Below are 410,819 nucleotides of genomic sequence, written 5' to 3'. Positions count from 1 at the left end.
ACCCGGCCTTCCCCGCGCGATGGTTTTAACGGGCTATAGCGCGCTCTTCCTGGTGCACCGGGCTTTCTGGCCACCATATCGCGACAATGCGCTTCTCGCGCATTGCGCTGGATACTAGCATCGGAGTATCGGAACCACGCGCCTTCACCGTCCGCAGGCTAACGTTCGTCCGTGCCAACAGCACTGCGCCGCCCGCGTCCACCGCATCCCGCTGCCAACGTCCGTGACGACCGCGAACCGTCCCCTACCGTGCAACGGGATGCGCGAACCATAATGCTGATTTGGGCAAGCCGCAAAGCGATTTATGTTTTTCAGAACGACTTGACAGGGGTTGGCCCGACCGAGCTGATTTGGCCGACGGGTCGGAAGCGCGCTTCCCTGCACTCCGGCAAACCGGAAGGAACCAGGTCGATTGCCGATAAAGTTCAAGCCCTGCCCCAGTCAGCCATTCACTTCCGGGACAATGTTCATTTCCGGGACAATGATCCGACGCCGCACCACGCAGGTCGCAGTGCGAGCCGCTCTGGTGGTCGCCACGTAGCGCTCAACCGGCTTACGACGCCATCGTCTGGATGAGCGCCGTGTCGGCGAACTCTATTAGTTCGACGATCTTCCCATCCTGAATTCTGAAGAGGTCGAGTATCTCGGTTTCCCGCGTCATATTCGTCGGACAGCTTCGCACGGTGAGGCGGGAACGCACGGCCACGCGATCGTTGTCCACCAGTTCGGTCAGGATATTTCGCTGCGCGAACTCGAACGTATCGATGAGCTTGGCCAAGCCCTCCTTGACTTGGGGGTGACCACACATGCACCCCAACATTTTGGTGGCGTTCCGGTCGCCAGCCAGTGTGAACACCACGTCCGGATGACACTCTGCCATCAGGTCGTCCAACGCCCCCGTGTCGCGCGCCTTGTATGCGCGCCTGACCTGCTCGAGGAGTACTTCGCGATTTTCCATCGGCACCTCCCAAAGTTCAGCACGAAGACCTTAGCTGGTCATTGATCTACTTGCAATTGAGTCAATCGAAAACTTCGCCTTCAACTGTGCTCGCTTACCTCGGAGAGATGGAGCGAGCATGGGCCAGCTAGCCGAAGGCGTAGCCCGCCGCGCTTCCTCTGATTGAAACCGCTGCCGTTCTTGACTTCCGCCATCGATCCAGCCAGCTCTATCTGCTCAGGTGCCGGCTCGACCATGGTCACGCAGTTCGGCTCCTCATTCGCGAAGCCTCTGCATAGTTCGTTGTTTTTCACCAAATCCATTCGGAGCAAGAATATGAAATCTGTCGTTGCGACGTTGTTTGCCACGGCCCTGATGCTGTCGTCCGCGCCGGCGTCGGCCGTCGTTCTCGATCTCTCCACCATGAGCTGCAAGCAGTTCGTCGAGAGCGGCGACGACGGTATCAAGATGGTGCTGATCTGGCTCGACGGCTGGTACAAGGGCGACCAGGACGAGGCGATCTTCGACACCGAGGTATTCGTCGAGAACGCCAAGAAGTTCGGCAAGTACTGCGCCGAGCATCCGACGGTCAGCATCGTCACCGCGGCGGAGAAGATCCTCGGCAAATAGGCAAATAGGATGGCTGCGGATCGTCAGCGCGCAGGCGAATGAACACGCTTTCCGCCCGCACGCCACCGCAGGTGACTTTGCGGCTGCTCGGCCCCTCTCTTCGTCTAGACCCCGAGCCACTCCAGCCCGCCCGGCAGTTCGTCCGCGGCAAAATCGATCTGCAGCACCCGGCGATGGCCGGGCTGGGTTGAGGGCTCCGAAGCGTGCAGGATCGGCGTCGCGTAGAGCCAGATGTCACCGACGTCGGCGCAGCACGTCGCCGTGCCACAACGCGCGACCGTCGCGGCCACATCGCCTTCCGGAATGCGACCGAGGCGGTGCGAGCCTGGAGCGATCAGCAGCGGCGCGTTGCCGTCCGGCACGACGTCGAGATGGACGCGCAGGGTGACCATGCGCGCGAGCACCTCATAGGGCGGCGCGACGTGTTGCAGGCCCCCCTTGATGGTCCAGGGCCCGAACCCGGTGACCTCGATGCGCTCGCGGACGACGATGGTGCGGTCCTGATGCCAGGGCACGGCCCAGTTCGACGCGGCCGTCTTGTCGAAATAGACCGCCCGCACCGGGCGAGTGGCGTCACCGAGAACCGCGGCAGCGGCGGCGCCGACCGGTCCGGCATTGGCGAGGAACGGCCTGAGCGCCGCGACGCCGTGCAGCCGGCTGCCCGCCTGCTCCGGTGCGTGGCCGGACAGCACCTCGAAGAGAGCGCGCAGGGCGGACGCATCGAGCGCGGCCGCGATGTGCAGCGCACCCGTTTCCGCGACGAGTGAGGCTTGCTGGGGAGAGAGTGCGACGGTCATGCGTGAGGGAGACTAGAGCGCGGCGCCGGCGCTTGGCAATCACTCTCCCCGCTCTTCGCCATCAGTCCGAACTTGCGCCGGGAGAGCAAGAGAGGCGCGAAGGTGATCCGCAACGTCTCGGTGTGCCACCCTGCGACAGAAGACTATACCGCGGACGGCGCGGCTGGCCGCAAGTTTCGATGCCCCCGCATGAAGACCGCAGCATCCGGACACACTCAGACGCAACTCATTGCGCCAGCTTGGCGCGGAGGCTGCGTTGAAGAAGCGTGCCGCGCCCCGTGCGGCACCCGCCCTTTCTTCATGCGAGAGTCCCATGTCGATCAGCTCCGTCACGACGCCCCTCGCGGCGCCTTCGTCGCAAACCACCTCGGCCACATCATCCACCTCGGCGACGTCTGCGACGTCATCCTCGTCGGCCACGAGCTCGGCTGACAGCACGTCGGAAAGCTCCTCCGGCAGCGGCGGCTCGTCGTCGGGCAAGACCGTCGTCAGCGACGTCTCGATCACGCTCGACGGCGTCACCACCACGACGATCACCTATTCCGACGGTTCGACCGAGGTGACCAAGACTGCCGCCAGCTCGGACGGCAGCAGCAAGGGCGCGCAGACCTACAACGCGCAAGGCGCGACCAACGGCGCCGCGAGCAACGGCGTCTCGGGCAGCGCGGGCACGGCGAGCTCGACCGTGACGACCTGAGGCCTCGCAGGACGCGCGACACGCCTTCGCTCAGGGCTGATGATGCCGTCTCGACCAGAGGCGTAGGTTCCGAAGCCGGAACCGTTCGATCTCTCAACACTGTCAGGGCGGCACGGGGACAGGCCATTCCGCCCGGCGACGGTTGCAAGCGATGCTCAACCGTCACGTCCGGTGACACCGCGAAGCCACACTGCGCTGATGATGTCACGCGCGTGTCATTGTTAATTTGCGCCCTCGCTCCGAGTCACGCCTGTTAGCAGGCAGCTGCGACAATGGGGAGGATGTCGATGTTGCGGGGTGCGATCGGTGCGGGGATTCTGATCCTGGCGATGGGGTCCGAGGTACAGGCGGCCAACGAGGCCGGTCCTGAGACCCGGATGTCCTGCTCGGAGGTGCGCTACTACGTGGAGAAATACACGGCCGAGGTGGCCGAGATGTATGCGCGCAGCCGCGGCGCCACCGATGCGCAGATCAGCCGGGCGCGGCGCTGCCTGTCGACGAACCATTTCCGCAGGGCGGAGCGGGTGCACAGCTATACGGAGTAAGCGGGCGAAAGATTCGCAAGGGATGGCTCTCGTCCGGCCATGATCGCCTGTGGTTATGGAATCCGGGCTCCCGCGCGCCGCGTCGAACGGCTGCGCCGTTCGCGCGTGAATGCCAGGGAATGACGGCCGGGGAGAGAGCGGCGCTCGCAAGATGCAGAGCATATCGGCCGAAGGCGTGACGCTCGACCCCTCCTTCAGGGCACACGCGGCGCCCTGAAAAAGGTCGTCATACCCCGCGCAGGCGGGGTATCCAGTACGCCGCGGCGTCTCGACTGAAGTCGACCGTTTCGGAGTACTCGATCGCCCGCCTGCGCGGGCGATGACAGTTGTTGTGACGCAATGTCTGCACTGCGCTCCACGGTGGCGTCTGCGCGCCACGGCGGCCTGCATGGCGCAAGCGCCGCGCAGGTCCCGCTCCCCACCTCACGCCTGCTCGATCGCGGCCGGCATCTTGGCGACCGACATCAAGCAGCGCGCGACCTGGTTGAGGAGCTGATCGGCAGTCTCCTCCTCGGCCAGCGACTTCGACAGCAGCGCGACGACGGCGCTGTGGCGGAGCTGGGAGGCGAGATTGCGCGCGGTCGTGTAGCCCGACATCTCGTAGTGCTCGACGCGCTGCGCGGCGCCGATCAGCGCAAGGTCGGCGGCGGCGTCCTCCTTGTCCTCGGCCTGGGTCATGATCTCCTGGCCCTCCTCGATGAGGCCCATCATGCCCTTGCAGGGCTTTGCCCGCGGCGTCTTGCCGAGCAGCTCGAAGCATTCGTTGATGCGCTCGATCTGCGCTTCGGTCTCGACCAGATGCTGCTCGAACAATTCGCGCAGCTGATCGAAGCGCGCGGCCTCGGCCATCTTCGGCAGCGCCTTGGTGAGCTGCTTCTCGGCATGGAGAATGTCGCGCAGCTCGTCCATCAGCAGATCGCTCAGGCCGGATTCGTCGGCCGGCGGCGAGCTTTCGGTGACGATCGACGACGCCGCGCCGGGCTCACCGGCTTGGATCGCCGGCGACTCCGTGAAGACCCAGTCGCCGCCCTCGTTCCAGGGGCCGCGGGTATCGATCTCGCCATGATCGCCGGCCCCCGTGGAATCGTTGAAGAACTGGTCGACCAGGCCCGGCGTCGGCGCGAGGCGGCCGATGCTGAAGGCCGGCTTGCCCATGCTCTCGAGCGCCAGCGCGAACGCCTTCATGTGGGTGATCTCGCGCGTCATCAGGAACTGCAGCGCGTCCTTGGTGCCGGCATCGTCGGTGAAGTTGATCAGCCGCTCGTAGACGATCTTGGCGCGCGCCTCGGCGGCGATGTTGCTGCGCAGGTCGACGTCGAGCTCGCCGGTGATCTTCAGATAATCGGCGGTCCAGGCATTGCCTTGCGAGTTGAACAGGTTCACACCGCCACCGCCGGCAATCGCGATCAAGGGATCGGCCTCGGCGGCCTCGCGATCGAACTTCGACGGCTTCAGATGCAGACGCGCCAGGGTGCCGACGACCTCGAGATGGCTGAGCTCCTCGGTGCCGATGTCCATCAACAGGTCCTTGCGGTCGGGATCCTCGCAGTTGAGGCCCTGGATCGAGTACTGCATGGCGGCGGCGAGCTCGCCATTGGCGCCGCCGAACTGCTCAAGCAGCATGTTGCCGAAGCGCGGATCGGGCTCGTCGACACGAACCGTGAACATCAGCTTCTTGACGTGGTGATACATCGGGGGCCTCGGAGCGTTGGAGGGGACGCAGTCATGTCCGAACGGCCCGACCACATGGTTGTTCCTTACCTCTCGCCCCGGAACCCGAGCGCCGGCTGCCTGCGCCGGTCGCTTCTTATGCACACTGTCGCACTATAGGCGGGCGCAGACGACACCCCGGCAACGGACCTGTGGGACCGGCGCGCGCAAGCATCTGCGCCGGCTACCGCCATACATCCTGTTGGCAGCTCGACGACTGCCTCTTGCTAAGCTTTTCCCTGCTCGCCTAAGCTGTTCCGCTGGAGAGTGACATGTTGATGCGAACACCGGCCAGGGAGAAGCCAGGTCTCGGCGCGCGAGTCCGCCGGGTCATCGCGCGACTCCGCGACCACGCATCGTCATTCACGTCATCATCGCCCGCGAATGGGGCGACACTGCGGAAGCCGTCCTACGTTGTCGACGATGAGCCTGACGACAGCAATATGGACGTCGCGTTGGCGGCGCTGATCGATCAGATCGAACGTCCGGCGCGCACGCCGCCACCACGGTTTCCGAGTCTCGCGCGCGTCACGTCATCGCGCCAGGCGCCGCACATCCCGGTGTACGAGCGGCCACCCTATTTCGACGTCGCGCCGCGCCCCGTCGAGGTCGAGCCGCGGCGGATGGCCTATGATGAGGCCGTCGAGCGCATCGTGCCCGAGGACGAACTGTCGGAACTGCGCAAGGATCTGATGAGCGCGATCTCGGCGCGGCTCGGATCGCCGGAGGACCATCTGGCGACGATCAGGACCCTGCTGAGGTCGGTGAAGTAATGTGGGGCCGCAGCAATATCGGCAAGACGGTCGAGGAGCTGACCGATCATCTGCGGCTGGTCGATCATGTCCGCGCGCTGCAGGACGGCCAGAAGGAGATCGCCGAGGCGATCAGGGCGGTCAACAACCGCCTGACCTCGATCGAGGCCGAGTTCAGGGTGCTCAAGGCGGAGACCCAGCGCGACGCGTTGCGCGAGGTGCAGCATGCCGTGCAGGGCGTTCAGGGCTCCGTGCATGACGAGCTGACCCGCATGGCGACGCGGCTGATCGTGCTCGAGCAGGCACTGCGGCGCGAGGCTGTCCGACAGCAGGCATCGCCGGCCGCCGGCCCGCGCCCGCCGGCTGCCCCGCCCCGCCCGGACGGATCACGCTGAGGCGCGACAACTGGACCGCGGCAGACTCAGCGCAACTTTGCCGAGCGGCTTGCAATCTCGATGATGACGCTGCCGCTCTTGGCGTAACCGTCCGGCACAAAGGCTTCACCCGGTGCGAGTTCGCGCATGTCCTCCGCGTCCTTCGGCTTCGGAAAGCCCTTGGCGCAGGCCGTGCTGATCGTCTCGCGATCGGCGTAGCTGGCGGCGGCGACCACGCTGCCGGGGGTTGGCCCGGCCGCGAGCTTCGACAGGCCGAAATATTTGAGCCGCTCCGAACAGCTAACGATGTTGGTCAGGTAGGCTCCCGTCGTGTCCTCGGCCTGCAGCAGAAAATCGTAGGACATTTCGATGGACCCGCCGCTGGCACTGGCGAAGCCGACGCGCGCCACGCCGGTCTCGACCGCCCCCTGCCCCATATGCCCGGTCAGGCAGACGAGCACGTCCTGCGCTTCGTCCCTGGTGGTGGAGATGACGCATTCATTCACCTGCATGCCCGGCTGGAAGCCGCGAAATTTGTAGGCGCCGCCGACCTGCTCGAACACGACCACGCCGCCGAAATCGGTCGCGTGCGGCTCGCAGCCGCTGCCATAGCTCACGACCAGCAGCGGATTGCTGGAGGCCAGGAAACGTCCCTGCTGCCGCTCCGGCTTCAGGGTGACGTCACAGCGGCGCCCCTGGGAGTCGGGATAGGATCTGGCGCGCTTGCAGGTGGTGCCCGCGATCGCGCCGGGCGCGCAGAACAGCGACAGCAGCGCGCGGTTGGTGGCGGCAGCCTCAGCGATCCCCGGGAAGGCGTGACAGAGCAGCAGCGACAGCAGCACTGAAAAGACCTTGGTCATCGAATTGCCTTGCAAAAGATCGCAGTTCTGCGCGGGACGATAGCGGACACCGATGCTGTTGCAAACCACTCGTAAACCACGGCGAGTATCATGGCGAGCGCTCGCCTGCGATCACGCCCGCATTCCCTCCGCGACCAATGACCGCTTCAGCCCTTGGCGCGACCAGCGGATGATGTAGGCTGCGGCGAGATGCAGGACTGGACAAATTGATCGGCGGCAACGCAGCGGCCGGCGCACACGCATGAGGGGCCCATGACCGACCATCTGATCGTGACCGACGAGGGCGAGACGCGGACGATCAAGCTCAGGCGCCCGGAGAAGAAGAACGCGATCACCCAGGCCATGTATCTCGGCATGAGCGATGCGATCGACACCGCGCAGAACAATCCGCTGGTGCGATGCATCATCATCACCGGCGGCTCTGGCGTGTTCACGGCCGGCAACGACCTCGAGGACTTCCTGCATGCGGGGTCGGCCGGCAACGACGCCGCGCGCACCTCGGCGGCGACCAAGTTCCTGTATTCGCTGGCGCATAACGTCAAGCCGATCATCGCCGCGGTCGACGGCGTCGCGATCGGCATCGGCACGACGATGCTGTTCCATTGCGATTACGTGCTGGCCTCCACCACGGCGACGTTCTCGACGCCCTTCATCCATCTCGGCCTGGTGCCGGAGGGCGCCTCGAGCCTGTTGATGCCGCAGACCATGGGCTATCAGCGGGCGTTTGCGATGCTGGTGATGGGGCGCACCATGACCGCGGCGGATGCGCAGATCGCCGGCTTCGTCAACACGGTGGTGGCGCCGGGCCACACCGAGGTCGAGGCGCACAAGGTGGCGCGCGACATCTGCCGGCTGCCGGCCGAGGCGGTGGCGATCGGGCGCAAGCTGATCCGCACCGCGCCGGACGAATTGACCCGGCGCATCGACCAGGAGGCCTATCTGTTCGCCGAGCGCATGACCTCCGAGGAGGCGGTCAGCGCGTTCAAGGCGTTCCTATCGCGCAAGAAGAAGAAATGAGCGAGGCCGCGGCGGGCGCGCATGGCGCAGTTTGATGTCATCGTGATCGGCTGCGGCGCGGTCGGCAGCGCCGCCGTGCTGCATCTCGCCAAGGCCGGGAGGCGCGTGCTGGGCATCGACCGCTTCCAGCCGCCGCACCGCTTCGGCTCGACCCATGGCGAGACCCGCATCACCCGCGCGGCAATCGGCGAAGGCGTCGACTACACGCCGCTGGCGCAGCGCTCGCACGCGATCTGGCGCGCGCTGGAGCGAGAAACCAGCACGCGGCTGTTCGAACAATGCGGCTGCCTGTTCATTCCGAGCCAGCACGGCGGCGAGGTCCACGGCGTCAGCAGCGCGCAGTTCTTCAGCAACATCGAAACCGCGGCGCGGCTGCACGGCGTCGACGGCGAGACGCTTTCCGCGGAGCGGTTGCGCGCGGATTATCCGGCCTTTGCCACCGCGCCCGGCGATCGCGCCTTTCTCGATCGAGAAGGCGGCTATCTCCTGGTCGAGGACTGCGTGCGCACCGAGCTCGCGGTCGCCGCGCGCCATGGCGCCGAGTTGCTGACCGGCCGGCGCGTCACCTCGTTCCGCCGCGCTGCGGGCGGGCTCACCGTGACCATGGACGACGGCACGACGGCGTCGGCCGACAAATTGATCGTCACCACCGGACCATGGATCACCGAGATGATCGCGCCGCTGCGCCGCCGCGTCCACGTCACCCGGCAAGTGCTGTACTGGTTCGAGCTCCTGTCCAATCCGCAGCATTTTGGACCGGGCACGCCGGTGTTCATCTGGGACGTCACCGGCCGCGATCGCGCGGCCTCCGACATCTATGGCTTTCCCTGGCTGGGCTCGCAGGACAATGGCGTGAAGATCGCAAATGAAGTGATGACCGGCGAGACCGATCCCGACGACGCGGCGCGCGAGGTGACCGCGGACGAAATCGCCGCGACCTATGAGACCTATGTCCGCCCCTTCGTGCCGGATCTCGGCCCGCGCTGCCTGCGCAGCGAGGTCTGCCTCTATACCAACGCGCCGGGCGGCCGCTTCGTCATCGACCACGATCCGGGTGACGCCGACGTGATCTACGCCTCGGCCTGCTCGGGCCACGGCTTCAAGCATTCGCCGGCCGTCGGCGAAGCGCTCGCGGCGATGGCCCGGGGCGAGACGCCGTGCGTCGACCTCTCCGGCTTCACACTGGACCGGCTCGCCGCCGCCGATCCAGCATAGCGGACGCCGCAACTACTTTGCGGACTGCAGCGCAGCCGTCTGCTTGGCGAGGCCTTCGTTGAACTGCGTCTCGAGCTTGTCGAGATAGGCGTTGAATTCACCCGGCTTGACGAACGGGTTGGGCGCGCCGTCGGCAATCTTCGCTCGCTTTCCGGCCATGTCGTACATCTCCGGATGCGGCGCCAGCAGGATGTCGGGATGCGCCGTCTTGGCCCAGGCGAAGGTCTTCTTGTAATCGTCGACGATGCCCGGATAGGTGGGACGGCCGACCAGCCGGTTCAGCGCCACGGTGGCGCTGCAGAAGAAGATCAGGCTGCGGGTGGCGTCGCCATCCTTCACGTCGGTCGTCCAGCTGGTGCAGCCCGGCGAATGGCCCGGCGTCTCGTGCGCCGTCAAGGTGACGCCGCCGAGCGTCACGGTGTCACCCTCGCGTACGGCGCGGTCGACCTTGACCGGCGGGAAGCCGAGATAGCGCTCCTCCTCGCGGCCCGGATAGAAGCCGCCTTCCAGCAGCGGCACGTCCTTGGCGCCCGCCACCATCTGCGCCCCGGTCTCCTGCTTGATTTGCGCCAGCCCGCCGGTGTGGTCGATATGGGCGTGGGTGTTGAGGATGTATTTGATGTCGGCGACCTTGAAGCCGAGCTTGCCGATGCTGGCCTCGATCTGTGCGGTCGATTCCGGCATCACGGTATCGATCAGGATGTGGCCCTGCGGTGTGGTGATCAGGTAGGAGGCGAGCCCGTTGGTGCCGACGTAATAGACGTTGTCGATCACCTTGAACGGCTCGGTCGGCTTATTCCACGCCGCGACCATCTGCTTCATCAGGTCCGGCAGCGATTGCGCTGCAGCGGAGCCGGCCACGAGCGACAGTGTGGCGGCGAGCAGCATCATTCTTTTCATTCCGGCCTCCCGATGTATTGTTGTTGTGAAATCATTTTATGTCATTGCGACCGCGGCGGGGCAATCGCGCTTCGTCCCGCGGCCCCTGCATCACACGTGACCCTGCCATGAGCCGTCTCTCCCGCTTCGCCCTCGCCTGCCTGCTGACCGGTGCCGCCGTTGCCAGCATCGCCGGCCCGCCGGCATCGGCCGAGGACGAGCCGGTGGCGTTGCGCATCCTCGCCATCAACGACTTCCACGGCAATCTGAAGCCGCCCTCCTCCGGCATCCGCGTCGCCGATCCCGCCGATCCAACCAAGACCACCGTCGTTCCTGCCGGCGGCGCCGAGCACATGGCGAGCCTCGTCAAGCTGCTCGCCGACGGCCAGCCCAACACGATCTTCGTCGCCGCCGGCGACCTGATCGGCGCGAGCCCGTTCCTGTCGGCGATGTTCCACGACGAGCCGACCATCGAATCGATGTCTCAGATGGGACTCGCGCTGTCGGCGGTCGGCAACCACGAGTTCGACGAGGGCAAGGCCGAGCTGTTGCGGATGCAGAACGGCGGCTGCCATCCGACCGATGGCTGCGGCGGGCCGCAGCCGTTCACCGGCGCCAAATTCCATTATCTCGCGGCGTCGACGTTCCTCGCCGGCACCGACAAGACGGTGTTTCCGCCCTATGAGATCCGCACCTTCGAGGACATCCCGGTCGCCTTCATCGGGCTGACGTTGAAAGGGACCGCCGGCATCATCTCGCCGGCGAGCGCGGCCGGCCTCGACTTCCGCAACGAGGCCGAGAGCGTCAACGCGCTGATCCCGGAATTGAAGGCCAAGGGCGTGCAGGCGATCGTCGTGCTGATCCACGAGGGCGGCTGGCCCTCGGGCGGCATGAACGAATGCCCCGGACTGTCCGGACCGATCGTCGACATCGTCAAGGAGCTCGACAGCGCCGTCGACATCGTCATCTCCGGCCATACCCATCAGGCCTATGTCTGCACCATCGACAAGCGGCTCGTCACCTCGGGCGACAAGTTCGGCACGCTGGTGACGGCGATCGACGTCAAGCTCGACCGCACCACGCGCGACGTGATCAGCGCCACCGCGACGAACATCGTCGTCGACACCACCCTGCCGAAGGATCCGGCGCAGACCGCGCTGATCGACGCCTATGAGAAGCTCTCCGCCCCTTACGCCAACCGCCCCGCCGGCGTGCTCGCCGCGACACTGTCGCGGCTGCCGAACGCCTCCGGCGAGAGCGTGCTCGGCGACGTCATCGCCGATGCCCAGCTCGCAGCGACAGCCGCGGCGGACAAGGGAAGCGCGGTCATCGCGATGACCAATCCCGGCGGCATCCGGACCGATCTCGTTCGCCGCGACGGCGGCGCGGTGACCTATGCCGACGTGTTCGCGAGCCAGCCGTTTCGCAACCAGCTGACGACGGTCACCCTGACCGGCGCCGAGATCAAGGCCGCGCTGGAGCAGCAATGGCTCGACCCGGCGCGGCCGCGCATCCTGCAGGTCTCCAGCGGTTTCTCCTATGCCTTCGATGCGAAACAGTCCGCGGGCGCTCGGATCGACGCCGCCAGCATGATGCTCGACGGCAAGGCCATCGACCTCGCCGCGTCCTACCGGGTCACCATCAACAACTACCTTGCGCTCGGCGGCGACGGCTTCACCGCGTTCAAGAGCGGCCGCGATCCGATCACGGGACCCTATGACGACGAGGCGCTGTTCGCCTATCTCAAGTCCAATAGCCCGCTGGCCCCGCCGCCGCGCGGCCGCATCATCAACAAGGCTTCGTGACGCCTGCCGCGCCCGCCGGAAAGCCGGTCATATCGCCCGCGGGGCTCTTTCCGAGGCTGCGTTCAGCGCATAGATTGGGCACTCCCGCAACGCGCGAGTGGCAGAGCCCTGATGTCGACGCTGTATCTCTCTCATGAAGCCTGCCTCGATCACGCCACGCCGTCCGGCCACCCAGAGCGCGCCGACCGCCTGCGGGCGGTCGAGGAGGCCCTGACCGAGGAGCGCTTCGCCCTGCTCGACCGCGACGAGGCCCCGGAGGCCGATATCGAGCTGGCCCTGCTCTGCCACAACGAGCACTACGTCACCGAGCTGCGCCAGATGGCCCCGACCTCGGGCATCATCTATCTCGACGGCGACACCTCGATGTCGCCGGGCACCTGGGAAGCCGTGATGCGCGGCGTCGGCGGCGCCGTCGCGGCAACCGAATCCGTGATGTCCGGCCGCCACCGCAACGCCTTCGTCGCGGTGCGCCCACCCGGGCACCATGCCGAGATCGCAAAGCCGATGGGCTTCTGCTTCTTCGACAATGTCGCGATCGCGGCACGCTATGCCCAGCGCACCTTCGGCATCGAGCGCGCCGCCATCGTCGATTTCGACGTCCACCACGGCAACGGAACCCAGGACATCTTCTGGGCCGACAAGAGCGTGATGTACTGCTCGACCCACCAGATGCCGCTGTTCCCGGGCACCGGCGCCCGCGGCGAGCGCGGCGAGCACGACACCATCGTCAACGCGCCGCTGGCCTCCGAGGACGGCAGCCTCGAGTTCCGCTCCGCCTTCGAAAACCTGATCCTGCCGCAGCTCACCAAGTTCAGCCCCGAGCTCGTGATGATCTCGGCCGGCTTCGACGCCCATTACCGCGACCCGTTGGCGTCGCTGAACCTGCGGGCGGAGGATTTCGGCTGGGTCACCCGCAAGCTGATGGATCTCGCCGACAAATCCGCCGGCGGGCGGGTCGTTTCGGTCCTGGAAGGCGGCTATGACCTTCAGGGACTTAAAGAATCCGTCTCGGCCCACGTTGCGGCCCTGACCGGGGCGTGATCCCCAGGTTCCAGCCGATCCCACCCTCGGCGGGGCCTGACATGGCCGCGACCGGGGTGTAAAAGCACGGCCCCGGAGTTGAGTGAGCTGCAGGGAACCCGCATGGCGGACAACACCGTAACCGACGTCAAGAAGCTGTCGTTCGAGCGCGCGATCGAGGAGCTGGAATCGATCGTGAAGCGGCTCGAGGACGGCAAGGTGCCGCTCGAGGAGTCGGTGGCGATCTATGAGCGCGGCGAAGCACTGAAGCGGCGCTGCGAGGAGCTGCTGCGCCAGGCGGAGGCCCGGGTCGAGAAGATCACGACCGACGCCAGCGGCCATGCGACGGGAACCGTGCCGCTCGACGTGCAATAGCGGCTTGCGGCCGAACAGCCCTCTCCGAGCAACAGTCCGGATTTATTTCGCTGCCGCCGGGCGCGAGTTGACGCGGGCAAAGCGCGCCTCTCAATCGTGCAATTCAGCCGCAGATCGGTGCAACTGCATCGAAGAGCTCGGCCGCGAGGTGCCCCTCGGCGAAGTCTCGGCCGCCGCGTTGGCCACTTGAGACCCAGAGGTGCGTCCTTCGTTTACCATGCGACACGATTTGAATCGGCAGTTCGCCCCTGATCCTGTGATCGTGCCGATCCAGGTCCGCGATCATCCGGCGCAATCATGACGACGTGCTTCGCTCGCAGCTCTTTCGCATCGACTTGACGGCCAACGAAAGGCCGCACGCCGACGACTTCTTCATGATCGTCTACGGACCAATCCCTTACGCGAACGCATGGCTCACGGCGCCGCGGCGTGCGCAATCACCGCATCGGCGGATTTTGCGCCGCGGGAAAAGGCCTGGACCGAGCCGGCTTCCCCGGTCTATTCCGGAGCGCCGGCTGCCGTCGATTTGAGCAGTTGAATGGAACCTCCGGCACGCCGCCGCGGTTGAGAGGTGGCGCAAGGGTACCGTTTGCGGGCTTGCCAACTCCCATCGGGTTGGCTTTAAGACGCACTTTGGTGTAAAGCTTCTCGCAACTGCGGGTTTTTGGAAGTGTTTATCCTCTCTGGAGAGAGGAAACTAAGCGCTTGCAGGAGCTAGCAAAACTGACTTGGCTGAACGACTTGGCGATCTTGGGCGACTAACGAGGACGGCAAGGCCACCAAGAGTGACTTACATCACATAGATCGATCCGAAACCCGGCTAGTCTCCGGACTGCGGCTTCGATCCGCGCGGATGTCACCTTCAAGACTTCAGGTTTCGCCGCCCGTTACGATGAACCTCTCAGATGTCGGCCCTTGAACCCGACCTGCAAAATTGGAATGTCACCGTGACCACATTTAGTAAGACGCCGCTTCTCGACACCATCAAGACTCCGGAAGATCTGCGCCGGCTGAAGGTCGAGCAGGTCCGGCAGGTCGCCGACGAATTGCGCCAGGAGACCATCGACGCGGTCTCGGTAACCGGCGGTCATTTCGGCGCGGGTCTCGGCGTGGTCGAGCTGACCACGGCCATCCACTATGTTTTCGACACGCCGCGCGACCGCCTGATCTGGGACGTCGGCCACCAAGCCTATCCGCACAAGATCCTGACCGGTCGCCGCGACCGTATCCGCACCTTGCGCACCGGCGGCGGCCTCTCCGGGTTCACCAAACGCGCCGAGAGCGACTACGATCCGTTCGGCGCCGCGCACTCGTCGACCTCGATTTCCGCCGGCCTCGGCATGGCGGTTGCGCGCGACCTGTCGGGCGGCAAGAACAACGTGATCGCCGTGATCGGCGACGGCGCGATGTCCGCCGGCATGGCCTATGAAGCCATGAACAATGCCGGCGCGATGAACTCGCGCCTGATCGTGATCCTCAACGACAACGACATGTCGATCGCGCCGCCGGTCGGGGCGATGTCGGCCTATCTGTCCCGCCTCTACTCGGGCAAGACCTACCGCACCCTTCGCGATGCCGCCAAGCAGCTCGGCCAGCATCTGCCCAAGGTGATCGCCAACCGCGCCAGCCGCGTCGAGGAATATTCCCGCGGCTTCATGATGGACGGCGGCACGCTGTTCGAGGAGCTCGGCTTCTATTATGTCGGCCCGATCGACGGCCATAACCTCGACCACCTGCTTCCCGTGCTGAAGAACGTCCGCGACATGGAGACCGGCCCGATCCTGGTCCACGTCGTGACCCAGAAGGGCAAGGGCTACTCGCCCGCGGAAGCGGCGGCCGACAAATATCACGCGGTGGCCAAGTTCGACATCGCCACCGGCACCCAGGCCAAGGCCAAGCCGAACGCGCCGGCCTATCAGAACGTGTTCGGCCAGAGCCTGGTCAAGGAAGCCGAGAAGGACGACAAGATCGTCGGCATCACCGCCGCGATGCCCTCGGGCACCGGCATCGACATCTTCGCCAAGGCGTTCCCGAAGCGCACCTTCGACGTCGGCATCGCCGAGCAGCATGCCGTGACCTTCGCCGCCGGCCTCGCGGCCGAAGGCTACAAGCCGTTCTGCGCGATCTACTCGACCTTCCTGCAGCGCGGCTACGACCAGATCGTGCACGACGTCTGCATCCAGAGCCTGCCGGTCCGCTTCGCGATCGATCGCGCCGGCCTGGTCGGCGCCGACGGCGCGACCCATGCCGGCTCCTTCGACAACGCCTATCTCGGCTGCCTGCCGAACATGGTGATCATGGCGGCCTCCGACGAAGCCGAGCTGGTGCACATGGTGGCGACCCAGGTCGCGATCAACGACCGGCCGAGCTCGGTGCGCTATCCGCGCGGCGAAGGCCGCGGCGTCGAAATGCCCGAGGTTGGCGTTCCGCTGCCGATCGGCAAGGGCCGCATGATCCGCCAGGGCAAGCAGGTCGCCCTGCTCTCCTTCGGCACCCGGCTCGCCGAGTGCGAGAAGGCGGCCGACGAGCTCGCCGCACACGGCCTGTCCGCCTCGATCGCCGATGCGCGCTTCATGAAGCCGCTCGACGAAGAGCTGGTGCTGAAGCTCGCCCGCGAGCACGACATCCTGATCACGATCGAGGAAGGCTCTGTCGGTGGCTTCGGCTCGCACGTAATGCAGTATCTCTCCGATCAGGGCATGCTCGACGGCGGCCTGAAGATGCGCACCATGGTGCTGCCGGACGAGTTCCAGGACCACGACACGCCGGCGGCGATGTACGCCCGCGCCGGGCTGGACGCCAAGGGCATCGTCCGCAAGGTGTTCGAGGCGCTCGGCAAGGATTACACGACCGAGTCGGTCAAGCTCGCCTGAGGCGAGCTTGCGTCCCGCCGTGGTGGTGAGCCATGAAGATCTATCTGGCAGGTCCCGACGTGTTCCTGCCGGATGCCATTGAAATCGGCCGGCGGAAAGTCGCGATCTGCGATCGCCATGGCTTGATCGGCCGCTACCCCCTCGACAACAGCGTTGACCTCGCCTCCTCCGACGCCTCGCGCCAGATCTTCCATGGCAACGAGGCGATGATGGACGACGCCGATGCCATCATCGCCAATCTCACGCCGTTCCGCGGGCCCGGCGCCGATGCCGGCACCGTCTACGAGCTCGGCTACATGGCGGGCCGCGGCAAGCTCTGCCTGGGCTATTGCAACGATCCCGCCGTCTATGCCGACTGCGCCCGCCGCTTCACGACGGTGACGGAGCAGGACGGCCGCCTGGTCGATGCCGAGGGCCTGACGGTCGAGGATTTCGGCCTGCCCGACAACCTGATGATGATCCACGCGCTCGACCTGTACGGTGCCCCGCTGGTCCTCCCGCGCGAGCGGTCGGGGGATGTGTGGCACGACCTGGCGGCGTTCGAGATCTGCGTGAAGCTGGCGGCGGAGCGGCTCCTCGGCAAGACGCCGTAGGGTGGGCAAAGCGGCGCCGTCAGGCGACGCGTGCCCACCGTGGATCCGCGCCCACAATCGAAATGGTGGGCACGGCGCGTCAATTGCGATACGAGCTTGCGGAGCGGCCGGTGCACGCGCCTTTGCCCACCCTACGAACTCACTATATGGGGCGCGATCTCGCCTCACACCACTGTCGTCCCGGCCTAGTGCGCAATTGCGCACGCGGCGCCGGGACCCGACCACAGGACGTCATGTTGGGCAGACTCGTAGTTGCCATCTCCCTACAAACTAAGTCCTGTGGTTATGGGTCCCGGGTCGGCGCATCAACGCGCGATGCGCGCTGATGCTTGCCCGGGACGACACTGAATTTGGTGTGCGTGCTCAACAATTCATGACGACTGATCAAACTCATGCCCCCTGCCCGCAAACGCGCTGATATCCTGCTCGTCGAACGCGGCCTGTTCGAGAGCCGCGCGCGGGCGCAGGCGGCGATCGAGGCTGGGCTCGTGTTCGCAAACGACAAGCAGGTCGGCAAAGCCTCGGAGAGCATCCCAGTTGATTCCGTGCTGCAGGCGGAGCCGGCGCATCCCTGGGTGTCGCGTGGCGGAGTCAAGCTTGCGGCAGCACTGGAGCATTGCGGCATCGAGGTCGAGGACCATGTCTGCCTCGACGTCGGCGCCTCCACCGGCGGCTTCACCGAGGTGCTGCTGGCCAATGGCGCGGCTGTCGTGTTCGCCGTCGATGTCGGCCGCGACCAATTGCATCCCTCGCTGCGCAATCATCCGAAGATCGTGTCGATGGAGCAGACCGACATCCGCAGCTATGACGGCAAGCGCCTGCCGCAGCGCCCCGACATCGTCGTGATCGACTGCAGCTTCATCTCGCTCAAGGCGGTGCTGCCGGTCGCATTGTCGCTCGCGGCCTCGCCGATGAGCCTGCTGGCGCTGATCAAGCCGCAATTCGAGGCGAAGGGCGCACACGGCAAGGGCGGCATCATCAAGGATGCAGCGGTGCACGCCGCCGTCTGCGACGACATCGCCACCTTCGCCGCCTCGCTCGGCTGCAGTGACATCGAGATCTTCCCATCATCGATCAAGGGCGGCGACGGCAACGCCGAGTTCTTCCTGGGAGCACGCCGTCATGGTTGAGCGTCTCGTCATCGACCATGTCGGCCATCGCGGCGACGGCGCCTCGCTGTCATCGGGCGAGGCGCTTTACGTGCCCTATACGCTCGCCGGCGAGACCGTCGAGGCGGCCGTCGTTCCCGGCCATCCCGATCGCCGCAAGCTGCTCGCGGTGGAAATTCCGAGCCCCGAGCGGATCGCGCCGTTCTGTCCGCATTTCGGCGTCTGCGGCGGCTGCGCCATCCAGCACTGGGCGCCCGAGCCCTATCAGCAGTGGAAGCGCAACATCATCGTCGAGACGCTACGGGCGGCCAAGGTCGATTGCGACGTGGCCGATCTGATCGATGCCCACGGCACCGGCCGACGCCGGGCCACCTTCCACGCCCGGATGGGCACGCACGAGGTTCTCCGCGTCGGATTCTCGGCAGCCAACAGCCACGACATCGTTCCGATCGACCGCTGTCCGATCCTCGACCCCGCGCTGGACGGTGCGCTGGAAGCCGCGTGGGCGCTGGCGGAGGCGCTGAAGCCGACCGGCAAGCCGCTCGACATCCAGGCGACCGCGACAAGCAACGGCCTCGACATCGACATCCGCGGCTCCGGCCCGCTGCCGCCGCCGCGCGTCGCGGCCCTGTCCCGCCTCGCCGAACAGCACCGGCTGGCGCGGCTGACCCGCCATGGCGAGTTGGTGCTGATGCGCAATGCGCCCGTGGTCACGATGGGTACGGCACAGGTGACGCTGCCGCCCGGCTCGTTCCTGCAGGCCACCGTGCAAGGCGAGGAGACGCTGGCGCAATTGGTGCTGGAGCGGATCGGCAAAGCCAAGCACGTCGCCGACCTGTTCTGCGGCGTCGGCCCGTTCGCGCTCCGGCTCGCTACGCGGGTGCGCGTCACCGCCATGGACAATGATGCCGGCTCGGTCGCGGCGCTGCAGAAGGCGGCCGGTACGCCCGGCCTGAAGCCGATCAAGGCCGAAACGCGCGACCTGTTCCGCCGTCCCCTGATGCCGCCGGAATTGCGCGACATCGACGCTGTCGTATTCGACCCACCGCGCCAAGGCGCTCAGGCGCAGGCCAGGCAGCTCGCGGCCAGCAAGGTGCCGGTGATCGTCGCGGTGTCCTGCAACGTGACGACGTTCGCGCGCGATGTGCGCATGCTGATCGACGGCGGCTACAGGCTCGAGACCGTGGTGCCGGTCGACCAATTCCGCCACACGCCGCATGTGGAGCTGGTGGCACGGCTGGTGCGGTGAGCTGATCTCGATGCCTGCACGTCATCGCGAGCGAAGCGGCGAAGCAACGCAGGCATTCTTCTTGGCCCTGGATCCTTCGCTACGCTCGCGATGACGAGGACATGTCTACCTGACCACGCTGACCTTCACCGGCGCGACGCCGGAGTTGACCATGCCGAGCGCCTGTGCGGCTGAGTAGGACACGTCGACCACCCGCCCCTGCACGAACGGTCCGCGATCATTGACGCGCACCACCACGGAGCGGCCGGTCTTGACGTTGGTGACCTGCAGCCGGGTGCCGAACGGCAGGCTGCGATGCGCGGCCGTCAGCTCGGAGGGATTGAAGCGCTCGCCGCTCGCGGTCTTCTGGCCTTCCGAATAGTAGCTGGCGAGACCGGACGCTCCGGAGTGCGCCGGCGGCGGGCTGAGCTCGGCCCGCCGGACGCGCACCACTGACTCCGGCGCCGTCTCCGCACGCTGCACCTGCGGCCGGAATTCGGCTCCGGCTTGCTTCGTCGGCGCCGCCCAGCGCGCCTGCCGGACCGCCGATGATTGCGCGCAGGCTGCGAGCGAAGCCGCCGCCGCACACACCAGCGCTGCCCTGAGAAGTTGGCAAGCGAGCCCTGCACGCGGACCTTGGATGACTGACGAGCGCCTGACGCGCTGCGCGGGATGGGCTGTCCGGTCGATGATACGCATGTTCTGTGCGCCTCCGCCTCAACCCGCTCATGGTCGCGGCCCAATCGCGGCAGCACGGTGGCAAAGGGAAATTTGCGAGAGGTGCAACCTATGGTTTTTGGAAGATTGTGGCTTAATGGCAACAGATCAGCCTGAACGGCGGCCCTGTGGAGTTTTTCCACGCAAGAACTTCATACTGTCATGCTGGGAGAACACGTGAATGCCTGACCCGCTGCTGACCCGCATCGTTGGCGAACTTGCCGATGTCCCGGGACTGCGCGCCATCGCGCTCGGTGGATCACGTGCGCGCGGCACCGCGCAGGCGGGCTCGGACTACGACGTCGGGCTCTACATCGCATCCAGGCACGACCTCGACACCGACGCGCTGCGCGAAGCAGTGCGGCGGCTCGTCGACGCCCCGCAAACGGTCGAACTGACGGCGGTCGGCGGCTGGGACAGTGGGTCGTCGGCGGCGGCTGGCTCAGAATCGACGGGCACAAGGTCGACCTGCTCTATCGCGAGATCGATGCAGTCGGCGGCGTGATCGACGACTGCCGGAAAGGGCGGATCGAGATGCACTACCAGCCAGGCCATCCGCATGGCTTCGTCTCGGCGATCTGGATGGGCGAGGTCGCGCTCTGCCGCCCGCTGCACGATCCCGCGCAACTGCTGGCGGGACTGAAGTCGCGCTGCACGCCCTATCCGCGCCGCCTGCGCGACGCGATTATTGCGCGCTTCCAGTGGGAAATCGCATTCAGCATCGATAATGCCGAGTTGGCTGTCGGGCGTGGCGACCATACCCACGTCGCGGGCTGCGCCTATCGCGCCCTCGCCTGCCTTGCGCAGGTGCTGTTTGCGGTCAACGGGCGCTACCTGATCAACGAGAAGGGTGCGCTCAAGGAGGCCGCGACGTTTGGACTGGCGCTCGGCGGTCTCGCGGCGCGCGTGGAGTTCATCTGGCAATCGATCGGCAATGGCGAATTCGGTGCGGCGCTCCGCAGCCTGCGGGAGGTCGAGGCCGAATTGAAACAGGCGTTGGTCCATGCTGCGACGGCCGGCTGAGATCGGCGGCGCCTTACCAATCAAGCCTCCCCGCGCGCTCGTCTGCTCGGCAGCCCGGGCCTGCTGGTCACCGCCCCCAGCGGTCCTGCCAGATCTTCTCGCCGATCGTGCAGGACACGCGCGGCTCCTTGTCGGCATCGTCGGCGACCGGCACGATGCGCGGCGGCGGTGTACGTCCGGCGACCTCCATCAGCAGCTTGGTGCGGATGGCTTCCTTGAATTCGTCGCGGCTCTTGATCGTCACCACGAACGAGCCGTGGCCGCCGGTCACGCAATCCTTGTAGTAGAGATCGAGATTCTCGATATCCATCGTCGAGTAGGACGGCTCCTTGACCATGATCGGCAGGCCGTTGATCGTGATGCCCTTGTCGACGGCCTCGTCGCGCGCGATCGTCACCGGTGAGGGACCATTGTTGTTGGGCCCGTCGCCGGAGATGTCGATGACGCGGCGCAGCCCGCGATAGGGATTCTCATCGAACAGCGGCATGGCAAAGTAGATCGCGCCGGAGATCGAGGTGCGCGACGCGCGGCGGATCGGCGTCTTCATGATCTCGGCGGCCACGGCGTCGGCGCTTTCAGGTCCGTCGATGAGGCGCCAGGGAATGATGATCTTCTGGTCGCTCGAAGCCGCCCATTCGAAATAGGTCACGGCGATGCGGCCGTGCACGCCGCTCTTCAGCGCCTGCAGGAACTCGCGCGAGCTGAGCGCCTGGGCGTAGCCTTCGCGCTGGATCGCCAGCTCGTCCAGATCCATCGAGTAGGACACATCGACGGCGAGGATCAGCTCGACGTCGACGGACGCTTCCTTCTCGCTCAGTGGCTGCGCCGGCTGGGTCCTCGGCGCTGCCACGACGGTGGCGACGTCGCCGCCGGCCAAGGCGCCCGCCAGACACGCCACCCCGATCGAGATCCACCAGCGCATGAGCTGCCCTCCAATCGCGTCTGATGATGGTGACATGCAATCCGCAGACAGCAAAGCGGGAACGCACACATCCATTCACATTCCGGTTAGTCCCCGGGGTTTGCCCGGATGTCAGGCAGCTGCGTGCGCCCATCGCGCAAGGCATGCAGCCCGTGGTTTCCCGGAGCAGCCGAAGCCTGTATCGTGGCCCGACTGCCGCATCAGGAACACAGGCGCGCCCTTAGAATGAACGATGCCGTCACCAAGCCCAAGACGAAGGTACGCACCAAGACCGAGCGTCCGCGGCTCTACAAGGTGATCCTCGTCAACGACGATTTCACGCCGCGCGATTTCGTGGTGATGATCCTGAAGGCGGAATTCCGCATGACCGAGGACCAGGCCTACAAGGTCATGATCACGGCCCATAAGCTCGGCGTCTGCGTGGTGGCCGTGTTCACCAAGGACGTCGCCGAGACCAAGGCGACGCGCGCGACCGATGCCGGCCGCGCCAAGGGATACCCGCTGCTGTTCACTACCGAGCCGGAGACCTGAGCCGGCGGCGAACTAATTCCCTTCCTCACGCAGCCCATACACACGTTGTGCGGTCGCGAGGCCAGCGATCGGAAATTCACCGAGATCGGTCCAGAGATCGGTCAGCGGCTCGGGACAGGCGCCGGCAAAGGCCTCGGACGCGACCACCGTCCGCTGCAGCCGCGCGGCCATCTTCTCCAACCGTGCGGCGAGATTGACGGCTGGGCCGATGCAGGTGAAGTCGAGCCGGTTGCCGCCGCCGATATTGCCATAGAGCAACCGTCCGACATGCAGGGCGACGCCGAAGCGAAAGCGCTCGACCCGGCCGCCAACCGCATATTCCAGCGCATCGACACTGGCGCGCGAGGTCCGCGCCGCCGAGAGCACGCGCCCGCAGACCGCGCTCGGATCACCGTCCTGCTCGGGAATCGGAAACACCGCGAGCAGACCGTCGCCCATGAACTTCAACACTTCGCCGCCCTGCTCCCGGATCGCGGCAACTTGGCAGTCGAAGTAGTTGTTGAGGATCTCGACCACGTCTTCGGCCGGCAGCCGGTCCGACAACGGCGTGAAGCCGCGCAGATCCGACAGCCAGATCGCCGCATCCATCGTATCGGTATGGCCGCGGCGGATCTGGCCGCCGAGAATGCGCTCGCCGGCGCTGTTGCCGACATAGGTGTCCAGCAGCATCGAGGCAGTCCGGCGCAGCGTGACGATCTCGGTGTAGCGTGCCAGGGCCGGCATCAGCGACCGGATTGCGTTCACGTGCTGCTCGCTGAAGCCACGGGGATCCCTCGTGGTCCAGCTCGAGGCATGGATCGCCCGATCGACGAAGGTCAAGGGCAGCGCGAGATAGTCGGTCGCCCCCTCGGCGCGCACATCCATCAGGATCGGAAAGCGCTCGGCCTCCGAGCCGCGAGGATCAGCCCTGAATTCCGCCCCGCTCTCGAACACGAGCGCGAGCGGGCTGCTCCTGTAAATCGGGCGGCTCTCAAAGCCGAAATCAACGGTGGAGGTCTCGACCTCCGCTCCCGGCCGCCAGATGAAGCTGCGGCCCGCAATGTCCGGATGCAGGGTGCGGACGAACACGCCGACGCGCCACAACGGCACACCGAGCCCGAGCAGCCGCTCGCAGCATTCGGACATCATCTGGCCCGGCGTCGCTGCGGACCGCGCACCGTCGACCAGCCAGTCCTTGATGTCCCGCAGCTTGGACGTGTCCATGGGCCTACATTAGGCGAGCGGCGTGACGACGGCAAACTGTCGAGGCGAGCCCATCCCTACCCGACCTGACCGCGATGGCACAGCAAATGGTCGGCGAGGACGCAGGCCATCATCGCCTCGCCCATGGGCATCTCGCCTGGCGCAGCTTCAGGATCGAGGAGGTCGACTTGACCGCGAAGCGCATCACGGGCCGACCGTTTCGCTCGGCTCGTGCACAGACCATGCGCTGGCGATCAGCCAGGAGATGAACTCCAGATACGTGGTCCGGTCCATGGCGCGAGGTCAGGCCAAGAGCGGCGAGCCCGATAGCTCATGCGGACATCGGGGCCGCGCTCAGCGTGCTGACAATTTTAGTCATTGGCGAGAACGGGCATTCAGCCCCACGCAGTATCATGGCGGCATGAAAGAGAGCCTCCGCAGCGCGCCATCCACCATCGTTCCTCAGACCTCCTTCGGACCGCTCCGGCTGCTGCCCGCATTGCCATGGCTGATCCTTGCTGCGGCGATGCGGGTGATCGCCTTCGCTGGCGGCCCCGCCAGCCTGCCCGCCCTGATCGTTGCAGCGGTCGCGGTGCTGCACGCCTTCATCGTCACGGCGCAGCGTTGCATCGAGGCAAGCGGCGGGACCAGCGGCCTGGGCGACCTGACCTTGGGCGAGCAGTTCAGGCTCTCATTGGCGGTGCTGTGGCGGATCGCGTTGCTCATGGTCATCGCCACGCTGGCGCTGGCGTTCACGCCCTATGCAGCGCGGAGCCATCACCTGATGGCCGGGCTGGATGGCATGGCCTTCGACCAGTTAACTCATCTCGGCCGGTTCTGGAGCGCATTCATCGCAGCCCTGGTGCTGCTGATGATCCTTCAAGCCGAGCGGAACAACGGCCGGACTGCGTTCTTCCCGGCACTCGGTGAGTTCGCCCGGCGCGTTCTATGGCTCGGCACCGCCGTGCTGGTGCTGGGCCTGGTCAACATCGGACTGGGCCACGGTCAGAATGCCGTGCGCAGCATGATCTGGACGTTCGGACAGACCGACGCCACCCAGTTCGCCAAGAACCTGATCTTCTTCGTCTTCATCTTCTCGTTCGCGATGCTGCGACTCTGGGTGACGCTCTCGATCGTCACCTTCGGACTGAAGGCATCGTATGTATACGGCGAGAGCGACTAGCTAGCCCACCTGGCCGCGATGGCGCAGCAGGTGATCGGCCAGCACGCAAGCCATCATCGCCTCGCCGACCGGAACCGCGCGGATGCCAACGCACGGGTCGTGCCGGCCCTTGGTCAGGATCTCGGTCTCCTGGCCTGAGCGGTCGACGGTCTGGCGCGGGGTGAGGATCGACGAGGTCGGCTTGACTGCGAAGCGCAGCACGATCGGCTGCCCCGTGGCGATGCCGCCGAGGATGCCGCCGGCATTGTTGGAGAGGAAGCGCGTGCCGTCATTGGCCGAGCGCATCTCGTCGGCATTCTCCTCGCCGGTCAGCTCGGCGGCGCCGAAGCCGGCGCCGATCTCGACGCCCTTCACCGCATTGATGCTCATCATCGCCGCGGCGAGTTCGGCATCGAGCTTGCCGTAGAGCGGCGCGCCAAGTCCCGCCGGCACGCCCTCGGCGACGATCTCGAGCACGGCGCCGATCGACGAGCCGGACTTCCTGATGCCGTCGAGATAGTCCTCGAAGAACGCCGCCTTGTCCTTGTCGGGGCAGAAGAAGGGATTGCGCGCGACCTCGTCCCAGTCCCAGTTGCCGCGGTCGATCTTGTGCGGGCCCATCTGCACCAGCGCGCCGCGCACCTTCACGTCCGGCAGGACCTTGCGCGCGACGGCGCCGGCCGCAACGCGCGTCGCGGTCTCGCGCGCCGAGGAGCGGCCGCCGCCGCGATAGTCGCGCAGGCCATATTTGGCTTCATAGGTGAAATCGGCGTGACCCGGACGAAACTTGTCCTTGATCTCGGAATAGTCCTTGGAGCGCTGGTCGGTGTTCTCGATCAGGAGCGCAATCGGCGTGCCCGTGGTGACCTGCGCTCCCGTGTCGGGATCGGCCATCACGCCGGACAGGATCTTCACCTGGTCCGGCTCCTGGCGCTGGGTGGTGAAGCGCGACTGGCCGGGACGGCGGCGGTCGAGATCACGCTGGATCTCCTCGGCCGTCAGCGGAATGCGTGGCGGACAGCCGTCGACGACGCAGCCGATGGCGACGCCATGGCTCTCGCCGAAGGTGGTGACGCGGAACATGTGGCCGAAGGTGTTGAAGGACATGAGCTGATCACCCAATCGGAAAAACCGTCATTCCGGGATGGTCCGAAGGACCAGACCCGGACTCTCGAGATTCCGGGTTCGCCTCTGCGAGGCGCCCCGGAATGACGGGGATAACTAACTGTACTTCTCGAACCCGTTCTCGCCGAACACATAGACCGCGCCCTGCTGGATCGGCAGGTCGACGGCGCCGTGCGGCGTCTCGAAGCCCAAGGCGACCATCAGCGCCCGCGCCGTGCCGCCATGGGCGACCGCCACGATATCGCCAGACAGCCCATCGTACCAGTCGCGCACGCGGCGCTCGACGTCGGCATAGGTCTCGCCGCCCTCGGGCGCCAGCGACCATTTGTCGGTCAGACGCTTGGCATAGAAGGCGGGATCTGCCGCCTGCATTTCCGGCAGCGTCGCCCCTTCCCATTTGCCGTAGCCGATCTCGCGCAGCCGGGCATCGAGCGCATAGCCCTCGGCCGGCAGCCTCAGGGTCTCACGCACCAGCTCCATGGTCGCGCGGGCGCGGCTGAGCGGACTCGCGACGTAAGGCAGGCCCGCCGCATCATGGCCGTTGCGCGCAACAATCTCGGCCAGGATGTTGCCGGCCTGGACCGCCTGCACCTGCCCGAGCGCGTTCAGCGGAATGTCCTGCGTGCCTTGCAGCCGGCCGAGCGCATTCCATTCCGTCTCGCCGTGGCGGATGTAGTAGATCGTGGGCCGTGGCATCGCGCGTTGACGTTATTCCTTGAACGCTATTCTTTGGCGCCGACGGAATTGCTGAGCGAGATGTCGGGCGCCTCGGGCCGCTTCATGCCGACGACGTGATAGCCGGAATCGACGTGATGCACCTCGCCGGTGACGCCGCGCGACAGGTCGGACAAGAGATACAGCGCGCTGTCGCCGACCTCGTCGATGGTCACGGTCCGGCGCAGCGGCGCGTTGTACTCGTTCCACTTCAGGATATAGCGGAAGTCGCCAATGCCCGAGGCGGCCAGCGTCTTGATCGGTCCTGCCGAGATCGCGTTGACGCGGATGTTCTTCTCGCCGAGATCGGCGGCGAGATAGCGCACGCTGGCCTCCAGCGCGGCCTTGGCGACGCCCATCACGTTGTAGTGCGGCATCCATTTCTCGGCGCCGTAGTAGGTCAGCGTGATGATCGAGCCGCCGTCCGTCATCAGCTTCTCGGCGCGCTGCGCGATCGCGGTCAGCGAGTAGCAGCTGATCAGCATGCTCTTGGAGAAATTGTCCTGCGTGGTCTCGATGTAGCGCCCGTCGAGCTGGTCCTTGTCGGAGAAGGCGATGGCGTGGACGACGAAATCGATCTTGCCCCACTTCTCCTTGAGCACGTCGAACACCGCGTCGATGGTGGCGGGATCGGTGACGTCGCAATGGCCGAGCACGAGGCCGCCGAGCTCGGCCGCCAGCGGCTCGACCCGCTTCTTCAGCGCGTCGCCCTGGTAGGTCAGCGCGATCTCCGCGCCCGCCGCACGCGCCGCCTTGGCAATGCCCCAGGCGATCGAGCGGTTGTTGGCCACGCCGAGAACGACCCCGCGCTTGCCCTGCATCAAACCTGAAATCTGCGCCATGCGGCTTCCCATCGAACTGAAAATTAACGACTGGACGTACACCACCGGTCTGGCCCGGTACAGCCCCATTCCGCCCGCTCTGTGGCAAACTCCCCGCAGGGCTTGCGGCCCGGAATAGGCGCGTCATCGCGGTGTTATGATCTTTGCAAGGCACAGGCTGCGGCCTGCGCCCTTGTCATCGCAGCGAACAGCCGCAGGGCATTCCATGAACGCGTTCCGCCAGAGCGTCGAGGCCATGATTCCGGCACTGCGCCGTTATGCCCGGGCGCTGGCGCGCGACATGGACGCGGCCGACGAGCTGGTCCAGGACACGCTGGTGCGGGCGCTGCGCTCGGAACGGCTGTTCCTGGGCGGCGACATCAGGAGCTGGCTGTACACGATCCTGACCAATCTGAACAAGAACCGCCGGCGTTCACTGGCGCGGCGGCCCCACTTCATGCCGCTTCGAGACGACAATCCCGACGCCAGCGGCACCGAGGCCGAGGGCCGGGACATCGAGCGCGCACTGGCGACCCTGGTGGAGGAGCAGCGCGCAGCACTTCTCCTCGTCGTGCTCGAAGGCATGAGCTACCGCGAGGTCGCCGACATCCAGGGTGTCCCGATCGGCACCGTGATGTCCCGCCTCGCCCGCGCTCGCGCCCATGTCCGTGCCGTGCTCGAGGGCGAGCGGCCGGCGCTGCGGAGGGTGAAATGACCACTGCACAAAAGCCGCCCTGCCATGTTCGCCTGCTCAAGCCTGCAGCGACCGCGCATCGCCGCAGCCGCTCGATTGCCATGAGATCCCGATGATGACCGACCCGACCATTCCCGTCACCGAAGACGAGCTGCACGCCTATGTCGACAACGAGCTGCCGGCCGAGCGCCGCAGCGACGTCGAGCGCTGGCTGGCCGAGCATCCGGCGGACGCCGAGCGGGTGCAATCCTGGCGCAGCATGGCCGAGGCGCTTCACGCCCGCTACGATTCGATCGTCAACGAGCCGGTGCCGCCGCGGCTCGACCTCGACGGTCTGGACCGCCGGCCGCGGCGCTGGGTCATCGGTGCGATGGCGGCAAGCGTGGCGGCCTTCGCGGTCGGCGGCGCGGTCGGCTGGGTCGCGCGTGGCGCCGCGTCCTCGCCGTCGCCGCTGCAGGCCCTCGCCGGCGAGGCGCTCGATGCGCACCGGCTCTACGTCGTGGAGGTGCGCCATCCGGTCGAGGTCCCCGGCGACGAGAAGGCCCATCTGCAGCAATGGCTGACGCGGCGCTGTGGTCGCACCGTGCAGGCGCCGGAGCTGGAAACCACAGGACTGAAGCTCGTCGGTGGCCGGCTGCTGCCGGGACCGACCGGCCCGGCCTCCTTCCTGATGTACGAGAGCACGTCCGGCGAGCGCTTCACGGTGTATGCGACCAAGGTCGGGATCGAGGCGGCCGAGATGCGCTATACGGCGCAGGGCACCACCGCTGCGCTGTCCTGGGCGGAGCGCGGCGTCAGCTACGTCGTCAGCGGCAGCAGCGACCGGACGCGTCTCACCCAGGTTGCGCGCCTTGTTTATGATCAGTCCGAACGGACGGGCGGCTAGCGGCGAGACGCCGGAGATCGTGGCCCCCACGAGTACCGTCACAATTCCCGATACGATCTGAAGGGCTTGCTCGCAGGCTGCAGGAGATGAGCGAGGGGAAGCGGTGCCTGCGTCCTCCCGCGCAGGGGGACACGCCAAGGTCGGCGCCGCAATTCGGTCACCGGAAATCTGGAATCCGGTCACCGGTACGTCTCAATATAGCGCCAAATGTTCACGAAAAAATGAGGAGTGTTCGATCCGCCGATCGACACGGAAGCGGCCTCGATTGGGGTTTTGTACCGCGCTGGTCCCCCTTTCGAGGCCGCACTTTTTTCTCGGCTTTCCAGCTCGCACTTCAACTTCTAGCCTACATGTCCGCAATATGCAACCTCAGGAGAGGTTGCTGCGCGGATTGTAGGGATGGCGATCGCGCCACTTGGTCATCAGCGCCTCGAGCTCGGCGTCGTTGCCGTCGGGCAGCACGATCCGGGTGGTGACGAACAGATCGCCGGCCGAGCCATCGCTCTTGGGCAAGCCCTTGCCCTTGAGCCGGAAGGTCCGGCCGCTGGACGTGTTCCTCGGGATCGACAGCTCGACCGCGCTGCCGAGCGTCGGCGCCCTCACCTTGGCGCCCAGGACTGCCTCGTAAAGCGTGATCGGCAGATCGAGCCTGAGGTCGCTGCCCTCGACCTTGAAGAACGGATGCGGCGCGATCTGGATGGTGATCAGGAGATCACCCGGCCGGTGTCCGGGCGCGCTCTCGCCCTGCCCCTTCAACCTAATCTGCTGGCCGGCGCTGACGCCGGCGGGGACCTTGACGTTGAGCTCCTTGCCCGACGGCAGCCGCACGCGCTTCTCGCCGCCCTTGACGGACTCCTCGAGCGAGACCGACATCGCAACCTTCAGATCGAGGTCGAGGCCGACACCGCCGGCGTCGAACTCGAACGGGCTGCCCCCGCCGCGCGCGCCGCGCTGGGCGCCGCCGAACATGCTGTTCAGAATGTCCTCGAAACCGCCGCCGCCGAAGCCGCCGCCCGGCCCGCCGCCACTGCGGAAGGTATAGTTCTCGAAGCCGCCCCCTGGACCGCCGCGCCCGGCGCCGCCACCAGGAAAGCCCTGGAAGCGCGGCTTGCCGTCAGCATCGATCTCGCCGCGATCGAACTGCTTGCGCTTCTCCTCGTCGCCCAGGATCTCGTTGGCAGAACTGATCTCGGCAAACCTTGCCGATGCCTTCGGATCATCCTTGTTGCTGTCGGGATGGTGCTTCTTGGCGAGCTTGCGATAGGCGCTCTTGATGGCCGCAGCGCTGGCGCTTCGCGGCACCCCCAAGACCTCATAGGGGTCGCGCATCCGTCACGTCTCCTTACAGAAAGTCAGATACTAACCTATGGGCTCCCCGCCCGCTTTGCATTTCATCTGGGGAGTCCGTTGTATTTTTGCAACGGGTTTCAGACGATCCCAGCTAGCTTTGCTGCCAGGGCTTGAGCGTCTGGATGTCCCATCGCCCCCGCTCGATCCGGCACGCCGACCCCTGCAGCCAGCGCTCGGTCTTGCCGTTGACGTAGCTCGCCAGGAAATCCCGGCAGGTACGGCCGTTGTCCGCGGTGTAGGACTTGGCGATCGGCGTCACCGAGCCGCGGGCGCCGGTCTGCGGATTCTGCCAGGGCTGGCTGGAATCCTTGGTCCCCTTGGTCAGCACGTCCGACGCAGCGTTGCGGGCAAAAGCGAGATCGGCTTCGGTCGGCTCGCGCTCGGGCGGCGGGCTGATCGCGCCGGTGACCTCTGCATCGTCCATCTTGGCAAAGGCCGTTTCAGGGTGCGACAGGCTGCAGCCGCTGCCGGACAAGCCGATTAGAATGAGTGTCAAAGCGGTGCCGGCATGACCGATCGCGGATAGGCCAAGCCGGACCGATGCCCTATATAGGGCCGGACCAGAATGGACTTGCACGCGCCTGGCCGCGGGTGAACGCAAAACTCGGACTCCCCATACACATGACCGACCCCACGAGCATCAAACACCAGACAACCTTAACATCCGGTACATCGGCCGATTTTACCCAGGCCGGCGAGCCGTTTGCGCTGTTTGCGGCGTGGTTTGCCGAAGCCGGCAAGAGCGAGCCCAACGATCCGAATGCGATGGCGCTGGCAACGGTCGACGACAGTGGGTTGCCTGACGTGCGCATGGTGCTGATGAAGGGCTATGACGCGGACGGCTTCGTCTTCTACAGCCACAAGGCCAGCCAGAAGGGCCGCGAGCTCGCCGCCAATCCGAAGGCCGCGCTGCTGTTTCACTGGAAGTCGCTGCGCCGCCAGGTCCGCATCCGCGGCCTCGTGACGCCGGTGACCGACGAAGAGGCCGACGCCTATTTCGCGACCCGGCCGAAGCAGGCGCAGCTCGGCGCCTGGGCCAGCAAGCAGTCGCAGCCGCTGGAAAGCCGCTTCGCGTTCGAGCAGGCGATCGCCAAGGTCGCCGCGCAATACATCATCGGCGACGTGCCGCGCCCGCCAGGATGGAGCGGCTGGCGCATCACGCCCGTCAGCATGGAGTTCTGGCACGACCGGCCATTCCGCCTGCACGACCGCATCGAATTCCGGCGCGAGGCTTCGGGCCAGCCCTGGACCAAAGTGCGGATGTATCCGTAGGGGATCGCCGCGCGCGCTTGCGCCCGGCCTCTAGACGTCCGACGCGCCAACGAATCGCCATCGCGCGCGTGAATCAGGCGCCGAACACACAACCATTGTGGTAAGTTGATCCGTCCGGGATCGTGAAAGACGCAATTCATGCCGACCTCTTCCAACCAGCCACGGCGCACGATGCTGCTGACCGGCGCCAGCCGCGGCATCGGCCATGCCACCGTGATCCGCTTCTCCTCTGCCGGCTGGCGCGTCCTCACCTGCTCACGGCACCCCTTTCCCGAAGAATGCCCGTGGGGCGCCGGCCCCGAGGACCATGTCCAGGTCGACCTGTCCGATCCCGAGGACACCGTGCGCGCGATCGCCGAGATCAAACAGCGGATCGACGGCGGCGAGCTGCACGCGCTGGTCAACAACGCCGCGATCTCGCCGAAGGGCGCCGGCGGCGCCCGGCTCGGCACCGTCGACACCGACCTCGACACCTGGAATCACGTCTTCCGCGTCAACTTCTTTGCGCCGATCATGATGGCGCGCGGCCTGATCAAGGAGCTGAAGGCGGCCAAGGGCTCCGTCGTCAACGTCACCTCGATCGCGGGCTCGCGCGTGCATCCCTTCGCGGGCGCGGCCTACGCGACCTCCAAGGCGGCGCTGGCCGCCCTGACCCGCGAGATGGCGTCGGATTTCGGCCGGGTCGGCGTCCGCGTCAACTCGATCGCCCCCGGCGAGATCGACACCTCGATCCTGTCGCCGGGCACCGAGAAGATCGTCCAGGAGCAGATCCCGATGCAGCGCCTCGGCACCCCCGACGAGGTTGCCAAGATCATCTATGTGCTGTGCTCGGAGACCAGCTCCTACGTGAACGGCGCCGAGATCCACATCAACGGCGGCCAGCACGTCTGAGGCAATCGACGCAGAGACGCTTGCCCGTCTTCGATTTGGTTCATAGCGGCTTGCCACGTTCGGCAAGTTCCGGATGACCGGACGAAGGCGCGATTAACGCCATCTCCGAAGATCGCTACGGAACCTACCGACCACCACAAACAAGACAGCGCTCCCGGAGGGAACGCTGTTCATGGGATGGGATCGGTGCACCGAATTTCCGATCATTGGCAGCGCGGGCGGCATTGCCTGAATACCGCCCGGTCGAGAACGGTCGTTCAGCCTTCGCACACCAAACCGCGCAGAATCTGCGCGGCGCGCCAGCGCAGGCGGTCGGACTCGACGTTGAGAGCGCTGGAGCAATCATCATCGCGCTCGTCGTCCTCGAGTTCGGCGCCGCAGTAGCGGCAGGTCCGCGGCGACAACGCCACGACAATGTCGGCGCGGCTGCGCTGATAGCTGGCAAGATCGATCACGTTGTTCGATGCCATTATGCGTTTCTCAACCATTGCCGCCGCCTCTTGGATAAGGCGCGATGAACGCGCCCTCGAGCTCTGCCTTGCATGCCACGCGCCGAGGCGCTCGTTGTTTGTCATGCTGGTGCAGATTTATCGCAGAGAAGTTTCGATCAAACGTTCAGCGTTCCCGTCAAATTTTACCTGAGGAATTGGGGCGGCTTTGCAGCGGCATTGCAGCCGGCCTAACAAGTATTTCCTATTATGTGTTGCATCTCACCGCTTGTGTCACCTTAAGTGCATAGCGACGGACAGCATGACGATCGATCAATGACATTTCTACGCCGCTGCTAACAACAGGGCGCGAATGAGGCATCGCCTGGAATGACGGCACAATGCCGCAGGCCTCGCGCAGATTCGTCCCTCTCGCGTAGAGCCTGGATTTTCAGGCCCGCGGCACTACAGCCACTTCTTCAATTTGAAGATGTAGTACGGCACGATCGCACAGATCAGCATCAGCACCAGCGCCATCGGATAGCCGTGCACCCATTCGAGCTCCGGCATCATCTTGAAGTTCATGCCGTAGATCGATGCGATCAAGGTCGGCGGCATCAGCACCACCGCCATCACCGAGAACAGCTTGATGATGTTGTTCTGCTCGAGGTTGACGACGCCTAACATCGCATCCAGCACGAAGGTGATCTTGCTCGCGAGGTAGGACGCGTGGTCGGTCAGCGAAGCGACGTCGCGCTGCATGGTCTTGAGCTGCTCGCGCATGTCCTTCGACCACTTCACGCCCTCGACCACCGCAGACAGGAAGGTGACGAGGCGGCCGATCGACACCAGGCTCTCACGTACCTTCGAGGTCAGGTCGCCCTTGCGGCCGATCGCGATCAGGATCTGCGAATATTGCTTGGCATGGCCGTGACGCTCATTGTTAGGCTCGAAGATCTCGTGGCTGACCTGATCGATATCAGCCCCGACCTTCTCGAGAATGTCGGCGCAGCGGTCGATCACGGCATCGAGCAACTCCATCAGCACCATCTCGCCGGTGATCCCGGGCGCACAGTTGCGGGCGAGCTTGGCCTCCACCACGGCGAACGGGCGCGGCTGGTCGTAGCGCACCGTCACGAGACGGTGGCCAGCCAGGATGAAGGTGACGGCCGTGGTCCTGGGCATATCGGAATCCGAGTGACACATCAGCGTGGCCGTCATGTAACGGGCCCCGTTCTCGATGTAGAGACGGCTGGAGATCTCGATCTCCTGCATGTCCTCGCGGGTCGGCACCGCAATCCCGGCCAGCTTTTCGACGGCCCGATCCTCGGCGTTGCTCGGGTTGACCAGGTCGACCCACACCGCATTCTCGGGCAGAGCCGCGGGATCGGTGACCGCCATCTTCTTCAGCGCGGCTTCCGACGGGACGAACACCGAGAACATGGACAAACTCCGAATCGCGAAACGTGAATTTCGGGGACTTAGCGGTGGGATGCTGCTGCCTTGTGACGCAGCCTGCGGGCCCGGTCCATGGGCTTTTCTCGCCAATGCCCCGCAGCCTCTCGCGCAACGCCCAGCGGAGCATGACCGTGCCATTCGGAGCACAGCTGTGGATGACTGCCCGCAACTTTGCGGCAAAAAAGCAACAATCGCGGCGCTGCAGCGTGACCTATGCGTGTAGCGGCTGGAATTGAGAACGATTTTGACGATAATGGGACATGTGGAATCGCGCTGCAGTGGCGCGGCCGTGTCATTGCAACGTCAGCTGTCGATTGGAATTGGTGACATGTCGCTGAAGGTGAAACTCGGACTCCTGGCCGCCGGCCTGATGCTGTCGGGCTGCATGCAGGCCACGACGTACGAGGCGACCAACACCCAGGCCTTCAAGCCGAAGGACAAGGAGCTTCTCGCGAAGATCCGCTACACCAACACGCCGGTGGCCGAGCCCTATCGGCGCGCGATCGTCGACTATCACCGCAAGGAAGCCCCGGGCTCCATCGTGGTCGATTCCGACAGCCACTACCTCTATTACGTGCTCGATGGCGGCAAGGCGATTCGCTACGGCATCACCGTCGGCGAAGAGGCCATGGCGTGGTCGGGCATCGCCAAGGTCGGGGCCATGACCGAATGGCCGGCCTGGCATCCGACCAAGAGCGAGATCGAGCGCCTGGGCGTCCCGACCTACGTTGCGGCCGGTCCGGACAATCCGATGGGCTCGCGCGCGATGTATCTCTATGCCAACGGCAAGGACACGCTGTTCCGCATCCACGGCACCAACCAGCCGGAATATATCGGTGCCTCGATCTCCTCAGGCTGCATCCGCCTGACGAACGAGGATGCGATCGATCTCTATAACCGGGTGAAGGTCGGCACCATCGTCGTGGTGCTGGATCCGAAGAAGGGTGATTCGCCCTACAAGCCGCAGATGGCGCTGCAGGGCGGCGGCACCTACGCCGCGATGCAGTAAGCATCGCCTGCGGCGGACGAAATTCAAAAGCCGAGAAACGCGTTTAGCATCCTTCTTTGAGAGCGCCGGGCAACCGGCGCTCTTTTGTTTTGGGCGCTAGAGCGCGATGCCTCTTGGTTGAATCGACTTAACCGCAGGCTCGCTTCACCTCTCCCGCTTGCGGGGGAGGTCGGCGCGAAGCGCCGGGTGGGGGCTCTCTCCGCTCAGGCAGCCTCAATCGCGGCAACACCCCCACCCCAGCCCTCCCCCGCAAGCGGGAGAGGGAGCGCACCTTCGTTCGCAGCTAGCAACCAGACCTCATCTCATCACGCGCTAGAACAATCCACGGAACGGATCCCAGCTTCGGCGACTGTGATGGCGCTTCCGCGACGCCGGCTTCGAGGGCAAGGCTCGCTCCCCATTCTGGCTCGTCTGCGCGCGCTGGTCGCGCCCGGCTGCATCGCGGGTTTTGTCCGACACTGCGGATGGACCGCCTGCCGGCGGCTTGGCGGTCGAGGATCGCGCCTCTGGCGCAGCGGCTTCGACCTTTTGCTGCTCGGGCGCCGGCTTTGACGCCGTGCGCCGATTGCGGGCCGAATCAGCTGGTTTTTGCGCGGGAGAGCGCTCTTCCACGGCGGACCGTTCGGTCCCCTCGTCAGCTGACGGAGCGGTGCCGTCCGCTGCGGTAGACGTTCCGGCCTCCATCTCCGCCGAGACGCCGCGACTGGTGCCGTTGCGCTCGGCCGGGGTGCTCGCGGTCTTCCTGGAGCGTTCAGTGCCGGCCTGTTCGGTCTCGCGCGGCGGCGCATCGTCAGGCCGGGCGGCCGGCATCAAGGGCGCGACCTTCGGCAGCGGGTCGAGCACGTCCCATTGGCAGATCCGGTAATTGTTCCGCCGCTCCATCAGGTCGAGATGGATGTGATCCTCGTGGTACCAGTCGGAGTCGGGGCCGAGCACGGTGGAGAAATGGGTGCACACCGCGTGCAGCACCGCCTCGCGCAAATCGCGCGGCTGGGTGCGGTCGGTGAGATCGATCAAGCGGCCGTCGGCCAGCCTGAAGCCGTGGACGTCCAGCGCATTGGCACGGCCGTGCTCCGATAGCTGCGCGCCGCTGACATTGTTGCGGCCGCGGCACTGATATGAATCGAAATTGTCGAGCGCGGTGACCGCGCTGCCGAGCCGTTCGGCCAGCGGCGCCACATCGTCGCGCACCCAATTGACGACCGCAGTCGCCATCGGACAACGCATGGTCGCCGCGGGCGTCAGCGCCACCCTGCGCTTGTCAGGCAGCACCACCGCCTCCAGCCGCACCAGATCCTCGCCGCCGCAGCCGCCAGGACCCTTGATCGGCGGAATCGACGGCGCGATCGCGACCTCTTCGGTCAGGGCCAGCCTGCAAGCCGAAGGCGGCGGCGGGGCTTTGGCATCCACCTTTGGACCGGTGCTGGCCTCGTCGCGCAGAGCGGCATCCTCGCCCTTGGCCGCCTCCCGCGCCGGCGCGTCGGCCGGCCGCGGCTGCGGCAGCGGCACCTTGGCAACGCCATCGGCCAGCTTCGCAGCGGGCTCAGAGGCCGCGGGCGGGCTGCGGTGCGCTGATTTCGCGGCCGCCGCCGGCGCCGCCATGAGCCAGCTCAATGCGATCGCCACCGCCACAGCGCTAACCATCACGCCCGGCGCGACGTCGTGGCCATCACAAGTCCATTTGCGTCGGATGCGGCACGCGCTAAAATTGACCAAAGAGACCAAAAGACCCTCGCTGCAAGCGAATACCGGAGGAACGACCTGATGCTTGGTTTGATGCAAGACTGGCCCCTGCTTTGTCACCGGATCATCGAGCATGCGGCGACAATCCACGGCTCCCAGGAGGTCGTGACCCGCTCGGTCGAAGGCCCCATCGTTCGCACCACCTATCGGCAAATCCACGACCGCGCTCTCAAGGTCTCGCAGAAGCTGACGCGCGACGGCATCAAGCTGGGCGACCGCGTCGCCACCATCGCTTGGAATACCGGCCGCCATCTCGAGGTCTGGTACGGCATCATGGGAATCGGCGCGATCTGTCACACGGTCAATCCGCGCCTGTTTCCCGAGCAGATCGGCTGGATCATCAACCATGCCCAGGACCGCATCGTCATCACCGATCTGACGTTCGTGCCGATCCTCGAGAAGCTCGCCGACAAGCTGCCGAGCGTCGAGCGCTACATCGTGCTGACCGACGCCGCACACATGCCGCAGACGACGCTCAAGAACGCCGTCGCCTACGAATCGTGGATCGGCGAGGCCGACGGCGATTTCGCCTGGGGGACCTTCGACGAGAACACCGCAGCCGCGATGTGCTACACGTCCGGCACCACGGGCGATCCGAAAGGTGTGCTGTATTCGCATCGGTCCAACGTGCTGCATGCGTTGATGGCCAATAGCCGGGATTCACTCGGTACGTCCGCAGCAGACACAATGCTTCCGGTGGTTCCGCTGTTCCATGCCAACAGCTGGGGCATTGCCTTCTCCGCTCCCTCGATGGGCACCAAGCTGGTCATGCCCGGCCCCAAGCTCGACGGCGCGTCCGTCTACGAGCTGCTCGACACCGAGAAGGTGACCTACACCGCCGGCGTGCCGACGGTGTGGCTGATGCTGCTGCAGCACATGCAGGCGCATAACCTCAAACTGCCGCATCTGAAGATGGTGGTGTGCGGCGGCTCGGCGATGCCGCGCTCGATGATCCAGGCCTTCCTCGACATGGGCATCGGCGTGCGTCACGCCTGGGGCATGACCGAGATGAGCCCGATCGGCACGCTCGCCACCCTGAAGCCGCCGTTCCTCGGTGCCGACGGCGACGCCAAGCTCGACGTGCTGCAGACGCAGGGCTTCCCCCCGTTCGGGGTCGAGATGAAGATCACCGACGATGCCGGCACCGAGCTGCCGTGGGACGGCAAGACCTTCGGCCGGCTCAAGGTGTCCGGACCCGCGGTGTCGAAGGCCTACTACAAGGTCGACAGCAACATCCTCGACGAGGAAGGCTTCTTCGACACCGGCGACGTCGCCACCGTCGATGAACATGGCTACATGCGCATCACCGACCGCTCCAAGGACGTCATCAAGTCCGGCGGCGAATGGATCTCCTCGATCGACCTGGAGAATCTCGCGGTCGGCCATCCCGCCGTCGCCGAGGCTGCCGTCATCGGCGTCTATCATCCGAAATGGGATGAGCGCCCGCTGCTGATCGTGCAGTTGAAGCCCGGCCAGACGACGACGCGCGAGGACATCCTGAAATACATGGAAGGCAAGATCGCCAAATGGTGGATGCCCGATGACGTCGCCTTCGTCGACGGCATTCCGCACACGGCAACCGGCAAGATCCTGAAGACCGCGCTGCGCGACCAGTTCAAGAGCTATCGCTTCCCCAACGCCGCGGCCTGAGCAGGCCACGTCCAACGGCGCATCATTACGAGCGGCCTCTCCATCACCGGGGAGGCCGTTCTGCATTGCCGCCGGCATACAGCGTTGACGTGGCGCAAGGCTCGACGAGATCCAATCGCTACAATGTCGCGATGAACACGACAGGACCACGGACCGCGCGCACGACATGGCGCGACGTGCCGTCGACGGTGCTGACGCTCGGGCTGGTGTCGCTCCTGATGGACATCTCCTCGGAGCTGATCCACGCGCTGCTGCCGATCTTCCTCGCGACCGTGGTCGGCGCTTCTACGGTGACCATCGGCCTGATCGAAGGCGTGGCCGAGGCCACCGCGGCGGTGACGAAGGTGTTCTCCGGCGCTCTGTCGGACCGGATCGGCAAGCGCAAGCTTCTGGTCGGGATCGGCTATGGGCTGGCGGCACTGACCAAGCCGGTGTTTCCGCTCGCCAGCACGTCGTGGCAGATCCTCGCCGCGCGCTTCGTCGACCGCATCGGCAAGGGCATCCGCGAGGCGCCGCGCGACGCGCTGATCGCCGACGTGACGCCGGAAGGCATCCGCGGCGCGAGCTACGGCCTGCGCCAGGCGCTCGACACGGTCGGCGCCTTTGCCGGTCCCCTCCTCGCCGTGGCACTGATGGCGCTCTACGCCAACGACTTCCGCGCGGTGTTCTGGTGGTCGGCACTGCCGGCCGCGCTTGCCGTGCTGCTGATCCTGTTCGGCCTGCGCGAACCGGTGGAGACCGCGCCTGTGCCGCGCCGCGATTGGCCGATCCATGCGCGCGAGCTGCGCCGGCTACCACGCGCCTATTGGATCGTGGTCGCCATCGGCGCGGTATTCGCGCTGGCCCGCTTCAGCGAGGCGTTCCTGGTGCTCAAGGCGCAGGCCGACGGCCTTCCCCTATTCCTGATCCCGCTGGTCTACGTGCTGATGAACCTGGTCTATGCCGGCGTGGCCATGCCGGCCGGAATCCTTTCCGACCATATCGGCCGCAGCAACGTGCTGACCTGTGGCCTCGTCGTGCTGACAGCCGCCGACCTGACGCTGGCATTCCTGCCCGGCCTGATCGGCACCGCGATCGGCGTCGCGCTTTGGGGCCTCTATCTTGGACTGTCGCAGGGGCTGCTCTCGGCGATGGTCGCCGATACCGCCCTACCGGACTTGCGCGGCACCGCCTTCGGCCTTTTCAACCTCGTCACCGGCGGTGCGCTGCTCGTCGCAAGCCTGCTGGCGGGCTGGCTGTGGCACGCCTATGGGCCGCAGGCGACGTTCACGACCGGCGCAGCATTCTCCATCGCGACCGTCCTGTTGATGCTGACGGCCTTGCGTATCCGCCCCAGCGAAAGCACCTGAGACGGTGTCCGGATCATCCGCCCTCTCCGGACCAGACGCCTCTTGAATTTACCCCATCCGCGTGGTCTCACACGGATGACCCGGCCGCCCGGCGCAATGCAGGCAGCGGCCCAACCCGGCAGTTCCTGACACGATGGCACGCAGGTTTCACGCCCCCTATCTGTCGGAGCCGATCTCCAGCCTCGCGACCTGGACCCGCAATCTGGCGGTGTTCTCGGTCGTCGCCGTGCTGGTCTCGATCCTGATCCTGCGCTTCGATTTTCTGGAGATGAAGCCGGCGCTGGCGACGTTCTTCGGCGCGCTGGGGCTTGCCGCGCTGTCGATCCTGCTCGGACTTGCCGCCTTCGTCGCGATCTGGCGCAACGGCAGCCGCGGCATGAGCCGGATCCTGCTCGCCTTCATGATCGACGCCGTGGTGCTGGCCTATCCGGCCTACCTCGCGCTCCAGTACCGCAAGCTGCCGAAGATCTACGACATCACCACCGACCCGATCGATCCGCCGCGCTTCGAGGCTTTGGCGCCGCTCCGCAACGGCGACGGCACCAACACGGCCGTCTATGCCGGGCTGTACTCGGCCGAGCAGCAGCAGAAATTCTATCCGGACATCGAGCCGGTGCAGATCGAGCTGCCGCCCGATCGCGCCTACGCGATCGCCCTGAAGCTGGTCAACCGGCGCAAATGGTTCGTGGTCGACGAGCGCGCGCCGCAGCCGCCGCGCCGCGTCGGCCGCATCGAGGCGGTCGCACGCACACCGATCATGGGCTTCCGCGAGGACATCTCGATCCGCATCCAGCCCGACGGCGAGGATTCCCGCGTCGACGTCCGCTCCGCCTCGCGCTATTTCGAGTCCGATATCGGCAGCAACGCCGCGCGCGTGACCAAGCTGATCGAGGACCTGTCCAACGCCGGCGAGGCCGAGGCGCAGAAGCCGGTGAAGAAGGTCACGCCGCCGCCGGTGGCGGCGAAGGGGAATGCGAAGACGGTGAAGAAGTGAGCGGGGCGAATGGCGAATAGGGAGTAGCGAATAGGGAATGAAGTCTTCCCGGCTCGCACTCTTCCCCTACTCGCTATTCCCTATTCTCTACACCAGCCGATACGTCCCGCCGATCACCGGATCGCCCTCCGTTGCGACGATGCCGCGGGCGACGAGGTCTTCCAGATGGGCGAGAACGGAGTAGCCCGCCGCCGTGGTGAGCCGCGGGTCGATGCCGATGTAGATCGCGCGCACCATCGTCGGGATGTCAGCCTCGCCCTTGGCGAGACGATGCAGGATCGAGGCTTCGCGCGCCTGGCGATGGCGCATCAGGAAGCGCGTGTAGCGTGGTCCCTCCAGAATTTCCGGGCCGTGGCCTGAGAAATACAGCTCCTCAGGTCGCGCGGCGAGCCGCTCCAGCGAGGCCATGTAGTCGACCATCGCGCCGTCGGGCGGCGCCACGATCGAGGTCGCCCAACCCATCACGTGATCGCCGACGAAAGTGGTGCCGCGCTCGCCCCAGGCGAAGGCGAGATGGTTGGCGGTATGGCCGGGCGTCGCCACGGCTTCGAGCTGCCAGCCCTGCCCTTCGATCACGTCGCCGTCAGCAACGGTGACATCCGGCGCAAAGTCGCGGTCGACGCCGGATTCCGGATTGTGCTTCTCGCTCTCGTAGCGCGGCCGCGAGGCGCGATGCGGGCCCTCCGCATAGACTGTGGCGCCGGTCGCGGCCTTCAGCCGGCCGGTGTTCGGCGAGTGATCGCGATGGGTGTGCGTCACCAGAATGTGCGTTACCGTCTCGCCTCTGATGGCATCGAGCAGCGCCTGCGCATGGGCCTCGTTGTCCGGGCCGGGATCGATGATCGCGACGTTGCCGGTGCCCACGATGTAGCTGACCGTGCCGGTGAAGGTGAACGGACTCGGATTGTTGCAGAGGACGCGGCGAATGCCGGGGCGCACCTCTTCGACGACGCCCGCGGGAAGCGGGAAATGACGGTTGAACGGGACGTCTTCCTCGGCCATCGCTTGCCTCATCTTTCGACGGGCACTTGATGACCCGTTTCTCGGACGTCATGCCCCGCGCAGGCGGGGCATTCGGTACGCCGCGACATCTCGACTGATCCTGTTGTTTCCGAGTACCGGATCGTCCGCTGGAGCCTGTCCTCAAGCTCGCCAAAGGCGAGACCCGGGGCGGACGATGACAGTTGGGGACTCCTGCCGAGCCCCCGGAACGACGAAGACTAGAAGAACGCCTGGATGCCGGTAATGGCGCGGCCCAGGATCAGCGCATGAACGTCATGCGTGCCCTCGTAGGTGTTGACCGTCTCGAGGTTGGCGGCATGGCGCATCACCTGATACTCGATCGAGATGCCGTTGCCGCCGTGCATGTCGCGCGCGACGCGGGCGATGTCGAGCGCCTTGCCGCAATTGTTGCGCTTGACGATCGAGATCATCTCCGGGGCCATCTTGCCCTCGTCCATCAGGCGGCCGACGCGCAAGCTCGCCTGCAGGCCAAGCGCGATCTCCGTCTCCATGTCGGCGAGCTTCTTCTGCACCAGCTGGGTGGCGGCGAGCGGCTTGCCGAACTGCTTGCGGTCCAGCGTGTACTGGCGGGCGCGGTGCATGCAGTCCTCGGCGGCGCCGAGCACGCCCCAGGAGATGCCGTAGCGGGCGCGGTTGAGGCAGCCGAACGGCCCCTTCAGGCCGGACACGTTGGGCAGCAGCGCGCTCTCCGGCACCACCACGCCGTCCATCACCACCTCGCCGGTGATCGAGGCGCGCAAGGAGAGCTTGCCGCCGATCTTCGGCGCCGACAGGCCCTTCATGCCCTTTTCGAGGATGAAGCCGCGGATCTGGTTGTCATGCGCGGCCGACTTGGCCCACACCACGAACACGTCGGCGATCGGCGCGTTCGAGATCCACATCTTGCTGCCGGTCAGGCGGTAGCCGTCGGCGACCTTCTCGGCGCGCGTCTTCATGCCGGCCGGATCGGAGCCGGCATCCGGCTCGGTGAGGCCGAAGCAGCCGACCCATTCGCCGCTGGCGAGCTTCGGCAGATACTTCTTGCGCTGGCTCTCGTCGCCATAGGCGTAGATCGGATACATCACCAGCGAGGACTGCACCGAGTTCATCGAGCGGTAGCCGGAATCGACCCGCTCGATCTCGCGCGCCACGAGGCCATAGGCGACGTAGCTCGCATTGGCGCAGCCATATTCCTCCGGCAAGGTGATGCCGATCAGGCCGAGCTCGCCCATCTCGTTGAATATCTCGCGGTCGGTTTTCTCTTCGAGATAGGCCTTGGTCACGCGCGGCAGCAGCTTGTCCTGGGCGTAGGCGCGCGCGGTGTCACGCACCATGCGCTCGTCCTCGGTCAGCTGATCGTCCAGCAGGAAGGGATCGTCCCACTGGAAGCTCGACTGGGCCGGCTTGTCCTTTGCCTGAGGGCGCGCGCTCATGAATGGTCCTTTCGCGTCTCGCTGCGCACGGGTCGCAGCAGTCTAGAGGTTAAATCCTGGAAGTTCAGCCTTCAAGCCGCTCGTTGGCGACGATCTCGATGCCGAAACCCGACAGGCCCTTGTAGTCATGCGCCGACGACGTCAGGTTCCGGATCGAGGTCACGCCGAGATCACGCAGGATCTGCGCACCGACGCCGACCTCGCGCCACTGACGATGGCGATCGGCCTCCGCGGTGTGCGGCTCTTCGACCGGCTCGACGGGAACGCCGGCCGCCCCGTCGCGCAGATAGATCAGCACGCCGCGACCGGCCTGCTTGAAGTGCTGCAGCACCGCCTGGATACGCTGCGGACCTGCGATCAGATCCTTCACGATGTTGGGCTTGTGCAGCCGCGTCAGCACGTTCTTGCCGTCGCCGATGCCGTTATAGACGAACGCGGCGTGGGTGATCGGATCGAACGGCGAGCGGTAGGCGAAGCCCTGCAGCGGCCCGATCGGGCTGTCGGTCGTGAAGGTCGACACCCGTTCGATCAGCTTCTCGCGCGCCTGCCGGTACGAGATCAGATCGGCGATGGTGACATGCTTGAGATTGTGGGCCGCGGCGAAACGAACGACCTGCTCGCCTTTCATCACCGTGCCGTCGTCGTTCATCAACTCGGAGATGACGCCGACCGGCGGGAGCCCCGCGAGCTTGCAGAGATCGACCGCCGCCTCGGTGTGGCCGGAGCGCAGCAGCACGCCGCCGTCACGCGCGATCAATGGGAAGATGTGGCCGGGGCGCGCGAAATCAGCGGCGCCGGCATTCGGGTTGGCGAGCGCACGACAGCAGGAAGCGCGCTCTTCGGCCGAGATGCCGGTGCCACCGTCCGGCTTGTAGTCGATCGAGACGGTGAAGGCCGTGGTGTGGTTGGAATCATTGTGCGCGACCATCGGGTCGAGCCGCAGCCGCCGCGCGTCGTCGGCCGTGATCGGCGCGCAGACGATGCCCGAGGTATGGCGAATGATGAACGCCATCTTGTCGGGCGTGCAGAGCGAGGCGGCGACGATGAGATCGCCCTCGCCCTCGCGGTCGTCGTCATCGGTCACGACGACCATCTCACCCTTGGCGAAGGCGTACAGAACTTCCTGGATCGAGTCGGCCATTGCAAGTCTCGCTGCTTTTCCGGGCTGCTTTAGCCGGGATCGCAGGCGCGCGCCAGAGCGGTGGAACCGCCGTTCGAAGGTCGCCTTCCCCCGGGAAAAGGACCTACCCTGCGAGGACAAGCGCCCCGGTATCTGTTTAAAGTCGCCTCAAATCGAGAACAAGGGAGCCGCGCCTCATGGCCGCATTCGATTTTGCACCCCTCCTCAGCCCCGGCCTGCCCGCACCGGCCGCGCGCTGGACGGGACTCGCAAAATACAGCTTCGTCGGTGGCAACAACGACGCCGATGCCGTGCCCGTGGAGGGCTTGCGCGCGGCCGCCGACGCCGTGCTCGCCCGCGAGGGACGCGCGCTGGCTACCTACGGCCTCGCGCATGGGCCTCAAGGTTACCGGCCGCTACGGGAATTCCTTGCCGCCAAGCTGACGCGGGACGCCGGCATGTCGGCGCGCGCCGACGACATCATGATCCTCTCGGGCTCGCTGCAGGGCCTCGACCTCGTCAACCAGGCGCTGCTCACGCGCGGCGACACCGTGCTGGTCGAGCAGGACAATTACCAGGGCACGCTGACGCGCCTGGCGCGACTGGGCGTCAAGGTCATCGGCATCCCGCTCGACCAGGACGGCATGCGAACGGATGCGCTGGCGACGGTGCTGGCCGATCTAAGGGATCGCGGCATCCGGCCGAAATACATCTATACCATTCCGACGGTGCAGAACCCGACCGGCACCATCATGCCGGAAAGCCGCCGGGCCGAGCTGCTATGGCTGTCGCGCGCCTATGGTGTGCCGGTGTTCGAGGACGACTGCTACGCCGACCTGATCTGGGATGGCAAACGGCCCCGCGCGATCCACGGCATGTCCGACCATGGCGGGGTGATCCATCTCGGGTCGTTCTCGAAGTCGGTCGCGCCCGCGTTGCGGGTCGGCTTCCTGGTCGCCCCCTGGGAGATCATGTCGGTGCTGCTGTCCCTCAAGACCGATGCCGGCTCGGGCGCGCTGGAACAGATGGTGCTTGCGGAATATTGCAGGCCGCATTTCGCGACCCACGTGCCGCAGCTGGTGCGGGGCCTGCGCGCCAAGCTGGACACCCTGATCGAGGCGCTCAACGCCGAGTTCGGCATCGCCGCCGAGTTCGAGGCGCCGAAGGGCGGAATCTTCCTCTGGCTCAAGCTGCCGGACCAGGTTGACGCGATGAAGCTGTCACAGGCCGCGCTCAAGCGCGGCGTGTCGATCAATCCGGGACCGGAATGGTCCACCGACGCCGCGCATGCGCGGAGCCGCCTGCGGCTGTGCTTCGCCAGCCCCTCGCATCAGGACATCCGCGAGGGCATCGCGGTGCTCGCCGACGTCTGCCGGGAGGAGTTCGGCGTGCCACTGCGCTCGTCCAATGTGGAGCGGACGCGCGCGATCGAGTGATCGCGCGCTGCTCATCGCACCGAAAATGGCGACTGGTAGGGCCGTCCGAACGGCACGCCATTGATCACCGTCTGCACCGGCTTGAGCTGCAGCTTGCCCTCGCGCTTGTTGCCGCGGGTATCGACGAAGCTGACGGGACCCTCGACCAGGTCCATGATTGCGACGTCGGCCGGCGCGCCGACCTGCAAGCTGCCGATCTTCGGCGCACGGTTGATGATCTTGGCCGGCGCCGAGGTCGCCATGCTCACCACCTGCTCCAGCGAGAGTCCCATCGCCATGAATTTCGCCATCACGTTGGGCAGGAACGGCATGCCCGGGCTATTGCCGGAGAACACGTGGATGTCGGAGGAGATGGTGTCCGGGCCGCAGCCGCCGGGGATCGCGACCTCGGCCACGGTGAAATCGAAGCTGCCGCCGCCATGGCCGACATCGAACAGCACGCCGCGCTGCTTGGCGGCGAGCGCCGCGGGCAGCAGCTTGCCGTCCTGGACGATGTTGGTGAAGGCGCCGCCCATGTTCGGCGCGCCGGAATAGGCATGGGTCAGGATGTCGCCGGGGCGCAGCAGGTCCAGGATCTGCGACATCAACTCACCGGTCTCGACGCCACCGATATGCACCATCATCCGCGCCGGCCAGCCGCACAACTCGCAGGCCTTGATGCCGCGCTTCAGCGGCTCGAGCCCATGCTTGAAGATCACGTTCTCCGACATCCGCACCTTGACGCCGAGCAGAAAGTCCGGGTTCTCGGCCAGCGCCATGGCGCAGGCATCCACCTGGGCGTTGTCGATGTTATAGAGCTCCGCGACCGGAAATGCCGACAGACCATTGTTGGCGATATGCACGAAGGCGTAGATGCGGGCGCGCGACTGGGCGGCGATGAAGCGGCGCAGCGCCGCCAGATTGTTCACCCCGGCATCGCCGGCCGAGACGACCGTCGTGGTGCCCTGGAATTGCACGAGCTCGTCCGGCGGAATCCCGATCGCCGAGCCATAGGGATAGACGTGGCTGTGGAGGTCGATGAGGCCCGGCATCACCAGCCGGCCGGCAGCGTCGATCGACCGCAGCGCACGCTCGACCGGAATGTCCGGTTCGAGGGCCTCGACCACGCCCCAGCGGATCCCGATGTCGCGCCGGCCGCGCAGGGCCTGGCTGGGATCGATGACGTCGCCGCCCTTGATGAGAAGGTCGAACTTGTCGGCCGGCCCCATCGCCGCGTGAGCCGGGCCCGACACCGCAGCCATGGCGGCCGCTCCGGAAGACAACAGGAAATGACGGCGCGACAGCGCGGACATGCTCAGCCTCCCCCACATCTTATTTGTAGTTGCCGATAGCATGCGCCTTGTCGGCGGCTCCGGCAAGACCCGCACCGGAAGATCGACGCTTCGGGCCTATCTCGCAGGTCCGACATTGCGCCGTTGACGCGGTGCATTAAGATGGACGGACGACATTCCTGCGAGACCCCATGACCTCGATCTCCCAACGCCTGCTCGCAATCCTCCTGCTCGCATCATCCTTTGCGCCGGCCGCCTCGGCGGACGATACGGCCGAGGTGGCACGTGCGTGGGGCCTGATCGGAACCTGGGCTGCTGATTGCAGTGCGCCTCCGGTCAGAGGCCGCGGCGCCATCATCTCCTACGAGATCTCGCCGGACGGCAGCCTGGTCTATCGCCGCGACCATGATCCCTCCGACGTCAATGAGGTCGCCACCGCGCGGATCGAACCCGACCAGACTCTAGTCCTCTCGATCGTCCTGTCGAGGGCGCGCCAGACGCGCGAGAATGGGATCATCAAGACGACGGACGGCGGCATCCGCTCGGTGTTCAATCGTGGCGAGGACGGCAGCTATACCATTCGCGAGGCGCGCTTCGTCGCCAACGGCAAGCCGACGCCAGCGCTCAGGAAGTGCGACTGACGCGGCAGGCTCGAGACGCAGCTCGCCCGCAAGCGTGAAGACCAAATCTGAACGTGTATTCAGCAACTTCGTGGAAGGTCCTGCGGAACGTTCTTTCACACTTCAAGTTGATCCCGCACTTTCATTCTGGAGGACAACATGAAGAAAATCGCTCTCGCGCTCGCTTCCCTTGCAGTCGTCGCTCTCGCGGCACCGTCGATCGCCAACGCCGAGACGGTGGTCATCAAGCGTGGTGGCCATCACTACCACCACGGCTGGGATCGCTCCCACGCCGAATACCGCATGCATCGTGAGTACCGGCCTCACCACTATGTCCGGCCGCTCCACCGCCATCATGACCGCACCGTGATCATCAAGCGCGACTGATCCGCGGACTTCGACGCAGCAATGGCCCCGCAAGGGGCCATTTTCTGTGGTCCATTCACCCCGGCCCGATGGCACGGTCGTCAGCGATCCCAGTCCGGCGCAAAGGCCGGATTGACGAAGCGCTTGTCCTTCGGGAGGGACGCGATGGTGGCACGATCCTCATCATCGAGTTGAAGCTTCGTCGCATCCCAGTTCGCCCGCTGACTTTCCGGGCGCGCTGCCTTGGGGATCGCCGCCACCCCATCCTGGTCCAACAGCCATTTCAGCGCGACCTGGGCGGCGCTGGCGCCATGCTTCCTGCCGATGGCCCCCAGCGTCTCGTCGGCGGCGGCGCGTCCCTGCGCCAGCGGGCAATAAGCCACCAGGGGAATTGACCGGCTCGCCATGTAAGCCATCAGCTTCGACTGATCGAGCATCACATGATACTCGACCTGGTTGCACGCCACTGGCGCCCGAATCTCCTCGACCGCCTGCTTCAGCAGCGCGACGGTGAAATTGGCGACGCCCACCGCGCGCGTGCGCCCCTCCTCCTTCAGCTTCAACAGTGTCTCCAGCGCAGCCGGCAGGTCCATTCCCTTGGCCGGCCAGTGGATGAGATAGAGGTCGACGAACTCCAGCCTGAGCTTCCTCAGACTCGTGTCGAATGCGCGACGGATCGCGTCCGGCGCGAGGTTCTCCGGCCAGACCTTGGTGGTGACGTGCAATTCGGCGCGCGGCAGATTTGTTGCCGCAAGTGCAGCACCGATCGCGTCCTCGTTGGCGTACATCTCAGCAGTATCGATGTGGCGGTACCCGAGCGCGAGCGCGCTCTCGACGGCCTCGCGGCAGACGGTGCCCTGCATGCGAAAGGTGCCGAGCCCGAGCTTGGGCAGACGAATACCCTGGGTGTCGATGGCGTTCATGAATTCTCCTGGAATCGCGCGAACCACTCGCCAGCGAACGCCGGCGGCAGCCTCGAAACATCAAGACCTTGGCGGGAAGTGCTCAGCTTGCCGTCGCTCCGCTTGCGAGTTCAAGCGAGCCGGCATCCACCTCAATCAAGATGTCGGGAGGTCGGTTCCGGCGTGCAGGCGCACGCCGAGCCTGTCTGCTCAGCGCCAGTTGCAGATGCCGCCGCTGCCGGGCCGGCACGGCCAGGTCTGGATGCGCGTATCCATCGCCTGCGCGTCCAGCGGATTGCCGCGCCGATGGACGAGCTTGGTGCGAGCGGCGCCGCGGGGCCGCTCGGCCGTCCTGGTGCCATGAGCGCGCCGGGTGGCGACGGCGCGCGGGATGCCGGAGCGCTCGTCCGGGTCGATCGCGGAACGGACGGCGACCGCAGGTCGATCTGATTTGGCTTCGATAGGCACAGGTTCGAAATGCGCCTCGGGGCCGAGCGGCTCCGGCGACAACACGGCCTTCGACAGATCAAGCTTGAGGAAGTCGCCCGGCCGATAGGCCCCCGCCACAGCATCGCTCGCCGTGAGCAACACGGCGCATGTAATCGTGCCGATAACAGCTCTCAACACCATCCCATCCTCCCGTTCCCCGCGTAACGCCACTTACGCGCCCCGCCGCGAGATCTCTGCACGCCGGCCGATGGCGAACTCGCAGCGCTGCCCGGCTGCAAGAGCCAGCTAAGAGCGCCTGACATCACGCCGCACATCATGTTCGGTGATCGACCGTTATCAGTTCGGAGAAAGCGCCCACCAACCGCCGGTCGTTCGACGCATCATAGCCAAAGTTCCGCGCTCGTCTCTGATGTAGGTCACGGCGCCGTCATTTCCAGGCCCAAAACTGCGAGTCACAGTTACCGCTGTGCACGCAAATGGGCGCTGCGAGCATTAGTCATAGCAATCCGTCGACCCGGATGCGGCATCGCAGCGTCTCTGCAGAGTCCGGGGCGATGTGCATGACGCCGGGCTTGGCCGCAAACTCGCCGTCGAAATCGAGCGGACTGGCGAAACCGCGCCACGGCTCGATGCACAGGAACGGCACGCCGCCGGGCTTCGACCAGATTCCAAGCTGACGAAAATGATCCCAAGTTAACTCAAGCGCCGGTCCTGTGGTTCCGACGAGGCGAACCGAACGGCTGGCCGGCTGATCGAGGATCACGGCATCGTCGTCGAACAGACGTTCGCTCAACGGGAGAACGCGCCCCTCGATCGGTGAGGGCTCCGGCCGCTCGCGCAGCAAACCGCCAGTCAGACGGCGGATCGGCGCCGGCTCCGGCTCTGCAAAAATTAGCCGGTAGCTCTCCTTCGGCTGGCCGGGGAGCAGCGGCCAGTTGAAGGCGGGATGGCATCCGAACGAGGCGGGCAGAACCTCCGCGCCGGGGTTGGCGATCTCGACCGCCACGTCCAGCGCATCAGCGGTGATCCGGTAGCTCACCGTGAGACGGAAGGCGAACGGATAGCACGCCCGCGTCGTCTCGTCGTCGGTCAGCTGCAACACGCATGACTCGGCCCCGCGCTCCAGCCAAGTGAAGCGGAGGTCGCGGGCGAAGCCGTGCTGCGTCATCGGATAGGTTTGGCCGCGGTGGTGGAGCTGGTCATTCTTGAGTCGGCCGACGATCGGAAACAACCATGGCGCATGGCGCGGCCAGACGGCTCCGGCCTGCCAGAGCAACTCCAGGCCCCCGCCGGTCTTCAACGAGCACAGCTCGGCGCCATCAGCCTTGACCGCGGCAGTGATGCCGCCCGCGCTGATCGTATGAAGGTCGTCGCTCATTGCCGTCACCGACGTCGCAAAAGAATCGCACGAGGTGATGCCGGATTGCGGCAGCAACGTCCAGGGGTGCGGTTCATCACCAGCGCGTAGACCACCGCCACAAGCACAGGGCACGGGAATGTCGAACACAGGACCGAAGCCGCACTCATAGGGCCCGCGCTGTGTCTGAAGGGTAGGCAACCCGCGCCAAATCTTCGTGCAGGCCGCAGCTTGCCGGCCCTGATCATTCGTGTACGAATGACCGAAACCGGCTTGATGCTGCGCCGCGTGCAGGCGCAAACTGCCGCAAATTCTTTGCCAGGAGAGAAGGATATCCCGATGGCCCATGACGCGCCGCAAGCGACCGGTCCCAGCAAGCTGGTCATCCGCAACATCGGCCTGATGCTGTCCGGCGCACTGGAACGGCCCATCCTGGATGCCGACACGATCGTCGCCGAGAACGGCAAGATCACGGGAATCGGCCGCTTCAAGGACGTCGACACCGAAGGCGCGACGACCATCGTCGATGCTCATGGCACGACGGTGGCGCCGGGCCTGATCGACAGCCACGTCCATCCCGTCGCCGGCGACTGGACGCCGCGGCAGAACCAGACCAACTGGATCGACTCCTATCTGCATGGCGGCGTCACTACGATGATCTCCGCCGGCGAGGTGCACATGCCCGGCCGTCCGCGCGACGTCGTCGGCCTGAAGGCGATGGCGATCTTCGCGCAGCGCGCGTTCTGGACCCTGCGGCCCGGCGGCGTGAAGGTGCATGCCGGCGCGCCCGTGATCGAATGCGAGATGGTCGAGGACGACTTCAAGGAGCTCGCCGCGGCTGGCGTCAAGCTGCTCGGCGAGGTCGGTCTCGGCGGCGTCAAGGATGGCCCCACCGCACGCAAGATGGTCGGCTGGGCACGCAAATACGGCATCCAGAGCACCATCCACACCGGCGGTCCGTCGATCCCCGGCTCGGGCCTGATCGACAAGGACGTGGTGCTGGAGGCCGGCACCGACGTCATCGGGCACATCAATGGCGGCCACACCGCCCTGCCCGACGACCAGATCCGCTGCATCTGCGAGGGCTGCAAGGCCGGGCTCGAGCTCGTGCACAACGGCAACGAGCGTTCGGCGCTGTTCACCCTGCGCACCGCGCGCGAGATGAACGAGCTCAACCGCGTGATCCTCGGCACCGACGCGCCGGCCGGCTCCGGCGTGCAGCCGCTCGGCATCCTGCGCATGGTGTCGCTGCTGTCCTCGCTCGGCGACGTGCCGGCCGAGATCGCGTTCTGCTTCGCCACCGGCAACACCGCGCGGATGCGCGAGCTCGACTGCGGCCTGATCGAAATCGGCCGCTCCGCCGATTTCGTCATCATGGACAAGGCGCAGCACTCGCCGGCCAAGACGCTGCTCGACAGCGTCCAGCTCGGCGACCTCCCGGGCATCGGCATGACCATCATCGACGGCATCGTCCGCACCCAGCGCAGCCGCAACACGCCGCCGGCGACGAAGATCCCGGAGATCGTGGCGAAATAGGATCGACCGGCTTTCTCCGCCGTCATTGCGAGCGCAGCGAAGCAATCCAGGGCCGCATGTGAAGCTCTGGATTGCTTCGGCGCAAGGGCGCCTCGCAATGACGCCGTGAGTTTGATGAAGATTGCGTAGCAAGGTTGGGCAAAGGCGCGCGCGACGCGCCAGCGCCGTGTGCGACGCACCCAGCGTCTTCGTCGCAGCATAGATGGTGGGCACGACGTATTCGCTACGCGAATGCGTCTTTGCCTACCCTACACGACCTGCGCTCGTGGCGACTACCGCAGCCTGTTCAACAGCGACAGCAGCGTCTCGCGTTCCTTCGCATCGAGCGGCGCCAGTGTCTCCTTGGAGATCGCCAGCGCGAGCGGTGCGGTCTTCTCCGCGAGCTGCTGGCCGGCGCGGGTCAGGCTGACTAACAGCCTGCGACCATCCTGCGGGTCCGGGCTGGTTTCAGTGAGACCGCGCGCCGTCAGCCGATCGATCACGCCCTTGATGGTCGCGACATCCATCGCCGTGAACCGTCCGAGCTGGTTCTGAGAGCACGGTCCGGTCTCGACGAGCTTCGACAGCGCCGCCCATTGCGTCGGCGTCAGGTTGCTGCCGATGTCGCGCGCGAAGATCATGGTGTGGCGCTGCCACACCTGCCGCAGGATGAAGCCGATCTGGTCGTCCAGCACATAGGCCGTGCGGGCCGGCTTTGGCGCAGCCTTCGCGGCTTGCTTGGCCTGTGGCTTCGGCGTCGTCTTGGTCGCCGCTTTTGTCGACCGCTTCAGCGGGGCGCTCTTGGCCATATCTTTCCTCGCCTCAGATCGACAGATGCGCGTCGCGGATGTCGGGCCGCGCGTCGAGCTCGGCCATGGTGCCGGAGAAGCAGATGCGACCGCGCTCGATGATGTAGGCGCGGTCAGAGATCAGCTTCGCGAAATGCAGGTTCTGCTCGGAGACGACCAGCGAGACGCCTTCCTTCTTCATGGTCAGGATCGCATCGACCATCTGCTCCACGATCTTCGGCGACAAGCCTTCCGAGGGCTCATCGAGCAGGACCAGCGACGGATTGCCCATCAGCGTGCGGGCGATGGTCAGCATCTGCTGCTCACCACCGCTCATGCGGCCGCCCGGGCGACTCTTCATCTCGCCGAGATTTGGAAACAGCTGATACAACTTCTCGCGGGTCCATTGCGGGGCATTGGGCCGCGGCTTCTGGCGCCCGACCTCGAGATTCTCCTCCACCGTCAGCTCGGTGAAGATTCTGCGCTCTTCCGGAACATAGCCGAGGCCGGCACGGACGATCTCATGGGTCGGCGCGGACGAGATGTCCTTGCCCTCGAACATGATCTGGCCTTCGCGCAGCTCGACCAGGCCGACGATCGAGCGGAAGGTCGTCGATTTGCCGGCGCCGTTGCGCCCGAGCAGTGCCACCACCTCGCCCTCGCCGACCTCGAGGCCGATGTCGAACAGGATATGCGCAGGACCGTAGTGGCTGTTGAGATTGGCGACGGACAGCTTCATGCCGGAGCTCCCTCGCGATGATCGGCATCATACAGCAGGCCTTCGCCGAGATAGATCGCCTGCACCTCGCGATTGGCCCGCACCTCGGCTGGCGATCCCTCGGCAATGAGACTGCCACGATTGAGCACGAGAATGCGGTCCGCATGCTCGAACACCACGTCCATGTCGTGCTCCGTGAAAAGGACGCCGATCGACTGCTCACGCGCGATTCCGGCGGTCAGCCGCATCAACTCGACGCGCTCGCGCGGCGCCATGCCGGCGGTCGGCTCGTCCATGAGCAGCAGCTTCGGCTGGTTGGCGAGCGCGATCGCGAGCTCCAGCCGCTTGAGGTCGCCATAGGCGAGCTCGCCGCAGGGACGCTCGGCATAGCCGGCCATGCCGACGAGATCGAGCAGGCGATCTGCTTCGTCCCGCTCGATGGCAAGCATCGGGCTCCAGAAATCGAACAGGCGGCGATGATGCGAGACCAGCGCGACCTGGATGTTCTCACGCACCGTCATGGTCGGATAGGTCGCGGTGATCTGGAAGGTCCGCCCGACTCCGAGCCGCCAGACCTCGCGCGGCTTGCGCCCCGTGGTCTCCTGCCCCATCACGGTGATGCGGCCGCTGTCCGGCACGTTCTGGCCGTTGAGCATGTCGAAGCAGGTGCTCTTGCCGGCGCCGTTCGGACCGATCAGCGCGAGGATCTCGCCGGCCTGCAGCGTGAACGACACGTTGCGGACGGCGTGAATGCCGCCATAGGATTTCGACAGGCCTTCGACGGAGAGCAGCGACACGCCGAGACTCATTGTGCGCCCTCCATCTTGGCCGACAGCGAAGCCCCCTTGGGGGCCGCTGCGCGGCGCCGATGCATGACGGTTTCGACCACGCCCACGATGCCTTTCGGGAACACCACCACGATCAGCACGATGAAGATGCCGAGCACGAGCTTCGACCAGTCGGTCTGGCTGACCAGCCAGATGTTGAGCGCCTTGTAGACGATGGCGCCGAAGATCGCGCCGGGCACCGTCTCGACGCCGCCCAGCAGCACCATGACCAGGGCATCGACCGACAGCGAGATGCCCATGTTGTCCGGAAAGACGCTGCCCTTGAGATAGGCGAACAGCGCACCGCCGAGGCCGGCCGTCGTGCCGGCGATGATGAACGCCGTCCACTGGATGCGCTTGCCGTTGATGCCGATCGACTCGCTGCGCAGCGGAGAGTCGCGCATTCCGCGCAAGGCGTAGCCGAACGGCGAGAAGGTGATCAGACGCAGCACGCTGACGACGAACGCGGAGACGCCGAGCGCGAGCCAGTAGAAGTGCGACGGCGACGCGGCCCATTTCTCCGGCCAGAGCCCGAGAATGCCGTTGTCGCCGCCGGTCACCGCAACCCACTGGAACGCGATCGACCACACGATCTGTGCGAATGCGAGCGTCAGCATCGCGAAATACACGCCCGAAAGCTGGACGGCGAAGGCGCCGAACACGGCCGCACCAAGCGCGCCGAGCAGCGGCCCCAGCAAGAGGCAGGCGATCATCGGCAGCCCCGCCATCTTCGCGAGGAAGGCGACGCCGTAAGCGCCGAGGCCGAAATAGGCGGCATGACCAAACGAGGCGAGGCCGCCGACCGCCATCAGGAAATGCAGCGACGCCGCGAAGATCACGAAGATCGCGATCTCGGCGCCGACGGTCAGCGCGTAGTTGCCGGCGATGAAAGGCAGCATCGCCGCCAGCGCCAGCGCGACGAGAGACGCCAGCCGCTCGACCGAGCTCAGCGGACGCCAGGGAATGACGGTGAGACCGGGTGTGCGCCGCGCCGGCGCCTCCTTCTTGCCGAACAGGCCCCAGGGCCGCACGACCAGCACGACGGCCATCACCAGGAACACGAGGATCAGCGAGATCGTGGGGAAGATGAGAATGCCGAAGGCATTGAGCTCCGAGACCAGAACCGCGGCAACGAAGGCGCCGAGGATGCTGCCGAGGCCGCCGATCACGACGACCACGAACACCTCGACGATGATGCGCAGATCCATCGCGTGATGGACCGCGTCGCGCGGGATCTGCAGCGCGCCGCCGAGCGCGGCGAGGAAGACGCCGACGGCGAACACCGAGGTGAACAGCCACTTCTGATTGACCCCGAGCGCCGCGACCATGTCGCGGTCCTGCGTCGCCGCGCGCACCAGGATGCCCCAGCGAGTCCGCTGGAACAGCAACCAGAGCACACCGAGCACGATCGGACCGAGCGCGATCAGGAACAGGTCGTAGCTCGGGATGTTCTGACCGAAGAAGTCGACCGCACCTTTCAATCCCGGCGCGCGGCGGCCGACCAGATCATCCGGTCCCCAGATCAGCACGACGAGATCCTCGACCATCAGGGTCAAGCCGAAGGTCGCGAGCAACTGGAACAGCTCCGGCGCGTGATAGATCCGGCGCAGCAGCACGATCTCGACGAGCACGCCGATGGCCGCGACCACGAGCGCCGCCACGACGATGCCGCCCCAGAAGCCGAGCGGACCGGACAGCCTCTCAGTGAGCGAAAAGGCCACATAGGCGCCGAGCATGTAGAACGCGCCATGGGCGAAATTCACGATGCGGGTGACGCCGAAGATGATCGACAGTCCCGACGCCACCAGGAACAGCGAGGCTGCACTGGCAAGGCCGGTCAGGAACTGGACGAAGTAGAAGGCCATGGGCGGTCCGCGTGAGGAGATCGTCGAATCGATGAGCCGCATTTGCGCTCGGGCGCTCCTTCAGAGAGCTGACGAGCAAGCGTGGGGTGAGGGATCTCGGCCCGAACCTGTAGATCAGGCGTCGTATTCCCTCACCCCGCCCGCTCTCCCCCTGCGGGAGAGGGAGAAGCAGGATCGTGTGGATCAGTCCTTCGGCCGGAGCTTGCCGACTTCCGCGTCACCAGGCAGATAGTCCGAGCCCTTGCGGTAGACGGTGTCGACCATGATGCCCTTGCCGTCCTTCAGCGCGGTCTTGCCGACGTAAGCGCCGAGCGTCGACTGGTGGTCGATCTTACGGAACGTGATTTCACCGAAGGGCGACGGCACGGACAGTCCCTCGGCCGCGGCGATCAGCTTGTCGGTATCGGTCGAGCCGGCCTTGGCGAGAATGGCGGCCGCCGACTTGATGGTCTGGTAGCCGACGATCGAGCCGAGCCGCGGATAGTCGTTGTACTTGGCCTGATACGCCTTCAGGAACGCGTCGTGCTCGGGCGTCTTGATCGAGTACCAGGGATAGCCGGTGACGATCCAGCCCTCGGGCGTCTCCTCCTTGAGCGGATCCAGATATTCCGGCTCGCCGGTCAGGAAGCTGACGACCTTGCGGTCTTTGAACAGGCCGCGGGTGTTGCCTTCGCGGACCAGCTTCACGAGATCGGCGCCGAAGGTGACGTTGAGGATCGCCTCCGGATTGGCGGCGGCGACGGCCTGCGCCACCGGACCGGCGTCGATCTTGCCCTGCGGCGGCCACTGCTCGTCCACCCACTGGATGTCGGGCCGTTTCTCCGACAAGAGCTTCTTGAACACCGCGACGGCCGACTGGCCATATTCGTAGTTCGGCGCAATGGTGGCCCATCGCTTGGCGGGAAGCTTGGCAGCCTCCTCCACCAGCATCGCCGCCTGCATGTAGTTCGACGGACGCAGGCGGAAGGTGTATTTGTTGCCCTTCGCCCAGGTGATGGCGTCGGTCAGCGGCTCGGCCGCCAGGAAGAACACCTTCTTCTGGTTGGCGAAGTCGCTGACGGCGAGGCCAATGTTCGACAGGAACGTACCGGCGAGCATCGCGACGTTCTCGCTCGACACCAGCTCGTTGGCTGCGGTCTGCGCATCGGCCGGCTTGCCGCTGTCGTCCTTGGAGACGACGACGAGCTTCTTGCCGTTGATGCCGCCGGCTGCATTGACCTCCTCGACCGCAAGCTGCCAGCCCTTGCGATAAGGCTCGGTGAACGCCGGCAGCAGCGAATAGCTGTTGATCTCGCCGATCTTGATGACGTCCTCGGCGCGCGCCGCGCTCGTCAGTCCCGCGACGGCAAGGCCCAGGCCTGCCGCAAGCATCGTTCTCCGTCGCATCCCTTCAGCCTCCATGTTGAGTCGAATTAGCGTAGACCGTCCTCGCCCTTGATCTCGGCGACCGTAAGCCCGCCGACGCGCGGCAGCGGACGGCCGCTGTCGGTGACCGCGAGCGCGACCATGATCTCATTGGCGCGTGGCGCGTCGTTGATCTGCACCTCCATGCCGTCGAAATGACTGCGCACGAAGGCCGCATCTTTGTGGCCGAGCGGAATGTCGAGCGTGCAGCCAACGCCGCCGCGCTTCTTCGACGAGGGGATCAGCGCCGCGCCCTTGCCGAGCACCTTGCGCACCGGCGCCCCCATCTTCGGATGCAGGATCGCGGCCGCATGCTCCAGCTCGCCATCGCTGCCGACGGCCGCCGCCTTGCCATAGCTGTGCGCGGCCGGACCCTCGATGCCGAGCGCGGCAACCGCGCGCTTGGCCAGCATCTCGCCGAGCTCCTCGCCGATCGCGATCAGCGGCGACAGGTCCTCGACATAGCGGCCGGCAAACGGATTCTCGATCACCGCCACTGCCGCAGCCCGCCGCGTCGGCGGCGACACGGTCCGGCCCATCTCCTGATGGACTTCCTCGACCACGGTCACGATCTTTCTGATGACGGCGCTCATCGTCGACCCTTCGTATTCTGGCACATCATGCATCAAACCTCACGCCGCCGCCGCCCGCAACTGCGGCCGACGAACGATCTCGACCGCGCGCGGACCGACAACGCGAATGTTGCCGCGGAGCTGCAGAACAGCGCCTTCGATCAGACCGGCCGACAGCAGCGACTGCCCACGATGCTCGCCCGCGGCCAGCGCTTCGGCAATCTCGGCATCAGGAAGCTCTCCGACCTCGCATGTGACGAGGCGGTCACCGAGATCGCTATCCGGTTGCAACTCGCACGCGGGTCGGCGAAGCACGGCCGGATGCCCCGGAAGGTCGACCGCGTTGCCGATCACCGTCGCAGCCGCATCGGCCTGCGCTGCGCTACGCGCGAGCACCGTCACCGCATCGGCAATGCCCAGCGAGAAGCTGCGACCGTGGCGGCCCGATGTGGCGACACCGCCGATCGCGTCGGCAGCACGAAGCGTCATCCTCCGCATCACGCCCGCGCCGTCGGGACGGTCCATCAGCCCGACGCTGAAGGTGGCGCCATCCCGCAGATGGAGTGCGATGTCACCACCATTGTTGACATAAGCCCGCGTCAGCTTCGCCGCGCCGCGCATTGCGCCGAGAATCTCCTCGGCGACACTACCCGCGACAGCCGCCATCGGCGTGATGAACATCTCGCGCGCAAACGGCACCACGGCGGCATGCATCCGCTGCGCGACGACGCCCTTCAACGGGCAGCGATCCTGATCGGCCCCTCTGCGCAGCACGGACAGTTCCGCACACAGCTCGTCGAGCAGCCCCGTGAAACGCTCGGCCGCCGCACGATAGGCCGCACCAATATCGCCATCGGCCGCATCTGCGCCGATGATCAGATCGATCGGCCCGTCCTGCAGATGCAGCCGCCGGTCGGGCAACAAGGCGATCTGTGGCCGCCGGCTCATGAGCCCGGCCTCGGCCACGGCAATTGGCGAATGTCCTTGCTGACATCCTTCAGCGAAGCGAGCGGCTGGACGTAGTCCATGTGCCCGCCGAGCGCCGCATAATCCGATAGTCTCAGCGTGAACTCGATCGGCGCGACGATCGCAGGCGTCGGCACATAGCCGAAGGCGCCGGCCGGCATCTGGGTCACGTCGACCATATAGGTGATGCCGCCGCCCGGCCAGACATAGACCGGCGCACCGCCGCTCGTCACCCGCGTCAGCGTATCCTTGACCGAGCGCGTCAGCCGCACCGGATTGTCGGTGACGCCAGCACGCAGCGAGCCGCCGGCACCGGCCATGAACAGCACGGTGCACAGCGCCGGCTCGCAGTTCTCCTGGATGCGCTCGACCGAGAACTGCAGCTCCGGCGGCATCTCGCGCTGCACCGGCCTGAGCATCTCGTCGAGTACGTAGTATCCGGCATGCTCGCCTGTCGTGGACACCATCAGCAGCGTCGTTCCCGGCTTCGCCGTCTTGGGATCGAATGGCCCGAGGATCGACAGCGGATCGGAGATGTCGGTGCCGCCCCAGCCGGTTCCGGGCTGCGCCACCTGGAAGTAGCGGCCCGGCGTGGAGCGACGTCCCTTCATCTTGATGCCTGTCGCGGGAATGTCGAGCAGCTTGCCGGCCTGGTGCTCCGACAGAACGCCGGTGATGTGATCATCGACCACGACGACCTCGTCGACCTTGCCCTGCCATTGCTTGGCGAACATGCCGATCGTGGCCGAGCCGCAGCCGACGCGCATGCGCTCTTCCTTGACGCCGTTGACGATCGGCGGCTGCCCCGCCTGCACGATCACGCTGGAGCCCCCGTCGACCACGAGTTCCACGGCTTTGCGGTTACTGAGGTCCATCAGCGCGTCACAGGTGACACGCCCCTCCTTCTTGGAGCCGCCGGTGAGATGATGCACGCCGCCGAGCGACAGCATCTGCGAGCCGTATTCGCTGGTCGTGACGTGACCGACCGCCTCGCCGTCGACGCGCACCGTCGCCGCTTCCGGTCCGAGATAGCGGTCGGTGTCGATCTTCACCTTGACGCCGCAATAGCTGAAGATGCCCTCGGTCACGACCGTGACCATGTCGACGCCATCGACCACCGACGACACGATGAACGGCGCCGGCTTGTAGTCCGGATAGGTGGTGCCGGCGCCGATCGCGGTAACGAACAGCTCGGGCTGATGCACGATCTTGCCGTCCCAGTCGCCGCTCGCCTGGAACGGCACCAGCTTGCCGCCATGCGACACCGTGCGCTCCAGCAGGATATGCGGATCGACGCGCACCAGCACACCGTCCTGATTGGCATAACGGTCGCAGGCACCTGCCGCGCCCGGCTTGATGTAGCACATCACCGGACAGGCATCGCAGCGGATCTTGTCCGCGGCACCGTCGCTCGCCGTTTCGGTCACCATGCAGAGAAGCCTATCTTGAAGCGGAGCTGGCGGCAAACGTCCACACGCCGCGGCAATTCGTTCGTACACGAATGATGTCGCGCCCCTCCGCCGACTGTCAAGCGCCACCGCGAACGAAAAGCACGATTGCCGGATAAACGATCAGTTTGCCCTGCACAATGACGACAAATCGTGCATACGCTGCAGCGCAAAACGTGGCACTTGCATGTTAGTACACAAACGATACGCTCGGAGCGATCGCCATCGCATCCTCGTTAACGATAGCATAGCGGACGACAGAAGGGCATGACGCCAGCAACGATTCGGCTGACCGTGAACGGACGGGCGTACGACGTCGCCGCCGCGCCCGGCACGCCCCTGCTTCATGTGCTGCGCAACGACCTCGCCCTGAACGGCCCGAAATACGGCTGCGGCCTGGGTGAATGCGGCGCCTGCACCGTGCTGATCGACGGCCGCGCCGCCCGCTCCTGCGTCATTCCGGTGGAAGGCTGCATCGGCCGCGATGTCACCACGCTGGAAGGGCTGGGCTCGCGCGAGGCGCCCGATCCGGTGCAGCAGGCCTTCATCGCCGAGCAGGCCGCGCAATGCGGCTATTGTCTCAACGGCATGATCATGACGACCAAGGCGCTGCTGGCGATCAAGCCCGATCCGTCACGCGACGAGATCAAGCAGGCGCTGCGCTACAATCTCTGCCGCTGCGGCGCCCATGTCGAGATCCTCCGCGCGGCGATGCGGGCGGCCGGCCACACGCTCGAGGCGCTGGACTGATGAACGATCGCCTCACAAAGGACGAAGACATGCCTCGCGGCTGGCTGGTCGTCGAGCGTCCCATGGCCGGCAACAATGGCCGGTTCGAAACCTTCATCCGGATCACGGCGGCAGGCGAGGTCTCGGCCTTCAACGGCCATGTCGATCTCGGCACCGGCATCCGCACCGCGCTGGGACAGATCGTTGCAGAAGAGCTCGACGTCTCCTTCGCCCGCGTCGTGGTCGTGCTCGGTGACACCGCGGTCGTGCCGAACCAGGGCGCGACCATCGCCAGCGAGACAATTCAGATCACCGCCGTACCCCTGCGCAAGGCGGCGGCGCAGGCGCGCGCCTTCCTCTTGGCGCGAGCGGCCACGCAGCTCGGCCTCGACGTTCAGGATTTGACGGTCGAGGACGGGCTGATCCGCGGGCCCAACAACCGCGTCCTCAGCTATGGCGAACTGATCGGCGATGAGACGATCAGCCTCGCGCTCGCCGACGATATCATCGTCAAGTCGGTGAACGACTATCAGGTCGTCGGCCGCTCGGTGCCGCGCGTCGATCTGCCGGCGAAGGCGACCGGCGAGCTCACCTACGTACATGACGTGCGCGTGCCCGGCATGCTGCACGGCCGCGTCGTGCGCCCACCCTATGCCGGCGTCGATGCCGGTCCCTTCATCGGCACCAGCCTTCTCGGCGTCGACAGAGACTCGATCCGCGACATCCCGGGTCTGGTCGACGTCGTCGTCATCGGCGATTTCATCGGCGTCGTCGCCGAGCGCGAGGAGAACGCGATCCTGGCTGCCGAGCGCCTCGAGGTGAATTGGAGGCCGGTGCCGACCTTGCGCGATCTCGACGATGTCGAGAACGCGCTGCGAGCCAATCCGTCCGCTCCGCGCCGGCTGCTCGACAAGGGCGATGTCGACGCCGCCATCGCCGACGCCGCCAAGCCGATGCGGAGGACCTATCTCTGGCCCTATCAGATGCACGGCTCGATCGGGCCGTCCTGCGCTGTCGCCGACTATCGCGACGGGCAGATCCGCATTTATTCCGGCACGCAGAATCCGCACATCCTGCGCGGCGATCTCGCCATGCTGATCGACTGTCCAGAGGATCACATCGAGCTGGTCCGGCTGGAGGCCGCCGGCTGCTATGGCCGCAACTGCGCCGACGATGTCACGGCCGATGCGCTGCTGCTGGCGCGTGCGGTCGGCCGCCCGGTGCGCGTGCAGCTGACGCGCGAGCAGGAGCATCTGTGGGAGCCCAAAGGCACCGCGCAGCTGATGGACGTCAATGGCGGCCTCAATGCCGACGGTTCGGTTGCGGCCTATGAATTCGCCACGCGCTATCCCTCGAACGGCGCGCCGACGCTGGCCTTGCTGCTCACCGGCCGCATCGCGCCGGAGCCCGCCGTGTTCGAGATGGGCGACCGCACCGCGATTCCGCCTTATGATTACGACCATATGCGCATCACAGCGCATGACATGCCGCCGATCGTGCGCGCCTCCTGGATCCGCGGCGTCTCGGCGCTGCCCAATACCTTCGCGCACGAGTCCTATATCGACGAGCTCGCTGCGGAGGCCGGCGTCGACCCGATCGAATACCGGCTGCGCTATCTGAAAGACGAGCGCGCGCGTGATCTCGTGAACGCCGTGGCCGAACGCGCCGGCTGGACGCCGCGCCCCGTGCGGGAAGAGAAGACGCCCGAGAACGGCGTCGTCCATGGCCGCGGCTTCGCCTACGCGCTCTACGTCCACAGCAAGTTTCCCGGCTACGGCGCGGCATGGTCGGCCTGGATCGCCGATGTCGCCGTGAATACGACGACCGGCGATGTCAGCGTCACGCGGGTGATCGCAGGCCAGGACTCCGGCCTGATGATCAATCCGGACGGGGTACGCCACCAGATCGAAGGCAACGTCATCCAATCCACCAGCCGGGCGCTGATGGAGGAGATTCCGTTTGCGCGCGGCAAGGTCGCGGCGCGGGAATGGGGCGCCTATCCGATCATCACCTTCCCCGACGTGCCTGAGATCGACGTGCTGATGCTGCCGCGACCGGATCAGCCGCCGCTCGGCGTCGGCGAGTCCGCGTCCGTGCCAAGCGCCGCCGCGATCGCCAATGCGATCTACGACGCCACCGGCGTCCGCTTCCGCGAGCCGCCATTCACGCCGGAGCGCATCCTGAAAGGACTGCGCGGCGAACGGGTGGAGACGCCGGCGCCGCAGTCGCTGCCCGCCCCCGAAAGACCGGCGACCACGTGGCTCAAGCCCTTTGCCAAGCGGGGCGGCGTGATCGCCACCGCCGTCGCGGCCTGCGCCGCGGCGATCGGCGTCGCCGCCGCCGTGCTGCCCTGGCGCGCCATCGCGCCGATCACCCGCCCCGATCCCTCGGTCTATTCCGCTGCGACGATCGCGCGCGGGGAGGCGCTCGCGGCGCTCGGCAATTGCGCGGTCTGCCATACCGCGGATGGCGGCCTGATCAATGCCGGCGGCCGCGCACTGGAGACGCCGTTCGGCACGCTGTTCAGCACCAATATCACGCCCGACGACGAGACCGGGATCGGCGCCTGGTCCTATCCCGCCTTCGAGCGCGCGATGCGCGAGGGCGTGCATCGCGACGGCCGGCAGCTCTATCCGGCGTTCCCCTACACGCATTTCGCACGAACCGATGATGCCGACCTGCAGGCGCTGTACGCCTACCTGATGGCACAGGCACCGGTCCGACAGCAGGCGCCGGACAACGCGCTGCGCTTCCCGTTCAACCTGCGGCCGCTGGTCGCCGGGTGGAATGCACTGTTTCACGACACGCAGCCGTTCAGGCGTGATCCAACACGATCAGAGCAGTGGAATCGCGGCTTCTATCTCGTCGAAAGCCTCGGCCATTGCAGCGCCTGTCACTCGCCGCGCAACGCGCTCGGCGCCGAGCAACGCAACGCATATCTCGCTGGCGGCTTCGCCGATGGCTGGGAAGCCCCAGCGCTGACCTCGCTCTCGAGTGCCCCGATCCCGTGGACCGAGGACGAGCTCTACACTTATCTCCGCTCCGGTCAGTCGCGCTTCCATGGCGTGGCCGCCGGTCCGATGGCACCGATCGTCAAGGATCTCGCGACGCTGCCCGATGCCGACATTCGGACCATGGCGATCTATCTCGCCTCGTTCCAGACGCCCTCGCCCGCGGCAGCGAAGCTGGAGGCGATGGCCGCGGAGTTGGAAGCGCGCACCAAGGTGACCTCGACGCCGTCTCCGGCGGCACGGCTCTATCTCGGCGCCTGCGCGGTCTGTCACGAGGTCGGCGGCCTGCCATTGTTCGGCAGCCGGCCTTCGCTGGCGCTGAACAGCAACCTGCACAGCGCCACCCCCGACAATCTGATCCAGGTGATCCTGCACGGGATCATGAAGCCGGCCTCGTCCGACCTCGGCTACATGCCGGCGTTCAAGGAGCATCTCAGCGACGTCCAGCTCGCCGAACTCGTCGCCTATCTCCGTCAGCAATTTGCCCCGGACAAGCCGGCCTGGACGGGCGTCGACGCCGCCGTCGGTCGCATCAGGTCCGCCGTGGCGCAGTGAGGCCGAGCATGCTCCTTCAGCGCCCGGCGCCCCGACCACCACCCTGACGCGCATTCGGGCACCTCCTTGCCAGTAATTTCGCCTTGCGGCAGTCGCCCTGCCGCTTCTAGAATTTGAGACTATGTTCCAAAAAATGGAACAAACGGTATCATCATGAGCGCCCTGACCAACGCCATCGACATCCTGCGCTGCTTTTCGACCGCGCGACCCGACCTCTCCTTTGCCGACGTCCAGGTCCTGACCGGCAAGCCGAAAAGCTCGACCTCACGTCTGCTCCGCTCGCTGCGCGATTGCGGCCTGCTCGAGCAGGACCCGCATAGCCGACGCTACCGCCCGGGCCTGCTGACCTTCGAGCTCGGGCGGCTTCACCGTGCCCATGACGACCTGATCGCCACCGCCGAGGGCGAACTGCGCGATGTCTGCGCGCGCACTGGCCACACCGGCTACATCGCCGTGCTCGACGGCTATCAGCAGGTGGTGCTGCGGATCGTGCCCGGCTCCAATCCGCTGCGCGTCGTCAACCCGCCCGGCCAGCGCACGCCGGCAATCATCACCTCGAACGGCCGCGCCATGCTGGCGCGTCTGTCAGACCAGGAGATCCGGGCGCGGGTGCCGCTCGACTACCCGAAGGTCCCGGCCAACTCGCCGCAGAACTTCACCGAGCTGATGGCGCGGCTGAACGAGATCCGCCGGACCGGCATCTCGGACGCCGCCGACGAGGCCATCGAGGGCGTCGGCTCGCAGGGCTTTGCGCTGGCGAGCGGCGAGAGCGGTGAGCTGATCGGCATCGCCGTCTCCTATTCGGTGCAGGCGACCACCGAGATCGAGCGCGCCAACGTCCGCCGCGAGCTCGGCGCAATGGCAGCCAAGCTGCGGCGCATGACCGGCGATCCGCTCGGCCAGACCATCGAGCAACTGGCCGGACTGGCCTCCTGATGACGAGCAGCAGCGCGCCGCGCGTCAACAGCATGGCGCTGTTGATCCTGCCGAGCGCGTTGCTGTTCGCGCTGTTCTTCTTCCTGCCGATCGGATTGATGGCGCTGATGAGCGTCCTGACCGGCAACCCCGTGGTCATGCCGAACGTCGCCCTCACCGCCAAGCACTATGCCCGCATGGGCGATGACGGCTACTATCTCGAGGTGATCTGGACCACGATCCGGATCGGCCTCTGGACGACCCTGGCCGCGCTCGTGATCGGCTACCCGCTCGCGCATTGGATGGCGCGGATCAAGAGCCGCACCGGCCATGCGCTGCTGCTGATGGCCGTGCTGGCGCCGATGCTGACCGGCATCGTGGTGCGCACCTTCGCCTGGATGACGCTGCTGTCCGACAAGGGTGTCATCAACCAGATCCTGACCGCGCTCGGGCTGATCACCAGGCCGTTGCAGCTGATGTACAATGAGACCGGCATCATCATCGGCCTCGTCCACATCTATGTGCCTTTCATGGTGCTGACGCTGACTGGCGTGATCGGCCGCATCGACGAGCGGCTGGAGCAGGCGGCGGAGAATCTCGGCGCCAGCCCGTGGCGCGCTTTTCTCGAAATCACCCTGCCGCTCAGCCTGCCCGGCATCCTCGCCGGTTCGCTGCTCGTCTTCGCGCTCGCGATCAGCGCCTACGTCACGCCGATCCTGCTCGGCGGCTTCCAGATCATGACCCTGCCGATCCTGATCTACCAGCAGATCTCCGCGAACTTCAACGTCGGATTCGCGGCTGCGCTCGGCATGGTGCTGCTCATCATTTCGCTCTCGCTCGTTGTCGCGTATAATCACGTGCTCGGCCTCGTTTCGGGCCAGCGCGAGCTGCAATGAGGGCCAATATGACGAGCCTTGCTCCAGGATCGCGGCCGCCGCTTGCTGCGCCGATCGATCTGGCGGCCACACCTGCCCTTCGCAGCAAGACGCGGCCGCTCCGGTGGGGTCGCAGGCTCTATCTCACCGCCAATACCGGCATCCTCGCCTTCCTGCTGACGCCGATCGCGATCGTGATCGTGTTCGCGCTGAACCCCACGCCTTTCATCCAGTTTCCGCCGGTCGGCGTCTCCTTGCGCTGGTTCGAGAAGTTCTTCGCCTCGCGCGACTTCATGCACACGCTGCTCTTCAGCATCGAAGTTGCGGCCATGACCACGGTCGCGGCCACGGTGCTTGGCGCGTCGGCCGCGCTGGCGATCGCCCGCGGCAACCTGCCAGGCTCTCGGCTGATCGTGGCGACCATGCTGTCGCCGCTGATGCTGCCCGCGATCCTGACCGGTCTTGCATTGTTCCAGTCCTACGTGCTGCTCGATGTCGGGCGTCCCTTGTGGGGCCTCGTCGCGGGCCATACGCTCGTGACGATTCCCTACGTCGTGCGCACCACGCTCGCGGTGTTGCATAATTTCGATGTCAGGCTGGAGGAAGCCGCGCAAAATCTCGGCGCCAGCCCCACCCGGGCCTTCTTCGAGATCACTCTGCCGCTGGTGAAGCCCGGCGTTCTGGCAGGCGCGATCTTTGCTTTCATCGTCTCGTTCGACCAGTTTCCGGTGTCGCTGTTCCTGGTCGCGCCGGGTAGCGAGACCTTGCCGATCACGCTGTTCAACTATCTGAAGTTCGATCTCGACGGCACCATCGGCGCGGCCTCGGTGGTCTCGATCCTGCTCGCCTTCATCGTCGTCATCGCGCTCGACCGCACCGTAGGTCTTCGCTCCTACGTCAAACTCTAAGGGAGATCCCGGACATGACCGCCTCATCGCGTCGTTTTCCTCTGAGCCGCCGCCGCCTGCTGACCGCGGCTGCGTCGCTCGGCGCCGGCGTTGTCGCTGCTCCCTATGTCGCGCGTGCGGATGAGCTCGTTCTCAACGTCACCGGCTGGGGTGGCAAATGGGGTGACGTGATGAAGGCCGAGATCGGTCCGGCCTTCGAGAGCGAGTTCAAGTGCAAGCTCAAGACCGACACCGCGCTGCCGTTCCTGCCAAAACTGCAGGCGAGCTCACGCTCGGCCCCGGTCTACGACGTGCTGCACACCAACTCCAACGAGCAGTGGGCGGCCGTGGAGATGGGTCTCGTCGAGCCCAAGGTCGACCCCAAGCTGGTTCCGAACGTTGCCGACGTCTATCCTTACGCCGTCAGCGACAAGATCGTCGGCGTCTGCATCTTCACCAGCGCCATCGGTCTCGGCATGCGCACCGACAAGGGCTATGGGAGCGTCACGTCGTGGAAAGACTACTGGGATGCGAAATTCAATGGCGCGCGCGGCGGCTATGTGATCCCAGCCAATAGCCTGGGACAGGCGTTCGTGATGATGTGCGGCGCGCTGTATGGCAAGGGCCAGACCGACCTCGACGCCGCCTATGGAGCGCTGGAGAAGCTGAAGCCGATCAAGCTGGTCGACTTCACCGGCGCGATGGAGAAGCTGATCCTGTCCGGTGAGGTCGGCCTCGGCATCCTGCATGATTCCGGCATCTATCGTTACGACGGTCAGAACCAGCCGGTCGACTTCGTCACGCCGAACGAGGGCGTGCTGTCGCTCGAGCAAGTGCTGAGCATCACGCCCGGCAGCAAGGTGAAGGAGCTCGCCAACGCCTATATCAACTACATGCTGCGCCCCGAGGTCCAAAAGCGCCTCGCCGAGACGGTGTGGTATTCGCCGGCCAACAAGAAGGTCAAGCTCGACGCCAAGTATGACGCCAAGCTGCTGACGACGCCGGAGAAGGTCAGCAAGCTGATCCAGGTCGACTGGAAGTGGTACAATGCACGAAAAGACGAGATCGACAGCCGGGTCAACCGGATCTTCCGCGCATGAGCGCTGCCATCGAGATCGCCGCGGTCAGCAAGATCTATGACGGCGGCGTACGCGCACTCGATGCGGTTGCCGTGAACATCAGGCCTGGCGAGTTCTTTTCGCTGCTCGGCCCGTCCGGCTGCGGCAAGACCACCACCCTGCGCATGATCGCCGGCTTCGACAGCCCAAGCGCCGGCGAGATCCGCCTCGACGGCGCCGACATCACCCATGTGCCGGCGCACAAGCGCGACATGGCGATGGTGTTCCAGAACTACGCCCTGTTTCCGCACCGGACCGTGGCCGAGAACGTCGCCTTCGGCCTGCGCATGCGCAAGATCGACAAGGCGACGATTGCCGCGAAGGTGAAGGCAGCGCTGGCGATGGTTGAACTCGGAGGCCTGGAGAACCGCAGGCCGGCGCAACTGTCCGGCGGACAGCAGCAGCGCGTCGCGCTCGCCCGCGCCATCGTCATCTCGCCGCGCGTGCTGCTCTGCGACGAGCCGCTCGGCGCGCTCGACAAGAAACTGCGCCAGCAAATGCAGTTCGAACTCAAGCAGCTGCAGAAGACGCTCGGCCTCACCCTCGTGTTCGTCACCCACGACCAGGAAGAGGCGCTGGCAATGTCGGACCGTATCGCGGTCATGAACGCCGGCCGCATCGAGCAGATCGGTACCCCGGTCGAGATCTACGATCAGCCGCGAACGCGTTTCGTCGCGGATTTTATCGGCGACACCAACATTTTTCGCGGCCAGCGCGTGACCTTGGACAATGGCGTCGGCATAGCCGTCGGCAACGGTCTGGTGCTGGCCCTGGCGGACACGGTCGCAGCAGCCGAGGGCGAGGTTCTGTCGGTCGCGCTGCGGCCGGAGAAGATATCGGTGTCGCCAGCCGAGGTGGCCGATGCCAAGCGGACGGGCATGTCCGTGCGCGGCACCGTCGAGAGCACCAATTTCCTCGGCGGCGCGGTGCTGTACCGCATCGCCCTGGAGAGCGGACAGCACGTGCTGGCGCAACAGCCGAATTCCGGAGCTGGTCCGCTCCACGCGCCCGGTCAAACGGTCACGCTCGACTGGCGTCCGGCCGATCTCGTCATTCTCGAGGATTGATATTGTGAACGTTAGATTCTTATTCCCGCAGCAGTACCGTGCGCTGCAGTCACAGAGCAGCGTCGAAGAGCTCGTGCCGTGAGCGCAGCCGTCATGAAGACGATCAGCATCGACGACATCGAGGCGCTCGCGGTCGGCGCCTGGATCCTCGGCACCGGCGGTGGCGGCAGTCCCTATCTCGGCCTGCTCAACCTGCGCCGGCTCTATGCGGAAGGACATCGCGTGCAGATGATGTCGCCGCTCGACCTCGCAGACGACGACTGGGTCGCCGTTGTCTCCAACATGGGCGCCCCCTTGGTCGGGCAGGAACGGCTGGCCGACAGCCGCAGCATCGCGCGTGCGGTGCGCATGCAGGAGGAGATCAACGGCATCACATTTCGCGCCGTGATGTCGGTCGAGATCGGCGGCGGCAACGGCATGCAGGCGCTGATGGCGGCGGCGCATCTGAACATCCCCGTGGTCGACGCCGACTGCATGGGCCGCGCCTTTCCTGAGGCGCAGATGACGTCGGTCGCGATCGGCGACCTCAAGCCCTATCCCTGCACGCTCTACGATCCGCGCGGCATCGAGGCCGTCGTGACCAAGGTGCCGAGCTGGAAGTGGATGGAGCGCGCCAGCCGCAAGATCTGCGTCGAGATGGGCTCGATCGCCTCGACCAGCAAGGCGCCGCGCACGGGCCGCGAGGTCAAGGACTGGGGCATCCATTTCACCACCACCAAGGCGATTGCGATCGGCCGTGCGGTCGAGGCTGCGAACCGGAGCCACCAGGATCCGATCGCGGCGATCCTCGATTGCGAGGGCGGCCAGCGGCTGTTCAGCGGCAAGATCGTCGACGTCGAGCGCCGTACCACCGAGGGCTTTCTGCGCGGCAGCGCCGTCGTCGAAGGCAGCGACGACGATCGCGGCACCCGGCTCAAACTGTCGTTCCAGAACGAATGGATCGTGGCTTGGCGCGATGGCGAAGCCATCGCGATGTCGCCGGACCTGATCTGCGTGCTCGACAGCGTCAACGGCCACGGCATCGGCACCGAGACGGTGCGCTACGGCCAGCGCGTCACCGTGATCGCGCTGCCCGCACCGGCCGTGCTGACCAGCCCGCGCGGGCTCGAATTCGTCGGCCCGCGCGCCTTCGGCTATGACCTCGATTTCCGGTCGCTGTTTGCGCCCCCTGGAGCTCCCTGAGAATGAAGCGGATTGGCATTGACGTCGGTGGCACCAACACCGACGCCGTCCTGATTGCCGACGACGAGGTCGTCCACTCCGTCAAGAGCGCAACCACCGCCGACGTCACCTCCGGCATTCTCGCCGCGCTCAAGGCGCTGCGAGAAAATCCCGCGGCGGCCGTGCCGGTCGACGCGGTCGTGATCGGCACCACGCATTTCATCAATGCGGTGGTGCAGCGGCGGCACCTGCAGAGGATCGGCGCCATCCGAATCGGGATGCCCGCCTCCGCCTCGCTGCCGCCGTTCTGCGACTGGCCGGCCGATCTCGCCGCGCTGGTCAGCGCCGAGACCTTCATGCTCGAAGGCGGCCACGATTATGATGGCCGCCCCTTCATGCCGCTCGACACGGCCGGACTAAGGGCCGCCGCGCACGCGATCAAGGCCAAGGGCCTGCGCGCGGTCGCGGTCGCCTCGTCGTTCTCGCCGCTCGACCCGAGCTGCGAAAACACTGCGCGCGAGATCCTCGCCGAGATCTGCCCCGAGGTCGCCGTCACCCTGTCGCACGACCTCGGCCGCATCGGACTGCTGGAGCGCGAGAACGCCGCCCTGCTCAATGCCGCGCTCCACGACCTCGCGGTCACGACGGTCGCCGCCTTCCGCAAGGCGATCGCGGAGTCCGGCATCGATGCGCCGCTGTTCCTGACGCAGAACGACGGCACCGTGATGCAGGCGGAGATCGCGACCGCCTTCCCGGTCATGAGCTTCGCCTCCGGCGCCACCAACTCGATGCGTGGTGCCGCGTATCTCTCCGGCCTCGACGACGCCATGGTGGTCGACGTCGGCGGCACCACCAGCGACATCGGCCAGCTGCGCCACAGTTTTCCGCGCGAGGCCAACGCCGTCGTCGAGGTCGGCGGCGTCCGCACGCTGTTCCGCATGCCCGATTTGCTCTCGATCGGACTCGGCGGCGGCAGCCATGTCGAGCAGGATCCGGTCCGCGTCGGCCCGCTCAGCGTCGGATACCGGCTGACATCCGACGCGCTGGTATTTGGCGGCGACCGTCTGACCGCGACCGACATCGCGGTCGCGGCGGGGCTGATCGACATCGGCGACAGATCGCGCGTCGCGCATCTGCCGAAAGGCCTGATCGACGCCGCGCTCGCCGACGCCCACCGCAAGCTCGAGGGCGACATCGACCGCATGAAGACCGAGGCCGGCGACGTGCCGCTGCTCGCGGTCGGCGGCGGTGCCTTCCTGGTGCCGGAGCGCCTCGCCGGCATCTCCAACATCGTCCGCGTCGACCATGGCGACTGCGCCAATGCGGTCGGCGCCGCCATCGCCCAGGTCTCCGGCGAGGCCGACCAGGTCTTCCGCGACCTCACCCGCGACGAGGCCATCGCCGCCGCGCGCGGCATCGCCGAGGCACGCGCCGTGCAGGCCGGCGCCGCCCCCGACACGCTCAAGACGGTCGACGTCGAGGACATGCCCATCGCCTACCTCCCCGGCAACGCGCTGCGCGTCCGTGTTCGCGTCGCCGGCGCCATCGCCGAGCCGACCATCGGCGCGGCGGCGTAGTCCATTGTCATCACGCCAGCTCGGCGATCCGCTCGACCCCGGCCTCCGCGCCTTGCGCCTTGGCCGCCGCCATCGAGCCGCCGAGGTCAATGCCCCGGCAGGCGTTGTCGACGACGATGGCCGCGAAGCCGAGCCGCCGCGCATCGACCGCCGAATAGTGCACGCAGAAGTCGGTGGCGAGACCGACGAGAAAAACCCGCTTCAGGCCGCGCTCGCGCAGATAGCCGGCGAGGCCGGTGGGCGTGGTCTTGTCGTTCTCGAAGAACGCCGAGTAGGAATCGATCGCGGCACGAAAGCCCTTGCGGATGATGAGCTGCGCCTTGTCGGTCGCAAGATCGGCATGGAAGGCCGCGCCCGGCGTGCCCTGGATGCAATGGTCCGGCCACAAGGTCTGCGGCCCGTAGGGCATCGTGACGGACTCGAACGGCGTCTTTCCCGGGTGGCTCGAGGCGAACGAGCTGTGTCCCTCCGGGTGCCAGTCCTGGGTCAGGACGATGTGATCGAACTTCCCGCTCAGCCGGTTGATCACCGGCACAACGGCATCCCCGTCGGCCACGGCGAGCGCGCCGCCGGGACAAAAATCGTTCTGCACATCGATGATGAGCAGCAAATCCTCGTTGGCCTTGATCTGCATTCCGGTCTGCATCCGTTTCACGCGTACTCCGTCAAGGATGGCCCCAGCCCGCGGCAATCTCAAGCCGGACCGCCGAACAATCCGCGGCAAGCCAGCCCCTCCATTTTGGAATCCCTGCCCTGCAGGATGGGCCTGGAAACACCCGCCGATTCATGGATTCTCCCGGCGGGAGAGCGTGGCCGATGCAGACTGCCGTCACACACCATTCCAAGAGCCAGCGTCTCGAGCGCTGGGCGGTCGCCACCCTGCGCGAGGCCGGCGCGATCGTCGAATGCGAACAGCACGGCTGGATGCGCGAGCGCGGCGATCCGCATGCGCTGTCTCTTGCGCTTCGCATCGCACGCGACGATCCGCCACGCGGCTTGCGTAGCTCGGAAGCGGTCGCGGCGATCGAGGACGTCCTGGCCGCGACCGGCGACACCTGCCCTGATTGTTCACGGCACGGAGAGCCGGAAGATCCGCCGCGATTCAAATAAGTGATTCCGCAGCTACCCCAAGATGCCCTAGCCTGAGGCCTCCAGCGGGAGACGCCATCATGCCGAATCATCCGGTCCCGTGGCTGCTGCGCAAGCCATGCCCGACCTGCGGTCGCGCGCTCGCGGTGCGCGAGGGCAAGGGCGGGCGCCGCGAGCTTACTTGCCCGACCTGCGATGGGCCCGATCCGCTGCACTCGCCCAAGGCGCTCCGCTGGGCGAGGGGATCGCTTCGGCCGCCGGAGCGGCCGAAGCAACATTGACGTCACTGGCGCGTAAGCTTGCGCTCGACTTTCTTCCGGCTGTTGCCGACCTTCTTGACCGCCTTCTTCACCGCGGACGACGAGCGGCCGCTTTTCTTGGCTTCGTAGCGGACTTCGTAGTCCTGTCCACCCGCGACGCGGGCGCGATCCTGCTTGCGTCCGCGCGCTGACTTTGCGGTCGAGGCCTTCTTCTTCGTTGCCATGGTGCATCTCCTTCTCAGCGCGCAACGCACGACCCATCGAAGCGGTTCCGCCGATGAGGAAGGCCCATCGCATCGATCAGCCGACGTCGAACTTGACGCCCTGCGCCAGTGGCAGGCTGCGGCCGTAGTTCACGGTGTTGGTGGCCCGGCGCATATAGGCCTTCCATGAATCCGAGCCGGACTCGCGGCCGCCGCCGGTCTCCTTCTCGCCGCCGAACGCGCCGCCGATCTCGGCGCCCGAGGGACCGATATTGACGTTGGCGATGCCGCAATCGGAGCCGCGCGAGGACACGAACAATTCGGCCTCGCGCAGATCATTGGTGAAGATCGACGACGACAGGCCCTGCGGCACGGCGTTGTGCAGCTCGATCGCGGCATCGAGATCACGATACGGCATCACGTAGAGGATCGGCGCAAAGGTCTCGCGCTCCACCGGGCCTGATTGCGCTTCGATCTCGACCAGCGCCGGCCGGACGTAATAGGCCTGCTCGAAGCCGCCGACGGCGACGCGCTCGCCGCCGAACACGCGGCCACCGTGATCGCGCGCGGCGCTCAGCGCGTCCTGCATGGCGTCGTAGGCGCCGCGATCGATCAGCGGGCCGATCAGGGTGCCCTGCTCCAGCGGATTGCCGATCGCCACCGAGGCGTAGGCCTGCTTCAGCCGTGGCACGAGCTGGGCGTAGACGTCGGCATGCACGAACAGGCGGCGCAGGCTGGTGCAGCGCTGGCCCGCGGTGCCCATCGCGGCGAACGCCACGGCGCGCAGGGTCAGACCGAGATCGGCCGTCGGCGTGACGATCGCGGCATTGTTGCCGCCGAGCTCGAGGATGGCGCGGGCAAAGCGGCCGGCAAGGCAGGCGCCGACGACGCGGCCCATGGCGGTCGAGCCGGTCGCCGACACCAGCGGCACCCTGGCATCGTCGACCAGCATCTCGCCGACCGTGCGGCCGCCGAGCAGCAGGCCGGCAAGCCCCTCCGGCGCCTCACCGCCCTCGCGGCGATAACGTTGCAGCGCGCGCACCAGCAGCGCGTCGGTCGCGAGCGCGGTCAGCGGCGTCTTCTCCGACGGCTTCCAGACGACGCTGTTGCCGCACACCAGCGCAATCGCCGCGTTCCAGGCCCACACCGCCACCGGGAAGTTGAAGGCGGAGATCACGCCGGTGACGCCGAGGGGATGCCAGGTCTCCATCATGCGATGCTCGGCGCGCTCGGTCGCGATGGTCAGCCCATAGAGCTGGCGCGACAGGCCGACGGCGAAGTCGCAGATGTCGATCATCTCCTGGACCTCGCCGAGCCCCTCGGAGACGATCTTGCCGGCCTCGATCGAGACCAGGCGACCGAGCGCAGCCTTGTGGGCGCGCAGCTCCTCGCCCAACAGCCGCACCAGCTCGCCACGCTTCGGCGCGGGCACGAGGCGCCACTGCAAGAACGCGGCATGGGCGCGCGCGATCACCGCGGTCGCATCCGCCCTGGTGTCGTCGTGCACATGGGCCAACACCTCGCCGGTCACGGGCGAACGCGCGGCGCGCGTCCCACCGCGCAGCCGCTCCGGCGCAACGCCGAGCGAGGTCAGGATCTCGGCCGCTTCCGCAACGAGGGTCAGGGGCGATGCTTGGCTGGGCGACATATGCAACTCCGGATTGTCCCCCGCGCCGGTGCGCGCGAGACGTCATGAATGGTCCATCATAAACGCCCCCGTGTAGATCAAATCCGGCTGCGGCGCGAGCACCCGGGCGCTGGGCAAACGGCCACTGGGAAGGTCGCTCGTCGGCTCATGGGGCGTCCTCCCGCTCGTTCTGCCTCGCGCGCGCGCAGGCTGAGCCTTCTGGCGCGCATCGGCGAGATCCCGCGACGCAGCGCGCCCGGGCTGATGGGATCGATGAGCCCTCGCGAAACACGAGGGCGCAGGGAATGCCGGGAGCTGGCCGCCCCCATGGCCCGCCTGCGAAAAAAATGCAGGCGGCAGGAACCACAGGTTCAGCCGAGACATCCCGGCATTCCCCGCGCGATGGTCTTCACGCTTATACCGTGATCTCCCCGGTGTACGGCTCTTTAGCCACCGTCGCCCTCGGGATCATCGCCCGAAAGCTTGGCGCCAGCGTCGCGGCGCCAGGACCACACGACTTCACGTCCGCCAGCTGCCGTTCGTCCGCGTGCAAGCACGCTGCGGCAGACAAGCGGCCATCGCCTCCCCGCCTCACGTGTCGTGACGATCGCGATACGCCCCTCGTGGCGAAGCAGGATGGACGCAGTAGAGCACATTTTCTGGAAAAGCGAAAGCGTTTTTTGGAGCGCCGCAGCGACCGAAGGTCGTCCATGACACGTCTTGCGTTGGAAGACGGATTGTGATCGTCGAGGAGAACTGCGAAGTGGCTCTCGCAACAAAGATCATTGCGGTCCTATCCGCCTCGATATACCAACCTCGCATATGTCCTCGCGAGAGACGATCAGCATGACGATCGAGACTTGGTTCGCATTTGCGGGAACGTCCATCATCCTCCTGGTGATCCCGGGGCCGACGGTTCTGCTGGTGGTCTCCTATGCGCTGGGCCAGGGGTGGCGAACCGCGCTGCCGACGGCCGTCGGCGTCGCGCTGGGCGACTTCACCGCCATGACCTTGTCCATGCTGGGCGTCGGTGCGTTGCTGGCGACCTCGGCGCTGCTGTTCACCGTGCTGAAATGGATCGGCGCGGCCTATCTCGTCTGGCTCGGGATCAAGCTGTGGCAGGCCGGCGGCGCGCTGAACGCCGTGCCGCGGACCGACAGGACCTCGGCGCTGAAGATGCTCGGTCACGCCTGGATCGTCACGGCGCTGAACCCGAAGAGCATCACCTTCTTCGTCGCGTTCTTGCCGCAGTTCCTCAGTCCGAACGGCAGCTTCCTCACGCAGATGGTCGTGTTCGAATCGACCTTCATCGTGCTCGCCTTCGCCAATGCCGTCGGCTATGCGCTGATCGCCTCGCGCGCCCGCGCGCTCGTAGGGAGCGCGAAGGTGATCAGCATCTTCAACAAGGCGGGCGGCACCCTTCTGATCGGTGCGGGCGTCGCCGCTGCGGCGGCGCGGACGGCGCAGAACTGAACGGGCTGCGACCTTCGGCAGGGATTGTCGCCGGCCACATCGGCTGACAACGCCCGCGAGGCGTCGTCCAGGTTTCTGCAACGCGCAGGTCAGGCTATATTGCCGCCGTCACCTGTTATCGAGCAGGCTTTGCCATGGCCGACACACACCCATCCAGTCCCGAGCTCTGGCCGTCGATCCAGCACGAGGCCCGGCGCATCGCCGCGGCCGATCCCGTGTTCAGCCGCGCCCTGTCGGCTGCAATCCTCGACCATTCTGATCTCGGCAGTGCCGTCGCGCAGCAGATCGGCATCCGCCTCGGCAGCGGCGATGCCGCGCGCGCCCGATTTGCCGCGGTCGCGCGCGAGGCGTATGCCGCCGCGCCTGAGCTCGTCGAGGCGGCGGGTCGCGACCTCGGCGCGATCGCGACGCAGGATCCAGCGACGACAGCGCTGCTGCCGCCGCTGCTGAACTACAAAGGCTACATCGCGTTGCAGGCCTATCGCGTCGCGCACTGGCTCTGGGGCAACGGGCAGCCCGACCTGGCGCTACTGCTGCAGGCGGACTCTTCAACATCCCTGCAGGTGAGCATCCACCCCTCGGCGCGGCTCGGCACCTCGGTGTTTCTCGATCATGCCACCGGCATCGTCATTGGCGCCCACAGCAGCATCGGCCACGACGTCACCATTCTGCAGAACGTTACGATCGGACGACACGACGCGCTGCCCGGCCGCGCCCCGCGGATCGGCCGCGGCGTGCTGCTCTCCTCGGGCGCGACCGTGCTGGGCGACGTCGCGATCGGTGATTTTGCCAAGATCGGCGCCGGTGCCGTCGTCACCACCGATGTGCCGTCGGGCTGCACCGCCGTGGGCACGCCGGCTCGCCTGACGAACTGCCCGGAGCAGCCGATCCCGGCCTGACCACGATTCCTCGCAACTCCTGGGGCGGCCGGCTCTACAGCAATGTATCAAGCTTGGCCGCGGTGACGGAGATCAGGTCGCGGATCTTGTCGCACTCGGCCGCAAGGGATGCGAGGGCCGGATCCGACCTGATGCACCGATCCAGATTGGCGACCGCGCTTCGCCAAAGCTCCAATTCGCACCGCAGCCGTCCGACCTCGCTGGTTGCCACCGCATCGCGCAGCCTTCGCGCCGACGATCCGCAACGAGGCCCGGGTGGGAAATGCGAGGATATCGGCCACGGATCACCCCGGTGAGAGTGGTGGAATTCGGCAAAGGGGCGACAGGCGCATGACGCGCCGGCCGGCGGCATCGCCTGCAACCGCGCGGCGGCCCGGGTTGACAGGCCGCCGCGCGTCGGCGCTTATCGATCCGGCCTCAAGCCGCGGCGCGCTCGGCCAGAGCCTGAGCTTCGGCCGCGGCACGCGCCATGCTGGACGACATCTCGCTCGTGACGGTGCTCTGCTCCTCGACGGCGGCGGCCGTCGACGTCACATACTCGCTGACGTTCTGGATCGCCTGCTTGATCGAGCCGAGAGACGTGACGACGCCCCCGGAGATATTGTTGAGACTGTCGATCTCCGTCGCGATCTTGTCGGTGGCGGTCTTCGCCTGGGTGGCCAGGTTCTTGACCTCGGATGCAACGACGGCAAAGCCCCTGCCCGCTTCGCCGGCCCTGGCGGACTCGATGGTGGCATTCAGCGCCAGCAGATTGATCTGGCCGGTGATGTTGTGGATCATCTCGACGATGCCGCTCATCGACTGAGCCGCATCGGAGAGCCGCTGCGCCTGCGCGTCGGCTGCGGTGACCCGGTCCACCGCGCCCATGGCGGTCTCGCGCGACTTCGTCATCGCTTCGGAAATCTCGCGCACGGACGCGTTGAGTTCCTCTGCGCCCGCCGCCACCGATTCCATCATGGCCCGCACGCGCTCGTTGCCCATGCGAACGAAGACCTGCCGGGTGACGTCGGTCGCATATTTGACCACCTTGAACGGCTTGCCGTTGAGGTCGAGGATCGGATTGTAGGAGGCCTGGATATAGACTTCCCTGCCGCCCTTGCCGATGCGCTTGTACTCGGCCGACTGGTACTGGCCGCGGTTCAGGCTCGTCCAGAAATCGCGATAGGCAGCGCTCTCCCGCTCGGACGCTTCGACGAACATGCTGTGATGCTTGCCCTGGATCTCGGCCAGGGTGTAGCCGAGCGCGCGAAGGAAGTTGTCGTTCGCGGTGATGATCGTGCCGTCCATGTTGAACTCGATCACCGCCTGGGACTTGCCGATGGCCTCGATCTGCCCGGCGAGGTCGGCGTTCTTCAGCTTCTGCGCGGTGACATCGGTCGCGAACTTGACGACCCCGATCGGCCTGCCCGTCGCATCGAGCACCGGATTGTAGGTGGCGAGGATCCAAACTTCCTTGCCGCCCTTGCCGATGCGCTTGTATTCGCCGCCCTGGTATTCGCCGCGATTGAGCGCAGCCCAGAACTCGCGGTAGGCCGGGCTGTCGCGCAGCGCGGGTTCGACGAACATGCTGTGATGCTTGCCCTGGATCTCGTCGAGGCGGTAGCCCAGCGCATCGAGGAAATTCTTGTTGGCACTGACGATGGTGCCGTCGAGCTTGAACTCGATCATGGCCTGCGCGCGATCGATGGCGGCAAGCTTGGAGCCGTCGGCCATGCTGCGCAGCTTCTTCTCGGTGACGTCGGTCGCGAACTTGACGACCTTCACCGGCTTGCCGGCGCTGTCGAGGACGGGATTGTAGGACGCCTCGATCCAGACTTCGCGACCGCCCTTGCCGATCCGCTTGAACTCGGCAGCCTTGAACTCGCCCTGGCGCAGTGCGGCCCAGAACTCGCGGTAGGCGGCACTGTCGCGCTCCGAAGGATCCACGAGCATGCTGTGGTTCCTGCCCTGGATTTCCTGCAACTGATACCCGACCGCGTTCAGGAAGTTCTGGTTGGCGGTGATGATCGTGCCATCAAGCTGGAATTCGATCACGGCCATCGCACGACTGATTGCTGCAAGCTGCGCTTCGGCGTCCGAGCGGCTATTCGATCGAAACAACAAGGTGACCTCCAGATGATGAGTACGTTTTCAGATGATCGGCGACGGTGACGGTTGCCCATGCGACCGACGACATGTCTGCGCAAAGATTGATGCAACTTGTTCCACTCTCGTTAAAGCGCGTTGAGAAATCCGGTTTTTCCGTAGTTCTACCGTTGTGGCATGATGTCAGACATACAATGACGCCGCGCGGAAGCTGCGCTGCGGCGCCCCAACATCAAAGGTGAAGCGTACGATGCTGCATCCAGAGATCGCGGGCGGAAGGATCCGGCGATCCGCACTGACAGGGCGGACCGCCGCTCCCGTCATATTCATTTTGCAGGCGCACCCGGTCGGAAAGATTGCCGCAGCCCATCTCGTTGGCCCTTGGGCGCGTCAGGTCGGGATCGCTGTAGGCGCCGATCAGCGGATCGCCGCCGCGGGAGCGGACCTGGAACGTGCAGCAGATATCGCCCGCGTCGACGACCAGGCTGACGTCGTGGTGACGGAGATGCTGGTTGGCGCCCTCGATATGGTCGCACAGGAGCGAGCGGGCGGACGGCGGTGCGGATCACCCGGCGCCATCCTGAAATGATAGATGATCAACTGGCTCCGTCCACCCAACCTGCATCGATCAGGTATTCCTCAGGAGATGTGCGCCTGCGACCAGACGTTTTCCATCTTCACCGCGTCGAGCGCGGCCGCCGGCTCATCGATGCGATACGGCTTCGACAGGATGCGGACGTCCCGCGGTGCCGGTGATGGTGTCACGCAGAGTCTGATGCTCCAATTCGGCATCGAGCTCGGCGCCGATCAGGATCACGATGGCGGAGATCCAGATCCAGGTCATGAAGCCGATGGCGGCGCCGAGCGAGCCATAGGTCGCGTTGAAGCTGCCGAAATTGGCCGCATACCAGGAGAACAGCGCCGAGCCTGCGAGCCACAGCACCGCTGCCAGCGCGCCGCCCCAGCTGATCCAGCGCCATCTGGGCTCCTCGCGGTCCGGCCCGTAGCGGTAGATCAGAGCCAGTCCGAGCGCGACGCAGATGAAGATGACCGGCCAGCGGCCGATCCGCAACACCAGGTCGCCGGCCTCGGACATGCCGAGATAGTTCAGCAGCACCGGGAGCACGACGACGGCTCCGATCGCGAGCAGCGCGAACAGGATCGCGCCTCCGGTGAACAGCAGCGAAATCGCGTTCAGCTTGATGAAGCCACGCCTCTCCGGCTCGCGATAGACGACGTTGAGCGTATCGAATAGCGACTTCATCGCGGCATTGGCGCTCCATAGCGAGATCGCGAGGCTGACCAGGAAAGTGATGCCGAGCGCCTGAGTGCCGTTGGCGGAGACGCGCGTCAACTGGTCGCGCGCGATGTCGATGGCGCCGCCCGGCATCACGCCCTGCAACTGCTCCAGATGTCCGGTGATCCTGGCCGGATCGGAAAACAGGCCGTAGATTGCCACCAGCGCGGCCAGCGCCGGAAAGATCGCCAGCAGGGTGTAGAATGTCATGCCTGCGGCGAGCGCAACGATCCTGTGCTCGGTGACGTTCTCGTAGACCCGGAACAAGACGTCCTTCCAGCTGCGCGCGGGAATCTCCGAGGGCAAACGCGCCAACCGGCCGTGTCCATCGTCGACCCTGCTCGCGCGTCCCGTGCGCCCGGCCTGTTCGGGCCGCTGATCGAAATAGTGGATCAGGAACGCGAACCCGAGCAGAGCCAGCATCCCGCCGGTGCCAGGTGCGCGCGGGCTGCTCGCGAAAACGCTTGGGGAGTCGCGATGGGCGGCGTCTGACGTCCTGGATCGGCGAAACATGGGATCGGTCCATCACTAGCGGCGAAAAAAGCAACCGGGGCGGTGGACGAATGTTCCGGCATCACGCCATGACGCGCGTTGCCGAGCTCCGCGACGGTGGGGCTGCCTCAGATCTTCAAGAGGCCAACTCGGGCAAGCGCCAACATGCAGATATTTTCGTTCGTCGGTGAACGCGAAGCTGCGACGCCGACACAACAGTTAATGTTGCGCGCGAGGAACGGGCCTGCGCACCGTCGCGTTGCAACGGTACCTTTCAACGCAAGGATGAACGCATGCGCCGCCTGCTGTTTGCTTCGCTGTCTGCCACCGCCGTCCTCGCGGGCTTCGCCGCGATCTCGCCCGCCTCCGCCGCGCAGGACCGCTACTGCCTGCAAGGCAGGATCTGGGGCTATCCGGGCAACTGCCAATTCTCCACCTATCGCCAGTGCCTGGCTGCGGCCTCCGGCACCGATGCCGGCTGCGGTATCAACCCCACCTACGCCTATGCCCGGCAGCGCGGCTACGACCGACGCTATTGAGCGCGGGTCATTGCATCAGCCTCTCGCGCGGTGGACGGGCAGCGCCATCGATCGAGACATGGCTGCGATCGGAAGTTGGCTGCGATTGAAACATGGCTGGCGGCGACATCTCTGGCCGCCACGCCCCCTGGCCCTGCTCTATTGCGTCGCGCAATGGCACCATGATCCGTTAGCTGTTGCGGCAACTCCCATCTGAGGCCGGCAGCCGCGCGTCCTCTCCTCCTCCGCCGCTCCGTGCGCGGAACATTGCGCCTCGCTGTCGCTTATACGGCGACCAATGTCGAACCGGAGGAGGACCATCATGGACGGACTGATTTATCTCGTGGGGTTGATCGTGGTCATCATGGCCGTTCTGTCGTTCTTCGGCCTGCGCTGAGACGGCATCATGGCCATGGAAACCGCGCCGGTCGTCACGTCACCCGTTGCAAGCGCGACGGCCGATAGCTGGACCCTGCAATGGACGCCGGTCGTTGCAGGAGCCATCACCGCCGCTGCGGTCTCTTCGATCCTGATCGGCTTTGCCATGTCGGTCGGCCTCGGTGTCAGCTCCACTGCGCCGACATGGCGCGACGCCTCGGTGGCGCTCTGGCTCCTGTCAGGACTGTATCTGGTGCTGCAGGCGCTGATCAGCTTCGGCTGCGGCGGCTACATGGCGGGCCGCCTGCGCGCGCCGCACGGGCTTGCCGAAAGCGAAGAGATCGAAAAGCGCGACGGTCTGCACGGCGTCGCAGCCTGGGCGCTGGCGGTCGTGCTCGGCGCCACCCTGGCCGTGCTCGGCGCGTCCACGGCGACACGGACCAATCCGCTCACTGCGCCGGCGACGGCCAATGAGCCGTCGGTCCTGAGCTATGAGCTCGACCATCTGTTCCGCGCGCCGCGGCGGGCGCCCAGCCCGGATCTCGCACCCGCGCGTAGCGAAGCCGGACGCATCCTGCTCACGGCGTCGAGCCACAATGGCGTCAGCCCGGAGGATCGCGGCTATCTCGTGCAGATGGTCAGCGGCACGACCGGTCTCGCTGCTCCCGATGCCGAGCGGCGGGTGGATAGCGTGATCGCACAAGCCAAGAGCGCGATCTCGCGCACGCGCGCCGGCACCGTCATCCTGGCGTTCTCGGTTGCCACCGCGCTGCTGCTCGGCGCCGTCGCAGCCTGGGCGGCCGCGGAGAGCGGTGGCCGTCACCGCGACGGCAAGCCTGTCACCGGATGGATGCTGCACGCCAACCGCTTCAGCCGGCGGCGCGACATGTGGCGCCGGCCGATGTCGATGCCGGAATAGAGCACGTCATGAACCGCAAGTGGCCCGGCCCATCGCCGGGCCGCTTCGCATGGCACCGCCGCCGCAAAAGAAGCGCGTGCAATTCAGGCGAGCCGCAGAATCATCAGGTTCGCGTCGCCGCCATAGCTGCCGGTCGGATCGGTGGCGGCGGCTGCCTTGTCGACTGCAAATCCCTGCCTCTCCCAGAATTGCGTCGAGCCGTTGACGGCGATCAGCGACAGCGACGTCAGGCCGAGCGCACGCGCGTGTCGGATCAGCTCCTCAACGATCACTGTCGCCGAGCCGCTGCCGCGGGCCTCGGGCAGCAAGGCGAGATCGTGGATGTAGTAGGTCGATGCGGGCGACGGAATGCTTCCGATCAGCACGTTCAAGGCCGGCGGCCGGCCGAGCTGCCAGGGATGGCTGAGCACATAGCCGGCGATCCCGGCGCCAGCCGCGAGCAGCACGCGGCATCCATCGGGGTGGAGACGCAGGCGCTCCGCGAAAACACGCCTGTCCTCGGGATAGTTCGGGTGCAGGCGGGCCGCGATCCCATCGACATCAGCAAGATCGCCTGGCGCCATTGCACGCCAACTCATGCGGCCCGCGCCGGGCTGGTTCTCGCTCACTCGTCCTTGCTCACTTGTCGTTGCTCACTTGGCGAGCGCCAGCCAGCGCTCGCCGGCCGACAGCGCCGCCGGCCACAGCGCCTCCGTCGGCTGCCCGCGATGCAGCGCCTTGCCGACCTCACAGATCGACATGAAGGCCGCCGAGCGCGCCTCCTCCACCTCGAGCGGCTGCTCCGCGCTCGGGCTGCGGACCAGGCCCATCAGGCCGTTCAACGTCTGCAGGGCCGCTTCCGGCGGGCTCGCCTCCGCCGCCCTCAGCGCAGCCACGATCTGCTGCGCCTTTTCCGATTCGGTCATCACGTCGGTCATCGTCGCTTCGTTCGCCCGTGCCTCACGGGAGAACGCTAGCAGCCGGACGAAGGTCGGGCAATGCTTGGGCAGACGGCGCCCCAATGCCGAACGCGCAGTGCCGACGTGCTCCTCAGCTCAACCCTGCCGATGACGTTGGTGTCGATGACGCGCCGGATGTCCAAGAGGTTCTGATCGTGAGGGCGTAGAAGCCGATCGGCGGCGCGCCGCCGCGGGTCCATTTCGCCCCGCACGACCGAGAGCTCAGGGAGTGCGTGCATCCCCTCCGAGTGCCCGAGCCAGCACGCTGCCAAGCATGCCGGCCTGCGCAGCGCTCCCGCGCCAGGCCACGATCTGATCGGGACGGATCAACGCGAGGTCGGCCTCGTAGAGATCACGCAAGGCCCGCGGCAAGGTGACGATCTCGACGTCGGCACGCAGCGGCCCCATGGCCTCACGGAGTTGATCCTCATCGAGGTCGCTGCCCTCACAACGCAGCAGCGTCCATTCGAAGCCGAAGCGGTCGTACAGCGAGATACCGTGCTCCAGCCAGGCATGCGGCGCGCGGCCGCCGGGACAAGCGCTCGGCACGTAGACGTTGGCCGCATCCGGCGGGGGTCGAGTGCCATCGGGGACGATGATCGGTGAGCCGTCGTAGCGGCCGCCGAAGGTGATGCCGGGGATGTTGAACTCGGCGCGCGCATGCCGATCGAGATAGGCGCTGGCGATGCGCCGAGCCTCGTCGCCGGCCGCTGTCGCGTCCTCGATCTCGGGCACCGCGGCAAACAGGCCGAGCGAATCCGCAAATCGGCGTGCGTAGTCGGTGTTGCGCAGCGCCACCGGACGGCGCTCGGCGTCGTAGCTGTCGAGCAGCGAGACGGGACTCGTTCCCTTGACGACGCTTGCGAGCTTCCAGCCCAGATTGACCGCGTCCTCGATCGCGGTGTTGTAGCCGAGTCCGCCGGTCGGCGTGAACAGATGCGCCGCATCACCGCCAAGCAAGACCCGGCCGCGCTGCATGCTCTCGGCGACCAGCGCATGACCCGCGGTCCAGGTGAGGTGCGACAGCACCTCGCAGGGAATGGGCGCACCGCAGGCACGCTGGAACGCTGTCCTTGCGTCCTCGGCAGTGATCGCGCTTTCGTCCTCGCCTGGCCGCAGCTGGGTGTGGAAGGCAAACTCGTCGCGGCCGTTCACCGCGGCCATGAAGGCGCGGCGGTCGCGGTTGAAGCAGACATACATCCAGGCTCGCGCATGGGGGATGCTGGCGTAGAACTCCGGCGAGCGGAGATAGACCGCGAGCATGCGGCCGCCCATGAAATCGCGCTCTATTCCCGTCGTTCCGCCATAGGAGATTCCGAGCGATTGTCGCACCGGGGAGCGCGGACCGTCGGCGCCGATCAGGAAATCAGCCACGACCTCGCAGCGCGCACCATCGCTGACACGCTCGACGTCGGCGGCAATGCCGCCGTCATCGGCGACGTAACCGATCAACCGATGCCCGTAGTGCAGCTGAATGCCTGCAAGCCGCGCTGCGTGCCGGCGCAGGATCGCCTCGACGAACTTCTGCGACACCCGATGCGGCAGCTCGGCCGCGCTCCATGAGCCGGACAGACCCTTCACCAGTTCCGTCGCGCGTGCTGCGGACGGCAATTGAAAACGTGCCAGCTCATGCGCCGTGTAGCGCGTGAAATAGGCGACGTCGGTCGGATAGTCCGCGGGCAGGCCGGCGCGCCGGATCTCGTCGGCGAATCCGAGCCGGCGGAAATGCTCCATCGTCCGCGCCTGCGTCGCGTTGGCCTGCGGGTTGAAGGCCGTTCCCGGCTTCTCGTCGACCAGGATTGCGGACACGCCGCGGCGGCCAAGCTCGTTGGCCAGCATCAGCCCACACGGCCCGCCGCCCACGATCAGCACCGAGGCGCTCAAACGTTCGATCACGGCGCTTCTCCTCGCAATGGAGGAATGCTACCGCGCCCCGCAAAATAGTCAAGCAACCTGACTATATGGTGTCGTCGAGCGTATCGAAGCGGGCGCTATAGGCCTGCAATCCTTGCAGGATCGCGTCCATCGCCGCCTTGCCGAGCTCCTTGCGCATCTCGGCTTCGGCCACATCGACGGCATCGCCAAACGCCTCCAGCCATTTCAGTCCGACCGGCGTGAAGCGGACGAGGCGCGCGCGCCGGTCGCTCGGATCGGCTTCGCGCGACACCAGCCCCAGCTCGGCGCATTGATCGACCAGTTCGCCCATCGCCTGCTTGCTCATCGAGGCCCGCCGCGCGAGCTCGGTCAGCCGCGTGCCCTCGACGTCGAGATTTCGCGTGAGGCTGACATGAGCGATCCGCGTTTCGCCGTGACCGCTCTCCGCCATCAGCTGGAGAACCCGGGATTCGAACCGGCGCACCGCATTGTTGAGCAACCGGCCGACATTGGCGTGCCGCCAGGCCGTTCCGGTTCGTCCCGCAAGCGGCGCCGTGCGTGGAGATCGCGCTGTCATGTCGGGAACACCTCGCTTCATCGAGCTACGCTGGACCAGGGTAGCAGGCGCAAGGTGACATCGGGAAAAGCGTGAGTTGTCACGCCAAGAAATGGTCGGAGCGGCAGGATTCGAACCTGCGACCCCTGCGTCCCGAACGCAGTGCTCTACCGGGCTGAGCCACGCTCCGACTTGGGAAGCCGGCTTATAGCGTTGGGTTTCCGTCTTCGCAAGGACACAAGGCAGGAAATCGCATCGAAATCGCTGATCGTCGGCAGAGGGGTTAACCGCTTGAGGCCGTGGGGCTTTGTCCGGCGGCCATGGCGCGAGCGCAATGCGACAGGCGATTTGCGCGCTTCATTCGAACGTCCGCGCCCGCTATAGCCGAGCGCGGAAGCCACTGCCGTCCCGTACCATCGATGCCCGCCCCAGACATGCAAGCGATCGAGACCAGTATCCTGCCCGCCGACGCGGCTGGAATCGCGCAAGCCGCGGCGACGTTCGCCCGCGGCGGACTGGTCGCGTTCCCGACCGAGACCGTCTACGGCCTCGGCGCCGATGCGGCCAATGCCGCGGCCATCGCCCGCCTCTATCAGGCCAAGGGCCGGCCCGCCTTCAATCCGTTGATCGCCCATGTCGCCGATATCGCGGCGGCGCAGCGCATCGGCCGCTTCGATGCCACCGCCGAGCGTCTGGCCGCCGCGTTCTGGCCGGGACCGCTGACTTTGGTGGTGCCGCAGGCCGCGGGCTGCACGGTCGCAGATCTCGCGACGGCCGGTCTCGACACGGTCGCGATCCGCATTCCCTCGCATCCGATCGCGCGAGCGCTGCTCGCGGCGTTCGCCGGCGCCGTGGTGGCGCCCTCCGCCAACATCTCCGGCCACGTGTCGCCGACCACCGCGGCTCATGTCGCGGCAGATCTCTCGGGACGAATCGACCTGATCCTGGACGGCGGGCCGGTCGAGGTCGGTGTCGAATCGACCATCGTCGGCTGCTTCGACGAGCCGACCTTGCTGCGCCCGGGCGGGGTTCCCAGCGAGGCGATCGAGGCGGTGCTCGGCCGTGCGCTGGCGCGGCCCGCCGCAGAGACCAATACGTCCGAGCAGCCGCTGGCGCCGGGCATGCTGGCCTCGCACTATGCGCCGCGCGCCGCCGTCCGCCTCGACGCCAGCGAGGTCGCGGCCGGCGAGGCGCTGCTCGCCTTCGGTCCGGTGACCTTGCCCGGGGCCGACCAAGCCGCCGCGATCCTGAACCTCTCGCCCTTGGGCGATCCAGCGGAGGCGGCGATGCATCTTTTCGGCTATCTTCGCAGCCTCGATGCCAAGGGTGCGCGCAGCATCGCGGTGATGCCGATCCCGAACGACGGACTGGGCGAGGCCATCAACGACCGGCTGCGCCGCGCCGCCGCGCCGAGATAACACTGGAAGCGACTGACCATGAACATCAGCCAGCCTGCCCTGCCGCCGCTGCCGCCCGATTTGATCGCGCAATTCGCCGCCATCGTCGGCGAGCGCCAGGCGCTGACGGCGGAGACCGACGTCGCGCCTTACGTCACCGAGGAGCGCAACCTGTTCCACGGCCGCTCGCCGCTGGTGCTGCGCCCGGGCTCGACGGCCGAGGTCGCGGCAATCTGCAAGCTTGCCAGTCAGCACCGCATCGCGCTGGTGCCGCAGGGCGGCAACACCGGTCTCGTCGGCGGCCAGACGCCGCACAATGGCGAGGTGGTGGTGTCGCTGAAGCGCATGGACAAGATCCGCGACGTCGACACCGCCTCGAATACAATGATCGCCGAGGCCGGCGTCGTGCTGCAGGTGGCGCAGCAGAAGGCCGCCGAGGTCGACCGCCTGTTTCCGCTGTCGCTCGGCGCCGAGGGCAGTTGCACCATCGGCGGCAATCTCTCGACCAATGCCGGCGGCACCGCCGCGCTGGCCTATGGCGTGGCGCGCGAGATGGCGCTCGGGGTCGAGGTGGTGCTGGCCGACGGGCGCGTGCTCAACGCGCTGTCGAAATTGAAGAAGGACAACACCGGCTACGATCTGCGCAATCTCTTCATCGGCGCCGAGGGCACGCTCGGCATCATCACCGCGGCGAGCCTGAAGTTGTTTCCGAAGCCGCGCGCGGTCGAAACCGCGTTCGTCGGCCTGAAGTCGCCGGAGGACGCGCTCAAGCTGCTGGCGATCGCGCAACGCGAGGCCGCCGGCAACCTGACGAGCTTCGAGCTGATCGCCGCGATCGCGCTCGACTTCTCGATCCGCCACGCGGCCGGCAACCGCGCGCCGCTGTCGGGCGCTCATCCGTGGTTCGTGCTGATGGAATTGTCGTCGTCGCGCGACGATGCCCGCGCCACGCTGGAGACGATCCTGGAGAAGGGCCTCGAGGACGGCATCGTCGACGACGCCGCGATCGCCGGCAGCCTCGCCCAGCGCATGGCGTTCTGGAAGCTGCGCGAGGACATCTCGGCGGCGCAGAAGCCGGAGGGCGGCTCGATCAAGCACGACATCTCGGTGCCGGTTGCGGCGGTGCCGGCGTTCATCGTGGAAGCCAACGCCGCCGTCGTGAAGCTGATGCCCGGTGCGCGGCCGGTGCCGTTCGGTCATCTCGGCGACGGCAACATCCACTACAATGTCAGCCAGCCGATCGGCGCCAACACCGCCGACTATCTCGCCCGCTGGCACGAGGTGAATGCTGTCGTGTTCGAGATCGTGCTGCGCATGGGCGGCTCGATCTCGGCCGAGCACGGCATCGGCGTGCTCAAACGCGACGAGCTGCCTGACGTGAAGGATCCGACCGCGATCGCGCTGATGCGCGCGATCAAGGCGCAATTCGATCCGCTCGGGATCATGAATCCCGGCAAGGTGCTCTAGGCTTTCGACGCTCCCATGGACAGTGCCCCTGCTCTCGCGATTTCCGACATCACCGATGCCGACGTGCCAGCCCTCATCGCGCTGTGGCAGCGCTGCGGCCTGACGCGGCCGTGGAACGATCCGGCCGCCGACATCGCGCTCGCCCGCCGCGGCGACAATGCGACCGTCCTGGTCGGCCGCAGCGGCGGCGCGATCGCAGCCTCCGTCATGGTCGGCCATGACGGCCATCGCGGCTGGGTCTACTACGTCAGCGTCGATCCCGAGCATCGCGGCCACAACCATGGCCGCGCCATCATGGCCGCGGCCGAGGACTGGCTGCGGGCACGCGGCGTCGCCAAGCTGATGCTGATGGTGCGCGGCGACAACACCGCGGTGCAGGCGTTCTACCAGACGCTCGACTATGCCGTGCAGGACAGCGTCGTGTTCTCGAAATGGCTCGACGGCCGCGCGCCGACGCCCGGCATGAAATAGAGGTTCAGCATGAGCATCTCCGACCGCATCCGCGTGCACGAGACGCGCGTGCTGTCCGACCATTACGGGACGCTGACCTCGACCAGGTTCGAATGGCGGCGCGACGACGGCACCTGGCAGATGCAGAGCCGCGACGTGTTCGAGCGCGGCAACGCGGCGGCGATTCTGCCCTACAACCTCGCCCAGCGCAGCGTCATCCTGGTCAAGCAGTTCCGCTATCCCGCGTTCGTCAACGGCCATGACGATCTGCTGATCGAGGCCGCGGCCGGCCTGCTCGACGATGCCTCGCCGGAGGAGCGCATCCGGCTCGAAGCCGAGGAGGAGACCGGGTTCCGGCTGCACGACGTCAAGTTCGTGTTCGAGGCGTTCATGAGCCCGGGCGTCGTCACCGAGAAGATCCATTTCTTCGTCGCCGAATACGAGCCTCACATGCGCGTCAGCGCCGGCGGCGGGCTCGCGCATGAGGGCGAGGAGATCGAGGTGCTGGAAGTCTCGATCGACGACGCGCTGGCGATGATCGCCGACGGCCGCATCCAGGACGCCAAGACCATCATGCTGCTGCAGCACGCGGCGCTGAGGATCTTTGGCTGAGGGAGCCCAGCGCGCCGGCCGCGCGGGCCAGCTCCACTGTCGTCCTCCGCGAAAGCGGGGGACCCAGTATTCCACTGCTCTGCGTTTCAAAACGAGACGCCGCGGCGTACTGGATCCCCGCCTTCGCGGGTATGACGACCTTTTTCGTTGATGCTCCCCGCCTCAGAACAAGCTCCCCTGCCCGTCATCCGCGGGCGCAGGCGAAACTTTGCGGGATGCAACCTTCTTCGCCGGCTTGCGCTGCGCGTCCTCGGCGGCGCGCATCTCCGCGGTCATCGGCAGCAGCAGCTGCTCGTCGTCGTTGGCCACCGTGTTGACGCGCGTGGACACCTCGTACCACGCGAACTCGCCCTCGCGAGGCGGGATCAGCAGCCGCATGGCCTCGTCAGGATCATCGGAGCGGCAGTCGAGCCACAGCGCGAAATCATCCGGCCTGATCGTCACGGGAACACGATGATGCAGCGTGGCGAGATCGCGGCTCGCGGCCGCGGTGACGATCGCCACCGTATCGACCTCCTCGCCGTTCGGCCCCATCCAGGTCTCGGCGAGGGCCGCGAAACCGAGCGGCGCGCCGTCACTGCGATGGATGAAGAACGGCCGCTTGCGACCATCGATCACCTGCCACTCGTAATATCCATCAGCGGGCACTAGCACGCGGCGCCGCCGAATCGCATTCTTGAACGCCGGCTTCTCGCGTACGGACTCCGAACGCGCATTGATCAGCAGCGTGAAATTACGGGGATCCTTGACCCAGGCCGGAATGAATCCCCAGCGCATGAGCCGAAAATGCCTGATGTCCTGGTCCAGAAGAACTACGGGAATCGGCTGCGTCGGAGCAATATTGTGCCGCGGCGGAAAGTTCGGCTGTTCCTCGTAGCCGAAAATCTGCCTGAGAGCCGCGGGTGGTGAAGTGATCACGAAGCGCCCACACATAATCTCACTCAAATCGTCGTGTGTTCAGCACCTTTTAACTTGGGTTGCCAACACTGCAGCGGATGACCGCAGCGGCGACCCATTCCGTGCCTACCGATCGCACGACCCAACGACCGGCGGGCAGCGCCATTGACCCGGCGCGGGCCGCGATGCTGCGCGCCGCCAACATCAATCCGCGCACCGGGCTCGCCACCGACTATCTGAATCATTTCAACGAAGCCGTGATGCTGCTCGAAATGATTCCCGATATTCCGGAATGCGCCGAGGATTTTCTGGCGTGGTCGCCGCTGACCTATCCAGAACATTTCACGCACACCAATTTCAAGGCCCGCGATCTCGTCATCGAGGCCTATGAGCAGGCCGACCCGGCGATTCGCGACAAGTTCGATCATCTCACGAAGACCATGACCGACATCCTGCTCGCGGTCGGCAGCGCGATGCGCGCTGCCAAGCAGGACGCCACCAAGGCCAAGCTCGCCGAGCAGGCCGCGGCGTGGGTCAAGCCGCTGGTGACGCAGGCCGGCGGCATCATCAATGGCGACATCGAGGTCGACCCTGACCCGGTCGACGAGGTCGACGCCGTCGACGCCATCATGGCAAGCTTCTGAGCAGCACGGGCTGCCGGCCCGGTCGTCTTCACGCTACGGTGCAGACCACGCCTGGAGCCATTGGCATGACCGCCCCGACGCCGCCCCGCCACCCCCAACTCGCCGTCAGCGCCGCCATCTTCCGCGACGGCAAGCTCCTGCTGGTGCGCCGGGCGCGTTCCCCCGCCAAGGGCGTCTACACGCTGCCCGGCGGCCGGGTGGAGTTCGGCGAAACCCTGCACGAGGCCGTCGCGCGCGAGGTCATGGAGGAAACCGCACTCTCGATCGCAATTGTCGGGCTGGCCGGATGGCGCGAGGTCCTGCCGGCCCAGGGCAGCGGCGGCCACTATGTGATCCTTCCCTTTGCGGCCCGCTGGCAGGCCGGAGAGCCCCGGCTCAACCCGGAACTGGACGACTTTCAGTGGCGCCTCCCCGATGCGCTCGAGGGCCTCACGCTGACTGACGGACTGCCGGAGATCATCGCCGCCGCACGGACCCTGGTGTAGGCGCCTTGCGTCCGCCGTCCGGCAAAGGCATATGACGTCGGTGTTCCCCATGATCCCCAAGCGCCTCCTGGCCGTCCTCATGCTCGTTGCCGCCTGCGCCATTGTGCCCGCGCGCGCGCAGGATGCAGCCGCGCCGTTCGATGGCGATCTGCAGCGGCTGGCCGAGATCCTCGGAACCCTGCATTACCTCCGCGGCATCTGCGGCAGCAATGAAGGCGCCAAATGGCGCAACCAGATGCAGGCCCTGATCGATGCCGAGACGCCGTCGGGCGAACGCCGCGCCCGGATGATCGCCGGCTTCAACCGCGGCTATAACGGCTTTCAGCAGACCTACCGGACCTGCACGCCGGCGGCGATGGTGGCGATCCGCCGCTACATCGACGAGGGCTCGAAGATCTCGCGCGACCTCACGGCGCGCTACGCCAACTGACGGCCCATGGTTGACGGCGCGCGGGCGTTATCCACGTTTGCGTTAACCTTGTTAACCTTTCCTAAAGAACTGGCCTAGGCGTCCGCCGCCTGCGTGGTAAACCTCACTGGTCCGGCGCGTCCGCGTTCGGAATTCAACGCGCCTCGCGGCCCCGCCAGACTGAATTCAATGAGCTTTCCCGTCACTTTCAGCGCCCTCCCCGCCGTCCTGCCCGATCACGAGCAGAAGCAGGCCGCGCTCAGCTACCTCAACGAAGCCTGGGCGGAAGCGCGCCATGACGGCGTCGACGGCGACTGCCTGGCGCAGGCCAGCCTGTTCGCGGCGCTGGCCGAACTCGTCACCACCTATGGCGAGGACGCGGTGGCGACCTTCGTCGAAGGCCTGCCGGAGCGCGTCCGCAACGGCGAGTTCTCGCTGTCGCGCGCGACGCAGTAGGTTCTCACGCTCCTCGCGGGTAGCCCGGATGAGCGCAGCGACATCCGGGGTCTCATCCGCAGCCTCGTTGAACCCGGATATCGCTGCGCTTATCCAGGCTACGACAACTACGTCGACAAACTCCGCGTCATTGCGAGCGCAATGACGGAGCCAAAACGAAGAGCGCCCATCGGGGCCGAGATCCGTCTCCACATCTCAAACAGCATCGAGACACGCCTCATCGTCCTCGCGGCGCGATGCGTCCGAGCGATGACCGACGTTCGGCCCTCATTCAATCGAGGGCGCAGGGAAGGCTGGGCGTCGGCTGACGCCCATGGCCCCCGTGCGAACAAAAGTGCACGGGGCAGGAACCACAGGTGCAGCCGGATGAGCCCAGCCTTCCCTGCGCGATGGTTTTAACGCTTCTTTCGCGCTCTCCCTGGGGACCGGCTTGATTGCCCCCATCGCCTGCGCCGATGCTCTCGCATCACGCTCAGGCTTGACCTCGGCATCGGGAGGCCAGGACCACGCGACTTAACGTCCGCATCGGGATTGTTCGTCCGCGCAGCCAAAGCCACGCTGCAACCCGACACGTCCACCGCCTGCCCGCCTCGCGTCTCGTGACGACCGCGCGTACGCCCCTCTCGTTGAGGCGGGATGGGTGGAGGATAGACACGTATTCTGGAAAAACGAAAGTGAAATCTTTCGCCCGGAAGGTGCTGCGGGCGCGATCACGTTGAGACAATGCGCAAAATTGCCGTTTCGGCACAGGCGTTTCGTGTAGTTGCGGCGAACCCGAACGACGGCGTTACAAACAAGATCGCGCGACTGATTCGCCCGACGGGCTCTTTTGCTTTGCGTTTCTTGCGGCGCTTCAGTCCCAATCCATTCCGCCGATGACGCCAAGAAACCAGCCGCCGATAAAAGCGGCCGTAAGCGCCATGAGATCGATCGTCACGGAGGGACCAAGCTCCTGGTTGTCTTGAACATGACTAAGTCCAATCAACCCAAACTCAAGAATTGCCGCGCAGAATACAGGCCAAAGCGCCCGCCGCCGCGCTGCCAGCCGCTGGGCCGGGCCAGCCCCCCGAGCGTTCCGTGATAGAGCCATGGATCGACGAAGCGACACCACGGCAGTCAAGACGACCACGATCATAAAGGCGATGAAGTACACCAGACACTATCCTTGGGGCCAACCCTACCGTCTTGAAGGTCACAGGCGAATAGCGCGAACCGGTTTTCTCAACCCTAAGAAGATAACAAGATACAGCCCCGTCGGAGCCCTGTTGCCGGGCACCTGCTTCCGGTTGAGCATCAGAAGCAGACCTTCACGCGAGCCGGCGACCAGATCCGTTATGGGCCTTTTCACACAGCCAGGGCCACAAGCGGACATTTGTCTCGTGTTGAGGGATCGAGCTACGTTAACGTCGGCTGCCTAGAGGTATCAACCGATGATTGTGATACGGTTTTGCTTGCTGACCGCTCTACTGTGTCTCGGCGTACTGTTGTGGCGATCAGAAAAGATTGAGGCTCAGGGGATGATCTCGCCCGAAATCCAGCGTCGAATCGATGATGTCTGCGCGTGCCTCAGGACGAAGGTGGTGGAGAAGGACGATCCTCACATTTGTCAAAGGCTCCCGGACCGCATGGCCGCTGATCGAGTGCCGGGCGTCAGCATTGCGGTGATCCATAATGGCGCCGTCGAATGGGCGCAGGGATTTGGCGTCGCACAACTCGGGGGCGGCCCCGTGACGGCCGATACCCTGTTCCAGGCCGGTAGCATCAGCAAGCCGGTCGCGGCGATGGCTGCGCTTCATCTCATCGAGCAAGGCAAGCTGGCGCTCGACTCGGACGTCAATCAGGCACTGACCTCGTGGAAGATCCCCGCAAGCGCAGCTGCGCCAGGCGCCGTGGTTACGCTGCGTGAGTTACTCAGTCACACTGCCGGGCTCACGGTGCACGGATTCCCGGGCTACTCGGCGGGTGCTCCGATTCCCTCGCTCGTCCAAGTCCTAGATGGAGAGAAGCCAGCCAACACCGCCCCCGTTCGCCTGGAGGCTGCTCCGGGAAGCCGTTGGAAATACTCCGGCGGTGGCTACACGGTGATGCAGCAGTTGCTGCTCGACGTCTCGCATCAACCGTTCCCTAAGCTCATGCATGACACAGTGCTTGCGCCTATCGGCATGACCCGCAGTACCTACGAACAGCCGCTGCCGGTGGAACTGCGCTCCAGCGCTGCGACGCCCTACAAGGCAAACGGCGCTCCTGTAGAGGGCGGGTCCCACATCTATCCGGAAATGGCGGCTGCAGGACTTTGGACGACGCCGACTGACCTCGCGCGATACGCGATCGAGATTCAGCGTTCGCTGCTGGGCGATTCAAATCGAGTGCTTTCGACTGAGATGACCAAGCAGATGCTCGTTGCCGGTCAAGGCAATCACGGTTTGGGTTTTCCGATCGGGGGCTCGCAGGAAAATCCCTTCTTTTCGCACGGTGGTATCGACGAGGGTTTCGAAGCGGTGCTCGTCGCCTATCAGCATAGTGGCGATGGAGCGGTCATCATGACCAACGCGCAAGGCGGCCAGCTACTAGCGACCGAGATCTTGCGCAGCATCGCTTCGGTCTACGGCTGGCCGGATTTTCATCCGATCGTCCGCACGAGCGTAGAGGTCGATCCCGCTATTCTCGCGACATACACTGGCGTCTATGACTTTACGCCGACGTTCTCGATCACCATCACTCTGGAGAATGGGCAACTGATGTCGCAAGCGACCTATCAACGCAAAATCCGGCTATTTCCCGAGTCGCAGAGCAAGTTCTTCGCGAAAGTCGTTGACGCCCAGTTGGAGTTTTTCTCGACGGACGCCGGGCAGATCTCCCATCTAGTTCTTCATCAGAATGGCAACGACGCGCGGGGCGAGAGAAGGCATTAGCGCGTCAGACCTGACCACATTCCTGGGCTGACCATGCACCGCGAACAACGTCGGCCTCGGGTCACAAGCGGCCCCTGCGCTTCCACGGTCGTTAACTTCCGGTGCACCCCGACAGCGGACGTCGCGGGGCCGGGCGGAAAGGTCCGAGATGGGTCACAAGCAGATATCGGCGGAGAGCGACGGCACCACGTTCGTCCGTCAGCCCCCGGGGCCGTCCTTCATGATGTAGCCCATCAGGTCGTCCACGTTGTGCTCCAAGTCCCGGATGATGTTCTTGACGACGTCTCCGACCGAGATCACGCCCACGACCTTGCCCGCGTCCAGCACCGGCAGATGGCGAAAGCCACGTTGAGCCATCATCGCCATGCAACTGTCCAGCCGGTGATCCGGCTTGACCGTCACCGGGTTGCCCGTCATCACCTGACCCACCGGCGTCTGCTTGGCGTCGAGCCCGGGCAGCAGCACTTTGATGGCGCAGTCCCCCTGCGTCACGATGCCGACCAGCGCGCCGTCGTCGATGACGAGCACCGACCGGACCCGGTTGTCGCGCATCTGGCGCAAGGCTTCGACGACCATGTCGTCGGAACGAACATGGATCAGGGCGCCACTCTTCTGGGCCAGCGCGCTTCTTACTGTGCTCATCGATGTCCCCTCCTGGACCCCGTCCTGCCCCGCCTTGATGGTCCGGATGGCAGGATAGTCGAAATATCCGGCTTCGTCAGCGCCTCGCCGATGCGGTGCGCCTGGCCGCGAACCGAACGATGATCGGGGGTCACAGGCGGCCTAGCGATTCCTGGGATTGCAGACGTCAGGTCGTCCCCGAGAGCGGAACCATCGGGTGCCGGCAAAAATGTTGCTCGGCAAAACGCAAGTCGATCGACGATCGCGGTCAGTAGAGAGCTCTGGGTCAAGAGGCGGCGTACTGGAATTTCTCCCCCACGTCCGCGTCGTCCCTGGCAGCGGACATTCGCATTCGTCTTGGCCGGCCGCCGCCGCCTGCCTCCTGTCGTGACGCCCGCTCGGACATCCAGGCTCCAAGGGCCGTCCCGGCGTCGCGGAAACCGACAGCAGACCGAGCACTGCCCAACGGCCCCCCTCGGCAGCCATGTCGCTCGGAAACTCTTCACAAAGCAATTTGAAGGCTTTGACGGGAATGAACATGCGCCCTTAACGAAAACGGGCAAAAATAGGTCGCTGATCTTCACCTACCTGACCACAGTGCCGTTTCGAGCTTACGCGAAATCTCGATAGCCGCGTCGCGAGCCGGTCACCGCCGAAGCGAAATCCGAAATGCCTTCACAGAAGAGCAGGCCGGGGTTTGCAACTGCCGCGTGAAGAATTGGTAAGGAAACGTTAAGGAAAAGTCGGGGATTTCTGATGATTGCGCCGGAAGAAGAGAGGTTGCTGAAAACCTACCTGGTCGAGATGTTCGGCCAGATTAGCAGCATGCGGCGCGAACTCGCCGCTCTTCAAGGCGACGGCAAGGGCAGTTTCGCGACGATGACCGACACCCTCGACGCGATCGTCGAGAATACGGAGGTGGCCGGGAACGCGATCCTCGAAAGCATGGAGGCGATCGGCGCCAGCGTCGCGAAGTTGCAGAGCGTCAAAGACCCGACGGCCGCGGCGGTCAGCGACGAGATCGTCGACAGCACGAACAAGGTGTTCGAGGCGTGCGCGTTCCAGGACCTCACAGGGCAGCGGATCACGCGGGTGGTCAAGTCGCTGCAGTTCATGGAGGACCACATCAACAAGCTCGTCCGCATCTGGGGAAAAGAGGAGCTGGCGCGGCTGGCCACCGAGCTTGCTGCCCCCTCGAGCGTCCCAGACTTGCTGGAGGGCCCGAAGCGGCCCGGCGTGGCGATTTCCCAGGACGACATCGACAAGCTGTTCGCGTGAACGACGGCCAGGCGTGATGCCCGCTCCGCGTCATTGCGAGGAGCAGAGCGACGAAGCAATCCAGGGCCGCGCAAGGACTCTGGATTGCGTCGCTGCGCTCGCAATGACGGAGCAAACTAACGCGTAGCGCCGCTACGGCCGCAGCGTCTCCATGAACCGCACCGGCTCGCCGGTCGCTGGCGTCAGCAGCTCGCTCTGCCACATCACGCGCTGGCCGCGGACGAACGTGCCGACCGGCCAGCCGGTGACGCGTAGGCCATCATAGGGCGTCCAGCCGGCTTTCGAGGCGACCCATTCGTTGGTGATGGTCTCGCTGCGCTTCAGGTCCACGATGGTGAGGTCGGCGTCGTAGCCGGCGGCGATGCGGCCCTTGCGGGCGATGTTGTAGATGCGGGCGGGGCCGGCGCTGGTGAGGTCGACGAAACGTTGCAGCGACAGCCGACCGGCGTTGACGTGGTCGAGCATGATCGGCACCAGCGTCTGCACGCCGGTCATGCCGGAGGGCGAGGCCGGATAGGTCTTGGACTTCTCCTCCGCGGTGTGCGGCGCGTGGTCGGAGCCGAGGATGTCGACGATGCCCTGGTGGACGCCCCACCAGATGACGTCGCGATGATCGACTGATCGCACCGGCGGATTCATCTGCGCGTAGGTGCCGAGCCGCTCGTAGCACTCCGGCGCCGCCAAGGTGAGATGATGCGGCGTCGCCTCGACGGTGGCGACGTCCTTGTGGTCGCGCAGATACACGATCTCCTCCTTGGTGGAGATGTGCAGCACGTGGATGCGCTTGCCGGTCTCGTGCGCGAGGGTGACGAGACGTTGCGTGGCGCGCAGCGCCGCCTCTTCGTCGCGCCACACCGGGTGTGAGCGCGGATCGTTCTCGACGCGCAGGTCCTTGCGCTCGTTGAGGCGGTACTCGTCCTCGGCGTGGAACGCGGCACGGCGGCGGATCACCTGGAAGATGCGGCGCAGGCTGTCGTCGTCCTCGACCAGCAGCGAGCCGGTGGAGGAGCCGACGAACACCTTTACGCCGGCGCAGCCCTCGGCGCGCTCCAACACCGGAAGCTGCTCGACATTCTCGCGGGTGCCGCCGATGAAGAAGGCGAAATCGCAATGCATGCGATGGCGGCCGGCAGCGACCTTGGCGGCGAACGCCTCTTCGGTCACCGTCAGCGGATTGGTGTTGGGCATCTCGAACACGGCGGTGACGCCGCCCATCACGGCGCTGCGCGAGCCGGTTTCGAGGTCCTCCTTGTGAGTGAGACCAGGCTCGCGGAAATGCACCTGGGTGTCGATCACGCCGGGCAGCACGTGCAGGCCCTTGCAGTCGATGATCTCGGCGGCCGAGGCTGTGCCGAGATCGCCGATCTCGACAATACGTCCGCCTGAAATGCCGATGTCGCGGACGCCCTCGCCGTCCTGATTGACCACGGTGCCGGATTTCAGAATGACGTCGAAGCGCGCGCTCATGAAGCCCTCATAGGATTTCATTCTCCTGACCGCCCCAAGACAGATCGATCATGCTGCGCGCCTGCCCATTTGCTGGCCTCCGGTGGCACGCGAGTCTCGATCTTTAGAATGAAGCCACCGCGCGGCGGCGTTTCAGCCTTGTGGTTTATGCCTGGGCGGCTTACGTTTCAGTGCGGCCTGTCGCAAGAGGTTTTTCGGATGAAGGCGACGTTTCTCGACGACCGGGGCGTGGTCCAGGTCAGCGGCGACGATGCACGCAAGTTCCTCAACGGTCTCTTCACCACCGACGTCACCAAGCTCACGCCCGGCGATGCCCGGTTCGGCGCGCTGCTGACGCCGCAGGGCAAGATCATCGTTGATTTCCTGGTGGCGCAGGTGCCGGCGACCGACGCCGGCGAGCGCTTCCTGCTCGACTGTCCGCGCGCGCTGGCGCAGGCGCTCACCGACAAGCTCAACCTCTACAAGCTCAGGGCCAAGGTCGCGGTCAGCAATCGCTCCGGAGAGCTCGGCGTGATCGCGGTCTGGGATGGCGCCATCGGCGCCACGCCGGAGCCGAGCTTCGCCGATCCGCGTCATGAGCGCCTCGGCGCGCGCGTCATTGCGCCGCAGGAGGCGCTCGCGGAGATCGCCGCACGGCTCGGGGCCGAGATCGTCGAGACCGACGCCTATGAGGCGCATCGTATCGACTGCAGCGTGCCGCGCGGCGGGCTCGACTTCACGTATGGCGATGCCTTCCCGCACGAGACCAACATGGACCGGCTTCACGGCGTCGATGTCGGCAAGGGTTGCTATGTCGGCCAGGAGGTGGTGAGCCGCATGCATCATCGCGGCACCACGCGCACGCGCGCGGCGAAGGTGCTGCTCGACGGGCCGAGTCCCGAGCCGGGCACGCCGATTCTGGCCGGCGACAAGTCCGTCGGCACCATGGGCTCGGCCGCCGCGCAGAAGGGCATGGCGCTGCTGCGCATCGACCGCGCCGCCGAGGCGTTGGAGGCGGGAACGCCGCTTACCGCCGGCGGCCTCGTTCTACGCATCGCTGATCCCGACGCGCTGCAGGGCGCGCCGAAGCAGACGGTCGCCTGAGCCGGTCTCATGGGTCGCGCTGCTGTCGTCCATCCCGATGGCCTGACGCGCTGCCCCTGGCCGGGCAGCGATCCGCTCTATGTCGCCTATCACGACACCGAGTGGGGCGTGCCGGAATATGACGACCGCGCGCTGTTCGAGAAGCTGATCCTCGACGGCTTCCAGGCCGGGCTGTCGTGGATCACGATCCTGCGCAAGCGTGACAATTTCCGCCGCGCCTTCGACGATTTCCAGCCGGAGAAGATCGCTGGTTACACCGACAAGAAGATTCACGCGCTGATGAACGATGCCGGCATCGTGCGCAACCGCGCCAAGATCGAAGGGACGATTCTCAGCGCGAAATCCTGGCTCGACATCCAGGACAAGGGTCCCGGCTTCTCGAAGCTGCTGTGGAACTTCATGGACGGGGCGCCCAAGGTCAATCAGTTCAAGACCACCGCGAGCGTGCCGGCCTCGACACCGCTGTCGATCAAGATTTCCAAGGAGCTGGCCTCGCGCGGCTTCAAGTTCGTCGGTCCCACGATCGTCTACGCCTTCATGCAGGCGACCGGGATGGTCAACGACCATCTCGTCACCTGCTTCTGCCACGAGACCTGCAGCGGCAAGCGCCGCACCCCACGCCTCAAGCCTCCCAAATGACGACTGACAAGGCCCCGAGCGGGCACGACCGCGTCTGGCAGCGCATGCTGTCCGGCCGGCGGCTCAACCTCATCGATCCCTCGCCGCTCGATGTCGAGATCGCCGACATCGCCCACGGGCTCGCGCGTGTCGCGCGCTGGAATGGCCAGACCACCGGTGCGCACATCTTCTCGGTCGCGCAGCACACGCTGCTGGTCGAGACAGTGATGCGCGCGCGCAAACCGAACATCGATGCGAAGCTGCGGCTCGCCGCGCTGCTGCACGATGCGCCGGAATACGTCATCGGCGACATGATCTCGCCATTCAAGGCGGTGCTCGGCGACGGCTACAAGAGCGTCGAGAAGCGGCTGCTCGGGGCGATCCACATCCGCTTCGGCCTGCCGGCCGAGATTGCTCCGGAGATCGAGCGCCAGATCAAGGCGGCCGACCGCGGCGCCGCTTTTCTGGAGGCGACCCGGCTGGCCGGCTTCTCGGAGAGCGAGGCGAAGAAGCTGTTCGGTCGCGACCCCGGCCTGCCGGATGCCACCGTGGCGGACTATTTGACGCCCTGGAGCGCGGCCAAGGCCGAGAAGCAGTTCCTGACCCGCTTCCACGCGGTGCTGGGGTCGTGCTGAGATGCCGCTGACGCCGGACGAGCGCCGCAATGAACGGCTGAAGCTGGCGGCCAACTGGGTCAACACGCTGGCGACGGCCATCGTCACCGCCGGGACGTTCGTGCCGCTTGCCCAGTTCGTCTATGGGGTGCTGCCGCCCAGCACCCCCGCGGGCCTGATCTACGGGTCGGGCGTCGTTTGCATTATCACCGGAGTGCTCATACATTTGCTGGGTCAGTGGATCCTGGGAGGTCTTCGATGACCCTGCACCAGCTCGTTGCCCTGAGCTTTCCGCTTCTGACCGCCTTGGCCGTCGCCATCGTGGCCCTGTTCGTGCGCCGGCCCTGGTCCGAGAAACCAGTCGAGATCGCCCCCCAGAACCGTGAGCGGCTCCTCGACCATCTCGAGCGACTGAACGCGGAGATCGAAGGCAAGGCCCATCTGGTTCGCCAGGAGCTGCGGCAGCTCAAGAACACGCGCTGAGGGCTGTCGGCGCATATATGCGCCAGCCCGACAGCAGACATCCAAATCCCGCTTTTGCCCTTGTGCCCCCATTCGTATAATCGGGCCTCCAAAGGCTCGCCATGATCCACGTCTGCTCACTCGCCGCCCTGCCCGAGACCGTGCGCCTGACCGGCGCCAGCCACGTGCTGACCATCATGGCCAATGTCGAGCAGGTGAAGCGGCCGGAGACGATCCGCCCCGAAAACCATCTGCGGGTCTCGGTCGACGACATCACCGAGCAGCTTCCGGGCTTCATGGCGCCGAGCGAGGATCACGTCGCCCAGGTGCTGGAGTTCGTGCGCGGCTGGGATCGTGCGGCGCCGCTGGTGATCCACTGCTATGCCGGCATCAGCCGCTCCACCGCGAGCGCCTTCGCCACGGCCTGCGCGCTCAACCCCAATCGCGACGAGCTCGATATTGCCTGGGCGATCCGCCAAGCCTCGCCGATCGCCTCGCCGAATCGGCTGATCGTCAGCCTGGCCGACAGGGCACTGGGCCGCCAGGGGCGCATGGTGCGCGCGCTGGACGCGATCGGGCCCGGCGCCATGATGGTCGACAGCGCGCCGTTCCGGATCGATCTGGACTGAGTTGCGCCGCGGCGGAGCCGCGTACCGGTGCGCCTTGAACTTTTGTTCCGCGGTTTGACACAGAGGGAACGACGGCCATCGGGTGACCCGCCGTGGGTCGTCGGCCGATTCGCTGCGCCAGCGGTCCACCCGCAGGCCGGCACCTTCCACCCCTGACGCCCACCGGCGCCATCGATTGAGGATTCCCCGCGTGATGTTCGATTGGCCCCTGGATTGGATCGCGCTGCTGGTCGCGTTCGCCGCGCTCGCCTTCGCGCGCCGGATTTCCGATCGCCTGGCCGAGGTCCAGGCCCGGCTGGCCAAGCTCGAGGCGGCACGCCCGATCGCGGCTGCGCCGGTGGTCGCTCCGCCGCTCAGCCCGCTTCAGGAACCCGCTGAAGCCCCGCCAATGCCGCCGCCATTGCCGGAGCTGACCGAGCCTGCTCTCCAGCCCGCGGCAATGGCGAGCGACGACGCGGCCGAACAGCCGCCGCCGCTCGCGTCCCCGCCCCCCGTGCCGCAGCCTGCGGCCGGCTTCGAGGAGCGCATCGGCACCCGCTGGGTGGTGTGGATCGGCGGGCTGACCTTGGCGCTCGGCGGCTTCTTCATGGTGCGCTACTCGATCGAGGCCGGCCTCGTCGGCCCCGAGGTGCGCGTCGCGCTCGGCGCGCTGTTCGCCGCCGCGCTGCTTGCGGCCGGCGAATGGACCCGGCGCAAGGAGAGCATCTCGCAGATCGCAGCGCTGCCGATCGCCAACATTCCGGCGATGCTCACGGCGGCCGGCACGGCGGTCGCCTTCGCCACGATCTACGCGGCCTACGCGCTGTACGACTTCCTGCCGCCCGCGATCGCCTTCGTGCTGCTCGGCCTGGTCGCGTTGGGCACGCTGGCGGCCGCGCTGCTGCATGGCCCGGCCCTGGCCGGCCTCGGCATCGTCGCCGCCTTCACCACGCCGGTGCTGGTGTCGACCGGCGAGCCGAACTACTGGGCGCTTTTCATCTACCTCGCCATCGTCACCGCCGCCGCCTTTGCGCTGGCCCGCGTGCGGCTGTGGCGCTGGCTCGCGATGACCACGATCGGGCTGTCGTTCCTGTGGACCTTGCCCGGACTCGACGCGGGCGTCGAGGCGGTGCCGCCGCATGTCTTCCACGTCGCGGTTGGTTTCGCGCTGGCCGCGCTGATCGTGGTCTGCGGCTTCATGTTCGGACCCGCCGCCGAGAACGACGAGGTCGAGCCGATCTCATCCGTCGGCTTGGCGGTTTATCTGCTCGGCGCCATGCTGGTCGTGCTGGCGAGCTTCCATGACGGTCTGGCGCTGATCGGCTTCACGGTGCTGGTCGCGGCGACGCTCGCGGTCGCCTGGCGCGCGCCGAGCGCCGTCGGCGCGGTGGCCGCCGCCGCTGCGACCGTGTTCCTCGTGTTCGCCGAATGGGCGCTGCGCGACAATCCGGACCTGCTGGTGCTGCCCGGCGGCGCGCTGCCCGGGATGGGGCCGAACCCGCTCGGCGCGTCGGTCACGTCGCATCTGGTGACGGCGGCGATCTTCGCGCTCGGCTTCGGCGGCGCCGGCTTCCTGGCGCAGGGCCGCTCGCACAACGCGGTCGTGCCGGTGGTGTGGTCGGCGGCCGGCGTGTTCACGCCGCTGGCGCTTCTGGTCGCGCTCTATGCGCGCATCGCCCATCTCGACCGCTCGATTCCGTTCGCGATCCTCGCCGTCGTGCTCGCCGCCGCGTTTGCCGTCGCCACCGAGGCGCTGACCCGGCGCGAGGAGCGCCCGGGCCTCAGCGCCTCGATCGCATTGTTCGCGACCGGCACGCTGGCCGCGCTGGCGCTGGCGCTGACCTTCGCGCTGGAGAAGGGCTGGCTGACGATCGCGCTGGCGCTGATGTCGCTCGGCACCGCCTGGATCTTCGAGAGCCGGCCGATCCCGTTCCTGCGCACGCTGGCGGCCGTCTTTGCCGGGCTCGTCGTGCTGCGCATCGGCTACGATCCGCGCATCGTCGGCGCCGATGTCGGCACCACGCCGATCGTCAACTGGCTGCTGTGGGGCTATGGCGTGCCGGCGGCGTCGTTCTGGGGCGCGAGCTATCTGATGCGCCGCCATGGCGACGACGCGCCGCTGCGCGCGGTGGAGGCCGCCGCCATCCTGTTCACGACCCTGCTCGCCTTCCTGGAGATCCGCCACGCCGTCAATGACGGCGACATGCTGGCGGTGCCATCGCTCGCCGAAGTGGGACTCGACGTCTGCGTGGCCCTGGCGCTGGCGATCGGGCTGGAGCGGCTGCGGGAGCGCAGCGGCAGCATCGTGCACAACATCAGCGCCGTGATCCTGACCGGCTTTGCCGGCGGCGCCACCGTGCTCGGGCTGCTGCTGCTCGAGAATCCGATGATCTCGGATGTCGCGATCAAGGGCGGCCTGCTCAACATCCTGATCCTGGCCTATGCGTTCCCGGCGGTGCTGATGCTGCTGTTGTCCTACGCGGTCGCAGGCCGCCGTCCGCCGGCCTATGGCAATACGCTGGCCGCGGGCGCACTGATCCTGGCGCTGTCCTATGTCAGCCTCGAGATCCGCCGGATCTATCACGGCCCCGATCTGACGGCAGGGCCGACCAGCGCGGCCGAGCAGTACACCTATTCGATCGCCTGGCTCGCCTTCGGCGTGGTGCTGCTCGGGATCGGAATCATCGTGCAGTCGCAACGCGCCCGTCTGGCGTCCGCCATCGTGATCGCGCTGACGATCCTGAAGGCCTTCCTGATCGACATGTCGGCGCTGACCGGCGTGTGGCGCGCGCTGTCGTTCATCGGGCTCGGGCTGGTGCTGGTCGCGATCGGCTGGCTGTACCAGAAGGTGCTGTTCCGACGGCAGCAGCAGGCGCCGCCGGCTCAGCCGGCGGCGTAGCGCCATGTCGGATTAGGCCGCGCGCACCGACTCCAGGAACGACGCCACCTCACGCTTCAGCCGGTCGCTGTCCGAGGCCAGCGATTGCGCCGCGGCCAGCACATGCGTGGAGGCCGTTCCGGTTTCCGTCGCGCCGCGCTGCACGTCGACGACGTTCACAGAAACCTGCTGCGTGCCCTCCGATGCCTGCTGGACGTTGCGCGAGATCTCCTGCGTGGCGGCACCCTGCTCTTCCACGGCAGCCGCGATCGCCGACGAGATTTCCGACAGCCGCTCGATGGTCGTGGAGATCGCCCGGATGGCGCCGACCGATTCCTGTGTCGCCGCCTGGATGCCGGACACCTGCTGGCCGATCTCGTCGGTCGCCTTGGCGGTCTGCTCGGCCAGCGCCTTCACCTCGGAGGCGACGACCGCGAAGCCGCGGCCGGCCTCGCCGGCGCGCGCCGCCTCGATGGTCGCATTCAGCGCCAGCAGATTGGTCTGGCCGGCGATCGTGTTGATCAGTTCGACGACGTCGCCGATCCGCGCCGCGGCCTTGCTCAGCTCGCTCACGCGATCGTTGGTCATGCGCGCCTGGTCGACGGCCTCGGTGGCCATGCGGGCCGATTCCTGCACCTGGCGGCTGATCTCGGTGATCGACGACGATAGCTCCTCCGTCGCGGACGCGACCGACTGCACGTTGGTCGAAGCCTCCTCCGAAGCAGCCGCAACCGCGGTCGAGATCTCCTGCGAGCGCGTCGCGGTGGATGACAGCGCGCCGGCGGAATGCTCGAGCTCGGTCGAGGCCGACGACACCGTCTGCACGATCTCGCCGATGGTCGCCTCGAACTGGCGGGTGATGTTGTCGACGCGCCGGCCGCGTTCGATCTTGACCTCGGCATCGTGGGCCGCGAGCTCGTCGGCCTCCTTCTTGGCGATCAGCGCCTCCTTGAACACCTGCAGCGTATCGGCCATGGCGCCGATCTCGTTCGGCTCGCCGCGATGCGTGACTTCCGCGCCGAGATCGCCCTTGGCGAGCTCCTGCATCGGCTTGATGATCGACGCGATGCCGGACGAGACGTTCTGCACGAGATAGAATCCGACGGCGATGCCGGCGATGACGGCGGCGGCAATGATCGAAACCACGAGCCAGATCGCGCGCGAGAAGCTCTCGGCAGCCTGCCGCGTCGCGTTGTCGGCGCCCTTGTTGTTGAACTCGATGTCCTGGATGAAATACTTGTCGGCGTCACGCGCGATCGCCGCGGCCGACTTTTCCAGCATTTCGGTGGCCTCGCGCGGAATCTTTCCGACGCTCTTGTTGGATTCATCCATCACCTGCTTGACGGCGACGACGTACTTCTCCCAGGACTGCACCCAGTTGTTGTAGATCGCGCGTTCCTCGGCCGAGGTGATCATCGGCTCGTAAGTCTTGCGGTCCTTGTTGATCGTCTCGAGGATTCCGTTGACGCGCTTCTCCGCGGCCTGCTTGGCCTCGGTCGTCTCCGACATCACATGCGCGCGCAAGGCGATGCGCAGCAGGTTGATGTCGGCGCGCAGCTCGCCGATCGCGCGCACGCTTGGCAACCAGTTGGTGGCGATGTCGACCGTGTTGGCATTGATCGACTGCATGCTGGTGACGGCGAGCACGCCGAGCCCGCACATGGTGACGAGCATGAAGGCGATGACCGAAATGATCTTCGTACGAATGGACATTGTTGACACGGAGGACCCCAGCTGACTGCGTGGTTCGGCCGCGTTCTGCCAGCGCCAGAGACGGCCCGAACATCCAGGTCTGCGCTGCGCTGCGCGGTCGAGGTCAGAGGATCAGAGGGCTCCGAAAATTCCGAACCCGCATGTCGTCTCTGACGACCTCATTGGGCGCGAAACAGGCTTATCGGAGGTTAATGCTGGAACCGTAAGATTACTGACAATGCGCGTAAAATGATGCCCCTCAGGGACGGCGCGGTGCTCCTGAACCGGCGCCCGAGGCACCGGATCTCCCGATACCGTTGACGGATCGTGTGGAAGCAAAACCACGAACTGCGTTCGGCAACATCACAAACGCCGTCTGAGCGCGAGAAGTGTGACGGACGGAGAACACGCCCTCAGCGGATTGGCGCCACGGCGCACCGGACCTCGAATCCGATGGCCAGCGGCGCAATCACCCGGACAGTTGGAACTCAGCCGACCGCTTCGGACATCAGGCGGATCCGGAACACTGGCTGCTTGGCTTCGTCGAGCAGCTCCATCTGCCACTCGGCCCCCTGCTGCAACGACTTCGAGATGCCACCGATCAGGTCGGAGCAGACAGCCGTCAGCTCGTTCCAGGCGGTTTCCCGGTTGGCGAATTCATAAGGCTGATCAGCAGCGCCAGAATAGCGGCCCTGGCTGATTCGGAAGAAATAAAGCGACATAACGACCCTTTCTCGTGGGCCACCCCCCTGGTTGCAAACTGCACACGAGTCACTACCGAGGCATGAATTTAAGATTCCGTACGACTACGGCGCAATGACCACTAACGTGCGGTCAGCTTAAAATATTGCTCTATGTTAATAGGGGACTGGTTTTTCAATAGTCGGTGAACTAACAACTAATCGGTCGAGCGACGCAGCTCCGGCGCCGCATCCGATTTCGCGTTATCGGATCTGGTAATTTCGGTCTTCGCGTTTTCGGCCTTGGCGGTTTCGGGCTTGGCGGTTTCGGGCTTCGCGCTTTCCGCCTTGGCGGCCTTCGCAGGATCCGCCTTCAGGGGTTCTACCTTGCTGCGCTCCACCCGCGGGGTCTCGACCCGCGCCGCCACTTCGGTGTGCAAGCCGTCGGCAGCGGGAACAGCAGCGCGCGCGGCGCGCGGCCGCGCCACGGCGCGCGCCATCAGCATGGTGGCTCCGCCCTGATGCTGGAAGTCGCAATAGGCGAAGGCGCCGAGCCCGGAGACCGAGCCGCGGAAGCTGCGGTCGTCCTTCTTGTCGAGGTTGAAGCACGGCTCGAACGGCATGCCCTTGATGGCAGCGCAAACGTTCTGGCCGCGAATCTGCAGGGTGTTGCCGGGCAGGCGGATATGACGCACCGGGCCAGAGCCGGAGAACTGCACCGCGCCCGCCGCGCCCATGTCGTCGAGGATGCGGCCCGCGCCACGGGTGCCGTCGACGCAGGTGAAGGCGAACACCTTTCCGGCGACGAATTTGCGGGCCTCGTCGGCTGTCATCGAACCCGCAACCGCAGGAGCAATCACGGCACCGGCAGTCACGGTCCCCAGCAATATACGCGCGAGCATGCATCAAACTCCCACTTAACCCAACGCAGCGGGTAAGGCGGTATCTTTACCCCATGCTTACCATACCAACCATGGCAACAATGGAGCAGCATGGTTTGAAAAGTCTGAACATCCTCAGGATATTCTTACCACCGTACGGCCGCGGACCTGGCCCGCGAGAATCTGCAGCCCCAGCGACGCCACTTGGTCCAAGGAAATTTCGTGAGTGATTTCAGCTAGTTTTGCGCGATCCAAATCAGTGGCGAGGCGCTGCCAGGCCGCCTTGCGCGCCGGCAGCGGGCACATCACCGAATCGATGCCGAGGAGGCATACGCCGCGCAAAATGAACGGCGCCACCGACGATGGCAAATCCATGCCGGCAGCGAGGCCACAGGCGGCGATGGCACCGCCATATTGGGTCATCGCCAGCAGGTTGGCGAGCGTATGCGAGCCGACGCTGTCGATGCCGCCCGCCCAGCGCTCCTTCGCCAGCGGCTTGGCCGGCCCGGACAGCTCGTTGCGGTCGATGATTTCGGCGGCACCGAGCGACTTGAGATAGTCGGCTTCGGCCAGGCGGCCGGTCGAGGCGATCACGTGGTAGCCGAGCTTGGCGAGCACCGCCGTCGCCACCGAGCCGACGCCGCCGGCCGCGCCCGTCACCACCACCGCCCCGCTGGCCGGCGTCAGCCCGTGCTTCTCCAGGGCCAGCACGGCCAGCATCGCCGTGAAGCCGGCGGTGCCGATGGCCATGGCATCCCGGGCCGACAGGCCCTGTGGCAGGCCGACGAGCCAATCGCCCTTGACCCGCGCCTTCTCGGCATAGGCGCCGAGATGGGTCTCGCCCATGCCCCAGCCGGTACAGATCACGGCATCGCCCGGCTTCCAGGCGGGATGGCTGGACTGCTCGACCGTGCCGGCAAAATCGATCCCCGCGATCATCGGGAAGCGCCGGACCACCGGCGCCTTGCCGGTCAGCGCCAGCCCGTCCTTGTAGTTCAGCGCCGACCACTCGACCTTGACCGTGACGTCACCGTCCATCAGCTCGGCTTCATCGAACTGCGTCAGCGTCGCGGTCGTTCCCTTGTCCGCCTTGTCGATCCGGATCGCCTTGAACGTTCCCACAGCGGCACTCCCTGCGCTTTCTTTGTCTCACGCCATGTTTAGCCGATCGGGTCGGCCGCGCAACTCAGGTCGCGGGAACGGCACGCGCGACCGGCTTCTCGACGATCGGCAGGTTGATCAGCGCCGACAGCACGCCGAACAGGATCGAGAGCCACCAGATCGGCGTATAGGAACCGTAGCGCTCGAACACGATGCCGCCGAGCCAGACGCCGAGGAAGCCGCCGACCTGGTGGCTGACGAAGGCGAAGCCGTAGAGCGTGGCGAGCCAGCGGGTGCCGAACATGATCGCGACCAGCGACGAGGTCGGCGGCACCGTGGAGAGCCAGGCGAGCCCGGAGACCGCGCCGAAGGCGATCGCGGAGGCCGCCGTGACCGGGAACGAGATGAAGGCGAGCGTCGCCAGCGCACGGGTGAAATAGATGAAGGACAGGATGTAGCGCTTCGGCAGCCGGCTCTGCAGCCAGCCGACACTGAGCGAGCCGATGATGTTGAACAGGCCGATCGCCGCGATCACCCAGCCGCCAACCTGCGCCGACAGGCCACGATCGACCAGGAACGCCGGCAGGTGCACGGTGATGAAGGCGAGTTGGAAGCCGCAGGTGAAGAAGCCGAGCACCAGCAGCACGTAGGAGCGGTGTCCAAACGCCTCCATCAGCGCGGTCGTGAACGACTGCTGCTCGGCCTCCGACGGCTTGGCCTCGGCCGCCGGCGGCGTCGCCACGGCGAGCGACAGCGGCACGATGAACAGCATCAGCGTCGCGAACACCATCAGCGCGCTCTGCCAGCCGAACTGGTCGATCAGCGCGACGCCGAAGGGAGCGAACAGGAACTGGCCGAGCGAGCCGGCCGCCGTGCCGGCGCCGAGCGCGACACCACGGCGCTCCGGCGGCAACAGCTTGCTGAACGCCGACAGGATGAGATTGAACGAGCAGCCCGACAGGCCGAAGCCGACCAGCACGCCGGCGCCGATGTTCAGCGACAGAGGCGAGCTGGAATAGCGCATCATCAGCAGGCCGCCGGCATAGAGCAGCGCGCCGACACAGATCACGCGCATCACGCCGAAACGATCGGCGATCGCGCCGGCGAGCGGCTGACCGAGCCCCCACAACAGGTTCTGCACCGCCACCGCAAGCGCGAACACGTCGCGTCCCCAGGCGAATTCACGGCTCATCGGCTGCACGAAGAAGCCGAGGCTGGAGCGCGGACCGAAGCTCAGCAGCGCAATCGCGCAGCCGCACACGATGATGACGACCGGCGTCCGCCAGCTCTGGCTGCGGGAGGCCGTGCCGAGATCGCCTGCCTGTACCGACATCCGTGTCCTCCCCTGCCGCGGTCGCTGTCCGCCGCGCCCTTCCGATTAATGCATCTGCATTGAACTCCCAAGCTCAAAAGCGGAACCCAGCCATGAAAAATTTCGATGCGGCGGCCAGCCATGAGCACGTGTCATCCGAAGCGAGTTCCCGCGGCGGAACTCGCTCATGCGTCCTTGTCCCGGCGCGAAACGTCCTGATGCGCGAGTCGCAAACGACGATTCATCCTGTGCGAGAGTGACCTTCAGAACAGCCGCTATTTGTCGCCAAACACCGATAAACAGCGAAGGAAGTCTCTGAAGAAGAACTAACAGGTACCGCGGTACACATGCGCACGGAATGTGGAATTTGGACATCACATGGACCACGATCAGATCGAGACATCCGGCCGCGTCGTGATCGTTGGTGCCGGAGTTGCCGGACTGTTCTGCGCGCTGAAGCTCGCACCGCAGCCGGTCACGCTGATCTCCGCGACCGCATTGGGTGAGGCCTCGTTCGGCGCGACGATGCAGGCCGACATCGCGGCAGCGGTTTCATCCGGCGACAGCCCCGATAGCCATGCCGCCGACATGATCGCTGCCGGTGGCGGCCTGGTCGACGCGACGGCTGCGCTGGCGCTCGCGCGCGACGCTTCGGCTGCAATCGAGGACCTGGTCCGCCTCGGCGTGGCTTTCGATCGTGATCACAGCGGCAGGCTGGCGACGTCTCGTGCGGCTGCGCACACCGCGCGACGGATTCTCAGCGTTCGCGGAGACTTCACCGGACAGGCGATCATCACCGCGCTGTCTCAAGCCGTGCGCGCAACGCCCTCGATCCGCATCATCGAGGGCCATGTCGCCGACGCGCTGCTGACGGAAGACGGCGCGGTGCGTGGCCTGCAACTGCGGCCGACCGACGACGATGCGGCCGCGCCGGTGCTGATCGCGGCGCCGGCAATCGTGCTGGCCACCGGCGGCATCGGCCGTCTGTTCGCCACGACCACCAATCCGCCGCACGCCACCGGCATCGGCCTCGCCATCGCTGCGCGCGCCGGCGCGGTCATTGCCGATCCGGAGTTCGTTCAGTTTCATCCGACCGCGATGATGACCGGTCACGATCCGGCGCCGGTTGTGAGCGAGAGCCTGCGCGGCGCCGGCGCCATCCTGGTCAACCGGCGCGGCCAGCGCTTCATGCTGCCGCGCCATCCGCTGGTCGATCTTGCCCCGCGCGACACGGTGGCGCGCGGCGTGATGGCCGAGATCATCGCCGGACGCGGCGCCTTTCTCGACGCACGCGACGTGCTCGATGACGACGTCGCCGAACGCTATCCGATGCTGCACCGGGCCTGTACCGCCGCGGGGCTCGATCCCACCCGGCAGCCGATTCCGGTGGCGCCGGCGGCGCATTTCCACATGGGCGGGATCGCGGTCGACGCGCAGGGCCGCAGCTCGATCGAGGGGCTTTGGGCGGCGGGTGAAGTCGCCGCGACGGCAACGGACGGCGCCAACCACATCGCCGGCAACGCGCTGCTCGCCGCGCTGGTGTTCGCCCAGCGGATCGCCGAGGATATCTCCGGCCGGACGTTCACCGCGCCCTCCACGCTACAGGACATTGCGTTCGCCGATCCGGCCGGCCCCTGTGCCGGCGCTGCGGCGAGCTCGCTGCGCGAGACGATGACGGCGCAGCTCGGCGTCATTCGCGACGAGGAGCGGCTGGCGGAGGCCATCGCCGCGATTGCCAGGATGGAGCGCGACGCCGGCAGCCCGAGGCTGCGCAACATGGCGAGCGCCGCGCTGCTGATCGCCACCGCGGCCTGGAGCCGGCGCGAGAGCCGCGGCGCGCATTGCCGCGCCGATTGCCCGGCCGAGAATCCGAGCTTCGCGCAGCGGACGATGACCACACTGGCCGCTGCCCGCGAGATCGCCGACGAGCTCGCGGCACGGCCGACGGCGCGGCAGTCGCGGCCGTTGAGCGCGTAGCAAGAGCTGATCCGACTGCGTCACGACGGAGCTCGGCAGTCGCGTTTTCACCGTCATTCGTGATCACCGTCATTCCGGGTTCAGGGCCTGCGGCCTTGTCCCGGAATGACGGTGCTCATGACGAAGCAGCCATCGTCGCCCAATACAGATATTACGACTCGTTGTTATTTGCTGCCTCGCCGGTATTTGGGAGCAGGCACGATGTAATTAGTGCGTGCCGTGTCGGCCGCGTGCATCCATTGATCCGCGGGCGCTGGACGAACAAATCGGCCGTACCGTTGCGCTGGTGCTCGTCGTCATCACGCGCACGATCTGAGCGGCCCTCGCCAATGAGTTGGACGAGGCCTTTCGTCGAAGCAGATCACCGGCTGACGCTGATGCGAATCGCCGCACGGATCGAGCACATCCTCTACGCGCGCGACTAATTCGCATCGATCTGTGGGGATACGCCACATGCTCCTGCGCCATGGCTTCAGATCGTTCTCGGCCAGACGCCGCCGCACTTTCTCGTGCGCCCCGGCGCCGACGGCATTTACCAGCACCAACTAAATGGCTGGACAGGTTCGCCATGATTTCGGCAAAAGAACCGCAGAACCTGTACAAATAAGAAAAAGAGATGGTCGAAATTTAGCGGTGCTCAAGTAGTAGCGCGCGTTTTGTCCGTCCTGCTGACGAGGAAATGGGAATTCACGGCTGCCAGATCGCCGATTCACCGCTTGGCATGGCCATAGATTCGGTCATCGGTCTCGCCGCCGGTTTGGAAGCCGAGTCGCCGAGCAGAAAGGCGCCAAACGGTCCAGGGAGTGTTGCGGGGCGACGCGATGGCGCGTGTCCGCAGGAGTAGTTGAGGATGAGTTCCTTATTGCGGAGTAGCGGATCGCGGATCACCGTGGGTGATGCGCAGAGCGAACGTTGGCGCCCGGCAAAGCCTGCCGCTTTGTCCAACAGCCTCGCGCATGCGACGTCTGCGCCTGATGAGGATGCGGCCACCGATCTCTCCCGGCCGTGGTGGCAAACCGCTTCAGCGGTTGACGATGCGCCGATGCCAATGGCGCCAGCAGAAGCGGACCGATCCTGGCAGATCCCTTCACTCGATCCCGTCGTGATGCCTCCACCTCCGCCCGAACGGCTCGAATTCGATTCTGTTTTCCGGTTCGGTGCCGCAGTGGCCGCGCTTGCGTGCCTCGCGTTCTTTGCGGTGCGCATCATGCAGGCTCCGAACATTGAAACAGTTACGAAGTCTGAAGCGACCGCTTCATCGTCTCCCCGAAACTTCGGGACAGCGGGGAAATCGAAATCCGATGACGGCCAAGCATCGCTGGACGCCGCGGCGCACACGATCGGACGGGCCGATTCGATCGTGGCGTCGGTCCCGATCGTCAAGCCGGCTCCGGGCGGAGGCGAGACCCCGCAGTCAATTCCGCCGAAAGCATCTCGGACCATCGCGACCAGGAGCCCTGCACCGGCGGCCGCGTCTGCGCTGACCAAGAACGAGATCAGCGAAATGCTGAAGCGCGGACGCGATCTCATCGGCGCGGGCGACGTTGCGAGTGCCCGCCTGATCCTGGCGCATGTCGCGGAAGCGAACGCCGAAGCATCACTGACGCTGGCCGGCACCTATGACCCCGCGATCTTGTCCAACCTGAAAGCCGTTGGCGTCGCGCCCGATCCGGCCAAGGCCCGCGCCTGGTACGCGAGAGCCGCCGAACTCGGGTCACTCGAGGCTCGACGGCGGCTCGAGTGACCCGAGCTTCGAAACCGGGTGATCCAGCGCGGTCTCACGCCGGTCGCTGCGCAGGAATTGCGGCGGGGCGCGGACCGCCGGATCCTGGTCGATGGTGTCGTGCGGGCGACGCGCGTCCCCGCAAAGTGTTGTGTTGCGTGATGAGGTCCATGATGGGAATGTTTGATCGTCTGTTGCAACCGGCCTTGTCGTCGGCGCCCCGTGGTCCTCGGCTGCTTGGCGCGCCGGGTTCTCCGACCGTGGCGTTGCTCCTCGTGCTTGCCGCCGTGCCAGGCCTGGCGCGTGCTGCCGAGGGCGAGATCCGGATCGGCAATACGACGCCCTACAGCGGGCCGGCGGCCGCCTACGGCAGCGTGAGCAAGGTCATCTCCGCCTATTTCCAGAAGGTGAATGACGAGGGCGGGATCAGGGGCCGCAAGATCACCTACATCTCCTATGACGACGGCTATAATCCGCAGAAGACGGTGGAGCTGACACGACGGCTGGTGGAGGAAGACAAGGTCGATGTCATCTTTGCGAGCGTTGGAACAGCGACCAGCGCGGCGGTGCGGCCTTATCTCAACGCGAACAAGATACCGCAATTGTTCGTCGGCTCCGGCGCCTCGATCTGGGATCAGCCTCGCGACTATCCTTGGACCATGGGAGCGCAACCCAGCTACCAGATTGAAGCTCATATTCACGCGCAATATCTGCTCGAGCAACATGCCGGTGGCACGCGCATCGGTGTGCTTTATCAAGACGACGAGTTCGGCAAGGACTATCTGAAGGGTTTGAAGGACGGGCTCGGCGGCAAGCTGCCGATCGTCGCGGAAGCGGCTTACGCGGTCACCGATGCCGACATCAATCAGCAGATCGCGAAGCTGAAGACCGCCGGAGCCAACATCCTGGTCGACGTCAGCACCCCGAAATTCACGGTGCTCGCGATCCGCCGCCTCGCCGAGCTCGGCTGGAGACCCGAGCACATCATCCCCACGGTTTCGGATTCGGTTGCCACCGTGCTGCAGCCTGCAGGCCTGCAGAACGCGGAAGGACTGCTTTCCGCCACCATCCTGTACGAGGGCGGTGTGCAGGGCGGCGATCCCGGCTTCGCCGAGTGGTCCGCGTTCATGGATCGCTACGCGCCTGCAATCAGCAAGAACAACAGCTTGGGAATCGTGGGCTACGCGCTTGCCAACCTGATGGTTGCGGTCCTGCGCAATTGCGGCGACGACTTCTCCCGCGACAACATCATGAGGCAGGCGCGTTCCTTGAAGGGGACGCCAATTCCCATGTTGATTCCCGGGATCGTCGCCAATACCAGCGCCAGCGACCACGCGCCGATCGAGCAGATGCAGATGAAGCGTTTCGTCGATGGCCATTGGGAACGGTTCGGGCCGGTGCGCAGCGGAATCGACCCGGGGGCGGTCAGCGATTCCTTCAAGGCGATCTTCCGCTATGCGTCGGCCAAGCGGGACCTCGCGAGCCAGCTCAACGCCAATACGGTGAGCCTGATGACGGGCTCGTATGGCAGCACCTATTCCCAGATGGGCGCCGACGTCGCCTCGGTCCTCAATGACGGCATCAACCTGCGGGTCATGCCGGTCCTCGGCAGCGGCTCGGTTCAGGCGGTGGCCGACATCCTCATGCTCAAGGGCGTCGACGTGGGAATCGTGCGCAAGGACACGCTGTCCTATCTCGAACGCAAGGACTTCGCGAGCAACATCCGCAATCAGCTCGTCTACGTCACCAAGATGTTCAACGAGGAAATGCATGTTCTGGCACCGCGATCGATCCGCACCATGCGGGAGCTCGACGGCAAGACCGTTGCGGTCGACCTGCCGGACGGCAGCACCTTCGTGACCGCGATCAACGTGTTCGAGCGGCTCGAGATCAAGCCGCATCTGCTCTATATCGAGCCGCGCATCGCGCTCGAAATGTTGCGCAAGGGGGAGATCGACGCGATGATTGCGGTCGACGGCAAGCCGGTGCCCTGGCTCAGCCAGATCACGGATGCCAATCTGCACCTCGTCCCGGTCGGCTACGACAAGACCTTGCGCGAGGATTACCTTCCATCCAAGCTCACCGCGGACGACTACCCCAACCTGATCTCCAATTCCGAGTCGGTGGAAACGATCGCAGCAGAGGCAATCCTGGCGTCGTATAATTGGCAGCCGGGAAGCGACCGCGATCGCCGGCTGTCGCTGCTGGTCGAGTCGCTGTTCTCGCGCATGTCGCAGCTGCAGCGGCCTCCCTTCCATCCGAAATGGCAGGAGATGGCGCCGCGCGCGCCGGTCGCCGGCTGGACCAGGTTCCGGGCCGCGCAGGAATGGCTCGATGGGACGACACGGATTCCGGCGGCCACTACGGCCACCGTTAAACCGTCGAAGCCGGTCGCGGCCGCCGCACCGTCCCCGCGCATTCCTGTCACGGCAAAGCCGGCGGCCGCAACGCCGCCGGACCAGGCGCGCCAGACCGAGTTGTATCGCCGCTTTCTCGAGTGGAATGCGACGCGTCGCTAGATGATTAGCGCCGCGCCCAGTTCGGATTGCTCTCGGCCTCGCTCTTGGCGGCCTCGGTGAGCTCGGCCGAAATGGCCGCGGTCTGCTGCGGCGTGCCCCAGCTCGGCGCGTCGCTGCCGTCGCCCCATTTCTTCGGCCGGTAGAAGGTGTGAACGCCGAACTTGTACATGCGCTTCATCTCGGCGACCCAGGACGGCCGCACCCAATAGGCATGATAGTGGGTCGACTTGCCCACCTCCGGCAGCCAGATCAGCCCGTCCAGCATGGCCTTCGCGATCTTCTTGGCGCGATCCCACATCTCGGGCTCGCGGATCACATCCGGATTGTTGTCGCAGGCGAAGGTGAACTGGCAGGCGAAGTGGCGGTATTTGTTCTGGTAGACGACGCCGCACACCGTCGTCGGATAATAGCCGGAGAACGCCCGGTTCAGCACGACCTGCGCCACGGCCATCTGGCCGCGCACCGCCTCGCCGCGGGATTCGAAATAGATCGCTTCGGCAAGGCACTTCTCGGACTTGAAGCGCGCCTTCTCGTCCGTGAGGCTCAACCGTTCGGCCGGAGTCCTGTCGCGCTGATTGTCGGTGTTGACCTCGCCTTTCGGCGCGATGCTCTCGCCGCCATCGCCGGCCTTGGCGGCATCGTCGGCCGGATGTGACAGCACCGCCATCGGCTTGAGGTCCGGATCCGGCATCACGATCAGCGGCGCCTCGCCCGGCAGCCATGTCTCCATGGTTCCGGCGGCAACGCCCAACGACGACGTGCCGAAATAGAGGTTGGACGTCTTGATGTTGAGGCCGTCGTAGCTGACGGCGCCATCTGCCAGAATTTGGTCGGCGGCAGGCTTCAGCTCGCCCGATGGCTGGATCTCGGACTTCGCCGCGTCGTACTGCACGAGCGGCGGTGCGCTCAGCGCCTCCTGCAATTCGGGATCGAGTGCAGAACGCTGCGGGAGTGGCGCCTGCGCCGGCGCTTCCGTCGTCTTGGCGCCGAACACCGAGGAGTTCGAATTGGGTTGCGTCGAGGGCGTGGGTGCAGGCTCGGAGGGCGCAGGCTCGACGGGCGCGGCCGATTCGGTCGGCTGCGCCGACGGCGTCGGGGGGCGCACGACGAGACGATCGCCCTTCAGCGTGCGATCGACCTTGGGGAAGTCGGAGGCCTGATAGCGTGGCGGAACCTGCAGCGCCGGATTGCGCGGCGTCGATCCGGTGATGTCGAGATCGCGCCCGTCGAGGCTTGCGAGGCGGATGCTCACCGCCTGCGGCGCCGAGGTTCCGATCGGACGACCGAAACTATAGGTGGCGAGCTGAATGGAGGCCGCAGCCGAGAACACACGCTTCTGCCAGCGTTCGGCGACGCCCGGCTGGCGGGCGAGCAGAGAAGCGATGTCTTGATACCCGGTCTCTGTCGGCATCAGAGCGAAGACGCAGAGACCGAGTCCGAAGGACGCAAATCGCGCGCCCTTCGGATCGGGACGCAGAACTAACATCGATACGCTCAACGCAACGCTTACTGGATCGACCGAACAACAGTGCTTCCGTGCAATTCGATCTTCTCTCTTCGTATCGGGTTTAGGTTGCCGAGGAGTTAATCCGCGTTGCAATTGTGAAACAGGCAAGCGGGGAAGTTGCAGAGCGCCGAGCGATCGATATGTGTGGTAAACAGCGCACCGACGAGAACGGTGAACATTCAGTCAACAGATGCGGTGAATGAAAATCATCTGCACATCATGAGGCGGAGTGTTCCATCGGAACTGCGACGTTCGCTCTCTCCACTCGTCATTCCGGAGCGTCCCCGGAATGACGGCGGTGGTGGAGAAGAAGTGCACCTTGCGTCACGTGCGCGCCCCATCGCGACGAACCCTCACCAATGAAAAAGGCCGGCAACATGTGCCGGCCTTCATCAGGATTAGATCGATCGCAGCAGGATCAGGCCTGGCTCGCGATCTCCTTGCCGAGCGCGGATTGCGCAGCGGCGAGGCGCGCGATCGGCACGCGGTAGGGCGAGCACGACACGTAGTTCATGCCGACCTTGTGGCAGAACGCGACCGAGGCGGGATCGCCGCCATGCTCGCCGCAGATGCCGACCTTGAGGTTGGGTCGCGTGGCGCGGCCGCGCTCGACGCCGATCTTGACCAGTTCGCCGACGCCCTCGCGGTCGATCGAGATGAACGGATCGATCTCGAGAATGCCCTTGGCGACGTAGGCGCCGAGGAAGCTGCCGGCGTCGTCGCGGCTGATGCCGTAGGTCGTCTGCGTCAGGTCGTTGGTGCCGAACGAGAAGAACTCGGCGGCCTCCGCGATCTGGCCGGCCATCAGCGCTGCGCGCGGCAGCTCGATCATGGTGCCGACCTGGTACTCCAGCTTGGCGCCGGTCTCGCGGATCACGGCCTGCGCCATCGCGTCGATGCGCGCCTTGACCAGGTCGAACTCCGCCTTGGTGGCGATCAGCGGCACCATGACCTCAAGGCCGACGGCCTCGCCGGTGCGCTTCTCGGCCTCGACCGCCGCCTCGAAGATCGCGCGCGCCTGCATCTCGGCGATCTCCGGATAGGCGATGGCGAGACGACAGCCGCGGAAGCCGAGCATCGGGTTGAACTCCGACAGCTCGCGGGCGCGGTCGGCCAGGCGCCGCGGATCGGTGTTCATCGCGCGGGCGACTTCCTCGACCTCGGCCTGGGTGTGCGGCAGGAACTCGTGCAGCGGCGGATCGAGCAGGCGGATCGTGACCGGCAGGCCCTTCATGATCTCGAACAGCTCGACGAAGTCGGCGCGCTGCATCGGCAGCAGCTTGGCGAGCGCGGCGCGACGCTCCTGCTCATCCTCGGAGAGAATCATCTCGCGCACCGTGCGGATGCGCGTCTCCTCGAAGAACATGTGCTCGGTGCGGCACAGGCCGATGCCCTCGGCGCCGAACTTGATCGCGGTGCGCGCATCCTCCGGCGTATCGGCATTGACGCGCACGCCGGTCTCACGCACGGCATCCGCCCAGCCCATCAGGGTGCCGAACTCGCCGGACAGCTCCGGCTCGATCATCGGCATGCGGCCGGCCAGCACCTGGCCAACGGAGCCGTCGATGGTGATGACGTCGCCGGTCTTGAAGGTGCGGGAGCCGATGCTCATCGTGCCGCGGCCGTAGTCGACGCGGATGGTGCCGCAGCCGGACACGCAGGGCTTGCCCATGCCGCGCGCGACGACGGCGGCGTGCGAGGTCATGCCGCCGCGGGTGGTGAGGATGCCCTCGGCGGCGTGCATGCCGTGGATGTCCTCCGGCGAGGTCTCGATGCGGACCAGGATCACCTTGCGACCGTCGGCCTGCAGCTTGGTGGCCTCGTCCGAGGAGAACACGATCTCGCCGGATGCAGCGCCCGGCGAGGCCGGCAGGCCGGTGGCGACCACGTCGCGCTTGGCGGAGGGATCGATGGTCGGATGCAGGAGCTGATCGAGCGAGGCCGGATCGACGCGGAGCACGGCGTCACTCTGCGAGATCAGGCCCTCATTTGCGAGCTCGACCGCGATGCGCAGCGCCGCCTTGGCGGTGCGCTTGCCGCTGCGGGTCTGCAGCATCCACAGCTTGCCGCGCTCGACCGTGAACTCCATGTCCTGCATGTCACGGTAGTGCTTCTCGAGCAGCGTGTAGATGCGGGTCAGCTCGTGGAAGGCGTCGGGCATCGCGACTTCCATCGACGGCCGGTCCGAGCCGGACTCCCGACGCGCGTCCTCGGTGATGTCCTGCGGGGTGCGGATGCCGGCGACGACGTCCTCGCCCTGCGCGTTGATCAGGAACTCGCCGTAGAGCTTGCTCTCGCCGGTCGAGGGATTGCGCGTGAAGGCGACGCCGGTGGCCGAGGTGTCGCCCATGTTGCCGAACACCATGGCCTGGACGTTGACGGCGGTGCCCCAGGATTCCGGAATGTCATGCAGCTTGCGATAGGTCACCGCGCGCGTGTTCATCCAGGATGAGAAGACGGCGCCGATCGCGCCCCACAACTGGTCGTGCGGGTCCTGCGGGAAGTCCTTGCCGGTCTCGTGCGCGACCGCGTCCTTGTATTTGCCGACCAGCATCTCCCAGTCCTCGGAGCTCAGGTCGGTGTCGAGCTGATAGCCCTGGGTGTCCTTGAAGCTGTCGAGGATGTCCTCGAAATGATGGTGCTCGAAGCCGAGCACGACATCCGAATACATCGTGATGAAGCGGCGATAGCTGTCGAAGGCGAAGCGGCGGTCGCCGGACAGCTGTGCCAGCGCTTCCACCGTCCGGTCGTTGAGACCGAGATTGAGCACGGTGTCCATCATGCCCGGCATCGAGGCGCGGGCGCCGGAGCGCACCGAGACCAGCAGCGGGTTCTCCGGATCGCCGAACTTCTTGCCGGTCAATTTGCCGATGTAGTCGAGCGCCTTGTCGACCTGCGACTGCAGCTCTTTCGGATAGGTCTTGTCGTTGGCGTAGAAGTAGGTGCAGACCGAGGTCGGAATGGTGAAGCCCGGAGGCACCGGCAGGCCGAGATTGGCCATCTCGGCCAGATTGGCGCCCTTGCCGCCGAGCAGGTCGCGCAGGCCGGCCTTACCTTCGGCCTTGCCGTCACCGAAGGTGTAGACCCACTTGTTCGGCTTGATCGCGGTGACCGCGCTCTTGGCCGGGGCCTTCGCAGCCGACGCCTTCACAGCCTTGGCGACCGGCTTGGCAGCCGTCTTGGCCGGCTTCTTCGGAGCGGTTTTCACTGGCGCTTTCGGTGCAGACCTGGGCGCGACCTTGGCCGGGGCCTTGGCGACGGGCTTCGACGCCGTCTTGAGCGCCTTGCGCGGTGGAGCGAGTGCTGCGGTCTTGGCCTTGCCCGGCTTGGAAGGCTTTGATTTCGCTGTAACTTTCTTAGACTTCGCTACCGCTTTGGCCATGAGGTGCTTCGATCCGCAAATGGGAGGAGAAATCGCGCGCCTTACACCACTTTGGGCGCCGCGGCGCAAGCTCGGGGGTTCCCGACCTTGGGACTAGAACGTGGGGACTAGAAGTGCAGCCACTTCAGCAGGCCCATGCCGATCAGGCCGTTCAGGATGAGGAAGATCGCGACGATCAGGTTCAGCAGGCGCGGCATGATCAGGATCAGGACGCCGGCGATCACGGACATGATCGGCGAGATATGGGCAACGGTCAGGGTCATCGACAAGCTCTGAATGATTGAATGACGAGGCTGGGGCGATTCGATTTGGCCGGACTTTATCCTGGCCCATCGTGGCGGAATAGGAGACGCACGGCACGAGTTCCGGTTCCCCCACCGCTGAATCTGCCGCAAAAATGCCGCCGGTTCCACGTGGCCCCGCGCGGAACGATGACCTGTTGCCGGCATTGGGAAGCAGGTGCCGGCACGCGCCGGTTTCTCTCAGCGATCAACAGCTCAGGAGTCCCGTCCCATGCGAACCCATCTCACCCTTGCTGCCCTCATGGCCGCACTCGTGATACCGGCGGCCGCACAGGCGCAATCCTACACGACGGGCGTCGGGCGCAGCGTCGTGGTCGAGGAGGACGCTCCAGTGATCACGGTCGAGCGACGGCCGGAGTTTCGCGAATATGTCGTGCGCGAGCGTGTTCCCAACTATGTGATCCCCGATCGCGTCGTTGTTGGCACCGTGCTGCCAGAGTCCGGTGTTACATATTACGACGTTCCGCAGCGCTTCGGTGCGACACCTTATCGCTACACCGTGGTCAACGGCGAAACTGTCCTGGTCGAACCGCGATCGCGGCGGATCATTCAGGTCGTTGAATAGTTATAGAGCTGCATTTGGTCGCCAACGCCCCCGCAAGCGGCCAGATGTAAAAGGCCCTGCCCGGTTCCCCCCGCCGGGTAGGGCTAATTTTTATTGGCGCGTAACTTGTAGGGTGGGCAAAGCGGCCGCCGAAGGCGGCAGCGTGCCCACCATTCGGCAGCAACTCCGCTGCGAGACGGTGGGCACGGCGCCATTGCGATCGGGGGACGTGGGGATAGCACGGCAGCGCCTTTGCCTACCCTACGTTGCGATAGGGCGATCAGCCCTCGATCTTTGAGAAGTCGGCCACCGCACGCGTCGCGCTGCGGATCTCGTTCAAGAGCTTCAGCCGGTTCTCGCGGATCTTGGCGTCGTCATCGTTGACCTTCACCTTGTCGAAAAACGCATCGACGGCCGGACGCAGCTTCGCCATCGCGCGCATCGCTGCGGCAAAGTCTTCCTTGGCGACGGCAGCGCCGGCTTCCGAGCCAACCTCGCCGATCGCCTTCGCCAGTGCCTTTTCCTCGTCCAGCCTGTAGAGCGCCGCATCCGGCGCGCCGTCGAACTTGCGCTTGTCCTTCTTCTCCTCGATCGCGAGGATGTTGCTGGCGCGCTTGGTGCCCGCGAGCAGGTTCTTGCCGTCGTCGGTCTCGAGGAATTTTCCGAGCGCCTCGACGCGGCGGACGACCATCAGCAGGTCATCCTTCATCTCCTCTTCCGGCGGAGGCTCACGATCCAGGGCCTCCTGGCTGCCGGCTGCTTCGATGAGATCAAGTTTGGCTGCACCACTTCTCACGGCATCCGACCGCCACCAAGGGGAAGGTGATGTCGCGAAAACGGCATCGACAAGATCGTGCCGGGCGCCTTGCTCACGAAGTTGCACTTTCAGACGGTCGGCGAAGAATGAGATGAGATCGACAACTGCCACTGGGACGCTGCGTCTACCAAACGTTTCCGCATCCACCCTCACAACAAACGTAGTGAACCCAGGCTTCTCACTACTCTCCACCTGCTTCACTTCGTTCCCCACTTCGCGCGCGCGAATTGCCGTAGCCAGTTGGAAAAACCAAGGCCCGCAGATACTAGCGAGGTGAAGTCGGAGATTATTTTCCAAGATGATCCGGATCACACCTAAAGCCGCGCGACGCAGCGCATACGGATCCTTCGATCCCGTCGGCTTTTCTTTGATCGCCCAGAATCCGACCAGCGTGTCGAGCTTGTCGGCGAGCGCCACGGCCACCGATACCGGATCGGTCGGCACGCGATCACCAGGTCCCTGCGGCTTGTAGTGCTCCTCGCAGGCGGCGGCGACGGAGGCGTCCTCGCCCTGGGCCAGCGCGTAGTACTTGCCCATCAGCCCCTGCACTTCCGGGAACTCACCGACGACCTCGGTGAGCAGGTCGGCCTTGGCGAGCTTGGCGGCGCGCGCGGTCTTCGCAGCATCGGCGCCGACCAGCGGCGCGATCTCAGCGGCGAGCTTCTCGATGCGGGCGATGCGTTCGGCCTGCGTGCCGAGCTTCTCGTGGAACACGATCTGCTCGAACTTCGGCAGGCGGTCCTCGAGCTTCGTCTTCAGGTCCGTCTCGTAGAAGAACTTCGCGTCCGACAGCCGGGCGCGGATGACGCGCTCGTTGCCGGCGATGATGGTCTTGCCGCCGTCGGTGGCCTCGATGTTCGCGGTCAGGATGAACTTCGGTGCGAGGCCTCCCGTCTTGGGGTCGCGGACCACGAAGCATTTCTGGTTGTTGCGGATGGTGGCGCGGATCACCTCGCCGGGGACCTTGAGGTACTCCGGATCGAACGAACCCATCAGCACGACCGGCCATTCGACCAGGCCTGCGACCTCGTCGAGCAGGGCCTGGTCCTCGACCAGCTCATAGCCTTGCGCAAACGCGAGCTGCTTGGCGTCGGTGACGATGGTGTCCTTGCGGCGGTCAGGATCGAGCACGACCTTGGCGTCGAGAAGCTTGGCCTCATAGTCCTCGAAACGCCTCACCGAGATTGGCGCGGGCGCCATGAAGCGATGGCCGTAGGTGGTCTGTCCCGCCTCGATGCCGTCGACGGCGAAGCCGATGACGTCCGGCTCCTCGGTCTCAAGGCCGAACGTGGCGGTGATCGCATGCAGCGGCCGCACCCAGTTCAACGCGCCCGGTCGCTCCGAGCGCTTGCCCCAGCGCATCGATTTCGGCCAGGGGAACGTTCTGATGATCACCGGCAGCATCTCGGCGAGCACGTCGAGCGTGGCGCGGCCGGGCTTCTCGATCAGCGCGACGTAGAAGTCGCCCTTCTTCGGATCGCGCTGAATCGTCGCCTCCTCGATCGAGGACAGGCCGGTCGCCTTGAGAAACCCCTGGATCGCCGCGTCGGCGCCGCCGACGCGCGGGCCCTTCCGCTCCTCCTTGAGATCAGCCTGTCGCGCTGGGATGCCGTGCACGGTCAGCGCCAGCCGGCGCGGCGTCGCGAACGCCTTGGCGCCTTCATAGACGAGACCCTCGGCGACCAGCTTGTCGGTGACCATGCGGCGCAGATCCTCCGCCGCCTTGGCCTGCATGCGCGCAGGGATTTCTTCGGAGAACAGTTCGAGAAGGAGGTCGGGCATATTTAGAACTCGTTCGCAGGGCTGGCGGTGCTGCACTCCCCTCCCCCTTGCGGGGAGGGGTTGGGGGTGGGGGTCAGCGCGCGCTGAAGGTCGTGGGGAGCATCGTTGGCACAGCCGAGATCATCATTGTCGGCAAACGACCATGTGCGACCACGTACAAGGCCGTGGAGACCCATCAGGCATCTCGCCTGGGGACCCCCACCCCCGACCCCTCCCCGCAAGGGGGAGGGGGGCAGAGGCACCGCGTGTGTTGCGAGGTTGAGCTGCAAGACAAATCTCGATGCGAATGAGGAATTATTTTCCCGAGCGCCCCTCCCGCTCCAGGAATGATGAAGCGTCCGAGCCGCGAAGCTCTAACCAGCCCCCGCCCCGCCCGCCTCCGTATGCAGCCAGGCTTCGCCGCAGGCCTTGGCGAGCTCGCGGACGCGCAGGATGTAGCTCTGGCGCTCGGTGACGGAGATCACGCCGCGCGCATCGAGCAGGTTGAACACGTGGCTGGCCTTGATGCACTGGTCGTAGGCCGGCAGCGCCATCTGATGCTCCCGACGATTGCCCTCGCGCCAACCGGCCGCGAGATATTTGCGGCAGGCGCCCTCGGCCATCTTGAACTGCTCGAACAGCATGTCGGTGTCGGCATGCTCGAAATTGTGCCGGGAATATTCCCGCTCGGCCTGCAGGAAGACGTCGCCATAGGTGACCTTGGCGTCGCCGTCGCGGCCGTTGAAGTTGAGGTCGTAGACGCGGTCGACGCCCTGCACGTACATCGCCAGGCGCTCGAGGCCATAGGTGAGCTCGCCCGCGACCGGCGCGCATTCGAAGCCCGCGACCTGCTGGAAATAGGTGAACTGCGACACCTCCATGCCGTCGCACCAGCACTCCCAGCCGAGACCCCAGGCGCCGAGCGTCGGGCTCTCCCAGTCGTCCTCGACGAAGCGGATGTCGTGCACGGCGGCGTCGATGCCGATGGCGCCGAGCGACTGCAGGTACAGCTCCTGAAGGTTCGGCGGCGACGGCTTCATGATCACCTGGAACTGGTAGTAGTGCTGCATCCGGTTCGGGTTCTCGCCGTAACGGCCGTCCTTCGGCCGCCGCGACGGCTGCACATAGGCGGCATTCCACGACTTCGGCCCAAGCGCGCGCAGGGTCGTCGCCGGGTGGAAGGTGCCTGCCCCCATCTCCATGTCGTAGGGCTGCAGGATCACGCAGCCCTGCTCGGCCCAGAACCGCTGCAGGGCCAGGATGAAGCCCTGGAACGAACGTTCGGGGCGCATGTGCAGAGGTAGCGAGTCCATCGTCGGTATCGGTCTTTCGCAGGCGTCGGAAAAGCGCGCGGACCGTATCGGCGGGGACATCAGGAATCAAGGCAATAGGGTCTCCGAACGGCGGCGACGTGCCGTCGTTCGAAGATCAGCGGCTCGCGTCAGCCCGGCCGGTAGGCGCCCGTGACGGGATCGCGGCGCAGAGTCTTGATCTCGGCTGTCTGCGCGGCCTCGGCGACGCGCGACAGTCGCGCCTCTTCGAGCTCCCGGTTAATCTTCTGAGCGGCCTTGTAGGCCCAGCGAACCACGGCAAGCCCGCCCAGCATACCCGCGAAAGCAACGAACGGCGGCATTGGTCGATCCTCGTTCATAAACAGAGCCACCCCGATTCCCATTGTCGCCGATCCCGGTTCCCCCCGCAATCCGGATTGCGAGGGGCGAAATGGCGTGGCCTCCAGTCTAGAACCCGAAACGGGCCCAGATCGCCCGGGTTTCGGCCGCCGAGATCAGCTCCTCGGCCAGCCCCGTCCAGCCGAATCCCAGGCTGCCGGCGCCCGCGGCGCGGCGGCCGAGCAGACCCGACAACAGGCCGGCCGCCGGCGCCACGACGGGCGTTGCAACCTTGTCGCCGAAGCGGGTGCGCAGGACGGCGCGGAGGTCGCCGATGGCGTCCGCCAGCCCCAGCGTGACGGCGCTGTCGCCGGCCCAGTACTCGCCGGTGAACAACACATCGTCGGCGCCCTTCAGCCGGGTCGCGCGGCTTTCCTTGACCAGCGAGATGAACAGCGCGTGGATCTCGCGCTGGATCTTCTTCAGCCGCGCCACGTCGTCGGGATTCTCCGGCAGGAACGGATCGAGCATCGCCTTGTGCTCGCCGGCCGTATACAGCCGGCGCTCGATGCCGATCTTCTTGATCAGGTCCTGCAGCCCGAACGAGCCGCCGACCACGCCGATCGAGCCGAGGATCGAGGACGGATCGCAGAAGATCTCGTCGCCGGCGCAGGCGATCATGTAGCCGCCGGAGGCCGCGACGTCCTCGACGAACACGAGCACCGGCAGCTTCTTCTCCGCCGCGAGCTGGCGAATGCGCAGATAGATCTGGCGCGACTGCACCGGCGAGCCGCCGGGCGAATTGATCACCAGCGCCACGGCCTTGGCGTTGCGCATGGAGAAGGCGCGCTCCAGCACCTTGGCGACGCCCGCAAGCGTCAGCCCCGGCCGCAGCGGCGTCACTGCGCCGATCACGCCGGACAGGCGGACGACCGGCACCACCGGTACGCCGCGCAGCCGCGCCGGAAGCAGCGCCTTCAGGCGATCGAGGAGCCCGGCTGCATCGCTGGGTTGTGTCAAATTGTCCACCATCCTGTTACCTCGGATTAACCACTTTTTATCGCGCCGCTGCCATTCAAAGGGCTGGAACGAGCCTTGCAATCTCCTGGGCAATCGCACGGCGAGCCAAGGTGCAGAGTGCGGCGGAGGAATACATGAAGGTCTACCTGTTGATGCTGCTGATCGGTACTCTATTGACTGCGATCCGTTTCACGACGGTAACCGAACGCCCGTCGGAAGCTCAGACGCAATAACGCCCGACCTCGATTAGCCGTTCAGGGGGTGCTCAAAGCCAGCGCCCCCTGCCCCGACAGCACACGCATGGCCTCGTCATTCGGCACGCCTGCCGCCTCATTCAGCACCACTCCGGCGAGAATCTGGGTCGGCGCCCGCCCTCCCTTAACGGCCCTGACCAGGATACGGATCGCCGGCTGCCCCGCTTGGCCGTGAACCGGTTGAATCGCGAGACTGCCGAAGCCGCGCGCCAGCGCCGCGACAACCTCGCTCAAACCATCGGCCCGCCAGATCAAGGTCAGCACGCCACCGGATTTCAGCATCCGCCGCGCGGCATGCGTCCAGATCTCCAACGTCGTCGCCGTTGCCATGTGCGCGGTCGCGCGCGCGGCGTCGGGCGAGGCGCGGTGGCGCGCGGCATCGTGGAACGGCGGATTCATCAGCACGACGTCGACACTGTCGGGCCCGAGCCCTGCGGCAGCGAAAGCGGCCGCGTCCGCGGCGATGTCCAGCACCACGACCTCCGCCGGCAAGGCATTGGCGCGTGCGTTGTCGCGCGCGAGGCACGCCAGATCCGGCTCGCGCTCGACCAGCGTCAAGGTGAGACCGCCGACGCGCCGGGCCAAGGCCAGCCCCGCCGTCCCCACGCCGGCACCGAGATCGACCACGCGATCGCCCGAACGCGCGGCCGTCGCCGCCGCCAGCAGGATTGCATCGTGGCCGGCGCGATGGCCCGTCGTGGGCTGCCGCAGCCGCAATTGGCCGCCGAGCACGGCATCCTCGGAGATGTCGACAGCGTCACTCATCAGGGCGCAGTTCATGCGCCAGACCGGCATCGGTAAGAAGCCGCCGGGCCTGGAGATTGTCGTCCTCATGCACGAGGATCCTGCGCGGCAGGATGCCGAGCGAGCCTTCGATGACGCTCATGTTCTGATCGAGCACGAGGTGATGGATGTCGGCGCCGTCGAGCAGCGCCCCTATCGCCGAAACCAGCACGATATCATTGGTCCGAACCAATTCCTTCAATCGTTATGTCTCCATGCGGGCTTGGGTCAAGAAGGCTCGGGTCAAGACGGCTCGGGTCAAGGTTCCGTGTCTGCCCTTGCCGCCTGCGGCCGCAGTTTCTATTGTCGTTTCGAGCATAGCAAAATCGGAGACCAGAGTGGCGGTTATCGTACCTTTCGAGAGTCCATCGGGAGCCTCCATCGATGGGCTGGTCGCGCTGGTCGCAGCCGACATGGAACGGGTCAACGCTACGATTTTGTCGCGCACCGGCTCGGACGTCACGATGATCCCGGAGGTCGCAAACCACCTGATCTCCTCCGGCGGCAAGCGGCTGCGGCCGATGCTGACGCTGGCGATGGCTCATCTCACCGACTACACCGGCGATGGTCACGTCAAGCTCGCCGCGGCCGTCGAGTTCATGCATACGGCGACGCTGCTCCATGACGACGTGGTTGACGAGAGCGAAATGCGCCGCGGCAAATTGTCGGCGCGCATGCTGTGGGGCAACGAGGCCAGCGTGCTGGTCGGCGACTTCCTGCTTGGCCAGGCGTTCCGCATGATGGTCGAGGTCGGCTCGCTGCGCGCGCTCGACATTCTCTCGGCCGCCGCAGCCACGATTGCCGAAGGCGAGGTGATGCAGCTTGCCGCCGCCAAGAACACCGCAACGACCGAGGACGAATATCTCGCCGTGATCCGCGGCAAGACGGCGGAACTGTTCGCTGCCGCCTGTGAGGTCGGCCCGGTGCTGGCCGACCGTCCCAAGGCCGAGCAGGCCGCATCCCGGTCTTTCGGCATGAATCTCGGCATCGCCTTCCAGCTCGTCGACGACGTGCTCGACTATGGCGGCAAGGCCGCCAAGCTCGGCAAGAATGTCGGCGACGATTTCCGCGAGGGCAAGATCACGCTGCCGGTGGTGCTGGCGTTCCGCCGCGGCAGCGACAGCGAGCGTGCCTTCTGGATCAAGGCGCTGGAGCGCGGCGAGATCAGCGATCACGATCTCGACCATGCGATCGGGCTGATGAACAAGCACCGCGCCTTGGAGGACACGATCAGCCGCGCGCATCACTATGGCGCGATGGCCGTCGACGCGCTGGCGCTGTTCCCGGCGTCACCGATGAAGGCGGCGCTGGAGCAGGTGGTGGCGTTCTGCCTGGCGCGGTCGCATTAGTTCGTTCGTCTGCCGAAAGACCGTCACCCAAGCAAGTTCTGTAGGGTGGGCGAAGGCGCCTGCCCAGCTGATGCGACAAATCACGCTGCAATGGCGCCGTGCCCACCATCGGGCGTCGTGCCCCGCGGTCAGACGGTGGGCACGGCGCCGCCACGACCTTGTGCCGGGCTGCAGCCAGGCTGCGCCTTTGCCCACCCTACGAATCATCAGCGCGCCGGCATCGCGAGGAGCGTAGCGACGACGCGATCCAGGGCCGCAGCAAAGAGTCTCGATGCTTCGCTCGCAATGAGGGCCGAGCCAGCAAACTAGCTCAGCGTCCCCGCATGCACCCACCATTCAGGGTGCGCGGCTGCGATCGCAGCGCCGGCCGACTTTGCATCCGCCTCGCTGCCATAGATCGCAAAGCATGTCGCGCCGGAGCCGGACATGCGCGCCAGCAGCACGCCTGAACTCGCGCGCAGCGCGTCGAGCACCGTGCCGATGATCGACTGCACCTTCAGGGCGGGCGGCTCCAGATCATTCTTCACCTGATCGAGTGCAGCGACCCAGTCTCCGACCGACGCGCCGGCCTGCGGCCAGGACGGCGCCGTGAGGACATCGGTCACGCCGACCAGCAGGTCGCCCGGCTTCAGGCCGAGCGCCTGGAACACGTCCTTGGTCGCGACCGGCACCCGCGGATTGATCATCACGCAGGGCAGGACAGGAAGCGCAAGCGGCTGCAGGTTCTCGCCGACGCCGGTCATGGTGCAGGCGCGCGAGGGGACGCAAACCGGCACGTCGGCGCCGGTTTTCAGGGCAACCGCAGTGAGGCGCGGATCGTCCAGCGACAGGCCGTTCAGCTTCGCCAACAACCGCAGCGCCGCTGCGGCATCGGCCGAGCCGCCGCCGATGCCGGCGGCGACCGGCAGCACCTTCTCCAGCGTGAACGCGCCGAGCTTCAGGCCGGGAACGGCCTCCGCCAGCAGACGCGCCGCCTTCAGCACCAGATTGTCCGTGGTCTCGCCACAGGCCTCTGCCAGAGGTCCGGTCGTGGTCAGCGTCAGCTCCGGCCCCGGCACCAGCGCGAGCTGGTCCGCGCAATCCGCAAAGGCGACGACGCTTTCGAGATCATGATAGCCGTCGACCCGGCGGCCGACGACCCGCAGGGTCAGATTGACCTTGGCGCGCCCCTGCTCCTGCAGCGCGCCGGTGACCGTGGACGCCAACATCGGCGCAATGCCCCCAGCATGTTCGGTGGTGGAGCTCAGATGCCAACTCGCCGCGGCCCGAGGCCGAAGCGAACGTGGCCGGCAACCGCCACACCCTTCATCAAAATCATCCGGGCTCCCCGGCAAGCCGAGGAGCCCGTGATGGCTCTCACATCGTGATCAGGACGACCTAGCCGCCCTTGCCGTCGTCCTTCTTGGCGTCGGACGGCGTATCCTTGGTGTCGTTGCTGGCCGCAGCGGGCGCCGGATCATCAGTCAGGCCGTTCTGGATCTTGGCCTCGATCTTCGGCAGCTCCTCGGCCTCGGGCTTCAGGTCGCGGGCATGGGCCCACTGGAACTTGGCTTCCAGCTTGCGGCCGATGCGCCAATAAGCGTCGCCGAGATGGTCGTTGATGGTCGGATCCTCGGGCTTGAGGTCGATCGCGCGCTCGAGGTTCTTGACCGCTTCCTCGTAATTGCCGATGCGGTAATAGGCCCAGCCGAGCGAGTCGACGATGTAGCCATCGTCCGGCCGCTGCTCGACGGCACGCTTGATCATCTTCATGCCTTCGTCGAGATTGATGCCCTGGTCGATCCAGGAATAGCCGAGATAGTTCAGCACATGCGGCTGGTCGGGCTGCAGCTCGAGGGCCTTGCGCATGTCGGCCTCAGCCTTCGGCCACTGCTTGGAGCGCTCCAGGCAGATGCCGCGGTAGTAGTAATAGACGCTGTTGGCCTTTTCATTGTTCACCGGCAGCGAATCGACGCCGAGCGAATAGGTCTTGGCGCAATCGGCGAACTTCTTGCGGCCGCGCTCGATGTTGCCGAGCGCCATGATCGCCTCGAGATCCTTCGGATCCTGCGCAATGACGTCCTTGAGGATCTTGATCGCCTCGTCGCTGCGGTCGGCGCTGTCGAGATCGGTGGCGAGCTGGATCTGCGCATTGCGCTTCAACGGCGAGCTCGCCGGCACCCGCTCATAGACCTTGATCGCCATCTGCGGCTTCTTCACGGTCTCGTAGAGATCGGCGAGCGACAGCAGCGCCAGCGGATGATTCGGCTGCAGATGCAGCGCGAGCTGCAGATAGACCAGCGCCAGATCCTCGCCGCCGCGGCGGCTCAAAGTGGCGCCGATGCCGTACAGCGCCTCGGCGGCGCCGGCCTGCGCCGAATCGACCAGCGACGGCAGCTTCTTGCCGGCCTTGGTCTCGCGCAGGCCCTCCTGCACCAGCGGATGGCGCGCGAGCTTCTTGTCGAAGGCTTCATAGATCGCGGTCGCGGCGGCCGCATCCTTGTTGCGCGACAGCCAATGCGCATAGGCCTCGGTGATGCGCAGCATCGAATCGTCGAGCTTGTAGGCGCGCTCGAACCGCGTGCCGGCGTCCTTCTCCTTGCCGGCCAACTCCAGGATCATGCCGGCATGGAGGTCCTTGAACAGCGGATACCATTCGGGACCAGTCAGCTTGTCGATATTGGCGACGGCGGTCTTCGAATCGCCCGCACCGGCCGCGGCCCATGCCGACAGCAAGGTGGCGACGAGATCGGTGATCGGCCCGCGCACCGACTGGTTGATGTTGGTCTGGGCGGCTGTGTATTTCTTCTGCTTGATGTCCTGCACGCCGACCACGAGGCGCGCGATGCGGTTCGCCTTGTCGATCGTGAGCACGCGCTCGGCCAGCTTCACGGCCTCGTCGATGTCGCCATCGGCGACCGAGGAGATGAAGGCGCGGTCGAGCAGCTCGTTGTTCTTCGGGTCGCTACGTAGCGCCGAGCGGTAGAACGCCGCCGCCGAGGCCGCGTCGCGCTCGACGCTGGCGTGGCGGGCCGCCAGATAGCTGCCCGATGTGGTGAGCGACTTCAGATCGACGCTGGTCGGAAACTTCGCGGCGTTATCCGCAGGATGATCCGGCGTCTGGGCCAGGACGGCACCGGGGAGCAGCAAGGCAGAAACGGCAATTGCGGTCCAGCGATTGCGAATTGACAACATCACGGTGCGCTCTGGTTGTTGGAAATGACGGATCGGTACGGACACGACCCCGATCGGCAGCTCTTCAAGGCGCCGACAATGCCGCGTTTGGCGGCCAACCGCAAGGATTTGCAGGATATTCGGGTCAGCCGGGAGCCCCTTTGGCGAAGGTGACCTGCGTCAAACCGCGCCAGTATGGCCGTATCGTGGCCGGCTGCCCTCCCCGGAGCAGCCGACTCACGCGATCGTGCGTTATGCGAGGCTACATCGCCTCGTAGTTCGGCCCACCGCCGCCTTCCGGAGGAACCCAGGTGATGTTGCCGTTGGGATCCTTGACGTCGCAGGTCTTGCAGTGGACGCAGTTCTGCGCGTTGATCACAAAGCGCGGGGTGGCGCCCTCCTCGACCCATTCGTAGACGCCCGCAGGGCAATAGCGGTTTGACGGTCCGGCATAGACGTCGTGCTCGGAGCTCTTCTGCAGCGCCATGTCGGCGACCTTCAGATGCACCGGCTGGTCTTCCTCGTGATTGGTGTTCGACAGGAACACCGAGGACAGCCGGTCGAAGGTCAGCTTGCCATCCGGCTTCATCGCAGGTTTCGGCTGATGCGCCTTGGCGGGATCGAGCGTCGCGCGATCGGGCTTGACGTGCGACTGGGTGCCGAACAACGAGAAACCGAGCGTGTTGCACCACATGTCGAAGCCGCCGAGCGCGACGCCGAGCACCGTGCCGAACTTCGACCATAGCGGCTTGACGTTGCGGACCTTGAACAGATCCTCGCCGACTGGCGAGCCGCGCCAGGCGTTCTCGTAACTGACCAGCTCGTCATTGGCGCGGCCGGATGCGAGCGCGGCATTGACGTGCTCGGCCGCGAGCATCGCGCTGCCCATCGCGTTGTGCACGCCCTTGATGCGCGGCACGTTGACGAAGCCCGCGGCGCAGCCGATCAGCGCGCCGCCGGCGAACGACAGCCGCGGCACCGACTGATAGCCGCCTTCGGTGATGGCGCGTGCGCCGTAGGCGAGGCGCTTGCCGCCTTCGAACACGCCGCGGATCGACGGGTGCGTCTTGAAGCGCTGGAATTCCTCGAACGGCGACAGATAGGGATCGTCGTAGTTCAGGTGGACGACGAAACCGACTGCGACGAGATTGTCGTCGTAGTGATACAGGAACGAGCCGCCGCCGGTCTTCATGTCGAGCGGCCAGCCGAAGGAATGCTGGATCAGCCCCTTCTGGTGCTTGGCAGGATCGATCTGCCAGACCTCCTTGAGGCCGATGCCGAATTTCGCCGGCTCGCTCTTGGCGTCCAATGCGAATTTCGCGATCAGCTGCTTGGACAGGCTGCCGCGCGCGCCTTCCGCGAACAGCGTGTACTTGCCGAGCAGCTCCATGCCGCGCGTGAACGAGGATTTCGGCTTGCCGTCCTTGCCGATGCCCATGTCGCCGGTGGCGATGCCGCGCACCGCGCCCTGCTCGTCATAGAGCACCTCGGTGGCCGCGAAGCCCGGATAGATCTCGACGCCGAGCGCCTCGGCCTTGCGCGACAGCCAACGGCAGACATTACCGAGCGAACCGATGTAGCAGTGATGGTTGTCCATCAGCGGCGGCATCGCGAAGCCCGGCAGCGAGATCGCGCTGCTCTCGGTCATCCAGAAGAACTTGTCGACCTTGACCTGGGTCTTCAGCGGGCAATCGTCGTCCGAGCGCCAGTCGGGGATGAGCTTGTCGAGCGCCGCCGGATCGATCACCGCACCGGACAGAATGTGCGCGCCGACCTCGGAGCCTTTCTCGACCACGACGATGTTGAGGTCGGCATTGAGCTGCTTCAGCCGGATCGCGGCGGACAGGCCCGAGGGGCCGGCGCCGACGATGACGACGTCGAACTCCATGGATTCGCGCGGAGGTAATTCTTCGGTGCTCATCTCTCTCGATCTCAGGCCCGGCCGGTGCAGGGGACCCGACCTCTGCCGCCCCCTGGCGCGTGCAAAGGTCAAACCCGGAGCTGCAATGGCAACAATGACTTAACTAGGGTTCCTGAAGGCGTTCACCGTTCGCTGAAGACTGGTCCGGAGGGGGAGCGACGGCTGGCGCCGGAACACTAGGGCGTTCCGTCCCTTTTTGGGTTATTCCAAACTCTTGTTTCCGATTTTTCGGGGCAGGACAACCACCGAAATGCATTCCGCCATGCGCCGAGGCAGCGTACACTGCCGCGGCGATCGATCATGATGACCCCCGAGCCCCTCCCAGACGTCCGGCAGCTGCTCGCCTTCTATCTGGAGGCCGGGGTCGATTGCGCCTTGGCCGACGAGCCGATCAACCGGCTGGTCGAGCCCGAGGCGGTTTCGTTCCCCGCCGCGGCCCCCGTCGCCCGTCAGGCGCCGGCGCAGCCCGGCCGGCCGGCCGCGCCGGCGATCATTCCGCCGCGCGGAGAACCGCCGCCTCCGCCGGAAGCGGCCGTCGCCTCGGCCCGCGAGGCGGCGCGGACGGCGCCGACGCTGGAGGCGCTGCGCGAGCTCCTGGAGACTTTCGACGGCTGCGCGCTGAAGCAGACGGCGTCACGGCTGGTGTTCGCCGACGGCAATCCGCAGGCGCGCATCATGCTGGTCGGCGAGGCGCCCGGCCGCGACGAGGACATCGAGGGCCTGCCATTCGTCGGCCGCTCCGGCAAGCTGCTCGACCGCATGATCGGCGCGATCGGGCTCGACCGCAGCAAGGTCTACATCGCCAACGTCATTCCCTGGCGCCCGCCCGGCAACCGCACGCCAACGCCGCAGGAGACGCAGATCTGCCTGCCGTTCATTCGCCGCCAGATCGAGCTGGTCGATCCCGATGTGCTGGTGACGCTCGGCAATCCCTCGACCCAGTCGCTGCTCGGTACGACCGAGGGCATCATGCGCGTGCGCGGCAAATGGCGCGACTACGACACCGGCAAGCGGACGATCCGCGCGATCGCGACGTTCCATCCGGCCTATCTGTTGCGCTCGCCGTCCTACAAGCGGCTGTCCTGGCAGGATCTGCGCGCAATCTCGACGGTGATAGCGGTCTGAGGACCCAATTCGCTTCCGTCATTGCGAGCGCAGCGGCGCAGCGAAGCAATCCAGAGTCACGCGCGCAGCCCTGGATTGCTTCGTCGCTTTCGCTCCTCGCAATGACGGCTCGCATGGAAAGCGCTAAGGCCCCCTCGGCCGTACGATGGCCCAGCCGATGCGCAGCACCGGCTGGCGGCCGTTGATCAGCCAGTCGAAGCTGCGCGGCACCTCCGGCACCAGCCCGGGAAAGCGCTGGGCGATGTCAGGCGGTGGGGTGCCGACCGTGTCGGAGGCGCGCCACACCACGACGCCGCCGCTCTCGGCGAATTTCGCCGGCGTGACCCAGGGTGTCCGCTGCGGGGTGGCATCGAGGAACAGATGCGCGCGGCGGCGACCGAGCGCGACCAGGCTGGCGAGTTGCGGATCGCCGGCGACCGCCTGCAGCCGCTGGTTGGTACGGCGCTCAAAACTCTCGACGAAGAAGCGGGCGATGTCGCGGGCCGGCATCGACGTCGCGACCTCGCCCTCGCCGATCACGGGCTGAATCACGGCGCTGCCGGCAACGAAAACCGCGGGCGCAGCGACCGCAGCCGCCCACACCGTGCGCAACAGCCGCTGGCGGCGCAGATAGATCAGATCGCCGGACGCGACCACCAGCGCGAGGCCGACCATCGTCAAGGTGACGGCGACTCCGCCGAACACCGTGGGCAGACCGAACAGGCCGGAGATCAGGCTGCCCGCCAGGGCCGGTGCGATCGCGAAGCAATAGACGAAGTCGCGGGCGAGCGGCGGGACCGAACGGCGGTAGATGATCGGGGCGTCGGTCTCGCTGCGGCTGATCCAGCTGGCGTCGAGCAGCACCAGCAGCACCATGGCCGAGATCGCCAGCAGCGCCCCGCCAGCCAAGGCGAGCCAATGCCAGGCGCGCACCGAGAGCTCGGCGAGAACGGGCAGCGCCGGCAGCCCGACGCTGTCGGCGCGCAGCACGAAGATGAGGTAGGGCAGCGCCAGCGCCAGCACCACCAGCAGCGCGAACAGCGGATCGAACGAGCGCAGCACCCGGCGGCCCTGCGCGGTGGAGACCACGAAGCCGGCGATCAGCAGCAGCAGGCCCGCCGCGGCCGAGGTGGTCAGCAGCAGCAGGCCGGCCTCGATCGACCAGGCAAACCAGGCGTTGCGCCGGCCCTCGCCGAGAATCCGCCAGCTATGGAGCAGCAGCAGCGCCCAGAGCGGACGCGCCAGCACCTCCGGACCGAATTCCAGCGTGGGTGCACCGAACGCGGTGATGGTCATGGTCAGCAGCACGGCGAGCACCGCCTGCTGCCCGCCGACGATCGCCCCCGCCAGGAGATACATCACCCACAGACCCAGGGCCGAGCACAGCACGGCCAGCACGTAGACGCCGAACAGATGGTTGCCGGCGAGGCGATAGGCGATGTCCGACAGCCAGAACGACAGTGGCGGGCCGAGATCGGTGCCGACCTGGTATTCACGTCCGAACGCGATGGTGGTGGCAAGCTGGCCGGGCGGGCTGCGATAGAACAGCATGGCCACGCCGAGCCACATCAGGGCCTGGCACAGCACCACGATGACGACGACCAGCCGCGGCCTTGCGCGGATCAGTTCGACAACCAGTGACGTGAAACGCATGAACGGCTGGATCGCTTGGCTGAATCGCTGAGGACGTCGAGGAGGCCGGCAGGACCGTCGCTCATCCGCAGCAGCCTCGCTGTCCGACGCCCGCAATCGATACCGCACGATCGGGGCGCACAACACCGCCCCTGCTGCGAGGGGTGACACTTCGTGCTGGCTGGCTGACCAAAACTATTAAGACCGCGGCGCCCGCGAGGCAACCTGCATCAGACCTCGAGCGAGATTTCGGTGGATGTCACCACGGTCACCTCCGCGAAAAGATCCGGCTCCGGCACATCGGTCCACGGCTGATGCTTGCGCCGGGCGGCGACGACAGGCGCGAACAGGCTGCGATGATGCACCGAGGGGCCGAGCCGGTCCAACGCGGCGAGATGCTCCGGCACAGCATAGCCCTTGTGCTGCTCGAAGCCGTAACCTGGGCAATCCTGCGCCAGCGCGCACATCAGCCGGTCGCGCGTGACCTTGGCGACGATCGAGGCGGCCGCAATCGACATCACCAGACCATCGCCGCCGATCACCGCCTCGCAGCCGCAATCGACGTCGATGCGGTCGCGGCCGTCGACGAAGACGTGCCTCGGCGCCTCGGGCAGCGCCCTCACGGCGCGCGACAGCGCCCAGAGCGAGGCACGCAGGATGTTGTCGCGATCGATTCGCGCCGGCGATGCGACGGCCACCGCAAACGCCGACGTCTTGCAGATCTTGTCGAACAGCGCCTCGCGCTGCTCCGCGCTCAGGCGCTTGGAATCATCGAGACCCCTGGGGATGCGCGCAGGGTCGAGAATCACGGCCGCAGCGACCACCGGACCGGCCAGCGGACCCCGTCCCGCCTCGTCGCAGCCCGCGACCGGCCAGACGCCCTGCTTCAACAGCGCGCGCTCGCGCCGGAAGCTCGGCGGCGCCACCGCGATGACGCCCTTGCCGAGCTTGGCGCCCGACTTGCCGGCAGCACCCGGGGCAGCAGGCTTGGTCGCGGCCTTTGCAGGGGCGCTCTTCGCCACGGCACAGCTCGCTGCTTTCGCCCTGCCCGGCTTCTTTGACTGATCGCGAATCATGGCCGCCATGGTGCGAAACGGCTGGCGGCGGCGCAACCCGAACGGGCCTCAATTCCCCGCTATTCGCCCCCCGCCGGCGACCGACTACGCCGGCAGATGCACTCGATCATCCTCGCCGACATCAATCCCCGGCGCGACCACCACTTCCCAGACATGACCGTCCGGATCGGAGAAATAGCCGCTGTAACCGCCATAGTCGGTCCGTTGCGCCGGTTTCAACAGCATCGCGCCTTTCTCCACCGCCGACGCGAGCGCCGCATCGACCTCAGCCTCCGAGCGGCAGTTCCATGCCAGCGTCACGCCTCGGAACGCCTGGGGGCGCGGTGCGTCTGGCACGCCCGCGTCATCGGCGAGCGCGCCCCACGGGTACAGCGCCAGCACCGTCCCGCCGGTCTCGAAGAATGCCACGGCCTCGCCGGTCGCGCGGAATTTTCGGACGAAGCCGAGCAATGTATAGAAGGCGATGCTCCGCCGCATCTCGGACACACCGAGTGTGATGACGGTGAACCGCGGAACGCTCGCTTGTGCGCTCATCACTTACTCTCCACTTACTCTCCGCACGCTTCAGAACAGGCTGAGCTGCTGGCCGCCGCCCTTCGGCCGCACGAAATGATCGGTCGTCAGCTTGGTCCGACGCTTGTTCAGCCCGAGCTTCTCGCAGGCGATCTCGAAGCGGCGGCCGATCATCCAGGCCATCGGCCCGGTGCCCTTCATCCGCGTTCCCCATTGCGAGTCGTAGTCGCGGCCGCCGCGCATGTCGCGGATCAGGGTGAAGACATGGCGGTAGCGGTCCGGATAATGCTCGAGCAGCCATTCGCGGAACAGGTCGCGCACCTCCAGCGGCAGCCGCAACAGCACATAGGCAGCTTCCTTGACGCCGGCATGGGCGGCGGCATCGAGGATGCGCTCGATCTCGCTGTCGTTGAGCGCGGGAATCACCGGCGCCACCATGACCGTGGTCGGAATCCCTGCTTTCGACAGCGCCTGCAGCGCCTCCAGCCGCTTTGCCGGCGTCGAGGCGCGCGGCTCCATCGTCCGCGCCAGCTTCGGATCCAGCGTGGTCACGGAGATTGCGACCTTCGCCAGATTCTTCTTGGCCATCCGCGCCAGGATGTCGGCATCACGCATCACCAGCGCCGACTTCGTGACGATCCCGACGGGATGGCCAACCTTCTCCAGCACCTCGAGGATACCGCGCATGATCTTCCGCTCGCGCTCGATCGGCTGGTACGGATCGGTGTTGGTGCCGATCGCGATCATCCGCGGCTCGTAGCCGCTGGCGGCCAACTCCTTCTCCAGCAGCGCGGGGGCATCCGGCTTGACGAAGAGCTTGGATTCGAAATCGAGCCCCGGCGAGAGGCCGAGGAAGGCGTGGGTCGGCCGCGCAAAGCAGTAGACGCAGCCGTGCTCGCATCCGCGATACGGATTGATCGAGCGATCGAAACCGATGTCGGGCGAATCGTTGCGGGTGATGACCTTGCGCGAGGCGTCGGTCGCCACCGTCGTCTTGAACGGCGGCAGTTCCTCGAGGCTCTGCCAGCCATCATCGAAGACAACACGGGCCTCCGCCTCGTAGCGACCGCTCGCGTTGGATTGGGCACCCCGGCCGCGGCGCCGGCCCCGTTCGATGGCGACCGCGAGTTCGGGAAAGTCCTTCCCAGGACCTGACGAAGGCGCGCCCGCCGGCTCGGAGGGCACCGGGACCGGCGGGCGCTTGAGGGCATGTGAAGATGCTCGGCTCATGGCCAAGACATAGCACGCAAACAGAACATTACAAGAACAAAATAGAACAAAAGCGCACGCATGCTCTGCGCGGGCGCAAGGCCCGCCATCACATTCCCGTTCTATCCTGCAGGTGCGCTGGAACAGGACGGTGCGGCGTTACTCTCATACAGTATCCCGCAGGCGCGAAGCGGAAGGCAAGCGAGGTCCCATGCAGATCACTTCTCCCCAACAGACCACCCCGGCCGACGATCTTGACCTGCTCGATCGCTACTGGCGCGCGGCGAATTATCTCTCGGTGGGGCAGATCTATCTGCTGGACAATCCGCTGCTGCACGAGCCGCTGAAACCGGAGCACATCAAGCCGCGCCTGCTCGGCCACTGGGGGACGACGCCCGGCCTGAACTTCATCTATGCCCATCTCAACCGCGCCATCGAGGCGCAGGATCTCAGTGTCATCTACATCTGCGGCCCCGGCCATGGCGGTCCGGGCATGGTCGCCAACACCTATCTCGAAGGCACCTACAGCGAGATCTATCCGGAGATCACGCGCGATGCCGATGGCCTGCGCAAACTGTTCCGGCAGTTCTCCTTCCCCGGCGGCATCCCGAGCCATGCCGCGCCTGAAACGCCGGGCTCGATCCATGAAGGCGGTGAACTCGGCTACGCGCTGGTCCACGCCTATGGTGCGGCGTTCGACAATCCCGATTTGATCGTGGCTTGCGTGGTCGGCGACGGCGAGGCCGAGACCGGCCCTCTCGCCGCGTCCTGGCATTCGAACAAGTTCCTGAACCCGGCCCATGACGGCGCGGTGCTGCCGATCCTGCATCTCAACGGCTACAAGATCGCCAATCCCACCGTGCTCGGCCGCATGGGCGATGCCGAGATCAAATGCCTGTTTGAAGGTTACGGATACGAGCCGCTGTTCGTCGAAGGCGCGGAGCCGAAGGCGATGCATCGGCAGATGGCGGACGCGCTCGATGTTGCGCTCGCGAGCATCCGCTCCATCCAGCAGAATGCGCGTCAGCCGGATGCAACGATCCAACGGCCGCGCTGGCCGATGATCGTGTTGCGCAGCCCGAAGGGCTGGACCGGGCCGAAGGAGGTCGACGGCCTCAAGGTCGAAGGCTTCTGGCGCGCCCATCAGGTGCCGATTGCCAACCCCCGCAGCAAGCCGGAGCATCTCGCGCTGCTCGAAGCCTGGCTGAAGAGCTACGAGCCGGAGACGCTGTTCGACGCCCATGGCCGTCTCAGGCCGGAATTGCAGGCGTTGGCGCCGAAAGGGCAGCGACGCATGGGCGCCAATCCGCATGCCAATGGCGGTCTGCTCAAGCGCGAGCTCAAGCTGCCGGACTATCAAGCTTTCGCGATCGAGGTGTCCTCACCAGGCCAGACCATCGCTGAAGCGACGCGCGAGCTCGGCAAGTTCCTGCGCGACGTGATCACGCTGAATGCGAAGACCCGAAACTTCCGCATCATGGGTCCCGACGAAACGGCGTCGAACCGGCTCGATGCGGTGTTCGAGGTCACCGAGCGCGTGTGGATGGAGGGCATCGAGCCCTATGACGTCCATCTGGCGCATGACGGCCGCGTCATGGAGGTGCTGAGCGAGCATCTCTGCCAGGGCTGGCTCGAAGGCTATCTGCTCACCGGCCGCCATGGCCTGTTCTCCTGCTACGAGGCCTTCATCCACATCATCGATTCGATGTTCAACCAGCATGCCAAATGGCTGAAGGTGTCACGCGAGCTGCCGTGGCGGCGCCCGATCGCGTCGCTGAACTATCTCTTGACCTCGCATGTCTGGCGGCAGGACCATAACGGCTTCAGCCATCAGGATCCCGGCTTCGTCGACCTCGTCGCCAACAAGAAGGCGGATATCGTCCGCATCTACTTCCCACCGGACGCCAACACGCTGTTGTGGATCACCGACCATTGCCTGCGCACCTACGACCGCATCAACGTCATCGTCGCCGGCAAGCAGCCCGCGCCGCAATGGCTGTCGATGCAGGACGCCGCCACGCATTGCGACGCCGGCATCGGCATCTGGTCTTGGGCCGGCACCGAGCCCGCCGACGAAGAGCCCGACGTGGTGATGGCCTGCGCCGGAGACGTCCCGACCCTGGAGACGCTCGCAGCCGTCGACCTCCTGCGCAAGGAATTGCCCGACCTGAAGATCCGCGTCGTCAACGTCGTCGATCTCATGACCCTGCAGCCGAAGCAGGACCATCCGCATGGCCTCAGCGACCGCGACTTCGACAGCCTGTTCACCGCCAACAAGCCAGTGATCTTCGCCTATCACGGCTATCCCCATCTGATCCATCGCCTCACCTACAGCCGCACCAACCATGCCGGCATGCATGTGCGCGGCTTCATCGAGGAAGGCACCACGACGACGCCGTTCGACATGGTCGTGCTCAACGAGCTCGACCGTTTCCACCTCGCCATCGAGGCGATCGAACGCGTGCCCGGCCTCAGCGTGTCCGCAGCCCATGTGAAACAGAAATTTCGCGATGCGCTGATCGAGCATACCCGCTACATCCGGGCGCATGGCGAGGACATGCCGACGATCCGCGACTGGGTCTGGCCGAACAGCGCCGGCGGCACCACGCCGACACAGGCGGGCGACTGAACCAGCCAAGCGCGAGCTCCAGCAACGCAGCACCTTGAAATAGCAATCGTTCGGCGTTGCCCGAACGTGCGCGACCCGCTACGTGCTGCAAAATTCCGCAGCGCAGCGGGCTGATTTGGCTATGACAAGATGATAACAGTCATGCTGGAGGCGCGACAGATAACGATGCCAGGTTCATGCTGAGCGTGATCATCCCGACCGAAGGTGTCGAGCAGACCGCCGTGGCTACCCTGTCCGCGCTGGTGCCAGGCGCCGCGGCCGGTGTCGTTACCGAGGTGCTGCTGGTCGATCGCTCGCCCGATTCCAGCGTGATCGAGCGTGTCGCGGACGTCGCCGGCTGCCACTTCATGAAGTTCGAGGGCTCCCAGGCCGCGGCGCTCGCGGCAGGGGCCGCGAACGCGCGGGCGCCCTGGCTGATGTTTCTGCCCGCTGGCGCGATGCTCGATCCCGGCTGGATCGACGAAACCAGGCAGTTCGTCCAGAGCGTCGCCGCCGCCGGCCAGCCCCGCGCCGGCGTTTTCCGTTACGCCAGGTCTCCTTACGCTGCGATCAGCCTGCGCGAGCGGATGCGATCGGTCGCTCGGGCCCTGGTCGGACCGCTCGGCGACCAGGGCCTGCTGATCGCCCGCGATCATTACCGGCAGGTCGGCGGCTACCAGCCCGATCGAAAGCGTGCCGAGACGCGGCTGTTGCGTCAGCTCGGCCGCTCCTCGCGGACCATGCTGCGCAGCCGGATTGTCATGGTCTAGCATCGGGATAATACTTGCCAAAGTCAATCAATTGATTGACAATGGCAAGTATTGGAGGTGCCACATGAATCCTGCCCCATCCGACGGCCAGGTCGCCACCGTTCGCGCGTTCAACCGCTTCTACACGAGGAAGCTCGGCGCGCTGGACCAGCATCTGCTCGACAGTCCGTTCTCGCTGGCCGAAGCGCGTGTGCTCTATGAGCTGGCGCAGTACGACGCCATCTCGGCCAAGGAGATCGGTCTCTCGCTCGGCCTCGATGCCGGCTATCTCAGCCGCATCGTCCAGAGTTTCGACGAGCAGGGCCTGATCACCCGCACGCCATTGCCGACCGATCGCAGGCAGCAGCAGCTCGGGCTCACCGCCAAGGGACGACAGGCCTATGCCAGGCTCGACCGCAGTTCGCAGAAGGAGATCGCGGCCATGCTGGCGCCGCTGGCGCCATCCGTGCGCGACCGGCTGGTCGGTGCAATGACGACGATCGAGACCGCCCTGGAGCCGCAGCAGCCGGGCCGCTCCCCGGTGCTGCTGCGCAGCCATCGCCCGGGCGACATCGGCTGGGTGGTTTCACGGCACGGCGCCGTCTACGCCGAGGAATATGGCTGGGACGTCTCGTTCGAGGCGTTGGTCGCCGAGATCGGCGCGCAGTTCATCAGGAGCTACGACCCGGCGCGCGAGCACTGCTGGATCGCCGAGCTTGCGGGTGAGCCGGTCGGCTCGATCTTCCTGGTCAGGGGCAGCGACGAGGCCGCCAAGCTGCGGCTGCTGCTGGTCGAGAAGAAGGCCCGCGGTCTCGGCGTCGGCCGGGCCCTGACCGAACAATGCATCCGCTTCGCCCGCGAGAAGAACTACAGGACGATCGAGCTGTGGACGCAAAGCATTCTCACCGCCGCGCGCGACATCTATGCCCGCGCCGGGTTTCGCAAGATCGCCGAGGAGCCGCACGCCATGTTCGGCGTCCCGCTGACGGGCGAGACATGGCGGCTCGAGCTGTAGCCCGCACCGCCCGGGTTGCAGCAACCGCCGGTAGGCCGAGATCACCCCCACAACACGTTGCGCATGCCGATTGCGAAGTTCCCGCGCGTCGGTAGTATCCCGCCAAACGGGGCGGGTATCAGTAGTGATGGAATCGATGGTGCGATCGAAGCTTGCGGCGCTTGCCGCGCTGGCAGGCTTGTTGGGGGTCGCGGCTGGGACGGCGGCTCACGCCGCGCCCAAAGGACGCGCAACGGTCGCGATTACGCGCACGGCCGATTTCCTCTATCTGGCGGCGCCCGCGGCGATCGAGATCAACGGCGCCAAGGTGGCAAGCCTCGGCCGCGGCGAGAGCTACAGCGGCCCGATTGCGCCGGGCGCCACGACAATCACCGTATCGACATGGTCCTCGCCGGGCTCGTCGAACATTCGTTTCACCGCCGTGCCCGGCAAGACCTATCGAATGGTCGTGGGACCGCGCGGACAGAATTTCGCCGCCAGCATGATGGGCGGCCTCATTGGCGCGGCGATCGAAGGCGGCGGCGCTTTCGAGATCGTACCAACGAAGTGAGACGTGCGATGGACGCGCGGCGCGTCGTCGTGCCGGGGTCCTACGCCGTCGCGCCCTGCGCCTTGGGCCGGCGCAGATGCTCGTCGAGCCGCGGCATGATCTCGACGAAGTTGCAGGGCCGCGTGCGGTAGTCGAGCTGGGCGGCGAGGATGCCGTCCCAGCCGTCGCGGCAGGCGCCCGGTGATCCCGGCAGGCAGAAGATGTAGGTCGCGCCGGCGACGCCGGCCGTGGCCCGGCTCTGGATCGTCGACGTCCCGATCTTGGCGTGGCTCAGCATGTGGAAAGCAATCGAGAAGCCGTCCATGCGCTTCTCGAACAGCGGCTCGATCGCTTCCGGCGTGACGTCGCGGCCGGTGAAGCCGGTGCCGCCGGTGGTGATGACGACGTCGACGCCGGGATCGGCGATCCACGACTTCACCACCGCGCGGATCTTCTCGACGTCGTCGGTGACGATCTCGCGCGCCGCGAGCCTATGGCCGGCAGCGGTCAGGCGGTCACTCAGGGTGGTACCGGACTTGTCGTCGGCAAGCGAACGCGTGTCGGACACCGTCAGCACGGCGATGTTGAGGGGAATGAAGCTCTTGCTCTCGTCGATCGCCATCATCGCGTCTCCCTACAGCGAACTGGCGCTGAACGTATTGCAGGCCTGCACCGTGCCCTGCTGGTAGCCGATCATGAACCAGCGCTTGCGCTGCGCGGCGGAGCCATGGGTGAACGAATCCGGCACCACGCGTCCGGTCGCCTTCCGCTGCAAAGTGTCGTCGCCGATCGCCGAGGCCGTCGTCAACGCGGCGTCGATGTCGCCCTCCTCGAGGAAGCCCGGACGCTTCTTGGCCTCACGATTGACCCAGACCCCGGACAGGCAGTCGGCCTGCAGCTCGACCTTGACCTGCAGCGCGTTGGCTTCGGCCTTGTTGTCCGACTGCTGCTGCATCCGCGTCACGCGCGGCAGGATGCCGAGCAGGTTCTGGATGTGGTGCCCGGCCTCGTGCGCAATGATGTAGGCCGCGGTGAACTTGCAGGCGCTGCCCGAGCAGCCCCGAAAGCGCGTCTCGACCTCGCGGAAGAAGTTGGTGTCGAGGAAGATCTGCCGGTCCGGCGGACAGTAGAACGGTCCCATCGCAGACTGCGCCATGCCGCAGCGGCCGCCATTGGTGCTGTTGCGAAACAGCACGATCTTGGGCCCGGTATAATTCTGGCCGCTGGCCTGGAAGATCTCGCTCCAGCGGTCGTCGATCTCGCCGAGCACGCCGGAGATCATGTCGCCCATCTCGTCCTTGGGTGCGCCCGTCCGGCCCGGCGAGCGCCGGTCCGCCTGCTGGGTCGGCGCGCCGCCATGGCTCAGCATCTCGGCGCCGCCGATCAGGATGCGCGGATCGATGCCGAAGGCATAGCCGATCAGGCCGAGCACGATGATGGTGCCGATGCCCAGGCCGCCGCCGCCGATCGGCAGACCCATACCACCGCCCATCCCGCCGCCTTCGTCGCGACGGTCGTCGATGTCGTCGCTGCGACGGAAATCATCGTAACGCATGGGCGGCCTTTCCTCACGATTCTTGCGCGGCTCTGCACGAAATGCCTAACGCGGCAGACAGGTAAAATTTCCACTGTGTTAATCAATAACCCGGCCGGCAAATTTTGCCTAGCGCAGCCAAAAAAAACCGGCCCGCGCCGAACCTCGATCGGCTGCGCTCGCGCGCGACCGGCGCGAAAAACCCATCGCAATCGGCGTCTTGCGCAGAGACCATCGTGCATCGACGAACGGAATTCGTCGCTGGTGCGCGTGATGAAAGCGTGCGCATCGATGCGAATAATTTTCCGGGTTAAGTCCATTTTTACTTTGCCGGGTCAATGTGTGGGCAGTCGGTTGTTAGGTCCCGCGTCGCCGACAGCGTCGCCTGAGTCAGAGTTCTTGAGTCATGGTAGAGTCGCGTCGCGGGGCGTCTGCAAGGGCGCCCCGCACTAAATTTCAGACCCTCGAAGAGCAACGAATCATCGTCGGCGACTGCGTCGCCGAGATGTCGAAACTGCCAGGCGCATCGGTCGACCTGGTGTTTGCAGATCCTCCCTACAATCTGCAGCTCAAGGGCGAGCTCAAGCGTCCCGACGAATCGCAGGTCGATGCGGTCGACGACGATTGGGACAAGTTCTCCTCGTTCTCCGCCTATGACGACTTCACGCGCGCCTGGCTGCTCGCCGCGCGCCGCCTGATGAAGCCGAGCGCAACGATCTGGGTGATCGGCTCCTATCACAACATCTTCCGCGTCGGCGCGATCATGCAGGATCTCGGCTTCTGGATCCTCAACGACATCGTCTGGCGCAAGTCCAACCCGATGCCGAACTTCCGCGGCCGCCGCTTCACCAACGCGCACGAGACCATGATCTGGGCCGCGCGGGACGAGAAGGCGAAGGGCTACACGTTCAACTACGAAGTGCTGAAGGCCGCCAACGAGGACGTCCAGGCGCGCTCGGACTGGCTCATTCCGCTGTGCACGGGCGAGGAACGGCTGAAGGATGGCGATGGCAAGAAAATTCATCCGACGCAGAAGCCGGAAGGCCTGCTGGCGCGGGTGCTGCTATCATCCTCGAAACCCGGCGATCTGGTGATCGATCCGTTCAACGGCACCGGCACGACCGGAGCCGTGGCAAAACGCCTCGGCCGCCGCTACATCGGCTTCGAGCGCGACAAGGTCTATGCGAAGGCAGCAGAGCAGCGCATCGCCGCGGTCGAGCCGCTGCCGGAGGCAACGCTGGCACCGTTCATGACGGCGCGCGAAGCGCCGCGCGTCGCCTTCTCGGAGCTGATCGAGCGCGGCATGATCGCGCCCGGCACCAAGCTCGTCGACTCCAAGCGCCGCCACGGCGCGCTGGTGCGCGCCGATGGGGCCATCATGCTGGGTGACAAGGTCGGTTCGATCCACCGCATCGGCGCGGTGGCGCAAGGTCTGCCGGCCTGTAACGGCTGGACCTTCTGGCACGTCGAGACCAAGGGCGGCCTCAGGCTGATCGACGAGTTGCGCGCCGAGATCCGCTCCGAGATGTCCGCCGCCTGACGCTCACGAATTCCGGCGCTCCTGTCCGGAATAGCGCGCCAGCAGGTCTTCGACCTCGTACTGCTCGTCGTAGCGAACGTCGTCGCGCGGCACGACCGAGACCTGCGCGGTGGACTGCGACGATTTACCCCTGCGTCCCGCCAGGGCCGGATAGTAGCTGTCCACCGGCGGCAGGTGCATGCGATCGAGCTCGGGCTCCGCCGGCCAACGCGTGACGCGCCGGGCGGCCACCGGCTCGATGCGAAGCTGCCGCCTGCCCCGGGCGCGCGCAAACAGCACGCTAATCGAGAAGCCCGCAATCGCGACTGCGCCGAGGAACGCAAACATCCGCGTCCTGGACGCATCATCCCCGGACATGCCGATCGTCACGGCCGGCGAGGCATCCGCAGCGGCCAGCGCCGGCGTCGCGGGAGCAGCCGCTTCCGCGGCGCTCGTGTCACTGGCGGCCGCGAGCGTGTAGGAGGACGCGCGGGGCGCGGCGGGCTCCACCGCTGCCGGCCGCGTGCCGGACTGGTCGGGCCAACGCGTCGCAACAGCAGATTCGTTCACGGCCGCACCGACCGGGTCGGGCGCCGCCGGCGCTGACGCGACGGGCGCTGGCGCGGCCGGAAATGCGGCAACCGACGGAAACGCAGACGTCGCCGGCACAGACGGCGCGGCGGTCGGTGTCGAGGACACGACCTTCACCTCATCGGCGGCGTCCTTGGACGACGATTGGATCTCGGCACGTGCATTGGCCGCGGTCGACGAGAGCTGAGCACGTTCCTTCTGCGAGGCGAGCTTGCGCGTGACGAGCGACGCGCCCTTCGCCTCGCGATCGTCGTCGCGCAGATACCAGCACTGCTTCTTCGTCGCGCGATCGATGCGATAGAACCAGTGCTTCCCCGCCGGCGTTCCCGCAGGCTTTGCAAGGCATTCGTCAGCAGCCGATGCCGGTGTAAACTCGATTGTCGCCGCAGCCACTCCCGCCAGCACGGCGACAGCAACGCGCGGCAACAAACTCGTCGTTCGATTCGTCATCACACCTCCGACGATTCAACGCGCCCCCGCTGCGCCGTTTCGGCGATGACTTCGTTCGGAATAAGGCTGCGGAGGTTCCATTTGTCGAAACAATGTTAGAACAGCGGTGTCCTTTGGATGCGTTCCAATATTTTTGGGCTGTTTTGTCGCAGCAACAGTGGGAATTCGCGTTGATACGACGACGACACGCGTGCTGCGCCATTCGAGACAACACGCGGATGTGAGAAAACCCAAGACTGAAATCCTGAATGCCAATCACCGCAAGGCGTAGTCCAGACATTGATGCGCGGGCGCCTCACTTGATCTAAGTCAATGACTCTCGACGGTCCCACGCGTGTACGACGGCGTCGGACAAACTCGCCGCGTCATCGACGTACACTCGCCATGGCCGTTGCGAACATGACGCGCACATCGACCACACGCCGCGCCCCGCTCACTTCATCATCTTCGTCAACGCCTTCTCGACCAGCTCGCGCGTGTACGGCTTCTGAATGATCGGCGCGTCGGACAGCTCGGGCGGAAACGGCGCGCGCTCGCCATAGCCGGTGGCGAACATGAAAGGCACGCCGAGCTCCTTCAGCCGGTGCCCGACCGGCAGGCTGCTCTCCGCGCCGAGGTTGATGTCGAGCAGCGCGAAGCCCGGCACCGCGCGCTCGATCGCCTTCAGCGCCTGACCGACCGAAGCCGCCGTGTCGACTTGCCGCGCACCGAGCTCGAGCAGAATCACTTCGGCGCCCATCGCGATGATCAAATTGTCCTCGACGATCAGCGCGGCGCCTGAGAGACGCGGCGTCGGCTCCTGCTTCTGCTCGGGATATGGGATCGCGCCGGTCGGCGCCGGAACCAGCTGGACGAAATTGGCGGGAATCATGAAGCGGGCCTGAACGCCGAGCAGATCGAAGCGAATCTCGGCGTCGCCCTTGAGATCGAATGGCACCGACCGCTCGATGATGGTGGTGCCGAAGCCGCGGCGCGTCGGCGGCTGCACCGGAGGTCCGCCGCTCTCCTTCCAGTCGATGACGAGGCTTGCGCCGGGATCCAGTCGCCACGCCACCTGAACCTGCCCGGTGGAGTCGGCCAGCGCGCCGTATTTCGCCGAGTTCGTCATCATCTCATGCACGACGAGCGCGAGCGTCCCGAACGCCTTGGGGTCGAGCGCGACGTCCGGCCCTTCCATCCGCACCCGCGCAGCCCGCGAGCCGAGATAGGCGCCCGCCTCCGACTCCAAGAGCGCGCGCAGCGCGACCGGCGCCCAGTTGAGATTGGTGATCTGGTCGTGGGCACGCGCCGGAGCCTGGATGCGGCCGCCGAGCAGCGCGGCGAAGTCCTCGACCGAGGTCGAGGTCTCCTTGCTCTGCGCGACCAGGCCGCGCACGAGACTGAGGATGTTGCGAACGCGGTGATTGAGCTCGGCGATCATGAGCTCCTGCCGCTCCTGGGCGCCGCGGCGCTCGCGCGCGGCGAGCTCCGACAGTTGCAGGATCACCTCCAGCAGGGTGATGCGCAGGCTCTCGGCGATGCGCAGATCCGCCGCTGACCATGGCTTCGACTGGCCGGCCACCGTCTGCTGCCACAGCTCGAAGCTCTTGCGTGGCGTGAGGCGCGGCCCGAGCGGGCCTTCGGCGTAGGTCTTGTTGGGATCGCCCGCCCAGTTGACCGAGCGCAGCACTTCGCGCCGGAAGAAGATCAGGCAGTCGCGCGGCGTGCGCGAGATCGGAACGGCGAGGAAGCCGGCGGCGCGATCGCGGAATGCCTCGCCCGCCGCGTACACCTTGGCAATCTCGGCGCTGGCGCAGATGCGGCCGGGGGAGGTCCGGTTGATGAAGCCGATGAGGTCCTGCACCTCCTCTTCGGTCGGCGTCTCGCCGTCGAGCGTGATCTCGTCGTCGGACCACACGGCGATGCCGTCGCACTCGATCATCTGCCGGTAGTCGGCGACGAAGTCGAGGATCGCTCGCTTGCTGTGGGCGTGCAGAGCCGCACGCTCGATCAGACGCTCCTGGATCTGATGCGCGCGCGTCTCATAGGCGACGTCGGTCTCGCGCTCACGCGCCTCGAGCAGCCAGGAGTACATCTGGCCGAACAGCTCGGCCGCGGTGCGCTTCTCGAACGACAGGTGATGCGGCGCATAGTGATGGCAGGCGAACAGGCCCCAGAGCTTGCCTTCGCGCAGGATCGAGACCGACATCGACGCGCCGACGCCCATGTTGCGGAGATATTCGATGTGGATCGGCGAGACCGCGCGCAGCACGCTCATCGACAGGTCGAGCAGGCCGGCATTGTGCGACGGCGTCGACAGCAGCCGCGCCGGCGCGGCGTCGATGTCGGCGATGATCCGCAGCCAGTTGCGCTGATAGAGCTGCCGCGCCTGCCTGGGAATGTCCGAGGCCGGGTAATGCAGCCCGAGGAACGGCTCCAGGCCGGAGCCCGCGGCCTCGGCAATCACTTCGCCCGAGCCGTCCGGATGAAAGCGATACACCATCACCCGATCGAATCCGGTCAGCAGCCTGAGCTGGCGCGCCGCCTCCTGCGCGAGGTCCATCATCCCCGTCGTCTTGCGGATGCGGCCGAGCATCAGCCGGACCAATTCGCCGGAATTGACGCCGGGCTCGATCAGGCTCGGCTCGGCCTCGACGACGAGATACGCACCGGAAAAATGGATGGCGAGGTCGAACAGCCGGCCCCGGCCCTGAAGATCGACGCCGAACACACGCTCGACCGCGTCCGGACCGCTGAGATAGTCGACCCGGGCACGGATCGCCGTCACGGCGGCTTCCGAGAGCACGGCGTCGAGCGGCCGCTGCAGCAGCCAACCGATGTCGCCGCCGAGAAAGTCCGGCGCGTTCTCCGAAGCCATGCAGATGGTGAAGTCCGACACCAGCGCCAGCAGGAAGCCAAACGGCTGGACGCTCCCGGGAACATGGATCGGCTCGCGATCGCAATTGGTGAGGTTGACCGGCTCGTTCATGCTGCTGCCATTGCCTTCGCAAACATCGCGAACGCTGCGCGCGCACTCACGATCATCCTGACTTCCTCGTCGGCTGTCGTCCGCTCCTGTGCGAGTTGTGACAGGAAGCTGCGCCACAAGCCCTGCCGCACGCCATGGCCGAGATAGCGCGTCGCGCGTCTCACCCGCGGATCGGCGGAGGCCGCGACCATGCGCAGCAGATAGACTGCGCCGAGCCGCGATCCTTCCAGCACGTAGAGCGTGCCGAATACGCCCGCACGGTCGAGCGAGGGGGCGGGAAGGTCCATCGGAACCGGCACGGCACCGAAATCCGCGAGATCGCCGGCGATCGCCTGCGATCGTCGGCGCTGCGGCCAGTCCTCGATCAGATCATCCACCCCGGCCTGATCGAGCGCCGCCTCCAACGGCAGCAGCGCGGCCGCGCTGGCCTGCAGGAACCGGCGGTAATGAGCCGTCGTGGTGAGATCGAAATGCGCGAGCCCTTCATCCAGCGCGCGGTGCGCCGAGGCCGTTGCCGCCTTCAGTCTCTCGCGGATGCCCTCGGTGCCGGTCGCGCGCAAACGGTCATCTGAAGCGGCAGCCGGCAACATCAAGGGGTCCCAGAAAAGGAGATCGGTCGCAGGCGCGCCACGGCCTCCTGCAACGTCGATGGCCGGAGCTGGGTTCCGGCTTCGCGCGGCTATTTTTTCCGCTCTCCCGATGCGCCGTGCTGGCGGGCGGCTGTTCCGACGCCATGGCCTCGAGGATGGCCGTCAGCCCGCCAGCTCGGCCAGCGCCTTCTTGACGGCCGGCCGCCCGGACATGCGGCCGAAATGGGCGGCGACCTTCGGGAAGGCGTTGATGTCGACGCCGTCGCCTTCGAGCCATTGCGCGATCGTGAACAGATAGGGATCGCAGATCGTGTACTGCTCGCCCATCACCCACGGGCCGCGCAGCATCTTCTGCTCGATCAGCGCGAAGCAGGCGCTCATCGTCTCCGGCACCTTCTTCTTCATGTCGGCGAAGGAGGCCTCTTCGGCGGCCCAGCGATAGCCCCGCATCTTGTGCGCGTGGGCGATGTGGACCGTCGAGCAGAGATAGCTGTTGAACGACTGCACCTCGGCAAAGGCGAAGACGTCGTCGAGCGGCGCAAGCCGCGACTCGGGAAAGCGCTGCGCGATATAGGCGAGCATCGCCGGCGTCTCGGTCAGACCCCCCTGCTCCGTCACCAGCGCCGGAACGCGCCCCTTGGGATTGATCGCGAGATAGTCCGGGCTGTTCTGCTGGTTGGTCTTGAAGCTGAGCTTCTCTGCGACGTAGTCGGCGCCGGTCTCGGCCAGCGCGATATGTGAAGCGAGCGCGCAGGTGCCCGGCGCGACATAGAGCTTGAGCATGGTGATCCCTGACGGATGATATCCGACCCTATCTTGCACCCAACCAGACCGTCCACCCCTGGCCGCCCGCGTGCGCCGTCATGGGCGATCTGCATTCTGCGGGCCGCGTGCTCGACCCGCGCGGATCCGGACACGACCCATGCCGATCGATGACGACGCGACGACAGACATCCCGATGCAGGACATCCCGATGAAGGACATGAGCTCACCCTCTCGCGGCGCGCAGCGCCCGAGGTGTTGCCGAGAAGGACCCTCGCAACGAGGAGGGCGCAGGGAATGCCGGGTGCTGGCCGCAACCCATGGCCCGCCTGCAGAAAGATAAGCAGGCGGCAGTCACCACAGGTCCAGCCGGTCATCCGGCATTCCCTGCGCGATGGGCTTACGTCTTATACGTGATCTCCCTGGTGCGCCGGGCTTTCTGGCCACCATCCCCGCGCGAAGCGAAGCCTCAACGCGAGTTGACATCAGCATCGGGATGCCAGGACCACACGATTTCAACGTCCGCGAAAGGCCCCGCACGCGCGCCACGCCGGCAAGCCGCCGCAGCCCTGCACGAGGCCGGTCGACGTCGCTCGTCCTGACGACGCCGTCGCAGCCACCGCATCCCGCCCCGCGTGTCGTGACGACGCGTACGCCCCTCCTGCCGGGACGGAACGGGCGGATATAGCCATTGATTTGGGGTCGGAGTCAAGACAAATTCCGAAAAACGGAAGACGCGTCCTGGAACGGAACGGAGCGACGGATCGGAATGACGTGCAATGTCGGCGCATGCTGCGCCGTCGATGCGATCAGCGCCGACCGGTATGCAGCCGTCTCGTCGGGGCAGCGCGCCACGACAAGTTTCATGCAGCGTCACCGTAATACTCAACGAAATACTGGAATCCGCCGCCCGGCGCGCTACTGCCACCGACAAAGCGTGGGGCGTGACTTCGCTTTAGTTTCGCGGCATGCTGTCGATTAGCTCGCGGGATGGGTGGAGCAACGCGAAACCCATCAATTGGTCTACGAGACAACAATGGTATCGCTTCGCTCCAACCAGCCCACGCGCTGGCGCGGTTTGTCCTATCTGGTGACGCAGCGGAAGTCTTTAAGCCTGACCTCATACGCTCGCGGAAGGCGTCACCATATTCATGTTCATCCTCCGACGGATTGCCTCGCGGCCGATCGCCGGTATGACGATGAACTCACACCGGGTGCTTCCGCTCGAGTTTCCCAACAATGCGCTCGCCAAGTCTACGCACAATCGATGGTACGAGCCGCAAGCCGAGGACGGCCAGCCGGGCGCGGCCACCCGGAACGATGAAATACCGGTCGCGCCGGATTCCCCGCAATGTGTCCGCAACCACGATTTCCAAGGGAGTTCTCGGGATGGTCAGCGTATGTCGCCGGTTCTCCGGTGTCCGATAGGAATCAAGCTCCGCCACCATAGGCGTCTCGAACTCCGCTGGGCAGACGAGGTGAACCTTGATACCTTGGCGCAGCAGTTCGTAGTGCAGGCATTCGGTGAAGCCGACCAAGGCGTGTTTCGCAGATCCATAGGCGGTGAAACCGAAGGTTCCGGTCAGACCAGCGATCGATGCTATGTTGATCAACCGCCCGCCAGCGGCGCGTAGATGGGGTAAAGCAGCCCTGGTGACATTTACCGGACCAAAGAAATTGGTTTGCATCACGGCCTGGAAGTCATTGTCGGTGAGGGTCTCGAACCGCCCCTCGCGCATCACACCTGCATTGTTGAACAGCATGTCGATCCCTCCACGGCGCCGAGCAACCTCCTCGATAGCCTGAGACGTTGCAATCGGATCGCCAACATCGACGGACTGAACCTCGATATCGGCGCCGGCGTGTCGCCGACGAAGTTCATGAACCGCGAGATCCAGATTATCGGTTCGCCGCGACAGGAGCGTCAGCCGAGCACCTTGGGGGGTAAGCGCGTTCGCTATCGCAAAGCCTAGGCCCGTCGCCCCCCCGGTGATGACAATGCTACGTGAATGGAACATATGAGAGTCCTAAGCCAGAATCCACTTCGGGAAGCCGGGAGAAAGGACGAGCCCCAGCTTCGCCCAATCGCGCGGTCGAGTGCTGCCCACTGACCGCCGTTGCCTCAGAAACACCTATTTTCATTTTGCCGACCTTGCTGAGCTTCCTAGGTGCAGTTGCTGAGCAGGACTTCGTACAAACTCCGCCGGCGGTTGAAGCCTCCGGTGATACCCCCGCAGGGCGACGGCGCGTTCGCCGCAAGGCATGGCTACATCGTTTTCGTGCAGTCACATCGGAGCTTTTCCGATTGCTATTTGAGCGGCAGCAGACCGCATGCCGGGCTGCGGTCAATCAAGCGCAGTGGCGATGCGGTCGGCGAGGGCGAGCAGGGTTTCTGGTTTACCCATCGGCGCCTGCCCGTGGCCCTTCATCGGAACGTCCGCCCAGCGAGGTATGATATGGAAATGCAGGTGGAAGACGGTCTGACCGCTGGCCGCGCCGTTCAACTGAACGATCAGGAAACCCTCGGGTGCCAGCGCCTTGACCACTGCCCGGGCGGTGCGTCGGGTGGCTGCGACCAGCCGAACGAGCACGTCCGGCTCCACGTCCAGCAGGGTGCGGGAGGTCGAGGTCTTCGAGATCACCAGTACGTGCCCTTCGGACTGGGGAAAGGCGTCCATGAACGCGAGGACGTGATCGTCCTCCCAGACCTTGGCGGCGGGGACTTCGCCGCGAAGGATTCGGCCAAAGATGTTGTCGGGGTCGTAGGGGGCGGCGAGGGTCATCTGGTGCTCCGGAGTATGGGCGAGGCTAGAAACCGCGGTGCGGTGGGGTGTTTTGGGTGACGGCGCAGTGCTTCCCTAGTTTTGGCGGCCCGGGCTCCATCGGCTGAGGACGTGCGGTCCCCGGCACGGCGGCTCAATCGCTGAGGGGTCTCGTGTGCCGGGCGCGGCGCCCGTGACATGGACTGTCGTCTCTTAGTCCGGCTGAGGCTGACCGGGCGCCTGTTGCAAGTGGGCTATATCGCGTAGCCCGCTTGAACTCCTCGTGTGACAGGCCTTCAGATTCGGCTGTTCGGGTGATCGTTGAAAGCTACCAGCCATCGCGAGGAAGGTGATCGCGTGCTGACGGCGATCACGCTGACGCCCGGTGGCCAGCTCAGCCGCGCGAATTCTGCAAGAACCAAGCAAACAGGTGAATACATTGGCGCTGCGATGGCAGGGGTCGGCGTAAACAGACGCCCGCACTTCGGGCGACGCAACCATGCGGCGGCATTTCCAGATGCCGCCCACCGGAAGAAGCCGCCACAACTCAATATTCGCAATCAAGAAAGCGTTCGACATGATTTCCCCAAACAAATCTTTCCGCTATGGACGCCGGGTACAAGAGCTTGCGCGCCAAGGTCGCTGGATGCCGTCGGCGTGACCTTCTCGAAGCATAGACGTGTGGAGGAATGGCCGCTTGCCAGAATCGGCTACCAATTTCGACGAGAGAGCTTTGTTGTGCCTCTGGCCTCAACGAATGATGTTCATCGGGCGTCTGGGTACGCTGCCGCTGCACCGGCATCCAATATCGGTCTGCCTGGTGGCGCTTCAGGCCCCTCTGCGGATCGGCACCACAATGGCCGGGGAGAGCCTGGCCTGCCTTACCGCCATCGTCCCCGCAGGCTTGGCGCATACCCTTGATCTAAGCGGGGCGCCGGTCGCCGTGATATACAACGACCCTGACGATCCTTACTATCGGCGCCTCTCGCCCCGTCAGAGATGTGGCCTAAGCTCACTGGACCCTGACATCGAAAGTTCGCTTATCGTCGCTGTGCGGAATCTCTACGCGCTGCATCAGACAGGTGATAAGCTACGCTTCGACGATTTCGATTTCGCTGCTGAACAGGCATTGGGAATCGAACCGCGCCCACCACGGTTCGATGCGCGGGTTGAACGTGTCGTAGCTATCATAAGGGCTGACATCGCCCGCAATCACTCGATCCAGGAACTGGCCCGGCGAGTCGACCTTTCCCCTGGTCGCCTGCAGCATCTGTTCGTCCAAGAGATTGGGGTGCCACTTAGGACGTTTAGGATTTGGATTCGTTTCCGGCACGCTGTGGAGCGTGTGGGAAATGGCGATTCTATCACGTCGGCGGCGCTCGATGCAGGCTTTTCGAGCTCCAGCCATTTCAGCCACGCCTTCAAGGCAACCTTTGGCGCTACTGCCGCCAGCGTGCTCAAGGACGCTCCGTCTAGGGTCCGGATTCAGTTGATCGAATAACTACGATGGCCGCGATGGGCGCCGGAAACTGACGGTTCTTCCCTCTTGCTGCCACAGGTCATCCTCGAAATGCCTGTCGCGGAAATTATCTGCGTCTCACTTGAGGGGTGCAGTCCAGAGATGTCACCGTAATTGTCTCATGACGTCGTCGGCGGCGGACCGAGTGCGGTCTCGATCAGCAGCGTGTCGCAATATTCGATCCATTCCAGGATACGGCCGTTCTCCAGGCGAAGGACGTTGCAATAGCTGTTGTTGTAGATCTTGCCGTCGCTCGTCGTATTGCGGCCACGCGCCTCGACCACGACGCGGTCATCCTCGGCCGTCAGCCGGATCGGGATGGTGGTGATGCGGCCGAGCCGCGCCCGCAGCGGCGCGAACAACTCGGCGAGAACGGTCGCCTTGCCGTCATAGCTGCGCGACCAGGATCCGCTGCCCATGATGACGAAGCGGAAATCATCCGCGAGACGATCGAGTAGCGGCTGCGGATTGCTCTTCGCCAGCTCGTCGAACACATGCTGCACGATCCGCCTGTTGTCATGACCCGTGGCTTCTGCGGCGCTCATCGGCAAACCCTCCTTGAATTCAGGCATCGTCGCATCAACCCGTCTGCCTGAGCGCAGCCGGAAACGGTCCCAGCACCGCTTCCGTCAGCGCCGAGTCGCAGTATTCACGGATCTCGACGATGCGCCCCTCGTGCAGCCGATAGATCAGGCAGTAGTCGTTGTTGTAGGGCCGTCCGGATCTGGTGCGCATCTCGCCCTTGGCCTCGACCACGACGAGGTCGTCATCCGCGATGAAGCGCAGCGGAATGGCGCGGCGTCCCTCCGCCAGCAGGCTGTTGAGATGGCCATGGAGATTGCGCAGCAGCGCCTCCTTGCTTCTGATCGTCTGCGACCACGAATATTGTCCCGTGATCACCATCGTGACGTCGTCGGCGATGGCCGCGACATAGGCCGCGCGGTCGCCGGCGGCGGCCTTGGCGAGCAGCTCTTGCATCAATCGCTTGTTGGCGCTGGCGGTCATGACATCTGTCTCCCGATCTCCTCTGCGACAGGGCGAAGCATGACGGGTGGCGGCGCATTCTTCCAATCGATATCGGATATGATATCAATTCGGCCCATGAATTTGGCCGCGCTCGACCTCAATCTGCTGGTGGCGCTCGACGCACTGCTCCGCGAGAGCAGCGTCAGCCGGGCTGCGCTGCGGATCGGACTGTCCCAGCCGGCCACCAGCCACGCCCTGCAGCGGCTGCGCGACCTGCTCGGCGATCCCCTGCTGGTACGCACCGGCGCGCGGATGGAGCTGACCCCGCGCGCCCTTGCGCTGCAGGCTCCGCTCGCCCAGGCGCTGGATCAGGTGCGCGGCCTGTTCACGCCCGACGCGTTCGACGCTGCACGGAGCGAACGCCAATTTCGCCTGATGATGCCTGATCTCGCGGTCGAGCTGCTGATGCCGTCGTTGATGGCCAAGGTGACGCGCGCCGCGCCCAACCTCCGCATCGACGTTGTGCCTTGGCGAGGCCCTGCGATCTTCCACGCCGAGTTCGCCCGCACCATCGACATGGTGATCTCGATCGGCAACGCCTTCAAGGGCTTCCATCGCCAGTTGCTCTACACCGACAGCGATGCGCTGGCGGTGCGGCGCGGTCACCCGGTCGGCAGGCGACTGAGCCGGCGAGACGGCTTCCTGGCCGCCCGGCATGTCGCGGTGGTGCTGCGCGGCCAAAGCGAGGACCTGATCGACGGCTGGCTGCGCAGCAAGGGCTGGGAGCGGCGGATCGCGCTGGTCGTGCCGAGCTACATCGAGGCGCTGCATGTCGCCGCGCGCACCGATCTCGTCGCCTTCGTGCCGCGCCGCCTGATCGCGGCGCTGGCGCAGGCCTTGTCACTGTCAACCGTCGCGCCGCCGCTCGATCCCGGCGTCGACGAACAATACATGTTCTATCCGACCAGGGCGCAGGTCGAGCCGGGATCGATCTGGCTGCGCACGCTGATGCTGGAAACCGGCCGCGAGCTCGGCGGCGCGCCAGGACGTCCGACGAAACCGACGTGAGCGGACGCCGGCGGGCGCCCGCGCGTTCTCCTCCGTCAGGCCGCCAACAGAAAAATGCGTTAATACAGTCGAGGTCGCGCAGGGTAGGCAAAGCAGCCGCCCGGCAGGGCGGCAGCGTGCCCACCGCGGTGCTGCGTACTCCGAGTCAGATGGTGGGCACGGCGCGCGATCGAGCGCAGTCTGCGGTGAATACGGTGATGCGCGCCTTTGCCCACCCTACCCTCCAAACCGGCTAGCGCAGCAGCGGCATGAATTCCGGCTCGTTCAGATTTTTGGCTGGCGTCCGCCTTGTTGTCAGGCTATCAGACGCCCGCTGCGCGGATGCGCACCGTAAGCGTCTCACGTCAGGCAACGCATTCAACGGATCGGCTCGATCCGGAGGAATGCAGGATGCGTTGCCCGTGATCGACCGATCGAATTCCGGAACTGCCATCATGAATCCATCTGGTGAACGGCGCGCGCGCAGAAAACTGCCCGCGCGCTATGCGGCTGTCGTCATGCCACTGACACTCTCGGTGCTGATGACGTTCGTCGTGTCGGCGATCGCCACGCTGAAGAGTCTTGGACCGACACAGGCGTTCATCGAGACCTGGCCCGCAGCGTGGGCCATCTCCTGGCTGGTCGCGTTCCCCACGCTGCTCGCTGTCCTGCCGCTGGTGCGGCGGATCGTGGCGCTGGTGGTGGAGACGCCCAAACCGAATTGACCGGAGCAAGCGGGGCCGCCGAACTGCGGCCCCGTTTTACTCCCCGCCCCCACGCAAGGACGAACTGATCGCAAGCCTCGGCATGATGTGCCGCGAGAACGCGAGCACGTGTCTCGGTCTCTGTTGCTCAGGCAAGCCGCTGTTTGGGCCGTGAATCCGACTCATCCACCGCTGTCGTCCCGGACAAGCCGCGGCGCGCACCAGCGCGGCGCGGCGCCGATCCGGGACCCATACTCCGCGGCCGTCGTGATGGGCAGAATGCCAATGACCGGTGTGCCTCAAACCACTCCCTGTGGGTATGGGTCCCGGCTTTCGCCGGGACGACAATGGAGCATATTGATATGCGCGGCCGTAGGGTGGGCAAAGCGGTCGCCGAAGGCGGCAGCGTGCCCACCGTCTCGCTGCGCACTCGCAGCCTCGATGGTGGGCACGGCGCGGGTAACATCTCGCTGAACTCATCAGCAGCGTGGCGCGCCTTTGCCCACCCTACAAACTACACGCTCAGCGCGCCCTCACTGCCCCAGCCCGTGCGCGACGACCTTGCGCATGACGTTGGGCAGCGCCTCGCCGTCGAGGGTCGCGATCGGGACCCAGCGCATGCCGTCCGGCGCGCGCGTCCGGGCGGGCACACGCGCCGTGTAGACCACGAGTTCCAGCGGGAAATGGGTGAAGACGTGGGTGACGACGCCGAGCTTGCGGTGCCAGCGCTTTACGCCGGCCAGCTCGGGCGCCTGGGCGAGCGCGTCGGCATCGTCCTGGCCGGCGAGCCATTCCGAGCCGGGAACCTCGGTCATGCCGCCGAGCAGGCCCTTTGCGGGGCGGGAGCGCACCAGCAGCTCGTCGCCCCTGGTGACGACGAAGGCGGCGCCGCGCCGGAGCGTGCCGGTCTTCTTGGCGGCCTTGCGCGGGAACGTGTCCTGGTCGCCGCGCTCGCGTGCGGCGCAGTCCTCGCTCAAGGGACACAGCGAGCAGGCCGGCTTCTTCGGCGTGCAGATGGTGGCGCCGAGATCCATCAGTGCCTGCGCGCTGTCGCCGGCGCGGGACGGCCCGAGCAGGGTCGCCGCGCGCGCCTGGATCTGCGGCTTGGCCTGCGGCAAGGCCTCCTCCACCGCGAACAGCCGCGACACCACGCGCTCGATGTTGCCGTCGACCGGCATGGTCAGCCGATCGAACGCGATCGCGGCGATGGCGGCCGCGGTGTACGGACCGACGCCGGGCAGCGCGCGCAGCCCCTCCTCGGTGTCCGGGAACACGCCGCCATGCTCGCGCAGCACGGCGACGGCGCAGGCATGCAGGTTGCGCGCCCGCGAATAATAGCCGAGGCCGGCCCACATCCTGAGCACGTCGTCGAGCTCGGCGCCGCCGAGCGCCGAGACATCCGGCCAGCGCGCCAGGAATTTCTCGAAATACGGCCCGACCGCCTTCACCGTGGTCTGCTGCAGCATGATCTCGGACAGCCAGACGCGATAGGGATCGGAGCGCTGCCCGGCCGGCGCGCGCCACGGCAGCCGCCGGCGGTGGCGGTCGTACCAGGCGAGCAGTTGTGCGGGGCGCTCGGCGGAGCCGTGATTCTCGGGTCGGCTCTTGCGCTTGGAAGGAAGGGCTGATGACACCATTGGCTTAATCTAGTACGTCAGGAGCCATCGTCGCCCGCTGGACCGCAGTCTCGTCTGCGGCATCCACGGCTTTCTTCGAGCCCCGGCGGCTCGGACGGGCGGCAGACCACGAGAAGCCTGTATCGATGGCAAAGCCCGGCCGCCTCACCGCAAAGCCATTGTCGCTCATGATGGGCGACGTGCTGTCGGCCGCCTATGCCAAGCAGGGGTTTGCCGCGCGCGAGCTGGTCACGCGCTGGCCGGAGATTGCCGGGCGCGAGATCGCCGAGCATGCCCAGCCGCTGAAGATGCAATGGCCGCGGCCGGTCGAGGGCCAGCCGCAGGAGCCGGCGACCTTGATCCTGCGCGTCGAGGGGCCGATGGCGCTGGAGATCCAGCATTCGTCGGACGTGATCCTGGAGCGCGTCAACCGCTTCTTCGGTTGGCACGCGGTGGGCAAGCTGGCGCTGCGCCAGGGGCCGCTGTTGCGCCCCCCGGTGAAGCGCCGCCCGGTTCCGCCCGATCCGAACACGGTGGCGAAAGTCGCGCAGACCCTGACCGCCATCGAGGACGACGCCCTGCGCGACGCCCTCGCCCGGCTGGGCGCCGCCATCAAGCGAAATTGACGCTTCCCGTTTGATCCCGGTTTGCGGCCCGGCATTGCCTCAAGCTGGGTTTCAAGCTAGCGAAAAGCCGAGTTACGAGTGTTTCAGGCGCGAGATGCGCCCATTCCGGAGCAGAGCCTTGATCATCACCCGCCGCGCCTTCACCGCAGCCTTGTCGCTGACCGGCCTCGCCGCTCTGGCGGGCCTGTCCCCGCTGCGGCTGATCTCGGACGCCATGGCCCAGAGCGCCACCGATGTCGCCAAGCCGGTGTCGCTGCCGGACATGGCGATCGGGCCGGCCGACGCCGCCGTCACCATCACCGAATATGCCTCGATGACCTGCCCGCATTGCGCCGCGTTCAACGCGACCGTGTTCCCGAAGCTGAAGGCCGAGTACATCGATACCGGCAAGGTGCGCTACATCTTCCGCGAGTTCCCGCTCGACATCAAAGCCGCCGCCGGCTCGATGCTGACGCGCTGCATCGCCAATGGCGATGCGCAGAAGTATTTTGCGGTCACCGACATGCTGTTCCGCTCGCAGAACGACTGGGTGGTGAAGAACACCACCGAGACGCTGACGCGGATCGGCAAGCAGGCCGGCCTCAGCCAGCAGCAGGTCGAGGCCTGCCTGAAGGACCAGGCGCTGCTCGACAAGATCGCCGCCGACCAGAAATACGCGAGCGACATTCTGAAAGTCGATTCGACGCCGACCTTCTTCATCAACGGCGAGAAGATCAAGGGCGAGACTTCGATCGAGGAGTTTCAGAAGAAGATCAACCCGCTTCTGAAGAGCTGATTCGAATCACTGAGTCCTCAGAGACACAGCGCGGCCCCTCAATGGGGCCGCTTCTGTTTCGTGGGCCGTTCGCCACGAGAAAGCCTTGGAAAAGCAGGGCCGGCGGGTTGCCCTGGGGACCGGCCCTCGCCATTGTCCCGCCCTCAGAATGGGGCGCCAGGGCGACTCAGTCCACATTGACATTGCCTTCCATGGTATTGTCGGGGCTGGGAGATTCGTCTCCCGCCAACAGAGAATCTGTGCATGAAACTCACCCGTCTTCGTCTTCACGGTTTCAAGACGTTCGTCGAACCGACTGACTTCGTGATCGAACCCGGCCTCACCGGCGTCGTCGGACCGAACGGCTGCGGCAAGTCGAATCTGGTCGAGGCGCTGCGCTGGGCGATGGGCGAGACCTCGCACAAATCGCTGCGCGCCGCCGACATGGACGCGGTGATCTTCTCCGGCTCGAACACGCGTCCGTCGCGCAACCACGCCGAAGTGGTGATGACGATCGACAACAGCGATCGCACCGCGCCAGCCGCCGTGAACGATCGCGACATTCTCGAAATCTCGCGTCGCATCGAGCGCGAGGCCGGCTCGGTCTATCGCATCAACGGCCGCGACGTGCGCGCCCGCGACGTGCAGATCCTGTTCGCCGACGCCGCCACCGGCGCGCGTTCGCCGGCGCTGGTCCACCAGGGCAAGATCGGCGAAATCATTCAAGCGAAACCTGAGCAGCGCCGCCGCGTGCTCGAAGACGCCGCCGGCGTCGCCGGCCTGCATGCGCGCCGCCACGAGGCCGAGCTGCGATTGAAGGCGGCCGAGACCAATCTGCTGCGCGTCGAGGACGTCATCGGCCAGCTCTCCGGCCAGATGGAAGGCCTGCGCAAGCAGGCGCGCCAGGCGATCCGCTACCGCGAGGTCGCGGCCAAGGTGCGCAAGGCGGAAGCCACGCTCTATCATATGCGCTGGATGGGCGCGCATGCCGATCTCAACGACGCCGCCCATGTGCATGACGTCGCCGTGCGCGAGATGGCGGAGCGGACCCGCGAGCAGGCCGAGTCGGCCCGCATCCAGGCCATCCGCTCCTCGCATCTGCCGGCGCTGCGCGAAGCCGAGGCCCGCGCCGCGGCGACGATGCAGCGGCTGAAGAACGCCCGCGACCTGCTCGACCGCGAGGAGCTGCGCGCCAAGGAGCGCGCCGGCGAACTCGATCGCCGCCTGATGCAGCTCACCGCCGACGTCGCCCGCGAGCAGCAGCAGAACCAGGACGCGCAGGTCGCGCTGCAGCGGCTGGAAACCGAAGACGCGGAGCTGAAGGAAGAGATCAAGGCGCGCGTCGAGATGCGCAGTGGCGTCGACGAGCGCGTCGCCGAGGCCGAGGCGCTGCTGGCCGAGACCGAGCGCCAGTTCACCGAGCTGACGACGCAGCTTGCGGACCTCACCGCCCGCCGCAACCAGCTCGAAGCCAACGTTCGCAGCCACCGCGATCGTCTCGCCCGCCTCGATCAGGACATCGCCAATGTCCGCGCCGATGAGGAACGGCTGGCGCAGGAGACCGCCCATCTCGGCGATCTCGACACGCTCGCCGCCTCGCTCGAAGCGGCCGAGGAGGCCGAGGCGCAGGCTGAGGCCGCGGTGCAGACCAACGAGTCGGCGCAGGCCAATGCACGGCAGAAGCTCGAAGCCTCGCGCGCCCCGCTCGCCGAGGCCGAGAAGCGCGCGCAGCGGCTCGAGACCGAGGCCCGCACCATCTCCAAGATGGTCAACAGCGAGACCAAGAATCTGTGGCCGCCGATCATCGACGGCGTCACGGTCGCCAAGGGCTATGAGAAGGCGCTCGGCGCCGTGCTCGGCGACGACCTTGATGCGCCGGTCGACGCGTCCGCGCCGATGCATTGGACCGTGGCCGGCGCCGAGGTCATCGACCCCGCGCTGCCGGACGGCGTCGAGCCGCTCGCGGCCTATGTCCAGGCGCCGCCGGAGCTGTCGCGCCGTCTGGCGCAGATCGGCGTGGTGTCGCGCGAGCGCGGCGCCCAGCTGGTGTCGCAGCTCAAGACCGGCCAGCGGCTGGTGTCCTCCGAAGGCGACGTCTGGCGCTGGGATGGCTTCATCGCCGCGGCGCATGCGCCAACCGGCGCGGCGCGTCGCCTGGCCGAGCGCGCCCGCCTGATCGACATCGAGGCCGAGCTGGAGCAGGCACGCATCGATGCGACGAACAAGCGCCAGGCGCTCGAGAGCGCCGAGGCCGAGGTGAGGGCCGCGACCGCCGCCGAGAGCGCCGCGCGCGAAGCCTGGCGCGCCTCCCAGCGCGAGGTGAACTCCGCGCGTGAGCGCCACGCCAATGCCGAGCGCGAGATCAACCGCCATTCGGCGCGCAAGTCGGCGCTGGTCGAAGCCTCGACCCGCCTCGCCCATGACCGCGCCGAGATCGCCGAGCTGCACCAGAATGCGCTGGAGGCGATCGAGGAGCTGCCGGCGACCAACGAAGCCGACGGCCGTCTTGCCGCGGTGCGGGCCGAGATCGAGTCCAAGCGCCGCGCCGCGGCGCAGGTCCGGGCCGAAGCGCAGGCGCTGGCCCGCGAGGCCGAGCTCGCCGACCGCCGCGTGCAGGCAATCATCAGCGAGCGCAACGACTGGTTCAACCGCATCCGCGGCGCCGGCTCGCAGATCGCCACCATCGAGGCCCGCATCGCCGAGGTGAAGGACGAACGCGCCGAGCTCGAAAACGCGCCGGAGATCTTTGCCGAGAAGCGCAGCGCGCTGATCGACGAGCTCGCCATCGCCGAAGGCGAGCGCCAGGTCGCCGCCGACGCGCTGGCCGAGGCCGAGACCGCGATGGGCGACACCGACCGTGCCGCCAAGGCGTCGCTGGAAGCGCTGTCGAAGTCGCGCGAGGCCGCGGCCCGCGCCGAGGAGCGACTCGAAAGCGCCAAGCGCCGCGTCGGCGACGTCGAGCGCGAGATCCACGACATGCTCGAATGCGAGCCGCAGGCGGTCGCGGCCATGGCCGAGATCGGCCCGGACACGCAACTGCCGCCGCTGCACGAGATCGAAGAGACCCTGGAGAAGCTGCGGCGCGACCGCGAGCGGCTCGGCGCCGTCAATCTGCGCGCCGAGGAGGAGCTCACCGAGGTCGAGGGCTCGCACACCGCGCTGACCACCGAGCGCGACGACCTGGTCGAGGCCATCAAGCGGCTGCGCCAGGGCATCCAGAGCCTCAACAAGGAGGCGCGCGAGCGGCTGCAGGCCTCGTTCGAGACCGTCAACGACCACTTCAAGCGTCTGTTCACCGAGCTGTTCGGCGGCGGCGAGGCCGCGCTGCATCTGATCGAGAGCGACGATCCGCTCGAGGCCGGCCTCGAGATCATCGCCAAGCCGCCGGGCAAGAAGCCGCAAACGCTGTCGCTGCTGTCGGGCGGCGAGCAGGCGCTGACGGCGATGGCGCTGATCTTCGCGGTGTTCCTCACCAACCCCTCGCCGATCTGCGTGCTGGACGAGGTCGACGCGCCGCTCGACGACCACAACGTCGAACGCTTCTGCAACCTGCTGCATGAGATGAAGGGCTCGACCGAGACCCGCTTCATCATCATCACGCACAACCCGATCACCATGGCGCGCATGAACCGGCTGTTCGGCGTCACCATGGCCGAGCGCGGCGTGTCGCAGCTGGTGTCGGTCGCACTCGACGAGGCCGTGAAGATCCTCGACCAGCAGGTGGCGTGATCTTGCTCCGTCATTCCGGATCGCCGCAAGCGCGGCGCCCGGACTGACGCGCGGAGAGGACCGATGATCTCTCCTGATCTGCCCGCAGCGCTGAAGGCATCCCTCGAAGCCAGGCTGCACGGGCAGTCGCGGCAGGAGGCCGCCGCCCGCGCGGCCCGCATCTCGGATTCCTATCGCAGCGGCGGCAATTCGGGGACGATCACGAGCGAAGCCGACGCGATCGCCTATGCCGTCGTGCGGATGCCGGCGACGTATGCAGCGGTGGTGGCCAGCCTGAATGCCGTGATGCAGGCGAGCCCGGACTTCGCCCCGGCCTCGCTGCTCGATGTCGGCGCCGGTCCGGGCACCGCAAGCTTCGCTGCGGCGGACGCATTCCCGTCGCTGGCGTCTTTCGCCGCCATCGATTCCAATCCCGCCTTGCGCACGCTCGCGCTGGCGCTCGCTGGCGACGCGACACGCATCCGCGACCTCGACTACGCGCTGGGCTCGGCGCGAGCGCTGCTCGAGCGCAGCACGGGCGCCGATCTCGTCATCGCCAGCTACATGATCGGCGAACTGAGCGACGCCGAACGCCCGGGCATCATTGATGCGCTGTGGACGAGGACCGGCGATACGCTCCTGATCGTCGAACCCGGCACGCCCGCCGGCTATCAGCGCATCATCGCGGCGCGCGACCGCCTGATCGCGTCCGGAGCCCACATCGCCGCCCCCTGCCCGCACGCCGCGGCGTGTCCACTGATCGCACCGGATTGGTGCCATTTCGCCCAGCGGCTGGCGCGCTCGCGGGCGCATCGCGAGCTCAAGGGCGCGGACGTTCCGTTCGAGGACGAGAAGTTCAGCTTCATTGCCCTCACCCGCAAGCCCGCGACGCATCGGCCCGCCGCACGCGTGCTGGCGCCGCCGGCGGTCACCAAGGTCGGGGCAACCGCGAAGCTGTGCCAGGCGGATGGTGCCGCCAGGGTCGTCAGCATCCCCCGCCGCGACAAGCCCGCCTTTGCCGCCGCGCGGCGCTGGGACTGGGGTGACGGCGTGGAGCCGCCAGGTTCGTAGATACCTCGGCCGGCGCCCATGGTTAACGGTGGGTCGTATTCGTCTCTCATTTTCGCGATTTCGCGAAACCGGCGAGAAATCCGCGCTTGCTACGGTGAGCTGCAACAGGCGCTGAAGGCGCTGCTCACAAGGGAACGCGTTTCGATGTTCAGGACGATGATGATCACCGCCGCGCTGCTGGCTTCGGCAGGAACGGCCCTGGCAAACAGCCACGGTGGTGGATCCTCGGCACCGCCCCCGCCGAAGCAGGAAGGCCCGCCGGCCAAGGCCATCGTCGGCAAGAACGGCCCCGTCCTGGTCGATCCCAAGGGGATGACGCTGTACTACACCGAGCGCGACAACACCGGGAACAAATCGACCTGCGACGGTGCCTGTGCCGAGAAGCGGCCGCCGCTGATCGCACCCGACAACGCGACCGCCAGCGGCGACTTCACCGTCATCACCCGCAGCGACGGCAAGAAGATGTGGGCCTACCGCTACCGTCCGCTCTACACCTCGCAGCTCGACAGCGCCCCGGGCGATATCAAGGGCAACGATCCCACGCAGCAATGGCGGGTCGCCCGTCCCTATTGAGCCCTGCGCATCACTGCCTCCGGCGCCCATTCGGTCGCCTGGGCGACCATCGAACGGACCAGTCAGCCTCAAGCGACTTGAACGGGCATCCCCCCTAGTGCGACCAATGCACGCCGGTCCACCTGCGGACCGGCGGCGCCGTCGCGTGGCGGCCGCCTCGTCCTCCTGCCCTCTCCCTCGGAGCCCGTCATGTCCGGCTGGATCGTCCTCGGCATCATCGTCATCCTCGTACTGTTCGCCCTTGGCGCCTACAACCGGCTGGTCGCCCTCAGCCAGCGGGTCGGCCAGGCCTTTGCCGACATCGACGTCCAGCTCAAGCTGCGCCACGACCTGATTCCGAACCTGGTCGAGACCGTGAAGGGCTACGCCGCGCATGAGCGCGGCACCCTCGACGAGGTGATCAAGGCCCGCAATGCGGCGATGTCGGCGCAGGGCCCGGCCCAGGTCTCGGCCGCCGAAGGCCAGCTCTCCGGCGCGCTCGGGCGCCTGATCGCGCTGTCCGAGGCCTATCCGGACCTCAAGGCCAACGCCAACTTCCAGCAACTCGCCGGCGAGCTCTCCGACATCGAGAACAAGATCGCCGCCAGCCGCCGCTTCTTCAACAACGCTGTGCAGGAATACAATACCAGCATCCAGCAGATGCCGGCCGCGCTGTTCGCCGGCACCTTCGGCTTCACCCGCAAGGAATTCTTCGATCTCGGTACCAGCCGGGCCGAGGTCGAGGCCACGCCGAGCGTGAAGTTCTGAGCCAGCGCCTTCGCGCCTGAAGGGCCCGAAATCATGGCCGCCTATGGTCTCTACACCCACATCGCATCGAACAAGACCCGTTCGATGCTGCTGCTCGGCGGCCTGTTCCTGCTGATCTACGTGCTGGTGTTCGCCGGCGCGCTGATCGCCGAGGTCATGATCAACGGCAATGGCAGCGTCGCCTATTACATGCAGGCCGCTACGCGCGACCTGATCAAGGCGTTGCCCTGGGCCACGATCGGCGCCGCGGCCTGGATCGTCATCGCGTATTTTTTCCATCAGAAGATGATCGACGCCGTGACCGGCGGGACGGCCGTGACCCGCCAGGAGCAGCCGCGGCTCTACAATCTGCTCGAGAATCTCTGCATCTCGCGCGGCATCACCATGCCGCAGCTGAAGGTCATGGACAGCCCGGCGCTGAACGCCTTCGCCACCGGCCTGAATCCGCGGCAATACGCCGTCACCGTCACGAGCGGTCTTCTGAACGCACTCGATGACCAGGAGATCGAGGCGGTGCTCGGCCACGAGCTCACCCATATCCGCAACGGCGACGTGCAGCTGATGGTCGTGGCCGTGATCATCGCCGGGGTGGTCGGCTTCTTCGGTGAATTGTTCTTCCGCCTGTTCACCAACATGAGCTGGGGCGGCGGCTGGGGTCGCTCGTCGTCGTCGTCCTCCTCCTCGTCCGACTCCGACCGCAAGGGCTCCGGCGGCGGGGCCATCATCGTCGTGATCATCGCGGTGGTGCTGATCGTGGTGGCCTGGCTGCTGTCCCAGGTGGTCAAGCTGGCGCTGTCGCGCACCCGCGAATACCTTGCCGATGCCGGGTCTGTCGAGCTGACCAAGAATCCGGACGCCATGATCAGCGCCCTGCGCAAGATCGAAGGGCGGGGCGAACTGCCCGGCGCCACCTCCGCCGTCATGGAATTGTGCGTCGACAATCCGCGCGAGGGCTTTGCCGATTTGTTCGCCACCCATCCCTCGGTCGACTCCCGCGTCCAGGCGCTGATCAAGTTCGCCGGCGGCCATGATCCGGGCCCGCTGGCGCTGCCGTCCGACGGGAGAGATACCGATACCGGTGACGAGCCAGCCGACGGCACTGCGCCACCGCCGCTGCCCCCGGCCGGCCCGTGGGGCGATGCCGATGGAGGGGGTAAGTCGCCCGGCGGCGGGCAAGCCGCCCCGGAAGGCCCCTGGACGACACCTGCTACAGGCCCATGGGGCCGGCATTAGGACCAGCCGCTGCGGCGCAGTTCGAGCCCCGATCGCGCGCAGCGCGCAATCATCCCGGCATTCGCTCTTAAGTGTTTCGGCGCGAACCGGACGTTTCGGCTGGAACGGGTCCGATTGCGCCGATCTGTTGCCGCGAAGGCGCAAATTTCCCCGGTCCCGTGCTGCAATGAATTTGAATTCTCCAGCGTTTCTGCCATGTTCGCGCCCAAAGCAGAATGCAAAGCGCCGGCCCCCTGGCCGGCCTCAGGGCTGAAGGACTTTCCATGGCGAAACCGGCAGTGGTTGTGGTGGGTGCGGACAAGGGCGGGGTCGGCAAGACCACGGTATCGCGGACGTTGCTCGATTATTTCAGCGCCAACAACGTCCCGACCCGGGCGTTCGACACCGAGCATCCGCGCGGCACGCTGAAGCGCTTCCACCCGGAAATCACCGAGATCGTCGACATGAATTCGACGCCGGACCAGATGAAGATCTTCGACACGCTGAGCGCGGTGGCGCCCTCGGTGACCGTGATCGACGTCCGCGCCGGCCTGATGTCGCCGACGCTCGCGGCGCTGCGCGACATCGGCTTCCTCGACGCCGCCCGCTCCGGCCAGATCACCTTCGCGGTGTTCCACATCCTGGGCTCGTCGATCGCCTCGCTCGACGAGATCGCGGAGACGGCAAGCTACATGATCGGCGCGAAGTACTTCCTGGTGAAGAACTTCATCAACAACACCAGCTTCTTCGAGTGGGACCAGTCGACCTACAATTCCTACTTCCACCGCATCAAGGATGCGACCGAGCTGACCATCCCCAAGCTCAACGAGATGGCGTTCGAGCAGGTCGAGGTCGCCTCGGTGCCGTTCCTGAAGTTCGTCGCCAACAAGGGTCCGCGCGACGAGGCCGCCAACTACTCCTTCGTGCTGCGCGGCTATGTCCGGCATTGGCTCGCCAATGTCTGGAGCGAGTACGACCGCATCAAGCTGACCGACATCGTCGGCTCGACCAAGGCGGCGGCGCCGCGGCCGGCCGGGGAAAAATAGCAGCCCCGTGAAGGATGGGACTTTATCGCAACCGCATTTGACCTGATATAGGTCTGATGCCCGCAACGCCCGTCTACATCGTCTGCTCGCCCCGGCCGCAGTCCGGGAAGACGCTGCTTGCGCGGGTGCTGAGCGAGTTCCTGCTGCTCAAGAACGGCCAGGTGCTCGCCTTCGACGTCACCTTGCGCGAGCCGTCGCTGCTCGACTTCCTGCCGCAGATCACGGAGACCGCGACGATCGAGGACACCTACGGCAAGATCCAATTGATGGATCGCGTCATCCTCAACGACGGCATCGCCAAGGTGATCGACCTCGGCTACTACTCGTTCGACGAGTTTTTCAAGATGTCCGAGGAGATCGGCTTTTTGAAGGAGGCCTCACGGCGGAACGTGGTCCCGATCGTTCTGTACTGCGCCGAGGGCGACCGGGTGTCGATGCGCGCCTACGACGCCCTGCGGCGACAGATCCCGCGACCTCAGCTGATCGTGGTCGAAAACGACCACGTCCTGCGCGAGGAGCTCCCCGACCTCTACAGCCGCGGCAAGCATCTGCGCATTGCCGCCCTGCCCGCGTTCCTGAGGACCTATATCGAGCGCTTCTCGTTCTCCTTTACCGGCTATCTGCGCCAGGAGAAGGACCCGTCCACCGAGCTCTATCAATGGATCCGGCGCAACTACTATGCGCTGCGCGAGATCGAGAACGAGCTCCTGATGCAGCGGTCCTGACGCCGCCGCGCGTTCCTCAGTGCCCCTCGAAGGAGATCAGCGTGCGCACGGGCACGTCGAGCGCGCGCAGCTTGGCGGCGCCGCCGAGATCCGGCAGGTCGATGATGAAGCAGGCCGCCACCACGGTGGCGCCGATCTGGCGGAGCAGCTTCACCGCGCCCTCGGCCGTGCCGCCGGTGGCGATGAGGTCGTCGACCAGGATCACGCGCTCGCCGGGCTCGACCGCGTCGACATGCATCTCCATCTCGTCGGTGCCGTATTCCAGCGCATAGGACATGCTGACCGTCTTGTGCGGCAGCTTGCCCTTCTTGCGGATCGGCACGAAGCCGGCCGAGAGCTGATGCGCCACCGCGCCACCGAGGATGAAGCCGCGCGCCTCGATGCCGGCGACCTTGTCGATCTTGGAGCCGGCCCAGGGATGCACCAGCTCGTCCACCGCGCGACGGAACGCGCGCGCGTCCGCCAGCAGCGTCGTGATATCCCGGAACAGGATGCCCGGCTTCGGATAGTCCGGAATGGTGCGGACCGTATTCTTGATGTCCAGATCGAACGTCATCGTGCTCTCATCCACTCTGTTTATGTGCCGTCATTGCGAGCGAAGCGACGTGTCCGCCGAAGCCCACTCGGGCGAAGGCGGAAGCAATCCAGGGCCGCGAAAACAACTCTGGATCGCTTCGTCGCTCACGCTCCTCGCGATGACGGCAACCACCTTTCACCCCGGCTGATTGAGCCGGAACGCATTCTCCACGATCCTCAAACCCACGGCATCGCCGAGCGACATCAGCGACTCCGGGTGGAACTGCACGCCGCCGACCGGCAGCGTCTTGTGCTCGATCGCCATCGCCACGCCGTCCTCGGTCGCTGCGGTGACGGTCAGCACCTCCGGCATGCTGTCGCGCTCGACGAACAGCGAATGGTAGCGGCCGATGACGATCTCGTTCGGCAACCCCTGCATCAGGCGTCCGCCGCGCACCTGGACCCGCGACGGCCTGCCATGCGCCGGTTGGGCGAGCTGGCCGAGCTGACCGCCAAAATATTCGCCCATCGCCTGCACGCCGAGGCACACGCCGAAGATCGGCAGCTTCTTCGCGAGCGCCGCATCGATCGTCGTCGAGATCTTGAAGTCCTCGGGGCGGCCCGGTCCGGGCGACAGCACGATGAGATCCCAGCTGCGCTCGGCCAGCATCTTCAAGGCATGGACGTAACGCACCACGGTGACGTTGGCGCCGACCTGGCGGAAATAGTCCGCCAGCATGTGCACGAACGAATCGTCGTGGTCGATCAAGAGCACGTTCTTGCCGGAGCCGGTGGCGTCCGGCGCGGTCGAGGACAGCGGCTTCGGCGGATCGCCGCGCAGCGCCTGGAACAAGGCCGCCGCCTTGACCTGGCACTCGCGATCCTCGGCCGCGGGGTCGGAATCGAACAGGCAGGTGGCGCCGACGCGGACCTCGGCGAGCCCGTCCTTCATGCGGATGGTGCGGATGGTGAGGCCGGTGTTGATCGAGCCATCGAAATTCACCGCGCCGATGGCGCCGGCATACCAGCGCCGCGGCGAGCGCTCATTGTCCTCGACGAACTGCATCGCCCACAGCTTCGGCGCACCGGTCACGGTGACCGCCCAGGCGTGCGTCAGGAATGCGTCGAGCGCGTCGAAGCCCGGCCGCAGCATGCCCTCGACGTGATCGACGGTGTGGAACAGCTTGGAGTAGGTCTCGATCTGCCGGCGCGCGAGCACCTTGATGGTGCCGGGGACGCAGATGCGCGCCTTGTCGTTGCGGTCGACGTCGGTGCACATGTTGAGCTCGAACTCGTCCTTCTCCGAGTTCAGGAGCTGGCGGATCTGCTCGGCATCGCCGATGGCGTCGCGACCGCGGGCGATGGTGCCGGAGATCGGACAGGTCTCGACGCGACGGCCGTCGGAGCGGACGAACATCTCGGGTGAGGCCGAGACGAGGAACTCGCCGTCGCCGAGATTCATCAGCGCGCCATAGGGCGACGGATTGATCCGGCAGAGCCGCTGGAACACTTCCGCCGGCGAGCGCTCACAGGGCTCCGCAAACAGTTGGCCGGGCACTGCCTCGAACAGGTCGCCGCGGGCAAACGCCGCGCGGGCCTTCTCGACCGTCGCCTGGTACTCGCCGGGCGCGTGATCGGCAAAACCCTGGCGCGGCTCCTTCAGGTAGACGCTGGCGTCGGTGTCGCGCGGCAGTCCTGCCGTCGACTGGCCGTTCCAGGAAAAATCATAGGAAAGAACGACGCCGCGGCCGGTGGCGCGGTCGTAGGCCAGCAGGCGATCCGGCACGTAGAGCACGATGTCGCGCTGGTCCTTCTCGCGCGGCCGCTTCTGCTGGAGGTCCTCGATCTGGAACACGAGGTCATAGGCGAAGGCGCCGAACAGGCCGAGCAGCGGATCGTCATTGGCCGACAGCACAGCGATCATCGCCCGCACCAGCGACATCACGCTGGCGCGGCGGGTGCGCTGGTCCTCCTCGACCGGGGCAGGCCCGCGGACGATGTGCCCGGCGAGCCGCGCGGGCGAGGCCTCGGTGATGACCACGCAGGGCTCGCGCAGCGTGTCCTTGAGGAACGCGATCAGCACCTCGCCGCGACGATTCAGCGCCTGCAGGGTGAAGGTGGTGCCCTTGGTCTCGAGCACCAGCGGCGGATCGGCAAAGCCGAGGTCAAAACTCTCGTAGCGGCCGGGCACGGTCGTGCCCGAGGACAGCACCACGCCGCGGCGGCGGTCGAGCAGGTCGATCAGGTCATCGAGCCGGCTGGCGCCACCGGAAAACTGCTCGACGGCGCGCGTGATCGCGAGCCCGCCATGGGTGCGGTAGTCGCTGCGGGCCGGAAGGGCGAAAACGGTCCTGTTCATGGGGTCCTCTTACGGAATTTACCGAGGAAACGCCACACAGGACCAACCGGAAGCCGCCGCTGCGTGGCGGCCCCTAAGCGATTGGATGTCAGACAAATCGCACCGGCCACCTTTTACAAGGTGCGCCACCAGAGACGGGCTGGGCGGACAACGGTGCTCATGGCGCGGAACTGACCACGCGGGACGGCCGCGGTCAAGGGCGGGAGGGCCACAGTCGGGGTTGGCGGAGGTGGCATGCTTATCATTCCCGCTCAGAACCCTCGGCTTTCGAGCACTGCGCGAAGTGCCGGCCCGACTGCCACCCTCCCCTGGAGGGGGAGGGTCGTCTCACGGAGGGCGAAGCGAAACGTGAGGTGGGGTGATCTCTCCGCATGGACCGTCGCCGGTGGCACACCCCACCCCGCTCGCACGCTTCGCGTGCGAGCGACCCTCCCCCTCCAGTGGAGGGTGGGCAGCGTACTCGCGTCAATCATCGCGCCTGCATCGGCGAGCCGACAGCGCAATCCGAGACAGGATGACGACTGAACATGGGTCTGCATTCTCGCGACACGATTGCCCGAGTCATGAAGCACACCTTCGTTGCGGCCAGCCTGCCGGAGCGCGGCGCGCAACGTGCCCACGGCGGACTTGTTGAAGACGACATGAAGGAGCGAGCCGGCCAGCGCGGATCCTCTTGGCGATTTGCGTCCACTAATCCGTGGTCGGCGGAGTCAAGGTGCTGCGCTCACCACCAATCACCGAGCGAGCCTGCTCAAGCGCACCAATAACACGATCGAGCTCCGCGGCCTCCATGAACACCTCGATGTCGCCGTCCGTCCTCAACGACAGCAACAATCCAACGCTGCTGCCGACGACGCGAACCAGCACGCATGCGTCGTCGCCGGACGACTTGTCGACGAACGTGATCGGCTCGGTGCTCATGCGGGATCCAGGATCATCTGATGGGCCATGTTAGCAAATATCGAAACGTCGTTGGCTTCGACAGGCCGCCACGATGGCGGTGCGCTCCCCTCCCCCTCGCGGGAGGCGAGCCCGGCGTCGTCGGGGCGGGAGGTCGATCCCAGCTTGCGCAGCCGAGTGCTCGCGCGGCAGTTGCTCTACAGAAGCGCCAGCGCGGCTTGCTTGAGGTGGGAGGCGATGGCATCGCGGGCTTCGCGTGAGCCGACGCTGCGCGCCATCGTCACCCCTCCCGAGAGGATCGCCATCAGCGACCAGGCCTTTTGCAGCCGAGCTTCATCGGTGCTCCCCTGCAACCCTTTTGCGATCTGCTGCGCGACCTTTTCGAGCGCGGCGCCATAGGCGGCCTTCGTTTCCTCGCTTGCGCGCGTCACGTCCGGCGTCAGGCTCTGCAGTCCGCAGCTTGAGTCCAGAATGCAATGGAGACGTTCGCCGAGGTAGAACGCGATGAACGCCTCGGCCCAGCGCACTCCCATCTGCTGCTGAAGACTCGCGATCCCCGTCCTGAGCTCGTCCAGCCCGGCCAACGCGGCGGCTTCGAACGCAGCATCCTTCGACTTGAAGTGACCGTAGAAGGCGCCGGACGTGACCCCGGCTTCCTTGGCGAGGCCGTCGACGCCGATCCCGCCATAGCCAAGCCGGCGAAAGCCGCGCCCCGCGGCCTCCAACAACTTCGTCTTTGCTTCCTGCTTGTGCTCGGCGTGGTACCGCATCTGGCGCCTTCCATAGCGATCGTTATTTCATGATTGACTCATAACGATCGTTATTCTATTAGTGGATCACGGTCGTTATTTAATGACCGCCGATCCCCAGGACAACCGCCACAGGGCGAGCACAGGAGGAATCATGCCGATCAGTCTCACACTCACCGAAGGCGTCATCGCCGCCGACAAGGCGCCGATCGCCGTTGCGCGGATCACGGAATCGTTCCTGAAGCACCATGGTCTCGCGGGCAACAGGATCATGACGGCGAACGTCACCGCCCATCTGAACATCTTGCCGAAAGGCCAAACCTTCGCCGGCGGCAAGCCGGTCGATGGCGCCTGGATCGAGACCAAGACACCATCATTCGCGCTCGCCAGCCACGAGGTCCAGACGGCGTTCTTCGGCGAAGCCACCGACATTCTGCATGACCTCTCCGGCGGAGCCCTTGCCAGGGACCGGATCTGGTCCAACGGCGTCCACGCCGTCGACGGCACCTGGAATCTGGACGGCAGGCCGATGACCAACGAAGCGCTTGCGGGGGCCATCACCGCGGCCTGACACCAAGGCAGTCGCCAAGCCTGCGCGGCCGCTCCGGCGTCTGTTGCGGTAGCGGCCGCGACTCATGCGGATCGTGTCACGTCCCCGGCTTCACCAGCCCGAGCTCAGCGAACTTCATCTCCGTCGCCACCACGGCATTCTCATACACCTCGCCGCGCTCGACGAAGTAGTTGAAATAGCCGGCCGGCGTTTCCGGCTGGATCTCAACCAGATCGACGGTCTTGTATTTGGGATCGGTGATCACGCCGCCCGCGATCAGATCGTTGATGCGCTTGAGCGCGTCGACCTCGGCCTTGTAGCCGACCGAGAACCACATCTCGGTGGTCCAGTCCTGCACCTCGAACCAGTTGGCGGGCGCCTGGCCCTGCCACCCCTGGGCGAGCGGGCGGACGGCGAAGATGCGGTCGAAGCCGTGCAGCTCGGAGATGATGCTGGCGCGGTGATAGGCGCCGTCCATCTGTCCCTGCGGCAGCTTGGTGAAGCCGTAGAGCGACAGCCACAGCGCAGCCTTGACCGCCTCTGGCGTGATCGGGCGGATGGCGCGCTCGGCCAGCACCTCGGAGGCGTAGCGCAGATCGCGCTTGGCCGCCGATTGCCGCGCCTTGACGGCATGGGCGTTGGGAACCGACTTCTCCGCCGGCAGCAGCGCCCGCGCCGCCTCGTTGCCATAGAGATAGCCCGTGCCCGCCTCGGGATCATAGGTGTTGAACACAACGCCGATCGGCGTGGCATTGAGCGTCTCCGCCGCGTGCGCGAAGTCAGCCTCGCTGCGCACCGGGACATATTGCTGCGCCGGCCACAGCCGGTCCGCGAGGGCGTTGAACGGGCCGTCGCGCCAATCCGGCCAGGAGACGAATCGCGCCAGCGCCTCGGCATAGGCGGGACGAAACACGCCGGGATAGCCGAACAGCACTGTGCGCAGCTGCGACGCCGGATCTCTGAGGCGGTCGGAGGACATCAGCTCGTTGCGCAGATCGAGACCCTGAAGCCACGCCGACAGCACCAAGATCTGGCCGGACGTCGCGGTGACGAGATCCGGCGTGACGCCCCAGGCGCGGGCGGTGTCGAGGAAGCCGGCGCCATGGGCGTTCAAGCCGCCCAGCCCAGCCAGCGCAAAGGCCACACGCACGGCTTTCTCCATCAGCAGAGGAACCGGAGAACGCTACCTCAGATTGTTTCGGCGACGCAACCGACGGCGAGACACGGCGAATTCGACCATCGAACGAAGCGACGCGCTGCGAACATGATCAATGCTCAGATCCCCACAAAATCCCGGTGATTCGCGGAAGCGTACGGCGGCAAGCGGCGAAAAGCTGCAGCCGGCGGCTGTGAGCCCCCTCCACAACCTCATGTTGCGCGCGTGCAGAATGCTTCACTTATCGACCAATGATTGTCGCAACCCCAAAAAAGTTACATAACTTGGCTGTGCGCGAGGGCAACACTGTTGTCTAGCTGCAATAGTGTGGCAATGATTGGTTAACCATATTGAATTACCTTGGTTAACATGGCCCGCGGCAAACAGCCTTCAGTGTCGCATGCGCTCCCGAAGCAGCCGACGCTGCTCGATTGCTTCCTCGAAGCGCAGGCGAAGCGGACGAAGCGTCGGCGACGCCCCGCCGACGCGGTGACCAGCGCCGCCCCCTTGGATCCTGCAGACGACGCTTCGGCTCTCGATGAGGCCGAACAGCCGTCGGCCGAGACCAAGACCGCCCGCGCGGTTTGAGTCCGCGCGGCACGGTTGAGACCGACACGCCGGTCCTCTTGGCTCAGCCGAGGTGCTTGTGGAAGAACGCCGTGGCGCGGCCCCAGGCGAGCTCGGCGGCTCTGCGATCGTGCACGGTCATGCGCTGCTCGTTCACGAAGGCATGCTCGGCATCGTAGCGATAGAGCTCGAGCGACTTGCCGGCGGCCTTCATCGCCTTCTCGAAGCCGTCCACCAGCGCCGGCGTGCACCAATCATCCTTGTTGGCAAAGTGGGCCTGCAGCGGGATCTTGACGTCGGCCGGCTTCGCCGCCTGCTCCGGCGGAATGCCATAGAACACGACGCCGGCGGCGAGCTCGTCGATCTTGGTCGCGCCGATGATCGTCACCGCGCCACCGAGGCAGAAGCCGGTGAGGCCGACCTTGGCGCCGTTGCGCGCCAGATATTGCGCGGCCCCGCGCACGGTCTGCGTGGTCGCGTCCATGAAGTCGAGCGAGTTCATCTCCCGGCCCGCCGCATCCGTGTCGTGATAGGGCACCACCGTGCCCTTGTAGAGATCGGGCGCCAACGCGTTGAAGCCGGCGAGCGCGAAACGATCGCACATCCCCTTGATCTGGTCCTGCAGGCCCCACCATTCCTGGATGACGACGACGCCCGGCGCATCGGCCTGCGCGGCCTTGGCGAGATAGCCCTTGGCCTCCTGGCCGTCGGGGCGCTTGAAGCTGATGAGTGTGCCCATGTGTTCCTCCGCATTTTCTGTTGGAAGCTCAGGAGCGGGGTTTACCGCAAATGCGTGTCCGGCGCGACGGGAGCAATCGGGTTCGTTTCAACGTGACTCCCGTAGCCCGGATGAGCGCAGCGACATCCGGGACCACAACCGGCGCCGCGACGATCCCGGATATCCGGGCGATGGCCCTCGACCAGCCAGCCCCACAGCAGCGCCGCGGTGATGTAGATGCCGCCATAGGCCGCATAGACGCGGCCGGCGAGCGGGCTGTCGGCCAGGGTCAGCAGATAGGCAAAGCCGGCAAGCGCGGCCAGCCCCGGCAGCAGCCATAGCGGCGACGGGCCGAGCCGCAGCCGGGCCCAGAACGCGAAGCCGCCGATTTCGAGCACGGCGGCGCCTGCGAAGGCCAACGATGAAGTCATGCGTCCCCTCCTCTGCCGTGCCTCGCCAATGGCGCGACGGCCAGACCGGCCAAAAGCAAAAAAGCCCCCGGAGGGGCTTTTCGTTTTCATCAGAGGTTTCCGATCACCGCTCAATGCGCGGCGGCCCAGACCCGCTTCTTGGTGAAGTACATCAGGCCGGCGAAGATGATCAGGAAGATGAACACCTGGTAGCCGAGGCGCTTGCGCGCCTCCATGTGCGGCTCGGCGGTCCACATCAGGAAGGTCGCGACGTCGTGGGCATACTGCTTCACGGTGGCCGGCGAGCCGTCGTCGAACGTCACCTGGCCGTCGGACAGCGGCGGCGGCATCTTGATCGCATGCCCGGGGAAGTACTTGTTGTAGTACGAGCCCTCCGGGATGGTGACGCCGTGCGGCGGGGTTTCTTCATAGCCCTGCAGCAGCGCGTTGATGTAGTTCGGGCCCTGCTCCTGGAACTGGGTGAAGAAGTCGATCAGGAACCAGGGGAAGCCGCGCTTGTACGAGCGCGCCTTGGCCATCAGCGACAGGTCCGGCGGAGCCGCACCGCCATTGGCGGCCCTTGCGGCCTGTTCGTTCGGGAACGGCGACGGGAAGTAGTCGGCCGGCCGGCCCGGACGCTCGAACATGTCGCCGGCGTCGTTGGGACCGTCCTTGATCTTGTACTCGGCCGCGAAGGCGGCGGCCTGCGCCGCCGAGTAGCCGGGGCCACCGGGCTCGGCGAGGTTGCGGAACGCCACGTATTGCAGCGAATGGCAGTTCGAGCAGACTTCCTTGTAGACCTTGAGGCCGCGCTGCACGGCGCCGCGATCGAAGGTACCGAACGGACCGGCGAACGACCAGCTCGCCGACGGCGGGTTCTCCTGGCCTTCGCTGGCACGGGCGTCGCCCATGCTGCCGGCGAGCAGCGACACCGCGGCGACCAGCGCGATCACGGTCGAGACCATCGGCGCCGCCTTGCGGCCGGACTTGGCCAGCACGTCGTCAGCGATCGAGTTCGGCAGCGGGCGCGGCCGCTCGATGCGGGCGAGCAGCGGCAGCACGATCAGGAAGTAGGCGAAATACAGCACCGTCAGGATGCGGCCGAGCACGACATAGACGCCCTCCGGCGGCTGCGCGCCGAGATAGCCAAGGCCGATGCAGACGACGACGAAGATCCAGAAGAACTGCTTGCCGAGCGGACGGTACTTGTTGGAGCGGGTCTTGGCCGAGTCGAGCCAGGGCAGGAACACCAGCACGATGATCGCCGCGAACATCGCCACGACGCCGGCGAGCTTGTTCGGGATCGAGCGCAGGATGGCGTAGAACGGCAGGTAGTACCATTCGGGCACGATATGCGCCGGCGTCACCGCCGGGTTGGCCGGGATGTAGTTGTCGGCCTCGCCGAGATAGTTCGGCATGTAGAAGATGAACCAGGAATAGAAGATCAGGAAGCAGGTGGCGCCGAAGAAGTCCTTGATGGTGGCGTAGGGCGTGAACGGCACCATGTCCTTCTCGGTCTTCGGCTCGACGCCGGCCGGGTTGTTCTGGCCGGCGACGTGCAGCGCCCAGACGTGCAGCACGACCACGCCGGCGATCAGGAACGGCAGCAGGTAGTGAAGCGCGAAGAAGCGGTTCAGGGTCGGGTTGCCGACCGAATAGCCGCCCCACAACAGCGTCACGATGCTCTCGCCGAAATACGGCACGGCCGAGAACAAATTGGTGATGACGGTGGCGCCCCAGAAGCTCATCTGGCCCCACGGCAGCACGTAGCCCATGAAGCCCGTCGCCATCATCAAGAGATAGATGATGACGCCGAGGATCCAGAGCACCTCGCGCGGCGCCTTGTATGACCCGTAATAGAGACCGCGGAACATGTGGATGTAGACGGCGAGGAAGAACATCGACGCGCCGCAGGCATGCATGTTGCGCAGCAGCCAGCCGTAGTTCACGTCGCGCACGATCAGCTCGACCGACTTGAAGGCCAGGTCGGCATGCGGCGTGTAGTGCATCGCCAGGATGACGCCGGTGACGATCTGGACACCCAGCATCAGCGAGAGGATGGCGCCGAACGTCCACCAATAGTTCAGGTTCCGCGGCGTCGGATAGGCAACGAAGGACGAGTGGACCAGGCCGATGATCGGAAGTCTTTGCTCGAGCCACTTCAAGGCGGGGTGGCTCGGCTGGTAGTCAGAAGGTCCACTCATGATGCGTTCCTGAAGAAATTATCTTGCACGATCGAGCGTGAGCTGAAGACGAACGTCCGCTCAGCCGATCTGGATCTTGGTGTCGGAAACGAACTGATAGGGCGGGACGGGAAGGTTGAGCGGCGCCGGCCCCTGGCGCACGCGGCCGGAAGCATCGTACTGGGAGCCGTGGCACGGGCAGAAGAAGCCGTCGTAGTTGCCTTCATGGGCGATCGGGATGCAGCCGAGATGGGTGCAGATGCCGATCACGACCAGCCACTGCTCGTGGCCGTCCTTGGTGCGCGACTGGTCGGTCGCCGGATCGATCAGGCTCGACACGGGAACCTTACGGACCTCCTCGACCTGCTTCTTGGTGCGGTGGGAGATGTAGATCGGCTTGCCGCGCCAGAACACCTTTATGTCCTGACCTTCGGCGACCGGAGAGAGGTCGACCTCGATCGGCGCACCGGCCGCGATGGTCGAGGCATCGGGATTCATCTGGGAGATGAAGGGCCACAAGGCGGCCACACCACCGACCGCTGCGGTCGCGCCCGTGGCGACGAAAAGAAAATCCCGGCGTGTCGGATGATCCGCAGTAGACGCTGTCACGATTCCAACCCTTTCTTCGTTGCAGCCGGTGGAACCGCCCCGCTCGACGTCTTGGATCTCGGCGTTGGAGATCACGTGACCGGGAGATCCTGCCGGCGCCCGCGTCCCCCGCGGCGGCAGAAAACGGCTCGCTCCACCGCCCCTGGGGAACAAGCCGTCCAGAATCGTTCTATTGGCACCCTTGCGATACGAGCGCAAGCCCGCTATCGGCCCTGCAGCACGCCATGCACCAATTCCCGCGCAGGAAGCGGACTTTCCGCCTCAGTCTTAAGACCAATTCGCATGCAGATCGCGCTCTATCAACCCGACATTCCGCAGAACACCGGAACGATCCTGCGGCTGTGCGCCTGCCTCGGGCTCGCGGCCCACATCATCGAGCCAGCCGGCTTTCCGGTGTCGGACCGGCAGTTCCGCCGCGCCGGCATGGACTATCTGGACCAGTTGAATTGGCGGCGCCACGACTCATGGCACGCGTTCGAGGCCTGGCGGGCGGCGGCGGGCCATCGCCTGCTGCTGCTGACGACCAAGGCCGCGACCTGCTATCTCGACTTCAGCTACGGCGCGGACGACATCCTGCTGCTCGGGCGCGAGAGCGCCGGCGTGCCGGAGGCCGTGGCGGAGGTCACCGATGCGCGGCTGCGGATTCCGCTGCAGCCCGGGCTGCGCTCGCTGAACGTGGCGATGGCGGCGGCGATGGCCGCCGGCGAGGCGCTGCGCCAGACCGGACAATTCGTCCAATTGCAATCTGCACAAGGAGCCGAAGGGTGAGCTACGCGGTGAAGGAAATCTTCATGACCCTGCAGGGCGAAGGCGCCCAGGCGGGGCGCGCCGCGGTGTTCTGCCGCTTCGCCGGCTGCAACCTGTGGAGCGGACGCGAGGCCGACCGCGCAACCGCGACGTGCCGGTTCTGCGACACCGATTTCGTCGGCACCGACGGCACGCTCGGGGGCCGCTATGACAGCGCCGATCTCGCCGAGGCGATTGCCGGGCAATGGACAGGCGGTGCCGCCGACCGCTATACGATCCTCACCGGCGGCGAGCCGCTGCTGCAGGTCGATGCCGACCTGATCACGGCGCTCCACGCCCGCGGCTTCGCGGTCGGGATCGAGACCAACGGCACGCTCATTCCGCCCGACGGCATCGACTGGATCTGCGTCAGCCCGAAAGCGGGCGCCGAGCTGAAGCTGCGGCAGGGCCATGAGCTGAAGCTGGTCTATCCGCAGGACGGCGCCGGGCCGGAGCGGTTCGAAGGCCTCGCCTTCGAGCGTTTCTCGCTGCAGCCGATGGACGGGCCCGACGCGGCCGCGAACACGGCGCGCGCGATTCAATACTGCCAGCATCATCCGCAATGGCGGCTCAGCCTGCAGACGCACAAGATGATCGGCATCAGATAGGGATTGTGACTGACACGATGTGGGAATTGACCAAGTCGTTCACCTTCGAGGCCGCGCATACGCTGCCGATTACGACGCTCGGCGAAGCCAGCCAGGAAATCCACGGCCATTCCTTCCGCGCCGAGGTGACGGTGCGCGGCGATGCGACCAATCCCGAGACCGGCATGGTGGTGGATTTCGGCGTGCTGACGCAGCGCTTGAGCGAGATCCAGGCCATGCTCGACCACAAGTTCCTGAACAAGATCGAGGCGATCGGGCTGCCGACGCTCGAGAACCTGTCGCGCTTCATCTATGAGCGCGTCCGCTCCATCGGCCATGTCACCAAGGTCAGCGTCCACCGCGACAGCTGCCGCGAGACCTGCACCTATTTTGGCCCGCAGGGCTGATCGCTTATGGTAGTAGCCAGGTGTAGCGACATGAGCGGTCCCACCCTCCCCTCCAGGGGAGGGTGAAAGAAACGCGCCCCGGGGAAAACTGCCATGACCACTGCCGCCATCGAGGATCGCAAGGCCCGCGCCCGCGCCTGGTTCGAGAGCCTGCGCGACCAGATCTGCGCGGCGTTCGAGCGGCTCGAGGACGAGGCGCCGGCCGCCCTCTATCCACGTCAGGCCAGCCGCTTCGTGCGCACGCCATGGGAGCGCACCGATCATGCCGGCGGTCCGGGCGGCGGCGGTGTCATGAGCATGATGCACGGCCGGCTGTTCGAGAAGGTCGGCGTGCACTGCTCCACCGTGCATGGCGAGTTCGCGCCCGAATTCCGCAGCCAGATCCCTGGCGCCGCCGAGGATCCGCGGTTCTGGGCCTCGGGCATCTCGCTGATCGCGCATCTGCGGTCGCCGCACGTGCCGGCGGTGCACATGAACACCCGCTTCGTCGTGACCACCAAGGCCTGGTTCGGCGGCGGCGCCGACCTGACGCCGGTGCTCGACCGCCGCCGCACTCAGGAAGACCCGGATACGCTCGCCTTCCACGCCGCGATGAAGAGCGCCTGCGATGCGCATGCGGCGGTCGCGTCGTACGACAAGTACAAGCGCTGGTGCGACGAGTACTTCTACCTGCCCCATCGCAAGGAGCCGCGCGGCATCGGCGGCATCTTCTACGACCATCACGATTCCGGCGACTGGGAGGCCGATCTCGCCTTCACCCAGGATGTTGGCCGCGCCTTCCTGAAGGTCTATCCGGAGCTGGTCCGCCGCAATTTCGGCGCGCCTTGGACCGACGCGGACCGCGAGGAGCAGTTGATCCGGCGCGGCCGCTATGTCGAATTCAACCTGCTTTATGACCGTGGCACCACATTTGGGCTGAAAACCGGCGGCAATGTCGACTCGATCCTGTCCTCGATGCCGCCCGAAGTGAAATGGCCCTGAAACCTTCAGCCCCGCCGCCGCGTACCCAGGAGATGACCGCTCCCCTGCCCCGCGCCATGCTGATCGACATGGACGACACCATCCTGTCGGCCTATGGCCGGCCCGAGATCGCGTGGAACATCGTCGCCACCGAATTCGCCGACGAGCTGGCGCCGCATACCTCGCAGGAGGTGGCGGCCGCGATCCTCTCCTCGGCGCGCAGCTTCTGGTCGGTCGCCGGCGCCGAATGGCGGATGAAGCTGATCCAGGCCCGCCAGGAGGTGGTCAAGGGCGGCTTCGCGGCGTTGACCGCCGCAGGCCCGGCGCTGCCGACCGAGCTTGCGATCCGCATCGCCGACCGCTTCACCGCCTATCGCGACGAGCAGATGTTCATCTTTCCCGGCGCGCATGAGGCGATCGACGCATTCAAGGCGCGCGGCGTCCGGCTGGCGCTCGTGACCAACGGCGAGGCCGGCCAGCAGCGCGCCAAGATCGAGCGCTTCGCGCTGGCGCACCGCTTCGACCACATCCAGATCGAGGGCGAGCACGGCTTCGGCAAACCCGAGGAGCGCGCCTATTGGCACGCGATGGAGCGGCTCGGCGTCGGCCCCGAAGACACCTGGATGATCGGCGACAATCTCGAATGGGAGATCGTGGCGCCACAGCGGCTCGGCATCTATTCGATCTGGATCGACGTCCATGGCGACGGCCTGCCGGAAGGCACCGATGTCAAGCCCGACCGCATCATCCGCTCGCTGACCGAGCTCGTGCCGGCCTGAAGCCTGGTGATCGATGCCAGAGCGCCGGCCCGTCAGGACCGGCGCTCTGTCGTATCCGGATCAGGCCGGACGCTCGGCGACGTTGGGGCGCCATTTGATCAGGCGGCTCTCCACGAGGTCGAGCAGCGCGTCGATGCACAGCACGAAGATCGCCAGGATGAAGATGCCGGCGAACACGCCGACCGCATCGAAATTGCCTTCGGCCTGCGCGATCAGATGGCCGAGCCCGGCGGACGAGCCGAGATATTCGCCGATGATGGCGCCGACCACCGCAAAGCCGACCGAGGTGCGCAGCGACGACAGGATCCAGCTCGCAGCCGCCGGGAAGTAGACGTGACGCAGCAGCTCCGAGCGCCGGGCGCCGAGGATGCGGGCATTCGCCAGCACCACCGGGTTGACCTCGCGCACGCCCTGCAGCGCGTTGAAGAAGGTGACGAAGAACACCAGGGTCACCGCAAGCGCCACCTTCGACCACAGGCCAAGGCCGAGCCATAGCACGAAGATCGGCGCCAGCACCACGCGCGGCACAGCGTTGAGCGCCTTGATGAAGGGATCGAGGATGCGCGCCGCGGAATGGTTGAGGCCGAGCCAGACGCCGGCGGTGACGCCGAGTCCGGTGCCGATGATGTAGCCGAGGATCGTCTCGGTCAGCGTCGTCGAGACATGCGCGTAGAAGCTCTGCGCCGACAGCCAGGCAAACACCTGCTTGAGCACCGCCAGCGGCGCCGGGAAGAAGAACGGATCGATGACGCCATAGGTGACGCCGGCCTGCCAGCCGCCGACGATGACGATCAGCAACGCGAGCTGGATGAGGCGTTCAGTCATGGCGGGCATAGCTCTTCTCCACTTCCCCGCGCAGCGAGGCCCAGATGTTGCGATAGAGATCGGTGAAGCGCGGATCGAGCTTGATCTCGGCCACGTCGCGCGGCCGCTCCAGGTCGACCGGGAAACTGTCGATGACCCGCGAGGCCGGTCCCGAGGCGAGTACGACGACGCGATCCCCCAGCGCGATGGCCTCCTCGAGATCGTGGGTGATCATGACCACCGCACGCTTCTCCTCCTGCCACAGCCGCAGCAGCTCGTTCTGCATCAGATGGCGGGTGTGGATGTCGAGCGCCGAGAACGGCTCGTCCATCAGGATGACCTTCGGCCCATGGATGAGCGCCTGAGCCATCTGCACGCGCTTGCGCTGGCCGCCGGAGAGCTGGTGCGGATAGCGGTGCTCGAAGCCCTTCAGCCCGACCTTGACGAGCCAGGCCATTGCGCGCTCATGGCGCTCACGGGCCGACACGCCGCGGAACAGCGGGCCGAGCTCGACATTCTCGATCGCGGTCTTCCACGGCAGCAAGGCATCCTGCTGGAACAGATAGCCGATGTTGCCCTGGACACCGCGCACCGGCTGGCCATCGATGGCGATGCTGCCGGCGCTCGGCTTCAAGAGGCCCGCGATCGCGTTGAGGATGGTGCTCTTGCCGCAGCCGGTCGGACCGGCAATGGCGAGAAACTCGCCATCGGCGACCGTGAGGTTCACGTCCCTGACGGCGGTGTAGTTGCCGAAGGACATGGTGACCTGATTGATCTCCACCATGTTCCTGGCGCTGCGGCACTGGACCATCGGGTCCAGGTCCTTGACGACGGCGAGTGCCATTGTTTCCCTCCCGATCAGTTCGAGACGCTCTGCGCCTTCACGGCGAAGGCGTTGGTGTAGGTCTTGGCGAGGTCGATCGACGTCGCATCCACCTTGTCGTTGAAGCTCTTGAGCACGAGCAGCGGCGTCTGCACGTCGGTCTCGTCGAACTGACCATCCCTGGAGAAGATCGCCTTGGCCTTCTCGACCGCTTTCGTATAGGTCTGCTTCTCGCCGGAGATGAAATCGTTCGGCAGCACCGCGACGATCTCCTCGGCATTGTGCGTGGCGATCCAGCGCAGCGCCTTGACCATGGCGTTGGTGATCTTCTGGACCGTGCCCGGGTTCTTGGCGATGTACTGCTGTGTCGCGTAGAGCACGGAGGTCGGATAGATGCCGCCATAGACCTGCTTGGCGCCCTCGTCGCTTCGCGCATCGATCAGGATCTTGCCGATCCCCTTCTGCTCCACATAGGTCGCGGCCGGATCGTAGTTCACCAGCAGGTCGATCTTGCCCTGCTCCAGCGCGGCCACGGCAGCGGCCCCTGATCCGACGCCGATCAGATACACGCTCTCGGCGGGGATCTTGTTCTGCTTGAGATAATAGCGGACGAAGAAGTCCGAGGATGAGCCAGGGGCGGTGATGCCGATCTTGGCGCCCTTGATGGTCTCCGGCCTGGCCGGGTCGAACGTCGCAGACTTGCCACCGGCCAGCACCAGACCGGAATTGCGCGACAGCAGTACGAAGCCGACGACCGACTTGTTCTGCGACTGCATCTGGATGGTGTGGTCGTAGAAGCCGACGGCGACATCGGTCGATCCGGCGACCAGCGCCTGCAGCGTCTTGGAGCCGCCGGAGGCGAAATTCTCCACGGTGATGTCGAGCCCTTCCTTCTGGAACAGGCCAAGGCCCACCGCAACCGGAAACGGCAGGTTGTTCAGATTGTACGAGCCGACGCTGATGCGCACGGGCTCGGCGGCGGCCGAGCCGCAGATTGCGACAGCCGCAGTGACGGCGAGCATGAGACGACGCATGTGACTTCCTCCCTTGTTATCGATGTCGATTGAGTCCGGACGGCGCGTGCGCTCAGGCGGCGTGTACCATCCGTGTCGTGGGTTTTGCGAACACGCAGCCTTCGAACAGCCTGCGGGCGGTCCGCAAAATCCCAGCCACGATCCGGCCATCGCGCTCCTGCAGCTTGACGTCGATATGGCCCATCGGGTGCTCGATGCCGATGACCGCAGGCGCGACCTGCAGCCCAGCGAGGCGCGCGCTCACCGTGTCCGCCACGATCAGCGAGGTGGCGATGCCGACGGCGCCGGTGGTGGCAAGCGACGGGTGGCAATCGTGCGGCATGAAATAGCGGGCCGACACGTGGCCGCCATGCACCGCGGGGGCGAGCAGCACCGGCTTGGGAATGACACGGTCGCGGACGTCGCCGAGTCCCATGCGCCCGCCGGCCGCCACGCGCAGCCGCTCGAGCCGCTCCAGCAGCGCCGCGTTCGCACTCAACGCGGCGGCGCTCTCATAGCCGGTCACGCCGAGATCCTCCGCACGCACGATCATCATCGGCATCGCGCAGTCGATCAGCGTGACGTCGAGATCGTCGATCGTCTCATTGGCCTCGCCGGTCGGAAACATCTCGTCCATCCGGTTGGCCGCATCGAGAAAGGTGAGCGCAATCGGCGCCGCTCGCCCTGGGACACCGTCGATCGACGCGTCGCCGAGATACGACACTTTGCCGTTGGGGGTCGGCACCTCGGCCTCGATCAACTGGCGCGTATTGACGTTGTGGATGCGGACCAGCGTCGCCGGACCTTTCGCCGGCACCAGCCCCGCCTCGATGGCGAAAGGTCCGACCGCGGCAAGCATGTTGCCGCAATTGGGCGAGGTGTCGACCAGTTGCTGATCGATCCGCACCTGCGCGAACAGATAATCCACGTCGGCGCCGGGCACGCTGGCCGGCCCGACGATGGCGACCTTGCTCGTGACCGGATTGCCGCCGCCGATGCCGTCGATCTGCAGCGGATGACCGGAGCCCATGACCGAGAGCAGAATCTCATCTCGCCGGGCCGGATCGCTCGGCAGGTCCGACGCCAGGAAAAAGGGCCCCTTCGACGTTCCGCCTCGCATCAGGACGCACGGTATCGAGATCAGATCGTTCATGCCGGCCTCAGTTATGTCAATTTCGTATCAATCTACGTTACTGTTGCGTATACTGAGCTAAGATCGATCTTTGAAATGCAAAGAATTGCGGTATTGATGCATGATTAACATCAATTGTGAGATCCTAGACCTCCGGGCCTTCCTGAGCGTCTCCGATCTGGAGAGCTTTCATCGGGCCGCCGAGGCCCTGAACCTCTCGCAGCCGGCATTGAGCCGGCGCATCCAGAAGCTGGAGGGCGCGATCGGCGCGCCGCTCCTGGAGCGCACGACGCGTCACGTCGCGCTGACGGCGCTCGGCGCCGAGCTGGTGCCGCTCGTGCGGCGTATGATCGAGGAGTTCGACGGCTCGCTGTTTGCTGTGCGCGACAGCGGCCTCAATCGCGGAGGCCTCGTCACCATCGCCTGCCTGCCGACCGCGGCGTTCTACTTCCTGCCGTCGGTCATCCGCGAGTTCAACGATCAATATCCCAACATCCGCTTTCGCATTCTCGACCTGCCTGCCACCGATGGGCTGCAGGCCGTCGAGCGTGGCGAGGTCGAGTTCGGCATCAACCTGATGGGAGCATCGGACCCCGAGCTGATCTTCGACCGTCTGGTCGAGGATCCCTTCGTGCTCGCCGCGCGCAAGGATCACCCGCTCGCCGCGATGGCGACGGTCGGCTGGGGCGATCTCGAGCCCTACCCTCTGATCACCGTACACCGGTCCAGCGGCAACCGGACCCTGCTCGATGCCGCGCTCGCCAAATCAGCGATCAAGCTGCGCTGGTTCTACGAGGTGACGCATCTCTCCACGTCGCTTGGACTCGTCGAGGCTGGGCTTGGCATCTCGGTTCTTCCGAAGATGGCGACACCGCAGAGCGATCATCCCTTCCTCGTCACGCGCCCTATCCTCAATCCCGAGATCTCACGCACCATCGGCGTCGTGCGCCGCAGAACCGGCACGATGTCGCCTGCGGCGGAGCGTTTCCTGAAGATGCTGATCGGCCGCTGGGGGCGGACGTAGAGGCCGAGCAGCACAGCAGGTAGCCTGACGCCGAAGGGCTATCCCGCCGGCAACAGGTGCCGCAGCGCCGACGCGATCATCACGCCGCCGCCGGTGATCACGGCGGCGTCGAGGATGGCGGCGTGGATGTGCACCGGCATGCGGGCGACGAAGGCCTTGGCGAGGAACGCGCCCGGCACCGCGACCGCGCCGATCAGGAGCGCAAAGGCCAGCACCTGCGCCGTGACCACGCCGGCCAAACCAAACACCGAGATCTTGATGACGCCCGTCGCCACCGAGATCATCGCGTCGGTGGCGATGACCGCGGCGCCTTCCAGGCCCGCCGCCATCAGCAGCGACAGCAGGATCACGCCGGAGCCGGAGGTGCCGCCGACCAGCACGCCATAACCGACTGCTCCGGCGGCAAGCCCGCCATTGCCGATCCTGACCTCGCGCTTGCGCAGGATCCGCCGCAGCGGGACGCTCATGATCAGCATGGTGCCGATCACGAACGCCGCGCCGGCATTGGTCAGTCGCGTGTAGCCGTAGGCACCGAGCGCGGTCGTGAGCGCCGCCGCGGCGATGACGATGCCGGCCCGGGTGCGATCGGCATGCTGGAGGTAGGCGGCGACGCGGCTGAGGTTGGTGAGGATCGCCGAGATCGCGATGATCGGCACGACGGGTTCGGCGCCGACCATCGGCACCAGCACGAGCGGCATGAGAGCGCCGGTGCCGTAGCCGGCGAGACCACCGATGATGGAAGCAAAGAGAGCGACGGAAGCGACGAGCAGGAGTTGCAGGAGCGAGATGTCGGCAAAGCCTGCCAGAAAATTCATGAACGTCCGTCGCGGTTGACACGCGCCGCCGCCTGATCGGCGATCGCGTTCAGCGATGCCTCGTCGAGCGGAAAGTCCGCAGCTAACCAGGCATCCTCTGCGAGGGTGAGCACATGACCGAGAAGCGGTCCCTCCGCAACCCCGCGCGCGATGAAATCGGCCGCCTTCAACGGCAATTTCGGCGGCGTGAAGCGCTGCGGCAACAGCGCACGCTCGCGCCAGCTCCGGTCGTCGCGATCGCGCGCCCGCGCCCAGCCGAGCATCAGGCGGTCGCGATAGACGGTCTCGCCGAGACGATACAGCAGACGCCGGACTCGCGCCTCGTCGGCGGAAGCGAACCGCCACCAGCGATGGCCCATGCCGTCGAGCGCCTTGGTCTCGGCATTGGAGAGCTTCAGTCTGACGCCGAGACGGCGCGCATCCTCGGTCACGGCGACCGCGAGCGCCGCGAGACGGCGGACCGCGCTCGGCGAAAGCTCCAGTTCGCGCTCGATGCCGATCATCGCGGCGAACGGACCGAGATAGGCGACGCCGCCGAGGATCGCCGTCAGCAACCCGCCATCCGCCATCGCCGTGATCGCGCCGACCGCGCCGTCGGTGACGAGCAGTTTCAGCATCTCCATGCGCACTCGCTCGGCGGACAATGCGGCGAGGCCGGCGCGGCCGGCGATGCAGGCCAGATAGCCCTCGCGGTCGGGGACGCCGTGGCCGAATGCCGAATGGATGCGGAAGAAGCGCAGGATGCGCAGATAATCCTCGGCGATGCGCTGGGCGGGATCGCCGATGAAGCGCACGCGGCGTTGGGCGATGTCGGCGAGACCACCGACGTGATCATGCACCACGCCGTCCGGCCCGACGGACAGCGCATTGATGGTGAAGTCGCGCCGGTGCGCGTCGCCGACCCAGTCGCGGCCGAACTCGACCTTGGCCTTGCGGCCGAAGGTCTCGGTGTCCTCGCGCAGGGTCGTGACCTCGAATGGATGCCCCTCGAGCACGAGGGTCACGGTGCCATGGTCGATGCCGGTCGGCACGCTCTTGATCGACGCCGCCTTGGCGCGCCGGAGCACCTCCGCCGGCAGCGCCGTGGTCGCGATGTCGATGTCGCCGATGGCGATGCCGAGCAGCGCATTGCGCACGGCGCCGCCGACCACCCGCGCCTCCTCGCCGTCGCAATTGAGCAGCGCGAGCACGCGCGCGGCGGGACCGGACGAGAGCCAGGGCGCATGCAGCACCCGCGCGCCGATCATTTCTCGACCCCTGGAACGAGCCTGCCGTTCTCGACATGAGCGGGGATATAGGTCGAACGCGGCGGCGCGCCGGAGAACTCGGCGAGCAGGACCAGACTTGCAATCACCAACACCAGCGCCGCCACCGTCAATTTTGTGATCAGATGAAAGGGCCAGTTGACAGGCACCAACAGCCCCGATTTGGTCGCGAGCAAGAACAACACATAAACCGCAAAAGGAATGAGGAAAATTCCGATTTCCGTCAACACGCCACGGATCATGGCTGACAGACCCGCTCGTACAAGACCCGAAGGATGCCCGCTGTAGCGCCCCATATGTAGCGCTCGGCGAACGGCATCGCGTAATACAAGCGCTCCATGCCGCGAAACTCCTTGGAATGCAGCTGATGATTGGCGGGGTCCATCAGGAAGGCCAGCGGCACCTCGAAGGCGTCGTCGACCTCGCCCTCGTTGATCTTGAGCGTGAATCCGGGCCGCACCCGCGCCACCGTGGGCAGGATGCGGAAGCCGAAGGCGGTGCCGTAGACGTCGAGATAGCCGATCGGGTCGACGAAGCTGCGGTCGAGCCCGACCTCCTCTTCGGCCTCGCGCAGGGCGGCATCGAGCGGCGAGGCATCGGTGACGTCGATCTTGCCGCCGGGAAAGGCGATCTGCCCGGCATGGCTCGAGAGGTTCGGCGAGCGCTGGGTCAAAAGGACCGTCGGTTCGGGATGGTCGACCACCGGGATCAGCACCGCCGCGGGACGGATGGGCTGCTCGCGGGAGATGATCTCGAGCATGCGGTCGGTGCCGGAATCTCCGCTGGCCGGAATGACATCCGGATCGAGCAGGGCCTGCGGAACGTCGAAGCGCAACCGCGCGCGGCCCCGCGCGAAGAAATCGGCTGAACTGAGCCCAGCGGTCCCGTTCCTCACCATGGGCTGGTTCAAAGCGCCGCCCTCACCTGTTCTGCATCGGCCATGGGGAAGAACGCGCCGCCCGACCCCACGCCGAACATGACACGCCCATCGATCATCCGCTCCTCACCCATGTCAACAAGCTCGTAGTACAGCGCCCGCGTCACCTTGGCCCAGAGATCGGCTCGCACATGCAGATAGGGCGTCAGGCCGCCGCTCTCGCCAGGCTCGAAGCGCAGCCGGTGCTCGGCATCGCACGCGACCCAGTCGTCGACATTGGTGCGGAAATGCAGCAGCGGTCCGCGCGCATCGCTCTCCGTCCGCATTTCTACGGCCGTGAAGGGGGCATCATCGACGCGGATGCCGACCTTCTCCACCGGCGTGACCAGGAAATAGCGATCACCCTCGCGCTTGAGGATCGTCGAGAACAGCCGGACCAGCGCAGGCCGCCCGATTGGCGTGCCCATGTAGTACCAGCTACCATCACCGGCGATTCGCATGTCGAGATCGCCGCAGAATGGCGGATTCCACAAATGCACCGGCGGCAGTCCCTTTGCGGATGTGCCAGCCTGCGTTGCCGCCGACGTCAGCCGATCGAGTCCGTTGTCGGTGGTCTGCCCTTGCTTCGCCATGGTTTGCCTTGAGTTTGCGTCCACCTTGGCACGATTGGTGCAAGATTCCATCGCCGTCGTCTGTGCAAAAGTTCCTGGCGGCCCTGCAGGTCATGTAAGGTCGCCATAACGTGATGCCGTCAATACCCCGTAATGCCGATAATATGGGGATAGTTTAACTCAACGAATACAGCGCCTTCGCATAGGTTGGCATCCGTGTCCCGGCAAACTGGAGCGGAACGTCCGTCCGAAAGTTCACGATGCGGGGCAGAAGGAGCGCGGGAATGGCTGAGAGTGCCGAGAAGCTCGAGGATGCGATCGTCCGGTCGGCCGAACAGGTCTCCGGCCAGATCCGAGCGGCAAAGGATGCGATCTCCAGCGTCATCTTCGGCCAGGACCGCGTGGTGGAAAACACGCTGGTGACCATCCTGTCCGGTGGCCACGCGCTGCTGATCGGCGTCCCCGGCCTCGCCAAGACCAAGCTGGTCGAGACCTTGGGCGTGACGCTCGGCCTCGATGCCAAGCGCATCCAGTTCACGCCGGACCTGATGCCGTCGGACATTCTCGGCGCCGAGGTGCTCGACGAGAGCGCCGGCGGCAAGCGCTCGTTCCGCTTCATCGCCGGCCCGGTGTTCGCGCAACTGCTGATGGCGGATGAGATCAACCGCGCCAGCCCGCGCACGCAGTCGGCATTGCTGCAAGCCATGCAGGAGCAGCACATCACGGTTGCAGGCGCCCGTCATGACCTACCGAAGCCCTTCCATGTGCTCGCGACCCAGAATCCGCTGGAGCAGGAAGGAACCTATCCGCTTCCCGAAGCCCAGCTCGACCGCTTCCTGATGGAGATCGACGTCGACTATCCGGATCGCGACGCCGAGCGCCGCATCCTGTTCGAGACCACCGGTGCCGAAGAGAGCGGCGCCAAGGCCGCGATGACCGCAGACGCGCTGATCGCTGCGCAGCGGCTGGTGCGCCGGCTGCCGGTCGGCGATTCCGTGGTCGAGGCGATCCTGTCGCTGGTGCGGTCCGCCCGCCCCGGCCCGGAGGCCGGCGACGCCGGCAAGCTGATCGCCTGGGGCCCGGGTCCGCGCGCCAGTCAATCATTGATGCTCGCGGTGCGCGCCCGCGCGTTGCTCGACGGCCGCCTCGCTCCCTCGATCGACGACGTGCTCGATCTCGCCGAGCCCGTGCTCAAGCACCGCATGGCGCTCACCTTCCCGGCCCGCGCCGAGGGACGCACCATTCCGGACGTGATCCGGCAACTGAAGAGCCGGATTGGCTGATGGCCGCAGCGACAGGGCACGCCGACAAGGAGATTCTCGCAATCCGGCGTGCCGATGGCGAAAGCCGGACGCTGGCGTCGTCGCTGCCGCGGCTGGTGCTCGAAGCGCGCCAGATCGCCGCCAATGTGATCCATGGTCTGCATGGCCGTCGCCGCGCCGGCTCCGGCGAAAGCTTCTGGCAGTACCGCCGCTTCGTCTCCGGTGAGCCGTCGCAGCGCGTCGACTGGCGCCGCTCCGCGCGCGACGATCATCTCTACGTCCGTGAGCAGGAATGGGAGGCCGCGCACACCGTGTGGATCTGGCCGGACCGCTCGCCGTCGATGGCGTTCGCGTCGAAGGGCGCCCGCGACAGCAAGCTCGAACGCGCCCTGATCGTGACCTTCGCCCTGGCCGAGTTGCTGGTGGCCGGCGGCGAACGCGTCGGCATTCCCGGCCTGATCAATCCGACCGGGAGCCGCAACGTGATCGACCGCATCGCGCAGGCGATGCTGCATGATGAGACGATCAGGCCGAGCCTGCCGCCCTCCTTCGTGCCGTCCGCGCTCGCCGAGATCGTCGTGCTGTCGGATTTCTGGTCGCCGATCTCCGAGATCAGCACCATGCTCGCCGGCCTGTCCGCGTCGGGTGCGCACGGCACGATGGTCCAGGTCGTCGATCCCGCCGAGGAGACCTTCCCCTATTCCGGCCGCGTCGAGTTCGTCGAGCCGGAGGGCGGCGAGGTCATCACGGCCGGCCGCGCCGAGAGCTGGGCGCAGGACTACGTCGCCCGCGTGGCGCTGCACCGCGACCAGATCCGCGCCGAGACCGGCAAGCTCGACTGGCTGTTCACCACCCACACCACCAGCCGCTCGGCCGCCGAGCTGCTGCTGTTCCTGCATGCCGGCATGACCACGGCCAAAGGTAGCGCGCGCGGCGGCGTCAAAGTGGGCGCTGGCCCCGGAGGGCTCGGCGCATGATGGGCCTGCCGCTGTCGTTCGCCGAACCCTTGCTGCTGACCGGGCTCATCAGCCTGCCGGTGCTGTGGTGGCTGCTGCGGGTGATGCCGCCGCGGCCGCGCCGCATCGAGTTTCCGCCGACCCGGCTGTTGTTCGACATCACGCCCAAAGAAGAGACGCCGTCGCGCTCGCCCTGGTGGCTCACCCTGCTGCGGCTGATCGCGGCGGCGCTGGTGATCTTCGCCGCGGCCGGTCCGATCTGGAATCCGCGCACCGAGGCCGTCGGCAGCAAGGCGCCGCTGGTGCTTTTGCTCGACGACAGCTGGAGCGCAGCTGCAAGCTGGGACACGCGCATCAGGGCCGCCGACGAGATCATCGCCGATGCCGATGCCGACCGCCGCGGCGTCGCGCTGATGCCGCTGTCGGAGCCCGCACGCGACCTCACCTTGATGCCGGCCGGCGCGGCGCGCGTCGCGCTGCGCCAGATCGCGCCCAAGGCCTACACGACCGAGCGCGCCGATGCGCTGCCGCAGCTCGATCGCTTCCTGAAAGCGACGGGCGATGCCGAGATCATGTGGTTCTCCGACGGCGTCGATCCCGGCCGCGGCAGCGAGTTTGTCACCGGCCTTGCCAAGACCATCGGCGATCGCAGCCTGACGGTGTTCGAAGGCGGCACCCTGTCGCCGCTGGCGCTTGCGGGCGCCGAGAACGCCGCGGCCAAGATGACCGTGAAGGTGCTGCGCGCCGATCTCTCGGTTCCGGGCGGCATTGTGCGCGCGCTCGACGCCAAGGGCTCGCCGCTCGGCGAAGCGCAGTTCGGCTTCGCCGCCAGTGCGCACGACGCCGAGGCGAGCTTCGATCTTCCGGTCGAGCTGCGCAATGACATCACCCGGCTCGAGATCGCCGGCGAGCGCTCCGCAGGCGCCGTGCAACTGCTCGACAAGCGCTGGCGGCGGCGTGCGGTCGGCATCGTCTCCGGCGCCACCAGCGACACCGCGCAACCGCTGCTCGCGCCGACCTTCTACCTGACCCGCGCGCTGGCGCCGTTCGCCGATCTCCGGCTCGGTGATCGTGGCGCCCCGCAGCAGGTCATCACGCAGTTCCTCGACCAGAAGGTGCCGATGATCGTGATGGCCGACGTCGGCACGCTGTCGCCGGAGCTGCGCGACCGTCTCAACGGCTGGATCGAGAATGGCGGCGTGCTGGTGCGCTTCGCCGGCCCGCGCCTGGCGCAGGGCGACGACGATCTCGTGCCGGTCAAGCTGCGCCGCGGCGGCCGCACGTTGGGCGGCAGCCTGACCTGGGAGAAGCCACAGCACCTCGCGGCCTTCACCGCCGACGGCCCGTTCGCGGGCATCACCGTGCCGAAGGACGTGACGGTCAATCGCCAGGTCCTCGCCGAGCCCGACGCCGTGCTGGCGACCAAGAGCTGGGCCTCGCTGGAGGACGGCACGCCGCTCGTCACCGGCGAGCATCGCGGCAAGGGCCTGATCGCGCTGTTCCACGTCAGCGCCGACATGCGCTGGTCGGACCTGCCGATGTCCGGCGCCATGGTGGAGATGCTCCGCCGCATCGTCGACATGTCCGGCTACACCTCGACGCCGGGCCCTGGTCCCGCGGGTGAGACCGCCAAGGCCACGCTGGCGCCGCTGCACATCCTCGACGGCTTCGGCGCCTTCGGACCGCCGCCTTCGACCGCCAAGCCGCTGCCGGCCGATTTCAACGACCGGGCTTCGCTGGATCATCCACCCGGATTCTATGGCCCAGCCGAGGGACCCACCGCAGTGAACACGCTCAGCCCCGCCGATCGCATTCTGCAGCTCGACACGTCGACGCTGCGCGCCAAGCGTGCCAGCTACACCTCCGCCGAGCCGCGCGATCTCCGGGGCATCCTGCTGTCGACCGCACTGCTGCTGTTCCTGATCGACGCGGTCATCGTCGCCCTGCTCGGCGGCGTGCTGGCCTCGCTCGCGCGGTGGCGGCGTGCAGCGCCCGCGTCCATCGCGCTTGCGGTGCTTGCAACCGGCGCCCTGCTCGCGGTCGCGATGCCGACGGCCGCGCGCGCCGACGCCGCCAGCGACGATTTCGCCATGCGCGCGGTGTCGCAGACGCGGCTTGCCTATGTCGTGACCGGCAATGCCGACGTCGATTCCATCGTCAAGGCCGGCCTGACCGGACTGACCTTGTTCCTGGCCCAGCGCACGGCGCTCGAAGCCGGCGACCCCGTCGGCATCGATCCTGCGCATGACGAGCTCGCCTTCTTCCCGCTGATCTACTGGCCGATCGTGCCGGGCACGCCGAAGCCGCCGCAGGACGCGATCAACAAGATCGACGCCTACATGAAGCAGGGCGGCACGGTGATCTTCGATACCCGCGATGCAGTCGAGGCGCCCCCGGGCGAGAACGGCGCGCAGCAGACCCCGGGCATGCAGTCGCTGCGCGAGATTCTGTCGTCGCTCGACGTCCCCGAGCTCGAGCCGGTGCCGCGCGAGCACGTGCTGACCAAGACGTTCTACCTGCTGCGCGACTTCCCCGGTCGCTTCACCGCAGGCCAGACCTGGGTCGAGGCGCTGCCGAAAGACGAGGACGAGGACAGCGCCTCGCGTCCGGCGCGCGGCGGCGACGGCGTCTCACCGATCATCATCACCTCCAACGACCTCGCCGGCGCCTGGGCCATCCGCCCCGACGGCCAGGCCATGCTGCCGATGGTTCCCGGCGAGCCGCGACAGCGCGAATTCGCCTTCCGCGCCGGCGTCAACATCGTGATGTACACGCTGACCGGCAACTACAAGGCCGACCAGGTGCACGCGCCGGCGCTGATCGAACGGCTTGGGCAGTGATGACAATAGCCACGCGCAGCCGCGCCAAAACCTCCGTCGTCACGCCCGGCCTTGAGCCGGGCATCCACGCCCCTGTTTTCCGAGGGAATGACGTGGATGGCCGGGACAAGCCCGGCCATGACGAAGCCAGCGAGTTTGCCTCATGAATTACGGCATCGCGTTCACGCCTCTGGTCCCGACGGTCGTGCTGTGGCTCGCGATCGGCGCGATCGTCGTCATCGCCGCGCTCCTGTTGCTCGGCCGCTCGCGCTCGGCCTGGATCCGCGTCACCGCGCTCGCCTTGATCGCGCTCGCGCTGGCCAATCCGCAGTTCACGCGCGAGGACCGCGAGCCGCTGAGCTCGGTCGCCGCCGTCGTGGTCGACAAGAGCCCGAGCCAGAATTTCGGTGACCGCAACAAGCAGACCCAGGCGGCCCAGGAGTCGCTGGTCGACAGCTTGAAGAAGATCAAGGGCCTCGAGGTCCGCGTGGTCGATGCCGGCCAGGCCGATGGCGAGACCGACGGCACGCATCTGTTCAGCGCGTTGACCTCGGCGCTGTCGGACGTTCCCGTCGATCGGGTCGCCGGCGCCTTCCTGATCACGGATGGACGCGTCCACGACATTCCCGGCAACGTCGCCGCGCTCGGCTTCCAGGCTCCGCTGCAGGCCCTGATCACGGGCCAGAAGGCCGAGCGCGACCGCCGCGTCGCGATCACGGCCGCGCCTCGCTTCGGCATCGTCGGCCAGCCGCAGACCATCAGCTTCCGGCTCGACGACCAGGGCGTCAGCGGTGCCAGCGCCAAGGTCGTGATCCGCCGCGATGGCGAGGTCATCAGCGAGCGCACCTTGACCAGCGGCCAGGCCGCCAATGTCGACGTCGACATCAAGCACGAAGGCCAGAACATCGTCGAGATCGAGGCCTCGCCGCTCGACAACGAGCTGACCCTCGTCAACAACCGCGCGGTGGTCTCGATCGATGGCGTCCGCGACAAGCTGCGCGTGCTCCTGGTGTCTGGCGAGCCGCATTCGGGCGAGCGCACTTGGCGCAACCTTTTGAAGTCGGACGCCAGCATCGATCTCGTCCACTTCACCATCCTGCGGCCGCCGGAGAAGCAGGACGGCACCCCGATCAACGAGCTGTCGCTGATCGCGTTTCCGACCCGCGAGCTGTTCCAGCAGAAGATCAACGAATTCCAATTGATCATCTTCGACCGCTACGCCCGGCAGGGCGTGCTGCCGATCGCCTATTTCGACAACATCGCGCGCTACGTGCGCAATGGCGGCGCGGTGCTGGTCTCGGCCGGGCCGGACTACGCCTCCAACACCAGCATCTGGCGCACACCGCTCGATTCGGTGCTGCCCGCCGAGCCGGTCGGCGTCACCGAGAAGCCCTTCTATGCGCATCTATCTGACGCCGGCAAACGCCATCCGGTTACGCGCGGCCTCGAGGGCTCGGGCTCCGAGCCGCCGCGCTGGAGCCGCTTCTTCCGCACCGTCGAGACCCGCAATGCGGTCAGTCCGCCGGTCATGACCGGCGCCGACGGCAAGCCGCTCTTGCTGCTGTCGCGCTTCGGCGCCGGCCGCGTCGCTCTGCTGCTGTCCGACCACATCTGGCTGTGGGCGCGCGGCTATGAAGGCGGCGGTCCGCATCTCGACCTGCTCCGGCGCATGTCGCACTGGCTGATGCAGCAGCCCGATCTCGACGAGGAAGCGCTGCGGCTGCAGATTCAAGGCAAGGATCTCGCCGTCATCCGCCAGACCATGGGCGACACCGTCCCGCCGGTGACCGTGACCTCGCCGTCCGGCACCACGCGCGAGCTCACTCTGAGTCAGGGCGATCCCGGCGAATGGCGCGCGACCCTGCCCGCCAACGAGCTCGGCCTGTGGCAGGCGACCGACGGCACGCTGAAGGCGCTGATCAATGTCGGCCCGACCAATCCGAAGGAATTCTCCGAGGTCACCTCGACCACCGAAACCCTGAAGCCGCTGGCACAGGCGACCGGCGGCGACGCCCGCCGCATCGCCGACGGATCCGGCATCGACTTGCCGCGCATCGTCCCCGTCAGGTCGTCGACCTTGTTCAGCGGCGACGGCTGGATGGGCGTGCGGATGCGCGACGCCAGCGTGGTCAAGGGCGTCGGCGTGCTGCCGATGTTCGCCGGCGTGATCGGCCTGCTGCTGCTGCTCGGCGCGCTCGCCGCAACCTGGGTACGCGAGGGACGCTGACACGAAGACACACGCGCACCACGGCGGCGTGCGACGTGGCGCGAAGGGCACAGCGAGCCGGTTTCCATCAGTTGCCGCGGCGCTCTGATTGACAGCTAAGAGGCGCCTCTGCGATGTTACATTGTAACAAAGGCTGAGCCTCTCAGCCGAACGGGGTGGCCTACTCACATGAGCCAGATCACATGAGCCAGAGCTGGCGATGAGCTGGTTTCGCGCGAACATCAAAGATGTCTCGCGGCTCGCGCTGTTGGCGCTGGTGCTGCAATTCGCGCTCGCGTTCGGCCATGTTCATTGGCTCTCCACGCAGAGCCTGGACGGCAGTCGTATCACGACCGCACAGGCCCATACCGGCTCCTCTCCCGCAAGCCAGGACCCCGACCAGCAGCCCTCCGCCGATGGCTGCGCCATCTGCGCCGTCATGGCGATGGCGCAATCGATCCTGCTATCACCGACGCCCGTTCTGACGCCTCCTGAAGCGGTGGCATTTCGTCTGCCCGATGCGATCACCGCCACTGTCGCGGCTGTTGTCGTCGACACCGCCTTCCAGCCGCGCGCTCCTCCCATCGCCTGATCTGAACCGCTCGAAACGCCGCCACGGTTGCGCTCACGCGCACGGCGGCCGCGTGCAGGAATGGGTCCGTCGCAAGCCGACGGCAGGCGCATCCCGCCAGCAACGAAAGACGTGGGACGCCTGATCAGGATCAGGAATTGAACGATGTTGTCGAGAGCCTTGATGTCGGGCTGCAGCGCCGCAGCCATGTTGTGCGTTTTGGGTGCGCCCGCGCGCGCTGACGATCCGAAGCCGGCGGCCGAGTTGCCCGAGGTCAACGTGACAGCGCCGAGCCCGATACGGGCACGGAAGCCGGTGGTGCCGCGGCCCAATCCTACCGCGCGCGTCGCGCGCGGGCCCCGTGCGCCGACGCCAGCGCGAGAAGCACAATCAGCGCCACCGCCGCCGCAACAGGGTGTGCTGCCTGTCGTCACCGACCAGTTCGCAACCGTCACCGTGGTGCCGAACGAGGAGCTTCGCCGCTCCGGCGCCGCCACGCTCGGCGACCTTCTCAATTCGAAACCCGGCATTACCGGATCGAGCTTCGCGCCGGGCGCCTCGAGCCGGCCGATCATCCGCGGCCTCGACGTCAACCGCGTCGGTATCGTCGAGAACGGCATCGGCGGCGGCGGTGCGTCCGATCTCGGCGAAGATCATTTCGTGCCGATCGATCCGCTCACCAGCGACCAGATCGAGGTCGTTCGCGGCCCCGCGGCGCTGCGCTACGGCTCCACCTCGATCGGCGGCGTCGTCAGCGCCACCAACAACCGCATTCCGCAGGCCCTGCCGACCTGTTCGACCGCGCCGTTTCAGACCTATGGCCTGCCGGCGAGCGCGCCGGCCGCGGGCAGCGCGCCTTGCGTCACCGCGGAAACGCGCACCTCGTTCAGCTCGGTCGACCGCGGCGTCGAGGGCGGCGTGCTGCTCGATGCCGGCGGCGGCAACTTCGCACTTCATGCCGATGCCTACGGCCGCAAGACCGGCGACTATTCGATTCCGGGCTACCCCTATCTGTTCGACCAGACCCGCCCGGTGAACGGCCGGCAGCCGAACTCCGCCGTGCAGAACGATGGCGCCTCGATCGGCGGCAGCTATTTCTTCACCGGCGGCTTCATCGGCGCGGCGATCCAGCAGACCGATGCGCTCTACCACATCCCCGGCATCGACGGCGCCGACAGCCGGACCCGGATCGACGCACACCAGACCAAGATCACCGCCAAGGGCGAGTATCGCCCGGACTCCGCGGCGATCGATGCGATCCGATTCTGGGCCGGCGCGACAGACTATCGGCACAATGAGCTCGGCCTTGCAGCCGTCACCGACCCGACCACCGATGGCGTGCGCCAGACCTTCACCAATCGCGAGCAGGAAGCGCGCGTCGAGATGCAGATGATGCCCGTCAATCTGCGCTTCGCCACGCTGACGACCGCCTATGGCGTGCAGGCCGGGCACCAGGAGCTGAATGCGCCGAGCCCCGACAACCCCGGCTCGGTGTTCAACGGCCTGTTCGGCCCCAACACCAACAATCGCGTCGCCGGCTATGTCTTCAATGAGCTCGCCTTCTCGCCCTCGACCAAGGCGCAGGTCGCCGGCCGGATCGAGCACGTCGCGCTGAACGGCTCCACACCGAACTTTCCGGTCGACTATCTGCCGGACGGTACGCCGCAGGCCAACATCGCCCGCAATCCGTCGTACACGCCGAAGAGCGCGAGCGTCGGCCTGTTGCAGAACCTGCCGGGCGATCTGGTGGCGAGCGTGACCGCGCAATATGTCGAGCGCGCGCCGAAGCCAGCCGAGCTGTTCTCGCGCGGCGGCCACGATGCGACCGCAACCTTCGACATCGGTAATCCGAACCTGACCATCGAGACGGCCAAGACCGTCGAGGCCGGGCTGCGCAAGGCCACCGGCCCGTTCCGCTTCGAAGCCACGGCCTACTACACGCAGTTCAGCAACTTCATCTATCGCCGGCTGACCGGCGTGATGTGCGACGACGATTTCGCGTCCTGCGGCACCACGGGCACCGCGCTGAACCAAGCGGTCTACTCGCAGCGCAACGCGCTGTTCCGCGGCTTCGAGTTCCAGAGCCAGTTCGATGTCGCTCCGCTCGGCAGCGGCATCTGGGGCATCGAGAACCAGTTCGACGTCGTCCGCGCCACCTTCTCCGACGGCACCAACGTGCCGCGGATTCCGCCGATGCGCGTCGGCGGCGGCCTGTTCTGGCGCGATGCCAACTGGCTGACCCGCATCAACCTGCTGCACGCCTTCGCCCAGAACGACATCGCACCGATCGCGGAGACACCGACGCCGGGCTACAACCTGCTGAAGGCGGAGATCAGCTACCGCACCAAGCTCAATCCGAACATGTTCGGCGCGCGCGAGATGCTGGTCGGCCTCGTCGGCAACAATCTGTTGAACGAGAAGATCCGCAACTCCGTGTCCTACACCAAGGACGAGGTGCTGCTGCCCGGCATCGGCGTGCGGATCTTTGCCAATCTCAAGTTCTGATTGCGAATTCGGTCGGGGCGCGGAGGAAAGCAATCTGAGCCCCCTTCGTCATTGCGAGGAGCGAAGCGACGAAGCAATCCAGACTTCTCTTGGGGCTCTGGATTGCTTCGCTTCGCCGCTTCGCTCGCAATGACGACCTACCTGGCGTAGTCCCAGTCAGGACGGATCGCGCCCTCGACGTCCTCGAACGCGTCGTCGACGAGCTCGTTCACCAGCAGCCGGTTGTAGTCGACCGGGCCCGGCATGATCGCCCGGCCTTTCGACACCGGCTTGAACCCGACACGGCTGTAGTAGGCGGCGTCGCCGACCAGCAGGATCAAGCGATGGCCCTGCGCCCGCGCATCCGCGATCGAGCGCTCCATCAGCATGCGGCCGATGCCGTGCTTGCGGAACGGCGGCTCGACCGTCAGCGGCCCGAGCATCAGCGCCTTGGTGTCGCCGACGCAGATCGGGAGCTGCCGCACCGAGCCGACCAGCAAAGTGCCGATATGGGCGGTGAACGATAGCGCGAGCAGATGATCGACATGCTCGCGCAGTCGATAGGCACTCAGCACGAAGCGGCCGGGGCCGAAGGTGCGCTCATGCAGCCGCTCGATCGCCTGCGCGTCGCCCGGCTTTTCGGCGGAGATCGTAATGGACAGGTCACTCATGTGGGGTGGCGAGATAGCATTCTGGAGCGGCGCGGTCCATGGCGTGCCGTCCGCGCGTTGACAGCATTCGCTCGCCCCGGGGTCGCCAATGCCAATTTTCTGAGCACTCGCGTGGCGTGACCGAAGATTGTGCTAAAATGTCAAGTTTCCGGAGCCGCCCTCGCTTAACCTGCCCCAGGTCATGAGCGTTGTGGTCGCTGTCGCGGCCGCTGGGACCGCTCTGACGCAGCACGAGCGGCAGGTCGAAGATGACGGGTGCGTTCCGGTCGCGCCATCGCGGCGAAACTCATGTGTTCGATGATCTCAAGACGCTGTTGGCCTGCGCCTCGCCGCGCCGGTCCGGCGATGAGCTGGCTGGCCTCGCAGCCGACAGCGCCGCGCGGCGGGTGGCGGCGCGGATGGCGCTCGCTGACGTGCCGCTGCGGCGTTTCCTCGACGAGCCGCTGATTCCCTATGAGAGCGACGAGGTCACGCGCCTCATCCTCGACAGCCACGATGCCGCCGCATTCGCGCCCGTCGCGTCGCTGACCGTCGGCGAATTGCGCGAATGGCTGATGTCCTGGGAGGCGGACGCTGACCGGCTGGCCGCCCTCGCGCCGGGCCTGACGCCGGAGATGGTGGCCGCGGTCTCCAAGCTCTGCGGCAATGGCGATCTCGTCGCTGTCGCCGCCAAATGCCGGGTCGTGACCCGCTTCCGCTCCACGATCGGCTTGGAGGGGCGGCTGTCGTCGCGGCTGCAGCCGAACGATCCGACCGACGATCCCCGGGCGATCGCCGCAGGCACGCTCGATGGCCTGCTGTTCGGCATGGGCGATGCGGTGATCGGCATCAATCCCGCGACCGACAATGTCGAGGCCTGCATCCGCCTGCTCACGATGCTCGATGATCTCAGGCTCAAATTCGAGGTGCCGACGCAGTCCTGCGTGCTGAGCCACGTCACGACCTCGATCCAGGCGATCGGGAAAGGCGCGCCGCTCGATCTCGTCTTCCAGTCGATCGCCGGCACCGAGGCTGCCAATGCCGGCTTCGGCGTGACCCTGGCGCTGCTGGCCGAGGCGCAGGACGCGGCCTTGTCGCTGAGGCGCGGCACGATCGGCAACAACGTCATGTATTTCGAGACCGGCCAGGGCGCGGCGCTGTCGGCCGAGGCTCATCACGGCCTCGATCAGCAGACAGTCGAGGCCCGCGCCTACGCGGTGGCGCGCGCCTTCTCGCCGCTGCTGGTCAACACCGTGGTCGGCTTCATCGGTCCCGAATACCTCTACGACGCGAAGGAGATCATCCGCGCCGGGCTGGAGGATCATTTCTGCGCCAAGCTGCTCGGCGTGCCCATGGGCTGCGATGTCTGCTACACCAACCATGCCGAGGCCGATCAGGACGACATGGACGATCTGGCGCTGCTGCTTGCGGCGGCCAACGTCAACTTCCTGATCGCCGTGCCCGGCGCCGACGATATCATGCTCAACTATCAGAGCCTGTCGCATCACGACGTGATGCGGCTGCGGCATCTGCTCGGCCGCCGCCCGGCGCCGGAGTTCGAGGCCTGGCTGGCGCGGATGGGCCTGCTCGACCAAAGCGGCCGCATGCCGCCATTACCGGGCAGCGCGCCTTCCGTAGTCCGGCTGATCGGCCAGGGAGCGCGGGCATGAGGGACGATCCGTTCGACCTGCTGCGCGGGATGACGCGCGCCCGCGTCGCCCTCGGCCGCTCCGGCGACGGGCTTCCGACCGCAGCGAAGCTGGAATTCCAGATGGCGCATGCGCTCGCGCGCGATGCCGTATGGAGCAAGGTCAATTTCGACGGCATCGCCGACGCGCTCGCGCCGCGCGAGGTGATCAAGGTCGCGAGCGCAGCGACGGACCGCGCCAGCTATCTGCGCCGGCCCGACCTCGGGCGTCGCCTGGCCGCGGAGGATGCCGCCAGGCTAACATCCGGTCCGTACGATCTCGTCTTCATCATTGCCGACGGGCTGTCGGCGGATGCGGTCGAAAGCCATGCCGCCGCTGTCGTGATCGCCACCGCGGCGCGTCTGACGGGCCTGTCCATCGGCCCGATCGTGCTGGCTTCGCAGGCGCGCGTGGCGCTGGGTGACGCTGTCGGCGCCGCGATGCGCGCCCGGCTGGTGGCGGTCCTGATCGGCGAGCGTCCGGGTCTGTCGGCGGCGGATTCCCTGGGTGTGTATCTGACTCTGCACCCTGCCCCTGGCCTGCGCGACAGCGCGCGCAACTGCATCTCCAACATTCACCACCATGGGCTGTCGGCCGAGCGCGCCGCCGACAAGCTGACCTGGCTGGCGCGCGAGGCGCTGCGGATCGGCGTCACCGGCATCGGCCTCAAGGAGGCGGCGCCGGACGCCGCGATCGAGACGACTACATCGTCATCACAAATCACCCATCACAAGCAGACAGGAGCGACTGGACATGAGTGACGAGACCAAACCGACGCTTTCGAAGAGCCTGACCGGACTCCATCTCTGGGGCATCGCGGTCGGGCTCGTCATCTCCGGCGAATATTTCGGCTGGAGCTATGGCTGGGACAAGGCCGGCACGCTCGGCTTCCTCGTCACCACGATCTTCATCGCGGTGATGTATACGACCTTCATCTTCTCCTTCACCGAGCTCACCACCGCGATCCCGCATGCCGGTGGTCCGTTCGCCTATTCCTACCGTGCCTTCGGCCCGCTCGGCGGCTTCGTCGCCGGCTTTGCGACACTGATCGAATTCGTGTTCGCACCGCCTGCCATCGCGCTCGCCATCGGCGCCTATCTCAACGTCCAGTTTCCGGCGCTGTCACCCAAGACCGCCGCGCTCGGCGCCTATGTGGTGTTCATGGCCCTCAACATCGCGGGCGTATCGATCGCCGCGACGTTCGAGCTGTTCGTCACGGTCCTGGCGATTGCCGAGCTCCTGGTGTTCATGGGCGTCGTGTCGCCCGGTTTTTCCTTCGCCAATTTCACCGCCAATGGCTGGGCCGGTGAGAATTCGTTCTCGCTGGCGAGCATCGGCGGCATCGTCGCAGCGATCCCCTTCGCGATCTGGTTCTTCCTGGCGATCGAAGGTGCCGCCATGGCCGCGGAGGAGACCAGGAATCCGACGAGGACCGTTCCTCGCGCCTACATTGCCGGCATCCTGACGCTCGTCGTGCTCGCCTTCGGCACCATGATCATGGCCGGCGGCGTCGGCGACTGGGCGAAGCTCGCCAACATCAACGATCCCTTGCCGCAGGCGATGAAGATCGTCGTCGGCGAGAACTCCGGCTGGCTGCACATGCTGGTGTGGATCGGCCTGTTCGGTCTGATCGCCTCGTTCCACGGCATCATCATGGGCTATTCGCGGCAGATCTTCGCGCTGTCGCGCGCCGGCTTCCTGCCGGCCAAGCTCGCCGCACTGCATCCGACCTGCCGCACGCCGCATTGGGCGATCCTGGCCGGCGGCGTGATCGGCATCGCCGCGATCTACTCCGACGAGCTCATCCAGTTCGCCGGACAGACGCTGACGGCGAACATCGTCACCATGAGCGTGTTCGGCGCGCTCGTGATGTACATCATGAGCATGGCCGCTCTCTTCCGCCTGCGCGCCACCGAGCCCAATCTTATCAGGCCGTTCAAGGCGCCGCTCTATCCGGTGCTCCCGGCCGTGGCGCTGGTGTGTGCGACGCTCTCGCTGCTCACGATGATTTGGTTCAACCTGCAGGTGTTCGCAGCCTTCGTGGTGCTGTTCGCCGCCGGTCTGCTGCTCTATCGTCTGACGGCCGGCAAGCGCGGCAACGCGGCGAATGACGATCTGCTCGACATCGCTTTGACCGAGGCCCGCGCCATGGCCGACTGATCCGCCAGGGCCCGCGAGATCCAGGAACGAGGCAAGCCCTCCGCGTCCCTGCGCGGAGGGCTTTATCGATAGCCCGCTTCGGCAGGCACGTGACTTGCATAACTACGAGGTGTCAACCGACGGCGTACGTCCTCAAAGGCGAGGATTTCATGGCACAGCCTCTTGCAGCCGAACGCGAGCATCCGCGCGACCGCAGCCGGAACATTTTGGCCGCTGCTGCGACCGGTGTCGCTGATTTCATCGCCCTGACGGGAGGCCGTCCGGAAGCGGTATTCGAACGGGTGGGCATCGATGCCGAATGCCTGGGCCAGACCCGCCGCGCGCTCGACCTCGCCGACTATGTCGCGATGATGGAAGACGCCGCGCAGGAGACCGGCAACGACAATTTCGGACTGTGGTTCGGCCAGCGCTACCAGCCGCAGATGCTCGGCCTGATCGGCGAGATCGCGCTGTCCGCGCCGACGCTCGGTTCGGCGATCGAGCACCTCGCGCTGTGGTTTCCCTGGCATCAGCAGGCCACCGAGACCCGCCTCGCCCGCAAGGACGGCTTTCTCCGCCTCGAATATCGCATCCTCGACGGCTCGATCGTCGATCGCCGGCAGGATGCCGAATTGACCATGGGCATGTTCGCGAACGTCTTCCGCGCGTGCCTGCCATCGGGCTGGGCGCCTGACATGGTGCTGTTCGAGCATGCCCGGCCGGCCGCCTGGCGCGATCATGAGGCAGCCTTCGATGCCGACGTCGGATGGTCGCAAGGCACCAATGCGCTGGTGTTTCGCGACCGCGGCCTGGACCGCGCCATGCCAGGGGCCGATCTGTCACGCCTGCAGCGGCTCACGACCGATCTTGCCAATGTCGCCGGCTCGTGCGGCACGCCGGCGTTCCTCGATCTGGTCCGCGGCGAGATCAGGCGGCGGCTGTCAGCCGGCGCGCTGCATCTCGAGGAGGTCGCCGACGCGCTGTCGACCACGCCGTGGACGTTGCAGCGCCGGCTTGCCGAGTTCGGCGCCACCTTCTCCGACCTCGTCGAGGCGACCCGGCTCGATCTCGCCCGCCACTATCTGCGCCAAGCGCATTTGCCGCTCGGCGACGTCGCCTTCCTGCTCGGCTATTCCGAGGCGTCCGCGTTCTCCCGTGCCTTCGCGCGCTGGAGCGGCTGCAGCCCGCGGCAGTGGCGCCAACGGTCATTGCAGGCGACGGCTCGCAGCTAGCGCCACGCCGCCGGCATCAATCAGCCGGCATCGTCTTCTCGACCAGCCGCACCCAATAGGAGGCGCCATGGCCGAGAATGTTGTCGTTGAAGCGATAGGCCGGGTGGTGGCAATCTTTGCCGTCGCCCATGCCGAGGAAGACGAAGGCGCCGGGACGGGCCTGCAGCATGAAGGCGAAATCCTCGGCCCCCATCAGCGGCGGCGCATTGTCGACCACCCGCTCCGCGCCGACAACGTCGCGGGCGACATCAGCTGCGACGCCGGTCTCGCGCGCATGGTTCATCGTGATCGGGTAGAGCCGCGTGTATTTCGTCGTCGCCTCACCGCCATAGGTGCGGGCGATGCCGTCGGCGACCTCGGCAATGCGGCGCTCCACCAGGTCCTGCACCTCGGGATCGAGCGTGCGCACGGTGCCCTTCAATTCGACGGTCTCCGGAATGACGTTCATCGCCTTGCCGGCCTCGACGACGCAGATCGAGATGACCGCTGACTTGATCGGATCGACGTTGCGCGACACGATCGACTGCAGCGCCGTGATGATGTGCGCAGCGATCAGCACGCTGTCGACCGCCTTGTGAACCCCGGCGCCGGCATGACCGCCCTTGCCGCGGACGGTGATCTCGATCTGGTCCGATGACGCCAGCATCGGGCCCGGCCGCAGCGCGAAGACGCCTTCGGGCACGCCCGGCGCATTGTGCAGACCGTAGACCTCCTGGATGCCCCAGCGGGTCATCAATCCATCGTCGACCATCGCCTTGCCGCCGGCGCCGCCCTCCTCGGCGGGCTGGAAGATTACGATCGCGGTGCCGTCGAAATTGCGCGTGTCGGCGAGATGCTTGGCGGCACCCAGCAGCATCGCGGTATGGCCGTCATGGCCGCAGGCATGCATCAGGCCCGGCGTCTTCGACGCATAGGGCACCCCCGAGGCTTCCTCGATCGGCAGCGCATCCATGTCGGCGCGCAGGCCGATGGTGCGACCTGAACTGGTCCGACGGCCGCGGATGACACCGACCACGCCGGTGCGCCCAATGCCGGTCACCACCTCGTCACAACCGAATTCGCGCAAGCGCTCGGCGACGATGCCGGCGGTGCGGTGCACCTCGTACATCAACTCCGGATGTTCATGGAAATCATGGCGCCAGGCGGCCATGTCGTCGGCGAGCGCGGCGATGCTGTTGAGGATGGGCATGGAGGCGGTGTTCTCGTTCAGGACGTTGACGCCCGAACCATGACCGGAACGGCGGACGGACACAAGCTTTCGCCTGCATCACCCCTCGATCGGCGCGTGTGACAGATAGGCCAGCAGCTTCATCTCGCGACGACCGCGGGTGACGGTGTCGAGCACGAGGCCCGACGAGGCCGACAGCAGCGCCATGATCATCAGGCCCATCGACAGCACGGCGGTCGGCAGCCGCGGCACCAACCCGGTCTCGATATAGGTGACGAGGATGGGAATCGCGAAGCCGATCGAGACCAGCGCGAGGAAGATGCCGATCGCGCTGAAGAAGCGCAGCGGCTTCTCCGAGCGATAGAGCTTCAGGATCGTGCCGAGGATGCGGAAGCCGTCGCGCCAGGTGTTGAGCTTGGAGACGGACCCTTCGGGCCGCGCGTAGTATGGCGTCGCGACCTCGGCCACCGGCAGCGCCAGCTCCAGCGCATGCACGGTGAGCTCGGTCTCGATCTCGAATCCGTCGGAGAGGACGGGGAAGGATTTGACGAAACGGCGCGAGAATACGCGGTAGCCGGACAGGATGTCCTTGAAGGCCTGGCCGAACACCTCGGCGAGGAAGCTCGTCAGCATCCAGTTGCCGGTGCGATGACCCATGCGATAGGCGGCCTGCTCCTGGTCGACGCGCAGGCCCACCACCATGTCGAGCCGCTCGCTGACGAGACGCGCGATCATGCCGGGCGCACTCGGCGCGTCATAGGTCGCGTCGCCATCGACCAGGACGTAGATGTCAGCATCGACATCGGCGAACATGCGCCGGACGACGTGGCCCTTGCCCTGCCGCCGCTCAGAGCGCACCTCGGCGCCGGCCGCGCGCGCGACCTCGATCGTGCGGTCCTTGGAATTGTTGTCGTAGACGTAGACCGTGGCTGTCGGCAGCGCCTGCTTGAAATCGCGGACCACGGTGGCGACCGCGGCCTCCTCATTGTAGCAGGGCACCAGCACGGCGATCCGCATCGAAGGTGATATCATCGACCCCTCTCCCACGGCCGGGAGACTGCCCTCATTCGGTGCAGAAATTCATAATGATCCGGCGGCAACGTGCTGTTCCGGCCGCCAGGTGGGAATGATCTTAACGCCGTCTAGCACCTCGCGCAGGCGGGACAGCGTGCCGAGCGTGGTTCCCTCCGGCAGCGCGTCGCGGGCGAAAAAGCCGGTCTCGACGATCTCGAGGTTCGGCTCCGGCGTCCGGTCCTGCGTGAACCTTTTGATAACGAAGACGGCGACGTGGTCGCGCGGCGAGACGTGGCCGTTGAGGAAGATGCCGTGCAGCTCCGGCTCGCCTTCCAGCGCGATCCGGCCCTCCTCGAACAGCTCCCGCGTCAGCGCCTCGATGAACGTCTCGCCGACCTCGACGCCGCCGCCCGGCAGGTGCCAACCCGAGACATAGCCATGCCGGACCAGGAACACGCGGTTCTCGGCATCCAGCACCACGCCGCGGACGCCGAGCGTCATGCCGCGGGCGAAGCGCCAATAGAGATGGAAGCCGCGGCGGAGCACGGGCTCGAACCGGATCCGCAGCCGGCTCAGATGTGTCGTCATCGCTGTCGTCGTCCTGGTTGTTCTTGCGCTCGCTGGCAGGGCTTGTCATGAGAGCCGGGCACCACGAGGGATAGCACGAGATGACATCTGGGCGCGCTTGCATCCGCCATCGGCACCGAGGAGCATAATGGTTGCCTTCACGCTCGCTCATCTGTCCGACCCGCATCTCGCGCCACAGCACAAGCCGCGCCTGTCGGAGCTCGCCGGCAAGCGCGCGCTCGGCTATCTCAACTGGACGCGCAATCGCTACAAATACCATCGCAGCGACATCCTCGATCTGCTCATCTCCGACCTGCACACGCAGATGCCGGACCAGATCGCCGTCACCGGCGATCTGGTCAATTTCGCCCTGGAATCGGAATTCCCGCTCGCCCAGGCCTGGCTCAGGACGGTGGGTCCGCCGGACAGGGTCACCGCGATCCCGGGCAATCACGACGCCTATGTGCGCTCGACCCGGCTGCGCTTCGCCGAGAGCTTTGCCGACTATTTCGGTGGCGATGCCGCGGGACCGGCAACGTTCCCGTCGCTGCGCCGGCGCGGGCCGCTGGCGCTGATCAGCCTGTCCTCGGCCGTGCCCTCGGCGCCGTTCATGGCGACGGGACGGATCGGCAGCGCGCAACTCGCCGCGCTTGAGCTGCTGCTCGAATCGCTTGCGCACGAGCAGCTGTTCCGCGTGCTGCTGGTGCATCATCCGCTGCGCTCGGCCCACCGGATGAAGCGGCTGACCGACGCCAAGAAGCTGATCGCGCTGCTCGCGCGCCATGGCGTCGAGCTGATCCTGCACGGCCATGACCACGTGCATTCGACCATCTGGATCGACGGCCCGGAGCGCAAGATCCCGGTCGTCGGCGTGCCCTCGGCCTCCTCGATCGCGCATGGCCACTATCCAGCCGCGGCCTACAACATGTTTGCCATCAGCAGCGACGGCAATCACTGGCGCTGCGACATGACCGTGCGCGCGGTCAACGAGGCGCTGCGCGTGCGCGAAATCCGCGAGGTCCGCCTGCTTTGAGTCGCGGCCAAGTCCTCAGATCTGCTGCAGGCTTGCATAGAACGCGACCCCGAACAGCGACAGCGCGCCAAGCACGAAGCCGAGCACGAACGGCCAGAACCCGCCGCGCCGCCGCGGCGCCTCGCTGGTCTCCTTCGCCTGAGCCCGGGCGACGCTGAAGGCACGCTCGCGCTCGACCATGCGGCGGGCGACGTAGTCGGTGACGGCTTTCACGATCGCACCGATGTCGTGCGACTCGACGAGCACGATGCGGCCGTTGCGGGTGTCCTGCACGAAGCGATACTGCCGCTTGTCACGCCCCATCACGACATGGGCGACGACGTCGATCCACAGCCGCGGCGTCTCGCCCTGGCTGATGCCACGGTCGAACAGATCGAGCTGGCTCGGGATCTCCGCGAACAGGGGGTCGAGCGCGTCGTTGAGGATCTCCAGCCGAGCCACCTCGGCGTCGCGCAGGTCGACCACCACGCCCGTTCGGTCCGCGGCCTCGATCCGGGCCTGGCGCAGCGCTTCGCGCAGGCGCACGGGGCGGGAGTCTGTGCTGCTATCGGCGGCCTCGGACATCGCTCACGCTTTCACGGTTCGGCCCTGGTTTCGCCAGGTTCCCACCGTGTAAACCTAGCAGTAACCCAGTATTCTGCAATCCCCTTTCATCTTCAATGGGTTATAAGCACGCCGTCGTAACCACGAAAAGGACGTGGGCGGCCCCCGCCGATGTGATCCGGCTGAGACCGCCCCGTCCTTGGGCTCTTCCTTGAGCTTATTGAAATACCCGGCAATGCATTCCTTGCGCGGCCGCGTCAGGCGGCCGGAGCGCGCTGCGGTTCCTCGACGATCGAGAACCGCACGCCAGCCTTGTGGCGGTTCTCCTCGGACACCTCGCGCCAGCAATCCTCGGCTTCCTTGCGCGACTTGAACGGACCCTTCACCTGGGCCGAGCCTTCCACCAGCTTGTGGAAATTCATCGAGCCGAACTCGCCGCCGATCACCCAGAAATTGCTGCTCATGAGACTCTCCTTCAACCGTCACAACTTTGACAGTGCATTGCGAATTGCGTGACAGGAGATAAACGCGAGTCCGGCTGTTTCGTATAGAGCCCTTGTTTTCGAATGGTGATGTCATGTAACATCATCACTTGTCATAAATGTCATTTTGTAAATTTTGTCACAAAGGCGGGCCGGCCGGCCCGAAGGGGGATCGCGATGCCCGGCGAATCCGGAAAAAAGCTGTTCGTCGGCCCGCGCTTCCGGCGCATCCGCCAGCAATTGGGGCTGTCGCAGACCCAGCTCGCCGAGGGCCTCGGCATCTCGCCGAGCTATGTCAACCTGATCGAGCGCAACCAGCGCCCGGTCAGCGCCCAGATCCTGCTGCGGCTGGCCGAAACCTACGACCTCGACCTGCGCGACCTCGCCAGCGCCGACGAGGACCGCTTCTTCGCCGAGCTCAACGAGATCTTCTCCGATCCGCTGTTCCGCCAGATCGAGCTGCCCAAGCAGGAGCTGCGCGATCTCGCCGAGCTCTGCCCCGGCGTCACCCACGCGCTGCAGCGGCTGTACGCGGCCTACACCGAGGCGCGTCGAGGCGAGACCCTGGTGGCGGCGCAGATGGCCGACCGCAACGAGGGCGCCCGTTTCGAGGCCAACCCGATCGAGCGCGTGCGGGACCTGATCGAAGCCAACCGCAACTATTTCGCCGAGCTCGAGCAGCAGGCCGAGAGCCTGCGCGACGCGCTCGACGTGTCGGCCGAGGGGCTCTATGCGGCGCTCGCGGCGCGGCTGCGCGAAAAACATTCGGTGCAGACCCGCGTCATGCCGGTCGACGTGATGCGCGAGACCCTGCGCCGCTACGATCGCCACCGCCGCCAGTTGCTGATCTCCGAACTGGTCGACGGGCCCGGACGCACCTTCCAGCTCGCGGTGCAGCTCGGCATGGCCGAATGCCTGCCGCAGTTCGAGCTCATCATCGGCCGCGCCGGCGCGCTCGACGACACCTCGCGGCGGCTGTACCGCATGACGCTGGCGAGCTACTTCGCCGCCGCCGTCATGATGCCCTATGCGCCGTTCCTCACTGCTGCGGAGGCGCTGAGCTACGACATCAACGTGCTGGCGCAGCGCTTCAATACCGGCTTCGAACAGGTCTGCCACCGACTCACCACCCTGTCGCGCCCGAACGCCCGCGGCATCCCGTTCTTCATGCTGCGCGTCGACAATGCCGGCAACGTCTCCAAGCGCTTCTCGTCGGGCACCTTCCCGTTCTCCAAGTTCGGCGGCACCTGCCCGCTGTGGAACGTGCATTCGACCTTCGACACGCCCGACCGCCTCCTGAAGCAGATCATCGAGCTGCCGGACGGTTCGCGCTATTTCTCGATCGCCCAGATGGTGCGCCGCCCGGTGGCGCCGCATCCGCTGCCGCAGCCACGCTTCGCGATCGGCCTCGGCTGCGAGATCAGGCATGCGTCGCGCTTGGTCTATGCCGCCGGCATCGATCTGGAGAAGACCGAGGGCACGCCGATCGGGGTCAACTGCCGGCTGTGCGAGCGGGAGAACTGCGCCCAGCGCGCCGAGCCGCCGATCACGCGCACGCTGATCTTGGACGAGACCACGCGGCGCGTCAGCTCGTTCGCGTTCAGCAATGCGAGGGAGCTTTGAGACCACGGCTCTCTCCTCCGTCATTCCGGGGCGCGCGAAGCGCAAACCAGGAATCCATCCAACGACACCGCCTGCGGCCCTGATTCCGGGCTCGCGCTTCGCGCGCCCCGGACTGACACCGCGTTTTTAGCCCCATCTATCCACGTCATTGGGCACGGCGCGCAGAGAGCAGCGCCAGATGCAGACAGCGCCGCATGCGCGCCTTTGCCCACCCTACGAACTGCAATCGCTAAGAGAGCTTTCGTTTGGAAGAACCTCGCGTTGCCAAAGAATGAACCGACCTAATCCGAGGCCAGCCGCGAGAAGCGGAAGTTGCAGTGGCTTGCCCCACCGGCCAGCGTCTGCGTCCGCTCGAGCCGGACGCCGCGCGTCGCATAGGCGTCGACGTCCAGCCCGCAGATGTTCGGCAGGATGTCCTTGTCACCATGACGAGCGGCGAATTTGCAGAAGCCGCAAGCCTTGTAGTCGATGCCGAATTCGAAGGTGTCACTCGGGCCGGGCTCGACGACATCGTAGACGAAGTCGTCAGGAAATTCGCGCCGATGGCTTTCCGATGTACTCAACGCCGCCTGTTGACGCAAGAAGCTCCGGTTCTCGGGCGACATGAATCGGCGGCCCGCTTCGAGACGCTGCGCTTCAGGCTCCGTGAGCAGCTGCGCCTTGTGGACCTCTCGTTCGATGTCGCCGATCACGTCGGATGGCAAGCCGTGTCGCCGGAGCACACGGCTCATGGCCATGAAGCCGATGAGCTGCATGAAGAACGCGGTCATGCGGCTTGCGGCGCCTCCGACATATGGAAGCTGGTTGAGCACGACGTCGAACTCCTTCATGACGTCGGCCCTGATTGCATCGATGTCAGACAGCTCAGCCCGCTGGCTCAGGAAGGGACCGGCAAGGTCGAGGCGCTGGCGCATGGCGTCCTGCATGGCACCGATGTGCGTCTGGTAGAAGAGATGGATATCGGACATCGAACCTCCTTCGTTGCCGGACCTGTCCGGCCAGCACGTTGAGCAAGCAACCCTACCCGCGACCATCCGCGCGCCTCAAAGCAGAGTTTCTGCGGCTCAGCGAAAGAAAATCTATTGCAGGCCTACGGACCTGCCGTGCCAGAGTGCCTGACGATGACCTACAGCCTCCCTCCCCTGAACGCGCTCCGAGCCTTCGAAGCTGCGGCGCGACATCTCAGCTTCAAGCTGGCTGCGCATGAGCTGCATGTGACGCCCGCCGCTATCGGGCAGCACGTGAAGGCCCTCGAACTGCGCCTCGGGGTGCGTCTGTTCGAGCGGCTGCACAAGCAACTCGTCCTGACGGCGGAGGGAAAGTCCTATCTGGTCGGGATCTCCGACGGCTTTCGCCGCATCGCAGATGCGACCTTGCAGCTCAAACCCCGATGCGCGGTGCTGCTGCAACTGGGCGTCCACGACGGCTTCGATTTGCGTCGCCTCGCGCTGGAGCATTTCCGCGGCACACATCCCGACATCGGATTGCGGGTCGTGCAGCCGGCCGGCTTGCATGAGTTGGTCGAAGGGAAGGTCGACGTGTTGATCGGCCGTGGCCTTAGCAACCATCCCGGCTATCGCTGCGACAGGATCGAAGGGAGCAGCGGCTTGGGAGACTGGCTCATCGCACCTGAAGGGACGGCGGAGTGTCCGGAAGTGACGGGCTTGCGCGTATGGTTGCGTTCCAGATCGGCTGACGCCTTGCCGATCGACCGTCGACCAGGTCGGATCGGACTCGTCCGACGTTGAAGCCTCCCCCCTCGCCTTTGCCAATATAGAGCCGTGCGAGCAACGACCGGTCAGCGGCGTCATGATCGTCGTTCATGTGCCGTTCGGACACGACGATCGATTGTTCGGGCTGAAAGGTCGCGCTTCCCGATGGAACCCGACGCCTTCAGAAATGTTGCTCCGCAGTTCCATGCAGCAAAGCGAGAATAAGTTGAATCGTCGTCAGTTCATTCAATCTGCGGCTGCGATCCCGGTCGCCGCATCGCTGGCGCGGAGTGCGTCGGCAGCGGCGCAGCCGTTCAGTGCAGCCACTGTCCGCGACCTCGCGCGCAATCTCGCGGCTAAGCCATTCGCCGCGCCGGACGACAAGCTGCCGGACGCGCTGGCCAAGCTCGACTACGACGCCTATCGCTCGATCCGCTTCCTGCCGGACCATGCGCTGTGGCGCGGCGATAACCTGCCGTTCCAGGCGCAGTTCTTCCACCGCGGCTCCATCTACAAGGACCGGGTCGACATCTACGAGATTGCCGACGGGCAGGCCAAGCCCGTGGCCTATCGTCCCGAGGACTTTGCATTCGGTCGGCAGGTCGCGGCGTTCCCGGCCGCCGATCTCGGCTTTTGCCGGCTTCCGCATCCACGCGCCGATGAACCGGCCGGACTACTACGACGAGGTCTGTGTGTTTCTTGGCGCGAGCTATTTTCGCGCGGTCGCCAAGGGCGAGATCTACGGGCTCTCCGCGCGGGGGCTGTCCATCGACACCGGCGAGGCCAAGGGCGAGGAATTTCCGGTGTTCAAGGCGTTCTGGCTGGAGAAGCCGACGGGCGGCGCCACCGCGATGGTGGTGCACGCACTGCTCGACAGCAAGAGCGCCACCGGCTCCTACCGGTTCACCATCCGTCCCGGCGAGACGACCGTGTTCGACGTCGAGGCCTCGCTGTATCCGCGCGTCGAGATCGCTCACGCCGGGCTCGCGCCGATGACCAGCATGTTCTTCTTCGGACCCAACGACCGCAACGACGTCGACGACTTCCGCCCCGCCGTGCACGATTCCGACGGGCTGGCGATGTTCAACGGCAAGGGCGAGCAGTTGTGGCGCCCCCTGAGCAATCCGCGAGACCTGTAGGTCAGCGTGTTCAACGATCTCAACCCGCGCGGCTTCGGCTTGATGCAGCGGGAGCGAAAATACGCCGCCTACCAGGATCTGGAATCGCATTTCGAACGGCGGCCGAGCCTGTGGATCGAGCCGATCGGTGACTGGGGTGAAGGCGCGGTGGTGCTGTTCGAGATTCCGACCAAGCAGGAGATCCACGACAACATCGCCGCATTCTGGCGACCGAAGGCGCCGCTCGCCGCCAAGGGCGAGCACAACATGACCTACCGCCTGCATTGGGGCCAGGATGCGCCGAAGCCGCATGCGCTCGCGCGCGTCACTCGCACCGGCGTCGGCGTTCACGGCGAAGGACGGCTGTTCGTGCTCGAGCTCGAGGGAGACGCCTTGAAGGAACTCGATCCGGGCCAGGTCAAAGGCGTGGTCAGCGCCGACAAAGCGGAGGTGACCAACATCGTCACGCAGCCCAACCCCGAGACGGGCGGATGGCGGCTGAGCTTCCAATGTGCCGTGAATGGCGCACCGGTCGAGCTGCGCGCCGAGCTCACCGCCAATGACAAGCTCGTCTCCGAGAGCTGGATCTATCGATGGACGCCGTAACCTCAAGGCAGATGCGCGCGCCTCATCGCGCGGCGATCAACGGCTTCCTTCCCGCAGAAGCGCCGCTCGCGATGGAGCCGTCGCCGCTGCATCAGGCTCCGGCGGCGCAACAGGCGATCACGAGCGGGCCACGCATCGCGTTGCGGCGCGCGCTGATCTTCGCCGGCACGGCCGCATTGACGTTGGCCGGCTGCTACAAGATGTACGAAGTGGTCGAGGTCGGCGGGGTGACCGTGCTGGAAGGCATGGTGCTGGTGCTGTTCTCGATCCTGCTTGCGTGGATCGCCTTCGCCTTCGTGTGCGCGCTGGCCGGCTTCTGCCTGATGTTCGCACGCCGTCGCGATACGATCGCGATCGACATCGACGGCCCTCTGCCCGATCTCGCAAGCCGCACGGCGATGCTGCTGCCGACCTACAACGAGGATCCGCATGCGGTGATGGTGCGGCTGCGGGCCATGATCGAGTCCGTCGCCGAGACCGGTCAGGCCGAGCGCTTCGACTGGTTTCTGCTGAGCGACACCACCGATCCGGACATCTGGATCGGCGAGGAAGCCGCGTTTCTGGCGCTGCGCGAGGCCTGCGGCACCGATCGCGTGTTCTACCGGCACCGCGCCGACAATGTCGCCCGCAAGGCGGGCAACATCGCCGAATGGGTGCGGCGCTTCGGCGCGGCTTATGATCACATGATCATCCTCGACGCCGACAGCCTGATGAGCGGCCCGACCGTGGTGCGGCTGGCGCATGCGATGGAGCACGCCCCGGAAGCGGCGCTGATCCAGACCCTGCCCGTGATCGTCAACGGCACCAGCCTGTTCGCGCGATTGCAGCAGTTCGCCGGCCGGCTCTACGGGCCGGTCATCGCGGCCGGCAATGCCTGGTGGTACGGCGCCGAAGGCAACTATTGGGGCCACAACGCCATCATTCGCGTCGCGGCGTTCGCGCAGGACGCGGCCCTACCGGAGTTGCGCGGCCGCAAGCCGTTCGGCGGGCATATTCTCAGCCACGACTTCATAGAAGCCGCGCTGATGCGCCGCGCCGGCTGGGGCATCTACATGACGGTCGACCTCGACGGCAGCTTCGAGGAAGTCCCGCCATCGCTGATCGACCATGCCGCGCGCGACCGGCGCTGGTGCCAGGGCAATCTGCAGCATCTGGCGGTGCTGCCGGCGCGCGGCCTGCATTGGGTATCGCGGCTGCACCTGTTGATCGGCATTGGCGCCTACATCACCGCGCCGCTGTGGTTCGCCTTCCTCGTGCTCGGCATCCTGATTTCGCTGCAGGCCAATTTCGTCCGGCCGGAATACTTCCCGAAGGGCTTTGCGCTGTTTCCGAGCTGGCCGGCGCAGGATCCGGTGCTTGCGGCCCAAGTCTTTGCGGCGACGCTCGGGCTGCTGATGGTGCCGAAGCTGCTCGCCTGCTTCGCGACCTTGTTCACGCCGGCGCGGCGCCGCGGCTTCGGCGGCGGGCCGCGCCTCTGCGCCGCCGTGCTGGCGGAGACCGTGCTGGCTGCGCTGATCGCGCCCTCGATGATGATCTTCCAGTCGGTCGCGGTGATCGAGATCCTGCTGGGACGCGACGCCGGCTGGCAGGTACAGCGCCGCAGCGACGGCGGCGTGAGCCGGCAGGAGATCTATCGAAAGTTCGCGCTGCCCACCCTGTGCGGCCTCGCAATGGCTGCCAGCGCCTATGCGGTGTCGCTGCCTCTGCTGGCCTGGATGTCGCCGGTCATTGCCGGCCTCGTGCTGTCGATTCCGATCGGACTTCTGACGGGCGGCCGCAGCACCGGCACCGCCCTGTTCGTGACGCCCGAGGACCGGACGCCGCCGCGCGTGCTGATCCGGGCGCGGGAGCTTGCCGACGAACCCGAGCCCGGCCGCGAGGCCGCGCTGGTCGCGCTGCAGCGGAATGCCGAGCTGCGGCGACAGCATGTCGATGCCCTGCCCGCGCCACAGCGGCGCGAGCCGGGCGACATCGACGTCGACCTCGCCACCGCCAAAGCGCGGATCGCGGGGGCCGGCTCGTTCACGCAGGCGATCCGCTTCCTGTCGCGCCGTGAGATCCTGGCCGTCCTCAGGGATGGCGCGACGCTGGAGCAGCTCGTCGCACCTCCCGCATGAGCGCCTGGACGACCTGCCCTATTTGGTCAGATGCGCCGATGCGATCGCCTGCTGGAACAGCGCGGTAAGCGCTGCGCCGATGCTGCCGCTCGAATCGACCTCGTAGTAGTAGCCCGGGCTGGCGCACGATTTCATGATGCCGCTGATCGAATCCCGCCATGGCGCGATATAGGTCGTGTACCAGCTGTTGTTGGTGATCGCGAGATAGGTGGTGTAGAGCACGGCGATCTTGATGCCACGAGCCTTCAACGCATCGCAGGTCGTCGTGTTCAGCGGTTCCTGGCAGCGGCCGCCCGAGAGAACTGTCTTGCTGCAGGTGGTCGGATAGGAATAGTCGGCGACGCCGTCGGAGACGAAGAACAGCCATTTCTGCGGCTTGGTCGACGAGCCGTCGCCCTGGGTCGGGATGACGCCGTTCATCGCGGACATCGCACCGTCGAAATCGCTGCACATGTCGTTGTTGTAGCCGCTGTAGGGGATCGTCATCAGGTCGAGCGAACCGACCGACGACTTCACCGAGGACATGCTCGAGGACAGGCTGGCGATGGTCGTGAGGCCGAGCGAGCCGCAGTCGCTGCCCAGGCTGTAGACCGCCATGCGGTACTGGTTGCTGACGACCTGGCTGGCGGTCGCCGTGTCCGTGAGCGACTGCGTCGCGCTCCGGACGACGTCGATGCGCATCGTCACGCCCTTCTTCTTGGCGATGGAATAATAGCTGTTGGTCTGCAGCGTCTTCTTCGAGCTCGACGTATAGGTGTCGTGGCAGGCGAAGGCGCACTTGTCGGACGTCGCATTCTGCAGCGTCGTCATGTCGGCCGTGGTTGCGCCGAGGCCCTGCGACGGCGAGTTGTCGAGCAGGACGTAAAAGTCCATGTAGGTCGGGAACGAGGCCGAAGCAGACGACGAGGCCGAGACCGTCATGGTCGGGTAGCCGAACATGTGCATGAAGGCCGTCTTGACCACCACGGTGGCGCTGCCGGTCACGGTCCGCGCGGTGATGCTATCGCTGATATCGATGTTCAGCGAGTCCGCCGCCAGATTGTGCGCCGCCATCTGGCCGTTGAACATGTTGGTCGCCGCCGTCTTGGCGTCCGACGCGGCGCCGCGCATGGCGGTGTAGCCGGTCGCAGCCAGCATCGCGGCGTCGATCGAAGCCGACAGCTTCGCCTTGGCGCGCACGGCCATCGAATAGTCGATCGCCGAGCCGACGAAGGCGAGGATCGGGAGCAAAGCAAGCGCGAAGATGATCGCGATGTTGCCGCTCTGGTCGCGACGGAAACGCGACAATAGCCTGAGGTATCTATTTCCGGCCAGCACGGCCACACTCCAACGAACACGGTGATGTTGCCGGGAATGTTGCGGATCAAGCGTTGCATTGGAATTGATGGAATTGCCGAGAATTGGTTACGTTGCGTTTCCGATTGTCGTAAGCGGCCTTCCGGCGGTGTCGATGCACCACTCAGAGTGACATGACTGCCATGCGGACAGTGTTTTTGGCGGGCCCGGCATCGAATGCCGGACGGATTTCATCGGCCCGCCGCCCCTGATCGGCGCGGCACCCCTCCTCTGGTACCCCGATTGCAAAGCGGCTGCGCCGATTGCATAGTCCGCGCGGTTTGCAGCGCCGGGGCGCGCTGATTCTCTGGGGGAGTTGGGGACGACGATGGCGGATGCCGATCTTGATGCCGTGATCCGGCAACTGGCCAAGCAGCAGAACAAGGCCATTCTGGCGGCGGCGAAGAAGCGCAAGGACCGCTTCAACGGCATGGCCGTCAAGGCGAAGGACAAGGACGCCAAGGAGCGCTTCAAGCTGCTCGCTCGCGAGGCGGTCGAGCAGGCCAATGCCGCCGCCCGACGGCTCCTGATCTCCGCCGACAACGTCGCCGACAGCTACGCCCGCGCGATGCGCCAGGCCGCCGCCGCGGAGCTGCCCAGGAAGGCGGAGTCCAAGCCTCCGGAGAAAAAGGCCGACGCCGCGGCAGCCAAGCCGCAAGCTGGCAAGGCGGCCAGGAAGGCTCCTGCGAGGGCCACGGCGAAGAAGGCCGCCAAGAAGGCCTGAGCCGGGCTCCGGACGCCCCGCCACTTCCGAAAATTCCGCCCTCGATAGCAACCATCGCCGCGCCCTTCGACTTGCCTCCGCAACATTCTGCCCGGAGGACTGTATGAAGGCGCTGGTTTGGCATGGCAAAGAGGACATTCGCTGCGACACGGTGAGCGATCCCGAGATCGAGCATGACAGGGATGCCATCATCAAGGTGACGAGCTGCGCGATCTGCGGCTCCGACCTGCATCTGTTCCACAACTACATCCCGGCGATGATGCCCGGCGACATCATGGGCCACGAGACCATGGGCGAGGTCGTCGAGGTCGGTTCCGGCGTCAACGGCAAGCTCAAGAAGGGCGACCGCATCGTCGTGCCCTTCACCATCATCTGCGGCGAATGCGAGCAGTGCCGACGCGGCAATTTCTCGGTCTGTGAGACCACCAACCGCAACAAGCATCTTGCCGAGAAGGTGTTCGGACACACCACCGCAGGCCTGTTCGGCTACACGCATCTCACCGGCGGCTATCCGGGCGGCCAGGCCGAGTATCTGCGCGTGCCGTTCGCCGACGCCACGCATATCAAGGTTCCGGACAGCATGACGGACGAGCAGGCGCTGTTTCTCAGCGACATTTTCCCCACCGGATGGCAGGCGGCCGCGCAATGCGACATCGAGCCGGACGATACGGTCGCTGTGTGGGGTTGCGGCCCGGTGGGACAGATGGCGATCCGCAGCGCCATCCTGCTCGGCGCCTCCAAGGTGATTGCGATCGACCGCATTCCGGAGCGGCTGGCGATGGCCGAGGCCGGCGGCGCCATCCCCATCAATTTCGACAAGGAGAGCGTGGTCGGACGGCTGAACGAGCTGACCGACAACAAGGGCCCGGAGAAGTGCATCGATTGCGTCGGCTTCGAGAGCCATGTCACCCTCGCACAGCCCGATAGCGTGATCGATCGCGCCAAGCAGATGTTCATGCTCGAGAACGACCGGCCGCACGTGCTGCGCGAGATCATCTATGTCTGCCGTCCCGGCGGCATCGTCTCGATCCCCGGAGTCTATAGCGGACTGTCCGACATGGTGCCGATGGGCGCGCTGATGAACAAGGGCCTGACGATCCGCACCGGCCAGACCCACGTCAACCGCTGGACCGACGACCTCGTGCAGCGCATCGAGGATGGCCAGATCGACCCATCCTTCGTCATCACCCACACCGTTCCGCTCGCACAGGGGCCCGAGATGTATCGCGCCTTTCGCGACAAGCAGGACAGCTGCGTCAAGGTCGTGCTGAAGCCATAAGGGATCGCATCGCATGTTTCATGTCTCGAATCTCGTGAGGTCGAAGGGCGACCCCAAGATCATCTCGACCGGCCCGAGCTCGCTGACGCCGGCCGATCGACTGGCCCGCGGGCTCGGCTGGTTCAGCATTGCGCTCGGCACGCTGGAGCTGCTGGCGCCGCACCGCGTCACCCATGCGCTCGGCATGGAGGGTCGCGAGGGACTGGTGCGCGCCTGTGGCGTGCGCGAGCTGTTCGCCGGCGTGCTCACGCTGTCGGTGGAGAAGCGGGCCGGCCTGCTGAGCCGCGTCGCCGGCGATGGGCTCGACATGATGACGCTGGCCGGTGAGCTCAGGCCGAGCAATCCGCGCGTGGGCAGCGTGCTGGCGGCGCTGGTCATGGTCGGAGGCATCACCGCGCTGGACTACATGTGCGCCCAGGACGTCAAGAGCCAGCACGATCCGCGACGCGGCCGCAAGCGCCTCTACAGCGACCGCAGCGGCTTTCCCAGGGGCATCGCCGCCGCAAAAGGCGCGGCGTTGCCGCGGCCGGCGCGCAGCACCGCTGCGACCTAGCCGGCCTGTGACAAAGCGTCCTGAAGCTACGGCTTCAGGACGACAGAGAACCGGCGAAAGCCCGCGATCTTCGGAAACGCCTCCGCGGCCTCCGGCGAGACCAGGGCCACCACGGCTGCGCTCACCTCGCCATTGTTCAGCCGGGTGATCGCGGTGGCCTGTCCTTCCAGCAGCAGCACCTCCGTCGCACCGGCCGCATTCATGGCCGCGGTGATCTTCGCGTTGGACTTGGCATAGCGCTCGTCGATCGCGATCACCTTGCCGCTGAGATCGGCGACTCCGTGCACGGTGGGACGCGTCAGCAGCACCGCGACGAGATGACTGTCGGCGGGCCCCTCGGGGACACGCAGCGCGGTCATCCGCTCGGCCAACTCGGCCGCCACCGTCACCGCAGCCACCATGACGTCGCTCTGGACCTTGGCCGGATTCGGCGTGTCCGTCGTGGCGGAGGGGGTCTTGATCACCGGCGCGGACGTACCGTCAGCCGGCGCGATCGGATCGGGCCGCGGCGTGCGCGCCGGCGCCGCGAGCGGCTTTTCGATCGGTTTATCAATCGCCTTTTCAATCGGCTTTTCAATCGTCTTGGCGGTGACGATTTGCGGCTTGACCCGGCGCTTTGCAGCGTGGGCGTGCTTGCGCTGCAGGGCCGCGCGGCGCGCGACCGCGGCTGCAGGCTTACGGATCGTCTTGGCAGGCTCCAATGATTGCGGCGGCTGGTCGGCGACGGGACCGTCCACGCAGGGCCTTCCGCTCAGATCGACGCAAGGCGAGGCCACCTGCGGCGTCACCTGGTGGCTGCAGCCGGCCAGGGCCAAGGTTGAAACGACGGCCAACGCGCCGAGACAAAGCGCTCTCACTTTTCCGCTCCTGACGACTCTCCTGCGCACGGGACGCGCCTCTGCTTTGGCCTGCTATTTCAAGGGCCATCCGTTAAACTCAGGCTTAAGCGCCGGTCCCGGCACGCGGACTCAGTGAGGCGTGGTTAATGTCGCGCGCACAAGGCGGCGGCATTGGCCGGCCTCGACCGCGAGAACCCGGCATTCCCTCAGCGGATATCAAATAGGCTTCACGCCGCCGCGGGGGGCGTGCACGAATTCCGTTGATCGGATCACCGCACGCCGCCATGTTGCGGCAGGTTCGTCGCGACGCCCCGCGTTCCCTGCGCCCGCCGCGGCGGAACGAAGCGCCGCCGCAGATGTTTCTCGAACTTGCGAAGGATGCTCCATGGCCAAGACAGACCCCGCAGCCGGCAAGCCGATCGCCAATGCCGCGCTCGCCAACATTCCGCGGCTGATCACGGCCTATTATGCGCTGAAGCCCGACCCGCACCAGCCGACCCAGCGCGTCGCGTTCGGCACGTCGGGCCATCGCGGCTCGTCGTTGAAGACCGGCTTCAACGAGAACCACATTCTCGCCACCAGCCAGGCGCTCTGCGACTACCGGCGCCAGCAGGGCCTCGACGGCCCCCTCTTCGTCGGCATCGACACCCACGCGCTGGCCGAGCCGGCGCTCGCCAGCGCGCTCGAAGTGTTCGGCGCCAATGGCGTCGAGGTGATGGTCGACAAGGACGGTGGCTACACGCCGACACCGGTGATCTCGCACGCCATCATCTCCTACAACAAGGGCCGCACGGCGCATCTCGCCGACGGCGTCGTCATCACGCCGTCGCACAATCCGCCGGAGGATGGCGGCTACAAATACAATCCGCCGCATGGCGGTCCCGCCGACACCGACGCGACCGCCGAGATCGAGCGGCAGGCCAACGTCTATCTCGCCAACGACCTCGATGGCGTGTCGCGCATCAGCTACAGTCATGCCAAGCAGCGCGCCTCGGTGCACGCTTACGACTACATCACGCCCTACGTCGCCGATCTCGCCAACACCGTCGATCTCGACGCCGTCAAGGCGGCCGGCATCAAGATCGGCATCGATCCGCTCGGCGGCGCGGCGATCGCCTATTGGGCGCCGATCATCGAGCGCTACGGCCTCAATGCCACCATCGTGAACGAGCTCGTCGATCCCACCTTCCGCTTCATGACCGCGGACTGGGACGGCAAGATCCGGATGGACTGCTCATCGCCCTACGCGATGGCGAGCCTGATCGGCATGCGCGAGCGCTTCGATGTCGCGTTTGCCAACGACACCGACGCCGACCGCCATGGCATCGTCACGCGTTCGGGCGGGCTGATGAATCCCAACCACTATCTGGCGACGGCCATCTCCTATCTGTTCGCGCACCGGCCCGATTGGCGAAGCGACGCCGCGATCGGCAAGACCATCGTATCGAGCTCGATGATCGACCGCGTCGCGCGCAAGCTCGGCCGCAAGCTCGTCGAAACCCCCGTCGGCTTCAAATGGTTCGTCGAGGGCCTCGGCTCCGGCAGCTTCGGCTTCGCCGGCGAGGAGAGCGCGGGCGCGTCGTTCCTGAAGCGCGACGGCACGGTGTGGACCACCGACAAGGACGGCCTGATCCTCGGACTGCTCGCGGCCGAGATCATGGCCAAGCGCGGCCGCGACCCGAGCGAGCTCTACAAGGAGCTGACGGCAGAGCTCGGCGCGCCGGTCTATGAGCGCATCGACGTACCGGCGAGCCCGTCGGCAAAGGCGGCGCTGAAGGCGCTGACGCCGGAAATGCTGAACCTGAAGGAGCTCGCCGGCGATCCCGTCCGCATGGTGCATACGAAGGCTCCGGGCAACGGCCAGTCGTTCGGCGGCATCAAGGTCGAGACCGACTACGGCTGGTTCGCGGCGCGCCCCTCCGGCACCGAGGACGTCAACAAGCTCTATGCCGAGAGCTTTCGCGACGCCGAGCATCTCAAGCGGATCCAGAGCGAGGCCCAGGCGGCGCTGGCGAAGGTGGGGTGAATGGGCGAGTAGCGAATAGGGTTCTTGCCGTTCCCCATTCGCCATTCGCTATTCGCCCCTGCCCCCTTCCCTCCCGCCCCCCGCATCGGATATCGATGGCTGGACAACGACCTGACAGCCATCGGTGAGACCGGATGCGAAGCTCTTCGACTGCCTTGCGCGTCATCTTCAGCGCGCTCGCAACCTCGTTCATGCTGGTTGTCAGCGCCGCGGCGCAAATGGCGCCGGAAGCGGCCGCGCCGCGTCCGAGGCCGGCGCCTTCCTTGCGCGCCGCAGCCTGCCATAGCGGCCAGAGCTTCGACCGGTTTCTCGCCGAGCTGAAGCAGCGTGCCATTGCCGACGGCGTGTCGCAGAGCGCGATCGCGGCTGCCTCGCCATACCTCACCTACAACCAGAGCATCGTCAACCGCGACCGCGGCCAGCGGGTGTTCGGCCAGCTGTTCACCGAGTTCGCCGGCCGCATGGCCGCAAGCTACCGGATGCAGAACGGCCAGCAGCACATCCGGATGCATGCGGCGGCGTTCGCGCGCGCCGAGAAGGAGTATGGCGTGCCCCCGGCGGTCATCGCCGCATTCTGGGGCCTGGAGAGCGATTTCGGCGCCAACATGGGCAACCTGCCGGTGCTGCCCTCGCTGGTGTCGCTGGCCTACGACTGCCGCCGCAGCGAGCGCTTCCAGAACGAGACCATCGCCGCGTTGAAGGTCATCGACCGGGGCGACCTCGCGCCGTCCGAGATGATCGGCTCCTGGGCCGGCGAGCTCGGCCAGACTCAGTTCCTGCCGACCCACTACGTCACCTATGCCGTCGATTATGACGGCGACGGCCGTCGCGATCTGCTGCGCAGCGCGCCCGACGTGATCGGCTCGACGGCGAACTATATCGCGACCGGGCTGAAATGGCGCCGCGGCGAACCCTGGCTGGAGGAGATCCGCGTGCCCCAGACCTTCCCCTGGGAGCAGGCCGATCTCACCGTCAAGGCGCCGCGCAGCAAATGGGCCGGCCTCGGCGTGACCTATGCCGACGGCCGGTCGCTGCCGAACGATCCGCTCGAAGCCTCCGTGCTGCTGCCGATGGGCCGCAACGGCCCGGCATTCCTGGCCTATGCCAATTTCGCCGCCTATACCGAGTGGAACAACTCGCTGATCTATTCGACCACCGCGGCCTATCTCGCCACCCGCATCGCCGGCGCGGCGCCGATGCGCAAAGCCAGCGGCCCGGTCGCGCAACTGCCGTTCAACGAGATCAAGGAGCTGCAGCAGCTCCTGGTGAAGGCCGGTTTCGACGTCGGCAAGGTCGACGGCGTGCTCGGCCAGCAGAGCCGTATCGCGGTCAAAACGATGCAGTTGCGGCTCGGGCTGCCGGCCGATTCCTGGCCAACGGCGGAACTGCTCGTAGGCATGCGCGGCACACCGCGGGCGCAGGCGGCGCCGGCTTCAGCGACAGCGACAGCGACACGGTAGGTGAGCCGACATCATCGCGCGACGCTCCTCGTCTCTCAATTGCTGATGACTTATTGTCCGACTTCATGCGACCGTGTCGTCCGCTCTTGGTTATTCCAATTTATCACCTTGGAATTGGACCGCCAGACGATCGCTCAGGACAAAAGCGCGAGCAGACGGACAATTGAAGCCCAATTTGGCTTGTAGCGCCGATCTTCATCCTGACCATGTTCGGCCACGCAGGCTCGTCGTTCTCCACGACCTCGATCCGGCATTTCGTCCACGGCTTGGCGAAATCCTCTAGGGAACGCGTCCACAATCGCCGTGACCTCAGCGTGAACGACTGGAATGCACGGCGACCGCAAAACCAGAAAGATGCAGTTGCATTCTCTTGGACGCAGCCCCATCTCCGAGGGCGCGCGCTTTCGTCGCGACGTCTCCTGCCAAAAGAGAGCATCATGTCCTTTTACGATTCGACCGTGCCGGCCTACCTCCAGATCCTCGGCAGCCTGTCCGGCCTGCTCAGCAAGGCCGAGGCCCATTGCGAAGCCAAAAAGATCGCCCCCGAGGTCCTGCTCGGCGCGCGCCTGTATCCGGACATGCTGCCGCTCTCCAAACAGATCCAGCTCGCCTGCGACTTCGCCGCCAAAGGCTGCGCCCGGCTTTCCCACAGCGAGGTGCCCAGCACACCCGACACCGAGACGACGCTCGCCGAGCTTCGCCAGCGGCTTGCCAGAACCATCGATTACCTGAAGACGTTCCAGCCGGCGCAGTTCGAGGGCGCCGATAGCCGCGACGTGACCTTTCCAAGCGGGCCCAACACCACGCTGACCCTGAAGGGGCAGGACTTCGTTAACCGCGTCTCGTTTCCGAACTTCTATTTCCACGCTGCAATCGCGCACGGCATCCTCCGCCACAACGGCGTCGAAATCGGCAAGCGGGACTTCCTCGGGGTTGCCTGACCCCCCTTTTGTTTTCTGCAGCAGGCTACCCAACGAACGGCTTGTTGCGGCGGCCCCGATCGCGCAGCTCGTTTGCGTCGGACGGATACCTCCTGGCATTGCGCTGTTCGCGGCAATGCACAATTGACCACAGCCCCCTCCTCTCTCCTGGAAAGACCCGATGAGTGCATCCAAATTGTTCGAGCCGCATAAGCTCGGTCCGATCACCCTGGCCAATCGCGTCGTGATGGCGCCGCTGACCCGCAACCGCGCCGTGGACGGCCTCGCGCCGGGCCCGCTGACGGCCGAATATTACAGCCAGCGCGCCTCCGCCGGCCTGCTGATCTCCGAGGCCAGCCAGGTCTCGCAGCAGGGCCAAGGCTACCAGGACACGCCCGGCATCTATTCCAAGGAGCAGATCGCCGGCTGGCGCAAGGTGACCGACGCGGTGCACGCCAAGGGCGGCCGCATCTTCGTCCAGCTCTGGCACGTCGGCCGCATCTCCCATGTCTCGCTGCAACCGAACGGCGGCGCCCCGGTCGCGCCCTCGGCGATTCCTGCCAAGACCAAGACCTTCGTCGGCGGCACCTTCACCGACGTCTCGACGCCGCGCGCGCTCGAGCTCAGTGAGATTCCCGGCATCGTCGCGGCGTTCAAGCAGGCCGCGCTCAATGCGATCGAGGCCGGCTTCGACGGCGTCGAGATCCACGGCGCCAACGGCTATCTGCTCGACCAGTTCGCCAAGGACGGCGCCAACAAGCGCACCGACGCCTATGGCGGGTCGATCGAGAACCGCGCAAAGCTGATGCTCGAGGTCGCCAAGGCCGTCTCGGAGGCGATCGGCGCCGACAAGACCGGCATCCGGCTGTCGCCGGTGACGCCCGCGAACGACATCTCCGATTCCAATCCGCAGGCGCTGTTCGACTACATCGTCGACCAGCTCGCTGCGCTGAAGCTCGTCTACATCCACGTCATCGAGGGTGCGACCGGCGGTCCGCGCGACGTCGCGCCGTTCGACTACGCGTCGCTGCGCAAGCGCTTCAAGGGCACCTATATCGCCAACAACGGCTACGACCTCGCGCTCGCCAACAAGCAGCTCGACGCCGGCGCCGCCGACCTGATCGCCTTCGGCCGGCCCTTCATCGCCAACCCGGATCTTGTCGAGCGCCTCAAGGCCAACGCCCCGCTCAACGAGCTCGACCGCGCCACGCTCTATGGTGGCGGCGAGAAGGGCTACACCGACTATCCAACGCTGAAAGCGGCGCAAGCGGCGGAGTAGTCGCCATCACGTAGGATGGGCAAAGCAGCCGCCCGCAGGGCGGCCGCGTGCCCACCATGCCTCCGCGAGAGCGGAGGGAGTGGTGGGCACGGCGCACGAGAGGCCGCGCCTGTCGCGACATCTCGCTTCGCGCCTTTGCCCACCCTGCGCTTCTGCGGTCCGGCACATCCCCACCTATATCATGCTGCCCGGCAGGAAGCACCGCACATCGATGCGCAGGCCCGTATTCAGCTCGCGATAATACACGGGCCATACCATCGTCCGGCCGGCGCGATTGGGTTCGGTCACCACGGCCTCTTCCGGAACGACCCACCATTGGCCTTCAATGCGAACACGGTAGCGGCCATCCTTCGTGTCCCAATCCGTGTCCGAGAGCGCGGTGCCATCCGCATCCGAGCAGCACGGCCCCTTGCCCGAACGCAAACTCTCGAACCAGCCCTTGAGCGGAGAATTGGCGTAACGCCCATCGAGATCGCGCGCCGCCGCATCGCCAAGCAGCAGAGAATGCGCCCCCAGACTGCCGGCGAGAAGCACGACAGAGATTGTCGCTCGTACCCAAGGAGGCACGCGGGGCCGGTGAACGGCATCCATCGATGACGTGATGATCGATACAAGGCTTGAAGATCTACGACTCACGTGCACCACCTCGCTGCTCGATACGATGCGCAATAGCTGGTCGGGTTCTGTGGCGGAAGTTCGTAGTTGACGGAGGCCGGCAGCAACTAATCGCGATGCTTCGCAAATTCCAGAAGCGCGCAGCGATCTCGTTCACGAGGTCAGCGGGATAATTGCCCAAAATCCATCGTGAGCAGACTCATCGACGATTCATACCGGCTGCGTAAGGTGGGCAAAGCATCCGCCCGCAGGGCAGTCGCGTGCCCACCGTGCATCCGCGCAAGCGGAAGGAATGGTGGGCACGGCGCGCGGTGGAGTTGAGCTCGTGGCATGCAGTGTCGCACGCGCGCCTTTGCCCACCCTACGACAGCGGAGACACGTCACGCTTTGGTCAAGCAACAACAAGGCCGGGATTGCTCCCGGCCTTTGACGTCGTGCTTCGCAGGTCCTGCCCGAGGTAGCCGCTTCAGAACTCCGCGCGCACCTTCAGCAGCGCCGACTGCTCGAGATACTGGCTGCCCACCACGGCGTTGTAGCCCAGCGAGATCGACTGACGCTCGCCGAACGCCACCAGCTTGAGCGCGGCGCCGAGCTCGGCGAGGTTGCGCTCGGGCGACGGGCCGGCGGCGAGGAAGGTCGCGCCACCACCGGCGAAGGCCGCCGTGACGTTCTGCGCGGTGTTGCCGAACTCGCGTCGCCACGCCGCCAGCGTCTCCAGGCCGAAGCCGTAGGTCGATGTCACCAGCAGCGGAACGGTCGAACGGAAGCCGAGGTTCGAACGCACCGAGTTGGTGGTCTGCCTGGCGATCGCGAGCGCGGCACCTGCGGTGCTGGTCTCGGTATAGGCCTGCTGATCGAGACGGCCGTAGGTCACGCCGGCGAACGGCGTCAGCACGGCCTCGCCGAGCTTCACCGGGACACCGAACTCGCCACGCACCAGCGTAAGCCAGCCCTTGTGGCTGCCCGAGACGGTGTCGGTAAAGCCCGCGAAGTTGACGCGGCGCGTGGTGGTGTAGTCGACCAGCGCGATGCCTGCGGAGCCGTTGACGTACCAGGACGGCTGAACATAGGCGGCGTACACCGTGCCCTGATAGTGCTGCATGCCGACCGCATCGCCGGCGGCGGTCCGATCGTCGATGCTGCTGGTGGCGTAGCCAAACGCAGCACCGACGCGGAACGCATTGTCGATCCGCTGATCGATGCCGGCGACGAGGCCCCCGGTGTTGCCGCTGTAGCCGGCAACACCCGCCACGTCACGCTGCGACGCATTGGTGCCGATCAGGCTGCCCCAGACGGTGCGCTCCGGCTCGGGCGCGATGGCCGACGCCAGCGGCGCCTTCACCGTCGGACGAGCCTTGGTCGGATGGAAGGCCATCAGCATCGAGGCGAGCGGATCGGCGTCGTCGGCGAACGCCGAGGCGACACGCGAATTGGGCGAGGCGGCCGCCGCCGTCAGCCGGTTGTCGATCTGGTTCTGGAACAGCGATGCGGTGCTGAGCGGCACCTGGACCTGGGCGCCGTTGACGAGCGGACGCAACTGATCGCCGGCGCCGCGCACCTCCCGGTCGGTGCTGAGGCTCTGCACCACGCCGCCGAGCGCCTGCAGCTGCGCATTGCTGCCGTTGTAGCCAAGCAGGCCGTTGAGCGCGGCAAGGCTGCTGGGCGAGATGCCGGCAATGGTCGCGGGCGACCGCACGGACGCGTTCAGCAGCAGAGCCCCCGTCGAGGTATCGGCAGTGAAGCCGACCAGCGCGCTGGAGAAATCGACGTCGAGCGGCGTCGCCGACACCGCCGTCGCGACACGGTAGAAGTCGCCATTGCGCACGATGCCCTGAAGCGTCGGCGCAACCGTCCCCGCGCCGGCGAAGGTCACCGCGCCGGTGATGTTGCCGATCTTCGTCGACGGCGCTGCCGCGGTGCCGCCCGACCCGAAGATCGTCGTGCGCAACACCGCGCCATCGACGAGCTGCACGCCGGCCCCGCCGCTCATGGTGACCTGCGACTTCATCAGGTCGAGCATGCCGAAATTGACGATGCTGGCGAGGCTGGTCACGCCGTCGAGCGTCGCCGAATTGCTGCCGAGGCCGTTCTGCGCGACGACGTTGCCGCTGAAGCCGGTGCCCTTCAGCAGGATGGTATTGGTCGCACCATCCTGGTCGTTGATAATGATGTCGCCGCCGAGCGCGCCGGTGTTGACCAGATTGAAGGTGCGCGCGCCGAAAAACGTCGCCGCCTGGGTGGTGCTGGCGGCGCAGAGCGGATCTGTCGTGTTCGCGCCCGCCGTCGGACAGGCATTGCCGTTGACGTCCGTGCCCGAGCCGGAGCTGCTATAGGTGCCCGCGACGGTGCCTGCGGTCGCCTTCGCAAACGAGCCGCGCGAGGCGCTCTGGTCGACCGAGATCGATCCCAAGATCGTGCCGCTGTTGGCGATGTCGTGCTCGCCCGAGCCCAGATAGAGGTTGCCCTGGATCAGGCCGGCATTGCTGATGACGCTGTCGCGCGGGCCCGAGTTCGAGCCGCTGCCGGTCAGCGGGAGGGTCGATCCCGCCGCAAGCCCCGCGGCCGTGGTCAGCGGATTGGTGTCGAGCGCCAGGATATCGCCCTTGATCACGCCGCCAGCAGTGTTGGTCAGCGTCAGCGCCTTGGTTTCGGTCACCGTCACGTTGCCGCCGGCGTCGAACTTGTAGAGCGGCGAATCCGGATTGCTGCCGGGGATCGTATCGAACTCGGCGCCGGCGAAGGCGCCGATGGCCCAGTGCCCATCATAGAAGCGGCTCGCCGCCGTCCAGCTGGTGTTGGCGATGGTGCCGGAGTTGGTGATCGTGGTGTCGGCCCGGCCGTAATAGGCGGCGGCATAGTTGCCGGTCGCCGAGATCGTGCCGCCGGCGCGGTTGTTCACCACGAAGCTGTTGGTGTTGTCGTCGGAATACAGCGCCGAGATGATGGCGAGGTTGGTGCCGTTGTAGCGGCCCGTCGCGGTCGCACCGACCGAAACGCTCAGCTTGGTGGGATCGAACGCGCCGAAGAAATTCTGGGTGGCGGCGAGCGTCCCGGTGTTGTTGACGGTGAACTTGTTGACCTGGCTGTCGGCGACGATGACGTGAAGCCGGCCAGCGCTGAGCTGGCTGGTGGTGAGGCTGAGCCAGCCGGCGTTGTTGATGACGACGTTGTTGACGGCCGGATCCTCGGCATTGGAAAAATTGGCCGCGATCATGCCGCGATCGGCCAGACCGGCCTGGGTGTTGGTGGTGAGATTGCGAACGGCCGTCGAATCCAGCGTGACAATCGTCGTCGGCGGATTGGGATTGTAGCCGGTCACCGGAAAGGCCGGGTTCGCCGGCGTATAGGAATTGCTGCCGCTCGAGGGCGTCGCCGTCGCCGCAGCGGCGTCGTACACGGTGATTGCCGTGCTGATGGTCCCGCTGCAGGTGACGGTGACGCCTGGCGTCGTACATTCGGCCCTTGCCTCGCCGGCGACCATCCATGTCGACAACAACACGAAACTTGCGGCAGCTGCCTCGCTGCGCTTTCTGTTCTTTGACTTCACCTGACGCCCCACGTTACGCAATACACGGCTTCTTGTTGATGACCGATTGTATCGAAACGTTGGCAGGACCCAGCAAGGCGAAAGTTTCTATGAACGCACGGGACATTGTCAAACTAACAACTGAATTAGTCCCATAGCGCCCGGACTAATTATCATCATCCACTTCATTTGAAACACCACTCTTCCGCCAGATCTGAAATTTTGACGACAAGGACGGCGGACCGCTCCACCGTGGAGGACAGCGCAGAGATGAACTCGCGCTCCCGGTTCCGACACCTGCTGGCTCCGATCAACAAATGAAAAGGCCGGGATTTCTCCCGGCCTTCTTGCCACGGTGGGGGGCTGCCGTGGCGCGGCGCGGATGCGCCTATGGTGGCTGGTCGTCCGCTCCTGAGGCTCAGAACTTCGCCCGGATGCCGGCATAGGCCGCGAGCGGCATTCCCGGAACCATGCTGCGCGGATCGTTCAACGCGAACGCCGTTCCGCCGCCGGCGGTGTTGAAGCCGGCCGGATCGAACACGGTTCCTGCCGAATAATAGCGCTGATTGAACAGGTTCTGGATCAGGCCGAACACCTCGACGTTCTTGGTCACCTGATAAGACGTGTTGACGTTCACCACCCAGTAGGCCGGGACCTTCGGGTAGACGTTGGTCTCGTCGTGAAGCAGGTACTGGCTGCCGACATAGTTGATGCTCGCCCCGACCTTCCAGGCATCGGTCACGGCATATTCCGCTCCGAGCTTCAGGCGATGCGCCGGAATGCCGGGAATGTGGTTGCCGGAGACGACGCCGACCGGCACCCGGAGGAACGGATCGTTGACGTCGAAGGCGCTGCGGAAGGTGGCGTCGATGAACGTGTAGTTGGCGTAGGCGGTCCACCGGTTCCAGGCCAGGTCGACCTTGGCCTCGACACCCTGGCGCAGGGTGGTGCCGGCGTTCTTGAAGTAGCCGCGCACCGGGTTGATCGGATCGACCACCTGCAGGATGTCGTCGGAATTCTCGGTGCGGAACAGGCTGAGGCCCCAGCGCAGCCGCCAGCCGTCATCAACCGCCACCGATTTGATCGGCGCCTTGCGGTAGGCCGGCAGATCGGCAGCGTAGGCCGAGCGGCCGCCGGAGATCTCGCCGCGCAGGCCGCCTTCGACCGTGCGCGACACCACCTGCTTGAGCGGCGGATCGGCGATCAGGAAGTTGTCGATCAGGCAGGGATTGGCCGGATCGGAGCAGCCGAGCTCGAGCGGCGTCGGCGCGCGGTTGGCTTCGGAGTAGCCGGCATAAGCGGTCATATCAGGCGTGATCTTGTAGGTCAGGCCGACCACCGGGTTGAAGCGCTGAAAGTTGTTGTTGCTGTTCAGGAGCGGCGCGAAGCCGGTCTGGTCGCGCAGGTTGATCTGCGCCCAGTTGAAGCGGCCGCCGGCCGTCAGCGCCAGCTGCGAGGTGATGTCGAAGGTGTTGGTCGCGTAGACGCCGAGATAGGTGTTCTTGGCATTCAGGTTGACCGGAGCAAGGCCGGCGTTGGGCTGGTCGATATAGACGCCGAGGCCGGTGACGAACAGGTTGTTGTCGAGGGTGCCGAGCTCGGAGGTCGCCTGGAAGTTGGTGTTGCCGTGATCGACGCTGGCGCCGACGACGAAATGGTTGTCATGGCCGAATAGCTGCGTGGTCGAGGTCGCCTGCAGCGAGCCACCATAGCTGTCGGTCTTGACCGTGTTGCGGTCGATCTGGCCGAGCGCCGCATCGGCGGCCAGCGTGTTGGCGGTTGGGCCGTTGCGGTTGATGTCCCACGGGGTCCCGGCGGCGTCCTCAAGGACGAACACGCCGCCGCCGTCCTGCACTTCGGTGCCATTGCCGTCGACGCGCGCCGACTTGTAGTTACGATAATAGCCGTTGGCCTGGATCGACAGCGTGTCGGTCGGTGTCCACTTCGCGCTCGCCTGCACCATCTGCATCTGCAGATGCAGCGACTGCGGCCAGGTATAGACGCTGGACCAGCGCTGGTTCAGCATCTCGATCGGCGTCGCGGCCACCGAGCCGAGCTTGTTGTCGGCGCCGGTGAAGGACAGATGGAATTCGGTATTGTCGCCGCGCGCGCCGAAATCGGCATACATGCGCCGGATCTGCGAGGCCGACGAGTAGTCGCGCCAGCCGCGGTCATAGGCGCCCTCCGCCGCGATATAGGCCGAGTAGGTTCCGTTGTTCCAGCCGTATTGCGCGCCCGACTGGACCCGGCCGAACGAGCCGCCGAACAGCTGGGCTTCTCCGCCCTGGTAGGTGAAGCCGTTCTTCATCTCGATCGACATGGCCCCGCCGGTGGCGTTGAGGCCGAACAGCGGATTGTTCGGCATCAGCGTCATGCGCGCAATCGCCATTTCCGGGATCAGGTCCCAGTTCACGACGTCGCCGAAGGCCTCATTGATGCGGGTGCCGTTCTGGTAGACGGCGATGCCCTGCGGCGTCCCGAGCACGGGCGAGGCAGTCTGACCGCGATAATTCAAGTCGCGCTGGAACGCGTTCCCGGTCTGGTCGCTGAGGGAGACCCCGGGCACCGATTGCAGGATGCTGTCGAGCAGCGTCGGCGCGCGGCTGTGGTCGAGCTCCCGCGCCCCGATGGTTTCGACATTGGAAGGAATCTTGTCCTTCGCGATCTCGCTGCCCTGAACGGGCGAGACGCCGACCACCTCGATGGTCTGCAGGGTTTGCTGCGCGAACGCAGCCGTAGGCAGCAACGCACACGTCGCGAGAAGCGCGCTCTTCAGCGCCGACAGTCTGGTCAAGACGTCCCCCAGTTTCTTGTCGACCGGTTCCGGCAACAGCCCACGCCCCTGAGCCTTTACCCGCACCAGAACGCGCCGATTTACCCGTTTACGAACGTTAACATTCGTAAACAGCCCGCCAGTTCGTCGCAACGGGCAATATTCTTCGGCCTCTAGGGACAATCTTCCCGGATCCGGAAAGTGGCGATCAATTCGCCGACGTATCTCCCAGACTCGGCCGTACTGCTGCACCCGGTTCTGGTTTGCAAGGGAACCTACATGATAGAAGAAGCATCGGCGCCACCAGCGCCCATAGGGCAAGACCTTCGTCGGATGTATCGCGTTCTGCTCGTCGATGACCACCCGGTCGTGATCACGGCCTGTCGCTGGCTGCTGAATGAAGCCGGGATCCGCTCGCTGTCCGAGGCACACGATGCCGACAGCGGGTACGACGCCTATGTTCGTGACCGGCCGGACGTCGCGATCGTCGATCTGCGCCTGCACGGGCAGGAGCTCGGCGGAATCAGTCTGATCGAACGGATGCGGTCGCACGATCCCCGCGCCCGAATTCTGGTCTTCAGCATGCACGCCGATCCGCGTATCGTCCGCTCCGCGATCGACGCCGGCGCCAACGGCTATTTGCTAAAGGACGCCCCGCCGCACGAGCTGCCAAAGGCATTGGAACAGGTTCGAACCGGCGGCACCTATCTCGACCCGCAGCTCGCCACCCGCATCGCCCTGCTCCGCGCCGATCCGGACGGCATGGCGACCGCGGCATTGACCCCGCGCGAGCGCCAGGCACTTGCGCTGCTGGCTCAGGCGAAATCCTATCAGGCGATCGCCGACCATCTCGGCATCAGCTACAAGACCGTCATCAACCTGACCTACCGGCTGCGACAGAAGCTCGGGGCGCGCAGCCTGCCCGACCTGGTTCGTCTCGCAGTGGAAATGTCCCGCCCAAGCATGTGAGGGCCAATCGCCGTCCCTGCCGGCCCGCCACGAGCATCCGCCTGAAAGGCGAGGGCCTGCGACGGTCTCCCATCACAGGCCCTCGAGCTCATATCTGTGTCGCGTCGGTCCAGTGCGGACCGACGTCTCACTTCAGCAGCTTGGCCACCGACTTCAGCTCCTTGGAATCGAGCGTGCCGTCATGGTCAGGATCGGCCGCCTTGAAGCGGCCTTCCACCAGCGCGAGATACTCGTCCTTGGTCAGCGTGCCGTCATTGTCGGGATCAGCGGCCTTGAGATCCTTGGCCGAAACGCGGCCGCGCAGCTCCTTGGCGTCGAGCGTGCCGTCGTGGTCGCGATCGAGACGATCGAACAGCGCGCCGGCGGCCGTGCGGACCTCGTTCATGTCGGCGGTGCCGTCCTTGTCGGGGTCGATCGAGGTCAGCAGCTTGGAAGGGGCCGGTGCACTGACAGCGATCGTCGACGTGCCGACGATTGCTGTCATGCCGACGGCAGCGGCCGTCATCATCAGTTTCCAATTCATCGAATTGATCCTTTGTCTCCGCCGTCCGGGGGGCGGCGATGAAGGGCACGAAAACAACGTATGCGAGCGTCGGCGGTTTCACCGGCAACGCGCCACACATCGCTTTGACCTATGGGAGGCCTTGTCATTTCGCAAGTGCAAGAACGCGACGCCCGGGAAATTCCCGCAAGAGCGTCGGGACTAGAACCTCGGTCCGTGCAGGAAATATCTCCCCGGACGGTCGCGACGCGGACCGCTATCGTGGTCGAAGACACCTCCTCCTGCCTCGGCCCGGGCATTGGCGACGTGGCGTCCGCGCTTGGCGGCATGCCTTGCGGTTCTGGCACCGCTCCCCGATGACGCCTGTCGGACTTGCCCAACCTGACCTCTCTTGCCGGCCTGGGTTTGATTCCACCACGCTTCCAACTGGTCCCGCAGCGACTCCTCCGCCAAGGCGCGTCCATCCGGCAGCAGCGTGGACAGAAGGAGTGTGAGCACCAGTCCGAGCCGCATCGGCTGAGCGGACAAGCGGCGACGATGACCGGGTGTGTGAAGCACGGGCGTGTCCATTCTCTGGCTGATCCGGCGATCAGCAATGCATGCTGCAGCACATGTTTTCCTCGCTCTATGACTTCAATGTGTTTGCAACACGCCACATTCATCGCCGCCCTGAGATTCACTCGCGAAATGGCCGCCATATTGTCCCGGTCAAAATGTCCCGTTCGACTTGCCAAAACATCCCTATTCCTCATCGAAACAGGAAGGGCCGGAGCAATTGCGGCATTCAACGACTGATCGTTTCCCGATCGCGTCATCTTTCAGCCGACAGGCCCGCATGTTTTCGCCCCGCCGACTCGTTAGCTCATCAGTTGAAGGGAGCGCGGGGACATGCAGCCGAACGGCATCGCCAGGAGTGCAAGAAGACGATCGCGATTGTACATGGCTGCCGGTGCTCTCGTTCTCGCGCCGTTCGGTGCAGTGGCCGAGGAGATCCAGGGCAATGACCCCGCCTCGCCCGGACATTTCCAGGTCGAACAGCGCTTCGGCTATCTGACAACCTTCAATCCGCAACAGAACGGCGGACGCCGCGTGCCGCAGCGTGCGGTCACCGGCGAGACCGAGATCGGCTACTCGCCAACCGAATGGTACGAGATCGCGTTGACCTCGCCTTACGCCTTTGCCCGCACCAATGTCCCGATGGCGCTGGGCAACGTGATGGACAATGGCGTGCCCGGCTATTCATTCCAGTCCGGCGGCGTCACCATTCGCCAGACCTTCATCCAGGGCGACCGGCTTGAGCGCACCGTCTTCCTCGGCCTGGTGTCACGCACCATCCTGGCGCCGCAGGGCGGCCTGACGCCGGACCTGTGGGTCGCCAACAAGGCCGGAGCCGGCCAGCCCGGCGCGCCGCGCTTCGTGCAGGAGGCCACGCCGCGGGTGGCGCAGATGTTCACGCCGATCATCGGCGTCAACCTGCCCAACGACTATCAGCTCATCTTCAACGCCAACATGACCTTCGGCATCGACGGCGCCGGCTCGGCCTTCGAGCCCTCGGTGCGCTTCGTCAAGCGCCTCAGCGATCGCTGGACCATCGGTATCGAGCACTTCTCCAATCTCGGACCGTTCGGCTACATCCTGCCCTGGAATCAGCAGATGCAGACGCTCTACGCAGTCGCCGACACCCGCTTCAAGGGCTTCGAGCTCAGCTTCGGCGTCGGCTACGGCCTGACCAACGCCTCGCGCGGCCTTGCCGTCAAGACCAGCATCGGCAAGGATTTCTGACCCGCGCGCCTTCATCCCATGACCAATCATAAGAAAAGGACACTCGTCATGCGTCGCCTCGTCACCGCCTGCGCGCTTCTCATGCTTGCCGGCTCCGCCGCGTCCGCCGAGGACGGCCCGCGCTTCCTCAACCGCACCGGCCAGACCATCGTGAAAATGTACCTGGCGGCCGCCGGCACCAAAACCTGGGGCGCCGACCAGTGCAAGAACGACGACGAGGGCGAGGTCGACCACAATGAGCGCATGACGCTGGTCGGCGTGAAGTCCGGCCGCTACGACATCAAGCTGTCCGAAAAGGGCGGCCGCACCTGCGTCGCCAAGAACATCGAACTCAAGGAAGGCGCGCAGTTCGTCGTGCGCGATACGGATCTGACCGAGTGCAGCAAATAAGCGGCACGCGGCGGCACCGATATCGCCCTGGATGGCGCCGCGTTCAGCGCGGCCTCAGATGGAGGGGGACCGTGCGCGAGACCTGCGCCTGAGCCATCGCCGGCGGAAAGCGCGGGAACGGCGCGGCGCGTTCGATGATGCCCATCGCCGCGCGGTCCAGCGCCGGCGAGCCCGAGCTTCCAGCGAGCCGTCGCGACAGCAGCCGTCCGTTGCGATCGATCACGACGTTCAGCATGACGGTGCCGCTCGCACCATTGCCGTCGGAGGGATAGGCTGCGGCGCGGCGGATCTGCGCCACCACCTCGGCGTTCCAACTGGCCTGGCCCTCGCGCGCCCCGACGCTGTCCTCGCCGGGATTGGGCGCCGACGCGACACGTGAAGGCCGGGCCGCTGGCGCCGCAGCCGGCTTCGGCGGTGCGGGCTTCCTCTCGACCCTCTCCTTCGTCTCCTTCTTCTCCACTGGCTTGCGCTCGACACGCTCGGGAACGGGCTTCGGCTCCGGCGGTATCGCCTCGATCTGTTTCGGTGGTGGCGGCGGCGGCAAAACGACATCGTCTGCACGCGGCGGCTCGGGCGCGAGCGCGACCTGTGGCGCGGGCTCCGGCGAGGGAATGACATCCGGCACCGGCTCCGGCTGCGCCATGACCTGCGGCTCCGGCTCGGAGGGAGCCGGCGGGACAGGCTCAGCGACGGCCTCGTGCGCGACCGGGTCGTCCTTCACCGGCTCGTCCTTCGGCGGCTCCACCGGCGGCGGCTCGGACGCCGGTGCATCCTGCGCCGTCGGCGCCGGCTCGCTCACCACCGCCGGGGTGAACACGACGTCGAAGGCCGGCGCCTGGGCACGTCCCTGCGGCGCGGGACGCAGCAGCAGATAGCCGACGGCGAGCCCGACATGCAGCCCGCCCACCACCAGCGCGGCGATGGTCCACAGCGTCCGCTCCCGGCGCTGCTCGTATTCGAACGGATCGAGCGTGAGGACGCTCACTGCGCGCCCCGGTCTTCCAGGGCGACGAGCGCCACCTTGGTGTAGCCGGCACGGCGCAGCATGTTCATCAGCGCCATCACCTCGCCATAGGGCAGCGTCTGATCGGCGCGCAGCAGCACGCGCTGCTCGTGATCGGACTTGGTGGCGGCATCGAGCGAGGCGGCGATGTCGGGCTGCGCCACGCTCTGGTCGCCAACGGCGAGCGAACGGTCGGCCTTGAAGGTGACGAAGACCGGCGTTTCCGCGCGCGGCTGCGGCTCGGCCGAGATCGCCGGCAGGTTGACCGGGACGTCGACCGTGGCGAGCGGCGCGGCGACCATGAAGATGATCAGGAGCACCAGCATGACGTCGATGAACGGCGTCACGTTGATGTCGTGCGTCTCCTCGAACTCGTCGGTCCGCCGGGCGAGCTTGACGGCCATGGCTCACTCCGCCGGATTGGCGATCGACAGCAGCGGCGCGTCGACCGCGCGGATGGCGCTGCGCCGCGCCTCCGTCGGCCCCGCGTGCTGCCGGTCGAGATCGCGGCTGAGCAGGCGCATCACCGCCACCGATGCATCGGCGATGACGGCGCGATAGCCGCCGGTGGCACGTGCGAACAGGTTGTAGATCACGACCGCGGGAATCGCGGCGGCGAGGCCGAAGGCGGTCGCGAGCAGCGCTTCCGCAATGCCGGGCGCCACCACCGCGAGGTTGGTCGTATGCGCATGCGAGATGCCGATGAAGCTGTTCATGATGCCCCAGACCGTGCCGAACAGGCCGACGAACGGCCCGACCGCGCCGACCGTGGCGAGAATGCCGATGCCGCGGCCGATGCGCGCCACCGCCGCCGCCTCGATCCGCTCGAACTGCCAGGAGACACGCTCCTTGATGCCATCGGCGGGGAGGCCACGCGACTTGTCGATCTCGTCATCGGCGACGGCCAGCAGCCGGCCGACCACACCGTCGTCGGCGGAAATGCGTCCCGTCGCATCCGACAGCGCGCGCGCGGCCATCGCGATGCCGAGCGCGCTGCGCGAGGTGCGCAGTGCCGCGCGGAGTTGGATCGTCTTCACCACCAGAACGGTCCAGGTTGCGACTGAAGCCAGCGCCAGCCCGATCATCACCGCCTTCACGACGATGTCGGCCTGCATGAACATGGTCCAGGGCGACAACGCCTCCGGCAGCGTGCTCGCGATATTGGCGATGTGCGCCTGATCCATGGCCGTACTCCCTCGGTGGCCCCGTGGTTGGTGATCACGATCCCGGCGTGGATCGCATGGGGCCATGCCGGATCGTGTCGAGGCCTTGTTGTTTCGTGTCGTTGGGGCAAAGTCACGGCGAAGATCGCGACAATCCCGATCGTCAAAGAGTGCCGCCTGTCCCCACCGGCTTCAAGGCACTTGCTGTGTGGAAGTTGTCCTATGCGACCCGGGAATAATTCCCGAATGGAACGGGAAGCCCCTCACCTCTGGGCCAAAAGAAAAGGCCGGGATTGCTCCCGGCCTTCGTGATGGGATTGCCGGTCGAGCCGGACGACGACTTCAGAGCGTGGGCTCACTTCGCCTCTGCGCGCTTCGGCGGGGTCGCCGGCCACGACTTGATCAGGGTGTCGTAGTCGATCGTCTCGCCCTTCGGCTTCTCGTTCGCGAGCTTGCGCTGCGGAGCGATGTTGCCGTCCTTGGCCGACTTGTTGAACCAGAACTCGGCCGATTCCTTCTTGTTCAGCTTCGGACCGCATTCGCCCTGGACCTTGGATTTCTCGAGACGCTCGAGGACGGAGTCCTGGGCGGCTGCGAGCGCATCCATCGCGGCCTGCGGCGTCTTCGCACCGGACGACGCATCGCCGATGTTCTGCCACCACAGTTGCGCCAGCTTCGGATAGTCGGGCACGTTGTTGCCGGTCGGGGTCCACTGCACGCGCGCGGGCGAGCGGTAGAACTCGACGAGGCCGCCGAGCTTCGGCGCACGCTCGGTGAACGACTTGTCCCAGATGTCGGATTCACGGATGAAGGTGAGACCGACATGGCTCTTCTTCAAGCTGACCGTCTTGGAGACGATGAACTGCAGGTACAGCCAGGCGGCCTTGCGGCGATCCGGCGGGGTCGACTTCAGCAGCGTGAGCGAGCCCGCGTCCTGATAGCCGAGCTTCATGCCTTCCTTCCAGTAGGCGCCGTGCGGCGACGGAGCCATGCGCCACTTCGGCGTGCCGTCAGCGTTCACGACCGGCAGACCCGGCTTCACCATGTCGGCGGTGAAGGCGGTGTACCAGAAGATCTGCTGGGCGACGTTGCCCTGCGCGGGCACCGGGCCGGCCTCGGAGAAGGTCATGCCCTGCGCCTGCGGCGGCGCGTACTTCTTCATCCAGTCGAGATATTTGGTGATCGAGTAGACCGCCGCCGGGCCGTTGGTGTCGCCACCGCGCTCGACCGAGGAGCCGACCGGACGGCAGCCTTCCATGCGGATGCCCCATTCGTCGACCGGCAGGCCGTTCGGGATGCCCTTGTCGCCGTTGCCGGCCATCGACAGCCAGGCGTCGGTGAAGCGCCAGCCGAGCGAGGGATCCTTCTTGCCATAGTCCATGTGGCCATAGACCTTGACGCCGTTGATCTCCTTGATGTCGTTGGTGAAGAACTCGGCGATGTCCTCATAGGCCGACCAGTTCACGGGCACGCCGAGGTCGTAGCCATACTTGGCCTTGAACTTGGCCTTGTAGTCCGGATTGGTAAACCAGTCGTAGCGGAACCAATACAGGTTCGCGAACTGCTGGTCGGGCAGCTGATAGAGCTTGCCGTCCGGAGCGGTCGTGAACGACTTGCCGATGAAGTCGTTGACGTCGAGATAGGGGTCGGTGACGTCCTTGCCCTCGCCCTTCATGTAGTCCGACAGCGCGATGGTCTGGCCGTAGCGGAAGTGGGTGCCGATCAGGTCGGAGTCGTTGATCCAGCCGTCATAGACGTTCTTGCCGGACTGCATCTGGGTCTGCAGCTTCTCGACGACGTCACCTTCCTGGATGATGTCGTGCTTGAGCTTGATGCCGGTGATCTCGCTGAACGCCTTGGCGAGCGTCTTGGCTTCGTACTCATGCGTGGTGATGGTCTCGGAGACGACGTTGATCTCCATGCCCTTGAAGGGCTCGGCGGCCTTGGCCAGCCACTGCAGCTCCTTCAGCTGCTCTTCTTTCGAGAGCGTCGAGGGCTGGAATTCGCTGTCGATCCACTTCTGGATCGTGGCGTCGTCGGCAAGCGCCGGCACGGACAGCGTCATGGTCGCGGCGAACAGCGCGGCAGCGCTGGTCATCGCGAGATAGCTTGCCTTGGTCAGGTGATGCTTCCTAGGTTTCAAGTGTCGCATGCTTTCCTCCTTGAGCGACGTATCCAGGTCCGGGTTGCCCCCGGATCTGCCCTTCCTCGCCTGCCTCAGACGGTGCGAAAGATCGCAACGGCGGATGCAAGCGAAATTGCGGTCGCGAGCCACAGGCTCGAAACCTCAAAACTGTCCTCGCCGACCGGCAGGGTCGCGATCGTGTCGGTGCCGACAAGCCCGATCCAGACGAGGTGAATGACGGCGGCCGAGATCAGCGAGATGAACAGACGGTCGCCGCGCGTGGTCGGAATGCGCAGCACGCCGACGCGCTCGGCCTCGGGATAGCGCGCGGCGAGTAGCGTCATGACGCCGAGGGTGCAGGCCAGCGCGGCGAAGAAGATCGCCGTCGGCGCAGTCCAGGCCATCCATGCGATGCTGTCCATGGCTATCAGCTCCCGGCGATAATGGACCCCCTCCCCCGCTTGCGGGGGAGGGTTGGGGTGGGGGCGCCGCGAGTCCGACTGCCCAAGAGGAGAGATGCCCCCACCCGTATCGCATCTGGCGATGCGATGCGGCCTCCCCCGCAAGCGGGGGAGGCGGAACGGAGGCCGTGGCGACAAGTGTGCATGATCACACCCGCCCCAGCGCGAAGCCGCGCGCAATGTAGTTGCGGACGAACCAGATGACGAGCGCGCCCGGGATGATGGTCAGCACGCCGGCAGCCGCGAGCAGGCCCCAATCCATGCCGGACGCCGAGACCGTGCGCGTCATCACCGCCGAGATCGGCTTGGCATAGACCGATGTCAGCGTGCGCGCGAGCAGCAGCTCGACCCAGGAGAACATGAAGCAGAAGAAGGCGGCGACGCCGATGCCGCTGGCGATCAGCGGCACCAGGATCTTCACGAAGAAGCGCGGGAACGAATAGCCGTCGAGGAACGCGGTCTCGTCGATCTCACGCGGGACCGAGGACACGAAGCCCTCGAGGATCCAGACCGCGAGCGGAACGTTGAAGATGCAATGCGCGAGCGCGACCGCCCAGGGCGTATCGAACAGGCCGATCGCGGAATAGAGGTTGAAGAACGGCAGCGCGTAGACCGCGGCCGGCGCCATGCGGTTCGACAGCAGCCAAAAGAACAGGTGCTTGTCGCCGAGGAAGCGGTAGCGCGAGAACGCATAGGCCGCCGGCAGCGCCACGAGGATCGAGATCACCGTGTTGAGGATCACGTATTTCAGCGAGTTGATGTAGCCGGAATACCAGCTCTCGTCGGTGAAGATGCGCATGTAGTTGGCCAGCGTCGGCTGATGCGGCCAGAGCGTCATCGTTGTGACGATCTCGTTGTTGGTCTTGAAGCTCATGTTGACGAGCCAGTAGATCGGCAACAGCAGGAAGACCAGGAACAGCGAGATGATGATGCGACGGCCCGGAATGGTGTTCATCACGCGCCCCCCTTCACCGGCCGGCGCTCGGCGCCGGCATTGGTCATGATGGTGTAGAACACCCAGCACACGACGAGGATGATCAGATTGTAGACCAGCGATAGCGCCGCCGCCTTGCCGAGGTCGAACTGGCCGAGCGCGATCTTGACGAGCTCGATCGAGATGAAGGTCGTCGAATTGCCCGGTCCGCCGCCGGTGACGACGAACGGCTCGGTGTAGATCATGAAGCTGTCCATGAAGCGCAGCAGCACGGCGATCAGCAGCACGCGATGCATCTTTGGCAGCTGGATTGCGGTAAACACCGCCCAGCGCGAGGCGCCGTCGATCTGCGCAGCCTGATAATAGGCGTCGGGGATCGACTTCAGGCCGGCATAGCACAGCAGCGCCACCAGGCTGGTCCAGTGCCACACGTCCATCACGATGACGGTGGCCCAGGCATCGAGATCGTTGGACACGTAATTGTAGTCGATGCCTACGCTCGTCAACGCATAGCCAAGCAGGCCGATGTCGGGCCGGCCGAAAATCTGCCAGATGGTGCCGACCACGTTCCACGGAATCAAGAGCGGCAGCGCCAGCACGACGAGGCAGAAGGCCACGGTCCATCCGCCCCGCGGCATCGACAGCGCCACGACGATGCCGAGCGGCACCTCGATGGCTAGAATTGCGAGCGAGAAGATCAGGTTGCGCCCGAGCGAGGCGAGGAAGCGGCCGCCGAGATCGGTCGAGGGATCGAGCAGCTCCTTGAACCAGCCGACACCGTTCCAGAAGAACTGGTTGTTGCCGAACGTGTCCTGCATCGAATAGTTCACCACCGTCATCAGCGGCAGGATGGCGGAGAACGCCACCAGCAGGAACACCGGCAGCACCAGGAACCAGGCCTTGTTGTTGATGGTCTTGTCCATCACTCAGGCTCCCTCGACGAGACGGCTGTCGGCATAGACATGGACATAGGCTGGATTGAACTTCAGCCCGATCGCCGAGCCCTGCGGCGAGAAGCCGGCCGGCAGTCGCGCGGCGAACTTGACGTCGCCGACACGAACGCGCGCGAAGCGGATGCGGCCGAGATCGTCGACGCGCTCGATATTGGCATCGAGCAGGCCGGGTCCGGGCTGAGCGACATCGACGAATTCCGGACGGACGCCGATCTCGATCTTGGCTCCGGCCGGCAACGCGTCGTAGCTGCGCGCCAGCGTCAGGGTGTGACCGTCGATGCGGGCTTCACGTCCCTTCACCTCGGCCGAGAGGATGTTCATGCCGGGCGAGCCGATGAAATAGCCCACGAACGTATGCGCGGGTTTGTCGAACAGCTCGGCCGGCGTGCCGCTCTGCACGACGCGGCCGTCATGCATCACGACGACGGTGTCGGCGAAGGTCAGCGCCTCGGTCTGATCGTGGGTGACGTAGATCATCGTCAGGTCGAGCTCGCGATGCAGCGCCTTCAGCTTGGAGCGCAGCTGCCATTTCAGCTCGGGATCGATCACGGTCAGCGGCTCGTCGAACAAGACGGCGGCGACGTCGGAGCGCACCAGGCCGCGGCCGAGCGAGATCTTCTGCTTGGCGTCGGCGGTCAAGCGCGTGGCCTTGCGGTTGAGGTACGGTGTGAGATCGAGCAGACGCGCGATCTCTGCAACGCGCTTGTCGATCTCGGCCCTTGGCACGCCGCGGTTCTTCAGAGGAAACGCAAGATTTTCGCCCACCGTCATCGTGTCGTAGATGACCGGAAACTGGAACACCTGCGCGATGTTGCGTTCGCGGGTCGAGGCTTTGGTGATGTCCTTGCCGTCGAACAGGATCTTGCCGTGCGAGGGCGTCAGGATGCCGGAGATCAGGTTGAGCAGCGTGGTCTTTCCGCAGCCGGACGGGCCGAGCAGCGCATAGGCGCCGCCCTGGCGCCAGGTCATCGTGACCGGCTTCAGCGCGTAGCTTTCGATATCGCCGCTGTTACCGTTATAGGCGTGGGCGAGATCGACGAGGTCAATGCGGGCCATGCGGCATCTCCCTCAGATCGCCGGCGCCGCGACCAGACGGTCGCCGGCGTCGAACACGAACACATTGGCAGGATCGAGCACGGCGTCGAGGACCTCGCCGGGCTCGTATTCATGGACGCCGTGCAGCACCGCGACCCAGTTCATACCGTCGCGCGTCAGATGCACGAAGCTCTCCGATCCCGTGATCTCGGTGACCGAGACGGTCGCGGGAAAGGCATGGCGGCCGTGGCTGCCGTCGCCTTTGCCAAGCCCGAGCTGATGCGGGCGAAAGCCGACGCGATAGGCGCCGTCCGGCAGAGCGGCATAGAGGCCGACCGCCGGCGCCTTGACCCCGCCGGCATACTCCACGCTCTCGCCGCGCTTCTGGATCTCGACCGTGTTCATCGGCGGATCCGAGAATACCTGGCCGACACGTAAGGTGTCGGGTCGGCGATACACGGCCGCGGTGTCGCCGGCCTGCAGCGCCTGCCCTTCCCACATGCAGATGGTGCGGCCGCCGAGCAGCAGCGCCTCCGAGGGCTCGGTGGTGGCATAGACGAAGATTGCGCCGGATGCCTCGAAGATGCGCGGCAGCTCGGTCCGCAGCTCCTCGCGCAGCTTGTAGTCGAGATTGGCGAGCGGCTCGTCCAGCAGCACGAGGTCCGCACCCTTCACCAGTGCGCGCGCAATCGCCGTGCGCTGCTGCTGGCCGCCGGAGAGCTGCAGCGGCGTGCGCTTCAGATAGGGCTCGAGCCGCAGCAGCCGGGCCGCTTCCGCCACGCGCTTCTCGATCTCCTGGCGCGACTTGCCTTGCACGCGCAGCGGCGAGGCGATGTTCTCATAGACCGAGAGCGAGGGATAGTTGATGAACTGCTGATAGACCATCGCGACCGAGCGCTGCCGCACGTCGGCGCCGGTGACGTCCTTGCCGTCGACCAGCACCCGCCCCGTGGTCGGCCGGTCGAGGCCGGCGAGCAGCCGCATGATCGAGGTCTTGCCGGACAGCGTCGGCCCGAGCAGCACGCTCAGCGTGCCGCGCTGCAAAGTCAGCGAGACGTCGCGAATGGTGGTCACGCCGTCGACGATTCGGGAGACGTGATCGAGCGTGACGCTCATGCGCGCCCTCCCGCCTCACGCGCCGGCACGGCGGAGCGCTCGCGATTGGCCGTGATCCACGCATCGAGCGCGGCGATCTCAGCCGCCGACATCCGCAACCCCAGCTTCGATCGACGCCACACGATGTCCTCGGCCGTCAACGCCCACTCGTTCGTCATCAGGTACCTGACTTCACGCTCCGTCAAGGTGCCACCGAAATCCTGGCCGAGATCGGCCAAAGATGTCGCACCGGCGAGCATGGCCGCAGCCCGCGTGCCATAGGCATGGGCGATCCGCTTCGCATGTGCATCCGACAGGAACGGATAGGTCTTGCGGAGATCCGCAATCAACGGCGCAACGGCCGAAACCTTCATGTCGCCGCCGGGCAGCGGCGCCTTGCCGGTCCACCCCTCCTCCGCCTTGCCACCTTTCACATAGGGCGCGAGACGCTCCAGCGCCTCTTCCGACAGGCGCCGGTAGGTGGTGATCTTGCCGCCATAGATCGACAGCAGCGGCAAGCCGCCGGGCGTATCGAGCTCGAACACGTAGTCGCGGGTCGCCGCCTTGGCCTCGCTGGCGCCATCGTCATAGAGCGGACGCACGCCGGAATAGCTCCACACCACGTCGGCCGGCGTCACCGGCTTGGCGAGATATTCGCCGAGCGCGGCGCAGAGATAGGCGATCTCCTCGTCGGTCGCCTTCACCTTGGCCGGATCGCCCTGATAGTCGCGATCGGTGGTGCCGATCAGCGTGAAATCCTGCTGATAGGGAATGGCGAAGATGATGCGGCCGTCGGCGTTCTGGAAGATGTAGGCGCGGTCGTGGTCATAGAGCTTGCGCACCACGATGTGCGACCCCTGCACCAGCCGCACTTTCGCTTTCGCATTGACGCCGGCGCCGGTCGCCAGCACCTGCTCGACCCAGGGACCGGCGGCATTGACCAGCGCGCGCGCCTTGATGGTCTCGCGCTCGCCGGTCTGCGTGTTCTCGGTGGTGACCAGCCAATGGCTGCCATCCTGCCGGATTTCGATCGCGCGCGTGCGGGTGCGGATGACGGCGCCGCGATCGACGGCATCGCGCGCGGTCAGCACGACCAGACGCGCATCGTCGACGAAGCAGTCGGAATATTCGAAGCCCTTGCTGTAGCGCCCGGGGATCAAGGGGCGGCCGACCTCGTCGCTGCGCAGGTTCACCGACCGCGTCGGCGGCAGCAGCTTGCGGCCGCCGAGATGATCATAGAGGAACAGGCCGAGGCGCAGCAGCCAGGCCGGGCGCAGGCCCGAATGATGCGGCAGCACGAAACGCAACGGGCGGATGATGTGGGGCGCGATCTGCCACAGGATTTCGCGCTCGATCAGCGCCTCGCGAACCAGCCGGAACTCGTAATATTCAAGGTAGCGCAGGCCGCCATGCACGAGCTTGGTGGACCAGGACGAGGTTCCGCTCGCCAGATCGTTCATTTCACAAAGGAAAACGGAATTTCCGCGTCCGGCCGCATCGCGCGCGATGCCGCAACCGTTCACGCCGCCTCCGATAATGGCGAGGTCGTAGATCCGCTCCAACAGACGCATCCCCCGGCAATCGCCTTGACTGTGGCGATTTCACTTTCGGTTTCGAGTTAAACACAAACGAAAGTGAAAGCAAATCGAAATTCGCATGTTGGGCCGCGATTGGGCAAAACCTGCCCAAACTGGGATCAAGGAGCCTGCGAGAGTGGCGGAAAGTCAGGCGCGGCGGAGCACGGCGGACCCCGCCGTTTCGGTTGCCTCCGCGGCGTCGTCGGCGTCGGCGGCGGGCATCGCCGAGACCACCTCGATGCCGCGGCTATGGCAGAGGCTGGCCAGTCCGTCCGGCAGTGGCCGGTCGGTGACGAAGGTCTGGATCTGGCTGAGATGGGCGATGCGCACCGGCGCGCTGCGATGAAGCTTGGTGGAATCGGCGACCAGCATCACGCTGCGGGCATTGGCGATGATGGCCTGGGCGACCTGCACCTCGCGATAGTCGAAGTCGAGCAGCGCGCCCTCCTCGTCGATCGCGGATGCGCCGATGATCGCGTAGTCGACCTTGAATTGGCCGATCAGCTGCGTCGCCGTCGATCCGATCACGCCGCCATCCGAGCGCCGCACCGTGCCGCCGGCCACGATCACCTCGATGCGCGGATGCGGATAGAGCAGCATCGCGACGTTGAGATTGTTGGTGATGACGAGCAGGTCCTGGTGCGACGACAGCGCGCTCGCCACCTCCTCCGTCGTGGTGCCGATGTTGATGAAGAGCGAGGAGCCGTTCGGAATCCGCGCGGCGGCGACCGCGCCGATCGCCTTCTTCTCGTCGGCAGCGACGAAGCGCCGCGCCTCGTAGGCGAGATTCTCGACGCCGGAGGCGATGATGGCGCCGCCATGGATGCGCGTCAGCGCGCGCTGCTCGCACAGATCATTGAGGTCCTTGCGGATGGTCTGGGCCGAGACTTCGAAGCGGCGCGCGAGATCCTCCACCATGACGCGGCCGGAGGCGCGGGCGATGTTAAGGATGTCGGTCTGGCGTTGGGAAAGGACGGCCATGGCAAGCTTTCAGGACAAGCTGCACCATGGTGATGCTGATCGAGTCAAGCGTCAATCGGCGAAGCATTGGGCGCATCGCAGCAATCGCCGGCTCGGAGCACGTCCGGCGCGGCACGGTCCGGCTGACGTGCGCCGGCGGCCGCGTGCGCCAAGCTCGCTCAGGCGGCTGCGCTCAGCTCGCCGGTCACGAGCCGAAGCGCGGCGCGTTCGGCTTCGCGGGCATTGCGAAACACCTGGCCCTCGAGGGCATTGAAGCGGTGGGACGCCGCGAAGAAGCGGAAGCCGCCACGATCGCGGACGACGATCCCCGCCGCCTGGGAGCTGACCTCGATGATATAGGTGTCGGACATTGCGAAATCCCGTCGTTCATTCCGGGCGTATAACAGGGCTCTATGACGAACGTTCCGGTCCTGGAGCCGCCGGCTATCCGATCTGCATGCCAACAGGAAATTGTGTGGATGTTATGTTGGCTGCGCTGCACGCGCCTTCGCCGTCACGACACGGCCGAATCAGCGTGGATCATTCGGGACGAGCGTCGGCCTGCGCAGCGACGCATCGGCCCCGCCGATGCGATCGTGATGCTGACCGAGCAACTGATAGATGGTGCGCAGATCCTTCAACACCTCGACTTGATCTTCACGAAACGCACTGAGCTGATTCTCGTAGACGCAAATCCTGCGCTCGGCGTGGAGAAGCCGCTGCTGCAGCTTCTTCAGGACCTGCAAGATCAGTTTCTCGTCGACGTCCGACATGGACTTCCTCCCACCCTGTTCGCGCACCGCGCCCCGCCATTTCCCTGTGCCGGCATTTTTTTCCGGCTGGCCCTTTTGGCCTTGTTGATCGGAAGCGGACTACCAACCTCGATGCCCGTCCGATGCGCCACTCGAAGCGCGCAATGAGGCAGAGACGCGGCATCGCACCTCCAAGCAACCAGAACTTGCAAATATCGTAAACACGCCTGCCCTGTGGACAAGACCTACATCGCGCGAGATTGATCGGCACAGACGCCGCAAACGCGTGCTCGAATGAACGCGCGCCGCCGGATCACGGTTCCTATGCCGAGCAAGTGGCATATGCCGGGCATTAACTGATGTTATTTTGGCGGGAGACCAAGATTGCGATCAGGCCGGGGTCGCCCCGTCGCGCCGGATCGGCTGCGGCCGGCCGTCGTCGTCGATCGAGACGTAGGTGAAGTTGCCGTCGGTGACGAGGATCGGCTGCTCCTCCTTCCGGCGCAGCACCCAGGCTTCGAGACGCACCGTCATCGAGGTGCGGCCGACGCGGACGAGATGCGCATAGACCGAAACGAGATCGCCGACATAGACCGCCTTGCGAAAGTTCATCGCCTCGATCGCGACCGTCACCGTGCGCGACTTCGCGACCTTGGCGGCGTACACGCCGCCGCCGACGTCCATCTGGCTGAGCAGCCAGCCGCCGAAGATGTCGCCATTGGCATTGGTGTCGGCCGGCATCGCCAGAGTGCGGATGCAGAGATCGCCGCGGGGCTCGGTCGGCGCGGACAGCGCGGCATGGACGGTCGCTTCGGTCACGTCGGATGGTCTCCAATTGCGGGAGCGTTCAAGAGGCGTCGAGCAAGGCTGTCAGTCTGGCCTCGCCATTTCGAACATCGCCTCCTGCATGATCTCGAAATAGTCGCCGCGACGGCCGGCGCGGACGATCGGATGCGCCAGCGCAGTCTGATAGACCCCGTCCTTGATCAGCGTCTTGTCGATATGCACGCCGACCACCTCGCCGAGCGTCAGCCAGGCCTGCGCCTTGGCACCATCGGCGCCCTGCAGCTGAATGATCTGCGTCACTTTGCACTCGAACGCCACGGGGCTTTCGCCGACCCGCGGCACGTTGACGAATTTGCACGGCACCGGCGTGACGCCCGCGAGCTTGAACTCGTCGACCTCGCGCGCGACATGCGCGGCGGTCGCATTCATCTGCGTGGCCAGGCCGCGCGTCACCAGGTTCCAGACGAACTCGCCGGTGTCCTGGATGTTGGCGACCGAGTCCTTCCACTGCGTCGAGGAGAAGCCGATGATCGGCGGGGTGTAGTTGAAGGCGTTGAAAAAGCTGTAGGGGGCGAGATTGACGTGACCGTCCGGATCGCGCGACGAGATCCAGCCGATCGGACGGGGGGCGACGATGGCATTGAAGGGATCGTGGCGGAGGCCGTGGCCGTTCTTCGGTTCGTAGAAATGCACATCCCGTCCAGTCACGCGACCGTCCCTTCCGTCATTGCGAGGAGCGCAAGCGAGAGCCGCACACGCCGCCCTGGATTGCTTCCGCCGTCGCCCTTTGGGCTATGGCGGACAGGTCGCTTCGCTCGAATGACGGCGAACTTAGCTTGCAGCGCCCCTGGAACCAAGCCCTGCCAGCACGAAATCGATCATCTCGTCGACCGTCGGGCCCGGCTTGGTTGCGCATTGCGCGATCATCTGCGGATGGAAGAAGCGCATCATCGCGGTCGTCGCACATTTTGCCGCCAGCGGCAGGTCGGTGACGGCGAATTCGCCGGAGGCCGCGCCCTGCCCGATCACGCGGCCGATGATCTCGGTGATCAGCAGCATGTGCGCCTCGCAGACGTCCCAGCTCTCCTCCATCGCCACCGCGACCATCTCGTGCAGCTTGTTGTCGCCGACATAGCGCTCGGTGTTCATGCGATGAATGGTGCCGAGCAGCTCGCGCAGCCGCGGCGCCGCAGGCCCTGCCCGCTCCGCGATCGCGATGGCAGCCGCCTCGACCTGCGCCATCAGCGTGCGGGCGACACCCCGGTGGATCGCCTTCTTGGAATCGAAGAACCGGTAGACATTCGCCGGGCTCATGCGGAGCTCCTTGGCGATGTCGGCGACGGTCGTCTTCTGGTAGCCGATCTGTCGAAACAGACGCTCAGCAACGACGAGAATGCGTTCGTGCGTATCGGATTCGATATGGTCGGAAACCAGGGTCATCATGCCTGCGATCTTGTTGGTCCTTCATTCGGCGGCCTCGGCCAAAGGAAGCGCGGGCCTCGGCACGTCAACGTGCTGCGTTGCGGAATGATCCGCGTCCTTCGCTCCGCGCTCGTCCAGGCTCTTGCGGAACCATAGGGCATACAATCCTGGCAAGTACAGCAGCGTGAGAAAGGTTGCAACGAACAACCCGCCCATGATGGTGATCGCCATCGGGCCCCAGAACGCCGAGCGCGACAGCGGGATCATGGCGAGGATCGCGGCCAGCGCGGTGAGCACCACGGGCCGGGCGCGGCGCACCGTGGCCTCGATGATCGCGTCCTTGCGGGTCAGACCATGGGCGACGTCGGTCTCGATCTGATCGACCAGGATCACCGCGTTGCGCATGATCATGCCGGCAAGCGCAATCAGGCCAAGCAGCGCCACGAAGCCGAACGGCGCGTTGGCGACATTGAGCCCGAGTGAGGCACCGACAATGCCGAGCGGCGCGGTCAGGAACACAAGGATCAGCCGCGAGAAGCTCTGCAGCTGGATCATCAGCAGGGTCAGCATCACGATGACCATCAGCGGAAACAGCACGAAGATCGAGGCATTGCCCTTGGCGGATTCCTCGAACGCGCCGCCGGCCTCGATCCGGTAGGCGGGCTCGAGGTGGTTGCGGATGTCCTGTAGCTTCGGCGAGATCTGGTTGGTGACATCGGGCGCCTGGACCCCGTCCGCCACGTCGGCGCGCACGGTGATCGCCATGTCGCGGTTGCGCCGCCACAGGATCGGCTCCTCGTGGGAATACTCGATCCTGGCGATCTGCTGCAGCGGCACCGCGATGCCGTTCTTCGAGGTGATGGTGAGATCGCCGACATGGGCGAGATCCAGCCGCTCGGACGGCGCCGCACGCGCGACGACGCCGACCTTCTCGATGCCGTCGCGGATGGTCGTGACCTGCACGCCGGAGATCAGCATCGCCAGCGATTGCGACACGTCCTGCGGGGTCAGGCCAAGTGCGCGGGCACGATCCTGGTCGACGACCAGCTTGAGGTAGGGCGACTGCTCGTTCCAGTCGAGCTGCGGATCCCTGACGTTCGGGTTCTGGCGCATGACGTCGCGCACCTGGTAGGCGATCTCGCGCACCTTGGCCGCATCGGGGCCGATGATGCGGAACTGGACGGGGAAGCCGACCGGCGGACCGAAATTGAAGCGATCGACCCGGACGCGCGCTTCGTTCAGCTCGCCATTCGCAGCCGCGGTCTCGATCTTGGCCTTGATGCGCTCGCGCGCGGCGACGTCCTTGGCGACGATCACGATCTCGGCGAAGGCTTCGTTCGGCAGTTGCGGGTTGAGACCGAGCCAGAAGCGCGGCGAGCCCTGCCCGACATAGGCGGTGTAGGTCTCGATGTCCTTGTCGTCCTTCAAGAGCGCTTCGGCCTTGCGTGCCGCCTTCTCGGTGACGCTGAAGGCGGTGCCCTCCGGCAGCCGCAGCTGCAAGAACAGCTCGGGCCGCTCCGACAGCGGAAAGAACTGCTGCTGGACATGGCCGAAGGCCACGATCGATGCCGCGAAGACGCCGACCGTCGCGGCAACGGTGGTGATTCGATGCGTGACGCACCAGCGCACGATGGCGCGCAGGCCGCGATACATGCGCGTGTCGTAGACCGCGTGCTCGTCATGGCCGTGATGGGCCTTCATGTCGGGCAGCAGCTTGACACCGATATAGGGCGTGAAGATCACGGCGACGAACCAGGACGCGACCAGCGCGATGGCGACGATCCAGAAGATGCTGCCGGCATATTCGCCGACGGCCGAATTGGCGAAGCCGATCGGCAGGAAGCCGGCGGCCGTGACCAGGGTCCCGGTCAGCATCGGGAACGCGGTGGATTCCCAGGCAAAGGACGCGGCGCGCATCCGGTCCCAGCCCTGCTCCATCTTCACCACCATCATCTCGACCGCGATGATGGCATCGTCCACCAGGAGGCCGAGCGCGATGATGAGGGCTCCGAGCGAGATGCGATGCAGGTTGAGCCCCATGATGTTCATGACGATGAAGACGAGCCCGAGCACCAGCGGCACCGACAATGCCACGACGATGCCGGTGCGCCAGCCGAGCGCCAGGAACGACACGAACAGCACGATCACCAGCGCTTCGACGAACGAGTGCACGAACTCGCTGACGGCGTGCTCGACCACCTTGGGCTGGTCGGCGATCTGCTCGATCTCGATGCCCTGCGGCACCGCCTTCATGAAATCCGCGGCGGCGGCGTGCACCTCCTTGCCGAGCTCCAGGATGTTGGCCTCCTTGGCGGTGACGACGCCGATGCCGAGCGCGGGCTTGCCCTCCTGCCGCACCTTGAAGCTCGGCGGATCGACGAAGCCGTGGCTGACGGTGGCGATATCGCCGAGCCGGAACACGCGTCCGTTGCTTTCGACCGGCGTCTCCGCGACCGCCTTGGCGCCGTCGAGCGCGCCGGTGACGCGCAGCGGCACGCGCTGCGACGAGGTCTCGACCGTGCCGGCCGGGGTCACATTGTTCTGCTTGGCAAGCGAATCGAACAGCGCCTGCGGCGTGATGCCGAGGGTGGCGAGCTTGGCATGGCTGAACTCGACATAGATGCGCTCGTCCTGGGTGCCGTAGAGATTGACCTTGGTAACGCCGGCGACCTTCAGCAGGCGCTGGCGCAGGCCTTCGGCGGTCTTCTTCAGCTGCGCATAGTCGGCGCCGTCGCCGGTCATCATGAACAGGATGGAATCGACGTCGGAGAACTCGTCATTGACGAACGGACCGATGATGCCCGACGGCAGCGACGACTGCACGTCGTCGAGCTTCTTGCGGATCAGATAGAACAGGTGCGGCACCTGGGCCGGCGGGGTCGAATCGCGGAAGGTCACCTGCATCGCGGTGAAGGCCGGCTTCGAATAGGTCTGCACCTTCTCGAAGTAAGGCAGCTCCTGCAGCTTCTTCTCGATGGGGTCGGCGACCTGGCTCTGCATCTCAGTCGCCGTGGCGCCGGGCCACATCACCGAGACGTTGACGACCTTGACGGTGAAGAACGGATCTTCGGCGCGGCCGAGCTTCTGATAGGAGAAGAAGCCGGCGACGCCGAGCGCGACGATCAGGAACAGCACCAGCGGCGGATGATTGACCGCCCAGGCCGACAGGTTGAACCGCTTCATGGGTGCTCTCCGAGATTCGATATCACTGGTCCGAGCCGTTGCTGTTAGTCACCGTCATTGCGAAAGAAGCGACCTGTCCGCCATAGCCCAAAGGGCGACGGCGGAAGCAATCCAGAATCCGCCTGCAGAAAAAACAGTCTGGATCGCGCCGTCGCTTCACTCCTCGCGATGACGACCGTTACGTCCGTCATTCCGGGGCGATGCGAACGCATCGAACCCGGAATCTCGAGGTTCCGGGTTCGCACTACGTGCGCCCCGGAACGACGGCAGAGCTAGAACGTCAGCGCCGACACGACGCGCACCCTCTGGCTGGGATCGATCTTCTGCACGCCGAGCGCCACGACCTTGTCGCCTTCGTCAACGCCTGACGTGACGAGCACGTCCTTGCTGTCATAGGCCTTCACCTTCACCGGCTTCAGCGTCACCTCGCCCTTGTCGTTGACGACGTAGAGCGACGGATCGCGGCCATCGCTGAACAGCGCCGACAGCGGCAGCCGCGCGACGCGCGTGGTGGCGGGATCGGCGAGCGTCAACGTCGCGGTCATGCCGAGCGAGACGGCGTCGCCAGCGTCCGGCAGCGAGAACTTGGCGAGATAGGTGCGCGTCGCGGAATCGGCGGTGGGCGCGATCTCGCGCAGCTTCGCCGCATATTGCTTGTTTGCCTCCGACCACAATGTGACGTAGGCGCTGCCGGTCTTGGCGCGCTCGAGCAGGGTCTCCGGGATCGCGACAACGGCTTCCTTCTCGGCAAAGCGCGCGACACGGATCGCGGCCTGGCCGGCGGCAACGACCACGCCTGGCTCGATCATGCTCGCGGTGACGACGCCGCGCGCGTCGGCAACCAGCGTCGCATAGGACAACGAGTTGCGTGTCAGCTCGACCGAGCGCTCGGCGCGATTGAGCCGCGCCCTCGCCTCGTCGGCGGACGCCCTGGCCTGGTCCATCTGGGCATCCGTGGTCCAGCCCTTGGCGCGCAGCTCCTTGGCGCGGGTCTCGGCAGCGGAGGCCTGCGCCAACACGCCGGTGGCGGCGCGGAATTCGGCTTCGGCCTGCTCGGCCTGCAGCTTCAGGTCGACCTCGTCGAGCGTGGCGAGCGGCTGGCCGACCTCCACGGTCTGGCCGACCTCGACCAGGCGCTTGGCGACCTTGCCGGCGACGCGGAAGCCGATATCGGCCTCGATGCGCGGCCGGATGGTGCCGACGAAGCTGCGCTCGGGCGTCTCGGCCTCGTAATGGACGGGCGCGACCAGAACCGGCCGGACCGGCTCGGCCTTCTGGGCGACGGTTTCATTGCACCCGGCCAGGGCGACGGCCATCGTGGCCAGCGCAAGGCCGGTCAACAGCTTGGAATAGCTCGCGAAAATCAGGCGGATCAACATGGGGCACCCTCGCTGCTCTTACGAGGAAGTGTCGAATGTCGAATGACGATTGTCAATATTCGTCAGCAATCATGACTTCGTGATCATCTGGACATGTTGCCGCAGGTGCTCAGTGGAGCGGCAGGCCGGCTCGGAACTCCGCCGTGCGCTCACCCGCCACCGATTCCGGGGCCGTCCGCCGCCGCGGTCGAGCCCGGCCCCGCAATCAGGGCATGCATCGTGCGGCTTCACTCCGCGGGCGCCTGCCCGGCGAATTCGACCTTGCTCTCGTGGCCACCGAAGAACGCGAGCAGCCCGGCGATCAGCGGCAGCACCGACAGCGCGAGCAGGCCGTGGGTGGTGGAGCCGGTCGTGTCCTTGATCCAGCCGACCAGATAGGGGCCGCCGAAGCCGGCGAGATTGCCGATCGAGTTGATCAGCGCGATGGCGCCGGCCGCGGCCGTACCCGACAGCCATGCCGTCGGCAGCGTCCAGAACACGCCGAAGACACAGAACACGCCGATCGCCGCGACCGTGAGCGCAACCATGGTGAGCGTGGGATCGCCGATCATGCTCGATGCGGCCAGCGCCACCGCGATCAGGATCAGCGGCGCGCCGACATGCATCACGCGCTCGCGTGTCGCATCGGAATGCCGCGCCCACAGGATCATCGCGACGGTGCCGAACGCATAGGGGATCGCGGTGACGAAGCCTGTCTGCACATTGGTCAGTCCGAATGCCTTGACGATCTGCGGCAGCCAGAACTGCATGCCGTAGAGCGCGCCGACGAAGCCGAAATAGATCAGGCTGAGCACGATCACCTTCGGCGACGACAGCGCCTCGCCGAGCGTCATGTGGCCGGCGGCCTGCTTCGCCGCCGTCTCGGCCTCGAGCTTCGCCGCGAGCCAGGCCTTCTGCTCCGCGGACAGCCAGGTCGCATGCTCCGGCCGGTCGGTCAGGTAGAACCAGGTGACGACGCCGAGGATGACCGAGGGGATGCCCTCGATGATGAACAGCCACTGCCAGCCCTGCAGTCCCATCAGGCCGTGCATGCCGAGCAGCAGGCCGGAGACCGGCGCGCCGATCACGGTCGAAATCGGCACGGCAACCGCGAAGGCGGCGAGGAAGCGCGCGCGATACTGGGCGGGGTACCAATAAGTGAGATAGAGGATGATGCCGGGAAAGAATCCGGCCTCGGCGACGCCGAGCAGGAAGCGCAGCGTGTAAAAGCTCCACGGGCCCGAGACCACGGCCATCAGCGCCGAGATGATGCCCCAAGTCACCATGATGCGCGCGATCCAGCGGCTGGCGCCGAACTTCTCCAGCGCCAGATTGCTCGGCACCTCGAAGATGAAATAGCCGATGAAGAAGATGCCCGCACCCCAGGCGAACACCAGCGGCGAGAATTTCAGCTCCGCGTTCATGGTCAGCGCGGCGAAGCCGAGATTGACCCGGTCGAGATAGGAGAAGAAATAGGCCAGCACCAGGAACGGAATCAGGCGCCAGGAGATGGCGCGGATGGTCGCGGACTCGATATCGGAGCGGCCAAGCGCGGCCGGACTGGTGGCGGACGGACTCATCGATCTCCTCCCCGGAGCTTTCTGGACATTGATAGTTGAAGGCGGTGTTGAGCATCGGTCGTGGCAAGTCAATCGGAAAACCTGAAATCCCACAGCCCGTCGGCGCATCGCGGGGGCGCGGCCCGCGCATGACGCCCTCCTCGCCCGAGATGCTCATCCGCGTCATCGGCATCTGGATCGACCGGATCGCGACGCGGCCTGCTTGGGCATAGGCCTGCCAACGGCAAGCCGCGATATCAACCGAAAGCTCAGATCGGCCCCGCGCCGGCACGGCTGAAGAAGGCGTTGAGCTCCTCGGCCAGAACGGCAGGCTGCTCTTCCGGAATGTAGTGGCCGCACGAGGAGATGGTGATGCCCTCGACGTGATCGGCGACCTCCCTGAGCGGCGCGGCCATGTCCACGATCGATCCCTGGTCGGCACCGACGGCGAGCACCGGCGGCTTCAGCTTGCCCCTTTGTTTCAGCTCGCGGTTCTGACGCGCGGACAGTGCGGCGGCACGATAATAAGCGAGCCCGGCGCGCAAGCCGCCGGCCTTGGTCAGCACGCGGGCGTATTCGTCGAGATCGCGTTCGGAGAACGCTTCGGGATTGGCACCCTTCCGGCGCAGGAACCAAGCGAGATAGTCGCGTTCGCGGCCGTGGATCAGCATCTCCGGGAGATCCGCGACGGCGTGGAACGCGAAGTGCCAAGTGCGCCACGCGCGGTCTGGCGCGAAGGGCAGCGCCTCGGGCAGGGTGACGCCGGGAATTCCCGCATCGAGCAGCGCCAGGCTGCGCACCTCGGCTTCGAACAGCACCGCATAGGGATAAGCCACCCACGCACCGATATCGTGGGCCACCAGATGATAGCTGGTGACGCCGAGTTGCTGCAGCAGGCGATGCACCGCCGTGGCCAGGGTCTGAGTGTCGTAGCCGTCGGCTGGCCGGTCCGAGTCACCCTGCCCGGGGAGATCCGGCGCAATGACCCGATAGCGCGATGCGAGCAGCGGCATGACCTTGCGCCAGGCAAACCAGCTTTCGGGAAAGCCGGCGAGCAGCACCACGACCTCGCCAGCCGGCGGGCCACCGCTGACATAGTGCAGCCGAAGGCCATCGACGGTCTCGAAGCGGTGGGTAAAGCCCGGCAGCGACGCATCGGCGCGACCGAACGGCTCGGCCGCGACCAGCCGCGACGGACTTTCGGCAGAGATGGCACTCATCAACTCAGTCATGGATCATCCTCCTAATTATAGAACAATCGTTTCCTATTTAGACACGACATCACGCGAACAAGGCGGCAGCTTGGTCTGCCACGGCCATCATCTCGCTCCTCGTGCGCCCTGTCTTGCCGACCACCCGAAATCCCTGGATCACGCAGAACAAGGTTCGGGCCACGACTTCCGCGTCGAGATCCGGCCGGATCGATCCATCCGCCTGGCCCAGCCTGATCAGGTCGCGCAACAGGGTCTCGACCCGCCGTAACGCTCCGCGGACCTTGGCGGCGGCCTCCGCATCCAAGGTGGCGAGCTCGGCCGCGCTGGTCACGACGAGGCAGCCGCGCCGGCCTTCGCTGTCGCTGGCGGATTCCGCGTAGAACTGCAGCAAGGCCTCCAGCTTGTCGCGGCCGCTGGGCTGCGCATCGATGCGCTCGCGCACCTGCTGGTCGCGGCGCGCGATGTAATGATCCAGCGTCGCCAGAAAGATCGCGCGCTTGTCGGCAAAGGCCTTGTAGAGGCTGCCGGTGGCGAGCTTCATGGCCGCGCGCAGGTCGGCCAAGGACGCCGCGTGATAACCGCGCTCGCTGAAGACCACCAGAGCCCTGTTCAGGGCGGTGTCCATATCGAACTCGCGCGGCCGACCGGGCCCGCGGCGCTCGGATGAATCCTGTTGCGACCTCGTCATCCCTCCTTTTAGGAAACATTCGTTTCCAAATCAAGAGCACCGAGCGGATCTCCGACGACCAGGTCAGTCTCCAAGCTGAAAGCGCTGGAACCGGTGCAGCTCGTCCTCGATGGTCCGCTTCAGCGCCTTGCGCTGGTCGCCGCGCGCCGCCTTGCCCTGGCCGACCCAGCTCCATTTCTGCATCAGGAGCTTGCCGTTCTGGCGGTCGGTCTTGAGATCGAGCGCGGCGACGATCTCGTCGCCGACCAGCACCGGCAGCGCGAAATAGCCGAACAGGCGCTTGTCCTTCGGGACATAGGCCTCGAAGCGATGATCATAGTCGAAGATCGCCTGCGTCCGCTTGCGCTGGATGATGAGCGGATCGAACGGCGACAGGATGTGCACGCGCTCGGAGCTGATGTCGATCGGCTCCTCCAGCGCGGCCGGCGTCGCCCAGTGCTCCTGCTTGCCGGCGCCCTCCAGCGTCACCGGCACAAGCTCGCCGCGCCGGACCCTGGCATCGATGACCCGGCGCACCGCGGCCTTGCTTGGCGCATTGAGATGGCAGAGCGAATCGAGGCTCACGACGCCTTGGGCGCGCAAGCCGCGGTCGAGCAGATAGGCTGCGATCTCGCGATCGTTGGCGCCCTTCGGCAGCCGTTCCCAGCCGAAATGCCGGGTGGTGAGGTCGTAGGTCTTGAGCATGCCGTCGCGGCCCGACACCGTCAGCACGCCCTCGTAGAAGCCGAGCTGCAGCGCGCGCTTCGACGGCTTGCGGCTGGCCCAGGCGTGGTCCTTCTCGCGCAGCACGTCGTCGTCGATGTCGCGGATCGTCAGCGCGCCGCCTTGGCGGATCAGCCGCATGACCTTGCGCGTATCCTCAGGCTTCACGGTCGTGAGCCAGCGATGGCCCTCGCGGCGGTAGCGGCGCATCGCCGGGACGAAGTAGCGGAAGTCCTGCAGCGGGATGTAGGACAGCGCGTGGGTCCAATATTCGAAGACGGTCTTGTCGGCGCTCTGCGCCTGCCTGAGATCGGCGCGGCGATAGGCGGGAATGCGGCTGAACAGGATGTGGTGATGGCAGCGCTCGATCACGTTGATGGTGTCGATCTGCACATAGCCGAGATGAGCAATGGCGGCGGCGACCGCCTCGGGGCCCGCGCCGAACGGCGCCTCGGCATCGAGCCGCTGCGCGCGCAGCCAGATGCGGCGCGCCTGCGGCTTGGAGAGCGGGATGGGCGTGGGGACAGCGGGCATGCCGCGCAATGGTGCGAGATTCGCCCCCGCTCCCGCAACGGCAAATCAGGCCGGCGAGATCCCCTTGCGGAACCTCACGGCTTGGCCTTGTCCGGAATGCTGCCGGTGGCGATCTCGGCCTTGCAGCTGGCGCGGCCGGGATCGGGCGCACGGCACTTGTAGATGCGGCCGGTCAGGCGGTCGACCAGCCAGGCCGTATCCTCGGCCGGACTTTCCAGGCCGACATAGCGGTTGCCGACCGCGGTGATCAGCGTCGACAGCAGGATCGATGCCGCAATGATGCCAGCCCCGATCAGCGTCGACATGGAACCGGCTGATCCCGTCTGATCCTGACTGCTCGCCCGATGGGACTGATAGTCGCGCCTGTGCGATGGGTTGAACACGGCTCTGCTTTTCTGTTTGCGTTTCTTAGACTACGAATCCAGTCGCCGTTCGCGTCCTTCAGGTTTGCGATTTTTTCCCGGCGAACGCTATCCGGTAGAGGCGCATCTGGCCGATTTGTTGTTCGCGGACCGACCACCTGCCGATCGCTTTGCGGCAGCGCGCGGCGCGTCCCGCGGACCACTCGCTTCGCCCCGCAAGGGCCGCCCAGTCCGGCAACGTGACGTCGATCACTTTTGGCGCTTTGAACCCGTTCTATCGTTCCCGCATCCAATGGCCATAGGCATGACGACCCGAGGATGACGACGATGACCCCATATTTTGGACGCTTTGCAGTTCAGGCGGCGGCGTTCTCCGCCATGCTGGCGATCGGCGCAGGCACCGCCCTCGCCGGCGAGGCCGTGTCGGCCGACAAGATCCTCAACGCGCTGAAGCCGAAGGCCGTGACGCGCGGCATTTCGGTCGGACCGCAGGCAACCCCGCAGGCCGACGCGGCAGCGCAGGCGAAGCAGGCGGCCTTCATCGACAGCATGCGCAACCGCAAGACCCGCTCGCTGTCGCTCGGCGAGCGCGAGCAGATCGCCGAGATCGCGGCGACCAAGCCCAAGATCGATCTCGAGATCCAGTTCGACTACAACTCGGCCGAAATCAGCAAGGCCTCGATGCCGGCCGTGCAGGAGCTCGGCAAGGCGCTGTCCGATCCGAACCTGAAGGGCTCGACCTTCGTGGTTGCCGGCCACACCGATGGCATCGGCAGCGACGGCTTCAACCAGGATCTCTCCGAGCGCCGTGCCGACACCATCAAGCGCTATCTGGTCGAGAAGTTCGCCCTCGCCGGCCAGGACCTCGTCACGGTCGGCTATGGCAAGACCAAGCTCAAGGACGCGGCCAACCCGGCCGATCCGCTCAACCGGCGGGTCCAGGTCGTCAACATGGACACCAAAACCGCGGCGAAGTGAGCGCTCCGCCGCGCATCGCCCCGCCTGCCCACGGTCCCTGGCAGGCGGGGCGCTTTCTTGTCCGCACTTCAGATCCAGCTCTGGAACAGCATCAGCCGGGTGAAGGTCTGCATCGTCGTGCCGATGAAGGCGGCGCTGACCGGCAGCATCGCAACGAAGCCCAGCACCACGACGGCGACATAGCTCAACAGCACCCAGCGCGGCCAGCGGGTCAGCACATGGACGAGCGCGAGGCTCGCCAGCGTCGCCGACGGCAGGTAGTAGTAGATGAAGCTCAGCGCGCGCGGCAGCAGCGCCCAGGGCAGATAGCAGCCGAGATAGAACGCCAGGATCAGGAACGCCGCCGCGCTGCGCGTCGCGATGAAATCCCGGACGCAGATGCCGAGCGCGGCAAGTGCCGGCCACAGCACCAGCGGATTGCCGAGCAGCACCACCGCGGCGATGTCGGTGTCGCTGGTCTTGTCGAACAGGAACCAGACCGGACGGACCAGCAACGGCCAGGTCGGCCACGCGCTCATATAGGTATGGCCGGCAATCGCCGTGGTGACGCTGTCGGCGAAGATGCGCCGCTGCGCTTCGAAGATGCCGATGACGGACAGGCCATGCAGCGGGACGAAGGTCGCGAGATAGCAAACGGCCGGCATTGCGACGAGGCACAACACGATCTGCAGCCAGCTCAGTTGCGGCCATTGCTCGGGCCGATACCAGTCGGTCGGCTCGCCATCGCCGAACGAGGTCTGCCAGTGCTGCAACAGCTTGATGAGACCGACGATGAGAAGCGCCGTCAAGAGCGGAAACAGCCCGCTCCATTTGCAGGCGATCGCAAGGCCGAACAGCGCGCCCGCCAGCGCGAACACGACCTGCGGCCGGCGCTGCCTGAACGAAAACAGAAAGGCCGCGATCCCGAGCAGGCTGAAGGCGAGCGCGCCGATGTCGAGCATCGCGATGCGCGCCTGCACGAACAGCATCTGGTTGAAGGCCGCGAGCAGCGCCGCTGCGATGGCAGGCCATTGCGCCGCGAACAGCGCCAGGCCGCACAGATAGATGGCGGCGACGGCGAGCCCGCCGAGCACGGTACCGGGATAGCGCCATGCGAAGGCGTTGTCGCCGAACGTCCTGATCGACAGTGCAATCAGCTCCTTGGCGAGCGGCGGATGCATCGGGTTGAGCTGCGGCGTCGCCGGCGCCAGTCCCAGCATCTGCCGCGCCGCCGGCACGTAGTGCACCTCGTCGAAGACGAATTTCGGCGGCGAGGCGAGCCCGATCATCAGCACGACGTGCGCGATCGCGAAGATCAGCAATGCCGTCATCACACAGCGGCGGACCGACAGAGCGCCATCCTGCGCAACCTCGCCGTCCTCGTCGTCGTCATCCCGGCGAGCAGCAGATACCTTCATGGGCCTCCGCGTTGAACTGATCTCACGGTGGCGGCAACTAACCACCGAACGGTCATCGAGGCAAACTTGTGCCCATTTTACAACAACCCCGCGCGCCGTCTTCGGCTAGATTGAGCAGGAAACAATCTTCGGTGTGGATATGAGTCTGCGTCGCCGAACCTGTGTCGCTGCGATCTCGGCGGCCGCCCTGCTGGGCGTCGCGGGCGGCGCAAGCGCCGACGGCCGCATCGGCGAAGCCGTGCTGGTGCAGAAGGACGTGCTGCGCGTTGCAGGTGCCTCGAGCAGCCCGATCAGCGTCGGCGACGGCGTCGTGCGCAACGAGACCGTGCGCACCGGCAATGACAGTGCCGCGCGGCTCGTCATGATCGACAGCACCAATCTCTCGCTCGGCGCCAACGCCACCCTGACGCTCGACCGCACCGTCTTCAACGACGAGACCAGCTATCGCGACATCGCGATCCGGCTCGGCACCGGCGCGTTCCGCTTCGTCACCGGCCATTCCGAGAAAACCGCCTACAAGATCAACACGCCGCTCGCGACCATCGGCGTGCGCGGCACCATCCTCGACATCCGCTCGCAGCGCGGCCAGACCATGGTCGTGCTGCAGGAAGGCGCCTCGCGGGTCTGCACCCTCACCTTCCAATGCCTCGAGCTGACGCAGCCGGGCGACACCGCGATCATCACCGCGACCGGCCAGGGCCGGAGCGCGATCAAAAAGACCGGCAATCCGTCCTGGAGCTTTGCCGCCACCTGCGCGTCGACATCGGGCCTTTGCACGGTCACCGATCTCGCCAGCAACGCGCCGCCGCAGGACTTCACCGGCATCCTGTGCGGGCGGTGACGATGAGAACGCGCCGCGGTCAGCTTGCTCTCCTGATGACCGCCATCGCCGGCGGGCTGCTCGCGCTCGCCCTGCAGGCCGCGCCGGCCGCCGCGCAGAGCAGTTGCGGGGTGGACAATTTCGCGGCGGCGCTGTGCCCGACCGCGTCGCCGTCGCCGACCTCCTCGCCCACCGCAACGCCCACGCCGACATCGACCTCCAGCCCGACGCCGACGCCCTCGCCCTCGATCTCGCCGACCCCGTCGCCGACGCCCACCGGCGCGGGAAACAGCGCGAACGCGATCAACGGCCTCGCCGACCAGCGCTTCAACCAGATGATCACCAACCGGGTGCTCGGCCTGGTGCTGCTCGGCGTCAACGAGCAGGTCAATTGCAACGACTGCGTCAGCGCGTTCGGCGCGGCCGGCTCGTTCTCGGCCGGCATCCATGGCCGCAAGCAGCTCACCAACAATCTGGCGCTGCTCGCCGGCCTCGCCTACACGCACTACGACGAGAACGGCTACCATGTGACCTCGGCGCCGATCGGCGCCTTCGCGCTGCGCTACGACTTCACCGATTGGGGCTCGTCGCGGCCGTTCTTCGACATCGGGACGATCCTGACGCCGTACGAGCGCGTGCGCTACGGCCGGCGCTATGCGACGAGCCTCGGCAACGTCACGGCGGACGGCACCACCACGGCGTCGAACTACGCGGTCTATGGCCGCGCCGGCTGGATCAGCCGGTTGTCGCCGCGCGACGAGCTCGCGGCGTCGGTCGAGCTGTGGCAATTGTGGCAGCACGTCGCCGGCTATCGCGATCCCGCGCTCGCCTTCAACCCGTTCGATGCGACGATCGCCGGCGGCACCGACCGCACCAGCCTTGTCAAGGTCGGCGGCCAATGGACCCACCTGTTCGGCTCCAGCATCGAAGCCAACATCAATGGCGGCTACGTCCAGTCGTTCGCGACCAGCTCCGGCATCGTCGCCACCGTCACCGGCAACGGCACGGTGACGCCGACCATGGGCAACCAGGGCTGGTTCGAATATGGCGGCCGGCTCGGCTTCCGCCTGCCGCAGGGCTGGATCGCCGATCTGTTCGTCAACGGCACGCTCGGCCCGCAGCCGGTCGGCAACACCATCCACGGCGGCATCGGCCTGCGCGTCCATTATTAGCGGCTGGCGCCGCCCCTGGCGGGTGCACCACCGCGCTCCTTCAACATTTCATGATCGGTCTGCGCCAGGGTCACCTTGACCCGCACACGGCCGCTGCCATATTGGATGACGATCATCATTCAAAAGCAACGGCTCGCCAGGCGCGCGCGGAGATCCGATGGACGTTTCCACCCAGGCGACCGGCGAGGCCCGGCGCAGCGGCACCGCAGCTCCGGAGGCGCCAACTTCGCTTTTTACGCCGGCGGCTCCGCCGCGCGCCAAGGCCGCGTCGGTCCGCACGGCATTGCTCTCCGGCCCGGTGCTGCCGGCGCTGTTCCGGTTGGCGTTGCCGACCATGACGGTGCTGGTTGCGCAAACCGCGGTCAACGTCGCCGAGGCCTATTACGTCGGCTTCCTCGGCACCGATGCGCTGGCCGGCGTCGCACTGGTGTTCCCGATCTTCATGCTGATGACGATGATGTCCAATGGCGGCATCGGCAGCGGCGTCTCCTCGGCGGTGGCGCGCGCGGTCGGCGCCGGGCACAACGCCGATGCCGATGCCATCGCGTTCCATGCCATCGTGCTGGCGGTGATCGCCGGCGGCCTGTTCACGCTTGCGACCGCCCTGTTCGGCCCGGCCCTGTACCACGCGCTCGGCGGGCGTGCCGACGCGCTGGAGGCGGCGCTGCGCTACTCCAACTATCTGTTCGCCGGCGCGATCCCGGTGTGGATCGTCAACCTGCAGGCGGCGGCGCTGCGCGGCGCCGGCAATGTGCGGGTGCCGGCGCTGGTCACCCTGGTCGGCGCGCTGGTCATGATTCCCGCCTCGCCGCTGCTGATCTTCGGCCTTGGCCCACTGCCGGGGCTCGGCATCGCCGGCGCGGGCATCGCCTTCGGCCTCTATTACTGCGGCGCCATGCTGGTGCTGGTGCGCTACATGGCCTCCGGCCGCTCCAGCCTGCATGTGCGCGTTGCGCGGCTGCAGGCCCGGCTGTTCGCCGACATCCTGGGAGTCGGGCTGCCGACCGCGCTCAACGCGGTCATGGTCAATCTCACCGTCATCCTGGTGACCGCGCTCGCCGGCCGCTTCGGGACCTCCGAGCTCGCCGCCTACGGCATCGCCTCGCGGCTCGACTACATCATGATCCCGATCCTGTTCGGACTGTGCACGGCCACCCTGACGATGGTCGGCATCAATGTCGGCGCCGGCCAGCGCGGCCGTGCGCGCCGCATCGCCTGGATCAGTGCCCTGGCGGGCGCAGCCCTGGTCGGGACCATCGGCCTGATCGTGGCGCTGCATCCGCCGCTCTGGCTCGGCCTGTTCAGCCGCGACGCCGGGGTTCTGCGCGAGGGCGCGACCTATCTGCGCACCGTGGCGCCGGCCTACGCCGCGCTCGGCTTCGGCTTCGTGCTGGCTTTTGCCGGCCAAGGCGCGGGGCACGTGCTGTGGCCGTTCGTCGGCTCCGCCCTGCGCGTGCTGATCGCGGCGGGCGGCGGCTATGCCGCAATCGTCATGCTCGGCGGCGGCATGGCCTCACTCGCCGCGATGGTGACGCTGTCGCTCGTCGCCTACGCATTGGTGTGCAGCCTCGTTCTCTCGCCCCGGATCTGGCGCTCGCCTCATTAGCGCAACGTCCACCGACGGGCGCAATCCAACCGCCTGCAACTCACGACAGTCACCGCCAAATACAAGCAATTCACGCGGCTACTACCAGTGAGTGGTGCGAACGGGCACCTCTCGCTGATCCGGCAAACAGACTGATAACCTTCGGCTCCCACGACCCCGTCCACGGGTTCCTTTATGGAACCGGATTCAGCATGCGGTAATGTCTGACCGCCACTTCCTTGCAGCAGGGGCTCGCATCCGCCGGCGTCGAGCCTCGGACAGCCATCAGCAGGAAGCATTGCACATGACCGCATCGATTTCGTCGAAGACTCTTCGCGATCGGGCATGGAGATTTGGCCGCGCGAAGGACGGCCAGATCAGCATGATCTTCGCCATCACCATCGTCCCGATCCTGGTGTCGGTCGGCGCCGCGGTCGATTTCGCCAAGTCGAGCGACACCAGAGCGCAGTTGCAGAAGTCGGTCGACGCCGCGGTCCTCGCCGGCGTGACCCAGGCCAGCGCGCAGCAGGTGTCGACCGCGAGCGCGGTGTTCTCGGGCAGCTTCAAAGGCCGGTTCGGCACCGGCACAACGGCGACCTTCACGCCCAACAGCGACGGCTCGCTGTCGGGCACCGCGACGACCTCGGTGAAGACCTCGTTCCTCAACGTGATGGGCACGACATCGCTCGGCGTGACGGCGTCCGCAACGGCCAAGGCCGGCGCGCAGACCACGTCGCCCGTCTGCATCCTGCTGGTCAGCACCATCAACGCGCAATCATTGCTGGTGAATTCCGGGGCCCAGCTCAATGCGCCGAGCTGCGAGATCCACGTGCTGTCGACGCAGAGCCCGGCCGCGATGTTCAACGCCACGCTCAACGTCAAGCGCATCTGCATCAAGGGCACCAATATCACCAAGAACGGCGGCGCCACCCCGCCGGCCGAGACCGGCTGCGCGGCGATCTCCGACCCATTTGCCGGCAAGCTGCCCGCCGTCACGGTGGGCGCGTGCACCACCAACAACAAAGTCTATGATCCCGGCTCGGTCACGCTCAACCCCGGCGTCTATTGCGGCGCGACCAATTTCAACGGCTCCGGCACGCTGACGCTCAATCCGGGCCTCTACGTCATCAAGGGCGGCGCGATGACCTTCAACTCGGGATGGACGGTCACCGGCAGCGGCGTCACCTTCTACCTCGTCGACCAGAACGCGACGCTCACCTTCAACGGCAACGTCAATGCGACGCTGTCGGCGCCGACCAGCGGCACCTACGCCAATATCCTGATGTACGAGCCGAGCGGCCTGTCGACGACGAACCTGCCGATCAACGGCACCAGCAGCTCGTCCTATACCGGCCTGATGTATCTGCCGAGCCGCAACGTCATCATCAACTCGGTCTCGACCATGAGCAGCAACAGCGTCACGATGGTGTTCAACACGCTGATCCTGAACCAGACCAACTGGGCGATCGCGCCCGGCGCGTTGTCGATGTCGGCGGCCAGTGGTCCGGCCGGCACGGCGTTCCTGTCGAGGTAGTTGCCATAGCTGAGCCAATTCTCGTGAGTGCTGTTTCAGCGGCTGGTCGCCGGGACTGACGACCCGGCTTCACGAGAAGGGATCAGCTCCTCTCTTCCGAGATGAAACGGAGCTGCATCCCGCCACCGATACTGCTTCCCTCTCCCCGTTCTTCACGGCAGAGGGAACGCGGTGTCGCTGGCGGCTGCAGCGTCGTTTCAGCACTGCAAGGACTTCACCAGCTCACCAGAGCCGCTCGCGCCCTGCGATCTCGGCCGCCGCCTCTGCCGACTCCACAAGCCGCCGCCGGCCCGCCCAATCACGCCTTCGTCGCCACGCTCCCCCCTTGACACCGTCTCCCGCTTCAGATGATGTTACGTTATAACATTGCATAAAGAGTCCGCATGCCCGCCCGCCGGCACCGACCCTTTCCCCTGAAGAGGCTGTTCGATCTCGATGTGCAAACTCCCCGTCACGGTCTTGTCCGGCTTCCTCGGGGCTGGGAAGACCACTTTGCTCAACCACATCCTGAAGCTGGCGCCGCGCCAACGAGGCGGCCTGATCAGCATTCATCCGAACTGCGGCTCGAGTACAACGACCAGCGAGACACACGCGCGACAGTCGCCCCTGCTTCGCGTGTGAGAGGGAAGGCGGTATAGCCGCTCCCTGCCCGGCGGAGCCGTCGCGAGACGGCTCCGCCATTTCCTTGATGGCTACGACGTCGACTCGGCGGGATCGCGGTGCACCGGGTCGATCCACAGCACCGTCTCGGGCTTCTCGACCGGCTCGATATCGATGTTGATCGCGACCGCCTCGCCGTCGCTGCGCACCAGCACGCATTCGAGCACTTCGTCCGGGCTCGCATTGATCTCCTGGTGCGGCACGTAGGGCGGCACGAAGATGAAATCGCCGGGACCGGCCTCCGCGGTGAACTGCAGCCGATCGCCCCAGCGCATCCGCGCCTTGCCCTTCACGACGTAGATCACGCTCTCGAGATGGCCGTGATGATGCGCTCCGGTCTTGGCGTCAGGCCTGATCGTGACCGTGCCCGCCCACAATTTCTGCGCTCCGACGCGCGCGAAGTTGATCGCCGCCTTGCGGTCCATGCCCGGCGTCGACGGCACGTTGGAATCGAGCTGATTGCCCGGAATGACGCGGACGCCGTCGTGCTTCCAGCGCTCGTCGCCGTGATCGTGGGAATGGCCGTGCGCGTGATCGTGAGAGCCTGACATGATTTCTTCTCGGGATTTCGTCTGTTCGAGGGAACCAAGCCATTGTTAGCCGAAATGCCGCAGCGAAGCTATTCGCGGTTCCGCACGAACCTTTCTGCATCGCGTGCGTTGGATCGGTGGAGTTCACACAATCAGCGGAGGACGAAGTCATGGGTGCCACCACCGACAAGATCAAGGGCGTCGCCAACGAGACCATCGGCAAGGCCAAGCAGGGCATCGGCGAAGCCACCGGCTCCGAGCGCCTGCAGGGCGAGGGTGCCGTGCAGGAAATCAAGGGCAAGGGCCAGCAGGCGCTGGGCGATGCCAAGAAGGCGACCAAGGACGCGGTGAACACCGCCGCCGGCGCCGCCAACAAGAATCTCTGAGCAGGATCGGCGCGGTCGCGGAGATCGCGCGAAGACGCTATCAACTACAAGACCGGCCCCTCACGGGGCCGGTCTTTGCATCGTCGTTAGTTGACGATAGATGGCAACTATCAGCCAGATCATTACAGCGCTCCAGCCGGCGCCCATGAATGCGCCCTCTCCCCTTGTGGGAGAGGGCATGTAGGACAGCGCCACGAGCTCGGTCGGGTGAGGGGCCTCTCTCCATGAGCGTCGCTCGCCGAGAGAGACCCCTCACCCCATTGTGTTCGCGGTTGGGCCCGTGATGCCCTCTCCCACAAGGGGAGAGGGCGCTGTATCGCGCAGCACGCTTGGTTGCCCTCCCGGCATCATTCGCGCGCCTTACTTCACGCCGAGCAGTTCGACGTCGAACATCAGCGTCGCGTTCGGCGGAATCACGCCGCCGGCGCCGCGGGCGCCGTAGCCCAGCTCGGGCGGAATGATCAGGGTACGCTTGCCGCCGACCTTCATGGTGGCGACGCCCTCGTCCCATCCAGCGATCACGCGCTTCATGCCGATCGGGAATTCGAACGGCTCGTTGCGATCCACCGACGAGTCGAATTTCTTGCCCTTCTGGCCGTTCTCATACAGCCAGCCCGTATAGTGCATCACGCAGGTCTGACCGCGCGTCGGCGTGGCGCCGGTGCCTTCCTTGGTGTCGATGATCTGCAGTCCGGAGGGAGTGGTCATGGTCTTTCCTGTGGGTTTGGCGGAACTGGTCTGTGCCGAGACCGCGCGGGAGCCCAGCACGACGCCGGCCGCGGCCAATGCCGCCGCCATCAGCGCAACTCTTCTGTTCATCGGACGCCGCATGCTCCAGACCGCTTCTGCTCGTTCACGGGAGCCGCGGTTTAGCTCATGCGGGAGCGGCTGACCAGCCCGGCATCGACTTCCGAAAAAAATAATTCACTTGCGCATAATCGGAAATCATGATTTTCTCCGCGCATCCCGCCTCACCGCAGAGGGGCGTAGCGCGCGATCGTCACGACACGCGAGGTGGGGATGCGATGGCCGCGTTGTTGCCGCAGCATGCTTATCGGCGTGCGGACGAACGGCAATGCGCGGACGTGAAGTCGCAGCGTCCTGATACCCCGATGCTGGTATCAACCTGGCGCAATGCGAGCGCATGGCGCTAGGGATGGTGGCCAACAAGCCCGGCGCACCAGGGAGACTGCGTATAAGCGTGAAGACCGTCGCGCAGGGAATGCCGGTTGAATCGGCTTTGCCTGTGGTACCTGCCGCCTGCATTCTTTTCGCAGGCGGGCCATGGGTGAGGCCTTCACCCGGCATTCCCTGCGCCCTCTGCATTGTCGCGAGGGACGAACTGATTGCAGACCTCGGGCGCGATGCGCCGCGAGACTGCAAAGCTATGTCGATCGCTGTTTGAGCCGTGAATTCGCCTTGCGAACCGTCGTCGTCCCGGACAAGCCACGGCGCGCGCCAGCGCGTCGGGGCGCCGATCCGGGACCCATACGCCGCGACCGTCGTAATGGGCAAACGGCCAATGACCAGCCTGCCTCAAACCGCTCCCTGGAGGTATGGGTCCCGGCTCAAGGCCGGGACGACAGTGGAGTGTGCAACTGCCGTAGGGTGGGCACGGCGCGCGAGAAAACGAAGCGGGGTCGATACAGCGCGGCACGCCTTTGCCCACCCTACGAGTTGGCGCGCGAGCACAACAGACGCACGAACGTCTACGGCCTCAATAGCCCAGCGCACAGCCGTCCTTGCGCGGGTCGGAGCCGCCGGTGAGCGTGCCCTTGTCCCAGTCGATCCAGATCGCCTGACCGCCGCCGAGCGGCGACACCACCTTGGCGGTCTTGTGGCCGATCTTCTGCAAGCCCTCGACCACCTCGGCCGGCACGCCGTCCTCGAGCTGATAGACGCCCTCGTAGTGCAGACCGCGCGCCATATCGATCGCTTCCTGCACGTCGCAGCCATAGTCGAGGATGTTGGTCAGCACGTGGGTCTGGCCGACCGGCTGATACTGGCCGCCCATGACGCCGTACGACATCTGGGCGCGGCCGGCCTTGGTGGCGAGCGCCGGGATGATCGTGTGCAGCGGACGCTTGCCCGGGCCGATGCAGTTCGGATGGCCCGGCTGGATGCGGAAGCCGCCGGCGCGGTTCTGCAGCAGCACGCCGGTCTCGTTGGAGACGATGGCCGAGCCGAACGAATGCGCGATCGAATTGATGAAGGAGCAGACGTTGCGGTCGCGGTCGACGACCGTGATGTAGACCGTCTCCGGATTCATCGGCGGCGCGACGTTCGGCAGGTCGAGCAGCTTGTCGAGGCTGATCTGCGAGATGTACTCGTCGGCGAACTCCTTGGCGAGGATGCTGGCGACCTCCGTCGTCATGTGCGCGGGATCGCCGATGTGCTGCTCGCGCATCATGTAGGCGATGCGCGCGGCCTCGGCCTCGAGGTGAAAGCGCTCGACGCTGAGCGGATCGATGCGCGTGAGGTCGAAGCGCGAGAGGATGTTGAGCATCACCAGCATGGTGATGCCCGGGCCGTTCGGCGGGCACTGCCAGACGTCGTAGTCCTTGTAGGTGGTGCCGATCGGCGAGGTCACCTCGGTCTGGTGGTTGGCGAAATCCTCCAAGGTGTGCAGGCCGCCGATGCCACGCAGCGTCTGCACCATGTCCTCGGCGACCGCGCCGGTATAGAAGCCCTTCGGCCCGTCCTTGGCGATGACGCGCAGGGTCTGCGCCAGCTCCGGCTGGCGGATCACGTCACCCACGGCAGCCGCCTTGCCATGCGGCAGAAAGTAGCGCGCGGTGTTGGTGCCGTTCTTGAGCTTCTCGAACTGGTTGTTCCAGTCGAACGCGACACGCGGCGCCACCACATAGCCGTCCTCCGCGGCGCGGATCGCGGGCTGCAGCAGCCGGTCGAGCCCGAGCCGGCCGTGGTCGCGCAGGATGCGGTCCCAGGCATCGATCGCGCCGGGCACGGAGACGGCATGAGCCGAGGTCAGAGGGACCGAATGGATCTTGCGCTCGAGAAACCAGTCCACGGTCGCGGCGGCGGGCGCCCGGCCCGAGCCGTTATAGGCCATGATCCGGCCTTCGCCCCTCGGCTGGACCAAGGCGAAGCAGTCGCCGCCGATGCCGGTCGATTGCGGCTCGATCACCCCGAGCAGAGCGCAGGCCGCCACCGCCGCGTCGGCTGCGGTGCCGCCGGCCCGCAGCACCTCGATCCCGGCCAGCGCCGCCTGCGGGTGCGAGGTGGCGATCATTCCGTTCTGGGCGTGGACCGTCGACCTGCCGGGGAAATGGAAGCTTCTCATCGTTGCTCGCTGCGTGATCGTTTGGTGGCTGGAATGCCAGTGCTGACCGGCTACATCGCACATTCCTTCCAGGCTCGGCAATGCCCGGGGATACCAGCTTTTCTATGGTCAGCTCTGCTGGTAAACGGCCGCATGCCCCTCGCCGTCGCCGCCTTCTATCAGTTCGTCGCCCTGCCGGATTTTCGCGACCTGCGCGCGCCGCTCCACGCCTTTTGCGCCGAGCGCGGCATCAAGGGCAGCGTCCTGCTGGCCGAGGAGGGCATCAACGGCACCGTGGCCGGGACCGAACCGGCAATTGCCGCTCTGGTCGGCGAGTTTCGCGACGGAACGCTGTTCGCCGGCCGGCTGGACAGTCTGGAGCTGAAATACTCGCGCGCCACGGCCATGCCGTTCCGGCGCCTCAAGGTGCGGCTGAAGCGGGAGATCGTGACGCTCGGCGATCCCACCGCCGATCCGACCCGGCAGGTCGGGACCTATGTCAGTCCCGCCGATTGGAACGCGCTGATCGCCGCGCCGGATACCGTCGTGCTCGACACAAGGAATGCGTTCGAGGTGGCGATGGGGACGTTCGAAGGCGCGGTCGATCCAGGCCTGCTGAGCTTCGGGCAGTTCAAGGATTTTGCGGAACGCGCACTCGATCCTGCGAGGCACAAGCGGATCGCGATGTTCTGCACCGGCGGCATCCGCTGCGAGAAGGCGAGCGCGCTGCTGCTGGCGCGCGGCTTTTCCGAGGTCTACCACCTCAAGGGCGGCATCCTGAAGTATCTCGAGGAGATCCCGGAAGCCGAGAGCCGCTGGCGCGGCGGCTGCTTCGTGTTCGACGAACGCGTCGCGCTCGGCCACGGTCTGCGGGAGCACAGCGCGGCTACGATCAAGGCAGTTCCGGAGGGCGCACGCGATGAGCAGCTCTGATCCATCCAACGCGGAGCTCGGCGAGCGAATCGACACGCTGGAGATGCGCCTCACCTTCCAGGACGACACGATCGAGACGCTGAACCAGACCATCACCGCGCAGTGGCGCGAGATCGATGCGCTGAAGCGCAAGATCGCCCTGCTGGTCGAGCGGCTCGAGGATGCGCAAAGCAATGCCGAGGGGCCGCGCAATGAGCCGCCACCGCACTACTGAGTGTGCGGCGATCTCAGGCCGGGACGGTCGCAGGCGCCTTGCCGGCGGGCAGATCGATCACCTCTCCGGCCATGATCAGGCGGTCGCGGCCGGCGTCCTTCGCGGCATAGAGCGCGCGGTCGGCCGCCTCGATCAACGAGGCCGGGCCGGCCGATCGCTCGAAGCCCGGCCGGCACACTGCGCCACCGATGCTGGCGGTGACGATGCCCGCCGGGTTGTGATCGTGGACGATGCGGGCCTCGTGCAGTGCCCGCCTGATCCGCTCGCCGAGCCTGGCGCAGCCCTCGGCATCGGTGTTCGGCAGCAGGATGGCGAACTCCTCGCCGCCGTAGCGGGCCGCCAGATCCGAGCTGCGCTGCGCCTCGTCGGCGAGAATGCCGGCCACGGTGTGCAGGCATTCGTCGCCGGCCGGGTGACCATAGGCGTCGTTGAAGGCCTTGAAGTGGTCGATGTCGATCATCAGCAGCGCCAGCGAAGTCTTGTCGCGGTAGGCCCTGCCCCACTCCTCCAGCAGCCGCTCGTCGAACCGGCGGCGGTTGGCGAGCCCGGTGAGACCGTCCTCGATCGCAAGCGTCTCGAGCCGTCCTTGCAGCGTCTTCTGCTGCGTCACGTCGCGGGTGACGGCGACGAAGCCGTCGAGCACGCCGTCCGGCTGATGGGTGGCGCGGATCGTGGCCTCGACCCAGATCTCCGACTTGTCGCGGCGGCGCATGCGATAGGTTGCGCGTGCTTCGTCGACGGCCCCCCTCCTGAGCTGATCGAGGATCTCCTGCAACTGCGGGCGATCCAGCGGATGCACGCCGGAGAGCGCGCGCTTGCCCAGGAGCTGCGACGGGTGCCAGCCCAGCACGCGCATGGTCGAGGGCGAGACGTAGCCGATGCAGTCGTCCAGTTCGATCCGCGTCACGATGTCGCTGGAGCCTTCGGCGAGCAGCCGGAAGTTCTCCTCCTTTGCCGCCAGCGCCGCGGCGAGCTGCTGCCGCTGCAGCAACTGCTTCGCGAGAAAGATGCCGATCGCAATGACGAGCGCGACCAGACAGACCAGCACCGTGAGCCGAATCAGCGCATCACGCTTCCATTCGGCCAGGACCTCCGCCTCCGTGCGCGTCACCAGAATGAGGAACGGATAGCGCTGCGCGTGCTGATAGAACCCGATGCGTTCGGATGTTTCGCCGAACCTTCGGAACTGCAACGGCCCCGACGCCGGATGATAGGGGATCGCTTCCAGTACCGGGCGCCCGACCGTCTGCGGGTCCGGTTCCGCATTGTCGGCGAGGACGGCTCCGTCACGGCTCATCAGGCTGATCGTCCCCTCACGACCGACGGCAAACTGACGGTAGAACCGAGCGAAATAGGCAACGTCGATGGTTGCCAGCACGACGCCGCCGAACCGGCCATCCGCGTGATTCCAGCGCCTCGACAGGGTGATGACCCATTGACCGCCCGCCCTGCTCTGCACCGGACGACCGATCAGCAGCGAGCGATCGGCCGAAATCCTGTGGTGTGCGAAGTAGTCGCGATCGGCATTGTTGTAGTTGGTGAGCGTGACATCCTCGGTGGTGGCAAGCCAGTCGCCGTTTTCGCCATAGGCGAAGATGCCCCGGATGCGGCCGAGATTGGCCTTCCTCGTCTTCAGGATCGTCTGCAGTCGGGCGATCGCACCGAGCTTGCCGTCATCGGTCTCGAGCGCGGCGACGACGCCGCGCAACAGCGAATCCGCAAGCTCGAAGGTATCCTCGACGTGCTGGGTGAGCGAGTGAGCGAGGTTGCCGAGATCGGTTTCGGCATTGCGCACCTCCGCCTGTCGGGACGTCCATTCGCCCCAGACGCTGTAAGCGAGAATCGCGACCGACACGAGCGCAAGCACGCCAGCCGCCCACATCGGCAGGCGGCTTCGATCAACTCTGGTCGCACCAACGTCCATTCCGCGGGACTCTCCGGTCGCCGGGAGAGTCCCATGGACATCTTATCTAACCTTGAAATGCGGCGGGTCCAAAGGCGTCCGCAGCGCCCCGTAAGATTACGGCATCTCCCGTACGACTACGGACAAACAGCGGCGGCGCCGCGGTCAAGGCGGGCGTTCCGCCTGTTAGTTCAGCGAACGAACACCGATCGCACCTTGTCCCAAAGCGATGGCGAATGGTCTCGGTCAACGTCAGCATCGTCCTTCACACGGGTCGTCGAGGGCTGCTGCAGGCTCACCGGATCCGAGGCCGGAAACGTGTCCATCAGTCCCTTGTCGAGCTGCGTTGCAGTCTTGCGGTCGAGACGCGCGGCTTCGCGGGGATCGACGGCGTGCTTGTCGTGCGGCGCGGGATTGAATTTCTCAGCCATGACCAATCTCCCTGTGGGACGACAACGCAGGGGCGAAGGACGTGTTCCCCTCGATGTGACGCCCGGCGACTGCGGGGACGCTCGCATCTCCCGCGACGCCCGAGCGGATATGACCTTGGCCGGAACCGCTTGGGCATGTATCACGGACGGTAAACTGTTCCCGAAGGTTGCGGAGCCCCGAGCGTGAGTGAGACTGCCGTGAACAAGCCTTTCATCGACGTGCTGGCCGGTCAGCGGCAGAGCGGACCGCCGATCTGGATGATGCGGCAGGCCGGCCGCTATTTGCCGGAGTACCGCGAGGTCCGCGCCAAGGCCGGGGGCTTTCTCGATCTCTGCTTCAATCCTGAGCTCGCGGCCGAAGTCACGCTGCAGCCGATCCGGCGCTTCGGCTTCGATGCGGCGATCATCTTTTCGGACATTCTGGTGATCCCGCATGCGCTCGGCCGCAGCGTCCGCTTCGAGGTCGGCGAAGGTCCGCGGCTCGACCCGCTCGATACGCCGGAGAAGATCGCGACGCTGTCGGCGAAGGCAGACCTGTCGACGCTGGAAGCGGTGTTCGAGGCGCTGCGCCGTGTGCGGGCCGAACTGGCACCGAGCACCGCCCTGATCGGCTTTTGCGGCGCCCCGTGGACGGTTGCGACCTACATGGTCGCGGGCCAAGGCACACCTGATCAGGCGCCGGCGCGGCTGCTCGCCTATCGGCATCCCGATGCGTTCGGCAGAATCATCGATGCGCTGGTCGACAGCTCGATCGCCTATCTCTTGAAGCAGCTGGAGGCCGGTGCCGACGCGCTGCAGATCTTCGACACCTGGGCCGGGGTGCTGTCACCGCGCGAGTTCGCGCGCTGGTCGGTCGCGCCGACGCGACGCATCGTCGAGGGCGTCCGCAAGGCGCGGCCCGACGCCAGGATCATCGGCTTTCCGCGTGGCGCCGGCGCGCTGTTGCCGGGCTACGTCGCCGAAACCGGAATCGATGCGGTCAGCATCGACTGGACGGCGGAGCCCGCCTTTATCCGCGAACGGGTGCAGAGCAAGGTGGCCGTTCAGGGCAATCTCGATCCGCTGGCGCTGATCACCGGTGGCGCGGCGCTCGACCAGGCGGTCGACGACGTGCTGGCGAGCTATGCCGGGGGACGTCACATCTTCAATCTCGGCCACGGCATCCTGCCGGAGACGCCGATCGCCCATGTCGAGCAGATGCTGGCGCGCGTCCGCGCCTACAGGGGATGACCGATCAACGCGGCCGGCTGCGCTCGATCAGCTCGGCCGCGCCGTTGGCAAGCAGCTCGAGCCCGACCGCACGGCCGAGCTCGCGCGGACGATCCGCCGGCGCGGAGCGTTGCGCCTCGATGAAGCGGCCGCCGTCCTCGTCGAGCACCGAGGCGGTCAGCGTCAACTGTCCGCCGTCGATGGTCGAAAAGCCTGCGATCGGCGAGTTGCAATGGCCGTTGAGCACCCAAAGCACCTCGCGCTCGGCGTCGGCGCAGGTCCGCGCCGCCGCATCGTCGATGGTCGCCAGGATGCGCCGGGTTTCCCAATCCGACGCGGGGCACTCGACGGCGACGATGCCCTGCCCGACCGCCGGCAGCATGTCGGCGACCGGAAACTCGTAGGAGGCGCGGTCGGACAAGCCGACCCGCTCCAGCCCGGAGCGCGCCATGATCAGGGCGTCGGCCGGCCCCACGGCGCCGCCGTCCGGCAGCCGCTGCAGCTCGCCATTGTCGAGCTTGCGGATGCGGGTGTCGGCCGCGCCGCGGAAATGGATCAGCTCGGCCTGCGGAAACAGCCGCCGCGCATAGGCGGCCCGGCGCACGGCATTGGTGCCGATCTTGAAGCCCCGGCCGCCATCCTTGCGAAATTCGTCGAGCGACAGCCCGCGCCGCAGCACCAGTACGTCGCCCGGCGGATCGCGCGACAGCAGCGCTGCGATGACGAGACCGGGCGTCTCCTCGTTGCCCGGCATGTCCTTCAGCGAGTGCATCGCTGCATGCAACCGGCCGTCCAGCATGGCACGGCGGATCTCGGCCACGAACGCCCCACCCTTGCCGCCATGCGAGAGCAGCTTGCTGGTCTGGTCGGAATCGCCCGTCGTCTCGAATTTGACGATCTCGATGTCGAGCGACGGAATCGCAGCCTGCAGCCGGCGGGCGATCTCCTCCGTCTGCGCCAAGGCCATCGTGCTCTTGCGGGTGCCGATCCGGAAACGTGTCACGAACTCATTCCTGCGTCAGCGCGCGTCCTGCAAGATCATGTCGGAGGCCTTCTCCGCGATCATGATGACCGGCGCGTTGGTGTTGCCCGAAACCAGATCCGGCATGATCGAGGCATCGACCACGCGCAGGCCGTCGACGCCGCGCACGCGCAAGCGTTGATCGACCACAGCGACCGCATCGGCCCCCATCCGGCAGGTCGAGGTCGGATGGTAGATCGTGCTGCCGGTCTGCCGGCAATAGGCCAGGATGTCGTCATCGCTCACGATCTTGGACCCCGGATAAGCTTCATCCGAGACATACGGCCTCAGCGCCGGTGCCGCCAGGATTTTCCGCAGGATCCGGAGACCCTCGATGTTGGCCCGCCGGTCGGTTTCACTGGCGAGATAATTGATGCGGATTTCCGGCGGCACCGTCGGATCCGCGCTCCTGATCCGCAGCGAACCGCGGCTTTCGGGCCTGAGCTGGCAGACCGAGGCGGTGAAGCCGGAGAAGGTGTGCAGCTTCTCGCCCATCTTGTCGGTCGAGAACGGGATGAAGTGGATCTGGATGTCAGGGCTCGCAAGCCGCGGATCGGTCTTGAAGAACGCGCCGGCCGTACCCGCCGCGATCGTCAGCGGACCGTTGCGGAAGGCCGCATAGCGTGCGCCGGCCAGCACCTTGCGCACGGGGTTGTTGACGATGTCGTTGAGCGTGATGCGCTGGCTGCAGCGCATCACGATGCGGACCTGCAGATGGTCCTGCAGGTCACTCCCGACACCGGGCGCATCAAGAACCACGTCGAGGCCGTGCTGCTTCAGCAGCTCGCCCGGACCGACCCCGGACAACTGCAGCAGTTGCGGCGAGTTATAGGCACCGCTCGACACCAGGATCTCTTTGCGAGCGCGGGCCGTCCGCATCCGGCCGCGCTGGCTGAACGTCACGCCGCACGCCCGGCGTCCCTCGAACAGGATGCGCTGGGCCAGCGCGTCGGTCTCGACGTGGAGGTTGCTGCGGCCGAGCGCCGGCCGCAGGTAGGAGACTGCGCTGCTGGCGCGCCGGCCATGGCGTGTGGTGGTCTGGAAGAAGCCCGCGCCCTCCTGGCTCTGGCCGTTGAAGTCGCCATTGAAGGGCAAACCGGCCTCGACCGCCGCCTTCACGAACGCCTCGGACAACGGGTCCTCGTGTCGCCAGTCGGACACCGGCAGCGGGCCATCGACGCCATGATAGTCGTCGCCGCCGCGGGACTGATTTTCCGCCCGCTTGAAATAGGGCAGCACGTCGTCATAGCCCCAGCCGACATTGCCGCGCTGGAGCCAGCGGTCGTAATCCTCGTGCTGGCCGCGCACATAGAGCAGGCCGTTGATCGAGCTGGAGCCGCCGAGCACCTTGCCGCGCGGCTGGAACACGGAGCGGCCGTCGAGCCCGGGCTCCGGCTCGGTCTGGTACATCCAGTTGACGGATTTTTCCTTGAACAGCTTGCCGTAGCCGAGCGGAATGTGGATCCAGATGTTGCTGTCCTTCGGACCGGCCTCGAGCAGCAGCACCGTGTGCTTGCCGTCGCTGCTGAGCCTGTTGGCGAGAACGCAGCCGGCCGAGCCGGCACCGACCACGACGTAGTCGAACTCCATGTCCGCCTCACGCAACGCCGCGCTGCCTTCCATCGCTTCCCCACCGGCCTTGTTGTTCTTTCATCCTCGATGATACCAAAACGCAAGGACATGCAAGCGGCAAATCAGCAGGTCTGGTCGGCCATCTCAGTCATTGCTGCCTAAGCAGGCGCGCGGCGTGCCGCGCGATCATCATTTCCTCATTGGTATTGACCACGCGCACGCGCACCCGCGACCGGTCCGAGGAGATCAAGGAATGACTCGCACGATTGCGGCCGTCGTCCAACGCGATCCCGAGCCATTCGAAGCCTTCGCAGACGCGCTGGCGAATGCGCCATGCGTGCTCGCCGATGCCGCCGCAGAACACCACCGCGTCGATGCCCGAGAGGATCGCGGCCATGGCGCCGAGCTCGCGCCTGATGCGGTCGACAAAGTAGTCGATCGCCTGCCGGGCTTCCGGCGTGCCGGCTGCCTCCAATTCGCGCATGTCCTGCGACAGTCCCGACAATCCCTTGAGGCCCGAATGATTGTAGAGGAGATCGGTGACCGCCTCGGCGGTCATCCGCTTCTCCTGAAGCAGATAGAGGACGACGCCAGGGTCCAGCTGACCGCAGCGCGTGCCCATCGGTAGACCGTCGAGCGCCGTGAATCCCATCGACGAACCGATGCTCTGCCCATCCCGGATCGCACACATCGAGGCGCCGTTGCCGAGATGCATCACGACCACCCGGCCCTTCTCGTCGAGCGGAGCGATCTCCTTCAGTCGCGAAACGACGTATTCGTAGGACAGGCCGTGAAAGCCGTAGCGGCGGACGCCTTGATCATAGAGCTCACGCGGCAAGGCGTAGGTGTCATTGACCCAGGGGTGCGAGCGATGGAACGCGGTGTCGAAACATGCGACCTGCACGGCATCGGGAAAGGCGCGATGGGCGGCGCGGACGCCGGAGAGATTGTGAGGCTGGTGCAATGGTGCCAGCGGAATGAGCTTTTGCAGATCATTCAGAACATCGTCATTGACGACGATCGGCTGCGTGAAAGCGAGCCCGCCATGGACGACGCGATGACCGACGGCGTCGACCTCGGTGCGGCCGATGGCGCGCTGCAGTACCTCGAGCACGACGCCGAGAGCCGCCTCGTGATCGGTGGCGCTCGCGGCATCGAGCCGTTCGTCAGCCAGCGCACCGTCCCTCAGCTTTGCTTCGAGATGCGGCGCCGCACTGCCAAGCCCTTCGATCTGGCCATGCACGGCCTCGACAAGCGCGGCATCTTCCTCGAACAAGGCGAACTTGATCGAGGATGAGCCGGAGTTGAGGGTCAGGATGTGTTGCATCGATGATGCCGCCTCGTGGAGAATGATGAACTGATAAACTGCAGAAAATACGAACTATTTCCGTGACGATCCGAAGACGAATAAAACGCTAGGTTGCATTCTGCCCTGAGCTTACTGCCTGCTATCATATCAAAGGTTGAGTCGGACCCGCGGGAGAGCATTGCGTGAATATGCCTCGACATCTCCTGCCGACCACCGTGGTCGGAAGCTACCCGCAGCCGGATTGGCTGGTCGATCGCGCAATGCTGTCAAAGTCCGTTCCCCGCATTCGCATGCAGGGCATGTGGCGCATCCCCCGGCCGCTGCTCGACGACGCCCAGGACGATGCGACCATTGTCGCGATCCACGACATGGAACAGGCCGGGATCGACATCGTGTCGGATGGCGAGATCCGGCGCGAAAGCTACTCCAACCGGTTCGCGACTGCGCTCGACGGCGTCGATGCCGACAATCCCGCCATCATCATCTCGCCGTCCGGGATCAAGACGCCGGTGCCGCGCGTCGTCGGCCCGATCCGGCGGACACAGCCGGTCGAGCTGCGTGACATGGAGTTCCTCCGCCGTAACACCAAGCATGCCGCCAAGATCACCCTGCCCGGGCCGTTCACATTGAGCCAGCAAGCCCAGGACGACTTCTACCGTGACGACGAGGCGCTCGCGATGGCCTTCGCCGACGTCGTCAATGCCGAGGCCCGCGACCTGCAACGCGCCGGCGCCGACGTCATCCAGCTCGACGAGCCCTGGGTCCGCAACAATCCGCGGGCGGCGCGGCGCTATGCCGTCAAGGCGATCAACCGGGCGCTCGATCATATTACGGTGCCCACCATCGTTCACGTCTGCTTCGGTTATGCCGCCGTCGTGCCGGGCTCCAGCAAGCCGAGCGGATATGCGTTCCTGGCCGAGCTTGCCGATTGCCACGCCGCGCAGATCGCGATCGAGGCGGCGCAGCCGCGACTCGACCTCGGCGTTCTCAAAGATCTCTCGACCAAGACCATCGTGCTCGGCGTCCTCGATCTCGGCGATGCCGAGGTCGAGCCGGTCGCGGTCGTCGCCGAGCGCATCCGCAACGGCCTCAAAGTGGTGGCGCCGGAGCGGCTGGTCGTGGCGCCGGACTGTGGCATGAAATATCTGCCGCGTGCGACCGCCTTCGGGAAATTGAAGGCGATGTGTGGGGCGGCGGCGCGGGTGCGCGAAGAGCTCGCCTGAAAGCCCAATGTGGCAGATGCGGCGCATGTCGGGCGCGACGCTCCACGATGGCGCCACCCTGCAAACCCATTTCCGGAATAAGGCAGCCGGCGAGCGCGAGGGGTCGGCTGGCCCGATCTCGTCGCAAGGGAGGCTCCGATGGCCGTCTGCATCACGTCGAGACATGTCGCCGGTGCGATCGGCATGCTTGCCGGCGCAGCGTTGAGCGGGACCGCGATGGCCGATCCGCTCGACGACATCATGGGCGGCCTGATGCGCGACGCGCGCAGCTCGTTTGCGCGGATGGTGCCGATCGGGCTCGTACCGACCATGCCATCGCTCCAGCCACCTCCCATCCAGCAGCCAACGGCACTCCCACCATCCTCTCCGCCCGCGCTCCCGCCACAGGCTCAGACCGTCAAGCCGCAGGCCACGGCGAAACCACTGCGCCCCCGGCCGCCGCTCAGTCCCGCCGCGGCGACGCTGGCGGCTGCCCATGCTGCCGAGACGGTCGCCGACGCCAATCTCGATGCGGCGCTGGCGGCCAACGAGAAGGCCATTTCCGACCGCGACGCGGCGGAGGCGCTGGCGAAGGCCAATCCCACCGCTACCAACATCGCGGCGGCCAAGGCCGCGGCCGAGGCCGCCTACATCGCGGAGGCCAACCTCACCGACGCGCTGCTCGCCGACAAGGACGCCGACGCGCGCCTCAAGGCGGCGCGGGCCGCTCTTGCCGCGGAGCAGAGCGGCCGGAGACCGGCCGCCAAGCCGCAGGAAGCGATGCCGGTCAGCCTCGCCGACAAGTAGCCGGCATCGCGCTCACAGCGCGTCGGCTCGTTCCATCGTATCGATCGTGACCACGCCATGGGCGCGCGACACGCAGGCGCAGAGCTTGCGGTTGTCGTGCTTCTGCTCGGCGCTGAAGAACACGTCGCGATGATCGATCTCGCCCTCGACCTCGACCACGTCGACCGCGCAGACGCCGCACTCGCCGCGCCGGCAATCCGCCATGACCTCATGGCCGGCGACATTCAGCACGTCGAGCATCGAGCGGTCGCGCGGCACCACGATTTCCTCGCCGCTGCCACGCAGCCGGACCTTGAACGGCTCGGTCGACAGCCGGCCGCTCGATCCGAACGTCTCATAGCTGAGATCGGCGGGAGCGCGGCCGCACGCCGCCCACGCGCTGCGCGCGGCATCCAGCATCCGCATCGGTCCGCAGAACAGCACGGCTGCTCCGGACGGCAGACTCGAAAACAGACCGGGCAGGTCCAGCCGCTGCGACTGGTCTGCGGCATACACCGCGAGCCGGTCGCCGAGCAGCGCCGAGAGCTCATCGACATAGGCCGCCTCGCCCTGCGATCGCACCACGTAGTGCAACGAGACGTTCGGCGTCTTGCGGAGCAGCGCGTGCGCGGCCCCAACCAGCGGCGTGATGCCGATGCCGCCGGCCACCAGACAATAATGCGGACGCTGCCAGTCGACCTGCAGCAGCGAGGTCGGGCTCGCCACATCCAGCCGCGCACCGGGCTGCAGCGACCACAGATAGCGCGACCCGCCGCGGGAATCCTCGGCGAAGCGCACGGCGATCCGGTAGCCACGCGGATCCGCCTCGCCGACCAGCGAATAGGAGCGGACATCGGGCTGGCCGGCGGCGAGAACGCCGACCTTGATGTGGCTGCCAACCGCATAGGGCGCGCAGACATAGCCGTCGGGCCGCAGAATGAATTCGCGGATGCCCGGCGCGAGGTCGCGTGTCGAGACCAGGGTCGCAGGCGACCAATTGTCCTGGAATCGCATGATCGCCTCCTCAGCCGTTGGTCTGCGTCTTGATCAGCACCGCCGCCGGCACCAGGTCCATCGGACCACGCGCCTTCACGGCCAGCCGCAGATTGCGGGCGGCAAGCCGGGCATGCTCGCGCATGATCCCCTCGGCGCGCGCGCCCTCGCGGTTCTCGATCGCGTCGATGACGATGCGGTGATGCTCCTGCGCGACCACTAGGATGTGACGCGCCTCGGGGAGCGCCGATTGCGCCATCACGAAGCCGCTCGGCGAGGCGAACGGCAGCGCGCTGGCGCGGTCGACCTGACGGATCACGGGCGGACTGCGCGACAATTCGGCCAGCAAGGCATGAAAGCGCGCATTCAGCGCCACATAGGCCGAGAACCCATCGAACGAGAGCTCGGCGGGCGCGATGAGCTCGTCGATCTGGGCGAGGCATTCGCGCATCGGCTCGGTGTCGCGCACGGACACGCCGCGCTCGGCGGCGAGCCGCGCCGCCAGTCCTTCCATCGTGCCGCGCACCTCGATGGAGTCGAGCACGTCGCGCTCGGAGAACGACTTCACCATGAAGCCGCCGGACGGAATGGCCTCGAGCAGCCCCTCCTCCTCCAGCCGCACCAGCGCCATCCGCACCGGCGTGCGCGAGACGCCGGCGGCCTCGACCGCCTGCAGCTCGGAGATGCGCTCGCCAGGGCGCAAGCCGCCGGTGAGAATCAGGTCGCGCAAAGTGAGCTGCGCACGGACGGTCTGCGAGATCGAGCGCTCGCTGTCACGCTCAGCCATTCCATTTACTCCGCGGCTTCGCGCAGCGGCGTTTCGCGCGCGATCATCCGATCGATGATCCGTCGTGCCCACATTGCGCCTGCATCGATGTTGAGGTTGTAGAAAACGCGTCCTGGATTCTCGTCCATCGCACGCTGCTGCGCTTCCAGGATCAGCTCGTCCTCGCGGAAGATGCCCGACACGCCCTCGCGAATCTCCGTCGTCAGCCGCTGCTCGGAAAGCTGGTAGTTGCGGGCGAACGCCCAGAAATAGTGGCAGGTCTTGTCGGTCTCCGGCGTGATGGTGTTGAGCACCATGCCGTTGACGCCCTGCGAGCGGTCGCCCTCCGGCGCGCCCGTCCCGGTCGGGGCGACGCCGACGTCGATCGTCACCGTGCACGGCGCCTCGAAGCGGATGATCTGCCAGCGGTCGACGAGACCGGGCTTGCCGAGCTGCTTCGCCCAGAACGGCGGCGGCTCGATGCCGCGCATCCAGCGCGTCACGGTCGCGGTGCGCTCGCCATGGGTGACGTCGAACGGCGCTTCCGCCACCGCGTCGTTGCCGATCGACGAGCCGTGCACGAAGGTCTCGTGCGTGAGATCCATCAGATTGTCGACCACCAGCCGGTAGTCGCATTTGACGTGGATGGTCTTGCCATCGCCGGCCCAGGCCGGATCGTGATTCCAGTGCATGTCGGGAATGGTCGCGGGATCGGCCAGCGCCGGATCGCCCATCCACAGCCAGATGAACCGATGCCGCTCGACCGCCGGATAGGCCCGCACGCAGGCCGAGGGGTTGATGGTCTCCTGCGAGGGCATGAACGTGCAGCGGCCCTGCGGGCTGAACTTCAAGCCGTGATAGCCGCAAACAACAGTATCGCCTTCCAGCCGCCCCTTGGACAGCGGCACCAGCCGGTGCCAGCAGGCATCTTCGAGCGCGGCGATGGTGCCGTCGGCCTTACGGTACATCACGACGTGCTTGCCGCAGATCGTCCGCGGCAGCAGGGCCTGCTTGACCTCGGCGTCCCAGGCAGCGGCGTACCAGGCATTCATCGGAAAAGAAGCGGCCATGGCGTGTCCTCGTGTCGGTATACGTCCAACTGACCGCTGTATACAATAAATGGGAGACAAGGCGCAAGTTCCGCCTGTTCCATGTCTACATCTGCCATCTCTGTATACAAAACACCTTCTCAGCCGCGCGACGGTTCCGCCAGAAGGAACGAAGCTGACAGACAATCCTTTCTGATTCAGTGACTTGCGTTGATTCCTCGCCGGTCCTCGACCAGATGTCACCCGTTCGGCTTCGGCCTTCGCCGCCCAGCGAGCGCTCGATCCCTTGGCATCTTTGCCTGGCAACGGGACCACAGGCACGAGGGATCAGCCGCCCCCACGGCGAGAGCAGATCCCGCAGGCAGCGCGGCGCCAGCGAGGCAGGGTTCGACGATCACGAGTGCTCGCCCCGAAGCCACGCGGCGCCGCGTGCATAGAGCGCTTCGACTTCCGGCCCCTTCAGCCCGGGCATGTCGCGCTTCACCGTGTAGCCGATGCGCGTCTGCAGATAGGCGAGATGCCGATACCCCACGGGAAACTGCTCGAGCAGCGCACGATCCAGCGCCGGCACCGCGCCGGGTGTCACCGGGTCCATGCGATCCTTCTCATAGATCGGCTGGCGCAGCACGATGCCCCATTTGCCCGCGCGCTTCTCGAGAAAGTCGTAGAAGCGGCCGGTGCAGAGCACGTCGCAAACGACGCCTTCGACTTCGGCGCGCTGTGAGATCGTCATCTTGGTCTGCGCGATCGCGCGCTGGCCGGCGAGATCGACCGAGATGCCGCCGAGAAAGTGCAGGATGTTCACACCCTTGGCCCAGGCCGCCTTGCTGATCTCGATGAACTCGTCGCCGGTGCCCTGCGTCCACGTCGCCATCATCCGCCCATCCGGATGCCACACCGTGCGGAAACGCTCCCAATCGCCGGCATCGCGCCAGATCGCCCAATTCTGCAACAGCTCGCGGATCTGACGGTCGTCCTCGATTTCGGCGGCGGTCTTGGTCATGTGCATTTCCTCTGTGTTGTGCGGCTGCTGGATACATGGATCGGAGCAGCGCTGCAAAACTCACATTGCTGGTGATGAAGTCCAAGACGCGCCAAGCATTCAGTGTCGTCCCGGGCAAGTCCGACAACGCGGAGCGTTGCCGGACGCCGACCCGGGATCCATACGCCGCGGCGGATGCGGCTGGGCGAGAATGGTCGACCATCGTGCCTCGCACATCTCCTTGGGGTTATGATCTCGGATCGGCGCGCGCGTTGCGCGCTTGTCCGGGACGACAGTTGAGTAAATGTCGACACCTTCGGCCTCATCACGGAGGCGAAGTGATAAGCATCTTTCATCCCGCGGCACGTCGTGCCCGGGTGATGCAGCATTCGTGTCCCTCTGAACAAAGAGAGGGCGCGAGGAAGGCCGGACCTCGGCTGAGGCCCGTGGCCCGCCTGCTCAAAAGAATGCAGGCGGCAGGTACCACAGGTACAGCCGGACAGACCCGGCCTTCCCCGCGCGACGGTGTTAACGGTGTCCTTCGTGCTCTCCCTGGGGATCGGCTTTCTTGCCCCCATCGCCCGCGCGTGCCGTCAAGCAACGCTCACGGACTTGACCTCAGCGTCGAGAGGCCAGGACCACACGACTTCGCCGTCCGTGCCGTCTGCGCTCGTCTGGCACAGCCGTCACGTCCATCGCAGCCCACCTCCACGTTCGTGACGACGCGTACGTCCCTCTGCTCGAGGCGGGTTGCGCCGACATAAGCACAGTTTCTGAAAAACAGCAATCAAAATCTTTCCAATCGGCAGGCCGCCTGCCCCGAAACAGCGCGAGAAGCTCATCGTTCGGCCGTTCGGTCGCTCCTAAGGCCTTTCCCCTGAACGACCAAAGCGATCGCATTTGCGTCGTTGATGTCCGCAGCCGTTGCTGAGCTCTCATGGTCCGAGGGCCGCGGCAAGCGGCGGTCTCAGAGGACGGCCGCAGGCGCCGCCAGCACTGCGCTCTTGTCCATCTGCGATCCCCCTCCCCCACAGCCGTGCATGATGGCCTACGAATCGTCGGGTCACCTCGCCGGCCTTGCCATCGTGCGCCAGCTCTCTGACCGCCTATTCCGGAATCCGTGCGATCAGCTGATGATGGGCATTGACGCCGATGTCGCCGCGCTGCGCGCCATGAGCCGCACCGTCGCTGTGATAGACGAGCAGTACGGCGTTGTCGTGGGTCAGAGGCTGCGGCGCCATGATCGTCAGCTTGGCCTTGCCATCTGCGCTGGCCACGAAGTCATTGGTCGTGGCAGTGCCGTCGAGCGGCGTGAAGCCGACAGGCTTCTGGTCGAAATGGTTTTCGAACAGGCTGTAATGGCCGCCCGGCTTCAGATGATCGAAGCTCATGGCAATCTCGACCTTGCCGCCAGCCGCCGGCGTGAGCGTCACGCTGCCGCTCGCCGCCAGCCAGTCGCCGAGCGTGAAGCCGATCGCCTCTCCCTTGGCATTGGAGATTGCAACGGTCATCGCATCCTGATCGATGAAGGCTGGCCGGAAGCCGGCGACATGCGAGATGTTCTGCGGCCCGACGGCGACCGGCGCTGCCGCGTCCGCGACGAAGGCATGGGGATCGACCGACTTCGGCTGCTTTGTCTCGGCCGAGAAGAATGCAGCATGCGTGACGAAGGTCAGATGGCTCGCATCGGCCGCCATGCTGGGGCCGGAGGCAGCGAGTGACGCGAGCAGCAGCACCGGGCCGGCCCACGAGATCAGATTCTTCGATCGTTGCATCGTCCTATTCTCCTGGCGCCGCGTGCATGTCGACGCGCGCGATGCGCGTCCTGGCGGGCCTGCCCGCGCCGAAGCCCTGCTGGCTGTTCGCTTCGAACGCGACAAAGGTTACGCCCGCTGCCGCCCATGTTCGTGGCGCGCAGCACTGCGAACTCAGTCCTGGGCAAAGACGCGTGGCGCGATCGAGAGGAACATGCGGCGGCCAAACAGGGCGGCCACCCCCATGAGCAGGACCGCCGTTCCGACGTTCCACATCAGGATCATCACCGAGGCGTCGATGGTATGGAACAGCGCGAGCGCCGTCGACGTGATCGCAGAGACGGCGAGGCTTCCCATCAGAGCGACCATGGTGGGACGAAGCCGCGCGGCATAGCGCAGCATCACCAGCAAGGCCAGCGACAGCGGCAGACTCGTCACCGCGAGCGTCGTGAAGCAGCGCGCCGCTTCGCCCGGACTCATGCCGTCGGGACCGATCGAGACCCAGTCCGTCAGACACTGATAGCCGATGTTGGACAGCCAGAGCGCAAGCGCCGGCAGCGGCAGGAGCATCCAGAGTCGCGAGCGATCGGGAAGACTGACCAGGAACGCCGCGATCACCGCCAGCACGCCGGTCAGGATCGATCCCAGGAGGCTGGTGACGAAGGGCGCATCGTGCAGGCGCTGCGCCAGATCCGGACGGATCCCCTGGTTGACGGCGAGCAACGCCACGATGGCGGCTGCTCCCAGCAGCCAGCCGCAGGCGCGCAGCAGCGGCGGCCGCAGCCGTCTCACCGGCCGCATGTCGGTCGCAAGGGAGTCGATCAGGTCATCGGTCTTGATCATGGCTCGTTCCGCGGAATGAGCAGCTTCTGAAGGCTCTTCAGAGCGCGGTGCATATTGACTTTCAGGGAGGTCGTGGACATTCCGGTCGCCGCCGAGGCCTCCCTGAGCGACAGCTCCTTGAGCTTGAGCAGCCGCACGGCCTGTTGCTGGGCCGGCGGAAGGTTGCCGATCGCCCGCTCCAGTTCGCGGCGGTCAGGGGCCGCCTCCGCACTGGTCTCGGGCTCGGCTGCAATCTCGTGCTCCGGCGCCAGCGCGATCTCTCGCCCACGCTGGCGGACCTGCCGCCGCACCCGATCGATCAGTCGACGGTTGGCGATGGTCACCAGCCACGGCGCGAACGGGCGCGTCGGATCATAGGTGTGGCGGATCGAATGAATGGTCAACAGCACGTCCTGCACCGCGTCCTCGATGTCGCTGCGGTCGTTGCAGCGCCGGGCCGCGAGCGAGCGCAGATACGGCGTGATCTCCTGCAGCAGCCGCTGATAGGCGACGCGATCACCCTCCTGGGCATGCGCCATCAGGATCGCCCAATCGAGCGCCCGCCGCCCCGGCTTAACCTCGGCACGCGCCTGATGGTCGGCCGCCGCGACGAGCCTCAGCCGCGGTGCGGGACCGCCCGGATCACTGCTCATCGGCGCCCTCCGCCTTTCGACCGAACGACGCCGCGAGACGATCGAGACTGACAGGCCCCGGCCCCAGGGCGATGATCGCAACGGCCATCGCAGCCCATGGCAGATGAAAATTGGCCCAGCCGTCGGGGACCACGAGCTGAATGATTGCGGTCATCATCAGAAGCCCGAGCGCGCTCAGCCGGGTCGCGAGCCCGGCCACGAGAAGCACGGGCAGCACGATCTCGGCCACGCCATCGAAGAACGCGAAGGCCGTAGGCCAGGGAAGATCGTAGGCCTGCCCGAACACATGCAGCTTGAACTCATCCTCGAACAGATAGGAAGCGGCCGGCGACAGCGACAGCAACCCATCCCACTTGGTCAGGCCGGATCTGAAGAACGGGACCGCCAGCGCGATCCGCAGCACCGGCGGCGCCACGGTCCCCGCCAAGCGAGCGAGCCGATCCGCGACGTCACGCACGACGACGGCGAGGGCTGGAATGGTTGCGGCCGTTCTCATGCCGTCCCCGCCATCGGCGCGAGGTCGAAGCCGATCACGGCTCCGCTGTGGATCAGGTCGTGGAGAGTTCCGGCCAGCTCGAACCGGACGTCGGCGCGCAGCGCATTCTCGAGCGCCGTCAGGACCGATCGGCCAGCCAGGAGGGCCTCGACGAAAGCGAGGCTGCCCGCGGGGATCGAGCGGACCACGACATCAGCGTCCGGACGGACGATCAGCGCGGCCTCTCGGGCGGCGAGATCTACTGGGCCAGGAATTCCTCCAACCGCATTCATCTGCCAAATCGTGAGCGCAGGAAACGATGAGCCGACGAGCCGCAACGACGGATGAAACCGCAGGCGAAGCCCGGGCAGATCGGCCGGCGCAACGGCTGCGAAGGCCGCCAGTGTGACCGGCCCGGCCTCGGCGGCGTGATAGGCCTCCGTCCAGGCGCGCTCGATCCGCGCGACATCCGCCAGATAGCGCAGCGCCGATGCCGGCGCGAAGCCGTGGATGAACGCGGCGAAGCCGGCGCCGTAATCGAGCAGGATGGGAGAGCGCGGAAGCTCGGAGACGACATAGCGGCGCGCCATGGCCTGGAAGAACTCCGCTCCGACGATGCGATGCACTGCGGGATAGGCGTCCTTCAGCGTGGCCGTCAAGCCGACCACGACGTTGTTGCGGTAGACGCCGAACCGTCGCCGGCTCAGCGTGCCGTCCGGCCCGACCAGACCGGCGGGCACCGGCTGCTCGGGGTCGAGCAGCGCCCGCGCAAAGCTGCCGAGAGGTTCAGCAGGCGGCGGCATCACGCCACCTCCGTCACTTGCATCTGCATGATCGCCTCGGCGCGGCTGGCATCTTCCGCGAGCACCGGCCAGGGTGGCACCTCGGCGTCCCACTCGATCAGCGTCGGCACGGGGCCGATCGACCGGATGGCGCGCGCATACAGCGCCCAGACCACGTCGTCGACCGGACGGTCATGGGTATCGATAAGGAGCGGCTGTCCGTGCTCGTCTTCCTCGCGCGCGTGACCGGCGAGATGGATCTGCAGCACATGCCCAAGCGGAAACGCGTCGAGATAGGAATACGGATCCCACTGCTGATTAGTTGCGGCGACGTGCACGTTGTTGACGTCGAGCAGGAGTCCGCAGCCGGTGCGGCGCGCGATCTCGGCAATGAAGGCGGGCTCGGACCAGTTGCTCTCGGCGAACGCGACATAGGTGGACGGATTTTCGAGCAGCATGCGGCGGCCGAGCGCGCTCTGCACCTCGTCGATATTGGCGCAGATGCGGTTCAGGGTTTCCGTCGTGTAAGGGACCGGAAGCAGATCGTTGAAGAACCCGGACTCGTGCGACGACCACGCGAGGTGTTCCGAGAACAATCCGGGCTCGTAGCGCGCGATCAATTGGCGGAGGCGGCCGAGATGGGCTTGGTCGAGCGGGCGATCGGCGCCGATCGACAATCCGACGCCGTGAAGCGACAGCGGATAGCGCTCGCGAATAGCCATGAGGTAGCGGTGCGGCGGTCCGCCCGCGCCCATGTAGTTCTCGGCATGCACTTCGAAGAAGCCGATGTCGGGCGATGTTTCGACGATGCAGCGGTAGTGCTCGGCCTTCAGGCCGACGCCCCCCCGTGCAGGGATCCCTGCAGCCGTCGAGAATTGCGAGCGTGACACGTGCAGTCTCCGATCAAGAAGTGAGGCGGGCCGCGCGCAGCCCGCCCGCGGCATCAGGCCTTCGGCGTGAGGCTTCCCGATCCCTTCGGGGTCTGCATCGTCGTGCAGGTGCCCTTGGGTTCGAGCTTGAAGGCATTGCCCTGATAGTCCGCCGTGCTCGTGCCCGCGCAGGTCGTGCCGGCGCCCGCGAAGCAATCGTTCTGGCCCTTCAGCGCGACGCCGAAGCACTTCTCCATCTTGCCGTCCTTCATGGCCTTCATGGTCTCGGCCTGCTTGGCCTTCATCATCTTTTCCATGTCGCCCTTGGCCATCATCTCCGCCGAGGCGGACGTCACGGCAAGCGTGCCGGCGGCGACCGCGAATGCGCCGACAATCATTGCGGACAGCGTGCGATTGGACATGCGTGTTCCTCCATTCTCAGGGTTCAGCCTGCGGACATTGCAGGCGTCTGGCGGCCATCGGCACGCCTGCACATTGGTTCGCTCGGATGCGGCGGAAGGTTACGTCGCCGCGTTCGAGATGGCGTCCCTCAATTGCGCCTGAGATAGGCGAATAGATCGGCGGCCGCCGACGACGACCAATCGGCGGCGCCCTGGAGGTATCCGATGACGAGGCCCGAAGCGGAGATCAGGTAGGTGATCGGCATTCCATGGAGGATGAACGGCGCGGTCCTGCCGCTGCCGTCGCCCTGCTGGGCCACATATCCGTTCGGATCGAGGCAGATCGGCAGCGTCTTCAGCCCAAGCGACCCGACGAAACGACCGACACGGTCGCGATCGCTCCGGTCTTCGGACACCGCGACGACCTGCAGGCGATCATGGGCGACGCTGCGCGCGAGTTGATCCAGCACCGGCAGTTCGGTGCGGCAGGCCGCGCACCATGAGGCGAAGAAGTTCAGCAGGATCGGCGCGCCGCGCAGCGCGGCCAGATCGAGCGTCCCGCCCTCGAGGCGAAACAGCCTCACCGGCGGCAGGCTCTGTTGCGGCCGCAGCAAGATGAGCTGATGGCGCCCGTCCGCGAAGGCCGGCACGTCATCGTGAGGCGGCGCAGCCAGGGCGGATCCCGCGCCCGCCATGAGGACCGACAGCAGGCCGCCGGTCACATCGCGCCGGCTCGCCACGCTCATTCCGTCACCTCCTCGACGACGAGAACGGGCGACGACTGCGGCACGGCGGGACGGAATGCGATGAAGAAGAACAGCGGATTGGGTAGCCAGTACAGCCAGCCGATCGACGGCTCACGCCGGCCATCCGGAAGCCGAAGGTCCAGCCAAACGTACAAGAACTTGTAGATGCACAGCCCGGGGATCCAGTTCAGCCGAAGATGGCCCGTCTTCAGGTAACGCCGCCGGATGTAGAGATTTCCTTCGAACGGCGTGATGCCCCAGAGTCCGACCGGCCCCTCGGCAATCACCTCGCCGCTCGGCCGGTGCGTGATGCGCACGATGCGCGGGCGTGTGATTTGCAATCGGATACCTCCGCTGACCGCTCCGGACCATGTCGTTCCGACGGTTCGATCGCGGACCTGGAAAGGTTACCTGGCAGCTTGTCACGGCGGAGCAGATATCCGCGGCGCAAATCCGGCTACGGCGGCCCGAGCCTCGACTGGCCTCACGGCTGACGAATCCGGATCGAGATCACACGCCCTGCCCGATCGCAGCGTCGCCGATCACGAGCGGACCGAGACGAAGGCAGGTTCGCGTGATCAGACTCTCCAGCTTGGCCGGCGTGAGCTGCTGCGACATCTTCGCGACGCAGGTGAACCCGACCGCCTCGGCGGCGCTCCCGGCTGCGAAAACGAATGCCAGCAGGACGAGCGCGTCCGATATCACGAACGGCGTGATGGCTTTCATGCAATTCCCCCTGCCGCAGGACCCGCGGCGGCAAGCCTCACGACACGTCCATACGATATGACTGCGCCAAGACCACAACCGTTGGCGGAACCGACCCGCTGCAGACCACCTGAAAAAAATCTGCTGGAAACGCCGGCCGTCGTGTCGGCATGTGCGCATGCGGACCGTCCTTGGGTCAGCCGTATCGATACGAGCTGGCTTGAGCACTCCCAAATGGCCGCCTATCCAAGGTTGAAGCGTGGCCTGCACCCGGACCGGAGAGGACCCCTGCGATGCCGACGAACAAAAACACGATCTGCCTGTGGTTCGACAAGGACGCCGAGGCGGCCGCGCGGTTCTATGCCGAGGTGTTTCCCGACAGCCACGTGGCCTCGGTGCACCGCGCGCCGGGCGACTATCCGTCCGGCAAGGCCGGCGACGTGCTGACAGTGCAATTCACGGTGTGTGGCATCCCCTGTCTCGGCCTCAATGGCGGCCCCGCGTTCACCCACAACGAATCGTTCTCGTTCCAGATCGCCACCGACGATCAGGCGGAGACGGACCGCTATTGGAATGCCATCGTTGGCCATGGCGGCCAGGAAAGCCAGTGCGGCTGGTGCAAGGACAAATGGGGCATCTCCTGGCAGATCACGCCGCGCGCACTCACCGACGCGATGGCGGCCGGCGGAGCCGAGGCCAAGCGCGTGTTCGCCGCGATGATGACGATGAAGAAGATCGACGTCGCCGCCATCGAGGCGGCGCGGCGGGGATGACCTTGCCAGCCGGAGCGCAGCATCGCCGCGCTCCGGCGTCACGGGCGCAGGCTGCCGCCACGATGGCGCGCAGGCAGCCGTTCGACGCCAGAGCCTCGGGACGAAACAAATGACGCCGCCGGGGGAACCATGGGATGGCCAGCAGATTGGTTCCATGACGCAATCCCCCCACCCGGAGACATCTCATCACCATGAAGATTCTTACGATCACTCTCGCAGTAGCCGCGAGCACATTGATGGCTGCAGCCGCCTCCGCTGCCCCGCTCACGGCCGGTATATCGGTCCTCCCGGAGAGCAGCATCCAGCAGGTTCGCCTGGTCTGCAACGCGAACGGCCGCTGCTGGCGCCAAAGCCGCGAACGCCGTGTCATCATCCGCGAAGACCGCGGCGCCTACGGCTATGGCCGGCACGAGCGGCGTGGCTATGAAGAGCGTGGCTATGAAGATCGTGGCGGCATCGGCATCCGCGCGCCCGGCGTGAGCGTCGGAATCGGCCGATAACACGCCCGACGTTCCGACTCATGCCAAGGCATCGCGGTCAGAACTGCACATGATCCACAAATGAGCCAGGCGTCCGACGTTCGCATGTCGATGCAACGATGCTACGAACATCGGATGAGCCGCCAGGCCAGACTCGCTCTCGCCTCAGGCGATGGCGGCGACCAGATCCTCACGACAAATAGTTTCGGCTGGACCTCGCTATTGCGCGCGCGCACACCATATATTGATGATCACCGCGCGTCCTCCGGCTGCCATCGGTGACTGAGAGCCATGCGCTCCCGCCGCGACCAGAAGGCGGACAGCATGTCGAAAACCTCGAACACCTCTTCGAACACCACCACGTCCAGTGCGCGCGTGGTTGGTGCGACCGCTCCTGGCGCCGCCATTCTTTGGGCTGCTGATCGTCGCCGCGATTCTGATCCGGTGGCCGCCGTTCGCAGCGGGGCGCTTGCGCCAGTTCACCCCGACAAGCCCTCCGAGCCGGCCAAGCGAGAGCGGTCATCGCTGCACGCGACGCTCGCCACCAGGGCGGAGAATGCGTTGGAGACGGCGGGCCTGATGCAGCAGGGCGGCGAGCGCGCTGCCGCGATCAGGAAGGCGACCATCCTCGCGAACGCCGCCGAGATACTCGGGCATTTCAACGGAAGTGTCCGCTCGCGAACGAAGTGACGCTGGGGCGGCCTGCTCCTGCGTACCATCGTGCCCTCCGAGGGCGGCATCCGGTACAAGGACATGTCAGCCAATGCTCGAGATCAACCTCACCACAGAGCCTCCTCACGGCACGGTCGTGGATCCCGACTTTCTGCTGACGGAAATCATCGGGCTGAAGCGCCTGCTCGTCGAGGCCGAGAGCAATGCCAAGACCCGGTCCGAGCAGGCCGAAATCGAGGCGAGAGAACGCGAGACGGCGAGCAGGCTGCAAAAGCTCATTCTTGAGGAGCTGCACCATCGCATCAAGAATACGCTCGCGACCGTCACCGCCATCGTCTCCCAGAGCCTCCGCAACGTGCCGGCGACCAAGGATGCACAGCATGCCATCTCCGGGCGGCTCCTGGCCCTCGGACGGGCACACGATCTCCTCCTGCAAGCGAAATTGTCCAGCGGCGATCTCCGCACGGTGATCCGTACGTCCGTCCAGGCCTTCGACACGCCCGACGACTCACGCTTTGCGATCACCGGGCCCGACGTGCTGGTGACGCCGGATGCCGTCATCGCCATCGCGATGACGCTCAACGAGCTGTGCACGAACGCCCTGAAGTTCGGTGCGCTGTCCGTGCCGGAAGGACGCGTCGATCTGCTGTGGACCGTCGACCAAAGCCGGGTCCGCTTCGCCTGGACCGAAAGAAACGGCCCGGTCGTTCAACAGCCCGCCAGCCGAAGCTTCGGAACCCGGCTGATCGAAACGCTCGGCGTGCAGCTCGGCGGCGAGGTTCAGTTGACCTATGCGCCGTCAGGGCTCTCCTACACGTTCGACGCGCCGATCGCCGTTCTCGACTCTCCCGTGAGACCGCCGATGCACGCAACAGAAAGGGATCTCCGATGTCGCTGAGCCAATTTAGCGTCGATGAGCAGCCGCATACGATGGACGGATTGCGCCTGCTCGCCCAGGATGGCGCCGTCGGCGTCGAGGCCTTCGTCAGCCGCAAGGTGATGGACATCTGGGCCGAGTCGATCGAGCACACGGGCGGCCGGCAGAGCCTGTTTCGTGTCCAATACAATGCGCTGGGACAATTGAACCTTGCTGCGATCGAGCGGATCGTGAGCAGGAAATATCGGCGCGGCGCCGCATCCAACCGTCAGCATCCCTTCATCGAGGTGTTGTTCTCGGATATCGCCGACAGCGGTGAAACGCTCGATCTGAGCGAGCTGGTGCGAGAGCCATTGCCGCCGTCATTCCATCGGCTTGCGTGAGGCAGACGGACGGCGCACCTCAGGTCTGACCGATCAGGGTGTGCGCGGACGCGGCGCAGATCTCCTCGAGGAAGTCGAGGAAGGCGCGGGCGCGCGAGGAGATCAGCTTGCGGCTCGGAAAGATCGCGGTCAGCTGGGCGGCGCGAGTGTCGAACGCGACCCCCCTGCCGATCTCGACCAGCCGGCCCTCGCCGAGCAGCTCGACGCAATAGTGCTCCGGCAGAAAGGAAATGCCGGCGCCGTGGGCGACGGCGCGGCGCACCGCCAGCGGATTGTTGATGCGGGCGACATGCGCACCGACGTCGAAGCGGACGAGATGGCCGTGCTGCTTGATCGTCAGGGTGCGATCGCCATAGCGCCGCTCGCAGATCATGAGATGGCGCTCCAGCGCGCGGACGTCCTCGCCGATGTCGTGCGCGGCGAGATAGGCGGGGCTGGTCACCCAGATCAGGCGGCCGCCGATCAGCACCTTCTGCGCCAGTTCGGAATTCTCCTGCACGCCGACCACGACCGCGATGTCGAAGCGGTCGGCCAGCATGTCGATCGCCCGCGTGGTGGCCTCGACATCGAGCTCGATGCGCGGATAGCGGCGGTGGAATTCGGCGAGCTGCGGCGCCAGGATCTCCTCGCAGAACGCCGGCGGCAGCGCCACCGACAGTCGGCCGCTGGGCACGCCGACCAGCCCGGTCATGACCGCGTCGGCCTCAGAGACCTGATCCAGGATCTTCTGACATTGCTGGAAGAACAGCTCGCCCTCGCGGGTCACCCGGACGCGCCGCGAGTTGCGGTCGAACAGCCGGATGCCGAGATCCTGCTCGAGCCGGGCGACCGATTTGCTGACCGAGGATTTCGGCATGCCCAGGGACCGCGAGGCGCCGGTCATGCCGCCGGTCGCGACCACCGCATGGAACACCGGAATGTCCTCGATCCGCCATTTCATCCTAGAGCCGCTCGTTCATCGAGAGAAACGATCCGTGCACGTTAGCATGATTGTCTAGCATGGGAAACTTCGTAAGGTCCGTCCCAGCACGGCCGCGGGTCACAGTCCACGGCGGCCCATTTCGCGGAGGGACACTTGGCCCGGATCATCGGCGGCATCGGCGCCTCGCACTCGCCCACCATCGGCTTCGCACTCGACACCAACAAGCAGAACGACCCGGCCTGGAAGCCGATCTTCGACGGCTTCGCAGTCGTGCGCGACTGGGTGAAGCAGAAGGACATCGACGTCCTGTTCATGATCTACAATGATCACATCACCTCGTTCTTCTTCGATCACTACTCCGCCTTCGCGCTCGGCATTGACGACCGCTATATCGCCGCCGACGAAGGCGGCGGACCGCGCGACGTGCCGCCGGCGAAGGGCCACCTCGGCCTGTCGCAGCACATCGCGATGGCGATGATGGCGGACGAGTTCGACATGTCGTTCTTCCAGGGCAAGCCGGTCGATCACGGCCTGTTGTCGCCGCTGTCGATGATGGGCGATGCCAGCGGCCCGTGGCCGGGCATGGTGGTGCCGCTGCAAGTCGGCGTGCTGCAATTGCCGATTCCCAATGCGAAGCGGATGTGGAAGCTCGGCAAGACCCTGCGCAAGGCGATCGAGAGCTATCCGGAAGACCTGAAGGTCGCCATCTTCGCCACCGGCGGGCTGTCGCACCAGGTTCACGGCGAGCGCGCCGGCTTTCTCAACGAAGACTGGGACAACGAATTCCTCGATCTGCTGGAGAACGACCCGGAGCAGCTGACGGCGATGCGCATCGCCGACTACGCGGTCAAGGGCGGCATGGAAGGCGCCGAGGTCATCATGTGGCTGATCATGCGCGGTGCGCTGTCGGACAGTGTGAGGCTCGTGCACAAGCAGACCTACGCGCCGTCGGTGACCAACATCGCCACGCTGGTGTTCGAGGATCTCGGCGGCGCGCCCGAACCGCAGGAGGTCGCGGCCTATCGCGCACACATCGGCCATGAACTCGCGGGCGCGGAGATGCTGACCGGCACCTACCCGTTCACCCATGGCCGCAGCCAGGCCAATTTCCGCATCAACGACTTCCTGCACCGGCTCGTCATCCCCGCGCATCGCAAGAGATTCGTTGAGGAATTCGACGCACTGGCGGACGAGCACCGTCTCACGGACGAGGAGCGCGAGCTCATCAAGAACCGCCGCTGGATCGAGATGATCCGACGCGGCGTCAGCTTCTTCGTGCTGGAGAAGATGGCCGCCGTGATCGGCGTCTCCAACCCGGAGGTCTATGCGGCGTTTCGCGGCGAGACGCTGGAAGCCTTTCTGAAGACCCGCAAGGTGCCGATGCGCTACTCCGTCGCCGGCGGCGCCAAGGCGGACGCGATCGACGCCCATTGACATTGGCACGCACGACCCGCGCCGCCCCCCCCCCGCAGTGGCGACGCAGGTCATGTCTCCGGCAGGTTGATGCCGCGCGCCTTGGCCCAGCGCTCCAGGAGCTTGCGCTCATCGCAGCGTGCACAAGCGGAAAAGCCGCCGCGCCCCGCGGCGAACGCCGCTTGGCCTCCCCCTTGCATCGGCCTCTCATGAGCCGGTTCGCAAGATGGAGTTGTCAGATGTCCGACAGCCTGCACACCGTCGTCGTGGCCAGGAAGGCCATCGAGGCGCACAACATGGCGTCATTCGAACTCGTCCCGGCGGACGATCAGCCGCTGCCGGGCTTCACCCCCGGCAGCCATATCGACGTCACCCTGCCGAACGGGCTCACACGGCAATATTCGCTGCTGAACAGCGCCGCCGAACGCAATCGCTACTGCATCGGCGTGTGGAAGGATGCCAACAGCCGCGGCGGCTCCAAGGCGCTGCATCTCGATATCAACGAAGGCGACACGCTGCAGGTCAGCCGCCCACGCAACCGCTTCAAGATCCCGAAGGACACCAAGCAGGCGCTGCTCGTGGCGCGCGGCATCGGCGTCACGCCGATCCTGTCGATCGCGGACACGCTGAAGGCGAAGAACATCCCGTTCGAGCTGCACTACGTGTTCGCGCTGATGTCGCCGGATTCGTTCCGTAGCACCATCGAGGCCTCGGCCTTCGTCGAAGATACGACATACTACAAGGAAGCCACCGAGGACAATCAGCTGCTGAAGGCCGCCGAGCTGCTGGCCGACCGGCCCGACGACACCCAGCTGTTCATCTGCGGCGTCGACTGGTGGATGGATCCGATCGTCGCGCTGGCCAAGCAGAAGGGCTTTGCCGAGGAGCGCATCCATGTCGAGCGCTTCACCGCGAAGGCGGCCGCGGCGCTGCTCGACAAGGTGTTCGACGTCACCATCAAAAGCACCGGCGCGACCTTCAAGATCCCCGGCGACAAGACCGTGACCGCGTTTCTCGAGGAGAACGGCGTCAAGATCGCAACCTCCTGCGAGCAGGGCCTATGCGGCACCTGCAAGACCAAGGTCGTCGAGGGCGAGGTCGACCATCGCGACAAGCGCCTGTCGGCGGCGCAACGCGCCGAAGGCTACTTCCTGCCTTGTGTATCGCGCGGCAAGGGCGACCGGCTGGTGCTGGATCTCTAGCACCGTGACGACCGAGACCGATCTGTGGCAGACCGCGTGGATCATCGCGCAACAGCATGGGACCGACGGGCCTGCGTTCGCGGCCCGCATGGCCGACGGCTTCAGGCTCGGCCACAAGATCGCCGCGCATCGGGCGTGGCTGTCGATCGCGGCCAAGGTCGCCGTGCTGATCGACGACAGCGCATCGGGCACCACGCACCGGCATTGATATGTCGAGAAGCGGACAGTTCTGATCGCGCTGTTCAGAATCGGACACGCTGTGTCGGCGCGTCATTCCAGGGCGACGCGCAGCGGCAAGCCCGAAATCCATATCCACCAGCCGTGGTTATGGATTCCGGGCCTGCGCCCAACGGGCTCATAACGACGGGGAGGCAGTCGCGGCTGTTCGGAACGTTTTTTGCTCCGCCTGACGCAGTCACCAAGCGACCGTCCAACATGCGCGAACGCGCAGGTCGCGCCTTGTGAGGAAGCATGTCCGTGTCACAGTCCGGCACGGCGGACGTTCCAGCCGCCGCCGACATCGCGTTGGCCTATCACGCCCGCACCAAGCACAGCCTCAAGCGCTATGCGGCGGGGCCGGAGACGCTGGACTGGGACGCGCAGCCCAATCCGTTCCGCGAGTTCGCCGGCAGCCCGCGCACCGATCTGCCGCTGGCCTCGGACCGTCTCGCCGTGAGCTTCGCCGATGCCTGCGACGCCACGGCGCCGGTCCAGCCGTTGACGATCGACGGCGTCGCGCTGCTGCTGGAATTGTCGTTCGGGCTGGCGGCCTGGAAGGAGTACGGCCCTGACCGCTGGGCGTTGCGCTGCAATCCCTCCAGCGGCAATCTGCATCCGACCGAGGCCTATGTCATCGCGGAGAATGTGACAGGGCTCAGCGACGGTCTTCATCACTATGTCAGCCGCGATCACGTGCTGGAGCAACGTTGCCGCCGCGGCAGGCCATCGCATGGCGAGCCGCGGCTATGGCTCGCGCTATCCTCGATCCATTGGCGCGAGGCGTGGAAATATGGCGAGCGCGCGTTCCGCTACTGCCAGCTCGACCTCGGACATGCGATCGGCGCCGTCAGCTACGCCGCCGCTGCGCTCGGCTGGTACGCGCGCGTGATCGACGGCATCGACAGCGCGAGGCTCGCGGCGCTGATGGGACTCGATCGCGCGGATGATTTCGCCGGCGTCGAGACCGAGAATGCCGATGTGCTGCTCGCGATCACGCCGCGCGATGCGAGCTCGCGGTCGCCTACCGGTTTGCCATCACTCGCCACGATCGACGACACGTGGAAAGGTCAGGCGAACCGGCTCGATCGCCATCCGCTCTACCGCTGGCCCATCATCCCCGAGGTGAGCGCGGCCACGGCCGGCGCGGCGCAGGATGCGATCTCCGCTCCGTGGCGGTGCCCGCCGCTGACGCGGCAATCACAGGCGCGCGCGGCCGAGCTCATTCTCGGTCGTCGCAGCGCGCAGCGCTTCGACGCCAGGTTCACGATGGATCTCGCAACGTTGCTTCACCTTCTCGACGCGCTGCTGCCGCGCGCTACGCCGCCATGGACCATCTGGCCGTTCGCGTCGCGGCTGCATCCACTGCTATTCGTCCATCGCGTCGAGGGGCTCACGCCCGGGCTCTATGCGCTGCCGCGCGGCAGCGGGGCGGAGACCAGCCTGCGGCGCGCGCTGCGTCCCGACTTCGACTGGCAGCGGGTCGAGCGCGCAGCTGATCATCTGCCGTTGTTCCGGCTGCTGCCGACCGACAGCCGCGGCGTGATCCGCACCGCGAGCTGTCACCAGGCGATCGCGGGCGACGGCTGCTTTGCGATGGCGATGCTCGCCGAGTTCACGCCGGCCGTCAGCGACCATCCGTGGCGCTATCGGCAACTGCATTGGGAGGCTGGCCTGATCGGCCACGTGCTCTACCTCGAAGCCGAGGCGGCGGGCCTGCGCGGCACCGGCATCGGCTGCTTCTTCGACGACTCAGTGCACGAGATGCTCGGCGTGGTCGGAGAGCAGTTCCAGGTGCTCTATCACTTCACGGTCGGCCGTCCCCTGACCGATGATCGCATCACGACGCTGGCGGCCTATCCCGGCCGCACGCGCAATGAAGCGGGAGTCCTGCCATGAGACCGCGTATTCCGTTTCAGCGCATCGATGTCGACCACGCAGCCGAGCTGCTGCAGCGCGACGATGTGCTGCGCTTCGACGTCCGCGACTCCGCCTCGTTCGACACCGCGCATATGGCCGGCGCGCGGCATCTCACCCAGCGCAATCTCGCCGAGATGATCGCCGGCACGAGCAGGCGCGCGCCGATCCTGATCTACTGCTATCACGGCAATGCCAGCCAGGACTACGCGCAGACCTTCTCCGATTTCGGCTTCACCGAGGTCTATAGCCTCAACGGCGGCTATGAGGCGTGGCGTCAGCGTTGTCCCGCGCGGAGCGGCGCGGCGAACGTCAGTCCGGCCCTGGCGGCGTGGCTCGCCGCCCAGGGCTTTCCCGCTGACGACATCGACGCCATCATCGCCAATCGGACCACGCCGCTGATGAAGGCGGCACATCTCGGCAATGTCGGCGTCATCCGCGAGCTGCTCTCTGCCGGCGCAGACATCGCCGCCAGGAACGCGGACGGCAATAACGCGCTGTGGCTCGCCTGCGTCGGCCGGCATCTCGACGCCATCGACGCGCTGGTCGAGGCCGGCATCGATCTCGACAACAGCAACGACAATGGTGCGACAGCGCTGATGTATGCGTCCTCCTCCGGCAAGGCCGATGTGGTCGCACATCTCCTGGCCAAGGGCGCGGACATCCGCACCGAGACGCTCGACGGCTTTTCCGCGCTCGACATGGCCGCTTCGCTCGAATGCCTGAACCTGCTGCGGAATGCGGCCAAGGCGGCGGCTTCAAAGACGCCCGCGCCCGAGGTCCGGCCGTGACCGTCATCGAGCACGATTTCGGCATGCAGCAGCGCCAGGTCGAGCGCCGCTTCCGGACGCTGCTCAGCCTCGATGCGCTGCACGAGGCCAATGTCCGCGCCAATCCCATTCCTTATCTGGAACGCGCCAGCGAGCGCATCTATCAGCTCGAGAAGGCGCTGTTCGATGCGCTGCAGGCGGCGACGGCTGCAGCCGACGATCATGGCGAGACGGTGAGCATCGGCAAGGCCGAGCATCAGCGCCTGCTGCAATGCCGGGCCATCGTCGAGAGCGCCTATGCGCAGCTCGTCGCCGATCAGCCCGAGACGTGACTGAACGAAGCTGGAGAAAGAGATGAGTGAAGGATTCTTCGTAGACTGGGATGGCAACCTGCGCAGCGCCGCCGATCCCGGCGGCGGCTATCTGTGCGACATCGACACTGTCGCGCGCTATGTCGCGGTGACGACCAAGAACGGCACGCTGGTGCACGAGGCGACCTTTTTCAGAACCCGGGCCGATGTCGACAAGGCCGGCATCAAGGCACAGCTTGTATCCGGCACCCATCCCTGGGGCAAGAAGGCGGATGGGTTCTGAGGGTCCGCCGAACGAGATCACGTAGTGAGTGTCATTGCGAGCGAAGCGGAAGCAATCCAGGGCTCAGGTAGGATTCTGGATTGCTTCGTCGCTTCGCTCCTCGCAATGACGTTGGAAACCCCATCCGTCAATCCGGGTGGATCATGATCTCCATGGTCTCGTCGAGGTCGTCGAACGGATCGGGAATATCTTCCACCAGCGCGACGCCGCACAGGCACACCTCGCCGTCGATGACAGCGAGCGCAATCGGCTCCAGGCTCTGCCCTGCGCAGGCACCGGCGTTGCACAGCCCGGTGTCGATCTCGAACGTTGCGCCATGCCGTCCGCAGCGCAGCAGCGTCCGATCCGGATTGAAGAACTGGCCGCTACCGATGTTCAGCCATTTGCCCTCGTGTGGGCAGCTGTTGACATAGCCGACAAAGCCGCCGGACACAGTGTGGATGATCACGATAGGAAACGGCCGCGCCTCGCCATTGTCGCCGATCCGCGACAGGCTGAACGCCTTGGCTTCACCCGGCGCGATGCCGGCAGTCGGACAGATCACGAAGATTTCCGGCTCACGTTCCGTCATGCGCGGCGCTCCCTGACCGGCGCGACGGAGCTACGGGACCGCGATGACGTCTCCTGTCGCAAACCTGACGGCAGCGGCCCGACCTGTCGAGCCACGGCGCATCAGTCTCGATCTGTCCCGATCCTTGCATGAAGCATGCCGTAGGCATCGAAGACACGCGCGATGTCGGCTTGGAGACAATGATGGCCGCGATGAAATTCTACATGACGCCGGGATCGTGCTCGACCGGCATCCACATCATTCTGGAAGAGCTCGAGGAGGTGTTCGAGGCCTATATCGTCAACCTGCCGGCCGGCGACAATTTCAAACCGGACTATGTGGCCATCAACCCGAAATCGACGATTCCGGCGCTGGTGCGCAGCGACGGCAGCGTGCTGACGGAGGTGCCGGCGATTGCCTATTGGCTCGGCCGCTCCAGGCCGCGCGCCAGATTGTGGCCTTCGGATATCGAGACCGAAACGCGGCTGCTCGAAGCCATGAGCTACATTGCCGGAACGGTGCATGGCCACGGCTTCGCGCGCATCTTCGCCACGCCGACCTTCAGCCGCAGCGAGGCCGACCAGGAGTCGGTGCGCGCGCTCGGCCGCAACATCGTCGTGAAGGGCTTTGCCATCCTGAACAAGATGCTCGACGGGCAGTCCCATCTCGGCGGCGAATTCTCGGTCGCCGATCCGATCCTGTTCTATGTCGAGTTCTGGGCCGACAAGACCGGCATTGCGCTGCCGGCCAACCTGCTCGCGCACTACCGCCGCATGCTCGCGCGCCCGGTCGTGCAGCGGGTGCTGCGCGAGGAAGGGTACAATCCGGCGACCTTGGGGCAAGCCAGCCAGTTGTAGCCGATCTACTCCGCGGCCTCCGGCAGCAGCTCGTGGTCGCCAAGATCGATGCCGCGGAAGATGGCGCAGCGGCGGAAGACCTCGATGGTCGGGCGGACGCTCTTGTGGTGGCAATATTTGGCGACCAGCTTGGCCAGCCCCTTGATGTCGCGGCCTGACGCGCCTGGGAACGTGTCCACCAGCAGCTCCACCAAGCCGGCATCGACGTCCAAGCCGAACTGCGCGCACATCACCCGCCAGATCCGGCCGCGCGCTTGCGCGTCCGGCGCCTGGAACTTGATCAGCGCGATGCAGCGCGACACGATCGCTTCATCGATGTCGTCGATGCGATTGGTGGTCAGGAACAAGAGCCCGTTGAAATATTCCAGCACACGCAGGAATACGCCGACGACGGCATTCATCGTCATGTCGTCCTCGCGCCGCTTGATGTAGACGTCGGCCTCGTCGATCAGCATGACCGCGCCCCAACGCTGCGCGCGCGTCAGCGCATCCTTCAGCGCACTCTCCATCGCCGCGACGTTCAGCCCGAGCTGACCGGAATGCACGCGGTACAGCGGCCGGCCGATGATCTCGGCGTAGACCTCCGCCGTCAGCGTCTTGCCGACGCCGGGCGGCCCCGCGCACAGCACGGTGGTGCCGCCGGACTTGCCGGCGACGATGTCGTCCATCAAGAGGTCCATCTCGGCAGTGAGGATGTCGATCAGGTCGGTCTGCTCCTCCGGCAGCACCAGCTTCTGCTTGAGCTCGGGCTGATAGGCGTAGGGCACCATGTCGTCGGCATGCACCCAGAGATAATGGTGCAGGTCGAGATGGAACATCAGCATATAGGGATGGACGGGAATGCGGCAGAAGATGCCCTTCGGGATCGCCGCCCTGGATTCTTCGACCTCCTGCTCGGCGTCATAGAGATTGCTCTTGGCAGCCTTGCGCAGGTACTGCCCGAGTATGTCGCCCGTGACCTCGAGCGTCAGCGCCCGCTCGGTGAGAATGCCTTCGTCGTTGACGAGCCGCGCGCTGCCGCCGCCGGACGACAGCACGATCACGTCCTTGCGCGACCAGTCCATGTCGCGATGCGAGGAGTTCGGATCATCGGCGAAGAAGCCGATGCCGCGGCCGGAGAACTGCGCTCCGTAGCGGCCGCGCCAGGCGAAATAGCGCTCGGCCGTCTCGTCATAGACGGATATCAGCTCGGGTGTTTCCTTGAGGAAGCCCTTGGCGGCGAAGATTTCGGCGACCGTCCTGCCGACGATGTCGCCGGCGGAGATGCGCAGGGTGGACGTGGTGATCGCGCCCTTGGCGTTGGCCTTGAGCTCGATGAAGACGCGGCCGGCCTCGTCATTCGACGGTGCGGTGTAGTCGAGTCGCGTCACGACATAGGGCAGCGGCCGGCTGGCGACGTTGGCCGTGAACATCCAGCCGCGGATGGCGTCCGAGATCAGGTAGCGCGCAATCGCCGGCAGCACCGATTCCAGTTCGTGCTCGGAGAACCGGGCGCCGGAATCGGCAAAGGCGCGCTGCAGGGTGGCGATCTGCGCCGCGCGGGCGTGCCATTCGGGACCGGCCTTCTGGTAGCTGTCGCGCAGGAAGTCGAGCTCGGCGGTCGCGAGTTGCGCCATATTGACCTCGACCTTGTCGCCGAAACGCAGCTGCTCCGTCAACGAGGCCAGACGCGGGAAGGCCGCCGCCATCGCCAGGATGGTCGAACGTTCGATCTGCAGCTTCATCGGTCGTACCTCGACGCTGTCGGACTCACGACGACATTCTCGTCGGCGTGCGCATCACATCTTCCGCCTTTGCCAGCAGCAGGCGGTTGGCGGCGAGCGAGAACTCCTGCCAGGCGGCGGCGATGTCGCGCAGGATCGTCTGCACGTAGTCCTTCGACGGCTTGTGCTCGAACGGAAAGTTCGACAGCGCGCAGGAGGTGCGATTGAAGGCTATGGCATCGTCGAGCAGCGACTGCATGACATCGCGGAACGGTTTCTGGATCTCCGGCATCAGGGCGGAGCGCCCGCGTTCGACGGCGACGTCGCGCATGTCGAAGGTCAGTGCGTCCAGCACCTGCAGCGCCGCCGCGAACACCCCCTCGGTGGCTCCGAGAACAGCGAGCTGGGTCAGTTGCTCGCGCTGCTGCGTAGCGAGGCTGCGGTTGAGCCGCTGCCGATAATCGTCGAACGCGGCATCACGCTGCGCGGCGACCCAGGCGCCGAACCAGGCGAGGCTCGCTGCGTTGCCCGACAGCCCGTCGCCGATCGCCACGGCCGGCCGCGGCCCGGCGATCTCGCCCATGCTCCGGGCCATCGCACGCTCGATGCGCTTGGCGGCGTTCAGGGCACCTTCGAGATAACCGGCCGCGTGGCTTGCGGTCTCGGCGCCACCGAGGTGCAGCCGCCCGTCCCATAGCGCCCGCCGCAGCATCGGATTGGCGATCTCGCTGTGCTCGCCGCGCGGCGTGGTGCGATCCAATGCGCCGCAGGTGAAGCGCTCGGCCGCCCAGTCCTGATAGTGCTGCTCGCCGCCTTCCAGCGCGGAGCCGAACAGCTGCACCATCTGGCTGTCCATCAGCAGCGGCAGCCCGACACTGAAGGTCGCGCGCAGATCGGGCGAGAAGGCGAGGAAGCCGCCGAGCGCAGCACGGTCGCCGCCGGCATCGCAGGCGTCGAAGATCTCGCCGATCACGGCCTGCTCGTGGCTGACGAACGCATTGCCGGACCGCCCCTGGTCGCGCCAATGCGCCTGGTCGTAGGCGATCACGACCTTGGCCTGCGCCGCCATCCAGGTCTCGGCACCGCGCATCGCATCGAAGGTCGCGTCGTCCAGCTCGGGAAAGAAGCCGACGTGATCGATCAGCAGCCGCGGCGGCAGCGCGAGCACGGCGCGCTTGGCCTCGATCGCGACCGATTCCGTTGATGTGGCAAAGATCAGCCGCACATGCGTGCCGCAATCGACGATGCGCACCAGCTCATGGCCGAGATGGATGAAGGGCTGTGGCAGATCACGCGCCAGCGCCTCGACCAGCTTCGTCATGCCGCCGGAGAGCCGGCGCGCGCCCTGGTGGACCGGCGGCCCGCCGATCTGCTCGGCCGACTTGTCCGCCTCCTTCAGATGAAGAACCGTGCCGTCATCGTGCTGGGCAAAGTCGGACAGGCCGAGCTCCGCGATCAGGCCGGTCAGCAGCGGCTGGGTGTCCGGCCAGAACCAGGTCGGGCCGAGGTCCAGCGCAAGCCCCGCCTTGCTCCTGACCGACAGCACACGTCCGCCCAGGCGATGTCGGGCTTCGAACAAAGCGAACGTGCTGCCGCGCTGCTGCAGGCTGCGCGCGAGTGCCATTCCGCACAATCCACCTCCGACAATGGCCGTTTCGAGCATGGCAGGACCTCGGCTGATGCGTTGCGATCGCGTCTCGACCGGGTCCTGCAAGAAGCTTGCAAGTTTTTGCGCACCAGGGGATGTGCGTTTCCAAACATTGCTTGATTTTCGCACCGGCTTGGCTCACGCCATCACAATGAGCGACGAGCGCGAGATCCTGGCCGCCAATGCGGCCTTCTATGCTGCCTTCACGGCCGGCGATTTCGCGGCACTCGTTGCCCTCTGGGCCGATCGCGACGGCATCTCCTGCATTCATCCGGGCTGGCCGGCGATCGTCGGCCGCACCGCCGTGATCGGCAGCTGGCGCGACATCCTCGCCAACCCAGGCCGGCCGAACATCGTCTGCGCGGACCCGCACGCGATCGCCGACGGCGATCATGGCCACGTGCTCTGCATCGAGCTGGTCGACGGCGCGGCGCTCGCGGCGGCCAATCACTTCGCGCGCATCGACGGCGCCTGGCGGATGATCCACCACCAATCCAGCCCGATCGCGCAGCTCGCGACGCCGGAACACGACGCCGACGGCCATCGTCTCCACTGATCGCCGCATCTGGCACGAAATTTGATCTACCCTCCCTGACCGGCAGCAATGTCGGGGATTGTTGATTTTCGTCGCGTCGGATTCGGGTCGAATGTCCGTCTCCACGCAAGGCGATCTGCGCAGGCTGCGACCAGCAACGTGCAGATGCCGACGGGAGACAGGGATGGCACGCGTTCTGACCGCCTATCTGAAACGCAGCGATGTGCCGACGCGCACAGCGTTGCAGCACGCCATCGACCTCGCGCTCGGACAGGCGCAGGGAGCACTGGTATGAACATCGCGGCTCCACTTCAGCCGACGGCGATCCATGCCGTGCCTGCCGAGCTCTGCGACTGCGGCTTCCGCCTGCTGATGATCCGCCAGTTCAATGTCGGCGCGGTGCCGCCGGCCTTCGCCATCATCGATCAGCGCGTCATGCGCATGCCGCAGCGGCTCGGCCGCCATGGCGTGTCGTTTGCCGCCACGTTCCTGCCCGAGGTGATGTCATGGCTGATCGATCATCTCGGCCGGCCATCGCTGCATGATGAGACCGGCCGCTCCTACCGCAATCCGCGCTGGCCTGTCGTGTGCTGGCATGACCAGGAACGCTACTGGCCGAGCGGCGCCGTCACGGTCGAGTGGTTCGCCGAGGTTGCCTTCCAGGATCACGCATCATGGATGGCATTCCGCACCCATTGGCACGAAAGCCTGACGGGCCGGAATGCCGGCGCAGACGCGACCGATGGAGAAGCAGAGCAGCGCGACGCGTACGATGCGGAAAAGGAATTTGCCGGCGAGGTGCTTCAACAGGCATGATCTGCCAAAGTGATGCGGAGCCGTGCCGGGCTCTGTTCGATGCCGGTCGTGGCGTGATATCAAGGACGTGATCAAACCGCGCGGAGGCTCTCATGCGCTACGTCTCATGGTTCGGAGGCTGGCTCGGTCATTTGCTGCCGCAAGGGCGCGCTGACAGCCGTCTCAAAGCGCACGACATCCTCACCCGGCGCCCGGCCGCCGAGTTGTCCAATGAGGACCTGTTCTACATCGCGATGCTCGGCCCTCACGTCTGAGTGGGACCAGATCCCTCGCCCATCGCGCCGCCCATCGGCGGCCTTCCGCCTCGATACGACACGAGCCCGACATGACTGACATTGCGCGCTTCCGCGACTTCGTCGCCAATACGGCACGCCTCGTCGCAAGCACGACAAACGAGCCGGAGCTGCTCGCCGCGCTCGCACCGAAACTGAAGGAGCTGGTCGCGCATGACGACTGGCTGCCTCAGGCCTTTGCGGTCGCCGACGGCGGCCGCTACCGACAATATCTGCTGTATGCCGATCCGCTCGATCGGTTCTCCATCGTGAGCTTCGTGTGGGGCCCCGGCCAGGGCACGCCGGTGCACGACCATCGCGTCTGGGGCCTCGTCGGCGTGCTGCGCGGCGAGGAACTCTCGGTCAGCTACGCGCGGCAGCCGGACGGCACGTTGCGCGCGGCTGCGCCGGAGCCGCTGCGGGCTGGACAAACGGCCGCGGTATCGCCACACATTGGCGACATCCACGCGATCTCCAACGGTCTGGCGGACCGCTCCTCGATCAGCATCCACGTCTATGGCGGCAATATCGGCCGCATCCGCCGCGCGGTGTACGATGCGGAGACCAGCGCCACCCGAGACTTCATTTCCGGATATTCGAATGACACCGTCCCCAACCTCTGGCCCGACCGCACCGCCGCCTGACGGTTTCCGCATCATCACACCGACCGAGTTGCGGCGGCGCTGGCGCGCCGGCGAGGAGGTGGCACTGCTCGACGTCCGCGAGGAAGGCCCCTATTCGCTGTCGCACCCGTTCTTCGCGGTGTCGCTGCCACTGTCGCAGATCGAGCTGCGCATCCTCGACCTCGTGCCGCGTCTAAATGTAGCCGTCGTCGTTTATGATGATGGCGAAGGCTATGCCGCCCGCGCGGTGCCGCGCATTCATGCACTGGGCTACACCGACGTCGCGATGCTCGCTGGCGGGCTGCCGGGCTATGCGCGCCATGGCGAGGTGTTCCGCGACGTCAACGTGCCGAGCAAGGCGTTCGGCGAATTGGTCGAGGCCATCCGGCACACGCCGTCGCTGTCGGCCGACGAAGCCAAGGCGCTGATCGAGCGCGAGTCGAATCTGGTCGTGCTCGACGCCCGCCGCTTCGAGGAATATCGCACCATGAGCATCCCGCGCGGGGTCAGCGTCCCCGGCGGCGAGCTGGCGTTTCGGGCGCGCGAGGTCGCGCCGTCGCCCGACACCACGATCATCGTCAACTGCGCCGGACGCACGCGCTCGATCATCGGCACGCAGTCGCTGATCAATGCCGGGCTGCCGAACAAGATCTACGCGCTGCGCAACGGCACGATCGGCTGGACACTTGCCGGCCATCAGGTCCAGCGCGGCAAGACCGCGCGCGTCCTGGAGCGGCCACGGACGAGCTACGCGACCGCGCTGGCTGATGCCAAGGCCTGGGCCGAGCGCGTCGGCGTCGGCGTGCTCGATGCCGCGACATTCGCGCGCCATCAGGCCGAAGCCGGGGTGCGCACGCTGTATTGCCTCGACGTCCGCACGCCCGAGGAACATGCCGCCGGCCATCCGACCGGCTTCGCGTCGGCACCGGGCGGCCAGCTGGTGCAGGCGACCGACGAGTGGGTGGGCGTGCGCGGCGCCCGTCTGGTGCTGTTCGACGATGACGGCGTGCGCGCACGCATGACGGCGTCATGGCTGAAGCAGATGGGCTGGGACGTGGCGGTCGTGGGACCGGATGTCGTTGGAGCGACCGAAACGGAAATCCGCGCCGCACGCCGACCGCCGCTGCCGCAGCTTGGCGACGCGGCAATCAGCGCCGAGCAACTCGCGGCCGATCCCGCTGCGTGGACGATCGTCGATCTCACGCGCAGTCCGAGCTACAAGGCCGGACACATTCCGGGCGCACATTTCGTGCTGGCGTCGCGCTTTGCGGATGATCTCGCCAAGCTGCCCGGCGACGGTCCGATCGTGCTGACCAGCAACGACGGCAGCGAAGCCGCGTTTGCGCTTGCGGATGCACGCGCCGCGACGACGCGTGAGCTCCGCGTGCTCACCGGCGGCACGCGCGCCTGGACGGCTGCCGGGCATGTGCTGGAGAGCGATCGGTCCTCATGGATCTCGCTTGCCGACGACGTCTACAAGCGTCCCTATGAGGGCACCGACAACGCCGCCGAAGCGATGCAGGCCTATATCGACTGGGAGCTGCAGCTCGTCGCTCAGCTCGCCAATGACAGCGTGTCGAATTTCCACGTGGTGTAGTTCTGGTGAATGTGCAGGGTAGGCAAAGCCGCATTCGTGACGCGAATGCCGCGTGCCCACCGCTACCACCCGGGTCGCGAGACGTGGTGGGCAGGCGCCGCCTTCGGCGTCGCGTTGCCTACCCTAGGTCGTTACAGCTTCACCGGGAGCTGCGCGCCGAACTCAACGGCGCTGGTTGTAGACGTCGATGCAGACGGCGCCGAGCAGCACCAGGCCCTTGATGACCTGCTGATAGTCGATGCCGATGCCGAGGATGGACATGCCGTTATTCATCACGCCCATGATCATGGCGCCGATGACAGCGCCGCCGACCCGTCCGACGCCGCCATAGGCCGAGGCGCCGCCGATGAAGCAGGCCGCGATAACGTCGAGCTCGAAGCCGAGGCCGGCCTTCGGCGTCGCGGTGTTGAGCCGGGCGGCGAAGATCAGGCCGGCCAGCGCGGCCAGCACGCCCATGTTGACGAAGGTCATGAACACGAGCCGCTCGGTCTTGATGCCCGACAGCTTGGCGGCCTTGGCGTTGCCGCCGACCGCATAGATCTGCCGGCCGACCACGGTGCGGCGCGTCATGAAGCCGTAGAGCGCGATCAGCGCCGTCATGATGACCAGCACGTTGGGCAGGCCGCGATGCGAGGCGATCAGATAGGTGAAATACATCAGTGCGCCGGCCAGCACGACGTTCTTGGCAGCGAAGAAGCCGAACGGCTCGACCTCGATGCCGTGCTCCACCTCGCGCGCACGGCCCTTGACGCTGGCATAGACCAGAATGAGCGTCAGCACCGCGCCGATCGCGAGCGACGTGGGATAAAGATGCGCCGCGCTCGGCATGAACTCAGGGATGAAGCCGGACGACAGCTTCTGGAACGTACCCGGGAACGGCCCGACCGATTGCCCCTGCAGCAGCGCCAGCGCCAGGCCCTTGAACACCAGCATGCCCGCCAAGGTGACGATGAATGACGGAATGCCGAAATAGGCCACCCAATAACCCTGCGCGGCGCCGATCGCGGCGCCGACGATCAGGCAGGCGATGATCGCGAGCGGGAAGTCGACGTGATAGCGCACCATCAGCACGGCGGCGACGGCGCCGACGAAGCCCGCAACCGAGCCGACCGACAAATCGATGTGCCCGGTCACGATCACCAGCAGCATGCCCAGCGCCATGATGACGATGTAGCTGTTCTGCAGCACCAGGTTGGTGAGGTTGAGCGGCTGCAGCAGGGTGCCGTCGGTCATGAACTGGAAGAACAGCATGATCACGAACAGCGACAGCAGCATGCCGTAGCTGCGCAGATTGTTCTTCAGGAAGCCGCTATGCGACTTCTCCTCCGGGAGCGAAACCGTCTTGTCGGTCATTGCTGGCGTCCTCCCGACCGCTTACGCGGCCGTCTCCTGGTTCTTGATGGTTTCATTACGCATGATGGCGCGCATGATCTTTTCCTGCGTCGCCTCCGGCCCGGCGAACTCGCCGACGAAGGCGCCGTCATTCATCACGCAGATGCGGTCGCAGATTCCGAGCAGCTCCGGCATCTCCGATGAGATCACGACAACACCCCGGCCGGCATCCGCGAGCTCCTGGATGATACAGTAAATCTCATACTTTGCGCCAACGTCGATGCCCCGCGTCGGCTCGTCGAGGATCAAGACCTTGGGATCGGTCATCAGCCATTTCGACAGCACGACCTTCTGCTGGTTGCCGCCGGAGAGCTGGCCGGCCTCCTGATAGACGTCGGAGCAGCGGATCCGCATCCGGCCGCGGTAGCCGGACGCCGCCTTGAGCTCGGCGATGTCGTCGATCACGCCGTTCGGCGCGACCTGAGAGAGACTCGCCAAGGTGATGTTCTTGCGCACGTCGTCGGCCAGGATCAGGCCGAGTTGCTTGCGGTCCTCGGTGACATAGGCGAGGCCAGCGTCGATCGCGGCCGGTACGCTGTTGAGAGTGACGTCGTGGCCTTCGAGGCGGGCGCGGCCCGTGATGTTGACGCCCCAGGAGCGGCCGAACAGGCTCATGGCGAATTCGGTGCGCCCCGCGCCCATCAGGCCGGCGATGCCGACGATCTCGCCACGGCGCACCTGGAAATCGACGTTCTTGATTACCTGGCGGTCGGTATGCTGCGGATGGTAGACCGACCAGTTCTCGACCGTGAACACGGGCTCGCCGATCTTCGGCTGCCGCTCGGGGAAGCGGTGCGCCATGTCGCGATTGACCATGCTCTTGATGATCCGGTCCTCCAGGACCGGCTCGGCACGGCAATCGATGCTGTCGACGCTGCGCCCGTCACGCAGCACCGTGATGCGATCGGCGACGCGGGCGACCTCGTTGAGCTTGTGTGTGATCAGGATCGAGGAGATGCCCTGCTCGCGGAAGGTGACGAGGCGGTCGAGCAGCGCCTGGCTGTCGGCCTCGTTCAGGCTCGCCGTCGGCTCGTCCAGGATCAAGAGCTTGACACGCTTGGACAGCGCCTTGGCGATCTCGACCAATTGCTGCTTGCCGACGCCGAGATCGGTGATCAGCGTATCCGGCGATTCCTTCAATCCCACCTGAGCCAGCAATTGCTGGGTGCGCCGGTAGACCTCGTCGCGATCGATGACGCCAAAGCGTGACGGCGCATGCGACAGGAAGATGTTCTCGGCGATCGACATCAGCGGAATCAGCGCGAGCTCCTGGTGGATAATGATGATGCCGAGCGCCTCGGAATCGTTGATGTCACGGAAGTGCCGCTCCTCGCCTTCGAAAATGATCTGGCCCTCATAGCGGCCGTAGGGATAGACGCCGCTCAGCACCTTCATCAGGGTCGACTTGCCGGCGCCATTCTCGCCGACGAGGGCGTGGATCTCGCCCGCCGCGACCGTAAAGCTGACGTCGCGGAGCGCCTGCACGCCCACGAAGCTCTTGCTGACGCTGCGCATCTCGAGGATTGCCGTCATCGCGCTGTATCCCGCAACACTTGAAGTCGTTGAGATAAGAGGAGCCGGCGAGCGCATGGCCGCGCTCGCCGGCCATGAGATCACTCGACCTGCGACTTCTTGTAGTAGCCGCCTTCGATCAGGACCTTCTCCCAGTTGCTCTTGTCGACCACGACCGGCTTGAGCAGATAGGCCGGGACGACCTTGACGCCGTTGTTGTAGGTCTTGGTGTCGTTGACCTTCACTTCCTTGCCGCTCAGCGAAGCATCGACCATGTCGGCGGTCACCTTGGCGAGGTCGCGGGTGTCCTTGAAGATGGTCGAGTACTGGTCGCCGCGCAGGATCGCCTTGACCGACGGCACCTCGGCGTCCTGGCCGGAGATGACCGGCATCGGCTGGTTGCCGCTGCCATAGCCGACGCCCTTCAAGGACGAGATGATGCCGATCGAGAGACCGTCATAGGGTGACAGCACCGCATCGACACGCTTGTTGCCGTAATAGGCGCTGAGCAGGTTGTCCATGCGGGCCTGGGCGGTGGCACCGTCCCAGCGCAGGGTCGCAACCTTGTCCATGCCCTTCTGGCCGGAGGCGACCACGAGCTTGCCGGAGTCGAGATAGGGCTGCAGCACCGACATCGCGCCATTGTAGAAGAAGTAGGCGTTGTTGTCGTCCGGCGAGCCGCCGAACAGCTCGATGTTGAACGGTCCCTTGCCGTCCTTCAGCCCGAGCTTGTCCACGATCGACTGCGCCTGCAGCACGCCGACCTGGAAGTTGTCGAAGGTCGCGTAGTAGTCGAGGTTCGGCGTGTCGCGGATCAGGCGGTCATAGGCGATCACGGTGATGCCCTTGGCCTTGGCCTGCTTCAGCACGTCCGACAGCGTGGTGCCGTCGATCGCGGCGATCACCAGCACCTTGGCGCCCTTGGTCACCATGTTCTCGATCTGCGAGAGCTGGTTCGGAATATCGTCCTCGGCATATTGCAGGTCGGTGGTGTAGCCGCGCTCCTTCAGCACCTTCACGATGTTGTTGCCGTCGTCGATCCAGCGCGCCGAGGATTTGGTCGGCATCGCGATGCCGACGGTCCCCTTGCTCTGGGCCAGTGCGGCGCTGGACAGCGCCATCGCGCCGAGGCCGGCCAGCGCGGCGGCCATGATGGTCTTCATTCTCGACATGTCTTCACTCCCTTTGGATTTTCGAATTTTGACAAGAGATACCCGATTGCGTATCTTGATACCAGTTAGCTGTTAGGCTGAACGACGCTTGACTGATTGTTCCTCCTCTCAGATCGACAGCTTGACGTCGGGCTCGGCGCGACCGTGAGCGCCGACGTCAAGAAGGAAAGTCTGGCCATGGCCGGGGTCGGCCGCCTTGGCCGCCTCGTCCATGTCCTGCCAGGCCGACGTCACCAGCAGGCGCGACAGATCGGGACCGACGAACGCCGGGCAGCTCGCCTGGCTGGCCGGAACCGCGATGCTGCGCAGATGCTCGCCCTGCGGGCTGTAGACGTCGACACAACCGCCGCCCCAGCGTGCGTTCCAGATCCGTCCCTCGGCATCGACGACGGCGCCATCGAGCCCACCGACACCGGCATGGCGCAGCAGCACCTCCGGCTCGCCGCGCGGCAGGCCCGTCTCCGGGTCGAGCGCGACACGGTAGAGGACGTTCTCATCCGTATCGGCGAAATAGCCGATCGCGCCATCCGGCGAGAAGCAGATCGCGTTGGGAATGGTGACGTTGGGGAATAGGCGGATGATCTCGCCGCGATGCAGCGCGTAGATCGAGCCCAGGCCGCACTCGGCGTTGCGGCCCATGGTGCCGATCCAGAACGTGCCGGAGGGATGAACCCGAGAGTCGTTCGACCGCGTCGCCGGATTGTCGGCTTCGAGCGGGAGATACGGGGATAGCGCGCCGTCGGCGATGCTGCGGATGTAGAGCCCGTCCTCGGCCACGATCAACTGCCTGTTGGCATCGATACGGCCGAGCGCGCTCGCCATCCTGCCGAGGCCATGGCGGCTGAGTTCGCCGCTGCCGATCTTGGCCTCGAACAGCAGGCCTTCACGAATGTCGAACCACCAGGCGGTGTCGGTGTGGGGATCGTAGGTCGGCCCCTCGCCGAGATGGCAGCGCTCGTCGCAAAGGATCGTGGTCGGCACCTGCTCGATCATCTGGGCGCTCCCGCGGTTGAGAAGCGATACACGGTCTCGTGCTCATAGACGTCGTCGGGCCCAAGGCGCGCGCTTGTAAAATCCGGACGGTTCGGACTGTCAGGCCAGACCTGCGGCTCCAGGCAGAGCGCGTCGGATTGACGATAGACACGCCCCTTGCCGGTCACGGTCCCGTCAAGATAGTTGCCGGAATAGACCTGCAGGCCCGGCTGGTCGGTGAGCAACTCCATGACGCGCCCCGAGCGCGGGGACGCCAGCCGGGCGGCCAAGCGCACCCCCGCCTGCCGTCGAAGGCAGAAATTATGATCGTAGCCGCGACCGCATTTGATCTGCGGGTCGTCAGCGCGGATGCGGGCACCGACCGCATGCGGCTCGCGGAAATCGAACGGCGTGCCGGCGACGGCGTGCGGCGGCCCTTCCAGCGGGATCGCGGTCTCGTCGATCGCGAGATAGTGGTCGGCTTCGACTGTCAGACGATGATCGAGAATGCCGGTGCCGGCGGCCAGGCCGTCGAGATTGAAGAAGCTGTGGTTGGTCAGGTTGACGATCGTCGTCCGGGTCGTCCGGGCGCTGAAGCTGACGGCCAACTCCATCGGTCCCGCCAGCTGATAAGTGACACGGACGTCGAGCCGCCCCGGATAGTTGGCCTCGCCGTCGGGACTGACATAGAGCATCGTGACCGAGGGCTGGGCGCCGTCTTCGGTGGCGACGATCTGCCAGAGCTTGCGGTCGAAGCCGTCGGGGCCGCCATGCAATGCATGCGCACCATTATTGGCGTCGAGGCGCAGGTCCTGACCGTCGAGCGAAAAGCGCGCCTTGGCAATGCGGTTGGCGTAGCGTCCGACCGTTGCACCGAAAAATTTCCGGAGCTTGAGGTAGCTCAGCAGGTCGTCGTGGCCGAGCACGACGTCGTCGACGCGGCCCTGCGCATCCGGCACCAGCAGCGCCTGCAGCGCCGCGCCGTAAGTGATGATCCGCGCCTCGAAACCGTGAGCGCCACGCAAGGTGACGCGCTCGACCTCGCGGCCGTCCGGCAGCGTGCCGAAGACATCCCGGGTGATCCGTGCCTGCTCCGCCATGGCGTCAGTCCTCGAACGGCTCGACGACGTGGCGGCGACCGAGCAGGAAGGCGTCAGCCACCAGCCGCAGCGGCGTCAGATCGACGTCGCTCGCACCGGTCCTTGTGAGTTCGACGAAGCGACGGTAGAGGCCGGGATACTCCCGCTCCCTTTCGTCGACCATCGGCTGGTCGTCCGCGGTCATCCGCGCGCCGCCTAGCGACAGCTTCAACTGGCCTGCGTCGGTCTCGATCCGGATGTCCCAGCTCTGCGGCCCGGTCTGGCGGAAGTCGAACTCGGCCGCGATCGGCAGGTCGCTCGCCGTCGACAGTGACAGGTTGGCCGCGATCGGAGCCTGGCGGTTGGACGGGAACGACAGTTCCGCCTCGGTCACGAACACCGGCTCTGGCAGAATGCGGGTCAGGATCGACAGCGCGTTGATTCCGGGATCGAACACCCCTAACCCGCCCGGCTCCCAGATCCAGCCCTGCCCCGGATGCCAGACGCGCACGTCCTCCTTCCAGTCAATCCGCACGCTGCGAATCTGGCGGGAAGACAGCCACGCGCGCGCCGGCTCGACGGCGGGCGCGTAACGTGAATGCCAGGTCGCGAACAGCGTGCGCCGCTTCGCGGCGGCAAGCGCGACCAGCGGATCGAGCTCGCTGACGGCGGCGCCCGGCGGCTTCTCCAGCATCACATGCTTGCCGGCTTCCAGCGCGGCGAGCGCCTGCGCACGGCGCACCTGCGGCGGGGTGCACAGCGCGACCGCGTCGATCTCGGGTCCGTCGCGCAGCAGCTCTTCGATCGTGCCGAAATGCGGCAGGCCGGGCAGCGAGGCATTGCGACTCGCCACTGCCGTCAACGTCACGCCCTCGGTGGCGGCGATCGCCGGCACGTGCTGATCCCTGGCGATCTTGCCGAAGCCAACGATGGCGACACGAAGCTCGCTCATCTCTAGCGTCCCCAGCGCAGCACGACTGGGTCGAGCCGGCGCGCGATCTCGATCAGTCCCTTCTGGGTCGCCGGATGAATTGGCGGCTGCGGGCTGCGCAAGGTGTCGTGGCGGATCACGCCGCCCGCCTTCATCAGGATCTTGCAGGTGGCAAGCCCGCACTGCCGGTTCTCGTAGTTGATCAGCGGCAGCCAGCGCTCATAGGCCGCCGCCGCGGCCTCGCGGTCGCCCGCGAAATACGGATCGATGATCTTGCGAATGCCGTCGGGATAGCCGCCGCCGGTCATCGCGCCGGTGGCGCCCGCGTCGAGATCGGCCATCAGGGTGATTGCCTCCTCGCCGTCCCACGGACCTTCGATCGCCGTGCCGCCTGCCTCGATCAGCGCGCGCAACTTGTCGGCCGCGCGCGGCACCTCGATCTTGAAATAAGCGAGGTTCTCGATCTCCTTGGCCATGCGCGCCAAGAACGGCACCGATAGCGGCGTGCCGGCGACCGGCGCGTCCTGCACCATGATCGGGATCGAGATCGCGTCCGACACGCCGCGATAGAACTCGTAGATCGAGCTATCAGGCACGCGGAAGGTGGCGCCGTGATAGGGCGGCATCACCATGACCATGGCCGCGCCCTTCTCCTGCGCGCGGCGCGAGCGCTCGGCGCAGACAAAGGTCGAGAAATGCGTCGTGGTGACGATGATCGGCACGCGGCCGGCGACATGATCCAGCACCGTGGTCATCACCAGATCGCGCTCGTCATCGGTCAGCACGAACTGCTCGGAGAAATTGGCGAGGATGCAGATGCCGTGCGAGCCGGCATCGATCATGAAGTCGATCGCGCGCTTCTGGCCCTCGAGATCGAGGCGGCCGTCAGCGTCGAAGATGGTCGGCGCGACCGGGAAGACGCCCTTGTAGAGCTTTTTGGCGGAAGCGGTCATGCGGCACCTCTAGTGATTGTCGCGCGGCACCGGCGAGCCGCTGCGGCCAACGAGAAAATCGAAATCAACGCCGCGATCCGCCTGCAGCACGTGATCGATGTAGAGCTTCTGATAGCCCCGGGCTGCATGCGGCTTCGGCGGCGTCCATGCGGCGCGGCGCGTCGCCAGCTCCTCGTCGCTGACATGCAGATGCAGCGCGCGGGCGGCAACGTCGAGCGTGATCATGTCGCCGTTCTTCACCAGCGCCAGCGGTCCACCGACGGTGGCCTCCGGCGCGACGTGCAGGACGACGGTGCCGTAGGCGGTGCCCGACATGCGCGCATCCGAGATGCGGATCATGTCGCGCACGCCCTGGCGCAGGAGCTTCGCCGGGAGCGGCATGTTGCCGACCTCGGCCATGCCCGGATAGCCCTTCGGTCCGCAGTTCTTCAGCACCATGATGCAGGACGCGTCGATGTCGAGATTGTCGTCGTCGACGGCGTCATGCATCTCCTCGACGCTCTCGAACACGACCGCGCGTCCCGTATGGTTCATCAGCTCCGGCGAGGCCGCCGACGGCTTGATGACGGCGCCATTGGGCGCGAGATTGCCGGTGAGGATCGCGATGCCGGCTTCCGTCTTGAACGGCGAGTCGAACGGGGTGATGACGTCGGCGTTCCAGTTCGGCGCGGCGGCGACGTTGTCCCATAGCGTCTTGCCGTTGACGGTGCGGGCGTCCTTGTGCAGCAGGCCGCGCTCGCCGAGCGCGCGCAACACGGCCGGCAGGCCGCCGGCGTAGTAGAAGTCCTCCATCAGGAAGCGGCCCGACGGCATCAGGTCGACCAGGCAATGCACGTCGCGGCAGAGCCGATCGAAATCATCGAGCGTCAGCTCGACGCCGACACGGCCAGCAATGGCGAGCAGATGCACCACGGCGTTGGTCGAGCCGCCGATCGCGGCCAGCGTGCGGATCGCATTCTCGAACGCCTGCCGCGTGAGGATGTCGGACGGCTTGAGATCCTCAGCAACCATCTCGACGATGCGGCGGCCGGCCATGCGCGCCAGCAGGTTGCGGCGCGCGTCCGCAGCAGGGATCGCTGCATTTTCCGGCAAGCCAATGCCGAGCGCTTCCACCATCGACGCCATGGTCGAGGCCGTGCCCATGGTCATGCAGCTGCCGGCGGAGCGGTTCATCCCGGCCTCGGCCTCGTGGAATTCCTTCAGCGTGATCTCGCCGGCACGCAGTTGCTCGCTCATCGAGATGATGTTGGTGCCGGAGCCGATGATCTGGCCACGATAGACGCCGCGCAGTTGTGGCCCGCCTGAAACACCGATCGCAGGCAGGTTGGCCGAGGCGGCGCCCATCAAGAGCGCCGGCGTGGTCTTGTCGCAGCCCATCAGCAGCACGACGCCGTCGAGCGGGTGCGCGCGGATCGCCTCCTCGACATCCATCGAGGCGAGGTTGCGGAACAGCATCGCGGTGGGACGCATCGTCACCTCGCCGAGCGAGGAGACGGGGAATTCGAGCGGATAGCCGCCGGCGTCGAGCACGCCCTGCCGGACATGCTCGGCGATGACGCGGAAATGCGCGTTGCAGGGCGTCAGCTCCGACCAGGTGTTGCAGATGCCGATGACCGGACGGCCCTCGAACCGGTCCTGCGGCGTGCCGCTGTTCTTCAGGAATGAGCGATAATAGAAGCCCATCTTGTCCTGGCGGCCGAACCACGCCTGGCTCCGCAGCGTCTTCTTCTCGTTGTCGTTGCTCATTCCCGGTCCGTTCGTGCAGCCGACTGGGCATGGCGCCGCCGGCCGTTGTAGATGACTTCGATCATCGCCTCGGAGGCGCCCTCGGCGTCTCGAGCGGCGATCGCGTCGATGATGCGCTGGTGCCAGACCAGCACGGTGTCGCGATCGGCAGTCTCGATCGGGGCGCTCAGGACGAACGAGGCGCGCAAGGCGGCTTCGATGACGGCGCCGATCGAGCGCATGAAGGGATTGCCGGAGGCATTGGCGATCGCGATGTGCAAAGCGAGGTCGGCTTCGGCGAAGGCGACCGAGGTCGACGGCTCGCGCTCCATCTGCGCCATTGCCTTGCTCATCGCGGCAAGATCGTCCTCGCTGCGGCGTTCGGCAGCGAGCGCCGCCGCGCGCGGCTCGATCGCCAGCCGGATCTCGGCGAGGTCGGCGAGGAAGCGCTTGTCGATGCCGGCATCGAGGTGCCAAGCCAGCACGTCGGGATCGAACATGTTCCAGTCCGAGCGTCCGCGCACCACGGTGCCGACGCGCGCCTTGGTCGACAGCAGCCCTTTTGCAACGAGCGTCTTCACGCTTTCGCGCAGCACCGGACGCGACACGCCGAACGTCGCCGTCAGCTCGGCATCGCCGGGCAGGCGCGCTCCCTCGGCCAGACGGCCGGAGATGATGTCGATGCCGATGCTGCGGGCGACCTCGGCATGATTGGAATGCGCGCGCCGTGTCGGAATCGAGACGAGCTGCGAGGTCATGTCCTCGCCCCCGCCGGTTTGATGGACGAGCGGCGCGCCAGCGCCATCAGACCTTGCTGCAGCGCAATGAAAACGAACAACAGAACCCCCGTGGCGATCTTGGTCCACCAGCTCGACAGCGTGCCGTCGAAGTTGATGTAGGTCTGGATCATGCCCTGGATCAGGACGCCAAGGAAGGTGCCGATGACGGAGCCCTGCCCGCCCGTCAACAATGTTCCGCCGATCACCACCGCGGCGATGGTGTCGAGCTCGACACCGACCGCAGAAAGCGAATATCCAGCCGCCGTGTAGAAGGAGAAGACGATGCCGGCGAGACCGGCAAGCACGCTGGACAGCATATAGATGCGGATCGTCATCGGCCCGACGGGAATGCCCATCAGGGCGGTCGCGGCGCGGCTGCCGCCGAGCGCATAGACGTTGGCGCCGAAACGGGTGAGGTGCAACAGCAGCGCGCTCAAAACCAGGATGACCAGCATCGCGATCGCAATCGCGGTGAGCCGGCCGCCGCCGGGCAGCCTGATCGCAAAATCGGACACGGCGCTGTAGACCGGGGCGGTGATCGGAATCGACTCGGTGGACAGCAGGAAGCTGACGCCGCGCGCCAGGAACATGCCCGCGAGGGTCACGATGAAGGGCGGCAGGTCGAAGACGTGGATGACGGCGCCCATCGCAGCGCCGAACAGCGCGCACAGCACCAGCACCAGCGCGAAGGCTGCGAAAGGCGGAATGCCCCAGCGCTCGACCGCGAGCGCCACGAACACGGTGGTGAAGCCGATCACCGAGCCGACCGACAGATCGATGCCGCCGGAGATGATGACGAAGGTCATGCCGGCCGCGACGATGCCAAGGAAGGCGTTGTCGGTGAGCAGATTGGCGACGACGCGGGTCGAGGCGATGTTCGGGAACTGCAGCGCGCACAGCGCGAAGCCGGCGACGAGGACGAAGGCGGTGATCGCAATCGAGGTCGATGCCCTCATGGCTTGGTCCTCCGCCAGCGCGCGGTGAAGCGCGAGAGATCGCCGATGCGCGGCGACTGCGCCAGCAGCACGGCGAGCACGACGACCGCCTTGACCAGCAGGTTGAGCTCCGGCGGATAGCCCGACAGCAGGATGCCGGTGTTCATGGCCTGGATGATCAGCGCGCCGGCGACCGCCAGCACCAGGCTGAATCGCCCGCCGAACAGCGAGGTGCCGCCGATGACCACGGCGAGGATCGCATCGAGCTCGAGCCACAGCCCGGCATTGTTGGCGTCGGCGCCCATGATGTCGGCGGCCGCAATGACGCCCGCGAGCGCGGCGCACAGTCCGCACCAGACATAGACCGACAGGATCATGGCGCGGGTGCCGACGCCGGAGAGCTCGCTCGCGCGTGCATTGCCCCCGGTCGCCTCGATCAGGAGCCCGAGCGCGGTGCCGCGCACGACCGCCCCCGTCACCAGCAGCATGCCGACCGCGATCACGATCGGCGTCGGCAGGCCGAGCACGGCGCCGTTGCCCATCCACACCAGGTCAGGCGACGTGAACGTGACGATGCGCCCCTCGGTGATGAGCTGCGCGATGCCGCGCCCGGCAACCATGAGGATGAGCGTGGCGACGATCGGCTGGATGCGCAGGACGGCGACGAGGATGCCGTTCCACAGCCCGCAGACGAGGCCGACGGCGAGCGCCGAGCCGATCACAACCGGCAGCGGCTGCGTATCGGCGAGGCTCGCCGCGGTGGCGCCTGCGATCGCCATCACGGCGCCGACCGAGAGATCGATGCCGCCGGTCGCGATCACCAGCACCATGCCGAGGGAGAGCAATGCCACCGGCGTGCCGCGGTTGAGCACGTCGATCACGCTGCCGAACAGCCGGCCATCCTGCAGATGCAGGTTGAAGAACTGCGGCGACACGGCGCGATCGATGATGAGGATCACGATCAGTGCCAGGGCTTGCGCGAAACCACGGCGCGGAATCCGGAGCGTCATGATGCAGCCCCGTGCGCCGGCTCGCCATCGGCGGCGATCGCCGCGAGGATGCTGGAAACTTCGACGGCGTCGCCCTTCAGCTCCTCGACATGGGCACGGTCGCGCAGCACGATGACGCGGTTGGAATAGGTGACGATCTCGTCGAGCTCCGAGGAGATCACGAGCAGGGCCAGGCCCTGCTCACACAGCTCGCGCACCAGGCGGATGATCTCGGCATGGGCACCGACGTCGATGCCGCGCGTCGGCTCGTCCAGAACGAGGAGCTTCGGCGACGTGGCGAGCCAACGCGCCAGCAGCGCCTTCTGCTGATTGCCGCCGGACAGCAGCCCGATCGGCCGTTCCGGATCGGGCGGCCTGATGTCGAGCAGGCGAATATAGCGCATCGCGATCTCATCCTGCTCGCGCCGCGACAGCGGCCGGTGCAGGCCGCGCCGGGCCTGCAGCGCCAGGATGATGTTCTCGCGCACGGTCAGATCGGCGACGATGCCCTCGGTCTTGCGCTCCTCCGGGCAATAGCCGAAGCCGAGCCCGGCGGCGTCGCGCGGCGAATTCAGCCGCACGGTCTCGCCGTTGACGGTGGCCGCGCCGCTGTCGACGCGCTCGGCGCCGAACACCAGCCGCGCCGTCTCGGTGCGGCCGGAGCCGAGCAGGCCGGCGAGCCCGACCACCTCGCCGCGGCGCAGCTCGAGATCGAACGGAGCGAGATAACCCTGCTTGCCATAGCCCTTGAAGCTGACACAGACCTCGCGTGCGGTCTCGGGCTGGCCAGCGGCACGTTCGCCGGTGGTCTCGGCGAGCTCGCGGCCCAGCATCATGCGGATCAGGTCGAGCCGCGGCAGATCGGCAATCTCGCGCGAGCCGATCAGCCGGCCGTTGCGCAGCACGGTGACGCGGTCGCAGATCTCGTAGACCTGGTCGAGGAAGTGGCTGACGAAGATGATGCCGATGCCATCAGCCGCGAGCTTTCGCATCACCTTGAACAGGATCTCGACCTCGTGGCGGTCGAGGCTCGCCGTGGGCTCGTCGAGAATGAGGACGCGCGCCGACAGATCGACGGCGCGCGCGATCGCCGCGATATGCTGGACCGCGACCGAGTAGCTCGAAAGCGGTGCGCCGACGTCGATGTCCAGCCCATAATCCAGCAGCAGCGCATGCGCGCGCCGCCGCATCTCGGCCTCGCGCACGACGCCGAAGCGCGTCGGCTGCCGACCGAGATAGAGATTCTGCGCCACCGAGAGGTTCGGCAGCAGATTCACCTCCTGATAGACGGTCGCGATGCCGGCGTCGACCGCGTCCTTGGCCGAGCGCGGCGCAATCTCGCGGTCCGCCAGCCGCACGGTGCCGGCGTCCCGCGCGAACACCCCGGTGACCACCTTGATCAGGGTCGACTTGCCGGCGCCGTTCTCGCCCAGCAGCGCGTGGATCTCGCCCTCACCCAGCGTGAAGTCGACATCACCAAGCGCCTTCAGCGCACCGAAGCTCTTGGCCAGGCCGCGGATTTCCAGCAGGGCTGGACGCATCGCCGGCGGAGCTGAACTATCAGACATGACGAACTACTTGGCGATCACCAGGAAGGTTGACGTCCGCACGATGTGCGGACGCCGGCGACTTGTCGTCCGTCGTCCCGGCGAGCGCCGGGACGACGGCTCAACAGCCAGGCTCAGTAGCCGAGGCCCTTCTTGCTGTCGTAGATCTTCTGCGGCTCGTCAGCGGCCGTGTAGAGCTTCGATTCCGTCTGGATCCACTTCGGCGGAACGGTGCCCTTCTCCTTGAAGGCGACGATAGCGTCGAAGGCCGGGCCCGCCATGTTCGGCGTCAGCTCGACGGTCGCATTGGCTTCGCCGGCGGCGATCGCCTTGAAGATATCCGGCACGGCGTCGATCGAGACGGTCAGGACGTCCTTGCCCGGCTTGAGCCCGGCTTCCTTCATCGCCTGGATCGCGCCGACCATCATGTCGTCGTTGTGGGCATAGACCGCGCAGATCGACTTGCCGCCGTTCTCGGCCTTGATGAAGCTCTCCATCACCTCTTTGCCCTTGGCACGGGTGAAGTCGCCGGTCTGGCTGCGCACGACCTTCAGGTTGGCATTCTTGGCGACGACCGCGTCAAAACCCTTCTTGCGGTTGGTGGCGACGCTGGCGCCGACCGTGCCCTGCAGCTCGACGACGTTGCAGGCCTTGCCACCGACGGTCTTGGCGAGCCACTCGCCGGCGACCTCGCCTTCATGCACGCTGTCGGAGGTGACGGCGGTCAGATAGAGGTCCTTGCCCGACGGATCGATGTCACGGTCGAGCAGCACCACCGGAATCTTGGCTTCCTTAGCTTCCTTCAGCACGGCATCCCAGCCCGAGGCCACGACCGGCGCGAGGAAGATCGCATCCACCCCCTGCGCGATGAAGGAGCGGATCGCCTTGATCTGGTTTTCCTGCTTCTGCTGCGCGTCGGCGATCTTCAGGTTGATCTTGCGCTTGGCGGCTTCCGACTTGGAGACGGAGGTCTCGGCGGCGCGCCAGCCGGACTCGGAGCCGATCTGCGAGAAGCCGACGGTCAGTTCGGCGGCGCTGGCGGACGTGGCAAGCAACAAGGCGGCCGTCGCGGAGGCCGCAAAGAGGGCTTTCAGGGTCATCAGGCGTTCTCTCCCAAAATGATCTGTTTTGGATGCGCCACCGCTTCGAGCGGTGTCGTCGCACCTTTTCAGCCGGCCTTAACAGCCGACGCGCCCGTTATTCCACGGAACCTCAGGGCTGACTAGTCATATTATTTGACTGTAATACTTTTTGAAAAGGATGTGCGAGCCCGCGCGCGCACACTGCCCAAGAGCGACAGCATACACCAATGAAATCTTAAGTTGTCAGCAGCGTTCAGCTAGCGCAGCTTGGTCGCCTCTCGGGCGCGCAGCTCGATCGCGGCCCAGGCGCCGGCCCTGATGTCCGCCGCTGGCGCGACCCAGGAGCCACCGATCGCAACGACCTTCTTGTGCGCGAGCCATTGCGCGGCGTTGCCGGCATTGATGCCGCCGGTCGGGCAGAAGCGCACGCTCGGGAATGGTCCGGCCAGCGCATCGAGCGCGGCAAGTCCGCCGGCCGGCACCGCCGGAAAGAACTTCACCAGCTCATAGCCGCGCGTCACGCAGGCGATGAGATCCGACGCGGTCTGGACGCCCGGCGCGAACGGCAGCTCGCCGGCATTCGCTGCATCCAGCAGCTCGATCGACAGCCCCGGACTGATCGCAAACGCCGCGCCAAGCCTGGCCGCGCGCTCGTAGTCCGCCGGTGTCAGCACCGTGCCAATTCCGACCACGGCATCCGGCACCTCGCCAATGATGGCCCGCGCAGCATCGAGACCAGCTTGCGTGCGCAAGGTGATCTCGATCACGCGCAGACCACCGCTCACAAGGGCGCGCGCCAGCGGCACGGCGTGCGCCGCATCGTCAATGGTGATCACGGGGATCACCGGCGCCAGCGCGAGCACCGCATCGAGCTTCGCGCGCTTGTCCAGAGTGCTCATCACGCCTCGCTCATCGCCAGAATGTCCCGTGGCATCGCGGTTGCCGGAATCACGGCCCCCGGCGCCATGATCACGGCCCCCGCCAGCCGATGGCCCGCCAACGCCGCCTTCCGTGGCGGCACACCCTTGATGCGCGCGGCCAGGTAACCCGCATTGAAGGAATCGCCGGCCGCCGTGGTGTCGATCGGCTTGAGCACCGCGGGCGGCGCGATGTCGACCAGCACGCCATCGGCATGGATCAGACAGCCGCGCGCGCCGCGCTTGACGACGACTTCGCCCACGCCGGCATCCTTGAAGCGGCGCAGGCTGACCGACGCATCGGAATCGCCGAACAGCATCTGCTCGTCCTCCAGCGTCGGCAGCGCAACGTCGACCAGCGGCAGGATCGCGCGGAATGCGCGTTGCGCCGCCTCGCGGCTGGCCCAGCCGCGCGGCCGATAGTTGCCGTCGAAGGCGACCCGCGCTCCGCGCTTGCGCGCCACCGTCAAGAGCTCGCGCAGCTTGGCCTTGCCGGTCTCGCCGTACAGCGAGAGGCTGATGCCGGAGAGATAGATCCAGTCGAAGCGCGAAAGCCTGTCGAGCATGTCGCTGTCGGCGCGATCGAACAGCTCGCGCGCCGGCGCGCGGTCGCGCCAATAGAGGAAGCTGCGCTCGCCCTTGGCATCGCGCTCGATCATGTACAGGCCGGGCACGCGGCCCTCGACCTGCAGCACCTCCGAGGTGTCGATGCCCTCGCCCTGCCAGGCCGCGAGCATCATGGCACTCAAGGGATCATCGCCGAGCGCCGTGACGTAGGAGGTGGGCACGCCGAGCCGGGCCAGATAGAGCGCCGTGTTGAGCGTGTCACCGCCGAAGCCGCGCCGGAACAGACTGCCGTCCTCCTGCGCGAACTCCACCATGCACTCTCCGATGCAGGCGACTTTCATCGGCGTCGATCCATCCATCAAAACGTCAAATGAACCTTCATCGACCGGCTTCGATCGCTGGCGAGCTCGAAGGCGGCAACCGCCTGCTCGAATGGCAGCGCGGCCGAGATCAATGGCTTGACGTCGAGCAGCCCCTCGCCCATCAGCCGCACCGCCAGCTCGAATTCGCGGTCGAACCGGAACGTGCCGCGCAATTGCAGCTCCTTCGTGACCAGCGTGTTGACCGGCAGGGTCATCTCGCCGCCGAGCCCGAGCTGGACGATGATGCCGCCGGGCCTGATGACATCCAGTGCGGCACGCAGCGCGGCCTGGTTGCCGGACGCCTCGAACAGCACGTCGAACGTGCCCTTGCCGGCCCGCCACGGATCGAGCGCGGACGGCTCCGCACCGACATTGAACGCATGGCTGGCGCCGAGCGCGCGCGCCACCGCAAGCGGCGCATCGGCGACGTCGGTTGCCACGATCTCGGCCGCGCCGCCGTAACGCGCAACCAGGATCGACAGTGCACCGATCGGGCCGCAGCCGGTCACCAGCACGCGCTTGCCGAGCAGCGAGCCGGCCTGATGCGCCGCATGCAGACACACTGACAGCGGCTCGGCCATTGCGGCCTCACCGAGCGACAGCGACGGCGCGATCGGAACAGCCTGCGCGGCATCGACGGTGACGAATTCGCGGAAGCCGCCCTGCACATGGGGATCGCGCATCGCGCTGCCCATGAAGCGCATGTCCAGGCACTGGTTGCGCAGCCCCTCGTGGCAATAGACACATCTGCCGCACGGCAGGCTCGGGTTGACCGCGACGCGCGCGCCTTCGGCAAGGCCGCTGACGCCGCTGCCCACCGCGGCAACGATGCCGGCGATCTCATGGCCCAGGGCCATCGGCTGCTTGATCCTGACGGTGCCGAAGCCGCCATGATGATAGTAGTGCAGGTCCGAGCCGCAGATGCCGCCGGCTTCGATCTTGACCCGGACCTCTCCTGCCCCGGGCGCCGGATCGGGATAGCTGTCGATGCGCAGATCCTTGGGCGCATGAATCACGACGGCTCGCATCGGCTGTTCTCCCTGGCTCGTTGTCCCGGCCGATCCTACATCGACGCCAGCATGCCGCCATCGACATAGATGGTCTGGCCGTTGACATAGGTGGAGGCCTCGGAGGCCAGGAAGATTGCGGTGCCGACCAGCTCGTCCGGACGGCCCCAGCGCTTCGCCGGGACGCGCGACATCAGCCAATTGTTGAAGTCGGGATTGCTCATCAACGCCTGGTTCATGTCGGTCAGCATGTAGCCGGGACCGATCGCATTGGCCTGGATGCCGTGCGCCGCCCATTCGACCGCCATCGCACGGGTCAGGTTGCGGATGCCGCCCTTGGCCGTGGTGTAGGGTCCGATCGTCGGCCGCGCCAGCTCGCTGCCGAGCGAGCCGATGTTGATGATCTTGCCGCTCTTGCGCGGGATCATCCGCTTGGCGGCCTCGCGCCCGATCACGAAGGCGCTGGTGAGATTGGTCTCGATGATCCGGCGCCACTCGTCGGTGGTGAACTCGACCAGCGGCTTGCGGTGCTGGACGCCGGCATTGTTGACGAGGATGTCGATCGCAATCCCCTCGTCATCGAAGCGCGCGAAGGCGCGGACGACGGCCTCTTCGTCGGTCACGTCGAACGGACAGGCCTCGGCCTGATGGCCCACGGCGCGGAATTCCTCCACGGCTGCCAGCGTGCGCGCCGGGTCGGTGCCGTTGATGACGAGCCGCGCGCCAGCCTTGGCGAAGCCTTCGGCGATGGCGCGGCCGAGGCCACGCGAGGACCCGGTCACCAGCGCGGTCTTGCCGGAGAGATCGAAGAGCGAGGTCGACATCGGTTCAACTCGTGGAAGGCTTCGGGCCGGCATCCTCGGTCACGCGACGCGCCCTGACAAGCGCGTTATCCTGCCCTGCCGATCAAACCGGGAGACGGTTAATGGCCGCTACCGCGGTCATGACGCCGCGGATCTCGGCAAGACCTTTGAGCCGGCCGACCAGCGGATAGCCTGGATGGGTGCCGCGACCGATGTCGTCCGCCAGTTCGTGGCCGTGGTCGGGCCGGAACGGAATCCGCCAGTCCGGCTCACCCTCGGCCTTGCGGCGAGCCTGCTCCTTCAGCAAGGTCGTCACGACCGCAACCATGTCCACGTCGCCGCGCAGATGCTCCGCCTCCATGAACGAGCCGTCGAGCATTTTGGTGACGTTGCGCAGATGCACGAAGCGGATGTGCGGAGCGAAGCGCTCGGCGAGCGCCGGCACGTTGTTCTGTCCGCCGGCGCCGAGCGCGCCGGTGCAGAACGTGATGCCATTGGCCTTGGACGGGGCGGCGTCGACGATGAACTGCAGATCATCGGCTGACGACACCACGCGCGGCAGGCCGAACAGGTCCCGCGGCGGATCGTCCGGATGGACGCACAGGCTGACGCCGCACTCCTCCGCCGTGGGTACCACCTCGCGCAGGAAGCGCGCGTAGTTGGCGCGCAGCTCGGCATGGCCAATGCCGCGATATTTCTCCAGCATGCCGCGCAGGCCCGGCACGTCGTAGCGATCGTAGGCCCCCGGCAGCCCCGCCATGATGGTCGCGAGCAGACGGTCCTTGTCGGATTCCGATGCCTGCGCCACCCACGCGCGGGCACGGTCGAGCACGTCGGAGGAGAACTCCGCCTCGGCGCCGGGGCGCTGCAGGATGTAGCAGTCGAACGCGGCGAAGCGATCCTGATCGAAGCGCAGCGCGGTGGCGCCGCCAGGCAGGCGGAAGGCGAGCTCGGTGCGGGTCCAGTCCAGCACGGCCATGAAATTGTAGCAGACGGTGGTGACGCCGCAGGCCGCGAGGTTGCGCAGCGACTGCCGGTAATTGTCGAACAGGTCAGAGAGGTCGCCCTCGCCGAGCTTGATCGCCTCCGACACGGGCAGGCTCTCGACCACGCTCCAGCGCAGCCGCAGCGATGAATCACCCTCGATCATGCCGATGCGCTTGACGATCTCATCCGTGCTCCACACCACGCCATAGGGAATGTGGTGCAGCGCGGTCACGATGCCGGTCGCGCCGGTCTGGCGGACCTGCGGCAGTGTGATGGGATCATCCGGTCCGAACCAGCGCCACGTCTGTTCCATGTCGTCCACCTTCCAAAATGATTCACGCGCGCGGTCAGCGCCGCCGCCGCGTCCTTGTGCGCGGCTCGGCCTGCGCCAACTCTTCCTGCCGTGCGAAAATGCCGTCAGCGCGGCGGAACACCTCGCGCAAATGACGGCGCATCGCTGCCACCGCCTGGGCCTCGTTGCAGGCCGCGAGCCCGTCCAGGATCTCCTGATGCTGCGCGATCAGGAGCGGAATGTGGCCGGCATCCTCGATCAAGGTCAGATGCCGGACGCGGTCGAAATGGATCTTGGTCTGGCGGATCACCTGCCAGACATGCGGATGCCGGCTGGTGCGGGCGATGGTCTGGTGGAACGCCTCGTCATGGGCGTAGAACTCCGCCGGCGTCGCCGCCGCCTTCTGTTTCTCGATCAGCTTGTTCAGCTCGCGCAGCGAGGTTGCATCCATGTAGCGCACGGCCTCGGCAACCAGCGCACATTCGAGATGCTCGCGGATGAACTGGGCCTCGCCGAACGCCTCGCGCGACACCGGCGCGACGACGCTGCCGCTCTGCGGATAGATTCGGACCAGATCGACATCGGCGAGCTTGATCAGCGCCTCGCGCACCGGCGTGCGGCTGACGCCGAGTCGCTCGCACAGATCGAGCTCGGCCATCGGCGTCCCCGGCGGCAGCGCGCCGGAGACGATGTCCTCGAGCAGCCGCTCATAGACCTGGTCGGCGAGCCGCCGCCCGGCCTTGCCGTCCATTCGCGTCAGCGGTGTCAGATCGTCATCCATGACGGCAGTCTATCCGATTCACAGGAAGCCGATCGAGATCCATGGCAGGAACACGATCAGCAGCAGCGCAACCACGAGCGCGGCGAGATGCGGCCAGACATGGCGGATGACCTCGTCGGGCGAGGCACGGCCGATGGCGCAGGCGAGATAGAAGCCGACGCCGAACGGCGGCGTGAACAGGCCGAGCCCCATCGCGAACACCGCGATGATGGCGTAGTGCACCTCGTGCACGCCCATCATCCGCGCGATCGGGAACAGCAGCGGCCCGAACAGAACCACGGCCGGCACGCCTTCCAGCACGCTGCCGAGCACGACGAAGGCGAGGGCCGAGATCAAGAGGAAGCCCCAGCGGCCGCCGGGTACGGCGACCATGAGATCGACGAGCTGTTGCGAGAAGCCGGACTGGGTCAGCGCCCAGGCCATGCCGGTGGCCGCACCCACCACCAGCAGGATCGCGCCGGACAGCGAGGCGGTATCGACCAGGATCGGATAGACCCGCTTCCAGTCGAACTGGCGATAGACGAAGATGCCGACCAGCACCGTGTAGATGACCCCGATGGCAGCGACCTCGGTCGCGGTGGCGACGCCCTCGACCACCGCCGAACGGATGACGATCGGCAGGCCGAGGCCGGGGATCGAGATCGCGAACAGCTTCAGCCGCGTCTTGGCATCAAATCGTTGCGCGCCACCCATGTCCTCCTTGCGGGTCTGCATGAAGACCACGACGGAGAGCGCGATCAGGCCAACGACCGCCGGCAGCAGCCCGCCGGTGAACAGCGCGGCGATCGATACGCCCGTGACGGATCCGACCGTGATCAGCACGATCGAGGGTGGGATCGTCTCCGACATCACGGCCGAGGCCGACAGCAGCGACACCAGATCGCCCTCCCGGCTGCCGCGCTGCTTCATCTCCGGAAACAGCGCCGGCGCGACCGCCGCCATGTCGGCCGCCTTGGCGCCGGAGATGCCGGAGACCAGGTACATCGCGCCGAGCAGCACGTATTGCAGGCCACCGCGGAGATGGCCGATCAGCGACACGAGAAACAGGATCATCGCCCGCGCCAGCCCGGCGATCTCGATCAGCGCTCCCAGCAGCACGAACATCGGCACCGCCAACAGCACCATGTGCGACATGCCCTCGCTGACCCGGCCGGGTACAATCGAGACGGGCACCGTGGTGCTGAAATGCAAGTAGGCGACGGTCGCGAGCAGGAAGGCGAAAGCGATCGGCGCGCCGATCACCATCGCAGCCGCGACGAGGACGAAGAAGAAGATCACGAGATTGTAGTTGCCGAGATCCTCCAGCACGGGCGCGGCGGCATAGAGCACGCCTGCCCCCGCCAGCACCAGCGCCAACGCGCCGACGATCTGAGGCAAGCTCGCCTGCTCGATCAGCCGGTCGACGGCGGTCAGCAGCATCAGCAGCACACCGACCAGCATCGCGGCCTCGCGAAAACCTTCGCTGATCTCGAGCACCGGCATCCGGCTGATCATATGGCTTTCGAGATGATGCCAGGACGGCATCACCAGCGCGACCAGCACGGTGCAGACCAGCATCAGCCCAAGCGCATCGGTGCGTGCCCGCCATGCCGGCGAGAGGTTGCGCACAAAGGCGGTGAGCCGCATGTGCTCGGCGCGGCGCAGCGCGACGACGGCACCGAGCATCGCCAGCCACACGAACAGCACGGTCGCGAGTTCGTCGGACCAGATCAAGGGCGCATTGAAGACGTAGCGCGCGGCCGTCGCAGCACCGAGCAGTACCAGCTCGGCAACGACGAGAGCAGCGGCCAGCGCCTCGACCGTGCGGCCGAGCAGCTGATCGAAACGCGCGAACGCGCCATGCGACGGCACAGGAGTCGTCGCTGTCATGTCAACGGCCATTGCATCCTCCCCGCAGATTGCTTGCGCGTCCGCGCGCGATGCCAGCCTCAGAGCTGGCCGACCGACTTCTCGAGCAGGCCCCAGGCCTCGGCGCCGAACTTGGTCTTCCACTCGGTGTAGAAGCCGGCGGTGCGCAACGCGTCACGGAACGGCTTGGTGTCGACCTTGTTGAACGCGACGCCTCCCGCCTGCATTTCGGCTTGCGCCTTTTCGTTGAAGCTCTGGATGTCCTGCCGCTCCTTCACGGCGGCCTCCGACAGCGCCGCGGTGATGGCGTCGCGCACGTCGGCGGGCAGACCGTTCCAGCGCGTCGCATTGGCGAAGATGTGGTGACCGTCCCAGATATGGCCGGATAGCGCGATGTATTTCTGCACCTCGTAGAGCTTGGCGCTCTGGATCAGCGCCAGCGGATTCTCCTGGCCGTCGACGATGTGCGTCTGCAGCGCCGCATAAAGCTCGCCGAAATTGATCGGCGTCGGCGCAGCACCGAGCGTCTTGAACAGCGTCACCCACAGCGGATTGCCGGGCACGCGGATCTTGAAGCCCTTGAGATCGTCGGGCGAGGCGATCGGCTTGGCGCCGGAGGTGATGTTGCGATAGCCATTGTCGAGGCATTTCGGGAGCACGTGCAGGCCGACCTTGGCGAACTCGCCGCGCACATGGTTGCCGAGATCGCCGTCCATCGCCGACCACACCTGGTCGTAACTCTCGAACGCGAACGCCACCGCATTGATGCCGCCGATCGGCACCACCGTCTGGTTCACACCTGACGTCGACATGAAGTCGAGCGCGCCGCTGCGCACCTGCGAGAACATGTCGGGCTCGCTGCCGAGCTGGCTGTTCGGATAGACCTGCAGGTCGACCAGACCACTGGTCTGCTTCTTGATGACCTCCGACGCCTCGATGATTCTGATGACGCCGGGATGGGTGGCGGGAAACGCCGTGCCGTAACGCAGGCGATACTTCGCGGATTGGGCGTGGGCCGGTCCAAACGCCAGGGCTGAGGCCCCCGCGAGCGCGGTGCCGACGAAGCTTCGACGGGACATGGATGTGGCTGAAGACATTGGCAAACCTCCCCTGCCGGCCCGCTGTGGGGCCTTTTGTATGTCATTCCTGCAACCCAAGCCTATAAGGGATACCAAAATAGGTTTCAATAGATAACTTGTATCCAAGTTGTGAGGTTGCTATACGACGCCGGCTCGCGATCGAGATGAGCACTGAAGGGGATGGAGGGACGCGTGAAGAGCCTCGTGGTGGAGCGGCCCGGCCGCCTGTCGATCGAAACGCGCCCTATTCCTGAGCCCGCCGCGGGCGAGGTCCGCATCAAGGTCGAGCGCGCCGGCATCTGCGGCTCCGACATCCACATCCTGCACGGCAGCAACCCGTTCGCGCGCTATCCGCGCGTGATCGGCCACGAATTCTTCGGCCGCATCGACAAGCTCGGCGACGGTGTCGACGCCAAGCTCGGCGCCCGCGCGGTGGTCGACCCCGTCGTCGCCTGCGGCCGCTGCTATCCCTGCTCGGTCGGCCGCCCCAATGTCTGCGCTGAACTCGCCGTGCTCGGCGTCCACCGCGACGGCGGCTTTTCGGAATATGCCTGCGTACCGGCCGCAAACGCGCATCTGCTGCCGGACAGCGTCGACGACGACAAGGCGCCGCTGGTCGAGCCGTTCTCGATCGCCGCCAACATCACCGACCACACAAGCGTCTTCGCCTCCGACATCGCGCTGGTCTATGGCGCCGGGCCCATTGGCTTGACGGTGATCCAGGTGCTCAAGCACGTCTATGGCGTCAAGGAGCTGATCGTCACCGACCGCATCGACCAACGCCTCGACGCGGCGCGGCACAATGGCGCCGATCGCGTCATCAACACCGCACAGACCGCCCTGCCCGCGGCGCTCGCGGACGCCGGCATCAAGCCGACACTGATCATCGATGCCGCCTGCCACCCCGCCATTCTCACTGAAGCGATTGAGATCGCCTCGCCCGCCGCGCGGATCGGCCTGCTCGGCTTCTCGGCCGAGCCGTCCACGATCGTGCAGCAGAAGGTCACGGCGAAGGAGCTTTCGATCCACGCCTCGCGGCTGAACAGCGGCAAGTTCGCCAAGGTGATCGACTGGTTCGCCAGCGGCACCTTGCAGCCGGAGCGCCTCATCACCCACCGCTTCAGGCTCGACGCCTACGCCACCGCGTTCGAGACGTTCGAGTACAACCAGACCGAATGCTGCAAAGTGCAGCTGATCTTCTGATGCAAACCATCTGATCCAAAACATGGACCGTCTCGGCACCGCCACGCTCCACCGCCTGCCCGCCGGCATCGTCAGGCCGGACTACGACCGTACGACGGTCGCGACCGGGATCGCCCATCTCGGACTGGGCGCGTTCCATCGCGGCCACCAGGCCGTCTACACCGACGCGCTACTCAAGGACGATCCGCGCTGGGGCATCCTCGGCGTCTCCTTACGCTCACCCGACACCCGCGATGCGCTCGAACCGCAAGGCGGCCTCTACAGCGTGACGGCCAGCGATGGCGCCGGCCATGCGCGGCGCGTCATCGGCGCGCTCACCGGCGTTGCGGTCGCGCCGGAAGATCCTGCGGGCCTGATCGCACGGCTGGCCGATCCCGCGGTGCGTATCGTCTCGACGACGGTGACCGAGAAGGGCTACAGCCACGATCCGGCCACCGGCGCGTTGCGCGCCGATGATCCCGACATCCGTCACGACGCTCTCAATCTCACGCATCCGCGAAGCACGCTCGGCTTCATCGTCGGCGGCCTGCGGCTGCGGCGGCAGCGGGGCCTGCCGCCCTACACCGTGCTCGCCTGCGACAACCTTCCCGCCAATGGCCACACCTTGCGCGGCCTTGCCATCGCCTTCGCCGAGCTGACCGACCGCGACCTCGCCGAATGGATCGCGGACAATGTCCGCTTTCCCTCGACCATGGTCGACCGCATCGTGCCGGCCACCACCGACGCCGACCGCAGTGATGTCAGCGCCGCGCTCGGCCTCGACGATGCCTGGCCCGTCGTGACCGAGCCGTTCAGCCAATGGGTCATCGAGGATGAATTCGGCGGCGACCGTCCCGCATGGGACGCCAGCGGCGCGCAATTCGTCCGCGACGTCGCGCCGTTCGAGCTGATAAAGCTCCGGCTGCTCAACGGCGCGCACTCCACGCTCGCCTATCTCGGCTATCTCATGGGTTGCGAGACAGTCGCCGCGGCGATGGCCGAGCCCGATCTTGCCGGTCTCGTCGAGGACATGATGCGCGAGGAGATCACGCCGACCCTGCCCGCGCTCGGCGGCTTCGACGTGGCGGCCTATCGCGCCGCGCTGCTCAACCGCTTCCGCAATCCGGTGCTCAAGCATCGCACGGCGCAGATCGCGATGGACGGCTCGCAGAAGCTGCCGCAGCGCCTGCTCGGCACGATCCGTGACCGGCTGGCGCGCGGCGTGCCGATCACCCGGCTCGCGCTCGCCGTTGCGGGATGGATGCGCTACGTCAGCGGCACCGACGAGCACGGCCAGCCGATCGCGCCGCGCGACCCGCTGGCGGCCAAGCTGCGCGCACTGGCGGATGAGGCCGGCCCGGTCGCGAGCCGGCTCGCGCCGGCGTTGTTGTCGGTTACGTCAGTCTTCGGCCACGGGTTGCCGAACGATCCTCGTTTCGCGCGTGCGGTTGAGACGGCACTCGGTAGCCTCTTCCTGAATGGAACCCGTGCGACTGTCGCGCGGATCCGGCAAGACGTAGGCTGACGTCACGTCGGCTCTGGCCGGACGAACGGGCGACATCAGCATCGAACTAAACGTTCGGCAACAGCTTGCCCGGATTCATCAGCCCGTGCGGATCGAGCGTAGCCTTGAGCTGTCGCATCAGTTCCAGCTCGAGCGGCGGCTTGCACAGCGGCATCTCGGCGATACGGAGCTGGCCGATGCCGTGCTCGGCGCTGATCGAGCCCCTGCGGCGGGTGACCTCGTCGTGGACGATACGGGTGATCCACGCACCGTGCTCGTAGAACTGCGCCTCGCTCATATCGAGCGGACGCATCAGGTTGTAGTGCAGGTTGCCGTCGCCGAGATGACCGAACACCATGGGCCGGATGCCCGGCAGCGCCGCACGGACTGCTGCATCCATCACATCAACGAAATCGGCGATCTCGGCAACGGGGACGGCGATGTCGTGCTTGAGCGCCTTGCCCTCGCGCACCAGCGCCTCCGACACGCTTTCGCGCACGCGCCAGAAAGCCTTCGCCTGCGTGCCGTCCTGAGCAACCACGGCATCTGAGGCGATCCCGTTCGCCATCGCCTCGGCCAGCGCAGTTTCGAGCCGCACGGTCAGCGCGCTCTCGTCACCAATGTCGCTCAGTTCGATCAGCACTGCCGCGCCGGGAAGCGCCGCGAATGGCAGCCGCGTGTCCGGCATTTGGCGCAGGATCATCTCCAGCGTCGCCGAGGTCAGGAACTCGAACGCGGTGAGCCGGTCGCCGCAATGCGCACGCGACAGCCGCAGCAGCGCGAGTGCGGCGGCTGCATCGGCCACGGCGACGAAGGAGGTCGCACGCGCGGTCGGCTGCGGAAACAGCTTGAGCACGGCGCCGGTGATGATGCCGAGCGTTCCTTCCGAACCGATGAACAGATCGCGCAGCGCGTAGCCGGTGTTGTCCTTGCGCAAGGAGCGCAGGCCGTCCCAGATCCGGCCGTCCGGGAGCACCACCTCGAGGCCGAGCGTCAGCTCGCGCATCACGCCATAACGCAGCACGGCGACGCCGCCGGCATTCGCCGCGAGATTGCCGCCGACGGTGCAACTGCCCTCGGAGCCCAGGCTGAGCGGAAACAGCAAGCCGGCCGCGCGCGCGGCGTCCTGCACCTTGGCCAGTACGACGCCGGCATCGACCACGATGGTCTGGCCGATGGGATCGACCGCGCGGATACGGTTCATCCGCGCCAGCGACAGCACGACCGCCCTTCCGCCCGCATCCGGCGTCGCGCCGCCGGACAGGCTGGTGTGGCCGCCCTGCGGCACCACGGCGGAGCGCGCCTCGGCGCAGGCCACCATGACGGCCGCAACCTCCGCGGTCGAGCCGGGGCGCACCACCGCAATCGCAGTGCCATGATACTTGCCGAGCCAGTCGCGCAGATATGGCGCCTGATCCTTGGCCGCGACGAGAACATGCGCCGCGCCGATGGCGCCCTGCAGCCTTTCGATCAGCTCCGTCATGATCAGCGCTTTGACCCTTTGATGGCTTGAGAGGCCGATGCCCGCAAACTAACAGGCCAGCCGATCGCGATCCCAATACCAAGTTGTCCGGCGTCCATAATCGATTGTTATGGGTGCGTTCAGGCCGGCGCCAGCGCCACTGGCGGCGCGATGTGCGGCACGGCTTCGACCAGCTCGCGGGTGTAGTCGGTCTGCGGGTTGGCGAACAGCGCCCGGCTCTCGCCCTGCTCGACGATCAGGCCGGTACGCAGCACGATGGTGCGGTCGCACATCATGCGCACGACGTTGAGATCGTGGCTGACGAACAGGAAGGCGAGATTGTCCTCCCGCCTCAGCCTGTTGAGAAGCTGCAGCACCACGGCCTGCACGGAGACGTCGAGCGCCGCGGTCGGCTCGTCCAGCACCAGCAGCCGCGGCCGGCAGGCGATGGCCCGCGCGATGCCGACGCGCGCCTTCTGGCCGCCGGAAAGCTGGTGCGGAAAGCGCGACAACAGCTCGCGCGGCAGCCCGACGCGGTCTGCGCATTCCTCCACGCGCTGGCGCAGCTTGTCGCCGTTGCGCATGTTCATCAGCCGAAACAACGGATGAGCGACGCAGTCGAACGCGGTATAGCGCGGATTGAGGCTGTCGTTCGGATCCTGGAAGACGATCTGAATGTCCTTGCGCAGCTCGCTCGCGTGGAAGTCGCGTGCCGGGATCTGGCCGATCGGCCGCCCGTCGAACAGGATCTCGCCCTCGCTGGGATCGATCAGGCGGCAGATCATGCGCGAGGTCGTGCTCTTGCCCGAGCCGCTCTCGCCGACCAGGCCGACGCTCTCGCCGCCGCGCATCGTCATCGAGAAGTCGGCCACCCCAACGGTGCCGTCGTCGAAGCGCTTGACGATGTTCTTGACGTCGAGCAGCAGCGGCGTGCCGTGCGGCGGAGGCGGCAGCTCGCTTATCTCGACCAACGGAATCCTCTCGCCATCGGGCACCAGATCCTCGATGCGCGAGGTCGCCGTCGGCGATGCCGCGACCAGACGCTTGGTGTAGGGGTGCTGCGGGCGATGGAACAGCGTGAGCGGCTCGGCCTGCTCGACCAGCCTGCCCTGCTCCATCACCACGACGCGCGCGCAGTAGCGCGCGGCGAGCCCGAGATCATGCGTGATCAGGATCGTCGCCATGCCGCGGTCGGCGGCGATATGAGCGAGCAGGCCCATCACCACCTTCTGTGTGGTGACGTCGAGGCCGGTGGTCGGCTCGTCGGCGATCAGGAGCTGCGGACTGCAGGAGATCGCGATCGCGATCATCACGCGCTGGCACATGCCGCCGGACAGCTCATGCGGATAGGCGCCCATGCGCCGCTCGGGATCGCGGATCTGCACCGCCTTGAGCAAGCTCAGAGCCTCGGCCTGCGCCTCCGGCCGCGACAGACGGCGATGGGCGAGGATCGCATCCGCAATCTGCTGGCCGACGGTGCGGATCGGGTTGAGCGCGGCGCGCGGGTTCTGGAAGATCATCGCCATGGCTGCGCCATGCAGGCTGCGCAGATCGGCGCCGCCGGCGCGGGTGATGTCCTGGCCCTTGAAGCGGATGCAGCCGTCGGTGATGCGGCCGGCCTTGTCGAGCAGATGGGTGATGGCAAAGCCGGTCACCGATTTGCCGGAGCCGCTCTCGCCGACAAGGCCCAGCATCTCGCCGGGCTGCAGCGACAGCGACACGCCACGCACCGCCTCGACGAGGCCGCGACGAGTCGAGAAGGTCACCTTGAGCTTCTCGACCTCGAGCAGCGGCGCCGTCACGTGCGCATCCTCGGATGCGCCCGGCTCTGCTTGGTTTTGACGAGACATCACGTGCGCATCCGGGGATCCAGGATGTCGCGCAGGCCGTCGCCGAGCAGATTGAAGCACAGCACCGCGCTCATCAGCGCAAGTCCGGGAAACGCCACCAGCCACCAGCGCCCCGTGGAGATGAAGCGTGCGCCCTCGGCGACCATGATGCCCCATTCCGGCGTCGGCGGCTTGACGCCGAGGCCGATGAAGGAGAGGCCCGCGGCATTGAGAATGGCCCAGCCGAGATTGAGCGAGATCTGCACCGCCATCGCCGGCAGCACGTTCGGCAGCAGGAAGCGCAGCACCACGGCGATGTGGCTCTCGCCGCAGGCCCGCGCGGCCTCGACCCAGCCGAGATTACGGCGGATGTTCACTTCGGCGCGGGCGAAGCGGATGTAGAACGGCAGATTGATGATCGCGGTCGCGATCACGATGTTCTCGACGCGGTTGCCGAGCGCGGCGACCATCGCCATCGCCAGCACGAACAGCGGGAACGCCATCAGGACGTCGACGAAGCGGCCGACCGCCTTGTCGAGCCGGCCGCCGGCATAGCCGCAGAGCGCACCGACGACCGACCCGAGCGCGAAGGACACGGCGACCGCCGTCACCGCGATGGTGAGATCGAGCCGGCTCGCGACGATCAGGCGGCTCAGCACGTCGCGGCCGAGCTGGTCGGTGCCGAACCAGTGCGCCGCGCTCGGCGGCTGCAGCGCGGCGGAAACCTCGGACGCGACAGGATCGTAAGGCGCGAGCCACGGCGCAACGATCGCGATCAGTGCCAGCAGCAGCGCGCCGCCGGCCGCGACGGCGGTGACCGGATTGCCGCGTAGCACGAACGCGGTATGGCGCAGGGTCGACGCGGTCTCGATCGTGCTCATGCTCACGCCACTGTCGCCCTGGGATCGGCGATGCCGTAGAGCACATCGACCAGCAGATTGACGATCACGAAGATCGTCGCCATCAGCAGCACGAAGCCCTGCACCGGCGCGTAGTCCGACACCAGCAGCGCATCGAGCGCGTAGGAGGCGACGCCCGGCCAGGAGAACACCTTCTCCACCAGCACGTTGGCGCCGAGCATGGTCGAGAATACGATGCCTGCGATGGTGATCACCGGAAGGATCGCGTTGCGCAGCGCATAGGTGACGACGATGCGCCACCACGACAGCCCGACCGAGCGCGCGGTGCGCACGAAGTCGCTGCCGAGCGACACCAGCATCGAGGCGCGGGTGATCCGCGCCAGCGGCGCGATCACGAACAGCGCCATCGTCAGCGCCGGCAGCATCAATTGCCGCGCCGCCGCCCACCAGCCGTCGAGATCGCCGGCGAGCAGGAAATCGATGATCAGGAAACCGGTGCGCTGCGGCGGCAGCGTGGCGAAGATGTCGATGCGGCCCGTTGGGTCCGGCGCGAAGCCGAGCAGATAATAGAACACGTAGATCAGCAGCAGACCGGAGACGAAGGTCGGCACGCAGACGCCGAGCGAGCAGAACAGCCGCACGCCGTGATCGACCAGCGACCCTGGCCGGAGCGCTGCGAGCACGCCAAGCGGCACCGCCGAGACCAGCGCGATCAGCAACGCGGTCAACGTCAGCTCCAGCGAGGCCGGCAGCCGCTCCTTGAGGTCCTTGGCAACGGCCTGCCCGGTCATCATCGAACGGCCGAGATTGCCGCGGCCGACGTCGTACAGATAGATCGCGAGCTGGTTCGGCAGCGGCTTGTCGAGCCCGAGCTGCCGGCGGATCACCTCGATCTCCTCCTGGCCGGCATTGGGACCGGAGGCAAAGAACACGGCCGGGTCCCCCGGCAGCACGCGCATCAAGAGAAAGGTGAACACCAGGACGCCGAACAGCGCCGGCAGCGACGAGACGAAGCGCCGTCCCGCCCGAGCCAAGGTTGCGCCGATCGTGCCCATGGTTATCAGCCGTCCCCGTTACTTGCGGCTCAGGTTACGATAATCGACCTGCCGCGTGAACTGGTAGACATAGCCATCCACCGTCGGCTGCATCACCGCGTCCTGCGCCGCCTGCCAGATCGGGATCTGGAACATCTGGTCGAAATGGACGGCGTTGAGCGCCTTCCCCTGCTCCTCATATTTCGCCTTGTCGGCCTCGAAGCGCGCCTCCTGCGCGATCTTCTCCAGCTCGGCATTGTCGGTCGAGGAGTAGTTCCAGCGCTGCTTGCCGGTGTAGAAGTTGCGATAGAAGTAGTCGGTCGAGGGCAGCCAGGCGACGATGCCCTCGGTGAAGAACGGCAGCTTCTTCTCGTTGATCGCGGTCGACATCTGCGCATCCGGCAGCTTCTGGATGTCCACCTTGATGCCGATCTTGGCGAGCGATTCCTTGACCAATGCGGCCATCGGCTCGGCGGTCGCCGCCTGGCCGACATTGAAGCTGAAGGTGGTGGAGAAGCCGTCCGCCATGCCGGCGTCCTTCAGATAGGCCTTGGCCTTCTCCAGATCGAGCTTGATCGGCTGCGGGATCGGATAGCCGCCGCTCGGCGGCTTGCCGTCAGCCCACGTCGCGCCGTAGAGCGCCGCGCCGCGGCCGAACAAGGCCGCCTTGAACATGTCGTCATAGGGCAGCGCAGAGGCGATGGCGCGACGCACATTGACGTTGTCGAACGGCGGAATGGTGTTGTTCATCGAGATGAAGGTCACCGCATTGTATTGCGGCGTCGAGATCACCTTCAGCTTGCCCTTGCCTTCGAGCGACTGCACGTCGCTCGCCTGCAGATCGATGACCAGATCGGCATCACCGCGCTCGACGAGGTTGGCGCGCGTCGCCGGCTCCGGCACCGACTGGATGATCAGGCGCTTGAACGCCGCCGGCTTGTCCGGCGTGCCGCGGTTCCAGGCCTCGTTGCGCTTGGCGATCACTTGCTCGCCGGGCTTGAAGGTCTCGACGATGTAGGCGCCGCTGCCGGCCGCGTTCTCCTTGGTCCAGTTCAGCGCCCAGGGATCTTCAGCCGTCGCATGCGCCTTGGCCAGCTTGGAGTTGATGATGATCGGATAGACGGTCGCGAGATTCGGCAGCGCCAGCTTGTCCGGCTTCGGCAAGGTCACTTCGAACGTCAGGGGATCAATGACCTTGAACTGATCGGCCGACGTCAGCGAGCCCGTCAGCAGTTGCGCCTTGCCGAGGATCGGCGCGCTGACGCAGCGGTCGAGCGACCATTTGACGTCCTCGGCCGTCACCGGCGAGCCGTCCTGGAACTTGGCGTCGGGGCGCAGCTTGAAGGTGATCTTCAAACCGTCAGCGCTGACCTGATAGGATTCAGCGAGCTCGCCGGTGATCGTGTCGAGATCGAACACCCACTTACCATTGAGCTGCTTGCGACCGAACGACACCAGCCGGTCGTAGCTCGACATCGACAGCGCGAAGGCCTCGCGCGTCGAGCCCGGAATGTTCGGATCGAGCGTGTTGACGGTGGCACCGGTGACATAGCGCAGAGTCTCGGCGCGGCTCTGCGCATGCGCCGATGGCGCAACCAGCATCACCGCGAGCAAGGCGGTCGCAGCGAACAACGAACGTTTGGACATCTCGAAACTCATCGCCCTTGTTCCCTCATTGGTCTCAAAATCCGGGACTGAAATACCCTGCCAGCGGTCACCGGCGGCGCAAGCGCATCAGATGGGAGCGCATCAGATGAGATCGCAGCAGCAATTCACGTGCCACGGCGCACCTCGGCCTGCTTCACATCGTAGGCCTGGAAGCTGGCCCAATGCTTGTCGATGTCGGCCTTGAACAACCCGCGCGTCAGCCCATGCACGAGCTTCGGCACCGCTGTGGTCATTGCATTGATGGAAGAACCCGACGCGCCGAAGCTCATCGTCGAGGCAATGGCAAACACATGGACGTCGCGGATCCACGGCGTTGCGCCAGCCACACGCTCGCACAGCGCATAGTCGTCGGCGAGATAGGGAAAGGCGCCGAGCCGGTCGTTGCGCTCGCTGGCGTCGGGCGTGTAGCGATCGCACCAGCGTGCGATGTTGGCGGCAAAGCTCTGCAGCTCCGGACGCTTTGCGAAGTCCATCGAGATGCCCGTCGCGCTGACTACGAAATCGACTGTGACTTCGTCTTGCGGTGTCCGCAGCACGACTCCGTCGGACGTTTCGCACGCGGCCACGATCGGCGCGCCCTCGTGTAGATGGAACGCGGCATGACGGGCGCAGCGATCATAGGTGTGCTGCGGAAAGCCCTCGCGCAACTCGAGGACCGCGCGCATGAAACGCCAGCGCCAGACGTCGTCGAGCTCGGAGAAATGCCGCAGGAAACCGCGGAACGTCAGCCAGCGATAGGGCTGGATCAGCTGGATTTCCGCTCGGCGGCATAGCAGATCGACGCGCGCCGCACCGGCTTCGAGCGCAGCCGCCGCATTGTCGAACGCCGAGGCACCGGCGCCGATCACGGCGACGCGGCGGCCGCGCAAGCTGTCGAAATCGATCTCGGCGCCGGAATGGGCGCCGCGCGTTGCGGGCAAATGGCGCAGCGGCTCCGGAATGCTCCAGTCGCCCATCCCCTCCTGCCCGGTCGCCAGCACGATCTTGCGGGCGTAGATCGTCGCCTCACCATCCTTGCTGCGCACGGTCGCCTGCAGCAGTCCATCAGCGGCCGGCGCGATATCGACGACCTCGCAGCCGTTGCGCACGGGAAGGTCGAGCTCCTCGCGATACCAGGCGAGATAGTCTGCCCAATATTCGCGCGGAATCAGGTCAAGATTGCGCCAGCTCTCGCCGCCGAACTTCGCCTCGTGCCACGCCTGATAGGTCAGACAGGGTATGTCGAGATCCGGTCCGGTGAAATCTTTCGGGCTGCGCAGGGTCGGCATGCGCGCATAGCTGAGCCACGGTCCTTCGCGGCCAGCTTCGGCCTTGTCGAGCACGAGAATATTGCTGACGCGTGAGCGCAGCAGGGCGAAGGCGGTGGCAAGACCCGATTGGCCGCCGCCGACGATCAACACATCGCGCGCAGGTCGGCCATCGGGACCGATGATAGGCGTCAGCCATGGCATGCTGGGATGCGCGATCCTGGCAAGATCGCTGCGGACCTGGGCCGTCAGCGCGGCGAGACCGGCGCTCATGCCGGCCACCGGATGAAACACGCGCAATCGCGATCGACACGCTCGCTGTCGCTCACGCTCTCTCCATCAGTCATGTCACCCGGCGAGCGAAGCTTAGCAAAGCGAGCCTGGAGCCGACCATACCGATTTGTCCGCCGCCCATAACAGCTTGTTATGGGACGGCAGCGGCAGCTAGAATCGACAGCCATCCGCAGCGAGACAAGAGGTCGCATGCCGCTCAATCTGCGCCAGATCGAGGTGTTCCGCGCCATCATGATGACAGGCTCGATCAGCGGCGCTGCGCGGCTGCTGTCCGTGTCGCAGCCCGCGATCAGCCGGCTGCTGGCCTATACCGAGGATGGCCTCAAGCTCAAGCTGTTCGAGCGCATCAGCGGCCGGGTGCAGCCGACGCCGGAGGCCAGGCGGCTGTTCGCCGAGGTCGAGCACGTCCATCGCGGCGTCGCGCGCATCAACGATCTCGCCGACGAGTTGCGCGCGGGCGGCACCGGGACGATCCGCGTGGTGGCGAGCCCGAGCGCGGGACACAGCATGGTGCCGGAGGCGCTGGCGCGGCTGCGCGGCCGCTTTCCCGACCTGCGTGTCGAGTTCGAGTCGCTGACCCTGCTGGAGATCGTCAGCCGCGTCGGCACAGCCCGCGCCGATCTCGGCATCACCGTGCTGCCGGTCGACGAGCCGACAGTCGCGGTCGAGACGATCGCGGAGGGCGCGCTGCACGTGATCATGCCGGCCGATCATGCCCTGGCGAAGCTGCGCAGCATCAGGCCGAAGGACATGCTGCCCTATCCGCTGGTCGGCTTCGGCCGGCAGACGCCTTATGGCCACATCGTCACATCGGCCCTCGCCGGCGGCCCGGAGCCGACCACCATCGTGCGCTACACGCCCGACGCCTGCGCCATGGCCCGCGCCGGCGCGGGCCTTGCCGTGGTCGACGAATTCGTGCTGCGCGGCCGCGCCTGGCCCGACCTCGCGGCACGGCCACTCGCACCGAAAATTCCGATGCGCGCGCATCTGCTGACGCCACGCTTCGAGCCGCTATCACGCAACGCGGCCGCGCTTGCGGACATTTTGCGCGGGCGCGATCGGAAATCCGGCACTGCGAGGCGTTGAGCTACGCCGCCAGCCAGCCGCCATCGACCGGCAGCACGATGCCGGTCGTGAACGACGCCTCGTCGCTGGCGAGGAACAGCGCGGCGGCCGCGACCTCGTCTGCCGCGCCAAAGCGCTTCATGGCGTGGCGCTGGCGTGAGGCCTCGCGCACCGGCTCGGGATCGGCGTGGCGCGCAAAGCTCCGGCGCAGCAGCGGCGTGTCGATCGCGCCCGGCGCCAGCGCATTGACGCGGATGCCATCGGCGGCGAAGTCGACCGCCATGGTGCGGGTCAGGCTGATGATCGCGCCCTTGGCGGCGATATAGGCGCTGTTGCCTTTGCCGCCGGCGACCGCAAGCTGCGACGCCACGGTGATGATCGATCCGGCCTTCTGCTTCTGCATGATCGGCACCGCGATCTTGGCCCACAGCCAGGTGCCGCCGACATTGGCGCGGAACACCGCGTCCCAGTCGGCGGGATCGGTGGTGACGACGGTGCCGCCACAGGAGAAGCCGGCCGCGGTCATCAGCACGTCGAGCCGGCACCGTGCCCCGGCCACGCCCTCGATGGTCGCCTTGGCAAAGTCGGCATCACCGACATCGCCGACATGGACGCTGCCATCCCCGCCCGCGCTCCGCACAAGCGCCAGCGTCTCATCCGCGCCCGCAGCGTCGCGATCGACCAGGGCGAGATGCGCCCCCTCGCGCGCGAACATCACGGCGCTGGCGCGCCCAATGCCGGAGCCGCCGCCGGTGACGATCGCGACCTTGCCTGCAAGCCTCATCTCAATCTCTCCCGTGCTGATCGAACCAGCGGCCGAAATGCTCCGCCGATGCCGCGCAGTCGAAGCGCGCGCGCCAGCCGAACTCCTCGGCCAGTCGCGTCGTCGACAGCCGGCCGCGGTTCGGAGCAAACACCGGCACCGTCGGCGCCTCGCCCTGCTCCGCGAGCCGGCAGACGAAACCGGAGCGGCCTTGCGCGAAGGCGCGGCCCCAGGCCTCGGCGGTAAACATGGCTGCGTTGGAGATGTTGTAGAGCCTGTGCTGCGGCCTCTCGGCTTCCAGCAACCGGCAGATGGCGTCGGCGACGTCGACCGCATAGACCCAGTCCTTGTCGCCCGGCTCGTTCAGCAGCGCCGGGGCATTGCGCGCGCAACAGGCTGCGATCAGCGCCTGCGGCGATGGCGTGTCGCGCACGCCGCCGGCGCGCTCGAAAGGGCCGAAGACCGCCGACAGGCGCACGCTGATCACGTCGGTTTGCCACAGATCCGACAGCCGCGCGGCGACGCGCTCGGAGGCGAACTTGGTGATCGCATAGAGCGATACCGGCTCGCACGGCATGGTCTCCTCCAGCACGGCAAAGCGCTGACCGCTGTCGCCATAGGACGCCGCCGAGGACAGGTTGATGACGCGGCGGATGCCGCTGCCGCGCGCCGCCTGCAGGATCGGCACCTGCGCAAGCAGATTGACCGCGAGGATGCGCTCCGGGTCAGCCGCATCGCGCTCGGGCCCGGCAGTGATCGCGGCGCCGAGCACGACGGCATCGCAGCCGCTGGCGACGGCGGCCGCGACGGCGCTCGCATCGGTGACGTCCCCCTGCACCAGGTGCAGACGCTCGCGATACGGCGCGAGGGCGCGCTGCGCTGCCGCCGGCAAACCTGCTGCGTCAAAGATCGTCGCAGCATGGCCGCGCTCCAGCAGGCCTTGCGCAATGTTGAGCCCGACGAAGCCGGCGCCGCCGAAGATCAGGACATGCATCAAAGAGTTCCTCGCGTGGACAGCGATCGACGAAGGGCATTCAGCTCTCTCCCCACGTCATGGCCTAGCGCCGTCCCGGCCATCCACGTCCGGCAGCATCCTGGGAAGCACGTGGATGCCCGGGTCGAGCCCGGGCAGGACGGCGGACAGCGGAGCGACCGCGTCGACATGATCAGCTACTCCAACAGCTCTTCGCGCCTAGAGCAGCTTCGCCCCAAAATTCTGCTCCGGGTCCATATCCGCGACCAGGCGCCCCGTCGGCTTCGCAGCCTCGCCACCGCTGCGGGCGAGGAACTGGCCGGAGCCGGGCTGGGCCGACAGTCTGCCGCCGTCAACGATGACGCGGCCGCGCGACAGCACGGTCACCGGCCAACCCTGCACGCTGCGCCCGGCAAATGGCGTGTAGCCGGCGAGGTCGTGCATGGCGGCATCGCTGATCGTGACGTGCTTGTCCGGATCCCACAGCGCGATGTCGGCATCGGCGCCGATCGCGATCGCGCCCTTTCTCGGATGCAGATTGTAGATCTTGGCCGGCGCCGTCGCTGTCAGCTCGACGAACTTGTTGAGGCCCAGCCGCCCCTTAGACACCATCGCGTCGAACAAGAGCGGCAGCCGCAGCTCCAGGCCCGGCAGGCCGTTGGCGATCTGCTTGAAGTTGGGGTTGGGGCCGGCGCGCAGCTTGCCGGTTTCGTCGAACCGATACGGCGCGTGATCGGAAGAGATCGTCTGCAGGTCGCCGAGCGACAGCGCCTGCCACAGCGCCTCCTGATCGGGCGCGCGGCGCGGCGGCGGACTGCACATCCACTTCGCACCCTCGATGCCGGGCTTGTCGAGATCATCGGCCGTCATGAACAGATATTGCGGGCACGTCTCAGCAAACACCTTCAGCCCCTGCCCGCGCGCATCCCGGATCACCTTGGCGCCTTCCGCGGTCGAGACGTGGAAGATCATGATCGGCTGATCGACGAGGGCGGCCATGCCGATCAGCCGGTTGAACGCTTCGGCCTCGGAGAAGCGGGCGTGGCTGATGGCGTGATATTTCGGCGCGGTGTAGCCGCGCGACAGCAGCCGCTTCACCATCCAGGAGATGATGCCATGGTTCTCGGCGTGCGCGCACAGCATGGCGCCGCCTTCGCGCGCGGCGACGAGAATGTCGAGCAGCGGCTCGTCGTCGATCTTGAGCCGGTCGTACGTCATGAAGATCTTGATCGAGCCGTGGCCCTGGCGGATCAGCGCCGGCAGATCGCGCTCCAGCGTCTCCCTGGTCGGATCGGCGACGATCATGTGGAACGCGTAGTCGATCACGGCCCCCTTGCGCGCCAGCGCGTGATAGTCCTCGACCACCTGCGGCAACTGCATGCCGACATGCTGGGCCGCGAAGGAGATCACGGACGTGGTGCCACCGAAGGCGGCCGACGTGGTGGCGCTCTCGAACGTGTCGGCATTGACGATCCCTGCCGCCGAGAACTGCTCGATATGGCAATGGCTGTCGACGCCGCCGGGCAGCACATACTTGCCGCGCGCATCGATCTCGCGCTTGGCCGGGCCGAGCCCGCGGCCGATCGCCGCGATGGTTTCGCCTGATATCGCGACGTCGGCCTCGAACGTGTCGGTGGTGGTGGCGACGCGCCCTCCCCGGATGATCAGGTCATAGGCCGGCTCGGTCATCGCGATCTCCTAGTTCTGCCAGATGGAACGCCGTGGACGCGAGACGACCGCATCGGCCCCATTGCGTCAGCCATGGCATAGTGGTTGCCTGTCACGCGCCGTCAACACTGAAGAAGCAGGTAGCTCCCATGTCCCGCCCGCGCATCACCGTGATCAATCCGAACTCCAACCAGGTGGTCACCGACGGCTTGGCGGCGGCGCTCAAGCCGCTGATGTTCGCCGACGGGCCGGAGATCGTCTGCGAGACCTTGAAGGAAGGTCCATACGGCATCGAGAGCCAGAAGGACGCCGACAGCGTCACCCTGCCGCTGCGGCGTCTCGTCGAGGGCGACAACGCGTCCAGCGCGTTCGTGATCGCCTGCTACAGCGACCCTGGCCTGCATGTCTGCCGCGAGGCCACGGCACGGCCGGTGCTCGGCATCGCCGAATGCGGCGTGCTCACCGCGCTGACCCGCGCCGACACGTTCGGCGTTCTCGCCATCGCGCAGCGCTCGATTCGCCGCCACATCCGCTATCTCCGCCAGATGGGCTTGATGGATCGGTTGGCCGCGGAACGGCCGTTGGACATGACCGTGGCGGAGACGGCGTCAGGCGAAGGCACCTTGGCGAAGATGATCGCGGTCGGCCGCGCGCTGAAGGAGGAGGACGGCGCCGGCGCCATCGTGATGGGTTGCGCCGGCATGGCGCGGCACCGGAAGAGCTTAGAGGAGGCGCTGGGGATTCCGGTGATCGATCCGACCCAGGCTGCGGTGACGATGGCGCTCGGCGCGGTGGCGTTTGCTGGGTGAGTGGCGCTGAGCCTTGCGCTCTGCATTCGCTGATCTGCCCGACCGGTCGCCTCACACACGGCTGTCGTCCCGGCCTTGAGCCGAGACCCATAACCACCGGCTGCGGTGAGGCAGGCAACTAACAGTCACGTTCCTCGATAGCTTCCGCGGTATGGGTCCCGGCGTTCGCCGGGACGACACCATTGTCGTCGCTGGAGTCGAGCACAATAACTGCGATCTGCTTAGCTCCGGCAGCTAAAAAACTCGTTGTTCACTCCGGCGGCACCGCGCCCGTGCGGCTGGTGATCAGCCCGTAATGCTCGATCCGCCGATGCCTGGCGAAGTCGAAGATCGTCTGCTTGCCGAACCGCGTCGCATCGAGATCGCACGGCACGACCAGCACCTCGTCCCCTTCCGTCGCGGCCTCCGCGACGATCTCGCCGTCGGGATTGACGATCAGGCTGCCGCCGATCAGGTGATGGCCGTCCTCGACGCCGGCCTTGGCGACCGCCACCACCCAGCACGAGTTCTGGTAGGCGCCGGCCTGCGCCGAGAGGCGATTGTGAAACAGGCGCTGCTGCAGGCCCTCCGCGCTCTTCAATGAGTTCACCGACGGCGTGTTGTAGCCGATCAGCACCAGCTCGACGTCCTGCAGCCCCATCACGCGATAGGTCTCCGGCCAGCGGCGGTCGTTGCAGATCGCCATGCCGAAGATGCCGCCGAGATTGCGCCACACCGGAAAGCCGAGATCACCCGGCTCGAAATAGCGCTTCTCCAGATGCTGGTGGCTGCGCTCCGGTTCGAACTCCTCGTGGCCCGGCAGATGCACCTTGCGGTACTTACCGACGATGGTGCTGCTGCGATCCGTGAGGATGGCGGTGTTGTAGTGGTGCCCATCCGGCGTCAGCTCGGCATAGCCGAGATACATCGCCATACCATGCTGCGCAGCGCGATCGAACAGCGGCTGCACGGCGGCGTTCGGCATCATCAGCTCGAACCAGCTATCGACCTCCGCCTGATTCTCCATGTACCAGCGTGGAAAGAACGTCGTCAGCGCCAGCTCTGGATAGACGATGAGATCGGCCCCCCGGCGCTTGGCCTCGTCCAGCAGCGCGATCATGCGCGCCACCACCGCCTCGCGGCTGTCGGCGCGCTGAATCGGCCCCATCTGGGCGGCGGCAACGTTGATCACGCGCATGGTTGGTCTCCTATTCTAACTCTGGCGTCACCCCGGCCGATACAGCACGGGCCGCGTCCGCGAGAACGATGGGCGGCCGCGCTTGAGGCCCCATAGCGGCTGCGCCAGGGTCGCCACCGTCTCGGTCGGCGTCGACGCATCGATGCAGACCAGATCGGCCGGCGCGCCGACCCTGATGCCGTAGTCGGCGAGACGCATCAGCTTCGCCGCATCATGCGTCACCATGTCGAGGCAGCCGGCCAAATGATCGGGACGCGAGACGTGACAGACATTGGCATAGAGATTGGCCATGCGGATCAGCGAGCCGTCGCCATAGGGCGTGAACGGGTTGAGCACGTTGTTGGTCGAAAGCGAGCAGGTCACGCCCGCAGCGCGTAGCGGCTCCAGGGGGACCACGCCGCGTGGGATAGCATGATCCTGCCGGCGACCCATCAGATGCAGGTCGGTCGAGGGCAGCACGGTGACGGCGACCCCGGCATTGGCCAATTGCGCAGCGATGGCTTTGAAGCGCTGCGGCGGCAGCAGCGACAGCTGCGTGACGTGACCGACGGCGACGCGGCCGCCCCAGCCATATTCCTCGGTCTTGCGGCAGACATATTCGATCTGCATGTGATCGAGCGTCTCGGCTAGATCGAGATGCATGTCGATGTCGACGTCGTGCTCGCGCGCGATCGCGAAGATGCGGTCGATCTGCGCCGGCGGGTCGGTGTCGAAATACGGGGCGGCGCCGATGGTTCGCGCGCCGCGGCGCAGGCCTTCGATCAGCAGCTCCTCGGTGCCGGGATAATTGGTGAGACCTTCCTGCGGAAATACGCAGATCTCGAGATCGAGCGCCCAGGCATAGTCCTTTGCGAGCCGCCGGATCGCCTCGAAACCGATGAAGCCGATGCCGGGATCGAGCTCGACATGGGTGCGCATGCGCATCGTGCCATGGCTGACGCAGCGCTCCACCGTCTGCTTCGCTCGCGCGTAGACATCATCAGCGGTGAAGTTGCGCTTCGCGGCCGCGGTCTCGCGCACCGCCTCGGCGACTGTCCCGTCGCGGATGGTGCAGCGGTCGAGGATGCAAGTCTTGTCGAGATGGATGTGCGTCTCGATGAAGCCGGGAACGACGAGGCAATTCTCCGCGTCGCGCTCCGCGCCGTCGGCTGGCAGCGACGGCGCGATCGCAGCGATGACACCATCGGAAATTCCGATATCGGCGCGGCGCAGTTCGCCCTGCTGCGCCAGCACCGCGTTGCGAATGATCAGGTCCATGCTGCCGCCAGGGATTCCATACGCGCGCCAAGCTGGCGGCCCAGCTGCGAAAAGGCAAGCGCCATGCCAAGGCCCGTCCGCCGCAGCGCGCGGCCAGCGGTCGATACCATTCGTTTACAAATAGACGGCCGCCGGGAAGCACTTGTTTGCCGGGGAAAAACTGCTATATTGATGCATGGAAAACGTGAACGCGTTCTGCTCAGGCCCGTCGTCAAGGCGGGCCGTTGCCGTTTTGGGGGTAGCTGTCCGATGACTCGCTCCAACCGTACGGATCACATTCGCCTGACCTCGCACCCGGTGCCAGGCGCCAAGCACAATTTCCCGCTCCACTGGGGCGCCGAGAGCGCGCGCGAGCGCGGCCCGATCATCGGCACGGTGTCGCGTCCGCAGGACCGCAACGTGATCGGCAGCCATGGCGGCTCCTACACGGTCTACCGCGCGCTCGCGGTATCATCTGGTGCGCTCGATCCGATCCGCCGTCCGGATCTCACCAACACCCATCCCGCCGCCACCATCGGCCCGTTCACGCAATGGCGCGATCCGGCGAAGATCGTCGCGCTCGATCCCTGGGGCCATCTGGTCGCCGAGAATTTCGGCGGCGAGATCGCGGAAGGAATCGATATCCGGCCGACGATCGCCGTGACCAAGGCGCGCATCGAGCTGCCGGAACTGCATGCGGCGCTCGCCGCCAAGCGCCTCGTTCATGATGGCGATGTCGTGCACGCCAACGGCAGCGTGTCGGTGGTCAAGATCGCGATCGATCCGGTGTGGTACCTGCCCGGCGTGGCCGCGCGGTTCGGCACCAGCGAGACCAATCTGCGCCGCGGCCTGTTCGAACAGACCGGCGGCATGTATCCGGAGTTGGTGACCCGGCCCGACCTGCAGGTGTTCCTGCCGCCGATCGGCGGCACCACGGTCTATCTGTTCGGCGACGTCGACAAGCTCAATGACAGCCGGACGAAGATCACATGTCGCGTGCATGACGAGTGCAACGGCTCCGACGTGTTCGGCTCCGACATCTGCACCTGCCGCCCCTATCTGATCCATGGCATCGAGGAATGTGTCGCGGCCGGGCAGAACGGCGGCCTCGGCATCATCGTCTACAACCGCAAGGAGGGCCGCGCGCTCGGCGAGGTGACGAAGTTCCTGGTCTACAATGCGCGCAAGCGCCAGGAGGACGGCGACGCCGCCGCCGCCTATTTCGAGCGCACCGAATGCGTCGCCGGCGTGCAGGATGCGCGCTTCCAGCAGTTGATGCCCGACGTCATCCACTGGCTCGGCATCAAACGCATCGACCGCTTCATCTCGATGAGCGACATGAAGCATGACGCACTGGTGGGCCAAGGCGTCGACATCGTCGAGCGCGTGCCGATCCCGGACGAGCTGATTCCGGCGGATGCCCACGTCGAGATCGCGGCGAAGAAGGCGGCCGGCTATTTCTCGCTGGAGCCGCAGAAGCCCGAGGCGCTCGGCGACACCGTCGGCCGGCCGCTCGAGAAATACTGAGCGAAGCCTGAGATCATGGACGACGTCTCCTATCTCCTCTCGGCCCGCGCAGTGCGCGAGCGGGCGCATCAAATGCTTGCGCTCGGTCTTGCCGACAAGCTGCCGCATTTTCGGGTCGAGATCGGCAAGCTCGATGCAATCGCCGACCTCGTGCTGGACGTCACCAGCAAGGCCTATCCCGATGGCGAGGTGCCGTTCCACTCGCGCTGGCGGCATTTCGTGGTCGGCGGCGTCGATCGCTGGGCCGCTGTCGCAGACAAGATTCAGTGGAATGATGCGGCCTCACGGGCGCGCGCCGAGTTCGATCTCGCCATCACCAGCGTGCTGCTCGACGCGGGCGCCGGCGCGGCGTGGCGCTATCATGACGCCGTGACTGGCACGCGCATCGGCCGCTCAGAGGGGCTGGCGCTGGCCAGCCTCGACATGTTCGTGAGCGGTGCGTTTTCGGCCGACGCGAACGATCCGCTGCGGGCCGATGCGGCGAAGCTCAAGCAGCTCACGGTCGCGGATCTCGAACGCGGCTTTCAGGTCGGTGCCGACAATCCACTGGTCGGACTCGAAGGCCGGGTCGAATTGCTGCGAAGGCTGGGCGCCGTCGTCAATCCCCATTCCGATCGGAGCATCTTCCCAAATCGTGATACGCCAAGACCTGGCGGCTTGTTCGATGACCTCGCCGCGCGTGCTGAGGACGGCCGCATTCAGGCGGACGCGATCCTGCAATCGGTGTTGCGTCAGTTCGGCCGGATCTGGCCCTCGCGCATCCTGCTGAACGGCACCAGCCTCGGGGACTGCTGGCGTCATCCGTCACTGCCGACTGACGATGGCATCAGCAACCTCGTCCCGCTGCACAAGCTGTCGCAATGGCTGAGCTATTCGCTGATCGAACCGTTGCAGCGCGCGGGCCTAGTGGTCGAGAACATCGACGGCCTCACTGGCCTTGCCGAATACCGCAATGGCGGCCTGTTCGTCGATGGCGGCGTGCTGGTGCTGCGCGACCCTGCCGATGCCGCGCGCGCCCATGCAGTCGACTCGCCGCTGGTGGTGGAATGGCGCGCGTTGACCGTCGCCCTGCTCGACCGTCTGGCCTTGCTGATCCGTCAGCGCACCGGCCAGACCGCGGAGCAGCTGCCGCTGGCGCGAATCCTCGAAGGCGGCAGCTGGGGCGCCGGCCGCAAGCTCGCCTTCGCCCGCCGCCCGGACGGCTCGCCGCCGCTGACCATCATCAGCGACGGCACGGTGTTTTAAGGGGGGGTGAGGCTAAACTCATCGATCTTGCGCCTCCGTCATTGCGAGCGAAGCGACTTGTCCGCCATAGCCCGAAGGGCGACGGCGGAAGCAATCCAGGGCCAGGAAGGAAGTCTGGATTGCTTCGTCGCTCCGCTCCTCGCAATGACGAAACTGATGAAGTGCCTGTAGGGTGGGCAAAGCGCAGCGTGCCCACCATTCCAAGCTGAGCTAATATCAGGTGGGCACGGCGCTTCGCGCCTTTTGCCCACCCTACGCTTCGGAGATGAAAGCCATGGAAGGCGTCACGGTCGTCGATCATCCCCTGGTGCAGCACAAGCTGACCTTGATCCGCGACAAGTCGATCTCGACCAAGTCGTTTCGCGAGCTGCTCAAGGAGATCGGCATGCTCCTGTGCTACGAGGTCACGCGTGACCTGCCGCTCACGGAGGTCGAGATCGAGACGCCGCTGGCGCGGATGCAGTCGGCCAAGATCGCCGGCAAGAAGCTGGTGTTCGTACCGGTGTTGCGCGCCGGCGTCACCTTCGTCGACGGCATGCTCGACCTGGTGCCGACCGCGCGCGTTGCCCATATCGGCCTCTACCGCGAGCCGCAGACCTTCACCGCCGTCGAGTACTTCTTCAAGGCGCCGTCCGACCTGCAGGAGCGCCTCGCCGTCGTCGTCACACCGGTGCTCGCGACCGGCAACAGCGCGGTCGCCGCGGTCGACCGGCTCAAGGAGCGCGGCGCCAAGGACATCCGCATGGTCTGCATGATCGCCGCCCCAGAAGGCGTCGAGCGCGTGCGCGGCCTGCATCCTGATGTTGCGCTGTGGACCGCCGCGATCGACGAGGGCCTCGACGACGACGCCTTCATCGTGCCGGGTCTGGGCGATGCCGGCGACCGCGCCTACGGCACGAGGTAGCAGCGGTCAGCCGGCGAACGCGGCCTGCGCCTCCGGCAGCGCCCAGATCCTCTCGATCGCAGCAGCACCTGCGGCCATGATAGTCGCCTCGTTGCCGTGGAGATAGCGACCGTCGTGGATCAGCAGCCGGCCGTCGACCATCACCTGGTCGATGTTGGCGCGGTTGGCGAGGGCGATCAGGCCGCGGCGGGGATCGTGCAGCGGCTGGAGATGCGGATGCGTCATGTCGACGACGGTGAGATCGGCGGTCGCACCCTGTGCTATTACGCCCAGATCAGGCCGCTTGATCATCGCGGCGGCGATCGCCGTGACCGCGTCGATCAGTTCCGGCGCGCTCGCGGTCTCGGCGCTTCCCAGCGCGATCTTCGAGATCATCGATGCCGCGTTGAGCTCGCCGAGCAGGTCCATGTTGTAGCCGTCGGTGCCGACCGCCGTGCGTACGCCATGCGCGGCGAAGCGGCCGAAGGCGGCGGTGACGCCGGCGCGTGCGAAGACGCGCGGGCAGTTCAGCACGCCGGCACCACGCGCCGCCATCAGCGCAAGGTCCGCATCGGTCGAGGCGTGGCAATGCGCGGCCAGCAGATCTGGACCAAGCAGGCCGAGCCAATCAAGATATTCGGCCGGGGTGCGGCCGCCATAGCGTTGCGCGATGGTCGCGACCTCGCCTGCGCTCTGCGCCATGTGCGTCGTGATGGGAATGTCGAGCTCGCGCGCCCGGCTCACAGCCGCGCGCAACAAATCCGGTCCGCAAGTATCGGTCGCGTGCGGGCTCATCGCGAGACGAATACGGCCGTCGCCCTGGCCGTGCCAGCGCTGATACAACGCATTCCAGATCGCCATGTCGGCTTCGCCGTCATTGCCCGCGTAAGTCACGACGCCGGAGGCATCCGCCTTGGCATCTGATGTCGAGAACAGATAGGGCGCCCCGTAGAAGCGCAGGCCCATCTCGAGAGCCGCATCGAACAGCTCCGGGATCGTGTTGCGGAACGGCTCCATCACCGTGGTGGCGCCGCCCTTCAGGAGCTGCAGCACCCCCATGCGGCCGATCGCCAGCCGCTCCTCCACCGAAAGGATCTCGGCCCCGCGCTTGGACAGCGGCAGCAGCACCGTGTAGACGATGCTCTTGTTGTTGCGCCGACCGTTGCCGTCCTCGGTGAGCGTGCGTGCGATCGCCTCGCTGAAGATGTGGTTGTGCAGATTCAACAGGCCCGGCAGCACGAAGCGGCCGGGCCGGTCGAACACCTCGTCCGCCGCAGGCTTATCGGCCGTCACGGCCGCGATCTGCTTGCCCTCGATCAGCACCCAACGGTCGCGCAGCACGTCCTGCGCGCCGTCCTTGCGCGCCAGCACGTAGCTGCCGAAGATCGCGGTCGTGCTCATGCGCCCTTCGCTTCGGCCGCTTCGTGGCGCTGATAGTTGGCGGCGATCTCGGCGCCGGTGGTGATCCAGACGTCCTGGCACGACTTCGCGTAGGTCAGGAACTCGCGCAACAGGCGGAAACGCATCGGCCGCCCCGAGACCTGCGGATGCAGCACGGTCGTCACCATCGCGCCCCAGTCGCGGACTTCGTCCAGCTCGTCCTTCCACATCGACAGCACATGCTCTTTCGGAAAGATCGAGCGCGGCGAGAACCGCGCCGACAGGCCGTGCATCCAGTCGTCATAGCTCGCGGTCACCGGGATCTCGATCGTGCCGGGCTTGCCGTCCGCGAGGCGATGGCGATACGGCCTGACGTCGTCGCGGAACGACGAGGTGTAGATGATGCCCTGCCGCACCAGCGCTGTCAGCAGCTCCTCGCAGAACTCGCCGAACGGCGCGCGGTAGCCGATCGGCCGGACGCCGAGCCGGCGCTGGATCGCCTCGAAGCCGCGCTCGATCTCCTCGATGATGAAGGGATCACCGGGATCGGGCAAAAGATGGTGATAGCCGTGATGGCCAATCTCGTGGCCGGCCTTCAGCACGGCTTCGGCCATCGCCGGGTGCGCGTCGACCGCCCATCCCGTGATGAAGAACGTCGCCTTGAGATCGAGCTCGGCGAGCAGCTCGAGCAGCTTCGGCGTGCCGACGCGCGCCTCATAGCCGCCAAAGCTCATCGTCACCAGACGCGCGGCATGCGCCGGATCCTTCGAGGTCCAGGCGCTCTCGGCGTCGATGTCGAACGACAGGAACATGGCCGCGCGATACGGCGCAGGCCATGGATAGTCCGGCGCCGGCGGCGCGGTGTTGGCGGGAATGAGCGGAATGCCTGCGAGCGCCTTACTGTCCAGCATTGATCAGCACCTTCTCGATTCCATTGTCGCTGAGCTTCCACTTGGCCAGCAGCGCCTTGTAGCTGCCGTCGGCGATCAGGCCCTCCAGCGCGTCGCGCAAGGCCTCGCGCAGCTCCTCCGCCTTCACCGGCGTCGCCAGCCCCGTATACTGGTAGGCGATCGGCGCGCCGACCGGCACATAGGTGTTCGGCTCGAGATCCATGATGTAGGGCAAGGTCTCGTTGCCCTGCACGGCGGCGTCAATGCGGCCCTGCTTGAGCTGGGTCCGCGCATCGGCCGAGCCTTCCGTGCCGACGAACTGAATCGGGCTCGCGCCGCAGTTCTTCTCGCTCCAGGCGGCGATGTCCTTGGGGAACATCGTACGCCTGCTGGCGCCGACCTTCTTGCCGCACAGCGCGGCCGGCTCCTTGAGCTCGGCCGCGCGCGAAGCCTGGACGAATAAGCGCGGACCACTGCGCAGATAGTCGAGGAAGGTCGCGGTGTCCTGCCGGCTCTTGTAGTCGGTCATGCCGGTCAGGATGATGTCGAAGCGTTGCGTGGCGAGGCCCGGCATCAACTGGTCGAAGCTCGTCTCCTGCCACACCGCCTTGACGCCGAGCTTCTTGGCCAAGGCCTCGCCGAGCTCGACGTCGAAACCGGTCAAGGTCGCGGTGGCCGGATCCTTGAACTCCATCGGCGGATAGTTCGGCACCACCGCGATGCGCAGGCCGCTCTGCTTGATCTCGGCCGGCAGCTCGGCGGCGAGAGCCGCGCCCGCCACGGCCGCGCTCATGAACCCAGCCAACATGATCGACTTCAAACCCATCACCTCACCCCACTTCAGCTGCCAGAAATGCCTTTGTTCTCGCCTCGCGCGGCGCGCGCAGCACCTCACGGGCCGGGCCGCTCTCCACGATCACACCCTGATCCATGTAGACCACCCGGTCGGCGACCTCCCGCGCGAAGCCGAGCTCATGCGTCACCACCAGCATGGTCATGCCCGATGTCGCGAGTTCCTTCATCACGCTGAGCACCTCGCCGACCAGCTCGGGATCGAGCGCCGAGGTCGGCTCATCGAACAGCACCAGCCGCGGCTTCATGGCGAGCGCGCGCGCAATGGCGACGCGCTGCTGCTGGCCGCCCGACAATTGCGATGGATAGGAGCCCGCCTTGTCGGCGAGGCCCACCCGCCGCAGCAGCGCCATGGCCTCGTCCTTCGCTTCGGCCGGTCCACGCTTCTGCACCTGCACCGGCCCCTCGATGACGTTCTCCAGCGCCGTCATGTGCGGAAACAAATTGAAGCGCTGGAACACCATGCCGCAGGCGAGGCGCTGCCGCGCGATCTCGCGCTCCGACAGCCGATGCAGCCGGCCATCCTGCTCGCGGAAACCGAGCAGCGCGCCGTCGAGCCAGATGCCGCCGCTGTCGGCCGTGGTCAGCTGGTTGACGCAACGGAGCAAGGTGGTCTTGCCGGAGCCGGATTGCCCGATCAGGCAGACCACCTCGCCCTCGAAGACATCGAGCGAGACTTGCTTGAGCGCCTGGAATTCGCCGAAGCGCTTGCTGACCTGACGGATGGCGACGAGCGGCGTCATCAGCGACCCCGCGCGATGCCGCGGGCAAAACGGCGTTCGAGCAGCATCTGCAGCGGCGTCAGGATCGAAACCACGAGCAGATACCAGAGGCCGGCGACGATCAGAAGCTCGATGACGCGCGAATTGGCGTAGTAGATGTTCTCGGCCGAGTGCAGCACCTCCGGATACTGGATCACGCTGGCGAGCGAGGTCGCCTTGACCAGGCCGATGAACTCGTTGCCGAGCGGCGGGATCACCACCCGCATCGCCTGCGGCAGGATGATCCGGCGCAGCGCCTGCAGCCGTCCCATGCCGATCGCCTGCGCCGCCTCGTATTGGCCGATGTCGACCGACAGCAGCCCGGCCCGCATCACCTCCGAGGTGTAGGCGCCCTGGTTGATGCCGAGCCCGAGCAGCGCGGCCAGGAACGGCGTCATCACGTCGACGGCGCGCGCGCTCCACAGGCCGGGAATGCCGATGGTCGGAAACACCAGCGCGAGGTTGAACCACAGCAGCAGTTGTAGGATTAGCGGCGTGCCGCGGAACAGCCAGGTGTAGCCGGCGGCGACCGACCTCAGCACCGGATTGGGCGACAGCCGCATGATCGCGACGACCACGCCAAGCGCGATGCCGAGCGCCATCGCCGCGACGGCCATGACCATGGTGTTGACGATGCCGCGCAGGATCACCGGCGCGGTCAGGAAACGTTCGACGAACGACCACTCGATCTGCCCTTTGGCGAAGGCACACCCGATCGCGACGAGGATGACGACGATGACCGCAGCCGCGAGCCAGCGGCCCCAGTGCGCCTCGCGGGCGATCCTGTGTCCGGACAGATCCGGGAAGCCGCCGGCCAGCGCCTCGCTCCGGCTCATTGCGGCGCCGCGTTGAGCATCGGCTCGCGCACCGCATTGGCGCCGAGACCCCATTTGTCGAGAATGACCTTGTAGCTGCCGTCGGCGATCATCGCCTTGATCTGCTCGGTCACGACCTCACGAAAGCCTGCATCATCCTTGCGGAACATGATGCCCTGGTAGCCGAAGGCGATGGGCTCACCGACGATGCGATACTTGCCGGTCTCCTGCGACTGCGCATAGGGCAAGGTTTCGCTGCCCTGCACGGCGGCCTCGATGCGGCCCTGCTTCAGCTGGTTGCGGACATCGATCGAGTTCTCCCCCGGCACATATTGCGCCGCCGGCTTGCCGGCGGCCTCGCAGACCGCCTTGCTCCATTTCTCGATCTCCTGCGGGAAGCTGGTCGAGCGCGTGGTGCCGATCTTCCTGCCGCACAGATCGGTCGCGACCTTGGCATCGCTCTCCGCCAGCACGAAGAATTGCGGGCCTGTGACCAGATAGTCGACGAAGTCGGCGGTCTCGCGCCGCGAGGCGCGATCGGAGATGCCGGAGATGATGAAGTCGGCGCGCCTGGTCTGCAGCGATGGGATCAGCTCGGCGAACGGCGTCTCGCTCCAGACGATCTTGACGCCAAGCCGCTTCGCCAGCTCGTTGGCCAGGTCGATGTCGAGCCCCTTCAGCTCGTTGGTGGCGGGGTCGTGATATTCCATCGGCGCGTAGGTCGAGTTGACCGTGAGCTTGAGCACGCCAGCCTGCTTGATCTCGGCGGGCAGCTCCGCGGCTCCCGCCGGAGCGAGCGAGGCGAGGATGACGAAACCTGCGAACGACGAACGGCGCATCCTGCGACACTCCCCCATGTGAACGGCTAATCGACCGCGACCGGCTCGACCACGCCGGCGCGCTCGGTGATGACCTTGTACTGATCCGGCCGGCGATGCGCCGCGAAGTTGAACATCTTGTCCTTGCCCTGGCGGCACAGATCGAGGTCGATGTCGGCGACGATGACCTCATCGGCGAGCGTCGTCGCCTTCGCCACGATGCAGCCATTGGGATCGACGATGCAGGAGCCGCCGATCAGCCCGCTGCCGTCCTCGTCGCCGGCCTTGGCGACCGCGATCGCCCAGGTCGCGTTCATGTAGGCGTTGGCTTGCGCCACCAGCGTCGAATGGAAGGTGCGCAGCGAGGCATCCTCGGTGGTGCCGCCATTGGGATCGTAGGCCGCGGAATTGTAGCCGACGCAGACCAGCTCCACGCCCTGGAGCCCGAGCACGCGCCACGATTCCGGCCAGCGCCGGTCGTTGCAGATCATCATCCCCATGATCGCGCCGCCCCATTCGCTGCCGGCGCGCACCGCTGGAAAGCCGAGATCGCCGTAGCCGAAATAGCGCTTCTCCAACTGCTGATACCTGGCGCCCGGCCGCGGCTCGACCGAGCCCGGCAGATGCACCTTGCGATATTTGCTGATGATCTCGCCGTCGGGATCGACCAGGATGGAGCTGTTGAATCGGCGTCCGTCCGGCGTCAGCTCGGCATAGCCGACATAGAAGCCGACACGAACCTCTCGCGCCCGGTCGAACAGCGCAGCGACGGCCGGGTTTGGCATCGACCGCTCGAAATGGTCGTCGAGCGCCTCGTCTTCGAGGATCCATCGCGGAAAGAACGTCGTGAAGGCGAGCTCGGGGAAAACCACCAGCTTCGCGCCCTGGCTGGCGGCCTGATCCAGCAGCGCAATCATGCGGGACCGCGTGTGCGTCCGGCTGTCGGCGCGCTGGGTCGGTCCCATCTGGGCGGCGGCGGCGCGGAAGATTCGGCTCAATGGTGCCTCCGATCTGTGCGCCATGCCGAACGATCAGGCGGAACGCCGCCTGGATGCGCGCACTGGAAGAAGGGATCATTTGGCGAAAGCGGCGCGGGATTTGCAATCTGCCCACACGGCCGCGCGCTATGATATTTTGGCCGAGACCATCACCGGGGCTTATAGGACGACCATGCCATGAACCTGCGCCAGCTGGAGATCCTGCGGGCCGTCATCCGCCATCACACCACCGTCGCCGCCGCCGAAGAGCTGGCGCTGTCGCAGCCCGCGATCAGCAACGCGCTCAAGGCGATGGAGGCCCAGGCCGGCTTCACCCTGTTCGAGCGCGTCAATAACCGATTGTTTCCGACGCCGGAGGCAATGACGCTCTATGAGGAGAGCGAGGCGATCTTCACCTTGCACGCCCGGCTGGAAAACCGCGTGCGTGACCTGCGCGAGCAGAAGACGGGTCATCTGTCGATCGTCGCCACGCCGCCGCTCGCCTACAGCATCATCCCGCCGACCTTGTCAGGCTTCCTGCGGCGCCGGCCGCAGACGCGAATGTTCTTCGACGTGCGCCGCTACGAGGGCATCATCGAGGGCGTGCTCGGCAATGTCGCCGAGCTCGGTTTCGCGCTCGGACTGTCCGACCATCCCGGGATCGCCCATGAGGTCGTGCACACCGGCGAGATGGTCTGCGTGATGCCGGCCCGGCATCCGCTTGCCGAATGCGACGTGATTTCCGCGCGGGATCTCGCCGGGTTCCCGCTGATCGGCCTCGAACGCGGCACGCGCCTCGGCGAAGCCGTGCGCGAGAGCTTCCGGCAAGCCGATGCGGACTTCCAGCCGACCGTCGAAGTGCGTTACTGCAACACGGCCTGCGTGCTGGCTTCGACCGGCGTCGGCGTCGCCGTGGTCGATCCGTTCTCGCCGCGTCAGGGCGGGCCTGATCTCGTGGTACGGCCGTTCACGCCCTGCACCACGGTGTCGGCCTATGTGCTGTGGTCCGAGGCAAGGCCGCTGTCGAATCTGGCGAAGACGTTTCGAAACGAGGTGCGCAACGCGAGCCGGAGTCTCGCCGGTTGCGTCGACGCGATCGGGGCTCCGAGTCTCGCCGCTTCCGCGGAACGCGGCTGAGCTTGCCGTCCATGATTAAACCGGTGGACGTATCGTTTGCGGCCCATCATCCGAAACGCCTGCCTGCGGCGGGCTTCCCGGGATGATGCTCCGCGTCGCTGTCATCTTGCGGCTGGCGGCGGAGTTGTTGCAGTCGACCATGGCTCGCCCGCCCGCAATCGCGCCGCCAGCGCCGCCGCGCAGCCGGCGAGCAGCTTCTCGCCCTTTGTAGCAGATGCCTTGCGCGCATCGCCTGCGACGCCGGAGGTGGTGATGTCGGCGAACGATCTGAACATTTTCAGCGACGGCACCAGCGAGCCCATGATGTCGAAGCTCGGCCCAAAGGCCGCGTCGAGCCTCGCCGCATCGACGAGGCTGGGATGAACCGCCATCATCATCGAGGTCTCGGCTTCGCAGGCATGCATCACGCCCTCCTGATCCTCGAGAACCGCAGCCATCACCTCGCGCCCTTCCATGAAATAGGTCGTCGTCGCGATCGGCGCATTGAGATCGCGCGTCAATTCGCCGGTGAGAGTGGCCAGCGCCTGAATGTTGCCGCCATGGCCGTTGACGATCACGATGCGGCGGAAGCCGGCATTCAGGATCGAGCGACATAGGTCCCTGAGCACGGCGTGGTAGGTGGAGAGACCGAGGGTGAAGGTGCCGCCGAACGGAACGTGATGGTCGGCAAGCCCGCACCAGACGGTCGGCGCGACCACGATGGGATAGTCTGGAGCCAGCTCCAGCGCGGTGCGACGGCAGACCTCGCTGCACAGAAAGTCGTCAACTCCCGTCGGCAGATGCGGGCCGTGCTGCTCGGTCGAGGCCACCGGCAACAGCACGATCGCGTCGCGCGCCGCGAGCGCGCGAAGCGCTTCGGCGGAAAGTCTGTTCCAGGCGGTTTCTGTCATGACGGCTGCTCGCATGGTCGGAGATGAGGAAGCTTGGCTCATACCACCCGACACCGCAACGGCGCATCTCGGCACATCTTGCGCGCAGGCCGCGACAGCCGTCTCCGTGCACTCCAGCCACGACGCGGCTGCACGATACAGCGCCCTCTCCCACAGGGGGCGAGGGCGCAGTACCGGGCACCGCACCCTCGGCTAGATCAGGAGCATCCCTTCCATACACTCAAACATCGACAACGATTGCGATGACCTCAACAAGGTGCAACGGCCTTGCGTCCTCACGACACCAAGACCCGCACGGCAGGCCGACTCACGCCCGCGCCAACTCGATGTCGTGGGTCTGCTTCGTCTCCGCGTCGTACACCCTGATCTGCAACATCGGAAACCGGCGCTTCAGATCATGCGCGCCGTTGTGCGCGCCCTCTTTTGTCTTGAACTCGGTCTTGATCTGGCCATCGACCACGACGGCATAGCCGGTCAGCGGAAGGTCTTTGCCGGATTTGTCTTGAGCAGGCTTGTTGTGAACAGACTTCTCTTGGGCAGACTTGAGCATTGCGACGTCGATTCGTGAGTTGAAGGGGTGTCGAGACGCGATCTCTCCGCCTCGGACGACTCCGATGTAAGGTGAGTCTGTCGCGACGAGCAAGCGAAGACGTGTTCTTCACAAGCAGGACGATTACGGTTCAACCTGACGGAGCAGCGCCGGCCCGCGATGATCTCGGGATGTTCACTGCGAACGAGTCGCGCGAGTTTCAGATTTGCGAGCTTTCCGGACGCTCGGAGTCATGCTCGCCACCGCGAACGACGAGCGCTGTGGTCGCACGTCTCTCAGTGCCCGCAGCGCTCACCTCGCGCCGCCTCCAAGGCAGGAGCCCGATTCCAGCGTGAGATGCGCGCTCCAACTGAGCGAGGTCACGCAAAATCCCGGCGCATCGAATGAATGACTCAGCATGACCGCCATGCGCGAATTGCCCGTCGTGCCAGTCTGCCGCAGATAAACCGCTTGCACCGTCGGGCAAATCGGGGCGACATTTCGCGCATCCCGCCTCATGAAGAGGGGCGTGTCGCGAACGTCACGAGACGTGGAGTGCGGGATGCGATGGACGCAACGTGTCGCAGCGGGTGTCATGCCTGCGGACGAACGGCACGGCGCGGACGGCGAAGTCGCATGGTCCTGGCGCCGCGACGCTGGCGTCAAGCTCGTGATGAGGTGTCAGCCTCGCACGAGTGACGGTGGCAAGACAGCCCGTTCACCGGGGAGAATGCGTATAAGCCGTAACACCGTCGCGCAGGGAAGGCCGGGATGTCTCAGCCGAACCTGTGGTTCCTGCCCCGTGCATTCTTTCCGCACGGGGGCCATGGGGGCGGCGAGCTCCCGGCCTTCCCTGCGCCCTCTCACTTGAAGAGGGTGACGTCATGCAAGCCTCGGGCGTAACCTGCGCCGCGAGATCGCGATGTGCTGTCCTGCTGTTTGTCAGTGTGAACCCCGATCCCCGTGAGATCACGGATGCCGCGCCCGCCGCCCGGTATCCCTGTCGGCAGCTCGGCGCAGATGAGCGGGAACCGTCAACGGCGGCCCGGCGCGGTTGACCCTCCATTTACCTCACGATCGGCCACAACACTCGCGTTGATGCAGATCAACATCCTCGCTGAGAACGCGCCGCCTACTCACAAGGCTCCCTAGCGAATCAGTCGTCGCTGTTGCCTCGTTCGGCGTCCCGCGAACGGTCCTTGTGCAGCATTCATCTTGTGCAGCATTCATGGAGAATCACATGAGCGAGATCGGCGTGACGGCTCTGGATCACACCGTCCAGGAAACCAACATCTGGCTGAAGGCCATCGAGCAGCGCCTCGCGCTCTCGAGCCGACAGCAGGCCTACAACGCGCTGCGCGCGGTGCTGCATGTGCTGCGCGACCGCCTGCCGATGGCGACCGCCGTGAACTTCGGCGCGCAGCTGCCGCTGCTCATTCGCGGCATCTACTACGAAGGCTGGCATCACGCGGCGACGCCGACCAAGGACCGCCATCTCGAATATTTCGTCGATGACATCTTCCGTCAGTTGCCGCCACAATTCCCGGTCGATCCGCTCAGGGCCGCACGCGGCATCTTCGAGATTCTCTGGGAGAAGCTCGACCCCGGCGAGTTCGACAAGCTGATGGGTCATTTGCCGGTGCCGTTGCGAAATCTGCGCGAGCCGGCGACCTGAAGGGGGGCAAGTTCCCGAAAGGTGAGAAACAGCTCGCAACTCGCAACCAACGTCCGACCTCAATGGGCAATCTGCCGATACAGTGCGGGCAGTGCTGCGGGCAGTCGCCTGATGTTGCCGACGATGCCGTAGCCGCCGCGGCCGAACAGGGTCGGAAAATACGACTGCGCCGACGCGTCGATGGTCACGCCGAACACGGCGACGCCGCCGCGCCGCGCCTCCTGTACCGCCTTGCGCGTGTCCTCGATCGCGAAACGTCCCTCATAGTGATCCACGTCGTTCGGCTTGCCGTCGGTCAGCACCAGCAGCAGACGCTTGCGCTCGGGTCGCTCGGCGAGCTCGCCGGCGGCGTGACGCACCGCCGTGCCGATGCGCGTGTAGTAGCCGGGCCTGAGCGCACCGATACGGCGCTCGACCCGCCCGCTCATCGGCTCGCCGAATGCCTTCACGGTCTCCAGGCGGACCCATGAGTTGCGCCGCGAGGTGAAGGTGAGAATGCTGTGGCTGTCGCCGCAGGCCGACAGCCCATGCGCCAGCACCAGCAGCGCCTCCTTCTCGACGTCGAGCACGCGCACGCCGTCGATCCACGCATCGGTGGACAGGGAGACGTCGACCAGGAGAGTCACCGCGAGATCATGCGCGAGCGGGCGCATCGCCAGATGCACGCGATCAAGTCCGCCATGGCCGGCATTGAGATCGCTGCGCGCGCGCACCAGCGCGTCGATGTCGAGGTCGTGGCCATCGGCCTGCGCGCGCATCACCTCATGACGCGGCCGCAAGGTCTCGAACCTGCGCCGTACGCTGCGGATGCGCCGACGCATCGCATCGTCCGGAGCCCACGCCTCGCCCGCCTCGGCGGCGTCGCCGGTCACGACGCGGCAATGATCCGGCAGATAGGCTCCGCTGCGATAATTCCATTCGGGATACAGCCGGCCGCTGTCGAGCCGGGCCGTGTCCACCGCCTCGGGCGGCAGGTCGAGATCGAATTTCAGCTTGCTCGCCGGACGCCCCTTGCGCCTAGCGATCGCGAGCTCATCGAGATCGTCGGCGGCCTTGCGGGCATCGTCATCGTCGGTATCGTCGGAAGGGCGATCGACATTGACCATCTCCGCCATCGCCAGGATCTTCTCGAAGCGGTTGAGAATGAACGGATGGCGCTTGGCCGTGTCGTCGCGCTCGCGCCGCGCAAAGCGCTTGCGGGTGTCGGGTGCCCCCTCCTGCTCCGCGGGCGTCTGCGTCTCGTCGTCATCGCGCGCCGCGGCAACGGCATCGCGGCTCCAGCAATCGCCCCATAGCGGACACGGCAGCATCGTCCGATAGCCGGGCGGGGCGGCCTCCGGCAACGCGCCGCCGGCGATGACCGCATTCCACAGCGCGCCCTTGGGCGGCGCGCCGGCGCCAAGCAGCGCCATGACGATATGCTCGACCTGCTGCTCGAGCCGAGGCAGCGGCCGCCGCGGCCGCGCCGCAGCCAGCGCTTCGGCGAGTTGCGCATGCGTGCGCGCCAGTCCCGGAAAGCGCGCCAGCACCAGCGAGGTCGTCTCACAGGCCCGGCGCAGCGCCAGCAGATCATGCCGCAGCGGATCGCGCTCCGCGATCGGCTCGACCGCCATGGTCGCGAACCACGCCGCGAGCCAGTGATAGAGCTGCGCATTGAGCGCGCGATCCGGCAGCAAAGCGATGGTCTCCGGCAGGAACACGGTGGCGCCGTCGCGCCCGGCCTGATCGAGGCATTCGTCGCCGAGGCCAATGCGCTGGCGCCAGCCGAGCCGATGGCCCGACTTGCGCGCCTTGGCTCCGGCGACCTGCACGCCGCTCTCGCCGCCCAGCGCGCGGAACATCACGGCGATGCGGCCGCTGATCTCGTTCAGCGCGACGGCCTGATCCGGATGGACCGGATAGCTCGAGGTCGTGCCGACCATGCGGTGCCAGGCGCGGCCGACGGTCTCCTCCAGTTCGAGAAAGTCGAGCATGGCTCACCCGATCACGGCACGCGCGACCTCGCGCAAAGCGGCCTTGACGTCGGCGTCATCGGTGAGCGGCTCGATCATCGCGGCGAGCACGGCGTCGGCGACGGGCGTGCCAGCCGCAACCAGGGTTGCGCAATAGACCAGGAGCCGCGTCGAGACGCCCTCCTCCAGGTCATGGCCCTGCAGCGCGCGGAGGCGATGCGCGAGCGCCACCAGCGGCCGAACGCGCTCCGGCGGCAGCCCGCTCTCGGCGGCGACCACCGCGATCTCCTGCTCGGCGGGCAGGAAGCCGAATTCGATGGCGATGAAGCGCTGCCGTGTCGACGGCTTGAGCGCCTTGTGCAGCGACTGATAGCCAGGATTGTAGGACACCACGAGCATGAAACCGTCGGGCGCGATCAGCTCCTCGCCGGTACGCTCCAAGGGCAGGATCCGGCGGTCGTCGGTGAGGGGATGCAGCACCACGGTCACATCCTTGCGGGCCTCGACCACCTCGTCGAGATAGCAGATGCCGCCCTCGCGTACCGCGCGGGTCAGCGGGCCGTCGGTCCAGACGGTGTCACCGCCCTTGAGCAGATAGCGTCCGGTGAGATCGGCGGCGGTGAGGTCGTCGTGACAGGCCACCGTGTGCAGCGGCAGTTCCAGCCGCGCCGCCATGTGCGCGACGAAGCGGGTCTTGCCGCAGCCGGTCGGGCCCTTCAGGAGCACCGGCAGGCGATGCCGGAACGCATGCTCGAACAGCGCGCATTCATTGCCGGTCGGCGTGTACGAGGGAAACGACGGGGCGGTATCGATCGCGTGCAGCGCGGGCTTCATGATCACTCTCCGAATCGGGGGATGCGGGCGGCGGCATCGAGGCCGCCGCCTGCGGGATTTCACTCCGCCGGCTGCAGCGCGCCGGGGATCACGGGCTCCTTGGCGCGGCCGGGCACCAGCACGGCCCAGACGAACATCAGCGCCGCGATCGCCACGAACACACCGGAGCCGAGCCGCACCCAGTAGAACATCGCGAGCTGGTCCTGGACGTCCATGTAGCTCTGGCCGAGCACGCGCTGCAGATGCACCTGGACGACGCCGGCGAAGGTCAGCGCGAAGGTCATCGTCATCATCGCCGTGCACATGATCCAGAAGCTCGCCATCGAGAGCCACTGATTGTAGGGCGCACGCTGGCGCAGTTGCGGCACGGCATAGGCCATCACGGCGAGGTTGAGCATCACATAGGCGCCGAAGAAGGCGAGGTGGCCGTGCGCAGCGGTGACCTGGGTGCCGTGGGTGTAGTAGTTCACCGACGACAGCGTGTGCAGGAAGCCCCAGACGCCGGCGCCGAGAAAGGCCATCACCGAGCAGCCGACGGACCACAACAGCGCAGCGCGGTTCGGGTGCTTGCGGCCAGCCTTCAAGGTCATCTGTACCGTGAAGATCACCATGGTGAAGAACGGCGCGACCTCGAGGGTGGAGAACAAGGAGCCGATCCACTGCCAGTAGCCGGGGGCGCCGATCCAGTAGAAATGATGGCCGGTGCCGAGGATGCCGGAGAACAGCGCGAGCCCGATGATCACGTAGAGCCACTTCTCGACCACCTCGCGGTCGATGCCGTTGAGCTTGATCATCAGGAAGGCCAGGATAGAGGCCATGATCAGCTCCCAGACCCCCTCGACCCAGAGATGGACGATGTACCACCAGTACATCTTGTCGACGGCGAGATTGGCCGGATTGTAGAAAGCGAACAGAAAGAAGATCGCCACGCCCCACAGGCCGAACAGCAGGATGTTGGTTACCGTGGTCTTGCGGCCCTTAAGGGCTGTCATGGTGACGTTGAACAGGAACATCAGGCAGACGACGACGATGCCGACCTTGATGATGAAGGGCTGCTCGAGGAACTCGCGGCCCTCATGGTAGTGGAAGAGATAACCGACCACGGCAGCCCCCGCCGCGCCGAAGAACATCCAGAACTGGATCTTGGCGAGCAGCGGGCTGTAGAGCTCGGTCTCGGTCTCCTCGGGCAGCAGAAAGTAGGTCGCCCCCATGAAGCCGATCAGCGACCACACGATCAGCGCGTTGGTGTGGATCATGCGGACGATGTTGAAGGGCAGCAGGACCGACAGCGTGTTCGGCAGCACGTAGATGGTGCCGGCGAGCAGGCCGAAGATGACCTGGGCTAGGAAGAGCGTCAGCGCGCCGTAGAAATACAGCATCGCGACCTTCTGGGTCTCATATCTCATCGCGGATCTCTCTCATGACGGGGGGCGGGATGCCGGCTCAGCCGGCCTTGTTCGGCGGCCAGTCCTGACGCTTGATCGTGTCGGCCCATTGCAGGAAGTCGGCGAGGTCGTTGAGCTCCTGGTCGGACAAATTGAACTGCGGCATCTGCCGGCGGCCGGGAGCGCCCGAGGGCTGCGACTGCATCCAGGATTTCAGCATCTCGCGCGCGGCGGCCGGGTCCTGTCTGCCGCCCCAGCGGTCCCAGACATTGCCGACCTCGGGCGCGAAATAGGCGCCCTCGCCGAGCAGGGTATGGCAATTGATGCAGGAGTTCTTCTCCCAGACGTGCTTGCCGCGTGCGACGCCGTCGGACAGCGTCGACGCATTGGTCGAGGTCGTGACCATGTAGTAGTGGCTGTGCGCTGTGAGCCCGAGGAAGATCGCAAAGAAGAAGGCCGAACCGCCGTAAAAGACGTTCCGCGCGGCCGACTTGGTCAGGCGTTCCGCCATGACACGTCCTTTCCGTTTGGTGAAGTTCGATGGTGTGAAAGCAATCTACCGGCAATGCCGAGGGGCTCTTTGTCGGAGCGCAACGAGCGCGGCGATGGACCGATCAGATGAGTGCGCGGATTGCGACCGCGAGCCCGGCAAGCACAACGAGGGCCACGAGCCACGTGGTGAGCAGGCCGCGCCACAGCGCGGGCGCATCGCGCAAGCCGAGAAAATCGAGCACGATCACCCTGCCCTTTGCCAATGCGAGCAGCAGTGCGGCCGCATCGACGAGCCATCGGCTCGGCAGCAGCAGCGACCCTGCAAGCGTCGCAATGGCGAGGGCCAGCAGTTGAAGCCAGGCTCGATCGAAACGGTCACGGAACATGGCTCAACCGACCAGATAGAGGACCGGAAACATGACGATCCAAACCAGGTCGACCATGTGCCAGAAGGCGGTCCCGGTCTCGACGCCATTGGCGGTGGCGCTGCGGCCGACGACGGCCAGGATGACGATGCCGAGCAGAACATGCAGGAGGTGAAAGCCCGTCAGTAGGAAGTAGAGGGTGAAGAACGGTGATGTCTCCATGCCCGCGCCGGCGGCGATCTCGCCGCCATATTCCGTCAGCTTGACGGCGATGAAAACGGCACCCAGCAACGTGGCGAGCCCGAGCCAGCGCCGGGCGCTCCCGGTCGAGGCGTGCCGCGCCGAAGCAGCAGCTCGCGCGGCGGCCCAGCCGCTGGTGACCAGCACGGCCGTGTTCACAGCGGCCAGGCGGCTATCGAGCATCGCCTGCCCGACCGCGAACACGACGGGGTTGAGGGCCCGCGCCACCACGAAACCGCCCAGCAGGAGGCCGAAGGCGACGAGCTCGCTGAGGATCAGCACCCACATCATGGCGTCGCCGGGCAGACCATCCAGCACGCCCCAACGTTCCTCCTGCTCCGGCTCACAAGCGAGCGCCGACATCCCTGCCTCCGAGTTGAACGTCGAGAGGCTAGTCGGACCGTCGGTTGGACTCTTTGTCGGCGCGCAAACAGCGGACCGGCGAGGCACGCTAAGAGCCGGCATCGTCAGGAGCAGATCCCATGACCGAAGCGCAGCTCGGCCTCCTCACCGCGACGCCGATCATCATCGTCTTTGCCGGCGCGCTGTGGCGCATGGGCGTGCTGTCGACCACGGGGACGGTGTCCGCGGTCGCGCTCTCCGTCGCGATCGCCTTGGTCCTGTTCACCACGCAATAGCCCGCCTGGAACCTTTGCCGTCCTCGCACGTCAGATCGTGCGGAGGTGCCGCATGGACGACAAGCGATTCGCAGAGCTGCTCGGAAACGCCGCCATCGGCGTCTGGGGCGACATGCCGCGCGACATCCAGGAGGCGCTGTTCGAGACGGCGATGCGCGGTCACGACGATCTGAGGCACGAGCTCGCCAAGCTGCTTCACGACCGGCATCCGCGTACGCAACATCCGCCGCGTCCGGCTTGAGCGGTCTCAGTCGGGATGATCATCAGCCCGGAACTGTGACGGCTCGTCGTAACCCTTGCGGCTGCTGTAGAACAACAGCACCATCAGCCCAATTCCCACGATGAGCGAAAACACCACGCCGAGCGTGAGCGCGATCCATCCTTCTCGCGGCATCGGATCGCCCGGCAGGGTCAGCCCCTGATAGGCGAAGACGATGGCGGCTGCGAGAATCAGCAGCAATGCGACGGTGATCGCGATCGGTCCTGCACGCATGGCGATCGTGCTCCTGGCAGCGAGAACCAAGCCCGCCCGCGATCGTTCCTCGGCGATCCCGGTAATGGCGCACGGCGATAGTTCCGAAATGTGAGAACGGGTCGTCCCGCTTCGCCTGACCTTGCGCTGCCGCAATCACCGCGCTGCATCCAATCGCGGCATCATCTGCTCAAAGGATGACGCGCTCGCCCTCGGCCTGGTGCATGCCGCATGGCTGCTCCCGCCCGGGATCGCTAGGCGCCCGGGAACTTAGCTGATACCTCTATCGGCTTCCCATCGGCAGCAAAGGACAAGGACCGGAGATGGACAACCGCAGCGAGATCTGGCGCGGCGTCGACGCGATCAAGACCCGTTTCATCGAGCTCAGCGACCGGGTGTGGAGCATGCCCGAGGTCTGCTACACTGAGGCCCGCTCGTCCGCCGAACACCTCGCCGAGTTGAAGCACCAGGGTTTTCGCATCACCGAGAAGGTCGCGGGAATCCCGACCGCGCTGATGGGGGAATGGGGCGAAGGCGGCCCGATCATCGCCTTCATGGGCGAATACGACGCCCTGCCCGGCCTCAGCCAGGAGGCCGGCGTTGCGGAGCACCGTCCGGTCGAGACCGGCGGCCATGGCCACGGCTGCGGCCACAATCTCCTGGGCTCGGCGGCGCTGCTCGCGGCCACCGCCGTGAAGGACTGGCTCGCCGCCAACAAGGTTCCCGGTCGCGTGCGCTACTATGGCTGCCCGGCCGAGGAAGGCGGCGCCGCAAAAGCCTTCATGGTGCGCTCGGGCGCGTTCGAGGATGCCGACATCGCGATCACCTGGCATCCGTCGAGCTTCTGGGAAGTGGTGATGACGCCCTCTCTCGCCAACACGCGCGCGGACTTCATCTTCACCGGACGCACCTCGCATGCGGCCGCCTCGCCCCATCTCGGCCGCAGCGCGCTGGACGCGGTCGAGCTGATGAATGTCGGCGTCAACTACATGCGCGAGCACATGCCGAGCGACGCCCGCGTGCACTACGCGCTGCTGGACACCGGCGGCATCGCGCCCAACGTCGTGCAGGCGCATGCACGGGTGCGCTACTCGATCCGTGCCCGAGACCTGCCCGGCATGAACGAGCTGGTCGAGCGTGTGCACAAGATCGCACAAGGTGCGGCGCTGATGACCGAGACCAAGGTGGAGATGAAGATCATCTCCGCGGTCTCCAACATCCTGCCCAACACGCCGCTCGAAGAGGCGCTGTATGGGATCATGGAGGAGCTCGGCCCGCCGCATTTCGACGCGACCGACAAGGATTTCGCCGGACAGATCCAGGCGACCCTGACCGACAAGGACATTGCCTCGGTCTACTACAGCATCGGCTTGGACCCGACCGACAAGCCGCTGGCCGACTTCCTGGTGCCACTCAATGCCAAGCGCAATCCGCAGATCGGCTCGACCGACGTCGGCGACGTCAGCTGGGTGGTGCCGACGGTGCAGGTGCATGCACCGACGGTAGCGATCGGCACGCCGTTCCACACCTGGCAGGTCGTCGCGCAAGGCAAGACGCCAGCCGCGCACAAGGCCATGGTGCAGGCTGCCAAGGCCATGGCCGGCCTGGGCATCAAGGCGCTCAACGAACCCGCCTTGATTGCAGCTGCCAAGGCCGACCTGAAAAAGCGGACGATGCGCACACCTTATGTCAGCCCGCTGCCTGCCGAAGTGGAGCCGCCGCTGATGATGTCGATCGCCTGAAACGTCAACCTTGGGGGGGGGGAACACAATGGCGAAAACGGCAACAAAGAAGAAGCCGGCGGCGAAGACCGCCAAGCCTGCTCCGAAGCGCGCGGCCGTGACCGCCACGGCCAACAAGAAGCCCGTGGAGGCCAAGCCGCAGCACAGGCCACAAGCGAAGGCAGCCGCGCCAAGACCGCGGCTGCCGAAAGGACCGGTCTGGCAGTGGTCGGCGGTCGACACGGCAGCTGCGATCCGCGCCGGCGCGGTCTCCTCGGTCGAAGTGACCGAGGCGCATCTCGCGCGCATGCATGAGGTCAATCCGAAGCTCAATGCCGTCGTCGTCGATCTCTCCGAAGACGCCCTGAAGGCTGCGCGTGCGGCCGACAAGGCGCGCGACAAGAGCGGCCTGCTGCATGGCGTGCCGGTCACGATCAAGGAGAACGTCGACTACGAGGGGCGGCCGAATCCCAACGGCGTTCCATCGCAGATGGGGATCATCGCGCCGTCGGACGCGCCGGTCGTGCGCAACCTGAAGCAGGCCGGCGCGATCGTGCTCGGCCTCACCAACACGCCGGAATTCTCGTTCCGCGGCTTCACCGACAACCCGCTGCACGGGCTGACCTTGAACCCGTGGGATCCAGAGATCACCTGCGGCGGCTCGTCGGGCGGCGCCGGAGCCGCGGTCGCGGCGGGCATCGGCACCATCGCGCATGGCAACGACATCGGTGGGTCGCTGCGCTGGCCGGCGCATTGCAATGGCGTCGTGACCATCAAGCCGACGCAGGGCCGCATCCCCGCCTACAACGAGAGCGCTGCTGCCGAGCGGCCGATGCTCGCACATCTCATGTCGTCGCAGGGGCCGCTGGCGCGGAGCGTCGCCGACGTCCGGCTGGCGCTGGAGGTGATGAGCCGGCGCGATCCGCGCGATCCGTGGTGGGTGCCAGCGCCACTGGAAGGCGTGGAGCCCAAGCGGCCGGTCAAGGTCGCGCTCGCCAAGATCCCTGACGACATGGACGTCGATCCGTCCGTGCACGCGGCGCTGCGGCAGGCAGCGGATCATCTGGAGCGGTCGGGCTACCGGGTCAGCGAGGTCGAGGTCCCCGACATCTCCGGCGTCTGGCAAACCTGGTGCGACATCATCACCAACGAGGTGGTGGTGATGCAGGAAGCCAAGATGCTGGCCGTGACGTCGGAGGATTTCCACAAGGCCTGGGGCGGGATGCGCGCCAAGGCCGAGATGCTCGACCTCGCCGGCTGGATGAACGCGACGGCGCAGCGCTCGACGCATATCCGTGCCTGGCAGCTGTTCTTCGAGGACTACCCGATCGTGCTGGCGCCGACCACGGTCAAGCCGACGCCCGGTCCGCGCGACGACACCATCAGCCCCGAGCGTGTGCGCGAGATCTTCTTCGACGAGATCCGCTTCATCTCGGCGATCAACGTGCTCGGCCTGCCCGGCGCCGTCGTGCCGGTCACGGTCCACAACGGCCAGCCCATCGGCGTGCAGCTGATCGCCGGCCGCTATCGCGAGGACCTCGCGCTCGATGCCGCCGCAGCAATCGAGAAGCGTGCAGGAATGCTGGTGCGGCAGCTCTGGGAACGGATGGTTTAGTCCCGCTGCGGCCCGAGGATCGAGGTCCTCGGGCCGTCATGTTTCCGACACTGCCCGGCATCGATTGTCGAAAGTCGAACACTGACGCGCATCGCGTTCGCTCGAGATCGCCTCGGGTTGACGGGAACTGGCCGACCTGTCTATTTTGATGTATACGAATGGATATAGCTTGGCGTCGGCACCGGCCCATGCGTCGGAACGGGACTTGCAATTCACCGAAACGAACCCGCCTCGGTGGATATGAACAAGGACAATGCGATGAGATCGACACGCTCCCTCACCGCCGCTCTGTGCGCGGCGGCCATTCTTCTGACCTGCGCGACTGCGTTCGCCGGCAGCGCCAACGTCGCCGTGGCCGCCAACTTCACCGAGCCCGCCAAGGAGATCGCGGCGCTGTTCAAGGCCAAGACCGGGCACGAACTGGTGATGAGCTTCGGCGCGTCCGGACAGTTCTACACCCAGATCAAGGAGAACGCGCCGTTCGCGATCCTGCTCTCCGCCGACGACGAACGGCCGAAGAAGCTGGTCGACGAGGGCCTCGGCGTCGCCGGGAGCCGTTTCACCTACGCCATCGGCAAGCTCGTGCTGTGGAGCAAGGACCCCAACGCGGTGAAAGGCGAGGAAACGCTGAAGGCGAACGCGTTCAACAAGCTGTCGATCGCCAATCCCACCGCGGCGCCCTATGGCGCCGCCGCGGTCGAGACGCTGAAGGCGCTGAAGCTCTATGAGACGATCCAGCCCAAGATCGTCCAGGGCAACACGATCTCGCAGGCGTACCAATTCGTCGACACCGGCAATGCCGAGCTCGGCTTCGTCGCGCTGTCGCAGCTGATGCCGAACGCCGGCGGCTCGCGCTGGCTGGTGCCGCAGAATCTCTACGGCGAGATCCGCCAGGATGCCGTGCTGCTGAAGGCGTCCGCCGGCAACGAGGCCGCCACCGCATTCCTGGCCTTCCTCAAGACCCCGGCAGCCCGTGCGGTCATCGAAAAGTTCGGCTATGCTCTGGATCCGAAGTCGGGCACCTGAGCATTAGGATTCATGAACCTCCACGTCTCCGCCGATATCTGGCAACCGATCCGGCTGACGCTCGAACTGGCAGCGCTCGCGACGATCGTCCTGATGATCGTGGGCACGCCGATCGCATGGTGGCTGGCGCGGTCGCGGGCGTGGTGGAAGGAGGCGGTCGCGGCACTGGTGGCGATCCCACTGGTGCTGCCGCCGACGGTTCTCGGATTCTACCTGCTGGTCGTGCTCGGCCCCAGCGGTCCGGGCGGCGCTCTGGCTTCGCTCTGGGGGGCGCGCACGCTGGCCTTCACTTTTCCGGGCCTGGTGATCGGCTCGGTCCTGTTCTCGATGCCGTTCGTCGTCCAGCCGATCCGCAACGCCTTCGAGGCCATGGGCGAAAAGCCGCTGGAAGCGGCCGCCACTCTGCGCGCCTCACCCTGGCGCGTGTTCTGGACCATCGCGGTGCCGCTGGCGAGCCCCGGATTTCTCACCGGCGCCATCCTCGGCTTCGCCCATACCGTCGGTGAGTTCGGCGTCGTGCTGATGATCGGCGGCAACATTCCCGGCAAGACCAAGGTGCTCTCGGTTGCGATCTACGACTATGTCGAGACCTCGCAATGGACCGAGGCCTCCGTGCTGGCGCTCGGCATGGTCGTGTTCTCGTTCTGCGTCATTCTGACGATGATGCTGATCGAGAAGAAGATGACGCGCAGCACGTCATGAGCACGGTCAGGGTCAATTTCCACGGCACGCTCGGTCGCTTCGAGCTGAACGCGCGCTTCGAGGTTCCGGCGCGCGGCGTGACCGCGATCTTCGGTCCGTCCGGTTGCGGCAAGACGGCGGTCATGCGCTGCATTGCCGGCCTCAACCATCTCGCCGGCGGGCTATGCTCCGTCGCCGGCGAGGTCTGGCAGGACGAAAAGCATTTTCGTCCCGTGCATCAGCGTCCGATCGGCTACGTCTTCCAGGAAGCCAATCTGTTTCCGCACCTCTCGGTCCGCCGCAACCTGATGTACGGCCATCCTGGCTCGAGCAGCGCGGCCGCGATCGGCTTCGACGAGGTCGTCGCGCTGCTCGTCCTTGGACGGCTGCTCGACCGCTCGCCGCGCCACCTGTCCGGCGGCGAGCGGCAGCGCGTCGCGATCGGCCGCGCGCTGCTCAGCCAACCGAAGCTGCTGCTGATGGACGAGCCGCTGTCGGCGCTCGACCAGATGACCAAGGATGAGATCCTGCCGTATCTGGAGCGGCTGCACGCCGCCCTCGACCTGCCGATCCTCTATATCAGCCACGACCTCGCTGAGGTCGAGCGGCTTGCCGATCAGCTGGTGCTGATGCGCAATGGCGCGGTCCTGGCTTCGGGCCCCTTGTCCGTGCTGCAGGCCGACCTGTCGCTGCCGCTCGCGCTGTCGCGCGACGCCGCCGTGAGCCTCGACGCCACCGTCACCGCCCAGGATACGGCCGATGGCATGGCGACACTCGAAGTCCCCGGCGGCCAGTTCCTGCTCCCGGCCGAGCCCCTCACGCCGGGCGCGCGCCGCCGCCTGCGCGTGCTCGCTGACGACGTCAGTCTCGCGCTGGAAACGCCGAGCCGCAGCACCATCGTCAACGTGCTCCGCGCCAGAATACTCGAGATCCGCAGCCAGTCGGACCACCGCGTCACGGCCTTGCTCGGACTCGGCGAGGATGGTCACGGCGCGCGGCTGCTGACGCGTGTCACCCAGCGCTCGTGGAACGAGCTCGGCCTGCGGGCGGGGCTTGCGGTCTATGCCCAGGTCAAGGGTGTCGCGCTCGTCCGCCGCGAAGAGCCTATCGCCTGAATCCAACACCTGGCATTCGGCAACATCGCGCGATGTTGCATACGTGACAATAGCCCCCCTCATGTTATATCGTAAACAATACAACTTCGGATGAGACAAAGCGACAGGCGCTTTGATTTCGTCAATGCAATGAACGAGTTGAGCGGCAGGACATCGTCTGGCCCGGTGCTTGCTACCTGGATCTCGCAACAAGAGGTCATCAGCATGAAAGCCGCCGTCACCTGGCATCCGAACGCGCCCAAGCCGCTTGCGCTGGTGCTGGGCACCAACGAGATCGCCTCCGCCGTCGCGGCCAAGCTCAATCATGCCCGCTTCGCGGTCGTACTATGCCATGACGCCTTTCCGCCGGTGATCCGGCGCGGCATGGCCTTCCATGATGTCCTGTTCGGCGAGATGCGCGACCTCGACGGCGTGATCGGCTCCCGCGCCGAGAGCATCACCGATGTCGTGCGGATTCACCGTGAGCCAGACCAGGCCGCCGTGACCGGGATGCATCTGACCGACATCATCGCCTTCCGCTATCCGGCCGTCATCGTCGACGCCCGCATGCAAAAGCATCTGGTGACGCCGGATCTGCGCGGCGTCGCCGGTATCGCCGTCGGCATCGGGCCGCGTTTCGCGATCGGGCACAATTGCGACGTCGCGATCGAGACTCATCCCCGCGAGACCGGCACGATCTTGGCCCATGGCACGACGCGCGATGCGGACGGCAAGGCACGCGATCTCGGCGGCGCCGGCCGCGAGCGTTTCGTCTATTCGGACCAGGAGGCCGTCTGGCACACCCCGCTCGACATCGGCACCCGGGTCTACAAGGGCCTGCAGCTCGGCTCGCTCGGCGGCACGCCGGTGCTCGCACCGCTCGACGGCGCGCTGCGCGGCATCGCCCGCGACGGCGTACGCGTGCCGGCCAACGTCAAGCTGCTCGAGATCGATCCGCGCGGCCGTCAAGCCGCCTGGACCGGCATGGACGAGCGCGGACAGGCTATCGCGGCGAGCGTCGTCGCGGCCCTTCACCAGATCATGCAAACCGGTCGGAAGGCGGGCCGCGTCTCCGCCAACGTATGAGGAGGACTGCCATGGGTGTCGCTGACGTCGGGACTTGTCAGATCGTGGCGCTGCAGGGCGCAGCGTCCAGCGTGATCCAGGAGATGCTCGGCGATTTCGCCAAGCGGCTCTCGGAGAATGGCCTGCGTGTCTCCGGCGTGATCGAGAGCAGCGCCGACAAGGCCAGGCCGTGCAAGGCCATGATGCTGCGCAGCCTCGACGATGGCCGCGTGTTCGCGATCTCTCAGGATCTCGGCCCGGAGTCGCAGGCCTGCAATCTCGACCCGGAGGGCCTCGTGCTCGCCTGCGCCGCCGTGCAGCAGTCGATCTCGCGGGGCACCGACATCGTGATCCTCAGCAAGTTCGGCAAGCAGGAAGCGGCAGGAGGTGGCCTTGCCGATGCCTTCGGCTCCGCCATCGCAGCCGGCCTCCCGGTCATCACGGCGGTCTCACCGGCGATGATGGACGCGTGGACGCGCTTTGCCGGCGCGTTCGCCGAGCACATTGACGCCGATATCGCGCGCCGACCGGGCTGGATCGAGGCGCGGTACGGCCGCTGGGTGACATCGCGAGCCACCCGTGACATGGTTGGCTCTCAACGCGAGCGGATCGGAATGGGATGAAGCGCGAAGCTCAAATCGCATTGACCATCAACTTCGGCAATGGCGGCAGCCTGTGCCCGGAGGATCTGCTGCTGATCGATATCATCCGGAGGGAGCGCTCGATCCTCGGCGCCGCGCGCGCGAGCGGCATCTCCTACCGCAAATGCTGGCTGATGGTCGATGCGCTCAACCGCACCTTCGAGACGCCGGTGTTCGAGACTCATCCGGGGCGCCGGGGCGGCGGCGCGGAGATCACGCCGTTCGGCGAGCGGCTGATCGCGCTGTACCGCTCGATGGAGCGGCGCACGCGCACCGCAACGGCCGCCGCGCTCGGCGAGCTGCAGAAGGCTACGGATCCCCGCTATCAGAAGCGGGCCAGCGGCGCGGCCGAGGCAGCTCCGAAGGCCGAACCGCGCCGGGTCCGATCGCGACGCTCTTGATCATCGCCCAGGCGGACAGATCCGGCTCCAGCGCCAACCGCTCGACCGACTCCAGCGTCACCAGCGCATGCAGCCTGGTCGCGCCGAGATCGAAGGTGACGCGCACGTAGGGCGGCTCGAGCGGCAGGATCTGCTCGATCCGGCCCGGCAGCCGGTTGGTGATCGACACGTCCATCGGCCGCGACAGCGCGATCGAGACGTCGCGGGCCTCGATGGTCACCGAGACGCCGGCGTCGATCGCCGCGTCCACCATCGGCACGCGCAGCTCGCCATCGGCAAAGAACAGCGTCGACATGCCATATTGCGGATCATGGCGCAGCACGCGCGCGGGAACCGTCGTGCTGAGAACGACGGACGAGGCTGAAGACGATGCAGACTGGCCGGTCATCGCGCAGCAGCCTCCACGGCCTCAAGGCCGGTCGTGATCATACAGCACGCGGACGCGGATCGTGCCTTCCACCGCGCGCAGCTCCGACAGCAGCGCCTCGCCCTCGCCGCCGACCACGTCGGTTTCGAGCACGACATAGCCGACCTCGGGATCGGTCTGAAGATATTGCGCGAGGATGTTGATGTTGTGCCGCGCCACCGCCTCGTTGACCTGGCGCAGTACGCCCGGCACGTTGCGGTGGACATGGATGAAGCGCGTGCCGGTCGGGCGCGCCGGCAATTGTACCTGCGGGAAGTTGACGGCGCCAAAAGTCGAACCGACGTCGGAATAGTCGATCAGCTTGCGCGCGACCTCGCCACCAATTCGGTCCTGCGCCTCCTCGGTGGAGCCGCCGACATGCGGGGTCAGGATCACGTTGGGCAGGCCCTGCAGCGGCGAGACGAACGGATCGGCGTTCGATGCCGGCTCCGCCGGGAACACGTCGACCGCGGCGCCGGCGAGCTTGCCCTCGCGCAGCGCGCTGGCCAGCGCTTCGATGTCGACCACGGTGCCGCGCGAATTGTTGATCAGATAGGCCCCGTCCTTCATGTGACGGATCTGGCGCTCGCCGATCATGTTGGCGGTCGCCGGCGTCTCCGGCACGTGCAGCGACACGACGTCGCTCATCGCCAGCAGCTCATCAAGGCTCTCGACCGGCTCGGTGTTGCCGTGGCGGAGCTTGTCGGTGAGATCGAAGAAGATCACCCGCATGCCCATGGCCTCGGCGAGGTTCGACAGCTGCGAGCCGATGTTGCCATAGCCGATGATGCCGAGCGTCTTGCCGCGCACCTCTCGGCTGCCATTGGCCGACTTGTCCCAGCCGCCGGCATGCGCCGACACCGAGCGCGGGAAGATTCGGCGCATCAGCATCACGACTTCGGCGATCGTCAGCTCGGCGACGCTGCGGGTGTTCGAATAGGGCGCATTGAACACGGGGATGCCGAGCCGCTTCGCGGCATCGAGATCGACCTGGTTGGTGCCGACGGAGAAGCAGCCGACCACCATCAGCCGGTCGGCGGCCTGCAGCACGTCGGCGGTGAGATGCGTGCGCGAGCGAATGCCCAGCATGTGCACGCCCGACAGCATACGCTTCAACTCCGCCGAACCGAGCGCCTTCGGCAGCCGTTCGATTTCCGTATAGCCGTTGGCCTCGAACATGCGGACGGCCGAGTCGTTCACGCCCTCAAGGAGCAGAACGCGGATCTTTTGCTTGGGCAGCGATAGCGGCATGGGCCTGGCCTGATTCAGTCGTGGGTGTGGCGTAGTGTAGCGGTTGTTACAGTCGCGATGCGTTGAAACTTGGTGAATGCGACGCGGCAGGAACGCTTTCTGTCGCTTTCCCAGGGTCTTGTCCACTCCGCACCGGCATTTTGGCCTGCGATGCAAAATCAGCGCCTGGCATACCGGACGCACCGCACGGCCTGCACTGCAACAACCGGAGATCGCTGTTTTGGCTGCTGACAAACCATGCGAGCAGAGCTAGCCTTTCTTCCAATCACAAAATCATCGGGAGGTCAGCATGTCAGACGGGGTTGTCGAGACACGCGCGTCGGAGGTGTCGGCCGGTGAAACGCAGACGGTCGATGTCGCCGTCGTGGGTGCCGGATTTGCGGGGCTTTACCTGCTGCACCGCCTGCGCAAGGCGGGCTTCTCGACCGTGACGCTGGACACCGCAAACGACGTCGGCGGCACCTGGTACTGGAACCGGTATCCCGGCGCGCGCTGCGACATCCAGACCGTCGACTACAGCTACACCTTCGATCCCGAGCTCGAGAAGGCCTGGCAATGGTCGGAGAAATACGCCACCCAGCCGGAGATCCTGCGCTATCTTGGCTTCGTCGCCGACCGCTACGATCTGCGCCGCGACATCCGCTTCGGCACCCGTGTCCTCGGCGCCTCCTGGGACGATGCCAAGGAGCGCTGGCTGCTGACGACCGACAAGGGCCCCGCCGTCTCCTGCCGCCACTACATCATGGCGACCGGCTGCCTGTCGCAGCCGAAGCCGCCGGAAATCGACGGCGTGCACGACTTCAAGGGCGAGATCTACTTCACCAGCCGCTGGCCGCACGACGGCGTCGACCTCCGCGGCAAGCGCGTGGCCGTGATCGGCACCGGCTCCTCCGGCATCCAGTCGATCCCGCTCATCGCCGAGCAGGCAGCGCAGCTCACGGTGTTCCAGCGCACGCCGAACTTCGCACTGCCTGCGCATAATGGTCCGCTCCCGGCCGATCGCGCCGCGCAGCTTGCAGAGGATCGCAACGGGCTGCGCCAGCAGGCGCGCTGGTCGATGACCGGCGTGCCGATTCCGCCGGCCACCGAGTTCAGCTGGCAGATGAGCGAGGCCGAGCGCCGCGAGCGCTTCGAGAAGCTGTGGGCCTCTGGCGACCTCGTCGGCATGCTGACGCAGCTCTGGGCCGACCAGGGCGTCGACCCCGACGGCAACGCGCTGCTCGCCGATCTCATCCGCGAGAAGATCCACGAGATCGTCAAGGATCCCGAGACCGCCGCAGCGCTCACGCCCCATGACCATCCGTTCGGCGCCAAACGCCCCTGCCTCGACACCAACTACTATCAGACGTTCAATCGCCCCAACGTCACGCTGGTCAATCTGCGCCAGGAGCCGATCGCGTCCATCACCGCTGATGGCATCAAGACCGACAGGCGCAGCTTCGACATCGACGTCATCGTGTTCGCGACCGGCTTCGACGCCATGACCGGTGCGATCCGCGCCGTGCATCCGATCACCGGGCGCGGCGGCAAATCACTTGAGGATGTCTGGGCCAACGGACCGCAAACCTATCTCGGACTCACGGTCGCGGACTTTCCCAATCTGTTCCTGATCACCGGTCCCGGCAGCCCGTCAGTGCTGTCGAACATGGCGGTCTCGATCGAGCAGCATGTCGACTGGGTGGTCGACCGTCTCATCGCCCTTCGCGAGGACGGCTTCACCACCATTGAGCCCACGGAGACCGCGCAGGCCGGCTGGGCCCGCCACATGGCAGACTGCGCGACCGTGACGCTGCATCGGCTCGCCAACACCTGGTACACCGGCGCCAACGTGCCGGGCAAGCCGCAGACGCTGATGCCTTACACCGGCGGCGTCGGCCCCTATCGCGGCATCTGCAACGAGATCGTCAGCCGCGGCATGCTCGGCTTCAAGCTGTCAGGTCCGAACGGCGCGTCCCAATGCAATGACGGCGAGATCGTGCGGCTGCAGCCGGATGTCCGGCTGGTGCTGAACATGCTGGCCGAGATGAACCTGCCGCCGATCGAATCGATGGGCGCGGCCGGCGCCCGTGAATTCGTCGCGCAGTTCAACGCGACGAGGCCGCCTGGACGTCCCGTTGGCGAAGTCAGGGATGGCACATTGCAGGGCGCTGATGGTCCCCTGGCCTACCGGCTCTATCGTCCGGCGACGCCCGGCCCGCATCCGATCGTGGTGTACTTTCATGGCGGCGGCTGGGTCCTCGGCGACGAGCAGTCGGATGATCCGTTCTGCCGCGACATGTGCCGCCGCTCCAACATGATTTTCGTCAGCGTAAACTATCGCCATGCGCCCGAGCACCGCTTCCCGGCGGCGGCTGAGGACGGCTACGCGGCGACGCGCTGGGTGGCCGAGCACGCCGCCGAGCTCGGCGGACGCGAGGGACCGGTGCTGGTGGCAGGGTGGAGCGCCGGCGGCAACATCGCGGCGGTCACCTGCCAGCTCGCGCGAGATCGCGGCGGGCCTGATATCGGCGGCCAGCTGCTGCTGTGCCCGGCCACCGACTGCAGCTTCGATCGTCCGTCCTACACGGAGAATGCGACCGGCTACTTCCTGACGCGGTCGCTGATGTACTGGTTCTGGGACATCTACTGCTCGCCGGCGGATCGCACCGATCCGCTCGCATCGCCGTTGCGGGGCAAGCTGCAGAGCCTGCCGCCGGCCTACATCGTCACCTGCGAGTTCGATCCGCTGCGCGACGAGGGGATTGCCTATGCGGAAGCCCTCGCCGCCGCGGGCGTGCCGGTCGGACAGCTCAAGGCGCACGGCCACTTCCATTCGTCGTTCATGATGGTCGACGTCGTCATCACCGGCGTCGGCGGCCGCATGCGGATGGCGGAGGCGCTGCAGGCGTTCACCCAGTCTGCGGAAGAAGGCGAATCGCTGGAGATCAACGCCGCCGCGAGCTGACCAACGGAGGCTGCGGCCGAGCAGTATCGCAACGGCCCGCAGCCTTGCGGGCCGTTGCTGCGACGCGCAGCTTGCGTCGGATCGCCCACGCTGTCACCGAGACGACGAGCCACGCCGTTGTTGCGGCGGCGAAGGCGGTCGCGACGCTTAGCTGAACCAGCGTGGAGAATACGGCCGCGAACGCCAGCATGCCGAGGCTGCCGAGCACCGCGCCTACGGTGTCGAGCGCAGCCGCTTCGCGTCCGCGCCGCTCGCCGAAGAATCCCTGTTGGCGCTTGCGCCTGATCTCGTGCGCCTCGATCAGGGTGACGCTGGCGCAGAAGATGGCGGGCAATGCCAGGAAGAGGCCGCCGATCGCAGGACCGAAGGCCTTGGCAATGAGCCCCGCGGCGACTGTCGCGGCGCCGCCCAGCGCGAAGCGGATGACGTATTCGTGCCACTTGCCGTCCTTCAGCGCCGAGGGCGAGATGCGGATCAGCATCACGCGCCTCCAGAGAAGACCACCTGGAGTCCGAGCGCCGCCACCAGCCAGACGACCATCGCGAGCAGGCTCGCGGTCAACGCGCGCAGATGCAGCCGCATCAGCAGTTGGCACACGATCATGCTGTAGAGACAGAGCGCGACGGCGCCGAACATCATCGAACGGCTCTGGACCGCCGCGTAGGCGGCGTCATGTGTGACGATCGCAATGCCAAGCGTCGCCAGCGCAACCGAGGGCGCGGCTCCGAATAATCCGGCAAAGCTCTTCGGACGCAGCACGTCGCCAATCATCGCGAATGCCGAAACGATGACGCCGCCGATCAGGAAGCGGATGATGTATTCGGTCATGTCCGGCTTGCTCCCGGTGGTTCGTAGCCGGTCCACGGGCGCAAGCTGCGCTCGAGGGCAGCGCCGAGCATGAATCCGACAACGACGTCGCTGGCCCAATGCGCAAGCAGCATCACGCGCGTGATGCTGAGCCCGACGGCAGCACTCCTCACCGCAATCCTTGCGCGTGCCGGCAGCGGACCGGCGGCGGAGTAGAGCGCACCCATGTGCAGCGCATGTCCCGAGGGAAAGGCGTCCTGTGCATGGCCGGACGGCGCCACGCCGTGGAGATGGCCGCGCAAGGTGGTGCGATCCGGCCGGGTCTGATCGAAGATGGCCTTCAAGGCATGCGGCAGAGCCGAAGCCGCAACCGTGACCAGCAATGCATGAGTGGTCGTCGCGCGAACGCGGCTGCTTTGGCCGCGCGTCACCAGCCAAGCCACCGATGTCAGGGCCAACCACACCTTCTCGTCCGCCCCCCACGCGAGGCCGCGTGCGAGCTTTTGCAGCCGCGGTTCCGTGGTTCGTGCAGCTACGTCCGCAATGATGCGGTCCGCCTTGGTCGGCTCGACGTGGATGGCCGTGGCGGAACTTTGCTTGCGAAAGGGCACCGAAATTGCCGGTGTGATCTTCTTCCCGATGGCGCGGATCATGGCACTTGCCAAGGACGAACAATATGTTCACCTACAACGCCGAGCCCTCACAACGGGTTTCGGGAACAGACACGAAACTGTCACGAGTTACCAGCTCAGCCCTGACCGCGAATAGCCTCGTCATACGCCTCGACCGAGGCTCGAGCTGTCTCCCGCGCATCGCTCGCGCTCATGCCCGGCTTGTACAGGCTCGAGCCGAGACCGAAGGCGCGCACGCCGACGGCGACGTAGGAGGCGAGCGTCTTGTCCGACACACCGCCGACGGCGCCGACCACGACGCCTTTCGGCAGGACTGCAAGTTGCGCTGCAATCCCCGACGGACCGAGCACTGACGCCGGAAAGTATTTCAGGGCCGAGGCGCCGCAATGCAAAGCCAGAAAGGCCTCGGTCGGCGTGAAGACCCCGGGCATGGTCACCATGTCGTAGGCCTGCGCCGTCGCCAGCACTTCGACGTCGACGTTCGGGCTGACCATCAGGCGCCCGCCGGCCTCCGCAACGCGCACGCAATCCGCGGCATTGACGACCGTTCCTGCGCCGATCAGGCAGTCCTTGCCGAACCGAGATGCCAGACGCTCGATCGAGACGAACGGTTCCGGCGAGTTGAGAGGAACCTCGATCAGCTCGAAACCGGCTTCGATCAGGACATCGACGATGGCCTCGGACTCGTCGGGTTTGATACCGCGCAGGATCGCAACGAGCGACCGCTTCACATGCGGCCAGGCGACGGACTGTGTCATTTCAGAAACGTGCTCCCCAGATCTGCCGCGCGGCCTTGAGCAGGCCGCGGCGTGACGCCTGTTCGGCATCGCATTCATTCACGTCGAAACCAGCAGCGGCCAGCGCCTCGCGATAGAGGCGACCGAGCCGGCCCGCTCCGATCAACCGGAGTGGAAGCTCGGCGCCGAACCGCGCGCGCGCATCGGCGATTTCGCTGCCGATCAGAATCCCGGAGAGCCTTGCAGCCCCATCGGACCGCCGCTCGAAGCCGAGGAGCTGCGCCGCGCGCAGCCGGAACAGCGCGTTCGTCAGTGCCGTCGGCGCGGCCAGGGCCGCCGCGAGGCTCTCGCGGAACGCTGTGTCGTGCTCGACGGTCGAGGCTTCCGGTTCGACGGCATGCATCAGGATGCTATGCTGAGAGACCACCGCGAACAGCTCACCGGTCATGTAGGTGGCGAAGTCGATCACCACGCCGGCATCGATCCGGATCCATTTGCTGTGGGTGCCCGGAATGCAGACGATCCCGGTGAAATCCGGCTCGGTGACGCCGAGCAGCTGGGTTTCCTCGCCGCGCATCACGTCCGGCCGGTCCGCGCGAACCTGCGCCAGTCCCGGCAGAATTCTGACGTCGCGGTCGGCGTCGACACTGATCGCTCCGGCATACAGCGCATCCAGACGGGTGGGCGTGTGCAGATACGGCGCCTCGACCCAGCCTTGCCGCGCGCCGGCCATGCCGCAGATCAGCACCGGAACATCGGCCGGTGCGCCAAGCTTCGCCAGATGATCGCGCAGCACCGGCGCGAAGCCTGATGTCGCGCAATGCAGCATGCCCTCGCCACCACGGCTCTCGGCAAGCTCCGTCCCGTCTCCGGCCATAAGCCAGGCACGGAAACTGGAGGTTCCCCAGTCGACGGCGACAAAGGCCGGCGTTGCTGACGAATAGACGGCGGTCACATCCTGCTCCCGAACACTTCCACATCTGGCAATGGCACGCCGGGCGGGCCACGCAAACAACAAATTGCATCATGCACGATTATGCACGTTGTTATTCTTGTTTATGCATGATAACAAGCGGCATGTCAGACCTTCCACTGGCGCGCCGCGACCAGATCGCCGGCCGCCTCTCTGCGGGGCAAGCGGTCATCGCGACCGCCCTCGCCGACGAATTCGGCGTCTCCGAGGATGCGATCCGGCGCGATCTTCGCGCGCTTGCCGCCGAAGGACGCTGCCGCCGCGTGTATGGCGGCGCATTGCCGATCGTCGGCGGCATGGCACCGATGGCGGCGCGTATCGGGCAAGATCGCGAACGCAAGCTGGCGCTCGCCCGGTCGGCCGCCCGCAGCATCGCGCATGGGGAGTTTCTCTTCCTCGATAGTGGCAGCACCAATCTCGCCCTCGCTGAAGTCCTGCCCGATGATTTCGATCTCACCGTCGCGACCAACGCCATCGACATTGCCGCAACCGTGCTGCATCGGCAGGACCTGCAGTTGATCGTGATCGGCGGCTCCGTTCACCCCGCAGTCGGCGGCTGTGTCGACGCCGACGCCATCATGCAGGTACAGCGCTTGAACATCGACCGCTGCTTCATCGGCGCCTGCGCTGTATCGGCGCAAGGCGGCATCAGCGCGGTTGATCCGACTGACGCAACGTTCAAGCGAACGCTGCTGTCGCTGAGCCGCGTAAGCGTCGCAATGGTCACCAACGAGAAGCTCGAGACCCGAGCCCCCCACCGTATCGCCGGCGCCAAGACGATCAGCCAGCTCACCGTCGAGCATGATGCGCCGGCGGCCCGACTCGCCCTGCTCAGACGGGCGGGAGCTACCATCATGACCGCCACCCCGCCCGGATGACGGCGCCTTCGGAGTTTCAGGAATCTTCCAGATGAGTTCGGATCACCGCGCGGCGCGGCTCGCGACACGCCTGGCCTTTTTCGTCGCCGGCTTCGGCATCGCCTGCTGGGCGCCGCTGGTGCCGTTCGCCAAGCAGCGGCTGGGGGTCGACGATGCGACGCTCGGGCTGCTGCTGCTCTCGCTCGGCGTGGGCTCGGTCGCATCGATGTTGGCGGCAGGTCTCCTGAGCGCCCGCTACGGCAGCAAGCCCGTCGTCATCGTCAGCGGCATCGCCTTGAGCATGCTGCTGCCCCCGCTGACGATCGCCTCAACGCCAGCCACGCTCGGGCTTGCGCTGTTCGCCTTTGGCGCGGCGCTCGGCTCGCTCGACGTCGCCGTGAACATCCAGGCGATCGACGTCGAGCGGCTGAGCGAGCGTCCGCTGATGTCCGGCTTCCACGCGCAGTTCAGCATCGGCGGCTTCGCAGGCTCCGGCGTCATGACTGCGCTGCTCGCGTTCGATGTCGCGCCGCCGCTCGGCACGCTCGCCTGCTGTGCGCTCGCCCTGGCCGCGATGACCGTGGCTGCCCCACGACTGATAGCGAGCAAACCGGCGCAATCGGGCCCTCTGCTCGTGCTTCCTCATGGCGCAGTGCTGCTGCTGGCGGCGCTCGCCGCGATCATGTTCCTGGTCGAGGGTGCGATGCTCGACTGGAGCGCGCTGTTGCTCGCCGGGTCGGGCCGCCTGCCGGCCGCGCAAGCCGGGCTGGGCTACATCATGTTCTCGATCGCAATGACCGCCGGGCGTCTCGTCGGCGATGCCGTGGTTGCACGGATCGGCGATCGCGCGACGTTACTGGGGGGCAGCGTCATCGCGATCATCGGCTTCGTCGTGCTGCTCGCGGTTCCCTGGATTGTTGCTGCCATGGCCGGCTTCGCGCTGATCGGCTTGGGTGCATCGAACCTGGTCCCGGTGCTGTTCCGCCGGGCCGGCGCGCAGACAGCGATGCCGGTCGGGCTGGCCGTCGCCGCCGTCACCACCGCCGGCTACTCCGGCGTACTGCTTGGGCCCGCCGGCATCGGCTTCGTCGCCGCGGCCACCAGCCTGCCGGCCGCGTTCTGGATGTTGGCCGCACTGCTCGTCATTGTGCTGCTGAGCGCACCACGCGTCGTAGCTGCGCCAAATTAGGAACGAGCCCGGTGCTTGGCTTTGATACGCATCTCATGCCCCAGCCAAGAGCAGAATCGGACGCGCACCCAATATCGTTACTCTCATTCTCATCATCGTCGGCGCGGCGTAGACGGCAATCCTGGAATCCGCGCTCGCGGCCATCGTAGCCTGCCCGCCTGCCCCGCTTCGTGCGCCGCCCCGCAACGCAGGTTGCAGACATCGCCTCCCTTGCGAAGCTCGTCCGGACGGCTCAGGATCGCCGGACAGACAGCGGAGCAGTCTAGTGGAGATCGATGGCGAGGCCCCTGCGGACGAAGACGGATTTGCCGACACACAGGCGCGCGACGCGCATTTCCTGCGCCACAGCTTCGCTGTCGCCCTCCGCTCGATGTCACACGGCAATCACCCGTTCGCCGCCATTCTCGTCGATGCTGACGGCAGGGTCCTGATCGAAAGTGAAAACGGCTACCTGCCAGCGCGCGATGCCACAGCGCACGCAGAACGACTGGTCGCGACGCAGGCCTGCACGTCGATTGCCCCCGAGATCAGAGCTGTGGCTACGCTGTATTCGTCGGCAGAGCCGTGCGCGATGTGCGCGGGCGCCATCTACTGGGCCGGCATCGGACGCGTGGTCTACGGCCTCAGCGAGCGGCGGTTACGCGACCTTACCGGCAACCATCCGGAGAACCCGACGCTCGACCTGCCCTGCCGCGAGGTGTTCGCGAGCGGCCAGCGCGCAACCGAGATTGTCGGCCCCTTGTTGGAGGAGGAAGCCGCGGCGCTGCATGAAGGAGCCTGGGACAAATGAAGCAGGCGCCGCGACCGAGCCGCGGCGCCCTCTTCGAGTGCTTCGATCCGTATCAGAACTTCACGGTCACGCCCGAGTAGAGCGACGACTCGGTGCAAGCGCCCGTGGCGACGCGAGTGCCGCCGCCACCGGCGACGGAACAGCCGACCGCGTTGTTGTGGTCGAGGCCGAACTTGTTCTGCCAGTAGCGATAGGCCACCCAGACGTCGATCATGTGGCTCTGCTTCTCACCCCACATCGCCTTCGACGCATCGAAGGTCAGGCGGATCGGCTCGGAATTGAACTCGACCTTGGTCGGATAGACGCCGTTCGCGACGCTGGCCGGGAGCGGCTCGGTATCGGTGCCCTTCTTGCCATACCAGCCGGCGCGACCCGAGATCGAGAAGAACTGCATGCTCTCAGGCAGGAAACCGAGATCCATGTAGTAGTTGGTCTCGACCGCCCAGGTTGGCTTGAACGAGGTGTTGCCGTCGGAGATGCAGGGGTTCGACCAGCCGGCGCCGCACTGCGAGAACGAGTTGTGGTTGGCGAACTCCCAGTACATCAAGGGAGCGACGTTGAAGTAGCCCTTGTAAGGCAGGTTGAACGCGAACTGCAGACCGGCGACGACGTCACGCTTGGCCGCGCCGAAGTAGCGGTTCTCGGTATTGGCATCCATGCCCACTTCGAACGAGATGTTCTGCAGCGGCCCCACCGTGAAGGCCTTGGTGTTGAAGATCTGGTTCCAGCCGAAGGTCGAGCGGAACAGGCCGTAGATCTCGGTCGCACCGGCGCAGCTCGCCGGCGTGAACGCGAAGCCCGCGTTGGGCGAGACGATGCCGCCGGTCTGCGTGCAGGGCCCCGCCGGGTCGTTGTGGTCCGACTTGAACAGCGAGATCGTGAAGAAGTTGGTGCCGTAACCCCAGACGTCGAAATGGGTGAACGAATAGACCTGCTTGGCGGTCTTGGCGTTGAACGTGCCGTTGCCGTTGACGCTCCATGCACCAGGCTGGCTGGCATCGAAGATGTAGGAGTAGCTGACGCGATTGTCGACGACGAGGAAGAATGGCACCTCGGCCGGAGCCTTCTTCGCGATCGCCTTGGCGGGCAGGTCGGCAGCCCCTGCGACACCGACTGAGCTAAGCGCTACCGCGCCCAGCGCGACGGCCGCTGCGATTGTGTGACGTAACGACATTCAGAACACCCCCAGTTGACAAGCGCCGATTCCCGACTTGCATGCACAGTTGCGCCGTTCCACCGGCTGGAGAAGCCTCAACTTTCTCCAGGACTTGCCCGCAGTTTGATCAAGGTTCCGCCGTATTGCAGCAGCGACGACAGCAGACGCAGGCCTGAACATGGGACGATTGGCCGCGGCCGCGATGCTCCCAAATTCCGATCTTGCCGCTTCACATTGCAGAAGTTTTTCCGAAAGCCCCCGCGTGGCCTTCCGCGCGCTTTCGCGAGCAAGCCTGGGCGCAAGCGCGCCCCTGACGCGTATTGGATGACGCTGCTCATCCAACGTGCAGCTTGCCGCGGCGGATCGATTTCCGGCCAGTGTCTCAATAGTGCCACAGAGCTTTATCGATCACGGCTGATTGCAGCGTACGCTGCTTGCAACCAAGGGCGCGCTGCATTCGCCGATCGCCGCGCGATGGGCGCTTGGACAAGAGTTGGGCAGAGGATGGCGCTTTTCGCCTCTTACGCGCCGCGGCAAATTAGATCACAATTGAGGCATCTTCGTTCCCCTGCCCACGACGCAGCAAATGCCTGAACCCGCGCCGGCCGATCCGAACCCTACGCCTCCGCTCCTGCAGACGATCGGGTTGACCAAGCGCTATGGCGACTTCCTTGCCAACGACGAGATCGACATCGAGATCCGGCCACGCGAGATTCACGCCTTGCTCGGCGAGAACGGTGCCGGCAAGTCGACGCTGGTGAAGACGATCTACGGACTGGTGCAGCCGAGCGCCGGTGAGTTGCGCTGGCAGGGTGTGCCCATCAAGCTGTCCGGCCCGGCCGAGGCTCGATCTCTCGGCATCGGCATGGTGTTTCAGCATTTCTCCCTGTTCGACAACCTCACCGTGGCTGAGAACGTGGCGCTCGGGCTCGACGGCAAAGAGCCATTCAAGTCCATGTCAGCGCGGCTCGCGGACGTCGCGCGCGACTACGGACTGCCGCTCGATCCGAAGCGCGAGGTCTGGCAATTGTCGGTCGGCGAGCGGCAGCGCATCGAGATCGTGCGGGCGCTGATGCAGAGTCCGAAATTCCTCATCCTGGACGAGCCCACCGCCGTGTTGACGCCGCAGGAGGCCGACCAGCTGTTCGTCGTGCTGGAGCGACTGAAAGCAGAAGGCCGCGCCATCCTCTACATCAGCCACAAGCTCGAGGAGGTGAAGCGGCTGTGCGACACCGCCACCATCCTGCGCAGCGGCAGGAAGGTCGCGACCTGCAATCCGAAGCTGGAGACGGCTGCCTCGCTGGCCCGCATGATGGTGGGGACCGAGATCAAGGAAGTGAAGCCGCCGGCCGAGCGACGCACCACCGTGCCGCGCCTGGTCGTCAATGATCTCACCCTCGCCCCCAGCGAGCTGCATGGCGTGGGCCTCAAGAACATTTCCTTCGAGCTGAAGGGCGGCGAGATCCTCGGCATTGCCGGTGTCGCCGGCAACGGCCAGGACGAGCTATTTGCTGCGCTGTCCGGCGAACGCCTCGTCAAAGAGCCCGGCACGATCATCATCGAGGGCCTCGCTTGCGGCAATCTCTCGATCAGCCAGCGACGCAAGATGGGAGCCGCCTTCGTGCCGGAGGAGCGGCTGGGGCACGGCACCGCCCCGCGGATGAAGCTGTCGGAGAATGCGCTGCTGACGGGACACGCGGCCAGCGACATGGTCCGGCACGGCTTCATCAACGCGGCAGCGACGCTGCGGACCGTCGATCGCACCACCGAGACATTCGATGTCCGCAAGGCGAAGCGCGATCCGGAAGCGGCGAGCCTGTCCGGCGGCAATCTGCAGAAGTTCGTCGTCGGCCGCGAGATCCTGCGCACGCCGGCGGTGCTGGTCGTCAACCAGCCGACCTGGGGCGTCGACGCCGGCGCCGCCGCGATCATCCGCCAGGCGCTGATCGATCTCGCCAGCGCGGGCGCTGCCGTCCTCGTGACCAGCCAGGACCTCGACGAACTCATCGAGATCGCCGACCGCATCGCCGTGATGTTTCACGGGCAGCTTTCGAAGGCGCTGCCACGCGCGGAGGCGACGCGCGAAAAGCTCGGCCTGTTGATGGGCGGCGCCAGCATCGAGAAGGAGGCCGCGCATGCAGCTCGTGCTTGAGAAGCGCGCCGAGCGCTCGCGCATCATTGCGCTGGTTTCGCCGCTGATCGCGATCGGGCTGACGCTCGTCACCATGAGCGTGCTGTTCGCCGTGCTCGGTAAGAACCCGATCACTGCGCTCGGCGTCTACTTCATCGCGCCGCTCACCGACGGGTATTCGCTGCAGGAGATCGCGGTGAAGGCCACGCCGCTGGTGATGATCGCGATCGGCCTGTCGCTGTGCTACCTCGCCAACGCCTGGAACATCGGCGCCGAGGGTCAATTCCTGATCGGCGCCGTGGCCGGCAGCTGGATCGCGGTGAAGACGCAGGGCACCGAGGCCGGGCACTGGGTGCTGCCGGCGATGCTGGTCGCGGGGGGCGCGGCGGGCGCGCTCTATGCGCTGATCCCGGCGCTGTGTCGCGTCAAGTTCGGCGCCAGCGAGATCCTCACCAGCCTGATGCTGGTCTACGTCGCCGATCTCCTGCTCGACTATCTCGTCCGCGGCCCCTGGCGCGACCCCGCCGGCTTCAACTTCCCCACCACGGCGGAGTTCGATCCGGTCGCGACCGTACCTGTGCTGATCGAGGGCGGACGCCTGCATCTCGGCAGCATCATCGCGCTGATTGTCGTTGCCGGCGCCTTCGTGCTGCTCGAGCGCACCATCAAGGGGTTCGAGATCCGCGTCGTCGGCGTGGCGCCGCGTGCCGCGCGGTTCGGCGGCTTCAATGCGAACCAGCTCATCCTTCTGACGTTCGCCGTGTCGGGCGCATTGGCCGGTCTCGCAGGGATCATCGAGGTGGCGGGCCCCATCGGACATCTGCAGCCCGGCATCTCGCCGGGCTATGGTTTCACCGCGATCATCGTGGCCTTTCTCGGGCGGCTCAACCCGGTTGGAATATTCATTGCAGGGCTTTTCCTCGCGTTGACGTTCATTGGCGGCGAGCAGGCCCAGATCACGATGAAGATTCCACTCGATGTGACCAAGGTGTTCCAGGGCATCCTGCTGTTCTACGTGCTCGCCTGCGATTCGCTCATCCTCTACCGTTTCAAGCTCGTCTTGGCCGCGCGGCAGGTGCAAAGTGGTGCTGGTTGAAGCAATCATCCTGTCGGTGCTCGCCGCATCGACGCCGCTGCTGCTGGCGGCCACCGGTGAGCTGGTCACCGAGCGCTCGGGTGTCCTCAATCTCGGCGTCGAGGGCATGATGATCGTCGGCGCGGCCTGCGGCTTCGGTGGGGCCTGGCTGTCCGGCTCGATCATCGTCGGCGCGCTGTGCGGCATCGTCGCCGGCATGCTGATGTCCTTAATCTTCGCGTTCATGACCCTTGGCCTCGCCGTGAACCAGGTGGCGACGGGCCTCGCGCTGACCATCCTCGGCATCGGTCTGTCCGGCCTGATCGGCGCGCGCTTCATCGGCGAGCGCATCAGCACCGCGCCGCACCTCTCCATCCCCGGCCTCAGCGACATCCCGCTGGTCGGCCGTATCGTGTTCGGCGAGGACGCGTTCGTCTATCTGTCGCTCGCCTTGATCATCGCCGTCTGGTGGTTCCTGTACCGCACCCGTGCCGGCCTGGTGCTGCGCGCCTGCGGCGACAACCATGTCTCCGCCCACGCGCTCGGCTATCCCGTGCTGCGCATCCGTTTGCTCGCGGTGCTATTCGGCGGCGGCTGCGCCGGGCTTGCCGGCGCCTATCTGCCGCTCGCCTACACGCCGTTCTTCATTCCCGGCATGACCGCGGGGCGCGGCTGGATCGCGCTGGCGCTGGTCGTGTTCGCATCCTGGCGGCCGGGCCGCCTCGTCATCGGCGCCTATCTGTTCGG

General features: G+C 66.1%; 390 protein-coding genes, 1 tRNA gene and 3 pseudogenes (1 of these 394 running past the window's edge). 176 read left to right on the top strand and 218 right to left on the bottom strand.

What is annotated here, in order from left to right; genetic code table 11:
* Positions 1-553 precede the first annotated feature (553 nt).
* Entirely contained in the window at positions 554-958 is a 405-nt protein-coding gene (locus tag QX124_RS08765) for a nuclear transport factor 2 family protein (RefSeq protein ID WP_315740864.1), read from the bottom strand.
* A 315-nt stretch (positions 959-1,273) separates the two neighbouring features.
* Between QX124_RS08765 and QX124_RS08760 the strand changes: the two genes are divergently transcribed.
* The gene (locus QX124_RS08760) at positions 1,274-1,567 is read left to right on the top strand and encodes an HdeA/HdeB family chaperone (protein WP_315796913.1); all 294 of its coding nucleotides are present in this window, start codon (positions 1,274-1,276) and stop codon (positions 1,565-1,567) included.
* A gap of 104 nt (positions 1,568-1,671) precedes the next feature.
* Here the strand turns inward: QX124_RS08760 and QX124_RS08755 are convergent, their stop codons facing one another.
* Complete coding sequence (locus QX124_RS08755; protein WP_315796912.1) at positions 1,672-2,364, bottom strand: phytanoyl-CoA dioxygenase family protein; 693 nt, start codon at positions 2,362-2,364, stop codon at positions 1,672-1,674.
* Between the two features lie 313 nt (positions 2,365-2,677).
* Between QX124_RS08755 and QX124_RS08750 the strand changes: the two genes are divergently transcribed.
* Entirely contained in the window at positions 2,678-3,061 is a 384-nt protein-coding gene (locus QX124_RS08750; RefSeq protein WP_315796911.1) for a hypothetical protein, read from the top strand.
* 287 nt (positions 3,062-3,348) lie between these two features.
* Positions 3,349-3,606: a hypothetical protein gene (locus QX124_RS08745; protein ID WP_315782529.1), complete on the top strand. Its 258-nt coding sequence runs from the start codon at positions 3,349-3,351 to the stop codon at positions 3,604-3,606.
* A 423-nt stretch (positions 3,607-4,029) separates the two neighbouring features.
* Here the strand turns inward: QX124_RS08745 and QX124_RS08740 are convergent, their stop codons facing one another.
* Positions 4,030-5,298: a DUF892 family protein gene (locus tag QX124_RS08740; RefSeq protein WP_315796910.1), complete on the bottom strand. Its 1,269-nt coding sequence runs from the start codon at positions 5,296-5,298 to the stop codon at positions 4,030-4,032.
* Between the two features lie 461 nt (positions 5,299-5,759).
* Here QX124_RS08740 and QX124_RS08735 point away from each other — a divergent pair, with 461 nt between their 5' ends.
* Together QX124_RS08735 and QX124_RS08730 are read left to right on the top strand one after the other, a co-directional pair.
* Entirely contained in the window at positions 5,760-6,089 is a 330-nt protein-coding gene (locus QX124_RS08735) for a hypothetical protein (RefSeq protein ID WP_315772931.1), read from the top strand.
* Positions 6,089-6,463, top strand: a complete 375-nt coding sequence (locus QX124_RS08730) for a hypothetical protein (protein ID WP_315772929.1) — start codon at positions 6,089-6,091, stop codon at positions 6,461-6,463. Before QX124_RS08735 ends, QX124_RS08730 begins: the two co-directional genes overlap by 1 nt.
* 26 nt (positions 6,464-6,489) lie before the next feature.
* On the opposite strand, the gene QX124_RS08725 is transcribed toward QX124_RS08730, so the two are convergent.
* Positions 6,490-7,302 (bottom strand): hypothetical protein, encoded by an 813-nt coding sequence (locus QX124_RS08725; protein WP_315796909.1) that lies wholly within the window; start codon positions 7,300-7,302, stop codon positions 6,490-6,492.
* 252 nt (positions 7,303-7,554) lie between these two features.
* On the opposite strand from QX124_RS08725, the gene QX124_RS08720 reads away from it, so the two are divergent.
* Positions 7,555-8,319: a crotonase/enoyl-CoA hydratase family protein gene (locus QX124_RS08720; RefSeq protein ID WP_315796908.1), complete on the top strand. Its 765-nt coding sequence runs from the start codon at positions 7,555-7,557 to the stop codon at positions 8,317-8,319.
* A gap of 21 nt (positions 8,320-8,340) precedes the next feature.
* The gene (solA, locus tag QX124_RS08715) at positions 8,341-9,534 is read left to right on the top strand and encodes an N-methyl-L-tryptophan oxidase (protein WP_315796907.1); all 1,194 of its coding nucleotides are present in this window, start codon (positions 8,341-8,343) and stop codon (positions 9,532-9,534) included.
* 12 nt (positions 9,535-9,546) lie between these two features.
* On the opposite strand, the gene bla is transcribed toward solA, so the two are convergent.
* Positions 9,547-10,434, bottom strand: coding sequence for a subclass B3 metallo-beta-lactamase (gene bla / locus QX124_RS08710; RefSeq protein WP_315796906.1), 888 nt, complete (start codon positions 10,432-10,434; stop codon positions 9,547-9,549).
* A 107-nt stretch (positions 10,435-10,541) separates the two neighbouring features.
* On the opposite strand from bla, the gene QX124_RS08705 reads away from it, so the two are divergent.
* From QX124_RS08705 to QX124_RS08675, 7 genes are all read left to right on the top strand, one after another.
* Positions 10,542-12,218, top strand: coding sequence for a bifunctional metallophosphatase/5'-nucleotidase (locus QX124_RS08705; protein WP_315796905.1), 1,677 nt, complete (start codon positions 10,542-10,544; stop codon positions 12,216-12,218).
* 111 nt (positions 12,219-12,329) lie between these two features.
* Positions 12,330-13,259, top strand: coding sequence for a histone deacetylase family protein (locus QX124_RS08700; protein ID WP_315740876.1), 930 nt, complete (start codon positions 12,330-12,332; stop codon positions 13,257-13,259).
* Between the two features lie 102 nt (positions 13,260-13,361).
* Positions 13,362-13,613: an exodeoxyribonuclease VII small subunit gene (locus QX124_RS08695; RefSeq protein WP_315740877.1), complete on the top strand. Its 252-nt coding sequence runs from the start codon at positions 13,362-13,364 to the stop codon at positions 13,611-13,613.
* Between the two features lie 947 nt (positions 13,614-14,560).
* Positions 14,561-16,486 carry a 1-deoxy-D-xylulose-5-phosphate synthase gene (gene dxs, locus QX124_RS08690; RefSeq protein WP_315740878.1) on the top strand — a complete coding sequence of 642 codons (1,926 nt, stop codon included), beginning with the start codon at positions 14,561-14,563 and terminating at the stop codon, positions 16,484-16,486.
* 32 nt (positions 16,487-16,518) lie between these two features.
* Positions 16,519-17,079 (top strand): nucleoside 2-deoxyribosyltransferase, encoded by a 561-nt coding sequence (locus QX124_RS08685; RefSeq protein ID WP_315740879.1) that lies wholly within the window; start codon positions 16,519-16,521, stop codon positions 17,077-17,079.
* A 392-nt stretch (positions 17,080-17,471) separates the two neighbouring features.
* Positions 17,472-18,209, top strand: a complete 738-nt coding sequence (locus tag QX124_RS08680; RefSeq protein ID WP_315796904.1) for a TlyA family RNA methyltransferase — start codon at positions 17,472-17,474, stop codon at positions 18,207-18,209.
* The gene (locus tag QX124_RS08675; RefSeq protein WP_315796903.1) at positions 18,202-19,437 is read left to right on the top strand and encodes a class I SAM-dependent RNA methyltransferase; all 1,236 of its coding nucleotides are present in this window, start codon (positions 18,202-18,204) and stop codon (positions 19,435-19,437) included. Before QX124_RS08680 ends, QX124_RS08675 begins: the two co-directional genes overlap by 8 nt.
* A 105-nt stretch (positions 19,438-19,542) precedes the next feature.
* Here QX124_RS08675 and QX124_RS08670 read toward each other — a convergent pair whose 3' ends face one another.
* Positions 19,543-20,115: a septal ring lytic transglycosylase RlpA family protein gene (locus tag QX124_RS08670; RefSeq protein ID WP_315740882.1), complete on the bottom strand. Its 573-nt coding sequence runs from the start codon at positions 20,113-20,115 to the stop codon at positions 19,543-19,545.
* Positions 20,116-20,314: 199 nt separating this feature from the next.
* On the opposite strand from QX124_RS08670, the gene QX124_RS08665 reads away from it, so the two are divergent.
* Positions 20,315-20,638: a nucleotidyltransferase domain-containing protein gene (locus tag QX124_RS08665; protein ID WP_315796902.1), complete on the top strand. Its 324-nt coding sequence runs from the start codon at positions 20,315-20,317 to the stop codon at positions 20,636-20,638.
* A gap of 77 nt (positions 20,639-20,715) precedes the next feature.
* Positions 20,716-21,156 carry a hypothetical protein gene (locus QX124_RS08660; protein ID WP_315796901.1) on the top strand — a complete coding sequence of 147 codons (441 nt, stop codon included), beginning with the start codon at positions 20,716-20,718 and terminating at the stop codon, positions 21,154-21,156.
* A gap of 67 nt (positions 21,157-21,223) precedes the next feature.
* Here QX124_RS08660 and QX124_RS08655 read toward each other — a convergent pair whose 3' ends face one another.
* On the bottom strand, positions 21,224-22,078 hold the full coding sequence (locus QX124_RS08655; protein ID WP_315796900.1) for a DUF1194 domain-containing protein: 855 nt from the start codon (positions 22,076-22,078) through the stop codon (positions 21,224-21,226).
* Positions 22,079-22,303: 225 nt separating this feature from the next.
* Here QX124_RS08655 and clpS point away from each other — a divergent pair, with 225 nt between their 5' ends.
* Positions 22,304-22,609, top strand: coding sequence for an ATP-dependent Clp protease adapter ClpS (clpS, locus tag QX124_RS08650; protein ID WP_035654766.1), 306 nt, complete (start codon positions 22,304-22,306; stop codon positions 22,607-22,609).
* A gap of 12 nt (positions 22,610-22,621) precedes the next feature.
* Here clpS and QX124_RS08645 read toward each other — a convergent pair whose 3' ends face one another.
* Entirely contained in the window at positions 22,622-23,812 is a 1,191-nt protein-coding gene (locus tag QX124_RS08645; protein WP_315796899.1) for an adenylate/guanylate cyclase domain-containing protein, read from the bottom strand.
* A 400-nt stretch (positions 23,813-24,212) separates the two neighbouring features.
* Here QX124_RS08645 and QX124_RS08635 point away from each other — a divergent pair, with 400 nt between their 5' ends.
* Positions 24,213-24,974, top strand: coding sequence for a hypothetical protein (locus QX124_RS08635; protein WP_315796898.1), 762 nt, complete (start codon positions 24,213-24,215; stop codon positions 24,972-24,974).
* On the opposite strand, the gene aroC is transcribed toward QX124_RS08635, so the two are convergent.
* The 3 genes from aroC to fabI all read right to left on the bottom strand — a co-directional run bounded on the left by aroC (position 24,975) and on the right by fabI (position 27,634).
* Positions 24,975-26,060: a chorismate synthase gene (gene aroC, locus QX124_RS08630; protein ID WP_315740888.1), complete on the bottom strand. Its 1,086-nt coding sequence runs from the start codon at positions 26,058-26,060 to the stop codon at positions 24,975-24,977. It lies immediately after the preceding gene.
* A 114-nt stretch (positions 26,061-26,174) separates the two neighbouring features.
* Complete coding sequence (locus QX124_RS08625) at positions 26,175-26,774, bottom strand: histidine phosphatase family protein (protein WP_315740889.1); 600 nt, start codon at positions 26,772-26,774, stop codon at positions 26,175-26,177.
* A gap of 26 nt (positions 26,775-26,800) precedes the next feature.
* Positions 26,801-27,634 (bottom strand): enoyl-ACP reductase FabI, encoded by an 834-nt coding sequence (gene fabI, locus QX124_RS08620; RefSeq protein ID WP_315740890.1) that lies wholly within the window; start codon positions 27,632-27,634, stop codon positions 26,801-26,803.
* A gap of 205 nt (positions 27,635-27,839) precedes the next feature.
* Here fabI and QX124_RS08615 point away from each other — a divergent pair, with 205 nt between their 5' ends.
* Entirely contained in the window at positions 27,840-28,328 is a 489-nt protein-coding gene (locus QX124_RS08615) for a sigma-70 family RNA polymerase sigma factor (RefSeq protein WP_315740891.1), read from the top strand.
* Positions 28,329-28,419: 91 nt separating this feature from the next.
* Complete coding sequence (locus QX124_RS08610) at positions 28,420-29,193, top strand: anti-sigma factor (RefSeq protein WP_315772906.1); 774 nt, start codon at positions 28,420-28,422, stop codon at positions 29,191-29,193.
* A 369-nt stretch (positions 29,194-29,562) separates the two neighbouring features.
* On the opposite strand, the gene QX124_RS08605 is transcribed toward QX124_RS08610, so the two are convergent.
* Positions 29,563-30,522: a DnaJ C-terminal domain-containing protein gene (locus QX124_RS08605; RefSeq protein ID WP_315796897.1), complete on the bottom strand. Its 960-nt coding sequence runs from the start codon at positions 30,520-30,522 to the stop codon at positions 29,563-29,565.
* A 112-nt stretch (positions 30,523-30,634) separates the two neighbouring features.
* Entirely contained in the window at positions 30,635-31,039 is a 405-nt protein-coding gene (locus tag QX124_RS08600) for an RT0821/Lpp0805 family surface protein (protein ID WP_315740894.1), read from the bottom strand.
* A gap of 125 nt (positions 31,040-31,164) precedes the next feature.
* On the opposite strand from QX124_RS08600, the gene pdxH reads away from it, so the two are divergent.
* Together pdxH and QX124_RS08590 are read left to right on the top strand one after the other, a co-directional pair.
* Positions 31,165-31,815, top strand: a complete 651-nt coding sequence (gene pdxH, locus QX124_RS08595; RefSeq protein WP_315740895.1) for a pyridoxamine 5'-phosphate oxidase — start codon at positions 31,165-31,167, stop codon at positions 31,813-31,815.
* Positions 31,816-31,953: 138 nt separating this feature from the next.
* Positions 31,954-32,706 (top strand): SDR family oxidoreductase, encoded by a 753-nt coding sequence (locus tag QX124_RS08590; protein ID WP_315776225.1) that lies wholly within the window; start codon positions 31,954-31,956, stop codon positions 32,704-32,706.
* A 257-nt stretch (positions 32,707-32,963) separates the two neighbouring features.
* Here the strand turns inward: QX124_RS08590 and QX124_RS08585 are convergent, their stop codons facing one another.
* Positions 32,964-33,161: a hypothetical protein gene (locus QX124_RS08585; RefSeq protein ID WP_409997671.1), complete on the bottom strand. Its 198-nt coding sequence runs from the start codon at positions 33,159-33,161 to the stop codon at positions 32,964-32,966.
* Between the two features lie 438 nt (positions 33,162-33,599).
* Positions 33,600-34,577 carry a magnesium transporter CorA family protein gene (locus QX124_RS08580; protein ID WP_315782504.1) on the bottom strand — a complete coding sequence of 326 codons (978 nt, stop codon included), beginning with the start codon at positions 34,575-34,577 and terminating at the stop codon, positions 33,600-33,602.
* Positions 34,578-34,920: 343 nt separating this feature from the next.
* On the opposite strand from QX124_RS08580, the gene QX124_RS08575 reads away from it, so the two are divergent.
* Entirely contained in the window at positions 34,921-35,601 is a 681-nt protein-coding gene (locus QX124_RS08575) for a L,D-transpeptidase (RefSeq protein WP_315758048.1), read from the top strand.
* Positions 35,602-36,180: 579 nt separating this feature from the next.
* On the opposite strand, the pseudogene QX124_RS08570 reads toward QX124_RS08575, so the two are convergent.
* Positions 36,181-37,245: pseudogene (locus tag QX124_RS08570) on the bottom strand (extensin family protein); the annotation flags it as partial.
* A gap of 120 nt (positions 37,246-37,365) precedes the next feature.
* Between QX124_RS08570 and QX124_RS08565 the strand changes: the two are divergent.
* The 3 genes from QX124_RS08565 to QX124_RS08555 all read left to right on the top strand — a co-directional run bounded on the left by QX124_RS08565 (position 37,366) and on the right by QX124_RS08555 (position 41,337).
* A complete protein-coding gene (locus QX124_RS08565) occupies positions 37,366-38,994 on the top strand; it encodes a fatty-acid--CoA ligase (protein ID WP_315740900.1) in 1,629 nt (542 codons plus the stop codon).
* Between the two features lie 131 nt (positions 38,995-39,125).
* Positions 39,126-40,343 carry an MFS transporter gene (locus QX124_RS08560; protein ID WP_315796895.1) on the top strand — a complete coding sequence of 406 codons (1,218 nt, stop codon included), beginning with the start codon at positions 39,126-39,128 and terminating at the stop codon, positions 40,341-40,343.
* Positions 40,344-40,476: 133 nt separating this feature from the next.
* Positions 40,477-41,337: a DUF1499 domain-containing protein gene (locus QX124_RS08555; protein ID WP_315758050.1), complete on the top strand. Its 861-nt coding sequence runs from the start codon at positions 40,477-40,479 to the stop codon at positions 41,335-41,337.
* Positions 41,338-41,424: 87 nt separating this feature from the next.
* Here QX124_RS08555 and QX124_RS08550 read toward each other — a convergent pair whose 3' ends face one another.
* The 3 genes from QX124_RS08550 to ribB all read right to left on the bottom strand — a co-directional run bounded on the left by QX124_RS08550 (position 41,425) and on the right by ribB (position 44,913).
* A complete protein-coding gene (locus QX124_RS08550) occupies positions 41,425-42,339 on the bottom strand; it encodes an MBL fold metallo-hydrolase (protein WP_315774179.1) in 915 nt (304 codons plus the stop codon).
* Between the two features lie 218 nt (positions 42,340-42,557).
* Positions 42,558-43,772 (bottom strand): acyl-CoA dehydrogenase, encoded by a 1,215-nt coding sequence (locus tag QX124_RS08545; protein WP_315715517.1) that lies wholly within the window; start codon positions 43,770-43,772, stop codon positions 42,558-42,560.
* 64 nt (positions 43,773-43,836) lie between these two features.
* Positions 43,837-44,913 (bottom strand): 3,4-dihydroxy-2-butanone-4-phosphate synthase, encoded by a 1,077-nt coding sequence (gene ribB / locus QX124_RS08540; protein ID WP_315740903.1) that lies wholly within the window; start codon positions 44,911-44,913, stop codon positions 43,837-43,839.
* A gap of 176 nt (positions 44,914-45,089) precedes the next feature.
* Here ribB and QX124_RS08535 point away from each other — a divergent pair, with 176 nt between their 5' ends.
* Positions 45,090-46,328 (top strand): PLP-dependent aminotransferase family protein, encoded by a 1,239-nt coding sequence (locus QX124_RS08535; protein WP_315740904.1) that lies wholly within the window; start codon positions 45,090-45,092, stop codon positions 46,326-46,328.
* 11 nt (positions 46,329-46,339) lie between these two features.
* On the opposite strand, the gene QX124_RS08530 is transcribed toward QX124_RS08535, so the two are convergent.
* Positions 46,340-47,620: an amidohydrolase/deacetylase family metallohydrolase gene (locus tag QX124_RS08530; RefSeq protein WP_315740905.1), complete on the bottom strand. Its 1,281-nt coding sequence runs from the start codon at positions 47,618-47,620 to the stop codon at positions 46,340-46,342.
* Between the two features lie 170 nt (positions 47,621-47,790).
* On the opposite strand from QX124_RS08530, the gene QX124_RS08525 reads away from it, so the two are divergent.
* Both QX124_RS08525 and QX124_RS08520 read left to right on the top strand, forming a co-directional pair.
* Positions 47,791-48,240 carry a hypothetical protein gene (locus tag QX124_RS08525; RefSeq protein WP_315740906.1) on the top strand — a complete coding sequence of 150 codons (450 nt, stop codon included), beginning with the start codon at positions 47,791-47,793 and terminating at the stop codon, positions 48,238-48,240.
* Positions 48,241-48,378: 138 nt separating this feature from the next.
* Positions 48,379-48,606: a hypothetical protein gene (locus tag QX124_RS08520; protein WP_315740907.1), complete on the top strand. Its 228-nt coding sequence runs from the start codon at positions 48,379-48,381 to the stop codon at positions 48,604-48,606.
* An 80-nt stretch (positions 48,607-48,686) separates the two neighbouring features.
* Here the strand turns inward: QX124_RS08520 and QX124_RS08515 are convergent, their stop codons facing one another.
* The 3 genes from QX124_RS08515 to QX124_RS08505 all read right to left on the bottom strand — a co-directional run bounded on the left by QX124_RS08515 (position 48,687) and on the right by QX124_RS08505 (position 51,315).
* Complete coding sequence (locus QX124_RS08515; protein ID WP_315740908.1) at positions 48,687-49,508, bottom strand: aldo/keto reductase; 822 nt, start codon at positions 49,506-49,508, stop codon at positions 48,687-48,689.
* 189 nt (positions 49,509-49,697) lie between these two features.
* The gene (locus QX124_RS08510; RefSeq protein WP_315782496.1) at positions 49,698-50,117 is read right to left on the bottom strand and encodes a hypothetical protein; all 420 of its coding nucleotides are present in this window, start codon (positions 50,115-50,117) and stop codon (positions 49,698-49,700) included.
* 316 nt (positions 50,118-50,433) lie between these two features.
* Complete coding sequence (locus QX124_RS08505; protein WP_315796894.1) at positions 50,434-51,315, bottom strand: aldose 1-epimerase family protein; 882 nt, start codon at positions 51,313-51,315, stop codon at positions 50,434-50,436.
* A 318-nt stretch (positions 51,316-51,633) separates the two neighbouring features.
* Between QX124_RS08505 and QX124_RS08500 the strand changes: the two genes are divergently transcribed.
* Complete coding sequence (locus QX124_RS08500) at positions 51,634-52,830, top strand: amidohydrolase family protein (protein ID WP_315740910.1); 1,197 nt, start codon at positions 51,634-51,636, stop codon at positions 52,828-52,830.
* Between the two features lie 272 nt (positions 52,831-53,102).
* On the opposite strand, the gene QX124_RS08495 is transcribed toward QX124_RS08500, so the two are convergent.
* The 8 genes from QX124_RS08495 to QX124_RS08460 form a co-directional block, all read right to left on the bottom strand.
* The gene (locus QX124_RS08495) at positions 53,103-53,618 is read right to left on the bottom strand and encodes a MarR family winged helix-turn-helix transcriptional regulator (protein ID WP_315796893.1); all 516 of its coding nucleotides are present in this window, start codon (positions 53,616-53,618) and stop codon (positions 53,103-53,105) included.
* 13 nt (positions 53,619-53,631) lie between these two features.
* Positions 53,632-54,336 (bottom strand): ABC transporter ATP-binding protein, encoded by a 705-nt coding sequence (locus tag QX124_RS08490; protein WP_315740912.1) that lies wholly within the window; start codon positions 54,334-54,336, stop codon positions 53,632-53,634.
* Positions 54,333-55,124 carry an ABC transporter ATP-binding protein gene (locus QX124_RS08485; protein WP_315740913.1) on the bottom strand — a complete coding sequence of 264 codons (792 nt, stop codon included), beginning with the start codon at positions 55,122-55,124 and terminating at the stop codon, positions 54,333-54,335. The genes QX124_RS08490 and QX124_RS08485 overlap by 4 nt, the downstream gene beginning before the upstream one ends.
* A complete protein-coding gene (locus tag QX124_RS08480; protein ID WP_315796892.1) occupies positions 55,121-57,007 on the bottom strand; it encodes an ABC transporter permease in 1,887 nt (628 codons plus the stop codon). Before QX124_RS08480 ends, QX124_RS08485 begins: the two co-directional genes overlap by 4 nt.
* Before the next feature lie 183 nt (positions 57,008-57,190).
* Positions 57,191-58,393, bottom strand: coding sequence for an ABC transporter substrate-binding protein (locus tag QX124_RS08475; protein WP_315796891.1), 1,203 nt, complete (start codon positions 58,391-58,393; stop codon positions 57,191-57,193).
* Between the two features lie 26 nt (positions 58,394-58,419).
* The gene (locus tag QX124_RS08470; RefSeq protein ID WP_315776216.1) at positions 58,420-59,004 is read right to left on the bottom strand and encodes an amino acid synthesis family protein; all 585 of its coding nucleotides are present in this window, start codon (positions 59,002-59,004) and stop codon (positions 58,420-58,422) included.
* A gap of 39 nt (positions 59,005-59,043) precedes the next feature.
* Complete coding sequence (locus QX124_RS08465; RefSeq protein WP_315796926.1) at positions 59,044-59,931, bottom strand: UPF0280 family protein; 888 nt, start codon at positions 59,929-59,931, stop codon at positions 59,044-59,046.
* Positions 59,928-61,379: a 6-hydroxynicotinate reductase gene (locus QX124_RS08460; protein WP_315796890.1), complete on the bottom strand. Its 1,452-nt coding sequence runs from the start codon at positions 61,377-61,379 to the stop codon at positions 59,928-59,930. The genes QX124_RS08465 and QX124_RS08460 overlap by 4 nt, the downstream gene beginning before the upstream one ends.
* Before the next feature lie 285 nt (positions 61,380-61,664).
* On the opposite strand from QX124_RS08460, the gene QX124_RS08455 reads away from it, so the two are divergent.
* From QX124_RS08455 to QX124_RS08415, 9 genes are all read left to right on the top strand, one after another.
* Positions 61,665-62,147, top strand: a complete 483-nt coding sequence (locus QX124_RS08455) for a (2Fe-2S)-binding protein (RefSeq protein WP_315796889.1) — start codon at positions 61,665-61,667, stop codon at positions 62,145-62,147.
* 29 nt (positions 62,148-62,176) lie between these two features.
* Complete coding sequence (locus QX124_RS08450) at positions 62,177-65,692, top strand: molybdopterin cofactor-binding domain-containing protein (protein WP_315796888.1); 3,516 nt, start codon at positions 62,177-62,179, stop codon at positions 65,690-65,692.
* A gap of 153 nt (positions 65,693-65,845) precedes the next feature.
* Positions 65,846-66,628 (top strand): IclR family transcriptional regulator, encoded by a 783-nt coding sequence (locus QX124_RS08445; RefSeq protein WP_315740919.1) that lies wholly within the window; start codon positions 65,846-65,848, stop codon positions 66,626-66,628.
* On the top strand, positions 66,628-67,503 hold the full coding sequence (locus QX124_RS08440; RefSeq protein ID WP_315758074.1) for an ABC transporter permease: 876 nt from the start codon (positions 66,628-66,630) through the stop codon (positions 67,501-67,503). The genes QX124_RS08445 and QX124_RS08440 overlap by 1 nt, the downstream gene beginning before the upstream one ends.
* A gap of 8 nt (positions 67,504-67,511) precedes the next feature.
* Positions 67,512-68,390, top strand: coding sequence for an ABC transporter permease (locus QX124_RS08435; RefSeq protein ID WP_315796887.1), 879 nt, complete (start codon positions 67,512-67,514; stop codon positions 68,388-68,390).
* Positions 68,391-68,404: 14 nt separating this feature from the next.
* Positions 68,405-69,469, top strand: coding sequence for an extracellular solute-binding protein (locus QX124_RS08430; protein WP_315796886.1), 1,065 nt, complete (start codon positions 68,405-68,407; stop codon positions 69,467-69,469).
* Entirely contained in the window at positions 69,466-70,554 is a 1,089-nt protein-coding gene (locus tag QX124_RS08425; RefSeq protein WP_315774187.1) for an ABC transporter ATP-binding protein, read from the top strand. Before QX124_RS08430 ends, QX124_RS08425 begins: the two co-directional genes overlap by 4 nt.
* Positions 70,555-70,632: 78 nt before the next feature.
* Positions 70,633-71,736: a DUF917 domain-containing protein gene (locus QX124_RS08420; protein ID WP_315796885.1), complete on the top strand. Its 1,104-nt coding sequence runs from the start codon at positions 70,633-70,635 to the stop codon at positions 71,734-71,736.
* 2 nt (positions 71,737-71,738) lie between these two features.
* Positions 71,739-73,292, top strand: coding sequence for a hydantoinase/oxoprolinase family protein (locus tag QX124_RS08415; RefSeq protein WP_315796884.1), 1,554 nt, complete (start codon positions 71,739-71,741; stop codon positions 73,290-73,292).
* Positions 73,293-73,302: 10 nt separating this feature from the next.
* Here QX124_RS08415 and pncA read toward each other — a convergent pair whose 3' ends face one another.
* Positions 73,303-73,938, bottom strand: coding sequence for a bifunctional nicotinamidase/pyrazinamidase (pncA, locus tag QX124_RS08410; RefSeq protein WP_315796925.1), 636 nt, complete (start codon positions 73,936-73,938; stop codon positions 73,303-73,305).
* A gap of 170 nt (positions 73,939-74,108) precedes the next feature.
* On the opposite strand from pncA, the gene QX124_RS08405 reads away from it, so the two are divergent.
* Positions 74,109-74,402 carry a hypothetical protein gene (locus QX124_RS08405; RefSeq protein WP_315774192.1) on the top strand — a complete coding sequence of 98 codons (294 nt, stop codon included), beginning with the start codon at positions 74,109-74,111 and terminating at the stop codon, positions 74,400-74,402.
* A gap of 59 nt (positions 74,403-74,461) precedes the next feature.
* Complete coding sequence (locus tag QX124_RS08400) at positions 74,462-74,662, top strand: hypothetical protein (protein WP_315740927.1); 201 nt, start codon at positions 74,462-74,464, stop codon at positions 74,660-74,662.
* Positions 74,663-74,664: 2 nt separating this feature from the next.
* On the opposite strand, the gene QX124_RS08395 is transcribed toward QX124_RS08400, so the two are convergent.
* Positions 74,665-74,865, bottom strand: a complete 201-nt coding sequence (locus QX124_RS08395; protein ID WP_315774193.1) for a DUF3606 domain-containing protein — start codon at positions 74,863-74,865, stop codon at positions 74,665-74,667.
* A 76-nt stretch (positions 74,866-74,941) separates the two neighbouring features.
* Positions 74,942-76,492, bottom strand: a complete 1,551-nt coding sequence (locus QX124_RS08390) for an aldehyde dehydrogenase family protein (RefSeq protein WP_315774195.1) — start codon at positions 76,490-76,492, stop codon at positions 74,942-74,944.
* A gap of 825 nt (positions 76,493-77,317) precedes the next feature.
* Between QX124_RS08390 and QX124_RS08385 the strand changes: the two genes are divergently transcribed.
* Together QX124_RS08385 and QX124_RS08380 are read left to right on the top strand one after the other, a co-directional pair.
* A complete protein-coding gene (locus QX124_RS08385) occupies positions 77,318-77,944 on the top strand; it encodes a LysE family translocator (RefSeq protein WP_315774197.1) in 627 nt (208 codons plus the stop codon).
* 134 nt (positions 77,945-78,078) lie between these two features.
* Positions 78,079-78,843: a serine acetyltransferase gene (locus QX124_RS08380; RefSeq protein WP_315774199.1), complete on the top strand. Its 765-nt coding sequence runs from the start codon at positions 78,079-78,081 to the stop codon at positions 78,841-78,843.
* 417 nt (positions 78,844-79,260) lie between these two features.
* On the opposite strand, the gene QX124_RS08375 is transcribed toward QX124_RS08380, so the two are convergent.
* Complete coding sequence (locus QX124_RS08375; protein ID WP_315774200.1) at positions 79,261-80,883, bottom strand: PAS domain-containing methyl-accepting chemotaxis protein; 1,623 nt, start codon at positions 80,881-80,883, stop codon at positions 79,261-79,263.
* Between the two features lie 295 nt (positions 80,884-81,178).
* On the opposite strand from QX124_RS08375, the gene QX124_RS08370 reads away from it, so the two are divergent.
* Entirely contained in the window at positions 81,179-81,517 is a 339-nt protein-coding gene (locus QX124_RS08370; RefSeq protein WP_315774202.1) for a hypothetical protein, read from the top strand.
* A gap of 114 nt (positions 81,518-81,631) precedes the next feature.
* Here QX124_RS08370 and QX124_RS08365 read toward each other — a convergent pair whose 3' ends face one another.
* Complete coding sequence (locus tag QX124_RS08365; protein WP_315796883.1) at positions 81,632-82,648, bottom strand: YihY/virulence factor BrkB family protein; 1,017 nt, start codon at positions 82,646-82,648, stop codon at positions 81,632-81,634.
* A 362-nt stretch (positions 82,649-83,010) separates the two neighbouring features.
* Here QX124_RS08365 and QX124_RS08360 point away from each other — a divergent pair, with 362 nt between their 5' ends.
* Positions 83,011-83,256 carry a DUF3551 domain-containing protein gene (locus tag QX124_RS08360; protein ID WP_315773929.1) on the top strand — a complete coding sequence of 82 codons (246 nt, stop codon included), beginning with the start codon at positions 83,011-83,013 and terminating at the stop codon, positions 83,254-83,256.
* 385 nt (positions 83,257-83,641) lie between these two features.
* Positions 83,642-84,532, top strand: coding sequence for a hypothetical protein (locus tag QX124_RS08355; RefSeq protein ID WP_315796882.1), 891 nt, complete (start codon positions 83,642-83,644; stop codon positions 84,530-84,532).
* An 83-nt stretch (positions 84,533-84,615) separates the two neighbouring features.
* Here QX124_RS08355 and QX124_RS08350 read toward each other — a convergent pair whose 3' ends face one another.
* The 5 genes from QX124_RS08350 to QX124_RS08330 form a co-directional block, all read right to left on the bottom strand.
* Complete coding sequence (locus tag QX124_RS08350) at positions 84,616-85,110, bottom strand: GNAT family N-acetyltransferase (protein WP_315740171.1); 495 nt, start codon at positions 85,108-85,110, stop codon at positions 84,616-84,618.
* A 54-nt stretch (positions 85,111-85,164) separates the two neighbouring features.
* The gene (locus QX124_RS08345; RefSeq protein WP_315740183.1) at positions 85,165-85,437 is read right to left on the bottom strand and encodes a hypothetical protein; all 273 of its coding nucleotides are present in this window, start codon (positions 85,435-85,437) and stop codon (positions 85,165-85,167) included.
* 255 nt (positions 85,438-85,692) lie between these two features.
* On the bottom strand, positions 85,693-87,366 hold the full coding sequence (locus tag QX124_RS08340) for an FAD-dependent oxidoreductase (RefSeq protein ID WP_315796881.1): 1,674 nt from the start codon (positions 87,364-87,366) through the stop codon (positions 85,693-85,695).
* A 61-nt stretch (positions 87,367-87,427) separates the two neighbouring features.
* On the bottom strand, positions 87,428-87,922 hold the full coding sequence (locus QX124_RS08335) for a MarR family winged helix-turn-helix transcriptional regulator (RefSeq protein WP_315796880.1): 495 nt from the start codon (positions 87,920-87,922) through the stop codon (positions 87,428-87,430).
* 92 nt (positions 87,923-88,014) lie between these two features.
* Positions 88,015-88,091, bottom strand: a tRNA-Pro gene (locus QX124_RS08330).
* 229 nt (positions 88,092-88,320) lie between these two features.
* On the opposite strand from QX124_RS08330, the gene QX124_RS08325 reads away from it, so the two are divergent.
* From QX124_RS08325 to QX124_RS08310, 4 genes are read left to right on the top strand one after another with little or no spacing between them, the layout of a single operon-like run.
* The gene (locus tag QX124_RS08325) at positions 88,321-89,319 is read left to right on the top strand and encodes an L-threonylcarbamoyladenylate synthase (protein ID WP_315796879.1); all 999 of its coding nucleotides are present in this window, start codon (positions 88,321-88,323) and stop codon (positions 89,317-89,319) included.
* A gap of 18 nt (positions 89,320-89,337) precedes the next feature.
* Entirely contained in the window at positions 89,338-90,765 is a 1,428-nt protein-coding gene (locus tag QX124_RS08320) for an FAD-binding oxidoreductase (protein WP_315796878.1), read from the top strand.
* A gap of 15 nt (positions 90,766-90,780) precedes the next feature.
* The gene (locus QX124_RS08315; RefSeq protein WP_315796877.1) at positions 90,781-91,236 is read left to right on the top strand and encodes a GNAT family acetyltransferase; all 456 of its coding nucleotides are present in this window, start codon (positions 90,781-90,783) and stop codon (positions 91,234-91,236) included.
* 9 nt (positions 91,237-91,245) lie between these two features.
* The gene (locus QX124_RS08310) at positions 91,246-91,827 is read left to right on the top strand and encodes an NUDIX domain-containing protein (RefSeq protein ID WP_315796876.1); all 582 of its coding nucleotides are present in this window, start codon (positions 91,246-91,248) and stop codon (positions 91,825-91,827) included.
* Between the two features lie 162 nt (positions 91,828-91,989).
* On the opposite strand, the gene QX124_RS08305 is transcribed toward QX124_RS08310, so the two are convergent.
* Entirely contained in the window at positions 91,990-92,760 is a 771-nt protein-coding gene (locus QX124_RS08305) for an SOS response-associated peptidase (RefSeq protein ID WP_315796875.1), read from the bottom strand.
* Between the two features lie 86 nt (positions 92,761-92,846).
* Here QX124_RS08305 and QX124_RS08300 point away from each other — a divergent pair, with 86 nt between their 5' ends.
* The 4 genes from QX124_RS08300 (at position 92,847) to QX124_RS08285 (ending at position 94,718) form a co-directional block, all read left to right on the top strand.
* Positions 92,847-93,368 (top strand): hypothetical protein, encoded by a 522-nt coding sequence (locus tag QX124_RS08300; RefSeq protein WP_315717204.1) that lies wholly within the window; start codon positions 92,847-92,849, stop codon positions 93,366-93,368.
* A 65-nt stretch (positions 93,369-93,433) separates the two neighbouring features.
* Positions 93,434-93,853 carry an NUDIX hydrolase gene (locus QX124_RS08295; protein ID WP_315796874.1) on the top strand — a complete coding sequence of 140 codons (420 nt, stop codon included), beginning with the start codon at positions 93,434-93,436 and terminating at the stop codon, positions 93,851-93,853.
* Between the two features lie 31 nt (positions 93,854-93,884).
* Complete coding sequence (locus QX124_RS08290; RefSeq protein ID WP_315717206.1) at positions 93,885-94,283, top strand: TIGR02301 family protein; 399 nt, start codon at positions 93,885-93,887, stop codon at positions 94,281-94,283.
* Between the two features lie 168 nt (positions 94,284-94,451).
* A complete protein-coding gene (locus QX124_RS08285; protein WP_315717207.1) occupies positions 94,452-94,718 on the top strand; it encodes a hypothetical protein in 267 nt (88 codons plus the stop codon).
* Between the two features lie 853 nt (positions 94,719-95,571).
* Here QX124_RS08285 and QX124_RS08280 read toward each other — a convergent pair.
* Positions 95,572-95,871, bottom strand: coding sequence for a hypothetical protein (locus QX124_RS08280; RefSeq protein WP_315739986.1), 300 nt, complete (start codon positions 95,869-95,871; stop codon positions 95,572-95,574).
* 364 nt (positions 95,872-96,235) lie between these two features.
* Between QX124_RS08280 and QX124_RS08275 the strand changes: the two genes are divergently transcribed.
* Complete coding sequence (locus tag QX124_RS08275; protein ID WP_315739985.1) at positions 96,236-97,630, top strand: serine hydrolase; 1,395 nt, start codon at positions 96,236-96,238, stop codon at positions 97,628-97,630.
* A gap of 198 nt (positions 97,631-97,828) precedes the next feature.
* Here QX124_RS08275 and QX124_RS08270 read toward each other — a convergent pair whose 3' ends face one another.
* On the bottom strand, positions 97,829-98,272 hold the full coding sequence (locus QX124_RS08270; protein ID WP_315739984.1) for a CBS domain-containing protein: 444 nt from the start codon (positions 98,270-98,272) through the stop codon (positions 97,829-97,831).
* Positions 98,273-99,007: 735 nt separating this feature from the next.
* Between QX124_RS08270 and QX124_RS08265 the strand changes: the two genes are divergently transcribed.
* Positions 99,008-99,529, top strand: a complete 522-nt coding sequence (locus QX124_RS08265; protein ID WP_315739983.1) for a protein phosphatase CheZ — start codon at positions 99,008-99,010, stop codon at positions 99,527-99,529.
* Between the two features lie 132 nt (positions 99,530-99,661).
* Here the strand turns inward: QX124_RS08265 and QX124_RS08260 are convergent, their stop codons facing one another.
* Entirely contained in the window at positions 99,662-100,996 is a 1,335-nt protein-coding gene (locus tag QX124_RS08260) for a dihydroorotase (RefSeq protein WP_315740182.1), read from the bottom strand.
* A 198-nt stretch (positions 100,997-101,194) separates the two neighbouring features.
* Between QX124_RS08260 and QX124_RS08255 the strand changes: the two genes are divergently transcribed.
* From QX124_RS08255 to QX124_RS08225, 7 genes are all read left to right on the top strand, one after another.
* Entirely contained in the window at positions 101,195-102,079 is an 885-nt protein-coding gene (locus QX124_RS08255) for a folate-binding protein (RefSeq protein ID WP_315773938.1), read from the top strand.
* Between the two features lie 9 nt (positions 102,080-102,088).
* The gene (locus QX124_RS08250) at positions 102,089-102,718 is read left to right on the top strand and encodes a DNA-3-methyladenine glycosylase I (RefSeq protein WP_315773940.1); all 630 of its coding nucleotides are present in this window, start codon (positions 102,089-102,091) and stop codon (positions 102,716-102,718) included.
* Entirely contained in the window at positions 102,715-103,332 is a 618-nt protein-coding gene (locus QX124_RS08245; RefSeq protein ID WP_315773942.1) for an HD family hydrolase, read from the top strand. The genes QX124_RS08250 and QX124_RS08245 overlap by 4 nt, the downstream gene beginning before the upstream one ends.
* Before the next feature lies 1 nt (position 103,333).
* The gene (locus tag QX124_RS08240) at positions 103,334-103,573 is read left to right on the top strand and encodes a hypothetical protein (RefSeq protein ID WP_315717219.1); all 240 of its coding nucleotides are present in this window, start codon (positions 103,334-103,336) and stop codon (positions 103,571-103,573) included.
* Positions 103,570-103,794, top strand: coding sequence for a hypothetical protein (locus tag QX124_RS08235; protein WP_315739979.1), 225 nt, complete (start codon positions 103,570-103,572; stop codon positions 103,792-103,794). Before QX124_RS08240 ends, QX124_RS08235 begins: the two co-directional genes overlap by 4 nt.
* Positions 103,795-103,895: 101 nt before the next feature.
* Complete coding sequence (locus QX124_RS08230; protein WP_315739978.1) at positions 103,896-104,402, top strand: tyrosine phosphatase family protein; 507 nt, start codon at positions 103,896-103,898, stop codon at positions 104,400-104,402.
* 193 nt (positions 104,403-104,595) lie between these two features.
* On the top strand, positions 104,596-107,280 hold the full coding sequence (locus tag QX124_RS08225; RefSeq protein WP_315796873.1) for a DUF2339 domain-containing protein: 2,685 nt from the start codon (positions 104,596-104,598) through the stop codon (positions 107,278-107,280).
* Between the two features lie 12 nt (positions 107,281-107,292).
* On the opposite strand, the gene QX124_RS08220 is transcribed toward QX124_RS08225, so the two are convergent.
* From QX124_RS08220 to QX124_RS08200, 5 genes are all read right to left on the bottom strand, one after another.
* A complete protein-coding gene (locus tag QX124_RS08220; RefSeq protein WP_315776182.1) occupies positions 107,293-108,981 on the bottom strand; it encodes a methyl-accepting chemotaxis protein in 1,689 nt (562 codons plus the stop codon).
* A gap of 458 nt (positions 108,982-109,439) precedes the next feature.
* Positions 109,440-109,673 (bottom strand): DUF6894 family protein, encoded by a 234-nt coding sequence (locus tag QX124_RS08215; protein WP_315739975.1) that lies wholly within the window; start codon positions 109,671-109,673, stop codon positions 109,440-109,442.
* A 176-nt stretch (positions 109,674-109,849) separates the two neighbouring features.
* Positions 109,850-110,533, bottom strand: a complete 684-nt coding sequence (locus tag QX124_RS08210; protein WP_315796872.1) for a hypothetical protein — start codon at positions 110,531-110,533, stop codon at positions 109,850-109,852.
* A gap of 114 nt (positions 110,534-110,647) precedes the next feature.
* Positions 110,648-111,634: an MDR family oxidoreductase gene (locus tag QX124_RS08205; protein WP_315739973.1), complete on the bottom strand. Its 987-nt coding sequence runs from the start codon at positions 111,632-111,634 to the stop codon at positions 110,648-110,650.
* Between the two features lie 64 nt (positions 111,635-111,698).
* Positions 111,699-112,946, bottom strand: coding sequence for an MFS transporter (locus QX124_RS08200; protein ID WP_315757070.1), 1,248 nt, complete (start codon positions 112,944-112,946; stop codon positions 111,699-111,701).
* Between the two features lie 357 nt (positions 112,947-113,303).
* On the opposite strand from QX124_RS08200, the gene QX124_RS08195 reads away from it, so the two are divergent.
* From QX124_RS08195 to QX124_RS08185, 3 genes are all read left to right on the top strand, one after another.
* A complete protein-coding gene (locus QX124_RS08195; RefSeq protein ID WP_315739971.1) occupies positions 113,304-114,902 on the top strand; it encodes an L-aspartate oxidase in 1,599 nt (532 codons plus the stop codon).
* Positions 114,903-115,752: 850 nt separating this feature from the next.
* A complete protein-coding gene (locus tag QX124_RS08190; RefSeq protein WP_315796871.1) occupies positions 115,753-116,646 on the top strand; it encodes a hypothetical protein in 894 nt (297 codons plus the stop codon).
* A gap of 152 nt (positions 116,647-116,798) precedes the next feature.
* Complete coding sequence (locus tag QX124_RS08185; RefSeq protein ID WP_315757114.1) at positions 116,799-119,144, top strand: ABC transporter substrate-binding protein; 2,346 nt, start codon at positions 116,799-116,801, stop codon at positions 119,142-119,144.
* 4 nt (positions 119,145-119,148) lie between these two features.
* Here QX124_RS08185 and QX124_RS08180 read toward each other — a convergent pair whose 3' ends face one another.
* The 3 genes from QX124_RS08180 to QX124_RS08170 form a co-directional block, all read right to left on the bottom strand.
* Positions 119,149-120,630, bottom strand: a complete 1,482-nt coding sequence (locus QX124_RS08180; protein WP_315796870.1) for a cell wall hydrolase — start codon at positions 120,628-120,630, stop codon at positions 119,149-119,151.
* A 439-nt stretch (positions 120,631-121,069) separates the two neighbouring features.
* Entirely contained in the window at positions 121,070-124,033 is a 2,964-nt protein-coding gene (gene ppdK / locus QX124_RS08175) for a pyruvate, phosphate dikinase (protein ID WP_315796869.1), read from the bottom strand.
* A gap of 107 nt (positions 124,034-124,140) precedes the next feature.
* On the bottom strand, positions 124,141-124,296 hold the full coding sequence (locus tag QX124_RS08170) for a DUF3096 domain-containing protein (protein WP_012042558.1): 156 nt from the start codon (positions 124,294-124,296) through the stop codon (positions 124,141-124,143).
* 250 nt (positions 124,297-124,546) lie between these two features.
* On the opposite strand from QX124_RS08170, the gene QX124_RS08165 reads away from it, so the two are divergent.
* Positions 124,547-124,900 (top strand): DUF1236 domain-containing protein, encoded by a 354-nt coding sequence (locus QX124_RS08165; RefSeq protein ID WP_315739966.1) that lies wholly within the window; start codon positions 124,547-124,549, stop codon positions 124,898-124,900.
* 259 nt (positions 124,901-125,159) lie between these two features.
* Here QX124_RS08165 and glyS read toward each other — a convergent pair whose 3' ends face one another.
* The 6 genes from glyS to QX124_RS08135 all read right to left on the bottom strand — a co-directional run bounded on the left by glyS (position 125,160) and on the right by QX124_RS08135 (position 131,326).
* Positions 125,160-127,478: a glycine--tRNA ligase subunit beta gene (gene glyS / locus QX124_RS08160; protein WP_315796868.1), complete on the bottom strand. Its 2,319-nt coding sequence runs from the start codon at positions 127,476-127,478 to the stop codon at positions 125,160-125,162.
* A 353-nt stretch (positions 127,479-127,831) separates the two neighbouring features.
* Positions 127,832-128,770: a glycine--tRNA ligase subunit alpha gene (locus tag QX124_RS08155; protein WP_315796867.1), complete on the bottom strand. Its 939-nt coding sequence runs from the start codon at positions 128,768-128,770 to the stop codon at positions 127,832-127,834.
* Between the two features lie 128 nt (positions 128,771-128,898).
* Entirely contained in the window at positions 128,899-129,090 is a 192-nt protein-coding gene (locus QX124_RS08150) for a hypothetical protein (protein ID WP_315739963.1), read from the bottom strand.
* Between the two features lie 106 nt (positions 129,091-129,196).
* On the bottom strand, positions 129,197-130,099 hold the full coding sequence (locus QX124_RS08145) for a S49 family peptidase (protein WP_315796866.1): 903 nt from the start codon (positions 130,097-130,099) through the stop codon (positions 129,197-129,199).
* A gap of 242 nt (positions 130,100-130,341) precedes the next feature.
* Positions 130,342-131,106, bottom strand: coding sequence for a tRNA1(Val) (adenine(37)-N6)-methyltransferase (locus QX124_RS08140; protein ID WP_315796865.1), 765 nt, complete (start codon positions 131,104-131,106; stop codon positions 130,342-130,344).
* Positions 131,099-131,326 (bottom strand): DUF2007 domain-containing protein, encoded by a 228-nt coding sequence (locus QX124_RS08135; protein ID WP_315739960.1) that lies wholly within the window; start codon positions 131,324-131,326, stop codon positions 131,099-131,101. The genes QX124_RS08140 and QX124_RS08135 overlap by 8 nt, the downstream gene beginning before the upstream one ends.
* 136 nt (positions 131,327-131,462) lie before the next feature.
* On the opposite strand from QX124_RS08135, the gene QX124_RS08130 reads away from it, so the two are divergent.
* Positions 131,463-132,473, top strand: coding sequence for a polyprenyl synthetase family protein (locus QX124_RS08130; RefSeq protein ID WP_315739959.1), 1,011 nt, complete (start codon positions 131,463-131,465; stop codon positions 132,471-132,473).
* Positions 132,474-132,778: 305 nt separating this feature from the next.
* On the opposite strand, the gene QX124_RS08125 is transcribed toward QX124_RS08130, so the two are convergent.
* The 3 genes from QX124_RS08125 to QX124_RS08115 all read right to left on the bottom strand — a co-directional run bounded on the left by QX124_RS08125 (position 132,779) and on the right by QX124_RS08115 (position 137,547).
* Entirely contained in the window at positions 132,779-133,681 is a 903-nt protein-coding gene (locus QX124_RS08125; protein WP_315796864.1) for a 4-(cytidine 5'-diphospho)-2-C-methyl-D-erythritol kinase, read from the bottom strand.
* Between the two features lie 169 nt (positions 133,682-133,850).
* Positions 133,851-135,647 carry a tetratricopeptide repeat protein gene (locus QX124_RS08120; RefSeq protein WP_315773965.1) on the bottom strand — a complete coding sequence of 599 codons (1,797 nt, stop codon included), beginning with the start codon at positions 135,645-135,647 and terminating at the stop codon, positions 133,851-133,853.
* 241 nt (positions 135,648-135,888) lie between these two features.
* Positions 135,889-137,547, bottom strand: a complete 1,659-nt coding sequence (locus tag QX124_RS08115) for an electron transfer flavoprotein-ubiquinone oxidoreductase (protein WP_315757060.1) — start codon at positions 137,545-137,547, stop codon at positions 135,889-135,891.
* 303 nt (positions 137,548-137,850) lie between these two features.
* Here QX124_RS08115 and QX124_RS08110 point away from each other — a divergent pair, with 303 nt between their 5' ends.
* Entirely contained in the window at positions 137,851-138,672 is an 822-nt protein-coding gene (locus QX124_RS08110) for a uracil-DNA glycosylase (protein ID WP_315796863.1), read from the top strand.
* Positions 138,673-138,795: 123 nt separating this feature from the next.
* Here the strand turns inward: QX124_RS08110 and QX124_RS08105 are convergent, their stop codons facing one another.
* The 4 genes from QX124_RS08105 to QX124_RS08090 all read right to left on the bottom strand — a co-directional run bounded on the left by QX124_RS08105 (position 138,796) and on the right by QX124_RS08090 (position 143,102).
* Positions 138,796-140,304, bottom strand: a complete 1,509-nt coding sequence (locus QX124_RS08105; RefSeq protein ID WP_315739955.1) for a glycosyltransferase family 39 protein — start codon at positions 140,302-140,304, stop codon at positions 138,796-138,798.
* A gap of 209 nt (positions 140,305-140,513) precedes the next feature.
* On the bottom strand, positions 140,514-141,368 hold the full coding sequence (locus QX124_RS08100; RefSeq protein WP_315796862.1) for a ribonuclease HII: 855 nt from the start codon (positions 141,366-141,368) through the stop codon (positions 140,514-140,516).
* A 75-nt stretch (positions 141,369-141,443) separates the two neighbouring features.
* The gene (locus tag QX124_RS08095; protein ID WP_315796861.1) at positions 141,444-141,893 is read right to left on the bottom strand and encodes a VOC family protein; all 450 of its coding nucleotides are present in this window, start codon (positions 141,891-141,893) and stop codon (positions 141,444-141,446) included.
* Between the two features lie 30 nt (positions 141,894-141,923).
* Entirely contained in the window at positions 141,924-143,102 is a 1,179-nt protein-coding gene (locus QX124_RS08090; RefSeq protein WP_315796860.1) for a PA0069 family radical SAM protein, read from the bottom strand.
* Positions 143,103-143,292: 190 nt separating this feature from the next.
* Here QX124_RS08090 and QX124_RS08085 point away from each other — a divergent pair, with 190 nt between their 5' ends.
* From QX124_RS08085 to QX124_RS08070, 4 genes are all read left to right on the top strand, one after another.
* Complete coding sequence (locus QX124_RS08085; protein ID WP_315796859.1) at positions 143,293-145,710, top strand: phosphoketolase family protein; 2,418 nt, start codon at positions 143,293-143,295, stop codon at positions 145,708-145,710.
* A gap of 176 nt (positions 145,711-145,886) precedes the next feature.
* The gene (locus QX124_RS08080) at positions 145,887-146,459 is read left to right on the top strand and encodes a glycosyl transferase (protein ID WP_315739950.1); all 573 of its coding nucleotides are present in this window, start codon (positions 145,887-145,889) and stop codon (positions 146,457-146,459) included.
* Positions 146,460-146,523: 64 nt separating this feature from the next.
* Entirely contained in the window at positions 146,524-147,453 is a 930-nt protein-coding gene (locus QX124_RS08075; RefSeq protein ID WP_315796858.1) for a helix-turn-helix domain-containing GNAT family N-acetyltransferase, read from the top strand.
* Between the two features lie 136 nt (positions 147,454-147,589).
* Positions 147,590-148,003 carry a hypothetical protein gene (locus QX124_RS08070; RefSeq protein ID WP_315757052.1) on the top strand — a complete coding sequence of 138 codons (414 nt, stop codon included), beginning with the start codon at positions 147,590-147,592 and terminating at the stop codon, positions 148,001-148,003.
* A 40-nt stretch (positions 148,004-148,043) separates the two neighbouring features.
* On the opposite strand, the gene moaB is transcribed toward QX124_RS08070, so the two are convergent.
* Both moaB and QX124_RS08060 read right to left on the bottom strand, forming a co-directional pair.
* Positions 148,044-148,607 carry a molybdenum cofactor biosynthesis protein B gene (gene moaB / locus QX124_RS08065; RefSeq protein WP_315739947.1) on the bottom strand — a complete coding sequence of 188 codons (564 nt, stop codon included), beginning with the start codon at positions 148,605-148,607 and terminating at the stop codon, positions 148,044-148,046.
* A gap of 9 nt (positions 148,608-148,616) precedes the next feature.
* The gene (locus tag QX124_RS08060) at positions 148,617-149,537 is read right to left on the bottom strand and encodes a neutral zinc metallopeptidase (RefSeq protein ID WP_315739946.1); all 921 of its coding nucleotides are present in this window, start codon (positions 149,535-149,537) and stop codon (positions 148,617-148,619) included.
* A gap of 385 nt (positions 149,538-149,922) precedes the next feature.
* Here QX124_RS08060 and QX124_RS08055 point away from each other — a divergent pair, with 385 nt between their 5' ends.
* Positions 149,923-151,056 carry a site-specific DNA-methyltransferase gene (locus QX124_RS08055; RefSeq protein WP_315776165.1) on the top strand — a complete coding sequence of 378 codons (1,134 nt, stop codon included), beginning with the start codon at positions 149,923-149,925 and terminating at the stop codon, positions 151,054-151,056.
* Between the two features lie 3 nt (positions 151,057-151,059).
* Here the strand turns inward: QX124_RS08055 and QX124_RS08050 are convergent, their stop codons facing one another.
* The 8 genes from QX124_RS08050 to QX124_RS08015 all read right to left on the bottom strand — a co-directional run bounded on the left by QX124_RS08050 (position 151,060) and on the right by QX124_RS08015 (position 160,428).
* Positions 151,060-152,076 (bottom strand): hypothetical protein, encoded by a 1,017-nt coding sequence (locus tag QX124_RS08050; RefSeq protein ID WP_315782134.1) that lies wholly within the window; start codon positions 152,074-152,076, stop codon positions 151,060-151,062.
* Positions 152,077-152,509: 433 nt separating this feature from the next.
* A complete protein-coding gene (locus tag QX124_RS08045) occupies positions 152,510-155,044 on the bottom strand; it encodes an HWE histidine kinase domain-containing protein (protein WP_315796857.1) in 2,535 nt (844 codons plus the stop codon).
* A complete protein-coding gene (locus QX124_RS08040; RefSeq protein WP_315796856.1) occupies positions 155,041-155,634 on the bottom strand; it encodes a biliverdin-producing heme oxygenase in 594 nt (197 codons plus the stop codon). The genes QX124_RS08045 and QX124_RS08040 overlap by 4 nt, the downstream gene beginning before the upstream one ends.
* Positions 155,635-155,796: 162 nt before the next feature.
* Positions 155,797-156,417: a glutathione S-transferase family protein gene (locus tag QX124_RS08035; protein WP_315796855.1), complete on the bottom strand. Its 621-nt coding sequence runs from the start codon at positions 156,415-156,417 to the stop codon at positions 155,797-155,799.
* A 1,184-nt stretch (positions 156,418-157,601) separates the two neighbouring features.
* Positions 157,602-158,414 carry an SDR family oxidoreductase gene (locus QX124_RS08030; RefSeq protein ID WP_315796854.1) on the bottom strand — a complete coding sequence of 271 codons (813 nt, stop codon included), beginning with the start codon at positions 158,412-158,414 and terminating at the stop codon, positions 157,602-157,604.
* 327 nt (positions 158,415-158,741) lie between these two features.
* Positions 158,742-159,179, bottom strand: a complete 438-nt coding sequence (locus QX124_RS08025) for an HIT family protein (protein ID WP_315738323.1) — start codon at positions 159,177-159,179, stop codon at positions 158,742-158,744.
* Between the two features lie 192 nt (positions 159,180-159,371).
* Positions 159,372-159,737, bottom strand: coding sequence for a hypothetical protein (locus QX124_RS08020; protein ID WP_315796853.1), 366 nt, complete (start codon positions 159,735-159,737; stop codon positions 159,372-159,374).
* 511 nt (positions 159,738-160,248) lie between these two features.
* A complete protein-coding gene (locus QX124_RS08015) occupies positions 160,249-160,428 on the bottom strand; it encodes a hypothetical protein (RefSeq protein ID WP_315738324.1) in 180 nt (59 codons plus the stop codon).
* Here QX124_RS08015 and QX124_RS31840 point away from each other — a divergent pair.
* Positions 160,345-160,659 carry a helix-turn-helix domain-containing protein gene (locus QX124_RS31840; protein WP_409997676.1) on the top strand — a complete coding sequence of 105 codons (315 nt, stop codon included), beginning with the start codon at positions 160,345-160,347 and terminating at the stop codon, positions 160,657-160,659. The two genes, QX124_RS08015 and QX124_RS31840, sit on opposite strands and share 84 nt — an antisense overlap.
* Positions 160,660-160,796: 137 nt before the next feature.
* Here the strand turns inward: QX124_RS31840 and QX124_RS08010 are convergent, their stop codons facing one another.
* Positions 160,797-161,222 (bottom strand): nuclear transport factor 2 family protein, encoded by a 426-nt coding sequence (locus QX124_RS08010; RefSeq protein ID WP_315796852.1) that lies wholly within the window; start codon positions 161,220-161,222, stop codon positions 160,797-160,799.
* Between the two features lie 34 nt (positions 161,223-161,256).
* Positions 161,257-161,682 (bottom strand): nuclear transport factor 2 family protein, encoded by a 426-nt coding sequence (locus QX124_RS08005; RefSeq protein ID WP_315796851.1) that lies wholly within the window; start codon positions 161,680-161,682, stop codon positions 161,257-161,259.
* A 96-nt stretch (positions 161,683-161,778) separates the two neighbouring features.
* On the opposite strand from QX124_RS08005, the gene QX124_RS08000 reads away from it, so the two are divergent.
* Both QX124_RS08000 and QX124_RS07995 read left to right on the top strand, forming a co-directional pair.
* Positions 161,779-162,711, top strand: coding sequence for a LysR family transcriptional regulator (locus tag QX124_RS08000; protein WP_315796850.1), 933 nt, complete (start codon positions 161,779-161,781; stop codon positions 162,709-162,711).
* Positions 162,712-163,145: 434 nt separating this feature from the next.
* Positions 163,146-163,415, top strand: coding sequence for a DUF2798 domain-containing protein (locus QX124_RS07995; protein WP_315796924.1), 270 nt, complete (start codon positions 163,146-163,148; stop codon positions 163,413-163,415).
* A 512-nt stretch (positions 163,416-163,927) separates the two neighbouring features.
* On the opposite strand, the gene mutY is transcribed toward QX124_RS07995, so the two are convergent.
* Positions 163,928-165,031 (bottom strand): A/G-specific adenine glycosylase, encoded by a 1,104-nt coding sequence (mutY, locus tag QX124_RS07990; protein ID WP_315796849.1) that lies wholly within the window; start codon positions 165,029-165,031, stop codon positions 163,928-163,930.
* A 125-nt stretch (positions 165,032-165,156) separates the two neighbouring features.
* On the opposite strand from mutY, the gene QX124_RS07985 reads away from it, so the two are divergent.
* The 9 genes from QX124_RS07985 (at position 165,157) to QX124_RS07945 (ending at position 175,472) form a co-directional block, all read left to right on the top strand.
* On the top strand, positions 165,157-165,636 hold the full coding sequence (locus QX124_RS07985; protein WP_315738329.1) for a DUF721 domain-containing protein: 480 nt from the start codon (positions 165,157-165,159) through the stop codon (positions 165,634-165,636).
* A 118-nt stretch (positions 165,637-165,754) separates the two neighbouring features.
* Positions 165,755-166,411, top strand: coding sequence for a DsbA family protein (locus QX124_RS07980; RefSeq protein WP_315738330.1), 657 nt, complete (start codon positions 165,755-165,757; stop codon positions 166,409-166,411).
* Between the two features lie 243 nt (positions 166,412-166,654).
* Positions 166,655-170,119: a chromosome segregation SMC family protein gene (locus tag QX124_RS07975; RefSeq protein WP_315796848.1), complete on the top strand. Its 3,465-nt coding sequence runs from the start codon at positions 166,655-166,657 to the stop codon at positions 170,117-170,119.
* A gap of 63 nt (positions 170,120-170,182) precedes the next feature.
* Positions 170,183-171,169: a small ribosomal subunit Rsm22 family protein gene (locus QX124_RS07970; protein ID WP_315786785.1), complete on the top strand. Its 987-nt coding sequence runs from the start codon at positions 170,183-170,185 to the stop codon at positions 171,167-171,169.
* 144 nt (positions 171,170-171,313) lie between these two features.
* Entirely contained in the window at positions 171,314-171,742 is a 429-nt protein-coding gene (locus QX124_RS07965) for a hypothetical protein (protein ID WP_315738333.1), read from the top strand.
* A gap of 189 nt (positions 171,743-171,931) precedes the next feature.
* A complete protein-coding gene (locus QX124_RS07960) occupies positions 171,932-172,489 on the top strand; it encodes a LemA family protein (RefSeq protein ID WP_315738334.1) in 558 nt (185 codons plus the stop codon).
* A gap of 33 nt (positions 172,490-172,522) precedes the next feature.
* Positions 172,523-173,722, top strand: a complete 1,200-nt coding sequence (locus QX124_RS07955; protein WP_315796847.1) for a M48 family metallopeptidase — start codon at positions 172,523-172,525, stop codon at positions 173,720-173,722.
* A 263-nt stretch (positions 173,723-173,985) separates the two neighbouring features.
* Positions 173,986-174,747, top strand: a complete 762-nt coding sequence (locus QX124_RS07950; protein ID WP_009025709.1) for a hypothetical protein — start codon at positions 173,986-173,988, stop codon at positions 174,745-174,747.
* A 56-nt stretch (positions 174,748-174,803) separates the two neighbouring features.
* Entirely contained in the window at positions 174,804-175,472 is a 669-nt protein-coding gene (locus QX124_RS07945) for a hypothetical protein (protein ID WP_315738336.1), read from the top strand.
* 16 nt (positions 175,473-175,488) lie between these two features.
* Here the strand turns inward: QX124_RS07945 and QX124_RS07940 are convergent, their stop codons facing one another.
* From QX124_RS07940 to QX124_RS07925, 4 genes are all read right to left on the bottom strand, one after another.
* Complete coding sequence (locus tag QX124_RS07940; RefSeq protein WP_315738337.1) at positions 175,489-176,028, bottom strand: adenine phosphoribosyltransferase; 540 nt, start codon at positions 176,026-176,028, stop codon at positions 175,489-175,491.
* A 156-nt stretch (positions 176,029-176,184) separates the two neighbouring features.
* A complete protein-coding gene (locus QX124_RS07935; RefSeq protein WP_315786776.1) occupies positions 176,185-178,347 on the bottom strand; it encodes an anthranilate synthase component I in 2,163 nt (720 codons plus the stop codon).
* Between the two features lie 690 nt (positions 178,348-179,037).
* Positions 179,038-179,268 carry a hypothetical protein gene (locus QX124_RS07930; RefSeq protein ID WP_315757037.1) on the bottom strand — a complete coding sequence of 77 codons (231 nt, stop codon included), beginning with the start codon at positions 179,266-179,268 and terminating at the stop codon, positions 179,038-179,040.
* 176 nt (positions 179,269-179,444) lie between these two features.
* Positions 179,445-180,017 (bottom strand): TetR/AcrR family transcriptional regulator, encoded by a 573-nt coding sequence (locus tag QX124_RS07925; RefSeq protein ID WP_315785720.1) that lies wholly within the window; start codon positions 180,015-180,017, stop codon positions 179,445-179,447.
* A 133-nt stretch (positions 180,018-180,150) separates the two neighbouring features.
* On the opposite strand from QX124_RS07925, the gene QX124_RS07920 reads away from it, so the two are divergent.
* Positions 180,151-180,567: a 4-oxalocrotonate tautomerase gene (locus tag QX124_RS07920; RefSeq protein WP_315796846.1), complete on the top strand. Its 417-nt coding sequence runs from the start codon at positions 180,151-180,153 to the stop codon at positions 180,565-180,567.
* A gap of 76 nt (positions 180,568-180,643) precedes the next feature.
* On the opposite strand, the gene QX124_RS07915 is transcribed toward QX124_RS07920, so the two are convergent.
* Complete coding sequence (locus tag QX124_RS07915) at positions 180,644-181,696, bottom strand: hypothetical protein (RefSeq protein WP_315785714.1); 1,053 nt, start codon at positions 181,694-181,696, stop codon at positions 180,644-180,646.
* Positions 181,697-182,071: 375 nt separating this feature from the next.
* Between QX124_RS07915 and QX124_RS07910 the strand changes: the two genes are divergently transcribed.
* Positions 182,072-182,290, top strand: a complete 219-nt coding sequence (locus tag QX124_RS07910; RefSeq protein ID WP_315796845.1) for a hypothetical protein — start codon at positions 182,072-182,074, stop codon at positions 182,288-182,290.
* Between the two features lie 43 nt (positions 182,291-182,333).
* On the opposite strand, the gene QX124_RS07905 is transcribed toward QX124_RS07910, so the two are convergent.
* From QX124_RS07905 to petA, 4 genes are all read right to left on the bottom strand, one after another.
* Entirely contained in the window at positions 182,334-183,008 is a 675-nt protein-coding gene (locus QX124_RS07905; RefSeq protein WP_315717281.1) for a dienelactone hydrolase family protein, read from the bottom strand.
* A 41-nt stretch (positions 183,009-183,049) separates the two neighbouring features.
* Positions 183,050-183,418 carry a YnfA family protein gene (locus tag QX124_RS07900; protein ID WP_315773443.1) on the bottom strand — a complete coding sequence of 123 codons (369 nt, stop codon included), beginning with the start codon at positions 183,416-183,418 and terminating at the stop codon, positions 183,050-183,052.
* 110 nt (positions 183,419-183,528) lie between these two features.
* Positions 183,529-185,601, bottom strand: coding sequence for a cytochrome c1 (locus tag QX124_RS07895; RefSeq protein WP_315773442.1), 2,073 nt, complete (start codon positions 185,599-185,601; stop codon positions 183,529-183,531).
* Positions 185,602-185,661: 60 nt separating this feature from the next.
* Positions 185,662-186,192, bottom strand: coding sequence for a ubiquinol-cytochrome c reductase iron-sulfur subunit (petA, locus tag QX124_RS07890; RefSeq protein ID WP_315738712.1), 531 nt, complete (start codon positions 186,190-186,192; stop codon positions 185,662-185,664).
* Positions 186,193-186,471: 279 nt separating this feature from the next.
* Between petA and QX124_RS07885 the strand changes: the two genes are divergently transcribed.
* The 5 genes from QX124_RS07885 (at position 186,472) to QX124_RS07865 (ending at position 189,708) form a co-directional block, all read left to right on the top strand.
* Positions 186,472-186,957, top strand: coding sequence for a tRNA (cytidine(34)-2'-O)-methyltransferase (locus tag QX124_RS07885; protein WP_315773441.1), 486 nt, complete (start codon positions 186,472-186,474; stop codon positions 186,955-186,957).
* A complete protein-coding gene (gene queE / locus QX124_RS07880) occupies positions 186,954-187,583 on the top strand; it encodes a 7-carboxy-7-deazaguanine synthase (protein ID WP_315796844.1) in 630 nt (209 codons plus the stop codon). The genes QX124_RS07885 and queE overlap by 4 nt, the downstream gene beginning before the upstream one ends.
* A 17-nt stretch (positions 187,584-187,600) precedes the next feature.
* Entirely contained in the window at positions 187,601-187,969 is a 369-nt protein-coding gene (locus tag QX124_RS07875) for a 6-carboxytetrahydropterin synthase (protein ID WP_315738713.1), read from the top strand.
* 93 nt (positions 187,970-188,062) lie between these two features.
* A complete protein-coding gene (hemF, locus tag QX124_RS07870; protein ID WP_315796843.1) occupies positions 188,063-188,950 on the top strand; it encodes an oxygen-dependent coproporphyrinogen oxidase in 888 nt (295 codons plus the stop codon).
* Positions 188,951-188,982: 32 nt separating this feature from the next.
* On the top strand, positions 188,983-189,708 hold the full coding sequence (locus QX124_RS07865) for an HAD family hydrolase (RefSeq protein ID WP_315796842.1): 726 nt from the start codon (positions 188,983-188,985) through the stop codon (positions 189,706-189,708).
* Positions 189,709-189,768: 60 nt separating this feature from the next.
* Here QX124_RS07865 and QX124_RS07860 read toward each other — a convergent pair whose 3' ends face one another.
* The 4 genes from QX124_RS07860 to QX124_RS07845 are packed head-to-tail and all read right to left on the bottom strand — an operon-like array spanning position 189,769 to position 193,501.
* Complete coding sequence (locus tag QX124_RS07860; protein ID WP_315738348.1) at positions 189,769-190,542, bottom strand: ABC transporter permease; 774 nt, start codon at positions 190,540-190,542, stop codon at positions 189,769-189,771.
* Positions 190,526-191,356: an ABC transporter ATP-binding protein gene (locus QX124_RS07855; protein ID WP_315785708.1), complete on the bottom strand. Its 831-nt coding sequence runs from the start codon at positions 191,354-191,356 to the stop codon at positions 190,526-190,528. Before QX124_RS07855 ends, QX124_RS07860 begins: the two co-directional genes overlap by 17 nt.
* Positions 191,357-191,370: 14 nt before the next feature.
* Positions 191,371-192,369, bottom strand: coding sequence for an ABC transporter substrate-binding protein (locus QX124_RS07850; RefSeq protein ID WP_315796841.1), 999 nt, complete (start codon positions 192,367-192,369; stop codon positions 191,371-191,373).
* 52 nt (positions 192,370-192,421) lie between these two features.
* Complete coding sequence (locus QX124_RS07845; RefSeq protein ID WP_315796840.1) at positions 192,422-193,501, bottom strand: 4-oxalomesaconate tautomerase; 1,080 nt, start codon at positions 193,499-193,501, stop codon at positions 192,422-192,424.
* Positions 193,502-193,604: 103 nt separating this feature from the next.
* Here QX124_RS07845 and QX124_RS07840 point away from each other — a divergent pair, with 103 nt between their 5' ends.
* Positions 193,605-194,504 (top strand): LysR family transcriptional regulator, encoded by a 900-nt coding sequence (locus QX124_RS07840; RefSeq protein ID WP_315738715.1) that lies wholly within the window; start codon positions 193,605-193,607, stop codon positions 194,502-194,504.
* Positions 194,505-194,542: 38 nt separating this feature from the next.
* Here QX124_RS07840 and QX124_RS07835 read toward each other — a convergent pair whose 3' ends face one another.
* From QX124_RS07835 to QX124_RS07815, 5 genes are read right to left on the bottom strand one after another with little or no spacing between them, the layout of a single operon-like run.
* A complete protein-coding gene (locus QX124_RS07835) occupies positions 194,543-195,319 on the bottom strand; it encodes a TSUP family transporter (protein WP_315776142.1) in 777 nt (258 codons plus the stop codon).
* Entirely contained in the window at positions 195,316-196,566 is a 1,251-nt protein-coding gene (locus tag QX124_RS07830; protein ID WP_315796839.1) for a CCA tRNA nucleotidyltransferase, read from the bottom strand. Before QX124_RS07830 ends, QX124_RS07835 begins: the two co-directional genes overlap by 4 nt.
* On the bottom strand, positions 196,563-196,826 hold the full coding sequence (locus tag QX124_RS07825) for a DUF6111 family protein (protein ID WP_315776140.1): 264 nt from the start codon (positions 196,824-196,826) through the stop codon (positions 196,563-196,565). The genes QX124_RS07830 and QX124_RS07825 overlap by 4 nt, the downstream gene beginning before the upstream one ends.
* Positions 196,823-197,482, bottom strand: coding sequence for a CoA pyrophosphatase (locus QX124_RS07820; RefSeq protein ID WP_409997670.1), 660 nt, complete (start codon positions 197,480-197,482; stop codon positions 196,823-196,825). The genes QX124_RS07825 and QX124_RS07820 overlap by 4 nt, the downstream gene beginning before the upstream one ends.
* Positions 197,483-197,490: 8 nt before the next feature.
* Positions 197,491-198,093, bottom strand: coding sequence for a DUF1285 domain-containing protein (locus QX124_RS07815; protein ID WP_315785698.1), 603 nt, complete (start codon positions 198,091-198,093; stop codon positions 197,491-197,493).
* Positions 198,094-198,356: 263 nt separating this feature from the next.
* Between QX124_RS07815 and QX124_RS07810 the strand changes: the two genes are divergently transcribed.
* From QX124_RS07810 to QX124_RS07785, 6 genes are all read left to right on the top strand, one after another.
* Positions 198,357-199,355 carry a MoxR family ATPase gene (locus QX124_RS07810; protein ID WP_315738357.1) on the top strand — a complete coding sequence of 333 codons (999 nt, stop codon included), beginning with the start codon at positions 198,357-198,359 and terminating at the stop codon, positions 199,353-199,355.
* Positions 199,355-200,311: a DUF58 domain-containing protein gene (locus QX124_RS07805; protein ID WP_315776137.1), complete on the top strand. Its 957-nt coding sequence runs from the start codon at positions 199,355-199,357 to the stop codon at positions 200,309-200,311. Before QX124_RS07810 ends, QX124_RS07805 begins: the two co-directional genes overlap by 1 nt.
* A complete protein-coding gene (locus tag QX124_RS07800; protein ID WP_315796838.1) occupies positions 200,308-203,130 on the top strand; it encodes a DUF4159 domain-containing protein in 2,823 nt (940 codons plus the stop codon). The genes QX124_RS07805 and QX124_RS07800 overlap by 4 nt, the downstream gene beginning before the upstream one ends.
* 142 nt (positions 203,131-203,272) lie before the next feature.
* Positions 203,273-205,336 carry a hypothetical protein gene (locus QX124_RS07795; protein ID WP_315738360.1) on the top strand — a complete coding sequence of 688 codons (2,064 nt, stop codon included), beginning with the start codon at positions 203,273-203,275 and terminating at the stop codon, positions 205,334-205,336.
* A gap of 199 nt (positions 205,337-205,535) precedes the next feature.
* A complete protein-coding gene (locus QX124_RS07790) occupies positions 205,536-205,907 on the top strand; it encodes a DUF2946 family protein (RefSeq protein WP_315738361.1) in 372 nt (123 codons plus the stop codon).
* A 162-nt stretch (positions 205,908-206,069) separates the two neighbouring features.
* Positions 206,070-208,391, top strand: a complete 2,322-nt coding sequence (locus QX124_RS07785; RefSeq protein WP_315796923.1) for a TonB-dependent receptor — start codon at positions 206,070-206,072, stop codon at positions 208,389-208,391.
* Positions 208,392-208,528: 137 nt separating this feature from the next.
* On the opposite strand, the gene QX124_RS07780 is transcribed toward QX124_RS07785, so the two are convergent.
* Positions 208,529-209,041: an N-acetyltransferase gene (locus QX124_RS07780; protein ID WP_315796837.1), complete on the bottom strand. Its 513-nt coding sequence runs from the start codon at positions 209,039-209,041 to the stop codon at positions 208,529-208,531.
* A gap of 248 nt (positions 209,042-209,289) precedes the next feature.
* On the opposite strand from QX124_RS07780, the gene QX124_RS07775 reads away from it, so the two are divergent.
* The 4 genes from QX124_RS07775 (at position 209,290) to QX124_RS07760 (ending at position 214,079) form a co-directional block, all read left to right on the top strand.
* Positions 209,290-210,690, top strand: a complete 1,401-nt coding sequence (locus tag QX124_RS07775) for an ethanolamine ammonia-lyase subunit EutB (RefSeq protein ID WP_315796836.1) — start codon at positions 209,290-209,292, stop codon at positions 210,688-210,690.
* The gene (gene eutC, locus QX124_RS07770) at positions 210,687-211,469 is read left to right on the top strand and encodes an ethanolamine ammonia-lyase subunit EutC (RefSeq protein WP_315796835.1); all 783 of its coding nucleotides are present in this window, start codon (positions 210,687-210,689) and stop codon (positions 211,467-211,469) included. Before QX124_RS07775 ends, eutC begins: the two co-directional genes overlap by 4 nt.
* Positions 211,462-212,868: an ethanolamine permease gene (gene eat / locus QX124_RS07765; protein WP_315738364.1), complete on the top strand. Its 1,407-nt coding sequence runs from the start codon at positions 211,462-211,464 to the stop codon at positions 212,866-212,868. The genes eutC and eat overlap by 8 nt, the downstream gene beginning before the upstream one ends.
* 149 nt (positions 212,869-213,017) lie before the next feature.
* Positions 213,018-214,079 (top strand): AraC family transcriptional regulator, encoded by a 1,062-nt coding sequence (locus QX124_RS07760; RefSeq protein ID WP_315796834.1) that lies wholly within the window; start codon positions 213,018-213,020, stop codon positions 214,077-214,079.
* Positions 214,080-214,095: 16 nt separating this feature from the next.
* On the opposite strand, the gene QX124_RS07755 is transcribed toward QX124_RS07760, so the two are convergent.
* The 3 genes from QX124_RS07755 to QX124_RS07745 form a co-directional block, all read right to left on the bottom strand.
* Positions 214,096-215,268, bottom strand: a complete 1,173-nt coding sequence (locus QX124_RS07755) for a M20 aminoacylase family protein (protein ID WP_315796833.1) — start codon at positions 215,266-215,268, stop codon at positions 214,096-214,098.
* A gap of 78 nt (positions 215,269-215,346) precedes the next feature.
* Complete coding sequence (locus tag QX124_RS07750) at positions 215,347-216,279, bottom strand: glycosyltransferase family 2 protein (RefSeq protein ID WP_315796832.1); 933 nt, start codon at positions 216,277-216,279, stop codon at positions 215,347-215,349.
* Between the two features lie 48 nt (positions 216,280-216,327).
* A complete protein-coding gene (locus tag QX124_RS07745; protein WP_315796831.1) occupies positions 216,328-216,849 on the bottom strand; it encodes an NUDIX domain-containing protein in 522 nt (173 codons plus the stop codon).
* Positions 216,850-216,976: 127 nt separating this feature from the next.
* Between QX124_RS07745 and QX124_RS07740 the strand changes: the two genes are divergently transcribed.
* Positions 216,977-217,861 carry a metallophosphoesterase gene (locus QX124_RS07740; protein ID WP_315796830.1) on the top strand — a complete coding sequence of 295 codons (885 nt, stop codon included), beginning with the start codon at positions 216,977-216,979 and terminating at the stop codon, positions 217,859-217,861.
* 15 nt (positions 217,862-217,876) lie between these two features.
* Here the strand turns inward: QX124_RS07740 and QX124_RS07735 are convergent, their stop codons facing one another.
* Both QX124_RS07735 and QX124_RS07730 read right to left on the bottom strand, forming a co-directional pair.
* Positions 217,877-218,425, bottom strand: coding sequence for a hypothetical protein (locus QX124_RS07735; RefSeq protein ID WP_315738370.1), 549 nt, complete (start codon positions 218,423-218,425; stop codon positions 217,877-217,879).
* A 236-nt stretch (positions 218,426-218,661) separates the two neighbouring features.
* Positions 218,662-218,868: a hypothetical protein gene (locus QX124_RS07730; RefSeq protein ID WP_315717315.1), complete on the bottom strand. Its 207-nt coding sequence runs from the start codon at positions 218,866-218,868 to the stop codon at positions 218,662-218,664.
* Positions 218,869-219,063: 195 nt separating this feature from the next.
* On the opposite strand from QX124_RS07730, the gene QX124_RS07725 reads away from it, so the two are divergent.
* Entirely contained in the window at positions 219,064-220,509 is a 1,446-nt protein-coding gene (locus QX124_RS07725) for a short-chain fatty acyl-CoA regulator family protein (protein WP_315796829.1), read from the top strand.
* A gap of 281 nt (positions 220,510-220,790) precedes the next feature.
* Here QX124_RS07725 and QX124_RS07720 read toward each other — a convergent pair whose 3' ends face one another.
* Positions 220,791-221,477 carry an L-2-amino-thiazoline-4-carboxylic acid hydrolase gene (locus QX124_RS07720; RefSeq protein WP_315796828.1) on the bottom strand — a complete coding sequence of 229 codons (687 nt, stop codon included), beginning with the start codon at positions 221,475-221,477 and terminating at the stop codon, positions 220,791-220,793.
* A gap of 153 nt (positions 221,478-221,630) precedes the next feature.
* Here QX124_RS07720 and QX124_RS07715 point away from each other — a divergent pair, with 153 nt between their 5' ends.
* From QX124_RS07715 to mdoH, 3 genes and pseudogenes are all read left to right on the top strand, one after another.
* Positions 221,631-222,257 (top strand): LysR family transcriptional regulator, encoded by a 627-nt coding sequence (locus QX124_RS07715; RefSeq protein ID WP_315796827.1) that lies wholly within the window; start codon positions 221,631-221,633, stop codon positions 222,255-222,257.
* Positions 222,258-222,447: 190 nt separating this feature from the next.
* Positions 222,448-223,945: pseudogene (locus QX124_RS07710) on the top strand (glucan biosynthesis protein G).
* Positions 223,933-226,062, top strand: a complete 2,130-nt coding sequence (gene mdoH, locus QX124_RS07705) for a glucans biosynthesis glucosyltransferase MdoH (protein ID WP_315796826.1) — start codon at positions 223,933-223,935, stop codon at positions 226,060-226,062. Before QX124_RS07710 ends, mdoH begins: the two are co-directional and overlap by 13 nt.
* An 18-nt stretch (positions 226,063-226,080) precedes the next feature.
* On the opposite strand, the gene QX124_RS07700 is transcribed toward mdoH, so the two are convergent.
* On the bottom strand, positions 226,081-227,379 hold the full coding sequence (locus tag QX124_RS07700) for a TadE/TadG family type IV pilus assembly protein (RefSeq protein WP_315796825.1): 1,299 nt from the start codon (positions 227,377-227,379) through the stop codon (positions 226,081-226,083).
* Between the two features lie 346 nt (positions 227,380-227,725).
* On the opposite strand from QX124_RS07700, the gene QX124_RS07695 reads away from it, so the two are divergent.
* From QX124_RS07695 to QX124_RS07685, 3 genes are all read left to right on the top strand, one after another.
* Positions 227,726-228,121 carry a hypothetical protein gene (locus QX124_RS07695; RefSeq protein ID WP_315796824.1) on the top strand — a complete coding sequence of 132 codons (396 nt, stop codon included), beginning with the start codon at positions 227,726-227,728 and terminating at the stop codon, positions 228,119-228,121.
* Between the two features lie 103 nt (positions 228,122-228,224).
* Entirely contained in the window at positions 228,225-229,400 is a 1,176-nt protein-coding gene (locus QX124_RS07690; RefSeq protein ID WP_315796823.1) for a zinc-dependent alcohol dehydrogenase, read from the top strand.
* Positions 229,401-229,413: 13 nt separating this feature from the next.
* Positions 229,414-229,953 (top strand): hypothetical protein, encoded by a 540-nt coding sequence (locus tag QX124_RS07685; RefSeq protein WP_315796822.1) that lies wholly within the window; start codon positions 229,414-229,416, stop codon positions 229,951-229,953.
* Positions 229,954-229,979: 26 nt separating this feature from the next.
* Here the strand turns inward: QX124_RS07685 and QX124_RS07680 are convergent, their stop codons facing one another.
* A complete protein-coding gene (locus tag QX124_RS07680; protein WP_315796821.1) occupies positions 229,980-230,690 on the bottom strand; it encodes a hypothetical protein in 711 nt (236 codons plus the stop codon).
* Between the two features lie 487 nt (positions 230,691-231,177).
* On the opposite strand from QX124_RS07680, the gene pgm reads away from it, so the two are divergent.
* From pgm to QX124_RS07660, 4 genes are all read left to right on the top strand, one after another.
* Positions 231,178-232,818 carry a phosphoglucomutase (alpha-D-glucose-1,6-bisphosphate-dependent) gene (gene pgm / locus QX124_RS07675; RefSeq protein WP_315796820.1) on the top strand — a complete coding sequence of 547 codons (1,641 nt, stop codon included), beginning with the start codon at positions 231,178-231,180 and terminating at the stop codon, positions 232,816-232,818.
* Between the two features lie 218 nt (positions 232,819-233,036).
* A complete protein-coding gene (locus tag QX124_RS07670) occupies positions 233,037-234,278 on the top strand; it encodes a lytic murein transglycosylase (protein ID WP_315796922.1) in 1,242 nt (413 codons plus the stop codon).
* A gap of 437 nt (positions 234,279-234,715) precedes the next feature.
* Entirely contained in the window at positions 234,716-235,219 is a 504-nt protein-coding gene (locus tag QX124_RS07665) for a DUF1993 domain-containing protein (RefSeq protein WP_315796921.1), read from the top strand.
* Between the two features lie 160 nt (positions 235,220-235,379).
* Positions 235,380-236,477, top strand: coding sequence for an alkene reductase (locus QX124_RS07660; protein ID WP_315738382.1), 1,098 nt, complete (start codon positions 235,380-235,382; stop codon positions 236,475-236,477).
* A 174-nt stretch (positions 236,478-236,651) separates the two neighbouring features.
* Here the strand turns inward: QX124_RS07660 and QX124_RS07655 are convergent, their stop codons facing one another.
* Positions 236,652-237,068 (bottom strand): hypothetical protein, encoded by a 417-nt coding sequence (locus tag QX124_RS07655; protein WP_315738383.1) that lies wholly within the window; start codon positions 237,066-237,068, stop codon positions 236,652-236,654.
* A 490-nt stretch (positions 237,069-237,558) separates the two neighbouring features.
* On the bottom strand, positions 237,559-240,489 hold the full coding sequence (locus QX124_RS07650) for an autotransporter domain-containing protein (RefSeq protein ID WP_315796819.1): 2,931 nt from the start codon (positions 240,487-240,489) through the stop codon (positions 237,559-237,561).
* A 1-nt stretch (position 240,490) separates the two neighbouring features.
* Here QX124_RS07650 and QX124_RS07645 point away from each other — a divergent pair, with 1 nt between their 5' ends.
* A complete protein-coding gene (locus tag QX124_RS07645; protein ID WP_315773427.1) occupies positions 240,491-240,643 on the top strand; it encodes a hypothetical protein in 153 nt (50 codons plus the stop codon).
* Positions 240,644-241,036: 393 nt separating this feature from the next.
* On the opposite strand, the gene QX124_RS07640 is transcribed toward QX124_RS07645, so the two are convergent.
* Positions 241,037-243,412, bottom strand: coding sequence for a TonB-dependent receptor (locus tag QX124_RS07640; protein ID WP_315773425.1), 2,376 nt, complete (start codon positions 243,410-243,412; stop codon positions 241,037-241,039).
* Between the two features lie 312 nt (positions 243,413-243,724).
* Between QX124_RS07640 and QX124_RS07635 the strand changes: the two genes are divergently transcribed.
* Positions 243,725-244,360: a response regulator transcription factor gene (locus QX124_RS07635; RefSeq protein ID WP_315773423.1), complete on the top strand. Its 636-nt coding sequence runs from the start codon at positions 243,725-243,727 to the stop codon at positions 244,358-244,360.
* Positions 244,361-244,487: 127 nt separating this feature from the next.
* Here QX124_RS07635 and QX124_RS07630 read toward each other — a convergent pair whose 3' ends face one another.
* A complete protein-coding gene (locus QX124_RS07630; protein WP_315738719.1) occupies positions 244,488-244,844 on the bottom strand; it encodes an EF-hand domain-containing protein in 357 nt (118 codons plus the stop codon).
* A 957-nt stretch (positions 244,845-245,801) separates the two neighbouring features.
* On the opposite strand from QX124_RS07630, the gene QX124_RS07625 reads away from it, so the two are divergent.
* Entirely contained in the window at positions 245,802-246,644 is an 843-nt protein-coding gene (locus tag QX124_RS07625; protein ID WP_315773421.1) for a hypothetical protein, read from the top strand.
* Between the two features lie 48 nt (positions 246,645-246,692).
* Complete coding sequence (locus QX124_RS07620) at positions 246,693-247,034, top strand: hypothetical protein (protein WP_315717331.1); 342 nt, start codon at positions 246,693-246,695, stop codon at positions 247,032-247,034.
* A gap of 43 nt (positions 247,035-247,077) precedes the next feature.
* On the opposite strand, the gene QX124_RS07615 is transcribed toward QX124_RS07620, so the two are convergent.
* The 24 genes from QX124_RS07615 to QX124_RS07500 form a co-directional block, all read right to left on the bottom strand.
* On the bottom strand, positions 247,078-248,019 hold the full coding sequence (locus QX124_RS07615; RefSeq protein WP_315796818.1) for a TonB family protein: 942 nt from the start codon (positions 248,017-248,019) through the stop codon (positions 247,078-247,080).
* The gene (exbD, locus tag QX124_RS07610) at positions 248,016-248,441 is read right to left on the bottom strand and encodes a TonB system transport protein ExbD (RefSeq protein ID WP_315796817.1); all 426 of its coding nucleotides are present in this window, start codon (positions 248,439-248,441) and stop codon (positions 248,016-248,018) included. Before exbD ends, QX124_RS07615 begins: the two co-directional genes overlap by 4 nt.
* A gap of 3 nt (positions 248,442-248,444) precedes the next feature.
* On the bottom strand, positions 248,445-249,221 hold the full coding sequence (gene exbB, locus QX124_RS07605) for a tonB-system energizer ExbB (RefSeq protein WP_315796816.1): 777 nt from the start codon (positions 249,219-249,221) through the stop codon (positions 248,445-248,447).
* A gap of 334 nt (positions 249,222-249,555) precedes the next feature.
* A complete protein-coding gene (locus QX124_RS07600; RefSeq protein ID WP_315738720.1) occupies positions 249,556-251,298 on the bottom strand; it encodes an ABC transporter substrate-binding protein in 1,743 nt (580 codons plus the stop codon).
* Between the two features lie 119 nt (positions 251,299-251,417).
* Positions 251,418-251,747, bottom strand: a complete 330-nt coding sequence (locus QX124_RS07595; protein ID WP_315738392.1) for a DUF2160 domain-containing protein — start codon at positions 251,745-251,747, stop codon at positions 251,418-251,420.
* Positions 251,748-251,934: 187 nt separating this feature from the next.
* Positions 251,935-252,741, bottom strand: coding sequence for a carbohydrate ABC transporter permease (locus QX124_RS07590; RefSeq protein WP_315796815.1), 807 nt, complete (start codon positions 252,739-252,741; stop codon positions 251,935-251,937).
* Positions 252,741-253,643: a sugar ABC transporter permease gene (locus QX124_RS07585; RefSeq protein WP_315796814.1), complete on the bottom strand. Its 903-nt coding sequence runs from the start codon at positions 253,641-253,643 to the stop codon at positions 252,741-252,743. Before QX124_RS07585 ends, QX124_RS07590 begins: the two co-directional genes overlap by 1 nt.
* A 3-nt stretch (positions 253,644-253,646) precedes the next feature.
* On the bottom strand, positions 253,647-254,729 hold the full coding sequence (locus QX124_RS07580) for an ABC transporter ATP-binding protein (RefSeq protein ID WP_315796813.1): 1,083 nt from the start codon (positions 254,727-254,729) through the stop codon (positions 253,647-253,649).
* Positions 254,730-254,741: 12 nt separating this feature from the next.
* A complete protein-coding gene (locus tag QX124_RS07575) occupies positions 254,742-255,824 on the bottom strand; it encodes an ABC transporter ATP-binding protein (RefSeq protein ID WP_315796812.1) in 1,083 nt (360 codons plus the stop codon).
* Entirely contained in the window at positions 255,821-257,374 is a 1,554-nt protein-coding gene (glpD, locus tag QX124_RS07570) for a glycerol-3-phosphate dehydrogenase (protein WP_315738397.1), read from the bottom strand. The genes QX124_RS07575 and glpD overlap by 4 nt, the downstream gene beginning before the upstream one ends.
* Positions 257,375-257,527: 153 nt before the next feature.
* Positions 257,528-258,361 carry a DeoR/GlpR family DNA-binding transcription regulator gene (locus tag QX124_RS07565; protein ID WP_315773407.1) on the bottom strand — a complete coding sequence of 278 codons (834 nt, stop codon included), beginning with the start codon at positions 258,359-258,361 and terminating at the stop codon, positions 257,528-257,530.
* 158 nt (positions 258,362-258,519) lie between these two features.
* A complete protein-coding gene (locus QX124_RS07560; RefSeq protein ID WP_315738399.1) occupies positions 258,520-258,711 on the bottom strand; it encodes a hypothetical protein in 192 nt (63 codons plus the stop codon).
* A 159-nt stretch (positions 258,712-258,870) separates the two neighbouring features.
* Positions 258,871-259,113, bottom strand: a complete 243-nt coding sequence (locus tag QX124_RS07555) for a hypothetical protein (RefSeq protein ID WP_315738400.1) — start codon at positions 259,111-259,113, stop codon at positions 258,871-258,873.
* A 369-nt stretch (positions 259,114-259,482) separates the two neighbouring features.
* Complete coding sequence (locus tag QX124_RS07550; RefSeq protein ID WP_315773405.1) at positions 259,483-259,911, bottom strand: acyl-CoA thioesterase; 429 nt, start codon at positions 259,909-259,911, stop codon at positions 259,483-259,485.
* 51 nt (positions 259,912-259,962) lie between these two features.
* Positions 259,963-260,586, bottom strand: a complete 624-nt coding sequence (locus QX124_RS07545; RefSeq protein ID WP_315796811.1) for a flavin reductase family protein — start codon at positions 260,584-260,586, stop codon at positions 259,963-259,965.
* A gap of 123 nt (positions 260,587-260,709) precedes the next feature.
* Complete coding sequence (locus QX124_RS07540) at positions 260,710-261,318, bottom strand: TetR/AcrR family transcriptional regulator (RefSeq protein WP_315773451.1); 609 nt, start codon at positions 261,316-261,318, stop codon at positions 260,710-260,712.
* A 24-nt stretch (positions 261,319-261,342) separates the two neighbouring features.
* Entirely contained in the window at positions 261,343-264,483 is a 3,141-nt protein-coding gene (locus tag QX124_RS07535; RefSeq protein ID WP_315773401.1) for an efflux RND transporter permease subunit, read from the bottom strand.
* Between the two features lie 272 nt (positions 264,484-264,755).
* On the bottom strand, positions 264,756-265,862 hold the full coding sequence (locus tag QX124_RS07530; protein ID WP_315738404.1) for an efflux RND transporter periplasmic adaptor subunit: 1,107 nt from the start codon (positions 265,860-265,862) through the stop codon (positions 264,756-264,758).
* A 227-nt stretch (positions 265,863-266,089) separates the two neighbouring features.
* Positions 266,090-267,421, bottom strand: coding sequence for an MFS transporter (locus tag QX124_RS07525; protein WP_315773399.1), 1,332 nt, complete (start codon positions 267,419-267,421; stop codon positions 266,090-266,092).
* A 248-nt stretch (positions 267,422-267,669) separates the two neighbouring features.
* Positions 267,670-268,632 (bottom strand): alpha/beta hydrolase, encoded by a 963-nt coding sequence (locus QX124_RS07520; RefSeq protein WP_315773397.1) that lies wholly within the window; start codon positions 268,630-268,632, stop codon positions 267,670-267,672.
* A gap of 49 nt (positions 268,633-268,681) precedes the next feature.
* Positions 268,682-269,239 (bottom strand): TetR/AcrR family transcriptional regulator, encoded by a 558-nt coding sequence (locus QX124_RS07515; RefSeq protein WP_315796810.1) that lies wholly within the window; start codon positions 269,237-269,239, stop codon positions 268,682-268,684.
* A 126-nt stretch (positions 269,240-269,365) separates the two neighbouring features.
* Positions 269,366-270,538, bottom strand: coding sequence for a winged helix-turn-helix domain-containing protein (locus tag QX124_RS07510; RefSeq protein WP_315796809.1), 1,173 nt, complete (start codon positions 270,536-270,538; stop codon positions 269,366-269,368).
* 74 nt (positions 270,539-270,612) lie between these two features.
* On the bottom strand, positions 270,613-270,843 hold the full coding sequence (locus tag QX124_RS07505) for a hypothetical protein (protein WP_315738409.1): 231 nt from the start codon (positions 270,841-270,843) through the stop codon (positions 270,613-270,615).
* A 136-nt stretch (positions 270,844-270,979) separates the two neighbouring features.
* On the bottom strand, positions 270,980-271,153 hold the full coding sequence (locus QX124_RS07500) for a hypothetical protein (protein ID WP_315796808.1): 174 nt from the start codon (positions 271,151-271,153) through the stop codon (positions 270,980-270,982).
* A gap of 74 nt (positions 271,154-271,227) precedes the next feature.
* Here QX124_RS07500 and QX124_RS07495 point away from each other — a divergent pair, with 74 nt between their 5' ends.
* Positions 271,228-271,878 (top strand): OmpA family protein, encoded by a 651-nt coding sequence (locus tag QX124_RS07495; RefSeq protein ID WP_315738410.1) that lies wholly within the window; start codon positions 271,228-271,230, stop codon positions 271,876-271,878.
* Between the two features lie 68 nt (positions 271,879-271,946).
* Here QX124_RS07495 and QX124_RS07490 read toward each other — a convergent pair whose 3' ends face one another.
* A complete protein-coding gene (locus QX124_RS07490; protein WP_315796807.1) occupies positions 271,947-273,275 on the bottom strand; it encodes a phospholipid carrier-dependent glycosyltransferase in 1,329 nt (442 codons plus the stop codon).
* Between the two features lie 139 nt (positions 273,276-273,414).
* Between QX124_RS07490 and QX124_RS07485 the strand changes: the two genes are divergently transcribed.
* Together QX124_RS07485 and QX124_RS07480 are read left to right on the top strand one after the other, a co-directional pair.
* On the top strand, positions 273,415-274,116 hold the full coding sequence (locus QX124_RS07485; protein ID WP_315796806.1) for a FecR domain-containing protein: 702 nt from the start codon (positions 273,415-273,417) through the stop codon (positions 274,114-274,116).
* 2 nt (positions 274,117-274,118) lie between these two features.
* Positions 274,119-275,267, top strand: a complete 1,149-nt coding sequence (locus QX124_RS07480) for a hypothetical protein (protein WP_315796805.1) — start codon at positions 274,119-274,121, stop codon at positions 275,265-275,267.
* On the opposite strand, the gene QX124_RS07475 is transcribed toward QX124_RS07480, so the two are convergent.
* Positions 275,264-275,386: a hypothetical protein gene (locus tag QX124_RS07475; protein ID WP_315796804.1), complete on the bottom strand. Its 123-nt coding sequence runs from the start codon at positions 275,384-275,386 to the stop codon at positions 275,264-275,266. The genes QX124_RS07480 and QX124_RS07475 overlap by 4 nt on opposite strands.
* Before the next feature lie 38 nt (positions 275,387-275,424).
* Here QX124_RS07475 and QX124_RS07470 point away from each other — a divergent pair, with 38 nt between their 5' ends.
* The 3 genes and pseudogenes from QX124_RS07470 to QX124_RS31835 form a co-directional block, all read left to right on the top strand.
* Positions 275,425-276,873 (top strand): MATE family efflux transporter, encoded by a 1,449-nt coding sequence (locus QX124_RS07470; protein ID WP_315796803.1) that lies wholly within the window; start codon positions 275,425-275,427, stop codon positions 276,871-276,873.
* Between the two features lie 283 nt (positions 276,874-277,156).
* Positions 277,157-278,386 (top strand): Tad domain-containing protein, encoded by a 1,230-nt coding sequence (locus QX124_RS07465; RefSeq protein ID WP_315796802.1) that lies wholly within the window; start codon positions 277,157-277,159, stop codon positions 278,384-278,386.
* 435 nt (positions 278,387-278,821) lie between these two features.
* Positions 278,822-278,929, top strand: a pseudogene (locus tag QX124_RS31835) (GTP-binding protein); the annotation flags it as partial.
* A 149-nt stretch (positions 278,930-279,078) separates the two neighbouring features.
* Here the strand turns inward: QX124_RS31835 and QX124_RS07455 are convergent.
* Entirely contained in the window at positions 279,079-279,597 is a 519-nt protein-coding gene (locus QX124_RS07455; protein WP_315796800.1) for a cupin domain-containing protein, read from the bottom strand.
* A 149-nt stretch (positions 279,598-279,746) separates the two neighbouring features.
* Here QX124_RS07455 and QX124_RS07450 point away from each other — a divergent pair, with 149 nt between their 5' ends.
* Positions 279,747-279,962, top strand: a complete 216-nt coding sequence (locus QX124_RS07450; protein ID WP_315738416.1) for a CsbD family protein — start codon at positions 279,747-279,749, stop codon at positions 279,960-279,962.
* Positions 279,963-280,322: 360 nt separating this feature from the next.
* Here QX124_RS07450 and QX124_RS07445 read toward each other — a convergent pair whose 3' ends face one another.
* Together QX124_RS07445 and ggt are read right to left on the bottom strand one after the other, a co-directional pair.
* On the bottom strand, positions 280,323-280,781 hold the full coding sequence (locus tag QX124_RS07445) for an FKBP-type peptidyl-prolyl cis-trans isomerase (protein ID WP_409997669.1): 459 nt from the start codon (positions 280,779-280,781) through the stop codon (positions 280,323-280,325).
* Positions 280,782-281,679: 898 nt separating this feature from the next.
* Positions 281,680-283,266, bottom strand: coding sequence for a gamma-glutamyltransferase (gene ggt / locus QX124_RS07440; protein WP_315738417.1), 1,587 nt, complete (start codon positions 283,264-283,266; stop codon positions 281,680-281,682).
* A gap of 132 nt (positions 283,267-283,398) precedes the next feature.
* Here ggt and QX124_RS07435 point away from each other — a divergent pair, with 132 nt between their 5' ends.
* Positions 283,399-284,178 carry a rhodanese-related sulfurtransferase gene (locus QX124_RS07435; protein WP_315796798.1) on the top strand — a complete coding sequence of 260 codons (780 nt, stop codon included), beginning with the start codon at positions 283,399-283,401 and terminating at the stop codon, positions 284,176-284,178.
* Positions 284,165-284,392 (top strand): SlyX family protein, encoded by a 228-nt coding sequence (locus tag QX124_RS07430; RefSeq protein ID WP_315796797.1) that lies wholly within the window; start codon positions 284,165-284,167, stop codon positions 284,390-284,392. Before QX124_RS07435 ends, QX124_RS07430 begins: the two co-directional genes overlap by 14 nt.
* A 13-nt stretch (positions 284,393-284,405) precedes the next feature.
* Here the strand turns inward: QX124_RS07430 and QX124_RS07425 are convergent, their stop codons facing one another.
* On the bottom strand, positions 284,406-286,316 hold the full coding sequence (locus QX124_RS07425; RefSeq protein ID WP_315796796.1) for a diguanylate cyclase: 1,911 nt from the start codon (positions 286,314-286,316) through the stop codon (positions 284,406-284,408).
* Positions 286,317-286,486: 170 nt separating this feature from the next.
* Positions 286,487-286,726 carry a hypothetical protein gene (locus tag QX124_RS07420; RefSeq protein ID WP_315738420.1) on the bottom strand — a complete coding sequence of 80 codons (240 nt, stop codon included), beginning with the start codon at positions 286,724-286,726 and terminating at the stop codon, positions 286,487-286,489.
* A 183-nt stretch (positions 286,727-286,909) separates the two neighbouring features.
* On the opposite strand from QX124_RS07420, the gene hemE reads away from it, so the two are divergent.
* Positions 286,910-287,956: a uroporphyrinogen decarboxylase gene (gene hemE, locus QX124_RS07415; RefSeq protein WP_409997668.1), complete on the top strand. Its 1,047-nt coding sequence runs from the start codon at positions 286,910-286,912 to the stop codon at positions 287,954-287,956.
* Positions 287,957-287,960: 4 nt separating this feature from the next.
* On the opposite strand, the gene hemC is transcribed toward hemE, so the two are convergent.
* From hemC to QX124_RS07400, 3 genes are all read right to left on the bottom strand, one after another.
* The gene (hemC, locus tag QX124_RS07410) at positions 287,961-288,938 is read right to left on the bottom strand and encodes a hydroxymethylbilane synthase (protein ID WP_315756959.1); all 978 of its coding nucleotides are present in this window, start codon (positions 288,936-288,938) and stop codon (positions 287,961-287,963) included.
* 15 nt (positions 288,939-288,953) lie between these two features.
* Positions 288,954-290,579 (bottom strand): choline dehydrogenase, encoded by a 1,626-nt coding sequence (locus QX124_RS07405; RefSeq protein ID WP_315796795.1) that lies wholly within the window; start codon positions 290,577-290,579, stop codon positions 288,954-288,956.
* 97 nt (positions 290,580-290,676) lie between these two features.
* Positions 290,677-291,855 carry an acetate/propionate family kinase gene (locus QX124_RS07400; protein WP_315738423.1) on the bottom strand — a complete coding sequence of 393 codons (1,179 nt, stop codon included), beginning with the start codon at positions 291,853-291,855 and terminating at the stop codon, positions 290,677-290,679.
* Positions 291,856-292,025: 170 nt separating this feature from the next.
* Here QX124_RS07400 and QX124_RS07395 point away from each other — a divergent pair, with 170 nt between their 5' ends.
* Positions 292,026-293,060 carry a cobalamin-independent methionine synthase II family protein gene (locus tag QX124_RS07395; protein ID WP_315796920.1) on the top strand — a complete coding sequence of 345 codons (1,035 nt, stop codon included), beginning with the start codon at positions 292,026-292,028 and terminating at the stop codon, positions 293,058-293,060.
* A gap of 138 nt (positions 293,061-293,198) precedes the next feature.
* A complete protein-coding gene (locus tag QX124_RS07390; protein WP_315796794.1) occupies positions 293,199-293,846 on the top strand; it encodes a hypothetical protein in 648 nt (215 codons plus the stop codon).
* A gap of 12 nt (positions 293,847-293,858) precedes the next feature.
* Here QX124_RS07390 and QX124_RS07385 read toward each other — a convergent pair whose 3' ends face one another.
* The 14 genes from QX124_RS07385 to QX124_RS07320 form a co-directional block, all read right to left on the bottom strand.
* On the bottom strand, positions 293,859-294,839 hold the full coding sequence (locus QX124_RS07385; protein ID WP_315796793.1) for a PDR/VanB family oxidoreductase: 981 nt from the start codon (positions 294,837-294,839) through the stop codon (positions 293,859-293,861).
* Positions 294,840-294,849: 10 nt separating this feature from the next.
* Positions 294,850-295,605, bottom strand: coding sequence for a GntR family transcriptional regulator (locus QX124_RS07380; protein ID WP_315738426.1), 756 nt, complete (start codon positions 295,603-295,605; stop codon positions 294,850-294,852).
* A 5-nt stretch (positions 295,606-295,610) separates the two neighbouring features.
* Complete coding sequence (locus QX124_RS07375) at positions 295,611-296,654, bottom strand: aromatic ring-hydroxylating dioxygenase subunit alpha (RefSeq protein WP_315738427.1); 1,044 nt, start codon at positions 296,652-296,654, stop codon at positions 295,611-295,613.
* 373 nt (positions 296,655-297,027) lie between these two features.
* Entirely contained in the window at positions 297,028-297,636 is a 609-nt protein-coding gene (locus QX124_RS07370) for a nuclear transport factor 2 family protein (RefSeq protein WP_315738428.1), read from the bottom strand.
* Between the two features lie 1,085 nt (positions 297,637-298,721).
* Positions 298,722-299,390, bottom strand: coding sequence for a hypothetical protein (locus QX124_RS07365; RefSeq protein WP_315796792.1), 669 nt, complete (start codon positions 299,388-299,390; stop codon positions 298,722-298,724).
* Positions 299,391-299,543: 153 nt separating this feature from the next.
* The gene (locus QX124_RS07360) at positions 299,544-300,212 is read right to left on the bottom strand and encodes a DUF1109 domain-containing protein (protein ID WP_315796791.1); all 669 of its coding nucleotides are present in this window, start codon (positions 300,210-300,212) and stop codon (positions 299,544-299,546) included.
* The gene (locus tag QX124_RS07355) at positions 300,209-300,844 is read right to left on the bottom strand and encodes a sigma-70 family RNA polymerase sigma factor (protein WP_315796790.1); all 636 of its coding nucleotides are present in this window, start codon (positions 300,842-300,844) and stop codon (positions 300,209-300,211) included. The genes QX124_RS07360 and QX124_RS07355 overlap by 4 nt, the downstream gene beginning before the upstream one ends.
* On the bottom strand, positions 300,834-301,340 hold the full coding sequence (locus QX124_RS07350; RefSeq protein WP_315755483.1) for a DoxX family protein: 507 nt from the start codon (positions 301,338-301,340) through the stop codon (positions 300,834-300,836). Before QX124_RS07350 ends, QX124_RS07355 begins: the two co-directional genes overlap by 11 nt.
* A complete protein-coding gene (locus QX124_RS07345; RefSeq protein WP_315796789.1) occupies positions 301,337-302,122 on the bottom strand; it encodes a DNA-binding domain-containing protein in 786 nt (261 codons plus the stop codon). The genes QX124_RS07350 and QX124_RS07345 overlap by 4 nt, the downstream gene beginning before the upstream one ends.
* Positions 302,122-302,991, bottom strand: a complete 870-nt coding sequence (locus QX124_RS07340; RefSeq protein WP_315796788.1) for a DUF692 domain-containing protein — start codon at positions 302,989-302,991, stop codon at positions 302,122-302,124. The genes QX124_RS07345 and QX124_RS07340 overlap by 1 nt, the downstream gene beginning before the upstream one ends.
* A 53-nt stretch (positions 302,992-303,044) precedes the next feature.
* On the bottom strand, positions 303,045-303,392 hold the full coding sequence (locus QX124_RS07335; RefSeq protein WP_315738435.1) for a DUF2282 domain-containing protein: 348 nt from the start codon (positions 303,390-303,392) through the stop codon (positions 303,045-303,047).
* Positions 303,393-303,520: 128 nt separating this feature from the next.
* The gene (locus QX124_RS07330) at positions 303,521-304,093 is read right to left on the bottom strand and encodes a TlpA disulfide reductase family protein (RefSeq protein WP_315796787.1); all 573 of its coding nucleotides are present in this window, start codon (positions 304,091-304,093) and stop codon (positions 303,521-303,523) included.
* A gap of 20 nt (positions 304,094-304,113) precedes the next feature.
* Positions 304,114-304,458, bottom strand: coding sequence for a hypothetical protein (locus QX124_RS07325; RefSeq protein WP_315772081.1), 345 nt, complete (start codon positions 304,456-304,458; stop codon positions 304,114-304,116).
* A 169-nt stretch (positions 304,459-304,627) separates the two neighbouring features.
* Positions 304,628-304,843, bottom strand: coding sequence for a hypothetical protein (locus tag QX124_RS07320; RefSeq protein ID WP_315796786.1), 216 nt, complete (start codon positions 304,841-304,843; stop codon positions 304,628-304,630).
* 272 nt (positions 304,844-305,115) lie between these two features.
* Here QX124_RS07320 and QX124_RS07315 point away from each other — a divergent pair, with 272 nt between their 5' ends.
* From QX124_RS07315 to QX124_RS07295, 5 genes are all read left to right on the top strand, one after another.
* The gene (locus QX124_RS07315; RefSeq protein WP_315796785.1) at positions 305,116-305,595 is read left to right on the top strand and encodes a VOC family protein; all 480 of its coding nucleotides are present in this window, start codon (positions 305,116-305,118) and stop codon (positions 305,593-305,595) included.
* A gap of 191 nt (positions 305,596-305,786) precedes the next feature.
* Positions 305,787-306,095, top strand: a complete 309-nt coding sequence (locus QX124_RS07310) for a hypothetical protein (protein WP_315796784.1) — start codon at positions 305,787-305,789, stop codon at positions 306,093-306,095.
* A gap of 270 nt (positions 306,096-306,365) precedes the next feature.
* Positions 306,366-306,764 (top strand): hypothetical protein, encoded by a 399-nt coding sequence (locus QX124_RS07305; RefSeq protein ID WP_315772074.1) that lies wholly within the window; start codon positions 306,366-306,368, stop codon positions 306,762-306,764.
* Between the two features lie 73 nt (positions 306,765-306,837).
* Positions 306,838-307,644, top strand: a complete 807-nt coding sequence (locus tag QX124_RS07300) for a sensor histidine kinase (protein ID WP_315796783.1) — start codon at positions 306,838-306,840, stop codon at positions 307,642-307,644.
* Positions 307,635-308,006, top strand: coding sequence for a signal transduction histidine kinase (locus QX124_RS07295; RefSeq protein WP_315796782.1), 372 nt, complete (start codon positions 307,635-307,637; stop codon positions 308,004-308,006). The genes QX124_RS07300 and QX124_RS07295 overlap by 10 nt, the downstream gene beginning before the upstream one ends.
* A 19-nt stretch (positions 308,007-308,025) precedes the next feature.
* Here QX124_RS07295 and QX124_RS07290 read toward each other — a convergent pair whose 3' ends face one another.
* Positions 308,026-308,946: a LysR family transcriptional regulator gene (locus QX124_RS07290; RefSeq protein ID WP_315796781.1), complete on the bottom strand. Its 921-nt coding sequence runs from the start codon at positions 308,944-308,946 to the stop codon at positions 308,026-308,028.
* A gap of 135 nt (positions 308,947-309,081) precedes the next feature.
* Between QX124_RS07290 and QX124_RS07285 the strand changes: the two genes are divergently transcribed.
* The 7 genes from QX124_RS07285 to QX124_RS07255 all read left to right on the top strand — a co-directional run bounded on the left by QX124_RS07285 (position 309,082) and on the right by QX124_RS07255 (position 315,040).
* Entirely contained in the window at positions 309,082-310,362 is a 1,281-nt protein-coding gene (locus tag QX124_RS07285) for a gallate dioxygenase (RefSeq protein ID WP_315781778.1), read from the top strand.
* Positions 310,363-310,580: 218 nt separating this feature from the next.
* Positions 310,581-311,543 (top strand): PDR/VanB family oxidoreductase, encoded by a 963-nt coding sequence (locus QX124_RS07280; protein WP_315796780.1) that lies wholly within the window; start codon positions 310,581-310,583, stop codon positions 311,541-311,543.
* A 4-nt stretch (positions 311,544-311,547) separates the two neighbouring features.
* Positions 311,548-311,751 carry a hypothetical protein gene (locus tag QX124_RS07275; RefSeq protein WP_315738447.1) on the top strand — a complete coding sequence of 68 codons (204 nt, stop codon included), beginning with the start codon at positions 311,548-311,550 and terminating at the stop codon, positions 311,749-311,751.
* 263 nt (positions 311,752-312,014) lie between these two features.
* Entirely contained in the window at positions 312,015-313,658 is a 1,644-nt protein-coding gene (locus QX124_RS07270) for a nitroreductase family protein (RefSeq protein ID WP_315796779.1), read from the top strand.
* Between the two features lie 65 nt (positions 313,659-313,723).
* The gene (locus QX124_RS07265) at positions 313,724-314,467 is read left to right on the top strand and encodes an ankyrin repeat domain-containing protein (RefSeq protein ID WP_315796919.1); all 744 of its coding nucleotides are present in this window, start codon (positions 313,724-313,726) and stop codon (positions 314,465-314,467) included.
* Positions 314,464-314,778, top strand: coding sequence for a hypothetical protein (locus QX124_RS07260; RefSeq protein ID WP_315755464.1), 315 nt, complete (start codon positions 314,464-314,466; stop codon positions 314,776-314,778). Before QX124_RS07265 ends, QX124_RS07260 begins: the two co-directional genes overlap by 4 nt.
* 22 nt (positions 314,779-314,800) lie before the next feature.
* Positions 314,801-315,040 carry a hypothetical protein gene (locus QX124_RS07255; protein WP_315738450.1) on the top strand — a complete coding sequence of 80 codons (240 nt, stop codon included), beginning with the start codon at positions 314,801-314,803 and terminating at the stop codon, positions 315,038-315,040.
* 127 nt (positions 315,041-315,167) lie between these two features.
* On the opposite strand, the gene QX124_RS07250 is transcribed toward QX124_RS07255, so the two are convergent.
* Complete coding sequence (locus QX124_RS07250; protein ID WP_315781783.1) at positions 315,168-315,611, bottom strand: Rieske (2Fe-2S) protein; 444 nt, start codon at positions 315,609-315,611, stop codon at positions 315,168-315,170.
* A gap of 191 nt (positions 315,612-315,802) precedes the next feature.
* Between QX124_RS07250 and QX124_RS07245 the strand changes: the two genes are divergently transcribed.
* Positions 315,803-316,447, top strand: a complete 645-nt coding sequence (locus QX124_RS07245; RefSeq protein ID WP_315796918.1) for a glutathione S-transferase family protein — start codon at positions 315,803-315,805, stop codon at positions 316,445-316,447.
* 5 nt (positions 316,448-316,452) lie between these two features.
* Here QX124_RS07245 and QX124_RS07240 read toward each other — a convergent pair whose 3' ends face one another.
* Complete coding sequence (locus QX124_RS07240; protein WP_315796778.1) at positions 316,453-318,171, bottom strand: ATP-binding protein; 1,719 nt, start codon at positions 318,169-318,171, stop codon at positions 316,453-316,455.
* A 25-nt stretch (positions 318,172-318,196) separates the two neighbouring features.
* Positions 318,197-319,813, bottom strand: a complete 1,617-nt coding sequence (locus tag QX124_RS07235) for a flavin monoamine oxidase family protein (protein WP_315738453.1) — start codon at positions 319,811-319,813, stop codon at positions 318,197-318,199.
* A 136-nt stretch (positions 319,814-319,949) separates the two neighbouring features.
* Here QX124_RS07235 and QX124_RS07230 point away from each other — a divergent pair, with 136 nt between their 5' ends.
* The 5 genes from QX124_RS07230 to QX124_RS07210 all read left to right on the top strand — a co-directional run bounded on the left by QX124_RS07230 (position 319,950) and on the right by QX124_RS07210 (position 323,641).
* Positions 319,950-320,354, top strand: coding sequence for a nuclear transport factor 2 family protein (locus QX124_RS07230; RefSeq protein ID WP_315796777.1), 405 nt, complete (start codon positions 319,950-319,952; stop codon positions 320,352-320,354).
* A 276-nt stretch (positions 320,355-320,630) separates the two neighbouring features.
* Positions 320,631-321,149: a hypothetical protein gene (locus tag QX124_RS07225; RefSeq protein ID WP_315776255.1), complete on the top strand. Its 519-nt coding sequence runs from the start codon at positions 320,631-320,633 to the stop codon at positions 321,147-321,149.
* Between the two features lie 92 nt (positions 321,150-321,241).
* A complete protein-coding gene (locus tag QX124_RS07220) occupies positions 321,242-321,403 on the top strand; it encodes a hypothetical protein (protein WP_315738455.1) in 162 nt (53 codons plus the stop codon).
* A gap of 71 nt (positions 321,404-321,474) precedes the next feature.
* The gene (locus QX124_RS07215; protein ID WP_315796776.1) at positions 321,475-322,065 is read left to right on the top strand and encodes a cysteine dioxygenase; all 591 of its coding nucleotides are present in this window, start codon (positions 321,475-321,477) and stop codon (positions 322,063-322,065) included.
* The gene (locus QX124_RS07210; protein ID WP_315796775.1) at positions 322,022-323,641 is read left to right on the top strand and encodes a rhodanese-like domain-containing protein; all 1,620 of its coding nucleotides are present in this window, start codon (positions 322,022-322,024) and stop codon (positions 323,639-323,641) included. Before QX124_RS07215 ends, QX124_RS07210 begins: the two co-directional genes overlap by 44 nt.
* A 162-nt stretch (positions 323,642-323,803) precedes the next feature.
* On the opposite strand, the gene mmsB is transcribed toward QX124_RS07210, so the two are convergent.
* The 21 genes from mmsB to QX124_RS07105 form a co-directional block, all read right to left on the bottom strand.
* Positions 323,804-324,994, bottom strand: coding sequence for a multiple monosaccharide ABC transporter permease (mmsB, locus tag QX124_RS07205; RefSeq protein WP_315755454.1), 1,191 nt, complete (start codon positions 324,992-324,994; stop codon positions 323,804-323,806).
* Between the two features lie 21 nt (positions 324,995-325,015).
* Positions 325,016-326,566 (bottom strand): multiple monosaccharide ABC transporter ATP-binding protein, encoded by a 1,551-nt coding sequence (mmsA, locus tag QX124_RS07200; RefSeq protein ID WP_315796774.1) that lies wholly within the window; start codon positions 326,564-326,566, stop codon positions 325,016-325,018.
* Between the two features lie 80 nt (positions 326,567-326,646).
* Entirely contained in the window at positions 326,647-327,717 is a 1,071-nt protein-coding gene (gene chvE / locus QX124_RS07195; RefSeq protein WP_315796773.1) for a multiple monosaccharide ABC transporter substrate-binding protein, read from the bottom strand.
* A 108-nt stretch (positions 327,718-327,825) separates the two neighbouring features.
* Positions 327,826-328,710, bottom strand: coding sequence for an SMP-30/gluconolactonase/LRE family protein (locus QX124_RS07190; protein ID WP_315796772.1), 885 nt, complete (start codon positions 328,708-328,710; stop codon positions 327,826-327,828).
* The gene (locus QX124_RS07185) at positions 328,707-329,789 is read right to left on the bottom strand and encodes an aldose epimerase family protein (protein ID WP_315796771.1); all 1,083 of its coding nucleotides are present in this window, start codon (positions 329,787-329,789) and stop codon (positions 328,707-328,709) included. The genes QX124_RS07190 and QX124_RS07185 overlap by 4 nt, the downstream gene beginning before the upstream one ends.
* A 4-nt stretch (positions 329,790-329,793) precedes the next feature.
* Positions 329,794-330,720, bottom strand: a complete 927-nt coding sequence (locus tag QX124_RS07180) for a Gfo/Idh/MocA family oxidoreductase (protein ID WP_315781796.1) — start codon at positions 330,718-330,720, stop codon at positions 329,794-329,796.
* 2 nt (positions 330,721-330,722) lie between these two features.
* Entirely contained in the window at positions 330,723-331,652 is a 930-nt protein-coding gene (locus tag QX124_RS07175; protein WP_315738464.1) for a dihydrodipicolinate synthase family protein, read from the bottom strand.
* Positions 331,653-331,661: 9 nt separating this feature from the next.
* A complete protein-coding gene (locus QX124_RS07170; RefSeq protein ID WP_315738465.1) occupies positions 331,662-333,398 on the bottom strand; it encodes an IlvD/Edd family dehydratase in 1,737 nt (578 codons plus the stop codon).
* Positions 333,395-334,135 carry a FadR/GntR family transcriptional regulator gene (locus QX124_RS07165; protein ID WP_315772067.1) on the bottom strand — a complete coding sequence of 247 codons (741 nt, stop codon included), beginning with the start codon at positions 334,133-334,135 and terminating at the stop codon, positions 333,395-333,397. Before QX124_RS07165 ends, QX124_RS07170 begins: the two co-directional genes overlap by 4 nt.
* Positions 334,132-335,112 carry a galactofuranose ABC transporter, permease protein YjfF gene (gene yjfF / locus QX124_RS07160; protein WP_315796770.1) on the bottom strand — a complete coding sequence of 327 codons (981 nt, stop codon included), beginning with the start codon at positions 335,110-335,112 and terminating at the stop codon, positions 334,132-334,134. Before yjfF ends, QX124_RS07165 begins: the two co-directional genes overlap by 4 nt.
* Complete coding sequence (locus QX124_RS07155; protein ID WP_315796769.1) at positions 335,109-336,101, bottom strand: ABC transporter permease; 993 nt, start codon at positions 336,099-336,101, stop codon at positions 335,109-335,111. Before QX124_RS07155 ends, yjfF begins: the two co-directional genes overlap by 4 nt.
* Positions 336,098-337,648, bottom strand: coding sequence for a sugar ABC transporter ATP-binding protein (locus tag QX124_RS07150; RefSeq protein WP_315796768.1), 1,551 nt, complete (start codon positions 337,646-337,648; stop codon positions 336,098-336,100). The genes QX124_RS07155 and QX124_RS07150 overlap by 4 nt, the downstream gene beginning before the upstream one ends.
* A 113-nt stretch (positions 337,649-337,761) precedes the next feature.
* The gene (ytfQ, locus tag QX124_RS07145) at positions 337,762-338,727 is read right to left on the bottom strand and encodes a galactofuranose ABC transporter, galactofuranose-binding protein YtfQ (RefSeq protein ID WP_315796767.1); all 966 of its coding nucleotides are present in this window, start codon (positions 338,725-338,727) and stop codon (positions 337,762-337,764) included.
* Between the two features lie 239 nt (positions 338,728-338,966).
* On the bottom strand, positions 338,967-339,611 hold the full coding sequence (gene eda, locus QX124_RS07140) for a bifunctional 4-hydroxy-2-oxoglutarate aldolase/2-dehydro-3-deoxy-phosphogluconate aldolase (RefSeq protein WP_315796766.1): 645 nt from the start codon (positions 339,609-339,611) through the stop codon (positions 338,967-338,969).
* Complete coding sequence (locus tag QX124_RS07135; RefSeq protein WP_409997675.1) at positions 339,608-340,504, bottom strand: sugar kinase; 897 nt, start codon at positions 340,502-340,504, stop codon at positions 339,608-339,610. Before QX124_RS07135 ends, eda begins: the two co-directional genes overlap by 4 nt.
* A gap of 47 nt (positions 340,505-340,551) precedes the next feature.
* Positions 340,552-341,583, bottom strand: a complete 1,032-nt coding sequence (locus QX124_RS07130; protein WP_315796764.1) for an L-idonate 5-dehydrogenase — start codon at positions 341,581-341,583, stop codon at positions 340,552-340,554.
* 35 nt (positions 341,584-341,618) lie between these two features.
* Positions 341,619-342,386 (bottom strand): SDR family oxidoreductase, encoded by a 768-nt coding sequence (locus QX124_RS07125; protein WP_315796763.1) that lies wholly within the window; start codon positions 342,384-342,386, stop codon positions 341,619-341,621.
* A gap of 82 nt (positions 342,387-342,468) precedes the next feature.
* Positions 342,469-343,665: a mannonate dehydratase gene (uxuA, locus tag QX124_RS07120; protein WP_315796762.1), complete on the bottom strand. Its 1,197-nt coding sequence runs from the start codon at positions 343,663-343,665 to the stop codon at positions 342,469-342,471.
* A 34-nt stretch (positions 343,666-343,699) separates the two neighbouring features.
* A complete protein-coding gene (locus QX124_RS07115; protein ID WP_315776059.1) occupies positions 343,700-344,425 on the bottom strand; it encodes a GntR family transcriptional regulator in 726 nt (241 codons plus the stop codon).
* An 18-nt stretch (positions 344,426-344,443) separates the two neighbouring features.
* Complete coding sequence (locus tag QX124_RS07110; protein ID WP_315796761.1) at positions 344,444-346,306, bottom strand: TRAP transporter large permease subunit; 1,863 nt, start codon at positions 346,304-346,306, stop codon at positions 344,444-344,446.
* Between the two features lie 47 nt (positions 346,307-346,353).
* Positions 346,354-347,370 carry a TRAP transporter substrate-binding protein gene (locus QX124_RS07105; RefSeq protein WP_315796760.1) on the bottom strand — a complete coding sequence of 339 codons (1,017 nt, stop codon included), beginning with the start codon at positions 347,368-347,370 and terminating at the stop codon, positions 346,354-346,356.
* A gap of 174 nt (positions 347,371-347,544) precedes the next feature.
* Between QX124_RS07105 and QX124_RS07100 the strand changes: the two genes are divergently transcribed.
* Together QX124_RS07100 and QX124_RS07095 are read left to right on the top strand one after the other, a co-directional pair.
* Entirely contained in the window at positions 347,545-348,555 is a 1,011-nt protein-coding gene (locus QX124_RS07100; RefSeq protein WP_315796759.1) for a Zn-dependent oxidoreductase, read from the top strand.
* Positions 348,556-348,577: 22 nt separating this feature from the next.
* Positions 348,578-350,059, top strand: a complete 1,482-nt coding sequence (locus QX124_RS07095; RefSeq protein ID WP_315796758.1) for a mannitol dehydrogenase family protein — start codon at positions 348,578-348,580, stop codon at positions 350,057-350,059.
* Positions 350,060-350,105: 46 nt separating this feature from the next.
* On the opposite strand, the gene QX124_RS07090 is transcribed toward QX124_RS07095, so the two are convergent.
* From QX124_RS07090 to QX124_RS07065, 6 genes are all read right to left on the bottom strand, one after another.
* Positions 350,106-351,521, bottom strand: a complete 1,416-nt coding sequence (locus QX124_RS07090) for an FAD-binding oxidoreductase (protein WP_315796757.1) — start codon at positions 351,519-351,521, stop codon at positions 350,106-350,108.
* 119 nt (positions 351,522-351,640) lie between these two features.
* Positions 351,641-353,302: an ABC transporter ATP-binding protein gene (gene nikE / locus QX124_RS07085; RefSeq protein WP_315796756.1), complete on the bottom strand. Its 1,662-nt coding sequence runs from the start codon at positions 353,300-353,302 to the stop codon at positions 351,641-351,643.
* Positions 353,303-353,349: 47 nt separating this feature from the next.
* Positions 353,350-354,210 carry an ABC transporter permease gene (locus QX124_RS07080; protein WP_315796755.1) on the bottom strand — a complete coding sequence of 287 codons (861 nt, stop codon included), beginning with the start codon at positions 354,208-354,210 and terminating at the stop codon, positions 353,350-353,352.
* Between the two features lie 2 nt (positions 354,211-354,212).
* Positions 354,213-355,244, bottom strand: coding sequence for an ABC transporter permease (locus QX124_RS07075; protein WP_315796754.1), 1,032 nt, complete (start codon positions 355,242-355,244; stop codon positions 354,213-354,215).
* Between the two features lie 18 nt (positions 355,245-355,262).
* On the bottom strand, positions 355,263-356,882 hold the full coding sequence (locus QX124_RS07070; protein WP_315772063.1) for an ABC transporter substrate-binding protein: 1,620 nt from the start codon (positions 356,880-356,882) through the stop codon (positions 355,263-355,265).
* A 113-nt stretch (positions 356,883-356,995) separates the two neighbouring features.
* Positions 356,996-358,411, bottom strand: a complete 1,416-nt coding sequence (locus QX124_RS07065; protein ID WP_315772062.1) for an NAD(P)/FAD-dependent oxidoreductase — start codon at positions 358,409-358,411, stop codon at positions 356,996-356,998.
* Positions 358,412-358,621: 210 nt separating this feature from the next.
* Between QX124_RS07065 and QX124_RS07060 the strand changes: the two genes are divergently transcribed.
* Positions 358,622-359,518, top strand: coding sequence for a LysR substrate-binding domain-containing protein (locus QX124_RS07060; protein WP_315772059.1), 897 nt, complete (start codon positions 358,622-358,624; stop codon positions 359,516-359,518).
* Between the two features lies 1 nt (position 359,519).
* Here the strand turns inward: QX124_RS07060 and QX124_RS07055 are convergent, their stop codons facing one another.
* The 3 genes from QX124_RS07055 to hydA all read right to left on the bottom strand — a co-directional run bounded on the left by QX124_RS07055 (position 359,520) and on the right by hydA (position 362,922).
* Positions 359,520-360,281 (bottom strand): SDR family oxidoreductase, encoded by a 762-nt coding sequence (locus tag QX124_RS07055; protein ID WP_315781826.1) that lies wholly within the window; start codon positions 360,279-360,281, stop codon positions 359,520-359,522.
* 1 nt (position 360,282) lies between these two features.
* Positions 360,283-361,254: an NAD(P)-dependent oxidoreductase gene (locus QX124_RS07050; protein WP_315796753.1), complete on the bottom strand. Its 972-nt coding sequence runs from the start codon at positions 361,252-361,254 to the stop codon at positions 360,283-360,285.
* 198 nt (positions 361,255-361,452) lie between these two features.
* Positions 361,453-362,922, bottom strand: a complete 1,470-nt coding sequence (hydA, locus tag QX124_RS07045) for a dihydropyrimidinase (protein WP_315796752.1) — start codon at positions 362,920-362,922, stop codon at positions 361,453-361,455.
* A gap of 128 nt (positions 362,923-363,050) precedes the next feature.
* Between hydA and QX124_RS07040 the strand changes: the two genes are divergently transcribed.
* Positions 363,051-363,710 (top strand): aspartate/glutamate racemase family protein, encoded by a 660-nt coding sequence (locus tag QX124_RS07040; protein WP_315772054.1) that lies wholly within the window; start codon positions 363,051-363,053, stop codon positions 363,708-363,710.
* Between the two features lie 250 nt (positions 363,711-363,960).
* Here the strand turns inward: QX124_RS07040 and QX124_RS07035 are convergent, their stop codons facing one another.
* Together QX124_RS07035 and QX124_RS07030 are read right to left on the bottom strand one after the other, a co-directional pair.
* A complete protein-coding gene (locus QX124_RS07035; protein WP_315796751.1) occupies positions 363,961-364,887 on the bottom strand; it encodes an N-carbamoyl-D-amino-acid hydrolase in 927 nt (308 codons plus the stop codon).
* Between the two features lie 27 nt (positions 364,888-364,914).
* Positions 364,915-366,144 carry an amidohydrolase family protein gene (locus QX124_RS07030; protein ID WP_315738493.1) on the bottom strand — a complete coding sequence of 410 codons (1,230 nt, stop codon included), beginning with the start codon at positions 366,142-366,144 and terminating at the stop codon, positions 364,915-364,917.
* A gap of 249 nt (positions 366,145-366,393) precedes the next feature.
* Here QX124_RS07030 and QX124_RS07025 point away from each other — a divergent pair, with 249 nt between their 5' ends.
* The 3 genes from QX124_RS07025 to upp all read left to right on the top strand — a co-directional run bounded on the left by QX124_RS07025 (position 366,394) and on the right by upp (position 369,799).
* On the top strand, positions 366,394-367,650 hold the full coding sequence (locus QX124_RS07025) for a GTP cyclohydrolase II (RefSeq protein WP_315796750.1): 1,257 nt from the start codon (positions 366,394-366,396) through the stop codon (positions 367,648-367,650).
* A 15-nt stretch (positions 367,651-367,665) separates the two neighbouring features.
* A complete protein-coding gene (locus QX124_RS07020; protein ID WP_315796749.1) occupies positions 367,666-368,895 on the top strand; it encodes a URC4/urg3 family protein in 1,230 nt (409 codons plus the stop codon).
* Between the two features lie 274 nt (positions 368,896-369,169).
* Positions 369,170-369,799 carry a uracil phosphoribosyltransferase gene (gene upp / locus QX124_RS07015; RefSeq protein ID WP_315738496.1) on the top strand — a complete coding sequence of 210 codons (630 nt, stop codon included), beginning with the start codon at positions 369,170-369,172 and terminating at the stop codon, positions 369,797-369,799.
* Between the two features lie 6 nt (positions 369,800-369,805).
* Here upp and QX124_RS07010 read toward each other — a convergent pair whose 3' ends face one another.
* Genes QX124_RS07010 through QX124_RS06980 form a run of 7 tightly spaced genes read right to left on the bottom strand, consistent with a single transcriptional unit; the run spans position 369,806 to position 376,316 of the window.
* Complete coding sequence (locus tag QX124_RS07010; protein WP_315796748.1) at positions 369,806-371,179, bottom strand: amidohydrolase family protein; 1,374 nt, start codon at positions 371,177-371,179, stop codon at positions 369,806-369,808.
* Positions 371,176-372,069: a polysaccharide deacetylase gene (locus QX124_RS07005; RefSeq protein ID WP_315796747.1), complete on the bottom strand. Its 894-nt coding sequence runs from the start codon at positions 372,067-372,069 to the stop codon at positions 371,176-371,178. Before QX124_RS07005 ends, QX124_RS07010 begins: the two co-directional genes overlap by 4 nt.
* Positions 372,056-372,874, bottom strand: coding sequence for an ABC transporter substrate-binding protein (locus QX124_RS07000; protein ID WP_315796746.1), 819 nt, complete (start codon positions 372,872-372,874; stop codon positions 372,056-372,058). The genes QX124_RS07005 and QX124_RS07000 overlap by 14 nt, the downstream gene beginning before the upstream one ends.
* 4 nt (positions 372,875-372,878) lie before the next feature.
* Positions 372,879-373,646: an amino acid ABC transporter ATP-binding protein gene (locus QX124_RS06995; protein ID WP_315796917.1), complete on the bottom strand. Its 768-nt coding sequence runs from the start codon at positions 373,644-373,646 to the stop codon at positions 372,879-372,881.
* Positions 373,643-374,497: an amino acid ABC transporter permease gene (locus QX124_RS06990; protein ID WP_315796745.1), complete on the bottom strand. Its 855-nt coding sequence runs from the start codon at positions 374,495-374,497 to the stop codon at positions 373,643-373,645. The genes QX124_RS06995 and QX124_RS06990 overlap by 4 nt, the downstream gene beginning before the upstream one ends.
* Positions 374,494-375,315 (bottom strand): ABC transporter substrate-binding protein, encoded by an 822-nt coding sequence (locus QX124_RS06985; RefSeq protein WP_315772040.1) that lies wholly within the window; start codon positions 375,313-375,315, stop codon positions 374,494-374,496. Before QX124_RS06985 ends, QX124_RS06990 begins: the two co-directional genes overlap by 4 nt.
* Positions 375,316-375,341: 26 nt before the next feature.
* A complete protein-coding gene (locus tag QX124_RS06980; protein ID WP_315796744.1) occupies positions 375,342-376,316 on the bottom strand; it encodes an N-carbamoyl-D-amino-acid hydrolase in 975 nt (324 codons plus the stop codon).
* Positions 376,317-376,469: 153 nt separating this feature from the next.
* Between QX124_RS06980 and QX124_RS06975 the strand changes: the two genes are divergently transcribed.
* A complete protein-coding gene (locus QX124_RS06975) occupies positions 376,470-377,408 on the top strand; it encodes a LysR family transcriptional regulator (RefSeq protein ID WP_315796743.1) in 939 nt (312 codons plus the stop codon).
* A gap of 101 nt (positions 377,409-377,509) precedes the next feature.
* Here QX124_RS06975 and QX124_RS06970 read toward each other — a convergent pair whose 3' ends face one another.
* Positions 377,510-378,298, bottom strand: a complete 789-nt coding sequence (locus QX124_RS06970; protein ID WP_315796742.1) for a creatininase family protein — start codon at positions 378,296-378,298, stop codon at positions 377,510-377,512.
* Positions 378,299-378,605: 307 nt separating this feature from the next.
* Positions 378,606-378,848, bottom strand: coding sequence for a hypothetical protein (locus QX124_RS06965; protein WP_315738505.1), 243 nt, complete (start codon positions 378,846-378,848; stop codon positions 378,606-378,608).
* A 1,219-nt stretch (positions 378,849-380,067) separates the two neighbouring features.
* Between QX124_RS06965 and QX124_RS06960 the strand changes: the two genes are divergently transcribed.
* Positions 380,068-380,502: a DUF2267 domain-containing protein gene (locus QX124_RS06960; protein ID WP_315738506.1), complete on the top strand. Its 435-nt coding sequence runs from the start codon at positions 380,068-380,070 to the stop codon at positions 380,500-380,502.
* A gap of 59 nt (positions 380,503-380,561) precedes the next feature.
* Here QX124_RS06960 and QX124_RS06955 read toward each other — a convergent pair whose 3' ends face one another.
* From QX124_RS06955 to QX124_RS06930, 6 genes are all read right to left on the bottom strand, one after another.
* A complete protein-coding gene (locus QX124_RS06955) occupies positions 380,562-382,475 on the bottom strand; it encodes a nitric oxide reductase activation protein NorD (protein WP_315796741.1) in 1,914 nt (637 codons plus the stop codon).
* A gap of 3 nt (positions 382,476-382,478) precedes the next feature.
* Positions 382,479-383,288 (bottom strand): CbbQ/NirQ/NorQ/GpvN family protein, encoded by an 810-nt coding sequence (locus QX124_RS06950; RefSeq protein ID WP_315776025.1) that lies wholly within the window; start codon positions 383,286-383,288, stop codon positions 382,479-382,481.
* Between the two features lie 59 nt (positions 383,289-383,347).
* A complete protein-coding gene (locus tag QX124_RS06945) occupies positions 383,348-384,694 on the bottom strand; it encodes a cbb3-type cytochrome c oxidase subunit I (protein ID WP_315738509.1) in 1,347 nt (448 codons plus the stop codon).
* Positions 384,695-384,731: 37 nt separating this feature from the next.
* Entirely contained in the window at positions 384,732-385,184 is a 453-nt protein-coding gene (locus tag QX124_RS06940) for a cytochrome c (RefSeq protein WP_315738510.1), read from the bottom strand.
* A gap of 103 nt (positions 385,185-385,287) precedes the next feature.
* Entirely contained in the window at positions 385,288-385,551 is a 264-nt protein-coding gene (locus tag QX124_RS06935) for a cytochrome C oxidase subunit IV family protein (RefSeq protein ID WP_315796740.1), read from the bottom strand.
* Between the two features lie 3 nt (positions 385,552-385,554).
* Positions 385,555-386,133, bottom strand: a complete 579-nt coding sequence (locus tag QX124_RS06930; protein WP_315796739.1) for a cytochrome c oxidase subunit 3 family protein — start codon at positions 386,131-386,133, stop codon at positions 385,555-385,557.
* A gap of 119 nt (positions 386,134-386,252) precedes the next feature.
* On the opposite strand from QX124_RS06930, the gene QX124_RS06925 reads away from it, so the two are divergent.
* Together QX124_RS06925 and QX124_RS06920 are read left to right on the top strand one after the other, a co-directional pair.
* Positions 386,253-386,408 carry a hypothetical protein gene (locus tag QX124_RS06925; protein ID WP_315738513.1) on the top strand — a complete coding sequence of 52 codons (156 nt, stop codon included), beginning with the start codon at positions 386,253-386,255 and terminating at the stop codon, positions 386,406-386,408.
* A 52-nt stretch (positions 386,409-386,460) separates the two neighbouring features.
* A complete protein-coding gene (locus QX124_RS06920) occupies positions 386,461-386,649 on the top strand; it encodes a hypothetical protein (RefSeq protein WP_315738514.1) in 189 nt (62 codons plus the stop codon).
* A 6-nt stretch (positions 386,650-386,655) separates the two neighbouring features.
* Here the strand turns inward: QX124_RS06920 and QX124_RS06915 are convergent, their stop codons facing one another.
* On the bottom strand, positions 386,656-386,901 hold the full coding sequence (locus QX124_RS06915) for a hypothetical protein (protein WP_315738515.1): 246 nt from the start codon (positions 386,899-386,901) through the stop codon (positions 386,656-386,658).
* A gap of 302 nt (positions 386,902-387,203) precedes the next feature.
* On the opposite strand from QX124_RS06915, the gene QX124_RS06910 reads away from it, so the two are divergent.
* The 8 genes from QX124_RS06910 (at position 387,204) to QX124_RS06875 (ending at position 395,124) form a co-directional block, all read left to right on the top strand.
* A complete protein-coding gene (locus QX124_RS06910) occupies positions 387,204-388,622 on the top strand; it encodes a M20 family metallopeptidase (RefSeq protein ID WP_315776021.1) in 1,419 nt (472 codons plus the stop codon).
* 28 nt (positions 388,623-388,650) lie between these two features.
* Positions 388,651-390,216 (top strand): amidase family protein, encoded by a 1,566-nt coding sequence (locus QX124_RS06905; protein ID WP_315796738.1) that lies wholly within the window; start codon positions 388,651-388,653, stop codon positions 390,214-390,216.
* Positions 390,217-390,474: 258 nt separating this feature from the next.
* Complete coding sequence (modA, locus tag QX124_RS06900) at positions 390,475-391,242, top strand: molybdate ABC transporter substrate-binding protein (RefSeq protein ID WP_315772031.1); 768 nt, start codon at positions 390,475-390,477, stop codon at positions 391,240-391,242.
* Positions 391,243-391,254: 12 nt separating this feature from the next.
* Positions 391,255-391,944, top strand: a complete 690-nt coding sequence (gene modB, locus QX124_RS06895; RefSeq protein ID WP_315772029.1) for a molybdate ABC transporter permease subunit — start codon at positions 391,255-391,257, stop codon at positions 391,942-391,944.
* Positions 391,941-393,038 carry a molybdenum ABC transporter ATP-binding protein gene (gene modC, locus QX124_RS06890; protein WP_315772027.1) on the top strand — a complete coding sequence of 366 codons (1,098 nt, stop codon included), beginning with the start codon at positions 391,941-391,943 and terminating at the stop codon, positions 393,036-393,038. The genes modB and modC overlap by 4 nt, the downstream gene beginning before the upstream one ends.
* Before the next feature lie 204 nt (positions 393,039-393,242).
* Positions 393,243-394,103, top strand: a complete 861-nt coding sequence (locus tag QX124_RS06885; protein WP_315772025.1) for a xanthine dehydrogenase — start codon at positions 393,243-393,245, stop codon at positions 394,101-394,103.
* 11 nt (positions 394,104-394,114) lie between these two features.
* A complete protein-coding gene (locus QX124_RS06880; protein WP_315772023.1) occupies positions 394,115-394,705 on the top strand; it encodes a DUF2478 domain-containing protein in 591 nt (196 codons plus the stop codon).
* On the top strand, positions 394,702-395,124 hold the full coding sequence (locus QX124_RS06875; RefSeq protein ID WP_315738523.1) for a LysR family transcriptional regulator: 423 nt from the start codon (positions 394,702-394,704) through the stop codon (positions 395,122-395,124). Before QX124_RS06880 ends, QX124_RS06875 begins: the two co-directional genes overlap by 4 nt.
* Here the strand turns inward: QX124_RS06875 and QX124_RS06870 are convergent.
* Complete coding sequence (locus QX124_RS06870; RefSeq protein WP_315738524.1) at positions 395,033-395,512, bottom strand: TOBE domain-containing protein; 480 nt, start codon at positions 395,510-395,512, stop codon at positions 395,033-395,035. The two genes, QX124_RS06875 and QX124_RS06870, sit on opposite strands and share 92 nt — an antisense overlap.
* Positions 395,513-395,533: 21 nt before the next feature.
* Entirely contained in the window at positions 395,534-396,781 is a 1,248-nt protein-coding gene (gene serA / locus QX124_RS06865; protein ID WP_315738525.1) for a phosphoglycerate dehydrogenase, read from the bottom strand.
* Positions 396,782-397,070: 289 nt separating this feature from the next.
* On the opposite strand from serA, the gene QX124_RS06860 reads away from it, so the two are divergent.
* The gene (locus tag QX124_RS06860) at positions 397,071-399,725 is read left to right on the top strand and encodes a flavin-containing monooxygenase (RefSeq protein ID WP_315796737.1); all 2,655 of its coding nucleotides are present in this window, start codon (positions 397,071-397,073) and stop codon (positions 399,723-399,725) included.
* On the opposite strand, the gene QX124_RS06855 is transcribed toward QX124_RS06860, so the two are convergent.
* The 5 genes from QX124_RS06855 to QX124_RS06835 all read right to left on the bottom strand — a co-directional run bounded on the left by QX124_RS06855 (position 399,706) and on the right by QX124_RS06835 (position 402,856).
* A complete protein-coding gene (locus tag QX124_RS06855) occupies positions 399,706-400,206 on the bottom strand; it encodes a DUF3147 family protein (protein WP_315796736.1) in 501 nt (166 codons plus the stop codon). The two genes, QX124_RS06860 and QX124_RS06855, sit on opposite strands and share 20 nt — an antisense overlap.
* Complete coding sequence (locus tag QX124_RS06850; protein ID WP_315796735.1) at positions 400,206-400,553, bottom strand: DUF3147 family protein; 348 nt, start codon at positions 400,551-400,553, stop codon at positions 400,206-400,208. Before QX124_RS06850 ends, QX124_RS06855 begins: the two co-directional genes overlap by 1 nt.
* Positions 400,550-401,185: a phosphatase PAP2 family protein gene (locus tag QX124_RS06845; protein WP_315796734.1), complete on the bottom strand. Its 636-nt coding sequence runs from the start codon at positions 401,183-401,185 to the stop codon at positions 400,550-400,552. The genes QX124_RS06850 and QX124_RS06845 overlap by 4 nt, the downstream gene beginning before the upstream one ends.
* 95 nt (positions 401,186-401,280) lie before the next feature.
* Positions 401,281-401,922 (bottom strand): 2-dehydro-3-deoxy-6-phosphogalactonate aldolase, encoded by a 642-nt coding sequence (locus QX124_RS06840; RefSeq protein ID WP_315796733.1) that lies wholly within the window; start codon positions 401,920-401,922, stop codon positions 401,281-401,283.
* Position 401,923: 1 nt separating this feature from the next.
* Positions 401,924-402,856 carry a 2-dehydro-3-deoxygalactonokinase gene (locus tag QX124_RS06835; RefSeq protein ID WP_315796916.1) on the bottom strand — a complete coding sequence of 311 codons (933 nt, stop codon included), beginning with the start codon at positions 402,854-402,856 and terminating at the stop codon, positions 401,924-401,926.
* Positions 402,857-402,927: 71 nt separating this feature from the next.
* Between QX124_RS06835 and QX124_RS06830 the strand changes: the two genes are divergently transcribed.
* From QX124_RS06830 to QX124_RS06820, 3 genes are all read left to right on the top strand, one after another.
* Positions 402,928-403,752, top strand: a complete 825-nt coding sequence (locus QX124_RS06830; RefSeq protein WP_315796732.1) for a DeoR/GlpR family DNA-binding transcription regulator — start codon at positions 402,928-402,930, stop codon at positions 403,750-403,752.
* Positions 403,753-403,783: 31 nt separating this feature from the next.
* Positions 403,784-404,920: an MFS transporter gene (locus QX124_RS06825; RefSeq protein ID WP_315796731.1), complete on the top strand. Its 1,137-nt coding sequence runs from the start codon at positions 403,784-403,786 to the stop codon at positions 404,918-404,920.
* A 271-nt stretch (positions 404,921-405,191) separates the two neighbouring features.
* On the top strand, positions 405,192-405,710 hold the full coding sequence (locus QX124_RS06820) for a nucleoside deaminase (protein WP_409997674.1): 519 nt from the start codon (positions 405,192-405,194) through the stop codon (positions 405,708-405,710).
* A gap of 52 nt (positions 405,711-405,762) precedes the next feature.
* On the opposite strand, the gene QX124_RS06815 is transcribed toward QX124_RS06820, so the two are convergent.
* Entirely contained in the window at positions 405,763-406,884 is a 1,122-nt protein-coding gene (locus tag QX124_RS06815) for a hypothetical protein (RefSeq protein ID WP_315796730.1), read from the bottom strand.
* Positions 406,885-407,452: 568 nt separating this feature from the next.
* On the opposite strand from QX124_RS06815, the gene QX124_RS06810 reads away from it, so the two are divergent.
* The 3 genes in view from QX124_RS06810 to QX124_RS06800 are tightly spaced (each overlapping or abutting the next) and all read left to right on the top strand, a layout consistent with a single transcriptional unit that may run on beyond the window.
* Complete coding sequence (locus QX124_RS06810) at positions 407,453-409,018, top strand: ABC transporter ATP-binding protein (protein ID WP_315717787.1); 1,566 nt, start codon at positions 407,453-407,455, stop codon at positions 409,016-409,018.
* Positions 409,002-410,093, top strand: a complete 1,092-nt coding sequence (locus QX124_RS06805) for an ABC transporter permease (protein ID WP_315796729.1) — start codon at positions 409,002-409,004, stop codon at positions 410,091-410,093. The genes QX124_RS06810 and QX124_RS06805 overlap by 17 nt, the downstream gene beginning before the upstream one ends.
* On the top strand, positions 410,080-410,819 hold the 5' portion of the coding sequence (locus QX124_RS06800; protein WP_315796728.1) for an ABC transporter permease. Its footprint extends 178 nt past the window's final position; only the first 740 of its 918 coding nucleotides appear in the window; its start codon is at positions 410,080-410,082; the stop codon falls past the right edge of the window. Before QX124_RS06805 ends, QX124_RS06800 begins: the two co-directional genes overlap by 14 nt.

The sequence above is a fragment of the Bradyrhizobium sp. SZCCHNRI3043 genome, from assembly GCF_032377735.1.
GTDB lineage: Bacteria > Pseudomonadota > Alphaproteobacteria > Rhizobiales > Xanthobacteraceae > Bradyrhizobium.
This window is presented reverse-complemented; position numbering and strand designations above follow the sequence as displayed.

What these genes read in the sequence shown, in the direction of transcription:
- QX124_RS08765 (WP_315740864.1), bottom strand. Translation starts at nt 958, where the DNA reads ATGGAAAATCGCGAAGTACTCCTCGAGCAGGTCAGGCGCGCATACAAG.
- QX124_RS08760 (WP_315796913.1), top strand. Translation starts at nt 1,274, where the DNA reads ATGAAATCTGTCGTTGCGACGTTGTTTGCCACGGCCCTGATGCTGTCG.
- QX124_RS08755 (WP_315796912.1), bottom strand. Translation starts at nt 2,364, where the DNA reads ATGACCGTCGCACTCTCTCCCCAGCAAGCCTCACTCGTCGCGGAAACG.
- QX124_RS08750 (WP_315796911.1), top strand. Translation starts at nt 2,678, where the DNA reads ATGTCGATCAGCTCCGTCACGACGCCCCTCGCGGCGCCTTCGTCGCAA.
- QX124_RS08745 (WP_315782529.1), top strand. Translation starts at nt 3,349, where the DNA reads ATGTTGCGGGGTGCGATCGGTGCGGGGATTCTGATCCTGGCGATGGGG.
- QX124_RS08740 (WP_315796910.1), bottom strand. Translation starts at nt 5,298, where the DNA reads ATGTATCACCACGTCAAGAAGCTGATGTTCACGGTTCGTGTCGACGAG.
- QX124_RS08735 (WP_315772931.1), top strand. Translation starts at nt 5,760, where the DNA reads ATGGACGTCGCGTTGGCGGCGCTGATCGATCAGATCGAACGTCCGGCG.
- QX124_RS08730 (WP_315772929.1), top strand. Translation starts at nt 6,089, where the DNA reads ATGTGGGGCCGCAGCAATATCGGCAAGACGGTCGAGGAGCTGACCGAT.
- QX124_RS08725 (WP_315796909.1), bottom strand. Translation starts at nt 7,302, where the DNA reads ATGACCAAGGTCTTTTCAGTGCTGCTGTCGCTGCTGCTCTGTCACGCC.
- QX124_RS08720 (WP_315796908.1), top strand. Translation starts at nt 7,555, where the DNA reads ATGACCGACCATCTGATCGTGACCGACGAGGGCGAGACGCGGACGATC.
- solA (WP_315796907.1), top strand. Translation starts at nt 8,341, where the DNA reads ATGGCGCAGTTTGATGTCATCGTGATCGGCTGCGGCGCGGTCGGCAGC.
- bla (WP_315796906.1), bottom strand. Translation starts at nt 10,434, where the DNA reads ATGAAAAGAATGATGCTGCTCGCCGCCACACTGTCGCTCGTGGCCGGC.
- QX124_RS08705 (WP_315796905.1), top strand. Translation starts at nt 10,542, where the DNA reads ATGAGCCGTCTCTCCCGCTTCGCCCTCGCCTGCCTGCTGACCGGTGCC.
- QX124_RS08700 (WP_315740876.1), top strand. Translation starts at nt 12,330, where the DNA reads ATGTCGACGCTGTATCTCTCTCATGAAGCCTGCCTCGATCACGCCACG.
- QX124_RS08695 (WP_315740877.1), top strand. Translation starts at nt 13,362, where the DNA reads ATGGCGGACAACACCGTAACCGACGTCAAGAAGCTGTCGTTCGAGCGC.
- QX124_RS08685 (WP_315740879.1), top strand. Translation starts at nt 16,519, where the DNA reads ATGAAGATCTATCTGGCAGGTCCCGACGTGTTCCTGCCGGATGCCATT.
- QX124_RS08680 (WP_315796904.1), top strand. Translation starts at nt 17,472, where the DNA reads ATGCCCCCTGCCCGCAAACGCGCTGATATCCTGCTCGTCGAACGCGGC.
- QX124_RS08675 (WP_315796903.1), top strand. Translation starts at nt 18,202, where the DNA reads ATGGTTGAGCGTCTCGTCATCGACCATGTCGGCCATCGCGGCGACGGC.
- QX124_RS08670 (WP_315740882.1), bottom strand. Translation starts at nt 20,115, where the DNA reads ATGCGTATCATCGACCGGACAGCCCATCCCGCGCAGCGCGTCAGGCGC.
- QX124_RS08665 (WP_315796902.1), top strand. Translation starts at nt 20,315, where the DNA reads ATGCCTGACCCGCTGCTGACCCGCATCGTTGGCGAACTTGCCGATGTC.
- QX124_RS08660 (WP_315796901.1), top strand. Translation starts at nt 20,716, where the DNA reads ATGGGCGAGGTCGCGCTCTGCCGCCCGCTGCACGATCCCGCGCAACTG.
- QX124_RS08655 (WP_315796900.1), bottom strand. Translation starts at nt 22,078, where the DNA reads ATGCGCTGGTGGATCTCGATCGGGGTGGCGTGTCTGGCGGGCGCCTTG.
- clpS (WP_035654766.1), top strand. Translation starts at nt 22,304, where the DNA reads ATGAACGATGCCGTCACCAAGCCCAAGACGAAGGTACGCACCAAGACC.
- QX124_RS08645 (WP_315796899.1), bottom strand. Translation starts at nt 23,812, where the DNA reads ATGGACACGTCCAAGCTGCGGGACATCAAGGACTGGCTGGTCGACGGT.
- QX124_RS08635 (WP_315796898.1), top strand. Translation starts at nt 24,213, where the DNA reads ATGAAAGAGAGCCTCCGCAGCGCGCCATCCACCATCGTTCCTCAGACC.
- aroC (WP_315740888.1), bottom strand. Translation starts at nt 26,060, where the DNA reads ATGTCCTTCAACACCTTCGGCCACATGTTCCGCGTCACCACCTTCGGC.
- QX124_RS08625 (WP_315740889.1), bottom strand. Translation starts at nt 26,774, where the DNA reads ATGCCACGGCCCACGATCTACTACATCCGCCACGGCGAGACGGAATGG.
- fabI (WP_315740890.1), bottom strand. Translation starts at nt 27,634, where the DNA reads ATGGCGCAGATTTCAGGTTTGATGCAGGGCAAGCGCGGGGTCGTTCTC.
- QX124_RS08615 (WP_315740891.1), top strand. Translation starts at nt 27,840, where the DNA reads ATGAACGCGTTCCGCCAGAGCGTCGAGGCCATGATTCCGGCACTGCGC.
- QX124_RS08610 (WP_315772906.1), top strand. Translation starts at nt 28,420, where the DNA reads ATGATGACCGACCCGACCATTCCCGTCACCGAAGACGAGCTGCACGCC.
- QX124_RS08605 (WP_315796897.1), bottom strand. Translation starts at nt 30,522, where the DNA reads ATGCGCGACCCCTATGAGGTCTTGGGGGTGCCGCGAAGCGCCAGCGCT.
- pdxH (WP_315740895.1), top strand. Translation starts at nt 31,165, where the DNA reads ATGACCGACCCCACGAGCATCAAACACCAGACAACCTTAACATCCGGT.
- QX124_RS08590 (WP_315776225.1), top strand. Translation starts at nt 31,954, where the DNA reads ATGCCGACCTCTTCCAACCAGCCACGGCGCACGATGCTGCTGACCGGC.
- QX124_RS08580 (WP_315782504.1), bottom strand. Translation starts at nt 34,577, where the DNA reads ATGTTCTCGGTGTTCGTCCCGTCGGAAGCCGCGCTGAAGAAGATGGCG.
- QX124_RS08575 (WP_315758048.1), top strand. Translation starts at nt 34,921, where the DNA reads ATGTCGCTGAAGGTGAAACTCGGACTCCTGGCCGCCGGCCTGATGCTG.
- QX124_RS08565 (WP_315740900.1), top strand. Translation starts at nt 37,366, where the DNA reads ATGCTTGGTTTGATGCAAGACTGGCCCCTGCTTTGTCACCGGATCATC.
- QX124_RS08560 (WP_315796895.1), top strand. Translation starts at nt 39,126, where the DNA reads ATGAACACGACAGGACCACGGACCGCGCGCACGACATGGCGCGACGTG.
- QX124_RS08555 (WP_315758050.1), top strand. Translation starts at nt 40,477, where the DNA reads ATGGCACGCAGGTTTCACGCCCCCTATCTGTCGGAGCCGATCTCCAGC.
- QX124_RS08550 (WP_315774179.1), bottom strand. Translation starts at nt 42,339, where the DNA reads ATGGCCGAGGAAGACGTCCCGTTCAACCGTCATTTCCCGCTTCCCGCG.
- QX124_RS08545 (WP_315715517.1), bottom strand. Translation starts at nt 43,772, where the DNA reads ATGAGCGCGCGCCCTCAGGCAAAGGACAAGCCGGCCCAGTCGAGCTTC.
- ribB (WP_315740903.1), bottom strand. Translation starts at nt 44,913, where the DNA reads ATGGCCGACTCGATCCAGGAAGTTCTGTACGCCTTCGCCAAGGGTGAG.
- QX124_RS08535 (WP_315740904.1), top strand. Translation starts at nt 45,090, where the DNA reads ATGGCCGCATTCGATTTTGCACCCCTCCTCAGCCCCGGCCTGCCCGCA.
- QX124_RS08530 (WP_315740905.1), bottom strand. Translation starts at nt 47,620, where the DNA reads ATGTCCGCGCTGTCGCGCCGTCATTTCCTGTTGTCTTCCGGAGCGGCC.
- QX124_RS08525 (WP_315740906.1), top strand. Translation starts at nt 47,791, where the DNA reads ATGACCTCGATCTCCCAACGCCTGCTCGCAATCCTCCTGCTCGCATCA.
- QX124_RS08520 (WP_315740907.1), top strand. Translation starts at nt 48,379, where the DNA reads ATGAAGAAAATCGCTCTCGCGCTCGCTTCCCTTGCAGTCGTCGCTCTC.
- QX124_RS08515 (WP_315740908.1), bottom strand. Translation starts at nt 49,508, where the DNA reads ATGAACGCCATCGACACCCAGGGTATTCGTCTGCCCAAGCTCGGGCTC.
- QX124_RS08510 (WP_315782496.1), bottom strand. Translation starts at nt 50,117, where the DNA reads ATGGTGTTGAGAGCTGTTATCGGCACGATTACATGCGCCGTGTTGCTC.
- QX124_RS08505 (WP_315796894.1), bottom strand. Translation starts at nt 51,315, where the DNA reads ATGAGCGACGACCTTCATACGATCAGCGCGGGCGGCATCACTGCCGCG.
- QX124_RS08500 (WP_315740910.1), top strand. Translation starts at nt 51,634, where the DNA reads ATGGCCCATGACGCGCCGCAAGCGACCGGTCCCAGCAAGCTGGTCATC.
- QX124_RS08495 (WP_315796893.1), bottom strand. Translation starts at nt 53,618, where the DNA reads ATGGCCAAGAGCGCCCCGCTGAAGCGGTCGACAAAAGCGGCGACCAAG.
- QX124_RS08490 (WP_315740912.1), bottom strand. Translation starts at nt 54,336, where the DNA reads ATGAAGCTGTCCGTCGCCAATCTCAACAGCCACTACGGTCCTGCGCAT.
- QX124_RS08485 (WP_315740913.1), bottom strand. Translation starts at nt 55,124, where the DNA reads ATGAGTCTCGGCGTGTCGCTGCTCTCCGTCGAAGGCCTGTCGAAATCC.
- QX124_RS08480 (WP_315796892.1), bottom strand. Translation starts at nt 57,007, where the DNA reads ATGGCCTTCTACTTCGTCCAGTTCCTGACCGGCCTTGCCAGTGCAGCC.
- QX124_RS08475 (WP_315796891.1), bottom strand. Translation starts at nt 58,393, where the DNA reads ATGCGACGGAGAACGATGCTTGCGGCAGGCCTGGGCCTTGCCGTCGCG.
- QX124_RS08470 (WP_315776216.1), bottom strand. Translation starts at nt 59,004, where the DNA reads ATGAGCGCCGTCATCAGAAAGATCGTGACCGTGGTCGAGGAAGTCCAT.
- QX124_RS08465 (WP_315796926.1), bottom strand. Translation starts at nt 59,931, where the DNA reads ATGAGCCGGCGGCCACAGATCGCCTTGTTGCCCGACCGGCGGCTGCAT.
- QX124_RS08460 (WP_315796890.1), bottom strand. Translation starts at nt 61,379, where the DNA reads ATGGTGACCGAAACGGCGAGCGACGGTGCCGCGGACAAGATCCGCTGC.
- QX124_RS08455 (WP_315796889.1), top strand. Translation starts at nt 61,665, where the DNA reads ATGACGCCAGCAACGATTCGGCTGACCGTGAACGGACGGGCGTACGAC.
- QX124_RS08450 (WP_315796888.1), top strand. Translation starts at nt 62,177, where the DNA reads ATGCCTCGCGGCTGGCTGGTCGTCGAGCGTCCCATGGCCGGCAACAAT.
- QX124_RS08445 (WP_315740919.1), top strand. Translation starts at nt 65,846, where the DNA reads ATGAGCGCCCTGACCAACGCCATCGACATCCTGCGCTGCTTTTCGACC.
- QX124_RS08440 (WP_315758074.1), top strand. Translation starts at nt 66,628, where the DNA reads ATGACGAGCAGCAGCGCGCCGCGCGTCAACAGCATGGCGCTGTTGATC.
- QX124_RS08435 (WP_315796887.1), top strand. Translation starts at nt 67,512, where the DNA reads ATGACGAGCCTTGCTCCAGGATCGCGGCCGCCGCTTGCTGCGCCGATC.
- QX124_RS08430 (WP_315796886.1), top strand. Translation starts at nt 68,405, where the DNA reads ATGACCGCCTCATCGCGTCGTTTTCCTCTGAGCCGCCGCCGCCTGCTG.
- QX124_RS08425 (WP_315774187.1), top strand. Translation starts at nt 69,466, where the DNA reads ATGAGCGCTGCCATCGAGATCGCCGCGGTCAGCAAGATCTATGACGGC.
- QX124_RS08415 (WP_315796884.1), top strand. Translation starts at nt 71,739, where the DNA reads ATGAAGCGGATTGGCATTGACGTCGGTGGCACCAACACCGACGCCGTC.
- pncA (WP_315796925.1), bottom strand. Translation starts at nt 73,938, where the DNA reads ATGCAGACCGGAATGCAGATCAAGGCCAACGAGGATTTGCTGCTCATC.
- QX124_RS08405 (WP_315774192.1), top strand. Translation starts at nt 74,109, where the DNA reads ATGCAGACTGCCGTCACACACCATTCCAAGAGCCAGCGTCTCGAGCGC.
- QX124_RS08400 (WP_315740927.1), top strand. Translation starts at nt 74,462, where the DNA reads ATGCCGAATCATCCGGTCCCGTGGCTGCTGCGCAAGCCATGCCCGACC.
- QX124_RS08395 (WP_315774193.1), bottom strand. Translation starts at nt 74,865, where the DNA reads ATGGCAACGAAGAAGAAGGCCTCGACCGCAAAGTCAGCGCGCGGACGC.
- QX124_RS08390 (WP_315774195.1), bottom strand. Translation starts at nt 76,492, where the DNA reads ATGTCGCCCAGCCAAGCATCGCCCCTGACCCTCGTTGCGGAAGCGGCC.
- QX124_RS08385 (WP_315774197.1), top strand. Translation starts at nt 77,318, where the DNA reads ATGACGATCGAGACTTGGTTCGCATTTGCGGGAACGTCCATCATCCTC.
- QX124_RS08380 (WP_315774199.1), top strand. Translation starts at nt 78,079, where the DNA reads ATGGCCGACACACACCCATCCAGTCCCGAGCTCTGGCCGTCGATCCAG.
- QX124_RS08375 (WP_315774200.1), bottom strand. Translation starts at nt 80,883, where the DNA reads ATGGCCGTGATCGAATTCCAGCTTGATGGCACGATCATCACCGCCAAC.
- QX124_RS08370 (WP_315774202.1), top strand. Translation starts at nt 81,179, where the DNA reads ATGCTGCATCCAGAGATCGCGGGCGGAAGGATCCGGCGATCCGCACTG.
- QX124_RS08365 (WP_315796883.1), bottom strand. Translation starts at nt 82,648, where the DNA reads ATGCTGGCTCTGCTCGGGTTCGCGTTCCTGATCCACTATTTCGATCAG.
- QX124_RS08360 (WP_315773929.1), top strand. Translation starts at nt 83,011, where the DNA reads ATGCGCCGCCTGCTGTTTGCTTCGCTGTCTGCCACCGCCGTCCTCGCG.
- QX124_RS08355 (WP_315796882.1), top strand. Translation starts at nt 83,642, where the DNA reads ATGGCCATGGAAACCGCGCCGGTCGTCACGTCACCCGTTGCAAGCGCG.
- QX124_RS08350 (WP_315740171.1), bottom strand. Translation starts at nt 85,110, where the DNA reads ATGAGTTGGCGTGCAATGGCGCCAGGCGATCTTGCTGATGTCGATGGG.
- QX124_RS08345 (WP_315740183.1), bottom strand. Translation starts at nt 85,437, where the DNA reads ATGACCGAATCGGAAAAGGCGCAGCAGATCGTGGCTGCGCTGAGGGCG.
- QX124_RS08335 (WP_315796880.1), bottom strand. Translation starts at nt 87,922, where the DNA reads ATGACAGCGCGATCTCCACGCACGGCGCCGCTTGCGGGACGAACCGGA.
- QX124_RS08325 (WP_315796879.1), top strand. Translation starts at nt 88,321, where the DNA reads ATGCCCGCCCCAGACATGCAAGCGATCGAGACCAGTATCCTGCCCGCC.
- QX124_RS08320 (WP_315796878.1), top strand. Translation starts at nt 89,338, where the DNA reads ATGAACATCAGCCAGCCTGCCCTGCCGCCGCTGCCGCCCGATTTGATC.
- QX124_RS08315 (WP_315796877.1), top strand. Translation starts at nt 90,781, where the DNA reads ATGGACAGTGCCCCTGCTCTCGCGATTTCCGACATCACCGATGCCGAC.
- QX124_RS08310 (WP_315796876.1), top strand. Translation starts at nt 91,246, where the DNA reads ATGAGCATCTCCGACCGCATCCGCGTGCACGAGACGCGCGTGCTGTCC.
- QX124_RS08305 (WP_315796875.1), bottom strand. Translation starts at nt 92,760, where the DNA reads ATGTGTGGGCGCTTCGTGATCACTTCACCACCCGCGGCTCTCAGGCAG.
- QX124_RS08295 (WP_315796874.1), top strand. Translation starts at nt 93,434, where the DNA reads ATGACCGCCCCGACGCCGCCCCGCCACCCCCAACTCGCCGTCAGCGCC.
- QX124_RS08290 (WP_315717206.1), top strand. Translation starts at nt 93,885, where the DNA reads ATGACGTCGGTGTTCCCCATGATCCCCAAGCGCCTCCTGGCCGTCCTC.
- QX124_RS08285 (WP_315717207.1), top strand. Translation starts at nt 94,452, where the DNA reads ATGAGCTTTCCCGTCACTTTCAGCGCCCTCCCCGCCGTCCTGCCCGAT.
- QX124_RS08275 (WP_315739985.1), top strand. Translation starts at nt 96,236, where the DNA reads ATGATCTCGCCCGAAATCCAGCGTCGAATCGATGATGTCTGCGCGTGC.
- QX124_RS08270 (WP_315739984.1), bottom strand. Translation starts at nt 98,272, where the DNA reads ATGAGCACAGTAAGAAGCGCGCTGGCCCAGAAGAGTGGCGCCCTGATC.
- QX124_RS08265 (WP_315739983.1), top strand. Translation starts at nt 99,008, where the DNA reads ATGATTGCGCCGGAAGAAGAGAGGTTGCTGAAAACCTACCTGGTCGAG.
- QX124_RS08260 (WP_315740182.1), bottom strand. Translation starts at nt 100,996, where the DNA reads ATGAGCGCGCGCTTCGACGTCATTCTGAAATCCGGCACCGTGGTCAAT.
- QX124_RS08255 (WP_315773938.1), top strand. Translation starts at nt 101,195, where the DNA reads ATGAAGGCGACGTTTCTCGACGACCGGGGCGTGGTCCAGGTCAGCGGC.
- QX124_RS08250 (WP_315773940.1), top strand. Translation starts at nt 102,089, where the DNA reads ATGGGTCGCGCTGCTGTCGTCCATCCCGATGGCCTGACGCGCTGCCCC.
- QX124_RS08245 (WP_315773942.1), top strand. Translation starts at nt 102,715, where the DNA reads ATGACGACTGACAAGGCCCCGAGCGGGCACGACCGCGTCTGGCAGCGC.
- QX124_RS08240 (WP_315717219.1), top strand. Translation starts at nt 103,334, where the DNA reads ATGCCGCTGACGCCGGACGAGCGCCGCAATGAACGGCTGAAGCTGGCG.
- QX124_RS08235 (WP_315739979.1), top strand. Translation starts at nt 103,570, where the DNA reads ATGACCCTGCACCAGCTCGTTGCCCTGAGCTTTCCGCTTCTGACCGCC.
- QX124_RS08230 (WP_315739978.1), top strand. Translation starts at nt 103,896, where the DNA reads ATGATCCACGTCTGCTCACTCGCCGCCCTGCCCGAGACCGTGCGCCTG.
- QX124_RS08225 (WP_315796873.1), top strand. Translation starts at nt 104,596, where the DNA reads ATGTTCGATTGGCCCCTGGATTGGATCGCGCTGCTGGTCGCGTTCGCC.
- QX124_RS08215 (WP_315739975.1), bottom strand. Translation starts at nt 109,673, where the DNA reads ATGTCGCTTTATTTCTTCCGAATCAGCCAGGGCCGCTATTCTGGCGCT.
- QX124_RS08210 (WP_315796872.1), bottom strand. Translation starts at nt 110,533, where the DNA reads ATGCTCGCGCGTATATTGCTGGGGACCGTGACTGCCGGTGCCGTGATT.
- QX124_RS08200 (WP_315757070.1), bottom strand. Translation starts at nt 112,946, where the DNA reads ATGTCGGTACAGGCAGGCGATCTCGGCACGGCCTCCCGCAGCCAGAGC.
- QX124_RS08195 (WP_315739971.1), top strand. Translation starts at nt 113,304, where the DNA reads ATGGACCACGATCAGATCGAGACATCCGGCCGCGTCGTGATCGTTGGT.
- QX124_RS08190 (WP_315796871.1), top strand. Translation starts at nt 115,753, where the DNA reads ATGAGTTCCTTATTGCGGAGTAGCGGATCGCGGATCACCGTGGGTGAT.
- QX124_RS08185 (WP_315757114.1), top strand. Translation starts at nt 116,799, where the DNA reads ATGGGAATGTTTGATCGTCTGTTGCAACCGGCCTTGTCGTCGGCGCCC.
- QX124_RS08180 (WP_315796870.1), bottom strand. Translation starts at nt 120,630, where the DNA reads ATGTTAGTTCTGCGTCCCGATCCGAAGGGCGCGCGATTTGCGTCCTTC.
- ppdK (WP_315796869.1), bottom strand. Translation starts at nt 124,033, where the DNA reads ATGGCCAAAGCGGTAGCGAAGTCTAAGAAAGTTACAGCGAAATCAAAG.
- QX124_RS08170 (WP_012042558.1), bottom strand. Translation starts at nt 124,296, where the DNA reads ATGACCCTGACCGTTGCCCATATCTCGCCGATCATGTCCGTGATCGCC.
- QX124_RS08165 (WP_315739966.1), top strand. Translation starts at nt 124,547, where the DNA reads ATGCGAACCCATCTCACCCTTGCTGCCCTCATGGCCGCACTCGTGATA.
- glyS (WP_315796868.1), bottom strand. Translation starts at nt 127,478, where the DNA reads ATGCCCGACCTCCTTCTCGAACTGTTCTCCGAAGAAATCCCTGCGCGC.
- QX124_RS08155 (WP_315796867.1), bottom strand. Translation starts at nt 128,770, where the DNA reads ATGGACTCGCTACCTCTGCACATGCGCCCCGAACGTTCGTTCCAGGGC.
- QX124_RS08150 (WP_315739963.1), bottom strand. Translation starts at nt 129,090, where the DNA reads ATGCCGCCGTTCGTTGCTTTCGCGGGTATGCTGGGCGGGCTTGCCGTG.
- QX124_RS08145 (WP_315796866.1), bottom strand. Translation starts at nt 130,099, where the DNA reads ATGGTGGACAATTTGACACAACCCAGCGATGCAGCCGGGCTCCTCGAT.
- QX124_RS08140 (WP_315796865.1), bottom strand. Translation starts at nt 131,106, where the DNA reads ATGAGTGACGCTGTCGACATCTCCGAGGATGCCGTGCTCGGCGGCCAA.
- QX124_RS08125 (WP_315796864.1), bottom strand. Translation starts at nt 133,681, where the DNA reads ATGTTGGCGTCCACGGTCACCGGCGCGCTGCAGGAGCAGGGGCGCGCC.
- QX124_RS08120 (WP_315773965.1), bottom strand. Translation starts at nt 135,647, where the DNA reads ATGTTGTCAATTCGCAATCGCTGGACCGCAATTGCCGTTTCTGCCTTG.
- QX124_RS08115 (WP_315757060.1), bottom strand. Translation starts at nt 137,547, where the DNA reads ATGAGCACCGAAGAATTACCTCCGCGCGAATCCATGGAGTTCGACGTC.
- QX124_RS08110 (WP_315796863.1), top strand. Translation starts at nt 137,851, where the DNA reads ATGACCCCCGAGCCCCTCCCAGACGTCCGGCAGCTGCTCGCCTTCTAT.
- QX124_RS08105 (WP_315739955.1), bottom strand. Translation starts at nt 140,304, where the DNA reads ATGCGTTTCACGTCACTGGTTGTCGAACTGATCCGCGCAAGGCCGCGG.
- QX124_RS08100 (WP_315796862.1), bottom strand. Translation starts at nt 141,368, where the DNA reads ATGGCGGCCATGATTCGCGATCAGTCAAAGAAGCCGGGCAGGGCGAAA.
- QX124_RS08095 (WP_315796861.1), bottom strand. Translation starts at nt 141,893, where the DNA reads ATGAGCGCACAAGCGAGCGTTCCGCGGTTCACCGTCATCACACTCGGT.
- QX124_RS08090 (WP_315796860.1), bottom strand. Translation starts at nt 143,102, where the DNA reads ATGAGCCGAGCATCTTCACATGCCCTCAAGCGCCCGCCGGTCCCGGTG.
- QX124_RS08085 (WP_315796859.1), top strand. Translation starts at nt 143,293, where the DNA reads ATGCAGATCACTTCTCCCCAACAGACCACCCCGGCCGACGATCTTGAC.
- QX124_RS08080 (WP_315739950.1), top strand. Translation starts at nt 145,887, where the DNA reads ATGCTGAGCGTGATCATCCCGACCGAAGGTGTCGAGCAGACCGCCGTG.
- QX124_RS08075 (WP_315796858.1), top strand. Translation starts at nt 146,524, where the DNA reads ATGAATCCTGCCCCATCCGACGGCCAGGTCGCCACCGTTCGCGCGTTC.
- QX124_RS08070 (WP_315757052.1), top strand. Translation starts at nt 147,590, where the DNA reads ATGGTGCGATCGAAGCTTGCGGCGCTTGCCGCGCTGGCAGGCTTGTTG.
- moaB (WP_315739947.1), bottom strand. Translation starts at nt 148,607, where the DNA reads ATGATGGCGATCGACGAGAGCAAGAGCTTCATTCCCCTCAACATCGCC.
- QX124_RS08060 (WP_315739946.1), bottom strand. Translation starts at nt 149,537, where the DNA reads ATGCGTTACGATGATTTCCGTCGCAGCGACGACATCGACGACCGTCGC.
- QX124_RS08055 (WP_315776165.1), top strand. Translation starts at nt 149,923, where the DNA reads ATGGTAGAGTCGCGTCGCGGGGCGTCTGCAAGGGCGCCCCGCACTAAA.
- QX124_RS08050 (WP_315782134.1), bottom strand. Translation starts at nt 152,076, where the DNA reads ATGACGAATCGAACGACGAGTTTGTTGCCGCGCGTTGCTGTCGCCGTG.
- QX124_RS08045 (WP_315796857.1), bottom strand. Translation starts at nt 155,044, where the DNA reads ATGAACGAGCCGGTCAACCTCACCAATTGCGATCGCGAGCCGATCCAT.
- QX124_RS08040 (WP_315796856.1), bottom strand. Translation starts at nt 155,634, where the DNA reads ATGTTGCCGGCTGCCGCTTCAGATGACCGTTTGCGCGCGACCGGCACC.
- QX124_RS08035 (WP_315796855.1), bottom strand. Translation starts at nt 156,417, where the DNA reads ATGCTCAAGCTCTATGTCGCGCCGGGCACCTGCGCGCTCGCTTCACAT.
- QX124_RS08030 (WP_315796854.1), bottom strand. Translation starts at nt 158,414, where the DNA reads ATGTTCCATTCACGTAGCATTGTCATCACCGGGGGGGCGACGGGCCTA.
- QX124_RS08025 (WP_315738323.1), bottom strand. Translation starts at nt 159,179, where the DNA reads ATGACCCTCGCCGCCCCCTACGACCCCGACAACATCTTTGGCCGAATC.
- QX124_RS08020 (WP_315796853.1), bottom strand. Translation starts at nt 159,737, where the DNA reads ATGTCGAACGCTTTCTTGATTGCGAATATTGAGTTGTGGCGGCTTCTT.
- QX124_RS08015 (WP_315738324.1), bottom strand. Translation starts at nt 160,428, where the DNA reads ATGCTGCAGGCGACCAGGGGAAAGGTCGACTCGCCGGGCCAGTTCCTG.
- QX124_RS08010 (WP_315796852.1), bottom strand. Translation starts at nt 161,222, where the DNA reads ATGAGCGCCGCAGAAGCCACGGGTCATGACAACAGGCGGATCGTGCAG.
- QX124_RS08005 (WP_315796851.1), bottom strand. Translation starts at nt 161,682, where the DNA reads ATGACCGCCAGCGCCAACAAGCGATTGATGCAAGAGCTGCTCGCCAAG.
- QX124_RS08000 (WP_315796850.1), top strand. Translation starts at nt 161,779, where the DNA reads ATGAATTTGGCCGCGCTCGACCTCAATCTGCTGGTGGCGCTCGACGCA.
- QX124_RS07995 (WP_315796924.1), top strand. Translation starts at nt 163,146, where the DNA reads ATGAATCCATCTGGTGAACGGCGCGCGCGCAGAAAACTGCCCGCGCGC.
- mutY (WP_315796849.1), bottom strand. Translation starts at nt 165,031, where the DNA reads ATGGTGTCATCAGCCCTTCCTTCCAAGCGCAAGAGCCGACCCGAGAAT.
- QX124_RS07985 (WP_315738329.1), top strand. Translation starts at nt 165,157, where the DNA reads ATGGCAAAGCCCGGCCGCCTCACCGCAAAGCCATTGTCGCTCATGATG.
- QX124_RS07975 (WP_315796848.1), top strand. Translation starts at nt 166,655, where the DNA reads ATGAAACTCACCCGTCTTCGTCTTCACGGTTTCAAGACGTTCGTCGAA.
- QX124_RS07970 (WP_315786785.1), top strand. Translation starts at nt 170,183, where the DNA reads ATGATCTCTCCTGATCTGCCCGCAGCGCTGAAGGCATCCCTCGAAGCC.
- QX124_RS07965 (WP_315738333.1), top strand. Translation starts at nt 171,314, where the DNA reads ATGTTCAGGACGATGATGATCACCGCCGCGCTGCTGGCTTCGGCAGGA.
- QX124_RS07960 (WP_315738334.1), top strand. Translation starts at nt 171,932, where the DNA reads ATGTCCGGCTGGATCGTCCTCGGCATCATCGTCATCCTCGTACTGTTC.
- QX124_RS07955 (WP_315796847.1), top strand. Translation starts at nt 172,523, where the DNA reads ATGGCCGCCTATGGTCTCTACACCCACATCGCATCGAACAAGACCCGT.
- QX124_RS07950 (WP_009025709.1), top strand. Translation starts at nt 173,986, where the DNA reads ATGGCGAAACCGGCAGTGGTTGTGGTGGGTGCGGACAAGGGCGGGGTC.
- QX124_RS07945 (WP_315738336.1), top strand. Translation starts at nt 174,804, where the DNA reads ATGCCCGCAACGCCCGTCTACATCGTCTGCTCGCCCCGGCCGCAGTCC.
- QX124_RS07940 (WP_315738337.1), bottom strand. Translation starts at nt 176,028, where the DNA reads ATGACGTTCGATCTGGACATCAAGAATACGGTCCGCACCATTCCGGAC.
- QX124_RS07935 (WP_315786776.1), bottom strand. Translation starts at nt 178,347, where the DNA reads ATGAACAGGACCGTTTTCGCCCTTCCGGCCCGCAGCGACTACCGCACC.
- QX124_RS07930 (WP_315757037.1), bottom strand. Translation starts at nt 179,268, where the DNA reads ATGAGCACCGAGCCGATCACGTTCGTCGACAAGTCGTCCGGCGACGAC.
- QX124_RS07925 (WP_315785720.1), bottom strand. Translation starts at nt 180,017, where the DNA reads ATGCGGTACCACGCCGAGCACAAGCAGGAAGCAAAGACGAAGTTGTTG.
- QX124_RS07920 (WP_315796846.1), top strand. Translation starts at nt 180,151, where the DNA reads ATGCCGATCAGTCTCACACTCACCGAAGGCGTCATCGCCGCCGACAAG.
- QX124_RS07910 (WP_315796845.1), top strand. Translation starts at nt 182,072, where the DNA reads ATGGCCCGCGGCAAACAGCCTTCAGTGTCGCATGCGCTCCCGAAGCAG.
- QX124_RS07905 (WP_315717281.1), bottom strand. Translation starts at nt 183,008, where the DNA reads ATGGGCACACTCATCAGCTTCAAGCGCCCCGACGGCCAGGAGGCCAAG.
- QX124_RS07900 (WP_315773443.1), bottom strand. Translation starts at nt 183,418, where the DNA reads ATGACTTCATCGTTGGCCTTCGCAGGCGCCGCCGTGCTCGAAATCGGC.
- QX124_RS07895 (WP_315773442.1), bottom strand. Translation starts at nt 185,601, where the DNA reads ATGAGTGGACCTTCTGACTACCAGCCGAGCCACCCCGCCTTGAAGTGG.
- QX124_RS07885 (WP_315773441.1), top strand. Translation starts at nt 186,472, where the DNA reads ATGCAGATCGCGCTCTATCAACCCGACATTCCGCAGAACACCGGAACG.
- QX124_RS07875 (WP_315738713.1), top strand. Translation starts at nt 187,601, where the DNA reads ATGTGGGAATTGACCAAGTCGTTCACCTTCGAGGCCGCGCATACGCTG.
- hemF (WP_315796843.1), top strand. Translation starts at nt 188,063, where the DNA reads ATGACCACTGCCGCCATCGAGGATCGCAAGGCCCGCGCCCGCGCCTGG.
- QX124_RS07865 (WP_315796842.1), top strand. Translation starts at nt 188,983, where the DNA reads ATGACCGCTCCCCTGCCCCGCGCCATGCTGATCGACATGGACGACACC.
- QX124_RS07860 (WP_315738348.1), bottom strand. Translation starts at nt 190,542, where the DNA reads ATGCCCGCCATGACTGAACGCCTCATCCAGCTCGCGTTGCTGATCGTC.
- QX124_RS07855 (WP_315785708.1), bottom strand. Translation starts at nt 191,356, where the DNA reads ATGGCACTCGCCGTCGTCAAGGACCTGGACCCGATGGTCCAGTGCCGC.
- QX124_RS07850 (WP_315796841.1), bottom strand. Translation starts at nt 192,369, where the DNA reads ATGCGTCGTCTCATGCTCGCCGTCACTGCGGCTGTCGCAATCTGCGGC.
- QX124_RS07845 (WP_315796840.1), bottom strand. Translation starts at nt 193,501, where the DNA reads ATGAACGATCTGATCTCGATACCGTGCGTCCTGATGCGAGGCGGAACG.
- QX124_RS07835 (WP_315776142.1), bottom strand. Translation starts at nt 195,319, where the DNA reads ATGAATTTTCTGGCAGGCTTTGCCGACATCTCGCTCCTGCAACTCCTG.
- QX124_RS07830 (WP_315796839.1), bottom strand. Translation starts at nt 196,566, where the DNA reads ATGATCGGCGCGCGGGTGCTGCATGCGCCCTGGCTCTCGTCCGGTCCC.
- QX124_RS07825 (WP_315776140.1), bottom strand. Translation starts at nt 196,826, where the DNA reads ATGATCCGTGGCGTGTTGACGGAAATCGGAATTTTCCTCATTCCTTTT.
- QX124_RS07820 (WP_409997670.1), bottom strand. Translation starts at nt 197,482, where the DNA reads ATGGTGAGGAACGGGACCGCTGGGCTCAGTTCAGCCGATTTCTTCGCG.
- QX124_RS07815 (WP_315785698.1), bottom strand. Translation starts at nt 198,093, where the DNA reads ATGGCGAAGCAAGGGCAGACCACCGACAACGGACTCGATCGGCTGACG.
- QX124_RS07810 (WP_315738357.1), top strand. Translation starts at nt 198,357, where the DNA reads ATGGCTGAGAGTGCCGAGAAGCTCGAGGATGCGATCGTCCGGTCGGCC.
- QX124_RS07805 (WP_315776137.1), top strand. Translation starts at nt 199,355, where the DNA reads ATGGCCGCAGCGACAGGGCACGCCGACAAGGAGATTCTCGCAATCCGG.
- QX124_RS07800 (WP_315796838.1), top strand. Translation starts at nt 200,308, where the DNA reads ATGATGGGCCTGCCGCTGTCGTTCGCCGAACCCTTGCTGCTGACCGGG.
- QX124_RS07795 (WP_315738360.1), top strand. Translation starts at nt 203,273, where the DNA reads ATGAATTACGGCATCGCGTTCACGCCTCTGGTCCCGACGGTCGTGCTG.
- QX124_RS07790 (WP_315738361.1), top strand. Translation starts at nt 205,536, where the DNA reads ATGAGCTGGTTTCGCGCGAACATCAAAGATGTCTCGCGGCTCGCGCTG.
- QX124_RS07785 (WP_315796923.1), top strand. Translation starts at nt 206,070, where the DNA reads ATGTCGGGCTGCAGCGCCGCAGCCATGTTGTGCGTTTTGGGTGCGCCC.
- QX124_RS07780 (WP_315796837.1), bottom strand. Translation starts at nt 209,041, where the DNA reads ATGAGTGACCTGTCCATTACGATCTCCGCCGAAAAGCCGGGCGACGCG.
- QX124_RS07775 (WP_315796836.1), top strand. Translation starts at nt 209,290, where the DNA reads ATGACGGGTGCGTTCCGGTCGCGCCATCGCGGCGAAACTCATGTGTTC.
- eutC (WP_315796835.1), top strand. Translation starts at nt 210,687, where the DNA reads ATGAGGGACGATCCGTTCGACCTGCTGCGCGGGATGACGCGCGCCCGC.
- eat (WP_315738364.1), top strand. Translation starts at nt 211,462, where the DNA reads ATGAGTGACGAGACCAAACCGACGCTTTCGAAGAGCCTGACCGGACTC.
- QX124_RS07760 (WP_315796834.1), top strand. Translation starts at nt 213,018, where the DNA reads ATGGCACAGCCTCTTGCAGCCGAACGCGAGCATCCGCGCGACCGCAGC.
- QX124_RS07755 (WP_315796833.1), bottom strand. Translation starts at nt 215,268, where the DNA reads ATGCCCATCCTCAACAGCATCGCCGCGCTCGCCGACGACATGGCCGCC.
- QX124_RS07750 (WP_315796832.1), bottom strand. Translation starts at nt 216,279, where the DNA reads ATGATATCACCTTCGATGCGGATCGCCGTGCTGGTGCCCTGCTACAAT.
- QX124_RS07745 (WP_315796831.1), bottom strand. Translation starts at nt 216,849, where the DNA reads ATGACGACACATCTGAGCCGGCTGCGGATCCGGTTCGAGCCCGTGCTC.
- QX124_RS07740 (WP_315796830.1), top strand. Translation starts at nt 216,977, where the DNA reads ATGGTTGCCTTCACGCTCGCTCATCTGTCCGACCCGCATCTCGCGCCA.
- QX124_RS07735 (WP_315738370.1), bottom strand. Translation starts at nt 218,425, where the DNA reads ATGTCCGAGGCCGCCGATAGCAGCACAGACTCCCGCCCCGTGCGCCTG.
- QX124_RS07730 (WP_315717315.1), bottom strand. Translation starts at nt 218,868, where the DNA reads ATGAGCAGCAATTTCTGGGTGATCGGCGGCGAGTTCGGCTCGATGAAT.
- QX124_RS07725 (WP_315796829.1), top strand. Translation starts at nt 219,064, where the DNA reads ATGCCCGGCGAATCCGGAAAAAAGCTGTTCGTCGGCCCGCGCTTCCGG.
- QX124_RS07720 (WP_315796828.1), bottom strand. Translation starts at nt 221,477, where the DNA reads ATGTCCGATATCCATCTCTTCTACCAGACGCACATCGGTGCCATGCAG.
- QX124_RS07715 (WP_315796827.1), top strand. Translation starts at nt 221,631, where the DNA reads ATGACCTACAGCCTCCCTCCCCTGAACGCGCTCCGAGCCTTCGAAGCT.
- mdoH (WP_315796826.1), top strand. Translation starts at nt 223,933, where the DNA reads ATGGACGCCGTAACCTCAAGGCAGATGCGCGCGCCTCATCGCGCGGCG.
- QX124_RS07695 (WP_315796824.1), top strand. Translation starts at nt 227,726, where the DNA reads ATGGCGGATGCCGATCTTGATGCCGTGATCCGGCAACTGGCCAAGCAG.
- QX124_RS07690 (WP_315796823.1), top strand. Translation starts at nt 228,225, where the DNA reads ATGAAGGCGCTGGTTTGGCATGGCAAAGAGGACATTCGCTGCGACACG.
- QX124_RS07685 (WP_315796822.1), top strand. Translation starts at nt 229,414, where the DNA reads ATGTTTCATGTCTCGAATCTCGTGAGGTCGAAGGGCGACCCCAAGATC.
- pgm (WP_315796820.1), top strand. Translation starts at nt 231,178, where the DNA reads ATGGCCAAGACAGACCCCGCAGCCGGCAAGCCGATCGCCAATGCCGCG.
- QX124_RS07670 (WP_315796922.1), top strand. Translation starts at nt 233,037, where the DNA reads ATGGCGCCGGAAGCGGCCGCGCCGCGTCCGAGGCCGGCGCCTTCCTTG.
- QX124_RS07665 (WP_315796921.1), top strand. Translation starts at nt 234,716, where the DNA reads ATGTCCTTTTACGATTCGACCGTGCCGGCCTACCTCCAGATCCTCGGC.
- QX124_RS07660 (WP_315738382.1), top strand. Translation starts at nt 235,380, where the DNA reads ATGAGTGCATCCAAATTGTTCGAGCCGCATAAGCTCGGTCCGATCACC.
- QX124_RS07655 (WP_315738383.1), bottom strand. Translation starts at nt 237,068, where the DNA reads ATGGATGCCGTTCACCGGCCCCGCGTGCCTCCTTGGGTACGAGCGACA.
- QX124_RS07635 (WP_315773423.1), top strand. Translation starts at nt 243,725, where the DNA reads ATGTATCGCGTTCTGCTCGTCGATGACCACCCGGTCGTGATCACGGCC.
- QX124_RS07630 (WP_315738719.1), bottom strand. Translation starts at nt 244,844, where the DNA reads ATGACAGCAATCGTCGGCACGTCGACGATCGCTGTCAGTGCACCGGCC.
- QX124_RS07625 (WP_315773421.1), top strand. Translation starts at nt 245,802, where the DNA reads ATGGCTGCCGGTGCTCTCGTTCTCGCGCCGTTCGGTGCAGTGGCCGAG.
- QX124_RS07620 (WP_315717331.1), top strand. Translation starts at nt 246,693, where the DNA reads ATGCGTCGCCTCGTCACCGCCTGCGCGCTTCTCATGCTTGCCGGCTCC.
- exbD (WP_315796817.1), bottom strand. Translation starts at nt 248,441, where the DNA reads ATGGCCGTCAAGCTCGCCCGGCGGACCGACGAGTTCGAGGAGACGCAC.
- exbB (WP_315796816.1), bottom strand. Translation starts at nt 249,221, where the DNA reads ATGGATCAGGCGCACATCGCCAATATCGCGAGCACGCTGCCGGAGGCG.
- QX124_RS07600 (WP_315738720.1), bottom strand. Translation starts at nt 251,298, where the DNA reads ATGACCAGCGCTGCCGCGCTGTTCGCCGCGACCATGACGCTGTCCGTG.
- QX124_RS07595 (WP_315738392.1), bottom strand. Translation starts at nt 251,747, where the DNA reads ATGGACAGCATCGCATGGATGGCCTGGACTGCGCCGACGGCGATCTTC.
- QX124_RS07590 (WP_315796815.1), bottom strand. Translation starts at nt 252,741, where the DNA reads ATGAACACCATTCCGGGCCGTCGCATCATCATCTCGCTGTTCCTGGTC.
- QX124_RS07585 (WP_315796814.1), bottom strand. Translation starts at nt 253,643, where the DNA reads ATGGACAAGACCATCAACAACAAGGCCTGGTTCCTGGTGCTGCCGGTG.
- QX124_RS07580 (WP_315796813.1), bottom strand. Translation starts at nt 254,729, where the DNA reads ATGGCCCGCATTGACCTCGTCGATCTCGCCCACGCCTATAACGGTAAC.
- QX124_RS07575 (WP_315796812.1), bottom strand. Translation starts at nt 255,824, where the DNA reads ATGAGCGTCACGCTCGATCACGTCTCCCGAATCGTCGACGGCGTGACC.
- glpD (WP_315738397.1), bottom strand. Translation starts at nt 257,374, where the DNA reads ATGCGTCTGTTGGAGCGGATCTACGACCTCGCCATTATCGGAGGCGGC.
- QX124_RS07565 (WP_315773407.1), bottom strand. Translation starts at nt 258,361, where the DNA reads ATGGCCGTCCTTTCCCAACGCCAGACCGACATCCTTAACATCGCCCGC.
- QX124_RS07560 (WP_315738399.1), bottom strand. Translation starts at nt 258,711, where the DNA reads ATGTCCGACACCTATATCATCGAGGTCAGCTCCCAGGCGGCGGGGATC.
- QX124_RS07555 (WP_315738400.1), bottom strand. Translation starts at nt 259,113, where the DNA reads ATGTCGGACGTCGACGAGAAACTGATCTTGCAGGTCCTGAAGAAGCTG.
- QX124_RS07540 (WP_315773451.1), bottom strand. Translation starts at nt 261,318, where the DNA reads ATGACCCTGGTTTCCGACCATATCGAATCCGATACGCACGAACGCATT.
- QX124_RS07535 (WP_315773401.1), bottom strand. Translation starts at nt 264,483, where the DNA reads ATGAAGCGGTTCAACCTGTCGGCCTGGGCGGTCAATCATCCGCCGCTG.
- QX124_RS07530 (WP_315738404.1), bottom strand. Translation starts at nt 265,862, where the DNA reads ATGTTGATCCGCCTGATTTTCGCGAGCTATTCCAAGCTGTTGACCGGC.
- QX124_RS07525 (WP_315773399.1), bottom strand. Translation starts at nt 267,421, where the DNA reads ATGAGTCCGTCCGCCACCAGTCCGGCCGCGCTTGGCCGCTCCGATATC.
- QX124_RS07520 (WP_315773397.1), bottom strand. Translation starts at nt 268,632, where the DNA reads ATGACTGAGTTGATGAGTGCCATCTCTGCCGAAAGTCCGTCGCGGCTG.
- QX124_RS07515 (WP_315796810.1), bottom strand. Translation starts at nt 269,239, where the DNA reads ATGGACACCGCCCTGAACAGGGCTCTGGTGGTCTTCAGCGAGCGCGGT.
- QX124_RS07510 (WP_315796809.1), bottom strand. Translation starts at nt 270,538, where the DNA reads ATGCCCGCTGTCCCCACGCCCATCCCGCTCTCCAAGCCGCAGGCGCGC.
- QX124_RS07505 (WP_315738409.1), bottom strand. Translation starts at nt 270,843, where the DNA reads ATGTCGACGCTGATCGGGGCTGGCATCATTGCGGCATCGATCCTGCTG.
- QX124_RS07495 (WP_315738410.1), top strand. Translation starts at nt 271,228, where the DNA reads ATGACCCCATATTTTGGACGCTTTGCAGTTCAGGCGGCGGCGTTCTCC.
- QX124_RS07490 (WP_315796807.1), bottom strand. Translation starts at nt 273,275, where the DNA reads ATGAAGGTATCTGCTGCTCGCCGGGATGACGACGACGAGGACGGCGAG.
- QX124_RS07485 (WP_315796806.1), top strand. Translation starts at nt 273,415, where the DNA reads ATGAGTCTGCGTCGCCGAACCTGTGTCGCTGCGATCTCGGCGGCCGCC.
- QX124_RS07480 (WP_315796805.1), top strand. Translation starts at nt 274,119, where the DNA reads ATGAGAACGCGCCGCGGTCAGCTTGCTCTCCTGATGACCGCCATCGCC.
- QX124_RS07475 (WP_315796804.1), bottom strand. Translation starts at nt 275,386, where the DNA reads ATGATGATCGTCATCCAATATGGCAGCGGCCGTGTGCGGGTCAAGGTG.
- QX124_RS07470 (WP_315796803.1), top strand. Translation starts at nt 275,425, where the DNA reads ATGGACGTTTCCACCCAGGCGACCGGCGAGGCCCGGCGCAGCGGCACC.
- QX124_RS07465 (WP_315796802.1), top strand. Translation starts at nt 277,157, where the DNA reads ATGACCGCATCGATTTCGTCGAAGACTCTTCGCGATCGGGCATGGAGA.
- QX124_RS07455 (WP_315796800.1), bottom strand. Translation starts at nt 279,597, where the DNA reads ATGTCAGGCTCTCACGATCACGCGCACGGCCATTCCCACGATCACGGC.
- QX124_RS07450 (WP_315738416.1), top strand. Translation starts at nt 279,747, where the DNA reads ATGGGTGCCACCACCGACAAGATCAAGGGCGTCGCCAACGAGACCATC.
- QX124_RS07445 (WP_409997669.1), bottom strand. Translation starts at nt 280,781, where the DNA reads ATGAACAGAAGAGTTGCGCTGATGGCGGCGGCATTGGCCGCGGCCGGC.
- ggt (WP_315738417.1), bottom strand. Translation starts at nt 283,266, where the DNA reads ATGAGAAGCTTCCATTTCCCCGGCAGGTCGACGGTCCACGCCCAGAAC.
- QX124_RS07435 (WP_315796798.1), top strand. Translation starts at nt 283,399, where the DNA reads ATGCCCCTCGCCGTCGCCGCCTTCTATCAGTTCGTCGCCCTGCCGGAT.
- QX124_RS07430 (WP_315796797.1), top strand. Translation starts at nt 284,165, where the DNA reads ATGAGCAGCTCTGATCCATCCAACGCGGAGCTCGGCGAGCGAATCGAC.
- QX124_RS07425 (WP_315796796.1), bottom strand. Translation starts at nt 286,316, where the DNA reads ATGGACGTTGGTGCGACCAGAGTTGATCGAAGCCGCCTGCCGATGTGG.
- QX124_RS07420 (WP_315738420.1), bottom strand. Translation starts at nt 286,726, where the DNA reads ATGGCTGAGAAATTCAATCCCGCGCCGCACGACAAGCACGCCGTCGAT.
- QX124_RS07405 (WP_315796795.1), bottom strand. Translation starts at nt 290,579, where the DNA reads ATGGAAGGCAGCGCGGCGTTGCGTGAGGCGGACATGGAGTTCGACTAC.
- QX124_RS07400 (WP_315738423.1), bottom strand. Translation starts at nt 291,855, where the DNA reads ATGCAACACATCCTGACCCTCAACTCCGGCTCATCCTCGATCAAGTTC.
- QX124_RS07395 (WP_315796920.1), top strand. Translation starts at nt 292,026, where the DNA reads ATGCCTCGACATCTCCTGCCGACCACCGTGGTCGGAAGCTACCCGCAG.
- QX124_RS07390 (WP_315796794.1), top strand. Translation starts at nt 293,199, where the DNA reads ATGGCCGTCTGCATCACGTCGAGACATGTCGCCGGTGCGATCGGCATG.
- QX124_RS07385 (WP_315796793.1), bottom strand. Translation starts at nt 294,839, where the DNA reads ATGCGATTCCAGGACAATTGGTCGCCTGCGACCCTGGTCTCGACACGC.
- QX124_RS07380 (WP_315738426.1), bottom strand. Translation starts at nt 295,605, where the DNA reads ATGGCTGAGCGTGACAGCGAGCGCTCGATCTCGCAGACCGTCCGTGCG.
- QX124_RS07375 (WP_315738427.1), bottom strand. Translation starts at nt 296,654, where the DNA reads ATGGCCGCTTCTTTTCCGATGAATGCCTGGTACGCCGCTGCCTGGGAC.
- QX124_RS07370 (WP_315738428.1), bottom strand. Translation starts at nt 297,636, where the DNA reads ATGACCAAGACCGCCGCCGAAATCGAGGACGACCGTCAGATCCGCGAG.
- QX124_RS07365 (WP_315796792.1), bottom strand. Translation starts at nt 299,390, where the DNA reads ATGCAACGATCGAAGAATCTGATCTCGTGGGCCGGCCCGGTGCTGCTG.
- QX124_RS07360 (WP_315796791.1), bottom strand. Translation starts at nt 300,212, where the DNA reads ATGATCAAGACCGATGACCTGATCGACTCCCTTGCGACCGACATGCGG.
- QX124_RS07355 (WP_315796790.1), bottom strand. Translation starts at nt 300,844, where the DNA reads ATGAGCAGTGATCCGGGCGGTCCCGCACCGCGGCTGAGGCTCGTCGCG.
- QX124_RS07350 (WP_315755483.1), bottom strand. Translation starts at nt 301,340, where the DNA reads ATGAGAACGGCCGCAACCATTCCAGCCCTCGCCGTCGTCGTGCGTGAC.
- QX124_RS07345 (WP_315796789.1), bottom strand. Translation starts at nt 302,122, where the DNA reads ATGCCGCCGCCTGCTGAACCTCTCGGCAGCTTTGCGCGGGCGCTGCTC.
- QX124_RS07335 (WP_315738435.1), bottom strand. Translation starts at nt 303,392, where the DNA reads ATGTCCAATCGCACGCTGTCCGCAATGATTGTCGGCGCATTCGCGGTC.
- QX124_RS07320 (WP_315796786.1), bottom strand. Translation starts at nt 304,843, where the DNA reads ATGAAAGCCATCACGCCGTTCGTGATATCGGACGCGCTCGTCCTGCTG.
- QX124_RS07315 (WP_315796785.1), top strand. Translation starts at nt 305,116, where the DNA reads ATGCCGACGAACAAAAACACGATCTGCCTGTGGTTCGACAAGGACGCC.
- QX124_RS07310 (WP_315796784.1), top strand. Translation starts at nt 305,787, where the DNA reads ATGAAGATTCTTACGATCACTCTCGCAGTAGCCGCGAGCACATTGATG.
- QX124_RS07305 (WP_315772074.1), top strand. Translation starts at nt 306,366, where the DNA reads ATGCGCTCCCGCCGCGACCAGAAGGCGGACAGCATGTCGAAAACCTCG.
- QX124_RS07300 (WP_315796783.1), top strand. Translation starts at nt 306,838, where the DNA reads ATGCTCGAGATCAACCTCACCACAGAGCCTCCTCACGGCACGGTCGTG.
- QX124_RS07295 (WP_315796782.1), top strand. Translation starts at nt 307,635, where the DNA reads ATGTCGCTGAGCCAATTTAGCGTCGATGAGCAGCCGCATACGATGGAC.
- QX124_RS07290 (WP_315796781.1), bottom strand. Translation starts at nt 308,946, where the DNA reads ATGAAATGGCGGATCGAGGACATTCCGGTGTTCCATGCGGTGGTCGCG.
- QX124_RS07280 (WP_315796780.1), top strand. Translation starts at nt 310,581, where the DNA reads ATGTCCGACAGCCTGCACACCGTCGTCGTGGCCAGGAAGGCCATCGAG.
- QX124_RS07270 (WP_315796779.1), top strand. Translation starts at nt 312,015, where the DNA reads ATGTCCGTGTCACAGTCCGGCACGGCGGACGTTCCAGCCGCCGCCGAC.
- QX124_RS07255 (WP_315738450.1), top strand. Translation starts at nt 314,801, where the DNA reads ATGAGTGAAGGATTCTTCGTAGACTGGGATGGCAACCTGCGCAGCGCC.
- QX124_RS07250 (WP_315781783.1), bottom strand. Translation starts at nt 315,611, where the DNA reads ATGACGGAACGTGAGCCGGAAATCTTCGTGATCTGTCCGACTGCCGGC.
- QX124_RS07245 (WP_315796918.1), top strand. Translation starts at nt 315,803, where the DNA reads ATGAAATTCTACATGACGCCGGGATCGTGCTCGACCGGCATCCACATC.
- QX124_RS07240 (WP_315796778.1), bottom strand. Translation starts at nt 318,171, where the DNA reads ATGAAGCTGCAGATCGAACGTTCGACCATCCTGGCGATGGCGGCGGCC.
- QX124_RS07235 (WP_315738453.1), bottom strand. Translation starts at nt 319,813, where the DNA reads ATGCTCGAAACGGCCATTGTCGGAGGTGGATTGTGCGGAATGGCACTC.
- QX124_RS07230 (WP_315796777.1), top strand. Translation starts at nt 319,950, where the DNA reads ATGAGCGACGAGCGCGAGATCCTGGCCGCCAATGCGGCCTTCTATGCT.
- QX124_RS07220 (WP_315738455.1), top strand. Translation starts at nt 321,242, where the DNA reads ATGCGCTACGTCTCATGGTTCGGAGGCTGGCTCGGTCATTTGCTGCCG.
- QX124_RS07215 (WP_315796776.1), top strand. Translation starts at nt 321,475, where the DNA reads ATGACTGACATTGCGCGCTTCCGCGACTTCGTCGCCAATACGGCACGC.
- QX124_RS07210 (WP_315796775.1), top strand. Translation starts at nt 322,022, where the DNA reads ATGACACCGTCCCCAACCTCTGGCCCGACCGCACCGCCGCCTGACGGT.
- mmsB (WP_315755454.1), bottom strand. Translation starts at nt 324,994, where the DNA reads ATGACCGACAAGACGGTTTCGCTCCCGGAGGAGAAGTCGCATAGCGGC.
- mmsA (WP_315796774.1), bottom strand. Translation starts at nt 326,566, where the DNA reads ATGACGGCAATCCTCGAGATGCGCAGCGTCAGCAAGAGCTTCGTGGGC.
- chvE (WP_315796773.1), bottom strand. Translation starts at nt 327,717, where the DNA reads ATGTCGAGAATGAAGACCATCATGGCCGCCGCGCTGGCCGGCCTCGGC.
- QX124_RS07190 (WP_315796772.1), bottom strand. Translation starts at nt 328,710, where the DNA reads ATGATCGAGCAGGTGCCGACCACGATCCTTTGCGACGAGCGCTGCCAT.
- QX124_RS07185 (WP_315796771.1), bottom strand. Translation starts at nt 329,789, where the DNA reads ATGGCGGAGCAGGCACGGATCACCCGGGATGTCTTCGGCACGCTGCCG.
- QX124_RS07180 (WP_315781796.1), bottom strand. Translation starts at nt 330,720, where the DNA reads ATGAGCGAGCTTCGTGTCGCCATCGTTGGCTTCGGCAAGATCGCCAGG.
- QX124_RS07175 (WP_315738464.1), bottom strand. Translation starts at nt 331,652, where the DNA reads ATGACCGCTTCCGCCAAAAAGCTCTACAAGGGCGTCTTCCCGGTCGCG.
- QX124_RS07170 (WP_315738465.1), bottom strand. Translation starts at nt 333,398, where the DNA reads ATGAGCAACGACAACGAGAAGAAGACGCTGCGGAGCCAGGCGTGGTTC.
- QX124_RS07165 (WP_315772067.1), bottom strand. Translation starts at nt 334,135, where the DNA reads ATGACCTCGCAGCTCGTCTCGATTCCGACACGGCGCGCGCATTCCAAT.
- yjfF (WP_315796770.1), bottom strand. Translation starts at nt 335,112, where the DNA reads ATGAGGGCATCGACCTCGATTGCGATCACCGCCTTCGTCCTCGTCGCC.
- QX124_RS07155 (WP_315796769.1), bottom strand. Translation starts at nt 336,101, where the DNA reads ATGACGCTCCGGATTCCGCGCCGTGGTTTCGCGCAAGCCCTGGCACTG.
- QX124_RS07150 (WP_315796768.1), bottom strand. Translation starts at nt 337,648, where the DNA reads ATGTCTGATAGTTCAGCTCCGCCGGCGATGCGTCCAGCCCTGCTGGAA.
- ytfQ (WP_315796767.1), bottom strand. Translation starts at nt 338,727, where the DNA reads ATGACCCTGAAAGCCCTCTTTGCGGCCTCCGCGACGGCCGCCTTGTTG.
- QX124_RS07130 (WP_315796764.1), bottom strand. Translation starts at nt 341,583, where the DNA reads ATGCGAGCCGTCGTGATTCATGCGCCCAAGGATCTGCGCATCGACAGC.
- QX124_RS07125 (WP_315796763.1), bottom strand. Translation starts at nt 342,386, where the DNA reads ATGTCGACCTCGCTCTTCGATCTCTCCGGCAAGACCGCGCTGGTGACC.
- uxuA (WP_315796762.1), bottom strand. Translation starts at nt 343,665, where the DNA reads ATGGAACAGACGTGGCGCTGGTTCGGACCGGATGATCCCATCACACTG.
- QX124_RS07115 (WP_315776059.1), bottom strand. Translation starts at nt 344,425, where the DNA reads ATGGATGACGATCTGACACCGCTGACGCGAATGGACGGCAAGGCCGGG.
- QX124_RS07110 (WP_315796761.1), bottom strand. Translation starts at nt 346,306, where the DNA reads ATGGCCGTTGACATGACAGCGACGACTCCTGTGCCGTCGCATGGCGCG.
- QX124_RS07105 (WP_315796760.1), bottom strand. Translation starts at nt 347,370, where the DNA reads ATGTCTTCAGCCACATCCATGTCCCGTCGAAGCTTCGTCGGCACCGCG.
- QX124_RS07095 (WP_315796758.1), top strand. Translation starts at nt 348,578, where the DNA reads ATGGACCGTCTCGGCACCGCCACGCTCCACCGCCTGCCCGCCGGCATC.
- QX124_RS07090 (WP_315796757.1), bottom strand. Translation starts at nt 351,521, where the DNA reads ATGACGGAGCTGATCGAAAGGCTGCAGGGCGCCATCGGCGCGGCGCAT.
- QX124_RS07080 (WP_315796755.1), bottom strand. Translation starts at nt 354,210, where the DNA reads ATGAGCACGATCGAGACCGCGTCGACCCTGCGCCATACCGCGTTCGTG.
- QX124_RS07075 (WP_315796754.1), bottom strand. Translation starts at nt 355,244, where the DNA reads ATGGGCACGATCGGCGCAACCTTGGCTCGGGCGGGACGGCGCTTCGTC.
- QX124_RS07070 (WP_315772063.1), bottom strand. Translation starts at nt 356,882, where the DNA reads ATGAGTTTCGAGATGTCCAAACGTTCGTTGTTCGCTGCGACCGCCTTG.
- QX124_RS07065 (WP_315772062.1), bottom strand. Translation starts at nt 358,411, where the DNA reads ATGAGCGCCGGTCTCGCCGCGCTGACGGCCCAGGTCCGCAGCGATCTT.
- QX124_RS07060 (WP_315772059.1), top strand. Translation starts at nt 358,622, where the DNA reads ATGCCGCTCAATCTGCGCCAGATCGAGGTGTTCCGCGCCATCATGATG.
- QX124_RS07055 (WP_315781826.1), bottom strand. Translation starts at nt 360,281, where the DNA reads ATGAGGCTTGCAGGCAAGGTCGCGATCGTCACCGGCGGCGGCTCCGGC.
- QX124_RS07050 (WP_315796753.1), bottom strand. Translation starts at nt 361,254, where the DNA reads ATGCATGTCCTGATCTTCGGCGGCGCCGGCTTCGTCGGGCTCAACATT.
- hydA (WP_315796752.1), bottom strand. Translation starts at nt 362,922, where the DNA reads ATGACCGAGCCGGCCTATGACCTGATCATCCGGGGAGGGCGCGTCGCC.
- QX124_RS07040 (WP_315772054.1), top strand. Translation starts at nt 363,051, where the DNA reads ATGTCCCGCCCGCGCATCACCGTGATCAATCCGAACTCCAACCAGGTG.
- QX124_RS07035 (WP_315796751.1), bottom strand. Translation starts at nt 364,887, where the DNA reads ATGCGCGTGATCAACGTTGCCGCCGCCCAGATGGGGCCGATTCAGCGC.
- QX124_RS07030 (WP_315738493.1), bottom strand. Translation starts at nt 366,144, where the DNA reads ATGGACCTGATCATTCGCAACGCGGTGCTGGCGCAGCAGGGCGAACTG.
- QX124_RS07025 (WP_315796750.1), top strand. Translation starts at nt 366,394, where the DNA reads ATGACTCGCTCCAACCGTACGGATCACATTCGCCTGACCTCGCACCCG.
- QX124_RS07020 (WP_315796749.1), top strand. Translation starts at nt 367,666, where the DNA reads ATGGACGACGTCTCCTATCTCCTCTCGGCCCGCGCAGTGCGCGAGCGG.
- upp (WP_315738496.1), top strand. Translation starts at nt 369,170, where the DNA reads ATGGAAGGCGTCACGGTCGTCGATCATCCCCTGGTGCAGCACAAGCTG.
- QX124_RS07010 (WP_315796748.1), bottom strand. Translation starts at nt 371,179, where the DNA reads ATGAGCACGACCGCGATCTTCGGCAGCTACGTGCTGGCGCGCAAGGAC.
- QX124_RS07005 (WP_315796747.1), bottom strand. Translation starts at nt 372,069, where the DNA reads ATGCTGGACAGTAAGGCGCTCGCAGGCATTCCGCTCATTCCCGCCAAC.
- QX124_RS07000 (WP_315796746.1), bottom strand. Translation starts at nt 372,874, where the DNA reads ATGGGTTTGAAGTCGATCATGTTGGCTGGGTTCATGAGCGCGGCCGTG.
- QX124_RS06990 (WP_315796745.1), bottom strand. Translation starts at nt 374,497, where the DNA reads ATGAGCCGGAGCGAGGCGCTGGCCGGCGGCTTCCCGGATCTGTCCGGA.
- QX124_RS06985 (WP_315772040.1), bottom strand. Translation starts at nt 375,315, where the DNA reads ATGCGCCGTTCGTCGTTCGCAGGTTTCGTCATCCTCGCCTCGCTCGCT.
- QX124_RS06980 (WP_315796744.1), bottom strand. Translation starts at nt 376,316, where the DNA reads ATGGCGCACAGATCGGAGGCACCATTGAGCCGAATCTTCCGCGCCGCC.
- QX124_RS06975 (WP_315796743.1), top strand. Translation starts at nt 376,470, where the DNA reads ATGAACCTGCGCCAGCTGGAGATCCTGCGGGCCGTCATCCGCCATCAC.
- QX124_RS06970 (WP_315796742.1), bottom strand. Translation starts at nt 378,298, where the DNA reads ATGACAGAAACCGCCTGGAACAGACTTTCCGCCGAAGCGCTTCGCGCG.
- QX124_RS06965 (WP_315738505.1), bottom strand. Translation starts at nt 378,848, where the DNA reads ATGCTCAAGTCTGCCCAAGAGAAGTCTGTTCACAACAAGCCTGCTCAA.
- QX124_RS06960 (WP_315738506.1), top strand. Translation starts at nt 380,068, where the DNA reads ATGAGCGAGATCGGCGTGACGGCTCTGGATCACACCGTCCAGGAAACC.
- QX124_RS06955 (WP_315796741.1), bottom strand. Translation starts at nt 382,475, where the DNA reads ATGCTCGACTTTCTCGAACTGGAGGAGACCGTCGGCCGCGCCTGGCAC.
- QX124_RS06950 (WP_315776025.1), bottom strand. Translation starts at nt 383,288, where the DNA reads ATGAAGCCCGCGCTGCACGCGATCGATACCGCCCCGTCGTTTCCCTCG.
- QX124_RS06945 (WP_315738509.1), bottom strand. Translation starts at nt 384,694, where the DNA reads ATGAGATATGAGACCCAGAAGGTCGCGATGCTGTATTTCTACGGCGCG.
- QX124_RS06940 (WP_315738510.1), bottom strand. Translation starts at nt 385,184, where the DNA reads ATGGCGGAACGCCTGACCAAGTCGGCCGCGCGGAACGTCTTTTACGGC.
- QX124_RS06935 (WP_315796740.1), bottom strand. Translation starts at nt 385,551, where the DNA reads ATGTTCCGTGACCGTTTCGATCGAGCCTGGCTTCAACTGCTGGCCCTC.
- QX124_RS06930 (WP_315796739.1), bottom strand. Translation starts at nt 386,133, where the DNA reads ATGTCGGCGCTCGCTTGTGAGCCGGAGCAGGAGGAACGTTGGGGCGTG.
- QX124_RS06925 (WP_315738513.1), top strand. Translation starts at nt 386,253, where the DNA reads ATGACCGAAGCGCAGCTCGGCCTCCTCACCGCGACGCCGATCATCATC.
- QX124_RS06920 (WP_315738514.1), top strand. Translation starts at nt 386,461, where the DNA reads ATGGACGACAAGCGATTCGCAGAGCTGCTCGGAAACGCCGCCATCGGC.
- QX124_RS06915 (WP_315738515.1), bottom strand. Translation starts at nt 386,901, where the DNA reads ATGCGTGCAGGACCGATCGCGATCACCGTCGCATTGCTGCTGATTCTC.
- QX124_RS06910 (WP_315776021.1), top strand. Translation starts at nt 387,204, where the DNA reads ATGGACAACCGCAGCGAGATCTGGCGCGGCGTCGACGCGATCAAGACC.
- QX124_RS06905 (WP_315796738.1), top strand. Translation starts at nt 388,651, where the DNA reads ATGGCGAAAACGGCAACAAAGAAGAAGCCGGCGGCGAAGACCGCCAAG.
- modA (WP_315772031.1), top strand. Translation starts at nt 390,475, where the DNA reads ATGAGATCGACACGCTCCCTCACCGCCGCTCTGTGCGCGGCGGCCATT.
- modB (WP_315772029.1), top strand. Translation starts at nt 391,255, where the DNA reads ATGAACCTCCACGTCTCCGCCGATATCTGGCAACCGATCCGGCTGACG.
- modC (WP_315772027.1), top strand. Translation starts at nt 391,941, where the DNA reads ATGAGCACGGTCAGGGTCAATTTCCACGGCACGCTCGGTCGCTTCGAG.
- QX124_RS06885 (WP_315772025.1), top strand. Translation starts at nt 393,243, where the DNA reads ATGAAAGCCGCCGTCACCTGGCATCCGAACGCGCCCAAGCCGCTTGCG.
- QX124_RS06880 (WP_315772023.1), top strand. Translation starts at nt 394,115, where the DNA reads ATGGGTGTCGCTGACGTCGGGACTTGTCAGATCGTGGCGCTGCAGGGC.
- QX124_RS06875 (WP_315738523.1), top strand. Translation starts at nt 394,702, where the DNA reads ATGAAGCGCGAAGCTCAAATCGCATTGACCATCAACTTCGGCAATGGC.
- QX124_RS06870 (WP_315738524.1), bottom strand. Translation starts at nt 395,512, where the DNA reads ATGACCGGCCAGTCTGCATCGTCTTCAGCCTCGTCCGTCGTTCTCAGC.
- serA (WP_315738525.1), bottom strand. Translation starts at nt 396,781, where the DNA reads ATGCCGCTATCGCTGCCCAAGCAAAAGATCCGCGTTCTGCTCCTTGAG.
- QX124_RS06860 (WP_315796737.1), top strand. Translation starts at nt 397,071, where the DNA reads ATGTCAGACGGGGTTGTCGAGACACGCGCGTCGGAGGTGTCGGCCGGT.
- QX124_RS06855 (WP_315796736.1), bottom strand. Translation starts at nt 400,206, where the DNA reads ATGCTGATCCGCATCTCGCCCTCGGCGCTGAAGGACGGCAAGTGGCAC.
- QX124_RS06850 (WP_315796735.1), bottom strand. Translation starts at nt 400,553, where the DNA reads ATGACCGAATACATCATCCGCTTCCTGATCGGCGGCGTCATCGTTTCG.
- QX124_RS06845 (WP_315796734.1), bottom strand. Translation starts at nt 401,185, where the DNA reads ATGATCCGCGCCATCGGGAAGAAGATCACACCGGCAATTTCGGTGCCC.
- QX124_RS06840 (WP_315796733.1), bottom strand. Translation starts at nt 401,922, where the DNA reads ATGACACAGTCCGTCGCCTGGCCGCATGTGAAGCGGTCGCTCGTTGCG.
- QX124_RS06830 (WP_315796732.1), top strand. Translation starts at nt 402,928, where the DNA reads ATGCACGATTATGCACGTTGTTATTCTTGTTTATGCATGATAACAAGC.
- QX124_RS06825 (WP_315796731.1), top strand. Translation starts at nt 403,784, where the DNA reads ATGAGTTCGGATCACCGCGCGGCGCGGCTCGCGACACGCCTGGCCTTT.
- QX124_RS06815 (WP_315796730.1), bottom strand. Translation starts at nt 406,884, where the DNA reads ATGTCGTTACGTCACACAATCGCAGCGGCCGTCGCGCTGGGCGCGGTA.
- QX124_RS06810 (WP_315717787.1), top strand. Translation starts at nt 407,453, where the DNA reads ATGCCTGAACCCGCGCCGGCCGATCCGAACCCTACGCCTCCGCTCCTG.
- QX124_RS06805 (WP_315796729.1), top strand. Translation starts at nt 409,002, where the DNA reads ATGCAGCTCGTGCTTGAGAAGCGCGCCGAGCGCTCGCGCATCATTGCG.